Below are 454,343 nucleotides of genomic sequence, written 5' to 3' on the forward strand. Positions count from 1 at the left end.
CGCCGGACAGCCGCGCCGCACCCACCGCCCGATCCTCCGCTGGCCCGTCCGCGCCGGAGTCCGGCTCCGCCCCCGGCAGCACGCCCCAGGAGACCCAGCGCGGCGCACCGCCGGTCTCCATCAGGCCACGCTGCGCCCGCGGGTCGACCTGCCAGCCGACGGCCCCCGGCTCGCCCGCACGCTGCTCCTCGACCTCCTCCGCCTCCTCACCGGCGGCCGGTTGCGCCACCGCCGGACGCACCGCCGCACGGGCCGCCAGATGCGGCCCGACGCTGAACGACGCCCCACCCGCCGTCTGGTCCAGGTACACCGGCCCGGTCTCCCCGGACATCCCGGCGATCGCCGGCACCGCGGGCGAGGGCACCGCACGCGCAGGCGCGACGGACGAAGGCGCGACGGACGGAGGTACAGCGGAAGACGGCACCGCGGACGACGGCGGACGGGCCTCCGGCGACGCCGGCGGCGGCACGAAGCGCGCCCCCGCCCCGGGCCCGGCCCCCGCGCCGGCCCCCGCGCCACCCGCCACGCCGCCGCGGCGGGCCGCGAACCGGGGCGGCTGCAGCACCTCGCCCGCGGCCGGGGCCGGGCGGCTGGTGCCCGGCACCCACGCGGTACCGCCCCAGTAGCGGACGAAGCCGGGCACCGAGGGGTCGGGGTAGTACCCCGGTGTGGGGCCGACGGCCGTCTCCGCGCCGCCGGCGAAGGGCCGGTCCGTCATGGGGTCTTCTTTCTGGCAGGGCCGTTGCGGCGCACCCGGCGGGCGGACCACGCGACGGCGACTCGGGCGGCGGAGGTCGCTTCGCCCGTCGGCGCGCGCGAGGACACCGCCTCATTGGCGGACAGTCGCGGGGCAGTCACAAAGGGTAGTACCTCGGCGGCGCGAAGGTGGCAAGTTGCGCGATCGCCGGACAGGCCGGGTCCGCCCGGGATAAGGAGGACGGCGCGCGTCAGCGGACCCCCGCCCCCTCCCCCACGGTCTCCACGGCCCGCCCACGCCCGCGGGAACTCCGCCAAGAAATCTCGGAAACATGTGTAAGAGCGCCCTCGACCCGCGCTCTCCAAGGTCACAGGGCCCGGAACCGGGCACGAACCGGAGTCAGAGAGGAACCCGATCATGGAGCGCGCGACGAGCGTGGTCGAGCACGAGCTGGAACTCAACCTGGTGCTCTCCCCCGAGCACAGCGTCCCCGTCCCGGCCCGACTGTCCTACGGCAGCCACGACCCCTACGCGGTGCACATCACCTTCCACCTGGACACCGGCTCGCCGGTCACCTGGGTGTTCGCCCGCGAGCTGCTGGTGGAGGGCACCTTCCGGCCGTGCGGCCAGGGGGACGTGCGGATCTGGCCGACCCGCTCGGGCCGGCGCAGCGTGCTCTGCTTGGCCTTGAGTTCGCCCGCCGGGGACGCCCTGCTGGAGGCCCCGCTGCCGGTGGTGGCCGCCTGGCTGGAGCGGGCGCACCGGCTGGTGCCGCCGGGCAGCGAACTGGCCGCGCTGGACATGGACGGGTCGCTCGCCGAGCTGCTCGCGTGAGCGACCGCGCCGCACGGCGCCGCCCCACCCCGGCCGTCCCGGCACCGGGCACCCCCGGGCGGGACAGCCCCGGCCGCGGAACCCCCGGAAGCGGGACCCCCGCCCACGGCGGCCCCGGGCGGAGCACCCCCGGGCCCGTGGGCCCGGGAGTCCCCGGCGACTCAGCGGGCCGCGGGGGCCTGCTGACGGTCGTGCGCGGGGCCCGGACGGCCGCCGCCGCTGCGCTGCCCGGGCAGCGGGACGAGCGGGGCGCCGGCGGCCCGCCGCCGCGCCCTTATCCGTAGCGCCGAGGCCAGCAGGAAGCAGATCCCGACGAGCGGGTAGACCGAGGCCGGGATCTGGCTGACCGCCGACAGGTGCAGGTCGAGGTCGCCGTGGTGCGGCACGACCCACATCCCGAACGAGAAGAAGGCGATCAGCGTCGCCCCGAAGGCCGCGCGCCAGCGCAGCCGGCGGACGGCGGCCGGGCGGGCCTGCTCGACCGCGGCCTCGCAGGCGAGCAGCGCGAGCACGGGCACGCACCAGATCCAGTGGTGGGTCCAGCTGATCGGCGAGATCAGGACCGCGGTGACGGCGGCGCAGCAGACGCCCCACGCCTCGGCGCGGGGCAGCCAGCGGGAGCTGGAGGCCGCCCAGGCGGCGATGGCGAGGCCGAGCACCGCGATCACGGCGCCGGCCAGCGTCGCGACGGTCCCGGGCTCGGCGGTGTGCAGCAGCCGGGCCACGGCGCCGCGTACCGACTGGTTGTCGACGATCTCGGTCTTGCCGACCCGCGAGGAGTCGTACAGGTACTTGGTCCAGAAGCCCCAGGTGGCGTCGGGCAGGACGAGCGCGCCGAGCAGGAAGGTCCCGAGGAAGGTGAAGCCGGCCACGAAGGCGGCCCGGATCCGGCCGGTGAGCAGCAGGTAGACGGCGAAGAGGCCGGGGGTGAGCTTGATGCCCGCGGCGATGCCGATCGCGACGCCCTTGCTGCGGCGGCCGTCGGGGCGGGTGAGGTCCCAGAGGATCAGGCAGGCCAGCGCGAGGTTGATCTGGCCGTAGCGCAGCGTGGTGAAGACCGGTTCGAGCCAGACGCCGCCGCCGGTGACCAGGATCACGCCGAGCGGGCGCAGTTCGCGGCGCGGCCAGCCGACCAGCTTGAACGACAGGTGGGTGAGCAGCGCGAGCAGCCCGAGGTTGCCGAGCGTGATCGCCACCCGCAGGAACGGCACCGGGAACCAGGTCGTCGGCACGAACAGCGTCGCGGCGAACGGCGGGTAGGTGGCGGGCAGGTTCCATTCGGTGACCCGCAGCGCGTAGAGGTCGGTCCCGTCGGCGACGGCGCCGCCCTCCGCCCGGTAGACGATCATGTCGACCATCGAGGTGTGGACGAAGTGCCGCACCACGGCGTAGACCACCAGGGACAGCAGCGCCACGGCGGAGACGGCCAGCAGCGGGCGGCGCGGTGCCTCCCGCAGGGCCCGCACGGGCGCGCCGAGGGCGTCCTTGAGGCGGTCCGACAGAGGTCCGGGCGCCGGGTCCGGTGCCGTCGGCACCACGCTGCGCTCGTCTTGCACCGCTGTCACTGTTCGCTCCGTCCACCGTTCGGCCAACCAGCGACGATACCGGATGCCCGGCGACCGGGTCCGGTCGAGCCGACTACCGAGCGTGATCGCCCGGGTGGAAGTGCACCCCGGCCGGCCGTACTCCGTTGCGGGCGGAGCACGGACGGCCGGGGTCCGGGGAGGGATCGCGGGGCTCAGCCGGCGTAGGCGCCGAGGGCCCGGGTGAAGTCCAGCGGCTGCTGGACGATGCTGCTGCAGCTCGCGTCGGCGTACGCCTTGGCACCGCCGGCGCACGCCTTGTCGCGGGTGCCGGACCACATCGCCAGCCAGGCCAGGTGCTTGGTCCCGGCGAACTCGGCGAGCTGCTTGGCGTCGGCGACGGTGAAGACCTCGCTGGCCACGTCGTTGACCCCGATCATCGGGGTGACCGCGACCTTGCGCCAGGCGGCCGCGTCGTCCAGCCCGAGCACGCTCTTGACCTGGGCCTGGGTGGCGGTGGCCGCGGCAATGGCGTACTTGCCCATCTGACCCTGCGGGTTCGGGGCGACGCCGTCCCCGAAGTCCATCGCCATGATGTTGACCGCGCCGATCGCGACGCCGTTGCGCTTGGCGTCGGCCACCAGGTCGACGCCTTCCTGGGTGAGGCCGGAGGGCAGCGCGGGGAGGGTGAAGGAGACGTCCAGGGCCTTGCCCTTGGCGGCCGCGTTCTTCTGCAGCTGGGCGACGGCCTGGGCGCGGCGGGTGTTGGCGGCGGTGTTGGCGATCGCGCCGCCCTCGACGTCGAAGTCGACCTTGGTCAGCCCGAAGGCGTCGACGGTCTTCTGGTACACGGCGGTCAGGTCGGCCGTGGTGGCGCAGGCGAGGGCCAGCTCGCTGCCGTTGGCGCCGCCGAAGGAGACCCGGACGTCGCCGCCGATCGCCCGCAGCGCGCCGATCTGGGCGGCCACCGCGTCGGCGGACAGCTCGCTGACGCCGCCCCACTTCGGGGTGCAGCCGCCGCCGGAGACCACGAAGGCGAGGGTGAAGTTCTTCACGCCGGTGGCCTTCGCGGTGGCGACCAGGTCGTACGGCGGGTACAGCGAGGTGTCCACGTACGGCGCGAAGCCGGCGCCGGTGGCCGGGGCGGGCGTGCCGGTCGCGGTGGCGGTGGGCGCGGGGGTGGCGCTGGTGGTCGGCGCCGGGGTGGTCGGCCTGGTCGTGGCGGTGGGGCTCGGGGACGCGGTGGTCGGCCGGGCGGTGGCGGTGGCCGTCGCGGTCGGCGTCACGACGGGCGTGCCGGTCGGGGTCGGCGAGGTGCCGGGGGTGCCCGTCGGGCGGCCCGAGGGGGTCGGCACGGTGTCGCCGGCCTTGCAGGAGGCGTTGTTGATCAGGCAGTTGCCGGGCTCCGCCTGCGCGGCGCCGGCGCCCTGGGCGACGAAGCCGACCACCAGGCTCCGGCCGGGCTCCAGTCGCTTGCTCCAGGCCTCGGGCTTGACGGTGACGTGCTGCCCGTCGGCGCTGAAGGTGGCGTTCCAGAGCGAGTCGATCTTCGCTCCGGCCGGCAGGTCGAAGGACAGCGTCCAGTCCTCGATCGCGCTGCCGGCCGGGTTGGTGACCAGGTACTGGCCGGTGTAGCCGGCGTCCCAGGCGCTGGTGCGGGTGTAGACGGCGCCGAGCGAGGCGGCGCTGGCCGAGGAGGCGAGGGCCACGGCCGCGCCCGCGACCAGCGCGGCGGCGACGGCCGAGGAGGCGAGGACGACTCCCTTGCGGCTGCGTCGGCGGCGGCCCCGGCGGCGTTCGGGCTGGGTCGTCATGGGCGTACCTCCGTAGGGGGCGCCTCCCGCCCGGAGGGCGCGGGGGACGGCTGGGCCGGACGGGGTCGCGGCGGCCGGGCGCGGGTGGATGGACCCGTCGCGGGCGGCGTGACCCGGCTCGGTCGGGTGACCGGCGCGGATGACGCTAGTGGGGCGGGAGGGCCGGAACGGGCCTGCTGAGCGAGGGGTACAGCTCTCTTAGGGCCCGCTTAAGGAAGAGGGGCGACACCGGTGCGCGGCACCGGCGCGCGGGGCCGCCCGGCCCCGGGGACCGCTCAGCGCTGGAACAGCGTGCCGCGGCTTCGCCGGCGGCTGGCGCGGGCGGGGGCGCCGTCGGGGCGGGCCTGCAGCCGCAGCCGGATCTCGGCGCCGCCGAGCCCGGCGGAGCGACCGAGCGCGAGGTCGCCGCCGGTGACCTCGGCGAGCTTGCGGGCGATGTCCAGGCCGAGGCCGGTGGAGCCCTCGCCGCCGTCGCCCTGCCCGCGCTCCAGGGCGGCCTCGGGATCGGTGAAGCCCGGTCCGGCATCGCCGACCAGCACGATCACCGAGCTGTCGGTGGCGAGCACGTCGACCGAGAACGCGGTGCCGACGGGGGTGTGGCGGAAGACGTTGCCGAGCAGGGCGTCGACGGCGGCGGCGAGGTCGCCGCGTTGGACGGACACGCCGGCGGGTTGGTCGGCGCCGGCCAACTGCCAGCGGCGCCCCTCGTCCTCGGCGAGCGCGGACCAGAAGCCGACCCGCTCCCGGATCACCTCGGCGGCGTCGCAGCCGACGGTGACGGCGGGCGCGTCCTCGGGCGCCCGCCGGGCCGAACGGATGATCTGGTCGACCTCGCGCTCCAGTTGGGAGACGGCGTGCCGGGTGGCGTCGGCCGCGTCGCCCTCGCCCAGCGAGGCGGCGTTGAGCCGCAGCACGGTGAGCGGGGTGCGCAGCCGGTGCGACAGGTCGGCGGCCAACTCCCGTTCGGCGGCGAGCAACTGGACGACCCGGTCGGCCATCGTGTTGAACGCGTGGGCGGCTTCGCGCAGTTCCTCCGGGCTCCCGGCGGTCTGCCGGTCGTCGACGGGCACCCGGACGGCGAGGTTGCCGCCGCCGAGCGAGCGGGCCGCGGCGGCCAGCCGGCGGGCCGAGCCGACGATCCGGGTGCCCATCCGGTCGGCCACCAGCACCGAGATGGCGACCAGGGCGAGCGCGACCGCGGACAGCACCAGCCAGGCGGTGGAGACCCCGCGGGTGAGGTCGCCGTCGGCCACGAACACCTCGACCACGGCCGTCCGGCCGGTGTCGACGGCCACCGGCTGCAGGAGGGCGAAGCCGCCGGGCACCTCGACGGTGAACGAGCGGCCCTGGCCGCCGGCGGTGCCCACGTCGGCGGCCAGCGCACGGGCCTCGCCGATGGTCGCCCCGCCGTCCGGCCCGATCATCGGCGCCCCGGCGGAGGACGGTTCGGAGGGCAGCGAGGAGGGCAACGAGGAGGGCAGCGATGACGGCAGCGATGACGGCAGCGGGTTCGACGGCGGGTTCGGCGGCGCCGAGGGCGGCGAGGGCGAGTCCGCGGCCGGCACCGGGCCCGGGGCCGGCAGATGGACCGCCATCCGCCCCTGCGCACCGGCGTCGGTACTGGCCACCGCACGGGCGATGGCGCCCTGGTCGGTGGTGATGGCGAGGGCCGGGCCGAGCGCCGCCGCCTGCCGTTCGGCCGCGGTGAACGCCCGGTCCCGCGCGGTCTGTTGGACCATCAGCCCGAGCGGGATGAGGAAGGCCAGCGCGACCATGGTGGTCCCGGCCACCGCGGCCTTGATCAGGGCCCAGCGCAACGAGTGCCCGAACCGCCTCACGCCCGGCCCTCCGTGGGGGCGGGGCCGGGCCCCGCCGGGTGCCCGGTCGCCTCCAGCCGGACGCCGACGCCGCGCACGGTGTGCAGGTAGCGGGGGTTGGAGGCGGTCTCGCCGAGCTTGCGGCGCAGCCAGGAGAGGTGGACGTCGATGGTCTGGTCGCCGCCGTAGGTCTGGCGCCACACCTCGGCCAGGATCTCCTTGCGCGGCACGACCACGCCGGGGCGGGCGGCGAGGAAGGCCAGCAGGTCGAACTCGCGGCGGGTCAGGTCGAGCGCCCGGCCGTCCAGGGTGGCCTCGCGGCGCTGGAGGTCGATGGCGAGCCCGCCGACCCGGAGCACCTGGGTGACCGGGGCCGTCCCGCCGCCGAGGCGGCGCAGTACAGCGGCCATCCGGGCGCTGAGGTGTTCCCCGGAGAAAGGTTTCACCAGGTAGTCGTCGGCACCGTCGTTGAGCAGCCGGACGATCTCGGCCTCGTCGTCCCGGGCGGTGGAGATGATCACCGGCACGTTGGTCAGGCCACGGATCATCTTGAGCGCCTCGCTGCCGTCCAGATCGGGCAGGCCGAGATCGAGGATCACCAGGTCGCAGCCGACCTGGGCCACCTCGCGCAACGCCTCAAGTGCCGTGCCCACACTGCGGACCGCGTGACCGGTGTCGGCCAGATGCCGGATGAGGGCGGAGCGTACGAAGGGGTCGTCCTCGACCACGAGCACTGTTGCCATGGGGCTGCACGGTACGCCATCGGCGTGCGGTGGTCTGTACCTCGGGGTGGGTCCGGGAAGGGCCGCCGGACGGCTCCGGACCGATTCGCTCCGTCCCCTGGTGTTTTGTGCAAGTTGCCTGCTGAATAGCAGGGCTGCCCACCTGCGGCGGCCCCGAATACGGCAGGATGTGCGCACGATGCGGAACGGACTGGTACAGCTCGGCGCCTGGGCGGCGGCCACCGGGGCGGCGGTGGCGCTGTCCTGGTTCGGCGTGCACGCGGTGCTGACCGGCGCCGCGTTCGAGCAGCCGACGGCGCTGCCGCTGCCGTCCCCGGCCGCCGGCGGAGCACGCTCCCCGGTCGCGTCGGCGCCGGTTCCGACGCCGCCCCAGGAGCCGTCCACGCCCCGGCCGGAGAGCTCCGGCCCGACGCCCGCGCCGGCCTCGTCGACCACCCAGCGCAGTGCGGCGGCGCCCGGTACCCCGCCCGCGTCACGCCGTCCCGCGCCCACCACCGCCACGACGACCGCGGCCGCCGCCCCGACCGCCACGTCCACCGTGCGCAGTTACCCCGTCCCCGGCGGCAAGGTGGCCCTGGACATCCGGCCGGACAACGCCTCGCTGGTCTCCGCCACCCCGGACCCGGGCTGGCAGATGCAGGTCTGGAACGGCCCGCAGTGGATGCGGGTGGACTTCACCAAGGGCGACCAGGCCAACTCGGTCTTCGTCGCCTGGAACGGCCACCCGCCGACGGTGGAGACGGTCGTCCGCTGACCGCCGTCCGCCCGGCGGTCCCCCGGGCGGTCACCACCGGTCGAAGGGGACGTACCCGGGCAGGTACGGGCCCCGGTAGCGGGAGCGGTCGACCAGGGTGTGCCGGGTGCCGCCGGGCACCCCGATCGCGGCCAGCACCACCACCCCGTACCGGTCGTGAGCCTCGTAGGGCTCGGCGAGCGAGCTGGCGCCCCGGTCCACCGCGTAGTCGTAGGCGTAGTGGACGTCCGGAACGCCGACGGCGAGGTCGAGCACCCCGTCGCCGTGCCGGGCCAGGTGGCCGGCCAGCTCCCGGCCGCGCGGCCCGATCACCTGGACCAGCGAGGTCAGCACGAACCTGGTCCCGGGTGCGCGCAGCACGTAGGAGACGGTCTCCGGCTCGCCGGTGTCGGGCCCGGCGTAGGCGGTACAGCGCAGGCCGAGCGCCGTGGCGTAGCGGCGTGCCGCACGCTCCGCGTCGGCGACGGCGAAGACCACCGCGTCGGCGTGCCCCATCGGGACGAGGTCGGGCTCCTCCAGGCCCGCGGTGAACAGCAGGGGTTCGGCGGCGGTGTCGGTCATGACGGCCCTCCCGGTGGGCGTGCGCAACCACGGTCTGCCCCGCGGGCCGGTGTGGGGACCGGCTCACGGGGTTGTGGCTGGAGGGTGGCGCCGGGCCGACCGGCGCGCAACTGTTCCGTTTCCTCCTGGTCAAGGTGTGCGCCGGGGCGGGAGAATCGGCCGCACCGCTGTACAGAATGCCCACCGGAGGACGGAGCCCCGCGATGCCCCCCGCCCACTCCCCGAGTTCCCCGAACTCCACCGAATCGCCCAACTCCACTCCTGGGCAAGCGTCTTCGGCCGCCGCGCCGGGTACCGCCAACGACGCGATCGACGTCCTGGACGGTCGGCTGATCCGGCTGCTGGCGGAGGAGCCGCGGATCGGCGTGCTGGAGTGCTCGCGCCGCCTCCAGGTGGCCCGGGGCACCGTCCAGGCGCGGCTGGACCGGCTCCAGGCCAAGGGGGTGATCGGCGGCTTCGGGCCCGAGGTCGACCCGGCCGCGCTCGGCTACCCGGTGACGGCCTTCGCCACGCTGGAGATCTCCCAGGGCCAGGGCGCCGACGTGCGGGCCCACCTGGCGGCGGTGCCGGAGGTCCTGGAGCTGCACACGATCACCGGGCACGGGGACATGATGGTGCGGATCGTGGCCCGGTCCAACGCCGATCTGCAGCGCGTGATCGACCGGGTGGTGGGGTTCGACGGGATCGTCCGCTCCTCGACGGCCATCGCGCTGGAGAACCCGGTGCCGTACCGGATCCTGCCGCTGGTGGACCAGGCCGCGGCCGAGTAGCCCGTCCGGTCCGGCTCCGGCGGTGCCCGCCGGGAACTCAGCAGGTGGGGACGGTCCCGCCGCCGCGCAGCGCGTCCAGCGCGGAGATCGACTCGCTCAGCGTGCCCACCGGCACCAGCCGCAGACCGCCGGGCAGGTTGACCTTGGCGTCCGCGCACTCGTCCTTGGGCAGCAGGAACACCGTCGCGCCGTCCCGGGCCGCCGCCTGGGTCTTCAGCGGCACGCCGCCGACCGGGCCGATGACGCCCTGGTCGTCGATGGTGCCGGTCCCCGCGACCGTCAGCCCGCCGGTGAGGTCGCCGCCCTTGCCGTCGCCGGCCAGCTTGTCGACGATGCCCAGCGCCAGCATCTGGCCCGCGCTCGGGCCGCCGATGTCACCGAGGTCGACCTTCACCTTCACCTGGGCGGGCGAGAGGTGGAGGTAGGAGAGCGCGGCCGTGGTGGCGCTGTCCTGCGACTCGGTCATCTGCTGGGCCGTCACCTCCTGCGCCTTGGCCGGATCGCCCTGCGGGTAGACCGTCTCGGTCGGACGCACCGCCTCGTCCTGGTCGAACCAGGCCCGCAGCGACCGCCAGAAGGTGGTGCGGTCCCCCGGATTGGTCGCCGAGATGGTCACCATCCGCAGCTCCCCGTCGGTGGTGCGCACCGGCGCTCCGGTGACGGTCAGCACCGGCTTGTCCTGGTAGCTGCCGAGGGTGTCCGCGGTGACCCCCGGCCAGGTGAGCGTGTACGGCAGCGGGACGAAGGCCGCCACGCCGAACAGCGCGGCGACCAGCACCCCGCACAGCGCCAGCGCGCGGGTGCGGGGGGCGGTCAGGGCCTTGGGCAGCTTGGTGTCGGACACAGAGGCATCCAAACACACCCGGCGCTATCGCAGGGCGTCGGCGACCTCGGTCGCCGCCTCCACCACCCGGGGGCCGACCCGCTCGGGGACGAGCCCGTTCAGCATCACCACGCCGACGCTGCCCTCGATCCCGCTCAGCCCGACCAGTGCGGCGGCCGCGCCGCTCGCACCCGACTGCTCCTCCGCACGGGTGATGACGAAACCGGACTCCGGACGGCGCTGGCTGGGGAAGCCGCGCGCCTCCAGGATCGCCCGCCCGGCGGCGCTCTCCCCCAGCGGGTGGCGCAGCCCGGTCCGGTAGGCGACGTGGAAGTCCGTCCAGCTGGGCTCGACCACGGCGACGGCCAGCGCCTCGTTGCCGTCGACCAGGGTGAGGTGGGCGGTGGCGCCGAGGTCCTCGGCCAGGCTGCGCAGGGCCGGCAGCGCCGCCTCGCGCAGCAGCGGGTGCACCCGGTGGGCCAGCCGCAGCACGCCCAGGCCCACCCGGGCCCGGCCGCCGATGTCGCGGCGGACCAGCCCGTGCTGCTCCAGCGTGGCCAGCAGCCGGTAGACGACGGTCCGGTTGACCGCGAGGCGGGCGGCGAGCTCGGTGACGGTGAGCCCGCGTTCCGAGTCGGCGAGGAGTTTGAGGACCCGGACGCCCCGGTCCAGGGTCTGGGAGGTCTCTGCAGTCACGACGCGCATGTCCTTTCCGCGGCGGCCGCCGGAGCGGCGGCGCCGGTCCGGGACTCAGGTGTCGCGCGCAGGTGGGTGGCCGCGCTCGGGCCGCGGTGTGTCGTCCTTGACGTCCTGGCGGTCCTGCAGCGCCCGTCCCGACGGGGGTTACCCGACGGGGGAGCGTGTGGGAAAGGTAGTGAAGGAATTGTCGCGGCGGAAGTGGTTGTCCAAAATTCGGGCATGATCGATTTCGTCACGCATGACGAACCCGGACAAACGCCCACATTTCACAGCCCTGGACTGGGCGCAAGTTCGACCACAGTCCGAAGTTCGGACAGCCCCGCCGCGGCGGGGGCCGCTCGCCGGGCGCGGCTCGGAGCAGGTCGCGCCTCGGAGCAGGTGGCGGCTCGGAGCAGGTCGCGCCTCGGAGCAGGTGGCGGCTCGGAGCAGATCGCGGCTCAGAGCAGGTTGCGCAGCACCGTCCAGGCCACCGCGGTGCCCAGCACCACCGCCGTGCCGCCCCGGCCGAGCGTCGGCCGCCAGCTCCGGCCGGCCAGGCCGTGCCGCAGCCAGGTGAGGTAGAGCAGCGCGACCAGCGGCAGCGAGAGCAGCAGCGCCGCGTTGTCATGCCAGGCCGCCGCGAGGTCGCCGTGCAGCAGGTCGTACGTCATCCGGGTGCCGCCGCAGCCGGGGCAGTCCAGCCCGGTGACCTTGTGCCAGGGGCAGAACGGCAGCAGTTGCCCGGGCAGGTGCGGGTCGCGCGACCACAGGTAGGCGCAGCCGGCCAGGCCGCCGCCGAGCACCGCCAGCGGCGGTCCCGCGGTGCGCAGCCGGGCCGGGAGGGGCAGCCGGGCGAGGAGTGGCAGCCGGGGGGCGGGGCCGTCGGCCCCGGGCACGGGGAAGCCGCCCCGGCCGGAGCCGGGGCGGCGCGCCGCGAATGGCCTGGGCAAGATCAGCTGCGCAGCAGACGGCCCTGGGCGTCCGTGCGGTCGTTGCTGGTGAGGAACAGGATGCCGTCGATCAGCGACCAGACACCGAGACCACCGCAGGTCAGCAGCTGGGCGATGCCCATGCCGATGTGGCCGGTGTAGAAGCGGCCGACGCCCAGGCTGCCGAGCAGGATCGTCAGGATGCCGGCGACGACCTTGGACTTGTCGGAGAGCTCGGGCTGGGCGTGGGGCGGGTACGACACGTTCGGTGTGCTCCTTGTGACGGCATGTTCGAGCTCGCGACGGGACGGTCGCTGCCTCGACTGGTGAGGTTGCCGGCCCGGCTCACCGGGGGCTGCGGCCACCGTCCGGACGGGGCGGGGCGCAGCCACGACAGACCCGGAGGCGGCGCGGCACGCGGAACACTAGCCGATCATCACACCGGCTGTCTCCACAGATTCTTCGCGTTCGCCTGACCGTCACATGACCTTCGGGCGTTGCCGGACAATTCGCCGACGTCCGTTACTTCGCCCACTCCCGGATCCGCTCGATCCGGGCCTTCAGCTGATTGACCGTCGCCTGCGCGGTGAGCGGACCGCCGCACTGGCGCCGCAGCTCGTTGTGGATGGTGCCGTGCGGCTGGCTCGTCCGGTGGTGCCAGGCCGCCACCAGCGCGTTCAACTCCTTGCGCAGCTCGCGCAGTTCCTGGTGGGTGACCACCGGCCGCTGCTCGGCCGGCAGCTCCAGCAGGTCGGCCTCCTCGGCGGGCTTGGCCTTGCTGCGCTGGATCTGGCGGTGCTGGCGCTTCTGCAGCAGCATCTGCACCTGGTCCGGCTCCAGCAGGCCCGGGATGCCGAGGTACTCCTCCTCCTCCTCGCTGCCCGGGTGCGCCTGCATGCCGAATTCCATGGCGTTGTACAGCACCCGGTCGAAGACCGCGTCGGAGCCGATCGCCTCGTAGGAGAACTCCTCGCCGCCCGCGCCGTCCGGCCCGTCGTTGGCCCGCTCGGCCTCGGCGAGCAGCCGGTCCTCCTCGTCGAAGAGGCCCTCGCCCTCCTTCTTCGGCCGGTCCAGCACGTGGTCGCGCTGGAGCTCCATCTCGTTGGCGAAGCCCAGCAGCGTCGGGATGGTCGGCAGGAAGACGGACGCGGTCTCGCCGCGCTTGCGGGCCCGCACGAAACGGCCGACGGCCTGCGCGAAGAACAGCGGGGTGGAGATCGAGGTGGCGTACACCCCCACGGCCAGCCGCGGCACGTCGACGCCCTCGGACACCATCCGGACCGCGACCATCCAGCGCGCGTCGCCCGCCGAGAAGTCGGAGATCCGCTGGGACGCCTCCGCCTCGTCGGAGAGCACCACGGTGGCCTTCTCGCCGCTGATCTCCCGGAGGATCTTGGCGTAGGCGCGGGCGGTGTTCTGGTCGGTGGCGATCACCAGGCCGCCGGCGTCCGGGATCGCCTTGCGGACCTCGCTCAGCCGCCGGTCGGCGGCCTGGAGCACGCTGGGGATCCACTCGCCCTGCGGCGCCAGCGCGGTGCGCCAGGCCTGGGCGATCAGGTCCTTGGTCATCGGCTCGCCGAGCCGCGCCTCCAGCTCGTCGCCGGACTTGGTGCGCCAGCGCATGTTGCCGCTGTAGCTCAGGAAGATCACCGGACGCACGACGTGGTCGGCGAGCGCGTGCCCGTAGCCGTAGGTGTAGTCGGCGACCGACTTGCGGATGCCGTCGCCGCCCGCCTCGTACTGGACGAACGGGATCGGGTTGGTGTCCGAACGGAACGGCGTACCGGTCAGCGCCAGTCGGCGGGAGGCCGGCTCGAAGGCCTCGAAGCAGGCCTCGCCCCAGGACTTCGAGTCACCGGCGTGGTGGATCTCGTCCATGATGACCAGCGTCTTGCGGGCCTCGGTCCGGTTGCGGTGCAGCATCGGGTTGACCCCGACGCCCGCGTAGGTGACCACGATGCCGTGGTACTCGCGGGAGAGCGGGCCCGAGGAGTAGGCCGGATCGAGCTTGATGCCTATCCGGGCGGCGGCCTCGGCCCACTGCTTCTTCAGGTGCTCGGTCGGCGCGACGACGGTGATCTGCTGCACCAGATGGTTGTGCAGCAGGTAGGAGGCCAGCGTCAGGGCGAAGGTGGTCTTACCGGCGCCCGGGGTCGCGACCGCGAGGAAGTCGCGCGGCTGGTTCTCGATGTACCTGTCCAGCGCACCCTGCTGCCAGGCCCGGAGCTTGCCGGCGGTGCCCCAGGGGGCCCGGCCGGGGAAGGCCGGCGACAGGTGGTGCGAAGCGGCCGACGCGCCTTGGCCGGCGGCCCGGGCGGGCGCGTGCGGCTCCTGCGCGTCGGAGAAGAGGGGCATCGAGGAGGCGGCGGCAGTACTCACGGTCTCCGAGGGGGATCATCGCAGGTCAGAGGCCGTTTAGCGGCCCCCGGCCGCGGTCGGGCGGCAATCGGACAACCGGTCCAGCGTACCGGTCCGGCGCCGTTCGAGCGGCCAGGCTCGACCTCCGGTACGCCCGGACGGCCGGAAACCGATGTGACCCGGATCACGGAAATCACCCACCGGAACCGCGTAAGCGCTACCGCCCCGCCCGACTCTCTCCAGTGAGGCCGCCCCACCCTCCACAGCCGCCACCCCGGCCTCATGCCCCCGCGAAGACCTCACTCCCCCAGAAAGGGCGCGCCGTGCACGCCACCGTCGAAGAGACCGTCCAGGCCCGTCTGATCCTGTCCGCCCACCGGTCGGTCCGGCTGCGGGTCGCCCTCGGCTACCGCCGGGAGGACCCGCTCGCCGTCCGGATGGGCTTCCCCGCCGAGTTCTCGCTGGACGAACCGGGCGACGGCGCCGGGCCGGGCTCCGGCCGGGACGCCGGCCCGGACATCGAGTGGGTCTTCGCCCGGCAGCTGCTGTCGGCCGGCCTGGAGCTGGCCGCCGGCGACGGCGACGTCCACGTCCGGCCCGCCCCCGGCCGGCGCACCATGGTCGAGCTGCGCGCGGCCGAGGGCACCGCGCTGGTCCGGTTCGACACCGCCGACCTGCGGCGCTTCCTCTGGCACAGCCGGCTGGTCGTTCCCGAGGGCGAGGAGCACCGCCACCTGGACGCCGACCGCGCCCTCGCCGAGCTCCTGGGCTGACCGGCGAGGGCGGTGGCGGTGGCGCGCCTGCCGGCGCCCGCCCGGGGCCGAGGCCCGGGCGGGCGTCCCGGCGGGCCGGGAGCGGAGCGGCTCAGGAGGAGAGCCGGCGCATCAGCCGGACGCCCTGCGCCGCCGTCAGGTGCGGCAGGTAGGCCTTCCCTATCGCCCGGGTGATGCTGGGCAGCGCCGCCGGGTCGGGGTACGCCATGTACAGCGGCCGGTACTCCGGCTGGAACTTCGCCTTGAAGGCCAGCAGCGAGCGGAACCCGTAGACCGGCTCCAGGACCCGGCCCATCCAGTCCAGCGTGCGCTGCAGCCCGGTGGGCGGCGCGTCCTGCCCGGAGCGGGCCAGCGGCGCGCCGGAGAGCGAGACGAAGCGCGCGCCCTCCTCCTTGAAGCCGAGCGCGGCCGAGGCGATCAGGAACTCCGTCACCCCCCGGAAGCCGTCCGAGCGGCGGCGCATGAAGTCCAGCGTCCAGCCGACCGGCACCCCGTCCTCGTAGACCGGCATCCAGCTGGTCAGCCCGTGCACGACGCGGTCGCCGTCGACGGCGACCAGCAGCCGGACCGCCGGGTCGTCCAGCTCCTCCAGGCCGCCGAGGGTGAAGCCCATCTCGGGCAGGCCCTTCTCGGAGACCCACTCCTCCGAGATCGAGCGGATCTGGTCGCGCAGGGCGAGCGGCGCGTCGTGGTAGGCCCACCACTCGGCGGTGATGCCCTGCTTGCCCGCCTTGTTGAGGGCGGTCCGGATGTCCTGCCACTTGCGGCCGGTGAAGGCCAGTCCGGGCAGGGCGACCACGGTGTCCTCCGCCACCTGGAGCGAGCGCCAGCCGAGCTGCCCGGCGGCGTCGCTGGTCTCCGGGGTGACGCTGTAGAAGCAGGGCGTCCAGCCGCGGGTGTCGCAGTACCGGGCGAAGCCGGCCACCGCCCGGCGTCGGGCCTCCGGCTCGCCGAACGGGTCGCCGGTGGTCAGCGCCACGGTGGAGAGCACCCGGTAGGCGACGGCGGCCCGGCCCTCCTCGTCGAACCAGTAGTGGTTGCCGTCCCAGGTGGTGATGAAGGACAGCGTGCCGCCGCCGTGCGCGGTGAGCAGCGCGCGGGCGCGGGCGGCGTCCTCGGCGTCGGCGTGCACCACCGGGCGGCGGAAGGCGACCAGCAGGGCGGTCAGCGCGACCACCCAGAACGCCAGGCCGCAGTACGTCTCCAGGAGGCGGGCCGGCGGGCCGACCGCTATCGGGTAGTCGGGCAGCAGGTCGTTGTAGGCGGGCGGCAGGAACTGCGCCGGCAGTCCGGCGACCAGGCCGCCCACCCCGGCGCGGGGGTCGAACTCGCCGGCCACCAGCCGGCCGAACCCCACGTACGCGGCCGCCGCGGCCAGCGCCGCCCCGCCGGTGACGAGGGCGAGCCGCCGCAGCACCGCGGCCGGCAGCCGCAGGCCGAACCGGTGCCGGGTGGCCAGCAGCAGGCCGGTGGTGAGCAGCGGCAGCAGCAGCGCCTCGACGAAGTACTGCACCACGTCGCCGGCGCCGGTGCCGGTGCCGGCGAACAGCCAGAGCAGCAGCGCCGCCCAGAGCAGTTCGGTGGCGACGGTGATCCGCCAGGCCAGCCGCAGGCCGCGGCGCAGGCCCTCGGCGAGGACCAGCAGCAGGGCCGGGAAGAGCGCGGCCATCAGCCGCGCCGGGGTGTCGAATATCCGCTCGACGGCGTGCGCGCGGGCGCAGTCGTGGGCGGACATCGCGCAGAAGTCGGCGACCTCGTCCGGGGAGAGCCGGTGCGAGAAGTACAGCTCGGAGAAGGTGTTGAAGGGCCCCGCCGCGTTGTCGTACAGCGAGGCGACCAGCGGCCCGAGGGCGGCGGCCACCAGGCAGAGCGCGACCAGCACCCGGGTCTCGGTGTGCGAGGAGCGGTGCGGGCGCAGCTGCCATCGGCGCCGGGCGAGCAGCGCGCCGATACCGAGGCCGAGCAGCGCGCCGGCGCTGCGCTGGACGCTCTGCAGGTGGCCGACGTACAGCGTCATCACCAGCGGGACGAGCACCACCAGCAGGTGCAGCCGGCGGCGCCAGAGCACGGTGAGCCGGTAGCCGAGCACGCCGGCCAGCGCGAACAGGCCGACGACCGGGCCGGTCGCGGTCTGGTCGGCGACGGCGAGGGTCCACTGCTCGCCGGCCCGTGAGCCGAAGGCGACCAGTCCGGTGCCGAGCAGGGTGCCCAGCACCTGCCCGCCGACCAGCACCAGGAGGGTCCGGCGCCGGCCGAGCCGGCTCTCGGCGGCCGGGCCGACCAGGAGCAGCAGCAGGCTGGTGAAGACGTACGAGCCCGCGCTGGAGCACCAGAGCAGCGAGGTGAACGGCGTCCACCAGCGGCCCTCGCCGAGGGTGGGCAGGCCGACGCCGATGTGGGCCAGCAGGCCCCGGGAGGGGCCGCCGGCCAGGCTGCCGGTGGCGGCGCCGACCGTCCAGAGCAGGCCGAGCAGCGCCAGGGTCAGCGGCGCGGCGCGCAGCCGGTCGGCGATCCCGGTGACGGCCTGCCGCCCGGACTGGGGGGCCGGCTCGGGGACGGTCGCCACCGGTACCGGCCCGGGGCCGTGGTCGTGCGCGCGTTCACGCTCGCGCTCGCGTTCCCGTTCGCGGGCGGCGACGACCGCCGGAGCCGCGCTGAGCCGGATCACCGGATCAATCCCGTCTGTTGGGCCAGCCACGGCAGTTGGTCGACGATTCCGGGCCGGAACACCACCCAGCCGTGCCCACCCGGCATCAGATCGAACCTCGCCTTCATCCCGGCGTCGAGCGCCGCCTGGTAGACCTTCTCCTGCTGCGGGCGGAACTCGCCGTCGGTGCGGCCGACGACGATCGCCGCCGCCGTGTCCGGGAACCGCTTGCGCCGCATCACCTGCAGCGGGTCGATCGCGTCGAACTTGGCGTGGTCACCGCCGAAGGCGGCGGCGACGGTCTGCTCCCGGGTACCCAGGGTGGGTTCCTCCTGCCCGGACATGTCGAGGAACGAGCCGTAGACGTCGGGGGCGTTGACGGCCATCTGGAGCGCGCAGGTGCCGCCCATCGAGGCGCCGCCGATGGACCAGGAGCCCCGGCCCTTGGCGGCCTGGAGGTGCTGGTGCACCCAGTTCGGCACGTCCTCGGCCAGGTAGGTCTGCACGTTGCCGAGCTTGGAGTCCATGCAGAGCGTGTTGTTCCAGATCGACCCGAGCTGGTCGGGCATCACCACGATCGGGGCCAGGCCGTCGTGCTCGGCGGCGAAGGCGTCCAGCGCCTCGTTCACCTGGCCGCCGAGCACCCAGTCGCCCGGGTTGCCGGGCTGGCCGGTGACCAGGACCACCACCGGGAGCAGCGGGCGCGGGCTGGCCTGGTAGGCGGGCGGCAGGTAGATGTACGCGTCGCGGGCCTTGAAGCCGGACTTTCCGCCCGGTATCGGCTCGATCGAGACGGTGCCCTTGGCGGGCAGCCCGGGCGGCGCCTGCCAGACGTCGGCGAGCACCTTGCCGGGGGGCGGGCTCACCGTCCGGGCGTCGAAGCCGGTGGTGAGGCCCTGGGTCTTGGAGAGCCAGGGCGCGAGCATGACCCGGCCGCTGGGGTACTGGCCGAACCCGCGGTTGACCTGGGAGGAGGCCATCAGCAGCACCAGCGCTCCGGCGGCGACCGCCAGCAGCTTGCCGCGCCGGCCGAGCCGGGGCATCCGGAAGCCGGCCAGGCAGAGTCCGAGGAGCGCGACGGCGATCCACCAGGTGACGTAGCGGGGCAGGCCCTCCGGGAAGGGGTGCCACCAGTCGTCCACGACGACGTCCAGCACCAGGCTGAGCGCGGCGGCGCTGAACAGCGCGGCGGGCAGCCGGCGGTTCCACCAGCTCCGGCCGCGGGCGAGCGCGAGCAGGAGCAGCGAGCCCCAGCCGGCGGCGAGCACGGCGAGCGGGATCGGGCCGTGCGTCAGCGGCCAGTCGATCGGGTTCCATTGGACGGCGAGCGTGGCGGTGGTCATGTACGTGTCCCCGGCCGGGTGGTGTCGGCCAGGAATCCGTAGGCGACCACGTTTCCCTGGTAGCCGTGTTCCTCGCTGTACCCGCCGCCGCACGTGATCACCCGGAGCTGGGCGTCGGCGGCCTGGCGGTACACCCGGTCGTCCGGGAAGTCCTTTCGGTCGTGCACTTCGATGGCGTAGAGCTGGTAGACGGCGGTCGCGCCGTCCTCGCGGGCGATCTCGATCCGGTCGCCGCGGTGCAGCGCGCCCAGATGATAGAAGACGGCGGGCCCGCTCTGGTTGTCGACGTGCCCCGCGAGGATCGCGGTGCCGCGCTGACCGGGGGTGGCGCCGCCGCGGTACCAGCCGGCGAGGTTGCGGTCGGCCGCCGGGGGCGTCTGGAGGCGGCCGTCGCCGTCCAGTCCGAGTCCGGTGACGGGGGCGTCGAGCTTGACGGCGGGGATCCTGATCCGGGTCGGGGCGGAGGGGCCGAGCGGGGGGACGACGGAGACCGGGGCGAAGCCGGAGAGGGACTGTCCCGCACCGGGGGCCGGAGGCAGTGCGGCGTGGCCCCCGTCGTTCAGCAGCCAGGCCCCGAGGACGATCGCGGCGCCGACCGCCAGGGTACCCGGCCACGGGCTCCTGCTCTGCTGGGCGCCCACCCGGCGCTCCCCTCTGCTGACAGCTCGATCGTTCCTGAGAGTTTCCTGGGAACAATTCAACCGGATTGGACCTTAAGGCACGTCCATACGATGGTCCTATCGACACCCCCCGATCGGCAGGGCTACCGGCCCGATCCGTGCTCCGGGTAGGGGGGCGAACACGGGGAGAGACCGGATCCCGCCGGACGGACCGCCCCCGAGTCCACCTGCATGACCATCGACAATCTCGGACACCTGTCCGGTTGCACCAATCGGGCGATCAGTTGCGACCGTTCGTGGTGGATCACCGACCGATCGTGTCCGCATGCCATGCTGACCCCGTTCACAGGCCTATCACCGCACTTGTCCGACCGGGCGCCTCCGGTCCGCCGCACGCCCCACGAACGGAGTGACCATGGACGCTCTCTCCCGCCGCACCCTACTGGCCGCCGGAGCCGCGACCGCAGCCGCCCTCACGGCCGGCTGCGGCACCAAGGGCGGGGCCGGCGGAGCGCAGGCGGCGACCCCGGAACCGGCCCCGGCCAGCCCCGCGGCGGACCACGCCGGCCCGGGCTCCGCGCCCCCGAAGGCCCCCGTCACGCTGATCGGCGACGGCTCCACCTCGGACACCGGTGCGCAGCCGAACCAGCCCGCCGTCGAGCCGCTGAAGCTCGGCGAGCGCCCGCCGCAGTTCGTGGTCTTCTCCTGGGACGGCGCCGGCGAACTGGACAACGGCCTGTTCCGCCGGTTCCGCCGGCTGGCGCAGGAGCACAACGCGTCGATGACCTTCTTCCTGAGCGGCCTCTACCTGCTGCCCGAGGCCAAGAAGGACCTCTACCGTCCGCCGCAGCACAAGGTCGGCGCCTCCGACATCGGCTACCTGTCGGACCAGCACATCCACGACACCCTGGAGAACCTGCACGCGGCCTGGCTGGAGGGGCACGAGATCGGCACCCACTTCAACGGGCACTTCTGCGGCGCCACCGGCGTCGGGCAGTGGTCGCCGCAGGAGTGGGACAGCGAGATCCAGCAGGCGATGGACTTCGTCACCAACTGGAAGACCACCACCGGCTTCACCGACCTGCCGGCGCTGCCCTTCGACTACCGCAAGGAGCTGATCGGCAGCCGCACCCCGTGCCTGGAGGGCCAGCGCAACCTGCTGCCGACCGCCGTCAAGCGCGGCTGGCGCTACGACAGCAGCGGCAACGGGACGCAGGTCTGGCCGCAGAAGATCCAGGGCGGGGCGCTCTGGGACCTCCCGCTGCAGTCCATCCCCTTCCCCGGGCACACCTTCCAGGTGCTGTCGATGGACTACAACATCATGTTCAACCAGTCCGGCAGCAACACCAAGGCCGACCCCTCGCTGCACGCCGCGTACCAGACCCAGGCCAGGGACTCCTACCTGATGGGCTTCGAGCGCGCCTACAACGGCAACCGGGCGCCGTTCGTCATCGGCAACCACTTCGAGCAGTGGAACGGCGGCATCTACATGAACGCCGTCGAGGACGCGCTCAAGGAGATCGCCGGAAAGCCCGGGGTGCGGCTGGTCTCGTTCCGCCAGCTGGTCGACTGGCTGGACGCCCAGGACCCGGCGGTGCTCCGCAAGCTGCAGGGCCTCGCCGTCGGCCAGGCGCCGACCGGCGGCTGGGAGACCTTCCTCGGCTCCCCCGCGCCGGCCGGTGCCGCCGCCGGCTGACGCTACGCCGTCCTCCGGACCCGGCCGCCGAGCAGCGCGCCCACCAGCGCCACGCCCGTCATGGTCAGGAAGATCACGGTGAACGCGCCGACCGAACCGGAGCCCTCGGCGCCCCCGTGGGCGGCGGCCACCGAGCCGCCGCCCAGCGCCGAGAAGAGCACCCCGGACAGCCCCACCAGCAGGACGTTGCCGAGCGCGTCGCTCATCTGCAGCGAGGCGGAGTTGGCCCCGGCGTCCTCGGGCGTCGACAGCTTCATCATCAGCACGCTGACGCTCGCCACCGTCAGCCCCATCCCGATCCCGCCGACACCCCAGGCCGCCGCCGCCACCCAGGCCGGCACCGCCGGGACCAGCACCAGCGCCGCCCCCGCGATCGCCACCGCCGTCAGCAGGAAGCCCCAGCGGATCATCGCCTCCCGGTACGGCTCCGCGCCCGGCCGGCCCTGCAGCCAGGAGCCGAGCGCCCAGGACAGACCGCCGCTGGTCAGGGTCAGACCGGCCAGCGTCGGCGACAGGCCGCGCTGGGTCACCATCATCAGCGGGATGAACGCCTCCGCCGCGAAGAACGCCCCGGCGGCCACGCCGCGCAGCAGGATCACCGTCGGCAGCCCGCGCGCGGCCCGCAGCGTCCCGGCCGGCAGCAGCCCCAGGACGGCGGGCACCAGCAGCGCCACCCCCGCGAACGCCGGGAGCAGCCCGATCAGGTCCAACCGCTGGCCGGCGTACTGCAGCAGACCGGCGCCCAGCGCCGCCATCGCGGCCAACCTGCTCCGGCGGCGGTCGAACTCCGCGCCCTTCAGTACCGGCTGCTCGCGCTCGGAGCGGCGCAGCGCCGGCCCCATCACCGCGAGCGGCAGCAGGATCAGCACCGGGACGGCGAGGAACACCCAGCGCCAGCCCAGGTGGTCGGTGACGGCGCCGGAGACCACCGGGCCGACGATCGAGGGCAGCACCCAGGCCGAGGAGAAGGCCGCGAACACCGACGGCCGCAGCCGCTCCGGGTAGGCCCGGCCGACCACCACGTACAGCGCGACGATCACCAGCCCGCCGCCCAGGCCCTGGATCGCCCGGCCGGCCACGAAGACCCACATGCCGGGCGCCGCCCCGGCCACCACCAGACCGGCCCCGAACACCGCGATGCCGGTGAACAGGGGTCGCAGCGGACCCCGCCGGTCGCACCACTGGCCGGAGACCACCAGGGCGAACAGCGTGGTGGTGAAGTACCCGGAGAAGGCGAAGGCGTACAGCGGGAGCCCGTCCAGCTGGCGGGCAGCCACCGGCATCGCGGTGTTGACGGCGGTCGCCTCGAAGGCGAGCAGCAGGACCACCGAGACGATCCCCAGGGTCAGCGCCCGGTAGCGGCCGGTGAGCACGCCGCCACCGGGGTCGGTCTCGTCGGGGGGTGTCGGGCCGGAGTCGACCGAGGTGGCGGAGGCTGTGGTCATGGGTCATATCGTAAGGCCCGTAGGGCACCATGACCCCTGACCGGTGGACCGGTTCCGCGTGGTCCGCAGGGCCTAGGACCGGGACCCCGGCCCGTGGGGCGACCCGCTCAGTGCAGCACCTTGAGGCCCACCACGCCGGAGACGATCAGCAGCAGGCAGCCGATCCGCGCCGCGGTGACCGCGTCCCCCAGGACGGCCATGCCGTAGAGCGCCGTACCGACCGCGCCGATGCCGACCCAGACCGCGTAGCCGGTGCCGATCGGGATGGAGCGCATCGCGTACGCCAGACCGCCCATGCTGAGCGCCAGCGCGACGGCGAAGACCACGGTGGGGACGAGCCGGGAGAAGCCCTTGGACGAGTCCAGGGCCACCGCCCAGACGGTCTCCAGGACACCGGAGACGATGAGAACGAGCCATGCCATGACGAGGGACCTCCGCAGTCAGCAGCGGCCGGGTTGCCGCCGTGCTGCGCCGTCTTGTCGTCACCGGGTACGACGCGCTCGTCCGGAGTGGCCGGAGTCCGGCCACCTGCTTTCGACGGTAGCACGACCCGCCACACAGAATTTACACAAGGACATTGACGGGCCGCCCGCCATTCCGCGAAGATGAATTCACCAACACGGCGAACGACGACAGGAGTCGGCAATGGACAGGAAGACGGTGGCCCTTCTCGCGCCCCGCGCCTGTGCCGCGGCTCCCCGGTGTTGTCGCGCCTGTCGCTGTTGCCGCCACGCCTGAGCGCATCTGCGGAACAGCTCCTCCCACGGCCGTGTGCCCGAGTGGTTTAGGGAACCGCCTGCAAAGCGGTTTACACGGGTTCGATTCCCGTCATGGCCTCCACCGAAATGAATGCGCCGGTCCGCGAAGAATTCGCGGACCGGCTGTTCGGCGTTCTCCCGGCCGGATATTCCGGGCCCCGGAATACCGTCGGGAATTCACCCCGGGGGCGGGGCGGGTGCCCCGCCCCGCGGTCAGCCGGCGACGGCGTCCTCGGGCCGGATCGGCAGCCGCCCGACGGGCAGGCCGGTCGCGGCCCGGACGGCGGCGGCCACGGCGGCCGGGGCGACCACCGCGGGGGCCGCGCTGACCGCCTTGGCACCGAAGGTGGCGACCACGTCGCGCTCCTCGACCAGGGCGGCGATGCGGACCTCCGGGGTGTCCAGGGCGGTCGGCAGCCGGTAGCCGGTGAGCGAGGGGTTCAGCAGCAGGCCGCCCTCGGTGCGCAGGTCCTCCAGCAGCGCCAGCCCAACGCCCTGGGCCACGCCCGCCTCGATCCGGTCCTCGATCTGACGCGGGTTGAGCGCCCGGCCCACGTCCTGGGCCACCGTCACGTCCACCACCCGGACCGCGCCCAGCTCGATGTCCACGTCCACCACCGCGCGCATCGCGCAGAACGCGATGGAGACGAAGGCGTCACCGTGCCCGGCCTCGTCCAGCGGCTCGGTCGGGTGCGGGCGGCACTGCGCGGTCGCCCAGAGCTCCTTGCCCTCCAGCGCCTCGGCGACCGGCATACCGAGCACGCCGTCGTAGGAGGTGATCTTTCCGTCGGAGATCTGCAGCAGCTCGACCGACATCCCGAAGTCGGCGGCGATCGGCTGGAGCAACTGGTGGCGGACCATCAGCGCGGCCCGCTCGACCGCGCCGCCGGAGACCCAGGTGTGCCGGCCCCGGGCGGCGGGCCCGGCGATCGACTGGTCGCTGTCGGCCGGTGCGATGTAGACCTCGTTGATCCCCAGCACCGACTGCACGATCTGCCGCGCCAGGGTGGCGAAGCCCTGCCCGGAGTCGACGGCGGCGCAGATCACCGTGGCGTGGTCGCCGCTGACCCGCACCGTCGCGGTGGAGACCTCGTCCTCGCCCTCGGCGCCCAGCATGTGCACCATGCCGACCGCGTAGCCGATGCCGCGGCGCACCGCCGCCGGGTCGCCGGCCCCGCCGGGCCCGCCCGGCAGCAGCCACTCGGCGTCCGGGTCGTCCACCGGCAGCGGGGGCAGCGGCTCCTCGGCGACCGCGTCCAGCAGCGCGGCCACCGGCGCGGGGCAGGTGACGGCCTGTCCGGTGGGCATCGGGTCTCCGGTCGCCATCGCGTTGCGCCGACGGATCTCCACCGGGTCCACGCCGACCCGGGCCGCCAGCTGGTCCAGCTGCGACTCGTAGGCGAAGCAGGCCTGCAGGGCGCCCTCGCCGCGCATCCGGCCGGCCGGCGGGTTGTTGGTGCGCACCGCCCAGGCGTCCACGAAGACGTTCGGGCAGACGTAGGGCCCGACCGAGAAGGCGGTGGCGGCGGCCAGCGCCTCGGCCGAGACATCCGCGTAGGCGCCGCCGTCCAGCAGGATCTGCGCCTCCACCTTGACCAGCTTGCCCTCGGCGTCGGCGTGGTGGCGGTAGCGCAGCAGCGCCGGGTGGCGGGAGGTGTGGGTGTGGAACGACTCCTCGCGGGTGAGGGTCATCTTCACCGGGCGGCCGGTGCGCAGCGCCAGCAGCGCCAGGGTCACCTGGAAGGAGAGGTCCTCGCGGTCCGAGGTGGCGCCGGGCACGCCGGTGACCACCAGTCGGACCCGGTCCGGCTCCAGGCCGAGGCAGGCGGCGGTGCGGTCGCGGTCGCCGTGCGGGTCGGTGGACGACAGGTGCAGTTCGACGCCGCCGTCCGGGCGCGGCACGGCCAGACCGGCCTCCGCGCCGAGCGGCGCCGGGTCCTGGCGGCCGACCTGGTAGAGGCCCTCGACGATGACCTCGCCGGCCGCGTCCGGGTCCCCGGTGCGCAGCGGCAGGTGCCGGAAGAGGTTGCCGTCCGGGTGCAGCGGGCCGGCGGTGAAGGCCTGCTCGGGATCGGTCACCGCCTCCAGCGGCTCGTACTCGACGGTGATCAGACCGACCGCCAGCCGGGCGGTGTCCGGGTGGTCGGCGGCGACCGCGGCGACCGGCTCGCCGTGGTGGCGCACCACACCGGCGGCCAGCACCGGCCGGTCCGCGACGATCGGCCCGGCCGGGGCGCCGTCGGGGGTGCCGTCCGGCCCGGGCGGCAGGTCGGCGGAGGTGACCACCGCGTGCACGCCCGGCAGCGCGAGCGCGGCCGAGGTGTCGATGCCCCTGATCCGGGCGTGCGGGTGCGGGGAGCGCAGCACCGCGCCCCAGAGCAGGCCCTCGGCCCAGAGGTCGGCGGCGTACGGGTAGATGCCGAGCGCCTTCGGCAGGGCGTCGCTGCGCAGCGGGGAGCTGCCCAGCCCGAACGGCTCCCGTGCGCCGCCCTCGTCGCCGTCCTGCTGGGGTGCTGCGCCGATGTCGGTAGGCGACGTCATGATGCGTGGTCGTCCTCGGGGAGCCGGATGCCGTGGGCGGGGGTGGCACCGTACGGGACGCCGGCGGGGGCGACGCCCTCGACCGGGACCCCGTGCGGGGGCGTGTGCGCGTACGGCGTGCCGTGGGCGGGCGTGCCGTCGTACCCGGCCCCGTTCGGGGCCGTGCCGTCGAACCCGCCGCCGGGGGCCGGGATGCCGTGCGCCGGGGTCTGCTCGTAGACCGGGCCGTCGTACGGGGAGGCGTCGTAGCCGGACTGCTGCGGGTAGCCCCCGTCCGGGTAGCCGCCGGGCAGGTAGCCGCCGGGTGCGGGGGCGCCCTGGTAGGGCTGTTGCTCGGGGTAGCCCTGCGGCGGGTAGTAGCCCTGCCCCTCGCCGGCCGCCTGGGCGGGGATGCCGGTGACGGGGGTGAGCACCGCGGTGTCGTACACGCCGGTGTCGTAGCCGCCGTGGCCGTCGGGGCTGCCGTAGGGCACGCCCGGGCCCGCCCCGCCGGTGGCCGGGGCCTCCTCGACGGGCGGCTGCGGGGCGTGCGGCTGCGAGCCGTGCGACTGCGGGACGTGCTCGATCCAGGCGTCGGCGTCGGTGTAGACCGGCAGGTCGGCGGCCCGGGCGGCCGGCTCGGGCGCCGGTGCCCCGCCCGCGGGGGCGTCGCCGGCGGGCGCGGCCGCTCCGGCGGCCGCCGCGTGGGCCTCCTCCGCCTCCTCGGCCTCCAGGGCGCGGGCGTCGGCGACGGACTGCACCGCGGCCAGCACGCCCCGGTAGCCGGTGCAGCGGCAGAGGTTGCCGCAGAGCGCCTGGCGGGCCTCGACCTCGGTGGGCCGGTGGTTGCGCTGGAGCAGGTCGTGCACGGCCATCGCCATGCCGGGCGTGCAGTAGCCGCACTGCACCGCGCCGGACTCGGCCAGCGCCTGCTGGACCTCGCTGGCGCCGCCGCCGGCCGAGAGGCCCTCGACGGTGTTGATCTCGCTGTCCGCGGCCAGCGCGGCGGGCACCAGGCAGCCGGCCACCAGCTGGCCGTCCACCTGGACCGAGCAGGCGCCGCACTCGCCCTGCTCGCAGCCGTCCTTGGCGCCGGCCAGCCCGAGCCGCTCGCGCAGCACGTACAGCAGGCTCTCGCCGATCCAGGCGTCGGTGACGGGCCGTTCGAATCCGTTGACCCGCAGGGTGTACGAGGCGCAGGGGCGCAGCTCGCGGCTGACCTGCGGCGCGTGGTCGAACGGGCCGGCGTCGAGGGTTCCGATGGGGTCAGTGGTCACTTCAGCGCCCTTCCCAGTGCCCGGCGGGCCAGCACCGATACGGTACGCCGCAGCCGAACGGCGGCCGCGCTCGGCCCCTCGGTCACGGCCTCCCAGGCGCCCTCGGCGCCGTAGCTGTCGGGTACGCACGCGGCGGCCACGTACTCGCCGAAGGCGGCCGTCGCGGTGGGGTCGATCTCGCGGCTGCCGTCCCAGTCGATGCAGCCGGCCACCCAGGCCTCGGCCTCCAGCGGGCGCAGCGGCACCGGGGCGACGGCTCCGACGGCGCAGCGCACGGCGCGCCGGGCGGGGTCGAGGACGAGCGCGACGGAGGCGGTGGCGCGGGCCGGGCCGCTGCGGCCGGTGGCCTTGAGGAAGACCTGCGGGGCGTGCAGCAGCGGGACGCGCACCCAGGTGAGCAGCTCACCGGGGCGCAGCGGGTCGAGGCCGGTGAGCAGGTGGCTGACCGGGACCTCGCGGGTGGCGCCGGCCCGGGCGAGGGTCGCGGTGGCCTCCAGCGCGGCCAGCACCGGGAGGGTGTCGCCGGCCGGCGCGGCGGTGACGATGTTGCCGCCGAGGGTGCCGACGTTGCGCACCTGCGGGGGCCCCGCGGTCCGGGCCGCGTCGGCCAGGGCGGGGATGAGGGCCGCGAAGTCGGGGCGGTCCATCCGGGCGTGGGTGAGCCCGGCGCCGAGCACGGCGGTGCCGCCGTCCTCGTAGCGCCAGCCGCGCAGCTCGGTGATCCGGCCGAGGCCGATCAGGGCCGCGGGGCGCAACCGCCCGGCGTTGACGGCCTCCATCAGGTCGGTGGCGCCGGCCACCGGCACCGCGGCCGGGGTGGCGGCCAGCGCGTCGACGGCCTCGTCGAGGGAGGCCGGCAGCATGATCGTCCGGTTCACCTGGGTCCCACCGTGCTCCACTTGCTCATCGATCGCCTGCCGCCCGCGGCCCTCGGCCGGGGTGTCCGCGTCGGCAGCCCGGCCTGGCCCGTAGGGTACGGGCGATCGGGCCGGGTTGGGCAACTCTGGCACACAATGCTCGATGATCATTTCGGGACGGGCGAACGGAACTGCCCGATTGGGACGCATACCGGGCGGTATCTGCTCCGGCCCGAAACCGGACCGGAGCAGATGTTCATCTGTTCTTGACGTCGGATGACCACTCAGAAGTTCCCGGTCGCCATGGAGCCCGGTGGCCGATCGTGGTCAGACCGCCGGCGGCGCACCCTCGATCGGACGGCCGGCCACCCCGGGCCGGCGCTGCCAGGGGTGCGGCCCGTCGACCGGGCGGTACTCGACGCCGAGCGCGTCCAGCACGGCCCGGTGCGACTCCATCCGCCGTTCGAAGCCCGCGTAGTCGCGCTCGGCCGGGTCGGCGGGCAGCGCGGACCAGGCCACCTCCGAGAAGGCCGCGAGCCGGGGGAAGGCCCGGTAGTCGACGTCCCGGGCGCTGTCCATGAACTCGCTCCACAGGTTGGCCTGGGTGCCGATCACCCGGCGGGCCGCGGCTTCGTCGAGCTGCGCCGGCACCGGCTCGAAGCGGTACACGTCCTCCAGGGTGCGGACGAAGCCGACCGGGACCGGCTCGTCCTCGCCCGGGGCCTGCCGGTGGTCCAGGTACACGTGCTGCTCGGGGCACATCACCACGTCGTGCCCGGCCTGCGCGGCGGCGATCCCGCCCCCGTAGCCGCGCCAGGAGGAGACCGCCGCACCGGGTGCCAGCCCGCCCTCCAGGATCTCGTCCCAGCCGATCAGCCGGCGCCCGCGCTCGGCCAGCCAGCGGTCGAAGTGCCGGATCACCCAGCTCTGCAGCTCGTCCTCGTTGCTCAGCCCGAGCTCCTGGATCCGCTCCTGGGCCGCGGCACTGTCCTTCCACTGCTCCTTCGGGCACTCGTCGCCGCCCAGGTGGACGAACTCCGACGGGAAGAGCTCCAGGACCTCCTCCAGCACCCCCTCGAAGAAGCGGACGGTGGCCTCGGAGGGGTTGAGCACGTTGTGACTCACGCCCCAGTCCGTCCACACCCCGAGGGCGGCGGTGTCCACCACGTCGGTGTTGCCCAGTTCGGGGTAGGCGGAGATCGCGGCCTGGGAGTGACCCGGAAGGTCGATCTCCGGGACGACGGTGATCGCCCGTTCGGCGGCGTACGCGACGATCTCGCGCAGGTCGTCCTGGGTGTAGAAGCCGCCGTGCGGGCGGTCGTCGCGGCGCTGGGCGGAGCGGTAGCCGACCATCGAGCGCTCCCGCCAGGAGGCCAGCTCGGTGAGCTTCGGGTAGCGCTTGATCTCCACCCGCCAGCCCTGGTCGTCGGTCAGGTGCAGGTGGAGCACGTTGAGCTTGTGCGCGGAGAGCTGGTCGATGAAGCGCAGCACGTCGGACTTGGGCAGGAAGTGTCGGGCGACGTCCAGCAGCGCGCCGCGCCAGCCGAAGCGGGGGGCGTCCTCGATGTCGACGCCGGGCAGCACCCAGCCGGTGTCGCGCAGCGGCGCCCGGCGGTAGGCGTCCGGGCCGAGCAGGCGGCGCAGGGTCTGCGCGCCCCAGAGCGCGCCGGCCGGGCCGCCGGCGGTGACCACGGCGCGGCCGGGGCGCACCGAGAGCCGGTACGCCTCACCGGCCAGCGCCGCGTCGTGGACCAGTTCGATGCCCTCGCCGGGCCGCCCGGGACCGAGCGGCAGTCCGGTGGCGGCGGTCAGCGCGGTGCGCAGCCACCGCTCGGCCCCGGACAGCTCCGGCGGCGCGGTCAGGGTGGTGGAGCGGTCGAGGGGGAAGTCCTGGTCCTGGAGGCGGACGGAACTCAAGGGGGCGGGAATGAGGTCCATTCCGCCATCCTGCCCCCGGCCCGGTCAATTGGCATAGACCACTTTGCACAATGCCGCACAGTGCAAAACGGCACCGTGCAAAACGGCGCAGTGCGGAACAGCGCTGTGCGAAACGGTGCCGTGCGGAACCGCGCCGTGCGGACGGGTCGGCGCCGTCCCGGGCCGGGCGACCCGGCCGGGCCAGGCGGCCGGGCTACTTGTCGTCGCCGCCCTTGCCGTCCTGGGGCTTGCCGATGCCGTCGTAGATCTCCTTGCACATCGGGCAGACCGGGTACTTCTTCGGGTCGCGCCCGGGCACCCAGACCTTGCCGCAGAGCGCCACCACGGGAGACCCGGAGAGCGCGCTCTCCATGATCTTGTCCTTCTGGACGTAGTGCGCGAAGCGCTCGTGGTCGCCGTCCCCGTGGGACACCTGGGGGACGGGCTCGACCAGGGTGCCGGTGCCGAGGCCGCGCTCGGGCTCAAGAGTGCTCATAGGTGCCAAGTCTATGGGCGCCCCGGGAAACCGGGCCAGTGTCGTGCCGGCGGCCGCGCCCGCGGGGCCGCCGCGGGCGGCGCGGACCGGCCCGCCGGCCGGCCCTCGGGTCAGTTCAGCGTGGGGTCGTCCGGGTACGTCGCGAGCAGCGCCAACGGGCCGCGCTGGCGGCGCAGCACGGCGCGCCACAGCCGCTCCGGCTCCGGGCTGGAGATGTCCCCCGGCTCGCAGTCGACCAGGTACCAGGCCCCGGTGCCCAGCTCCGCCTCCAGCTGCCCCGGCGACCAGCCCGCGTACCCGGCGAAGATCCGCAGGCCGCCGAGCTCACCGGCCAGCACCTCGGGCGGCGCCTCCAGGTCCACCAGGCCGATCGCCCCGTGCACCCGGCGCCAGCCGAGCGGCTCCACGGTCTCCGGCTCCCCCGGTGCCACCGCCAGGCCGAGCGCGGAGTCCAGCGCCACCGGGCCGCCCTGGAACACCACGGCGGGGTGCCCGACGAGACCGCCCCAGCCGTCCAGCACGCTGCCCACCTCGACCGGCGTCGGCCGGTTGAGGACCACACCGAGCGCCCCCTCGGCGTCGTGGTCGAGGAGGAGCACCACCGCCCGGGCGAAGTTCGGATCGGTGAGCACGGGCGTAGCGACGAGCAATCGGCCGGTGTGCGACCGGCCTCCGTGCGTATGGGCCGCCGTCATGTCTCACATGATCCCGCAGAACCACCGGGGCCGGACACCTCGACGCGAAGCCGGCCGGCGAGGGCCCGCCACCCGCCGCGGACGGCGGCGCGAACACCCGTACGGACGCACCGGCGGGCGCGACACCCCCGGACGGGAGCACCATCACGGGAGAGGCAGACGGGAACCACCGATACGCCTACTACCATCTACTGATGGTGGACGCCCTTATGCGGTGCCGACTCGGTCACGCCGGGGGCCCGAGCGCGCCCGTACGACCGGTCCACCGCCCGGCTCCCACCCGGAGCCGCACCCACTCCTCTGGCACCCCGGATTGCGAGAACGATGACCGACGACGTCCTGCTGGTCCACGGCGGAAACCCGCTCGAAGGCGAGATCCGCGTCCGCGGTGCGAAGAACCTGGTCCCCAAGGCCATGGTCGCCGCCCTCCTCGGGCAGGGCCCCAGCAGACTGCGCAACGTCCCGGACATCCGCGACGTCAAGGTGGTCCGCGGCCTGCTCCAGCTGCACGGAGTCACCGTGCGCACCGGTGACGAGGACGGCGAGCTGATCCTCGACCCCTCCCACGTGGAGAGTGCCAACGTCGCCGACATCGACGCGCACGCCGGCTCCTCGCGCATCCCGATCCTCTTCTGCGGCCCGCTGCTGCACCGCCTCGGCCACGCCTTCATCCCCGGCCTCGGCGGCTGCGACATCGGCGGCCGCCCGGTCGACTTCCACTTCGAGGTGCTGCGCCAGTTCGGCGCCAGCATCGAGAAGCACCCGCAGGGCACCTACCTGGTGGCCCCGCAGCGCCTGCGCGGCACCCGGATCGAGCTGCCCTACCCCTCGGTCGGCGCGACCGAGCAGGTGCTGCTCACCGCCGTCCTCTGCGAGGGCGTCACCGAGCTGCGCAACGCGGCCGTGGAGCCCGAGATCGTCGACCTCATCTGCGTGCTGCAGAAGATGGGCGCGATCATCACCATGGGCACCGACCGGACGATCCTGATCACCGGCGTGGACGAGCTCTCCGGCTACAACCACCGCGCCCTGCCGGACCGCCTGGAGTCCGCCTCCTGGGCCTGCGCGGCGCTGGCCACCAAGGGCGACATCTACGTCCGCGGCGCCCGCCAGCTGGAGATGATGACCTTCCTCAACACCTTCCGTAAGGTCGGTGGCGCCTTCGAGGTGGACGACGAGGGCATCCGGTTCTGGCACCCGGGCGGCGAGCTCAAGGCGATCGCCCTGGAGACCGACGTGCACCCCGGCTTCCAGACCGACTGGCAGCAGCCGCTGGTCGTCGCGCTGACCCAGGCGACCGGCCTGTCCATCGTGCACGAGACGGTGTACGAGTCGCGGCTGGGCTTCACCGGGGCGCTGAACCAGATGGGCGCGCACATCCAGCTCTACCGCGAGTGCCTGGGCGCCACCCCGTGCCGCTTCGGCGCCCGCAACTTCCTGCACTCCGCGGTCGTCTCCGGCCCGTCCAAGCTGATGGGCTCCGAGCTGGTCATCCCGGACCTGCGCGGCGGCTTCTCGTACCTGATCGCGGCGCTGGCGGCCGAGGGCACCTCGACCGTCCACGGCATCGACCTGATCAACCGCGGCTACGAGAACTTCATGGAGAAGCTGCGCGACCTGGGCGCCCACGTCGAGCTGCCCAACGAGCGGCTGGTCACCGCCTGACCCTGGGCCGGGTTCCCTTCGGGGAGCCCGGCCGCACGGCGAGAGGCCGGGCTCCCCGAAGGGAACCCGGCCTCTCGGCGTTCAAGGGATTGCTCAGGCGCCCTTGGCGGCTTCCTTGAGCTTGGAGCCCGCGCTCACCTTGGCGCTGTAGCCGGCCGCGATCTGGATCGGCTCACCGGTCTGCGGGTTGCGGGCGGTGCGGGCAGCGCGGTGGGTGCGCTCGAAGGTCAGGAAACCGGGGATGGTGACCTTCTCGTCGCCCTTGGCGACGACCTCGCCGACGATCTCGGCGAAGGCGGCCAGAACGGCGTCGGCGTCCTTGCGGGTCACCTCGGCGCGCTCGGACAGCGCGGCCACCAGCTCACTGCGGTTCATGTGTACTCCTGTGGTCTGTTCGCTTGCGGTGTGCGGGGGCCCATCGGTGCTCCCCTCCGGGGGCACCCGGACAGGCCGCAGGTCCGCACACAGTGCTCATTCAGGCAATGCGTGGTCGCAGGCCGGGTTCGCGCCCTGTGCCGCGGTCGGTGCCGTCGACGGCCCGTCTGCCTGCCTGGATACGAATCCTGCCCCGACCGGCCCCGAGAAAGCCAATCGGGCCCCGGCCGTGCCACCCGAACAAAGCCCGCCCGCCGGAGGTGTGACGCTCCGTCGGCTCCGGCGGACCGGGCGCGGGCGGCGGTCGGGACGACGCGCCGGAAGACCAGGGGGACGTTCCGTACTTGTCGGACACGCCTGCCCCGTGCAGGGCTACCGTACGCCCTAGGCCCGACAAGCCCAAACACGCCCCTCGCCCTTGTGTCGCAAGGGTTCGGGGCGGACTTGGGCGGGTAAGGACGCTAATCGGTCATTTGACCGATCCGCGACACCTGTCGCGTACCGCCATCAGAGCTTGAAGACGGGGAAGGACGAGGTGTCGAGCGTGCCGACGATGCCCGGGGTCGGCCGGGACGGCGCCTGCTCCTCCTGGGGGCCGGCCAGGGCGGCGTCCCGGACGGCGGCGGCCACGGTCTTGGCGACGTCCTTGTGGAAGACGCTCGGGATGATGTAGTTGGCGTTCAGCTCGTCGTCCGCGACGGTGGTGGCCAGCGCGCGGGCGGCGGCGATCATCATCTCGGTGTTGACGGTCCGGCTCTGCGCGTCCAGCAGGCCGCGGAAGACACCCGGGAAGACCAGCACGTTGTTGATCTGGTTCGGGAAGTCGCTGCGGCCGGTGGCGACCACCGCGGCGGTCTGGCGGGCGATCGCCGGGTCGACCTCCGGGTCCGGGTTGGCCAGCGCGAAGACGATCGCGTCCTCGGCCATGGTGGCCAGGTCGTCGCCGTCCAGCACGTTCGGGGCCGAGACGCCGATGAAGACGTCGGCGCCCGCCACGGCCTCCTTGAGGCTGCCGGTGCGCCCCGAGCGGTTGGTGTGCTCGGCGATCCAGCGCAGCGAGTCGTTGAGGTCCTCACGGCCCTGGTGGACCACGCCCAGCACGTCCGCGACGGTGGCGTGCTCGACGCCGGCCGCCAGCAGCAGCTTGAGGATCGCGGTGCCGGCGGCGCCGGCGCCCGACATCACCACCCGGATGTCGCCGATCTCCTTGCCGACCACCTTGAGCGCGTTGGTCAGCGCCGCCAGCACCACGATCGCGGTGCCGTGCTGGTCGTCGTGGAAGACCGGGATGTCCAGGGCCTCGCGCAGCCGGGCCTCGATCTCGAAGCAGCGCGGCGCGGAGATGTCCTCCAGGTTGATGCCGGCGAAGCCGGGGGCGATCGCCTTGACGATGGCCACGATCTCGTCGGTGTCCTGGGTGTCCAGGCAGATCGGCCAGGCGTCGATGCCGGCGAAGCGCTTGAACAGGGCCGCCTTGCCCTCCATCACCGGCAGCGCGGCCGCCGGGCCGATGTTGCCCAGGCCCAGCACCGCGGAGCCGTCGGTGACCACGGCGACGCTGTTGCGCTTGATGGTCAGGCGGCGGGCGTCCTCGGGGTTCTCGGCGATCGCCATGCAGACCCGGGCGACGCCCGGGGTGTAGATCATGCTCAGGTCGTCACGGTTGCGGATCGGGAGCTTCGAGGACATCTCGATCTTGCCGCCGAGGTGCATCAGGAAGGTGCGGTCCGAGACCTTGCCGATCGACACGCCGTCGATGGTGCGGAGCTTCTCGACGATCTCCTCGCCGTGCGCGACCGAGGACGCGGCCACCGTCACGTCGATCCGCAGGGCCTCCAGGCCGGAGGCGGTCACGTCGAGGCCGGTGACCGAGCCGCCGGAGGACTCGACCGCCGTGGTGATCGCACTGACGGCGTTGCCCCTGGCCGGGACCTCCAGCCGCACCGTGATCGAGTTGGAGACACTGGGCACCGTCGCCATCGACGTTTCCTTCTTCCGTCCGTCAGCTGCTTCAACAGAATGTTGAAGCCCTTCGCCTGCGCATGCTAGACCTCGATCGTCGCACCTACCAGGGCGAAGCCAGAAATAACGTTCATTGAGTGTGCGGACTCGACAACTTCTTGCCTCCCCGGGCAGATGCGTTACATTGGACGGGACACCGGCTCGATCCAAGCCCCCGGGCCCAACCTTCGTCCCTTCGAGGGACCACTTGCCGCGAGGCGAGCATGGCGGGTCGGTGTCATCAACGTCTGAAGGCCCCTCACCACCGGTGAGGGGCCTTCTTCGTGCCCGCGGCACGCGACGGTCGGTCAGCCGTGCAGCAGCGCCGGCACCCCGGCCGCGTCCGGCAGGTCGTCCGGACCGGAGAGCACCGTCAGCCGCTGGGTCGCCCGGGTGAGGGCCACGTAGAGCACCCGCAGACCGGCCTCCGACTCGCCGGCGATCCCGGTCGGGTCGGCCACCACGGTCGCGTCGTACTCCAGGCCCTTGGCCTCCAGGCTGCCCAGGGCCACCGCCCGGGCGCCCAGACCCTCGATCCAGCCCGCCGCCTCGGCCCGCCGGTCCATCGGCACGACGACCGCCACGGTGCCGTCCACCTCCGCCAGCAGCCGCTCCAGCTCCGCCCGGGCCGCCGCGCCGAAGGCCCGGGGCGACGGATCGGTGACGGCCGCGAAGCGCGGCTCCACGCCGACGTGGCGCACCGCGCTCGGCGAGGGCGTGCCCGGGGCCGCCAGCGCCAGCACCTTGGCCGCGACCTCGGCGATCTCGGCGGGGTTGCGGTAGTTCACGGTCAGCGTGAACCGCCGGCGCGGCTTGCCGGCCAGCACCTCGTCCAGCGCGGCCTGCGCCTCCTGCGGGAACGGCCAGGAGGACTGCGCCGGGTCGCCGACGATCGTCCAGGTGGCCATCCGGGCGCGGCGCCCGATCATCCGCCACTGCATCGGGGTGAGGTCCTGCGCCTCGTCCACGATGATGTGCGCGTACTCGGTGCGCTCCACCGGCACCTTCTCCCGCTGTCTGGAGCTGCGGTCGGCGAAGGTGGTGACCTCGTCCAGCCCGCTCAGCAGGTCCACCGCGTCCACCTCGCGGACCTTCGGGCGGGCCGCCTCGCCGAGCAGCACCTGGAGCTCGTCCACCAGCGCGACGTCGTGCGCCGACAGCGCGCCCTCGCCGCGCTCGGACAGGTGCCGCCAGGAGCCGGCCAGCACCCTGGCCTCCTCCGGGGTGACGGCGCGACGGGCGATCCGGTTGGTGTGCCGGCTCTGCTTCAGCGTGGCGAGCACCCGACGCGGGGTCAGCGCGGGCCACCAGGCGTCCAGGAAGTCCAGGAACGGCGCCTCGTCCGAGACGTAGTCGTCGAAGGACTCCTTCTCCTCCTGGCGCTGCTCGCGGGCGTAGTGGTCGGCGGGCCTGGGCAGGTGCCGGGTGAGCTCCTGCCAGAGGGCGTCCAGCAGCAGCCGGCGGGCGCGCGGGCGCAGCAGGTTCAGCGGGGTGCCGCCGGAGCCGATCACGTGGCCGCGGACGGCCTTCAGCCGGCCGGCGTCCAGCCGCAGCACCTCGCCGCGGGCGACCACCTTGAGCTCCTGCGGCGCGCCCAGCTCCAGGGCGCCCCTGGCGGCCCGGCGCAGCAGCTGCGTCATCCGGGCCGAGCCCTTGATCCGGGCCGCCTCCGGGGTGTCGTAGGTGCCCGCCTCGATGCCGTCCACCAGCGAGCCGACCGCGCGGACGGCGACCTGCCCCTCCTCGCCGAGCGAGGGCAGCACGCCCTCGGTGTAGGAGACCAGCAGCGGGGTCGGGGAGACCACCAGGATGCCCCCGGCGTAGCGGCGGCGGTCCTGGTAGAGCAGGAAGGCGGCGCGGTGCAGGGCGACGGCGGTCTTGCCGGTGCCGGGGCCGCCGGTGACCAGGGTGGCCCCGGCCGCGGCGGCGCGGATCACCTCGTCCTGCTCCTTCTGGATGGACGAGACGATGTCGCGCATCGAGTGGCTGCGGGCCCGGCCGAGCGAGGCCATCAGCGCGCCGTCGCCGACCACGGCCAGCTCGCGGCCGTCCAGGGTGGGGGTCAGGTCGGGGCGGAGCAGGTCGTCCTCGACCCCGATCACCCGGCGGCCCTTGGACCGGATCACCCGGCGGCGGACCACCCGGCCCGGCTCCAGCGGCGTGGCGCGGTAGAAGGGCGCCGCCGCGGGCGCCCGCCAGTCGATCACCAGCGGGCCGTACTCGGCGTCCAGCACCCCGAGCCGGCCGATGTGCAGGGTCTCGGCGACGGCCGGGTCGGCCGGGTCGAGCGGGGTGTCCGAGGGGATGCCGTGCTCCTCCGGCGCATCGGCCTGCTGGAGGTCGATCCGGCCGAAGAGGAAGTCCTCGAATTCGTTGTTGAGCCGCTGGAGGTGCGCGCCGGCTCGGTACACCTGGGCGTCGCGCTCGGCGAGCGCGCCGGGGGTGCCGACCTGCACGCGCTTGGCGGCGTCCTCCAGGATGTACTCGGCCTCGGCGAGCTTCTCCTCCAGGCGGTGGTAGACCGTGTCGAGGTGACGCTGTTCCCCGGCGATCTCGCGCTCGCGGACGGTCTCGGAATCGGTGACGGCGGTGGTGTCCGTGTTGCTCTGCATGGCCTCGGTGGTTGCGGCGGAGTACTGGGTGGAGCCGGTCTCGCCCAAGAAGCCCCCTGACGTACGTCCTGCGATGGATGGGGTCCGGCCCGGCGAAACGAGCGGACGGAAAATCCTACGCCCCCACCCCTCCCCCGCGCCGCACCAGGGCCGGAATGTGGCGCGGGAGGCTCCGGACGGGACCCGGGACGCACGAAGGCCGCCCCCCGCTGAGCGGTGGGCGGCCTTCGATCTTCAAACATGGGGTGGTGGAGATGCCGGGAATCGAACCCGGGTCCAGTGGAGTGGATTCAGGACTTCTCCGAGCGCAGTCCGCTGTGATTTTCTCGGCCCTGGCGGTCACGCGGACAAGCCGCCAACAGGCCCAGCTGCTGTTTGATTTCCCCTCCACCCCCGCAGCCCGGGTGGACGGTTGAGTTCCCTAGATTATGCCAGGGTCCGGGTCGGGAACTCCCCGGTCTGACACCCAAGCGCTATCGGTGCTTATTAGGCAGCGAGAGCGAACTGCTGGGAATCGCGCTTAGAGTTGGCGATTATTTGTTTGCGACAGATGGTTAACGAGATCATTGCCGCGTTCCTCGGCTCGCTTCTCCTGTTTCGACTTCCCCTGTCGAAACCGATCATCCCCATGTTTTGTTGAGAAACAACTCGGACGGCGAACCGTCCGTGGTGCTGGCGCCATACTACGCGAGGCGGCCTGCGAGGGTCCAGCGGATTAACTCCGACGTGGCCGCCGGGTCACTGCTGGCGCCGCCGGGCGGCGGCGACGGCGCGGGCCGTCTCGCGGGTGTCCTGCTTCTCCCGCAGCGTCTGGCGCTTGTCGTACAGCTTCTTGCCGACGGCGAGTGCCAGTTCGAGCTTCACCCGGCCGTCCTTGAAGTACAGCGAGAGCGGGATCAGGGTGTGACCCGCGTCCCGGACCTTCGCCTCGATCTTGTGGATCTCCAGCCGATGCAGCAGCAGCTTGCGCTTGCGCCGCGCGGCGTGGTTGGTCCACGTCCCCTGGGTGTACTCGGGGATGAAGACGTTGTCGATCCAGGCCTCGTGGTTCTGGATGTAGGCATAGCCGTCGACCAGGTTGGCCCGCCCCTCGCGCAGTGACTTGACCTCGGTGCCGGTGAGCACGAGACCGCACTCGTAGGTGTCGAGGATGGTGTACTCGTGTCGCGCCTTCTTGTTCTGCGCGATCAGCTTGTGTCCGGTTTCCTTTGCCATAGCGCCGCCATTCTCGCACCTCGACGCGGTGGCGGGCAGCTCCTTTACCCGCGGTGCCTCAGGTCCGGGTGCCGAGGCCGGCGAGCACCCGCAGGGCCAGCGCGCCGGCGTCCTCGGCGCCGGACGCGGGCACGTCGGGCACCAGGCCGACGCCCTCCGGGGAGCGGCCGGCGGGGGTGTAGTAGCGCCCGACGGTCAGCTCCAGCACCGCGCCGTCGGCCAGCCGGCTGGGCTGCTGGACGGTGCCCTTGCCGAAGGTCCGGCCGCCCACCACGACGGCCCGGCTGCGGTCCTGGAGGGCGCCGGTGAGCAGCTCGGCGGCGCTCATGGTGCCGCCGTCCACCAGCACCACCAGCGGGGTGCGCTGGTCGCCGCCGGGCGGGGCGGTCAGCTCGCGCGTCCCGCCGCGCTCCTGGTAGGAGCCGACCGGGCCGCCGTCCAGGAAGACCGCGGCGGTGCCGGCGGCCTCCTCGACCAGCCCGCCGGAGTTCCCCCGCAGGTCGAGCACCACCCCGTGGGCGCCGTGCACGGCGGCGCGCACCTGCTCGGCGACGCCGCTGGTGAAGGCCCGCACGGTGATCCGCACGACCCCCTTGTCCAGCCGCTCCACCGCGACCTGCTGACTGTCCAGCAGGGCCCGCCGCAGCCGGACCTCGCGGACCTCGCCATCGCCGCGCCGGACGGTCAGGGTCACCTCGGAGCCGGCCTGGCGCTCGCCCTCGCGGCCGCGCAGCCGGGCGACCACTTCGGTGACCGGCAGCCGGTCGGCCTGGTCCGCGTCGATCGTCAGCAGCCGGTCGCCCACCGCGATCCCGGCGGCGGCGGCCGGACCGGCCGGCAGCACCTGGGAGACGGTGGTGACGCCGTCCTGGCCCCGGCCGACCGAGAGGCCCACGCCGAGGTAGCGGCCGTCCAGGCCCTGGCTGAACTCGGCGTACTCCCGCGCGCTGTAGTAGGCGCCCCAGCGGTCGCCGGTGGCGCCGATCAGGTGCTCGGCCTGCTGCTCGGAGAGGGCCGCGCCGGCCGGGTCCTGGCCGGCCCCGACCGTGGCGACGGCGGCCGGGGCCGCGTCGCCGGAGGGGCGCGGGTGCGGCGCGGCCGGGTCGCCCCAGGCACCGGTCGCGGCCCCGGCCAGCAGCACGGCGCCGAACACCAGGCTGAGGGTGACCACCTGACGTGCTCTGCGCGGAGTTTCTGGCATGGCATCGGAGTGTAGGCGCAGCGTGCGGGGCGGTGGGCCGGATCGGCCGACGGCGAAACCCCGACGGCCCCGGACGGCGCAGTGCCGTCCGGGGCCGTCAGGGCCGTGCGGGGTCAGACCTTGAGGTACTTGCGCAGGGTGAAGAACGCCGCGATGCCGGCCATGCCCATACCGACCACCACCAGCAGCGGTATCACCGCCAGCACCGAACCGAGCCCGATGAAGTGGATGAACTGCACCCGCTCGGCCAGCCAGCTGTGGACGAAGAAGTGCCCGCCGAGCAGCAGTCCGGAGGCCATCACCGCGCCGAGCAGCGCGGCGAACGCCGCCTCGGCGATGAAGGGCATCTGGACGTAGAAGTTCGAGGCACCGACCAGGCGCATGATGCCGGTCTCGCGCCGCCTGCTGAACGCCGACACCCGGACGGTGTTCACGATCAGCAGCAACGCGACGAAGAGCATCAGCACCATGATCACGAAGGCCGCGGTCTGGAGGCCGTTCAGCAGGCCGAACAGGTTCTCCAGGATCTTGCGCTGGTCCTCGACCGACTTCACCCCGGGCTTGCCCGCGAAGGCGCTCTGGATGACGTCGTACTTGGTCGGGTCGTTCAGCTTCACCCGCCAGGACTGCGGGATGGCCTCCGGCCCGAGGACGGAGATGAGCGGGTTGTCCGGGTTCATCTCCTTCCAGTGCTTGTAGGCCTCGGCGGAGTCCTCGAACACGGAGGACTGGACGACCGAGTCCATCTTGTCGAGCTGGGTCTTGATGTCGGCGATCTGCTGGTCGGTGGCCGCACCCGCCTGGCACTGCGGCGAGTTGCGGGCATCCGCCTTGGTGCAGAAGTAGATGCTCACCTCGACCTTGTCGTACCAGTACCCCTTCATGGAGTTCACCTGGTCACGAACCAGCAGGGAGGCACCGGCGAGGGCGAGGGAGAGCGCGACACTGACGACCACCGCGATGGTCATCGTCAGGTTGCGGCGGAGACCCACACCGATCTCCGACAGGACGAACTGGGCGCGCATGCGGGTAACAACTCCAGGGTCGGTTGCTGGTCGGGCGAGACGGGCCGGCGGCCTACGGGATCAGTGCTGGTACCCGTAGACGCCGCGGGCCTGGTCGCGGACCAGCAGCCCCTTGTCGAGTTCGATGACGCGCTTGCGCATCTGGTCGACGATGGCCTGGTCGTGCGTGGCCATCAGCACCGTGGTGCCGGTGCGGTTGATCCGGTCCAGCAGCTTCATGATGCCGACCGAGTTCTGCGGGTCGAGGTTGCCGGTGGGCTCGTCCGCGATCAGCAGCATCGGGCGGTTCACGAACGCCCGGGCGATCGCGACGCGCTGCTGCTCACCACCGGAGAGCTCGCCCGGCATGCGGTCCTCCTTGCCGCCGAGGCCGACCAGGTCCAGCACCTCGGGCACCACCTTGTTGATGGCGCTCTTGGGCTTGCCGATCACTTCGAGGGCGAAGGCCACGTTCTGCGCGACCGTCTTGTTGGGCAGCAGGCGGAAGTCCTGGAAGACGGTGCCCAGCTGGCGGCGCATGTGCGGCACCTTCCAGTTGGACAGCTTGCCCAGGTCCTTGCCCATCACGTGCACCTCGCCGGTGCTGGGGCGCTCCTCGCGCAGGCACAGGCGCAGGAAGGTGGACTTGCCCGAGCCGGACGAACCGACCAGGAAGACGAACTCACCCTTCTCGATCTCCAGCGAGACGTTGTCCAGGGCGGGACGGTTCTGCTTGGGATAGGTCTTGGAGACGTTGTCGAATCTGATCACGGCTGCATCACGGAGGCCATCCTAGGCGGCGCCAGTCCTCGGTCGGTCCACCCCGGGCGCCCGGCCCGGGGGCGGGCGGCGGGAGCGGAAAGGGCCGCTCCCGGCTTGGGACCATACGCGAACCGGCGTCCGGCTCGCAGGGCCGGTCCGGGACGGAAACCTCATCTTGGGAGACAATGTCCGGTTATGCCCGGAAAATTTGGAGGCATCTCACAGCCCGGGGGCCGGAACGGTCGGAACCTGGCAGAGTGGAGGTGGTGGCCGGGGCCGGCCACTCCCCCGCACAGGGCAAGAACAGGAACCAAAGCCCCGTCCGGTGCGTTGGCAGTAGCAGCGAGGAGGAGATCGCATGACCTGCGACCATCTGGTGTGCGCCAACTGCAACGGCCGCGTGAGCGATGGCCGCTGCCCCGTGTGCCGCGCCAACCGGGCCCGGCTGCAGGAGCAGCAGGGTCCGTTCGCCGCGCTCTCCCCCGTGATGCTGCTGGCCCTGCTGGCCGGGCTGATCGCGGTGGCACTGATCGCCCGGCAGGCGCTGGCCTGAGCCACGACGGACAGCCGGAAGGCCCCCGACGGATCCCCGTCGGGGGCCTTCCGTCGTTCACGCTCAGTTCGCGGCGGTCTCGCGCTGCTTGCGCCAGCGGATGCCGGCCTCGATGAAGCCGTCGATGTCGCCGTCCAGCACGCCCTGCGGGTTGCCGACCTCGTACTCGGTGCGGACGTCCTTCACCATCTGGTACGGGTGCAGCACGTAGGAGCGCATCTGGTTGCCCCAGGAGCTGCCGCTGTCCTTCAGCGCGTCCATGGCCGCCCGCTCCTCCTGGCGCCGCCGCTCCAGCAGCTTGGCCTGGAGGACGTTCATCGCGGACGCCTTGTTCTGGATCTGCGAGCGCTCGTTCTGGCAGGAGACCACGACGCCGGTCGGGAGGTGCGTGATGCGCACCGCCGAGTCGGTGGTGTTGACGCCCTGGCCGCCGGGGCCGGACGCGCGGTAGACGTCGATCCGCAGCTCGGACTCGTCGATGTCGACGTGGTCGGACTGCTCGACGACGGGGAGCACCTCGACACCGGCGAAGGAGGTCTGCCGGCGGCCCTGGTTGTCGAAGGGCGAGATGCGGACCAGGCGGTGGGTGCCCTGCTCGACCGAGAGGGTGCCGTAGGCGTAGGGCGCCTTGACGGTGAAGGTCGCGGACTTGATGCCGGCCTCCTCCGCGTACGAGGTGTCGTACACCTCGGTGGGGTACCCGTGCCGCTCGGCCCAGCGCAGGTACATCCGCATCAGCTGCTCGGCGAAGTCGGCGGCGTCCACGCCACCGGCCTCGGCGCGGATGTTGATCAGCGCCTCGCGGGCGTCGTACTCGCCGGACAGGAGGGTGCGGACCTCCAGCTCCTCGACCGCCTTCATGACGACCCCGAGCTCCTGCTCGGCCTCGACGCGGGTGTCCGCGTCGTCCTCGGCCTCGGCGAGCTCGAACAGGACGCCCAGGTCGTCGATGCGGCTGCGCAGGCCTTCGACGCGGCGCAGTTCACCCTGGAGGAAGGAGAGCCGGCTGGTCACCTTCTGCGCGTTCGCGAGGTCGTCCCACAGGTCGGGGGCGGCTGCCTCCTCCTCCAGACGCGCGATGTCGGCCCGGATCTTGTCCAGGTCGAGGACTGCCTCGATCGACCCCATGGTCGTGTCGAGGTTCTTGAGCTCTTCGGAAGGATCGACGGCTGCCACGCACCCAGGGTAATGGTTCCGGGGGGGCACCTGGCGACACCGGGGTCGCCGGGCCTCCTACGGGGCCCGCGGCGGCGCGGAGTGGACGGCCGGACGGGGCGCCTGCCCGCCCTCCGGCGCGGTGGCGGCGAAGGCCGTCCAGGCGGCGGCCGCACCGGCCAGCAGCAGCACGGTGGCCAGCAGGACGGCCAGCAGCCGGCGGCGGCGCAGCAGGGCCTGGCGGTCCCGGCGGTGGGTGGCGCCCGGGGCGGTGCGCTGCGCCCGGGACTCGGCGGCGTAGGAGGCCAGCTCCTGCGCGGAGGGGCGGCGCAGGCTGGTGTGGGTGTCCCGGGTGGAGTCGGGGGCGACCCCGGGCACCAGCGGGACGGCCGGGCCGCGGCGGCGCTTGTGGGCGCCGGGGGCGGCGTCCACCTCGGCGTACACCGCCTCGCCGGGGGTCAGCTGCTCCTCGGCCGGGGTCCGGCCCTGCTGCGGGACGGCGAGCACCGGCAGTCCGGCCAGCGCGGGCAGCTGCTCGCGGAGCCGGGCGGCCAGCTCGGCGGCGCGCAGCCGGGAGGCCGGGGCCTTGGCCAGGCACTCGGCGATGATCCGCCAGAGGCCGTCGGGCAGCCCGGGGACGGGCGGCACCTGCTCGGTGACGTGGCGGCGCAGCACGGCGCCGGTGTGGCCGCCGCCGAACGGGGTGGAACCGGCCAGCAGCTCGTAGAGCACGGTGGCGAGCGCGTAGATGTCGACGGCGGCGCGCGGCTCCAGGCCCTCGATGATCTCGGGGGCGAGGTAGTCGGGGGTGCCGATGATCCGGGTGGCGCGGGTCCGGCGCGGGGCGTCGACCAGGCGGGCCACGCCGAAGTCGGTCAGCTTGGCGCGCGGGGCGCCGCCGGGGCCGGGCGCGGCGGCGAGGTCGAGCAGGACGTTCTCCGGCTTGACGTCGCGGTGGACGATGCCGGCGGCGTGCGCGGCGGCCAGGCCGTCGGCGACGTCGGCGATGACCGAGACGGCGGTCTGCGGGGCGAGCGCGCCGTCGCGCTCCAGCCGGGAGCGCAGGTCGGTGCCCTGGACCAGCTCCATCACCAGGGCGAGGTCGCTGCCGTCGACCACCATGTCGCGCACGCCGACCACCCGGGGGTGGTCGAGGCTGGTCAGCGCGGCGCGCTCCTGGACGAAGCGGCCGACCAGGACCTGGTCGGCGGCGAGGTCCTCGCGCAGCAGCTTGACCGCGACCGGGCCGTCCGGGCCCTCACCGAGCCAGACCGTCCCGGCGGAACCCCGGCCGATCACCTGGTGGACGGTGTAGCGGCTGCCGATCTTGCGTGCCAATGCTGCTCCGTGGGCGGCGGGAGCGCGCGGGGGAGGGTCCGGTGCGCTCGGTGGGGCGGGACAACAGCGACCAACCTACGCGCCCGAACGCCCTTCGCGGGCCGCCTGAGGGCGCTCGGCGGGCACTGACGGGCGAGAAATCTCGTGGATTGTCGATAAAGCGTCAATGTTGCCGCCGGGCCCGGCCCCTGGCGCGGCGCCGGGCCCCCGCGGTCAGTTCTTGGAGCTGCCGACGATATTGCTCACCCAGTCGCTCGCACTGCTGAACCAGTCCTGGACGTCGGCCCAGTACTGCGGGAGCGGTGTGAAGTTCCACAGCGCCACCGCCGCCACGGCCAGCACCAGCAGCACCATCAGACAGCCCTTGAGGCAGCCGAGGCCCGGGATGTACATCCGGTTGCGGCTGCGCCGGCGCGGCTCGCGGGCCGGCGCGGCCTCCCGCCGGGCGGGCTCCGGCGGTGCCTCGCGGCGCTGCGGGGGCTCCCGCCGCTGCGGGGCGGGCGGCTCCGCCCGGCGCTGCGGCGCGGGCGGCGGCGGGGCCTGGTAGCCGCCGGGCGGGCCGGCCTGCGGCTGCTGCTGCCCGTAGGGCTGCGGGGCCTGGTTGTGCTGCGGGGCCTGGTTGTAGCCGCCCGGCGGCTGCGGGCGGCCGCCGGGGGCCTGGCCCCCCTGCCCCGCCTGGTAGGGCGGCGGGGCCACCGGCGGCCGCTGGGCGTAGCCGGGCGGCGGGGCCTGCTGGTAGCCGCGCGGCGGCGGCTGCTGGGGGTAGCCCTGCGGCCGGGGCTGACCGCCCTGGCCGCCCTGGTCGGGCCGGCCGCCCGGTCGGGCCTGGTACGGCGGCGGGGCGACCGGCGGAGCCTCGAAGTCCGCCGGGTCGAAGTAGCCGATCTCGGTCTGCTGGTTGCGGTCGCGGGCGGCGCGCAGCTGGCTCTGCCAGGGGTGCGGCGCCTCCGGCTGCGGCGGTCCCGGCGGGGTGGGCGGCATCACCTGGGTGCGGTCCGCGGCGCCGTACGGGGCGGCCGGCGGCGGCTGGGTGCCCATCACCCGGGTCGCGGCGGCCGGGTCGTAGTGCTGCCCGCCCGGCTGGCCGGCCGGCAGCACCTGGGTCCGGTCCTCCGTACCCGGCCCGCCCGCGGCGGCGTCGGGCAGGACGCCCGGCGGGTTGCCCGGCACGGCGGCCGGCTGCGGGTCCGGCAGCAGCAGCGCGCCCACCGCGAGCGCCGCGTCCACCGCCGCCGGGGAGGCGTGCACGCCGACCCCGGCCGCGACCACCCGCAGCGCGCGGGCCAGCGCGACGGCGCTCGGCCGCTGCGCCGGGTCCTTGCGCAGGCAGCGCTCGATCACCGTCCAGAGCGGGTCGGGCATGGTGGAGGGCCGCTGCGGCTCCTGGGCGAGGTGCGCCTGGAGGATCTGCAGCGGGCCGTCGCCCTGGAACGGCTGGCGGCCGGTGACCAGCTCGTACAGCATGATCCCGGCGCCGTAGACGTCCACCGCGGAGGTCTGCGGGCGGCCCTCGGCGGACTCGGGCGCGACGTACGCCGGAGTGCCGACGAACTCGTGGGTGCGGGTGATGCCGGGAGAGTCGGCGAGGCGGGCGATGCCGAAGTCGGTCAGCATCGGGTGCATCTGCTCGGTGCCGTCCACCACGGTGGAGGCGAGCAGCACGTTGGCCGGCTTGAGGTCGCGGTGGACGACGCCGTCGGCGTGGCTGGCCGCCAGCGCGTCGGCGACCTGGGCCATCAGCAGGGCGCCGGCGATCGGGCTGAACGGGCCGTTGCCGCGCAGGTAGCGGGCCAGGTCGGGGCCCTCGATCAGGTCCATCACCAGGGCCAGCAGCTCACCCTCGACCACCAGGTCGCGGACCTTGACGATGTTGGGGTGGGTCAGCCGCAGCAGCAGCGAGCGCTCGCGCAGGAAGCGCATCACCACGTCGGGGTCGGCCGCGAGCTCCTCGCGCAGCACCTTGATCGCCACCGGCTGCCCGGGCTCGCTGCCGGGCACCGCGACATCCGCGCGGACCCGTCCGCGCCAGACGGTGCCGGTGGCCCCCCGTCCGAGGGTCTCCTCAAGCAGATACTTGCTGCCGACTGGCCGCACCTGTCGCACTCCTCGCCGTGCCGCCCGCGCGGGGCGCTCCTCCGCAGGTGCGGTGAGCCTGCCGGGCCCGTGTTGCGGCCACTCTAACCGGGTCCGTTCACGTTTTCGGGGCGACCGGCGAGGGTTCCGGACGGGTCTGGGGGACATCCCCTAGGGGGGTCCCCGAGGCCGGCGGGCGGGGCGTTCGGGGGGACGGTTGACCTGACCCTCCGTCGCCCCCACCATGGCGATGATCGCAAGATCGTCAAATCCGGTACCGTGCGCGGACTGTCGGTGACGGATGGCAGGATGACAGTCGCCACTCTTGTGGCCCACCGTCGTCGCAGCCGCCCGCAGGGGCGTCCACCGCAGGCAGCCCGGGCAGCAAGCGTCAGCACCAGGCGTCAGCACCAGCAGAAGGGACCGCGGGCGAGATGCAGATCCGGCTGACCGTCCTCCGACCGCGCAGCGGCCCGGCAGCCGCCGGCTCCGCCATCCCCTACGTGGACGTGCTGGTCACCGCGCCCGTCGGCACCGCGCTCGGCTCCCTCGCGGGCGCCCTCGCGGGCGCCGTGGGCGTGCGCGGCCCACGAGCCGCCACCCATGTACACCTGTACGCCGGGGCGCACCGGGTGGACGAGCACACCCTGCTCGGCCACCCCCCGCTGCTCGACGGCGCCGTCCTCAGCCTCAACGAGCCCGACCCGACCGCCGACGACCCGGACGACGGCCCGGCCGCCGCCGAGCTGCGGGTGGTCGGCGGCCCCGACGCCGGCGGCGTGCACCGCCTGCACGGCCGGGAGATCCGGGTCGGCCGCTCCGGCGAGGCCGACGTCCCGCTCGACGACCCCGACGTCTCCCGCCTCCACCTCGCGCTGCACCTCGGGGAGGACGGCCGGGTCACCGTGCGGGACCTCGGCTCCACCAACGGCACCACCCTGGACGGCCGGATCGTCCCGCCCGGACCGCCCGAGGAGGCCGTCCCGCTGGAGGGCGGCGCCCTGCTGCGGATCGGCGAGTCCACCCTGCGGGTCACCCCGCCGGATCCCGGGTCCGGCCCGGGCGCGCCCGCCCGCGCTGCGCTGCCCGACGGCAACGGCCACCTCCAGCTCGCCGCGCCCGCCCCCGCGCGGCCCGCGCCGCCGGTGGCCGAACCGCCCGCCGCGCCCGAGCCCGCCCCCGGCCGCGGCCGGGGCCTGCTCTCGCTCCGGCTCGGCCGCGCCGGCGCCGAGCCGCCCGGCCAGGAGAGCGCCGAGCGCCACCACGCCGCCGTCCGCACCCGGCAGGCCGCCGCCCAGCGCGAGCGCTGGCCCGACCTCGCCACCCTGCTGCTCAACGCCCTCGGCCCGGGCCCGCGGCTCTGGGAGCGCGGCCCCGGCCACCCCGACGCGCTCACCCTGCGCCTCGGCACCGCCGACCGGCCCGGCGGGCCCGGCACCACCCCCGGCACGCTGCTGCCCGCCGTCCCGGTCACCCTCGACCTGCAGACCGCCGGCAGCCTCGGCCTCAGCGGCCCGCGCGAGCGGCTGGACGCCCTCACCCGCGCGGTCGTCGCCCAGCTGGCCGCCCTGCACCCGCCCACCGGCCTCAGCCTCGTCGTGGTCGACGCCGACCCGGCGCGGCCCGCGCAGGACCGCGTCGACACCTGGGCCTGGGCGCTGTGGCTGCCGCACCTGCGCCCCGTCGACGGCCAGGACTGCCGGCTGCTGATCGGCCTCGACGACGAGCAGGCCACCGCCCGCCTCGCCGAGCTCACCGCCCGGCTCAGCGGCCCGGTCGGGCTCGGCGGCCACCCCGCCACCGTGGTCGTGGTCGACGGCCGCCCGCCCGGCGACGCCGCCCGGCAGGCCCTCGACCTGCTGCTGCGCCAGGGCCCGGCCGTCGGCATCTTCCCGATCTGCCTCGCCGAACAGCCCGAGCTGCTGCCGCGCGGCGTCGGCGCCACCGCCCTGATCACCGGCGAGGTCGGCACCCAGCTCTCCCTCGACCGGCCGGTCGCCCGGGGCCGCGAGACGCTGCACGAGGTCTCGCTGGACGCCGTCTCCGACGTCTGGGCCGAACGGCTGGCCCGCGTCCTCGCCCCGCTGCGCGAGGCCGTCCCCGCCGCCCGCGGCCCGCTGCCCGACGCGCTGCGCCTGCTCGACCTGCTGCAGCTCGACACCGTCACCCCGGCCAAGCTCTCGGCCCGCTGGGCCGCGCACGCCGGCGGCATCGGCGCCGCCACCGCCCTGCTGGGCACCACCCGCGACGAGCTCTGCACCCTTGACCTCGCCGACCCCGAGCTCACCCTGCCCTCGCCCGACCCGGGCGGCCCGCACCTGCTCATCGGCGGCGCGCGCGGCTCGGGCAAGACCGAGCTGCTGCGCACCCTGGTCGCCTCACTGGCCGTCTCCGAGCGGCCCGAGCGGCTGGCCGTCTCCCTCATCGAGGGCCGGGCGACGGAGGAGGGCCTGGACGGCTGTACCGAACTGCCGCACGTCACCGGGCTGGTCAACGCCGCCACCGACCCGCGCGCCGCACTGCTCGCGGCGGAGGCACTGGAGGACGAACTCGCCCTGCGCGAGCGGCTGTTCGACGGCCTGGACTTCGCCTCCTGGCACGCGGCCCGCATCTTGGACGGCGAGCGAGGCCTGGACGGCGAGCGCGGGCAGGACGACGCCCGGGGCCTGGAAGCGGGGCGGCCGGCCGTCCCGGTACCCGCCGCGGTCGGCGCCGCCGGCACCACGGCGCCGGCGACCACCGCCAGGATCATCCACCCCCGCAGCGGCGACTCCCCCCGGTCCGCCGCCGCCCCGGCCCCTGTGGTGCCCGCCCGGCTGGTCGTCGTGGTGGACGACTACGACGCCCTGCTCGCCCCGACCTCCCCGGCCGGCCGGCCCCTGGCCCGCGCCCTCGCGGCCGTCGCCCGCCGCGGCGGCCCGCTCGGCGTCCACCTCGCCGTCACCACCGGCCGCCCCGAGGAGAGCGCCGGCACCGAGGTCGACGAGGCCGCGCTGCTGCGGATCGCGCTGCGCACCGACGACCCGGCCGACTCGGACCTGCTGATCCACCTCGGTGACGCCGCCGCCCTGGGCGAGGACACCCCCGGCCGCGGCTATCTGCGGCTGCCGGACGGCGGTGTCACCGCGTTCCAGAGCGCCCGGATCAGCGGCCGCATCCCGCGGACCGCCACCCTGCGGCCGACGGTGGTCGCGATAGACCCGCTCCAGCTCGGTGCCCCGCCGGCCCGCCGGCCGGTACGCGAGCTCGGCAACGGCCCGACCGACCTCGCCCTGCTGGCGAGCGCGCTCCAGCGGGCGGCCACGCACTGACACGGCGGCGGGGCGGACCGGTCGCCGGTCCGCCCCGCCCCCGGTCGTCCGGCGCGCGGGTGCTCACGAGCAGTACATGCCGCGGTTCGCCACGGCCAGGCCGCCGACCTTGTCGCCGTCCAGGGTGAACTCGTACTTCCAGCCCTGCGTGCCCCGGCCGCCCTCGACCGGCATCTCGTACTTGCCGCTCTTGGCCAGCTCCAGCCCCTTGTCGCCGTAGGCCTGCCTGAGCGCCTCGACCGTCGAACCGGCCCCGATGCCCTCGGCGGTCCGGGCGCCCGCCGGGGCCACCAGCTCGCGCAGACCGTCCAGGCCGAACCCGGCCCGGCCGGTGGCCAGGAACGCGGCGTCGCGGGTCGCCCGCGCGGCCTTCAGCTCGTCGGTGGCCTTGGCCAGCTGTTCGAGCGTCCCCTGGTTGGCCTTCATCCGCTCGGTCTCGGCCAGCAGCAGCGCGGAGTGCGCCTTGAGGTCCTGCAGCGTGGGATTGGACGGTAGGGGCGGCACCGCGCCGGGGGTGCTCCGCCCGGCCTGCGCCTTGGCGTCCAGCTCGTCGATCTTGGCCTGGAGGGCCGCCTCGGCCGCCATCCTGGCCGCGTCCGGCGCCGGGCCGCCCTTGTAGACGAAGTCGGTGCAGCCGTTGAGCAGCGACACCGGGGCCGCCTCCAGGGCGCCGACGGCCAGCGCCGCGTCCTTCGCCATGCCGGGCTTGAGCCCCCGGTAGCCGGCGGCGCCGAACGGCTCCGGGGCCGGGCTCGCGCTGGTCGCCGCCGGGGCGGCCGCGGTCTTCCCGTCGGAGTCGCAGGCCGCCGCCCCCGTGACGAGCAGCGCCACGGTCAGCGCGGTCCCCACGGTGCGCCTGATGCGCGTCGTCGTCATGATGATCTTCCCCCTTGTCGCGGGCCACCGTACCGAAGCCGGATCGGCGTCGCGGCCGGTGGGCCCGTGCCCCGGACACGGACCCACCGCGTCGAGCGGCACAGGAGGCGCGGTGGCTCAGGAGGACGGCGGAGCGCCGGTCCCGCGGGCGTAGTGGGCGCCGGCGAGGACGGCGGCCATCAACTCCGCGTCCAGGACAGAGGTGTCGGCCAGCCTGGTCGCCGCCGCGTGGGAGTTGAGCAGCGTCTTGGTGACCCGCAGCGCGGCTTCGGGGCGGCGCGTCACGGGCCTGACCCACTCGGCCACCGCCACGTCCAGCTCCTCCTCGGGGACGACCCGCTGGAGGATGGAGAGGTCGTACGCCTCGGCGGCTCCGACCGGGCGGCCGGTGAGGATGATCTCGCGGGCCCGGGCCGCGCCCACCTCGTGCAGCAGTCGGGGCAGCAGGCCGCCCCACGCGACGGGCAGGCCGAGGGCGAGTTCGGGCAGCCGGAAGGCGGCCGTGTCGGCGCCGACCCGCAGGTCACAGGCGAGGGCCAGCGCGAAGCCGGCGCCGATCGCCCGGCCCTGGACCCGCGCGATGGTGACGGCCGGGCTGTCGGTGAGGGCCGCGCAGACCTGGCGGGCCAGGGTGCCGGCGGTGCGGATGCCGCCACCCGTGGGGTCCGCGCCGAGCGAGTCGGCGAACTCGTCCCGGTCGCCGCCGAGGCAGAAGTCCGGACCGGCGCCGGACAGCACCACGGCGCGGACGGCCGGGTCCGGCGCGGCCAGCACGGCGAGGAGGTCGCGCAGCACGGCCTCGGTGACGGCGTTGCCGGTCTCGGGGCTGTCCAGCTCGACGTACAGCACCGCGCCCCGGCGCTCGGCGTGGACGGCGCGGGGCGCCGGGGCGTGGGAACCGGCGGGCTCCGGATCGCCCGCCTCGTACGCGGCGCGGTCATGGGCCGCCTCGCCCGCGGGGGCCCGCCCGGGCGGCGCCGGCGGCTGGAGGGGGTACGGAGGGTACGGGATCGCCTCGGAGGAAACGTTCATGCCGCCACTCTCAAGGACATCACCCGGTGGAAGACCATCCGGGGTGCGAACTCGGGCTGGCCCACCACCCGCAGGGTCGGGAAGCGCCGCAGCAGCTGCCCCAGCAGGGTGCGCGCCTCCAGCCGGGCCAGGGCCGCGCCGAGGCAGTAGTGGGCGCCCCCGCCGAAGGCGATGTGGGAGCCCTTGCGGAGGACGTCGAAGGTGTGCGGAGCCGGATTGCGGCGCGGGTCGCGGTTGGCCGCGCCGTACATCACGTGGACCATGGTGTCCTTGGGAATGGACACCCCGGCCAGCTCCGTGTCCTCCCCCGCCACCCGGCTGTTGAGGCGGACCGGCGGGTCGTAGCGCAGCGCCTCCTCGACCGCGTCGTCGATGTGCTCCGGCCGGGCCCGCAGCCAGTCCCAGGTGCCCGGGGACCGGAGCAGCGACCACACCATCAGGGAGAGCGACGCCGCCGTGGCCTCCAGCGACGCGATGGTGACGAACATGGTGAGCTCGTAGACGGTCCGGTCGGTGGCCTCGCGGTCCGACTCCAGCGCGTCCCAGGTGCGGATCCAGCCGGACACCACGTCGTCGCCCGGATGGGCACGACGCTCCTGGACGAGGTCGGTGAAGTACCGGCGCAGGTGCAGGGTGGCCGCTTCGGAGATCGCCAACTGGCTCTTGGTGGGCAGGAGTTCCTGGGCGTGCACCTGGTTGTGGGTGATCTCCAGGATGTGCGCGTAGTCCTCCGGCGGAAGGTCCAGCCAGCGCCCGATGGTGTTGATCGGGAGCCGGTCGCCGACCAATGAGGCCAGGTCCGCCTCGCCGTCCACGCGTATTCGCTCGGCCAGCCGGTCGAGCAGCTCGGTGACGTCGGCCTCGATCTCCGGCGCCAGAGCCTGGAGGGTGTGGCGGCCGAAGAGGTTCCCGAGGCCCTGCCGCTGCCGGGTGTGGACGGGGGCGTTGAGCCGGTGGAGGGTCCGGCTCATCTCCTGGGTGGCGACGGCCTGCCAGCGCTCGGTCTCGGTCTGCCGCCCCTGCCAGGCCAGGTCGGGGACGAGCCAGTTCCTGCCGCGCAGGACCTGGTCGCACGCGTCGTAACCGGTGACCAGGTACCCGCCCCACGGCGCCGGCACGAGATCGCCCATGGCCCGCAGCTCGTCGTAGATCGGGAACGGATCGGCCAGCCCCTCCGCCGACCGCAGCCGCCGTAGCAACGGCACGGCGGCGCGGCGGTCGACGGTTCCAGCACGGCACTCCGGCGTCCCGGGGCGGGCTTCCATCATGGCGGTCACACGGGGCTCCTTGCGCTGGCGGGCAGTACGGCGGCGACCTACCCACCGGGAGCACGCTCAAGCGTCGAACGGAGTTGCCCCCGTCACATGCGCGAAGTCACCGGACCACGTGCACCGCTGAGCGGTCGTCCGGTCCCCCGCGCCGTCCCGGTCAGAGCCGGAAGACGTCCAGGAAGGAGCTCCACCACCCCTTCTGCTTGGCCGGGGCCCGGCCCGCGGCGGGCGCCGCGGCGGTGGCGGCCGGCGGGTGCGGCGTCCCGTTGGTGGCGGCCTGGCCGGCGGGCGGGCCACCGAGGCCGGCTCCCGTGCCCGCCACCGGGGGGCGGACGGGCGCCGGGCTGAACCGCACCGGCAGCGAGACCAGTCCGCGCTGGAACGGGCCCGGCCGCCAGCCCACGCTCTGCGCGGGCACCGCGAGCGTGACGTCCGGGAGCGCGTTGAGCAGGCACTCGATCGCGGTCAGCGCGATCAGCTGGGCCGGCGACTTGGCCGGGCAGGCGTGCGGGCCGGCGCCCCAGGCGAGGTGGGCGCCCTTGCTGAGGGTCAGTCGGGCGTCGGTCAGCGCCGGGTCGGTGTTGGCGGCGGCGAAGCTGATCACCACCGGGCTGTCCGCGGGCATCCGGACCCCGCCCACCTCGACGTCCTGCATCGGGAAGTGCGTCGCGTAGTTGGCGATCGGCGGGTTGTTCCACAGCACGTCGTCGAGGGCGTCCTCGATGCGCATCCCGGAGCCGGCGTCACCGGACAGCAGCAGGAGCAGCGCGTTGCCTATCAGGTTGCGCTCGGGCTCGACCCCGGCGCCCATCAGCATGACCAGCTGGTCCTTGAGCTCCTCGTCGCGCAGCCCGGCCGGGTGCTGGACGAGCCACGAGGTGATGTCGTCGCCGGGCTGGCGGCGCTTCAGCGCGACCAGGTCCATCAGGCAGGCGTTCAGCTCCTCGTTGGCCTGGAGCACGTCCAGCCCGTCGAAGAGCGCGGACATGCTGCGGGTCAGCCGGTCGCCGATGTCGGCCGGGCAGCCGAAGAGCTGGTTGAACAGCAGCAGCGGCAGCAGCTTGGCGTAGTCGTTGATCAGGTCGGCCCGGCCCAGCGGGCTGAACTGGTCGATCAGGTAGCCGGCGATCCGCTCGACGTGCCGGTTGAGCCGGTTGTCGTTGAGCCGCTCCAGGCTCTCGGTGACGGCCTTGCGCAGCCGGAGGTGCTCGGTGCCGTCCGTGAACAGGCAGTTGGGCCGGTAGAACATCATCGGCAGGACGGGGCTGTCCATCGGCACCCGCCCCTCCTTCAGCGCCGACCACCGCCGGGAGTCCCGGGCGAACAGCCCCGGGTTCTGCAGCACCCGCAGGGCGACCTCGTGCGAGGTCACCAGCGTGGCGTCCACACCGGGCGACAACTCCACGGGCGCGACGGGGCCGTGCGCGCGCAGCGCGTCGTAGACCGCCTCGGGGTCGGACGAGAACATCTCCCCGTACAGCGGGGTCGGGCCGCCGTGCATCGGGCAGCCCGGGGGCGGCGACTGCGGGGCGGAGCGCTGCGGAGATTCCATGGGTCGTTCCTCGGAAATGGCCCCGGGCGGGTGCGGCCCCGGGAGGCGGTGACGGGGGGCGGTGACGGGGAAGGGTCAGGAGGCGCGTTCGAGCAGGTGCCGGACGAGGGTCAGCAGCGCGTCGGCCGACGACCGCTGGTCGCGGGCGTCGCAGAACACCACCGGCGTGTGCGGCAGCAGGTCGAGCGCCTCGCGCAGCTCGTCCTCGGTGTAGTCGCTCTGCCGGTCGAAGCTGTTGACCGCCACGGCGTACTCCAGGCCGTACTGCTCGATCAGGTCGATGACGGGGAAGGTGTCCGTGAGCCGGGTCGGGTCGGTCAGCAGCAGCGCTCCCAGCGCCCCCCGCGCCATGTCCTCCCAGAGCTGCATGAAGCGCTGCTGGCCCGGCGTGCCGAACAGGTACAGCACCAGGTCGTCGCCGAGCGTCAGCCGGCCGAAGTCCAGGGCCACGGTCGTGGTCTTCTTGTCCGGTGCGCCCCGGAGGTCGTCGACGCCGGTGGACGCCTGCGTCATCTTCTCCTCGGTGCTCAGCGGGGCGATCTCCGACAGGGCGCCGATGAGCGTGGTCTTGCCGACCGCGAAGTGGCCCACGACCAGGATCTTGACGGCGGTCGTCACCCCGCCCGGGACGTAGATGTCCTCAGGCGAACCGGCGTTGAAGTCCATGCAGTACCTTCTCTAGAAGTCTCGGATCCGGGGCCTGGGCCGGTGGCGGGGCCGCCCGGCGCAGCAGCCGCCCCTCGCGGATCAGGTCCGTCAGCAGCAGCCGGACCACCCCCACCGGGAGCACCAGGTGGGCCGCGACCTCGGCCACCGAGAGGTAGCCGCCGGAGCACAGTTCCCAGATCGCCGTGGTCTCCGGGCTCGGCCGGGCCGGGAGGCCCTGCTCGGGAGCGACGGTGACCAGGGTGATCAGGGACAGGTCGTCCGCACTCGGCAGCTCACGGCCGCCAGTGATGACATAGGAGCGGATGAATCCGCTGGCAACCCGCTGCTCCTCGCCGGGAACCGTCATGAGCCGCTGTGTGTGCTCTGGCGCGGCGCCGCTGTCATGGCCCGTCCGAGCGCGCCCACCTGCTGCTGCATCCGGAAGGACATCGCTTCCATGTCCACGTCGGAGGCGGTGGAGGCCGCGAGGTAGGCGCCGCTGCCGGCCGCGATCAGGAAGATCCAGCCGTGGTCGTACTCCAGGAGCGTCTGGCGCCACGTCCCGCCGTTGCCGCCGACGAACGGGGCCACCGCGCGGCTCAGCGACTGCATCGAACTCATCGCGGCGGCGTTGGTCTCCGCCTCGTCGCGGCCGATCTCGCTGGACCGTTCGAGCAGGAGGCCGTCGGCGGAGACGAGAATGGCGTGCCGGGCACCGCGCACCTGCAGCACGTCGTTGAGCACCCAGGTCAGATCAGGGCTCACTGGATCTCGGTTCCTTCCGTGGTCATGGTGTTGCGCCCGGACAGCGTCCCGCGCTGGAACGCGCCGAGGCGGGACGCCGTCTCCTGGCCGGTGCTCGGCACCGGCTCGTCGACGCGGCCGGAGTCCTGCGGGTGCGGGACCACCGAGACAGTGCGCTGGCGGCGGCGCCTGGGCAGCCGTCCGTCCGCCGTCATCTCCGGGACCGCCTGCGCCGCGGCCGGGGCGACCTGGGCGAGGGCGGCCGGAACGGGCTCGGGCAGCGACGCGAGCCGCTGCGCCCGGGCCGGTACGGGCTGCTCCACCGGCTCCCCCTGGTACTCACCCTGGTACGTGCTCGGGTACGTGCTCTGCTGGGCGCCGTCGTACTCGCCCTGGTACGCGTTCTGCTGGGCGCCCTGGTAGGCACCGCTGTAGTCGCCGTGGCCGGCGGCCGCCGGGGGCGCGACCTCGCTGCTGAGCAGTTCGGCGGGAAGCAGCACCACGGCCCGCACCCCGCCGTACGGGGAGACCGAGTCGACCGAGACCCGGAAGCCGTAGCGGGCGGCCAGCATGCCGGAGACGGCGAAGCCGAACTTCGGGGGGTTGCCGAGGCCGGTGAGGCTGATCGGCGCACCGGGGTTCAGGAGCGCGGCGGCGCGGTCCTTCTCCTCCTGCCCCATGCCGAGGCCGGCGTCGTCGATGATCAGGCAGACCCCGGTCGGGACGGCCTGGACGCTGATCTCCACCGGGGTGTCCGGCGCGGAGTAGTTGGTGGCGTTGGCCAGCAGCTCGGCCAGCACGACGGCGACCGGCTCGACGACCTTGCTGACCAGCGAGACGCTGACCCGGGAGTGGATCTGCACCCGGTCGAAGTGCCGGATCCGGCCCTGGGCGCTGCGGGCCACGTCGTAGATCGAGGCGACGGTCTCCCGGCGGCCCAGCCAGCCGCCGCAGAGCACCGCGATGCCCTGGGCGCGCCGGCCGAACTGGCTGTTGGTGTGGTCGATCAGCATCAGGTCGGCGAGGATCTGCGGGCTGTCGCCGTACTTGCGCTGGACCTTGTCGATGACGACCTGCTGCTCGTCGGCCAGACCCTGCAGGGTCCGCATCGCCGCCTTGAGGACGGCCTTGGTGTCCTCCTCGGCGTCCCGGCGGACCTCCGCCAGCACGGCCGCGTGCTGGCTCTGCAGGCGCGAGTTCAGCGCGCCGAGTTCGTCGCGCTGCCGCTGCGCCTGGGCGGCCGTCTCCTCAAGGGAAACGTTTCGCCTGCGCAGGGAGAGGTTCGTCCTGCGGGCTTGGAGGGAGACCCCGACTACTACGAGCATCACCACGATGGAGACCCAGAAAAAGGGTTCCTGCACAAATGACGTCATGAAACTCTCTTCAGGTGGCATCGCGTCAGGAACTGGTCCGGACCGCCCTGCGCGGGTGGGACTGGCGGCCTGCTCCCCGCCGAAAGACACCTGTTGTTCCAGCACGTCGGTGGAGCTCTTCCGGCACGGACCTGCGGCAACGCCTATCGCGGAGTTAGCTTACTGCAACTCTTGGCATGTCAGAACAGTTGCCAATCAGGGCAGTTGGGGAGGAACTCCGCCACCTGACGACACTTCGGGGCCGACGTACCGGACATTGTGACCCCGCGTTCACCCGCACCTCACATCCGGGCCACAAACGGATTCGCACCCGGAGTGACCGCCCTGACACGCTCCGCCCCGACGCCCTCCCGCCGACCCGGCCGCAGCCCCGGCCGCCGACCCGGAGAACGACGACGGCGGGGCCGCGTCCGAAGACGCGGCCCCGCCGTCCGGGCCGTCCGGCTCCCGGTCGTCAGCGCATCGAACCCGTGCGGAGCAGGGTGCGGATGACGCGCATCGCGACGGAGAGGCTGGACAGCTCGTAGTTGTCCGAACCCCTTATGTCGTCGAGCGTGCTCTTGGCGCGGTTCAGCAGGGTGGAGTTGAGCTCCGCCCAGGCGGTGTACCGCTCCTCGGGGGTCGCGCCCTCGGGGCCGCAGGCCAGGATGTCGGCGGTCAGCGCCGCGTGGGCCGCGAAGAGGTCCTCGCGGATCGCCGCGCGGGCCATCGACGACCAGCGGTCGGTCCGCGGCAGCTCGATGATGCGGTCGAGCAGGTGGGTGATCTGCAGGCGGTCGGCCAGGTCGTAGTACAGCTCGGCGACCTCGGCGACGTCCTTGCCGGACCGGTCCGCGACCTCGGTGATGTCCAGGGTCGGGAAGGTCGAGGACAGACCCGCGATCCGGGTGGCCAGCTCCTCCGGCACGCCGGCCGCGGCGAGCTCGCCGTAGACCGACTCGAACCAGGCCAGGTCCTCGCCGCGCAGCGGCTTGGGCAGCGAGCCCCAGACCTGGTTGACCCGGTCGTGGAAGAACTCGATGGTGCCGGCGATGTCGAGCGGCTGGCGGCGGTTGTTGAGCATCCACCGGGTGGCGCGCTCGACGAGCCGGCGCGAGTGCAGCCGCATCCTGGTCTGGGCGCCGGCCGGGACCCGGTTGTCCAGGGCCTCGATCTCGGACCAGATCTGCTCCAGGCTGAAGACGGCCCGCGCGGCGGTGTGCGTCCGGGCGATCTCCTCGTACGTGGCGCCGGTCTCCTCCTTCAGCCGGAAGGCGAAGGTGCAGCCACCGCGGTTGATCGTGTCGTTGACGATCAGCGTGGTGATGATCTCGCGGCGCAGCGCGTGGTTGTCGATCGCCTCGGCGAACCGGGCCCGCAGCGCGCTGGGGAAGTACTCGTGCAGCGCGGTGCGGAAGAACGGGTCGTCGGGCAGCTCGGTGGCGAGCAGCTCGTCGGCCAGGGTGATCTTGGTGTAGGCGAGCAGCACCGACAGCTCGGGCTGCGAGAGGCCGCGGCCGTTCTGCTGACGCTCGCGGATCTGCCGCTCGGTGGGCAGGAACTCCAGCCCGCGGTCGAGCCGGCCGTCGCGCTCCAGGCGGTTGATCATCCGGGAGTGGACGTTGACCATGCTGGTCGCCTGGGCGACGGCGTTGGCCAGCACCACGTTCTGCGCGTAGTTGTTGCGCAGCACCAGGTGGCCGACCTCGTCGGTCATCTCGGCGAGCAGCTGGTTGCGCTGCTTGACCGTCATGTCGCCGTCCCCGACGACCTGGTTGAGCAGGATCTTGATGTTGACCTCGTGGTCCGAGGTGTCCACCCCGGCCGAGTTGTCGATGGCGTCGGTGTTGATCCAGCCGCCGGCGCCCTGCGGGCCGCCGGACGCCGCGTACTCGATCCGGCCGAGCTGGGTGCAGCCGAGGTTGCCGCCCTCGCCGACGACCCGGACCCGCAGTTGCTCGCCGTTGACCCGGATGGCGTCGTTGGCCTTGTCGCCGACCTCGGCGTTGGTCTCGGTGGAGGCCTTGACGTAGGTGCCGATGCCGCCGTTCCAGAACAGGTCGACCGGCGCCTGGAGGATCCGCTTCATCAGCTCGGCCGGGGTGAGCCGGCTCTCCTCGACGCCGAGCGCGGCCCGCACCTGCGAGGTCAGCTGGATCGACTTGGCGCTGCGCGGGAAGACCCCGCCGCCGGTCGAGATCAGCGACTTGTCGTAGTCGTCCCAGGAGCTGCGCGGCAGCTCGAAGAGGCGGCGGCGCTCGGCGTACGAGACGGCCGCGTCCGGGTTGGGGTCGAGGAAGATGTGCCGGTGGTCGAAGGCGGCGACCAGGCGGATGTGCTCGCTGAGCAGCATGCCGTTGCCGAAGACGTCACCGGACATGTCGCCGATGCCGACGACGGTGAAGTCCTCGGACTGGGTGTCGTGGCCGAGCTCGCGGAAGTTGCGCTTGACCGACTCCCAGGCGCCGCGGGCGGTGATGCCCATGCCCTTGTGGTCGTAGCCGGCCGAACCGCCGGAGGCGAACGCGTCGCCCAGCCAGAAGCCGTACGACTCGGCGACGCCGTTGGCGATGTCGGAGAAGGTCGCGGTGCCCTTGTCCGCGGCGACGACCAGGTAGGTGTCGTCCTCGTCGTGGCGGACCACGTCCGCCGGGTGGACGACCTCGCCGCCCTTGAGGTTGTCGGTGATGTCCAGCAGCGCCGAGATGAAGGTCTTGTAGGAGGAGATGCCCTCGGCCAGCCAGGCGTCCCGGTCCACCGACGGGTCCGGCAGCTGCTTGGCGACGAAGCCGCCCTTGGCGCCGACCGGCACGATGACGGTGTTCTTCACCATCTGCGCCTTGACCAGGCCCAGGATCTCGGTGCGGAAGTCCTCACGCCGGTCGGACCAGCGCAGACCGCCGCGGGCGACCTTGCCGAAGCGCAGGTGCACGCCCTCGACCTGCGGCGAGTACACCCAGATCTCGAACGCGGGGCGCGGGGCCGGCAGGTCCGGGATGGCCTTCGGGTCGAACTTCATCGACACGTAGGAGTGCCAGGCGCCCGCTTCTCCGGTGTGCTGGAAGAAGTTGGTGCGCAGGGTGGCCTTGATGAGGTGCAGGAAGGAGCGCAGGATGCGGTCCTCGTCCAGCGAGGCGACCTCGTCCAGCGCGCCGGACAGCTCCTCCAGGATGGCGTCGGTCAGCTCGGCCGCGCCCAGCTGGTGGCTGGGGCTCAGCCGGGCCTCGAAGAGGTTGACCAGCAGCCGGGTGCTGTGGGTGTTGTTGCGGAGCGCGTCCTCCATGTAGTCCTGGGAGAACGTCGAGCCCGCCTGGCGCAGGTACTTGGCGTACGCGCGCAGCATCATCGCCTGGCGCCAGGTCAGCCCGGCGGTCAGCACCAGCTCGTTGAAGCCGTCGTTCTCGGCCTTGCCGGTCCAGGTGGCGGCGAAGGTCTCCTGGAAGCGGTCGCGCGCCTCGTCGGTCAGCTCGACGGCCTCGCGCAGCCGCAGGCCGAAGTCGTAGACCCAGGCGGTGGTCTGGTCCGAGCGGGTCAGCGCGTAGGGGTGCTCGTCGAGCACCTCGACGCCCAGGCGCTGCAGGACCGGCAGGACCTCGGTCAGCGAGATCGGGCCGCCGACCCGGTAGATCTTGAAGCGGCGCTCGTCGTCGCCCGCGCCGACCGGCTGGTACAGGTTGAGGCGGAAGTCGCCCTCGCCGTGCAGCGACTCGATCTGCTTGAGGTCGGCGACGGCGGTGCGCGCGGTGAAGTCGGCGCGGTAGCCGTCGGGGAAGGCGTTGGCGTACTTGCGGGACAGCTCGGCGGCCCGCTCCTCGCCCAGCTCCAGGTGCAGCTGGTCGTTGAAGCCGTCCATCCAGAACCGGGCGGCCTCGGCGAGCTTGCCCTCGATCCGCTCGATCTCGGCGTCGGTCAGGTGCGGCAGCTCGCTGCCGGGGGTGACCCGGACGACGAAGTGCAGTCGGGTCAGCACGGACTCCGTCGACCAGACCGTGTAGTCGATCGAGGCGCCGTTGAGCTCCTGCATCAGGATGTCCATCAGGCGCAGCCGGATGCGGGTGGTGTAGCGGTCGCGCGGCAGGTACACCAGCGCGGAGAAGTAGCGCCCGTACTCGTCCTGGCGCAGGAAGAGCCGCAGCCGGCGGCGCTCCTGGAGGTAGAGCACGCTGGTGGCGATCTGGAGCAGTTCCTCGGCCGGGGTCTGGAAGATCTCGTCCCGGGGGAAGGTCTCCAGGATCTGCACCAGGTCGCGGCCGTCGTGGCTCTCGGTGGAGAAGCCGGAGCTGAGGACGACGTCCTGGACCTTGCGGCGGACCACCGGGATGCGGCTGACCGACTCGGTGTAGGCGGCGGCCGAGAACAGGCCGAGGAAGCGGCGCTCGCCGACGACCTCGCCGTTGGCGTCGAACTTCTTCACGCCGACGTAGTCGAGGTAGGCCGGGCGGTGCACGGTGGAGCGGCTGTTGGCCTTGGTGAGGACGAGCAGCTTCTTCTCGTGGGCCTTGGCGCGCACCGGCGCGGAGAGCCGGCCGAAGGCCTCGCTGACCGGGTGGTGGTCGTCGTCGTGGCTGAGCGGGTCGGAGCGCAGGATGCCGAGGCCGGTGCCGGCGACGGCCTTCAGGACCTCCTCGCCCTCGTGCTCCACCAGGTCGTACTCGCGGTAGCCGAGGAAGGTGAAGTGGTCGTCGGCCAGCCAGCGCATCAGCTCCCAGGCCTCGCCGACCTCCTGCTCGGGCAGGTGGGCCGGGGGCTCCTCGGCGAGCTCGTCGGCGAGCCGCAGCGCGGACTCGCGCATCTTCGTCCAGTCCTCGACGACCTCGCGGACGTCGCCCAGGACCCGGCGCAGGTCGGCCTCGATCGCGCGGAGGTCCTCGCGGTCGGTCTCGCGGTCGACCTCGATGTGCATCCAGGACTCGACGACGGCGTCGGCGGGCCACTCGGCGCCGGCGGCCTGGCTGCGGGCGCAGGCGTCGATGTCCAGGATCTCCAGCAGCTTGCCGGTGATGTCACGGCGGACCACCAGCTGGGGGTGGATCACGATGTGGATCGCCCGGTCCTGGCGGGACAGCTCGTTGGTGACCGAGTCGACCAGGAAGGGCATGTCGTCCGTGACGACCTCGACCACGGTGTGGCCGCAGGACCAGCCGTTCTCCTCCACCGACGGGGTGTGCACGCGGACCTCGGCGGTGCCCTGCGGGCGCTTGAGGCCGAGGCGGTAGTGGGAGGCGGCCGCGCCGTACACGTCGACCGGGTCGCGGTCGACCAGGTCCTCAGGCGCGGTGTGGAGGTAGTAGTGGTGCAGGTACGCGGTCAGAGCGCCGTTGCTCAGACCCTCCCCCGGCGCCGCTCCCCCCACCTGGCTGTTCTCAGCGGCTGCTGCTGCCTTCGTGAGCAGTTCGGCCTTGGCTGCGTCCAGCTTGGTCTGCATGACTTCTTGGCTCCTGTCGCGCGCCGTTGCGTGACTCGGTGGTGTGTGGTCTCACCGCCGGGTCCACCGCAATCCTGCCGCACCAACCGGCTGAAAGGTCTCCATGGCGCGCATGAAACACCTCCGCAGCGGGTAGGACGAGACGTTCGGCCTGCAGCCACCCGACGACGCCAGCCAGCCTAACGGGCCGATTCGAAGGTGTCAGGGGACAGGGAGGCGCAATCCTGCAGGAAGATCCCGCCGTCCTGGACACCATGTCCAATCCGACCCGCTGTGTTCGCCATCAGCCCATATGCGGGTGAACATACGTGGTCGGCGGGACGAAGGTCTCCTTGATCGACCGCGCCGAGGTCCAGCGCAGCAGGTTCTGGGCGGCGCCGGCCTTGTCGTTGGTGCCGGAGGCCCGGCCGCCGCCGAACGGCTGCTGGCCGACGACCGCGCCGGTCGGCTTGTCGTTGATGTAGAAGTTGCCCGCCGCGAAGCGCAGCTCCTCCACCGCCTGTGCGATGGCGTAGCGGTCTTGCGCGATCACCGCACCGGTGAGGCCGTACGGCGCGCCCGAGTCCACCCGTCGGAGGACGTCTTCCCAGCGGGAGTCCTCGTAGACGTGGACGGCCAGGATCGGACCGAAGTACTCGGTGCGGAAGATCTCGCCCCGGTGGTCGGAGGAGACCAGCACGGTCGGGCGGACGAACCAGCCGATCGCGTCGTCGTACTGCCCGCCGGCCGCCAGCTCCACCGTCGGGTCGGCCTTGGCCCGGTCGATCGCGTCGCGGTTCTTCTCGAAGGCGCGCCGGTCGATCAGCGCGCCCATGAAGTTGGACAGGTCGGTGACGTCGCCGACGGCCAGCGCGTCCACCTCGGCCAGGAACTCGTCCTTGATCGTCTGCCAGAGGCTGCGCGGCAGGTAGGCCCGGGAGAGCGCCGAGCACTTCTGGCCCTGGTACTCGAAGGCGCCGCGGATCAGCGCGGTCCGCACGATCGCCGGGTCGGCCGAGCGGTGGGCGAGCAGGAAGTCCTTGCCGCCGGTCTCGCCGACGATCCGCGGGTACGTCCGGTAGCCGCCGATGTTGGCGCCGACGGTCTGCCAGAGCGACTGGAAGGTGGCGGTGGAGCCGGTGAAGTGCAGCCCGGCGAGGGCGGGGTCGGTGAGTGCCACCTGGGAGAGCTGCTGCCCGTCGCCGGTCACCATGTTGATCACCCCGGGCGGCAGGCCGGCGGCCTCCAGCAGGCGCATCAGGTAGTACGCGGCCAGGGTCTGGGTGGGCGCCGGCTTCCAGACCACGGTGTTGCCCATCAGGGCCGGCGCGGTCGGCAGGTTGCCCGCGATGGCGGTGAAGTTGAACGGGGTGATCGCGTAGACGAAGCCCTCCAGCGGGCGGTGGTCGGTGCGGTTCCACACCCCGGGCGAGGAGATCGGCTGGTCGGCCAGGATCTCGCGGGCGAACCGCACGTTGAACCGCCAGAAGTCGATCAGCTCGCACGCGGAGTCGATCTCGGCCTGCTGGACCGTCTTGGACTGGCCCAGCATGGTGGCCGCGTTGAGGGTCTCCCGCCAGGGGCCGGCCAGCAGGTCGGCGGCGCGCAGGAAGACCGCCGCCCGGTCGTCGAAGGACAGCCCGCGCCACTCGCGCCCGGCCGCCAGCGCCGCGTCCACCGCGGCCCGGGCGTCCTCCCGGGTGGCGTTGCCCAGCACCCCCAGCTTCGCCGCGTGGTGGTGCGGCTGGACGACCTCGATCCGCTCGCCGCCGCCGAACCGCTGCTCGCCGGCGATGGTCATCGGCAGCGGGATCTGCTCGGCGGCCAGCTCGTCCAGCCGGCGCACCAGCCCGGTCCGCTCCGGGCTGCCGGGCGCGTACCCGTGCACCGGCTCGTTGCCCGGGGTCGGGACCTGGGTGACTGCGTCGATGGGCATGGCGGCTCCGCTCGTCGTCCTGATGGCCTGGCGTCAATCCAGACTGACGAGCGGAGGGCCGGTTCGCCCGCTCGGACACGCCACCGGTGGACGTGGTTCGCGCCACGTCCGGGCGCCGGGCCACCGGACGCCGGGCCACCGGACGCCGGGCTACCGGGCCGGACTCAGCCGACCAGGCTCGCGGCCAGCTCGACGGCCTCGGCCAGGCTGTCCACCACCGGGACGCCCACCGGCTCCAGCTTCGCCCGGGTGTGCGAGCCACCGGTGTACAGCACCGCGTGCGCACCCGCGCTCAGCGCCGCCAGCGCGTCGTCCGCGGCGTCGCCGATCAGCACCGTGCGGGCCGGGTCCACCTGTTCCCCGAGCGCGGCCAGGTGCCTGGCCAGGTGCTCCGCCTTCTGGCCACCGGCGGGCCCGCTGCGGCCGTCCACCCGGAGGAAGTGACCGGTCAGGCCGAAGCCGTCGACCACCGGCAGCAGCTTGTGGTGCTCGTACATCGACAGCAGGGACTGGCTGTGCCCGGCCTCCCCCCAGCCGCTCAGCAGCTCCAGCACGCCCTCGGTCAGCCCGCACGCCACGCTCAGCTCCAGATAGCGGTCGTGGAAGACGTCGTCGAGCCGCAGCCACTCGGCGTCGGAGGGCATCCGACCGAGCAGCCGCTGGTAGAAGCGGGGAATCGGGATCTCGTACTGCTCGCGGTACTCCTGCATGGTCATCGGGCCGATGCCGATGGTCGCGAACGCGGCGTTGCTCGCGCCGAGCACCGCCTCCATGTCGTGGAAGAGCGTGCCGTTCCAGTCCCAGACGATATGAGTGCGCACGCAGGGAACGGTAACCCCGGTCACCGACGAAGCGGTACGACGGGGTGGCCGGGGCCCGGCGGGCGGGCGGCGCGAGGCGGGCCGCTCAGGCCGCCCGGGCCGGGCTCAGGGCAGCAGGGCGGCGATCTCCTGGGTGGCGAACCAGAGCAGCTCGTGGTCCTCGGCGCCGTCCACGGTGAACTGGGCGTCCTGATCGCCCTCGTCGGCCGCGGCGACGGCCGCGACCGCCGCCTCGACGTCCGCGACCACCTCCTGGTCGGCCACGTCCGCGTGCACCGCGGCCGCCTTCGCCAGCCGCACCGGCCCGGCCAGCACCACCCGGCCCAGCGAGGCCTGGTCCTGGTACTCGTCGCCGGGGAACGGCCGCACCGCGGAGTCGGCGACGTCCAGCGCCACCACCACCCGGCGGCGCGGCGCCTGCGGGTCGGCGGCCAGCAGCCGCAGCGAGGACTGCGCGGCCCGGTTCAGCGCCGCGTACTCCAGCTCTTCGAGGTCGTCACTGACGTACCACTCGCGCAGCGCGGGGGTCACGGCGTACGCCGCGGACTGCTCCAGGGCGCCGCCCGGGTGCGCCGCTGCCAGGCCGGTCAGGGTGGTGGGCACGTACACGCGCATCGGTGGCACTCTCCGGTTCGTCCAGCGGCACAGCTTCCAGCGCCCCAAGAATAAGCGCCGGGGTGGCATCCGTGATCACGCGCTCACTCCCGCCCGCACCCCCGGCTCCCGGCGACGGCGCCGCGCACCGCTGGTGCCGCCGGGAACCGGGCCGGCCGGCGGCCCTGCGGCGTGCCGGACACGGCCGCCGACCACCCGGGGCGCCGGCCGGATCACCGCACGCGAGGGGACCGGGCGCCCCCGGCGGCCGGGCACGCCCTCGGCCGGAGCACGCGCCCCCGACCGCCACGACCCGCCGCACGCGCTGCCCCCACCGGCGACCGCCCGCGCGCGGGCCGGATCACCGCACGCCGTCCAGGGCCGCCCGGCTGGTCCGCAGCGCGCTCTCCAGCACCGCTCCGCGGCGGGCCGGGTCCATCATGTTCGGGCCCATCACCGTCAGGTCCGCCAGGGTCGGCGCGAGCAGGTGCACCCGGACGCCGCTCGCCCGCAGCAGCCGGGTCTCCCGCATCAGCTGCCTGGTCACCGCCCGGCGGTAGCGGCCGACCAGCTGGGCGAGCACCCCGCGCGGGCGGTCCCGGGCGCGCCACTCGCGCAGCGCCACCACGGTGCCGCGACCGGGCTCGGCGCGCCCGCGCGGGTGCAGCCGCAGCGCCATCGGGGCGAGCACGAACACCTCGTCCAGACCGCGGCCGAGCATCAGATCGGCGTTGGTGGCCGACCAGCAGCCGCCGTCCACGTACGCCGAGCCGTTCACCCGGACCGGGGCGAACCAGCCGGGGATCGCGCAGGAGGCCATCACCGCGTCGGCGACGGCGGCGGCCGGCGCGCCCGGATCGCCGAAGACCACCCGGCGGCCGCCGCGGTAGTCCACCGCCGCCACCCGCAGCGGCGAGCCGGCCGGCCAGCCGTCCCCGCCCAGCAGACCGCGCACCAGCTCGCCGACGGGCTCCAGCGAGCCGCGGCCGTGCGGCGCCATCGCCGACACCATGGTCAGCAGCGGGTACTCGCGCGGGTGGCGGACGGCGTCCCGCAGCAGGCCCGGCGAGCCGATGCCGGCGCGCGGGCGCGGAGGCAGCGCCCCGCCGACCGCGGTCTCGTAGTCGAAGGCCACCCCGGCCAGCGGGCCGTCCGGAATGGGCAGACCGCGCTGGTGGTCGCGGAGCTCGCCGGTACCGACCCCACCGGCGAGCATCGCGGCGAGGATCGCGCCCGCCGACGTCCCGAGCACCACCTCGGCGTCGCCCGGCCGCCAGCCGACCGCCTCCTCGACGGCGCAGAGCGCGCCGACCGTCCACGCCGCGCCCAGCATCCCGCCACCGCCCAGCACCAGGCCGCGCCGGGGCCGGCCGTCGGCGGGCGGCGCCGACGACGACGCCCGTGTCTGCGCTACCCATGTCGTCATGCCGGCCGCCTGTCCTCGTCGGGGCGCTGTCGTGGTCCGTCCTCCACGGTTCCCGGACCGGCTCCGATCGTGCGCGCCCAGGGCCAGGCGGCGCAACGTCGCGCCCGGCGGGCGCGCCGCCCGTCCCGACGGTGCGGGGTGTCCCCTTTCGGGCCTTCCCGCTGGCCCCGGTACGTCAACCGGGCGCCCTCTCGACGGGCCCGGCAGCCCTTGCGGCGCCGGGTCTTTCACCCGGATAGGTGAGACGGCGGGCGGGCCCGCCGGATGCGCCGAACCCGCTTGCCGCCCCGTGCGGCACCGGGCTACCAAGGACCCGTCCGTACCCGCACCAACTGCCCGGGAGGGCCCCATGACCACCAGCCCGGTCCCCGCCGCCGCCCAGCCCGCCCCCCGACCCGCCGGGCCGGCCGCCGTACCGCCCGGCGGCCACGGTGGCCGGCCCGTCCGCCCCTCGGTCCACCCGCACCGGCCGCACCACCCCACCGCCCGGACCGGCCACCACCCCTACGACGGCCGGCGACCGCGCCGGCCCCGGACCGCCTGCGCCGCCCCCGCCGCCCCGGGCCCCCGCACCGGGCTGAGCACACGGTTCGCCCACCAGCTGGTCGAGGTGCTCACCGGCGCCCGGCCGTCCGGCCAGCTGATGCGGCACACCAGCCTGGACGGCTACGGCCAGCTCGCCTCGCTCGTCCGGATCGGCATCCTGCGGCGCGGCGGCGCCGCCGACCGGCCCCGGCTCGGGCCGGTGCACGACCGGTCGCCCTCGCCCGACGCGATCGAGGCCTGCGTCCGCGTCGACCTCGGCAGCCGGCACCACATGGTGGCGTTCCGGCTGGAGCAGCGCGGGACGGCCGGGCAGTGGCAGTGCACCGCCGTGGAGGCCCGGTGAACCCGCCCGGCGCGACCCTCCCGTCGCACCGCCGTGGAGGCCCGGTGAACCCGCCCGGCGCGACCCTCCCGTCGCACCGCCCCCGGTCCCGGACGGGCGCCGCACCGGGCCGCGGCGGCCGGCCCGCACCAGATGCCCACGGCGGCTTCCGCGACGGCGCCACGCGGCCCGCACGGGCCGCGTGGACCCCGCGGTCCGACCCCGCCCCACGGTCCGACCGGCCCGCCGACGCCGTGGGCACCGGCAGCGGCACCGGCGCAACGGCGCAGGGCGCCACCCCCCTGCGGGAGTGGCGCCCTGCGTGGCGGCGGACCGGGCGGACCGGCCCCGCCTCAGCTCTTGCGACGGCGGCCCTTGGCCGACTTGGCGGCCTTGCGGCGCTCGGCGCGGGTCAGCCCGTCGCCCTCGTCCTCCGGCGCGAGGTCCTCGAAGTCACCCTCGACGACACCGCCACCGACCTCGTCCGAGGGGGCCGTGTAGTGCAGCCGCTGCGGCTTGGGGGCCTCCAGGCCCTTGGCCTTGATCTCCGGACGGGCGGCGTCCTTCTCCAGCTTGTCGAGCAGCACCTCGGCGTCCTCGACCGGCACCTCCTCGACCTGCTGCTCGACCTGGACCTCCAGGTTGAACAGGTAGCCGACGGACTCCTCCTTGATGCCCTCCATCATGGCGGTGAACATGTCGAAGCCCTCGCGCTGGTACTCGACCAGCGGGTCGCGCTGCGCCATGGCCCGCAGGCCGATGCCCTCCTGGAGGTAGTCCATCTCGTAGAGGTGCTCGCGCCAGCGGCGGTCCAGCACCGAGAGGACGACCCGGCGCTCCAGCTCGCGCATGATCTCCGCGCCGAGCTGGTCCTCGCGGGCGCCGTACTGCCCCTGGATGTCCTCCTGGATGACCTTGGTGAGGAACTCCGGGGTGAGTCCGGCCGTGCCGCCGGCGTCCTCCTCCAGCTGCTCCAGGTCCAGGGTGACGGGGTAGAGCTGCTTCAGCGCCGTCCAGAGCTTGTCGAGGTCCCAGTCGTCCTCGTAGCCCTCGCCGGTGGCCGCCTTGACGTACGCCTCGACGGTGTCGTCCATGAAGTGGCCGACCTGCTCCTGCAGGTCCTCGCCCTCCAGGACGCGGCGGCGCTCGCCGTAGATGACCTCGCGCTGGCGGTTCAGCACCTCGTCGTACTTGAGGACGTTCTTGCGGATCTCGAAGTTCTGCTGCTCGACCTGGGTCTGTGCCGAGGCGATGGCGCGGGTGACCATCTTGGACTCGATCGGCACGTCCTCGGGCACGTTGGCCATCGAGAGCACGCGCTCGACCATGCCGGCCTTGAACAGGCGCATCAGGTCGTCGCCGAGCGACAGGTAGAAGCGGGACTCGCCCGGGTCGCCCTGACGGCCGGAACGGCCGCGCAGCTGGTTGTCGATCCGGCGGGACTCGTGCCGCTCGGTGCCGAGGACGTAGAGGCCACCGGCCGCCTTGACCTCGTCCTGCTCCGCCTTCACGGACGCCTTGGCCTTCTCCAGCGCGGCCGGGAACGCCTCCTCGTACTCCTCCGGGGTGTCCACCGGGGTGATGCCGCGCTGGGCCAGCTCGGCCGCGGCGAGGTGGTCGGAGTTGCCGCCGAGCATGATGTCGGTGCCACGGCCGGCCATGTTGGTGGCGACGGTCACGGCGCCCTTGCGGCCCGCCTGCGCGACGATCTGCGCCTCGCGCTCGTGGTGCTTGGCGTTCAGCACCTCGTGCGGGATGCCGCGCTTGCGGAGCTCCTGCGACAGGTACTCGGACTTCTCCACCGACACGGTGCCGACCAGCACCGGCTGGCCCTTCTCGTGCTTCTCGGCGATGTCCTCGACCACGGCGGCGAACTTGGCCGGCTCCGACTTGTAGATCAGGTCGGGCTGGTCGATGCGCAGCGGGTCCCGGTTGGTCGGAATGGGCACCACGCCGAGCTTGTAGATCTGGTGGAACTCGGCGGCCTCGGTGGTACCGGTACCGGTCATTCCGGAAAGCTTGTCGTACAGGCGGAAGAAGTTCTGCAGGGTGATGGTGGCCAGCGTCTGGTTCTCGTTCTGGACCTCCACCCCCTCCTTCGCCTCGATCGCCTGGTGCATGCCCTCGTTGTAGCGGCGCCCGGCCAGGATGCGGCCGGTGTGCTCGTCGACGATCATGACCTCGCCGTTCATCACGACGTAGTCCTTGTCCCGCTTGTACAGCTCCTTGGCCTTGATGGCGTTGTTCAGGAAGCCGACCAGCGGGGTGTTCACCGACTCGTAGAGGTTGTCGATGCCGAGGTAGTCCTCGACCCGGGTGACACCCTCCTCCAGCACGCCGACGGTGCGCTTCTTCTCGTCGACCTCGTAGTCGCGCTCGATCTTCAGGCGCTGCACCAGCTTGGCGAAGTCGGCGTACCACTTGGTCGCCTGGTCCGCCGGGCCGGAGATGATCAGCGGGGTACGGGCCTCGTCGATGAGGATCGAGTCGACCTCGTCGACCACCGCGAAGTTGTGGCCGCGCTGGACGAGTTCGTCCTTCGACCAGGCCATGTTGTCGCGCAGGTAGTCGAAGCCGAACTCGTTGTTGGTGCCGTACGTGATGTCCATCGCGTACTGGCGCTTGCGCTCGGCGGGCGTCATGTTGCCCAGGATCACGCCGACTTCGAGGCCGAGGAAGCGGTGCACCCGGCCCATCCACTCCGAGTCGCGCTCGGCGAGGTAGTCGTTGACCGTGATCAGGTGGACGCCCTTGCCGGTCAGTGCGTTGAGGTAGGTGGGCAGGGTGCCGACCAGGGTCTTGCCCTCACCGGTGCGCATCTCGGCGACGTAGCCGAAGTGCAGCGCGGCGCCACCCATGATCTGGACGTCGTAGTGCCGCTGCCCGAGCACTCGCCGGGCGGCCTCGCGGACGGTCGCGAACGCCTCGGGGAGGATGTCGTCCAGGGACTCACCGTCCGCGATCCGCTGCTTGTACTCGTCGGTCAGCGCGCGCAGCTCGGCGTCGGTGAGGTTGACGAAGTCCTCTTCGATGGAGTTGACCTGGGCAGCAATCCGCTGCAGCTTGCGAAGGATCTTGCCTTCGCCGGCGCGCAGGATCTTGTCGAAGACGGACACTTGAGCGGGCTCCTTGCCTGTATTGGCACTGGACGACTGCACGACGGGTTTACCCCACCGCACGGGCCATCGTATGCGAGGAGTCCAACACCCCGGGAGGTGCGTCAGCACGCTATTCCCGTGTCACCCGTGCGGGCACATGGCCCGATAGCATCGCCCACCGGGGCAAAACGGTCAGCTACCCGGGCGGTTGAGCGGTCGAGCCGGTTATTCGGATGCCCGGTTTCCTTTCTGCACGGAATAATCCGTTCATGGCAGAGCACCCCGAGCCCACCGCGCCCGACTCCGTTCCCGGCCTCCTGGTCACCGAGCGGCTGTTCCTGCGACCGCCCCGGGAATCCGACCTGGACGCGATCTTCGAGGCCTGCCAGGACCCGGAGATCCAGCGCTGGACGGTCGTTCCCAGCCCGTACCGCCGCGAGGACGCGGAGTACTTCGTCAACGACCTGGCCGTGAACGGCCGTCGCACCGGCGAGAACCTCGTCTGGTGCGTGGTCGAGCGCGCCGGTGGCGCCCTGGTCGGCACCCAGGGGCTGGTCCGCGTCCCGGGCAGGCCGGGGACCGCCGAGGTCGGCTGGTGGGCCACCCGGGAGCACCGCGGCCGCGGGTACACCGTCGAGGCCGCCCGCGCGGTCGCCCACCACGCGATCACCGAGCTGGGCCTGCGCCGGCTGGAGTGGACGGCGTACGTGGGCAACGAGGGCTCCCGCGCGGTCGCCGAGAAGGTCGGCTTCCGCTTCGAGGGCACCCTGCGCTCGTACGCCGAGCAGCGCGGCGAGTTCCGCGACTCCTGGGTCGGCGGGCTGCTCGCCACCGACCTCGCGGACTGAGCGGCCCCGTACCCCGACTCCGAGGCCCCGCCCCGCCGCCACACCCCGCCGGCGGCCGCCGACCACGCCCCGGCACCCGGTCCTTCCGGGCCGGGGCGTTGTCGGTGCCGCGGTCTACGCTCGCCGACATGACCGTCATGACTCCCGCCACGACCCTCGGCGCCGACGAGGCCCGCCGGATCGCCCTGCGCGCACAGGGCCTGCTCGGCGCGCCGGACCGCCGGGGCGGCGTCCGCGGAGTGCTGCGCCACCTCGGCGCCGTCCAGCTCGACACCATCTCGGTGCTGGCCCGCTCGCACGAGCTGGTCCCGTACGCCCGGCTCGGCGCCGTCGGCCGGCCCGCCGTCGACGCGGCCTACTGGGCGTCGGGAGCGAGCTTCGAGTACTGGTCGCACGCGGCCTGCATCCTGCCGATCGAGGAGTGGCCGCTCTTCGCGTTCCGCCGCCGGCGCTACCGCGAGCGCGCCCACGTCTGGGGCATGCAGGTGGACGCCGCCACCTACCGCTCCGTCCTGGCCAAGCTGCGCGACGAGGGGCCGCTCACCTCGACCGAGCTGGGCGGCGCCAAGAAGACGGCCGACTGGTGGGACTGGTCCGACACCAAGATCGCGGTGGAGCGGGCCCTGGCCTTCGGCGACGTGGTCTGCACCGAGCGCCGGAGCTGGAAGCGGGTCTACGCGCTGGCCGAACAGGCCATCCCCACCGAGCTGTTCGAGGCGGAGCCGACCGACGAGGAGTGCCTGCGCACCCTGGTCGCCCAGGCCGGCGCCGCGCTCGGCGTGGCCACCCGGGCCGATCTGCTCGACTACCACCGTCTGAAGGCCGAGCAGCTGGACGCGGTGCTCGCCGACTCCGGCCTGGTCCCGGTGCGGGTCGCGGGCTGGGGCCCGGCCGGCGCCCCCGCCGCGGCCTGGGCCGATCCGGCCGCACTCGCCACCGCCCCGCGCGGCCGGCACCGCACCACGCTGCTCTCGCCGTTCGACTCGCTGATCTGGGACCGCTCGCGCACCGAGCGGATCTTCGGCATGACGCACCGGCTGGAGGCCTACACCCCCAAGCACAAGCGGGTGCACGGCTACTTCGCGATGCCGCTGCTGGCCGGCGGGCAGCTGGTCGGCCGGGTCGATCCGGCCCGGGCGGGCGGCACCCTGGTGGCCCGTCAGGTCTCGCTGGACTCCGCGCGGCACGTCGGGGCGCTGGCGACCGCGCTGCGCGAGGCGGCCGCGTGGGTGGGCTGCGACAGCGTCCGGGTGGAGACGCTGCACGACGAGGCGTTGCGCCCGGCGCTGGAGAGGCTGCTCGCCGACTGAGCCGGCACCGGGCCCGCGACGGGCTCCGCCGTCACCCTATTTCGAGGATCTTCTCCCGCATCGCGTAGACCACGGCCTCCATCCGGGAGTGCAGCTGGAGCTTCTCCAGGATGTTGCGCACGTGGTTCTTCACGGTGTTCTCGCTGATGAACAGCTCCTTGGCGATCTCCCGGTTGTTCATCCCGGTCGCCACCAGCTTCAGCACTTCCAACTCCCGGTCGGTCAACCGGGGTGCGGGCACGAGGTCCCGGTCGTCGGAGCGGCGCTGGATCATCGACTTGAACTCGGTGAGCAGCTTGGAGGCCATCGACGGGCTGATCTGCGACTGGCCGTCGGCGACCGCCCGGATCGCGGTGGCCACCTCGTCGGTGGAGATCTCCTTGAGCAGGTACCCGGTGGCACCCGCCTTGATCGCCTCGTAGAGGTCGGCTTCCTCGTCGCTTATCGTCAGCATGATGATCTTGGTGCTGGGGGCCACGTCCTTGATCGCGGTGCAGGCCTCGATCCCGCTGCGACGGGGCATCCGAACATCCATCAGAATGATGTCGGGCAGCAGGTCGGCGGCCTTGAGCACGGCCTCCGCGCCGTCCCCCGCCTCACCGACGACGGTGATGTCCTCCTCCTCGGCGAGCACGATCTCCAGGCCGCGGCGGAACAGCGCGTGGTCGTCCACCACCAGGACGCGGATCGGCTCCCTCCGGCGCGGGGCGTAGTCGAGGTCCTCCCCCGACCCTCGCGCCACCCCCCCGACCGGCCCCGCACCGGGCCCCAGCCCGAAGTGATCCCCCATCCGCTCCTCCCCCGTCGCCGGTCGTCGTTCGCCAATCATTCCACGCCGCAGGCGTCCTCCGGTCACCCTCCGATGCCGATTCCCTCGCACCGGGTGACCTCCCGGCGCCCGGAATCGGCCGGTCACCGGCCCGGACCGGCCCGGCACCCGCTCCGGAGCAGCCCCGAACGCCACGGAACACCCCCGAACGCGTCCGGAACGCCCCCCGAACGCCGGTGACCCCGGCGGCAGCGCCACCGGGGTCACCACTCCCACACCGCTCGGACGGTCAGTCCTCGTCGTCGGCGCCGCCGATGGCGCCGCCGGCACCGCCACCCGGCCCGGTCGTTCCGTCGGCCTTCAGGTGGATGACTCCGTAGTGGTAACCGTGCCGGCGGTAGACGACGCTCGGCAGGCCGCTGTCCTTCTCCACGAACAGGTAGAAGTCGTGGCCGACCAGTTCCATCTCGTAGAGCGCCTGGTCCAGCGCCATGGGGGCGGCCGGGTGGGTCTTCTCCCGGACCACCAGCGGGCCTTCGCCCTCCACTTCCAGGGATCCCATCATGGTCTTGCGGACGGCCCCGTTGGTCTCGTTCTCCGGCTTGGTCGTCTCGGGCAGCGCGGCCAGGGCCGCGGTCGCCTCGGCGACGCTGATGGGAGTACGGCCGTTGCCGCCCTTGTGCACCCGGCGCCGGTCCGCGGACTTGCGCAGCTGCGCGTCGAGCTTCGCCGAAGCCAGGTCGAGCGCCGCGTACGGGTCGCCGGCGGCGGCCTCGGCCCGGATCACCGGACCGCGGGTACGGAGAGTGATCTCCACCCGCTCGGACCGGTCGGCCTGACGCGGGTTGTGCTCCTTGGACACCTCGACGTCGAGGCTGATCACCTTGCCGTCGAACTTCTGGACCTTCTCCAGCTTCTCGGCCACGTGCTCGCGGAACCTCTTGGGCACCTCGGTCTTGCGGCCCTTGACGACGATGTCCACGCAGAACTCCGATCCCTCGTGCTGACGCCGATCCGGGTGCTACCGGATCGGGCTGAGACCCAGCCGGACCAGCCAATTCGCTGCTGACCCTCCACCTCCGCCGCGAGCGACGAAAGCGACTGGCCCTCACCTCACTTCCTCCCCACCAGGGACGGTTGAAACCCCCTGGAGCCTCATCGAACACCTCACACGGGGTTTTCGCCTCCCCAAACGGGAATACGGGTACGACCCGAGGCTGTGGGCTGGCGGTCAAGCTGTTGCACCCTGTCTACCCTCTTGCGAGTGAAGCATGGGTAAATACCTGGACAACACCCCCCGTACGGCGCATCCTGTGCTCACTCTCCGTGCCTGCCGCCGCCAGGAGCAGCCGTGCCGCCCACCGCCGTCCCCACCCGTCCACGGTCCGCCCAAGGGCCGTTCGGCCACGCACTGGCCAGTCTGCTGGAGGTGCTGCTGCCCGCCCGCTGCGCCGGCTGCGGCGCCGACCGCACCCAGCTCTGCCCGGCCTGCCGGCACGCCCTGGCCGCCGCCCGGCTCGGCCCCACCGCGCTGCCCTGGGTGCACGCCGCCGCCCCGTACGCCGGGCCGGTCCGGCAGCTGCTGCTCGCCCACAAGGAGCGCGGCGCGCTGCACCTCGCCGGGCCGCTCGGCGAAGCACTCGCCCGGGCCGTGCGCTCCTCGCTCGGGCCGCGCGCGGGGCTGAGCCCGCTGCTGCTGGTCCCGATGCCCTCGGCCCGTTCCGCCGTCCGCGCCCGCGGGCACGATCCGACGCTGCGGCTGGCCGGCGCGGCCGCCCGGTCACTGCGCCGGGCCGGAGTGGACGCCAGGGCGGCGGCCCTGCTGCGGCACACCCGGCCGGTCGCGGACCAGGCCGGCCTCACCGCCACCGAGCGCCGGCGCAACCTGCACGGCGCGCTCACCGTCCTGCCGCGGGCGGACCGCCGGCTGACCGGCCGCCGGCCGGTCCTGGTGGACGACCTGGTGACCACGGGGGCCAGCCTCGCCGAGGCCGCTCGGGCGCTGGCGTCGGCCGGGCTCCCGCCGAAGGCGGCCGCCACCGTCGCGGCCGCCGTCCCGCACCGGCCCGCCGGCCGGGTACCCCACCCCTGCGGCGGGCCCCGCCCCCGGTAGCCCCGGACCAGCTCGGACGAAGCCGGGACCGGACCGCCGGCTCAGCCGGGATAGCTGAAGCGGGACCGGACCGCCCGCTCAGCCGGGATAGATGAAGGAGGACGCCCGGAAGTTCAGGACGAGCTCACGCCACTGGCTGTTGACCAGCCGGTAGATCTTGCCGTCGGTGCCCTGCCGCGCGAGCACCGGCGGAGCCTGGTCCATGGTGTCGGCGGGCGCCTCCGAGGCCTGGGCCGAGGCCATCCCCTCGCCGCCCTGGGGCGGGGCCTCGCTGCTCTGCGAGCCGTCCGTACTGATGTAGTGCAGCTGCTGGAGGCGGCCCTTCTCCTTGCCCAGCACCAGCAGCTGGTCGGCCTCCGCCCAGGACACCGAGGAGACCTCGGTGATCGCGGGGGCCACCCGGCGCAGTCCGGTGATCCGCGCGGTCGGGGCGTCCTTGGTGCCGCCGTGCACCACCAGACCGAGCCAGAGCGACTGCGCCCCGCGCTGGTCCTTGAACACCAGGGCGATCCGGACGGCGTCCGAGGAGATCTTGAGGTCCTGCAGCACCTGCCCGTCGGGGCTGTCCACCGGCACCGTGACCGGGGGCTGGTTGCCGCGCACCATCACCACCCGCCGGTTCTGCGGGTCGCGGTCCACCACCCAGAGGTCGCCGCGGCCGTCCCAGCTGGGCGAGGTCAGGCCGTCCTCGTCCTTCTGCCCGGTGCGGACGGGGGTGGTGAGCACCGGCTCGGGCATGGCCTGCACGCCGTCCGCCAGCGGCACCGTGTAGAGCTGGTGGCCCCTGCCGCCGATCGCCGCGGCCCGCTCGCCGTCCCGGGCCACCGCGATCGTGCCGAGCGGGTCCCGGCCGGCCGGTTGCGGACGGCCCAGCGGGCCGCGCACCGGGTTGCCGTCGCCGGTCTCCTGAGCCTCGGTCAGGACGCCGTTGTCGGCCCGCTGGAAGAACTGCCGCTGGGAGCCGGCCCCGGTCAGCGCGCCCGGTCCGGTCTGCGGGAGGTCGCCGCGGGTCGCCTGGCAGCCGCTGTTGCGCGGGCCCTTCAGGTCCAACTTGTCCACCTGCCCCTTGCCCTGGTCGGCGAGGGTGTAGAAGAGCTGCGTGGCCATCCGCTTGCAGAGCATCGCGCCGCCGAGGTCGACACCGGTGAGCACCACGTGGGCGGTGCGGGCCTCGTCGACGCTCACGCGCTCGACGGCGGTACCGGTCGGGAAGGCGCTCCGGGCCACCGGCGAGAGCCAGTCGGACGGCCCGGCGACCACGGCCCTGGCGGCCGAGGTCAGCGGGTCTATTCGGCGCCGGAGGTAGATCGGGTCGGCGATCAGCACGGCCGGGGAGCGCAGCGTCGCGGCCGCGGACGGGTCGTCGGCCGCGTAGAAGAAGCGGTCCACCTGGCGGTAACTGTTGCGGAAGTTGGTTTCGTTGATGAGCAGGCCGTCGGGCAGCGCGTCGATCCGCCACTCGCCGCTCTTCTTGTCCCGGACGAACGAGAACTGGAAGTCCACGTCCTTCTGGCCGTCCAGGAAGGTGTACGAGTGCTTGGCGTCCACCTCGGCCACCACCATGCCGGACACCGGGACGGCGAAGGAGGTGTCGGCCTCGGTCAGGGTCTGGACGGGCAGCGACGGGGTCGCGGAGAGCACCTGGATGCGCTCGTCCGGCTTCCACCTCGCCGCCGCCTCCTCGGTGAGGTACATCCGGGCGGTGTCGTAGCTCTCGTCCGCCGTGACGGCGTCCAGGAACCCGGCCAGCAGGTCGCGCGGCTTGGCGCCCTTGTCGGGCGCCTTCGGGAAGACCCTGACCTGCAGGTTCTTGTCCACCGAGTCCTGCGCCAGTTCGACCTTGCTGACGCCGCCGGAGTCCGGCATGGCCGCGCAGCCGCCGGCCAGCAGGGTGCCCAGCACCACGCCGGCCACCGCGGCCAGCCGCGGCTCAGTCCCGCTCGTCCCTCGCACGCTGCGACCCCTCCGTGTCCGTCCCGGCCGTGCCGTGCCCGGCCTCCGCCAGGCCCGGTTCCGCCGTCCGCTGTGCCACCGACGGCCAGCCGGGCGTCGGGTCCACCATCACCTGGGCTCCGGTGGCACCGTACCCGGCGCCGGCGGTCCGGACGTCCGAGGGGTCGGCCCGCGGGCCCTGGGGCAGCCGGCTGGTGCCCAGGCCCGGGCCGATGCTCAGTACGCCGCCGAGGCCGCTGCCGAACCCGCTGCCCCCGGAGCCCTCCGGGGTCTCCGGGACGGCCGGCTCGTCGGTGGCGGTCAGCGCGGTGGCGCCGCCCGGCCGGATCGCCCGGCGGTACGGCACGCCGTACGAGCCGAGGCCCCGGTTGTTGCGCGAGTCCTCCGGCTCCAGCCGGAACGGTGCCCGGTTGATGTCGCCGCCGCGGGTGCGCGGCAGGGTGAGCCGGAAGTGCGAGCCACCGCCGGGCTCGCCCCAGGCCTGCAGCCAGCCGCCGTGCAGGTGCGCGTCCTCGACCGCGATGGACAGCCCGAGGCCGGTGCCGCCGGTGGTACGCACCCGGGACGGGTCGGCCCGCCAGAAGCGGTGGAAGACCCGGGACGCCTCGCCGGGCTTGAGCCCGATGCCGTAGTCGCGCACGCCGACCGCGACGGCGCCGTCCGCCGAGCCCAGCCGGACCACGACGTCCCGGCCCTCGCCGTGCTCCAGCGCGTTGACCACCAGGTTGCGCAGGATGCGCTCGATCCGGCGGGAGTCGACCTCCGCCAGCACCGGTTCGCCGTCGCCGCGGATCACCACGGCGCTGCCCTTGGCCTGGGCCAGCGGGTCGGCGGCCTCCACCACCCGGGTGACGATCTCGCGCAGGTCGACCGGCTCGGCGTCCAGGATCGCGGCGCCGGCGTCGAAGCGGCTGATCTCCAGCAGGTCGGCGAGCAGCGACTCGAAACGGTCCAGCTGGCCCTGGAGCAGCTCGGCCGAGCGGGCCGCCATCGGGTCCAGGTCCTCGCGGCTGTCGTAGATCAGGTCGGCGGCCATCCGGACGGTGGTCAGCGGGGTGCGCAGCTCGTGCGAGACGTCGGAGACGAACCGCCGCTGCACCCGGGAGAGCTCCTCCAGCTGGCGGATCTGCGCCTGCAGCGCGTTCGCCATCCGGTTGAAGGACTCGCCGAGGCGGGCGATGTCGTCCGTCCCGGTGACCTTCATCCGCTCTTCCAGGTGGCCCGCGGCCAGCCGCTCCGAGATCCCGGCGGCCATCCGGACCGGGGTGACCACCTGGCGCACCACCAGCCAGGCGATCCCGCCCATCAGGATCACCACGAAGACCCCGGCCGTGGCGAGGGTCCCGGTGACCAGGTCGAGGGTGTCCGTCTCCTGGCCGAAGGAGAAGATGTAGTACAGCTCGTAGGAGACGCCGTTGGGGCCGGTGAACTGCATGCCGATGGCCAGTCCGGGCTCGGTCCGCCCAGCGCCGTCCACGCGGTGGATCCGCGTCGGCTGGTCGAAGATCTGGCCGGGCTCCGCCGAGACCCTGGCCCGCAGCGTGTCGGGGATGCTGACCGGCGAGATGTCACCGGTGTAGCGCGGTCCGAGGCCGGCCGTCTCCGGCGAGACCGTCTTGCCGCCGCGCACCACCGCGATCACCGAGTAGACGTTCTGGCCGCTGGCCGCGAGGTCGCCGACCTGGTTGAGCAGCCAGGTACCGGTCTCCTCGACGGCCTGGTCGGCGGGTGCGCCGACCTTGAGCCGCAGGTCCTTGGCCTCGTCGATCTTCTTCTGCTCGGTCTGGAAGCCGGCCCGGGCCTGGCTGTGCGCCGAGTCCCGCTTGGTGCCCAGCAGCCCGTTGCGCACCTGGGCCACCACCACCACGCCCAGGACCAGGACCACCACGACGGAGAGCATCAGGGTGGCCGCGACCACCCGCAGCTGGATGGAACGGCGGTACAGCGCCGAGACCCGGTGCAGGGGCCGGCGCAGCTGACGGGTCACCGGCGCGAGCAGTGCGGCGGGCCCGCGACGGCGGCGGCTGCGCGTGGTCGAGCTCAGCACGTCGCCGCGCACGGCGGAGTCCCCGTCGGTCGAGGACTCCGACGGGGTGTCGTCAGCCTGGTACGTCACGTCAGCTGGGTCCGGCCTTGTAGCCGACGCCACGGACGGTCACCACGATCTCGGGACGCTCCGGGTCCTTCTCGATCTTGGACCGGAGCCGCTGGACGTGGACGTTGACCAGTCGGGTGTCCGCCGCGTGGCGGTAGCCCCAGACCTGCTCCAGCAGCACCTCCCGGGTGAACACCTGCCAGGGCTTGCGGGCCAGTGCGACGAGCAGGTCGAACTCCAGCGGGGTCAGCGGGATGCCCCGGCCGTCCCGCTTGACGGAGTGGCCGGCCACGTCGATCACCAGATCGCCGATGGTCAGCTGCTCGGGAGTCGGCTCCTCGGCACGGCGAAGTCGGGCACGTACCCGGGCCACCAGCTCCTTGGGCTTGAACGGCTTGGTGACATAGTCATCGGCACCCGATTCCAGACCGACCACGACGTCGACCGTGTCGGTCTTCGCGGTCAGCATGACGATCGGGATGCCGGACTCCGCCCGGATCTGCCTGCAGACATCGATGCCGTCCCGTCCGGGCAGCATCAGGTCCAGCAGGACCAGATCGGGCTTGGTCTCCCGGAACGCGGCTAGTGCCTTGTCCCCATCCGCGACGAAAAACGGCTCAAAACCCTCACCACGCAGCACAATGCCGAGCATCTCGGCCAGTGCGGAGTCGTCATCAACGACGAGGACGCGTCCCTTCATGCGTCCATCTTCTCATTACCGGATTGTGACCTGCCGCACAGCAGTCCCTTTGCTCCAGAACGGCCAAGTGGCAGCCCGGCGAATTCCGGCCATACCGGACGAATGACCTGGCCCGAACCGGCCCCTCCGGCCCCACCGGTCACCCCCGGGCCGCGTCCGGACCGCGTCCCGCCCGCCCGACGGCCTCCCGTTGCCGTTCAGCAACCGGATACCCCTGGGGGCCGTCCGACCACCATGGCACGATGGGCGCTGCGCGCGGGTGAAGATCCACCCGGCCCCGCGAACCCTGACGCCCCTCCGAGGAGCAGTGATGACCGACACCCCGGGCTGGGCCTCGCCCAGCTCGTCCGAGCCGTCCCGCGACGACGACCGGCCCCCGGCCGACACGTCCGCCGCCGCGCCCGGGCCGTCGGTACCACCCCAGGCCGCGCCCCCCGCCTGGGGCGCCGGCTACGGCGGCCCCGGACCGGGCGGCCCCCAGTACGGCGGCCAGGGCCCGCACGGCCCCCACGGCCAGTACGGCTGGGGCGCCCCGGTCAGCCCCAAGCCGGGCATCATCCCGCTGCGCCCGCTCGGCCTCGGCGAGATCCTCGACGGAGCCGTCTCCACCATCCGCACGCACTGGCGCACGACGCTCGGCCTCTCGCTCGGCGTCGCCGTCGTCGAGCAGGCCGCCGTCACCGGCACCCAGCTGGCCGTGCGGGGCGACACCGGCGACCTCACCCCGGTGATCTCCGCCCTGGTGAGCCTCCCGGTGACCATGCTGCTCAGCGTGGTCGCCGCCGCCCTGCTGACCATGGTGGTGAGCCGCGCCATCCTCGGGCAGTCCGCCACCATCCGCGACGCCTGGCGGGACGCCCGCCCCCGGCTGCTCCAGCTGACCGGCCTCACCCTGCTGACCGCCCTGATCGGCGCCGGCGTGGTGCTGATCGGCTTCGCCCCGATGATCGGCTACCTGCTGACCGGCGCGGACGAACCCGCCATCGCGGGCCTGCTCTTCGTGGTCGGCCTGCTCAGCATCCCGGTCGCGATCTGGATCTGGATCCAGCTCAGCCTGGCCGCCCCCGCCCTGATGCTGGAGAAGCAGGGCGTCATCACGGCGCTCTCCCGCTCGCGCCGGCTGGTCCGCGGCTCCTGGTGGCGGCTGTTCGGGATCAACCTCCTCAGCCAGGTCCTGGCCGGCATCGTCGCCGGGATCATCAGCGTGCCGTTCACGATCGTCGGCCTGGCCCTCGGCTTCGACGACCTCGTCGGCCAGGTCGACGCGGGCGACCCGGCCACCCTGCCCACCGCCGTCCTGATCACCACCGCGATCGCCGGCGTGATCGCCTCCACCGTCACCATCCCGTTCACCGCCACCATCGGCGTGCTGCTCTACGTCGACCAGCGGATCCGGCGCGAGGCCCTGGACATCGAGCTCGCCCGCGCCGCGGGCCTGACCGAGTACGGCGGCACCGGCTGGGGCGACCAGGCCGGCCAGAACCCGGCGAGGCTCTGAACCGGATGCCGAACTGGGGGGAGAGGACGCTGGCGGCGAGCGGCGCCCCGGTCACCGTTCCACGTGACCCGGCCCGCGACGCCGCCCGCGACGAACTGCTCAACGCGGAGTACCACCGGCACGACCCGAGCCTGCAGCAGCGGGTCTACGACTGGGTCATGGACCGGATCGACGACGCGCTCACCACCATCGCCGGCGACGGCACCAGCGGCACCACCGGACTGATCCTCTTCCTGGTGATCGCCGTGCTGATCGCCGCCGCCCTCTGGTGGCGGTTCGGCGCGCCCAAGCGGGCCGCCCGCACCGTGCTCGACGTCTTCGGCACCGCCGGACCGCGCAGCGCCGGCCAGTACCGGGCCGACGCCGAACAGCACGCCGCGGCCGGCCGGTGGACGGAGGCCGTCCGCGAGCAGATGCGCGCCCTCGTCCGGGCCCTGGAGGAGCGCACCCTGCTCGACGCCCGGCCCGGCCGCACCGCCGACGAAGCCGCCGCCGAGGCCGGCCGGGCCCTCCCGGCGCACGCCGACGCCCTCCGCGCCGCGGCCCGCACCTTCGACGACATCGCCTACGGCGACCGCACCGCCGACCGCGCCGCGTACCAGCTGCTGCGCGACCTCGACCAGACCCTGGAACGCGCCCGCCCGGCGTTCGCCCCGGCCGCGGGAGGAGCGGCATGACCAGCCCCACCCCCGGTCCGGCCGCTCCGCCGGCCCCCGGCGGGCCGCCGCCCGCCGCACCGCCCGTACCGCCGCAGACCGCGCCCGCGGCCGGGCCCGCCGCGGCCGGCAGCCTCGCGCCCACCGGCCGCGGCCTCTGGCACCGCTCCCGCTGGTACCTGCTCACCGCCGTGCTCCTGCTGCTCGCCGCCGCCGTGCTGGCCGGGCTCAACCAGGACCGCCGCTACCCCCCGCTCGACCCGCGCTCCTACGACGCCTCCGGCTCCCACGCCGTCGTCGCGCTGCTCCAGCGCCAGGGCCTCGACGTCGACGTCACCGCCGACCTCCCCGCCCGCTCCACCGGCAACGACACCCTCGTCGTCCCCGAACCCGACCTGCTCGGACCCGACCAGCTGCGCGCCCTCGCCGCAGCCCGGCACGGCCGGCTGGTCCTCGTCTCCCCCGGCCCCGCGGCCCTCAGCGCGCTCGCCCCCGGCGTCCGCCCCTCCGAGGAGGGCGGCGGCGCCCCCTACGCCGCCGTCCGCAGCACCGCCGCCCAGTGCGCGCTCACCGAGGCCGTCCGGGCCGGCACCGCCCACCTCGGCGGCCTGCTGTACACCGCCGGCAGCCGCGGCGAGGGCTGCTACCCGCGCGGCCACGGCTACCCGCTGGTCGCCGTCCGGACCGGCCAGGGCACCGACGTCGTCGTCCTCGGCAGCGGTGACTTCCTCAGCAACGAGCTGATCAAGAAGGACGGCAACGCCTCGCTCGCGCTCGGCCTGCTCGGCTCGCAGCCCCGCCTCACCTGGCACCTGCCGGACTACACCGCCCCGCTCGGCGACAGCGTCGGCGACAAGCGGTTCACCGACTACATCCCCGACGGCTGGCGCTGGGCCGCCGTCCAGCTCGGCATCGCGACCCTGCTGGCCGCGCTCTGGCGGGCCCGCCGGCTCGGCCCGGTCATCAGCGAGAACCTGCCCGTCGTGGTCCGCGCCGCCGAGACCACCGAGGGCCGCGCCCGCCTCTACCGCCGGGCCAGGGCCCGGGGCCGCGCCGCCGACGCCCTGCGCCGCGCCGCCGCCCACCGCCTCGCGCCCGTCCTCGGCGTGCCGCCCACCGGCGGCGCACCCGACGCCACCGCGCTCTGCGCGGCCGTCCTCGACCGCCTCCCCGACCGACCCGCCGGGGACGTACGGGCCCTCCTCTACGGCCCGCCCCCGACCGACGACGCCGCGCTGCTGCGGCTCGCCGACGACCTCGACGCCCTCGAAAGGCAGGTACGGAAGCCGTGACCGAACAGGCCACCGCCACCCCCGTCTCCACCCCCGGCACGGCGACCGGCACCCCCGGGGCCACCGACGACCCCCGCCAGGCGCTCACCGCCCTGCGCGCCGAGATCGCCAAGGCCGTGGTCGGCCAGGACGCCGCCGTCACCGGCCTGGTCGTCGCCCTGCTCTGCGGCGGCCACGTGCTGCTGGAGGGCGTCCCCGGCGTCGCCAAGACGCTGCTGATCCGCACCCTGTCCACCGCGCTCAGCCTGGACACCAAGCGGATCCAGTTCACCCCCGACCTGATGCCGGGCGATGTCACCGGCTCCCTCGTCTACGACGCCCGCACCGCCGAGTTCTCCTTCCAGCCCGGCCCGGTCTTCACCAACCTGCTGCTCGCCGACGAGATCAACCGCACCCCGCCGAAGACCCAGGCCGCCCTGCTGGAGGCCATGGAGGAGCACCAGGTCACCGTCGACGGCTCGCCCCGCGCGCTGCCGGTCCCGTTCCTGGTCGCCGCCACCCAGAACCCGGTCGAGTACGAGGGCACCTACCCGCTGCCCGAGGCCCAGCTCGACCGCTTCCTGCTCAAGCTGATCCTGCCGCTGCCCGACCGCGACCAGGAGTTCCAGGTCCTCGCCCGGCACGCCGGCGGCTTCGACCCGCGCAACCTCGCCGCGGCCGGCGTGCGCCCGGTCGCCGGCCCCGAACACATCACCGCCGCCCGCGAGCAGATCGCCAAGCTCACCGTCTCGCCCGAGGTGCTCGCCTACATCGTCGACCTCTGCCGGGCCACCCGGCAGTCCCCGTCGCTCTCGATCGGCGTCTCGCCGCGTGGCGCCACCGCCCTGCTCGGCGCCTCCCGCGCCTGGGCCTGGCTGGCCGGCCGCGACTACGTCACCCCCGACGACGTCAAGGCACTCGCCCTGCCGACCCTGCGGCACCGCGTCGCGCTGCGCGCCGAGGCCGAGATGGAGGGCGTCACCGCCGACTCCGTCATCCAGGCGGTCCTGGCCCAGACGCCCGCCCCCCGCTGACCGACCGCCCCGCCCCGTTCACGAAGGAGCGCAACCGCATGGCCCTCACCGGGCGAACCGCCCTGCTCGCCGCACTCGGCGCGCTCGTCGTGGGCCTGCTCCTGCCGTCCTGGGGCGGGATCGCGGCCGTCACCGGCACGGTCCTGCTCGCCGTCGTCGTCGACCTGGTGCTCGCCGCCCCCGTCCGCAGCCTGCGGATCACCCGGGGCGGCGACACCACCGTCCGGCTCGGCGAGCCGGCCACCGTCGAACTGACCGTCACCAACCCCAGTGGCCGCCCGCTCAGAGGCCGCGTCCGCGACGCCTGGGCCCCGTCCGCGTGGCGGCGCGGCACCGAGATCGCCGCCTCCCGGCACACCCTGCGCATTCCCGGCCGCGAGCGGCGCCGGGCCACCACCGTGCTCACCCCGACCCGGCGCGGCGACCACCACGCCCAGCGGGTGACGGTCCGTTCGCTCGGCCCGCTCGGACTGGCCGGGCGGCAGGGCTCGCACCTCGTCCCCTGGACGGTCCGCGCCCTGCCGCCGTTCAACAGCCGCAAGCACCTGCCGTCCCGGCTCGCCCGGCTGCGCGAACTCGACGGCCGCACCTCCGTCCTGACCCGGGGCCAGGGCACCGAGTTCGACTCCCTGCGCGAGTACCTGCCCGGCGACGACATCCGTTCCATCGACTGGCGCGCCAGCGCCCGCCGGAACACCGTCGCCGTCCGCACCTGGCGCCCCGAGCGCGACCGGCACATCCTGATCGTCCTGGACACCGGCCGCACCTCCGCCGGCCGCGTCGGCGACGCACCCCGCCTGGACGCCTCGCTCGACGCCGCGCTGCTGCTCACCGCGCTCGCCACCAAGGCGGGCGACCGGGTCGACCTGCTCGCCCACGACCTGCGCAAGCGCGTCTCGGTGGCCGGCCGCTCCCCCAGCGAGATCCTGCCGGCCTTCACCAACGCGATGGCCGTCCTGGAACCGGCCCTCTACGAGACCGACATGCGCTCGCTGGTGGCGACCGCGCTCAAGATGGCGCCGCACCGCTCCCTGATCGTCCTGCTCACTGGCCTCGACGCGGCCCCGGTCGAGGACGGGCTGCTGCCGCTGCTCCCGCTGCTGACCAAGCGCCACGAAGTGGTCCTGGCCTCCGTCTCCGACCCCCACCTGGACGAACTGGCCACCGGCCGCGGCACCGTCGAGGCCGTGTACGGCGCGGCCGCCGCCGAGCAGACCCGCGCCGACCGCCGGCTCACCGCGGACCGGCTCACCCGGCACGGCGTGACCGTCCTGGACGCCCCGCCGACCGCGGTGGCCCCGGCCCTCGCCGACACCTACCTCGCCCTCAAGGCCGCCGGCCGCCTCTGAGCCCCCGGCCGTACGGCCGGTGTGAGACCGCATGACTGACCCCCCGCCACATCCGTGGCGGGGGGTCAGTCGTACGCCTTGCCCGTGGACGGACGTCCGGTCAGCGGGCGCCCTGACGACCGCTTCGGCTGCTTCGGCCGCTTCGGGAGGGTCTCTGTCCCTGGTGCCCTGTGGTGGCCACTAACCGCCTTCTACTCTGCCGGCGGTCGAGCGAGGAGGCCTGCCTGCCCCCAGGGTTTGCTGCCGTCTCTCGCCACCGGCGCCTGGTGACCCCGCTACGAAGTGCCGCCTGCGGCCCGAAGCTTGCCCTTATGGTCCCCGGCGAGCCGGAGCCACCCACCGCGAATGCCGCCGGAGAATGCCCCTGGAAACGCAAAGAACCCCCCGATCCTTACGGACCGGGGGGTTCTTTGGAATGATTGTTCGGCGGCGTCCTACTCTCCCACAGGGTCCCCCCTGCAGTACCATCGGCGCTGTGAGGCTTAGCTTCCGGGTTCGGAATGTAACCGGGCGTTTCCCTCACGCTATGACCACCGAAACACTATGAAACTATCAACCGCACCCACGACAGGCCATGTCATGGGGGTCGTTGTTTCAGAACAACACAGTGGACGCGAGCAACTGAGGACAAGCCCTCGGCCTATTAGTACCGGTCAACTCCACCCCTTACGAGGCTTCCATATCCGGCCTATCAACCCAGTCGTCTACTGGGAGCCTTACCCTCTCAAGGAGGTGGGAGTGCTCATCTCGAAGCAGGCTTCCCGCTTAGATGCTTTCAGCGGTTATCCCTCCCGAACGTAGCCAACCAGCCATGCCCTTGGCAGGACAACTGGCACACCAGAGGTTCGTCCGTCCCGGTCCTCTCGTACTAGGGACAGCCCTTCTCAACACTCCTACGCGCACAGCGGATAGGGACCGAACTGTCTCACGACGTTCTAAACCCAGCTCGCGTACCGCTTTAATGGGCGAACAGCCCAACCCTTGGGACCTACTCCAGCCCCAGGATGCGACGAGCCGACATCGAGGTGCCAAACCATCCCGTCGATATGGACTCTTGGGGAAGATCAGCCTGTTATCCCCGGGGTACCTTTTATCCGTTGAGCGACGGCGCTTCCACAAGCCACCGCCGGATCACTAGTCCCGACTTTCGTCCCTGCTCGACCCGTCAGTCTCACAGTCAAGCTCCCTTGTGCACTTACACTCAACACCTGATTGCCAACCAGGCTGAGGGAACCTTTGGGCGCCTCCGTTACTCTTTAGGAGGCAACCGCCCCAGTTAAACTACCCACCAGACACTGTCCCTGATCCGGATCACGGACCCAGGTTAGACATCCAGCACGACCAGAGTGGTATTTCAACGACGACTCCACAACAACTGGCGTTGCTGCTTCAAAGTCTCCCACCTATCCTACACAAGCCGAACCGAACACCAATATCAAGCTATAGTAAAGGTCCCGGGGTCTTTCCGTCCTGCTGCGCGAAACGAGCATCTTTACTCGTAATGCAATTTCACCGGGCCTATGGTTGAGACAGTCGAGAAGTCGTTACGCCATTCGTGCAGGTCGGAACTTACCCGACAAGGAATTTCGCTACCTTAGGATGGTTATAGTTACCACCGCCGTTTACTGGCGCTTAAGTTCTCAGCTTCGCCCGGACGAATCCAAGCTAACCGGTCCCCTTAACGTTCCAGCACCGGGCAGGCGTCAGTCCGTATACATCGCCTTACGGCTTCGCACGGACCTGTGTTTTTAGTAAACAGTCGCTTCTCGCTGGTCTCTGCGGCCACCCCCAGCTCAGAGTGCAAGACTCATCACCAGGAATGGCCCCCCTTCTCCCGAAGTTACGGGGGCATTTTGCCGAGTTCCTTAACCATAGTTCACCCGAACGCCTCGGTATTCTCTACCTGACCACCTGAGTCGGTTTGGGGTACGGGCCGCCATGAAACTCGCTAGAGGCTTTTCTCGGCAGCATAGGATCATCCACTTCACCACAATCGGCTCGGCATCAGGTCTCAGCCTTAATGAGTGACGGATTTGCCTATCACTCGGCCTACACCCTTACCCCGGGACAACCACCGCCCGGGCTGGACTACCTTCCTGCGTCACCCCATCGCTCACCTACTACAGACTTGGATCAGCGGCTCCACCACGTCCCTTCGTCCGAAGACTCCGGGCCGGCTTCACGGCTTTAGCATCACCTGGTTCGACGTTGGCGCTTCAAAGCGGGTACGGGAATATCAACCCGTTGTCCATCAACTACGCCTGTCGGCCTCGCCTTAGGTCCCGACTTACCCTGGGCAGATCAGCTTGACCCAGGAACCCTTGGTCAATCGGCGCAAGAGTTTCTCACTCTTGTATCGCTACTCATGCCTGCATTCTCACTCGTGTACCGTCCACGACTGGTTTCCACCGCCGCTTCACCCGGCACACGACGCTCCCCTACCCATCACAGCAGGCGTTGGCCCTATATGCTGCAATGACACGACTTCGGTGATGTGCTTGAGCCCCGCTACATTGTCGGCGCGGAATCACTTGACCAGTGAGCTATTACGCACTCTTTCAAGGGTGGCTGCTTCTAAGCCAACCTCCTGGTTGTCTCTGCGACTCCACATCCTTTCCCACTTAGCACACGCTTAGGGACCTTAGTCGGTGTTCTGGGCTGTTTCCCTCTCGACCATGGAGCTTATCCCCCACAGTCTCACTGCCACGCTCTCACTTACCGGCATTCGGAGTTTGGCTAAGGTCAGTAACCCGGTGAGGCCCATCGCCTATCCAGTGCTCTACCTCCGGCAAGAAACACGTGACGCTGCACCTAAATGCATTTCGGGGAGAACCAGCTATCACGGAGTTTGATTGGCCTTTCACCCCTAACCACAGGTCATCCCCCAGGTTTTCAACCCTGGTGGGTTCGGTCCTCCACGAAGTCTTACCTCCGCTTCAACCTGCCCATGGCTAGATCACTCCGCTTCGGGTCTTGGGCATGCAACTGTATCGCCCTATTCGGACTCGCTTTCGCTACGGCTACCCCACACGGGTTAACCTCGCTACACACCGCAAACTCGCAGGCTCATTCTTCAAAAGGCACGCAGTCACGGCTGGCAGGCAAGCCTGCCAACGACGCTCCCACGGCTTGTAGGCACACGGTTTCAGGTACTATTTCACTCCGCTCCCGCGGTACTTTTCACCATTCCCTCACGGTACTATCCGCTATCGGTCACCAGGGAATATTTAGGCTTAGCGGGTGGTCCCGCCAGATTCACACGGGATTTCTCGGGCCCCGTGCTACTTGGGTGTTCTCCAAACGAGCCGTACAGATTTCGTCTACGGGGGTCTTACCCTCTACGCCGGACCTTTCGCATGTCCTTCGACTACCCATACGGTTTCTGACTCGTCGACCGGCCGGCAGACCGATCAAGAAGAATCCCACGACCCCGCGATGGCAACCCCTGCCGGGTCTCACACCATCGCGGTTTAGCCTCATCCGGTTTCGCTCGCCACTACTCCCGGAATCACGGTTGTTTTCTCTTCCTGCGGGTACTGAGATGTTTCACTTCCCCGCGTTCCCTCCACATACCCTATGTGTTCAGGTATGGGTGACAGCCCATGACGACTGCCGGGTTTCCCCATTCGGAAACCCCCGGATCAAAGCCTGGTTGACGGCTCCCCGGGGACTATCGTGGCCTCCCACGTCCTTCATCGGTTCCTGGTGCCAAGGCATCCACCGTGCGCCCTTAAAAACTTGGCCACAGATGCTCGCGTCCACTGTGCAGTTCTCAAACAACGACCAGTCACCCACACTCAACGATCCGAAGACCGCCTCGCATGAGACCGGCATCTCTGAAGCAACAGCCTTACGGCCGTTCCCTCAGGACCCAACAACGTGCCCGACACACCAACCAGAGAACTGTTTTCCACGCCGAAGCAGTACTGACAGACCCTACCTAGTGTGCCGAATAGTCAACGTTCCACCCATGAGCGACCGTGCAGAACATTCGCCTGCAAGCGGCCATGTGCTCCTTAGAAAGGAGGTGATCCAGCCGCACCTTCCGGTACGGCTACCTTGTTACGACTTCGTCCCAATCGCTGGTCCCACCTTCGACGGCTCCTCCCCTTACGGGTTAGGCCACCGGCTTCGGGTGTTACCGACTTTCGTGACGTGACGGGCGGTGTGTACAAGGCCCGGGAACGTATTCACCGCAGCATGCTGATCTGCGATTACTAGCAACTCCAACTTCATGGGGTCGAGTTGCAGACCCCAATCCGAACTGAGGCCGGCTTTTTGGGATTCGCTCCGCCTCGCGGCATCGCAGCCCTTTGTACCGACCATTGTAGCACGTGTGCAGCCCAAGACATAAGGGGCATGATGATTTGACGTCGTCCCCACCTTCCTCCGAGTTGACCCCGGCAGTCTCCTGTGAGTCCCCATCACCCCGAAAGGCATGCTGGCAACACAGAACAAGGGTTGCGCTCGTTGCGGGACTTAACCCAACATCTCACGACACGAGCTGACGACAACCATGCACCACCTGTATACCGACCACAAGGGGGCGACTATCTCTAGCCGTTTCCGGTATATGTCAAGCCTTGGTAAGGTTCTTCGCGTTGCGTCGAATTAAGCCACATGCTCCGCTGCTTGTGCGGGCCCCCGTCAATTCCTTTGAGTTTTAGCCTTGCGGCCGTACTCCCCAGGCGGGGAACTTAATGCGTTAGCTGCGGCACCGACGACGTGGAATGTCGCCAACACCTAGTTCCCAACGTTTACGGCGTGGACTACCAGGGTATCTAATCCTGTTCGCTCCCCACGCTTTCGCTCCTCAGCGTCAGTAATGGCCCAGAGATCCGCCTTCGCCACCGGTGTTCCTCCTGATATCTGCGCATTTCACCGCTACACCAGGAATTCCGATCTCCCCTACCACACTCTAGCCTGCCCGTATCGAATGCAGACCCGGGGTTAAGCCCCGGGCTTTCACATCCGACGCGACAGGCCGCCTACGAGCTCTTTACGCCCAATAATTCCGGACAACGCTCGCACCCTACGTATTACCGCGGCTGCTGGCACGTAGTTAGCCGGTGCTTCTTCTGCAGGTACCGTCACTTGCGCTTCTTCCCTGCTGAAAGAGGTTTACAACCCGAAGGCCGTCATCCCTCACGCGGCGTCGCTGCATCAGGCTTTCGCCCATTGTGCAATATTCCCCACTGCTGCCTCCCGTAGGAGTCTGGGCCGTGTCTCAGTCCCAGTGTGGCCGGTCGCCCTCTCAGGCCGGCTACCCGTCGTCGCCTTGGTAGGCCATTACCCCACCAACAAGCTGATAGGCCGCGGGCTCATCCTGCACCGCCGGAGCTTTACACCCACCCCCATGCGGAGGAAGGTCATATCCGGTATTAGACCCCGTTTCCAGGGCTTGTCCCAGAGTGCAGGGCAGATTGCCCACGTGTTACTCACCCGTTCGCCACTGATCCACCCCGAAGGGCTTCACCGTTCGACTTGCATGTGTTAAGCACGCCGCCAGCGTTCGTCCTGAGCCAGGATCAAACTCTCCGTGAATGTCTGCTCGTAATCGAGCCGCACTCGCGTCGAGCGGCACGGCAACCACCGGAATAGGGCGGCCCCGCGCACTGCGTCCTCGCTAGTGTTTACTTCATAAAGGAATCTCCAACCCCGATCAGACGATCGAGGCCGGGGATGTCAACATATCTGGCGTTGACTTTTGGCACGCTGTTGAGTTCTCAAGGAACGGACACTTCCTTCGGACCGCCTTCCAGCGGGCCCTCCGGGCGCTTCGTTCTTTCGTGTTCCCAGCTTATCAGATCCTCGCGGCCGTTCTTACCGGCGCTTGTTTCTCTGAATTCCCGCTGGGGGGATTTCCTTCGACTTCGCTCCGAAGCTTATCAAAGCTTTCGGTGTGCTCAGTTCCGGGGGTTTACCTCGTCAAAGGGCGCGCACTTCGTGAAATGCGATCGCCCTGATTCGGCGGTGTCGTAGACACTAACGCCTCGGACCGGATGTTGTCCAACCAGTCCCAACCGTTGAAACCTACTAGCCCACTCGTGCCACGTCAATGGTTTGACCGGGATGCGAGAAGAGTAGCAGGTCAGCGGCATGTCGATCACATCGGCTCAGGCCGCGACCGGCTGAAGGTCCGCCCGATCGGCCGCGTCCAGATCACCGGTCTCGCCGTTCGCCGCGGCCTTCCGGCCCAGGACGAGGGCGTAGAACAGGAATGCGACCTCGGCCAGCGCGCCGATCGTGATGCGGGCCCAGGTGGGCAGGCCGGAGGGGGTGACGAAGGCTTCCAGGACACCGGAGACCCCCAGCACCGTCGCGAGGCCGATGGCCATGCCGATGATGGACCGGCCCTGTTCCGCCAGGGCCGTCCCCCGGGTCCGCGGGCCGGGGTCGATGATGGTCCAGCCCAGGCGCAGGCCCAGCCCGCCGGCCACGAAGACGGCGGTGAGCTCCAGCAGACCGTGCGGAATGAGCAGACCGAGGAAGACGTCGAGCCGGCCGGCCGAGGCCATCAGCCCGACCCCGAGGCCGAGGTTGAGGACGTTGCTCCACAGCACGAAGAGCACCGGGATGCCCAGCGCGATCCCGAACAGCAGGCACTGCACGGCGATCCAGGCGTTGTTCGTCCAGACCTGGGCCGCGAACGAGCTCGCCGGGCGGTCCGAGTAATACGCCTCGTACTCGCCGCCGGGCCTGGTCATCTCCCGGAGCGTGTCCGGCGTGGCCAGGCTGTTCCGGACCTCCGGGTGGGTCGCGACCCACCACGCGATCACGGCGGTGGCGAGCAGCGAGAGCACGGCCACCGGCAGCCACCAGCGGCGCGAGCGGTAGAGCGCGGCCGGGAAGCTCACGCTGTAGTAGCGCGCGACGTCCCGCCAGCCGCTGGTGCGGGTGCCCGTGACGGCGTCGCGGGCACGCGAGACCAGGCTGGTGAGCCGGCCCTCCAGGGTGGGGTCGGGCGCGGCGGCCTGCACCCTGGCCAGGTGACCGGTGACGCGCTGGTAGAGGGTGACCAGCTCGTCCGCCTCCTCGCCGCTGAGCCGGCGGTTCTTGGCGAGGGCGTCCAGCCGTGCCCACTCCCCCTGGTGGGTGGCGACGAAGACGTCCAGGTCCATGCGGCAGCTCCATGGTCGGCGCGGGGCGCGCGGGCAGGCGGGGTGCGGACAGGTGGGCCCAGCATGCCAGGGGCGGCGGCCACCCGGGCCGCCGGGACCTCCCTTCCCGAGCGGGTCCGCGGCCCCGTATGTTGACGACTGCAGATCACGGGGTCGTGGGGGCCGATCCGACGGCCTTCCCTCCCCGCGGACCGCGGACCATGAACCAGCGACGGGAACGGACGGGTGTCTTGAGCGACCTGGTGACGGGCGAGGCGGTCGTCCTCGGCCTGCGCACGGCGAAGCTTCCGAGCCGGGCGCTGGCGACCGGGCTGGACCTGCTCGTACAGGGCGCCGCACTGGTGGTGACGTCCCTGGTACTGAGCTTCGCCCTGGTCGACCTCGACGGTGCGGCCCTCGCCGCCGTCCTGCTCGGGCTGATGGTGTTCTTCCTGGTCGGCCTGCCCGTCATGGTCGAGACCCTCACCCGGGGGCGCTCTCTCGGAAAGGCCGCGCTGGGCCTGCGGGTGGTGCGCAGCGACGGCGGACCGGTGCGGTTCCGGCACTCGCTGGTGCGCGGGCTGGTCGGGTTCTTCGAGATCATCGTGCTGAGCGGGGTGCCGGCGGCGATCTGCTCGGCGGTCTCGGCGGACGGCAAGCGGCTCGGCGATGTCTTCGCGGGGACCCTGGTGGTCCGCGAGCGGGTGCCCGGGGGCGGCGGTGCGGCGAACGCGCTGCCGCCGGTGCACCCGCAGCTGCTGCAGACGATCGGCGGCGAGCTGGTCGCCCTGGACCTCTCCGCCGTGCCGGAGCCGCTCTGGCTGGCGATCCGCCAGCTGCTCGGCCGGGTCGGCGAGCTGGACCCGGCGGTGGCGCACCGGATGTCCGCCCGGCTCGCCGACGACCTCGCCGCCCGCACCGGCCACCCCGTCCCGTACGGGCTGCACCCGGCGGCGTACCTCGGCGCGGTGCTGACCGAGCGCCAGCGGCGGGAGTGGACCAGGGCCCAGGGCTACGGACTTCAGCACCAGCCGCGGCCCCACGTCCAGCCGCCCACGGCACCGGCCGCACCGGCACCCGCCTCCGCACCCGCGATGCCCACGACACCCCCGGTACAAGCCCAGCCCCAGCCGGCCCCCGCCCCGCAGCCGGCCCCCGGCACCGGATTCGCCCCGCCCGCCTGACCCGCGGGGCAACCCGGGCGGCCGCCCGCTACCGGCCGTCGAACTCGACCGGCCAGGCGTTCGGCGGCGACTCCAGCTCCTCCAGCTCCACCCCCGCCGCGGCCAGCACCACGTCCCCCGCCAGGTGCACCACCTGCTGCTCGCCCGTCTCCAGGTCCGCCACCTGGTAGCGCTCGACCAGCAGCGGCCCCGAGTCCGTCGCGTGCGTCTCCACCGCCTCCAGCAGCCAGCCCTGGTCGAAGGTGCGCGGCGCCAGCACCGGCTCGGTGAACGCGACCAGCCGCACCTTGGCGCTCGCCCCCTCCCGCAGCCGCAGCAGCCGGGCGGTGGCGACCAGGAAGGCCGGCGAGCGCCCGGCGAAGCCGTGGGCCCGGTCGTGCCCCTCCACCGCGTGCTCCCCGGCCGGGTCGGCCGGGTCGGTGCGCACCCAGGCCACCCCGTCGACCGCCCCGCCGCGGACCTGCCAGCCGCCCGCCTTCAGCTCCGTCCGCAGCGGCCGGGCCCGGGAGTCCAGCGTGAGGTCGAGGGTGCCGAGAACCCGGCCCTCCGGCCCGTACGTCTTGGAGACGTACCGCCAGCCGGCCGGACCGGGCGCGCAGCTGAACCGCTCCTCGCCGAGCAGGACGTGGTCATGGGTGTCGTGGAGCGAGTACCGGCCGTTGGGCATGCCCGAAAGCCTACGTGGACGATCACGGCCGTCCTGCATGCAACGTTCGGCGGGGGTGCCCGCATTAGGGGGTGGACGGCGCGGTTCGGCGCCGTCGGTACTACGGAAGGGGGGCAGGGATGGCGAAGACGGCACGCGAAGCGGAGTTCACCGAGTACGTGGCGTCCAGGAGCGGCTGGCTGCGCAAGGTCGCCTACTTGCTGTGCGGGGACTGGCACCGCGCGGACGACCTGGTCCAGGAGAGCATCACCAAGCTCTACGTGAACTGGCCACGGGCCGGAAGGGTCGAGAACGTCGACGGCTACGCCCGCAAGGTGCTGGTCAACACGTTCCTCGCCGAGCAGCGGTCACCCTGGTGGCGGCGGACGACGCGCAACGGCACGGCGCCCGACACGGCGAGCGTGGGCGTCGACCTCGACGCCTCCCTCGACCTGCGCAAGGCGCTGGCCGCGCTGCCGCCGCGGCAGCGGGCCACCGTGGTGCTCCGGTACTACTGCGACCTGACGATCGACCAGGCCGCCGAGGCGCTGGGCTGCTCGTCCGGCAACGTCAAGAGCCAGACCTCGCGTGGTCTGGAGGCGCTCCGCGTCTCCCTCGCCGCCCGCCCCGCCACCGCAGAGAGGACGTCATGACGAACAACGAGTACCAGAACCTCACGGGGCGGTTGAGCTCGCTGGCCGACGAGCCCGCCCCGCCGTCCGCCGTCGACACCGCCTGGGCCGTCGTCCGCGGCCGGTCGCGGCTGCGCCGCCGGCGCGGGGCCGCGTGGGGCGCGGCGGCGGCGGTGACGGCGGCGGCGGTCCTGGGCGGTTCGCTGCTGACCCGGCCGGCCGGCGGGAGCGCCACGCCGGAGGCGCCGGGCACGCTCGTCGCCGCGAGCTCCCCCCAGGTCTCGTCCGCCGCGCGCACGGGCACCGACCCCTTCTTCACCGAGGCGCGGTTCGGCTGGCTGCCGGACTCGCTGAACGCGGCGGGCGGCATCGGCTACGGCTACGCCGACGCGCTGGGCGCCGAGCACACGTCCGCCAAGGTGTGGACGAAGGGGCAGTCCACGCCGAACCTCTCGCTGTCGCTCGCGCCGGGGAACGCCGAGCCCGCGCACGTCGGCCGGCACACGGTGCCGGCTCCTCCGGTCGACGGGCGTTCGGCCCACTGGCTGGTCTCCGACAACCCGTTGCCGGTCGACCCGGTGACCCTGTCCTGGGAGACGGCCTCGGGCCGGTGGGCGCAGCTGGACGCCTACGCGCCGAAGGAGGCCAAGCCGGAGGAGACGCTGCTGCGGATCGCGGCCGGGGCCCGCTTCGGGCGGACCGACCTCCCGCTGCCGGTCTACCTGACGGGGCTTCCGGCGGCGTTCAAGGTGTCGGCGGTGTCGTTGCTGCGGCCTTCGGCCGTCATCGACGAGCCCTGGCGGGTCAGCCTGGCGCTCACCGCCGAGAAGCTCTCGGTCGACGTCATGGTCCAGCCGGAGACCGCCGAGCCCGCGGTCGCTCCGGGCGCCGACCCGCGCGAGTGCGAGGTGGACAAGGGCGTGCGGATCTGCGTGTCGACCCGCTCCGGGGCGAACCCGGCGCTGGAGGCGATCGGCGGGCTCCCCGGGGTGCTGGCGAAGATCAGGTCCGTGGGTGCCGACGAGAGCGCCTGGACGACCGACGTCCTGCGCTGACCGGGCCCGGACGCGGCCGTGGCCGGCACCCCGCGAAGGGGCGCCGGCCACGGCCGTGTCACCTGATCAGTAGCGGTACTGGTCCGCCTTGTACGGGCCCTCGACCGGGACGCCGATGTAGTCGGCCTGGTCCTTGGTCAGGGTGGTCAGCTTCACGCCCAGCGCGTCGAGGTGCAGACGGGCGACCTTCTCGTCCAGGTGCTTCGGCAGCACGTAGACGCCGATCGGGTACTGCTCGGTCTTCGTGAACAGCTCGATCTGCGCGATCGTCTGGTTGGCGAAGGAGTTGGACATCACGAACGACGGGTGGCCGGTCGCGTTGCCCAGGTTCAGCAGGCGGCCCTCGGAGAGGACGATGATGGTGCGGCCGTCCTCCTTGCGCCACTCGTGGACCTGCGGCTTGACCTCGGTCTTCACGACACCCGGCAGCTGGGCCAGGCCGGCCATGTCGATCTCGTTGTCGAAGTGGCCGATGTTGCCGACGATGGCCTGGTGCTTCATCCGGGCCATGTGCGAGGCCATGATGATGTCCTTGTTGCCCGTCGTCGTGATGAAGATGTCGGCCGTCTCCACGACGTCGTCCAGGGTCGCGACCTGGTAGCCGTCCATCGCCGCCTGGAGCGCGCAGATCGGGTCGATCTCGGTGACGATGACGCGGGCGCCCTGGCCGCGCAGCGACTCGGCGCAGCCCTTGCCCACGTCGCCGTAGCCGGCGACGACGGCGACCTTGCCGCCGATCAGCACGTCGGTGGCACGGTTGATGCCGTCGATCAGCGAGTGGCGGCAGCCGTACTTGTTGTCGAACTTCGACTTGGTGACCGAGTCGTTGACGTTGATCGCCGGGAACAGCAGCTTGCCGTCGCGGTGCATCTCGTACAGGCGGTGGACACCGGTGGTGGTCTCCTCGGTCACGCCCTTGATGGTGGCGGCGACCTCGGTCCACTTGTTCGGGGTCTCGACCAGGGTGCGGTTGAGCAGCTCCAGGATGATCCGGAACTCGTCGTTGTCCGCGGTCGACGGGTCCGGCGCGGAGCCGGCCTTCTCGAACTCGACACCCTTGTGGATCAGCAGGGTGGCGTCGCCGCCGTCGTCCAGGATCATGTTCGGGGTCTGGCCGTTCGGCCAGGTCAGCGCCTGCTCGGTGCACCACCAGTACTCGTCCAGCGTCTCGCCCTTCCAGGCGAAGACCGGCACACCCTGCGGGTTCTCGGGGGTGCCCTCCGGGCCGACCGCGATGGCGGCGGCGGCGTGGTCCTGGGTGGAGAAGATGTTGCAGGAGCACCAGCGGACCTCGGCACCGAGGGCGGTGAGGGTCTCGATCAGCACGGCGGTCTGCACGGTCATGTGCAGCGAGCCGGTGATGCGGGCGCCGGCGAGCGGCTGCGAGGCGGCGTACTCGGCGCGGATCGTCATCAGGCCGGGCATCTCGTGCTCGGCCAGCTGGATCTCCTTGCGGCCGAACGGCGCCAGGGAAAGGTCGGCGACCTTGAAGTCACCGGTGATGTCGGTCGACATGCGTCTGCTCCTCGCTGATGGGGATGGGGCAAGGCCAAAGGTCCTGGGTGTGCGTCGCGGCACGGCGGGGACGCACGGGTGCGCGGCAACGCCGGGGCCACCGGATCCGCGGCGGGACCGGTTCCCTGCTGCTCAGCACAAACCGTCGGAGGACCTCTCTCCCTCGACCGGTACGCGCCCCCAGGGGACGGAACACCGATCGACCGCCATCAGCAGCGACGTTCTGGCTCTGGTGACGAATCTACACCGGCGGGCCCGGACGGCGGCTCGCTATGACCGTTTTTCGGCCCGCGCACCGCCGCCCCGGGGGTGCGGGTGCTCAGTGCGCGCCGGGCACCGGTCCACCGGGCGTGGCGTACGGGTCGTCGCCCTGCGCCTCCTTCTCGGCGCTGTACACGTCGGGCTCCAGGTAGATCGCCCGGGCGATCGGGACGGCCCGGCGGACGCGGATCTCGGCGGCGTCGATGGCCTGCGCCACCTGCGCGGCGGAGTCCTCCGCGTTGACCGCGATCTTGGCGGCGACCAGCAGTTCCTCCGGGCCGAGGTGCAGGGTCCGCATGTGGATCACGCGGGTGACGGAGTCGTGGTCGACCAGCGCGTCGCGGATCTCGGCCACCACCTCCGGGTGGGCGGACTCGCCGATCAGCAGCGACCTGGTCTCCGACGCCAGCACGAGGGCGATCACGATCAGCAGCAGGCCGATCGCCAGGGTGCCGATACCGTCCCAGACGCCGTCCCCGGTGATCACGGTCAGGCCGACGCCGAAGAGCGCCAGCACCAGACCGATCAGTGCGCCGGTGTCCTCCAGCAGGACGACCGGCAGCTCCGGCGCCTTGGCCCGGCGGATGTAGGCGGGCCAGCCGTGCGTGCCCTTGTCCTTGACGGCTTCGCGGTAGGCGGTGAAGAAGGACCACGCCTCCAGCCCGATCGCCAGCACCAGCACGCCGATCGGCCAGTACCAGTTGTCCAGCTCGTGCGGGTGGGCGATCTTCTCGTAGCCCTCGTAGACGGCGAACATGCCACCGACGCTGAACAGCACGATGGAGACCAGGAACGCGTAGATGTAGCGCTCGCGCCCGTAGCCGAACGGGTGCTCCTGGGTGGCCGCCCGCTGCGAGCGCTTGCCGCCGACCAGCAGCAGCACCTGGTTGCCCGAGTCGGCCAGCGAGTGGACGCCCTCGGCCAGCATCGAGGAGGAGCCGGAGAACGCGAAGGCCACGAACTTGCTGACCGCGATGCCCAGGTTCGCCGCCAGGGCCGCGACCAGGGCCTTGGTACCGCCTTCGGTGCTCATGCCGGTGTGGATCCCTCCGCCGGGGGCCGCTCGGGCGGCCCGCGCTCTGCTCTGTCGGGTGCTGCCTCGGCCGGGTCGCGCCCCGGCCGAGTCCGTCGAGCGCATACGGTACCGGGCCGCCGCGCCGCGGGGTCGGGACGGCGCCCCGGCCCCGGCCCGGGAGGGCGCCGCGCCGCGGGCTCAGGACTGCGCCGCGAGCCCCAGGTAGACGGCGGCGAAGTCGGTCAGCGCGATCAGGTCGGCCAGCGCGTGCAGCGGGTCGGGCCGGGTGGTGGCGTACTCGGTGAGCCGGACGTCGTGGGCGGCGGCCAGCCGCTGCCCCCGGGTGACCGGGTAGCTGCGCGGACGCTCGTCGTCGGCCGGCACCTCGGCCGGGCCCCGGTCCTCCTCGCCGGGGGCCGGCGTGCCCGGGAGGTGCCGCAGCACCAGCACCTGGAGGTGCAGCGGGTCGGGCTCGTCGACCCGGTCGCGGAAGAAGTCGTCGGGGTCGGCCCCCGCGCCGAGCTGGCCGGCGAACATGCCGCGGTGCGCGGTCAGCACCTGCGGCAGCAGACCGGCCGGCGCCGGGCGGCCGGCCCGCTCGGCGAGCTGGGTGGTGAACCGGGCGGCGGCCGCGCCGGCCACCGGCCCCTCTGCCCAGAGCAGCGGCACGGTACCGGCCAGCCGGGCGGCCAGGCTCTTGGCGGGGTTGGTGTACGCGGCCGCGTCCGGCCGGCAGCGCACGGCGGCCTCGTCCAGCAGGTCCGCGGTGGCGGCCGGCGCGTCGTAGGGCAGCTGGGTGACGCCGAGCTTCTGGGCCAGCGCCAGCAGCGGGGCGAGGTGGGCCCAGAGCGCGGCCGGGTCCTCGGCCGGGAGGTCGGGCTCGGCCCCCGGCCCGGCCGGGGGCGTGCCGTCGTCAGGCAGGTTGGACGGCACGTAGGGCAGCGGCAGCGCGCGGACCTGGAGGGCGGCCTCGGCCAGCCGGCTGCCGGCGGGGGCGGTGACGACGATGGCGCAACCGCGCGCGTAGGCCTGTTCGGCGAGGGCGACCAGACCCTGCTCGCCGCCGTCGGCGGAGCTGATCACCAGCAGGTCGAGCGGTCCGGCCCAGCCCGGGAGCTGCCAGGCCAGCCCGTCGGCGAACACCGGCGGCGCGCTGGCCCGGTCGGTGCGCGGCGGCGCCGCCGCGTCGGTGGGCGGCAGCGGCGCGATCAGGCTGGCGGTGCCGGCCAGCGCGGCGAGGATCTCGCCCGCCGTCAGCGCGCTGCCGTGGCCCGCCACCAGCACGGCGCGCGGTCGGCCGTCGGGGCGCAGCCGGTCCAGGCCGGCCGCGTCGGCGAGCCGCAGGGCGGTGCGGACCCGTGCGCCGGCGCCGGCCAGGGCCAGCAGCGCGCGGTCGCGGTCGGCGCGCTGGAGGGCGGCCGGGTCGTCGAGCAGGGTGTCGTCGAGCATGCGGCGGGCCTCCGGCTGCTGGCAGGGCGCTGGGGGTGGCGGGGGCGGGTACGGGTCCGTGCCCCCTGCGGGTCTTGGCCCCAAGGATCAGGCCGGGCGGCGGGCCTCGTCCACCAGCAGGACCGGAATGCCGTCCCGGACGGGGTAGGCGAGGCCGCAGCCCTCACCGGTGCAGAGCAGCTCGGGGTGCTCCTCGCTGCCGCCTTCGGTGAGCGCGGCCCGGCACTGCGGGCAGACCAGGATCTCCAGCAGGAAGGATTCGAGCTTCATGGGGTGTCGGGCTCCAGATCTCGGGGGTGGCACGGCGGTGCCCCGGCCAGGAGGAAACCCTACCGGCCGGGGCACAGGCGGCGTGCGTCAGGCGCGTGCGTCGGGCGCACGCCTCGGGACGCCCGCCGGGGGCGTGCGTCGGGCGGGTGTCAGCCGCGGACGATGGCGAGCACGCCGTCGCGCAGCTCCGCCATCCGCGCCGGGTCCTTGGCCTCGACGTTGAGGCGCAGCAGCGGCTCGGTGTTGGAGGCGCGCAGGTTGAACCACCAGTCCGGCCCGGCGACGGTGAGGCCGTCCAGCTCGTCCACGGTGGTGCCCTCCAGGCCGGCGTACGCGGCGCGGACGGCGGCGGAGCGGCCGGCCTGGTCGGCGACGGTGCTGTTGATCTCGCCGGAGGCGGCGTAGCGGTCGTACTCGGCGGTGAGCGCGGAGAGCGTGCCGTCCTGCCCGCCGAGGGCGGCCAGCACGTGGAGCGCGGCCAGCATGCCGGTGTCGGCGCGCCAGAAGTCGCGGAAGTAGTAGTGCGCGGAGTGCTCGCCGCCGAAGACCGCGTCGGTGACGGCCATCTCCTGCTTGATGAAGGAGTGGCCGACCCGGGTGCGAACCGGCTTGCCGCCGAGCTCGCGGACCACCTCGGGGACGGTCCAGGAGGTGATCAGGTTGTGGATGACGGTCGGCTCGTCCTCGCCGGCCGCCTTGGCCCGGGCGATCTCGCGGACCGCGACCAGGGCGGTGATGGCGGACGGGGAGACCGGCTCGCCGCGCTCGTCGACCACGAAGCAGCGGTCGGCGTCGCCGTCGAAGGCGAGCCCGAGGTCGGCGCCGACCTCGCGGACCTTGGCCTGCAGGTCGACGAGGTTCTTCGGGTCGAGCGGGTTGGCCTCGTGGTTGGGGAAGGTGCCGTCCAGCTCGAAGTACATCGGGACGAGCTCGATCGGCAGGCCGTCGAAGACGGTCGGCACGGTGTGGCCGCCCATCCCGTTGCCGGCGTCGACGGCGACCTTGAGCGGGCGGATCGCGGTCAGGTCGACCAGGCCGAGCAGGTGGTCGGCGTAGCCGCGCAGGGTGTCCTGGGCGGACAGCGCGCCGGGCTTGACGTCCCGCACGGGCACGGTGACCGTGTCGTCCTCGCCGGTCCAGGACTCGACCAGCTCGCGGATGTCGGCGAGGCCGGTGTCCTGGCCGACCGGGGCGGCGCCGGCCCGGCAGAGCTTGATGCCGTTGTACTGCGCCGGGTTGTGGCTGGCGGTGAACATCGCGCCGGGCAGGTCGAGCTTGCCGCTGGCGTAGTACAGCTGGTCGGTCGAGCAGAGGCCGATCTCGACCACGTCGGCGCCGTAGGCGGCGGCGCCCTCGGCGAAGGCCCGGCTCAGCGACGGGGAGGACGGCCGCATGTCGTGGCCGGTGACGATCGAGGACGCTCCGGTGACCTGCACGAACGCGGCGCCGAAGGCCCGCGCGAGGCTCTCGTCCCACTGGTCCGGGACGACGCCTCGAACGTCGTACGCCTTCACGAGCTGCTTGAGGTCGCGCACTGCGGCTCCACCCTGGTCTCTGTCTGATCGGTGTGCTTCCCGGGGCCGGCCGGCCGCCCCCGGGTCACGATACGTCGGGGCACCGCGCCGTCGGGCGGGCGGTAGACGGGCAGCGTACCGGGGCCGGGTGGCCGCTCCTCGCCCGGTGCGGGCGGGGCGGGCCGTCAGTTGTCGGGCGAGCGCAGCACGCGCAGGTGGCCGCGGCGGCCGGCCTCGGTGGACTCGCCGTCGGGGCCCCGGCCCTGACGGGGGGTCTGCGGGCGGGCGGCCTCGCGGACGGCGTTGGCGAGCGCTTCGAGGTCGTCGCTGCTGCGGCGCAGCGGACCGGCCTCGGCGGCGAGCCGGACGACCTCCCAGCCGCGCGGGGCGGTGAGGCGCTCGGCGTGCTCGGCGCACAGGTCGTAGCAGTGCGGCTCGGCGTAGGTGGCGAGCGGGCCGAGGACGGCGGTGGAGTCCGCGTAGACGTACGTCAGCGTCGCGACGGCCGGTCGGCCGCACGCGGTCCGCGAACAACGACGTACAGAGCTCACGAGGGTGGACGGTACCGCACTCCTCGCCGGGGAGCGAAGACCGCCTGTCCGGAGGGCGTGCCGTGTCGCGCTCCGCGCGCCCGTCCGTGCACCCGCCGCCCTGGCCGTTCGCTGTCGAGGTGGTCCACTTCCGACCGTCCAAGGACTACCCTCGGCAGTGATATGGACAGCTCTGCACCGCAGTCATCGACGGGACCTTCGCGCCGCCCGCGCCACCGCGACCGGCACGGCAGGGGTCTGCGCGGCCCGCTGGCGCCTCCGCAGGTGCCGATCTCGCTCACCCGCTCCGAGTTGTTCGACGACTACGTGCGCGAGTCGGTGGAGCGTCTCGAACGGCGTTGGCCTCAGCTGATCGAAGTGGAGTTCGCCGTCCAGGAGGTCCCGCTGCGCGAGGCGCAGGGGCCGGACACGGACGGCGGGGTGCCGCTGGGGCAGGTGTCGCCGGGCCGGCAGGGGCGCAAGAGCCAGATCGTGGTGTACCGCCGGCCGGTGGAGATCCGGGCGAAGTCGCGGGAGGACCGCGCCGCCCTGGTGCACGAGATCCTGATCGAGCAGGTGGCGGAGCTGCTGGGGCTGTCGCCGGACGCCATCGACCCGCGCTACGACGAGGAGTGACCCGACGACGGAGGGGCGGTACCCGGTGCCGGGTACCGCCCCTCCGTCATGGCGTCAGCGGAGCACGACCGCCGGGTCCTGGGCGGCCCGCGGGACCTTGACGCTGCTGCGGTCGTCGCGGAGCGCCTGGACGGTGAACATCGGGACGTCCTTGGTCGGGATCGCCAGCATCCGGGCGGCGACGACGGGCCCGCCGGAGACGGTCTCCACGGTCAGCGCGAAGGCGCCGTTCAGACCGGTGGGCTCGGGCGCCGGGACGGCGACCGTGCCGCCGGCGGGCAGCTCGACGTCCTTGCTGACCGGGGTGCCCCCGCCGCTGCCGGCCGAGGCGGTGACCTTGACCTTGGCGGCCTCACCGGTGGAGGTGAGGAAGAGCGTGGTCGGGCCGCCGCCGCGGTTGTCGGCCACCGTGGCGCGGGCGCCGACCGGGGCGGTCCCGGTCAGCCAGGCGGCGTCGGACTTGCCGTTCTGGCCCACCCGGTCGATCCGCAGGCCGGCCACCACCGGGGTGGGGTGCTTGTCGTCCGTGGGTGACAGGCGCAGGCCGGCCACCTCGTCCCGGGTGACCTTGCCGAGGTCGACGGCGGCCACCATGCCCGCCTTGACGTGGATCGACTCGTTGCCGGCCGGGGTGAACAGGCCGTTCTTGCCGGAGAGCTGGATCTTCAGGTCCGCGTCGTCCTCCGGCGGCGCCCAGACCACCAGGTGGGCGTTGGCGGTGTCGGCGGGCAGGCCCGGGAGCACCTGGACGGGCGCCGGGGCGGCCGAGGCGGGCACCCAGTCGGCGCCCTTGCTGCCGTCGGCGGCGTGCACGGCGGCGCCGACCCGGCCGCTGCGGGCGACGACGTGCACCGCGAGGTCGGCGACCTGGCCCTTGCTGATGGTGGGCAGCAGGACCGACTGCGAGCTGCCGGGGGCGACGGTGATGCCGTTGGCGGCGTCGTTCTCGATCAGGCCCTTGTCGCCGTACAGCTTGATGTCGACCACGGCCGCGGTGGCCTCGGTGTTGACCAGGCTGACGTAGTCGACCCGGTCGCCCGCGGTGCTGGCGCCGGCGAACCAGAAGCTGGTACCGGCCGGGGTGCAGGTGAGGCCGGAGAGGCCCTGGCCGCGCTGCTCGGTGACGGTGGTGGTCTGGGTCACGGTGAAGCCGGGCGCGAGGGCGCCGGTGGCGACCGCGCCGGTCCCGGGGGCGTTGTCGCTGTTGGCGGCGGGGGCGACCACGGGGGCGCCCGGCTTGGTCAGGTTCAGCCGGGCGTCGCCGGGCGCGGTGTCCTTGGCCGCGACCGGCGCGGTGGAGGCGGCGGCCGTCGGGGCGGACGGTGCGGGAGCGGAGGGCGCCGGGGCGGCGGGGGCCGAGGGCGCGGTGGCGGTGGCGGGCGCCGCCGCGTCGGCGACCCAGCCGACTCCGGCGGCCGCGTCGCCACCGGTGCCGGTGCCGGTGCCGGGCGGGGTGTAGGCGGTGAGGGTGGTCGAGCCGGTCAGGCCCTGGAGCGGCTGCGGGCAGACCAGGGCGGTCCGCTCGACCTGCGCCGAGGTCGCGGCGCCGCCCTGGTCCGGGCCGGCCGCGGTGGCCGGCGGGCGCACCTGGGCGACCCCGAACACCACGGCGAGCACCGCGGCGGCGGCCAGCAGCGACTGGGTCGTCTTCGTCCCTCCGGACGACCCCGCGGGGCCGGCCGCGGCGAACGCGGCCTCGTCCGGTGCCCCGGAGCCGGTCCGGCCCTTGGACTTCTTCGGGAAGGCGGGCTTCTTCATGGCGGGTCAGCTCCCCGATCCGTGGTGGTGCGGGTACCGGCCCGGCCCGTTGGGGTTGTTGGGGTTGTTGGGGTCATTCGGATCGTTCGGGTCGTAGTAGGGCTCGCCCTGCGGCTGCCCCGGCACCCACGGCTGCTGCCCGTCCTGCTGGTAGGGGTCGTAGCCGCCGTACTGCTGGTCCTGCTGGTACGGGTCGTAGCCCTGCTGGCCGCCCTGCGGGTAGGCCTGCTGCTGGTACCCGTCGCCGCCGTACTCCTGGCCGCCGCCGTACGGCGCGGCGGTCGGCTGCTGGGCCGGGTAGGAGCCGTAGCTGTACGGGTCGGCCTGCTGGTACGTCTGGTACGGGTCTGCGTACTGCTCGGCCTCCTGGACGGCCGCGGCCGCCTGGACCGCCTCGACCGGCGGTTCGCCCGCGGGCTGCGGCGGGATCGCGCCCGGACGGCCCTCGTACACGCCGCCCTCGCCGTCCCCGTCGCCGCCTTCGCCGCCCTCGCCGCGTTCGGCCATCCGGCGGGCCCGGCGGCTGCCGGGGGCGGGCGCCTGCGCCTGGGCGGCGGCCGCCAGCGCGGCGGCGGCGACGACCTCCTCGGGCAGGTCGTCGTCCTTGTGGTTGCGGCGGCCGGGCAGCGCCAGCACCAGGACGGTCAGGCCGAGCAGCAGCTGGGCCCAGATCCAGCCGGTGTGCAGCAGGCCGCCCTCACGGGTGACCACCAGCTTGCCGGCGGCGGCCGGGAGCTTGAAGCCCTGCGCCCAGCCGTCGACGGTGGTGGCCTCCAGCGCGGTGCCGTCGAGGGTCGCCTTCCACTCGGGGCCGGCCGCCTCGGCGAGGCGCAGCACCCGGCCCTCGGGACCGGCCGGAACGGCGGTGTCGAGGTCGCGCTCGCCGGACGGCACCGCCACGGGGGTGGTGCCGGGGGCGGTGATCAGGGCGCGGGTCGCGGGCGTGCCGTTGACCTGCCAGAGCGCGGTGCCGCCGTCCTGGTTGGCCTTGACCAGGCCCGGGGTGGTGTCCAGGACGTCCTTGAAGGCGCCGATCGCCGGCTGGTCGACCAGCACGTAGGCGATGCCGTAGTCGGACAGCACCTCGGCCTGGTCGGCTCCGGAGCCGGCCAGCAGGCTGCCGACCACCTTGTCGAGGCGCTCGGTGGTGCCGGTGGCCGGGTCCACGGTGGACTCGGCCTGGCCGAGCGTCACCCCGGCGCCGCGCACCAGGGTGTAGCGGACCGAGCCGCCCTTCGGGTCGCCGGTGACGACCAGGGTGCGGGCCCGGTCGCTGGTGCCGGCCTCCTCGGCGATGAACGCGGGCACCTGGGCGGCCGGGGCCCGGTGCAGCGGGCCGTCGGCCCCGGTGACGGCCCACCAGACGCCGGTGCCGAGCGGGGCGAGCACCGCGGCGGCCACCACCAGGGCGGCGACCGGCTGGCGCCAGCCGAAGGCGATGCCGGCCACCCGGGCGTTGGCGCCGTCGGCGCCGATCGCGGCGGCGGCCAGCAGGGCGATGCCGGCGAGCAGCGAGGCCGGGCCGGCCCACGCGGGCACGGCCGGGCCGCCGGAGGCGGGGGTCACCGAGGTGCCCGCCACCGCGACCGCGAAGACCAGGCCGGCGCCGGCGGCGCCCCAGGCGGCGAGCACCGCGCGGCGGCGGTCGGCGCGCAGCAGCGCGGCCAGCGCGGCGAGCACCACGCCCGCCGAGAGCCAGACCGGCGGCACTCCGGCGCCGCCCGGGTTGACCAGCAGCAGGCCGACGGCGTTCGCGCCGCCGCCGTGCAGACCGGGCAGACCGGCCTCCAGCAGCAGCAGCTGGGGGTGCGAGAGCACCTGCAGCGACCAGGGCGCGAGCACCAGCACCGGCGCGCCGAGGATCACCAGCACGCGCAGCCCGAGCAGCCGCAGCGCGGCCCCGCCGGAGCCGAACGCCCCGCCGCGCACCACGGCGGCGGCGAGCATGGCCAGGCAGAGCGGCACGGCCAGCGCCCACGCCAGCGGCACGAAGGCGGTGGCGAGGGTGAGCAGCAGGACGGTCATCCAGACCGGGCGCCAGCCGGGCCGGGCGCCCTTGGCGGCGCTCTCGGCGCGGATGCCGAGGCCGGCGGAGATCGCGGCCGCGCGGGCCAGCGGCGGCAGCAGGACGGCGAGGACGGCGGTGCCGATCCGGCCCTGGGCGAGCGCGCCGGTGGCCGCGGGCAGCAGGGCGTAGGTGGCGCTGGCCCAGGCACGGACCAGTTTGGAGTCGAGCAGCGGCCGGGAGACCAGGTAGGCGCTGACGGCGGCGAGCGGCACGGCGAGGACGACCAGCAGGGTGACCGCGAGGTCGGCGTGGTCGAACAGCGCCCAGGAGAGCACCGACAGCACCGCGAGGTACGGCGGCGCCGCCGCGGTGGAGCCGGTGCCGACGGGGTGCCAGGCGTCCGCGTACATCGACCAGAGGCCGCCGGCGCCGCCGGTGGCGGGCAGCAGCGCGCCGCCGAACAGGGCGCCGGCGCCGAACAGGGCGCGGCAGGCGACCAGCGCGAAGACCAGCAGCGCGGCGAACAGGACCGGCGCCGGGCGACGGGCCAGCTTCTTGATCAGCGTGAACTGCTCGACGACCAGGTCCTCGGAGTCCTCGTCGCCCGGGCCGGCCTCGACCGAGCCGTGCCGGCCGGCCCCGGAGTCGTCGCCGCCCCCTATGCCGAGCGAGCCGATCACGCCCTCGACGGCGAGCCGGGCGGTGGCTCCGGGCGCCGGGAAGAGCGAGCGGTCGTCCAGGGCGTCGGCGGCCCGCAGCCGGGCCCGGCGTTTGCGGGCCGCCAGCAGCCGGGGCAGCCGGAGCAGTTCGTGGCCGAGACCGGCGAGTTCGTCGAAGGCCTGCTTCGGGTCCTTGCCGAGCAGGTTGGTGACCACCCGCAGCAGGGTGCCGAGCACCAGCCGCAGCAGGACGTACGGGAAGAGCGCGCCCTTGGAGTTGGCGAGCAGGGTGTAGACGGCGCCGGCCTTGTCCAGCCGGTGCGGGTGGGAGGGGCCGCAGTCGATCGCGCGGCGCTCGCGGCTGGCCGCCTCGGCGTGCCGCAGCACGGCGTCGGGGGCGACCACGACGCGGTGGCCGGCGGCGTTGACCCGCCAGCAGAAGTCGGTGTCGTCGCGCATCAGCGGCAGCGCCCGGTCGAAGCCGCCGAGCTCCTCGAAGACGTCGCGGCGGACCAGCATGCCGGCGGTGGAGACGGCGAGCACCGGGCGGACCTGGTCGTGCTGACCCTGGTCCTGCTCGCGGCGGTCGAGGCCGGTCCAGCGGCGGCCGGAGCGGGCGATGGTGACGCCCACCTCCAGCAGCTGGCGGCGGTCGTACCAGCTGCGCAGCTTGGGGCCGACGACGGCGGCGCTGGGGGTGGAGTCGGCGACTTGGAGGAGGCGGCGCAGCGCGTCGGTCTGCGGCTCGCAGTCGTCGTGCAGCAGCCAGAGCCACTCGACCGGCTGGGTCTCCCTGGGGCCGCCGCGGCCGAGGTCGTCCTCGTGGCCGAGCGGGTCGCCGAAGTCGTCCCAGCCGCCGGTGACCGGGTCGTAGCCGGACGGGTCGAGCCGGTAGGGGAGGTCCTCGGGGCGCAGCGGCGGGCTGTTGAAGACGGCCTCGCCGACGGCGGTGCCGAAGCCGGCCCGGCGGCCGAGGACGATCGGGCCGCTCTCCGGGAGCCAGTCGGCGAGGGTGTCGGCGAGCAACTGCGGGGAGCTGTCGGTGGAGCCGGTGTCGACGGCGAGCACCCGCTGGACCTGACGGTCCTGGCCGAGCAGGCCGGCGAGGGCCTGTGGCAGCCAGCGGGCCCCGTCGTGCGAGACGATCACCGCGGTGACCAGGTGGCGCGGATAGGCGGGCGGCCTGGCAGCGGTGAAGCCGCTCTGGTGGCTGTAGACGGTCATCGAGTGCGCGGGCCCCAGTTCTCGGTGGACACAGCCGGTGAACGGCAACCGGATGGCGCACCACACTAACGGCTCCGGATGGCGCCGCCGTCCGCGGGCCGTGGAGGAGCTGTGCGCACCGGGCCGCGCGAGGGCCCGGAAACACGGAAGCGCCCCACCGTCGCGGTGAGGCGCCCGTCGAGCTGTGCGGTTGTCGGAGGGTCAGCAGGGCCAGGGGCCGCCCGGTCAGACCGCGCTCTTCTTGAGCCGACGGCGCTCGCGCTCGGAGAGGCCGCCCCAGATGCCGAACCGCTCGTCGTTGGCGAGGGCGTACTCCAGGCACTCGGAGCGGACCTCGCAGGCGAGGCAGACCTTCTTGGCCTCGCGGGTGGAGCCGCCCTTCTCCGGGAAGAAGGACTCGGGGTCGGTCTGGGCGCACAGCGCGCGCTCCTGCCAACCGAGTTCTTCTTCCTCCTCCTCGATGCCGTCACCGATCAACAGCTCAAAGAGCTCGCTCATGTGGCGCGCCTCCTCTGCCCCTATTTGGCGTCCCCGTGGTTGCCGTTGCCTCGTGCGGCGGACGACACGAGAGAAATTACAGTTGCGTCACTCTGGCCCAGTCAAGCCGAGCTCTGGTATTGGGGCCAGGATTCACTCCCCGGCACCAAGCCGTTACGAATAGTGTACATATCTGGACACATCGGACTAACAGCCCGGATCCCGTCGAACCCTTGCAACCCTCCACCACGTGACGCGCGGTCATCGTCACAGGTCGGTCATCGGCCTGCCTTCCCGGCGATCTTCTCATCGAAACCTAGAGGGTGATTTATCACCCCATCGGGTAGTTCATGGCCTATCCCGCCCGATTGCCCCGGCTCATGAGTTGACACCGGAGCGCTCGATGCGGTCTCCTTTCCCACATGTCAGAGTTCACTCGCCCCCGGAGCGGTTCCGCGCTCCGCCGTGCCGTGAACCCCTGTTGTCGCCTCTGTTCCTGTATCTAGGCGCCCGCTGTCCCACCGCGCGCCGCCCAGGAAGCACAGAGGCCGCCCGCGATTCCCGCCCCAGGACATCCCGGATCCGGCTGATCCCTGTCGAACCAGCCGTACTCCGAGGACGACTCCCGTGCGCATGAACCGCATCCGCAAGCGGAACCGCGACCGCAACAAGCTCACCCGCCGCGGCCTCGCGCCCACCACGCCTCCCCCGGCGGCCGCCCGGCCCTCCCGCGGCTGGGCCGACGGACTGAGCGACGTCTCCATCGCCGGCGACCCGCTGGCCTTCCCGCACCTGGCCCGCACCGACCTGCCCGGCCACCCCACCACCGTCGCCGGCTACGCCCGGCTGGTCCGCGAGATCGCCGCCGACCGCGCCCGCTGGGAGCCGCTGGTCCGCTACGACGCGCTCACCCGCTGGTACGCCCGGCTGGAGACCGGCCCCGGCTACGAGGTCTGGCTGCTCAGCTGGCTGCCCGGCCAGAGCAGCGGCTTCCACGACCACGGCGTCTCCTCCGGGGTGATGAGCGTCGTCCGGGGCGAGCTGATCGAGCGCTCCCTCACGCACGCGGGCGAGGGTGCCCGCACCCTGCGCCCGGGCGGGCAGCGGGTGTTCTCCTCCGGGTACCTGCACGAGGTGGTCAACGGCGCGCTGGAGCCCGCCGTCTCCATCCACCTCTACACGCCCGGGCTGACCGAGATGAACCAGTACGGCGGCGGCGCCACCGTCCCCGAGCAGCACCCGCAGGAGCAGGCCGAGGCCCGCTGACGACGGGCGGGCGGCGGCCCGCGGACCGGGCTGACGGCCAGTCGGGCCGTGGCAGGATGGGCGCATGCGCATCGTGGCACTGGCAGGCGGAATCGGTGGGGCGCGCTTCCTGCGCGGACTCAAGGAGGCCCTCGGCCCGCAGGACGAGATCACCGTCATCGGCAACACCGGCGACGACATCCACCTCTACGGCCTGAAGGTCTGCCCCGACCTCGACACCGTGATGTACACCCTCGGCGGCGGCATCAACGAGGAGCAGGGCTGGGGCCGCACCGACGAGACCTGGTCGATCAAGGCCGAGATGAAGGAGTACGGCGTCGGGCCCGAGTGGTTCGGGCTCGGCGACCGCGACTTCGCCACCCACCTCGTCCGCAGCCAGATGCTCACCGCCGGGTACACCCTCAGCCAGGTCACCGAGGCGCTCTGCGTGCGCTGGCAGCCGGGGGTGCGGCTGCTGCCGATGAGCGACGACCGGGTCGAGACCCACGTGCGGATCACCGACGCGGACGGCACCCGGGCCATCCACTTCCAGGAGTACTGGGTCCGGCTGCACGCCGCCGTCGACGCCGAGGCGATCGTCCCGGTCGGCGCGGACACCGCCAAGCCCGCGCCCGGCGTGCTGGAGGCCATCGCCGCCGCCGACGTCATCCTGTTCCCGCCGTCCAATCCGGTGGTCTCGATCGGCACCATCCTCGCCGTGCCCGGCATCCGGGCCGCGGTGGCCGCAGCCGCGGCACCGGTGGTCGGGCTCTCCCCGATCATCGGCGGGGCCCCGGTCCGCGGCATGGCCGACAAGGTGCTGGCCGCCGTCGGCGTCGAGGCGACCGCGGCGGCGGTCGCCCTGGACTACGGCGCCGACCTGCTGGACGGCTGGCTGGTGGACACCGCCGACGAGGCCTCGGTCGGCGCGGTCGAGGCCGGCGGGATCGCCTGCCGGGCCGTGCCGCTGCTGATGACGGACGTCGCGGCGACCGCCGAGATGGCCCGGGCCGCGCTGGCGCTCGCCGAGCTGGTGCGGGCGTGACCCTGCACGTCCTGCCCGTCCCGGGCCTGCCCGAGATCGACGCCGGTGCCGACCTCGCCGCGCTGATCGCCAAGGCCGGGACGTACCGGGACGGCGACATCCTGCTCGTCACCTCGAAGATCGTCAGCAAGGCCGAGGGCCGGGTGCTGCGGGCCGCCGACCGCGAGGCCGCGATCGACGCCGAGACCGTCCGGGTGGTCGCCCGGCGCGGCCCGGTCCGGATCGTCGAGAACCGCAACGGCCTGGTGATGGCCGCCGCCGGGGTGGACGCCTCCAACACCGCCGCCGGCACCGTGCTGCTGCTGCCCGAGGACCCGGACGCCTCCGCCCGCGCGCTGCGCGCCCGCCTCCAGCAGCTGACCGGGCTGCGGCTGGCCGTCGTCGTCACCGACACCTTCGGCCGGCCCTGGCGCAACGGCCTCACCGACGTCGCGATCGGCGCCGCCGGACTGCCCGTCCTGGAGGACCACCGCGGCCGCACCGACAGCCACGGCAACGAACTGGCGATGACCGTCACCGCCACCGCCGACGAACTCGCCGCCGCCGCCGACCTGGTCAAGGGCAAGTCCACCGGCACCCCGGTCGCCGTGGTCCGAGGCCTCGGCCACCTGGTCACCGCCGAGGACGGCGCGGGCGCCCGCCCACTGGTGCGCGCCGCCGCGGACGACATGTTCCGGCTCGGCACCTCCGAGGCGGTCCGGCAGGCCGTCACCCTGCGCCGCACCATCCGCGCGTTCACCCCCGAACCGGTCGACCCGGGCGCCGTCCGCCGCGCCGTCGCCGCCGCCGTCACCGCGCCCGCCCCGCACCACACCACGCCCTGGCGGTTCGTCCTGCTGGAGTCGGCCGCGGTCCGCACCCGGCTGCTGGACGCGATGCTCGCCGCCTGGCAGCGCGACCTGCGCGAGCTGGACGGCTGGGACGACGCGCTGATCGCCCGGCGCACCGCCCGCGGCGACGTCCTGCGCGACGCGCCCTACCTGGTCGTCCCCTGCCTGGTGATGGACGGCTCGCACGACTACCCCGACGCGCGCCGCGCCGCCGCCGAACGCGAGATGTTCACCGTCGCCATCGGCGCCGCCGTGCAGAACCTGCTGGTCACCCTGGCCGGCGAGGGCTACGGCACGGCCTGGGTCTCGTCCACCATGTTCTGCCGCGACACCGTGCGCGCGGCCCTCGACCTGCCGGCCGGCTGGGACCCGATGGGCGCCGTCGCGGTCGGCCGCCCCGCCGAACCGCCCCGCGACCGCCCGGCCCGCGGCGCCGACGCCTTCGTCGAGGTTCGGTAGGGGTCAGTACCGGCGGTACACGTCACGGCGGTTGCCGACATTGACCACGAGGACGACCATCACGTCGCCCTGGACTTCGTAGACCACGCGGTGGTCGCCGACCCACAGCCGGTAGAGCCCGTCATAGCCGGTCAGCTTATTCACGCTCGGACCGTCGGCGAACGGGTCGGCGCCGGAGTTCACCGCCGCCGGTGGTCGTTGGGGGTCAGCCGGGGGCCGTACCGCGGGGCGTGGGTGCCGGTGCTCAGCAGCAGGCGGCAGAGGCGGTGGCGGTGCGGGCGGTAGGGCTCCAGCAGGGCCAGCATCTGGGTGTCGTCGCTGCGGGGTCGGCCGGCCAGGGCCCAGCCGACCAGGTTGGGGAGGTGGTAGTCGCCGACCGAGACGGCGTCCGGGTCGCCGTTGCTGCGCTGCAGGGTCTCGGCGGCCGTCCAGATCCCGATGCCGGGCACGGAGGTCAGCCGGGCGAACGCCTCGGCGTGGTCCATCGCCGAGGCCTCCTCCAGCCGGGCGGCCAGCCGGACGGCGCGCACCACGGTGGCGGAGCGCTTCGGGTCCACCCCCGCGCGGTGCCACTCCCAGCTGGGGACGAGCGCCCACTCACGGGCCGACGGCGCCACCCGCATGCCCTCGGCCGGGCCGGGCGCCGGGGTGCCGAAGTCGCGCAGCAGCGTCCGCCAGGCCCGGTACGCCTCGTCGGTGGTCACCTTCTGCTCCAGGATCGCGGGCACCAGCGACTCCAGCACCAGCCCGGTCCGGGTGAGCCGCACGCCGGCCGCCCGCCGCTGGGCCTCCCGCAGCGGGCCGGGCGGCAGCACCAGGGCGGCCGGGTCGTCCTCGGCGCCGAGCAGCACGGGCAGCCGGTCCAGCAGCCACGCCGCCCCCGGGCCCCAGGCCCGCGCCTCGACCTCGCCGTCGGCCGGCCTGGCCAGTACCCGCAGCGTGCCGATGCCGGCCGGGGTGCGGGAGGCCCGCCAGACCGCGCCGTCACCGGTGGTCCGGTAGGCCGGGTCGGCCGGGCCGCGCCGCAGCGGCAGCAGGGTGCGGGCCACGTCCAGCGGGAAGCCCGGGCGCCAGAGGCGCACCCGCGCACCGGTCGCCGCCTCGTCCGACACCGCCCCGCGCCTCCTCCGCTGTCCGGCTCCACCGCCTTCGCCGACCATGGGGATATGAACGATACGCGGCTGCCGGAGCTGTCCCACGCCGACGAGGGCGCGGTGCGGGCGCTCTACCACCGGACCCTGGACGGGTGGAACCTGCGGGACGGCGCGGCGTGCGCCGGACCGTTCGCCGAGGACGGGGAGATGGTCGGATTCGACGGAACGAGGTACGCGGGGCGGTCGGTGATCGCCGCCGAACTGGGGCGGATCTTCGCGGACCACGCCACCCCCGAGTACGTCGCCAAGGTGCGGCGGATCCGGGCGCTCGGCCCGGGGGTGGCCGAGCTGGACGCCGTCGCCGGTCTGGTGCCGGACGACGCCGAGGACCTCGATCCCGGCCTGAACGCCCTGCAGACGGTGATCGCCGTCAACGCGGGCGCGGGCTGGCGGATCGCGCTGCTGCAGAACACTCCGGCCCGGTACGACCTGCGGCCGGACGTCGCGCGGGCGCTGACCGCCGAGCTGCGGGCGCTGGTGCCCCGGGGCCCCGGCCCGGTATAGGCCCCGGGCTCGCGGGTTCAGCGGGCCCAAGGGGCCGCCGGGCGGGCGGCGCTCTGCAGCGCGGCCGCCTGGGTGCGGACGGCGGGGAGCAGCGGGTAGAGGGTGGCGCCGGGGCACTCGGTGGCGACCGCGTCGCGGTGGCCGGAGACGGCGTCGAAGGTCGCGGTGGTGCCCTTGGGGTAACGGGTGCCGTCGGCGCCGGAGACCAGCTGGGTGCGGCCGCCGGCGTCCTGGCCGGCCAGCCCGAGCTTCCAGGCGGCGAGCCGGGCGAGCCCCTCCGGTACGGCCGGCGGCGGGGTGTCGGTGACGAAGGTGCCGAGCACCGCGACGCCCGCCGAGTCGGTGTTGAAGCCCAGGGTGTGCGCGCCGTGCACCGCGAGCTCGGCGCCGCCGGCCCGGCCCTCGTAGAGGGTGCCGCAGCGGTCGACCAGGAAGTTGTAGCCGATGTCCCGCCAGCCGTTGCTCCGCACGTGGTACTGGTAGATCGCCCTGATCATCCGGGGCGCGTCGGCGCAGTCGTACTCGGTGGCGGTCGCGGTGTGGTGGACGAAGACCACCCGGACCGGGCCGGTGTACTCGACCTGCGGATCCCGGAGGGACTCGTCGGCGCCCCAACCGGCCCGGGTGACCACGGCGGGCCGGGCGGCCCGGCGCCCGTCCGGCGGTTCGGCGGGCAGCGTCCGGCCGGCGGCCCCGGCGGCGCCCTGCCCGGGGTCGACCAGGTCGAGCCGCAGGCCGTCCGGCAGGCCGCGGGGGCCGGCGGTGACCTGGACCGCCACGCCGTCGCTCGGACCGGTCCAGAGCGGCGCCGTCGCTCCGCCGCCCGGGGCGTCCGGTCCGTCCTCGCCGTCCGCCTCCAGCACCTGCCAGTCGCCCCAGACGTGGGTGGCGGCGTCCCTGGTGCGGACCCGGACGGAGCCGCCGTCGAGCGAGCGGGCGGGGCCGTTCCAGCCGACGCCGAGCAGCTCGAAGGGGCGGGTGGCGCGCGGCGCCAGGGCGCGGTCGGCGCCCAACGGCAGCGAGGTGACCGAGCCGCCGCCGGCCGAGGTGCGGCGCTGCTGGGCGGGATCGGCGGCGGCCGCGGCCGGAACGGGCTGGAGGAGCAGGACGGCGGTGCAGCCGGCGAGTGCGGCGGCCGGCAAAGAGATACCCATAAAAGGGATGTTCAGGGCAAAACACCGCACCCGCCATGCCACCTTGCGCAGGGTCCGCCACCCCTCCCGGTCGCCCACCCGAAGGCCGTAGGCTGGGGCGCACCATGACTGCGCCTTTCGCTGCCGATGCCCGGACCCCTGTCGAGCTGCTGCACGCATTCCTGCGAGGTGGCACTCCCTCAGTCGACCCCGCGGCTCCGCTGGTCACCTTCTACGACGACGCCACCGGCGAACGGGTGGAGCTCTCCGCCCGGACCTTCGACAACTGGGTGGCCAAGACCGCCAACCTGCTCCAGGACGAGCTGAACGCCGGTCCGGGTGACCGCGCCGCCCTCCTGCTGCCCGCCCACTGGCAGAGCGCCGTCTGGCTGCTCGCCTGCTGGTCGGTCGGTGTGACGGCGGTGCCGGCCGGCGACCCGGCCGACGCCGACCTGGTGGTCAGCGGACCGGACGGCCTGGAGGCCGCCCAGGCCTGCGAGGGCGAACGGGTGGCCCTCGCCCTGCGTCCGCTGGGCGGCCGGTTCCCCCAGCGCCCGGACGGCTTCCTCGACTACGCCGCCGAGGTGCCCGGCCAGGGCGACCGCTTCGCGCCCTACTCCCCCGTCACCCCGGACGCGCTCGCGCTGGAGACCGGCATCGACGGCCTGCCGCTGAAGCTGACCGGCGACCAGACCGTCCAGCTGGCCCGGGAGGGCGCGGCCCGGCTCGGCATCACGGCCGGCGACCGGGTGCTCTCCACCCTCTCCTACCAGGACTGGGCGGGCCTGGAGGCCGGTCTGCTGGCACCGCTGGCGGCCGGCGCCTCGGTGGTGCTCTGCCGCAACTCGGAGGGCCTGAGCGCCGAGCAGTGGGAGAAGCGGACCGAGTCCGAACGGGTGACACTGCGCCTCGGCTAACCCCCGGCTCCGGCCCGGCGGGTAGGCATCCCTGCCATGGCCGAGGACGACACCGAGCACCCCCCGACCGAGAACCCCCCGACCGGGGACGCCCGCGCGACCGCGGGCTCCCCGGACCGGGACTCCCCCGACCCGGAGCCCGCGGCCCCGGACTCCCCGACCAGGCCCCGGCGCAGGCGCCGGCGGTGGCTGATGATCACCGCCGGCGTCCTCGCCCTCCTGCTGGTCGCCTGCGGCACCGTGCTCTGGATCGCCTACCGCAAGCTGGACGGCAACATCCGGACCGACTCCGCCACCGACCAGCTGCTGGCCCGGCTGGAGGCCGAACGGCCCAGCCGCACCGCGGGGGCCAAGGGCGCCGAGAACATCCTGCTGATCGGCAGTGACGACCGCACCGGTGCCAATGCCACGTACGGCGAGGCCGGCGGCCAGCGCTCGGACACCACGATCCTGCTGCACCTGGCGGCGGACCGGAAGCACGCGACCGCCGTCTCCATCCCGCGCGACGTCATGGTCACCGTGCCGGTCTGCGAGAAGCCGGACGGCACCCGGAGCAGGCAGGTGCTGGCGCAGTTCAACTCGGCCTTCGAGACCGGCGGCCCGGCCTGCTCGATCCGGGCCGTCGAACAGCTGAGCGGCATCCGGATGGACCACTACGTGATCCTCGACTTCCACGGCTTCAAGACGATGGTGGACGCCGTGGACGGCGTCGAGGTGTGCGTCCCGCAGGCGATCCACGACAAGGACGCCAAGCTGGACCTCCCGGCCGGGCGGCAGACCCTGCGCGGCGAACAGGCGCTCGGCTACGTCCGCGCCCGGGAGACCCTCGGCGACGGCAGCGACACCCAGCGGATGGGCCGTCAGCAGCAGTTCCTGGCCGCCCTGATCCGCAAGGTCCAGTCGCAGGGGGTGCTGCTGAACCCGGCCCGGCTCTGGCCGGTGCTCGACGCGGCGACCTCCTCGGTCCGGGCCGACGGCGGCCTCTCCTCGCTCGGCGCGCTCTACGACCTGACCCAGGACCTGCGCGGCATCCCGTCCGCCGACGCGGTCTTCCTGACCGCGCCGCGCCGCCCGTACCGCTTCGACTCGGACCGGGACGAGTTCGTGCAGCCGCTGACCACCCAGCTGTTCACGGCGCTGCGCGACGACCGCTCGATCACCGTCCGCCCGCCGGGCTCCCCCGACCCGTCGGCGGTGGCGGGCGCGAGCCCGGGGCCCTCGGGGGCCGCGACGGCGGCGGCCGGATCGGACCGGGCCGCCGGTGCGTCACCCACCGCGACCACGGCGCCCTCGTTCGAGGGACGCACCGCGGACATGGACGGCTGCGCGACCCATTGACAGCCTGGCCAGGGTCACCCTTTTGTGTACAGATCATGCCCCGGAATGGCTTTCCGGGAAATTCACCGGAACACGATGTGCCTGGTGAATTGCGGTTCCCGAACATGGCGGAGATCACACCAGGAACAATTCCCGTACTCGACTCGTCTAGTGTGTCCGGGTCGGCGCGCAGCCCGTGCGCCACCCGAGGACCGGTCGGAGGGAGGGAACCCCGTGCAGCAGGACAGCCAGGAGACCGACCCCGCCGACCCGCGGATCCCGCCGGCCCACGGCGCGCCGTACCGGTCCGAGCAGGCCCGGTCCGAGCAGGCCGCGAGCATCCCGGTCCAGCGCCGCCGGACGCCCGGCACCGCCGCCGAGGCCGCCCCCGGGGCCGCGCACACCGGCGGCCGGGCCGCCCGCCGCCGCCAGGCCGCCGCCGAGCGCCCGCGCCGGCGGGTGCTGAAGTGGACCGCCGGCGTCGGCGCGCTGGTCCTGATGGCCGGGTGCGGCGGGGCCTACTACGCGTACCAGCACTTCAACAACAACATCACCGCCGTCAAGGTGCAGCTGGGCAGCGAGGCGGAGCGGCCCAAGGCGGCCGGCGACGCGCTCAACATCCTGGTCATCGGCACCGACAGCCGCGAGGGCCTGGGCCGGGAGTACGGCGACGAGGGCAGCACCGGACACGCGGACACCACCCTGCTGTTCCACGTCGCCAAGGACCGCAGCAACGCCACCGTGATCAGCATTCCGCGCGATCTGATGGTGCCGATCCCCGACTGCGAGAACACCGGCGGCAAGAAGATCCCCGGTTCCGCGCGGGCCATGTTCAACGAGAGCCTCGGCCAGGAGGGCCGCGATCCGGGCTGCACCTGGAAGACCGTGGAGAAGGCGACGGGAATCCGGGTCGACCACTTCGTGATGGTCAACTTCGACGCCGTGAAAACGCTCTCCACCGCCGTCGGCGGGGTCGAGGTGTGCGCGGCCAAGGACATCAACGACGCGGACTCGCACCTGCGGATGAGCAAGGGCCGGCACGTCGTCCAGGGCGACGAGGCGCTGGCCTTCGTCCGCACCCGGCACGCCGTCGGCTTCGGCGGCGACCTCACCCGGATCCCGCTGCAGCAGCAGTTCATCAGCTCGATGATCCGCTCGATCAAGAGCAGTGACACCCTGACCAGCCCGACCAAGCTGTGGAAGCTCGCCGACGCCGCCACCAAGGCGCTCACCGTGGACGACGGGATCGGCAGCGTCGACAAGCTGAAGGACCTGGCGCTGGACATCAGCAAGGTCGACACCAAGAACATCACCTTCACCACCGCGCCGGTGCTGGACGACCCGAAGGACAAGGACCGGCTGGTGCTCAAGCAGCCGGACGCCGGGCAGGTGTTCTCGCTGGTCGCCCAGGACCGCTCACTGACCGGGAACGCCGCCGCCGCGCCCGGGGCCGGCGCCACCGAGGCCGCCACCGCGCCGACGGCGGCCGCGCCCTCGCCCACGGCCACCGCCGCCGCGGTGGACACCAAGGACGTCCGGGTGGCGGTGCACAACGGCAGCGGGACGCCCGGGCAGGCCCAGCAGGCCGTCGACAAGCTCCGGGCCCAGGGCTTCGCCAAGGCCACCACCGCCCCCAACGCGACGGCCACGCCCAGCAGTTCGGTGTCCTACCCGGCCGGCAAGGCTGCCGAGGCGGCCGCGCTGGCCGCCTCCCTCGGACTGCCGGCCGACGCGGTCCGGGAGGACCCGAAGGCCGGCAGCAGGGACGGGCTGGCCGTGGTCCTCGGCAAGGACGTCCTGGCCGCCGCGAACGCCGTCCCGTCCGTCGCGCCGACCGAGGCGCCCAAGGACCTCCAGCGCGTCCAGGCGGACGACACCGACGTCTGCGCCAAGTGAGCCTCAGCGCGGGGCGAGCAGGCCGTCCGTCTCGCGGTAGCGCTCACCGGTGCGCGGGCAGCGCCAGCCGTCCCCGCCGTCCGGCTCCAGCGGCTCGCCGGCCCGGCCGACCCACTTGATCCGGCGGGCCGGGACACCGGCCACCAGGGCGAAGTCCGGGACGTCCCGGTGCACCACGGCGCCGGCCGCGACCAGCGCCCAGCGGCCGACCGTCACCCCCGCGACCAGCACCGCGCGGCCGCCGATCGAACAGCCCTCCCGGAGGGTCACCCCGCGGGCGTGCCAGTCGTCGCCGCGCTTGAGCCGGCCGTCGACGTCGACGGAGCGCGGGTAGAGGTCGTTGGTGAGCACGGCCGCCGGGCCGATGAACACGCCGTCCTCGACCACCGCGGGCTCGTACACCAGCGCGTGGTTCTGCAGCTTGACCCGGTCCCCGATCCGCACGCCCGGGCCGACGTAGGCGCCGCGCCCGATGACGCAGTCGGCGCCGATCACCGCGTCCTCGCGCACCTGGGCCAGGTGCCAGACGGTCGTCCCGGCGCCGAGCACCGCCCGGCCGTCCACGTCCGCGGTCGCCTCGACCCGGGCACCGACGACGGACCCGCCCTCAACTGTCCCCATGGCGCCCGACGATAGCGTCGGGGCGGGGGCGGTGAGAGCGGGTCGGGGGGATTGGCCGGATCGGGTCAGCGGGCCTCGGCGACCACGTCGGCGGTCGCCGGGGACCGGCTGGCGATCACCCGGCGGGCCAGCGAACGCGGCGAGGTGAGGAAGCCGAAGCCCCAGCTGAGGTGCATGGTCGCGAAGGCCACCGGGAGCAGCGCCTTGGCCTTCGCCGAGAGGCCGCGGCCCTCGACCAGCGCACCGCCGACGATGCCGAGCAGATAGGCGCCGGGCACCGCGAGGAAGGCCGGGTGGACGGCCGCGCCGAGCACCAGCCCGAGGGTCACGCCGAGGAAGGCCGCCGGCGGGGCGAGGTAGCGGAAGTTGACCGAGCCCTTGTGGTAGCGGGTGACGACCCGGCGCCAGCGGCCGTAGTCCTTGTACTGCTTGGCCAGCGCCCGCACGGTGGGCCGGGGACGGTAGGTGACGCGCAGCTGCGGGGTGAACCAGACCAGCCCGCCCGCCTGCCGGATGCGGTAGTTGAGCTCCCAGTCCTGGGCGCGGACGAACTCCTCGTTGTACCCGCCGAGCCGCTCCAGCACCTCGCGCCGGAACACCCCGAGGTAGACGGTGTCCGCCGGGCCGGCCAGGCCGCCGGTGTGGAAGGCCGCGTTGCCGACCCCGATCTTGGAGGTCATCGCGGCGGCGACGGCGTTCTCCCACTCGGTCTCGCCCTCGGCGTGCATGATGCCGCCGACGTTGGCGGCCTCCATCTCGCCGAGCAGCCGGACCGCCGTGGTGATGTAGCCGGGGGTCAGCAGGCCGTGCCCGTCGACGCGGACCACTATCGGATGGCTGGAGCCGCGGATCGCGGCGTTCAGCCCGGCGGGGGTGCGGCCGGTGGGGTTCTCCACCGTCCTGACCCGCGCGTCCTCGGCGGTCAGCTCGGCGGCGATCTGCGCGGTCCGGTCGGAGGACGGACCGAGGGCGATCACCACCTCCATCGGCCCGGCGTAGTCCTGTTCCAGGATGTGCCGGACGGCCGTGCGCAGGTGTCGTTCCTCGTTGAGCACCGGCATGATCACGGAGACCGCCGGCAGCTCCTCAGCAGCCTTGGTGTTCATCGGGGCCAACCGTACCGGTGCGGACCGGTCTCCGTCTTGTCCCGGTCTGGGCGACGTGACACCCCCGGCGCCGAAGGAACGATTCGCCGCTCGGGCCCACCGTACTCCCCGCCCCCGGCGCGCCCTCACCGGCCCCGGAGCGGGCCACCCCTACCATCCGAGAGATGCCCGTTTCCCCCTGTTCCGCCCTGCCCGGACGGCGCCGTGCCTGGCCCCGCCGACTGGCCGCCGGCATCGCCTTCGGCGTCCTCACCACCTCCGGCGGCGGCTGGGCGGTCCTGCACGGCCTCGGCTCGATCGACCGGGTGGACGCCTTCAGCGGCGACGCGGCCCGGCCCGCCGACGACGGTTCCACCACCTTCCTCCTGGTCGGCACCGACGAGCGGGAGGGCATCCCCGAGAAGACGCTCAAGGAGGTGCTGCACGCCGGGGGCGAGTCCTGCCACTGCACCGACACCATGATGATCGTCCAGGTCGCCGGGGACGGCTCCCGGGCCAGCGTGATCAGCATCCCCCGGGACTCCTACGTGGACATCCCCGCCCACCGGGACCAGGTCACCCGCAAGGACGTCCCGGCCGGCAAGGGGAAGGTCAACGCGGCGTTCGGGATGGGCGGGCCGCAGCTCACCGTCGCCACCGTGGAGCAGAACACCGGACTGCGGATCGACCACTACCTCCAGGTGAACTTCGCCGGGTTCGTCTCCGCCGTGGACGCCGTCGGCGGCGTGCGGGTCTGCACCAGCAAGCCGCTCAAGGACGACTACTCCGGCCTCGACCTGCCGGCCGGCACCACCACCCTGGACGGCGCCGGGGCGCTCAGGTACGTCCGCGCCCGGCACGTGGACGGCAGCGCCGACCTCGGCCGGATGCACCGCCAGCAGAAGTTCGTCGCCCAGCTGCTGCACCAGGTGACCGACAGCGGCACGCTGTTCAACCCCGTCCGGCTGGCCCGGCTGACGGACAGCCTGCTCGGCTCGGTGAAGGCGGACAAGGACCTCACCACCGGCGACCTGATCACCCTGGCGTCCAGGCTGAGGGAGCTCTCGGCGGGGCGCGCGGACTTCGCGACCGTGCCGCTGGCGAAGCTGGACCACCAGGTGGCCGGCTGGGGCTCGACCGTGCTCTGGGACCAGGCGGGGGCGAAGGCCCTGTTCGACGCCGTGCGGGCCGGGCGGCCGCTGAATGCCGCGGCGGCCGCGGCGGGCCCGGCCCCGGGCTCCGCACCGGCCGGCGAGCCCGAACCGGGCGGGGCCGCCTCCCCCGCGGCGGCCGCCTCCCCCGGCGCCGCGACCACCACGCCGAGCGCCGCGGCGACCCCGGTCGCCCCGTCCGCGGTGCCCCCCGAGCAGGTGCACGTCCAGGTGTTCAACGCGGCCGGGGTGCCCGGTCTGGGCGCCCGGGTCGACGGCGACCTGCGGCGGGCGGGCTTCGCCACCACCGGCGCGCCGTCGAACGCCCCGGCGGGGACGGCGCCCGGCCGGACGGTGGTCCGCTACGACCCGCGCTGGACCGAGTCCGCCCGGACGCTCGCCGCCGCGCTCCCGGGCGCCGAGTCGACCGCCGTCCCCGGCCTCGGGCCCACCCTCCAGGTGTACGCGGGCGGGGACTACCCGGCCGCCCCGGGCGCGAGCCCGGCCGCGGCCACCGTCGCACCGCTGCCGCCGCCCCCGGCGCCCGCCGCGACCCCGTCGGCCACCGTGGCGGCCGAGAAGGCGTCCGACATCGTCTGCCCGTAGGCCCGCAGGCGCAGGTCTCGTGCTGCCGGGCCCTGGGCCGCGGCGCCGGGAACGCCGGCAGGGGCCGGGTGCTGTGACGCACCCGGCCCCTGCCCTCCCCCGATCCCCCGATCCGGGGGTCAGTCCGTCGCGATGGCCGCGAGGACGTTCATCCGACCGGCCCGGAAGGCCGGTACGAGAGCCGCGACCAGGCCGATGACCACCGAGGCGACCAGCGTGACCACGATCGTGCCGGTCGGGACGGCCAGCGTCTCCAGCCCCTGGTCCTTGAGGACCCGCTGACCGGTGATGCCCCAGGCCAGGCCCAGACCGGTCCCGAGGATCGCGCCGAACAGGGCGATCACCACGGACTCCAGCCGGATCATCCGGCGCAGCTGACGCCGGGAGAGCCCGATCGCCCGCAGCAAGCCGATCTCCCGGGTCCGCTCCACCACCGAGAGCGCCAGGGTGTTGACGACGCCGAGCACCGCGACCACGATCGCGAGGCCGAGCATGCCGTAGATGATGTAGAGCAGGGAGTTGACCTGCTCCTGGACGAGGTCCTTGTAGCCGGCCTGGTCCCGCACGGTGACCTGCGGGTACTCCTTGAAGGAGGACTCCAGCGCGGTGAGCGTCCCGGCGACGTCCGAACCGGGCCGGGCCTTGCCGAAGACGACCGCGTCATTGCCCTGGTCGGCGACCGGGACGGCCTTGCCGAGGGTGTCCAGGCCGATGAAGTAGTTGCCGTCGAAGAGCGAGTTGCCCTTGGTCAGGATCACGCCGACCGGCAGGGTCTGGGCGCGGCCCTTGCCGTAGTCGATGCCGATCCGGTCGCCGACCTTGAGACCGTGGTCCGCGGCGAAGGTCTCCCCGACCACGATCGCGCCCTGGCCGAGCGCGTCCGCGCTGCCGGACTTGACCGGGAGCTTGAAGTCGGCGGTGAAGCTCGGCGAGACCGCGGACACGCCCTCCTTGGCCGTCTTGCCGTCCGGGGTGGTGAAGAGCGCCGGTACGAACTGCTGACGGGTGATGTGCTCGATGCCCGGCGTGTTCTCGGCCGCCTTCACCATCTCGGGGGTGAGACCGGTGCGGCCGGCGGAGATGATGTAGTCCGCGCCGACCGACTTGTCGATCTGCTCGTTGGTGGACTTGATCACCGAGGAGGTGAAGACCGAGGCACCGATGACGAGCGCGAGGCCGATCATCAGGGCGCCGGCGGTGGCGCCCGTCCGACGCGGGTTGCGCATCGCGTTGCGCTGGGCGAGCTTGCCGGACGGGCCGAACAGGGCCGGCAGCAGCGCACCGAGCACCCGGACCACGCTGGTGGCCAGCAGCGGACCGAGGACGACGAAGCCGATCAGGGTGAGCAGCACGCCCAGGCCCAGGTACTGCCCGCCGGTGGCCGCCTTGTCGGCCTTGGCGGCCAGGACGAGCAGGCCGCCACCGCCGGCGGTCAGCACCAGGCCGATCACCGTGCGCACGAGGTTGGAGCGGCCCTCGGCCGGAGTGCCGTGGTCGCGCAGGGCCGCCATCGGGGCGATCCGGGCGGCCCGGCGGGCCGGGAACCAGGCCGCGACCAGCGTGACCACGATGCCGAGGGCGTAACCGGCGATCGGCACGTCCGCGGTGATCTGGAGGTCCGCGGCGCTGAGGTTCATGCCGATGGCCTTCATCAGCTGGATCAGACCGGCCGCCAGGCCCAGGCCGGCGCCGAGGCCGATGGTCGAACCGAGCACCGCGAGGATCAGCGCCTCGATCAGCACCGAGCGGTTCACCTGCTTGCGGCTGCCGCCGATGGCGCGCAGCAGCCCGATCTCCCGGGTGCGCTGGGCGACCAGCATGGAGAAGGTGTTGATGATCAGGAAGCCGCCGACCAGGGCGGAGATCAGCGCGAAGCCGAGCATCGCGTTCTTCATGAAGCCGAGGAAGGAGCCGACGTCCTTGTTGTTCTCCGCCTTCTGCTCCGCCGCGGTCTTCACCTGGTAGCCGCCGCCGAGCGCGCCGAGGGCGTCCGCCTTCAGCTGCTCGTCGGTGCGGGTGCCGTCGCCGAAGGCCTCGACCGAGGTGTACGCGGTGGTGCCGAGCAGCACCTGCTGGGCGGTCGCGGTGTCCAGGAAGGCGAGCGCCGCGCCCGGGTTGGTGGTCTTGAAGGTCGCGATGCCGGCGATGGTGAAGTCGTGCTTGCCGCTGCCGGCGATCACCCGCAGCTTGCCGCCGAGGCCGAGGCCAGCCTTCTTGGCGGTGTCCGCGTCCAGCACGACCTGGTCGGCGCCCTGCGGGGTGTGCCCCGAGGTGATCTCCACCGAATTGCGCGGCGTCTCCGTCCAGTTGCCCGTCAGGGTGGGCGCGCCGCTGGTCGGGCCGATCGCCTTGTTGGTGGCCGGGTCGACCAGGACGGCGTCCTGGGTGAACACCTGCCCGACCGCGGTCCGCACCCCCGGGGTAGCGGCGATCCGCTGCACGGTGTCGACCGGGAGGGTCGCCACCTTGCCGCCGGGGGCGTCGTCGTCGCCGTCGATCCCGGCCTTGGCGGGCTGGACGGAGATGTCGGAGGCGGTCGAGGCGAAGAGCCGGTCGAAGGTGCTGGTGGCGGTGTTGGAGAACACCAGCGTGCCGGACACGAACGCGACCGAGAGGACGATCGCGAGCAGCGAGAGCACCATCCGCCCCTTGTGGGCGAGGAAGGTTCTCAGTGAGGTCTTGAGCAGCATGTCCCGGTCCCCGCTCAGCTCGTGCGCTTGCCGTCGAAACGGCGCATGCGTTCGAGGACGGAGTCGGCGGTGGGGGCGTGCATCTCGTCGACGATGACGCCGTCCGCGAGGAAGAGCACGCGGTCCGCGTAGCCGGCGGCCACCGGGTCGTGGGTGACCATGACGATGGTCTGGCCCAGTTCGTCCACCGAGCGCCGCAGGAAGGTCAGCACCTCGGCGCCGGCCCGGGAGTCGAGGTTCCCGGTGGGCTCGTCGCCGAAGATGATCTCGGGGCGGGCGGCCAGGGCCCGGGCGACCGCGACGCGCTGCTGCTGGCCGCCGGAGAGCTGCGCCGGGCGGTGCTTGAGGCGGCCGGCCAGGCCGACGGTCTCGACGACCTGGTCCAGCCAGGCGGTGTCCGGCTTGCGGCCGGCGATGTCCATCGGGAGCGTGATGTTCTCCAGCGCGTTCAGCGTGGGGAGGAGGTTGAACGCCTGGAAGATGAAGCCGATCTTGTCCCGGCGCAACCTGGTGAGCTGCTTGTCCTTCAGGCCGGTGATCTCGGTGTCACCGATCCAGATCCGGCCGTCGGTGACGGTGTCCAGGCCGGCCAGGCAGTGCATCAGGGTCGACTTGCCGGAGCCCGAGGGGCCCATGATCGCGGTGAAGCGGCCGCGCTGGATGTCGACGTCCACCGCGTTCAGTGCGGTGACCCTGGTCTCGGCCGTGCCGTAGGCCTTGGTCACCTGACGGGCCGAGGCGGCGACGGCGGCGGCACCGCCGGGAAGCTGGGGGTTGTACACGGCTGCTGCTGCCGTCGTCACTGGATTCTCCTCAGAAGTGGGCCCACCCGTTGACTCCAGCCTCGTCGCTCCCACCTGCCCGCGAAATGGTGCAGGAGAGAGTTCTTGACCGGTAGTCAGCCCCACCCACCCGGTGTGTCCAGGACCCTCCGGTTCACCGGAACCTCGGTCCTGATCCGCACGAGCGGGGATGTGATCCACGTTAGGAGCGGCGAGCGAACCGCTCGTCATCCGCCGGTATGAAGCGGCCCAACCGTAGTTGTACGGGGCGCGGCGCCCCTCCCCCTAGGGGTCGCCGCCACCCTTCTCGGGGTCGGCCCGTACGGGACCGTGCCGCAGGCCCCGTCAGCCGGCGAAGGCCGGAGTGGCGAGCCGCTCCAGCGCCGTCGCGAAGGCCTCCACCACGGGCGTGAGCAGCACGTCCGTCTCGCGCTCGATCACGGTCGCGCCGTCCTCCCGGACGGTGATGTGACGGTCGAGCACGAACCAGCCCTGGGTGATGTGGCCGGCGCCCATCGAGCTGAGCACCGGACGCAGCGCGTAGTCGACGGCCAGCACGTGCGCGGTGGAGCCGCCGGTGGCCAGCGGCAGGACGGCCTTGCCGGTCAGCGCGTACTGCGGCAGCACGTCGAGCAGGGTCTTCAGCAGACCCGAGTAGGCCGCCTTGTAGACCGGCGTGCCGATCACCACGCCGTCCGCCCGGGCGAAGAGCTCCAGCGCGGCGACTATCTCGGGATGGGAGAAGTCCGCCGAGAGCAGGGCGTGCGCGGGCAGACTGCGCACCTCGAACGGGACGACCCGGTGACCTCGGGCTTCGAGCTGCGCGTCGACGTGGCGCAGCAGGCGGGTGGTGCGGGAGGTCGCGGACGGCGAGCCGGAAACGGACAGGACGGTGGCCATGGGTTCACCTCGGGGCAGGAAGCGGGGACGGCGCTACGACAGCGGAGAGCACGCCACGCGGGCGGCGGGAAACGCTGGAGAGGGGTGTGCGGGGAGGAGAGGGTTCGACGGGCGCGCGTCAGCCACGACAGAGCGAACAGGACACACGCTGAAGGTCGACGTGCCGCCGACGCGTGAGGGTCCATCGCTGATCCATGGCAGTCATGCAAACACGCGCTGTTCGAACCGGTCAAGGATCGTTCCGGCTGGTGAACACAGGGTGAGACGGATGGTGAGACGGGCGGCGGGCGGACGGGGGCGGCGGCGGCAGCCGGCGCGGCGCCGTCCGCCACCCTCCGTGGGGCGGCCGTGAGCCCGCCGTGAGCCCGCCCGCGCATCGCGCGGGAACGTGCGGCGGAACGATCCGGCGCGTGCATCAAAACTGCTACAAGGGCCCCGGTGGGGGCCCCGGGGGGAGTCACCGCACCCGGCGTCGGGCATTCTCTCCCACATGAACACGTGGCAGGAGGGCCGCCCGGGCGGCGGTGGCAACGGCGGCGGCGCGTACGGACGCGGCGGTGGCAACGCGGCCGAGCCGCCGCTGCCGGCTGGGCTGAACCCCCGCGGCCCGGGGGCCCCGGCGCCGCGACAGCCGCAGGAGTACGGCCAGGCGCAGCCGCCGGCCCAGGCACCCGGCTACGGGTCCGCGCAGGGCTACGGGCAGCCCCAGGCGTACGGGCAGCTGGGCGGCCGTCCCGGCGTGCCCGCGCAGGGCCAGGGGGCGCCCGGCGGCCCCGGCGCGCCCGGCGAGCCGATAACCCCGGGCGGTACCCAGCCGCCCGCCGCCCGGCCCTCGCGCTGGCCGCGGCGCCGGATCGTCAAGTGGTCGGTGTTCGGCGTCCTGATCGCCGTCATGGTCACCGCCGTCTCGACCTGGTTCTGGGCCGACTCCAAGCTGAACCACGAGAACGTGCTCGCCGACTACCCCGGCCGCCCCGCCGCCGGGAAGGGCACCAACTGGCTGATCGTCGGCTCCGACAGCCGCAACGGGCTCTCCGACTCCCAGGAGGAGGACCTGCACACCGGCCACGCCGGCGGCAAGCGCAGCGACTCGATGATGATCCTGCACATCGGGGACGGCGGGAACACCCTGATGAGCATCCCGCGCGACTCCTGGGTGCCGATCCCCGAGCACACCGGCGACAACGGGAAGCCGGTCAAGGCGACCACCTCGAAGATCAATTCGGCCTTCGCGTCGGGCGGCGGCAAGCTGCTCGCGCAGACCGTCGAGCTCAACACCGGCCTGCGCATCGACCACTACGCCGAGATCGGCTTCGCCGGCTTCGTGGGCATCGTGGACTCGGTCGGCGGTGTCGACATGTGCATCGACCAGGACGTCAAGGACAAGGACTCCGGCCTCGACCTGAAGGCCGGCTGCCAGAGCCTGACCGGCACCCAGGCCCTCGCCTTCGTGCGCCAGCGCCACCAGATGGCCGACCAGGACCTCGGCCGGATGCGCAACCAGCAGAAGTTCCTCGGCGCGCTGGCCAAGCAGGCCGCCTCCCCCGCCACCGTGCTGAACCCGTTCACCTTCTACCCGCTGGTGGACTCCGGCCTCGGCACCCTGATCGTCGACGACGACGCCGGCCTGACCGACCTCGGCTCGCTCTTCCTCGCCATGAAGGACGTCAACGGCGGCGACGGCAAGAGCATCACCGTCCCGATCGCCAACCCGGACTTCCGGACCAACACCGGCGAGTCGGCGGTCAAGTGGGACAGCGCCAAGGCCAAGCAGGTCTTCGACGCCTTCAAGAACGACACCGCCGTACCGGACGTGAAGTGACACCGCCGGCCTCCGCGAGGCGCTGCGACGGGCCGGCCACCATGAGTGGACGTCTCTCGTCACCGCGCTGATCCGCCGCCGCCGTCACCGCCTGGGGCTGCGGGAGGACGCCTGGCGGCCGGCCACCGCCCGGCCGGGCCGCACCGCCTAGGTATCCTCCGGCCGCGGTCGGGCGGCGGGCGCCGGGGGCACCGGCAGGCGGTCGAGGGTGATGCCGAAGTGCTCGCGGTAGGCGGCCAGGGCGCCGGCCTCGTCGAGGTCCTCCTCGGTGCGCGCGCCGTCCGGGCCGGTACGGATCAGCCGGACGCCGCCGAGGGTGATCCGGCCGCCGTCCCGGGTGAGCCGCGAGCAGGTCGACGAGCGGGTGAAGTGGGAGTCCGGCGAGGTGGTCTGCCACCAGCAGGTCGGCACGAAGTCGGCCAGCCGGTGGGGGCGCAGGCCGAGCCGGTACTCCGGCCGGCCGTCCAGCAGCACGTCGAGCTCGTCGTCGGCGTGCGGGACCAGGATGAACTCACCGCCCGGTTCGCGCTGCGGGCCGCGCTCGTCCAGGCGCAGCGGGAAGTGGCTGAACCGGCCGAAGCCGACGTCGGCCAGCCAGGGCTCGGCCAGGTCGACCCGCAGGGCGAGGTGGTCGAACGGCGGGCCGGGCCGGTCCCCGTCGAAGGCCCGGGCGCCGAGCAGGTCCACCCGGTAGCCGAGCGCCCGCAGCAGCTCGGCGAACAGGCCGTTGAGTTCGTAGCAGAAGCCGCCGCGGCGCCGGGTGACGAGCTTGGCGAACAGCGCGCCGGGGTCGAGGACGACGGGCTCCCCGAGCCCGATGGCCAGGTTCTCGAAGGGCACGGTGCCCAGGTGCGCGCGGTGCAGCTCGGCGAGGGCGGCGGGCGAGGGCCGGCCGGGGCGCGGCAGGCCGATCCGCGCCAGGTAGGCGTCCACCTGGGTGTCGGTGAGGCCGTCGACGGCCGGGGGGTGATCCACGGTGTCCATTCCAGCGGGCCGGCGGGGAGCCGGGCCATCGGTCGTTGGACGTAGGGCTCAGGTCGCGCGGCCGGTCGTACCGGGCCGGGACGTGCGAGGAGCAGGAAGTCGGCCCGGCCGACTTCCTGCTCCTGGGCTCGTCAGGGGGTCGGACCTCAGGCCACGATGCCCGAGTCGGCGATGGTGATCTTCGCCGAGGTACGGCCGCTCTGCGAACCGTAGGACTCGATCTTCGTCACGAGGTCGAGGTTCTCGACGACCTCGCCGAAGACGACGTGCTTGCCGTCCAGCCAGTCGGTCACGATGGTGGTGATGAAGAACTGCGAGCCGTTGGTGTTGCGGCCCGCGTTCGCCATCGAGAGCTGGCCCGGCTTGGTGTGCTTGAGGGTGAAGTTCTCGTCCGCGAACTTCTCGCCGTAGATGCTCTTGCCGCCGGTGCCGTCACCGCGGGTGAAGTCACCGCCCTGCAGCATGAAGCCCGGGATGACGCGGTGGAACGAGGAGCCCTTGAAGCCGAAGCCGTGCTCGCCCGTGGCCAGCTCGCGGAAGTTCTTGGCGGTCTTCGGGACGATGTCGTCGAAGAGCTTGAAGACGATGCGCCCGGCCGGCTCGTCGTTGATGGTGATGTCGAAGTAAACGTTGGAACCCATGCAGGGATCATGGCATGCCGCCCCCGGGGACGCGCGACGGCCCCGTAAATCGTCCGGTCGCCGGGCGTGCCGCGGCTCCGGACCGGCCTCGACAGGGGCCGGCGGCGGGTGGCAGGGCGACCGGGGTGGTCCCGGTGGCGGTGGCGGTCCCCGGCGGCCCGCTCGCGCGGGGAGTCCGGCCAGGTCCCGGGCCCGCACCCCGCCGGGCGGTCCCCTAGCATCGCCCTCAGGTCAACCGACAAGGGGGGAACGGGACATGAGCGTGACGACGGAGACGGGGCGGATCGGCGTCTATCTGGCGCACCCGCGACCGGGCAGCTTCAACCACGCGCTGTTCGACGCCGTGGTGGACGAACTGCGCGGACGCGGCCACGAGGTGCTCGCGCACGATCTCTGCGCGGAGGGGTTCGAACCCGCGCTGGCCGCCGGGGAGACCGGGACGGTCGACGCCGCGGCGGAGCCGGCCGATCCGCGACTGGCCCTGCACCGGGCGGAGGTGGCCACCCTGGACGCGCTCGTCCTGATCCACCCCAACTGGTGGGGCATGCCGCCGGCCGTCCTGACCGGGTGGGTGCAGCGGGTGCTCGTGCCCGGCGTGGCGTACAAGCTCGGCACGGCGGACGGCGAGCCGGCCGGGCTGCTCCGCGCCGGGCGGGCCCTGGTGCTGAACACCTCCGACACCCCGGAGGAGCGCGAGCGGGCCGAGTTCGGCGATCCGCTGGAGCGGATCTGGGCCGCCTGCGTGCTGCCCTACGTCGGCGTGACGGACGTGCGGCGGACCGTCTTCCGCACGGTGACGGACTCGGCCGACGCCGTCCGCGCGCAGTGGCTGCGCCAGGCGCGGCAGGAGGCGGCGGCGCTGATCGGCTGAGTCGGGTCGGAGCCCGGCCACGGGCCGGAGTGGACGGCGGTGGTCGCCGCGACCGACCGGGCCGCCGTACCGGGGTGGCGGCGCGGCCGTCCGTGCTAGAACCGGCGGCGGCAGCGGGCGCGCACGCGCCCGGCGCCACCGTGCGATCCCATGTCACCGACCGCTTCCCCGGGAGACCCATGTCCGCCGCACGCACCGCACGCACCGGCCGCACCGGCCCGATCCGCCTGCTCCTGGCCGCCTTCGCGGCCCTGGCGCTCCTGCTCACCGGGGCCGCCACCGCGACCACCGCCGCCGCGGCCACCACCGGACTCGACGGGGCCTGGGCGTGCGACGTCCCGGCCGGGTACGTCTACGACCAGGTGGCCATGAACCGGACGTGCAGCTCCGGCAGCTGGAACGCACCGCAGTTCCACCTGCGGACGCCCGTCGACGGACTGACCGCCTGCAAGAGCTCTCCCGGGTTCGTCTACGACGCCATCACCTGGGGCAGCGCCTGCAGCCAGCAGCCCGGCGTAACCTCCAACGCGTACCACCTGCGGACGCCGGTGGACGGCCTCACCGCCTGTATGGGCACCCCGGCGTTCACGTACGACCGGATCACCTACACGAGCGCGTGCAGCCTCCAGCCCGGCGTCCAGGCCACCACCTTCCACCTCCGCAAGCCGGTCAACGGCCTCTGGGCGTGCACCGTCCCGTCCGGTTTCACGTACAGCCAGAGCACCCAGAACACCGACTGCAGCTACACCCAGGGCGTCCCGTCCACCAAGTACCTGCTGCTGGGCTGAGGCCCCGCGCACCGCCGGAGCAGGAAGTCGGCCGGGCCGACTTCCTGCTCCGCACTCCTAACGGGGACGCCTCGGACGGCCCGATCTCCGGCCCCCGCCCCCGGCTCGGCGGGCACCGGCGGGCCTGACTTCCGCCCGCCGGCCTCAGGCGCCCGAGGGTTCGGCGCCGGAGAGGTCGAGCTCCGCCACCTCCTGGTCGCCGCTGAGCTCGCCGGTGGGGCGGAACCCGAGGCGCCGGTAGAACGCGGCCGGGCCGTGGTCGCCGGGCACGTAGGTGACCGTCACCCGGTCGCCGCCGCGGCGGCGGATCTCGGCGCAGACCTGCTCGACCGCGAAGCGGCCGTAGCCCCGGCCCTGCTCGTCGGCGGCGATGTTGAGGCGCCAGAGGCCGGAGCGGAGCCGGTCTCCGGGCCGGTCGGGCTGGAAGGCGATGTCGAAGAACGCCATCACGAACCCGACCGCGCGGTCGCCGTCGAAGAGCACCCGGGGCCAGGCGGTGTCGCCGTGCGCGTACGCCTCGGCCAGGGACTTGGCGACCGGCGAGACCAGCTGCTCCTGGTCCGGGCGCACCTTCAGTTCGAGCGCGGCGTCGATGGTGGCGGGGGTGACCTTCTCCAGTCGGAGGGTCGACGATGACGTAGACATGGCGGCCACCCTAGGTCGGGCCCGGCGAACCGTCTCCCGGGTTTCGCCGGGCCCGCCCCCGGACTGCCCGGAGCCGGGCCCCCGGGGCCCCCGCCGGACCTCACGGCGCCGGGGTGAAGACCAGCGTCGCGTTGTGGCCCCCGAACCCGAAGGAGTTGGTGAGCGCGGCGGTCAGCGCGCCCCGGCGCGGGGCACCGGTGACCACGTCCAGCTTCACGGCCGGGTCGACGGTGTCGAGGTTCCGGGTGGCCGGGACCACGCCGTCGCGCAGGGCGAGGACGGCGGCGAGGGCGCCGATCGCACCGGCCGCGCCGAACAGGTGGCCGGTCATCGACTTGGTCGCCGTGACGACCGGGTGGAGCCCGATCGCCTCGGCCACCGATTCGGCCTCGACCAGATCGCCCAGCGGGGTCGAAGTGGCGTGGGCGTGCACGTGCGCGATGTCGACCGGCGCCAGGCCCGCCTCGGCCACCGCCCGGCGCATCGCCCGGACCTGGCCCTCGGCCGCGGCCGCGGTGATGTGGAACGCGTCCGAGGTGACCGCCGCGCCGGCGAGCGTGGCGTGCGCCCGGGCCGAGCGGGCCGCGGCGAACCCGGCCCGCTCCAGGACGACCACCACCGACCCCTCACCGATCACGAAGCCGTCCCGGCCCGCGTCGAACGGCCGGGAGGCCAGTTCGGGCTCGTCGTTGCGGGTGGAGTGGGCCTTGGCCTGGGCGAACCCGGCCAGCGTGAGCGGGCAGACGCAGGCCTCGGCGCCACCCGCGACCACCACGTCCGCCCGGCCGAGCCGGATGAGGTCCAGGCCCATCGCGATCGCCTCGGCGCCGGACGCGCAGGCGCTCACCGGTGTGTGCGCGCCGGCCCGCGCGCCCAGGTCGATGCTGACCCAGGCCGCCGGGCCGTTCGCCATCAGCATCGGCACCGTGTGCGGGGAGACCTTGCGGACCCCGGAGGCCTCCAGCACGTCGTCCTGCCCGAGCATGGTGAGCGCGCCGCCGGTACCGGTGCCGATCACCACGGCCAGCCGCTCCGGATCCACCTCGGGCGTGCCCGCGTCGGCCCAGGCCTGCCGGGCGGCGATCAGCGCCACCTGCTCGCAGCGGTCCATCCGCCGGGCCTGCACCCGGTCCAGCACCTCGGACGGCTCGACCGCCAGCCGCCCGGCTATCCGCACCGGCAGCCCGGCCGCCCACTCGTCCTCGATCGCCCGGATGCCCGACCGCCCGGCCAGCATCCCGGCCCAGGTCGAGGCGACGTCCCCGCCGAGCGGCGTCGTCGCGCCGAGCCCGGTGACCACCACGCGGTCGTCGTCAGCACTCATCGACCGAACCCCCTGCTTGTTGTGGAGATTGTGAGAGAGCCACAACTCCCCGCACCGGTGAGCACGGGGAGTCGCGGACTCATCTGCCACTGTGCCAGGGCATTGATGGTCATTCAGATGTGCAACGCAACCGATTCGACCACGAGCTCTTTGTAGGGTTTATCCATGATCTCAGGTCATGAGCGCAGGGGTCACCAGCTCAGGGGTCACCAGCTCGGGGCGCACGAACTCGGAGGCCATGTGCCCAGGTCGCCGGCTCCGGTCACGGCAGGTTGCGGGCCATGACGATCCGCTGGACCTGGTTGGTGCCCTCGTAGATCTGCGTGATCTTCGCGTCCCGCATCATCCGCTCCACCGGGTAGTCCCGCGTGTACCCGTACCCACCCAGCAACTGCACCGCGTCCGTCGTGATCTCCATCGCCGCGTCCGACGCGAAACACTTCGCCGACGCCCCGAAGAACGTCAGATCCGCGTCCCCCCGCTGCGACTTCGCCGCCGCCGCGTACGTCAACTGCCGCGCCGCCTCCAGCTTCATCGCCATGTCCGCCAACATGAACTGCACACCCTGGAAATCACCGATCGGCTTCCCGAACTGCCGACGCTCCCGCACATACCCCTTCGCGTAGTCCAACGCCCCCTGCGCGATCCCCACCGCCTGCGCCGCGATCGTCACCCGCGTGTGGTCCAGCGTCCGCATCGCCGTCGCGAACCCCGACCCCTCCGCACCGATCATCCGATCCGCCGGAATCCGCACATCGTCGAAGTACACCTCACGCGTCGGCGACCCCTTGATCCCCAACTTCCGCTCCGGCGCCCCGAACGACACCCCCTCATCACCCTTCTCCACCACGAACGCCGAGATCCCCTTCGACCGAAGCTCCGGATCCGTCACCGCCATCACCGTGTAGAACTCCGACACCCCCGCGTTCGTGATCCAGCGCTTCACCCCGTTCAGCACCCAGAAATCACCGTCCCGCACCGCACGCGTACGCATCCCCGCCGCGTCCGAACCCGCCTCCGGCTCCGACAGGCAGTACGAGAACATCCCCTCACCCCGCGCCAGCGCCCCCAGGTACTTCGCCTTCAACTCCTCCGACCCCGCCAACTGCACCGGCAACGACCCCAGCTTGTTCACCGCCGGGATCAACGACGACGAGGCACACACCCGCGCCACCTCCTCGATCACGATCACCGTCGCCAGCGCGTCCGCCCCCGCACCACCGAACTCCTCCGGCACGTGCACCGCGTGCAGGTCGTTGCCCCGCAACGCGTCCAACGCCTCCCGCGGGAACCGACCCTCCTCGTCCACCTCCGCCGCGAACGGAGCGATCTTCGCCTCGGCCAGCGAACGCACCGCCTCACGCAGCATCTCGTGCTCCTCGGAGATCCGGAAGAGATCGAAGTCCGCCGACCCTGCGCTGCCCGCCATGATGCCTGCCTCGCCGCTCAGTTGTTAGTTACCGTTAAGTAGATCCTAGGGCTCCGACCTGCGGCTGCCTAGGTTCAGTCGACGTCGGACCCGAGGGTGTCGCCGGCCCGGTGCTCCTGGAAGTACTCCGGCATCCGGTCGTTGCGCATCGCCTCCCAGAGCTGCGCCGCCGGACGCTCGTCCAGCAGCACGACGCTCTGGCCGTCGCGGGTGTCGAAGCCGCCGAACGGCGCGTTCATGAAGCGGACGTCGTCGGCGCGCAGCGAGCGCAGGCCCCAGGCGAGCTGGAAGAGGTCGGTGTTGGAGAGCCGGTCGTCCACGCTGACCACCTCGCCGACCGACTGCAGCAGGCCGCCGAGGCGGGACGGACTGGCCAGCGTGCCGGAGTCCATGACCCGGAGCATCAGCGCGCGCAGGAAGTTCTGCTGGCGCTTGGTGCGGTCGAGGTCCCCGCCGGGCAGACCGTAGCGCTCACGGACGTACAGCAGCGCCTGGGCGCCGTCCATGTGATGGGTCCCGGCCTCCCAGGCGCGGGCCTCGCCGGCCGCCTCGATGGTGCGCGGAATGGTGATGTCCACGCCGCCGACGGCGTCGGTGAGGGCGCGGAAGCCGTTCCAGTCGACCACGGCGAGGTGGTCGATCCGGATGCCGGTGAGGTTCTGCACGGTCTCGGTCATCAGGGCCGGGCCGCCCCAGGAGTACGCGGCGTTCAGCTTGGCCTTGCCGTGCCCGGGGACGTCCACCCAGGTGTCGCGGGCCAGCGAGACCAGCGAGGCGCTGCGGCCGTCCTCGGACAGGTGCAGCAGCATCATGGTGTCGCTGCGGGCCGCGCCCTCCTGCCAGACCGGGGCCGTCGCCCGGCTGCCGGTGGTCGGCACGTCGGAGCGGGCGTCCAGGCCGACCAGCAGCAGGTTGAGGCCGCTCGCCGGGACGGGCCTCGGCTGGGCGGACTCCGGCGCCGTCGGGAAGGCGTCCGGGATCCGGGTGACCGAGGAGGCGTAGTGCTCGGCCGCCCAGAAGAGCGCGCCGCCCGTACCGAGGACCACCACCAGCAGCGCGGAGAGCGTCCAGAGCAGGACGCGGCGGGTGCGACGGCGGCGGGCCGGCGGCTCGGGGCCCCGGTCCGGCCCGGCGGCCTCCGCGCCGCCGGCGCGCGGCCCGAAGAGGCTGAGCCCCTCCGCCGGCCCGGCGGACCCGTCGGGACGCGGCGGTTCTTCGGTGTGGGGCGCCTCGGCGGCGTGGGGCGGTTCTTCGGCGTGGGGCGGTTCTTCGGCGTGGGGCGGGCGCGGCGGTTCTTCGGCGTGGGGCGCCTCGGCGGCGTGGGGCGGTTCTTCGGCGTGGGATGTGTCCGGTGTGTCCGTGCTCTCGGGCTTCGGATCCATGCGCGCATTGTGCCGCCGGTCACAGCGCCCGTGTGGGGGTTCCGCCGGATCGCGCCCGGCGCACACCCGGCGCCCGGCGGCAGCACCCGGGTGCCCGGAACATCGGCGCAGGCGGGACGGCCTGGGCCGGGTCCGGACGGGCGGATAGCATCGGTGCTCGCACGTCCTGCCCGTCCCACGGCAGGCAAGGTCGAGATTCCGCAAAGGGGAACCCGTGACCCTCCGCATCTCCGTGATCGGCACCGGCTATCTCGGTGCCACCCACGCCGCCGCCATGGCGGAGTTCGGCTTCGAGGTGCTGGGTCTGGACATCGACCCCGAGAAGATCGCCACGCTGACCGCCGGCCGGGTGCCGATGTACGAGCCGGGCCTGTCCGAGCTGCTGCTCAAGCACGTGGCGGGCCACGAGGGTTCGACCGGCCGGCTGCGCTTCACCACCTCCGCCCAGGAGGCCGCGGAGTTCGGCGACGTGCACTTCGTCTGCGTCAACACCCCGCAGCGCAAGGGCGAGTTCGCCGCCGACATGTCCTACGTGGACGCCGCGATCGACGAGCTGGCCCCGCACCTGACCCGGCCGGTGCTGGTGGTCGGCAAGTCCACCGTGCCGGTCGGCTCCGCGAACCGGCTGGCCGAGCGGCTGGCCGCGCTGGCGCCGGTCGGCGAGGACGCCGAGCTCGCCTGGAACCCGGAGTTCCTGCGCGAGGGCTTCGCCGTCCAGGACACCCTGCGGCCGGACCGGATCGTGGTCGGCGCCCGCAGCGAGCGCGCCGAGCGGCTGCTGCGCGAGGTGTACGCCGAGCCGATCGCGGCCGGCGTGCCGTTCGTGGTCACCGACTTCGCCACCGCCGAGCTGGTCAAGGCCGCCGCCAACTCCTTCCTGGCCACCAAGATCTCGTTCATCAACGCGATGGCCGAGGTCTGCGAGGCGGCCGGAGCCGACGTCACCCTGCTCTCCACCGCGCTCGGCCACGACGACCGGATCGGCCGCAAGTTCCTCAACGCGGGCCTGGGCTTCGGCGGCGGCTGCCTGCCCAAGGACATCCGCGCGTTCATGGCCCGGGCCGGGGAGCTGGGCGCCGACCAGGCGCTGGCCTTCCTGCGCGAGGTCGACTCGATCAACATGCGGCGCCGCTCCCGGATGGTCGAGCTGGCCCGCGAGCAGTGCGGCGGCGGCTTCCTCGGCCGCCGGGTCGCCGTCCTCGGCGCCGCCTTCAAGCCCAACTCCGACGACATCCGGGACTCCCCCGCGCTCAACGTCGCCGCCCAGATCCAGCTCCAGGGCGCGCAGGTCACGGTGTACGACCCGAAGGCGATGGACAACGCCCGCAAGATGTTCCCGGGCCTCGCCTACGCGCAGTCCCCGCTGGAGGCCGCCGAGGGCGCGCACGTGGTCCTGCACCTCACCGAGTGGCAGGAGTTCCGCGACCTCGACCCGGCCGAGCTGGGCACGGTGGTCGCCGAGCGCCGCCTGCTGGACGGCCGCAACGCCCTGGACGCCGACGCCTGGCGCGCCGCCGGCTGGACGTACCGGGCGCTGGGCCGCCCGAGCTGACGCGGCACGCGCCGGGGCCCGCCGGTCGTTCCGACGACCGGCGGGCCTCGTGCCTGCTAACCGAACCGCCCGCCGAGCCCGAGCCGGGGGATCTCGATGGCGGGGCACTTGTCCATCACCATCGCGAGACCGGCCGCGCGGGCCCGCTCGTAGGCGGCCTCGTCCACCACGTCGAGCTGGAACCAGACGCCCTTGGCACCGATGGCCACGGCTTCGTCGGCCACCGCGCCGGCGAGGTCGGACCGGACGAAGGCGTCGACCACGTCGACCTCGAACGGGATGTCCGCCAGCGAGGCGTACCCCTGCTCCCCGTGAACGGTCTCGGCCTTCGGGTGCACGGGCACGATCCGCTTCCCGAAGCGCTGCAGCACCTCGGCGACGCCGTACGCGGCGCGCCGGCGGTTGGACGACAGGCCGACCACGGCCCAGGTGTCGCCCAGCTCGGTAAGGATCTTGCGGACCGTCTCCGGGTCGCCGTACATGCCCTGCCTCCTCGCAGCCGCGGACTCAACCACTGGCAGCACCCCGGTCCGCCCGGCCATTCCCGGGCGGACCGGGCCGGGAACGGCCGGCCGCGCTGGTGCTCAGCCGGCGAGGCCGTCGAGCTGCGCGAGGGTGGCGATGGACGGGCGGCGGGTGGTCCGCAGCTCACGCGCGACGGCCTCGGCGTCACGCAGCACACGTACCGCGTTGTGCCAGGTGAGCTTCCCGAGGTCGGTCGGCGACCAGCCCCGGCCGAGCAGTTCGGCGATCAGGTTGGGGTAGCCGGCCACGTCGTCCAGCCCGGCCGGGAGGAACGCCGTGCCGTCGAAGTCGCCGCCGATGCCGATGTGGTCGATGCCCGCCACCTCGCGCATGTGGTCGAGGTGGTCGGCGACGGTGGCCGGGGTGGCGACCGGGCGGGGGGTGGCCTGCTCGAAGGCCCGCTGGCAGGCCATCCCGGCCGGCGTGGTGTCGAGGTGGTCGAAGCCGTGGGCGCGCATGTTCTCGTCCGCGGCGGCGGTCCACTCGATGGCGGCGGGCAGGATGAACTTCGGGACGAAGGTGGCCATCGCCACGCCGCCGTTGGCCGCCAGCCGGCCGAGCACGTCGTCCGGGACGTTGCGCGGGTGGTCGCAGACGGCGCGCGCCGAGGAGTGCGAGAAGAGCACCGGCGCCTCGCTGACCCGCAGCGCGTCGCGCATGGTGTCGGCGGAGACGTGCGAGAGGTCGACCAGTATGCCGAGCCGGTTCATCTCCCGGACGACCTCCTCGCCGAACCGGGTCAGGCCCCCAGCCGCCGGCTTGTCGGTCGCGGAGTCGGCCCACGGGGTGTTGTCGTTGTGGGTGAGCGTCAGGTACCGGACGCCGAGCTCGTACAGGGCGCGCAGGGTGGCCAGCGAGGAGTCGATGGAGTGGCCGCCCTCGGCGCCCATCAGGGAGGCGATCCGGCCGTCGGCGCGGGCGGCCTCCATGTCCTCGGCGGTGAACGCGAGACGGAGCCGGTCGGGGAAGCGGGCGGCCAGGGCCCGGACGAAGTCGATCTGCTCCAGGGTGGCGCTGACGGCGTGGTCGCCGGCCAGCCGCGAGGGGACGTAGACGGACCAGAACTGCGCGCCGACCCCGCCCGCGGCGAGGCGGGCGAGGTCGGTGTGCAGCCGTGAACTCTGGTCGGCGGCCAGGTCGAGCGTGTCGAGGTCGTAGCCGACCTGCTCGCGCATCGCCCAGGGGAGGTCGTTGTGGCCGTCCACCACGGGGGTGTCGCGGAGGAGGGCGCGGGCACGGTCCAGCAGGGCGGCCGGGTCGGGCTGCTCAGCGGAGTCCAACAGCTCAGAGGTCATACGAGCTGTTGTATCCGATATGACTACTTTCCAAAGCCGAAGGAGGCGGAACCCGCCACCTTGGCCCGCAGCTTCTTCCCCTTCTCGGTGGCCTGGCTGTTCAGCTCGGCCTGGAAGTCGGTCATCTTCTCGGTCAGCTCCGGGTCGAACGCGGCCAGCATCCGCACCGCCAGCAGGCCCGCGTTGCGCGCACCCGCCACCGAGACGGTGGCCACCGGCACCCCGGCCGGCATCTGGACGATCGACAGCAGGCTGTCCATGCCGTCCAGGTAGCGCAGCGGCACCGGGACGCCGATGACCGGCAGCGGGGTGACCGAGGCGAGCATGCCCGGCAGGTGGGCGGCGCCGCCGGCGCCCGCGATGATCGCCTTCAGGCCGCGCCGGTGGGCCTCCTCGCCGTACGCGACCATCTCGCGCGGCATCCGGTGCGCGGAGACGACGTCCACCTCGTAGGGGATCTCGAACTCGTCGAGGGCCTGGGCCGCGGCCTCCATGACCGGCCAGTCGGAGTCCGAGCCCATCACGATGCCGACCAGGGGGCCGTGGGAAGAGGAGGTCATTCGGTGATCGTTCCTCGCAGGTAGGCGGCCGCGTGACGGGCGCGCTCGCGGACGTCGTCGAGGTCGTCCCCGAAGACGTTGACGTGACCGACCTTGCGGCCGGGCTTCACGTCCTTCCCGTACATGTGGATCCGCAGGCCGGGGTCACGGGCCATGCAGTGCAGGAAGGCGTGGTACATGTCCGGGTAGTCGCCGCCGAGCACGTTGACCATGACGGTCCACTTGGCGCGCGGCCGGGGGTCGCCGAGCGGCAGGTCGAGCACGGCCCGCAGGTGGTTCTCGAACTGGGAGGTGACGGCGCCGTCCTGGGACCAGTGCCCGGAGTTGTGCGGGCGCATGGCCAGCTCGTTGACCAGGATCCGGCCGTCCCGGGTCTGGAACAGCTCGACCGCCAGGTGGCCGGTGATGTCCAGCTCGCCGGCGATCCGCAGGGCCAGCTGCTGGGCCTCGTCGGACAGCGCCGGGTCGAGGTCCGGCGCCGGGGCGGTCACCTCGGCGCAGACGCCGTTCTCCTGGACGCTCTCCACCACCGGGTAGGCGACGGCCTGGCCGCTGGGCGAGCGGACCACGTTGGCGGCCAGCTCGCGGACGAAGTCCACCTTCTCCTCGGCCAGCACGGGGACGCCGGCCAGGAACGGCGCGTGCGCCTGCTCCTCGTCGTCGACGACCCAGACGCCCTTGCCGTCGTAGCCGCCGCGGACGGTCTTGAGGACGACCGGGTAGCCGGCGCCCTCCTCGGCGAAGGCCGTCACGTCGGCCGGGCCGGAGACGATCCGGTGCCGGGGGCAGGGCACCCCGATGGAGTCGAGCCTGGCCCGCATCACGCCCTTGTCCTGGGCGTTGACCAGCGCCTCCGGGCCGGGCCGGACGGCCACGCCGTCGGCTTGCAGGGCCCGCAGGTGCTCGGTCGGCACGTGCTCGTGGTCGAAGGTGATCACATCGCAGCCGGCCGCGAAGCGGCGCAGCGTGTCGAGGTCGCGGTAGTCGCCGAGGACGGTCTCGGAGACCACCTGCGCGGCGGAGTCCTGGGGCGTGTCGGCGAGGAGTTTGAACCGGACCCCGAGCGGGATGCCCGCCTGGTGTGCCATCCGGGCCAGCTGCCCGCCGCCGATCATGCCCACTACTGGAAAATTCGCATTGCCCGGGGAAGTCACCCCGCCAGGATATCCGGGCCGGTCGGGGGCCATGGAACCGCCATGGAACCGTACGGCCGGCGGGCACCGTCCCAGGGAGCGAGGAGCCCTGGGGGCTGAGCCGATCGGCGGAACCGGGTAGCCTGGACCGCTAGGTCCTGGTACGCGTGGTCCGATCATGTGCGTGCACGCAGGGCTCAAGGGGCCAGCCGCGCATCCGCTCCGGGCCCCCTCGTCCGCAGCACATGGAGGCAGCCCGGTATGGCGACGACCGCAGCGTCGAACCCCCCGCTGACGCAGAGACTGCGCGGTCTGTCGGGCGAGGTGGTGAAGTTCGGCATCGTCGGCCTGAGCGGTGTGGTGGTCAACTTCGCCGTCTTCTGGATCTGCATCAACGGGTTCCACCTGGCCTCGCTGCGGTCCAACATCGCCGCCACCCTGGTGGCCATCGCGACCAACTACCTCGGCTACCGCTACTGGCTGTACCGGGACCGCGACGCCGCCTCGCGCAAGCGCGAGATCACGCTGTTCCTGCTGTTCAGCGGCGCCGGGATGCTGATCGAGACCGGGGTGCTGGGCTTCTCGGTCTACGTGCTCGGCCTGGACTCGCACTTCGAGCAGCTGGCCGCCAAGGTGGCCGGCCTCGCGGTGGCCACGGTGTTCCGCTTCGTCTCCTACCGGACGTGGGTCTTCACGGCCGTCCCGGAGACCGGCGCCGAGCCCGCCCCGGCGGCCGAGGTCGTCGCGCAGGCCGAGCTGGTGCTCGCCGCCGAGGAGATCCGGTACGCCAAGGCCGAATAGGCCCACCCCCTTGCCCCGCCCGCTCGGGCGGGAGGACAGTGGTGACCGAGGGCGAGCACGGCCGGCGAACGATCGAGGCCCGGGGGATCCCAGGAGGCTCGCCATGGCGTTCGTCCAGATCATCGACTGCAAGACCGACAAGGTGGACGACCTCAACCGGCTGATGGACAGCTGGGCCGAACAGACCGAGGGCCGGCGGACGGTCGGACACGCGATGGTCGGCGCCGACCGCGCGGACCCGCGGCACCTGGTGGAGATCGTCGAGTTCGCCTCCTACGAGGACGCGATGAAGAACTCCGCGCTGCCGGAGACCGACCGGATCTTCCGGGAGATGGTCGCGCTCTGCGACGAGCCGCCGACCTTCACGGACCTGGACGTGGTCCGCGACACCCGGTTCTGAGAGCACCGCAGGGGCCGGACCGGGAGCGCCGCGCGAAGGACCTGCCGCTCAGGCCTCGCGCTGGCTGCGGCCCAGGAAGATGGCGAACACCGGCGGCTTCAGCGAGAGCAGTTCGAGCCGGCCGCCGTCCGCCTCCGCGAGGTCGCGGGCCACCGCCAGGCCGATCCCCGTCGAGTTGCGCCCGCTGACCGCCCGTTCGAAGACCCGGTTGCCCAGCTCCGGCGGCACCCCGGCGCCCTGGTCCTGCACCTCGACCACCACCGACGTCCCCGACGGCCGCACCCGCAGGGTGATCAGCCCGGCGCCGTGCATCAGCGAGTTCTCGATCAGGGTGGCCAGCACCTGGGCCACCGTGCCGGGGGTGCCGACGGCGGTGACCCCGTGCAGGCCCTCCACCTGGAGCACCCGGCCGGTGCCGCGCAGCGACGGGCCCCACTCCTCCACCTGCTGCTTGACCACGTCGTCCAGGTCGAAGGCGACGGCGGTGGGGCTGCGCGGGTCCCGCTGGGTGGTGAGCAGCCGCTGGACGACGTCGGTGAGCCGCTCGACCTGCTGGAGGGCGATGGTCGCCTCCTCCTTGACGGTCTCCGGATCCTCGGCGACCGCGGTGATCTCCTCCAGCCGCATGGAGAGCGCGGTGAGCGGGGTGCGCAGCTGGTGCGAGGCGTCGGCGGCGAGCCGCCGTTCGGCGGTGAGCATCCGGGCGATCCGCTCGGCGCTGACGTCCAGCACCTCGGCGACCCGGTCCAGCTCGGGCACCCCGTAGCGGCGGTCGCGCGGGCGCGGGTCGCCGGAGCCGAGCCGCTCGGCCGTCTCGGCGAGGTCGGTGAGCGGCCGGGCCAGCCGCTTGGCCTGCCAGACGGCCAGGGCGACGGCCGCCTGGACGGCGAGCAGCGCCACCACGCCGAGCAGCAGCAGCATGTTGGCGATCTCGTGGTCGACGCCGGCCCGGGACTGCTCGACGGTGACGGTCTCACCGCTGGCGCCCTGCTCGACGGACTTCAGCAGATGGGTCCCGGCCGGCCGCTCGCCGCTGGAGACGACGGACTTGCCGGGGATGTCCACCTCGACGTACTGGCCGTCGGTGACCTGGTTGGCGAACTTGTCGCCGGTGACCGGCTCGCCCGCGGAGAGCCGGTTCTCCACCAGGGCGAGCACCCGGACGGCGGCCGCGTCCACCCGGTCCTGCGCCGAGTTCACGATGGTGCGCTTCTCGACCAGGGCGAGCGGGACGCAGAACACCGCGACCACCACCAGGACGACGCCCAGCAGCGAGTTGATCATCCGGCGCTTCACGCGGCCGCTCCCCGTGGTGGTTCGTTCCCCTTACGGGGGCTACTTCTTCTTGAGGGGCTAGTTCTTCTCGAAGCGGAAGCCCACTCCGCGCACGGTGGCGATGTAGCGGGGGTTGGCCGCGTCGTCGCCGAGCTTCTTGCGCAGCCATGAGATGTGCATGTCCAGCGTCTTGGTGGAGGTCCACCAGGTGGTGTCCCAGACCTGGCGCATGATCTCCTCCCGGGTGACCACCCGCCCGGCGTCCCGGACCAGCACCCGCAGCAGCTCGAACTCCTTGGCGGAGAGCGTCAGCTCCTCCTCGCCGAGCCAGGCGCGGTGGGACTCGATGTCGATCTTCACCCCGTGCGCACCGGTGGTGAGCTGGTCCACGTTGCCGCGCCGGAGCAGGGCCCGGACGCGGGCGAGCAGCTCGGCGAGGCGGAAGGGCTTGGTGACGTAGTCGTCGGCACCGGCGTCCAGGCCGACCACGGTGTCCACCTCGTCCGCACGGGCGGTGAGGACGAGGACGGGGCAGCTCTTGCCGTCGGCCCGCAGGCGGCGGCAGACCTCCAGGCCGTCCATCTCGGGAAGACCGAGGTCGAGGACGACGAGGTCGACCTCCTCGGTGAGCCCGGCGGCCAGTGCGGCCGGACCGTCCTCGCGGACGAGCACCTCATAGCCCTCGCGTCGCAGGGCCCGGGCGAGCGGTTCGGAGATCGCCGGATCGTCCTCGGCGAGCAGCACACAGGTCATGTGGTGATGGTAGTCCGCCGGGGATAGGGGGCCTGCGCTGTGAGGTAGTTCACAGAGCGTGATCGTTATACGGAGCGCGATCACCGCTCAACGGACATGCCCCAGCCGCCCGTTCGGCGAAGATTCCACGGCTGGGTCTTGCATCCGAAGGAACATGTCCAGCCCTACCATGGATCTATCGATCAGATTGATCGCAGACTTTGCCATCGCCATACCTAATTGGCGTGTTTTGTCAGCTGATAACGCCAAATCTGGCCACGTACAGTGGTTTGGTCCACGTCCGCCGTACCCCCCTAGGCGGACGCTGTCAGCAAGGAACCACTACACATGGCGTCTACGACCCTGGAGTCCGGCATTCAGTCGGCCTCTCCCAGCGGCAAGACCTTCCTCGGGCACCCCCGTGGACTCGCCACTCTCTTCATGAGTGAGATGTGGGAGCGCTTCAGCTACTACGGCATGCGCGCCCTGCTGGTCCTTTACATGACCGCCTCCATCACGGAGGGCGGTCTCGGCATGAAGATGGCCGTGGCCAGCGCGGTCTACAGCGTGTACACGGCCATGGTCTACCTGCTGGCCCTGCCGGGCGGCTGGATCGCCGACCGATTCCTCGGTGCCCGCAAGACCGTCGCGGTGGGCGGCTCGATCATCATGATCGGCCACTTCCTGCTGGCCGTTCCGGCGAGCGTGTCGTTCTTCGTCGGCCTGGCGTTCATCGCGCTCGGCTCCGGCCTGCTGAAGGCCAACATCTCGACGATGGTCGGCCACCTGTACGACGGTCCGAACGACCCTCGCCGTGACGGTGGCTTCACCATCTTCTACATGGGCATCAACCTCGGTGCCTTCGCGGCGCCGCTGGTGATCGGCACCATCGGCCAGAGCGTCAACTGGCACCTCGGTTTCGCCCTCGCCGGTGTCGGCATGGCGATCGGCCTGATCCAGTTCATGCTGGGCAGCCGCCACCTGAGCGCCAAGAGCGACGTGGTGACCTCGCCGATCTCGGCAGCCGAGAAGCGCGTGATCTTCAGGAAGGCCGGCTTCTGGCTGGCGCTGGCCACCGTGTTCTACGCGGTCGTCGCGCTGACCGGCCACTTCACGATCAACTGGGCGATCTGGCCGCTCTCCATCGCCGGCATCGCGCTTCCCGTGTTCGTCTTCGCCAAGGTGAAGCGCGACAAGGACCTCGACGCGGGCGAGCAGTCCAAGATGAGCGGTTACATCTGGTTCTTCGTGGCCGCCGCCGTGTTCTGGATGATCTACGACCAGTCGGGCTCGACTCTGAGCATCTTCGCGGACGAGAACACCTCGTCCACGCTGTTCGGCTTCGACTTCCCGTCGACCTGGTTCCAGTCGCTGAACCCGCTGTACATCATGGCGCTGGCCCCGGTCTTCGCCTGGCTCTGGGTGGCCCTCTCCCACAAGGCCAAGAACCCCAGCACCACCATGAAGTTCGCGTTCGGTCTGCTGATGATCGGCGCCTCCTTCCTCGTCATGATGCTGGCCATGGCGGCTGCCGCGGGCGGCACCAAGGTCACCCCGCTCTGGCTGGCCATGGTGTACCTGATCCAGACGGTCGGTGAGCTGACGCTCTCCCCAGTGGGCCTGTCCGTCACCACCAAGCTGGCCCCGGCGAAGTACGCCAGCCAGATGATGGGCGTCTGGTTCCTCGCTGTCACCGCCGGTGACTGCGTCGCGGCCATCTTCCAGCTCGTCCTCGGCGACAGCGTGGTCGGCAGCACCTGGTACTTCGCGGTCCAGGGTGCGATGGCGATCGTCGCGGGCATCGGTCTGGCGATGTACCGCAAGAAGGTCGTGAAGCTGATGGGCAACGTCCACTGACTCACCCCGAAGCACCGCCGGGCACGCCCGGCGCGAGGGGCCGGTACGGATCGGAAGATCCGTACCGGCCCCCTTTTCGGGCGCGTGACCGCCCCGAGGCGTGTCAGGGTGTCGGGCATGTCGAGTGAATCGCTGCCCCGTCAGCTCGCCCGTACCCGTCGGTTCTCCCTCGGGGTGCCCGCCCATCCGGTCGTCTGCGACGGCGGGCGGACGGTGCTGTTCCTGCGCAGCCGGGCCGGGGACGACCCGGTCGGCTGTCTCTGGGCGCTGGACGCCGACAGCGGCGAGGAGCGGCTGCTGGCCGATCCGGCCGGGCTGGGCGGCGAGGGCCGGGACGTCCCCGAGGCGGAGCGGATCCGCCGCGAGCGCTCCCGCGTGCACGCCACCGGAATCACCGCCTTCGCCGCCGACCGGGCCGGCCGGGCGGTCGTCTTCGCCCTGGGCGGGGAGCTCTGGGTGGCGGACCCCGCCGGGGGCGGCGTCCGCCGGATACCGACCGCCACCGGCGTCTACGACCCGCGCCCGGACCCGACCGGCCGCCGGATCGCCTACGTGGGTGACGGGGCGCTGCGCGTCATCGGGGTGGACGGCACCGGGGACCGCGCGCTGGCCGAGCCCGAGCACGCCGAGGTCGCGTACGGCGTCCCCGACCACGTCGCCGCCGAGTCCATGCACCGCACCCGGGCGTACTGGTGGTCGCCGGACGGCACCCGGCTGCTGGCCGCCCGGGTGGACAACGGCCCGCTCGCCCGCCTCCACCTCGCCGACCCGGCCGATCCGGCGCGGCCGCCGCGCGTCCTGCGCTACCCGCTGGCCGGCACCGCCAACGCCGACGTCTCGCTCTGGCTGCTGGACCTCGACGGCGGCCGTACCGAGGCCCGCTGGGACAGGCCCGGGTTCGAGTACCTGGCCGCCGCCGGCTGGGACGCCCACGGCCCCTTCGCCGCCGTGCAGAGCCGGGACCAGCGCACCGTCCGCACCCTCGCCGTGGATCCGGCCGACGGCGCCACCCGGACGCTCGCCGAGCAGCGGGACGAGCACTGGGTCGAACTCGTCCCCGGCCTGCCCGTCCGCACCGCCGCCGGGGTCCTGGTCGACGCCGCGGACCTCGGCGACACCCGCCGGCTCACAGTGGGCGGCGAGCCCGTCACCCCGCCCGGTCTCCAACTGCGCTCGGTGCTCGGGACCGACGGCGAGCAGGTCCTCTTCACCGCCTCCACCGAGCCGACCGAAACCCACCTGTGGTCGTACGACCCGGCCGAGGGCGCCGTACGGCTCAGCTCCGCGCCCGGCGCGCACACCGGCGTACGGAGCGACGGCACCCTCGTCCACACCGCGCGGACGCCCGGTGCGCCCGGCGGGCACACCATCGTCCACCGGAACGGGCGCCCCGCCGTCGACCTGCGCTCGCACGCGCAGCGCCCCGTCCTCACCGCCCGGCCCGAGCTGCTCCGGCTGGGCCCGCGCGAGCTTCGCGCCACGCTCTTCCGGCCCACCGGCCACCGCCCCGGCGACGGCCCGCTGCCCGTCCTGCTCGACCCCTACGGCGGGCCCGCGCTGCAGAAGGCCACCGCGGCCGGCGGCTGGCCCGACCTGGTCTCGCAGTGGTTCGCCGACCAGGGCTTCGCCGTCCTGGTGGTGGACGGACGCGGCACTCCCGGCCGGGGCCCGCACTGGGAGAAGGCCGTGTTCGCGGACATCGCCACGCCGGTCCTGGACGACCAGGTCGAGGCCCTGCGGGAGGCCGCACTGGCCCACCCCGGGCTGCTGGACCTCGACCGGGTCGCCGTCCGGGGCTGGTCCTTCGGCGGCTTCCTGGCCGCCCTGGCCGTGCTGCGCCGCCCGGACGTCTTCCACGCCGCGGTGGCCGGGGCCGCGCCCACCGACCACCGGCTGTACGACACCCACTGGAAGGAGCGCTTCCTCGGCCACCCGGACGAGCACCCGGAGCGCTACGACGCCTGCTCGCTGATCCCCGACGCCGCCGGCCTGCGCCGGCCGCTGCTGCTGGTGCACGGCCTGGCCGACGACAACGTGCTGCCCGCGCACACGCTGCGGCTCTCCGCCGCCCTGCTCGCCGCCGGCCGCCCGCACGAGCTGCTGCCGCTCAGCGGGGCCACCCACTCCCCCAGCGACGAGACGGTGGCGGAGAACCTGCTGCTGCACCAGCTGGACTTCCTGCGCCGCGGCCTCGCCGCGCGGGGCCGGTAACGACCTGGGGGGCGACGGCGGTCGCCGTCGCCCCCCAGCCCCCGGAGCCGTGAAGGTCAGACCTCGCGGACCCCGGCCCGCCAGACCGCCGCCGTCAGCGGGACGCCCGGCCGGTACGCGAGGTGGACGTGCGAGGGCGCCTCCAGCAGCTGGAGGTCGGCCCGGGCGCCGACCGTCACCACGCCGACGTCGGTGCGCCGCAGCGCCCGGGCGCCGCCCGCGGTGGCGGCCCAGACCGCCTCGTCCGGCGTCATCCCCATCTCCCGGACCGCGACCGCGATGCAGAACGCCATCGAACTGGTGAAGCTGGAGCCCGGGTTGCAGTCGGTGGAGAGCGCGACGACGGCGCCCGCGGCGAGCAGCCGGCGCGCGTCCGGGTAGGCGGCGCGGGTGGAGAACTCCGCGCCCGGCAGCAGCGTCGCCACCGTGTCCGAGCCGGCCAGCGCGGCCACGTCCTCGTCGGTGAGGTGGGTGCAGTGGTCGGCCGAGGCCGCCCCCAGCTCGACGGCGAGCTGGACGCCCGGGCCGTAGGAGAGCTGGTTGGCGTGCACCCGGGGGGTGAGACCGCGCTCGATCCCGGCGGTCAGGATCGCCCGGGCCTGGTCCCCGTCGAAGGCGCCGTTCTCGCAGAAGACGTCCACCCAGCGGGCGTAGGGCGCGCAGGCGTCCAGCATGTCGCCGGTGACCAGGTCCACGTAGCCCGCCGGGTCGTCGGCGTACTCGGGGGCGACCACGTGGGCGCCCAGGTAGGTGGTCTCGGAGGTGTACGAGGAGGCGATCCGCAGCGCCCGGGCCTCGTCGACGACGGTCAGCCCGTAGCCGGACTTGCACTCGATCGCGGTCGTCCCCTGCCGCAGCGCCTCGCGCACGAACCGGGCCAGGTTGGCGTCGAGTTCGGCGTCGCTCGCGGCCCGGGTGGCGGCCACCGTCGTCCGGATCCCGCCCGCGGTGTACGACTGGCCGGACATCCGGGCGTTGAACTCCGCGGTGCGGTCCCCGGCGAACACCAGGTGGGCGTGCGAGTCGACGAAGCCGGGCAGCAGCGCCCGCCCGGCCGCGTCGAACCGCTCGTCCGCGGCGGGCGCCTCGGCCGCCGGCCCGACCCAGGCGACCGTGCCGCCGTCCACCACCACGGCCGCGTCGGTGAGCAGGCCGAGCGGCCCGGTCCCGTACGCGGGGTCGTTGGTGACCAGGCTGCCGATCCCGGTGATCAGGGTGCTCGGCATGCCCTGGCTCTGCGGGCTGCTCGGGGTGCTCACATCAGGCCTTTCGGGGCTGGACCCGGGGCGGGCGGGGTCGGCCCCCGCCCGCCCCCGGGAGGTACGGGGACTCAGCAGCTCAGCGCGGCGATCGAGGACCGCAGCGCGCCCGGGACGTCGGGCACCAGCTGGTGGGCGCCGTCCCGGACGATCTGCCGTCCGCCGACCACCACGTGCCGCACGTCGGCGGCCGAGGCGGCGAACACCGCGATCTCGGCGCCGAGCCGGCTCGGCGGCCCGGCGGTGCGCACCGAGTCCAGGGCGATCACGGTGAAGTCGGCCAGGGCGCCGGCCTCGATCCGCCCGGCCTCCGGCCAGCCGAGCGAGGCGTGTCCGTCCTCGGTGCCCGCCCGCAGCAGCGAGTTGGCCGTCCAGTGGCCCCGGGTCCTGGTCCGCAGTCGCTCGTCCAGCTCCAGCGCGCGGGCCTCCTCGAACGGGTCGATGACGGCGTGGCTGTCACTGCCCAGGGTGATCGGGCAGCCCGCCGAGGCGAGCCGGCGGGCCGGACCGATGCCGTCGGCGAGGTCCCGCTCGGTGGTGGGGCACATGCAGATGGCGGTCGAGGAGTCGCTGAGGAGCTTGATGTCCTCGTCTGTGAGGTGGGTGGCGTGCACCGCCGAGGTGCGCGGGCCGAGCGCGCCGTGGTCGGCGAGCAGCCTGGTCGGGGTGACGCCGTGCGCGGTGAGGCAGGCGTCGTTCTCGGCGGTCTGCTCGGAGAGGTGGACGTGCAGCGGGGCCCGGCGGCCGTCCGTCCACCGCGCGACGGTGCCGAGCTGCTCCGCCGGTACCGCCCGCACCGAGTGGATCGCGGCGCCGATCCGGGCGTGCTCGCGCGGCTTGAGCGCCTCCACCCGCTCGGCCCAGGCGTCGGCGTCGCCGTCGCTGAACCGGAGCTGCGGCCTGGTCGGCTCGGCGCCGAAGCCGGCCGACAGGTAGCAGGTGTCCAGCAGGGTGATCCGGATCCCGGCCCGGGCGGCGGCCTCGATCAGCGCCTCGCCCATCGCGTTCGGATCGTCGTAGCGGCTCCCGCCGGGCGCGTGGTGCAGGTAGTGGAACTCCCCCACCGCGGTGATCCCGGCCAGCGCCATCTCGGCGTAGACGGCGGTGGCGAGCTCCAGGTAGCTGTCCGGGTCGAGCGCCCCGGCGAACCGGTACATGGTGTCGCGCCAGGTCCAGAAGGTGCCGGAGCCGACCTGCACGTGGCCGCGCAGCGCCCGGTGGAAGGCGTGCGAGTGCGCGTTGGCCTGGCCGGGCAGCAGCAGCCCGGCCAGCCGGACGGCGCCGGGCGGACAGGGCCCGCTGTCCGGCGTCACCGCGGTGATCCGGCCGCCGGGGCCGGTGGCGATCAGCACGTCCTGCTCGACCACCGGCCCGTTGGCGTGCGGCAGCCAGGCGTGCTCCGCCCAGTAAGTCGTCATGTGCGCGCCTCCGGCACGGCCTACTGACACGCCAGGTCCTCCAGTACGTCGGCGAGGGCGGTCACGCCGGCCAGGCAGTCGGCCGTCTCCGCGTGCTCGGCCGGGGAGTGCGAGACCCCGCTCGGGTTACGTACGAACAGCATGGCGGTCGGGATCGCCGATGCCAGGATTCCGGCGTCGTGTCCCGCGCCGGTGGGCAGGATGGGCACGCCGTCGGGGGCGCCCGCCGCGTTGAGCCGCCGGGCGAGCCGGTCGCGCAGCGGGCCGTCGAACTCCACCACCGGCGTGTAGGACTCGCGGGTCAGTTCGACCCGGACGCCGTCGCGGTCGCCGCGCTCGTACGCCGCCCGCTCGATCTCCTCGACCAGGGCGGTGAGCGTCTGCTCGTCGGCGGCCCGGGAGTCCAGCCAGCCGCGCACCAGGGAGGCGATCGCGTTGGTGCCGTTGGGCTCGACCGCGACCTTGCCGAAGGTGGCCAGCGCCCCTGCCGTCCGCGCCTTCTTCCGCGCCGCGAGCACGGTGTTGGCGTAGGTGAGCATCGGGTCGCGGCGGTCCTCGATCCGGGTGGTGCCGGCGTGGTTCGCCTCCCCGTGGAAGTCGAACCGCCAGCGGCCGTGCGGCCAGATCGCGCCGGCCACGCCGACCGGCTGGTCCTCGGCGAGGTAGCGGCCCTGCTCGACGTGGAGTTCGACGAAGGCGCCGATCCGGGCCAGCCGGTCGCCGTCCGCGCCGATCCCGGCCGGGTCGTAGCCGGCCTTCTCCATCGCGTCGGGCAGCCGGACGCCGTCGGCGTCGCGCAGCTCGTACGCCTGGTCGCGGCCGAGCACGCCCGCGCTCAGCCGGGAGCCGATGCAGGCCACGCCGAACCGGGCGCCCTCCTCGTCACCGAAGTTGACGATGGCCAGCGGCCGGTCGAACTCGGCTCCCCGCCCGCGGAGTTCGTCCAGCGCGGCGAAGGAGGAGACCACCCCGAGCGGGCCGTCGAAGGCGCCGCCGTCGGGGACGGAGTCCAGGTGCGAGCCGGTGACGATCGCGCCCTCGCCCGCCGGGTCGCCCAGCCAGGCCCACTGGTTGCCGTTGCGGTCCAGCTCGTAGGTCAGCCCGCGGCCGCGGGCCTGCTCCTCGAACCAGGACCGGCACTCGGCGTCGGCGGAGTTCCAGGCGAAGCGGCGGTAGCCGCCGGAGGAGGCGGAGCGGCCCACCGGGAGCAGCTCCGCCCACATCTCTTCGAAGGTCACAGCTCACCCGTCGAGCCGTGCTCGTTCATCGGGACGCGGACGCCGCGCTCGGCGGCGACCTCGTCGGCCCGGTCGTAGCCGGCGTCGACGTGGCGGATCACGCCCATGCCCGGGTCGTTGGTGAGCACCCGGCGGATCTTCTCGCCGGCCAGCGCGGTGCCGTCGGCCACCGTGACCTGGCCCGCGTGGATCGAGCGGCCGATGCCGACGCCGCCGCCGTGGTGGATGGAGACCCAGGACGCGCCGGAGGCGACGTTGACCATGGCGTTGAGCAGCGGCCAGTCGGCGATCGCGTCGGAGCCGTCCAGCATCGCCTCGGTCTCCCGGTACGGGGAGGCGACCGAGCCGCAGTCCAGGTGGTCGCGGCCGATCACGATCGGCGCGGACAGCTCGCCGGAGGCGACCATGTCGTTGAACCGCTCGCCGGCCTTGTCGCGCTCGCCGTAGCCGAGCCAGCAGATCCGCGCCGGCAGGCCCTGGAAGTGCACCTTCTCCTGGGCCATCTTGATCCAGCGGTGCAGCGACTCGTTCTCCGGGAAGAGGTCGAGCACGGCCTTGTCGGTCTTGGCGATGTCCTGCGGGTCGCCGGAGAGCGCCGCCCAGCGGAACGGGCCCTTGCCCTCGCAGAACAGCGGCCGGATGTAGGCCGGGACGAAGCCCGGGAAGGCGAACGCGCGGTCGTAGCCGGCCAGCTGGGCCTCACCGCGGATCGAGTTGCCGTAGTCGAACACCTCGGCGCCGGCGTCCATGAAGCCGACCATCGCCTCGACGTGCCGGGCCATCGACTCGCGCGAGCGCTGGGTGAACTCGGCGGGCTTCTCTGCCGCGTAGGTCGCCATGTCGTCGAAGGCGACGCCGACCGGCAGGTAGCTCAGCGGGTCGTGGGCGCTGGTCTGGTCGGTGACGATGTCGATCGGCGCGTCCATCGAGAGCAGCTGCGGGAACACCTCGGCGGCGTTGCCCAGCAGGCCGATGGAGAGCGGCTCGCGGCGGTCGCGGGCGGCGGTGGCCAGCTCCAGCGCGTGCGCGAGGTTCTTGGCCTCGACGTCCAGGTAGCGGTGCTCGATCCGGCGGGAGATCCGGGACGGGTCGCAGTCGACGCAGATCGCCACGCCGCCGTTCATCGTCACGGCCAGCGGCTGGGCGCCGCCCATGCCGCCGAGGCCGGCGGTGAGGGTGATCGTCCCCGCCAGGGTGCCGTCGAACCGCTTGTTGGCGACGGCGGCGAAGGTCTCGTAGGTGCCCTGGAGGATGCCCTGGGTGCCGATGTAGATCCACGATCCGGCGGTCATCTGGCCGTACATGGTGAGGCCGAGGCTCTCCAGCCGCCGGAACTCCTCCCAGTTCGCCCAGTCGCCGACCAGGTTGGAGTTGGCGATCAGCACGCGCGGCGCCCACTCGTGCGTCTGCATGACGCCGACCGGCCGCCCGGACTGGACCAGCATGGTCTCGTCCTGCTTCAGCGTCTCCAGCGTGCGCACCATGGCGTCGAACGAGCGCCAGTCCCGCGCCGCCTTGCCGGTGCCGCCGTAGACGACGAGCTTCGACGGGTGCTCGGCCACCTCGGGGTCGAGGTTGTTCATCAGCATCCGCAGGGCAGCCTCCTGCTGCCACCCCTGCGCCGTCAGCCCCGTACCGCGCGCCGCCCGCACCTCGCGCGGCCCGCTCGCCTGCTGCTGCACCATGTCCCGGCTCCCTACGGATGAATTCATTCAAGCTCGACTTGGCTGAATATATCCAATCATTCAGTCTCCGGCCAGACCTGAGCGCATCCGATCAGCCGGCATCGCGACAACCCCGCCGCGCTACCCCGAGTCGGGCGAACACCAGCCACTCGGCCCAGGCGCCGCCGGGTGGAGGGCACGGCGATGCGCCCCGCCGTACACCCCGGACAGCCCCGCGGCGGCCGCGCGACGGCCGCCGCGGAGTCCGGGCGAGGCACGGGCCTGCGCGCGCGGGATCGTCGCGGGAGCCGCCCGGCCCTGCGCGGCGGGCGCGCGAGGCGGACGGCCGACCCGACCCGGCGTCAGGCCGCCGCGTCGCCGTCCCAGTCGATGCCGATCTCGGCGAGCCAGCGGCGGTCGTCGGCGTCGGGGTCCGCGGGCGCGGCCGGGGCGGCCGGGCGCGGCGGGCGGGGGATCTCCTGGACGGGGCCGAGGCCGTACTTGTCGGCGGCCGCCGCGGCGCGGCCGTCGGGCTCGATGACGCCGACGTGGACGGCGCTCTCGTCACCGGCGTCGAGGACGACGAGTTCGGGTTCGGGCAGCCGCCGCAGGGTGACGCGGCGTCCGCAGGCCGGGCAGGACCATTCGTCGGCGCCCGAGGCGAGTCGGCCGACGAACTTCATCTCGTGGATCACGCGCATCACAGGCTCCCCCTGCCGGTCGGCCCTGCTCCGGGGCCTGTTGACAGGATTCCCGCCCCAAGTACGGTCCTACTCCAAAAACAGCCCACGAGCCGTCGCGGACTGCTCGATCGACTCCAACCGGGCCTCGGCGCCGGGGAGTTCGTCGCACATGGTCTGGAGCAGCACCCGGCCGAGCATCATCGGCGCGCACGCGGTGTCGAAGACCAGGCCGGTGCCGACGGCGGCCGGCAGCATCAGGTCGGAGAGCTTGGCGACCGGCGCGAAGGCACTGTCGGCGACCGTCAGCACCGTCAGACCGCAGTCCCGGGCCACCGTCAGGGCGTCCATCAGCTCGCGCGGGTAGCGCGGCAGGGCGAAGCAGAGCAGCGCGGAGGCGCCGGCGGCGGCAGCCTGTTCCAGGCGGTCGGCGAGCATGCTGCCGCCCTCGTCGAGCAGCCGGATGTCCGGGTGCACCTTGGCCGCGAAGTAGGCGAAGCCGCGGGCCTGCGCGGAGGCGGCCCGCAGGCCGAGGACGGGCAGCGGGCGGGAGGCGGCGAGCAGCCGGGCCGCGCGGATGATCGGCTCGGGGTCGGCGAGCAGCTCGGCGAGCAGCCGCAGGTGCTCGATCTCGGCGAGGACGGCCTGCTGGTGCTCGTTGCGCACCACGTCGTCCGGGGTCTCCGGGGCGGCGCTCGGCTCCCCCGCGCCCAGCTCGCGCAGCTGCTTGCGCAGCGCGGGGTAGCCGTCGTAGCCGAGAGCCACCGCGAAGCGGGTGACCGAGGGCTGGCTGACGCCGGCCAGTTCGGCGACCTCGACGCTGGAGAGGAACGGCGCCTCGGTGGCGTGCCGGACGAGCGAGTGGGCGATCCGGCGCTGGGTGGGGGTGAGCCGGTGGCCCTCGAAGAGCTGGAGGAGTCGGGCGGAGGGGCCTACCGTGCCGGTGTCGTCGGTGGCGGTCATCAGCGGTACCTCCGGGTGCGAGCTGTTCGGACGACGACTGTGCAGCAGCGGACTGCCGCTGGCAAAGACGTCTCGTACGCCGGGACGCCCGATGAGACCCCCCGGCGGTGCGGATCACCCCTCCGGGTGACCCTGATTTCCCCCTGATCCGCCCCGATCCCGGCGCGAACCGATGGACTGGAGCCCCGGCGCTGCACCAGGCTGAGCGCCATGGACACACGCCAGGACGAACTGCGACGCGACCTCGACGCGGCTCTGCAGACCCGCAAGGAGCTGGGCGAGGAGTACGAGTCGGAGATCGTCGACTCGTTCCTCGCCCGGCTGGACGCCCGCCTCGACGCCCGGGTGGAGCGCCGGGTGGCGGAGCGGCTCGACGGCTACGGCCCGGCGGAGCACCTGCGCCGGCGCTCCTTCGGCCGTTCCGGCTCGAAGCTGCCGCTGATCTCGCTGGTCCTCGGCATCCCGCTGACCGGCATCGCGACCAGCGGCTCGAACGGCTTCATGGGCCTGCTGGTCTGCTGGGCCGGCATCGTCGGCGTCAACTACGCCGCCATCGCCGCCGACCGGCGCGAGGAGAAGCGCGCCCGGCCGCCGCGGGGCGAGTGGGACTGACTCCCGCCCGCCCCGGGCGGCGGCGGCCTCGTCAGGCCAGCGGCCCGGTGACCTTCTCGACGGCCCACACCAGCTCGCCGGAGGCGACCAGCGCGGCGGCGGCCTCCAGGTCCGGCGAGAGGAAGCGGTCGCGGCCGGCGCCGCCGACCCCGGCCTCCCGGGCGACGGCCAGCGCGGCGAGGGTCGCCGGCGAGGGCGTGCCGCTGGCGTCGGCCTGCCGGCGGATCTCCAGGGCGCGGGAGGCGGCGGTCAGCTCGACGGCCAGGATCCGGCCGAGGTTCTCGACGGACTGGCGCAGCTTGCGGGCGGCCGACCAGCCCATCGAGACGTGGTCCTCCTGCATCGCGGAGGACGGGATCGAGTCGACCGAGGCCGGCACGGCGAGCCGCTTGTTCTCGCTGACCAGGGCCGCCTGGGTGTACTGGGCGATCATCAGACCGGAGTCCACGCCCGGGTCGTCGGCGAGGAAGGCCGGCAGGCCGTGCGAGCGGGCCTTGTCCAGCAGCCGGTCGGTACGGCGCTCGGAGATCGAGCCGAGGTCGGCGGCCGCGATGGCGAGGAAGTCCAGCACGTAGGCGACCGGGGCGCCGTGGAAGTTGCCGTTGGACTCGACCCGGCCGTCCGGCAGCACCACCGGGTTGTCGACCGAGGCGGCCAGCTCCCGGGAGGCGACCAGGGCGGCATGGGCCACCGTGTCGCGGCCGGCGCCGGCGACCTGGGGGGCGCAGCGGATCGAGTAGGCGTCCTGGACGCGCGGGGCGTCGTCCTGGTGGTGGCCGGTGAGGCCGGAGCCCTTGAGGACGGCCAGCATGTTGGCGGCGCTCAGCGCCTGGCCGGGGTGGGGGCGGATCGGGGCGTGCAGCTCGGGGGCGAGCACCTTGTCGGTGCCGAGCAGCGCCTCCAGGGTCATCGCGGCGGTGATGTCGGCGGTGGTGAACAGGCGCTGGAGGTCGGCGATGGCCATCACCAGCATGCCGAGCATGCCGTCGGTGCCGTTGATGAGGGCCAGGCCCTCCTTCTCCAGCAGCTCGACCGGCTCGATGCCGGCCGCGGCGAGCAGCTCGCCGGAGGGCTTGTCGACGCCGTCCGGGCCGGTCGCCACGCCCTCGCCCATCAGGACCAGCGCACAGTGCGAGAGCGGGGCGAGGTCGCCGGAGCAGCCGAGCGAGCCGAACTCGCGGACCACCGGCGTGATGCCGGCGTTCAGGATGGCGGCCATGGTCTGGGCGACCACCGGGCGTACGCCGGTCCGGCCGGAGGCCAGCGTCTTCATCCGCAGGAACATCAGCGCGCGGACCACCTCGCGCTCCACCGCCGGGCCCATCCCGGCGGCGTGCGAACGCACCAGCGAGCGCTGCAGCTGGGCGCGGAGCTCGGGGCTGATGTGCCGGACGGCGAGCGCGCCGAAGCCGGTGGAGACGCCGTAGACGGGGCGCGGCTCGGCCGCGAGGGCCTCGATCCGGGCCCGCGCGGTCGCCATCTCGGCGAGCGCGTCCGGACCGATCTCTACCCGGGCGTTGCCCCGGGCGACGGCCAGCACGTCCTCGGCGCTGACGTCGGCCTTGCCGACCTGGACGAGGGGCGCATCGGGGGCCACAGCACTGTGCATATCCATATGCATCATCACACCAGCTGAATGAAGATATGACAACCAGTGGATCCCACCTGGCGGACTCCCGCCCGCCGGACGGAGCCGGCCGCGGCCGCCCTCCACGTCCCGCCGGAGGGCGCGCCGGCGCCGACGGCCCGGCCGGGACCTCCACACCACCCTCGCCGACGGCGGGCGCCGGCCGCCTCACGGCATCGCCGATCGGGTGACGGGCGCCCGCCCCACGAGTCGCCCCCACCGGCGCCCGGCCACCGGCCCCACCCCGATTTCCGAAGCGCCACCCCGATACCGCACGCTGGGGTCGACGGACGGCACGGAGGCGGAGGACCGATGACGCGGGCGACGGCACGGCGGCGAGTGGTGCGGCTGCACGGGGACGGCCGCAGCACGCGACCGGACGCCCTCGCGGCGGAGGAGCCGCTGGAGATCCGGGTCGGCGGCGAGCCGCTGACGGTGACCATGCGCACGCCCGGCCAGGACTTCGACCTGGTGGCCGGCTTCCTGGTCGGCGAGGGGCTGGTGCACACGGCCGAGGACCTCGCGGCCCTGCGCTACTGCGCCGGGACGGACGAGGACGGCGCGAACACCTACAACGTGGTGGACGCGGCCCTGCGCGGCGCCCGCGCCCTCCCGCTCTCCGCCCACCGCAACCTGCTCACCACCAGCGCCTGCGGCCTCTGCGGCCGCGACACGGTGGACGCCGTCCGCACCCACGTCCGCCACCCCGTCGGGGACGACCCGCTGACCGTCCCCCCGGCCCTGCTGTACGGGCTGGCGGACCGGCTCCGGGCCACCCAGCGGACCTTCGACTCGACCGGCGGCCTGCACGCGGCCGGGCTGTTCGACGGGACGAGCGGCGCGCTGCTCTGCGCCCGCGAGGACGTCGGCCGGCACAACGCGGTGGACAAGGTGGTCGGCTGGGCCCTGCGCGCGGGCCGGCTGCCGCTGACCGGGCACGTCCTGCTGGTCAGCGGTCGCGCCTCGTTCGAGCTGACCCAGAAGGCCGCGCTGGCGGGCGTCCCCCTGCTGGCCGCCGTCTCCGCGCCGTCCTCCCTCGCGGTGGACCTCGCCGAGGAGCTGGGCCTGACCCTGGTCGGCTTCCTGCGCGGCGAACGCGCCAACGTCTACACCCGCCCGGACCGGATCAGCGGCTGACCGGCCGGCCTCCGCCCGCCCCACCCCGGAGAGCCGACCCGCCCCGGAGCGTGCGGGCTCGGTCCGATCCTTCAGCAAGACGAGACGTATCGTTTCGCCAGCGCCCTAGAATGGGCCCATGACCCGCAGCAGCTCTCCCGATCCCACCCGCCGCAGCGAGCGCTCCCGCCAGGCCGTCCTCACCGCCGCCGCCGAACTGGTGGCCGAGGTGGGCTTCGGCAAGCTGACCATCGAGGCGATCGCCGCCCGGGCCGGCGTCGGCAAGCAGACCATCTACCGCTGGTGGCCCTCCAAGGGCGCGGTGGTCTTCGACGCCTTCCAGGCCGCCAACGAGAACGCCTCCGGCAGTCTGGCGCTGCCCGACACCGGCGACCTCGCCGCCGACCTGCGCGCCGTCCTGCGGCCGACGGCCGACCAGCTCGCCGACCCGGGCTTCGACAACACCGGCCGCGGCCTGGTCTCCGAGCACCTGCGCGACCCGGCCCTGCTGCGGGAGTACCGCGAGCGCCTGCTGGACCCTCTACTGGAGGTCACCCGGGAGCGCCTGCGCACCGCCCGCGAGGCCGGGCAGATCGCCGCCGACGCCGACCTCGACCTCGCCGTCGAACTGCTCTACGGCCCGATGTACTACCGCTGGCTGCACGGCCTCGGCCCGCTCGACCACGCCTACGCGGACCGTCTGGTGGCGGGCGTCCTGCGCGCCCTGCGGCCGTGACCGGTCCGGCGGCCGGCCCGTGGACCCACCGGGTCCACGGGCCCGCGCGGTCTACTGCCGGTTGCGGCGGCGGAGCATCACGACCACCGCGATGATCACGGCGATCACGATCAGCACCACCACGATGCCGATCACCACACCGATGATCTTGCCGAAGAAGCCCTTCTTCTTCTTCTTCGACTTCGACTTGGACTTGTCCTTGGACCCGGCCAGCCGGGTGCCGTCCTGCTGCCCGGCCACGGCCGGGGCCGCCTGGGCCGCCTGGACGGCGCCCCCCGCGGCGGCAGAACCGGCGGCGGAACCGGCGGCGGTGCTGACCGCGGCGGCGCGCGGCGCGGCCTCGGCCGCCGGGGCGGCTGCCAGCGTGGCACCGCCCAGCGCCAGCACCGCGGAGAGGACAAGGCTCGTCAGACGAGCGCGCATGGGTTTCGACCCCCGTTCCGGCCCGGCCCCCGTGGCCCGCCGACGGCGGATACCATCCCACGTCCGGGGCTCGCCGCCCAGCCCCGCGGCAGCCTCCGCACCGGACCGCGACCGGCTCGGAACAGGCCGGTCACCGAACCGGCACAAGCCCCCCAACCGGTCCGTCCACGAACCGGGCCCGCCTCAGCCCGGCGGCGGGGAGGCCGGGCCGGAGAGCGCCACGGCGACCAGGGCCCGCATCGCGCTGGCGACCTGTCCGAGCGGCAGCGTCGCGTCGTCGGCGAACAGTTCCACCAGCCAGCCGCCGGCCGGGTTCTGGCCGCCCGCCGCGACCATCCCCCGGTAGCCGCTGACCACCAGCATGGCCTCCTCGGACGGGTCGTTCCCGGCCGCGCCCGCGCGCAGCGCGAAGGACCCGCCGCGCACCGCCTGCCGGGTCATCGGGTAGTGCCGCAGGTCGAAGACGGCGTCCGGGGCCTCGATCTGGGCCCGCTGGGTCTCCGCCCGCGAGCTGCTCGGTCCGCTGGTCATCCGGTACACGGCGTGCTGGGCGGTGCGCATCAGGTGCGAGCCGGGCGGCACGTAGGAGACCCACCAGCCGACCGCGTCGAGCAGCCGGGAGGCCGTCTCCGCGACCACCGCCAGCTTGCCGATGGTGTCGGCGGGGTGGACCGAGCGGGTGACCCCGCGCTGGTCCAGGGCGGCGAGCACGGCGGTGAGCAGCTGTCCCGGGTCGGCGCTGTGCGCGGCGCCGCGGAACCGCCGCCGGTCGCCGGCGCCCGGCCGGCCCGGGACGCGCCCCCGGCCGTCGGCCCGATGGTGCGGATCGGCGGCGTCGGCCAGCAGCACGGTCGGGTCCGGCGACAGGCCGGGGCCGTGGCTGCGGCCGGCCACCACGGGATGTGCGGCGCGGGCGGCCTTGGCCCGGTACTGCGCGGCGTCGGCGAGCCGGAACAGCCGGTCGGGCGTGGTGACCGGGCCGATCGAGTCCCCGGTGGAGGCGACCCCGCAGGCGACGCCCTCGCCCTCGGCCAGCGCCAGGGCCCGCGCGCACAGCTCCTCGGCGACGGCGACCACCTCGTCCGCCTTCTGGCCCTCCACCAGCAGGCAGAACTCGTCGCCGCCGAGACGGGCGGCGAGGCTGCCGGGCAGCCTGGCGGCGGCCAGCGACAGCTGGTGGGCGAAGCGCTCCAGCAGCCGGTCGCCCATCTCGTGTCCGAGCTGGTCGTTGACCCGCTTCAGGCCGTTGACGTCGCAGACCACCAGCGAGACCACCGTGCCGTCGCGGTTGTGCGCCTCCAGTGCGCTCTCCAGCCGGGCGTCCACCGCCCGCCGGTTGGCCAGCCCGGTCAGCGGGTCGGAGAAGGCGAGCTTGCGCAGGTCGGCGAGGCGTTCGGTCTGCGCGAGCCCGGCCGAGATCTGGGCGGCGAGCAGGGTGGCGTACTCGGCGTCGCCCTCGGTGAACTCCGCCGTCCCGGTGGACCTGGCCAGGTAGAGCTCCCCCCAGGCCTGTCCGTGCAGCACGATCGGGGCGACCACGCAGCAGCCCCGGCCGCGCCGGCGCAGCGCGGCGGCCCGCTCCTGGCAGTAGGCCCCGGCGGTGGGGTGGGCGTGCCCGGCGTGGAGTTCGGTGTTCTCGGCGCTCTGCAGCCAGGCGCGGGGCAGCCGTCCGGTGGTCCAGCGCTCCTCCAGGTAGGTGACGATCTCGGGGAAGTCCGCCACCGGGTAGGACTCGTCCTCCGGCAGCTCCTCCTCGCCCGGCGCCAGCTCCCCGTGGTTGACCAGGACCCGCAGCCGGCCGGACTCCCGGTCCCAGACCGAGACGGCCGCCATGGTGGCGCCGAGGGCCTCGGTGGCGCGGACGGCGGCCGCGCGGACCGCCTCCAGCGGGGTGAGCGCCCCCGCCATGTCCTGGGCGAGCTCCACCACGGACGTCAGCCGCGGGTCGGGGGCGGCCGGCAGCTCCGGGCGGTCGCACACGCAACCGCGGTCCGTCGTGATCGCCTCACTGCCCACCGGCTCGCCCCGTTCCCTGTGCTCGGTCCCGTCCGGCGCGGTGGCTCACCCACCGCGAACCGGACCCGTCCGCCTGCACCAAGACTAGGGCGGTTTCGCTCGGTTATGCCCCGTTTGCCCGCACGGATCCGCCCGGCCGGACCGGTTTCAGCCGTACGGCTTTCGGACGACGGCCACCCGCCCCGCCGGGTGACCGTGCCACCGGCCCGGACTCCGCCGCGCCCTGCCCGGACGTCCGCCTACCCCGTGAGCGGCCGGGTACTCCCCGCGGCCTCCGGGAGCCCGGCGGTCCGGGGCGGCGCCCGCTACTCGCCGCGCGGCCGCCGCGACAGCAGCCACGGCTCGACCAGCCCCAGCCCGCGCACCGGCCGGCGCCACATCGGCTGGAGGCTGAACCGGCGCCCCGCGTCCGGCGCCGGCACCGGGAGCCCGGAGGCGGGCAGTCCGGAGGCGGCCGACAGCGCCTCGGCCAGCCCCGGCCCGTCCGCGTCGGCCGGGGCGACACTGCCGTTCTGCTCCAGCGCGGCCGCGAACTCGCCGTCGATCAGCACCGCGTCCTTCGGGGCGATCGAGGTGAGCCGGCTGGCCAGGTTGACCGTGGTGCCGAAGACGTCGCCCATCCGCGAGGTGACGGTGCCGAAGGCCATGCCGACCCGCAGCGCGGGGATGGTGTCATCCTCGGCCAGCGCCTCGATCAGGCTGAACGCGATCTCGGCGGCCGTCCCCGGATCCTCGGAGACGTACAGGATCTCGTCGCCGAGGGTCTTGATCACCCGGCCGCCCTGGCCGGCGATCAGGTCGGAGCAGGTGTTCTCGAAGGTCTCGACCAGCTCGCCGAGCTCCTCCTCCTCCAGCCGGCGCGAGAGCCGGGTGAAGCCGACCAGGTCGGCGAAGCCGACGGCCAGCCGGCCGCTGGTGATCTCGGTGTCCTCGGCGGCCTGCACCACCCGGCCGGTGACGGCGGCCAGCTGGCGGCGCCAGACGTACACCAGGAACTGCTCCAGCTCCGGCAGCAGCAGCTCGACCAGCGGGTAGGCGACGTCGGCGCGAGTCAGCCCGGGCTCGACGGACTGGGTGAGGTTCTCCAGGAAGGTGTCCATCTGCCAGCCGGCCAGCCGGGCGGTGGTCTGCCCGGTCGAGCGGGCGACCTGGATCGCCATCGGCTCGCTGAGCAGGCCCGACTCCACCAGACCGGCGAGCCGGCGCAGCGCGATCACGTCGCCGTCGGTGAGCGCCCGGGACTGCCCGATGTCCGGGAAGCCCATCGCCCGCCAGAAGCGGGTGGCCAGCTCCATCGGGACGTCGGCGGCCCGCGCGGCCTGGTACGGGGTGTAGCGGCGTGGCGCGTCCAGGATCAGGCGTTCCAGGTCGAGCGCGACCGTCTGGTCGTCGGAGCCCGCCGTACCGCCGTTGCCGCCGTCCTCTGCCACCGGTCCGTCCCCGTGCGGTCGCCGCACTTGCCTCGTGTCCTGCCTGTCCGAACGCGCCCGCAACCCGCCGGGCAGTGGCGCGCCTCACACTGCTGCCAGGTGGAATGTTCGCACGGAATCCCGCGATCCGGGGCATCCGCCCGGGTCAAGGAGAGGTGAAGAGTGCCGCTCAGCGCGGCTCGGGGCGCACGTGGACGACGTCTCCCGCGCCCACCGGACGCCGTGCACCGTCGGGGGTGCGGACCACCAGCCGGCCGTCGCCGTCGATCGCCACCGCCTCGCCGACGAGTTCGCGGTCGCCCGGCAGGTGGACCTTGACCGGACGGCCGAGCGTGGTGCACCGGTCCGCGTAGGCGGCCAGCAGACCGCTGGCGTGCGGGTCGCCGGCCGCGGCCGTCCACTCGGTGTAGAGGACGGCGAACTCGCGCAGCAGCGCGCGGAGCAGGGTGGACCGGTCGGTCACCGCGGCGCCGGCCAGCAGCAGCGAGGCGGCGGTCGGGACGGGCAGCTCGCCCTCGCGCAGCGACACGTTGAGGCCGAGGCCGGCCACCACCGCGCCGCCGCTGAGCTCGGTGAGGATGCCGCCGAGCTTGCGCTCCGCGCCGTCGACGGTGACCTGGAGGTCGTTGGGCCACTTCAGGCCGACCTCGACCTCGGCGACCCGGCTCAGCGTGGCGGCCGCGGCGACGCCGACCAGGATCGGCAACCAGCCGTACCGCTCGACGGGTACCTCGTCCGGGCGAAGCAGGACGGAGAGGAAGAGCCCCGACCGGGGCGGCGCCGTCCACTGCCGCTCCAGCCGCCCGCGCCCGGCGCTCTGCGCCTCGGCGACCAGCACGGCGCCCTGCGGCGCGCCGGCCCCGGCCCGGGCGGCGAGGTCGCTGTTGGTGGAACCGGTCTCGGTGACGACGTCCAGCGCGGTCCAGAACCCGCCCGGCCGGACGAGGTCGCGGCGCAGCGCCTCGGCGTCCAGCGGCGGCCGGTCCAGATCGGTCCAGGGCGACGGCCCGGCGTGGCCGAAGCCGCGCAGTCCACTGCGGCGGGGGGTGTCGGAGTCGGTCATGACCACGAGACTAGGGGTTTCGCCCCGCCCGCCGCGCGGTGGCCGTAGGCCGCCATATCGTCCCGCAGAACGGGCGTTGACACACTGTGTCGCTGGCCATAACCGGAAAGCCCCGGTGCTGGCTACGCTACTCGACGGTAGTTCGTTGCGCCGCCCTGCCCTCATGCGCGTGTCCCCGCCCAGACGCGCGTACCACCGAACAGGCCGCGGCCCATGGATCAGGGAGAGCCCACCCGATGACCGAGGCCCCGTACGACCCCCACACCACCGCCGGCAAGCTCGCCGACCTGCGGCGCAGGATCGACGAGGCGGTGCACTCCGGCTCCGCCAAGGCCGTGGAGAAGCAGCACGCCAAGGGGAAGCTGACCGCGCGTGAGCGCGTCGTCGAGCTGATGGACGAGGGCTCCTTCGTGGAGTTCGACGAGTTCGCCCGGCACCGCTCGACCAACTTCGGCCAGGAGAAGAACCGCCCGTACGGCGACGGCGTGGTGACCGGCTACGGCACCGTCGACGGCCGTCAGGTCGCCGTCTTCGCGCAGGACTTCACCGTCTTCGGCGGCTCGCTCGGCGAGGTGTTCGGCGAGAAGATCGTCAAGGTGATGGACTTCGCGCTGAAGACCGGCTGCCCGGTCATCGGCATCAACGACTCCGGCGGCGCCCGGATCCAGGAGGGCGTGGTCTCGCTCGGCCTGTACGGCGAGATCTTCCGCCGCAACGTGCACGCCTCCGGGGTCGTCCCGCAGATCTCGCTGATCATGGGCCCCTGCGCGGGCGGCGCGGTGTACTCGCCCGCGATCACCGACTTCGTGGTGATGGCCGATCAGACCTCGCACATGTTCATCACCGGCCCGGACGTGATCAAGACCGTCACCGGTGAGGACGTCGGCATGGAGGAGCTGGGCGGCGCGCGCACCCACAACACCAAGTCCGGCAACGCGCACTACCTGGCCGCGGACGAGAAGGAGGCGATCGAGTACGTCAAGAGCCTGCTCTCGTACCTGCCCTCCAACAACCTCTCCGACCCGCCGGCCTTCCCCGAGGAGGCGGACCTCTCCGTCACCGACGAGGACCTCGAACTCGACACCCTCGTGCCGGACTCGGCGAACCAGCCGTACGACATGCACACGGTGATCGAGCACGTCCTGGACGACGGCGAGTTCCTGGAGACCCAGGCGCTGTACGCGGGCAACATCATCACCGGCTTCGGCCGGGTCGAGGGCCACCCGGTCGGCATCGTCGGCAACCAGCCGATGGACCTGGCCGGCTGCCTGGACATCAACGCCAGCGAGAAGGCCGCCCGGTTCATCCGGACCTGCGACAGCTTCAACATCCCGGTGATCACCTTCGTGGACGTGCCCGGCTTCCTGCCCGGCACCGAGCAGGAGTGGGACGGCATCATCCGCCGCGGCGCCAAGCTGATCTACGCCTACGCCGAGGCCACCGTGCCGATGATCACCGTGATCACCCGCAAGGCCTTCGGCGGCGCGTACGACGTCATGGGCTCCAAGCACCTGGGCGCCGACCTCAACCTGGCCTGGCCGACCGCGCAGATCGCGGTGATGGGCGCGCAGGGCGCGGCCAACATCGTCTACCGGCGCGAGCTGGCCGAGGCCGCCGCCGCGGGCGCCGACGTCGACGCCCGCCGGGCTGAGCTGGTCTCCGAGTACGAGGACACCCTGCTCAACCCGTACCTGGCCGCCGAGCGCGGCTACGTGGACGCCGTCATCGCGCCGAGCGACACCCGCCGGCACATCGTCCGCGGGCTGCGCGCGCTGCGCGGCAAGCGTGAGGTGCTGCCGCCGAAGAAGCACGGAAACATCCCCCTGTAAGCGCTGCCGCGAGAGGATTGAGCCATGGCCCCGATCCACGTGCTGCACGGGCAGCCGACCCCCGAGGAGCTGGCCACCGTCCTGGCGGTGGTCCAGTCCCGGGCCGCCGCCGCGCAGGCGGCCGCCGAGGCGGCCCGCCGGGCCGGCGCCGGCCCGGACTCCGCCTGGAACGACCGCGCCCGCCGGCTGCGCGCCACCCCCCGCCCGGGCGTCAACGCCTGGCGCACCTCGGGCTGGGCCGGCTAGCACCGCCGGGAGGGGGTGGGAGGCCGGCCCGTCCGGCGTCCCACCCCCTTCGCGCGCCCGGATTGCCCCGAAAGCTGAGTACGCGTACTCAGGCGTCACCGCGGCGGCGCGACGCACCCTGGACAGGTGCTCTGGTCCGACCCCCGCGACGAGCCCTCCCCGGAGGCCCGCCGACTGCAGGAGAGGCTCCGCCGCGCCGGCCATGTGCTCGCGGCCTGCCTCCTGTTGATCGCCGTCCTGCTGATGGTCTGACCGGTGATGGTCTGACCGGCGCCCGGACCGGCCCCCGGCAGGCGGGCGGAGCGACGGCGGCCCACCCCCTACCCTGGTGGGCATGACCGACCGCCGCGCCCTCGTCCTCGCCTCCGCCTCCCCCGCCCGCCTCGGGCTGCTGCGCCAGGCGGGCCTCGACCCGCGCGTGGTGGTCAGCGGCGTCGACGAGGACGCGATCACCGCCGCGAGCCCCGCCGAGCTCGCCCTCGTCCTCGCCGAGGCCAAGGCCAAGGCGGTCGCCGCCGAGCTGACCGGCGGCGAGCTGGTGATCGGCTGCGACTCGGTGCTGGAGCTGGACGGGCAGGCGCTCGGCAAGCCCGCCGACGCCGCCGAGGCCCTCGCCCGCTGGCAGGCGATGCGCGGCCGGTCCGGGGTGCTGCGCACCGGGCACTGCGTGATCGACACCGCCACCGGCGAGCAGTCCTCGGCCACCGCCTCCACCACCGTCCGCTTCGGCACCCCGGACGACGACGAGGTCGCCGCCTACATCGCCTCCGGCGAGCCGCTGCACGTGGCCGGCGCGTTCACCCTGGACGGCCGCTCGGCGCCGTTCGTCGAGGGCATCGACGGCGACCCGGGCAACGTCATCGGCCTCTCCCTGCCGCTGCTCCGCCGGCTGCTCGCCGACCTCGGCGTCCGGATCACCGACCTCTGGGCCTGATCCGCCGCCGGCTCCCCCGCCACGAGGACCGACCGGTCCCCTCACCGTCCGTCCCCGTGGCCCTCGCGGGAGCCCGCTAGGCTGACCGCCGCCGTTCGAACGGGGAGGGGACAGGCCGATGACCGACAGTCTGCTCAACGTGCTGCTGGGGCTGGTGGCGAGCGCGATCAGTGCCGCGCTCGCCTGGCTCGCGCAGAACCTGCGCCGCCGCCGGCGGCTGGAGCGGGTCCGCGCCTTCTTCGGCCTGCCGGCCGGCAGCGAGTGCCTGATCGTGGTGAACCGCAGCGTCGGGGTCGGGGCGCACGCCCGGACGGTCACCCGGCGCGACGCCTACGCGCTGATGGAGCTGGCCGCACTGGTCAAGGAGTGCGACGCGCGGACCGACCTGGTCGCGCACGACGCCGTCCACCGCGGCCTGGGCACCAAGACCGAGTTCTGCTTCGGCGGCCCCAGCAGCAACGAGCGGATGGCCGCCCACCTGGCCTGGGGGCTGCCCGGAGTGACGGTCACCAACGGCTCGGAGGGCCCGAACAACGTCATCGTGGTGGGCGACCGGACCTTCACCGTCGACTGGGACACCGAGGTGTACGCCCTGCTGGCGCGCCTCGCCACCCCCGAGGGCGGGCGCCCGGTCTTCCTGATATCCGGCCAGACCGGCATCGCCAACCACGCCGGCGTCCGCTACCTCGTCGCCAACCACCGCCGGCTCGCCCGCCGGTACGGTGAGGACGGTTCGTTCGCCCTGGTCCTGAAGGTCGTCAACCCGAAGGCCTACGGCCCCGATGTGGTGGAACTGGCCGCCGACATCACCGCGCCGGCCCGCGAGCGGGCCGCCTCCGCGGCCCCCGCGGGGTGAGTGTGGCCAAGGCCACCGCGTCGCCGCGCCGCCCCGTCACCGTCCGCACGGGACGGCTCCCGGCGACGGCACCGGCACCCACCTGGGAAGACCCCGACCGGGTCGCGGATCGGGTCCCCGAACGCATCACCCTCCGTGTGGGATAGTTCACAACCTGGGGCTACTCGCCGGTACCACCCAGAAATCCATAAACTCGACCAGGTTCAAGAAGGGAGCCACAGTGCGCAAGGTGCTCATCGCCAACCGCGGAGAAATCGCCGTCCGCGTCGCCCGGGCCTGCTCGGACGCCGGTATCGCCAGCGTCGCCGTCTACGCCGAGCCGGACCGGGATGCGCTGCACGTCCGCGCGGCCGACGAGGCTTACGCGCTGGGCGGCGACACCCCCGGTACCAGCTACCTCGACATCGCGAAGGTCCTGAAGGCCGCCGCCGACTCGGGGGCGGACGCCGTCCACCCCGGCTACGGCTTCCTGTCGGAGAACGCCGAGTTCGCCCAGGCCGTCCTCGACGCGGGCCTGACCTGGATCGGCCCGCCCCCGCAGGCCATCCGCGACCTCGGTGACAAGGTCACCGCCCGGCACGTGGCGCAGCGCGCCGGTGCCCCGCTGGTCGCCGGCACGCCGGACCCGGTCTCGGGCGCCGACGAGGTCGTCGTCTTCGCCCAGGAGCACGGCCTCCCGGTCGCCATCAAGGCGGCGTTCGGCGGTGGCGGCCGCGGCCTCAAGGTCGCCCGCACGCTGGAGGAGATCCCGGAGCTCTACGAGTCCGCGGTTCGCGAGGCGGTCGCCGCCTTCGGTCGCGGCGAGTGTTTCGTCGAGCAGTACCTGGACAACCCCCGGCACGTCGAGACCCAGTGCCTGGCCGACCGGCACGGCAACGTGGTGGTCGTCTCCACCCGTGACTGCTCGCTGCAGCGCCGGCACCAGAAGCTCGTCGAGGAGGCGCCCGCGCCGTTCCTCACCCCCGAGCAGAACGCCGAGCTGTACCGGGCGTCCAAGGCCATCCTCAAGGAGGCCGGCTACGTCGGCGCCGGGACCTGCGAGTTCCTGGTCTCCCAGGACGGGCTGATCTCCTTCCTGGAGGTCAACACCCGCCTCCAGGTCGAGCACCCGGTCTCCGAGGAGGTCACCGGGATCGACCTGGTCCGCGAGATGTTCCGGATCGCCGACGGCGAGGAGCTCGGGTACGACGACCCGGAGGTGCGGGGTCACTCGATCGAGTTCCGCATCAACGGCGAGGACCCGGGCCGCGGCTTCCTGCCCGCGCCCGGCACGGTGACGCTGTTCGCGCCGCCGTCCGGCCCCGGCGTCCGGCTGGACGCGGGCGTCGAGACCGGCTCGGTCATCGGCCCCGCCTGGGACTCGCTGCTCGCCAAGCTGATCGTCACCGGCACCACCCGCAAGCAGGCGCTGCAGCGCGCCGCCCGGGCGCTGGCCGAGTTCAAGGTCGAGGGCATGGCCACGGCCATCCCGTTCCACCGCGCGGTCGTGACCGACCCGGCGTTCGCGCCCGAGGTGCACGGCGGCGACGGACCGTTCACGGTCTTCACCCGGTGGATCGAGACCGAGTTCCAGAACACCATCCCCGCGTTCGCCGGTGCGCCCGGCGAGGGCGAGGAGGCCGAGGGCCGCGAGACCGTGGTGGTCGAGGTGGGCGGCAAGCGGATCGAGGTCTCGCTGCCGTCCTCGCTGGGCGTCGCGTCCGCCCCGGCGGCCGCCACCGGCGGTGCGGCCAAGGCCAAGCGCCGGGTCGGTGCCAAGAAGGCCGGCTCGGCGGTCAGCGGTGACACCCTGGCCTCGCCGATGCAGGGCACCATCGTCAAGGTCGCCGTCGAGGAGGGCCAGGTCGTCGCCGAGGGCGAGCTGATCGTCGTCCTGGAGGCGATGAAGATGGAGCAGCCGCTGAACGCCCACAAGGCGGGCACCGTGGTCGGCCTCAAGGCCGAGGTCGGCGGCAGCGTCAGCAGCGGCGCCGCGCTCTGCGAGATCAAGGACTGACGGCTCAGGCCGCCGGACCGGTCCGTACGCCCCTCGGGGTGTGCGGACCGGTTCCGTTTCCGGCCCCGCGACGGCGGTACCGGTCGGCGCCGCCACCGGCACGGCGCCCGCCCGGTGGCGGCGTCAGCGCCCGCGCGGGACGGCCCCCAGCTCGGCGAGCCGGGCCGGCAGCGGACCGCCCGGCCCGCCGGGGCCGCCGTGCGCGCCGGGGCGGCGCTGACCGGGCAGCGGGGCACCGCCGGGCGGCGGGGCCGCGCGCCGGGCCAGCGGGCCGGGCTGGGTCTGGTGGACGGGCCCGCTGCCGGTGCCGTGCACGGGGGCGTCCCCGGTCGGCGCGGCGCTCAGCGGCGCCAGGTCGATCTGCACCCCGCAGTCGGCGAGCGCGTCCAGCTCGCGGGCGGTGGTGTCGTCGGCGGCGGCGTGCTCGTCGGTGACCAGCCGGGTGATGGTCTCGGTCGGGACGGTCTGGAACATGGTGTCCGCGCCGAGCTTGGTGTGGTCGGCGAGGACGATGACCTCGGCAGCCGACTGCACCAGAGCCCGGTCCACGCTCGCGGAGAGCATGTTCGTGGTCGACAGCCCGCGCTCGGCGGTCAGTCCACTGCCGGAGATGAACGCCTTGGAGACCCGCAGCCCGTGCAGCGACTGCTCGGCGCCACTGCCCACCAGGGCGTAGTTGGAACCCCGCAGGGTGCCGCCGGTCATCACCACCTCCACCCGGTTGGCGTGCGCCAGCGCCTGCGCGACCAGCAGGGAGTTGGTGACCACCGTCAGCCCGGGCACCCGGGCCAGTCGGCGGGCCAGCTCCTGCGTGGTGGTACCGGCGCCGACCACCACCGCGTCACCCTCCTCCACCAGGCCCGCGGCGAGATCGGCGATGGCGCTCTTCTCGGCCGCGGAGAGGTGGGTCTTCTGCGGATAGCCGGGTTCGCGGCTGAAGCCGCCGGGGAGCACCGCGCCGCCGTGCCGGCGGTCGAGGAGCCCTTCTGCCTCCAGTGCCCGTACGTCACGACGTACGGTCACTTCGGAGGTCTGGACGACGCGGGCCAGTTCGCGGAGCGACACAGCTCCGTTGGCGCGCACCATTTCGAGGATCAACTGGCGACGTTCTGCTGCAAACACAGAACCGACGGTAACCTGCGTGACCGTCTGCTTTCAGGCGTTTGCAGCTAGTAGCGGGAATTGCTCACGCACGAGCGGCGCGTGACCGTACAATACGCGCCGTCAGCAACCCGGGACTGCGCCCGCCGTCCGGGTGACGGACCCGCCCGCGCGAAGGGCGGCCGCCGACCGGCAGCCACCCCCAACTGCGCGTCCGGTGCTCAGGATTCGCCGTCGGCCCGCTTGCGGATGTGCAGCTGCCGGGCGGCCTCGGCGGTCGAGCCGGAGACGGACGGGTAGATGGTGAAGGCGCTGGCCACCTGTTCGACCGTCAGATTGGCGTCCACCGCGAGCGCGATCGGGTGGATCAGCTCGCTGGCGCGCGGGGCGACCACCACGCCGCCGACCACGATGCCGGTGCCCGGGCGGCAGAACAGCTTCACGAAGCCGTCCCGGATGCCCTGCATCTTGGCCCGCGGGTTGCCCCGCAGCGGCAGCTTGACCTCGACCGCGTCCATCTTGCCGCAACTCACGTCGGCGGCGGTGTAGCCGACGGTGGCGATCTCCGGGTCGGTGAAGACGTTGGAGGCCACGGTCTTCAGGTTCAGCGGCTGCACCGCGTCGCCGAGCGCGTGGTACATCGCGATCCGGCCCTGCATGGCCGCCACCGAGGCGAGCATGAAGACGCCGGTGCAGTCACCGGCCGCGTACACGCCGGGGGCACTGGTGCGGGACACCCGGTCGACCTTGATCTGACCCCAGTCGTTGAGCTTCACCCCCGCCTCCTCCAGGCCCATCTCGGCGGTGTTGGGGATCGAGCCGACCGCCATCAGGCAGTGCGTGCCCCTGATCACCTTGCCGTCGGAGAGCGTCACCTCGACGTGGTCGCCGACCCGCTTGACCGTCTCGGCCCGGCTGCGGCCCATCACGTTCATGCCGCGGCGGCGGAAGACCTCCTCCAGCACCTCGGCGGCGTCCGGGTCCTCGCCCGGCAGCACCCGGTCGCGGCTCGACACCAGGGTGACCTTGGAACCGAGCGCCTGGTAGGCGCCGGCGAACTCGGCGCCGGTCACACCGGAGCCGACCACGATCAGCTCGGCCGGCAGCTCCTCCAGGTCGTACACCTGGGTCCAGGTCAGGATCCGCTCGCCGTCCGGCTGGGCGTCCGGCAGCTCGCGCGGGTGCGCGCCGGTGGCGATCAGCACCGCGTCCGCGTGCAGCGACTGGACGCTGCCGTCGGGCGCGTCCACCAGCACCTCGCGGGAGCCGTCCACGGCCTGCCCGCCGCCGCCGAGCCGGCCCCGGCCGCGCAGCACGGTGACCCCGGCCCGGGTCACCGACTGGGTGATGTCGTGGGACTGCGCGATGGCGAGGCGCTTGACGCGTCGGTTGACCTTGCCGAGGTCCACGCCGACCACCCGGGCCTGCCGCTCCAGCGGTGGGGTGTCGTCGGCGACGATGATGCCCAGCTCTTCGTACGAGCTGTCGAAGGTCGTCATCACCTCCGCGGTCGCGATCAGGGTCTTCGACGGCACGCAGTCCGTGAGCACCGCCGATCCGCCCAGACCGTCGCGGTCGACGACGGTCACCTCCGCGCCGAGCTGGGAGGCGACGAGCGCCGCCTCGTAGCCGCCGGGTCCGCCACCGATGATCACGATCCGAGTCACGTCCACCATTGTCCCGTATGCCGAGCGCGCTGCCACGCCGGGGTCGGGGCTTCTGTCCGATCGCCCAGTCGCCGTAGGCTGCACCTCATGCCCCTCTACGCCGCGTATGCCACCAACCTCGATGCTCGGCAGATGACCCGCCGCGCTCCGCACTCCCCGCTGCGCGGTACCGGGTGGCTGGACGGCTGGCGGCTCACCTTCGGCGGCGAGCAGCTCGGCTGGGAGGGCTCGCTGGCCACCGTGGTCGAGGACGAGAAGGAGCAGGTCTTCGTCTCGCTCTACGACGTCGCGCCGATGGACGAGGAGGGCCTGGACCGCTGGGAGGGCGTCCAGCTCGGCATCTACCGCAAGATCAAGCTGCGCGCGCACACCCTGGACGGCGACATCCCGGTCTGGACGTACGTGCTCAACGACTACGAGGGCGGCCTGCCCGCCGCCCGCTACCTGGGCCTGGTCGCCGACGCGGCGGAGAGCGCCGGGGCGCCGCACGACTACGTCCTGGACCTGCGCCGCCGCCCCTGCTGACCTCCGGGCCCGCGCGGCACCGCCGCACCCCCGACTTCCCCGGCCCCGACTCCCCCCGGCCCGGGCGCCCGCCGCCCCGGGCCGGCGCACGGCTCGGCGCCCGCCCGGCCCGGCGGCGGCCGCGCGGCGCCGGACGGCTGTAGCTTGCTCCCACCCGGGCCGCCGGAAGCAGGCCTCCGAGCTGTACTTTCACGCCATCCGGGTAACGATCCGGCACGTCGTACCGGGATCTTCTACGCGCGTAGCCGATTCCCGTCTATCCTCGGACCTGTGAACGCATCTCCTCAGTCGGTCGTCTCCGCCGACCCCTACGCCGCCGCCCAGGCCGCCGCCGAGCGCCTGCGCGAGCTGACCGGCGCCGAGCGCCACGACGTCGCCCTGGTGATGGGCTCCGGCTGGGTGCCGGCCGCCGACGCCCTCGGCGAGACCGTGGCGGAGTTCCCGGTCACCGACCTCCCGGGCTTCCCCGCCCCCGCCGTGGCCGGCCACGCCGGCACGATCCGCTCGGTGAAGATCGGCGACAAGCGCGCCCTGATCTTCCTGGGCCGCAACCACTACTACGAGGGCCACGGCGTGGCCACCGTGGTCCACGGCGTGCGCACCGCCGCCGCCGCCGGCTGCGGCATCATCGTGCTGACCAACGGCTGCGGCGGTCTGCGCGACGGCTGGGTCCCCGGCCAGCCGGTCCTGATCAGCGACCACATCAACCTGACCGCGGACTCCCCGATCGTCGGCGCCAACTTCGTCGACCTGACGGACCTCTACTCCAAGCGGCTGCGCGACCTCTGCCGCGAGGTGGACTCCACCCTCGACGAGGCCGTCTACGTGCAGTTCCGCGGCCCGCACTACGAGACCCCGGCCGAGGTCCACATGGCCCGGGTGATCGGTGGCGAGCTGGTCGGCATGTCCACCACGCTGGAGGCCATCGCCGCCCGCGAGGCCGGCGCCGAGGTGCTCGGCATCTCGCTGGTCACCAACCTGGCGGCCGGCATCACCGGTGAGCCGCTCAACCACGCCGAGGTGCTGGAGGCCGGCAAGGCCTCCGCCGAGCGCATGGGCGCGCTGCTCGCGAAGGTCCTTGAGCGGATCTGATCCGGCTCTGACGCACAATCGTGAGCGACGGGGTTCGCGGGCGGCTGTGATCCGCTGATCACACCCGCCCGCGGGCCCCGTCCGCATGCGCGCCCCACTCTCGCGGAACCCTCCGGCCGACCGAACCGACGCACTTCCCCATGGAGTCGCAGCCATGACGCAGGCACCCACCACCGATCTCCTCGCCCGGGCCCGGACCTGGCTGGCCGAGGACCCCGACCCGCAGACCCGCGAGGAGCTGGCCGCGCTGCTGGCCGCGGCCGAGGGCCCGGACGCCGAGTCGGACAGCAAGCTCGCCTGGTCGCGACTGGCCGAGCGGTTCTCCGACCGCCTCCAGTTCGGCACCGCCGGCCTGCGCGGCGAGCTGGGCGCGGGCCCGATGCGGATGAACCGCGCCGTGGTGATCCGGGCCGCCGCCGGCCTGGTGGCGTACGTGAAGAAGGAGAACCTGGGCGACCTCGTCGTCATCGGCTACGACGCCCGGCACAAGTCCTTCGACTTCGCCCGGGACACCGCCGCCGTGGTGGTCGGCGCCGGCCTGCGGGCCGCCCTGCTGCCGCGCGCGCTGCCCACCCCGGTGCTCGCCTTCGCGGTCCGCCACCTGGGCGCGGCCGCCGGGGTCACCGTGACCGCCAGCCACAACCCGCCGCAGGACAACGGCTACAAGGTCTACCTGGGCGACGGCTCGCAGATCGTCCCGCCGGCCGACGCCGGGATCGCCGCCGAGATCGACGCGATCGGCTCGCTCGCCGAAGTCCCGCTCGCCGAGGACGGCTGGGACGTCGTCGGCGAGGACGTCGTGGACGCCTACCTGGCCCGCGCCGTCTCCATCGTGGACCCGCACAGCCCGCGCGACCTGGCCGTCGTCTACACCCCGATGCACGGCGTCGGCCGGGACACCCTGGTCGCCGCCTTCGACCGGGCCGGCTTCCCCGCGCCCACCGTGGTCGCCGAACAGGCCGAGCCCGACCCGGACTTCCCGACCGTGGCCTTCCCCAACCCGGAGGAGCCGGGGGCGATGGACCTCGCCTTCCGCACCGCCGCCGCGGTCGGCCCGGACATCGTCATCGCCAACGACCCGGACGCCGACCGCTGCGCGGTGGCCGTCCCGGCCAACGGCACCGCCGGCGGCGACGGCACCGGCTGGCGGATGCTGCGCGGCGACGACGTGGGCGCGCTGCTGGGCGCCGCGCTGGTCGCCAAGCGGGCCACCGGCACCTTCGCCACCACCATCGTCTCCTCCACCCTGCTCGGCCGGATCGCCGAGGCGGCCGGGCTGGGCTACGCCGAGACGCTGACCGGCTTCAAGTGGATCGCCCGCGCCGACGGCCTGCGCTACGGCTTCGAGGAGGCGCTGGGCTACTGCGTCGACCCGCAGGGCGTGCGCGACAAGGACGGCATCACCGCCGCCCTGCTGGTCGCCGAGCTGGCCGCGACCCTCAAGCGGTCCGGCCGCACCCTGGCCGACCTGCTGGACGACCTGGCGCTGGAGCACGGCCTGCACGCCACCGACCAGCTCTCCGTCCGGGTGGAGGACCTCGCGCTGATCGCGGAGGCGATGCAGCGCCTGCGCGAGCGGCCGCCGACCGTGCTGGCCGGCCTGACGGTCACCCGGGCCGACGACCTGACCGCCGGCTCCGCCGACCTGCCGCCCACCGACGGCCTGCGCTACTACCTGGCCGGCGAGGGCGTCCGCTCGGCCCGGATCGTGGTCCGGCCGTCCGGCACCGAGCCCAAGCTGAAGTGCTACCTGGAGGTCGTCCTCCCGGTCGGCTCGGCCGCCGACCTGGCCCCCGCCCGGGAGCGCGCCGCCGAGCTGCTCGGCGCGATCAAGCGCGACCTGGCCGCGGCCGCCGGCATCGACGCCTGATCCACCCGCGCACGACGAAGGGGCCCGCCGTTCCCGGCGGGCCCCTTCGTCGTGCTCCTCGGCGTGCTCAGGCGACGATCGCGGCGATCAGCGCGACCAGACCGAGCAGGGTCGGCGCGATGATCCACCAGCACCACCGCACGACCAGCGGGCCTGCCGCGTCGGGGCGGCCCGCGTTCCGCTCGGCGGTCTCCTGGAGGATCGCGACCACCTGGTCGGACCAGGCCCGGTTCGGGTCCGGCGCGCCCTCGACCACCGACGGCGCCGGCCGCCCGAAGGCCGTGCCCAGCCGGGAGGCGTGCTGCTGCCCGCCGCCGCGCTGCTGGATCCGGTTGGCCCGCTTGCGCTGGCGCAGCGACACCGGCACGGCCCACACCTGGTACTTGTGGCCCCCGGCCAGCAGCTCCACCGAGTACCCCGCGCGCAGGGCGTCCACGGCCGCCCACGGCGCGGTGATCGTCCGCAGCGGGTTGCGCACCACCAGCCGGCGGTCGTTCACCCGCACGGCCGGCCGCAGCGTGTAGGCGATCACCGGGAAGGCGAACACCGGTACCGCGGCCAGCGCGACGTACGGGGTCCTGCCCGTCCCGTTCAGCACCGCGTCCCCGATCAGCCACCCGGCCACGGCCAGCAGGAGCACACCGGAGATCACACCGGGAATGGAGCGGTACACGCGGTCGGCGTACACGGGCTCCCCGTCGGAGCCGGCCGAGCCCTGGTGGGGCTTGCCGTCGGATTCGGTCATGGCGACGATTCTGCCCCATGCACCCCGTGATCTACAGGGGTGGCGATCACCGTGGTGGCCCCGGCCGTCGCCCCCGGCCCGGCGGCGGGCCCCGCCGCTTCCCGCCGTTCCGCCGCCGTTCCGCCGCCGCTCCCCGCCGTTCCCCGGCCGCGAGCGCTTCCGGGCCGGGCCCACCGGGCCGAGATCTCGGTCCGGCATCGAAAAGCGGGCCCCCTAGCGGTTGGCTACGCGCGTAGATATGCTGGTGTGGTGACTATGTCCACTCTTGCAGCCAATGCCCCCGGCGCTGCGGGCAGCGGTCTTGAGGACGTTGCGGCGTCCGAGGCCTCGCTCCGCCGCTTCCTGCACGGCCTGCCCGGCGTCGACCAGGTCGGCCTGGAGGCGCGCGCCGCCACTCTCGGTACCCGCTCGATCAAGACCTCGGCGAAGGCGTACGCCATCGACCTGGCCATCTCGATGATCGACCTGACCACCCTCGAAGGCGCGGACACCGCCGGCAAGGTGCGCGCGCTGTGCGCCAAGGGCCGGACCCCGGATCCGTCCGACCCGGCCACCCCGCGCGTCGCCGCCATCTGTGTCTATCCGGACATGGTCGCCACCGCGAAGGACGCCCTGCGCGGCACCGACATCCAGGTCGCCTCCGTCGCCACCGCCTTCCCCGCCGGGCGCGCCGCGCTCCCGGTCAAGCTCGCCGACACCGCCGACGCGGTCGCGGCCGGCGCCGACGAGATCGACATGGTGATCGACCGGGGCGCCTTCCTCTCCGGCCGCTACCTGGACGTCTTCAACGAGATCGTCGCCGTCAAGGAGGCGTGCAAGCGCCCCGACGGCACCGCCGCCCACCTCAAGGTGATCTTCGAGACCGGCGAACTGCAGACGTACGACAACGTGCGCCGCGTCTCCTGGCTGGCGATGCTGGCCGGCGCCGACTTCATCAAGACCTCCACCGGCAAGGTCGCCGTCAACGCGACCCCGCCGGTCACCCTGCTGATGCTGGAGGCCGTCCGCGACTTCAAGGCGCAGACCGGCGTCCAGGTCGGCGTGAAGCCCGCCGGTGGCATCAAGACCACCAAGGACGCCATGAAGTACCTGGTGATGGTCAACGAGACCCTCGGCGACGACTGGCTGACCCCGCACTGGTTCCGCTTCGGCGCCTCCAGCCTGCTCAACGACCTGCTGATGCAGCGTCAGAAGCTGACCACCGGACGGTACTCCGGCCCCGACTACGTGACGGTGGACTGATCACCATGGCCAAGAAGAAGAACATCGAGGAGCCCGCGGCCCAGCCGACCGGCGGCCTCTTCAGCTACGCCCCGGCACCCGAGTCCCCCGCCGCCGCAGGTGACATCGCCACCTCGTACGGCCACTTCATCGGCGGCGAGTTCGTCGACTCCTCCGGCAGCGAGGCCCTGAAGACGGTCAACCCGGCCACCGAGCAGGTGCTCGCCGAGTTCGCCCAGGGCACCGAGGAGGACGTCGACCGCGCGGTCGCCGCCGCCCGCAGGGCCTTCGCCGACTGGTCGGCGCTGCCCGGCAGCGAGCGCGCCAAGTACCTGTTCCGGATCGCCCGGATCATCCAGGAGCGCAGCCGCGAGCTGGCCGTGCTGGAGTCGATCGACAACGGCAAGCCGATCCGCGAGACCCGCGACGTCGACCTTCCGCTGGTCGCCGCGCACTTCTTCTACTACGCGGGCTGGGCCGACAAGCTCGACTTCGCCGGCTACGGCGCGAACCCGCGCCCGCTGGGCGTGGCCGGCCAGGTCATCCCGTGGAACTTCCCGCTGCTGATGCTGGCGTGGAAGATCGCCCCGGCGCTGGCCACCGGCAACACCGTGGTGCTGAAGCCGGCCGAGACCACCCCGCTGACCGCGCTGCGCTTCGCCGAGATCTGCCGCCAGGCGGGCCTGCCGAAGGGCGTCGTCAACATCGTCACCGGTGACGGCCGCACCGGCGCCGCGCTCACCTCGCACCCGGACGTCAACAAGGTCGCCTTCACCGGCTCCACCCCGGTCGGCCGGGCGATCGCCAAGCAGATCGCGGGCACCCGCAAGAAGCTCTCGCTGGAGCTCGGCGGCAAGGCCGCGAACATCGTCTTCGACGACGCGCCGATCGACCAGGCGGTCGAGGGCATCGTCAACGGCATCTTCTTCAACCAGGGCCACGTCTGCTGCGCGGGTTCGCGCCTGCTGGTCCAGGAGTCGATCCACGACGAGCTGCTGGACGCCCTGAAGCGCCGGATGGGCACCCTGCGGGTCGGCGACCCGCTGGACAAGAACACCGACATCGGCGCCATCAACTCGGCCGCCCAGCTGGCCCGGATCACCGCGCTGACCGACGCCGGCGAGGCCGAGGGCGCCGAGCGCTGGTCGCCCGCCTGCGAGCTGCCCGGCACCGGCTTCTGGTTCAGGCCGACCGTCTTCACCGGCGTCAGCCAGGCCCACCGGATCGCCCAGGAGGAGATCTTCGGGCCGGTCCTGTCGGTGCTGACCTTCCGCACCCCGGCCGAGGCGGTCGACAAGGCCAACAACACCCCGTACGGCCTCTCCGCCGGCATCTGGACGGAGAAGGGCTCGCGCATCCTCTGGACCGCCAACCGGCTCAAGGCCGGCGTGGTCTGGGCCAACACCTTCAACAAGTTCGACCCGACCTCGCCGTTCGGCGGCTACAAGGAGTCGGGTTACGGCCGCGAAGGTGGCCGCCACGGTCTGGAGGCCTACCTCGATGTCTGATGTCGTGAGCCGTCTTGATGTCCTCAAGACCTACAAGCTGTACGTCGGCGGGAAGTTCCCGCGCTCCGAGAGCGGGCGGGTGTACGAGGTGACGGACTCGAAGGGCGAGTGGCTGGCCAACGCCCCGCTCGGCACCCGCAAGGACGCCCGGGACGCCGTGCTGGCGGCCCGCGCGGCCGTCAAGGGCTGGGCCGGCACCACCGCGTACAACCGCGGCCAGGTGCTGTACCGCGTCGCCGAGATGCTGCAGGGCCGGCGCGAGCAGTTCGCCGCCGAGGTGGCGCTCTCCGAGGGCGTCGGCCCGAAGAAGGCCGCCGCCCTGGTGGACGCCGCCATCGACCGCTGGGTCTGGTACGCGGGCTGGACCGACAAGGTCGCCCAGATCGCGGGCGGCGCCAACCCGGTCGCCGGGCCGTTCTTCAACCTCTCCACCCCGGAGCCGACCGGTGTGGTCGGGATCGTCGCCCCGCAGGCCGGTTACGGGCACTCGCTGCTCGGCCTGGTCTCGGTGATCGCGCCCGCCATCGCCACCGGCAACACCGTGGTGGTCGCGGCGGCCGCGGACGCCCCGCTGCCGGCCCTGTCGCTGGGCGAGGTGCTGGCCACCTCGGACGTCCCCGGCGGCGTGGTCAACATCATCTCGGGCCGGACCGCCGACATCGCGCCCACCCTGGCCTCGCACCAGGACGTCAACGCGGTGGACCTCACCGGCGCCATCGCCGCCGACGGTCCCGGCGCGGCGGGCGCGCTGGAAGCCGCCGCCGCGGATACCCTGAAGAGGGTGGTCCGTCCGGAGCTGGACCCGTTCGCCCAGGACTGGACCAATGCTCCCGGTACCGACCGGCTACTCTCGTTCCTGGAGACGAAGACGGTCTGGCACCCGATGGGGATCTGACCTCCTCGTCACCCCCCGGGCCCGGTGGGCCCACCGAGTAACAACTCCACAAGCTGGCCGTCCCCAGTGCCCTCACCCCCCCAGGGCCCGGACGGTCATTGGACGGACCCGCGCCTCTCCCCCCCTGGCGCGGGTCCGTCGACTTTCCGCCTCCGGTGTCCCCGGCGGCTCTCCTCCCTGGATCCGTCGACTTTCGTCGCCGGCCCGCCATGCTTTCGGCGCTCCCGGCCGGCCCCCGCCCCCGCGCAGACTGGGGCGACACCGCACACCGAGGGGGGCACCGCGTGGGAGAGATCGCCGGCGAGCTGATGGCACTGTTCGCGGACGGGTTCGTCCGCAGGCTGTTCGTGGCCCGCGCCCGGCGCCGGCTGGCCGCCGGCAAGCCGGTCCGGATCCCCTGCTCGGCCCGCTCCGACGGCCCCGGCTGGCCGCCGCGCTACGTCAGCGGGAGGATCCGCGTCACACCGGGCGCCGCGAGCGCCGAGTTCGGCTCACGCGAACTCGACGGCGCCGGCCCGGTCGTACTGGCCGCCGGCGGGGCCTTCCGGGCCCCCGAGCCGGACACCTGGCACGACCACGACTGGGCCGCCACCGCCTACCTGGCACCCGGCTCCGGGCAGCCGGTCTTCCTCCAGGTCGACAGCCGGTACCTGCCGCTGCTGCACCTCGCCCTCGCCGCACCGGAGTCGCCGCACAAGGTGTGACCCGACGGGTTTCGGCATCCGGCCCCGATGCGTCAGACTGGTGTCCCGTGAGTGACTCCCCGCTGAATGCCGCGCCGATAGCCCGTGCCCGAGTGGTCCTGCTGTCCGGGCCCTCCGGATCGGGGAAGTCCTCACTGGCGGAACGGAGCGGCCTTCCGGTGCTCCAGCTCGACGACTTCTACAAGGACGGGGACGACCCCACCCTGCCGCTGCTGGACGACGGCGCGGTCGACTGGGACTCCCCGCTCGCCTGGCACCGTGACGAGGCCCTGGCGGCGATCCGCGGCCTCCACGAGAGCGGCCGCGCCGAAGTCCCGGTGTACTCGATCCCGGCCAACGGCCGCGTCTCCACCCAGGTGCTGGACCTCGCCGGGGCGCCCGCGTTCATCGCCGAGGGCATCTTCGCCGCCGAGATCGCCGGCGCCTGCGCCGCCGAAGGCCTGCTGGGCGACGCCCTGTGCCTGCGCAACGGCGCGCTCACCACCGCCTGGCGGCGGCTGCGCCGGGACGTCCGGGAGAGCCGCAAGTCGCTGCCCGTCCTGGTGCGCCGCGGCTGGCGGCTGATGCGGGCCGAGCGCTCGATCGTCGGCCGGCAGGTCGAACTGGGCGCCCACCCCTGCACCGGCCCGGAGGCGGACCGGCGGATCCGCGCGGCGGCCGGACGGCAGCTCTCCGCGGTCTGAGCTCCACCCGGGGGGCCGCCACGCCCGCAGGCACGCTTGCACTCACGCACGAAGAACGGCGGGCCCGGTGCGTCTCCCCCGCACCGGGCCCGCCGCCTTCCCGGACGGTCATCGGGCTCCCCCGGTTACGCCGCTCCCCCGAGCCGGCGCTGCCAGTTTCCCTGACCGTCCTCACCCGTCCCCCGACGGGAGTCCCTCGCCCCTCGCGGGGCCGTTCTCAGGCGACCAGCTCGCCGAACGCCCGGGCGGTGTCGCCCGACTTGTTCAGGTGCTCGTCGTCGCGCAGCCGGCGCAGCGCGCGCCAGATGCTGCTCTTGACCGTGCCGACGCTGATGCCGAGCACGTCGGCGATCTCCGGGTCGGTCTTGCCCTCGTAGTAGCGCAGCACCAGCATGGTGCGCTGGTTCTCCGGCAGCTTGGCCAGCGCCTGCCAGAGCACGGCGCGCAGCTCGGTGCCGCCCATCGCGTCGGTGTCGCCGACCGTCTCCGGCAGCTCCTCGGTCGGGTACTCGTTGACCTTGCGGCGCCGCCAGGCGGAGATGTGCAGGTTGGTCATGGTGCGGCGGAGGTAGCCCCCCACCGCGGCCTTGTCGGTGATCCGGCCCCAGGCCCGGTAGGTGCTGAAGAGCGCGCTCTGCAGCAGGTCCTCGGCCTCGAAGCGGTCCCCGGTCAGGTGGTACGCCGTGGCGTACAGGGAGGCGCGGCGCTCGCGCACGTACGCGGTGAACTCCGTGGTGTAGTCCTCCGCGACGGCCGGGTGCTCCCCCTGCGCGTCTCCCTGTCCCGCCTCGGCGGTGCGGGTCGCCGCGGGGTTCAGCCGCAGCAGCGTCGCACCCGCGGCCCCGCGGCCGGCCGACTCCCCCGAGTCGACCTTCCGCAGCCCGCTCCCCCCGATCCCCCGGGTTCCCCCGTTCCCCCCCAGGGTGTCCTTGCCCTCGACGCGGACGGGGAGGATCCCCCGCAGCGTCAGGGTGTTGGCGGAGTCGGCCACGTTCCCCCGGTGGCCGATCCCGTACAGCTCCCCCTGCCTGCCGCCGCCGCTCACCCGGCGGGCGACAGTGTTTCCACCGGCGCTGTGCGCGCACCCCCGCACGGTCACGGCACCGGAGGTCTCGTCGGTCCTGACCTCGTACCGGGTCCGGTGGGTGGCCGATGACGAACGCGCGGTGCGGTCAGCCGGGTTGGTCCGGGTCTGCAGCCTGGCGTTCATCGTGCGCCCCCTTGGTCGGTACGAGCGGTTCCTGTTGCCGCCGTTCAGCCGGCCAGTTGGCCCGCTGTCCTGCGGCGACATGGAAAATCTTGCCCGCCGGTTGTGATGACGCTGTCCGTCGACTGTCACAGGGCTGTCACAGGGGCGGGGCTTTCGTCCCGCATCGCCTCCCGCCGTGACGGACGCCGGTGGCTCGGGTTCCGGTTCCCACCCGGTCGGTGACCGGTGCCGGGGGGTGATTCGGCGCTCCGGGTGAGCCAGAATGAGGCCGTGCCTTTCCTCCTACTGATCGAGGACGACGACGCCATCCGTACCGGCCTCGAACTCGCTCTCACCCGCCAGGGCCACAAAGTGGCCACCGCCGCCTCCGGCGAGGACGGTCTGAGGCTCTTCAAGGAGCAGCGGCCGGACCTCATCGTGCTGGACGTCATGCTGCCCGGAATCGACGGCTTCGAGGTCTGCCGCCGGATCCGCCGCACCGACCAGCTTCCGATCATCCTGCTCACCGCCCGGTCCGACGACATCGATGTCGTGGTCGGCCTGGAGTCCGGCGCGGACGACTACGTCGTCAAGCCGGTGCAGCCGCGCGTCCTGGACGCCCGGATCCGGGCCGTGCTGCGACGCGGTGAGCGGGAGAGCTCGGACTCCTCCGCGTACGGGACCGTGGTGATCGACCGCGCGGCGATGACCGTCACCAAGGACGGCGAGGACCTCCAGCTCACGCCGACCGAGCTGCGGCTGCTGCTGGAGCTCAGCCGCCGGCCCGGGCAGGCCCTCTCCCGCCAGCAACTGCTGCGCCTGGTCTGGGAACACGACTACCTCGGCGACTCCCGGCTGGTGGACGCGTGCGTCCAGCGGCTGCGGGCGAAGGTCGAGGACGTGCCCTCGGCGCCCACCCTGATCCGCACGGTGCGCGGGGTCGGCTACCGTCTGGACCCGCCGGCGTGACCGCGCCCGGCAGCGCCCCGCTGCTGATATCCCGCCTCTCCTGATCTTCCGCAACGACAGGCTCCCGTGACTGACCTTCAGACGACGACCAGCCGCTTCTCCTCGGGCCCGTGGCGACGGCTGCGTTCCCTGCGGGTGCGGCTGATCGCGGTGTTCGCCGCGGTCGCGCTGCTCGCCGCCGTCTCGGCCTCCGGCATCGCGTACTGGCTCAACCGGGACGCGGTGCTCAAGCGCGCCCAGAACACCGCGCTCAACGACTTCCGGGTCTCGCTCACCCGCAACGTCTCCGAGCTGCCGCTGAACGCCACCTGCGCCGAGCTGAACCAGCTCGCCGCCAGCGTCGCCAGCTCCGGGCTCAGCTACGAGGTGGTGGTCTCCGACCCCGCCCGCCCGGACTGCCTCGCCTCCTCGGCCCCGCTGACCTACACGCTCGCCGACGTCCCGGCCAAGCTGCGGGACACCGTCGCGAAGCCGCGCGAGCTCACCGAGAACAACCCGTACGCGTTCCACCTGTACTGGCAGCGGCAGAACCTGGAGGGGCGGCCGTTCGTGATCGGCGGCACCAAGGTGGTGCCGACCGGGCCGACGGCCTACATGTTCAAGTCGCTGGAGAACGAGCGGGCCGACCTGAGCACGCTCGGCTGGTCGCTGGCGATCGCCACGCTGCTGGCGCTGATCGGCTCGGCGCTGCTCGCCCAGGCCGCGTCGGCGACGGTGCTGCGCCCGGTCAAGCGGCTCGGCGAGGCCGCCCGGCGGCTCGGCGAGGGCCATCTGGACACCCGGCTCGAAGTCGAGGGCTCGGACGAACTCGCCGATCTGGCAAGGACGTTCAACCGCACCGCGGAGTCGCTGCACGAGCAGGTCGAGGAGCTGAGCGCGCGGGAGGCGCAGAGCCGGCGGTTCGTCGCCGACATGTCGCACGAGCTGCGGACGCCGCTGACCGCGATGACCGCCGTGACGGACATCCTGGAGGACGAGGCCGAGTCGCTGGACCCGATGATCGAGCCGGCCGTGCGGCTGGTGGTCAACGAGACGCGCCGGCTCTCCGACCTGGTGGAGAACCTGATGGAGGTGACCCGCTTCGACGCCGGTACGGCCAAGCTGGTCGCCGACGAGGTGGACATCGCCGATCTGATCATGTCCTGCATCGACGGCCGGGCCTGGTACGACGCGGTGGAGCTGGACGCGCCGCGCGGTGTCCGGGCCGTGGTCGACCCGCGCCGGCTGGACGTCGTCTTCGCCAACCTGATCGGCAACGCGCTCAAGCACGGCGGCTCGCCGGTGCGGGTGACGGTCCGGGAGGAGGGCCCCGCGCAGGCTCCGGCGGACGGCCCGGCCGACGGCCCGACGGACGGCCGGGAGGATGACGGCCCGGTGGTCGGCCCGGCGGTCGGAACGGTGATCGTCGAGGTCTCGGACAGCGGCCCCGGCATCCCCGAGGACGTGCTGCCGCACGTCTTCGACCGGTTCTACAAGGCGGACAAGGGGCGGGCGCGTTCGGAGGGCAGCGGTCTGGGCCTGTCGATCGCGATGGCCAACGCGCAGATCCACGGGGGGACGATCACGGCCGCGAACGGGGAGGTGGGGGCGGTGTTCACGCTGACGCTGCCGCGGACCCAGCCTCCGCCGTCGGCCGACGACTCCGAGGAGAGTGCGCTGTGACCTCCCGCCCGTCCGTTCCGGCGGGTCCGGCCGACCGGGCCCGCGCCGTCCGCGGTTCCCGCCCGGACCGCGGTTCCCGCCCGGGCCGGGTGTTCGGCGCCGCCGCCCTGGTGGCGCTGGCCGCCCTCGCCGCCGGGTGCGGCATCCGCCCGACCGCCGTCCCGGTGGACGCCGGCGCGCCCGCCAGCCGGACGGCCTGCCCGACCGCGCCGCAGATACCGACGGCGCCGGCCGCACCGTCACCGGTCGGCCCGACACCGCCCGCCGCGCACTCCTCGGCGAAGTTCTTCGGGAGCCCGTCCCCGTCGGTCACCCGGGTGACCCCGGGGCCGTCCACCCCGCCGACGGACAACGTGTTCACCGCGGTGGCGACGCCGTCGCCGACGGCGTCGGCCACCTGCCGCTGATCGACTCCGTGGGATCCGGGCCGCATCTCGACCGGATCGGGTCCGAACGGGGGCGCTCCGGGCCGTTTCGGTCCGCTCCGGGCGTGCGGCGGAATGTTCACGCCGGGCGTGGAACCGCCGCGCCACCGGCTCACGTCCTTCCCCGCGTGCAGCGAGATGGCACCAGGGCACGCGACGAGCGTTCCGGCGTGCGGACCGAGACCGGGCCGGCGGCGGCCGTCCACCGTCCCCTACGGCTGGTCGGCCTCGTCGGCCTCACCCTCCACCTGGCCCTGGCGGGCTGGCTGGTGCTGAGACCGTTGCCGGTGGCCTGGGTCTACGACGCCAACCTGACGCCGCTGGCCTCGCTCCGCTCCTCCACCGCCTGGCAGGTCCTCGGCGAGCTGCTGCTGCTGGCCCCGCTCGGCGTCCTGCTCCCGCTCGCGGGCGGCCGCCTGCGGGCCCCCTGGCTCCCGTCCTTCCTCCGCACCACCGGCGCCTCCGCCCTGCTGGCCACCGCCCTGGAGTTCCTCTCCTCCTGGGCCCCGGGCCACATCCTGAACGTGGACCACATACTGCTCGCCAGCGTCGGCGTGGCGATCGTCCACCTGGCCCTGGTGCCCGGCTGCCGGTCCCTGCTGCTCCGGCCCCGCCGGGCGGGCGCCGGCCGCCCGGCGCCCGCCCGGGCCCCCGCGCCGGCCCACACGCCGACTCGCACGCCGGTCCACGCACCGACCCACGCTCCCGTCTACGCGGAGCCCGTCTCCTCCCACGGCCGCTGAGGCGGCTCGCTGCTCGCCGGGCAGGAAAAGCAGCCGGGAGCTGCCACCGCGCACGTGCCCGGGTCGAGCAGCCGCCCGTCGTCGGGGGCGACCCGCCCGCACGCCCGGCAGCGCACCGTGACCCGCCCGCCCGCCGCCCGCAGGCGGGCCACCGCGACGTCGAGGTCCCGCAGGTTTCCGTCCCGCACGGGGGCGGGCAGGTCGTCCAGCAGCAGCCTGCCGTGCCAGAGGCTCAGCCCGGTCACGGCGCGGAGGGCGCGGAGCAGCTCGATCCGCCGCTCCCCCGCGCCGGTCAGCTCGGCGACGAACTCCGGTTCCTCCATCCGCCCGGCCCTCCCCGGCCTGCCCGCTCCGGCCCGCCTGCCCGCTCCGGCCCGCCCGGCCCTCCCCGGCCCGCCCGCCCGCTCCGGCTCGCTCCGCCCGGCCGGGCGTACCCGGCGGGCGGTCAGCGGCCGGGGCGCTGCGTGCGCTGCCGGCGGCGCAGCACCACCAGGGCACCCAGCCCCATCGCGATCGCCATGCCGCCGGTGATCGCCATCGGCGCGGAGGAGGACCCGCCGCCCGTCGACGCCAGCCCGGAGGCCTGGTCCGGCACGGGGACGGGCACCGGCACCGGAGCGGCCGTGGTCGCCGGGCCGTTCGGTGCCGAGGCGGTGACCTGCGCGACGACCACCGCGGCCGCCGACGGCGCGGTCGGCACCGGAGCGGGGCTCGCCGGAGCGCTCGCCGTCCCGGTGGCGGTCGCGGTGGCGGAGGGCGTCGCAGACGCCGTGGGGGACGGCGTACCGGCGCCGCCCGGCGCCGCGATGCCGAACGGGACCGCCCGGCTGGACGTCGTGACGCCGAGCCCGCTGACCTCCGGCATGCTGTGCCCGGTGAGCAGCACGGACGCGGCGCCGACCGGGGCATCCTTGGCGAAGGCCAGCCGGACGTTGATCGTGCGGGACTCGCCGTCGTGCAGCTTCACGAGGTCGGCGTCCTTGCTGCCCGACGGGAGCCCCAGGATCAGCCTGCTCGTCGCCGGCTCCGGGAGGGGCCTGGCGGCCAGCCACTCGCCCTCCGGGGACTGGAACTCGAACCGGACCGCGTCGGCGGGCAGCGTGCTCCCGGCCTGGAGGGTGACCTCGGGGAGGACGCGGATGTCCTTGCCGCTGTGGTTGGCGAGGACCAGCTTGAAGCCCTTCGCCTCGCCGCCCGTGGTGAAGGAGGCGGGGACGCCCTCGACGCTCGGCTCGGCCGGGCCGGGAGCGGTCACCGGCGGGGTGCTGGGGCCGCCTACCGGGGCGATGGTGAAACGTCCGAACTCGCTGGCCGGGGTGGAGATCCGCTGCTCCGGGGGCAGCGTCGGGTCCGACACCACGGCCCGGAACCCGGCCGTGGCCGTGCCGCCGACGGCGCCGGCGGTGACGGCGAGACGCAGCCGGTAGGTGACCGAAGCCCCGGCCGGCACGCTGATCCTGGTGGCGAAGGTGTCCAGCTCCCACACCGCGCCGACCGTCTGGCCGGGGCTGAGCAGGGCGTTCTTCCACTGCGTGCCGCCGGGCGACTGGAACTCCAGCTTGAGCTGCGTCTCCTTGATGCCGGAGTTGACGTCGGCCAGGGTGAAGCCGGTCGTGGCGTCGACCGCGTGGTCGGCGGAGTTCTTCAGGGTCGCGGTGAACTCGACCGGCGCCGCACCGGCGGTGAAGGTGCCGGGCAGGCCGCTCAGCGTGATCGACACGGGCCCGTTCTGGGTCTGGGCGCCCAGGGTGCCCTGGGTGTGCCGGGCGATCGAGGGGGCGGCGAGCGCCGCCGGGGCGGCGGCGACGGCGGTGCCGGAGACCAGGGTGGCTGTGGCCGCCAGAGCGAGGAGACTGCGGTGCTGAGTGCGCAAGGGGACCTCACGGAGGAGAGCGGGCCGAGCCCGGCAGACGATGGGTCGCCTGGACTGAGAGGGAACCTCGTCGCAGGCCATGTCCGTCCCGCTGCTTCGCCCCCAAACCTCCAGCAACGGCGGCATCATATCCGAACGTGTGGACCATTCGTGAAGGAGTATCGGTCGCCGGGACGAACGCCGGGTGACGGCTGTCACGCCGCTCGCCGCACCCGGCCGCCGACCTCGATCAGGCCGCCGGGCCGGACGCCGGTGACGAGCTGGGAGCCGACGCCTTGAGTGATGATCAGGTCGCGCCCGAGCTCGGCCGTGAGCAGGATCGCGGCGGCGCCGGTGGCCTCGTCCTCGTCGATCCCGTCACCGCGGCCGGGGAAGGCGCGCGCCCGTACGGTGCCCGCCCGCTCGTCCTGCCAGGCCCAGGCGTAGATCCACTCCCCCGGCGGCGGGACGTCCAGCGCGTCCACCTCGGCGGCGGACCCGTACCGCCTCAGCGCGCGGCCCGGCGCCCAGGCGGCGCGGCCCTCGATGCGGGTGAACTCGCCGTCGCGGCGCACCCCGACGGCGCCGGCGGCGGTCACGAGCCGGTCCACGCCCAGCAGCCAGGCCGCACCGACGCAGGGGTGCCCGGCGAAGGGCAGGCGAAGGCTCGGCGTGTAGATGTCGATCACACCGCGCTCCGCGTCGTCGACGAAGACGGTCTCGCTGAAACCGAGCTGCCGGGCGACGGCCAGCCGGTCGGCCGCACCGGGAACGGCGGCGCCGTCGCGGACCACGCCGAGCGGGTTCCCGTGGCCGCCGTCGGGGCCGCAAAAGACCCGAAGGACCTCATAGTCAGTCATTCACCCACCCAACCACGGGTGGGGGCGCCGCCGGTATACGAGGTCGTGACGAAAACGTGGCGGCGATTGTCCGCGGGGTCCAGTACTGTGCCCACTCGTCCCCAAGGATTTCTTTCTCTCACCTCCCACAGGAATTGACTCCGTGAATCTCGACTTCACCGTTGACCCGCTTTTCTCCTGGTACGTCGTGCTGCTGGCCATCAGCGGCATCGCCATGGTCGTGCTCGGCGCCGTCAACGTCGGCGGCGGCCTGAGCGGCGGCTGGCGGGTCATCAACGTGATCGCCGGCATCGCGTTCGCCGGCTACGCGTACTACCTCGCGTTCGTCTTCGAGGGCGGTGAGTACCGGATGTTCTTCCAGGCGTTCATCCTCCCCGTGCTGCTGATCGCCAACGCCGTGAAGGCCCTGGTCGCCCGCAGCAACGCCCCGGCGGTCCCGCAACCGGCGGCCTACCAGGCCCCGTACGACCCGAACGCCGCGTACAACCCGAACGCGGCGCAGAACCCCTACGCCCAGCCCGCCCCGGCCCCGCAGGCGGCCCCGGTCGCCCAGCCGCCGGCCCCGCAGGCTCCCCCGGCCGGCTGACCGGCTCGCATCCCCACGCCGTCCGCCGGGCACCCGCCCGGCGGACGGCGGCGAGCGAGAGCAGCATTCACGGGCGGGGAATCTGCTGGCGCAGATTCCCCGCCCGTCACGCCAGCGCCTCCATCGCCGCACCGATCAGGGCCCGGGCCTGCTCACCGTGGACGGCCTGGTCGGCCAGTTCGGCGAAGGCCTGGGCGTAGAGGGCGATCTCGCTGGGCTGGGTGATGGTGAGGTAGCCGGAGACCAGTTCCACGTTGACCTGGACGGTGTCGTAGATCCAGAAGCCCTCGACCGGCATCCGGGAACGGCCCGGCCCCATGGCGACGATGCCGAGACTGACATGGGGCAGCGCGCCCACGGTCAGCAGGTGCGCCAGTTGCTCGCGCTGAACATCCCGGCTGCCGGGACCCGACCGCAGGACGGACTCCTCCAGGAGAACGGCGAACCGCCGGTCACCTTCGCGGAGGATCCGCTGCCGCTCCATCCGGACTTCCACAGCGGCGTCCACATCGTCCACCACGACCCGGCGCCGCTGCACGGCCCGCAGCACCGCGTCGGTGTAGGCCCGCGTCTGGAGCAACCCGGTCACCAGCCACGACGAATACGCCCGGAAGCGGCGCGTGCGCTCGTAGCGCGGTAGGACTGACTCCTGCACGCGCTTCAAACCGTCACGCTCGATGCGGCGCCATTCGACGAACATGCCCTCGACAGCCCGCAACGAGGCAATGAGATCCGAGGCCTGGTCATCGGCTCCGGAAACCCGACACCAAGCCAGAAGATCTGCCGGTGAAGGCACCGTCCGGGCATTCTCGATTCGGGACGTCTTGGACGGATGCCAGCCACAGAGCTGCGCGAGTTCCCGCCCGGTGATCCCCGCCTCCCGCCGGATCTCGCCGAGCCGATCGGCGAGATCCCGGCGCGCCTGCTGAACGCTTGACGATGCTGACAGAGTCATGGATCAGGTCGGCCGGTACTCCGAGTGGGGGACGGCGCGCAGCCAGACGGATTCGAATGCCCTGGCGTACAGCTCAACCAGAGCCGGGTCCGTGCAGACCTCCATGCCCGAGCCGGCCCACTGCCCGTCACCGCTGAAGTGATGGAGGATCAGCGTCTCGCTGTCCACTACCCAGCAGTCCAGAGCGGGCAACAACAGATCACGCGCTGTCGATCGAGGCAGCCAGCGCACCTGCTCACCTGCTGCGATATTCGTGAACGTGCCGTCGTACTCGTACTGGATGTAGTCACTGACAGGCTCCGACACGACGCGGGCCCGCCGCATCGAAACGCCTCGTCCGGTCGTCTCGGCCACGACATCGAGCCATGGCCGCCACCAGGATTCACGATCCTCCGGATCTTCCCGGTGCCCTCCCTGCCAGGAGATGAACGCCGGGTCGTCACGCATGTAGCTGTCACGCATCTCAAGGTGCACGGCCGACCGCCGGGCCTTGGCGAGCGCCTCACGAACCGCAGTGGCCACCGTTTGCTGTTGTAGTTGCGGACAGTTCGCGGATCTTCGTCGGGCTGCACAGTGGAGTTTCAATCATGGTGTCGCGGACGGCTCCCGAGGCATTCGGGCAGGACCGCGCGCTGTTCCGTGCTCTGGCCCGTGTGGCGGGCGTATGGGTGCAGGAAGCCACGTCAGTGCAGATCGTTAGCGCCACACTCCCGGACAAGACCCCGAACCTGGCTGCCTTCGCGGACCAGCCGGAGCCGGACTTGAACTCTCCCGAGATGCTTGCCGCCCAGGACGCACAGCACATGGAGGAGCTTGCCCGCCTGCGAGCCGACCCGAGCAAGCGCGTCACGGTATCGGCGCCGAAGCTCACGGACGACCAAGCCCAGCGGCTCCGCGACCGCCAGCAGCAGGCACGGGCACGGGCGCAGCAGTGATCACAGCAACCGGGGGTAGGGGGGTGTCCTCGCCATGGGGGTGCTGAGGAAGGGGGTGGTCTGTCTCGCCAACCTGTACCGGTGGCGTGGCCGGCCACCGCATCGTGAGCCATTGCTGACCGAGATAGCTGCGCGATTGGCAGAGATCGGGCTCAGGCGGTTACCGCTGCGCTGTGAGCGGTGCGACCACACGGGCCCGGTGGCTGGTCTCGTCCTGGCGTGGACGAAGCCGATCCGCAGCGGCGGCAGGCGCGAGCACGGGAATGTTCACGCGTCGTGCCTCGGGTGCTGGCGGGACACCGGGCGGACCGACGGCTTGCCCGTTCTGGAAGGTGCGAGGGTCCACCAGGGCCGGACACCGCAGTCAGACGCAGTGATCATCTGCATCTGAGGCAGGAGCTTCCGTGCGGCTGGCTGGGCAGGGCGCTGCGAAAGTTCCCGGCCGTGCCCGCCAGCGATCCCGGCCCCAGCTCGAAACACGCGCCCTGAGTGTGGGCCCGGACCCAGGGCGCCCCCCAGAGATCAACTGCGCTGTGGAGTAGGGATGCTGATGAAATCAACCCACGATAAAGGCCCCCGGTATGCACTCTTAACCATGCGGTCAAGGGCCGTAACGTCCCACGAACAGCAATGAGACCCCAGCGGATTCCCGCTGGGGTCTTTATGCATTTTGCGGTGCTACGCCTCCGGCGGCACGCTGTAACGGCTCAGAACTTCGTCCGCTGTGGACTTGTCCAGCAATCGGAGTTCCCAGGGGCCGGTGTTGACGTCAAATTCCTTGCCGAATCCGACCCACTTGCCAGCCATGCGGCGCCCGGTCGGATCGACCAGCAACTGAATGGCGCCGTGGTACCTCGCTCCCTGGTAGTAGCCATCCTGCGCGGTTTGCTCCACCCATGAGCCCGTCACAATGTTCCGATCAACAGTGAGATCGAACGACAGCGGTGAGTCGGGGTTGGACGACGCCCCGGGAAGGGAGCGGCCGGTGATCCGATTCCCCCGCTGAGACAGTACGACGTGGTGCAGGCCGGTGTACGTGTTCTCCCGGCTGCTGCTGAAGAACTCATAGTGGCTGATCCAGACCCCTGAGTAGTCCTCGCCCGTAGGGGTGGGTTCAGCCTGCACGGGCACGCCCGGTTCATTGATGGTCACGTCATGCCCTCCCGTACCGTCCACGCTGACTGCAAGTGACAGCTGTGGCGAGTCGAAGCCGAGGCGGTTCACGGAAAGCTTCGTGACTGCCTCAAGAGCCCGAACGTACACCGGGCGGGGGGCCTTGACATCTCCGGACTCCCAGCGCTGCACAAGGCGCTTGCTTGCGTCGTTGGGTTCCCCTCGGGCGACCCCCTCCTCCCTCAGGCGCTTCGCGAACTCGTCTTGACTCAGGCGAAGTCCGAGGCGTACGGCCCGCAGTGTCTCGTTCGGCGTCGTCATGCACTCCACGATAGAACCGGTTGCTGTTGTACGACACCGAAATGACGCCTTGCCAAGACGTCGGAGGGACGCCCTCGTGGCGTCGCAATGGTTCGACCTCCCAGGACACCATCAAGCCCTCCGTGGACACAGAGGAGCGGCAATGGCGAAGCGCAACCCGACCCCCGTACCGGACACTGCGGAGTCCTGCCGGTGCGAGTGCGGCAGGCCGGTCCAACTGACCGGCACCGTGACGGACACCGACGTACCCGACTGGGTGTGCGAGTGCAGGCGGTTCGGCATCGTGCTCCCGGCCGGCTACCAGGAGCGGCACCCCGACGAGCCGCCGGTCATGGTCTGCGGCCGGAAGAGGCAGGCACACCTGCCGGTAGCCGCGTGAACCCGTATGGACGGACAGCCCGAACCGGGCGGTGGCTGCGGCTGATCCTCACGCAGCCGATCACGGCCGTCCACGTCGCCTGGGGGGCCTACCTCCAATGGACTTGGCCCGTAACGCTGTTCAGCCCCTACCGGCGTGCTCTCGCGCACCGAATGAAGCTCCGCCGGCAGCTCGACAGTCGGCGCTACTAGCCCCCGTCCCGGCCGCAACGACCGTCCAAGGACTTGCGGTTGGGGCGGGCTCCACCCCCAGCGGTGGGCGTCCTCCCATTTCTACCGCTGGGCGACTCCGGGTCCCGCAGCCCGCGAGCCCGGCCCCGCCCGCCACGTACCCCCCGGCGCGACGGGCGGGGTCGACCCCCCGCTACGCCAGAGAGGCAAGACAGCGTGCCCCGCTTGAGACAACCGCCCCCTGAGCCGGTGGCACCGCCTCTCTACGACAGCGCGGAGACCTACCTCCTCGCGCCGGAGTTCGACCCGGACGAGAGCGCGGATGGCTGCCAGTGCCCCCGACGGGTCGACGGCGGATGCGTCGAAGACCTGGGGCTGCCGGGGTTGCAGGAACAGTTTCGCGATCGGTTCCGCCGCGTGTGGACCGTCCTGGGGCGGGAGCGCGTTGCCGACCCGCTGACCGGCAAGGTCCGAGCGACGACCATCCTCATCCGACGCACGGAGGCCGGCCGACCGGTCTTCAAGACCATTCGCTGTGCCGACCCGCTTGTGGTCGAGAACCGGTACGAGCAGAACCGCGACGGCCGCCCGCCGGCAAGCGCGAGACTCCCGTTCCAACCGGCCGCCCCCGTGGACAGCTAGTTGACGGAAACGATCTACAAGACTCCCGCTCCGGCCGGAAATCCCTGGCAGGCAGCCGACCGGAGCGGGCTCCGCAACACCGCACGACCCGGACACCAACCGGTGCCCAGGCTCCGCACGATGCGAGGAGACACCAGTATGACCACGCCTGAGCGTCCGCCCGGCGACACCGGCCCTGGGGCCCGCAACCTGCTGAACCCCGCGCAGTTCGACGGGACTGTCTTCACCGTCCTGGACAACAACCCCGGTATGGCCACAGACACGGCTGAGCGCATTGTTACCGAAGCGCTCAAGTTCGTTGCCACCGCCCGCACGTTCCCCACCGCGCGGGTCACTCCGTCCAACGTCGTGGACGAGGGGTGGCACGCGCTCATCCTGCACACCCATGTGTACGCCGAGCTGTGCGAAAAGCTCGGCGGGTTCGTCCACCACTACCCGGAGCGTCCCGACCCGGAGCGCCACGATGAGGCGGCCCTGGTGCGGACTGTCGCCCTGATCGAGGAGGCCGGGTACACGCCCGACCACGAACTGTGGACCGGCCCGACCCGCGCCCTGGTGTCCGTGGCCGCGAACTGTTCCCACACTCCGGTACCCGGTGGTTGCGGGCCGATCAACCCCGGAGGGTGCGCGTCGCACTGCAACGGGGGTGGCGGAGGCGGCGGAGGTGGTGGCGGCGCCCGCTAGCCTGGGCGCACCGAACTCCGAAAGGGCGGGAAACGTGGACGAGAACGAAGCCCAGCAGGTGGCCAACACCCTTCGGCGGCTGGGCATTCGGGGGATCGTCTCCCCCGAAGACCTCGACAATCCGAACGGCCGCTGGCGGGTGTACGACAGCGCCGATGCCACTACCCGGCGGGACATCACCGACGAAGCACTGACAGTCATTGCGGGCAGGTCCCAACAGGGCGGTCCGGCGCGAGGGTTCGTCGTTCCGCAGTCTCGCTGAGTCACCCATCGAAACGGCCCCGCCCCGGTTCGCCGGGGCGGGGCTACTCCGTCGTCCGATCCTTCACGTAGCTGCCGCGTCGCGCCACGGTGAAGGCGTACCCCTCGCGCCTGAGGTAGGCGATCGCGTTCCGGGCCGTGTTCCTGGCGACGCCGTACCGCTGGACAAGATCCGATTCGGATGGCACCGGGCGCCCGACCGCGAGAGAGCCGTTCTCAATATCCCTGATCAGGTCCGCTGCAATCTGCCTGTAGGGCGGATCGGGGGACTCGTAGTCGATCACGGAGGAAGCCATGGGGAGAAGCCTAAACAAACCTGACCGTCGCGCCACGCACCTATATGAGCCTGCTCATGGGCAGACGTACCTATACAAGCACGGTACTTTCGATGCAACAAAAACCCCGGCGACGGTTGCACCCGTCCCGGGGAGTGGCCCTAGCTTTGTGGAGCTAAGACATGACCCAGTTTATCGTTCTCGCGTTCCTATGGGTGCTGCGCCTGCTACTGCCGGCGTGCGGGGAGCACCGCGCCCCCGACGTTCAGGCGCCCCAGGGAGCGCGCTGCATCTGCGGGTGGCGCCGACCGTTCCCCGCTCACCTGCTCGTCCGCACCATGCCTCTTCCGGAGTTGCCCCGGCTGGTCCCCCTGTATCTCGAAGCGTGGGAGCAGGCTCCGGACGACGAGAAGGCGGCAGTCCGGAAGCGGCAGGCGATGGAACAGGCGGAACGCTGGGAGCAGACCCGACGGCGGGCGGCAGCCTTCGCGGCGCAGCTCGATCTGCCCGGCCCACTCCACTGGCTGGACGACGCGACCGACGCTCACCGGGTTCTCGCGGGGGTGGGTGCGTGATGGCCCGGAAGAAGACGATGAAGGCGTTCGTGTGCTGCCTCTGCGGGACGTCGACCGCTGACGGCAAGGTGATCGGCGTCGTGGACCGCGTGAGCGGCCCGTCCTACGTTCGTTGGGCGTGCCGGAGGCCCTGCGTCCCGCAGCAAGGCCGCTAGACCCTCACAGCCCCGTCCGGGTTCGCCTGGGCGGGGCATTCATTCAGCCTCTCTTACTACGGGAAGAGACAGCAGGCGAACGCCTGGCGCCACGCGGGCAGCCAGGCGCCCCTCGTGGTCGTCGTCCTCGCGAACCGCACCCTCCGGGTCTCGGTCGCCGACGACAGCCCCACCCTCCCCGAGCAGCGCACCTCCGCCGATCCCTACGAACTCTCGGGCCGCGGGATCCACTTGGTCCGCTCGCTCACCCACCGCTTCGGCGCCGACGCCCGCAAGGACGGCAAGGTCGTCTGGTTCGAGCTGGACGCCGCCGCATGACCCGCCACGCCCCGGTCGCACCGGACGACCCCCGGATGCGCGACTACACCGAACCCCAGGTCACCACCCTGCTCGCCGAACTCCACGAACTCGGACGCCCGTTCGGCATCGCCTGGGACTCGGCCGCCACCAACGGCAGCGTCGACGGCCGCGTCCTCATCGGCTTCGGCAACGCCCCCGTCGCCACCCTCCTCAACCTCCTCGGCCTCCTGCGCGCCGCCGCGAGCGCCGCCGAACGGGGTGACCCGTGGGCGTCCTGATCCCTCTCCTCACCCAGGCGATCCACACCGAGCGCACCACCGTCGCCTACCTCGCCGTGGAGACCGTTCCCGACGCCGCGCTCCAACTCCGCGTCGCCGTCGACCTCGACGTCAACGCCAGCCCCGGCGAGCACCTCGCCCTCCCGCTCACCCGCGACCAGGCCGACGAACTGCTTTACGCACTAGCCGCCCGTCTCGGCCGCCGCGTCATCGGCGTCCGGTGGTGAGGGCCGGCGGCACCGTCGACTTCCTCGTCGCCACCGCCTTCGTGCTCCTCCTCGCCCTCGCGCTCCTCACCGTCGTGCTCGGCGTGATCACCGCGCTCAGCGTGAACCGGCGCACCGAGGACGACTCCGAACGCGAGCGGCTGCCACGCTGACCCGCCCGGCGGCTGCCGCCCCAGCCGCCGCGGCCCCCACACGCCGGAAGTCGGCCCGTCCGACTCTCCACTCCATTGCAGAGTTGCCACCTCATCCGGGCAAGCGGAAGGCAGGGCCCCACGAGGGAGGCCCTGCCCGACAACCGCACCCAACGCCGGCTCAGCGCACGCGGCGCACCCACAGCGCGCAGAAGACCAGCAGCGCCGCCGTGGCCAGCATGCTCAGCCCGGTCTGCGTCCAGTGCATCATCCACTCGTCGGCCGGCGGGTGGTAGAGCGTGTAGAACCGGTCGATGGTGTCGTAGTGGGCCTGGCAGGCATCGCTGGGGCAGACGGCCGTCCCGTCCGGGAGGGTGCCGATCCAGTCGCTGTCGGCCGGGATCCGCAGGCCGTCACGGGTCAGGAAACCGTTCTCCACGATGTGCGATTCGAGCGGCGAGGACGTCGTCACCCGTCCGGTCTGGACCACGGACATCGGGCCGACCGCATCGGGCGCAGCCATCCGGACGCTCGCCAGCGCCTCCCGCGCCGGCGTCAGCAGGTACCGCCCGGAGTCCACCGCGAACCGTACGGCGACGGTCAGCACCGCCGTGACCACGATCGAGGCCACCACCCGCCGCACCACCAGTCCGACGGCGGCCCCGAGCGCGACGGAGAGCAGGCAGGACACGACCAGCGACGGCCCGGAGGCACTGCGGCTCATCCAGCTGAACCAGTGGTACAGGCCGGGGATGGAGAACCGCCCCTCGACCTGGTGGACGAACCGGGTCGAGACGACCGCGAGCAGGCTCGACCCCACCAGGGTCAGCAGCAGCGGCACGCCCAGCCGGGCCGCCAGCCAACGCTGCCGCGACACGGACTGCGTCCAGGCCAGCGCGTACGTCCCGGTCTCGAACTCCCGTGCCAGCAAAGGCGCCGCGTAGAAGACGCCGAAGGCGATCGGCAGGATCACCAGCAGCCAGCCGGTGATCATCACGGCGATGCCCCAGTGCGCGTCGAGCGTGATCGCCCGACTGGCCTCGCACTCCGCCGGGAAGTAGACGACGGTGCAGCCCTGGAGGCGCCATTCGGCTATCTGGTCGGCGATCCGGCTGTGCAGGTAGACCATCCAACCGCAGAGCAGCACCAGGACGGAACCGGCGATCAGAAGCGGCGTGCGGTCCTGGCGCAGGCCCAGCCAGGTGGTGCCGCTCAGCAGGCGACGCCCGGACGGGCGGCTCCGCGGCGGGGTGGCGAGGTCGGCGGTGCTCATCGGGCCGCCACCTCCTCGCGACCGGCGGTGTGCGCGCCGACCCCGGCCGGGGGCCGGCCCTGCGGGGCGGCGGTACGCAGATAGGCGATCAGAATCTCCTCCAGGTTCGGCCGGCTGACGTCCCAGCGCGGGTCGATCTCTCCGTGGGGCCTGAGCAGCGCGGTCGCCTGGCGGCCGGTGCGGCGCAGCTCGACGATCTCGTGGCGCGCCAGCTCGGCCGGGGTGCCGTCGGCGCCCTCGGTGGCGCCGACCACCAGGCGGTGGTCGTCCAGCAGGTCGTCGACGTCACCGCTGAGCCGGATCCGCCCGTCGCGCAGCACGGTGACGTGGTCGCAGACGCCGTCCAGCTCGGCGAGGACGTGCGAGGAGATGAGGATGGTCGTCCCGTGCTCCGCCGCCTCGGCCATCAGGATGCCGGTGAGTTCCTGGCGGGCCACCGGGTCGACGTCGGCGAGCGGCTCGTCGAGCATCAGCAGGTCGGGGCGCTTGCCGAGGACGAGCGCGAGGGCGACCCGGGTGCGCTGGCCGGCGGTGAGCGTGCCCACCCTGGCGTTCTGCGGGAGATCGCCCAGCCGGACGATCCGCTCCGCGATCTCCTGGTCCCAGCCCGGGTTGAGCTCCCGGCCGGCGCGCAGGGTCTCCGCGACGGTGAACCGCGGGTAGAGCGGCTTGTCCTGCCGCAGGTAGGCGGTGCGCCGCAGGGCGGCGGCTCCGCCCGGTCCGGTCCCGAACACCGCGACCGTTCCCTCGGTCGGCGCGAGGAGTCCGGCGGCGAGCGCCATCAGGGTGCTCTTGCCGGCGCCGTTCGGGCCGACGAGCGCGCAGACGCGGCCGGCCGGGAGCCGGAGTTCGCAGTCGCGCAGGGCCCAACGCCGGCGGTACTTCAGACCGAGGCCGGTCGCCTCCAGGGCGGGGGCGTCCTCGGTCGGTCGGTGCTCTGCTGCGGGGTGGTTCACCCGGACTCCTCGGGGGCCTCGGTGCTGGTGGGGTAGGCGCGGTCGAGGGCGGTGTCGACGAGAGCGGCGACGTCCTCGCGTTCCAGGCCCGCGTCCCGCGCCCGGGCGATCCAGTCGGCGAGGTCGACGCGCAGGACCGAGTCCTCGACGGTCGGCGGTTTGGCGAGGGACTTCCGGACGAAGGTCCCGACACCCCTCCTGCTCTCGACCAGGCCTTCGCGTTCGAGCTCGCGGTAGGCCTTGAGCACGGTGTTCGGATTGATCGCCGTCGCCTCCACCACCTCGCGGGCGGTGGGGAGTTGGTCACCGGGTTGGAGCACTCCGAGCCGCAGTGCCCGCTTCGTCTGCTCGATGATCTGCAGATACGGCGAGAGGCCGCCGCGACGGTCGATGAGGTACTCGACGATGACATCCACCTTTCCACTAGTTAACTAGTGGAATAGTGCACCTGAGATGATCGGCCGTCAACTCCGGACCGGACCGTCGCCCCCGCGAGCGGCCCTCCAGCCCCCTCGCACCGGAAGTCGGCCCGCCCGACTTCCCACTCCTGCGCAGGCGAACCTCCGGGGCACCCCCGAGACAAACCCCGAGGTCGGGTCCTCCTCACCGGGGACGAAGGCCAGGGTCGGGATCGCCGCCGAGGCTGAGGATCCGGGGGTGGAGGCGGCGGAGTATGGAAGTACGCCCTCCGGAGAGCCCGGACCGGGCGCCAGGAACACGGAGACCGCCATGAGCCGCCTCGCCCGCCCCCGCCACAACCGCGTCATCGCCGGCGTCTGCGCCGGGATCGCCGAGCGCTTCGGCCTGACCCCCTGGACCGTCCGGATCATCTTCCTCGCGTCCTGCCTGCTCCCTGGCCCGCAGTTCCTGATCTACCTGGCGCTCTGGCTGCTCCTCCCCCAGGAGCCGTGAGCCCCGGCGCCCCCACGCCCCCTACGCCTCCGGCGCCCAGCACCCACGCACCCACGGCCCCACGCACCTGAGTCCGAACGCCGAAACGGGCCGCCCGCGCCCCGGGATCACCGGGGTGCGGGCGGCCCGTCGGCCGTGGCGGGAGCGTCAGCCGCCGAGGCCGGGCAGCGGGAGGGCCTGGGTCAGGCCACCGACCGGGGTGCTGCCGAGACCCGGGATGCTCGGCACGCCGGCGCGGGGGGTGGCGTCCGCGGCCGGGGCCATCGCCTGGCCGGCGCTCGGGGTCAGGGTGCCGAGGGTGCCGGCGACCTTGTCACCGCCGGGCAGCTTGCTCGCGGTGTCGGTGACCGCGCCGGTCACGGCGGGGTTGGTCACCGCGCCGGTGGGAAGCCCGAGGCCACCCGCGGCGACCGGGTCGGCGGACGCGCTGCCGGCGCCGACCGCCGCGATGGCGAGCCCGAGCACGGCGGTGCCGGCGGCCTTGAGAGTGGCCTGCTTCATGTTCGTCCCCTTGGATCCTCGTCGGTGGCCGACATTCACGGCGGGGTAGCGGGTTCCGCCACCTCCGCCGGTCGGCGTTGACTGCCACACCGTAGTGATCGGATCGCACGGGGACCAAAGGCCGTTAACCCACACGAGTGGGTAGTCAGATGAACGCCAACACCCAGGGGTGACCAGGGCGTTCACCCGACCGACCGCACCGCCTCAGGAGGTCGCGCTGAACAGCCACTCCGCCTTGAGCTCGGCGTAGCCCGGCTTGATCACGTCGTTGATCATCGCCAGCCGCTCGTCGAACGGCAGGAACGCCGACTTCATCGCGTTCACGGTGAACCACTCCATGTCGCCCAGCGTGTAGCCGAACGCCTCCACCAGGTGCCCGAACTCGCGGCTCATGCTGGTGCCGCTCATCAGCCGGTTGTCGGTGTTGACCGTGACCCGGAACTTCAGCCGGCTGAGCAGCCCGATCGGGTGCTCGGCGTACGACGTGGCGGCCGCCGTCTGCAGGTTGGAGGTCGGGCACATCTCCAGCGGGACGCGCTTGTCGCGCACGTACGCGGCCAGCCGGCCCAGCTCGACGCTGCCGTCCTCGTTCACCGTGATGTCGTCGACGATCCGCACGCCGTGGCCGAGCCGGTCGGCGCCGCAGCACTGCAGGGCCTCCCAGATCGACGGCAGGCCGAAGGCCTCGCCCGCGTGGATGGTGAAGTGGTTGTTCTCGCCCTTGAGGTAGTCGAAGGCGGCCTGGTGGCGGGTGGGGGGGTACCCCGCCTCGGCACCGGCGATGTCGAAGCCGACCACGCCGCGGTCGCGGTGGCGGTTGGCCAGCTCGGCGATCTCCGAGGAGCGGGCCGCGTGCCGCATCGCGGTGATCAGGGTGCCGACGCGGATCCGGTGACCGGCCGCGCGGGCGTTCGCCTCGCCGAGGCGGAAGCCCTCGTTGACGGCGTCGACGACCTCGTCGAGGGTGAGGCCGGCCTCCAGGTGCTGCTCGGGGGCGTAGCGGACCTCGGCGTACACGACGCCGTCGGCGGCCAGGTCCTCGGCGCAGTCCGCGGCGACCTTGATCAGGGCCTCGCGGGTCTGCATCACGGCACAGGTGTGCGCGAAGGTCTCCAGGTAGCGGACCAGCGAGCCGGAGTCGGCGGCCTCGCGGAACCACTCGCCGAGTTCCTTCGGGTCGGTGGTGGGGAGGCCCTCGTAGCCGACCGCGGCGGCCAGCTCGACGATGGTCTCGGGCCGCAGCCCGCCGTCGAGGTGGTCGTGCAGGAGCACCTTCGGGGCGCGGGCGATCTGGTCGGGGGTGGGGATCCGGGGGCCGGTGCCCGCGGTGGTGACAGGGGTCTGGTTCTCCATTGCGGGAGTGTAGCTCCTACGCGCGTAGACAGGCCACACCCACGCGGCCGGTTCGGCCAATGTGCATCGGGAATTCCTCCGAAGGGCCGAGCGCGGCGCACGGGCGCGCGGCGCGCCGGGTCAGTCGTGCTGCAGCAGCCGCCCCCGGCGGGCCAGCACGAAGTCGCGGAACGCCGCCACCGGCGGGGTCGGCGGCCGGCCCGCCGCCCAGGCCAGGCCGATCGCCCGCCGGGTGCGCGGCGCCGTCACCTCCAGCTCGACCACCCCCGGCCGGGGCACCAGCGCGGGCGGCAGCAGCGCCACCCCGAGCCCGGCCGCGACCAGGCCGCGCAGCGTCTCGGCGTCCTCGCCCTCGAAGGCGAGCCGCGGCACGAACCCGGCCTCGGCGCAGAAGCCGTCGGTGATCGCGCGCAGCCCGTAGCCGCGCTCCAGCCCGACGAACGGGTCCCGGGCCACCTCGGCCAGCCGGATCCGGCGCCGCCCGGCCAGCCGGTGGTCGGCCGGCACCACCAGGTGCAGCCGCTGCTCGTCCAGCGGCCGGGCCACCAGCGCCGGGTCGTCCGGCACCGGCGAGACCAGGCAGAGGTCCAGCTCGCCGGCCAGCAACCGCTCCAGCATCGCGCCGACGTAGTCCTGCACCAGCTGGAACCGCACCTGCGGGTGCGCCGCCCGGAACCCCCGCAGCAGCGCCGGCACCGCGTCCGTCCCCATGGTGTGCAGGAAGCCGAAGACCACCCGCCCGGCCGCCGGGTCCGCCTCCGCCCGGGCCGCCTCCGCACCGCGTTCGACCTCGGCCAGCGCCCGCTCCACCGAGGCCAGCAGCAGCCGGCCGGCCCTGGTCAGCCGGACGGTGCGGCCCTGACGGGCCAGCAGGTCCACGCCCAGCTCGGCCTCCAGCCGGGCCACCGCCCGGGACAGCGTCGGCTGCGGCACGCCCAGCAGCGCGGCCGCCTGCGTCATGTGCTCCAGCCGGGCCACCGCCGCGAACTGCGCGAGCCGGGGCGCGAGTTGGACGGCCGGCAACTCCGGCCCCAGCTCCGCCGGCCGGTGCGGGCGATCGGCCTCGTCCGTGCTCTCCGCCACTCCCGCGCCATCCTCACCGCTTCGACCTGCACTCATACGTCTGCGCATCGATTCTCCCGCATTCATGCATTGGACGCATCAGAGCCGCCGGTCCTAACGTCGACGACATGCAGCCCGCCAGTACCGGGGCGTCCGCGACCGTGCCGGATGCCCTCACCAAGCCGTCCCCGCTCGCCACCGACGACGCCCGCCACCGCCCCGGGCAGCGCGCCTTCCGCCGCGCCAACCTGGCCCTCTTCGCCGCCGGCATCGCGACGTTCGTCCTCCTCTACTCCACCCAGGGCCTGCTGCCGGTCCTCTCGGCCGACCTCGACCTCACCCCCGGCCAGGCCAGCTGGACGGCCTCCGCCGCCACCCTCGGCCTCGCCCTCGCCCTGCTCCCGGCCAGCGCCCTCTCCGACCGGTACGGACGCACCGCGGTGATGACGGCCTCCGTGCTCGCCGCCTCCGCGCTCGCCCTGGCCCTGCCCTTCGCGCCGGACCTCACCACCCTCGTGGTGCTGCGCGTCCTCCAGGGCGCCGCCCTCGCCGGGCTCCCCGCCACCGCGATGGCGTACCTCGCCGAGGAGATCCACCCCAGCGCGCTGGCCTCCGCGATGGGGCTGTACGTGGCGGGCAACAGCATCGGCGGCATGGGCGGGCGGCTGATCTCCGGCTGGACGGCCGCCGGCTTCGGCTGGCGCTGGGGCCTGGCCGCCTCCGCCGCCCTCGCGCTGCTGGCCGCGCTCGCCTTCCGGCTGCTGATCCCGCCCGCCCGCCACTTCACACCCGCCCCGGTGGACGCCCGCGCGCTGGCCCGCACCGTCGGCCGCCACCTGGGCAACCCGCTGCTGGTCCGGCTGTACGCGCTCGGGCTGCTCTTCATGGCGGTGTTCGGCGCGGTCTACAACACCGTCGGCTACCGCCTGATCTCCGCGCCGTTCCACCTGCCGGAGTCGGTGGCGGCCTCGATCTTCGTGGTCTACCTGGTCGGCACCGGCACCTCGGCCGCCGCCGGGCGGCTCTCCGGCCGTCTCGGCCGACGCGGCGCGCTGTACGTGGCGATCGGCGTGACCACCGCCGGCCTGCTGCTCTCGCTCGCCGACTCGCTGCTCTGCGCGCTGCTCGGCCTGGTGCTGATCACCGCCGGGTTCTTCGCCGGCCACGCCACCGCGTCCTCCGCCGTCGGCCGCACCGCCACCGAGGGCCGCGCCCAGGCCTCCGCGCTGTACCTGATCGCCTACTACCTGGGCAACAGCCTCGGCGGCACGATCGGCGCCGACGCCTACCACTCCACCGGCTGGCCCGGCGCGGCGGCCGTCGGCCTCACCGCGATGACCCTCGCCGCCGGCGTCACCCTCTACGCCACCCGCCGTGCCCACACCACCCGCCGCGCGGCCGTCCCGGTGGGGCGCTGACGATCGGCTTCTCCCCGGCGGATACCTGACACAGGGTGTCGGGTATCCGCCGTAGCCTTCCTCGCGTCGCCCAGCCCGATCGAGCCTTCGACCGATCGACCGATCCGCCCAGAGGAAGAAGACGCCATGGCCAGCTACGTACTCGTCCCCGGCATGCTGCACGGCGCCTGGTGGTACCGGCCGCTCACCGAGGGGCTCCGCGCCGCCGGGCACGAGGTGTACCCGGTGACGCTGACCGGGGTCTCCGAGCGCGGGCACCTGAACAACGCGGTGGTCGACCTGGACACCCACGTGCAGGACGTGGTCGGGCTGCTGGAGGCGGAGCGGCTCACCGACGTGGTGCTGGTCGGGCACAGCTACGGCGGGATGGTCCTCTCCGGGGTCGCCGACCGGGTGCCGGAGCGGGTCGGGGCGCTGGTGTACGCGGACGCCTTCGTCCCCCGCGACGGCGAGTCGGCCTACCGGATCGTCAACGAGGTCTGGAAGCAGCGCTACCTGGCCGGCGCCGCGGCGGGCGGCGGTGTCACCGTGGTCGGCTCGAACCCCGCCCTCGACCCGCGCGCCACCGTCCACCCGGTGGCCAGCCTCCTCCAGCCGATCGCCCTCACCGGCGCGGCCGACGCCGTCACCCGCCGGGTCTACATCCACGCCGAGCGCTTCGAGGACAGCCCGCTGCTGGAGACCTTCGACCGCCTGCGCGACGACCCGGCCTGGACCGTGCACACCCTCCCGGTCGGCCACGACCTGATCCGCGAGGCCCCCGAGGAGTTCCTGAAGATCGCCCTCACGGCGGCCGGCTGAGCGACGGCGCGGCTGCCGGGGCCCGTCGATACACTCCGAGCATGAGCATCGATCCTGCTGTGTACGCCCGGTTGCGCGAGATCGCCGATCAGCTGCCGCAGATTCCCGGAATAGGGAAGGTCGAGATCGCTGACGGCGAGATCGTCATGATGATGTCCCCGGTGAAACGGCACGAGCTCGCCGTGATCCGCCTGGCCCGGCAACTGAACGCCCAGTTGCCGAACACCCACCCCGGCTACATCGCCCACGGTGGCGCGGATCTGGAGGACGTCGGACTGGGACGGCTGCGCAATCCCGACCTGATGGTGTTCCCCGAAGCCGCCCTGGACGACGAGGGACGAGCTCTGCTCCCCCACGAGATCCTGCTGGTGGCGGAGATCGTCTCGAAGTCGAACCCGGAGAACGACTACCACGGCAAGGTCCGCGACTACGCGGCCATGGGCATCCCGCTCTACCTGCTGGTCGACCCCCGCAAGGGCACCGGCATCGTCCACGACGGGCCCGGCTACCCGTCCCGCAGGGAGTTCGCCTTCGGCGACACCGTCACCGTCGGCCCGTGGACGCTGGACACCGGTGTCCTGCGCACGTACGCCTGAGCGGCCGCACGTGCGCAGGACGGCGGGTCACGCGATGCGGTCCAGCACGATCGGGTTCGGGGTGAACGCGGTGCCCGCCGGGGCGACCTCGATGCCGCCGGCCAGCGCCTCGATCGCGTACTCGTAGCGCTCGGGGGTGTCGGTGTGCAGGGTCAGCAGCGGCTGCCCGGCCACCACGGTGTCGCCGGGCTTGGCGTGCATCTCGACGCCGGCGCCGGCCTGCACCGGGTCCTCCTTGCGGGCCCGGCCGGCGCCCAGGCGCCAGGCGCAGACGCCCACCGCGTACGCGTCCAGCGCGGTGAGCACGCCCGAGGCCGGGGCCGGGATGACGTGCTGCTCGCGGGCGACCGGCAGCGGGGCGTCGACGTCGCCGCCCTGGGCGGAGATCATGCGGCGCCAGTGGTCCATCGCGGAGCCGTCGCGCAGCGCGTCGGCCGGGTCCTTGCCGTGCACGCCCGCCGCGGCGAGCATCTCGCGGGCCAGCGCCAGGGTGAGCTCGACGACGTCGGCCGGGCCGCCGCCGGCCAGCACCTCGACCGACTCGCGGACCTCCAGCGCGTTGCCGGCGGTGAGGCCGAGCGGGGTCGACATGTCGGTCAGCAGCGCGACGGTGTTGACGCCGGCCGCGGTGCCCAGGCCGACCATGGTGCGGGCCAGCTCGCGGGCGTTGTCCAGGTTCTTCATGAAGGCGCCGGAGCCGACCTTCACGTCCAGGACGAGGGCGCCGGTGCCCTCGGCGATCTTCTTGGACATGATCGAGGAGGCGATCAGCGGGATGGCCTCGACGGTGCCGGTGACGTCGCGCAGCGCGTACAGCTTCTTGTCGGCGGGGGCCAGACCGTCACCGGCGGCGCAGATGACGGCGCCGGCGTCGTGCAGCACCTTCATCATCTCGTCGTTGGAGAGCAGGGCGCGCCAGCCGGGGATCGACTCCAGCTTGTCCAGGGTGCCGCCGGTGTGGCCGAGGCCCCGGCCGGAGAGCTGCGGGACGGCGGCGCCGCAGGCGGCGACCAGCGGGGCGAGCGGCAGGGTGATCTTGTCGCCGACGCCACCGGTGGAGTGCTTGTCGCTGGTGGGCTGCGCGAGGGAGGAGAAGTCCATCCGGACGCCGGAGCGGATCATCGCGTCGGTCCAGCGGCTGATCTCGCGCGGGTTCATGCCGTTCAGCAGGATCGCCATGGCGAGGGCGGACATCTGCTCGTCGGCGACGTCGCCGCGGGTGTAGGCGTCGATGACCCAGTCGATCTGAGCGTCGCTCAGCTCTCCGCGGTCGCGCTTGGTCCTGATGACGGAGATGGCGTCCATGGCTGCTCCAAGAGGGGGTTCAAAATGCGAAGAGTGTCGCGAGCTGGCCGGATTGCGGCCCCACTCGCGACACTCTACGCGCGTAACAGAAACAAAGACTAGAGCCGCTCCGGCCCGAACGCGTCGGGCAGGACCTCGCTCATCGGCTTCACGCCGGACGGCAGCTCGACCAGCAGATCGGGCCCGCCGTGCTCGTACAGCAGCTGGCGGCAGCGGCCGCACGGCATCAGCAGACCGCCGCTGCCGTCCACACAGGTGAACGCGGTCAGCCGGCCGCCACCGGTGGCGTGCAGCATGGAGACCAGGCCGCACTCGGCGCAGAGCGCGAGTCCGTACGAGGCGTTCTCCACGTTGCAGCCGGTGACCACCCGACCGTCGTCCACCAGCGCGGCCGCGCCGACCGGGAACCTGCTGTACGGGGCGTAGGCGTGGGTCATCGCCTCGCGCGCCGCCGCCCGCAGTGCCTCCCAGTCGACCGCCGCCGCGGGGGCCGTCACTTGCCCTGGCCCTTGCGGTAGATCTGGCCGTCGGCCTTCGGCGGCCGCAGCCGCTGCGAGGCCAGCGAGAGCACCACCAGGGTGATCACGTACGGCGTCGCCACGATCAGCGGACGCTGCACCTCCTCGGTGGTGGCGTACCAGGCCGCCAGGCCGCCGGCCACCACGAAGGTGATCAGCGCGGCCGGGATCTTGCGGCGGTACAGGTTCCAGAGCGCCAGCAGGAACATCGCGATGGCGACCACCAGGATCAGCACGTGCACCGACTCCGGGTCACGCAGCTGGAGGCTGTCGGTGAAGCCGAACAGGCCGGCGCCCATGGCGAGGCCGCCCGGCATCCAGTTGCCGAAGATCATCGCCGCGAGGCCGATGAAGCCTCGGCCGTTGGTCTGGCCGTCCTTGTAGAAGTGCGCCGCGACCAGCGAGAGGTACGCGCCGCCGAGGCCCGCGAAGGCACCGGAGGTGATGACCGCGAGGTACTTGTACTTGTAGACGTTGACGCCCAGCGACTCGGCCGCCGTCGGGTTCTCGCCGCAGGAGCGCAGGCGCAGGCCGAACACGGTGCGCCAGAGGGCGAAGTAGCTGACCACGATCAGCGCGCCGGCCAGCAGCACGACCACCGAGATGTTGGTGACCAGACCGCCCAGCACGCCCGCGACGTCGGACACCAGGAACCAGTGGTGGGTCTCGATGTCCTTCAGCCCGGAGGAGAGCCCGGGGATGGTGATGTACGGCAGCGGATCGGCCGGCGGGGACTGGTTCGCCCCGGCGCCGACGGAGATGTAGTCCTTGTAGTAGATCCGGTTGACGTACGCGCAGATGCCGGGGATCAGCAGGTTGACGCCGACACCGGAGACGATGTGGTCGACGCCGAAGGTCACCGTGATGACGGCGTGCAGCAGACCGCCGAGCGCACCGCCGAGCATGCCGGCCACCAGGCCGAACCACGGGTTGACCAGGTAGCCGCCCCAGGCGCCGCAGAAGGTGCCGGCGACCATCATGCCTTCGAGGCCGATGTTGACCACGCCGGCCCGCTCGGACCAGAGACCGCCCAGACCGGCCATGCCGATCGGCACGGCGGCGCTGAGCGCGGCGGTGACCTGGCCGGAGGAGGTCAGCGAGTGGTTGCCGGTGGCCATGCCCACGGCGGAGAAGAGGACCAGGGCGCCCGCGATCAGCAGCAGCACCACCGGCCAGGACAACTTGCGCTTCTTGGCGGGAGCGCCCGGCGCCTTCGCGCGGGCAGCGGTGGCCGTGCTCATGCGGACACCTCCTTCTTCTCGTTGGCGGCAGCCTGGGCCGCGAGCTCGGCGCCGACCTTCTGCTGCTGGCGCTTGAGGCCGTAGCGGCGCACCAGCTCGTAGGCGACGACGACGCAGATGACGATGGTGCCCTGCATGACCGGGACGATCTCGAACGGGAAGCCGCCCTGGAGGGGCAGCTGCGAGCCGGTGGCGTCCAGGAAGGCGAACAGCAGCGCGGCGAAGGCCATGCCGATCGGGCTGTTGCGGCCGAGCAGGGCGACCGAGATGCCGAGGAAGCCGAGGCCGCCCTGGAAGCTCTGACCGAAGTTGTACGAGTTCTGCAGCAGCTCGGGCATGCCGATCAGACCGGCCAGCGCACCGGAGACCACCATCGAGGTGACGACCATGCGCTTGACGTTCACGCCGGAGGCGGTCGCGGCGGTCTCGGAGCGGCCGGTGGCGCGCAGGTCGAAGCCGAAGCGGGTGCGGGTCAGGGTGAACTGGAAGGCCACGCCGACCAGGATCGCGATGAAGAGGAAGCCGTAGAGCGGCCCGCCGTCGGTGTTGATCGCGAAGAAGTGGCTGGACTCCGAGACCGGGCTGGTCTGGATGGAGTTGCTGGTCGAGCTCTTCTCCGGCGCGAAGATGCCGGGGACGAGCAGCAGACCGACGATCGCCACCGCGATGGCGTTCAGCATGATGGTCGAGATGACCTCGCTGACGCCGCGGAAGACCTTCAGCAGACCGGCGATGCTCGCGTACAGGCCACCGACCAGCATGGCGGTGATCAGCAGCAGCGGGATCTGGATGAACGACGGCAGGTCGAGCCGGCTGCCGACGAACGCCGCGAACAGCGCCGCGACCTTGTACTGGCCCTCGACACCGATGTTGAAGAGGTTCATCCGGAAGCCGAAGGCGGCGGCCGCGGCGGCCAGGTAGTACGTGGTGGACCGGTTGAGGATGGCCACCTGGCCGTCCGACTTGGTGGCGTACGTGATCATCACGTTCCAGGCGTCGAACGGGTTCTTGCCCGAGGTCGCCAGGAGCACCGAACAGATCACGACGGAGAGCAGCACGGCGAGCACCGGCGCTGCGAGGGCGAGCACGATCTTCTCGCCGTCGAACCGCTGCGCCAGCTTGCTCTTGGCCGCGGGGTTGGGACTGGTCATGTGGCTACTCCCCCGCCTGCGGGTCGGCGGTGTCGGTGGGGGTGTCGGACGAGGTGGCGTCCTGGGCGGCGGCGTCCTCGGTGGAGCCGGTCCCGGCGGCCTCGGCCTCGGTGCCCTCCGCGGTGACCGCGTGGAACTCCTCGACGGCCTCGGGCTCGGACTCGATGTGGCCGCGGGCGGCACCGGTCATCGCGGTACCCAGGTCCTCGGCGGTGACCGTGGCCGGGTCGGCGTCGGCCACCAGACGGCCGCGGTAGATCACCCGGATGGTGTCGGAGAGGCCGATCAGCTCGTCCAGGTCGGCGGAGATCAGCAGCACCGCGAGACCGGCCCGCTGGGCGGTCCGGATGTGCTCCCAGATCTGCGCCTGCGCGCCGACGTCCACCCCGCGGGTGGGGTGGGCGGCGATCAGCAGCTTGGGGTCGTGGCTCATCTCGCGGCCGATGATCAGCTTCTGCTGGTTGCCGCCGGAGAGCGACGCCGCGGTGACCTCGATGCCGGGGGTGCGGACGTCGTACTCGTCGACGATCCGCTGGGTGTCCTTGCGGGCACCGGCCGGGTCGAGCAGCAGGCCCTTGGAGTTCGGGCTCTCGGTGACGTGACCGAGGATCCGGTTCTCCCAGAGCGGGGCCTCCAGCAGCAGGCCGTGGCGGTGGCGGTCCTCGGGGATGTAGCCGATGCCGGCCTCGCGGCGGCTGCGGGTGAGCGAGCCGGAGAGGTCCTTGCCGTCCAGTGTGACGGCGCCGCCGTCCAGCGGCAGCATGCCCATGATGGCCTCGACCAGCTCGGCCTGGCCGTTGCCCTCGACACCGGCGATGCCGAGGATCTCGCCCTTGTGGATCCGCAGCGAGATGTCGTCGAGCACCACGCGCTCGATGCCCTCGGCGTCGGTCTTGGCGATCCGCAGGTCCCGGACGTCGAGCATCTCGGTGGTGGTGACGGTCGACTCGCGGCTCCCCGGGGAGGGCAGCTCGGCGCCGACCATCAGCTCGGCCAGCTGGCGCGCGGTGACGTTCGCCGGGTCGGCGTCGCCGACCGTGGTGCCGCGCCGGATGACGCTGATCGCGTCCGCCACCGACAGCACCTCGTGCAGCTTGTGCGAGATGAAGATGACGGTGACGCCCTCGGCCTTGAGCTCGCGCAGGTTGCCGAAGAGCGCCTCGACCTCCTGCGGGACGAGCACCGCGGTGGGCTCGTCGAGGATCAGGATCTTGGCGCCGCGGTAGAGCACCTTGAGGATCTCGACCCGCTGGCGGTCGGCCACGCCGAGGTCCTCGACCAGCGCGCCCGGGCGCACGCCCAGGCCGTACTGGTCGGAGATCTCCTTGATCTTCGCCTTCGCCTTGGCCCCGATGCCGTGGAGCTTCTCGCCGCCGAGGACGACGTTCTCCCAGACGGTGAGGTTGTCGGCGAGCATGAAGTGCTGGTGCACCATGCCGATGCCGCGCGAGATGGCGTCACCCGGGGTGTTGAACTCGCACTGCTCGCCGTTGATCGCGATGGTGCCCTCGTCCGGCTTCTGCATGCCGTAGAGGATCTTCATCAGCGTCGACTTGCCGGCGCCGTTCTCACCCATGAGGGCGTGCACGGTGCCGGTGCGGACGGTGAGGTTGATGTCGTGGTTGGCCACGACGCCGGGGAAGCGCTTGGTGATGCCGCGCAGTTCGACGGCCGGTGTCGCCGTCCCCGCGCTGGGGGTACCGCCCTTGCTGAGGGCGGGGTCGGATGCGGTGATGGCGATCTCCTGGTGGTCTGGAGGCGCGTCGTTGCGCTGGAGGGCCAAGAAAAAACGGTGGGGTACGGGACGGGGCCCGGGGGTACGCACTGAGCGCACCCTTCCGGGCCCCTCCCTGATGCTGCGTCAATCATTGCGCTGCCGGGCAGGCGGCAGCGGCAGCGACGTCCGGGCGCGCCTTACGGAGCGGTCGGGACGGTGGTGGCGCCGCTCTTGATGGCGGTGGCGGCGTCGTTGAGCTTGCCCTGGATGTCGTCGATCTTGCCGCCGGTGGTGGCGAGCGAGACGCCGTCGGCCTTCAGGTCGAAGTTCTTCACACCGGTGAAGGGGGAGCCCTTCTTGGCGGAGTCGATGTAGGCGAAGACGGCCTTGTCGACGTTCTTCACCATCGAGGTGAGGATGCTGGCCTTGTACTTCGCCAGGGCGGGCTGGGCGGCCTGGTCGGAGTCGACGCCGATCGCCAGCTTGCCGGCGTTGGCGACGGCCTCGATGGCACCGTTGCCGGAGGAGCCGGCGGCGGTGTAGATGACGTCCGCGCCCTTGTCCAGCTGACCCTGCGCGGCCTCCTTGCCCTTGTCGGGCGAGTTGAAGCCGGAGAAGTCCGGGGGGGTGGTCAGGTAGGTGGTCTCGACCGCCATGCTCGGGTCGACGGACTTCACACCCGCCTTGTAACCGGCCTCGAACTTCTTGATCAGCTCGGACTGCACACCGCCGATGAAGCCGACGTGCTTGGTCTTCGTCTTGAGGGCGGCGGCCACACCGGCCAGGTACGAACCCTCCTGCTCCGAGAACGTCAGCGAGGTGACGTTGCTCGGCTGGGTGTCGGACGCCGAGTCGATGATCGCGAACTTGGTGTTCGGGTTGTCCTTGGCGACCTTCTCGACGGCGCCCTGGTACACGAAGCCGACCGCGATGATCGGGTTGTAGCCGGCGGTGACCAGGTTCTTGAGCCGGGTCTCCTTGTCGGCCTCGGCCTCACCGGTCTTGGCGTCGGCCTCGGTGACGGCGACGCCCAGGTCGGCCTTGGCCTTGTCGAGACCGCGGGCGGCGGAGTCGTTGAACGACTGGTCGCCACGACCACCGATGTCGTAGGCCATACCGACCTTCAGGCCGCCCTCGGACGAGCCGGAGGAAGCGGTGGTGTCGTTGCTCTTTGCGCCGCAAGCGGCGAGCGAGGCGATGCCCAGGGAACCCGAGAGCACAACCGCAGCGAGCTTAGTAGAACGGCGCAAGGGAGTATCTCCTTCTCACACGCACCCGTTTAGCGTGGTCGGACGCCACCGTAACGCGCGTAGAACACGGTTGGGTCACAGGTCGCCGGAGCATTCGGGTTGTTATCAAACCGTGGTCTGACAGTCTTCCCGGGGCCCCTTTCCCGTACGCGGAGGGTGATCGGAACTGGCGCTGCCCAGTGTACGTAACCGGACAAAAAGCCAGGAAGCAGATAACTCGGGCGTTGCTCGATCGAGGCCCGGCCCGGTGAACCGACGACGGGCCCGGTCCGTTGCGGACCGGGCCCGGGACGCCCACCGGGGAGCGGACTACGCCCCCTCGGTCTCCAGCGCCAGCGCCGCGAACAGCTCCACGCCGATCCCGATCGCCCGCTCGTCCGCGTCGAAACGGCCCTGGTGAAGGTCACGGACCGTGCTGTCGCCGGGAGTGCGGACGCCGAGCCGGGCCAGCGCGCCCGGGGCGTGCTCCAGGTACCAGGAGAAGTCCTCGCCGCCGAGGCTCTGCTCGGTGTCCTCCACCACCTGGCCGGCGGCCGCCGTGGCGCGCCCCTCGTCCCGGTGCCCGAAACGGGCCGTCATCGCGGCCTCCAGCAGTCCCACCGAGACGGCCTCGTTGACCACCGGCGGCACCCCGCGGTGGTAGTCGAGCGTCCACTTCGCCCGGTAGGTCTCGGCCAGCTTGGCGATCAGCTCGTGCAGCAGGTCCGGCGCCTCGCGCCAGCCCTCCAGCTCCAGGCAGCGGACGGTGCCCTCCAGCTCGGCGTGCTGCGGGATGACGTTGGGGGCCGAGCCCGAGGCGATCCGGCCCCAGACCAGGCTGACGCCCCAGCGCGGGTCCATCCGGCGGGACAGCGCGGCCGGCAGGTCGGCGGCCATCCGGGCGATCGCGGTCACCAGGTCGGTGGTCAGGTGCGGGCGGGCGGTGTGGCCGCCGGGGCCGTCCAGGTGCAGCACCAGGCGGTCGCAGGCCGAGGTGATCGCCCCGGTGCGCAGCGCGATCCGGCCGGCCTCCACCTTCGGGTCGCAGTGCACCGCGAAGATCCGGCCGACGCGGTCCATCCCGCCGGCGGCGATCACGTCCAGCGCGCCGCCGGGCATCAGCTCCTCGGCGGGCTGGAAGATCAGCCGGACCGGGCGGCGCAGCTCGCCGGACCGGGCCGCCTCGGCGAGCACCAGGGCGGTGCCCAGCACGACGGAGGTGTGCACGTCGTGGCCGCAGGCGTGGGCCCGGCCGGCGACGGTCGACCGGTACGGCACGTCCGTCTTGGCGTCGTCGATGGGCAGCGCGTCGATGTCGGCGCGGAAGGCCAGGAACTCGGCGCCGCGCGGGGCGCCCTCCGGGACGATGTCGACGATCATCCCGGTGCCGCCGGGCAGCACCCGGGGGGCCAGGCCGGCGGCCGTCAGCCGGTCGCGCAGCAGGGCGGTGGTGCGGAACTCCTGGCGGCCCAGCTCCGGGTGGCGGTGCAGATCGCGGCGGAACGCGATCAGCTCCGGCTCCAGCGCCGCGACACGGTCGCGCAGGGCGGCGACGGGGCGGGCAGCGGTGGGCATGACGGCCGGCTGGGCGGACTCAGGACGGTTCATCTCAACAAGGGTAGGCCTGTTGGGGGGATTTGGCCCGACTTCCCGAAAAGAAGTCCCCGTATGGGCGCATAGGGGCTGAGCAGGTGGGTATGACATCTCGTTTCAGTCGCCTTCCCCGGGTTGCGTGCCCTGTGCAACGACGACCCGCACCGGCGGTCACGGGGCCACTCCGACGGGGGATTGACGCCGTTCGGGACGGCTGGAGGACCCACCGGGGTGGACGTCCCCCACCGCGGCGCGGGCCCGGTCGGCGTCATTGAGATGATCGGACGAGCGACCGACGTACTTCCCCCGACCGACGCGTTCCTCCAGGGAGTGGCAATGACCGAGCAGAAGGTGGCCGTGGTCACCGGAGCCAGCAGTGGAATCGGCGCGGCGACCGCCCGCCGGCTCGCGGCCGAGGGCTTCGAGGTGGTGCTGACCGCCCGCCGCACCGAGCGGATCGAGGAGCTCGCCAAGGAGCTCGGCGGCCGCGCCCACACCCTGGACGTCACCGACCGGGTGGCCGTGGACGCCTTCGCGGCCGAGGTCGGCCGGGTGGACGTCCTGGTCAACAACGCCGGCGGGGCGATCGGCGCGGAGCCGGTCGAGACCGCCGACCCGGCCGACTGGCTGGCGATGTACCAGGTGAACGTGCTCGGCGTGCTGCACATGACGCAGGCCCTGCTGCCCGCTCTGCGGGCGAGCGGCGACGGCACCGTGCTGGTGCTCTCCTCCACCGCGGCGCTGGCCGCGTACGAGGGCGGCGGCGGCTACGTGGCGGCCAAGCACGCGGCCCACACCATCGCGGCCACCCTGCGGCTGGAGCTGTGCGGGGAGCCGATCCGGGTGATCGAGATCGCCCCCGGCATGGTCAAGTCCGAGGGCTTCGCCGTCACCCGCTTCCGGGGCGACGAGGAGAAGGCCGCGGCCGTGTACGCGGGCGTCGCCGAGCCGCTGACCTCGGACGACGTCGCGGACACCGTCGCCTGGGCGGTGACCCGGCCCCCGCACGTCAACATCGACCTGCTGGTCGTCCGCCCACGGGCCCAGGCCGCCAACCACAAGGTGCACCGGGTCTGACGGCCGGGCGGCGCGGGCGGGCGGTCCGACGCCGGGGCCATGATCCACGCGGTCACCCGGCAGTGATACATACGTGCGATGAGATCTCTTCGGGCCGCCCGCCCGCGCTTTCTGCTGACCGCTTTCGCGGCCGGCACCCTGCTTCTCGGCTCCGCCTGCAACGACGGCACCAAGCCCGCTCAGGACGGGGCCGCCGCGGCCCCGTCGGCCGCCCCGGCCACCCCGACGGCCACCCCGACGCCGACCGCCAAGCCCACCGGCGCCGACGACCCCGCGCTCAAGCCGTTCTACGGCCAGCAGATCGCCTGGGCCGCCTGCCCGGCCGACCCGCAGGCCGCCCGGGCCAAGATCGACATATCCGCGATGCTCTGCGGTCGGCTGCACGTCCCGCTCGACTACACCGCCCCCGCCGCCGACGCCCTCGACCTCGCGCTGATCAAGCTGCCCGCCGCCCGGCCGGACCAGCGGCTCGGCTCGCTCATGGTCAACCCGGGCGGCCCGGGCGCCTCCGGCGTCGAGATGGTCAAGTACGGCGCCACGGAGTACGACGGCACCCTGCACGACCGATTCGACGTGGTCGGCTTCGACCCGCGCGGCACCGGCGAGAGCTCCCCGGTGGTCTGCTACGACGACAAGCAGCACGACGAGGTCAACCAGCGTGACACCCCGCTGGAGCCGGCCGCCCGCACCGCCGACCGGGTCGGGAACGCCACCGACCACGCCGCCGCCTGCCAGGCGAAGTCCGGCCGGCTGCTGCCCTTCGTCGGCACCCGCAACACCGCCCGCGACCTGGACGTGCTGCGCGCCGCCGTCGGCGACCGGAAGCTCAACTACCTCGGCATCTCCTACGGCACCTACCTCGGCGCGCTCTACGCCGAGGAGTTCCCGCAGAACACCGGCCGGCTGATCCTGGACGGCGCCGTCGACCCCGCCCAGGACCGGCTGGACCACGGCGTCGACCAGCAGATCGGCTTCGAGAAGTCCTTCGAGCGCTTCGCCGCCGACTGCGTGAAGAACCACGCGGCCGAGTGCCCGCTCGGCAAGGACCCGGCCAAGGCCGCCCAGAAGGCCGCCGACTTCCTGGACGGCCTGTACGGCCACCCGATGACCGCCTCCGACGGCCGGAAGGTCGGCCGCGACCTCGCCTGGACGGGCGTCATCAGCGCGCTCTACGGCGACGAGAAGACGTCCTGGACGTACCTGCGCAACGCGCTCGGCTGGGCCATGGTCGGCCACAAGGTGGACCCGCTGCTCGCCTCCGCCGACGGCTACGACGGCCGCGACGAGAAGGGCCACTTCAGCCCGATGGAGGAGGCGAACCGCGCGATCAGCTGCGCCGACGCCGCCCCGCCGGCGCCCACCGCGGAGCGCGCCCAGCAGGCGGTGGCCAGGCTCCTGGCCGAGGCCCCGCTGGTCTCCAAGGGCGTCACGGTGGAGGACTACAGCGAGGCCGGCTGCGCCCGCTGGCCGTTCCGGACGACGGAGCGGCCGCACGCCGTCCGCGCCGAGGGCAGCGCGCCGATCCTGGTGGTCGGCACCACCGGCGACCCGGCCACCCCGTACGCCTCCGCCGAGGCGCTCGCCAAGGGCTTCGCCGACGCCACCCTGCTGACCCGGGTCGGCGAGGGGCACGGCGCCTTCGGCAAGGGCAACGGCTGCGTCGACGCCGCGCTGACCGCGTACCTCGTCGAGGGGACGATGCCGGCGCCGGGGACGCGCTGCTCCTGAGTGGAGCCGGCGGCCGAAAGGCCTGGACGATTAGCAGATGTGAACGGGGAGGGCGCTGACACTTAGGTGTCAACGTCACAACTTGATAGCTCGATCGGATGAATTCCGCGTGCGCTCTCCCCAACTGATGACTGCTCAACTACCGTTGAGCCGCTGCCCGGCGGGTCTCGAACACCGCCCCGCGGCCTCATACTTCACCTGCTTCACCACCCCCTTTCACCGGCACCTTCCCGCCCTCACGAGGAGGACCCGCTGGCCAGCGACATCCCGTCACCGCGGCTCGATCCCAGCTCCGAGCCGACCCTCCTCGGGTTGCACCGCTTCAACGAGGCCGACGCCGGCGCGGCCGAGGAGGCCCTCCTGGCCTGCTGCGGCAGCCACCGCTGGGCCCTGCGGCTCACCGCCCACCGGCCCTACCCCGACATAGAGTCCCTGCTGGCCGCGGCCAGCGAGGCCTCCTACGACCTGCGACCGGCCGACCTGGCCGAGGCGCTGGCGGACGAGAGCTGGATGCCGCAGCCGCTCCTGGGCATGCGCGCACCCGGCAGCCAGGCGGCGCACACCGCCCTTCGCGCCGCCCACGCCGCGTACGAGGCCCGGTTCGGGCACGTCTTCGTGGTCTGCCTGGAAGGGGTGGCCCCCGAGGAGATGCTCGACACCGTGCTCAGCTCGATCCGCACCCGCCTGGCGCACGACCCGGACGAGGAACGGCTGATCGCCTCGGACGAGCTCCGCCGGATCGCCCTGACCCGGTTGGAGCACCTGGTCGCCACCCACTCCGAGGCCGGAGCCCGCTGAGCCGGGCCCGCCCTCACCCGTGGGCCTGCGCGGCGCGGAGCTTCGCCACCTGCTGCCGGACGATCCGCTCGTCCGGCACGGGGGCGGGCTCCGCGCCGACGCCGACGGTGGTGAGCACCGCCAGCACCGGTCCGACCCGGGCCACCACGGCACGCTGGGCGAGCACCACGCTGCCCGACTCACTCGTCAGGGTGAACCCGGTCACCGCGTCGGCTCCCCCGGGCGTGGGCGTGTCGTCCCGGATCAACCGGTGCCTGGTCCGCACCGGCTTGCGGCTCTTCTCCGCCGGCGGCGGCGGAGCGCTGGAGACGAACGAGGAGCACGGGCCGAACAGCTTCTCCAGCTCCGACTGCAGCTGCGCCGCCCGCCCGGTCCGGTAGCCGAGCAGTCCTCCGTACACGCCCCCCTGGGGATCGGCCGCCCGCGCCACGCTCAGATCGGTCTCCGCGTACGGATCCCCCGGGCCCGGCGAGGCGGTGGCGCCGCCCGCCGCCACCGCCGGGGTCACCGCGTCCAGCAGCGGCTGGCAGACGGGCAGGTCGGAGACCTCCCGGCCGCCGCCCGAGCCGGTCTCGCCGTGACCGGGCGTCATCACCGTCACCGTGTACCCGGCCCCCAGGTCGCCGTCGGCCACCGCGGCCGCCCGCAACTCGGCGGCGGACAGCTCGCGGGCCGGCGCGGCCCGGTCGGCGGAGCCGCCGACCGTGGTGCAGCCCGCGGCGAGCAGCAGGGCGTAGACCGCGACAGCGGGGGACGGGCGGCGGGGCGGGCTGAGCGGCACGGGGGCCTCGGCAGAGTGTCGGCGACGGAAGCGGCGGCCACGGTAGCGCAGTCGAACGGTCACGCTGCGTGGCCGTGGGGCCTCCGGAGCCGCCCGGGTTCCCGCCCCACTAGGCCAGTCGTGCCTGATTGATCACACCTCGGGCCCCCGGAGGCGGTTCGCAATAACGCGTCGATAGGATGCTGGCGGCCGGTGGACCGTACCCGGCCGGGCTGACCGACACCGAAGCCGGCCGAGCCCCCAATCGCTTCCGGAGGGTTTTTCCGTGCCGGCTGGAACGCTGTACCGCGGCCGGGAAGGCATGTGGAGCTGGGTGGCTCATCGAGTCACCGGCGTCCTCATCTTCTTCTTCCTGTTCGCTCATGTCCTGGACACCGCACTGGTGCGAGTGTCGCCCGAGGCGTACGACTCTGTGATTCAGACGTACAAGACGCCCCTGGTGAACCTGATGGAGTACGGCCTGGTGGCCGCCATCCTGTTCCACGCCCTCAACGGCCTGCGGGTCGTCGCCGTCGACTTCTGGTCGAAGGGTCCGAAGTTCCAGAAGCAGATGCTCTGGACCGTGGTCGGGGTGTGGGTCGTCCTGATGGCGGGCGCCTTCTACCCGATCCTTCAGCACACGCTGACCACCTGGTTCGGGAAGTGATCTGAGACATGTCCACGGAAATCTCCGACGCCCTGGTGGTCCCCTCCGCCCACGCGCACACCGGCAAGGGCCTCGGCACCGGCAACCCCGCCGACGCCTTCGTGGTCGAGCCGGCCCGCCAGCGGACCAAGAAGACCCCGCGCCGCACCCGGACCAACTTCGAGATGCTGGCGTGGCTCTTCATGCGCCTGTCCGGCATCGTCCTGGTGGTCCTGATCCTCGGCCACCTGCTGATCATGCTGGTGCTCGACGGTGGCGTCTCCAAGATCGGCTTCGCCTTCGTGGCCGGCCGCTGGGCCTCGCCGTTCTGGCAGGGCTGGGACCTCCTGATGCTCTGGCTCGCCATGCTGCACGGCGCCAACGGCATGCGGACGGTCATCAACGACTACGCCGAGAAGGACTCCACCCGGCTCTGGCTGAAGGGCCTCATGGGCGCCGCAACGGTCTTCACCGTGCTGCTCGGCACCCTGGTCATCTTCACCTTCGACCCGAACATCTAATCGGCAGAGGCCAGAGGCGAGTTAGAACCCCCATGCAGATTCACCAGTACGACACCGTCATCGTCGGCGCCGGCGGCGCCGGCATGCGCGCGGCCATCGAGTCGACCCAGCGCAGCCGCACCGCGGTGCTCACCAAGCTCTACCCCACCCGGTCCCACACCGGCGCGGCCCAGGGCGGCATGTGCGCCGCCCTCGCCAACGTCGAGGAGGACAACTGGGAGTGGCACACCTTCGACACGGTCAAGGGCGGTGACTACCTGGTCGACCAGGACGCCGCCGAGATCATGTGCAAGGAGGCCATCGACGCCGTCCTCGACCTGGAGAAGATGGGCCTGCCCTTCTCCCGCACCGAGCAGGGCCGGATCGACCAGCGCCGCTTCGGCGGTCACTCCCGCAACCACGGCGAGGCCCCGGTCCGCCGGTCCTGCTACGCGGCGGACCGCACCGGCCACATGATCCTCCAGACGCTGTTCCAGAACTGCGTCAAGCACGGTGTCGAGTTCTTCAACGAGTTCTACGTCCTCGACCTGCTGATCAACGAGGGCAGGACGGCCGGCGTCGTCGCCTACGAGCTGGCCACCGGCGAGATCCACGTCTTCCAGGCCAAGTCGGTCGTGTTCGCCTCCGGCGGCACCGGCAAGTTCTTCAAGGTCTCCTCCAACGCCCACACCCTCACCGGTGACGGCCAGGCCCTGGTGTACCGCCGCGGCCTGCCGCTGGAGGACATGGAGTTCTTCCAGTTCCACCCGACGGGCATCTGGCGCATGGGCATCCTCCTCACCGAGGGCGCCCGCGGCGAGGGCGGCATCCTGCGCAACAAGGACGGCGAGCGCTTCATGGAGCGCTACGCCCCCGTCATGAAGGACCTCGCGTCCCGTGACGTCTGCTCCCGCGCGATCTACACCGAGATCCGCGAAGGCCGCGGCTGCGGTCCGGACGGCGACCACGTCTACCTGGACCTCACCCACCTGCCGCCGGAGCAGCTGGACGCCAAGCTCCCGGACATCACCGAGTTCGCGCGCACCTACCTCGGCATCGAGCCCTACACGGACCCGATCCCGATCCAGCCCACCGCGCACTACGCGATGGGCGGCATCCCGACCAACGTCGCCGGTGAGGTGCTGCGCAACAACACCGACGTCGTCCCGGGCCTGTACGCGGCCGGCGAGGTCGCCTGCGTCTCGGTGCACGGTGCCAACCGCCTGGGCACCAACTCGCTGCTGGACATCAACGTGTTCGGCAAGCGCGCGGGCATCGCCGCCGCCGACTACGCGCAGACGGTGGACTACACCGAGCTGCCCGAGAACCCGGCCGAGAAGGTGCAGGCGCTGGTCGAGGGCCTGCGCGAGTCCACCGGGACCGAGTCCGTGGCGCAGATCCGCAAGGAGCTGCAGGAGACCATGGACACCAACGCCATGGTCTACCGCACCGGCGCGACGCTGAAGCAGGCGGTCGAGGACATCGCCGCGCTGCGCGAGCGCTACAAGAACGTCTCCATCCAGGACAAGGGCTTCCGTTACAACACGGACCTCCTGGAGGCCGTCGAGCTGGGCAACCTGCTCGACCTGGCCGAGGTGCTGGCCGTCTCCGCGCTCGCCCGCGAGGAGTCGCGCGGCGGTCACTACCGCGAGGACTTCCCGACCCGTGACGACGTGAAGTTCATGCAGCACACCATGGCGTACCAGGAGGTCGCCGAGGACGGCACCACCTCCATCCGCCTCGACTACAAGCCGGTCGTCACGACCCGGTACCAGCCGATGGAGCGTAAGTACTGATGAGCACTCCTACTGCGGAGAAGCACTCGGCCGCTCTGGACGCGGCCGAGGCGGGCGGTATCCAGCTGATCACCGTCACCTTCCGGATCCGCCGGTTCAACCCGGAGGAGCACCCGGACCCGGTGTGGGTCGACTACCAGCTGACCCTGGACCCGAAGGAGCGCGTCCTGGACGCGCTCAACAAGATCAAGTGGGAGCAGGACGGCACCCTCACCTACCGCCGCTCCTGCGCGCACGGCATCTGCGGCTCCGACGCGATGCGGATCAACGGGCGCAACCGGCTGGCGTGCAAGACCCTGATCAAGGACGTCAACCCGGAGAAGCCGATCACGATCGAGGCCATCAAGGGCCTCACGGTCCTCAAGGACCTGGTCGTGGACATGGACCCGTTCTTCCAGGCGTACAAGGACGTCATGCCGTTCCTCATCACCAAGGGGAACGACCCGACCCGCGAGCGCCTGCAGTCCGCCGAGGACCGCGAGCGGTTCGACGACACCACCAAGTGCATCCTGTGCGCCGCGTGCACGTCGTCCTGCCCGGTCTTCTGGAACGACGGCCAGTACTTCGGCCCGGCCGCGATCGTCAACGCGCACCGCTTCATCTTCGACTCGCGCGACGAGGGTGCGGAGCAGCGGCTGGAGATCCTGAACGACCGTGAGGGCGTCTGGCGCTGCCGGACCACCTTCAACTGCTCGGAGGCCTGCCCCCGCGGCATCGAGGTCACCAAGGCGATCCAGGAAGTGAAGCGGGCCCTGGTCACCCGCCGCTTCTAGTTCCTGCCCGAGCACGCCGAGGCCCCGTCCGATCACCCGATCGGACGGGGCCTCGGCGTTGCGGCTACTCGGCGGCGGGCTCGCGGCGGGTGGCGCGGAGGCCGCGGAGGCCGATGGCGCCGACGGTGACGCCGAGGACGAAGGAGGTCACGGCGAGCAGGAGGTGGATCCAGAAGAAGGCGGTCGGCTGGGAGTGGTCGCCGTCGGTGAAGGCCTGGCCGCCGGAGTCCTTCCAGAGGTTCTTGACGAAGGTGATCCAGATGATCATGGACCAGACGCCGAAGGCGGTCAGGAACCAGGAGGTGCGGCGGCTGAGCTTCATGGAGCGTCCTCGGCGGCTGAGGTGAAGATGGTGTGCGGTTCCAGTATGCGCGGGCGGCCGTTCGGCGTACGGTGGCCCCCTCCTGTGGAGGACGGGCCCGAAGGGGCGGACGGCGGCGGCCCCGACTGGGTACGGTCTGCTGGTGCCCACACGCCGTAAGCTCGCACACCTGCTCGTCGCGTACGCCGCGGCGCTCCCCGTCATCCTCGCCGCCCCGGCGGCCGTCGCGGCCCCGCACGAGCCGCCGCCCCCGCCGGCCGCGATCGGGGGCGAGAGACTGGGGCTCACCGGTGCCCAGGTGGCACCCCTGCCCGGCGCCCCGGCCCTGCCGGGGGATCTCACCGGGCGGTCCTGGATAGTCGCCGACGCGACGTCAGGAGAGGTGCTGGCGGCCAGCAACCCCCATCTGCGGCTCGCGCCGGCCAGCACCCTGAAGATCCTCTTCGCGGACACCGTGCTGCCGAAGTTCGACCGCAACCTGGTGCACCGGGTCGAGGACGCGGAGATCCAGGGGATCGGCGCCGGCAGCAGCCTGGTCGGCATCAAGGAGAACCTGGACTACCGGGTCGAGGACCTCTGGCGCGGGGTCTTCCTCAGCTCGGGCAACGACGCGGTGCACGTCCTGTCGCACATGAACGGCGGGGTCCAGCAGACCGTCGCCGAGATGCAGGCCCGCGCGGACGCGCTGCAGGCCCGGGACACCCGGGTGATCTCCCCGGACGGCTACGACATGGACGGCCAGCTCTCCTCGGCCTACGACCTGACCCTGTTCGCCCGGGCCGGGCTGCGCAATCCCGACTTCCGGATGTACTGCGCCACCCGGGACGCGCAGTTCCCCGGCGCGGTGGACAAGAACACCGGGCAGCGGGGCAGCTTCGGGATCGCCAACACCGACCGGCTGCTCGGCAAGTACCCGGGCCTGATCGGCGTGAAGAACGGTTTCACCACCGAGGCCGGCTCGACCTTCGTCGGCGCCGCCGAACGGAACGGCCGCACCCTGCTGGTGACGGTGATGCACCCCTCGACGTACCAGAAGGTCTACGACGAGACGGCGGCGCTGCTGGACTGGGGGTTCGCGGCGGCCGACAAGGTCACCCCGGTCGGCAGGCTGGTGGACGAGGCGCCGGCCGGCGGGGAGCCGACCGGACAGGCGGGTGGCACCGCCGGTGCGCCCGCGCCGCCGCCGCACCCCTCCCCGAGCGCCCCCCCGACCGCCCCGGCGGCCGCCGCGGCCGGTGGTGACGGGGGCTCGGGCCCCGGCCCGGTCGGCTGGGTGGGGATCGCGCTGGCCCTCGCGGCGGGCGGCGCCGGTGCGCTGTTCCTGCTACGGCGGCGCCGCGGCCCCGCCGCCGACTGACGGCGGCGCCGTCGGGGGCCCGGTCTCACTCCTGGGGCCGGGCCTTCGGCGTGCCGTCCCCGCCGTCCCCGTCACCCCCGCCGTCCCCGTCACCCCCGCCGTCCTTGCCGTCCTTGCCGTCCTTGCCGTGCTTGCCTTCCTTGCCCGCGGTGGCGGCGTCGTCCCGCTCGGCCGCCTCCGCCTCGTTCGCGGCCTTCAGCATGGCCCCGGCGCGCTCGCGGGCCCGGTCGCGGGCGGCGGCCGGGTCGGCCAGCGCCGTCCAGGCGACGCAGTACATCAGCAGCCGGGACACGAAGTTGATCCAGAGCAGCAGCGCCACCGGCACCCCGAAGGCCCCGTAGAGGCTCTTGCCCGCGACCGAGCCCAGGTAGGAGGCGAGCAGGATCTTCAGCAGCTCGAAGCCGACCCCGCCGATCAGCGCGCCCTGCACCACGTCCCACCGGTGCTGGCCGCCGATCCGGGGGAAGGGCGCCAGCAGGTAGGCGAAGAGCACCATGTCGGAGGCGACGGCGATCAGCAGGCCGACGCCGGTCAGCAGGTAGCCGCCGGGCCCGCCCGTCCCCAGGCCGATCCAGCCGGCGATCCGGCCGGCCAGCGTCGTCCCGGCGGCGGAGGCCGCCAGCGAGAACAGCGAGACCAGGCCCAGGCCGCCCAGCACCAGGCAGTCCCAGGCCTTGCGCAGGATCGGGTTGCCCTCCTCCTCCGGGAGCTGCCAGACGTCCCGGATCGAGGTGCGCATGGTGTCGACCCAGCCGAGGCCGGAGATCAGCAGCAGCACGCCGCTGACCAGGCCGACGGTGCCCGCGTTGGCCACCAGCGAGTTGAGGTTGAGCGCGTCCGAGATCCCCGGCAGCTGGTCGGAGATGTGCTTCTGGATCTCGTCGACCCGGGAGTCGGTCAGGGTGGCGACCGCGATCGCCAGCGCCACGGTGAGCAGCGGGAAGAGCGCCAGGAAGCCGAAGAAGGTGACCGCGCCCGCCAGCCGGTTGCCGCGCGCGGCGGTGAAGTGCTCGTACACGCGGTACGGGTGGCTGCGCAGGACCCGCGCCACGAGCGGGCCGATGACCGGGAGCCGGGTGAGGAAGTCCACCTGTCCGGTTATACCGGCCGTTCGCCCGAACGGCCGTCAGGCTCGGCGGGCGGCAAGGGGTTCGACGGGCGCCGCGGCCGCCGGGGTCAGCGCTTCAGCAGACGGCGGGCCCCGGCCAGCACCCGGACCGTGCGGTAGGCGCCGTACCGGCCGTGGCTCAGCAGCTCGGTGCGCACCCCCGCCACCCCGGCGGGCGGCGTGTAGCCGGCCGGGCGCAGCCGGGCGCAGTGCTCGGCGGCCCGGCGGAAGTACTCGCGGCGGTCGCGGGGCGGAACCCGGCCGGGCTTGGAGACCACGGTGTTCAGGTGGTGCAGCATCCGGCCGTAGACCACCGGGCGCCAGCGGTCGAGGTCCGGGCGGCCGTCCAGGAAGGCGAAGACCAGGTCGTACTGGGCGAAGACGTCGAAGTGCTTGCGCGAGGCGGTGGCGAGGATGTTGCCGCCCTCCTGGCGCTGGCGGTAGTGCACGCCGACCTGGTCGAGCAGGGTGATGCTCCCGGCGGCGAGCAGCGCCGGGTAGGTCCAGGGGGTGTCCTCGTAGTACCCGGCGGGGAAGGTGAGGCCCTGCTCGGCGACGAAGCCGCGGCGGTAGGCCTTGTTCCAGACCACCTGGAGGAGGTCCAGCAGGTCGGGGCGGCGGTCGAGGTCGAAGACGTCCGGGGAGTCGGCGCCGAAGACATGCGCCGAGGCGGCCTTGGTGATCCGGCCGTCGGCGTAGGTGCGGGCGTAGTCGTAGACCAGGACGTCCGGGTCGCCGCCGGCCGCCAGCCGGTCGTCGACGGCCTTGAGCAGGCCGGGGGTGAGCGTGTCGTCGCTGTCCAGAAAGATCACGTAGTCGCCGGTGGCGACCGCCAGGCCGGCGTTGCGGGCCCGGCCGAGGCCGACGTTCTCCGCCAGGTGCAGCACCCGCACGCGCGGGTCGCGGGCGGCGGCCTCGTCGAGGATCGCGCCGCAGCCGTCCGGGGAGCGGTCGTCCACCGCGATCAGTTCGAAGTCCGGACCGCCCTGGCCGAGCACCGAGTCGAGGCACTCGGGAAGGTACTCCTCGACCTTGTGGACGGGGACGATGACGCTGAAGCGGGGCATGGCCACAGAGTAGTGGCCCCCCGGACGGCCGGACCCACCGCGCCCGGGCACCCGGGCGCCCGCGGGCGGACCGAAGGCCCCGGAGGGTCCCCGGGGCCGGACGGTAGGATCGGTGGGCACGTACGCACCGGTTCAAAGTGCGGCCAGACCCCGACCGGGCTGCCACGCTCCTTCCCAAGAAAGGCCTGCGTAGCCGATGGCTCCCCGCCTCTCCATCGTCGTTCCGATCTACAACGTCGAGCGCTACCTCGTGGAATGCCTCGACTCGATCGCCGCCCAGACCTTCACGGACTTCGAGTGCGTCATGGTCGACGACGGTTCGAAGGACGGCAGCGCGGCACTCGCCGAGGCGTACGCCGCCAAGGACTCCCGGTTCCGGCTGGTCCGCCAGGTGAACAAGGGCCTCGGCGCGGCCCGCAACACCGGCATCCGCCACATCGACCCGGACGGCGAGTTCCTCTGCTTCGTCGACTCCGACGACTCGATGCCGCCGAGCGCCTACGAGCTGATGATCAACACGCTCGACGAGACCGGCTCGGACTTCGCCACCGGCAACGTCCTGCGGTTCCGCGCGGTGGGCTACTACCAGTCCGGCGGGCACTCGCGGCCGTTCAAGGAGACCAGGCTCAAGACCCACATCACCGAGATCCCCGCGCTGGTCACCGACCGCACGGCGTGGAACAAGGTGTACCGCCGCTCCTTCTTCGACGCGGCCGGCATCCTCTACCCCGAGGGCATCCTGTACGAGGACGCCCCGGTCAGCGTGCCGCACCACTACCTCGCCACGAGCGTGGACGTGCTCTCCGAGCCGATCTACCACTGGCGCGAGCGCGAGGTCGGCGAGATGTCGATCACACAGATGCGGACCAACCCCAAGGGCCTGGTCGACCGCGTCACCTCGGTGGAGCTGGTCCGCACCTGGCTGAAGAAGCAGACCGACCCGCGCTTCGCCGAGTACCTGCGCTCCTACGACGAGAACACCCTCGTCGAGGAGATCCCGATGTTCTTCTGGTCCGTCGTGGACGGCGACAAGGAGTACCGGGACGCCTACCAGAAGAACGTCGGCCGGCTGCTCCGGTCGATCGGCCCCGAGCAGGTCCGCAAGCTGCGCGCGCCGCTGCGGCTGAAGTACCACCTGACCCTGGCGGGCCGGATCGACGAGTTCGTCGAGCAGATCAAGTACGAGGGCGAGAGCAACGGCGGCGTCGCCGCGCGCGGCCTGCTGCGCCCGTACGCCGACTACCCGTTCCTGCGCGGCGGCCGCAAGAGCGTGCCGGCCGGCATCCTCAAGCTGGACAACTCGCTGGTGATGCGCAGCCGGCTGTACGAGTCGGCCTGGGAGGGCGGCAAGCTGCAGCTGACCGGGCACGCGTACCCGGAGCAGCTGGGCGCCGAGAACCGGCACGACATGGTCCGGGTGCTGGTGCTCCGCGAGACCAAGGGCCGGCGCGTGCTGGCCGTGCCCACCAGGACGCAGTACAGCCCGGAGGCGACCGCCAGCTGCCACCACGACCTGTACAACTGCGACTGGGCCGGCTTCACCGCCGCCATCGACCCCAAGCGGCTCAAGCACCGGGGCCAGTGGAAGGACGGCAACTGGCGCGTCCTGGTGGCCGGCGCCGGCAAGGGCGGCGTCTACAAGGGCCGGATCTCGGCGGGCTGGAGCGACACCGCCCAGTACCTCCCCGCGCACTGGGTCGAGCCGGACGTGCGGATCGTGCCGTGGGTCCGCGACGGCAGCGTCTACCTGCGGGTGGAGACGGTCCGGACCAGGGTGACCGGGCTCGCCGTGCGGGACGGCCGGCTGGAGATCTCCGGCGCCGCCCGCTCCGGCCCGAACCTCGCCGGGGCCCGCTTCAAGCTGACCCACGTCGAGTCGGACCGCGAGGTGGTCTACCCGCTGGAGCTCACCGCCCCGGTCGGCACCCTCCAGCCGTTCACCGTCACCGCCCCGGTCGACGAGCTGACGGCCGTCCGCGAGGCCTGGGCCGAGCTGGACCCGGTCGCCCCGGAGCGGGCCCGGGACCGCTGGGACACCGCCATACTGCTCGCCGACGGCAGCACCGTGCCGGTGGCCTGGGACGACCGCAACGCACCCGAGCAGCTGCACCTGCCGCTGAACCCGGACGCCCCGGTCGACGAGCGCCGCGCGCTGTACTCGAAGCCCTCCCCCGGCGGCTACCTCCAGCTCTCCGACCAGCTGCTGCAGCCGGTGGTGACCGAGGTCGCCTCGCGCGGCGCGGACGGCTACCTGCTCAGCGGCACCTTCCCGCTGCCCGGCACGCACCGCTGGGAGCTCGTCGTGCGGCACAACTGGCGCGAGGAGGAGCACGTCTACCCCGTGGAGATCGCGGACGGCGGGTTCCGGGCCGCGCTGCCGGCGGTGCCGACGGCCTCCTTCGCCGGCCGGGTGCCGCTCGCCCAGGGCACCTGGGACGTCTTCTTCCGCCCGCTCGGCGAGCCGGTCGAGACCCTGGCGACCCGCTACGCGCTGATCGCCCCGGAGTGCTTCGCCACCCTGCCGCTGGAGGTGGAGTCGCGCGGCAAGCGGATCGTGCTGGAGCGCCGCCACTACGACGGCCTCTCGCTGGAGTCGCACTCCGCGCTGCTGCCCGAGGAGCGCAGCGGCTTCCGGCAGCGCCAGCTGCGCACCACCGACTACCCGTCGGCCCGCCGGCTCCCGCTGCGTGACACCGTGCTCTACAACGTCGCGCTGGGCGGCCTCTACGCGGACTCCCCGCGGGCGATCCACGAGGAGCTGGTCCGCCGCGGCCTGCCGCTGGAGCACCTCTGGGGCAGCGACGACCTGCAGGCCGAACTGCCGCAGACGGCGGGCGCGATCCGGCTCTGGAGCCCCGAGTGGTTCGAGACGCTGGCCACCGCCAAGTACATCGTCACCAGCGCGCACCTGCCGGACTTCTTCGTCCGGCGCCCCGGCCAGGTGGTCGTGCAGACCTGGCACGGCACCCCGCTGAAGCAGATCGGGTACGACTTCGAGAAGGTCTGGTTCACCGACGCCAACTACCTGAAGGGCGTCGTCAAGGAGGTCCCGAACTGGAGCATGCTGGTGGCCGGCAACAGCTGGTCGGCTCCGGTGCTGCGCCGCGCGTTCGATTTCAAGGGCGAGATCCTGGAGAGCGGCGCGCCGCGCAACGACCTGCTGTTCGCCCCCGACCGGGAGAAGACCGCCGAGCAGGTCCGCGAGCGGCTCGGGCTGCCCGAGGGCAAGAAGGTCGTGCTCTACGCGCCGACCTTCCGTGAGGACCGCCGCCGCCCGAACGGCGGCTACCAGATCGACCTGCGGATCGACCTGGAGGCGGCCAAGGCGGCGCTCGGCGACGACCAGGTGCTGCTGGTCCGCCGGCACAGCGTGATGTGCGGTCAGATCCCCGGTGCCGGCAACGGCTACATCTGGGACGTCGGCAGCTACCCCGACATGGCCGAGCTGCTGCTGATCGCGGACGTCCTGGTCACCGACTACTCGGCGACGGTGTTCGACTTCGCCACCACCGGCAAGCCGGTCCTGTTCTTCACGCACGACCTGGAGCACTACCGCGACAACCTGCGCGGCTTCAGCCTCGACTACGAGGCGGAGATGCCCGGCCCGCTGCTGGCTACCTCCGAGGAGCTGGTCGCGGCGCTGGGCCGGGTTGACGAGCTGACGGGTGAGTACGCCGAGAAGTACACGGCGTTCCGCGAGGCGTACTGCGACCTGGACGACGGCCAGGCCGCGGCCCGCGTGGTGGACGGCATGCTCCGCCAGCAGTAACCGGTACCGCCCCGGAGGCGCCCGACGCGAATCCCGCGTCGGGCGCCTCCGTGTTTTCCGGGCCGCTTCAGACGGCTCCGGGCGGCTCTCCCGGCGGCTCTCCCGGCTGCTCTCCGGGCCGCTTCGGACAGCTTTCCGGACTTTTCTGGACGCTTTCCGGGAGTCACCGAAGATTCATATGAACAATTCAATCGAACCCATGTTTCGCCGACGGATTTCTCAGCTATTCCTTCGGATTTCTCAGTTGACCCCGGGTGTCATTTCGGTATTCGATATTGAATCGGCTTCGTCCGCTCCCCCGGTACGAATGCCGCCCCGGACCGCCGCCATGGGCCGGGATCCCGTTGCCGAAGGGCCACCCCATGCCTGTCCTCACGCGGTTCGTCCTCCCGCAGGCCGCCCCCCACTCGCACGACGACCTGCCCGCCGCCGACGAGGGCGTCGCCTTCGGCCTGCTGCGCGCCCGCTGGAACGCCCGCGGCCTCGAACTCACCGGCTTCGCCCGCCCCGACGACCTGGACACCGCCCGCCCCGGCTCGGCCTGGACCTGGCTGACCCTGCTCCGGGACGACGCCGAACCGCCCCTCCACCTCCGGTCCCGGCCGCGCCGGCTGCCCGAGATCACCGACGACAGCGCCCAGCCCGACCACAACCACGACTGGTCCGGCTTCACCGCCCTGGTCGAACCGCGCCGGCTGCGGCGGGCCAAGGAGTGGCTGCTCGGCGACTGGCGGATCGAGGCCACCCTGTTCACCCGCCCCCGGCCCACCCGGCTGCGCCGCCAGTACGGCGCCCTCGCCCCGCACTGGTGCGGCTCCGGCGAGTACCCGCCGGCCCGCTGGGTCGACCACGACGTCCGCCTCCAGCCGCACTTCGCCGACGGCCGGCTGCGGCTGCGGCTCGAACGCCCCGGCGTCCGGCTCACCCACGCCGCCCCCGCCCCGGACGGCCTCGACCTGCGCGGCACCGCCGGGCACTGCCCGCCCGGCACCGCGCTGCGGCTGCGCCACCGGGAGAGCGACGCCGTCCTGCTGCGGCCGGTCGCGCGGACCGGCAACACCTTCGCCCTCCATCTGCCGTACCGGCCGTTCACCGCCGACGGGCGCGGCGCCGGCCACCTGGAGCACTGGGACGCCGAACTGCTGCGCCCGGACGGCTCCACCGAGCAGCTGACCCTGGACGAGCGCGGCGGCCCGGTGGCCGGTCAGCACGCGCTGCCCGGCACCCTCGATCGGGCGCTCTACCTGAAGCACCTCGCCGACGGCCGGCTGCAGTTCTGCGTCCAGCCCGCGGCCGGCTACGTCGAGCGGATCGCGGTGCGGGCCGGCGGCTTCGAGCTCACCGGGCACTGCCCCGGCCGCGAGCCGCTCGACCTCGTCCTGCGGCACACCGGGACGGCCGGCGAGGTCCGCCACCGGGTCGACCGCGGGGCGGACGGCCGCTTCACCGTCCGGCTGCCTGCCACCCGCACCGGCTCCGACGGCACCGCGCTGCCGCTGCGCAAGGGCGTCTGGGAGGCCTCGCTGCTCCCGGCCGGCCGGCCGGGAGCGCCCCGGCCGCTGATCGCCGCCCCCGCGGCGCTCCCCGCGCTGCCCGCCGCCACCGGGGCCGGCGGCAAGCGGATCCTGCTCCAACGCCGCTGGCACGACACCCTGCTGGTGGACTCCACCCCCGTCCTCTCGCCCGCCGAGCGCAGCGCCTGGAGCCAGGCGCGCCAGCGCGCCGACGGGTACCCGGCCGCCCGCCGGGAGCCGCTGCGCGACGCCGTGCTGTACGACGTGTTCGGCGGCCGCGGGTACGCCGACTCACCGCGCGCGGTGCACGCCGAACTCGCCCGGCGCGGCGAGCCGTTGGAGCACCTCTGGGCGGTCGACGACGCCCAGGCCGACCTGCCCGCCGGCGTCCGCGCGGTACGGGTCTGGAGCCCCGAGTGGTACCGCGCGCTGGCCACCAGCCGGTACCTGGTCGGCAACACGCACTTCCCCGACTTCCTGGACCGCCGGGACGGCCAGGTGGTCGTCCAGACCTGGCACGGCTCGCTGCTCAAGCGGATCGCGCACGACGTCGAGAACCCCTGGCTCGCCGACCACGGCTACCTGGCGGCGCTCGACCGGGAGACCCCGCAGTGGAGCCTGCTGCTCTCGCCCAGCCCGTTCGCCACTCCGCTGCTGCGCCGGGCGTTCCGCTTCGGGGGCGAGGTCCTGGAGTCCGGCTACCCGCGCAACGACGTGCTGGCCCGGCCGGACGCCGGGCGGGCGGCGGCGGTCCGGCGCCGGCTCGGCATCCCCGACGGCAGGCGCGTGGTGCTCTACGCCCCGACCTGGCGGGAGGACCAGCGGCGCGGCGACGGCGAGGGGTTCCGCCTCGACCTGCGGATCGACCTGGACCGGGCCCGGCGCGCCCTCGGCCACGACCACGTCCTGCTGATCCGCCCGCACGCGCACGTCCGCGAGCCGCTGCCCGGCGCCGGGGACGGCTTCGTCCTCGACTGCGGGGACTACCCCGACGTCCAGGAACTGCTGCTGATCGCGGACGTGCTGGTCACCGACTACTCCTCGATCACGTTCGACTTCGCGATCACCGGCCGCCCGGTGCTCTTCTTCACCTACGACCTGGCGCACTACCGCGACACGCTGCGCGGCTTCTCCTTCGACTTCGAGGCGCAGGCCCCCGGCCCGCTCATTCCCGACTCGGCCGGGCTGCTCGACGCACTGCGGGGGCTCGCCGACGACGGCTCCGGCCCGCCGCCCGGGTACCGGGAGCGCTACCGCGCGTTCCGCGCCACGCATTGCGGGCTGGAGGACGGCGGGGCCGCGCGTCGGGTGGTCGACCGGATGCTCGACCTCGGCCGGGCGGGCGGGCACGGGGCACCGCGGCCCGGCGGCCGCGCGGCCGCCGGCGGCGGCGCGGGTCAGCCGAAGTCGTAGGAGCGCCAGGGGCGCCAGACCTCGTCGGCGTCGAACCGGGACAGGCCGAAGCCCGGCACCGCGAAGGCCGCCCGGAAGCCACGGGTCTGCCCGTACGCCTGGTCCAGCACGTCCTCCGCCAGCCCGTGCGCCACCGTGACGTGCGGGTGGTACGGGAAGGCCAGCTCCCGGGCCAGCGGGCCGGAGCGGATGTCCGCCTCCAGCAGCCGGCACTCCTGGGCGCCCCCCTCGACCCGGACGAAGACCACCGGCGAGACCGGCCGGAAGGTCCCGCTGCCGCGCAGCAGCATCCGGAACGGCCGGTGCGCCCGGGCCACCGCCGCCAGGTGCTCCTCGATCTTCGGCAGCTCGGCGGCCGCCACCTCGGTCGGCGGCAGCAGGGTGACGTGCGTGGGTATCGACCGGGCCAGCGGATCGCCGAACCCGGCCCGCGCGTCCTGGATCGCCGAGCCGTACGGATCCGGGACGCTCACGGACACGCCGATGGTGACGAGCTCGGGGAGCTCGTCACCATCGGGCAGGCTCGTCAGGGCTGTCACCGCTTGGCGGCCGGGAGGAAGCCGATCCGGTCGTACACCGTCTCCAGCGTCTGCGACGCCACCGTGCGGGCCTTCTCCGCACCGATCGCCAGCACCCGGTCCAGCTCGGCCGGGTCGTCCAGGAAGGTGCGGGTGCGCTCCTGGAAGGGCGTCACCCACTCGGTGAACAGCTCGGCCAGCTCGGTCTTCAGGGCGCCGTACATCTTGCCCTCGAAGTGCGCCACCAACTGGTCGACCGACTGGCCGCTGAGCGCGGAGTGGATGCGCAGCAGGTTGGAGACGCCGGCCTTCTCCTCCTCGTCGTAGGAGACGACGGTGCCGGTGTCGGTGACTGCGCTCTTGAACTTCTTGGCGCTGACCTTCGGCTCGTCCAGCAGGCTGACCAGGCCCTTGGCCGAGGAGGCCGACTTGCTCATCTTGATGCCCGGGTCCTGGAGGTCCTGGATCTTCGCCGTCTCCTTGAGGATGTACGGCTTCGGGACGGTGAAGGTCGGGCTGTAGCGGGTGTTGAAGCGCTCCGCGAGGTCCCGGGTGAGCTCCACGTGCTGGCGCTGGTCCTCGCCGACCGGCACCGCGTCCGCCTGGTAGAGCAGGATGTCGGCGATCTGCAGGATCGGGTAGGTGAAGAGGCCGACCGAGGTGCTCGCGGCGCCCTGCTTGGCGGACTTGTCCTTGAACTGGGTCATCCGGGAGGCCTCGCCGAAGCCGGTGAGGCAGTTCATCACCCAGCCGAGCTGCGCGTGCTCGGGCACGTGGGACTGGACGAACAGGGTGCAGCGCTCCGGGTCCAGGCCGGCGCCGAGCAGCTGGGCGGCGGAGACCCGGGTGTTCTGGCGCAGCGTCGCCGGGTCCTGCTCCACGGTGATCGCGTGCAGGTCGACCACCATGTAGAAGGCGTCGTTGGCCTCCTGGAGATCGACCCACTGGCGGACGGCACCGAGGTAGTTGCCCAGGTGGAACGAGCCGGAGGTGGGCTGGATGCCGGAGAGTACCCGGGGACGGTCCTTGACCGGACCAGTGACCGCTGCGTTGACCATGCGGGCCATTGTTCCAGTTCCACCGACCGGTCAGGAAACCTCTGCCCCCGGAGGTTCCGACAGTGTGACCGCACTCACCCCGACCCGGGCGATCCGCCGGCCCTCCAGCTTGGCCACCGTCAGCCGGACCTCCTCGGCGCCGATCGGGATCCGGACCTGGTCACCGTCGACGGGCAACCGGCCGAGCGCGGCCACCAGGCAGCCGGCCACCGTCTCGTACGGGCCCTCGGGCAGGGTGACGCCGGTCTCCTCGGTGAAGTCGCCGAGGTTCAGCAGGCCGTCCAGCTCCATGGCGCCGCCGGCCAGCCGGCGGGTGGTGCTCGGCTCCTGGGAGTCGTACTCGTCACGGATCTCGCCGATCACCTCTTCGACCAGGTCCTCCAGGGTGACGATGCCGGCGGTGCCGCCGTACTCGTCCACCACGATGGCCAGGTGGTGGCCCTCCCGGCGCATCTCGCCCATCGCCGCCAGCACCCGCTTGGTGCCGGGCAGCAGCTTGATCGGGCGGGCCAGGTCGCGCACCTTCACCGCCTGCTCGCCGCGGGCACCGTACAGGTCGCGGACGTGGACGAAGCCGGTGACCGCGTCGTAGCTGCCCTCGACCACCGGATAGCGCGAGTGCGGCGAGGAGTCGGCCTGCTCGCGGACCTCGGCGAGCGGGCGCTCGGCGTCCAGGAAGGTCACCTCGGTGCGCGGGACCATCACCTCGCGCAGCTGGCGCTCCCCCGCGGCGAACACGTCGGCGATCAACGCCCGCTCGTCGCTTCCGAGTTCGGTGTTGGTGGCGACCAGGCCGCGGAGTTCCTCGGAGCTCATCGAGCCGCGCCCGGCCGCCGGGTCGCCGCCGAGCAGGCGGACCATCAGGTTGGTGGAGTGGCCGAGCAGCCAGATCACCGGGCGCAACGCCACCGACATCACGTCCACCACCGGGGCGGCGAGGACGGCGATGGAGTCGGCGCGCTGGAGGCCGATCCGCTTGGGGGTGAGCTCGCCGAGCACCAGCGAGGCGTAGCTGATCAGCAGGGTGAGGCCGACCAGGGCGAGCGCGTCGGCGACGCCCGCGGACAGCCCGGCCCGGACGAACAGCGGCGCCACCTTGCCGGCCAGGGTGTCCGCGCCGAAGGCGGCGGACAGGAAGCCCATGCAGGTCACCCCGACCTGCACGGCGGCCAGGAAGCGGTTCGGGTCGGCGGCCAGGTGTGCGGCGCGGGCCGCGCGCCGGGTCCCGCGCCCCTCCAGTGACCTGATCTGGCCCTCGCGCAGCGAGATCAGCGAGATCTCGGCGACGTTGAACAGGCCACCCAGCATGATGAAGACGAGGACGAGGGCCGCGTCCTCCAGGGTTTCGTTCACAGCGGGTCAGTGTAGGGCGACGGCCCGCCGCCTCCGGTCAAGGAGGCGGCGGGCCGTCGAAGGTCCTGCCGGGAACGGGCTCAGATGAGGCCGAGCTCCGTGACGGCGTCGCGCTCCTCGACCAGCTCCTGGACCGAGGCGTCGATGCGGCCGCGGGAGAAGTCGGAGATCTCCAGGCCCTGGACGATCTGGAACTCGCCGTCCTTGGTGGTGACCGGGAAGGAGGAGATCAGACCGGCCGGAACGCCGTAGGAGCCGTCGGAGACGACACCCATGGAGGTCCAGTCGCCCTCGGCGGTGCCGTTGACCCAGGTGTACACGTGGTCGATGGCGGCGTTGGCGGCCGAGGCGGCCGAGGAGGCGCCACGGGCCTCGATGATGGCCGCGCCGCGCTTGGCGACGGTCGGGATGAAGTCGCCCTCCAGCCACGCCTGGTCGGCGCCGACGGCCTCGAAGGCCGGCTTGCCGGCGATCTCGGCCTGGAAGATGTCCGGGTACTGGGTCGCCGAGTGGTTGCCCCAGATGGTGACCTTCTTGATCTCCGACACGGCGGCACCGGTCTTGGCGGCCAGCTGGCCGAGCGCGCGGTTGTGGTCCAGGCGCGTCATCGCGGTGAAGCGCGCGGCCGGCACGTCCGGGGCGTTGCGCTGGGCGATCAGGGCGTTGGTGTTGGCCGGGTTGCCGACGACCAGGACCTTGATGTCGTCCGCGGCGTGGTCGTTGATGGCCTTGCCCTGCGGGCCGAAGATGCCGCCGTTGGCCTGCAGCAGGTCGCCGCGCTCCATGCCGGCGGTGCGCGGACGGGCGCCGACCAGCAGCGCGACGTTGGCGCCGTCGAAGGCCTCGTTGGCGTTGTCGGTGATCTTGATGTCGCGCAGCAGCGGGAAGGCGCAGTCGACAAGCTCCATCGCGGTGCCCTCGGCGGCCTTCAGGCCCTGCGGGATCTCCAGGAGGCGCAGGTTCACCGGCACGTCGGCGCCGAGCAGGTGGCCCGAGGCGATGCGGAAGAGCAGCGCGTAGCCGATCTGGCCGGCCGCTCCGGTGATGGTGACGTTGACGGGGGTGCGGGTCATTTCTACCTTCTCCAGCAAATCGCCAGGTGCCCCAGGCACACCGGCGCACTGGAGCCGAGGATGATCTCTCGACATCGAGAGACCGGCGTCAGGTTATCGCAAAGCGAAGCGTATGCCGCGGGTGCCGTCGTGGCTGATTGGTCACAGACGATGACGGCCCCCGTCCCGACGGTGCGGGCGGGGGCCGATCGGGCCGGGCAGGCGGGCCGGGCGGGCGGGCCGGGCGGGTCAGTGCTTCGGCCGCCCGACCAGCTCGCCGACGTTGTCCAGCAGCGGGATCTCCAGCCACGGGTTGGGCTGGGCCACCAGGGTCAGCAGCACGATCGAGACGCCCAGGAAGGTCAGCACGATCACGTCGGTGAACCGGCTGCGCACCGCCAGCATGCCGACCTCGGGCAGCACCAGCCGCAGCAGCGCGCCGAGCAGCACGCCGCCGCCGAGGATCAGCAGCCCGTACTTGAAGCCGTCCTTGAAGTCGGCGAACCAGGTGACGGCGAGCCCGGCGCCGACCACCAGCAGGACGAGGGTTATCGGCCACTGGCGCACCGGCAGGGCGTGGTCACGCCCCAGCGCCGCCGCCGAGCCCTCGGGGGGCAGCGTTCCGGTGGTCTTCACCGGCCTGCGCCGGGAGCTCGCCGGCCGTGGCCCGCTCATCGGCCCACCCCGCCCCGCTCGGCCGCCGCGTCGCGAAACGCGCGGCTCGCCGGCCTTCGCTCGGTCCGCCCGTTCATAGCTCGCCGTCCTTCCGGAGTCGGATCGCGGTCGTTCAGAGGCCGGCGCGGCGCTCGGCCGCCACGACGATGTTGTTCAGCAGCATGGCGCGGGTCATCGGGCCGACGCCGCCCGGATTCGGGGAGATCCAGCCGGCCACCTCGGCCACGCCCGGGTGGACGTCACCGACGATCTTGCCCTCGCTGCGGCTGACGCCGACGTCCAGCACGGCCGCGCCGGGCTTGACGTCCTCCGGCTTGACCAGGTGCGGCACCCCGGCGGCGGCGACCACGATGTCGGCCTTGCGCAGGTGGTAGGCGAGGTCCCGGGTGCCGGTGTGGCAGAGGGTCACGGTGGCGTTCTCGCTGCGGCGGGTGAGCAGCAGGCCGATCGAGCGGCCGACGGTGACACCGCGGCCGATCACGACCACCTCGGCCCCGTCGATCGCCACGTCGTGGCGGCGCAGCAGCTCGACGATGCCGAGCGGGGTGCAGGGCAGCGGGCCCTCGATGCCCAGCGCGAGCCGGCCGAGCGAGGTGGGGTGCAGGCCGTCGGCGTCCTTGTCCGGGTCCATCAGCTCCAGGACGGGGTTCTGGTCCAGGCCCTTGGGCAGCGGGAGCTGGACGATGTAGCCGGTGCAGGCCGGGTCGGCGTTCAGCTCGCGGACGACGTTCTCGACGTCCTCCTGGGTGGCGGTGGCGGGCAGTTCGCGCTGGATGGAGGCGATGCCGACCTCGGCGCAGTCCTTGTGCTTGCCGTTGACGTACCAGCGGCTGCCGGGGTCGTCGCCGACCAGGACGGTGCCGAGACCGGGCGTGACGCCCTTGGCACGAAGGGCCACCACACGGGCGGCGAGTTCGGACTTGATCGCGGCGGCGGTGGCCTTGCCATCGAGAATCTGGGCAGTCATGACCCCATTCTCCCGGATGCCGGAGGCGGACGGCGCCAGCCCCCGGCGACAGCGGTGCCGGGGAGCCCCGGCGGCTCGAAAACCGTTCGGACCACGTTGCGGTTGCGCCACAGTCCGGTCCGCCACGCGGGCGCGGCTGGACAGCGCCGGGCCGCCCGGTCGACGATAAGCGGGCATTCCCTGCCGCCTCCGGCCCGGTGACGGGCCGACGGACACCGGCGGGGCGTACCCGGGGGAAGAACAGAGTGAGCCGACCACACCACACCGTGCCGCCCGACCGCCACGGCCGCGTGCTGCCAGGACCGCAGCCGTCGATGCTCCCGTTCGCGCCGGACCGGCGCCACCCACGTTCCTGAGCCAGCCCGTGCCGGCGGGCGCCGGACCGTGTCCGCCCCCGTTGTCACCGCGCTCCGCTATCGTCCCGTCCGCTCGGCAGTTCGCCCCGCCGGTGCGTTCCGGACCCAGCGCTGTCCCGTCCCACGTCCCCACATCCCTGCCCGGAGGCATCGATGAGTTACCCGCCCGACCCGAACAACCCGTACGGCCAGCAGCCCCCTCAGCAGGGCTACGGCTACCCCCAGCAGGCCCCGCCGGCCGCCGGGTACGGCTACCCGCAGCAGCCGCCGCAGGCCCCGCAGTACGGTGTGCCGCAGCAGCCGGCGTACGGGTACGCGCCGATGCCGGGCACCCTCCAGGCCAACAACGGCTACATCAACATCGCCCAGCTGGGCACGGTGAAGATCGCCACCATGGGCCAGCGCTTCCTGGCCCGCCTGATCGACGGCCTCGCGATCGGCGCGGTCGTCGCCCTGGTGATGGCGCTCGGCCTGGCCAGCGCGCTCGGCATCGCCAAGGACACCCAGGACTGCAGCGGCAAGTACACCTACGGCGGCTCCAACTCGGCGTACTACGACTGCCTGAACGCCAACAACGACGCCGCCGCGGGCTTCTTCGTCACCATGCTGATCATGGTCGGCGTGCTCTCGGTGTTCAACCTGCTGTACGAGTGGCTGATGGTCTCCTTCGCGGGCGCCACCCTCGGCAAGATGGCCCTGGGCCTGCGCGTCGTCAAGGAGAGCAACGGCCAGGTCCCCGGCCTGGGCGGCGGCTTCATCCGCTTCATCATCCCGATCGTCGGCGCGTTCCTCTGCTACATCGGCGCCGCGCTGGTCTACCTGTCCCCGTTCTTCGACAACTCCGGGAAGCTGCAGGGCTGGCACGACCGTGCCGCCGGCACCCTGGTGATCAAGAAGTAGCACCCACCGGCGACAGCGGAGCGGCCCGGTCCCCTTCCCGAGGGGACCGGGCCGCTCCGTCGTACCGTCACACCGCCGGTGCGGGACGGGGATCCTCCCGGCCCGGCACCGGCGTCGGCGTCAGTGGAAGAAGTGGCGGGTACCGGTGAAGTACATCGTCACGCCGGCCGCGGCGGCGGCCGCGACGACCTCCTCGTCCCGGATCGAACCGCCCGGCTGCACCACGGCCTTGACGCCGCCGTCGAGCAGGATCTGCAGGCCGTCCGCGAACGGGAAGAAGGCGTCGGAGGCCGCGTAGGAGCCCCGGGCCCGCTCGCCGGCCCGCTCCACGGCGAGCTTCGCCGAGTCGACCCGGTTGACCTGGCCCATCCCGACGCCCACCGAGGCACCGCCCTTGGCCAGCAGGATCGCGTTGGACTTGACGGCCCGGCAGGCCCGCCAGGCGAACGCCAGCTCGGCCAGCTCGGCCGCGGGGAGCGCCTCGCCGGTGGCCAGCGTCCAGCTCGCCGGGTCGTCGCCCGCGGCGTGGATCCGGTCGGCGTCCTGGAGCAGCACGCCACCGGAGATCGGGCGCACCTCCTGGCGGTTGGCCGGCGCCTCGGGGGCGACCAGCACCCGCAGGTTCTTCTTGCGCGCCAGCACCTCGACGGCGCCGTCCTCGTACCCGGGGGCGACGACGACCTCGGTGAAGATCGGGGCGATCTGCTCGGCCAGCTCGACGGTCACCGGGCGGTTGACCGCGATCACGCCGCCGTACGCGGAGACCGGGTCGCACTCGTGCGCCTTGCGGTGCGCCTCGGCGACGTCCGCGCCGGTGGCGATGCCGCACGGGTTGGCGTGCTTGATGATCGCGACGGCCGGCTCGGCGTGGTCGTACGCGGCGCGACGGGCGGCATCGGTGTCGACGTAGTTGTTGTACGACATCTCCTTGCCGTGCAGCTGCTCGGCGCCGGCCAGGCCGCCGGTGCCGTCGCTGTAGAGCGCGGCGCCCTGGTGCGGGTTCTCGCCGTAGCGCAGCACGTTCTGGCGCTCGTAGGTGGCGCCCAGGAACTCCGGGAAGCCCTCGACGTCGTCGGCCGCGTAGCCGGCCTCGAACCAGGAGGCCACCGCGACGTCGTAGGCGGCGGTGTGCGCGAACGCGGCACCGGCCAGGCGCTTGCGGGTGGCCAGGTCGAAGCCGCCCTCCTGGACGGCCTTCAGCACGTCGCCGTAGCGGGCCGGGTCCACCACGACGGCGACCGACGGGTGGTTCTTGGCCGCGGCGCGGACCATGCTCGGGCCGCCGATGTCGATCTGCTCGACGCACTCGTCCGGGCTCGCGCCGGAGGCGACGGTGGCCTTGAACGGGTAGAGGTTCACCACGACCAGCTCGAAGGGCTCGACGCCCAGCTCGGCGAGCTGCGCGCGGTGCGACTCCAGCCGCAGGTCGGCGAGCACACCGGCGTGCACGCGGGGGTGCAGCGTCTTCACACGCCCGTCGAGGCACTCGGGGAAGCCGGTCAGCTCGGAGACCTCGGTCACCGGGACGCCCGCGGCGGCGATCCGGCCGGCGGTGGATCCGGTGGAGACGATGGCGACCCCGGCGGCGTGCAGGCCCTGGGCCAGCTCCTCCAGACCGGTCTTGTCGTACACGCTGATCAGCGCGCGACGGATCGGGCGGACGCCGCTCTCCTCGTCGAGGGGGGCGGTGACGGGGGACGTGGTGCTGGGGGCGGCGCTCATGCCGGGATCCATACCTTTCGGTCCTCGATGCGGTGACCCTCGCGGGCCAGCCGGCCCACGATGTCGACGAGCAGCTTTCGCTCGACAGTCTTGATGCGCTCGTGCAGCGCTTCGCCGCCATCGGCGTGGTCGGCGTCGGTGACCTCGACGACGCCCTGCGCGATGATCGGCCCGGTGTCCACCCCGGCGTCGACCAGGTGGACGGTGCAGCCGGTGACCTTCACCCCGTACGCGAGCGCGTCGGTGACGCCGTGGGCGCCGGGGAAGGCGGGCAGCAGTGCGGGGTGGGTGTTGATGATCCGCCCGGCGAAGGCCGCGATGAACGCGGGGCCGAGGATCTTCATGAAGCCCGCCGTGACCACGAGGTCCGGCCGGTGCTCCGCGACGGAGGCGGTCAGCGCGCCGTCCCACGCGGCGCGGTCGGCGAAGTCCTTCAGGCGGTGCACGAAGACCGGCAGCCCGGCCCGCTCGGCGCGCTCCAGGCCCGCGATGCCGTCACGGTCGGCACCGACGGCGACGATCTCCGCGCCGAAGGCCGGATCGGCCACGGCGTCGATCAGCGCCTGTAGGTTGGTGCCGGAGCCGGAGACCAGCACCACCAGCCGGGCCGGGCCGGGAGTGCGGGGCGGGAAGAGTTGAGCGGGGGCGGCGGCCACTGCGCGATTCTCCGTAGGTCGGGCGCCGCCCGCTGGTACATCCACCGGCGGTGGGGCCACTACGAACGGCAGGTCGAGCGAGGGGGAACACCGGAGGAACCCGCCGCGATGCGGGCCCGGGGAACCTATCTGAGCTGCTGACCGTCACCACGATAACGGCTGGTCGGACGGCCCTTGAAACGCCCTGGCGGCGCTACGCGCGTAGTTGAGACGGGGATCTCCATCGGGGCGCCGTTCACCCGCCGTCGGCCCGGCGTCCGCCCGCCGGCCGTGCGCGGACGGCGGGCCGACGGCAGCGACGGGGTGGTGCGGAGCTGTCGGCGGTGGCCGGCCGGGCGGGGCGGGGCGCCGGCGGAGTGGGGCGGCGGGCCCGGGGGCGGGACGTCGGGTGCGGCCGGGCGGGCGGGCCCTGGCGGGTTCGCCGGTGCGGTGGAACGCGCCCCGAAGGCAGGCCGCCGAAGGCTCCACGGGCGACTGCGGGATCATAGGGTGGCGCGGGCGTCCGCCCCACCGACCGAGAAGGAATGGCTGAACCATGAGCAGCGGTGACAACACCGGCGAGCGCAACCCCTTCGCGCCGCCGCCGGCGGATGCCCCGGACCAGCCGTGGCAGCCCCGCAACCCCGGGCACGCCGGGGGTTCGGACGGTTCCAACGGTGCCGACGGCACCGACGGCGGCGGGAACCCGGACGAGCGGCCCGAGGTCCCGCCGCCGCACCCGTGGAGCCCCGGCTACCAGGGCGGCGGCTGGCACCCCCGGCCGCCCGCCCCGCAGCCGCCCAAGCTCGACCCGAGCGACCCGGCGCAGCGCAAGGCCCGCAACGCCGCGCTGGCCGGTATGGGCGCGCTGGTCTGCGCGTTCGCCTCGCTGCACTACGTGGCGCTGTTCGTGGGCGCGCTGGCCATCGTCTGGGGAGTCGCCGCGATGCGGGCCCCCAAGCCGGCCGCCGCGACCGCGACCGGCGGGGCGGCACCCGCCGCCGGCGAGTCCGCCGCCCCCAACCCGCTGACCCCGGCCGCCCTCGCCGGGGTGCTCACCGGCGCGATGACGGTGGTCTTCGTCTCCTCGGTGATCGGCCTCAGCCTCTACTACAACGACTACGTGACCTGCGTCCGGGACTCGCTCACCTCGACCGGCGCGGACAACTGCGAGCGCCTCGCGCCGAAGTGGTACGTGGACATCACCTCGAAGAGCGAGTAGCGGGTAGCGGGCGGACGGACGGACGGCGGCGCCGTCAGTCCAGCTCGTCCAGGCCGGTCGCGTCCTCCGCGGCCGCCTCCGCGCCGTCGGCCGACCGACCCAGCCGCAGCACCACGGCGTACGCGCGGGCGCGCAGCCACAGCACGCCCCGGCGCGCGCGGCCGGCGATCGCGCCGCTCCCGGGGGCGCCGACGGCCCCGGGCACGCCGACGGCCCCGGGCACGCCGACGGCCCCGGGCACGCCGACGGTTCCGGGGACGCCGACAGTCCCGCCCCGGGGCAGGCCGACCGCGTCGGTATCGAGTCCGGTGTCCGCACCGGCCGCCGCCGTGGTGGCCGACGCCCGGGCCGCGACCCGGGCCCGGGTCAGCAGGGCGCCCGGGACGGCCACCGCGGCGATCCAGCCCGCCGCCGCCAGCCCCGTCCGCCACGGCACCGGGCCCAGCTCCGCCATCCGGCCGCCGGCCAGCGCCCCGCCGGAGAGCCAGCCGAGCACCGCGGCGGCCGCACCGGTCAGCAGGGCCACCGCCAGCACGGCGACGGCCGTCCCCGTCGGCCGCCACGCACCGGGCCGGGCCGGCGCCGGCTCCTCCCGCTGCCGGATGGTCCGGTCCGCGCCGCCCGGGTACCGGGCCCCGGCCGCCGCACGGCCGATCAGTACGGCCGGGACCACCCCGGCCAGGGCCGGCAGCAGGCAGACCAGCTGCCGCCAACCGCCCGCGCCGGGCTCCGCCAGCAGGGCGAACAGCGGGAAGTCCGGCACCGGCCCCCGCACCGTGCCGGACGGCGCCACCACCGTCCCCGCACCCGCCGCGAACCCCGGGCCCAGCGCGTAGGCCGTCCCCCAGAGCACCGCGTTCGGCAGCAGTGCCACGCTGAGCAGCAGCAGTCCGGCGACCGCGGCCGGGCCCTGCGCGAGCGCCACCGTGCCGTGGCCGCCCCCGGTCACCGCGTCCAGCAGCGCCGCCACCGCGACCACCGCCGCACCCGCCGCCACCAGCCCCGCACCGGCGGCCAGCGCCGCCGACCGGATCGCCGCCGCGCCCCCGTCCAGGCGGGCCCAGGTGGGCAGCCCGTCCAGCGCCCGCCGCCGGAGCACCCCCCAGGGCGCCGTCCAGGAGGTCGGCCAGGACGCCGGTCCGGACCTCGGCGAGGGCGCCCCGGTCCCCCGGGCGCCGGCGGCCGTCGCGACGGCCGCCACCAGCGCCACCACCAGGACGTCCGGCAGCACCCGCGCGCGGAACAGGCCCGCGCCCGAACACTGCGCGACCACCACCACGGCGACGGCGCAGTAGCCGGACCACACCGCCAACGGACCGCTCCAGCGCGGCCGCAGCCGGCGCCGGGCCGCCGCCCGGGCACCCGCGCGGTGGAGCTGGCCCACCGCCAGCAGGCCGAGCAGCAGCGGAGCCACGGTCAGCGGGGCGTCCAGGGCGCCGCGGAGCACCGGCGCACCGTGCCCGAGCAGCCAGAGCGCCCCGGCCAGCCGGACGGCGCCGGCCGCGCCGTCGTCCGCGTACGGGGTCACCACCCAGAGCCCGAGGACCGGGACGGCGACCACCGCCAGGCCGAGCAGCGCCGTCCGCACCCCGGTGAGCACGTCGGCCAGGACGGGTCTGGCGCCCAGCTCGCCCGGCACTTCCAGGATCGGACGGCCCATCAGCTGCGTCATGCGCCTCATGGTGCCAAGGCGACTCGCCATGCTCCGTGAAGAGGCAAACCACCGTCGTGTCCCAGATTATTGGCTTATGCGCATTTTCAGACCCTGCCCTCATGCCGACGCCCCCGCTCCGGCCCGGAGCGTCTGATGACCACGCCGCCGACCGCCGAGCGCCCGGCCGACGCCGCCGCCGCCAACCACCCCGCCCGGACCGCCGGATCCGCCGACCCCCCGGCACCCCAGGGACGCCTCGGGAAGGGACGCCCCGGAAAGGGCCGGACCGAACGGGGCCGGGGGGCGCAGGCCGCCGCAGGTGCTGCGGGTGTCGCCGGTGCCGCGGGTGCCGCCGGGCCCGGCCGGGCCACCGGGGCGAACGGGCCGGCCGGAGACCAGAGCGAGGCGCTCCGGCTGCTGCGGCAGTTGACGCCGCGTGAAGCCCAGGCCCTCGCCCACCTCGCGGCGGGCCGGGACCTCGCCCAGTCGGCGGCGGCGCTCGGCGTCACCCCGGCCACCGCGCGCAGCTACCAGCACCGGGCCATGCGCAAGCTCGGCACGCGGACCCACGGCGAGATCGTCGCCTTCGCCGCACTGCTGAGCCCCGCTCAGGGCGCCTCCGGCGGTCCGGCGGGCCCGCCGGACACGCCGGGGTCCGACACCCCGGTGGAGCAACCGGCCGGGCGGGAACGGCGCGGGCACGCCAAGGCCCGGCCGGCCGGCCCGGGCGACGCCGCCTCCCACGGAGCCCCGCGCCCCGGGGAGGAGGCCCCCACGCCGCGACCCGCCGCAGACTCGACCCCCACGCACCCCGGGCCACCCCGGCCGAACGGCGGCAAGGCCGGTGCCGCGCACACCCCCGCCGCCTCCGGGACGCCCCGCACCGACGACGGCACACCCGGCGCCCCGGCCACCGGCGCGGTGAACACCCCCGCCGCCGCCGGGACACCCCGCACCGACGGCCGCACCGCCCCCCGGAGCGGACCGGCGTCAGGCGCGCCGCCGCGGCCGAACGGCGGCAGGCCGGCCGGCACCGCCGCGAAGCCGCCCGCCCGGACGGACCCCGCCGACGGCCCCGCACCCGCCGGGTCCCCTCGCACCGACGGCGGGAGCGCCCCCGAGCCGAACGACCACGGGCCCGCCACCGCCGCGCTGGCCGCCGCGAACGCGGCAGGTGCGACCTCGGAGCACCTGGACGCCGTACCCGTGCCGTCCTTCGAGGAGCTGTACGAGGCCGCCCACACCCGCCTGGTCCAACAGGTCTTCCTGCTCACCTCCTGCAAGCACCGCGCCGTGCACTGCGTGCGGCTGGCCTTCGGCGAGGCGCGCCGGCACTGGGACGAGGTGGCGGCCGGGGCCGATCCGGAGGGCTGGGTGCGGGCGCGGGCCTGTGAGGCGGCGCTCTCGCCGTGGCACCGGGGCGGTCCGCGGCGGACGCACGTCTGGCGGCTGCCGCACCGGCGGATCAAGGTCCGCCCGGCCGACGAGTCGCAGGCCGTACTGCCGGACCACGACCGGCTCACCGACCGGGACCGCGCACTGCTCAAGGCGCTCAAGCGGCTCTCCCGCCCGCAGCGCCGGGCGCTGGTGCTGCACGACGGCCTGGGCCTGCCCGCCGCCGCCGTGGCCGTCGAGGTGGAGTCGACCGTGGCGGCCGCCGAGGGCCGAGTGTGGGCCGCCCGGACGGCGTTGGCGGAGTGGGTACCGGACCTGGTCGGGCCCGATCCGGCCGCCGAGGGTTTCGCCGACGGGCTCGCCGGACTGCTGCACCGGGCCGCCGTCCGCGGCTGCCCGGAGCCGCAGCGGCCTCCGGTGCCGGTGCTGCGCGCCCGGCACCGACTGGCGAACGCCACCCGGACCGGGGCGGCGGTGCTGATCACGGTGGCGGTCGGCGGCGCGGCGGCGGCGACCCTGGCCGGCAGCGGCCCGGGGTCGCTGTTCCACCGGGCCCCCGAACCGCCGAAGCAGGCGGTCTGCGGCGCGGTCAACGGCTCCGCCGTGCCGCTCGTCCCGGACGGTCCGCCGACGGGCATCCGCAGCCTCTGGTGCAGTCCGACGCCCGGGGTCGAGCCGGTCGTGGCGGACCCGCCGCCGCCCCGGGCGCCGCTGTGGGAGCTGCCGGCCGCCGCGCGCGCCGCGGCGGCCCTGCCCCCGCCCGGCTCGGCGGGCGGGCCGGCGGCCTGCACCCGCTGGTCGCTCCTCCCCTGCCCGGCGGACCGCTGAGCGGCCCGCCGGCGGAGTCCCCGGCGTCCGACCCGGGCCAGGTCGGACGCCGGGGCGACGGGGCGACGGGGCGACGGGGCGACGGGGCGACGGGGCACACCTCACCGGCGACGGCCGGAGCCGCGGCCGGATCGGCGGGCGGTGGGGCCGCCGCTCTCCCGGCCGGAGGCCCCGCCACAACGGCGAGCGCCCCGCCCGGAGATCCGGACGGGGCGCTCGATGCGCGGGGCGAGCGTCAGCCGTTGATCAGCTCACGCGCCAGGCGGGCGGTCTCGGACGGCGTCTTGCCGACCTTGACGCCGGCGGCCTCCAGGGCCTCCTTCTTCGCCTGCGCGGTGCCCGAGGAGCCGGAGACGATGGCGCCGGCGTGGCCCATGGTCTTGCCCTCGGGGGCGGTGAAGCCCGCGACGTAGCCGACGACCGGCTTGGTGACGTGCTCGGCGATGTAGGCCGCGGCACGCTCCTCGGCGTCGCCACCGATCTCACCGATCATGACGATGAGCTCGGTCTCCGGGTCCTCCTGGAAGGCCTTGAGAGCGTCGATGTGGGTGGTCCCGATGACCGGGTCACCGCCGATGCCCACGGCCGAGGAGAAGCCGATGTCCCGCAGCTCGTACATGAGCTGGTAGGTCAGGGTGCCGGACTTCGACACCAGGCCGATCTTGCCGGCCTGGGTGATGTCCGCCGGGATGATGCCGGCGTTGGACTGCCCGGGGCTGATCAGGCCCGGGCAGTTCGGGCCGATGATCCGGGTCTTGTTGCCCTTCGAGCCCGCGTACGCCCAGAAGGCGGCCGAGTCGTGGACCGGGACACCCTCGGTGATGACGACCGCGAGGCCGATCTCGGCGTCGATGGCCTCGACGACGGCGTCCTTGGTGAACTTCGGCGGCACGAAGATGACGGTGACGTCGGCACCGGTCTTCTCGATGGCCTCGGCGACGGAGCCGAAGACGGGCACATCGGTGCCGTCGACGTCGACCGTGGTGCCGGCCTTGCGCGGGTTCACGCCACCGACGATCTGGGTGCCCGAGGCGAGCATGCGGCGGGTGTGCTTCATGCCCTCGGAGCCGGTCATGCCCTGGACGATGACCTTGCTGTCCTTGGTAAGGAAGATAGCCATGGTGTTAAGTCCCCTTCCTTACTTGTTGGCCAGCTCGGCGGCACGGTCGGCGGCGCCGTCCATGGTGTCGACGCGCTGCACCAGCGGGTGGTTGGCGTCGTCGAGGATCTTGCGACCAAGCTCGGCGTTGTTGCCGTCCAGGCGGACGACCAGCGGCTTGGAGACGTTCTCGCCCTTGGACTCCAGCAGGGCCAGGGCCTGCACGATGCCGTTCGCGACGGCGTCGCACGCGGTGATGCCACCGAAGACGTTGACGAAGACCGACTTGACGTCGGGGTCGCCCAGGATGATCTCCAGGCCGTTCGCCATGACCTCGGCGGACGCGCCGCCACCGATGTCGAGGAAGTTGGCGGGCTTGACGCCGCCGTGGCTCTCGCCCGCGTAGGCGACCACGTCGAGGGTGCTCATGACGAGACCCGCGCCGTTGCCGATGATGCCGACCTGGCCGTCGAGCTTGACGTAGTTCAGGCCCTTGGCCTTCGCCGCCGCCTCCAGCGGGTTGGCGGCGGCCTTGTCCTCGAGCGCCTCGTGCTCGGGCTGGCGGAACTCGGCGTTCTCGTCCAGGGAGACCTTGCCGTCGAGCGCGATGATCTTGCCGTCGCCGGACTTGATCAACGGGTTGACCTCGACGAGGAGGGCGTCCTCCTTGATGAAGACGACCCAGAGCTTCTGCAGGACATCGGCGACCTGGTCCGCGATCTCCGCCGGGAACTTCGCGGCGGCGACGATCTCGGCGGCCTTCTCCGGGGTGCAGCCCTCGTTGGCGTCGACCGGGATCTTGGCGAGCGCCTCGGGGTTCTCCTCCGCGACGACCTCGATCTCCACACCGCCCTCCACGCTGGCCATGGCCAGGAAGGTGCGGTTGGTGCGGTCCAGCAGGAAGGAGACGTAGTACTCCTCCTTGATGTCCGCCGTCTGGGCCAGCATCACCTTGTGAACGGTGTGGCCCTTGATGTCCATCCCGAGGATCGCCTCGGCCTTGGCGACGGCGTCCGCCGGGTCGGCGGCGAGCTTCACGCCACCGGCCTTGCCTCGGCCGCCCACCTTCACCTGAGCCTTGACGACGGCGCGGCCGCCGAAGCGCTCCGCGATGGCGGCAGCGTCTGCGGCGGTCTCGATGACATCACCGTCAAGCACGGGAACCCCGTGCTTGGCGAAGAGGTCCCTCGCCTGGTACTCGAACAGGTCCACGTGTTTGTCCTTGTTCGTGGTCGCGGATTGTGTCTCTACGAGCGTGCCACGGCAGGATCTTCGCTGCGGGTCGTCGGGGCGGTGCGGGTACGCAGAGGTACGGCCTTGCGGCCCACACAGCCACGGGCGCACACGTCAATCAACACGCGCGTCACGTCCGTCTGGCAGGTTATCCCCGGACGGCAGGCGTGTTTCGCCCGGGACCGGCCCGGCTTGGGTGAGAACCGTCACAGCCAGGCCCCGACCGGCTGCCGCGCGCCCTGCTCAGCAGGTGCGCAGATCAGCGGTGGGGCCGGGCCCGGGTTCGCTCGTCCGGGTGAACCCGCGCACCCGGTCGCTACCCGCCCTGCGGCGGGACGGGGATCGGCCGCTTCTCGATCGCCGCCGCCATGACGTCCGGGAACGCGTCCGGCGTGCAGGCGAACGCGGGGGCGCCGAGCGTGGCCAGGGCGGCCGCGTGCGCGTGGTCGTACGCGGGCGCCCCTTCGTCGGAGAGCGCGAGCAGCGCGACGAACTGGACGCCGGCCGCCTTCATCGCCGCCACCCGCTTGAGCATCTCGTTCCGGATGCCGCCCTCGTAGAGGTCGCTGATCAGCACCACGACGGTCTCGGACGGGCGGGTGATCCTCGACTGGCAGTAGGCCAGCGCGCGGTTGATGTCGGTGCCGCCGCCGAGCTGGGTCGCGAACAGGACGTCCACCGGGTCGCCGAGCTGCTCGGTGAGGTCGACCACCGAGGTGTCGAAGACCACCAGCCGGGTGTCCAGCGTCCTCATCGAGGCCAGCACCGCGCCGAACACCGCCGAGTGCACCACCGAGGGGGCCATCGAGCCGGACTGGTCGACGCAGAGGATGACGTCCTTCTTCACCGCGCGCTGCGCCCGGGCGTAGCCGACCAGCCGCTCGGGGACGACGGTGCCGTGCTCGGGCAGGTAGTTCTTCAGGTTGGCCCGGATGGTGCGGTCCCAGTCGATGTCGCGGTGGCGCGGGCGGTTCACCCGGGCGCTGCGGTCCAGCGCGCCGCCCAGGGTGGCCCGGGTGCGGTCGGCGAGCCGGCGCTCCAGCTCCGCGACCACCTTGCCGACCACCGCACGGGCGCTCTCCCGGGTGGTCTCGGGCAGCGCGTGCTTCAACGAGAGCAGGGTGGCGACCAGGTGGACGTCGGGCTCGACGGCCTCCAGCATCTCCGGCTCCAGCAGCAGGCGGTCCAGGCCGAGGCGGGTGATGGCGTCCTGCTGCATCAGCTGGACGACGCTGGTGGGGAAGTACTCGCGGATGTCCCCGAGCCACCGGGCCACCTGCGGCGCCGAACCGCCCAGCCCCGCGGTGCGCCGGCCGGACCGCCCGGCCCGGCCTTCCTGCGGCGTGCCCCGGTACAGCGCGGCGAGCGCGCCGTCCATCGCGGCGTCCCGGCCGCGCAGCGCGCTGCCGGTGCCGTCCGCCTCGCCGCCGAGCACCAGCCGCCAGCGGCGCAGCCGCTCCTCGGCGGCGAGGGTGACGGGAGCGGCGGGGGTGGTGGCCTCTGCCATCGGGTGCTCCTTCCGGTCCATCGGGTCAGGTGCGTCGTCGGGTCGGGTGCGTCGGGTCGGGCGCGTCGGGTGCGGGGTCAGGTGTCGCGGCCCTCGGCCTGTCGGGGGATCCGCGGCGGCCCCGCGGGGTGGACGGGGCAGCCGGGCAGGCCGAGCAGCAGGGCGACCACGGGCAGCGCCGCGTCGGCGCGGGCCGGATCCAGCTCGGGGCCCGTGCCCGCCGCCGCCACCGGCTCGGTGCCCAGCGGACCGGCCGCGACCCTGCTGCCGACGGTGGTGCGGACGCCCGCCTCCAGCGCGGAGAAGGTGCGGCGCAGCAGCGGCAGCACATCGGTGAAGACCGCGGCCGGCACCGCCGTCAGCCACCCGTCGAGCAGGCCGAGCAGCCGGGGATCGTGCAGCAGCAGGGCGCCGCCGCCGCTGAGGAAGCCCTCCACCCAGCCGGCCGCGTCCGCCGGGGCGTTGGCCGCCGAGAGGACGAGGCCCATCCGGCGGCCGGCCTCCTCGGAGTCGAGCCGTCCGTCGTCCAGCAGCAGCCGGACGGCGCGCCCGCGCAGCAGGCCGGGCACGCCCGTGGCCGGACCGCCGACCGGTTCGCGGCGAGCGAGCGCCCGCAGCGTCCCGGCCCACCGGTCGACGAGCCCGCTGCCCGGCTCCAGCAGGCCGATCGCGCCGTGCACCTCGTCGAGCCGGCCGCTCACCGCCTCCGCGCCGGCCGCGTCCAGCCCGGTGCAGGCGGGCGGCAGCCCGACGCAGATCCGGTCGGCGAGGCCGGTCGCGACCTCACCGAGCGCACGGTGGTCGGTGCCGCGGACGTCGCCGTAGCGCAGCGCGCGGACCAGCGCCGGCAGCGCCCCGGCCAGCTGGGCGACGTCGGTGTCGAGCGCGGCGCAGTCGGCGAGGATCCGCATCACGGCGGGCAGCGCGTCGGCCAGCCCGGCCAGCAGGCAGGTCTCGACCAGGGCGGTCAGCTCGGCGAGCTCCACCGCGGCCCGCGCCGCGCCGACCGCCCGGCCGGTCGCCGCCTCCTCGACGGTGGTGCCCCACTGGGCGGCCTCGGCGATCCGGACGGCGAACTCGGGCTGCCAGCAGAGCCGCCAGCTCTCCCGGAAGGTGCCCGTCGAGGTGACGGCGGAGCGGCTCGGCACGCCCCAGTCGATGCCGAGCAGCCGCAGCCGGTGCAGCAGCCGGGAGCGGGCCGCGTCGTTCTCCTTGCGCAGGTCCAGGTCCAACTCCCGCGGCTCGACCGCCGGCTTCAGCCGCAGCGAGCGCTGCAGCCGGGTCAGGTCCCGCTGCAACGGCACCGCCGGGGCGCCGTCCGGCACCCCACCGAGGACGTCCCCGGTGACCAGGCGGTCGTGCACCAGCGCCAGCGCGACGTCCGAGCCGTCGCACATCACCGAGCGGACGGCGTCCAGGGTCTCGGTCAGGCCGGCGAGCGGGCGGCCGCGCATCACCGCCAGCGTCCGGGCCAGCCGGACGGCCTCGATCACGTGCGCCGAGGAGACCGGGTGGTCCTCGGCCCGCAGCAGGTCGGCGGCCCTGGTCAACCAGAGCGGCACCGGATCACCCGTGGTGGTGAACAGGTGGTGGTACCAGCCCGGCGAGACGATCCCGGCGCCGTAACCGCTCTGCTGGGAGAGCCGGCGGTGCGTCCACGGCACCCAGGTGATGTCGGTGCGCACCTTCTTCGGCAGGCCGGCCAGCACCGCCCGGTCGTGCGCGACGGTCGGCAGCACGGCCAGCGCCGGGACGTGGAACGCCCCGCAGACCACGGCGATCCGCCGGTGCCCGGCCCGCTTGGCGGCCCGGATCTGCTGGCGCATGTACGCCTCCCGCAGGTCGTCGCGCCGGACGGCCCCGCCGGGCGCGACGTCCTCGCGCAGCGCCGCCATCGCCTCGGCGACCGCGGCGAACGGGGCCAGCGCGTCGGTACCGGGCGAGCGGTGCTCGATCACGTCCTCCCACCAGCGCTCCGGGTCGTCGCTGCCGGCGGCCTCGGCGAGCATCCCGATCGGGTCCGCCGCCCGCTCCGGCTGCTCCCCCTGCTCCGGCTGCTCCCGCTCCTCGGCGAGGCCGTAGGCCGCCGGGAGGTCGATGAAGCGGACCGGTACACCGGCGTCGAGTCCGTACCGGATCGCCACCCACTCCGGGGAGAACTCGGCATAGGGCCAGAAAGCGGCCCTGGCCGGGTCGTCCACGACGTGGGCGAGCAGGGCGACCGGTGGCACCATGTCCTTCTCGGCCGCCAGCCCGACGATCGGATCGGCCTCCGGCGGGCCCTCGATCAGCACCGCGTCCGGCCGCAACTGCTCCAGTGCGGCGGCCACCGCGCGGGCCGAGCCGGGACCGTGGTGCCGTACGCCCAGCAGCGTCACCTCCGCGCTCATCGCGCCCTCCCTCCTCGTGCCTCGAACTGACTCGGACTGAATCGAACTGCTCAGCACTGCTCTGAACTGCCTTGGACCGCCTTGAACTGCCGCGACCCGCCATGAACTGCCATGGCGTCAGCGGGCGTTCTCCCGGGCGGCGCGGTAGAAGTCCTTCCAGCCGTCCCGCTCGCGCAGCACGCCCTCGACGTACTCGCGCCAGACCACCTGGTCCGCCACCGGATCCCGGACGACGGCGCCGAGGATGCCGGCCGTGACGTCGCCGGCCCGCAGCACGCCGTCCCCGAAGTGGGTGGCCAGCGCCAGACCGTTGGTCACCACCGAGATGGCCTCGGCCGTCGACAGCGTGCCGCTCGGCGTCTTCACCTTCGTCCGGCCGTCCACCGTGAGGCCGGCCCGCAGCTCCCGGAAGACCGTCACCACCCGCCTGATCTCCTCGGCTCCACCGGGCAGTGGGGCGAGCTCCAGCGAGCGGCCGAGCTGGTCGACCCGCCGGGTGACGATGTCCACCTCCTCCTCCAGCGAGCCGGGGAGCGGCAGCACCACGGTGTTGAACCGTCGGCGCAGGGCGCTCGACAGCTCGTTGACGCCGCGGTCCCGGTCGTTCGCCGTGGCGATCAGGTTGAACCCGCGCACGGCCTGCGTCTCGCCGCCCAGCTCCGGTATCGGCAGCGTCTTCTCCGACAGGATGGTGATCAGACTGTCCTGGACGTCCGCCGGGATCCGGGTCAGCTCCTCGACCCGGGCGATCTTCCCGTCCGCCATCGCCCGCATCAGCGGCGAGGGCACCAGCGCCGCCCGGCTCGGACCGTTGGTCAGCAGCTGGGCGTAGTTCCAGCCGTACCGGACGGCCTCCTCCGGCGTACCGGCCGTCCCCTGCACCAGCAGGGTCGAATCGCCGCTGATCGCCGCCGCGAGGTGCTCCGACACCCAGGTCTTCGCGGTGCCGGGCACGCCGAGCAGCAGCAGCGCCCGGTCCGTGGCCAGCGTCGTCACGGCGACCTCGACGATCCGCCGCGGGCCGATGTACTTGGGGGTGACCACGGTGCCGTCCGGCAGCTCGCCACCGAGCAGATAGGTGGCGACGGCCCACGGCGAGAGCTTCCAGCGCTCGGGACGCGGGCGGTCGTCCTGCGCGGCCAGCGCGGCCAGTTCCGCCGCGAAGGCGTCCTCCGCGTGCTGCCGCAGAACGTCGGTCATCAGGGGGCTCCTTCGGGTCGGCCGCCGGACACACCGGTGGCGGGCGGCGAGGTGATCGGGGGGAGCCAGGTCGGCGTCCCGGCCTGTGGGAACCACCCTGCACCGGACCACTGACATTCCTGACCGGACCTCAGTTCGACCACCCGGCCTGTCAGTCCCTCCGCCTACCGTCGTCGGCATGGAGGAACGCTGGAGCACCGAACACGTCCTGTCCCTGGCACCCGACGCGAGCTCGCAGAAGGCCGCGGGCAAGCTCTCCTCGCCCGCGCCCTGGTCGGCCACGGGCACCGACGGCGCCGCGCTCTGGGGCGAGTGCAGGGGCAGCGGCCGGACGCCCTACCGCACCGCCGTCGAGCTGGCCACGCCCGCCTACTCGTGCACCTGCCCGAGCCGGAAGTTCCCCTGCAAGCACGCGCTCGGGCTGCTGCTGCTCTGGAGCGGCACCCCCGAGGCCGTCCCGGCCGGCGAGCCTTCCGACTGGGCGTCCGACTGGCTGGCCGAGCGCCGCGACCGCGCCGAGCGGCGGGCGACCGGCGCCACCGCCGCGGCCGACCCGGCCGCCGCCCTCCGCCGGGCCGAGAAGCGCCACGCCCGGGTGGCCGCCGGCGCCGGTGAGCTGCGTCTGCGGCTGGCCGACCGGGTCCGCCACGGCCTCGCGGACCCGTCCGCCGCCGGCCCCTGGGAGGAGGTCGCCGCCCGGATGGTCGACGCCCAGGCCCCCGGCCTCGCCACCCGCGTCCGCGAACTCGACGCCGTCACCGGGCCCGACCTCCTGGAGGAGTACGCCATGCTCCATCTGCTCGCCACCGCCGCCACCCGGATCGACGACCTGCCCGCCCCGCTGGCCGCCACCGTCCGGGCCCGGGTCGGCTACACCACCGACGCCGCCGAGGTACTGGCCGGCCCCACCGTCCGCGACCGCTGGTACGTCCTCGGCAGCCGCACCTCCCCGCTGGACGGCGCAGCGGACGAACGCCTCACCACCCGCCGGCTCTGGCTGCGCGGCGCGAAGACCGGCCGGGCCGCCCTGCTCCTCGCCTTCGGCCGCCCCGGCCGGGCCCCCGACCTCGCCCTCCCCACCGGCCACCTGCTGGAGGCCGAACTCGCCTTCCACCCCGGGGCCCGCCCCCTGCGCGCCGCCCTCGGCACCCGCTACGACGCCCCCGGCCAGGGCCCCGCCGCCCCGCCGCCCGGGCTCACCCCCGCCGAAGCGGTCGCCGCCTACGGCGACGCCGTCGCGGACGATCCCTGGCTCGACGCCTGGCCGGCCGTCCTGACCGGCGTCGTCCCGGTCCTCACCCCCGACGGCTGGCAGCTCACCGACGGCCGGCACACGCTCCCGATCCACCGTGGTGCCACCCCCGAAGCGGCCCTCTGGCGCCTCGCGGCCGTCTCCACCGGCCGCCCCCTCACCGTCTTCGGCGAGCAGGGCCACCACGGTTTCGCCCCGGTCACCGCCTGGGGCGCGGACCACCGCCCGATCGACCTCACCACCGGGTAGGCCCCCGAAGCGGGGACCGGCCCGCGCGGCCCACGGGCCCGCCGCGGGCCCCGGCGCCCCACCCGCCCGAGAGCCTCCGACCAGCACCCACCGACCCGCAGGAGCCCCGCGTGCCGCCCACCGCCCCGACCCCGACCGACCCCTGGGAGTCCCTCCACACCACCGCCCTCCTCGGCACCGACCGCCGCCCCCTGCCGCCCCCGGCCGCCGGTGACTCCGCCGCCCACCTGGCCGTCGACCGCACCGACCCGGCCACCGCCCTGCTCGAACTCGCCGCCCTGGAGACCGTCCGCCGCCGCGCCGGAGCCCGCCCGGCCCCCGCCGGCGAGGCCGTCACCGCCCTGCTTGCCGCCCCCGCCCCCGAGGACCACCGGCCCGAACTGCCCACCCCCGCGGCCCGCCGGCTCACCCTCCTGCTCGGCAGCCGGGGCGCCGGATCTCCCGGCACCCTCGCCAATCTCACCGAACTGCTCCCGCAGTGGCTCGCCACCGCCCGCGCCCGGGGCTTCCGCCCACCCGCCGCCGCCGTACCGGCCCTGCTGGACGCCGCCCGCGGCCGGACCGAGCTGCGCCCCGACGCCGTGGCGCTGGCCGGCCCCCTGGGCCGCTGGCTCGCCGCCCGGAACGCCGACTGGCGCTTCGTCCTCCGCACCACCACGGACGCGCCCGGCGGACCGGACGGACCCGACGGACCGGACGGACCCGACGGAGCGGCGGCCGCCGCTCCCGGGGACCACCACCTCTGGCACGAGGGGCTCTTCGCCGAGCGCGTCACCCATCTGACCGCACTGCGCCGGAGCGACCCGGCCGCCGGCCTCGCCCTGCTGGTGAGCACCTGGCCCACCGAGCGCGCCGAGGACCGGCTGCTCTTCCTGGACGCCCTCCAGGACGGCCTGTCGCTCGCCGACGAGCCCTTCCTCGAAGCCGCGTTGGGCGATCGCAGCAAGAACGTCCGGGCCACCGCCGCCGAGTTGCTCTCCACCCTCCCCGGCTCCACGCTCGCCCACCGGATGGCCGAGCGCGCCCGGGCCGCCGTCCGCCTCTCCGAGCGCGGCACGCACCTGCTCGTCACCCCGCCCACCGAGTGCGACACCGCGATGCAGCGCGACGGCATACCACTCAAGTCGCCCACCGGGCGCGGCGAGCGGGCCTGGTGGTTCGGCGAGGTGATCGCCGCCACGCCGCTCTCGCTGTGGCCGGAGTCCACCGGTCTGACGCCGGGCCGGCTGCTCGGGCTCCGGGTGGGCGACAGCCTCGACGAGAGCGACAGCAGCTGGGCCGACGACCTGCGCGAGGCCTGGGCCAGGGCCGCCGTCCGCCAGCAGGACGCCGACTGGGCACGGGCGTTGCTGGGCCCCGCCCCGGCCCCCGCACCGGGGTCCCGCGGCGGCCGCGCCGCCCGTGCCCCCCGGAGCACCGGAGCCCCCGCCAAGCTGCTCGCCGTCCTCCCGCCCACCGAACGCGCCGTCTGGACGGCCGCGTTCATCGAGGTGCACGGCCTCGGCGAGGCCTTCCAACTGCTCGGGGCCTGCGCGGCTCCGTGGTCCCCGCCGCTGTCCACCGCCGTCGTCGCGGCGCTCGCCCGGGCGGCCGCCTCCGGGGCGTACCCGTGGAGCCACAGCGGGGTGCTCGGCATGACGGAGCGCGCGCTCTCCCCCGCAACGGCCACCGCCGTCGAGGAGTTGGCCGCCGAGGCGGCGCCCGCCGGCGCCTGGGCCGAGACCTTCTCCCGGCTGGCCGGCACCCTGCGCTTCCGGGAGGCGATGCTCGCCGAACTCGGCGCCTGACCGCCCGCGCCGGAACGCGGCCGGGCCGGTACGGGGGTGTCCCGTACCGGCCCGGCCCAGCACTCGGCAGGCGCACCCCACCGGCGCGCACCCCTCGGGCACGCACCCGGCTGGCACACGGTCGAAGCAGGCGCACGGTGGAAGCAGCCGCTCGCCCGCAGCGGGCGCGCTACGGCAGGCGCGCACTTCGGCGGGCGCGTACCCGGCAGGCGCGCGCCCCGCGGAACACCTCCGCCCGAGGGGTCAGCTCGCGGCCCGCAGGTTCGCCTCGACCCAGGCCACCACGTCCCGGGTCGGCGTCCCCGGGGTGAAGATGTCCGCGACGCCCATCGCCTTGAGCTCGACGATGTCCTCTTCCGGGATGATGCCGCCGCAGAAGACCTTGATGTCCTCCGCCTCGCGCTCCCGCAGCAGCTCCAGCACCCGCGCGCAGAGCGTCATGTGCGCCCCGGACAGGACCGACAGCCCGATGCCGTCCGCGTCCTCCTGGATCGCGGTGTCGACGATCTGCTCGGGCGTCTGGTGCAGGCCGGTGTAGATGACCTCCATACCGGCATCACGCAGGGCACGCGCGATGACCTTGGCGCCGCGGTCGTGACCGTCGAGCCCGGGCTTGGCGACCACCACACGGATCGGGCCTGACACACCCATCACTGCCTCCTGGACTTCGTCGTCCACCACCCACCGGACCTCGTCGGGCACGGGCGCGGTTAACCAGCAATAACAACCTGAGGGGAGGTTAGCGTCACCCGGGCGGACTGACCGTGCCGCCCCTCAAGAGGAGGGCAAAATCACAGGCCCACCCCTTGCTACCGACGGGTAGACCCCGACGGCTCCGTCCGCAGGCCGCCAACTCCCCTCTTGACATACGGACTTTTGTCCGGATCCCGGCGTTACGGCTACAGTCTCGGCTGTTTTCCCCTCGCCTTTCCGTCCGTCCCTCCCCTCGCCCTTCCCCTCGCCCGACGATGTGCCCGAGGTCCACCGAGGAGGCAGCCCCCGATGGCTCCCGACGCAGCCGCCCGCCCGACCCGTGCGGAGCTGCGGGTGGCCGCCCGCGAGCAGTCGCGCGCCCAGCGCCGCGGCGCCGCCAAGGCCGCCACCCGGACCGCTCTGCTGCGCGTCGCGCTGCCGTCGATGGCCGCCCTCGGAGTGGCCGGGGCAGCCGCCGCGACCGTCCAGGGCGAGGCCGACCAGCAGCGTGCGCAGGCGGCCGGCCGGGCCCCCGAGCAGGCCGCCGAGGCCCCGGACACCGCGCCCGCCAGGGCCGCCGCCCAGCAGGTCCTCGCCGCGGGCGAGGCCGACCAGGCATCCCGCGGCGACGCCCGCGCTCCGCTCTCCGGCACCCAGCCCGCCGGCCCGGCGGGCGGGACGGCGCTCGCCGCTCCGGCCCCGGCGCCGGAGCCCGAGCTCCCGAAGGTCGTCCTCCCGGTCGCCCAGCGCGGGCTCGGCGAGATGTTCGGTGCGTCCGGCACGCACTGGGCGGCCCGCCACACCGGCATCGACTTCCCCGTCGACGGCGGCACCCAGGTCATGGCGGTCACGGACGGCGTCATCCGCACGCAGTGGAACCCGTCGTACGGCTACATGTCGATACTGAAGATGGCCGACGGCACCGAGGCCTGGTACTGCCATCTGCGGTCGTACAAGATCCGCAAGGGGACCGTGAAGGCGGGCGACGTCATCGCCTTCGTCGGCAGCAGCGGCAACAGCACCGGCCCGCACCTGCACTTCGAGATCCGCCCGGCCGGCGGCGGCGCCCCCGTCGACCCACTGCCGTGGTTCCTCGCCCAGGGCGTCGACCCCCGCTGACCGCGCCCCGCCGGGCCGCACCCTCCCCGACCCGCCAAGCCGGCCACCCCGACCCCGGCCCGCCCCGCCGGGCCGGTCGCGCCCACTCCGGCCCGGTGCGGACCCGGGTGGAACCCCGGGCCCGCGCCGCCGGGCCCTACAGCTTCTCCACCGGCGCGTACCGCAGCAGCAGCTGCTTGCGCCCCTCCGTCCCGAAGTCCACCGTGGCCTGCGCCTTGTCGCCGACACCGGCGGTGGCCACCACGGTGCCCAGGCCGAAGGTGTCGTGGGTGACGCGGTCCCCCACCGCCAGGGCCACGACCTCGCGCTCGACCGCCGTACCGGACCGCCGGGCCGACTGCCCCCAGCCCGCCTTCGGTGAGGCCGTCGCCGCCGCACCGCGCGACGCGCCCCGGGAGGAGCCGCCCGAACCGGCGGACTTCCCGCCCCAGGACGACCCCGAGGAGTACCCGCGCGAGGCCGGCACCGACGCCGCGCCCGTCCGCTTCCACTCCACCAGCGTGTCCGGGATCTCCTCCAGGAACCGCGAGGCCGGGTTGTAGGAGGGCTGCCCCCAGGCACTGCGCAGCACCGAACGCGTCAGGTAGAGCCGCTCCCGCGCCCGGGTGAGGCCGACGTACGCGAGCCGGCGCTCCTCCTCCAGCTCCTTGACCTGGTTGAGCGCCCGCATGTGCGGGAAGATGCCGTCCTCCATGCCGGTCAGGAAGACCACCGGGAACTCCAGCCCCTTGGCGGTGTGCAGGGTCATCATCGTGATGACGCCCCGGCCTTCCTCGTCCTCGTCCGGGATCTGGTCCGAGTCCGCGACGAGCGCGACCCGCTCCAGGAAGTCGGCCAGCGAGCCGACCGGCGGCGCGTCGTCCTCCCCCGCGTCGGGCCGCTCGCCCGGGTCCTGCTCGTACTCCAGGGCGACGGAGGCCAGCTCCTGGAGGTTCTCCACCCGCGTCTCGTCCTGCGGGTCCGTGGAGGACTGCAGCTCGGCGAGGTAGCCCGTCTCCTCCAGCACCGCCTCCAGCACCGCGGCGGGCCCGGCACCCGACTCGACGACCTGCCGCAGCCCGGCCATCAGGGCGTTGAACTTCTTCACCGCGTTCGCCGAGCGGGCGGCCATGCCGTACGCCTCGTCGACCCGCTGGAGCGCCTGTGCGAAGGAGATCCGCTCGCGCCCGGCGAGCGCGTCGATCATCGCCTCGGCCCGCTCGCCGATGCCGCGCTTGGGCACGTTGAGGATCCGGCGCAGCGGCACGGTGTCCTCCGGGTTGGAGAGCACCCGCAGGTACGCCAGGACGTCCCGGACCTCCTTGCGCTCGTAGAAGCGCACCCCGCCGACCACCTTGTACGGCAGGCCGACCCGGATGAACACCTCCTCGAACACCCGGGACTGGGCGTTGGTCCGGTAGAAGATCGCGACGTCGCCGGGCTTGGCCTCGCCCCGGTCGGTCAGCCGGTCGATCTCGTCGGCGATGAACTGGGCCTCGCCGTGCTCGTCGTCCGCGACGTAGCCGACGACCTTCTCGCCGTGGTCGCCGGCCGTCCAGAGCTTCTTCTCTCGGCGGCTGGTGTTCCGCTCGATGACGGCGTTGGCGGCGCTCAGGATGGTCTGCGTGGAGCGGTAGTTCTGCTCCAGCAGGATCGTGGTCGCGTTCGGGTAGTCCTCCTCGAACTGGAGGATGTTGCGGATCGTCGCACCGCGGAAGGCGTAGATCGACTGGTCCGCGTCACCGACCACGCACAGCTCGGCCGGCGGCACCTCGGCCAGCCGTCCGGCGGCCGGGTCCACGTAGTCGCCGTCCACGGTGCGCTTCGGCGCGGTCGCGGCGGAGCCCCCGCTGAGCTCCCGGACCAGCATGTACTGGGCGTGGTTGGTGTCCTGGTACTCGTCGACCAGGATGTGCCGGAACCGCCGCCGGTAGTGCTCCGCGACGTCGGGGAAGGCCTGGAGCAGGTTCACCGTCGTCATGATGATGTCGTCGAAGTCGAGCGCGTTGGCCTCGCGCAGCCGCCGCTGGTAGAGGAAGTAGGCCTCGGCCAGCTTCTTCTCCATCGGGTTGGCCGCCTGGTCGGCGTACGTCTCCTCGTCGATCAGCTCGTTCTTGAGGTTGCTGACCTTGGCCGTGAAGGACTTCGGCGGGAACTGCTTCGGGTCCAGGTCGAGGTCCCGGCAGACCAGGGACATCAGCCGCTGCGAGTCGGCCGAGTCGTAGATCGAGAACGAGGACGTGAAGCCGAGGAGCTTGCTCTCCCGGCGCAGGATCCGCACGCAGGCGCTGTGGAAGGTGGACACCCACATCGCCCGGGCCCGCGGCCCGACCAGCTGCTCGACGCGCTCGCGCATCTCGCCGGCCGCCTTGTTGGTGAAGGTGATCGCCAGGATCTCGCCCGGCTGCACCCCGCGGGCGCCCAGCAGGTGGGCGATCCGGTGGGTCAGCACGCGCGTCTTGCCGGAGCCGGCGCCGGCCACGATGAGCAGCGGCGAGCCCGCGTGCAGGACCGCCTCGCGCTGCGGGTCGTTCATCCCCTCCAGCAGCTGGGCCGGGTCCACCACCGGGCGGGCGGCGCCGTTGCGGTAGAAGGCGTCCCGCTCGGCCTGGGCCGCGTGGTCGGTCTGGAACAGCCCCTCGGGGATCGCCTCCTCGTACGCGTCGTACGGGACGTCGTCCTCGAACGGCGGCGGCTCCTGCGTCGTCGGGGCGGCGGCGGGCTGCTGCTTCGACCCGGCGGCGGGGGCCTCGAAACCGGGGAGCGGGAGGTCGTCAAAGAGGCTACTCATGGCACTCCGAGTCTATGGCCCCGCACTGACAAGCCCGCCCGGCCCGGAGGAATCCGGGCCGGGCGGGCGGCCTCGCGAGGGCCGTCGGCCCTGGCGCGAGCGGCGTCGCGAGGGCCGTCAGACCAGGCGGCGGGCGGTGGCCCACCGGGTCAGCTCGTGCCGGTTGCTCAGCTGGAGCTTGCGCAGCACGGCCGAGACGTGGCTCTCCACCGTCTTCACCGAGATGAACAGCTGCTTCGCGATCTCCTTGTACGCGTAGCCGCGCGCGATCAGCCGCAGCACCTCGCGCTCGCGCTGGGTCAGCCGGTCGAGGTCCTCGTCCACCGGCGGGGTGTCCGTGGCGGCGAAGGCGTCCAGCACGAAGCCGGCCAGCCGCGGCGAGAACACCGCGTCGCCGTCGGCGATCCGGAAGACGGCGTTGACCAGGTCCGTGCCGGTGATCGTCTTGGTGACGTAGCCGCGGGCACCGCCGCGGATCACGCCGATGACGTCCTCGGCGGCGTCCGAGACGGACAGCGCCAGGAACTTCACCTGCTCGCCCATCAGCCCGGCCGAGCGGCGCAGCACCTCGACCCCGCCGCCGCCCGGCAGGTGGACGTCGAGCAGCACCACGTCGGGCCTGGTCTCGGCGACCACGCGGACCGCCGACTCCACGTCGTCGGCCTCGCCGACCACGTCGATGCCGGTGACCTCGGTGCGCCCGATCTCGGCCCGCACCCCCGTCCGGAACATCCGGTGGTCGTCGACCAGTACGACCCGCGCGACCCTCCCCCCGCCCTCGGCCGGGGTCCCTCCCGTCGGCGCTGCGTCAGTCATTCGTTCTCTCCATCTCCAACTCGACCTCGGTGCCGCCGTCCGGCGCGGGCCGCACCCGTGCGGTGCCGCCGTTGCGCTTCATCCGGCCGATGATCGACTCGCGGACACCCATCCGGTCCTCGGGCACCGTGTCGGGGTCGAAGCCGGGGCCGTGGTCGCGTACGAACACCGACACCGTCTCTCCCTCCACCTCGGCGTAGACCTGGACCGGTCCCCCGCCACCGTACTTGGCCGCGTTGACCGTCGCCTCCCTCGCGGCCTGCATCTGCGCGGCGATCCGCTCGTCCATCGGGCAGTCGCCGACGACGACCAGCTCGACCGGAACGCCGTGCCGGTCCTCGACCTCGGCGACCACCGCGCGCAGGCTCTCCGCCATGGTGTCCGGCGCGTCCTCGGCGACCGCCTCCGGGCGGTAGAGCCAGAGCCGCAGCTCGCGCTCCTGGGCCCGGGCGAGCCGCAGCACTTCCTTCGGGTCCTCGGCCCGGCGCTGGATCAGGGTCAGGGTGTGCAGCACCGAGTCGTGGACGTGGGCCGCGATCTCGGCGCGCTCCTGCGCGCGGATGCGGGCGGTCCGCTCGGCGCCGAGGTCCTGCCACATCCGCAGCGCGTACGGGCCCACCAGCACCAGGACGCCGGCCAGCACCGCCAGCGAGGCCTCCACCACCGAGCCGAGCGTGGAGCCGCTGCCCTGCATGGCGAGGAAGGCGATGGTGCCGGCCACCACCAGCAGCACACCGCCGCCGACCCGGGTGTAGGCCCCGCGCCGCTTCTCGCCCTCCTCCAGGCCGAACCAGCGCTGCCAGCGGGAGTCGTCGGCCTGCCGCCAGACCAGCGCGACACCGACGCCGATCGCCAGCAGCGGCCAGGTGTACGGCCGGGCGGTCTGCACGCCGAGCGCGTTCAGCAGGGCGATCAGCCCGATCACCACCATGACCAGCGCGGCGAGCTGCCCCAGACCGCCCTGGCGCCGCCCGGCCCGCCCCGGGGCGGGCTCCCCGCCCGGCTCGGCCACCGCCGTGGCGGGCTCGCCCTGCAGCGCGTGCTGCAGCAGTTCGCGCAGCCGGCCGATCCAGCCGCGCCGACCCTTGCTCAGCTCCGCCCCCGACGCCCCGGAGGCCTGCCAGGAGCCGGCCGGCACGAAGGCGCCGTTGACGTAGACCCAGTGCGCGCCGCCGCGCTGCGCGGGCTCGCCGATGCCGATCGGCACCACGAACCAGAACGCCGCGTACAGCAGTGCGCCGATCCCCTGCGCGAAGAAGAGCAGCACGAAGGCGACCCGGACCCAGGCGACCGGCAGCCCGAGGTGCACCGCGAGCCCGTGCGCGACGCCGCCGAGCATCCGGCCCTGGGGGCTCCGGTAGAGCCGCCGGTACGGCGGGCGCTCGCTGCCGGGCACGGCCGGGTCGGCGACGGCCGCCGACACGGGGTCGGGGACGAGGGGGCGGGGATCGGTACCGGGTGCTGCCACGGCACCGATGGTTCCACGCACGCGGGCCCGGGCGCATCAGGGTGGAGCCCCCATCCCTCTCAGGGACAAGTCAGGGTACGGACAGGGCTCGCACCGGTTGGGCGGCGCCGCCGGAGCCACCAGGATGGTGGGCATGACCGAGGACCACCGCATCCAGGAGACCGGGACGAGCGCCCCCCCGGCACCCGACCGCCCGCCGCTGAACCGCACCGAGCACCACCGCGTGGTGGCCGGGGTCTGCGGCGGCCTGGGCCGGCACCTGGACATCGACCCGGTGGTCTTCCGGGTGGTGACGGTCGTGCTCTGCCTCTCCGGCGGCCTCGGGCTCTTCCTGTACGGGCTGGCCTGGCTGATCATCCCGACCGAGCCGGTCCCGGACGGCCGGGGCGGCAGCAAGGGCGGCCGCACCGAGCTCCAGCGGGTGCTCACCGGCCGGGTGGACGGCCAGTCGATCGGCGCGGTGCTGCTGACCGTGATCGGCACCGGCGTCTTCTTCGCCTCGATGGGCGACGGGGACACCATGTTCCCGCTGCTGCTGCTCGGGGCCCTGGTCTTCCTGGCGGTCCGCTACGACCCGGAGCGGCGCCACGGCCGGCCGCGCGGGCGCCGACGCGGCCGGGACCGGCGGCACGGCCCGTACGACCGGTGGTTCCCGGAGGCCGAGCCGGCCCCCGCCGACCACTCCTGGCCGCGCACCGACGAGGGCGAGCGGGCCCGCGAGCGGCACGCCCGGGAGCGGGCATCCGGCACGGTGCCGGCCGACACCCCGCACGCGGGCCCGAGCGGCTACCTGTGGGACCCCCGCCACCCCGAGCGCAACCCGTACGGCGCAACCGCCACGCCTCCTCCCGGCGGCCCCGCGCAGCCCTGGTGGCAGCGCCCCGACCTGCCCGAGGGCGACCCGCTGCGCAAGGGCGGTCCGGCCGCCCCTCCGCCGCCGCGGCCGGTGGTGGTGCACCGCCGGCACGAGCGCTCGCCGCTCGGCCTGATCGGGCTGCTCCTGGCGGTCGGCGCGGCCAGCGCGGTCTGGTCGGCCTCCGCCCACGGCGGCGCCGAAGTGGTGACCGGCACGGTACTGGCCACCGCGCTGCTGGTGGTCGGGCTGACCCTGCTGGTGGGCGCCAAGTTCGGCCGGGCCCGCCGGCTGGTCGTCCCGGGCCTGCTGCTCACCCTGGCGCTGGCGTTCACCCACGGCTCGTCGTTCTCGGTCCAGAACGCCGTCGGCGACCGCGACTGGACGGTCGTCTCGGCGGGCGACCTGGACGACCGGTACACGCTCGGACTCGGCAACGGCCGGCTGGACCTCAGCGGGCTGGACCCGGCCGGTGCCACCCTGCACAGCACCGTCGACCTCGGCGCGGGGCAGCTCACCGTGGTGGTGCCGCCGGACGTGACGGTGAGCCTGGACACCAGGGTCGGGCTGGGCAACGTCAAGGTGCCCGGGTCGGACGAGGTCAGCGGCAACAGCTCCCGCGGCTTCCAACTGCACCCGGTGAACGGTCAGGCATCCAAGGGCACGCTCGTCCTCTCGCTGAGGGTCGGGCTCGGCGACATCAAGGTGGTCCAGTCGTGAGGAAGCACCAGCTCGACCTGTTCTCGCTGATCGCGGGAGGCCTGTTCACCGTGATCGCGGTGCTCTACCTGGTGGCGGCGATCAACGACGTCTCCGTGAACGGCCGGATCGTCATCCCGGTGACCTTCATCGTGCTCGGCGTCGGCGGGCTGGCCGGGGCGGTCGCGGCGGCGGTGCGGCGCGGCCGTCCGGAGCCGCGGGACCAGGACGCGCCCTGACGGGCGCGCCCCGGCGGGGGCCGCGCAGCTCAGCTCTGCAGCGGCCCGAGGTTCAGCTTGTCGCCGTCCTTGGTGACCCCGTACCGGGGCAGCGGCTTGGTGGCCGGGCCGTTGACCACCGCGCCGGTGGCCGCGTCGAACCGGGAGCCGTGGCACGGGCAGTAGAACTGGCCGTTCTTCGGCGCGTCGACCGCGCAGCCGGAGTGCGTGCAGATCGAGGAGAGCCCGCAGTACTGGCCGGCCTTGGGCTGGACGATGTAGACCGCGTCACCGGTGGCCGGGTCCTTGACCTGGGCCGAGCCGCCGACCGGGACGCTCGCGGCGTCCACCGAGACGGGCGGTCCGGCGGGCGCCGGCGCGGCCGAGGGGCCGACGGCCTTCTTGTCCCGGCCGAAGGTGGCGGTCAGCGAGCCGGTGAGCAGCCCGGCGCCGCCGATCGCGACGGCCGCGATCCCACCGTCCATCAGGGCCCGCCGCCGGACGTGCTGCTCGCGCAGCCCGCGCTCGCGGTCCCGGGCGGCCCGCCGGGCCAGGTAGCCGTCCAGCGAGAGGTACGGGGTGCCGGCCAGCACCAGCGGGGTCCAGGCCATCAGGTAGGCCAGGTCGTTGCCGAGGTAGTACGGCGAGACGTTCCAGCTGACGGTCAGCCAGAGGCTCAGGTTGATCAGCGCGCCGCCGAGCGCCGCGACCCGGCCCCAGAGGCCGAGCAGGGTGCCGAGGCCGACCGCCAGCTCGCCGAAGGCGACGGCGAGCGCGAACAGGGTCGGCGCGTCGAGCGCGGCTCCGAGCAGGAACGAGATCGGGCTGGAGCCCTTGGCCGCCTGGGTCTGCGAGACGAACGACGCCGGGTCGCCCGCGCCGGCCAGGTAGTGCGAGTCGGCGAGCTTGTCCAGCGCCGCGTAGACGAAGGTGACGCCCAGGAAGATCCGCAGCGGCAGCAGCGCGTACCGGGAGGCGGCCGCCTTGCGCTGGGCCAGTCGCCCGGCCCTGCCGCCGCCCGCCGCCACCGCGCCGGTCACCGTGGAGTCGCCCGCCGCCGTGGAGCTGCTGGTCGCCACGGAGCTGCTGGCCTCCGACATCCCTCACACCTTCCTTCACGGCCCGCCATCACCTGACAGGTCCGGTCCGCATTCTGCACGCTCGTGAGCGCTTTCGGTGGGAGATCCCACCCGGCGGGCGCCCGGTGCCCCGGTCCGCCACCGCGAACGGCCGCGCCGTCGCTCCCTTGTGTACGGGAACGACGGCGCGGCCGTTCAATGCCGGTTCAGGGCCGGCGGGGAGTGCCTACTCCCACTCGATGGTGCCCGGCGGCTTGCTGGTGCAGTCCAGCACCACGCGGTTCACATCGGCGACCTCGTTGGTGATCCGGGTGGAGATCTTCGCCAGCACGTCGTACGGCAGGCGCGACCAGTCCGCCGTCATGGCGTCCTCGGAGGAGACCGGGCGCAGCACGATCGGGTGGCCGTACGTCCGGCCGTCGCCCTGGACGCCGACGCTGCGGACGTCCGCGAGCAGCACCACCGGGCACTGCCAGATCTCACGGTCCAGGCCGGCCGCGGTCAGCTCCTCGCGGGCGATCGCGTCGGCCTCGCGGAGCAGGTCCAGGCGCTCCTTGGTGACCTCGCCGACGATCCGGATGCCCAGGCCGGGGCCCGGGAACGGCTGGCGCTGGACGATCTCCTCCGGCAGGCCGAGCTCCTGGCCGACCATCCGGACCTCGTCCTTGAAGAGCTTGCGCAGCGGCTCGACCAGCTGGAACTGCAGGTCCTCGGGCAGGCCGCCGACGTTGTGGTGGGACTTGATGTTGGCGGTGCCGGTACCGCCGCCGGACTCCACCACGTCCGGGTACAGGGTGCCCTGGACCAGGAAGTCCACGGACTCGCCGTGCTCGCCGGCCTCGGCCACGATCTCGGCCTGGGCCTGCTCGAAGACCCGGATGAACTCCCGGCCGATGATCTTGCGCTTCTCCTCCGGGTCGCTGACGCCCTTCAGCGCGTTCAGGAAGCGCTCCTGCGCGTCGACGACCTTCAGCTGCACACCGGTGGCCGCGACGAAGTCCTTCTCGACCTGCTCGGTCTCGCCCTTGCGCATCAGGCCGTGGTCGACGTAGACGCAGGTCAGCTTCGTGCCGATGGCCTTGTTGACCAGGGCGGCCGCGACCGCGGAGTCCACGCCGCCGGAGAGGCCGCAGATGGCGCGCTTGTCGCCGACCTGGGCGCGGATCAGCGCGACCTGCTCGTCGACCACGTTGCCGGTGGTCCAGGTCGGCGCGATGCCGGCGCCGCGGTAGAGGAAGTGCTCCAGGATCTGCTGGCCGTGGTCGGAGTGCAGCACCTCGGGGTGGTACTGCACGCCGTAGAGGCGGGCCTCGTCGTTCTCGAAGGCCGCGACCGGGACCACCCCGGTGGAGGCGGTGACGGTGAAGCCCTCGGGCGCGGCGGAGCAGGCGTCGCCGTGCGACATCCACACCGAGTGCTGCGCCGGGACGCCCTCGAACAGGGTCGAGCCGGTGCGGGAGACCGTCAGCGGGGTGCGGCCGTACTCACGCGCACCGCTGTTGTCGACGGTGCCGCCGAGCGTCTTGGCCATCAGCTGGAAGCCGTAGCACATGCCGAAGACCGGCACCCCGGCCTCGAAGATCGCGCGGTCGAGCTGCGGCGCGCCCTGCTCGTAGACCGACGAGGGACCGCCGGAGAGGATGATCGCCTTCGGGTTCTTGGCGAGCATCTCCGCGACCGGCATGCTGCTCGGCACGATCTCGCTGTAGACCCGGGCCTCACGCACCCGACGGGCGATGAGCTGGGCGTACTGGGCACCGAAGTCGACGACCAGGACGGTGTCGGTCTCAGGCGCGGACTGGTCGGGAATAGCAGAGGACACGGACGGCCTTCCGGCAGCGGTATCTAGAGGTGTCGCGGAGCACGCCCCCGGAGGGACGGCGGCGGCGACGGGCGGGGGTCTGGGCACGAGTCTACCGGGCTGGCCGGTTTCACTCGTCTGCACGTCCAGGAGACCGTGACCGGCCGGGCGGCCGCTTCGTTGCATCTGACGAACGCACGACCGCGCCGCGCCCGCCAGGTGCGCCGCCTCCGCCCCGGCAGGGGCGCCGCCGTGCGGGCTAGCAGGACCACGCGTGGAGCTCATCCCAGTCCACCGGCGCGCGTGGCGCAGCCGCTGTCCCGGCCCCGCCGGGAGCGCTGCGCCGTGGGACCGCGCGCGGGTGCAGCGGCCGGCCAGCAGGGGACAGCGACCCCGGCCGTGACTGGACACCCAAGGAGGTGGGGCGGCCGGCCCCGGGGACGCCCGGGTACCGGCCGCCGCACCCCGGCGCGCCCCGGGCGCGCACCGTTCACCGTCCCCGCGCCACCGTGCGCTTCCCTGTGCGCTGCAGCACCACCACTACGCACGGTGATCATCGACAGCGCCTGCCCCGCGCCTCCCGGCGGACCGCCGAGCCGGTCCGAACGGCCGCCGCGCCCCGGCCGGGACGAAAATGGACTGTGCCGAATCATGCCGAATCGGTTGCAGAGCAAGCCCTTCGTCCAGCACGATGCTGCTTGGAAGAGGTTCTCCCGGCAACCGAAGGCCCCCGCGGAGTGCCGTCCCGATGCCTCCGAGACCCGCGATGGCAACGATTATCACCTCACGCTCCGTGAGCGAGAGTCCGGTGCAGGCATGCGCGCCGGCCCGCCCCGCCGCGTGCGTACCCGCCCTGCGCGACCGGCCCACCTCATGCCGGTGCCGCGCCGGCACCACCCAGAAGCCATTCGACGCGACGGCGCTCCTCCCCCGGCGCCGTCACCCCCAGCACCGGCGCAGCCCTGACGCCGAGTGCTGAGCGACAAAGGGCCCCGTTCCCCCGCGGGGCCCTTTGCCCTGTTCGGGGGCGGAGCGCCCGGTTCCGCACCGCTCCGGCCGCGCCACCGCTGCCGACCACGCCACCGCCGCCGGCCCGCGACCGCGTTCCGGCGGCGGTCGGCCGAGCCGCACGGACACGTGAGGGGCGCGCGGCTGCTGGCCACGCGCCCCTCGACCGCTACTGCTGCTTGCGCCAGACGCTCGGGTCGACCGGCTCGTCCTCGCCCGGCGACCGCGCGGGCGGCACCCCGCCGGACGGCCTCGCCGGCGGCTCCTCGTGCGAACCGATCACCTCGCTCACCCCCGGCCGCAGATCGGGTTCCGGCGCGATCCCCGCCTCCTGCGGCGCGCGGGCCGGAGCGGGCGCCCCCTGGTACGGCGCGTCCTGCGGCGCCGCGCCGGGCACCGCCTGGGCCCGGCCGCCGCCCGTGGCCGCCAGCAAGGGCGGCACCGCCAGCGCGCCGATCGCCGCCCAGATCACATTGACCGCCAGTACGGTGGCGAAGGCCAGCCCCACCGCGTACTCGGCGCCGAACTCCCGCTGCCGCCCGGAGTACGTCGTGGTGGAACTCGTCGAGACCACCGCGCCGGCGATCGCCATCAGCAGGCTGAGCCCCGCCGCGTACACCACCGCCAGCCGGAGCCGGTCGGCCGCGTCCAGCCGCCGCCGGTACGCCGTCCACCCGAGGAAGGCCACCGCGGCCAGCGCGAGCAGGCCGGTCCACCGCCAGTCGGCGCTCTCCCCGTGCAGGTCGAAGAAGGAGAACTCGCCGTTGTCACGCGGGCCGGACTCCCAGTCCGGGTCCGCGGTGGAGGGGCTCCCGCCGCTGCCCACCTTCAGCGTCGCCGCCGACCCCAGGCCGAGCAGCAGCAGACCGACGTTCGGCAGCACGGCCAGCGAGGCGCCGGCCTCGCCGCCCTCGCCCTGGACGGCGATCAGCACGAAGCCGACCAGCGAGGCGAGTCCGATCGTCATCGTCAGCGCACGGCCCGCCGCCAGCGCGGCCACCGCCCAGCCGCGTACCGCCCGGTTGCGCCAGGCCGCCCAGCGCAGCGCGTCCGTCCCGTGGACGGCGAACGCCACCAGCCCGGCCAGCAGCGCCGTCCAGCCGACCGCCTGGAGCCAGCCGGAGTCGGCCGAGTACGTCACACCGCCCAACGAGCCGGCGTAGTCGTCCACGTCGAACCGGCCGTCGGAGGTCCCCGGGTGCCAGTCGGCGCCGGCGACCAGGCCGATCAGCAGGGTCACCGCCGCCGCGGCCACCGCGGTCCGCAGCGCCTCGGCGGCCGCCTGCCGGCTGGTCCACTGCTCACCGGTACCGGCCTGGCGACGGCGCGCGGCGGCCCGCAGACCGATCCAGAGCGCGAGCAGCCAGAGCGCGGTGACCGTCATCGGCACCGCCCGGACGAGCGCCTCGCCGCCACCGTCCCCGTACCGGCCCCCGCCGGTGAAGCCCAACTCGAACGGCGCGCCGAGGGCGGCCAGCGCGAGGGCCAGCGCACCACCGAAGCGCTCGCCGAAGGACGGCGCCCGGAACAGGTAGAAGAAGGTGTAGTCGTCCGGGACCGCCGCGATCAGCGCCGCCAGGAAGAGCACCGCGGTCGGCGCGACCATCACCTTGAACGCCGGCCGCCAGTCCGCGCCGGTCAGCCCCCGCAGGACGGCCGGGCGCGCGGTGGCCGGGTCGTAGGGCCGGCCGGTGCCCCAACTGCCCACCGCCGGCGGCGCGAAGGCGGGCGGGGCCGGTGGTGCGGCGGGCGGCGGAGGCGTGAACCCGGCGGGCGGTGCCGCGGGCGGGGCGGGCGGCGGCGGGGGCGGCGGCAGCAGCGGCCGCCCGCACGAGGCACAGCCGAGCGCCCCCTCCCCCGAAGCCGCGCCGCACGATGCGCAGATGGCCATGGACCCCGACCCCCCCGTGAACGGTTGCTCCCTGGTCCCCCCAGGGAGCCCGTTTATCCCATCGTGCCCGGACGGCTGTCAACCGGCACCGGCCACGGCTGCCGATCGGACCGGCGGAGCGTCAGGAGACCTCCGGGTCACGCTTCTTGGGCACCACCGGAACGGCGAGCAGCGGCAGTCGCAGCGCACCGAAGGCCTCGGCCGGCACGGCCGGACGCACCGGCGCCACCGCCGCGACCCGCCGGTAGGCCTCGCCCGGAGCCGGGCGGCCGTCCGCCTCGCCCTTGTTGGGCCACATCGACATGGCCCGCTCGGCCTGCGCGGTGATCGTCAGCGAGGGGTTCACCCCGAGGTTGGCGGAGACCGCGGAACCGTCCACCACGCTGATCCCGGGGTGGCCGTGGAGCCGGTGGTACGGGTCGACCACGCCGGTCTCGGCGGAGTCGCCGATCGGGCAGCCGCCGAGGAAGTGGGCGGTCATCGGGATGTCGAAGATCTCGCCGACGGTGCTGCCCGCGAACCCGTTGATCTCGGCGGCCAGCGCCTGGGCGCCCTGCTCGGCCGCCGGGATCCAGCTCGGGTTGGGCGCGCCGTGGCCCTGGGTGGAGGTCAGCTGGCCCTTGCCGAGGCCCTTGGTCTTCAGCGAGACGGTGATCGAGTTGTCCAGCGACTGCATCACCAGGCCGATGATGGTCTTCTCCGACCAGCGGTGCTGGTTCATCGACCGCGCGAAGGTCACCGGGTGGCGGGCCGCCGTGCCCAGGTAGCGCAGCCAGCGGGGGCCCTTCCCGCCGCCCTTGACCTGCATGACGGACAGCGCGCCCATCGCGTTGGAGCCCTTGCCGTAGCGCACCGGCTCGATGTGGGTGTTCGCGTCCGGGTGGATCGAGGAGGTGATCGCGACGCCCTTGGTGAAGTCCGCCCGGCTGCCGTAGCGCCGGTCGGTCGTCTGCGCGCCGACCAGCGCCTCGGAGTTCGTCCGGGTCAGCTCGCCGAGCCGGGCGGAGAGCCGCGGCAGGTGGCCGCCGTCGCGCATCCGGTGCAGCAGCGACTGGGTGCCGTAGGTGCCGGCCGCGACCACCACCCGGGCGGCGGTGATCGTCCGCGCGCCCGCCTTGACCCGGTCGGTCGTGGAGCGGGCGTCGGTCCGGCGGACGTCCACCGCGAAGCCCTCGCCGTGCTCGCGGATCCGGGCCACCGTGGTGAGCGGGTGGATCTCGGCGCCACCGCGCTCGGCCAGGTACAGGTAGTTCTCGGTGAGCATGTTCTTGGCACCATGCCGGCACCCGGTCATGCACTCGCCGCACTCCACGCAGGCCCGCCGGGCCGGGCCGGCCCCGCCGAAGTACGGATCGGCCACCTCCTCGCCGGGCGCCGCCCCGACCGCGCCGTCGGAGTCCTTCCCGTCGCCGAAGAAGACCCCGACCGGGGCCAGGTGGAAGGTGTCCCCGACGCCCATCTTCTCGGCGGCCGCCTTCAGATGGACGTCGGACGGGGTGACGGTCGGGTTGAGCCGGACCCCGAGCATCCGCTGCGCCTGGTCGTAGAACGGCGCCAACTCCTCCTGCCAGTCCGTGATGTGGCGCCACTGGCGGTCCTCGAAGAACGCCTTCGGCGGCACGTACAGGGTGTTCGCGTAGTTCAGCGAGCCGCCGCCGACCCCGGCGCCCGCCAGGATCATCACATTGGCCAGCAGGTGGATCCGCTGGATGCCGTACAGGCCGAGCCTGGGCGCCCACAGGTACTTGGCGAGGTCCCAGGAGTTCCGGGGCAGTTCGTCGCGCTCGAAGCGCCGCCCGGCCTCCAGGACGGCGACCCGGTAGCCCTTCTCGGTCAGCCGCAGCGCGGAGACCGAACCACCGAAGCCCGAGCCGATCACGACCACGTCGTAGTCGAAGTCCGCCTCGTCGCGGGACGCCACCATGTGCCACTGCTCCTTCGGGATACGAACGGACTTCGGGGCCGGGCGCCCGGGCCGGGCGGCTCCGCCGGTCGGTCCGGCCCTCGGGCCGGACCGGAGGGGACTACTTGAACCGCAGCGCCTTCAGGACCCGCAGCCCGCCGGTGAACACCGCGGCGAACTGCCGGTCGTCCAGGCCGAAGGCGGGCGCGAGCGGCATCACCCGCTGGCTGGCGATGGTCTGCGCCTCGGTGAACCGCAGGATGCCCTCGGCACCGTGCCGCCGGCCGAGCCCGGACTCGCCCATCCCGCCCATCGGCGAGCCGACCGAGCCGTACGCCGCCGCGTAGCCCTCGTTGACGTTGACCGTGCCGGTACGCAGCCGCGCCGCGATCGCCCGGCCGCGCCGGCCGTCCTTCGTCCAGACGCTGGAGTTGAGCCCGTACGGCGTGGAGTTGGCGATGGCCACCGCCTCGTCCTCGGTGTCGAAGCGGTACACCGAGACCACCGGGCCGAAGGTCTCCTCGGAGCAGACCGCCATCTCCGGGGTGACCCCGTCCAGGATGGTCGGCTCGTGGAAGAACGGGCCGAGGTCCGGCCGGGCGCGGCCGCCGGCCACCACCGTGGCGCCGGCCTTGACCGCCTCCTCCACGTGCCGGGTGGTGGCGTCCAGCTGGCGCACCGAGACCAGCGACCCCATGTCCGCGCCGTAGGCGAGGCCGCCGCCGAGCCGCAGCGCACGGGTGCGCGCGGCGAACTTCGCCAGGAACGCGTCGGCCACCGAGCGGTGCACCAGCAGCCGCTCGATCGAGATGCAGAGCTGGCCGGCGGAGGAGAAGCAGGCCCGGACGGCGCCCTCGGCGGCCCGGTCGAGGTCGGCGTCGGCGAGCACCAGCATGGCGTTCTTGCCGCCGAGTTCGAGCGAAGCGCCGACCAGCCGGGCGGCGGCGCGCTGGGCGACCTCGCGGCCGGTGCGGGTGGAGCCGGTGAACGAGACGTAGTCGGCGTGCTCGACGACGGCCGGTCCGACCACCGGGCCGTCACCGATCACGATCTGCCAGAGGTCGGCCGGCAGCCCGGCCTCGATCAGCAGCTCGCGGGCCCAGAGCGCGGTCAGCGCGGTCTGCGTGTCCGGCTTGTTGACCACCGCGTTGCCCGCCACGAAGGCGGGCAGCGCGTCGCCGATGGACAGCTCCAGCGGGTAGTTCCAGGGCGAGATGTGCCCGATCACGCCCTTGGCGCGGCGGGCCTCGACCGCCCGGGTGAGCACCGGCAGCGCCCCGCCGTGCCGCTTGTCGCGCAGGTACCCGTGCGCGGCGCGCCCGTAGTGCCGGGCCGCCATGGCGACGGCCAGCACCTCCTCGAAGGCGTGCAGCCGGGCCTTGCCGGTCTCCGCCTGGATGAGGTCCAGGACCTCGTCCTGGCGCTTGAGCAGCAGGTCGTGGAAGCGCAGCAGGACGGCGGCGCGGCGGCGGACCGGCAGCGCGGCCCAGACCGGCTGGGCGCGCCGGGCCAGCTCGTAGGCGACCTCGACGTCGGCCGGGGTCGAGCGCGGCAGGGCGGCCAGCGGCTCACCGGTCAGCGGGGCGACGGTCTCCACCAGGTCCGGCTCGCCCGCCGCGGTGACCCCGGCGGCGAGGCGGGTGACCAGGGAGGGCGGAACGGCCGCGGCGACGGTACGGCCGCCGCCGGGGGCGGCGGGGTTGCGGTCCGCGGCGCCGGCGCCGGGCTGCTCGGAGACCGTGGCATCTGCTGTGAGGTCCGTCATGGGGCGCAGCCTAGGCGCTCGGCGGCCGGTTCGGTACCCGTCGGTAACAAGAATGTCGGCGCGCCGCGGCGCGGCCGGGAGCCCGCCGACCCGGTGGGGCGACGGCTCAGCGGGTGGGCGTGAAGTCCTTGAGCACCGCGTTGAACCGCTGCTCCCCCTCCGGCCAGTCCTTGTCCGTGTCCGGGCTGGAGAGGTAGATGGCGTAGCCCGTCCCGTCGCGGTCGATGAACTCCGCCTCTATCGCCCGCCGCCGGCCGCCCTCCTTGGCCGCGTAGCTGAACTCCCAGACCGCCGCGTCGTGGCCGTTCACCAGGACGCTGGTCAGCTTGTGCTGGCGGTACTCCTTCAGCTTCGAGACCGTGGTCTCCATCTGCCGCAGGTGCTCCAGCGGCTTGACCGACTGGCCGACGGTGACGGCGAACTGGAGGTAGTGGGTCTTGTTGTCCGGGCTGTAGAAGATCTGGTTCGCGGTGTCGGTGCTGCGCTGCCAGGCCGGGGTGGCCACCGGCAGCGGGAACCGGAAGCCCGCCGGGTCGTCCACCCAGCGGTAGCCGGTGGGCGGGGGATCGGTGTCGCCGGACGCGGTGGGCTGCGGCGTCCCGGAGCCGGTGGCGGTCGGGGAGGGACCGGGCTCCGGGGCTCCCCGGTCACGGGTCGCGAGGAAGGTCGCCCCGGCGGCCACCACCGCGACGGTCAGGGCGATCGCGACGACCCGCAGCACGGCCCGGCGCCTCGCCGGGCCACGCGCGGGCGAAACGGAGTGCGCTCCCGGCGTGGGCGTGGCGGCGTGCGCTCCCGACATGGGGGTGGCGGCGTGCGCTCCCGACATGGGGGTGGCGGCGTGCGCTCCCGACATGGGCGTGGCGGCGTGCGCCCCCGACATGGGCGTGGCGGCGTGCGCCCCGGACAGCACGGCCGGTCCGGCGGGCCCCAGCGGCCCCGTACCCGGCCGCTCGGCGTCCACCGCGGCGTATACCGGCGGCTGCGGCGTGGTCGGCCCCTCGGAGTCGACGGCCGGGACCGGCCCGGCCGGCGCGTCGGTGCGGTCGACCACCGGCACCGACTGGGTGGGCGTCTTGACCGGCGCGACGGGCTTGAAGCCCATGGTGTGCCCGGCCTTCACCTCGGCCAGCATCCGGGCCGCCTCGTCCGCGCTCGGCCGCTCGGCCGGGTCCTTGGCCATCAGCGCGGCCAGCACCGGCCCCAGCGCCCCGGCCCGCCGCGGCTCCGGCAGCGGCTCGCCGACCACCGCGGCCAGCGTGGTCAGCGGCGAGGTCCGGCGGAACGGCGAGTCGCCCTCCACGGCCGCGTACAGCGTCGCCCCGAGGCCCCACAGGTCGGAGGCCGGGCCCGGCCGCTCGCCCTGAGCGCGCTCCGGCGCCAGGTAGTCCGGCGAGCCGACCAGGTCGCCCGGCCGGGTCAGCTCGGTCGAGCCCTCGAAGGTCGCGATGCCGAAGTCCAGCAGCACCACCCGCCCGGTGCCGCGCTCCAGCAGCACGTTGGCCGGCTTCACGTCCCGGTGCAGCACGCCCAGCTGGTGCCCGCGGTGCAGCGCGGCCAGCACCTGGCCGCCGACCTCGGCGGCGGCGCGCGGCGAGAGGGTGCCGTCCTGGCTGATCACATCGGCCAGTGAGCGGCCGTCGACCAGCTCCATCACGATCCACGGCTTGCCGTCCTGCTCCAGCACGTCGTGGACGGTGATCACGCCGGGGTGCTTGATCCGGGCGGCGGCGCTGGCCTCGCGCTTCATCCGGGCGTTCAGGATCTGCAGCTCCTCCTCGGGGAGGTGGCTGACGGTCAGCTCCTTGACCGCGACCTCGCGGTCCAGCATCCGGTCCCAGGCCCGCCAGACCGTGCCCATGCCGCCCCGGCCGAGCCGGTCGCCCAGCTCGTAGCGCCCGGCCAGCAGCCGCTCACCCTCGGCCGTCCCCGGCCGGTCCTGCACGCCCATCGGCGACCGCTCCCCCTCCTCCACCTGCCGTCACCGCGACGGAGGGCCCGGTACAGACCACATTTCGAACAGCTCTCACGGCACACCCTAGGCGCACCGCCCGGCCCCCGGTAACCTCCCCCGGCCGCAGGAGGGACGGGGGCGGCCGGGCGGGCACCGTCAGCCTGCGAACATCACCACGGCGGCCACCCCGAGCACCAGCAGCAGGAACACCCCGCCGACCAGGACCGGGCCCAGCAGGGCGGGTGGCAGCAACGGCTTCCGGGCGGGTGGCGGACCGGCGTCGGGCGCCGCCTCCGGGCGCGGGGCGCCGCGGCCGCGCCGGCGCGGGTTCAGCGGTACCAGCGGTCCCTCCGGCCGGAGTTCGAGCGCCCGGGCCGCGCGCTCCTCGTCGACCGGCTCCGGGGCACCCGCCAGCAGGTCCGCCAGCTCCCGCCGGATCCCCTCCGCCCCCGGCCGCAGCGCCGGATCGGGCTGCAGCAGCCGCTCGACCAGTGGCGCCAGCGGCCCGCAGACCGTCGACGGCTCCCGCCGGCCGTCGCGCACCGCGGTCACCAACTCGGGCACCCCCTGGTCGGGGTACGGCGAGCGGCCCGTCACCAGCCGGTGCAGCAGCACGCCGAGCGCCCAGCAGTCCCCGGCCGGGCCGCCGTCCAGCGGCCAGCGCTCCGCCACCGCACCGACCAGGGTGGCCCGGACCTCGTAGCGGCGGCGGCCGCCGGGCCCGCCCAGCTCCTCCGCCAGCGCCTCCTCCGCCACCCCCGGGAGCAGCCCGCCCAGCAGGGCCGCACCGTCCTCGCAGACCAGGACGGACTCGGCGGTCAGGTTGCCGTGCGTGAGCCCGGCCTCGTGCAGCGCCCGCAGCGCGCCGGCCAGGTCCGCCGCCAACTCGGCCGCCCGGTACGGCGCGACCGGTCCGGCGGCGGCCAGGTCGGCCAGCAGCACCCCGGCCGGCCACTCCTCGACCGTCCGGAGCAGGTCACCCTCGACGAACGCGCCGACGCCCTGCAGCAGCCTCGGGTGCACGGGCGCGGCCGAACCGACCTCGGCCACCCGGCGGACCAGCCGCTCGCTCTGCTCGGGCATCGGGCCGTCCGGATCGTCCGGGTCGTGACCGCTCGTCAGCAGCGCGGGAAGCTCCAGCGCGCGCAGCAGGACGGTGGCTCCCGTCCGCTCGTCCACCGCGAGTGCCCGCAGCGCCTCCGGACGGTCCGTCAGTCGGTAACGCCCCGCCAGTACCTGACCCGGACCCGCTCGCATGGGTGTTCCTCTCGCTCACCGCCCAGCCTAGGCCCTGACCGGCCGAACCTCGCCGGGTGCGCGGCGACCGGCCCAACGGGGCCGCGTCGACGACCGCATTACGCTCGTTCCATGGACTGGACCGATCTGATCGACGCGGCCTTCGACGTGGCCGGCAACAGCAACCGTGACAATCGGGCCGAGGCCCTGCGCACCGTCGAGGCGAACGTCGTGCCCGACGAGAAGCCGGTCGCCTCCACGGCCGGGCGCCACCCCGACCACTTCCGCAAGGGCGTACTGGTCCTCACCACCCAGCGGCTGCTCTTCCTGAAGGACGGCAAGCCGCCCGTCCCGGTTCCGCTCTCCGCGGTGACGGACGCGACCGTCAACCGGAGCAGGCTCAACGGCGAGGTGCTGCTGGTGGTCGCGCTCACCGGCTCGCACCGCTTCGAGGACGTGGTCAAGGCCGAGGTGTTCGCCGAGCAGATCCGGGCCACCGCCCGGCTGGTCCGCGAGGCCGCGGCGAAGGCCCCGGCCGCACCCGCCGGCACCCCGGCCGTCGCGCCGGCCGCCTCCGGCACCGAGCTGCTGGACCAGTTGGAGCGGCTGGCCGCCCTGCACACCGCGGGGGCGCTCACCGACGAGGAGTTCAGCCGCGCCAAGCAGCGCCTGATCGGCTGACCACCGCCGGCCGGGCCCGGCCTCGGGCCCGGCCGGCGGAGCCGCCTACGGTGCGGGCTGGAAGGTGTCGAAGGCGACCTGACGGGCCTGCACGCTCGCCGGCGTGCCCCAGTCCGCGTCCGGGGTGATCCAGTAGATCGAGTACCCGTACTTGGCCGGAGTGCCGGTCACGAAGCCCCGGTTGAGCGAGTGCATCCTGGGCGTGCCGTTGGTCCACTCCCAGTCGGCGGAGTTGGCCCAGTCCCGGTAGGTGATGGCCTGCAGCTGCACCCGCTGGTAGTTGCTGACCTGGGCGCGCAGCCCCGGCTCGGACTCCTGCCAGTCGGCGACCGCGCTCGGGCCCGGGGTGGTGGTCCACTCGATCTTCAGGGTGCTGCCGTTGCCCTTGAAGACCCGGCGGATGGACTCCGAGCCGGCGGGCTGCAGCCAGTCCGGCAGGACGATCGAGAAGCCGGTCGGGTCCTTGTACTCGTGGTACCCGGCGGGTACCGCCGCGCCGGGAGCCGCCGGGGCGGGCGGCACGGCGGCGGGCTGGGTCGCGGGCGCGGCGGCCGGAGTGGTCTCGGCCGGAGCCGCCCCGCTCCCCGCCGGGGTCGTCGCGGCCGGTGCCCCCGGCGCCGGCGTACCCGGCGCGGCGCTGCCGGGCCCCGCGGTGGCGGCCGCCGGAGTGTCGGGTGCAGAGGAACCGGTCACGGCGGCCGGGGAGGTGGCGCCCGCGCCGTTGGCCGCGCCACCGTCGGCGTCGCCGAAGGCCCGGACCATCGCCACCGCCCCGGCGATCAGCAGCAGCACCACCACGACGGTCACCACGGCGAGCCGCCGCCGGCCCTTGCGCGGATCGGCGCCGGCCGCCTGGGTCGCCCCGAGGGTCCACTCGCTGGTCACCGGCCGGATCGGCTCCGCCGCGGGCGCGGCGGCGGCCCCGGCGGCGGGCTTCGCGGTGCCCTCGGCGGGCTCGGCGTCCTTGGCCCGGCTGCCCACCCGGACGGTGCCGAGCAGCCCGCCGATCGTGCGCCGGGGGGTCTCCCCGCCCGTCGGCTTCGCCGTGGCGCCGCCCTCGGAGTCGCCTCCCCCGGCTTCGTCGGCCGCGGGCTCCCCGGCGGCCGCCTTCACCGGCATCGCGTGCTCGGTGGTCGACTCCGCCCGGGTGGTCGCGTCGGCCACCACCCGCTTGAGCAGCGAGCGGGTCTGCGAGGCGTCCAGCCGCTCGGCCGGGTCCTTCGCCAGCAGCCCCTCGATGACCGGCCGCAGCGGCCCGGCGTTGAACGGCGTGCCGAGCTCCTCCGTCATCACCGCCGTCAGGGTGGCGAGCGCCGAACCCCGGTCGTACGGCGGCCGGCCCTCGACCATCGCGTACAGCGTGCCGCCCAGCGACCAGAGGTCGGCCGGCGGCCCGGGCTTCTGCCCGCGGGCCCGCTCCGGGGATATGTACGAGGGCGCGCCGACCAGCATGCCGGTCGAGGTCACCGAGGCGTCGCCCTCCACGCTGGCGATGCCGAAGTCGGTGAGCACCACCCGGCCGTCCTCGCCGATCAGCACGTTGGACGGCTTCACGTCACGGTGCAGGATGCCGTGCGCGTGCGCGGCGACGAGCACCCCCAGCACGTCCAGCGCGATCTCGGCGGCCCGGCCGGGCGACAGCGGCCCGTCCTCCTTGATCACGTCCGCCAGCGAGCGGGACTCCACCAGCTCCATGACGATCCACGGCCGGTCGTCCTCCTCGACGACGTCGAAGACGGTGACGGCCGAGCTGTGCCGGATCCGGGCGGTGGCCTTGGCCTCGCGCAGTGTCCGGACGATCAGCCGGTGCTTCTCGTCCTCGTCGACGCTGCCGTTCATCCGCAGTTCCTTGACCGCGACGATCCGGCCCAGCATCTCGTCCTCGGCACGCCACACGGTGCCCATGCCGCCGCGCCCGAGCACCGCGTCCAGCCGGTAGCGTCCGGCCAGGAGGCGGCCGGTGGAGCCCTGCGCCTGGGTCATTCGGAACGTTCCCCCATGTGCTGCTGGCGGTCGAGGTGACGGCGCGTCGGCCCGGCGCGGGCCCGAACGCCAAGCCTCCATCATCCCCTGTCCCGAGGGCCCGCGACCACCCGGCCCCCGGCCAGCCTGGTGACGGACCGGAACGGCCCCGGCGCTCCGTGCCCGATCTGTGATCGAAAACTCTGTCCGGCCGCCCCCGGGCGCTGCTAGCGTTCGGCAGCTCACCGTCTTTCCCGGGGGGATTCGACGCCCATGACCGCACCCGCACCGGGCACTGACGGCCGGTCGGACCGGCCGCGTACGGCCACGCACTACTCCGTCGCACCGGAACCGGAGACCCCCGAGGGCTATGTCGCCCCGGGCATGCCCGGGGCCCCGGTGGCCGGTTACCACCCCGCCCCCGCGCCCGAGCCCGCCCCGCAGGGCCGGCGGCGCCGGGGCCGCCGGGGCGGCCGCACCACCGTCGCGATCGCCCTCGCCGTCGCCGCGATGCTGGCCGGCGCGCTGGCCTACGGTCTCGCCCCGGCGCGGGCGGCGAGCACCGTCGGCTGGCTGGCCATCGCCCCGGCCGCCGCCGTCGCCCTGCCGCTCGGCCGGCTCGGCGGCCGCGGCCACGCCCTGCCCCCGCTGGGCGCGCTGCTCGCCGCCGGCGCGCTCTTCCTCGGCCAGCTGATCGGCGAGGCCCGCCGGCTGCCCGGGCCGACCGGTGCGTACGACGCGCTGCTCCGGGACGCCCTCGCCCACTGGCGCGCCGACCGCCACCCGCTGGACGCCGTCTTCTACGGCATCGCGCTGATCGGCGGCTTCCTGCTCACCCGCCGCGCGGCCGCCCGGGACTGAACGCGGGAGGCCCCCGCCGGAACGCGTCCGGCGGGGGCCTCCCGCACAGCGGGGCGGCTCAGCGGTGGTTGAGCGCCGGGTTGACCGTCACCTCGACCCGCTGGAACTCCTTGAGCTCCGTGTAGCCGGTGGTGGCCATCGCGCGGCGCAGCGCGCCGAACAGGTTCATGGTGCCGTCGGGGGTGTGCGACGGACCGGTGAGGATCTCCTCGGTGGTGCCGACGGTGCCGAGGTTGACCCGCTTGCCGCGCGGCAGCTCCTCGTGGACGGCCTCCATGCCCCAGTGGAAGCCCTTGCCCGGGGCGTCCGTGGCGCGGGCCAGTGCCGCGCCGATCATCACCGCGTCGGCGCCGCAGGCGACGGCCTTGGGGATGTCGCCGCTGTAGCCGACCCCACCGTCCGCGATCACGTGCACGTAGCGGCCGCCGGACTCGTCCATGTAGTCGCGGCGGGCGGCCGCGACGTCGGCGACGGCGGTGGCCATCGGCACCTGGATGCCGAGGACGCCACGGGTGGTGTGGGCGGCGCCGCCGCCGAAGCCGACCAGCACGCCGGCCGCACCGGTGCGCATCAGGTGCAGCGCGGCCGTGTAGGTGGCGCAGCCGCCGACGATGACCGGGACGTCCAGCTCGTAGATGAACTGCTTGAGGTTCAGCGGCTCGGCGCCGCTGGAGACGTGCTCCGCGGAGACGGTGGTGCCCCGGATGACGAAGACGTCGACACCGGCGTCCACGACGGCCTTCGAGAACTCGGCGGTGCGCTGCGGGGAGAGCGCGGCGGCGGTGACCACGCCGGAGTCGCGGACCTCCTGGATCCGCTGCTTGATCAGGTCGGCCTGGATCGGCGCGGCGTAGATCTCCTGCAGGCGGCGGGTGGCGGCGGCCTCGTCGGTGAACGTGGCGATCTCGTCCAGCAGCGGCTGCGGGTCCTCGTAGCGGGTCCAGAGGCCTTCCAGGTTGAGCACGCCCAGACCGCCGAGGCGGCCGATCGCGATGGCCTGCTGCGGGGAGACCACGCTGTCCATCGGGGCGGCCAGGAACGGCAGGTCGAAGCGGTAGGCATCGATCTGCCAGGCGATCGAGACCTCCTTCGGGTCCCGGGTGCGGCGGCTGGGGACGACGGCGATGTCGTCGAATGCGTACGCCCGGCGGCCGCGCTTGCCTCGCCCGATCTCGATCTCAGTCACTTCGTTCGAGCCCTTCTGGTTTGTTGCTCATACCCGCCGGGTCACCCCGGCCGCCCCCAGTATCCCGCACACCGTGCTAGTCGCGCGCTCGCCTCCGGGGCGCTCGACCCGGCGCCGACACTCGTCGCTCCAACGCCCCCCGCATCTTCGCCCGCTCGCCTCCGGGGCGCTCGACCCAAGCGCCGACACTCGTCACTCCAACGCCCCCCGCATCTTCGCCCGCTCGCCTCCGGGGCGCTCGACCCGGCGCCGACACTCGTCACTCCAACGCCCTCGTACCTCGGTCGTCCTCGCTCCTCCCTTCTGCACCGGCGCGCCCCTTCGGCTCGGGCCGGGCCGGGTCGTCCTCGCTCCTCCCTTTCGGCACCGGCGCGCCCCTTCGACTCGGGGCGGGCCGGGTCGTCCTCGCTTCTCCCTTTCGGCACCGGCGCGCCCCTTCGACTCGGGGCGGGTCGGGTCGGCCGGGGCTCGGGCAGGCAGCAGCGGGGCGCGCCCCTACGGCACCGGTCCGCACCCCGGACAAGCGCGAGGGACCCACCGCCGGGTGGCGGTGGGTCCCTCGGTGTCGGGCGGTGTCAGCGGCTGGTGTAGTTCGGTGCCTCGACGGTCATCTGGATGTCGTGCGGGTGGCTCTCCTTGAGACCCGCCGAGGTGATCCGGACGAACCGGCCCTTGCTCTCCATCTCGGCGATGGTGGCCGCACCGACGTAGCCCATGGTCTGGCGCAGGCCGCCGACCAGCTGGTGCAGCACCGCGGACAGCGGCCCGCGGTAGGGCACCTGGCCCTCGATGCCCTCGGGGACGAGCTTGTCGTCCGAGGCCACCTCGGCCTGGAAGTAGCGGTCCTTGGAGTACGAGCGGCCCTGGCCGCGGGACTGCATGGCGCCCAGCGAACCCATGCCGCGGTAGGACTTGAACTGCTTGCCGTTGATGAACAGCAGCTCGCCCGGGGACTCCTCGCAGCCGGCCAGCAGCGAGCCCAGCATCACGGTGTCGGCACCGGCGGCGAGCGCCTTGCCGATGTCGCCGGAGTACTGCAGGCCGCCGTCACCGATCACCGGCACGCCGGCCGCCTGGCACGCGACCGCGGCCTCGTAGATGGCGGTGACCTGCGGGACGCCGATGCCGGCGACCACGCGGGTGGTGCAGATGGAGCCGGGGCCGACGCCGACCTTGACGCCGTCCACGCCGGCGTCGATCAGCGCCTGGGCGCCGTCACGGGTGGCGACGTTGCCGCCGACCACGTCGATGCCGACGGCGGCCTTGATCTTGGCGATCCAGGCCAGCGCGTTGTGGCTGTGGCCGTGCGAGGTGTCCACGACCAGGAAGTCCGCGCCGGCCTCGACCAGGGCCTGGGCCCGGTCGAACGCCTCGGCGCTGGCGCCGACGGCGGCACCGACCAGCAGCCGGCCCTCGGCGTCCTTGGCGGCGTTCGGGTACTTCTCGGCCTTGACGAAGTCCTTGACGGTGATCAGGCCCTTGATCCGGCCCTCGTCGTCGACCAGCGGGAGCTTCTCGATCTTGTGCCGGCGCAGCAGCCCGATCGCGTCCTCACCGGAGATGCCGACCTTGCCGGTGATCAGCGGCATCGGGGTCATGATCTCGCGGACCTGGCGGGTGCGGTCCGACTCGAAGGCCATGTCACGGTTGGTGACGATGCCGAGGAGCCGACCCGACTCGTCCGCGATCGGCACGCCGCTGATCCGGAACTTGGCGCAGAGCGCGTCCGCCTCGGCCAGGGTGGTCTCCGGGCCGACCGTGATCGGGTCGGTGACCATGCCGGACTCGGAGCGCTTCACCAGGTCGACCTGGTTGGCCTGGTCCTCGACCGAGAGGTTGCGGTGCAGGACGCCGACGCCGCCCTGCCGGGCCATCGCGATCGCCATCCGCGCCTCGGTGACCTTGTCCATCGCCGCGGACAGCAGCGGGATGTTGACGCGCACGTTCCGGGAGACCCGCGAGGAGGTGTCGACCTGGTTCGGCAGCACCTCGGAGGCCCCGGGCAGCAGCAGCACGTCGTCGTACGTGAGCCCGAGCATCGCGAACTTCTCGGGTACGCCTGCGGCGTTGTAGGACATTTGGGGGTACCTTCCGTGGCCGGCCTAATCCGCTCGCGCCCTGAGGGTGGGGGCGCACTCCATCGCTCACTCGCTCAGGCCGCCGAAAGCTCGGTGCCATTGGAGGAACCTCCAGGGAAACCCCGCTCGCACCCACGGAACTTTGGCGACCCGCCCAGGCGCCGATACCCCATGGTACTGGCACCGCGAATGTGTCCTCGTGTGCCCTTGACAACACCGACCGCCCATGGGCCATTCCGGCCCCCCACCAGGGCGGACGATCAGGAGGACTCCTCCGCGAGCGCCCGCAGCCGGCTGAGCGCCCGGTGCTGGGCGACCCGGACCGCGCCCGGCGACATCCCGAGCATCTCGCCGGTCTCCTCCGCCGACAGCCCGGCGGCCACCCGCAGCAGCACCAGCTCACGCTGACGGGCCGGCAGGTTGGAGAGCAGCTCCTTGGCCCAGGCCGCGTCGCTGCTGAGCAGCGCCCGCTCCTCGGGGCCGAGCGCCTCGTCCGGCACCTCCGGCAGGTCGTCCTGCGGGACGACCGTCGAGCCGGGGCCGCGCATCGCGGCCCGCTGCAGATCGGCGATCTTGTGCGCGGCGATGCCGTAGACGAAGGCCTCGAACGGGCGGCCCTGGTCCCGGTAGCGCGGCAGGGCGCAGAGCACCGCGACGCAGACCTCCTGGGCGACGTCGTCCACGTGGTGCCGGGCCCCGCCCGGCAGCCGGACCAGCCGGCCGCGGCAGTAGCGCAGTGCCAGCGGGTGGACGTAGGCGAGCAGCGCGTCGATCGCCGGGCCCTCGCCCCGGACGGCGGCCGCGACCAGCTCGCCGACCAACGGGGAGCTGCCGGTGCCGAGCACCGGGGGGCGGCCGGGGCCGATGTCGTCGGGACCGTGTTCGGGGCCCTGGCCGGAGCCGTGGTCCGGCTCGCCGCCACCGAGATCCGCGTACGACGGACCGCGGCCCGGACCGGAGGGCTCGGCCTCCACCGGGTCAGCCTCGCCGGGAGTACCGGCAACGTCGTCACGCATCGGTCCATGGTGCCTGGTCGAACGGGAAAACGCGGCACCGCGTCCGGAGTTGTGCACCGGAACGTTATGCGGTGCGACGCCGGGCACCGCGCCGTCGCGCACCACCGGCCCCTCCTGCACCGTGCCACCTCCCGCCCCGCTGCCGTCGGTGGTCCCGTCCGTCGCGCCGTCCGCCGAATGCGCTGCGGCTCCGTGGTTCGCCGCAGTGCCTGTCCGCTGGTCCCCGAGGTGCTCCACACCTCCATGGTGCAACCTCGGGACCGTAACGTCACACGCCCCTGCGGGGGGAACCGCGACGAGCGCGCCGCAGCCGGCGGAGCCGGCGGTGGTCAGCGGACCAGGCCCCACCGGAAGCCCAGGGCCACCGCGTGCGCGCGGTCCGAGGCGCCGAGCTTCTTGAACAGCCGTCGGGCGTGGGTCTTCACGGTGTCCTCGGAGAGGAAGAGCTCGCGGCCGATCTCGGCGTTGCTGCGGCCGTGGCTCATGCCCTCCAGCACCTGGATCTCACGCGCCGTCAGCGTCGGCGCGGCGCCCATGTCGGGGCTGCGCAGCCGGCGCGGGGCGAGCCGCCAGGTCGGGTCGGCGAGGGCCTGGGTGACGGTCGCCCGCAGCTCGGCGCGCGAGGCGTCCTTGTGCAGGTACCCGCGGGCACCGGCGGCCACCGCGAGGGCGACGCCGTCGAGGTCCTCGGCGACGGTGAGCATGATGATCCGCGCGCCCGGGTCGGCGGACAGCAGCCGCCGGACCGTCTCGACCCCGCCGAGGCCGGGCATCCGGACGTCCATCAGAACGAGATCGGAGCGGTCGGCCACCCAGCGGCGGAGGACCTCCTCCCCGTTCGTCGCGGTGGTGACCCGGTCGACGCCGGGTACGGTCGCGACCGCGCGGCGAAGCGCCTCGCGGGCGAGCGGGGAATCGTCGCAAACGAGAACGGAAGTCATGACCGTCGTCCTCCGCAGCTGATCCGCGTCACGTTGAGCCTCCTGGCTGGTACGAATCTCTCCGACACGGCCGATTGGCGACGGACTCCGTGCCGATCGCCTGAACTTCCCCGCGATCGTTCCCGACGTCCGGCGCCCGCTAACCGCCTCCGCACTTCCAACGACCGTCACTCGAATGAGTTACGGCTTTCAGGGCCATCTCCACCACTGTACGTGGCCAACCCGTTACCGATCAGCTACCTCGCGGTGCACACGCCGCTCTTTTGTGCAGCTCGCGCGCGGTGGGCGCACCACCCGCACACCGGTACGGATCGTCGCGCGCCCGTCGGCCACCCGATTGCCACGTCTGCGCCCGCCGAACTCCATGCCCACTTTGCCCGTTTTTATAGCTTTTGTATGGTCATTGACTGTTGTGCCACTCTGTGGGTGACTTGTCCATGGAGTTGCCGTAAGTCATATTTCCAGGTGTCCACACCAGCGCATCGATGCCTCGCCGTGCCGTGCAGCCCCGCCCGCCGATGGCCGGTCCGCGGCCGCGAGCCTCTGAAGGGAATGAGCCATGGCAGATTTCTCCCGCCTCCCCGGCCCCAACGCCGATCTCTGGGACTGGCAGCTCTCCGCGGCCTGCCGCGGCGTGGACAGCTCGCTCTTCTTCCACCCCGAAGGGGAACGCGGCGCCGCGCGGAGTTCGCGTGAGGCGAGCGCCAAGGAGGTCTGCATGCGCTGCCCGGTACGCACCGAATGCGCGGCGCACGCACTGGCCGTCCGCGAGCCGTACGGCGTCTGGGGAGGCCTGACCGAGGATGAGCGCGAGGAGATGATGGGCCGCTCGCGCAACCGCCTCGTGGAAGTACCGCTGGTCGCGCCGACGGGGCTGCCGCGCTAGGCACGCACCCGCTCCGCGCCATGAAGAAACGTTTCTTCATGGCGCTTCGAGCCGCCGGTGCGCCCGGGCGAACGCCCGGTCAGCGCCCGGCCGCCGCGCCCGCCAGCCGCTCCAGCATCAGCGCCACCGCCGGCACCTCGGCGAGGTCCGGCAGGGTCAGGGCGACCACCTGCCGCACCGCCGGCGCCCCCGAGGCGGTCCGCACCGGCACCGCCGACACGCCGTCGGGGCGCACCGACTCCAGCGCCAGCCCCGGCAGCACCGCCACCCCGAGCCCGGCCGCCACCAGGCCGACCACCGCCGGGTAGTCGTCGGTCGCGAAGTCGATCCGGGGCTCGAAGCCCGCCCCCGCGCAGAGTTCCACCAGGTGCCCCCGGCACTGCGGGCAGCCCGCGATCCACTGCTCCCCCGCCAGTTCGGCGAGTTCCACCGGCTCGCGCCCGTCGCCGCGCCCCGACAGCGGGTGCGCGGCGGGCAGCAGGCCGACCATCGGGTCGTCGAGCAGCGGGGTGACCACCAGGTCGGACCAGTCGGTGGTGGCGCTGAGCTGCTGGGCCTCCAGATTGGCCTCGGCCCGCGCCTCGCGCGGCGTGCCGTGCCCGGGGGCGGACGCCGGAAGGGGCGTCGGCGCGCCGCCGGGGGCCTGCGGATACCTGAAGGCCAGCGCGATCTCGCACTCGCCGCCGCGCAGCATCGCCAGCGACTCCGGCGGTTCGGCCTCGACCAGCGACACGCGCACCCCCGGATGGCTGTCCCGCAGCCGGGCGACGGCCGGCGGCACCAGGGTGGAACTCGCGGTGGGGAAGGAGACCAGCCGCACCCGTCCGGCCCGCAGTCCGGCGATCGCCGCGACCTCCTCCTCGGCGGCGGAGAGCCCGGCCAGGATGCCGGTGGCATGCTTGAGGAGCACCCGCCCGGCCTCGCTCAGCTGCATGCCGCGCCCCGAACGGACCACCAGCGGGGTGTCGACGGACTTCTCCAGGGCCTTCATCTGCTGGCTGATGGCGGGCTGCGTACAGCCCAGCTCACGGGCGGCGGCGGAGAAGGAGCCGGTGCGGGCGACGGCACGCAGAACGCGCAGGTGGCGGGCCTCGATCATGCCTCAGTTATAAGGCAATCTTTGCTTTATGCAAAATTCAACTGATAGTTGAAGAGTCAAACGCCCCACACGCCGCAGGCCCGGCCCGTACCCCGAGGGGCGCGGACCGGGCCTGCGGTCACTGATCAGGCGTCAGTGGGAGTGGCCGTGGCCGCCGTGCGAGTGGCCGTTGTCGGCCTCCTCTTCCTTCTTCTCCACCACGAGGGTCTCGGTGGTGAGCAGCAGGGAGGCGATCGACGCGGCGTTCTCCAGCGCGGAGCGGGTGACCTTGACCGGGTCGATGACGCCGGCCTTCAGCAGGTCGCCGTACTCACCGGTGGCGGCGTTGAAGCCGTGACCGGCCTCCAGCTCGGCGACCTTGTGGGTGATGACGTAGCCCTCGAGGCCGGCGTTCTGGGCGATCCAGCGCAGCGGCTCGGCGAGCGCCTTGCGGACGACCGCGACACCGGTCGCCTCGTCGCCCGACAGGCCCAGGCCGCCCTCCAGCACCTTGGCGGCGTGGACGAGGGAGGCGCCACCGCCGGCGACGATGCCCTCCTCGACCGCGGCACGGGTCGCCGAGATGGCGTCCTCCAGGCGGTGCTTGCGCTCCTTCAGCTCCACCTCGGTGGCGGCGCCGACCTTGATGACGCAGACGCCGCCGGCCAGCTTGGCCAGGCGCTCCTGCAGCTTCTCGCGGTCCCAGTCGGAGTCCGTGTTGGCGATCTCGCCCTTGATCTGGGCGACGCGGCCGGCGACGGCCTCGCTGTCACCGGCGCCGTCGACGACGGTGGTCTCGTCCTTGGTGATGGTCACGCGGCGGGCGGTGCCCAGCACGTCCAGACCGGCCTGGTCGAGCTTGAGGCCGACCTCCTCGGAGATGACGGTGGCACCGGTCAGGGTGGCCAGGTCGCCCAGGATCGCCTTGCGGCGGTCACCGAAGCCCGGGGCCTTGACGGCGACCGCGTTGAAGGTGCCGCGGATCTTGTTCACCACGAGGGTGGACAGCGCCTCGCCGTCGACGTCCTCGGCGATGATCAGCAGCGGCTTCGAGGCACCGCCCTGCAGGATCTTCTCCAGCAGCGGGAGCAGCTCCTGGATGGAGGAGATCTTGCCCTGGTTGATCAGGATGTACGGGTCCTCCAGGACCGCCTCCTGCCGCTCCGCGTCGGTGACGAAGTACGGCGACAGGTAACCCTTGTCGAACTGCATGCCCTCGGTGAAGTCCAGCTCCACGCCGAAGGTGTTGGACTCCTCGACGGTGATGACACCGTCCTTGCCGACCTTGTCGATCGCCTCGGCGATGAGCTCGCCGACCTGGGTGTCCTGCGCGGAGAGGGACGCGACGGCGGCGACGTCGTCCTTGCCCTCGATCTCGCGGGCGATGGACAGCAGGTGCTCGGAGACCGCGGCGACGGCCTTGTCGATGCCCTTCTTCAGGGCGGCCGGGCCGGCGCCCGCGGCGACGTTGCGCAGACCCTCGTTGACCAGGGCCTGGGCCAGCACGGTGGCGGTGGTGGTGCCGTCGCCCGCGACGTCGTTGGTCTTGGTGGCGACCTCCTTGACGAGCTGCGCGCCAAGGTTCTCGTACGGGTCGTCGAGCTCGACCTCACGGGCGATGGTGACACCGTCATTGGTGATGGTCGGCGCACCGAACTTCTTGTCGATGACGACGTTGCGGCCCTTGGGGCCGATGGTCACCTTGACGGTGTCGGCCAGCTTGTTGACACCGCGCTCCAGCGAGCGGCGGGCGTCCTCGTCGAACTGCAGGATCTTCGCCATGTTCCCTATTCCCTCGGGGCTGCGACCGGCACGCCGGCCACCGGACTACGTGAACCAACAACCACGCCCCGGGCCCCTGTCACTGGGACACGGATCCGGGGCGGGCTGGAACGTCTTACTTCTCGGTGCTGCTTACTTCTCGATGATGGCGAGAACGTCGCGCGCCGAGAGGACGAGGTACTCCTCGCCCTGGTACTTCACCTCGGTGCCGCCGTACTTCGAGTACAGGACGATGTCACCGACGGCGACGTCGAGCGGCAGACGCTGGCCGTCCTCGAAGCGGCCCGGGCCGACAGCCAGGACGACGCCCTCCTGGGGCTTCTCCTTGGCGGTGTCCGGGATAACCAGGCCGGAGGCCGTGGTGGTCTCGGCGTCGAGCGGCTGGACCACGATGCGGTCCTCGAGCGGCTTGATGGCAACCTTGCTGCTGGTGGTCACGTCCGAGCTCCCCTTCGGAGATTACGGGGTTGTCTAACGGGTAGTGGCGAACCTACGGGCCTGCCGTCGCGGGGGTCAGACACGCTTCTTCGCGTTAGCACTCTCCTGGTGGTGAGTGCCAAGGACGACCATAGGCCGCGGTTAGCACTCAGTCAACCAGAGTGCCAACGGCGCGCCCGAAACGGTTCTCGCGGGCGGCTGCCGGGCCGCACTCCCGTACGACGCCGCCGATGATCCGCACGCGTGTGCGTCCGATCAGGGCCCACTCCACCAGTGCGCGCGCCCCTCCGCCCCGGTCCGGTCCGTCCCGTCCGCCCCGGGCGGGCCGGCCCCGGGCGGCCCGGCGCGCCGACCGGGGAGAATGAGCGGGTGGAGACCGAGAACCTGCAGCCCCTGCTGACCCCCGAGGGGCAGTCCCTGCTCGCCGAGCTGCGCGAGTTCGCGCCCGAGGAGGAGCTGGCGCTGGCGACCAGGCTGCGCCGGGAGCACTCGGCGGAGCTGGTCTCGGCAGCGTTCGGGCAGGCCCGGCTGCGGCAGCGGGCGCGGGCGAAGTTCGGCGCGGACGCCGACCTGATGTACTTCACGCCCAACGGCGTCGAGCAGTCCACCCGGCGCAGCGTCGCCGAGTGGCGGGCACGGCGCTTCGCCGAGCTGGGCGTGCGGCGGCTGGCCGACCTCTGCTGCGGGATCGGCGGCGACGTCCTCGCGCTGGCCCGGGCCGGGATCGAGGTGCTCGCCGTGGACCGGGACCCGGCGGCCTGCGCGGCCACCGCCGCCAACGCCGCCGCACTGGGCCTGGCGGACCTGGTCGAGGTGCGCTGCGCGGACGTCGCCGACGTCGACGTCACCGGCTACGACGCGGTCTTCACCGACCCGGCCCGCCGCACCTCGCGCGGCCGGGTGTTCGACCCCGAGGCGTACGCCCCGCCGCTGTCCTGGGCGATCGAGGCCGGCCGGCGCACCCCGATCGGCGCGCTCAAGGTGGCCCCCGGCATCCCGCACACGGCCGTGCCGGGCGACGCGGAGGCCGAGTGGGTCTCCGACCACGGCGACGTCAAGGAGGCGGTGCTCTGGTTCGGCACCGGGGCCGACCGCCCGCACCGCGCCACCCTGCTGCCGCACGGCGGCTCGCTGACCGGCGGCGACCTGCCCGACCCGCCGGCCGGACCGGTAGGCCGCTACCTCTACGAGCCGGACGGCGCGGTGATCCGGGCCCACCTGGTCGCCGAGGTGGCCGAGCGGGTGCACGGCCGGCTGATCGACCCGAAGATCGCCTACCTCACCTCGGACCGGCTGGTCGCCACCCCGTACGCGCACGCCTTCGAGCTGACCGACGTGCTGCCGTTCCACATCAAGAAGCTGAAGGCGCTGCTGCGCGAGCGGGCCGTCGGCACCGTGGTGATCAAGAAGCGGGGGATGGCGATCACCCCGGAGGAGCTGCGCCGCCAGCTGAAGCCGAGCGGGCCGAACAGCGTCACCGTGATCCTCTGCCGCACCGACCAGGGCCCGCTGATGATGCTCGGCCGGCCGGTGGCGCTCCCGTAGGCGGACTCCCGGTCAGCCGGCGGGCGGCCGGATGTAGTCCTCCAGCCGGGCCACCGCGAATCCCTGCTCCTGGATGCGGGCCAGCAGCTCCCCGAACATCTGCGTCATCGTCTCGCCCTTGAGGTCCTTGGGCCCCCGGAAGTGGGCGAGGACGATGTCGCCGGGCCGCAGCTTCTTGTCCGCCGCCTGGTACTGCATGTCGTGGATCTGCATCGACTCGCGCCAGAGCACGATCGCGCGCGGCCCGCACTGCTGCACCGAGGTGTTCAGCGCCGGAGTGTTGGCGCCGTCCCCGTACGGCGGGCGGAACAGCAGCGGCGCGGTGCCGTACTGCTGGGTCAGCGCGGACTGGGCGTCGCAGATCTCGGACTTCTGCTTCTCCGGCGCGACCTTGCTCATCTGGGCGTGGTCGACGGTGTGGTTGTGGATGTGGTTGCCGAGCGCCTGGAGCGGCTTGAAGTAGCCGTAGTCGTCCTTGACGATGTCCCGGGTCAGGAACATCGAGACCGGCACCTTGAGGTCGGTCAGCATCTCGACGAATTTCGGGTCCTTCTCGGCGCCGTCGTCGATGGTCACGAAGACGACCTTGTCGGTGGTCTTCACCTCACTGAACACCGGTACGGGGCCGGTCCGTTCGAGCTTGACCGGCTTGTCGGCCGGCGCCGGCGGGGCGGGCGGCAGCGGCTTGAGGTTCCACTTCGCCCAGGCCGCCGCGTCCCCGGCGGCGGGCACCGCGGCGGGCGTCGCCGTGGGAGTCGGACTCGCCGCGGCGGACGGCCGCTGCCCGGCCGCCGGCGTCGTCGCGGCGGTCGCCGCGGGCCCGGCGCCCGTGCCGCCGCTGCCACAGCCGGTGGCGGCGGCCAGCAGCGCCAGCGCCCCCACCGCGTACGTCCTCGTCCTGCCCCGCCCGTACCGCTCCACCGCGCCGCGCTCCCAGCTACCGTCCAGCATGCTCTCAGCTATGCACGGTAGTGGCCGGCCGTTCGGTTCCCGGACAGGCCCGGCAGCTCGCTACTCCGGGTCCGGCCCGGACGCCGGGTTCGCGCAGGTCTCCGGGCCCGCCCCGGTCTCCGGGTGCTCGCTGGACTCCGGGTGCTCGCTGGACTCCAGGTGCTCGCTGGCGAAGGACCAGCGGTGCACCGGGCGGCCGATCAGTGCGGCGGGCGGCTCGGGGACGGGCACCGGCTCCGCCGTCCACCAGGTGATCAGCAGCACCCGGTCGCCCGGCGCACCGAACAGCTCGGCGCGGACCAGACCGGCCGAGCCGCGCAGCGCGGGCAGCGCGACCTCGCGGACCCAGGCCGACAGCTCGGCCCCGCGGCCGTCGGCGGCCCGCGCCTCCCACATCGCGGCGGTGGTGGTCACCGACCGCCGCCCAGCGCCTGGTACGCCTGGCCGTGCACGTCCGTGTGCGGGACGTGCACCTCGGTGACGGGCAGCGAGGAGTCGGCCGACAGGTCGAAGGACGAGGGCGCGCGGTCGCGCCAGACCATCTCGGACCCCAGCGCGGCGACCATCGCCCCGTTGTCGGTGCACAGGCCCGGACGCGGCACCCGCAGCCGGATGCCCGCCTTGTCGCAGCGCTGCTGGGCCATCTCGCGCAGCCGGGAGTTGGCCGCCACGCCACCGCCGATCATCAGGTGGTCGACGCCGTTCTCCTTGCAGGCCTTGACCGCCTTGCGGGTCAGCACATCGGTCACCGCCTCCTGGAACGAGGCCGCGACGTCCGCGATCGGCACCTCCTCGCCGGCCCGGCGCTTGGCCTCCACCCAGCGGGCGACGGCGGTCTTCAGGCCGGAGAACGAGAAGTCGTACGCCGGGTCCTTCGGGCCGCTCAGGCCCCGGGGGAAGGCGATCGCCTTGGGGTCGCCCTCACGGGCGGTGCGGTCGACCACCGGACCGCCGGGGAAGCCGAGGCCGAGCACCCGGGCGACCTTGTCGAAGGCCTCGCCGGCCGCGTCGTCGATGGTCGCGCCGAGCGGGCGGACGTCACGGGTGATGTCCTCGCTGAGCAGCAGCGAGGAGTGCCCGCCGGAGACCAGCAGGGCCATCGTCGGCGAGGGCAGGCGGCCGTGCTCCAGCTGGTCCACGCAGATGTGCGAGGCCAGGTGGTTGACCCCGTAGAGCGGCTTGTCCAGCGCCCAGGCGTAGGCCTTGGCGGCGCTCACGCCGACGAGCAGCGCACCCGCCAGGCCGGGGCCCGCGGTGACGGCGATGCCGTCGAGGTCGCTCGCCTTGATGCCGGCGGTGTCCAGGGCGCGCTGGATGGTCGGGACCATCGCCTCCAGGTGCGCGCGGCTGGCGATCTCGGGCACCACACCGCCGAACCGGGCGTGGTCGTTGACGCTGGAGGCCACCGCGTCGGCGAGCAGGGTGGTGCCGCGCACGATGCCGACGCCGGTCTCGTCGCAGGAGGTCTCGATACCGAGGACGAGCGGTTCGTCAGCCATGGCGGTCTTCCTTCAGGTCCTTCGGGTCAGTACTGGGGTGGTCGAGGCGCATCACCAGCGCGTCGATGCCGGCCGGCTGGTAGTAGTTGCGCCGGATGCCGACGGGTTCGAAGCCGAAGCGCTCGTAGAGCCGCTGGGCGCGCGGGTTGTCCACCCGCACCTCCAGCAGCAGTTCCGCGCAGTCGCGCCGGGCGGCCTCCCGGATCAGGTCGGTGAGCAGCAGCGCGCCGAGGCCGGTGCCCTGGTGCCGCGTGTCGACGGCGATGGTCTGCACATCGCCCTCGCCGGCCACCGCCATCAGCCCGGCGTAGCCGACGATCGCGCCGTCCGGGGTGGTGGCCACGGTGTAGTGGCGGGTGCCGCCGCGATGGGCCTCGGCCAGCTCGGACCAGTACATCCCGGTCGACCAGGCGTCCTCGGGGAAGAGCGCCAGCTCCAGCTCCATCACCGGCGCGATGTCCCACCAGCGCATCGGGCGCAGCGTGGTGCCGTGGCCCGGTCCGTCGGGGCCGTGCGCGCCGTTCGGGCCGTGCGCGCCGTTCGGGCCGGTCACGCCGGGAGCACCGCCTTGTAGCCGGCGGGCACCTGGGCGTCCGGGCGGCGCAGGTACAGCGGCACGTTGGGCAGCAGCTCGCGCCCGGCGGCCAGCTCGGCGGCGGCGAAGTCGGCCAGCGCGCCGGCCGAGACGTGCTCGGGCCCGTGCGCGCCGGGGAAGGCCTCCGGGTACAGCAGCGCACCGGCGCCGACGGCCCGCGGCCGCGGCGTCAGCTCGGCCGGGCGGTCCACGGCGGGGCCCTCGGCGCGACGGCCGTCCGCGTCGTACGAGGCCCAGTAGACCTCCTTGCGGCGCGCGTCGGTGGCCACCGTGAACGGCTGCCCGGCGAGGCCCTCGGCGCGCGCCCGGTGGGCGATCGCGTCCAGGGTGCAGACGCCGTGCACCGGGACGCCCAGGGCGTGGCCGAGCGCGGCGGCGGTCACCAGGCCGACCCGCAGGCCCGTGTAGGGGCCGGGGCCGACGCCCACCGCGATGCCGGTCAGCCGGTGCTTGTCGACACCGGCCTCCCGCAGCACCCGGTCGATGGCGGGGAGGAGCAGTTCACCGTGGCGCCTGGCGTCGACCTGGTCGGTCTCGGCGAGGACGGCCGTGCCGTCGTGGACGGCGGCGGTGACGGCGGGGGTAGCGGTGTCGAACGCGAGCAGCAGCACGGGTCAAGGTTAGACCGGTCGGAGCCGTGGACCGCCTCCGGTCCTGGTCCGCCCGATCGACAAGGTGTCCTGGTTCGGAACACACGTCCTACGGGGTGCGGGCGGGAACGAGCGGACCTGGCACGATGGGGCCGACGGGTTTTGGGACGGCGGTGGGAGCGACACGTGGCGAAGATGGGTCCTGGAGTGGTGGTCACGGGGCTGACCCTGGGGGCCCTGGCGGTGGTGAGCCTGCTGGCCTTCCAGGCCAACGGCGCACAGGACCGCGCAGGCGCCACCGGGCCGACCGCGAGCACCACCGCCTCGTCCGGCGGACCGTCCGCGTCGGCCACCCCGACCGCCTCGGCCACCCCGACCGTCCCCGCGCTCCCGACCACCTCGGGGGCCGGTCTGCGGGTCGTCTACTCGGCCGGCAGCCACTACGTCTGGCTGGTCGACCCCAAGAAGAACCCGCAGGTGGTGGCCTCCTTCGCGGTCACCCCGGGATCGGTGGAGCCGACCCCCGGCAGCTACCCGGTGTACAGCCGGGCCGCCACCAGCACGGGCACGGACGGACGGCAGATCGAGCACGTGGTGCGCTTCGCCCAGCAGAACGGCGTGGTGTTCGGCTTCAGCGCGGCCGTGGACGGCGCCACCCCCGCCGCCGACCCGAAGACCAAGACCGGCGGGATCCGCAGCGGTCGGGCGGAGGGGCAGCTGCTCTGGGACTTCGCGCCGAGCGGCACCAAGGTCGTCGTGATCGCCTGAGGACGCGCGACCCGCAGGCCGGGGCGGGGGGCGGGCCCGAGGCGGTATCCGGCTCGGGTGCGGCCCCCGGTTCGGGGCGGGTGCCGAGTGTCAGGCCGCGCGGGGCGTGTCGGCCACCGGTTCGGCCCGTGCCGCGCTCTCCCGGCGCTCCGGCGGAGTGGAGACCGCCTCCGCGGCCGCACACGCGGCCAGCAGGGCCCGCATCGGCGCGCCCTGGACGCTGCGGGCGGGCTCTCCGGCCCCGGTACCGCGCGGCGCGCGCTCCGGGGCGGGGGTGGTGCTCGACATGGCGCCTCCCTAGTTAGGCAGACCTAACCGCGACACCCATCCCATCACGCCCGGCACCCCGCCCGCAACACTTTGCCGACAGCCTGTCGGCAACCGTCGGTATCGGCCCGTGCCCGCGGGTATTCACTTGTGTCGGCCGACGTCCGTCCGGGCCCGCCAGCGCTCGTCGGCTCAGGCCAGCGCGGCCAGCTCCACCCCGGTCCAGCGCGACCCGATCCCGTTCAGCAGCACCCGGCGCGGGTCCAGATCGTCGTCGTCCGCCTCGGCGCCGATGGCGCGCTCGATCCGGACCTCCAGCCGGCTCTCGGCGAGCCGTTCGACCTTGCCCTCGCCCCACTCGACCACGACCACCGACTCCGGCAGCGAGACGTCCAGGTCGAGGTCCTCCATCTCGTCCAGGTCCCCGCCCAGCCGGTACGCGTCCACGTGCACCAGCGCCGGGCCGCCGACCAGCGACGGGTGCACCCGGGCGATCACGAAGGTCGGCGAGGTGACCGCCCCGCGCACCCGGAGGCCCTCCCCCAGGCCCCGGGTGAGCGTGGTCTTCCCGGCCCCCAGCTCCCCCGAGAGCAGCACCAGGTCCCCCGGCCGCAGCAGCGCGGCCAGCTCCCGGCCGAGTCGGCCCATCCGCTCGGGAGTGGCGACGGTGAGAGTGGCGTGCGAGCCCATGCGCGATTCAAGCCCTTCGATCCGTACTGCGGCGCACCGACCGCCGGGCGCCTCCGCTACGGTGCCACATCCCCGGCCGGGCGTGCGCCGGTGGCCCTGGGCCGCTACGGCGTCTCGCCCACCGAGGAGGGCAGCGGCGCCGCGCCGCGGTAGTCGACCGCCTGTTTGAGCAGCGCGACCAGCCGCTGGTCGACGAGGTCCGGGCGCTCCAGCATCACCAGGTGCCCGGCGTCCTCCACCAGGAGCAGCTCGGCACCGGGCAGCTGCTCGGCCATCGCCTCGCTGTGCGCGGGCGGGGTCAGCAGGTCCTTGGTGCCGGCGAGCACCAGGGTGGGGATGCCCCGCAGGGCCGCCAGCGCGGCGGTCTTCTCGTGCGCGCCGAACACCGGGTAGAACTCGGCCACCACGTCGATCGGCGTGGCGTCGAGCAACTGTTCGGCGAACCGCACCACGCCCGGGTCGACGTCCTTCCCCCCGAAGGAGAACTTCCGGTAGAAGACGGCGCTGACGTCCGCGCCGAGCCGCCGGGTCGCCTCCACCAGCTCGACCTGGCGGCCGAGCAGCTTCATCACGCCGGGTGCGACCTTCTTGAACAGCTTGGCGCCGACCGCCGGCAGACCGAGCGTCACGGCCTCCCAGTCCCCCGCCAGCGTGCCGATCAGCGCGACCCCGGCGACCCGGTCCCGGAACAGCTCCGGCTCCTGGTCGGCGAGCGCCATCACCGTCATCCCACCCATCGAGTGGCCGACCAGGACCAGCGGGCCGGTCGGCGCGACGGCGTCGATCACCGCCTTGAGGTCCCCGCCCAGCTGGTCGATGCTCGCGAGTTCACCGGCCAGGAACGAGCGGGAGCGCTCGGACCGGCCGTGGCTGCGCTGGTCCCAGAAGACCAGGCGCATGCCCTCGCGCAGCGCGGCCCGCTGGAAGTGCCAGCTGTCCTGGTTGAGGCAGTAGCCGTGGCAGAACACCACGGTCAGCGGTTCGCGCCGCCCGACGGCGGCGGGGCCGAGGCCCGAGCGCCGGCCGGCCCGCACCAGCGCGCCGGAGCCGCCCAGCAGACCGGGCAGCCCGCTCCGGTCGACCGGTCCGTCGCCGGTGCCGGTAGCGGTAGCGGTGCCGGGGCCAGAGCCGGTAGCGGTGCCGGGGCCGTCCGTCCGGCGGCGGACGAACCAGCCGCGGCGGGCGGCGGCACTGGTACCGGGGGCTGGGCCTGGGCGTGGGGCTGCGACGACCTCGTCGTCCGGGTGTTCTTCCGGGTGCTCTTCCGCGTCCTCCTCGGGCCGGACGCTGACGGGCTCGGGCCAGCCGGTGCCGTCCAGCTCGACGTACAGCTCGGTGCCGTCGGCGGCGGTCACCGTGCACGGGCGCCCGCGGAGCGAGCCGTACGGGGCGTTGGCGTCCAGCTCCGCGCGGGCCCGGCGGCGGGTGGCCCGGCCGACGGTCAGCCGCTCGATCGCCACACCGGCGGCCGCGCCGGCCGCGACCACGCCGACCGAGATCCCGATCAGACCGGCCCGGCTCACCCCGGAGGCCGCACCGGCCGCCTTGGCCACCGCCGCGACCGGACCGGAGCCGGCCTCCTCGCTCATACGCTCGCGCCCTCGGTCGCCGCGCCCGCCGTCGGCACGCCCTCCGCGGCAGGGGCGTCGGCCGTCGGGGCCTCGGCGGTCGCGCCCAGGTAGCGGCGCGGCACCCGGGCGCCGATCCGGGTCACGATCTCGTAGGAGATGGTGCCGCAGGCCCGGCCCCAGTCCTCGGCGGTGGGCTCGCCCTGCTCGCCGTTGCCGAACAGCAGCACCTCGTCGCCGACCGCGGGGGTGTCGCCGCCGAGGTCGACGACGAACTGGTCCATCGCCACCCGACCGGCCACCGTGCGCCACTTGCCCGCGATCTGCACCGGGCCGGTGCCGCTGGCGTGCCGGGGGATGCCGTCGCTGTAGCCCACCGGCACCAGACCCAGGGTGGTCGGGCCGGGCGTGGTGTAGTGGTGGCCGTAACTGACGCCGTGCCCGCCGGGCACGTGCTTGACCAGGGCCAGCCGGGCGGTCAGCGCCATCACCGGGCGCAGCCCGAAGTCGGCCGGCGAGCCGACCTCCGGGACGGGCGAGAGCCCGTACATCGCCAGGCCGGTACGGACCAGGTCGTAGTGCGACTGCGGGAGCAGCAGGGTGGCCGGGGAGTTGGCGAGGTGCCGCACCGCGGGGCGCAGCCCGGCCGCCTCCGCGTAGGCGAGCGCCTCGCGGAACGCGTCCAGCTGGGCCTGGATGGACGGGTGGCCGGGCTCGTCCGCCGCCGCGAAGTGCGACCAGACGCCGACCACCGTGAGCAGCCCCTCGGCCTCGGCGCGGCGCGCCGCGCCGACCAGCTCCGGCCAGTCGTGCGGCTGGCAGCCGTTGCGGCCGAGGCCGGTGTCGGCCTTCAGATGCACCCGGGCCGGGACACCGGTCGCGCGGACGGCGGCGAGCAGCTCGTCCAGCGCCCACTGGGCGCTGACGGAGACGTCGATGTCGGCGAGCAGCGCCTCGCGCCAGGGGCCGTCCGGCGTCCAGAGCCAGCAGAGGATGCGGGCCTGGTCGGGGCGGATCCCGGCGGCGCGCAGAGCCAGCGCCTCCTGCGGGAGGGCGGTGCCGAGCCAGCCGATGCCTGCGGCGACCGCCTCGCGGGCACAGCGGACCGCGCCGTGGCCGTAGGCGTCCGCCTTGACCGTGGCCATCACCGTGGCGGCGCCGACGCGCTCGCGCAACGCGGCGAGGTTGCCGCGCAGGGCGGCCAGATCGATGGTCGCCTCAGCCCGTACGCCGTCGGTGAGAGTGGCCGTGCCGGTCGTGTTCGCAGTTGTCATCAGGGTCAGTCTCCCAGACGTCTCATGGTCCTCGCCGAACGGCCCGTCGGCGCGGCGGCCCGGCCCCCACCCGCCGACCCGCCCCTACACCCCGCCACCTCGTCCCCGACGCCCCCGAAGCACCACCGGTTCCCGCCGGGGCCGGAGCACCGCGGCACCTGCGGCACCCGGGGAGCGGGCGCCGCCGGGGCGGCCGGGGCGGCCGGGGCTGGGCCAGGCGTGGGAGCAGGAAGTCGGCCCGGTCGACTTCCTGCTCCTGCTCTTTCTCCGCCCGGCCCCTCCGGGCTCCGCCGTGCTCCGACCGGACCCGCCGCCGGGGGCAGGAATAGGTAGACCGGTCTACCTTTCAGTCCTCGTCCCTCAATTCACCGCACAGGAAGTCGGCCCGGCCGACTTCCCACTCCCCCGGCGGTCGCCGCCCGCCCCGCGCTCGCTACCGAGCGCATCACCACGGGCAAATATGTAGACCGGTCTACCTTCCGAGGCCGGCCCCGCCCCCCGCACCAACACGCCGGAGTGGGAAGTCGACCTGTCCGACTTCCCACTCCGGCCTCCGCTCTTCAGAGGCTCACAGGCATCGGCCGCCCAATATGTAGACCGGTCTACATATTCAGTCACTCTCCGCCCCACCTGCACGAGAAGTCGGCCCGGCCGACTTCCCACTCCGCTCCGGGCGAGGCGAGCGCGCGCAACCCACCCACTATGTAGACCGGTCGACCTATTCCCCGCCAGCCCCCGCGGACCCAGCGCCCCGCACATCGCGCCAGACCGCCGACAGGGCGCCCGCCACCTGCAACGCGGTGACTGGCGCACCCGGCACGCCCAGCGCCCCCTCGTCGCTCGCCGCGCCCACACCTGCGCCAACACCCCCCGCCAACCCTGCTGCGCGGCGGCCGGCCAGGCCGTGGAGGTACGCCGCCACCGATGCCGCGTCCAGCGTGGACAGGCCGGCCGCCAGCAGGGAGCCGGCCAGGCCGGCGAGGACATCGCCGCTCCCGGCCGTCGCCAGCCACGGCGTGCCGGTCGGGTTGACCCGCACCGCGCCTCCCGGGTCCGCGATCACCGTGGTGGAGCCCTTCAGCAGCACCGTCGCCCGGTACGCGGCGGCGAGTCGGCGCGCGGTGGTCAGCCGGGCGGCGGCCAGGTCGTCGGCGGGCGGCGGTGCGGTGCCCGCAGCCCCCGCCCCCGCCAGCAGCCGGGCCGCCTCACCGGTGTGCGGGGTGAGCAGCGTGGGCGCCGTCCGCCCGGTCAGGGCCTGCGGGCCGAGTCGGCCCAGTTCGGTGAGCCCGTCCGCGTCCACCAGCACGGGCACGTCGCTCGCCAGCGCCTCACCGAGCGCCTGCCGGGCTCCGTCCCCGCCGCCCGGGCCGACCACCCAGGCCTGCACCCGCCCGGCCCCGGCCGGTCCGCCCTCGGTGACCAGCACCTCGGGGAACCGTCGCACCACCTCCTCGGCCGCCGTGCCGACGTACCGCACCGCCCCCGCGCCACCGCGCAGCGCCCCGGCGACCGCCAGCAGTGCGGCCCCCGGATACGTCGCCGAGCCGGCCGCCACCCCGACGACGCCGCGCCGGTACTTGTCGCTCTCCGCTCCCGGGACCGGCAGCAGCGCCGCCACCTCGGCGTGCTGCAGGGCCTCCACGTCGGCCGTCGGCAGCTCCAACCCGATCTCCACCAGCTGCACCGCACCGGCGTAGGAGGCTCCTGGATCGATCAACAGCCCGGGCTTGTGGGTGCCGAAGCAGACCGTGACGTCCGCCCGCAGCGCCACTCCCGCCACCTCACCGGTGTCGGCGTCCACACCGCTGGGCACGTCCACCGCGACCACCACACCCCGACGCGCCGCCCGTGCGTACGGCTCCGCCTCCGGGCGCAGCCCGCCCCGGCCGCCGATGCCGACGATGCCGTCCAGCACCAGGTCCGCGCGCGAGAAGTCGGCCAGGCCGACTTCCTGCTCCAGTACGACCAGCCCGCGCGCGGCCCGCAGCGCGGCCAGCCCGTCCACGTGCGCGCGCTCGGGCGCGAGCAGTACCGCCGTCACCCGCGCGCCCCGCCGGGCCAGTGCCGCGCCGGCGTACAGCGCGTCACCCCCGTTGTCCCCGCCGCCCGCGAGCACCACCACCCGGCTCCCGTACACCCGGCCGCGACGGCGCGTCAGCAGCCGGGCGCAGGTGGCGGCGAGACCGGCGGCGGCCCGTTGCATCAGGGTGCCCTCGGGCAGCCGGGCCATCAGTTCGGCCTCAACGGCCCGGACCTGTTCGACACGGTGAGCACGGCGCATGCGCAAGCCCCTAACCCTAGGCTGACCCTCGGCAACGACTACCGCCGACGCTACGCCCGCGTCGTGGCCGAGCGACACCTGCCACGAGCCGACGCCGCCTTCGGCTGCCGCGCAGCCCCTCCCACCACGGCGCTCCCCCGCTTCGCGAACACCTACCGTGTCGCCCACGACGCCCGGCGGAAGCAAGGAGAGGCAGTAAGGAGAAGGGCCGGGGTCGCCACGCCGGCGGTCGAACGCCCCGCCGGGCCCGGGGAAGTCCTCCGGGCGTTCCTGGGGCCGGGAACACCGCCGGCTCAAGGCCGTGCCGATCGGGGGCGACATCGTCCTGACGCCACGCCGGACGGAGCACACGAGGCCGCGTCCGCACCGCTCGACCGGCAGTTCATCCGAAAGGCCGCGATCGAGTTCGACCTTCCGGGCCACCAGGGCCCGACCGCGCGGGGCCCCATCGCGCGGGGCCCGACCGCGCCGACCGGACGGTTCACCCCCGGCGGCACCATCAGTCCGGTCGGGGCACTTCCCGAGCCCGAGCGCCGGCTCCCGGCCGGAGGCGTCCGGCGCCCGGCGTCCTCGTGGTCTTCGAGGTGACGTCGCCCGACCCGGTCAAGGACCGGTCGACCACGGCAGCCACCGCGACCGCGACGAGGTCCCGTTCAGCGAAGCTGATCGACCCGCCCCGTTCCCCCCGCCGCTCGACACGGTGCCCCTGCGGTAGGACGCAACCACCGCAGGGGCACCACCCGAGTCAGAACGGCGATCGGCTACTCGACGGTGACCGACTTCGCCAGGTTGCGCGGCTGGTCGACCTCGTGGCCCTTGGCCGTGGCCAGCTCGCAGGCGAAGACCTGCAGCGGCACGGTGGAGACCAGCGGCTGCAGCAGGGTCGGCGTCACGGGGATGCGGATCAGGTGGTCCGCGTACGGGACGACCGCCTCGTCGCCCTCCTCCGCGATGACGATGGTGCGCGCACCGCGGGCCCGGATCTCCTGGATGTTGGAGACGATCTTGTCGTGCAGGATCGACCGCCCGCGCGGCGACGGCACGACCACCACGACCGGCAGCCCCTCCTCGATCAGCGCGATCGGCCCGTGCTTCAGCTCGCCCGCCGCGAAGCCCTCGGCGTGCATGTACGCCAGCTCCTTGAGCTTGAGCGCGCCCTCCAGGGCCACCGGGAAGCCGACGTGCCGGCCGAGGAACAGCACGGACTTGGCGTCGGCCAGCGAACGCGCCAGCTCGCGCACCGGCTCCATGGTCTGGAGCACCTGCTCGACCTGCTTGGGCGCGTCGCCGAGCTCCTTGATGACCGCGGAGATCTCGTCGCCCCACTTGGTGCCGCGCACCTGGCCCAGGTAGAGCGCGACCAGGTAGCAGGCGACCAGCTGGGTCAGGAACGCCTTGGTGGAGGCGACCGCCACCTCCGGGCCGGCGTGCGTGTAGAGCACCGCGTCCGACTCGCGCGGGATGGTCGAGCCGTTGGTGTTGCAGATCGCCAGCACCTTGGCGCCCTGCTCGCGCGCGTGCCGCAGCGCCATCAGGGTGTCCATGGTCTCGCCGGACTGCGAGATCGCGATGACCAGCGTGCCCGGGCCCATGATCGGGTCGCGGTAGCGGAACTCCGAGGCCACCTCGACCTCGCAGGGGATGCGGGTCCAGTGCTCGATCGCGTACTTGGCGATCATGCCGGCGTGGAAGGCCGTGCCACAGGCGACGATGACGACCTTGTCCACCGAGCGCAGGTCGGCGTCGGAGATCCGCAGCTCGTCGAGGGTGAGCCGACCGTCGGTGCCGATCCGGCCGAGGAGGGTGTCGGCGACGGCCTTCGGCTGCTCGGCGATCTCCTTGAGCATGAAGTAGTCGTAGCCGCCCTTCTCGGCGGCCGAGGCGTCCCAGTCGACGTGGTACTCGCGCACCTCGGCCGGGTTGCCGTCGAAGTCGGTCACCGTGACGCCGTCCCGGCGCAGCTCGACGACCTGGTCCTGACCGAGCTCGATCGCCTCACGGGTGTGGGCGATGAACGCGGCCACGTCCGAGGCGAGGAAGTTCTCGCCCTCGCCGCGCCCGACCACCAGCGGCGAGTTGCGGCGCGCGCCGACCACGACGTCCGGCGCGTCGGCGTGCACGGCGACGAGGGTGAACGCGCCGTCCAGCCGGCGGCAGACGATCCGCATGGCCTCCGCGAGGTCGCCCTCGTACACCTCGGCCAGCAGGTGCGCGACGACCTCGGTGTCGGTCTCGGAGCGCAGCGTGCGGCCGCGCTCGGTCAGCTCCGCCCGCAGCTGGGCGAAGTTCTCGATGATGCCGTTGTGGACCACGGCCACCCGGACGGCGTCGTCCAGGTGGGGGTGGGCATTGGCGTCCGTCGGGCCGCCGTGGGTGGCCCATCGGGTGTGGCCGATGCCGGTGGTGCCGCCGGGAAGAGGGGTCTCGGCGAGCGACTTCTCCAGGTTGGCGAGCTTGCCCGCCCGCTTGTCGGTGGCGAGGCTCCACTGCCCGTCGGAGCCCTGCACCTGCACCGCGACACCGGCCGAGTCGTAGCCCCGGTACTCCAGTCGCTGCAGGCCTGCGATTACTACATCAAGGGCGGGCTGAGAGCCCACGTATCCAACGATTCCGCACATGCGTGCCAGCATAAGGGCGCCCGGGACGCCCCATTCGCACCCTTCCCCCACCGTGCGTGACCGACACCACAGCCACCGTGAACGCCGCTACGGCCCACAATGGAGCATGTGCTGACCGAACTCTGTACGCGGGGCGCCGCCACGCCCGGCCCGTCGCCGTCCCCCTACGTGGACCTCAGCCGGGCCGAGTGGAGCGCGCTGCGCGAGCGTACGCCGCTGCCGCTGACCGCCGAGGAGGTGGAACGGCTGCGCGGTCTCGGCACCGCCCTCGACCTGGACGAGGTCCGTGACGTCTACCTGCCGCTGTCCCGCCTGCTGAACCTCTACATCCACGCCACCCACGACCTGCGGGGCGCGCTGGGCACCTTCCTGGACACGCCGGACACCGAACGCACCCGCACGCCGTTCATCATCGGCGTGGCCGGCTCCGTCGCGGTCGGCAAGTCCACCACCGCCCGTCTGCTCCAGGCGCTGCTGGCCCGCTGGCCCGAGCACCCCCGGGTCGAGCTGGTCACCACCGACGGGTTCCTGCTGCCCAACGCCGAGCTGCGCAGGCGCGGTCTGATGGCCCGCAAGGGCTTCCCGGAGTCCTACGACCGCCGTGCGCTGATGCGCTTCGTGGCGGACGTGAAGGCCGGCAAGGAGCTGGTCACCGCGCCGGTGTACTCGCACCTGGTGTACGACATCGTGCCCGACGAGCGGCTGACCGTGGAGCGTCCGGACATCCTCATCGTCGAGGGCCTGAACGTGCTCCAGCCGGCCCTGCCCGGAACGGACGGCCGGACCAGGCTCGCGGTCACCGACTACTTCGACTTCTCCATCTACGTCGACGCCCGCACCGACGACATCGAGAACTGGTACCTGGACCGCTTCCGCAAGCTGCGGCAGACCGCCTTCCAGGACCCGAACTCCTACTTCCGCCGCTTCACCGAGGTGCCGGAGGAGGAGGCGATGGAGTACGGCCGCCAGGTCTGGCGCACCATCAACAAGCCGAACCTGCTGGAGAACGTGCTGCCCACCCGCGGCCGCGCGACCCTCGTCCTGCAGAAGGGCCAGGACCACAAGGTCCGCCGCGCGCTGCTGCGCAAGCTCTGACCTGGGCCGCCCCGACAGAACGCCGCAGGGCCCCCGCCGTTCGTCACGGCGGGGGCCCTGCTCACACGCTGAGCGGGCGTCAGCCCAGGTACGTGCGGACGGCCTCGGCCAGCCGCTCGGCGACGGCCTTGGCCTGCACCTGGTCGGCGGCCTCGACCATCACCCGGACCAGCGGCTCGGTGCCCGAGGGGCGCAGCAGCACCCGGCCGGTGGAGCCCAGCTCGGCCTCGGCCTCGGCGACCGCCGCGGACAGCTCGACGCAGGAGTTCACCCGGCCCTTGTCCACGCCCTTGACGTTGATCAGCAGCTGCGGAAGCCGGGTCATCACGGCGGCCAGGTCGGCCAGCGGCTGCTTGGTGGCGGCCAGCCGGGCGCCCAGCATCAGACCGGTCAGGGTGCCGTCACCGGTGGTGGCGTGGTCCAGCAGGATGACGTGGCCGGACTGCTCGCCGCCGAGCGCGAAGCCGTGCTCCTTCATCGCCTCCAGCACGTAGCGGTCGCCGACCGCGGTCTGCACCAGCTCCACGCCCTCGCGCTCCATCGCCAGCTTGAAGCCCAGGTTGGACATCACGGTGGCGACGGCGGTGTTGCCGCGCAGGGTGCCGGCCTCCTTCATGGCGACGGCCAGGATCGCGATGATCTGGTCGCCGTCGACCTCGTTGCCCTCCGCGTCGGCGGCCAGGCAGCGGTCGGCGTCGCCGTCGAGCGCGATGCCGAGGTCGGCCCGGTACTCCTTCATCGCGGCCTGCAGCCGGTCCAGGTGGGTGGAGCCGACGCCGTCGTTGATGTTGAGACCGGTGGGCTCCGCCCCCAGGGTGTGGACGACCTCGGCGCCGGCCCGGGCGAACGCCTCGGGGGCGACGTAGGCGGCCGCGCCGTGCGCGCCGTCGATGACGACCCGGATGCCGTCCAGGCGGTTGGGCAGCACGCCGATCAGGTGGGCGACGTACTTGTCGAAGCCCTCGGTGTACTCGCGGACCCGGCCGACGGCCTCGCCGGTCGGGCGCTTCCACTCCTCGCCGCCGACGGCGTGGGCGCGGTAGTGCGCCTCGATGGCGTCCTCGATCCGGTCGTCCAGCTTGTGGCCGCCCCGGGCGAGGAACTTGATGCCGTTGTCCGGCATCGCGTTGTGGCTGGCGGAGAGCATCACGCCGAAGTCGGCGCCGAGGGCGCCGGTGAGGTAGGCCACCGCCGGGGTCGGCAGCACGCCGACCCGCAGTACGTCGACGCCCGCGCTCGCCAGGCCGGCGATGACCGCGGCCTCCAGGAACTCGCCCGAGGCGCGCGGGTCGCGGCCGACCACCGCGACCGGCCGGTGGCCGTCGAAGGCCCCCGCCTCACCGAGGACGTGCGCCGACGCGACGGACAGCCCGAGCGCCAGCTCCGCCGTCAGCCCCACGTTGGCCACACCGCGTACGCCGTCCGTACCGAAGAGTCGTCCCACTGTCCCGTCCTCCATCACCGCTGCTGGCAGGTAAACCCGGCAGTCCATTCGATCGAATCCCCGGCCTTCGCACCATGCGCGGGGAGCACGACGCCCCGGAGTACACGGGGTACTCCGGGGCGTGAGAGCGCAACCGGGGGTGTGCACCACCAGGGCGGCACACACCCCCTCGGGCGCGACTAGCGCTTGCTGTACTGCGGGGCCTTACGGGCCTTCTTGAGACCGGCCTTCTTGCGCTCGACGGCACGCGCGTCACGCATCAGGAAGCCGGCCTTCTTGAGGGCGGCGCGGTTGTTGTCCACGTCGGCCTCGTTCAGGGCGCGGGCCACGCCGAGGCGCAGCGCGTAGGCCTGACCGGAGGTGCCGCCACCCGAGATGCGGGCGACGACGTCGTAACGACCGTCCAGCTCCAGCAGCTTGAAGGGCTCGTTCACGGTCTGCTGGTGCACCTTGTTGGGGAAGTAGTTCTCCAGGGTGCGACCGTTGATCTTCCAGACGCCGGTGCCCGGGACGATGCGCACGCGGGCGATCGCCTCCTTGCGGCGGCCAAGGCCGGCGCCGGGGACGGCCTCGCCGAAGCGGCCGGCCAGCGACTCGGAGGTGTAGCTCTCCTCGGAGGTGAACTCGCCCTCGACGACGGTCTCGTCGAAGTCGACCTCAAGGGTTTCAGTGGTCTCGGCCACGGTGTTCCTCAGCTCTTTTCAGTGTTGGGGGGCTAGGTGGCCGGAGTTACTGCGCGACCTGGGTGATCTCGAACGGCACCGGCTGCTGCGCAGCGTGGGGGTGCTGGTCGCCCGAGTAGACCTTCAGCTTCGAGAGCATCTGGCGACCCAGGGTGTTCTTGGGGATCATGCCCTTGATGGCCTTCTCGACGGCCTTCTCCGGGTTGTTCGCCAGGAGGTCGTCGTAGCGGACCGAGCGGAGACCGCCCGGGAAGCCGCTGTGGCGGTACGCCAGCTTCTGGGTCTTCTTGTTACCCGACAGGTGCACCTTGTCCGCGTTGATGATGATGACGAAGTCACCGGTGTCAACGTGCGGCGCGTAGATCGCCTTGTGCTTACCCCGGAGGATGTTGGCGGCCTGGGAGGCCAGGCGGCCGAGCACGACGTCGGTCGCGTCGATGACGTGCCACTGACGCTGGACGTCGCCGGGCTTGGGGCTGTACGTACGCACGGTCGTAGCCTCTGCTTTTCAGTGAGTGAGTCCTGACAGGAGCACCCGGTCGAGGGCATCAGCCTGGCCGCCTTGGACGCAATTCAAGGGGAGCCGCTGGGTCGTCGACCTGATATCTCCGGCGTACCGACCTCTCACGTGAGATAGAGCGAGCCAATACGCACAACAAGCCCCCAGGCTACCGGGCGCGCCGGGGTCGGTCAAAATCCCCCCTCGGCGTCCGGGCCGGAAAGCGGCCCGGACGGCCCCGATCGGTGCTCCCGCACCGCCCGGGCGGGGCTCCGGTCAGCGCTCGCGCTCGACCCGGGTGACGTCCCAGACCGGGTCCGCGGACTCGTACACACGGCCGTCCGCGCCGAAGACCAGGAAGCGGTCGAAGGTCTTGGCGAACCACCGGTCGTGCGTGACGCACAACACGGTGCCGTCGAAGGCCTCCAGGCCGGCCTGCAGCGCCTCGGCGCTCTCCAGGTCCAGGTTGTCGGTCGGCTCGTCCAGCAACAGCGCCGTCACGCCGTCCAGTTCGAGCTTGAGGATCATCAGCCGGGCCTGCTGGCCGCCGGACAGCGACTCGAACTTCTGCTCCTCCTGGCGGTCCAGCTCGTAGCGCCGCAGCGCCCCCATCGCGGCGCCGCGGCTGAGCGCGTGCTCCTCCTCGACGATCGAGCGCACCGTGCGGCCGAAGAGTTCCGGGTGGGCGTGGGTCTGCCGGAAGTGGCCCGGCACGACACGGGCGCCGAGCTTCCACTGACCCGTGTGGGCGACCGTCCCGTCGCCGGCGAGCAGCCGCAGGAAGTGCGACTTGCCCGAGCCGTTGGAGCCCAGCACGCCGATCCGCTCACCGTAGAAGACCTCCAGGTCGAACGGCTTCATCAGGCCGGTGAGCTCCAGCTGCTCCATGGTGAAGGCCCGGACGCCCGTCCGGCCGCCCTTGAGCCGCATGGTGATGTTCTGCTCGCGGGGCGGCTCCTCCGGGCGGCCCGCCTCCTCGAACTTCTTCAGCCTGGTCTGCGCCGCGGCGTAGCGGGTGGCCAGCGCGTGGCTGACCGAGGCGGCCTGGCGCAGGGTGACCACCAGCTTCTTGAGCTTGGCGTGCTCCTCGTCCCAGCGCCGACCGAGTTCCTCGAAGCGGGCGAAGCGGTCCTTGCGGGCCTCGTGGAAGGAGTCGAAGCCGCCGCCGTGCACCCAGACGCTGCTGCCGGCCGCGCCGGACTCGACGCTGATGATCTTCTCGGCGGTGCGGGAGAGCAGTTCGCGGTCGTGCGAGATGTAGAGCACGGTCTTGGAGGTGGCCTTGATCGCCTCCTCCAGCCAGCGCTTGCCGGGGACGTCCAGGTAGTTGTCCGGCTCGTCCAGCAGCAGCACCTCTTCGGGGCCGCGCAGCAGGGCCTCCAGGACGAGGCGCTTCTGCTCCCCGCCGGAGAGCGTGTTCAGCCCGCGCCACTGGGCCTTGTCGAAGGGCATCCCGAGGGCCGCCGTGGTGCAGACGTCCCAGTCGGTCTCGTAGTCGTAGCCGCCGACGTCGGCCCAGTCGGAGAGCGCCTGGGCGTAGGCCATCTGCGTCTTCTCGTCGTCCTGGGCGATCATCGCCAGCTCGGCGGCGTCGACCGCGCGGGCCGCGACGGCGATCCGCTCGGGGGCCACCGAGACCAGCAGGTCGCGGACGGAGGCGTCGGCGGCCAGCGGGGCCGGGCCCTGCCGGTCCTCGTCGTCCTGCTTCGCCTCGCGCCCGGTGGTGCCGACGAACTGGCGCATGACGCCGAGGCCGCCGCTGATCGTGACCGAGCCGCCGTGCGGCTGGAGGTCGCCCGCGATCATGCGCAGCAGGGTGGTCTTGCCGGCGCCGTTGGCGCCCACCAGGGCGACCGCGGAGCCCTCGCCGACCCGGAAGGACGCGTCGTCGAACAGCACCCGCCCGTCCGGCAGGTAGTACTCAAGGTGCGAAATCTCGACGTGTCCCATGCGGACGATTCTCCCAAGCCGCGGCCCAGGACCAAAACGGATTAGCCGACCACCGGCTGTCCCGGCAGCGTCCTGATCCGGCGGGCCAGCCGGCTGCGCTCGGCGAGCTGGTCGTCGGCCGGGTAGCCGACCTCCTCCAGCGTCAGCCCGTACGGCCGGATCACGTTGACCGCGGAGTTGCGCACCCCGCCGGCCAGCACCTCGCCGGGGAACTCCACCGGCCGGTGCCCGTCGCCGACCAGCAGCATCGCCCCGACCAGGGCCCGCACCATGTTGTGGCAGAAGGCGTCGGCGCGGACGGTGGCGACCGCCAGCGAGCCCTCCTGCGAGGCGTAGGAGTCGACCGGGACGCGGTCCCAGCGCAGTTCCAGCAGCGTGCGGATGGTCGTCGCGCCCTCGCGCTTCTTGCAGTACGCGGCGAAGTCGTGCTCCCCCAGCAGCAGCGCCGCGGCCGCGTTCATCCGCTCGACGTCCAGCGGCCGGTCGTGCCAGAGCACATGGCCGCGCAGCAGCGGGTCCACCCCGCCGGGGTGGTCGGCGACGCGGTAGGCGTAGCGGCGCCAGATCGCCGAGAAACGGGCGTCGAAGCCGGCCGGCGCCTCGCCGATCCGGTAGATCCGGACGTCCCCGGGCAGCCGCCCGGCCAGCCTGCGCAGCAGCTTCTCGCGGTGCGCGGCCCACAGCTCGGCCGGCAGGTCGACGTGCGCGACCTGGCCGCGCGCGTGCACGCCGGCGTCGGTCCGTCCGGCGACCGTCAGCGGGTACAGCTCGGTGCTGCGGGTGACGATCTGCAGCGCGCTCTCGATCTCCTCCTGCACCGTGCGGCGGCCACCGCGCTGGCGGGCCCAGCCGGAGAACTCCGCGCCCTGGTAGGCGAGGTCGAGCCGGACCCGGACGTACCCGTCGGCCGGGCCGTCCTTCACCGGCGGACGCTCGGCGCAATCGTCGATCACTGCTTCACTCCAGACAGAAGGAACGGGCCCGCTCCCCCACGGAATGGGAGAGCGGGCCCGCACTGCACCCAAAGGCGTCAGGCCTGCTCGGCCTCGGCCTCGTCGGCCTTGGTGTCCTCGACCTTGGTCTCCTCGACCTTGGCCTCGGCCTCCTTGACGGCGCGCTTGGTGGCACCCTCGGCCTCGCCGACGGCGGTCTGCGCGACGGTCAGCGCCTCGACCAGCTCGATCACGGCCATCGGGGCGTTGTCGCCACGACGGGGACCGATCTTGGTGATACGGGTGTAGCCACCCGGGCGGTTCTCGTAGCGCGGCGCGATCTCGGTGAAGAGGGTGTGCAGCACGGAGATGTCGGTGATCGTCTTGCGAACCAGACGACGGTTGTGGATGTCGCCCTTCTTCGCCTTGGTGATCAGCTTCTCCGCCAGCGGGCGCATCCGACGGGCCTTGGCCTCGGTCGTGGTGATGCGGCCGTACTGGAACAGCTCCCGGCACAGGCCGGCCAGCAGCAGCGGCTCGTGGTGGGGGCCGCCGCCGAGGCGGGCACCCTTGGTGGGACGCGGCATGGAATTACTCCTTGAATCTCCGACTGCGGCCGTACCAGGTACCGCAGCGGGCGTACGGGCACGGTGCCCGTACGGCTTTCATGATGACGGGGGCGGCTCCGGGGAACCGCCCCCACCAGCAAACTCTTAGTACTGCTCGGTCTCCGCGTAACCCGCGTCGTCCAGGTCGTCGGCGCCGAAGGCGTCGGCGGCGGCGGTCGGGTCGAACCCGGGCGGGCTGTCCTTGAGGGCCAGGCCCATGCCGGCCAGCTTCGCCTTGACCTCGTCGATCGACTTCGCACCGAAGTTGCGGATGTCGAGCAGGTCGGCCTCGGAGCGGGCGACGAGCTCACCCACGGTGTGGATGCCCTCGCGCTTGAGGCAGTTGTACGACCGAACGGTGAGCTCGAGCTCCTCGATCGGCAGCGCCAGGTCGGCGGCCAGGGCGGCGTCCGTGGGGGACGGGCCCATGTCGATGCCCTCGGCGTCGATGTTCAGCTCGCGGGCGAGACCGAACAGCTCCACCAGGGTCTTGCCGGCCGAGGCCATGGCGTCACGCGGGCGCATGGCGGGCTTGGTCTCGACGTCGACGATCAGCTTGTCGAAGTCGGTCCGCTGCTCGACACGGGTCGCCTCGACCTTGTAGGTGACCTTCAGCACGGGGCTGTAGATCGAGTCGACCGGGATGCGGCCGATCTCCTGGCCGGAAGCCTTGTTCTGCACGGCGGAGACGTAGCCGCGACCGCGCTCGACGGTCAGCTCCATCTCCAGCTTGCCCTTGCCGTTCAGCGTGGCGAGGACCAGCTCGGGGTTGTGCACCTCGACACCGGCCGGCGGCGCGATGTCGGCGGCGGTGACCACACCCGGGCCCTGCTTGCGCAGGTACATCACGACCGGCTCGTCGTGCTCCGAGGAGACGACCAGCTGCTTGATGTTGAGGATGAGGTCGGTGACGTCCTCCTTGACGCCCGGCACGGTGGTGAACTCGTGCAGGACGCCGTCGACCCGGATGCTGGTGACAGCGGCACCGGGGATCGAGGAGAGGAGCGTGCGGCGAAGGGAGTTGCCGAGGGTGTAGCCGAAGCCCGGCTCCAGCGGCTCGATCACGAACCGCGAGCGGAATTCGTCGACGACCTCTTCGGTCAGCGAGGGACGCTGAGCGATCAGCATGTTTTCAGATCCTCCAGTTGTCTTCGGCACCCACTATTTGATGCCGAACAGAACCAGCGTACGGGGTCCCGGACGAACCGGGACCCCGTACGCGGTATCAAGCGAACACCAGTGCCCGAAGGCGCTGCGTCAGACGCGGCGGCGCTTCGGCGGACGGCAGCCGTTGTGCGGGGTGGGGGTGACGTCCTGGATCGAGCCCACCTCCAGGCCGGTGGCCTGGAGCGAGCGGATCGCGGTCTCACGGCCGGAGCCCGGACCCTTGACGAAGACGTCGACCTTGCGCATGCCGTGCTCCTGCGCGCGACGGGCAGCGGCCTCGGCGGCCATCTGCGCGGCGAACGGGGTGGACTTGCGCGAGCCCTTGAAGCCGACGTGGCCGGCGGAGGCCCAGGAGATCACGTTGCCCGCGGGGTCGGTGATCGAAACGATGGTGTTGTTGAACGTGCTCTTGATGTGCGCGTGGCCGTGAGCGACGTTCTTCTTTTCCTTGCGGCGGATCTTCTTCGCGCCGGCAGCCTGACGACCCTTGGGGGGCATAAGTCTGTTCTCCTACTGAGGTGGTCGGTCCGCTGACCCGCGGGCCGGAGGGATGTCCGGTGACGGGACGGACTACTTCTTGCCCGGCTTCTTCTTGCCGGCGATCGCGCGACGCGGGCCCTTGCGGGTACGCGCGTTGGTGTGGGTGCGCTGACCGCGGACCGGCAGGCCGCGGCGGTGACGCAGACCCTCGTAGCAGCCGATCTCGACCTTGCGGCGGATGTCGGCGGCCACCTCACGGCGGAGGTCACCCTCGACCGTGTAGTTGGCGTCGATGTACTGACCCAGCTTGACGAGGTCTTCCTCGGAGATGTCGCGAACGCGGACATCCGGGCTGACACCGGTCTCGGCCAGGGTCTGCTGGGCGCGGGTACGACCGATGCCGTACACGTAGGTAAGGGCGATCTCGATCCGCTTCTCACGGGGGAGATCAACGCCGGCGAGGCGTGCCATTCAAGGCTCCTGTGTTTCTTCAGAGGTCTTGCGTGCTACCTACTCCGACACCTCACGGTGTGGGAGCCCCGGCCTCTGACCGGGGGTGGCAGTCCGCCCTGCGAAGGGCGGATCGGGTAGCCCGCTTATGACGTTTTCGCGTCGCGCGAAGTACTACGAGAAATGCTGAGGAGAACTGATCAGCCCTGGCGCTGCTTGTGGCGCAGGTTGTCGCAGATCACCATGACCCGGCCGTGACGGCGGATCACCTTGCACTTGTCGCAGATCTTCTTGACGCTCGGCTTGACCTTCATGCTTCAGGTTCTCCGGGTCTAGATCTGACGTTCTTACTTGTAGCGGTAGACGATCCGGCCACGCGTGAGGTCGTAGGGGCTGAGCTCCACCACGACCCGGTCGTCCGGCAGGATGCGGATGTAGTGCATGCGCATCTTGCCGCTGATGTGCGCGAGGACCTTGTGACCGTTCTGCAGCTCGACCTTGAACATCGCGTTCGGAAGAGACTCGATCACGGTGCCCTCGATCTCAATGGCGCCTTGCTTCTTAGCCATGAACTGCGAGATCCACCTTCCGGGACCGGCTACCGTATGCGGCACGCTCGTGCGAACCTGGGTCCACCCCGTCCCCCGAGAGGGAAGAGGGCGTGCTGGAGCACGCTACGAGTGAGCCGACGGTCCATCCTACGCCAGTGCGCCCGATGGGCCAAAACGAGGCCGCCGGACGCGGCCGGCGCCGCCCGTCCGGCCGTCACAGGCCGGGGCTGACCACCAGCGGCTCGACGTGGGCGGTGCAGGCGCTGCAGCGGCGCGCGGCCTGCGGTATCTCGGTCAGGCACTCGGGGCAGGGGCGCTTCGGGGACTTCGGCTTCTTCGGCAGATAGCGGGCGGTGGCCTTGGTCACCGGCAGCACGACGCAGAAGTACAGCACCGCGGCGGTCATCAGGAACGCGATCAGCACGTTGAGGAACTGCCCCCACGGGAAGATGACCCCGCCCAGGTTGGCCTTGTAGGAGCTGAAGTCCCCGGCGGCACCGACCACCACGCCGACCAGCGGGGTGAGGAAGGCCGACACGAAGCCGGTCACCACGCCGGTGAAGGCCGCACCGATGACGACACCGACGGCCATGTCGACCACGTTGCCGCGCATCATGAAGTCGCGGAATCCCTTGAGCACTGCACTCTCCTGCTTGATCGAAGCCGCTGAAGCCGCTGAAGCCACTGCCAGCCGATAAAAATAGGACAAAAGCCCTGGAGGTCCAAACCCCCAGGGCTCTGATCCGTTGTCGGACGCGGTAGTTGACCGCCTCCGCGACTACCCGAGGGGGTCCGGAGCTGCGGTGATGCCCAGCTTCGCGAGTTCGGCGCGGCCGCCGTCGAAGGCCGTCAGGACCAGCGGGCCCTGCTCGGTGACGGCCACCGAGTGCTCCCAGTGCGAGGCCCAGGTGCCGTCGGTGGTCACGACGGTCCAGTCGTCCTCCAGCACGGTGGTGTGCGGAGTGCCCAGCGAGACCATCGGCTCGATCGCCAGCACGGTGCCGGGGATCAGCTTGGGGCCCTTGCCGCGCCCCCGCTCGACGTAGTTCAGCACGTGCGGCTCCATGTGCATCGCGGTCCCGATGCCGTGGCCGCCGTAGCCCTCGGTGATGCCCCACTTGCCCTTCGGCGGGAGCGGCTGGCGCCGGATGAAGCCCTCGATCGCCTTGGAGACGTCCGCCAGGCGGTTGCCCTTCTTCATCTGGGCGATGCCGGCCCACATCGAGCCCTCGGTGACCCGGCTGAGCATCTCCACCTCGGGGCGGACCTCCCCGACCGCCACGGTGATCGCCGCGTCGCCGTGCCAGCCGTCCACGATGGCGCCGCAGTCGATCGAGATGACGTCGCCCTCCTGGAGCACCCGGTCACCGGGGATGCCGTGCACGACCTCGTTGTTCACCGAGGCGCAGATCACCCCGGGGAACCAGAGCCCGCCGTGGTCGGCGCGGAAGTTCGAGGTGGCGCCGTGGTCGGTGATGACCTTGTCCGCGATGTCGTTGAGCTCCTGGGTGGTCACCCCCGGAGCGACCGCCTCCCGGCAGGCCTTGAGCGCCTCGGCGACGACCAGCCCGGCCACTCGCATCTTCGCGATCTGCTCGGGGGTCTTGATCTCCACCATCTGGTCACGCCTTCCTAGGGTTCCCGCCCGGTCCTTGCCGGACGGCCGTGCACTCGTTCCACCGTACGACGCCGTACGGCCGCGCTGCCCCGGCGAGGGGCGGCGCGGCCGTACGGCGTCGCTCGGTAATGTCAGTTGTCCTGCTTCAGCGCCTCGATCGCGCGCTGGGTCACCTCGTCCACCTTGCCGAGCGCGGGGATCGTCGCCACCAGGCCCTGCTGGGCGTAGTAGTCGATGATCGGCTCGGTCTCGGTGTGGTAGACCTCCAGCCGCGTCCGCACCTTCTCCTCGGTGTCGTCCGAGCGCTGGTACAGCTCGCCGCCGCACTCGTCGCAGACGCCCTCGGCCTTCGGCGGGTTGTAGTCCACGTGGAACACGTGGCCCCCGTCGTTGCGGCACAGGCGACGGCCGGCGATCCGGCGGACGACCTCGTCCTCGGGAACCTCCAGGTCCAGCACGCCGTCCAGCGCGATGCCCTGCTCGGCCAGGAACTCGTCCAGCGCCTTGGCCTGGCCAAGGTTGCGCGGGAAGCCGTCGAGCAGGAAGCCGTTGCCGGCGTCGGGCTGGAGCATGCGGTCCTTGGCCATCCCGATGGTGACCTCATCCGGTACCAGGCGACCCGCGTCCATGAAGCTCTTGGCCTCGAGCCCCAGCGGGGTGCCCTGACCGATGTTGGCGCGGAACAGGTCGCCGGTGGAGATGTGGGGAATGGACAGGGTCTTGGCGAGCAGGTGCGCCTGAGTACCCTTCCCGGCCCCGGGAGGTCCGACGAGGACGATACGCATCAGCGGAGGAACCCTTCGTAATTGCGCTGCTGGAGCTGGCTCTCGATCTGCTTCACAGTTTCGAGTCCGACGCCGACGACGATGAGAACGCTGGTGCCGCCGAACGGGAAGTTGGTCTGCTGCCCGAAGGCCACCAGGGCGATCATCGGGATCAACGCGATCAGGCCCAGGTAGAGCGAACCCGGCCACGTGATGCGGGTGAGCACGTAGTTCAGGTACTCGGCCGTCGGCCGGCCGGCCCGGATGCCCGGGATGAACCCACCATACTTCTTCATATTGTCGGCAACTTCTTCGGGGTTGAAGGAGATGGCGACGTAGAAGAATGCGAAGAAGACGATCAGCAGGAAGTAGGTGGCCATGTAGACCGGGTGGTCACCCTTGACGAAGTTGGTCCTGATCCACGTCGCCCAGCCGGCCTGGCTGCTGGTCAGCTGGACCACCAGGGCGGGGATGTACAGCAGCGACGAGGCGAAGATGACCGGGATGACACCGGCCTGGTTCACCTTGAGGGGGATGTAGGTCGAGGTGCCGCCGAAGGCGCGGCGCCCGATCATCCGCTTCGCGTACTGCACCGGGATCCGGCGCTGCGCCTGCTCCACGAAGATGACCAGCATCACAACGATGACGCCCACCGCGACCACGGAGAGGAACTCGACCCAGCCGCCGCCGATGGTGCCGGAGGTCTTGATCGCCCACATCGAGCCCGGGAAGCCCGAGGCGATCGAGGTGAAGATGAGGATCGACATGCCGTTGCCGATGCCGCGGTCGGTGATCAGCTCACCCAGCCACATGATGAACGTGGTGCCGGCGGTCATCGTGATCACCATGACGGCGATCCGGAACACCGACTGGTCCGGCACGATCTGGTTGGCGTAGACGCAACCCGAGAACAGCGCGCCGCTGGAGGCCGTCGCCACGATGCCGGTGCCCTGGAGCACGGCGAGCGCGATGGTCAGGTAGCGCGTGTACTGGGTGATCTTCGCGGTACCGGCCTGCCCCTCCTTCTTCAGCGCCTCGAGCCGCGGGATCACGACGGTGAGGAGCTGGAGGATGATGCTGGCCGTGATGTACGGCATGATGCCGAGCGCGAAGATCGTGAGCTGGAGGAGCGCGCCACCACTGAACAGGTTGACGAGCCCGAACAATCCGCTGCTCTTGGTGTCCTTCACACATTCGTTGACAGCTTGGAAGCTGACCCCGGGTACCGGGACGTGGGAGCCCAGCCGGAACAGCACCATGATGCCCAGCGTGAACAGCAGCTTCTTGCGCAGGTCGGGCGTCTGGAACGCCCGCGCGAACGCACTGAGCACGGTGCCTCCTGCGCCTCCCGCGCGTCGTCGGCGGGAGGGTCGGTCCTGAATGGGGAGTTTGCGGTTCGGGCCCCCGTACAGACGGCACAGGCGAGCCTACGCGCAGCCTACAAGGGAACTCCACGGACTCTAACAGTGCGCGGCCGCTCGAAAGAAGCGCGTACGGCCCCTCCCCCACTCACGGGGTACGGGATGCCCGGGTTTGCCACACAAAAGAACGAGGCCCGTACCCACTTGAGTGCGGCTACGGACCACCGGGACAACGCACGAGCCCCGCACCTCCGTGAAGGAGGTGCGGGGCTCGTGGGGAGTCAGCGGGCTCAGACGAGCTCGGTGACGGTACCGCCGGCGGCGGTGATCTTCTCGGCGGCGGAGCCGGAGACGGCGTCGACCGTCACCTGCAGCGCGACCGAGATCTCGCCGGTGCCGAGCACCTTGACGAGGGAGTTCTTGCGAACCGCGCCCTTGGCGATCAGGTCCTCGACAGTGACCTCGCCACCCTGCGGGTAGAGCTCGGCCAGCTTGTCGAGGTTGACAACCTGGAACGTGATCTTGAACGGGTTCTTGAAGCCCTTCAGCTTCGGCAGGCGCATGTGGAGCGGCATCTGGCCACCCTCGAAGCGCTGCGGAACCTGGTAGCGGGCCTTGGTGCCCTTGGTACCACGACCGGCGGTCTTACCCTTGGAGCCCTCACCACGACCGACACGGGTCTTGGCGGTCTTGGCACCCGGGGCGGGACGCAGGTTGTGAACCTTGATCGGCGAGTCGCCCATAATCAGTCCACCTCCTCGACCGTGACGAGGTGACGCACGGTCTGGGCCATCCCGCGGATCTCGGGACGGTCCTCCTTGACGACCACATCGTGCATGCGCTTCAGACCCAGCGAGCGCAGCGTCTCGCGGTGGTTCTGCTTGCTGCCGATGTAGGACTTGGTCTGCGTGATCTTCAGGCGAGCCATCAGGCACTCACCCCTGCAGCACGAGCCCGCAGCAGAGCGGCGGGAGCCACGTCCTCCAGCGGCAGACCACGACGGGCGGCGATCTCCTCGGGGCGCACGAGGCCCTTCAGAGCGGCCACCGTGGCGTGCACGATGTTGATCGCGTTGTCGGAGCCGAGCGACTTCGACAGGATGTCGTGGATACCGGCGCACTCGAGCACGGCACGCACCGGGCCACCGGCGATAACACCGGTACCGGGGGCAGCCGGCTTCAGGAGCACGACGCCGGCAGCCTTCTCGCCCTGGATCGGGTGAGGGATGGTGCCCTGGATACGGGGGACCTTGAAGAAGTTCTTCTTGGCCTCCTCAACACCCTTGGCGATGGCGGCCGGAACCTCCTTCGCCTTCCCGTAACCGACACCTACGGTGCCGTCACCGTCGCCCACCACGACCAGCGCGGTGAAGCTGAAACGACGACCACCCTTGACAACCTTGGCGACACGGTTGATCGCAACGACGCGCTCGACGTAAGCGGTCTTCTCGACGGCGGGGGCATTGCCCCGGTCGTCACGCTTACGGTCACGCCGCTCGCCACCGCCGGTGCCGCCGCCGGCGCCGCTACCGCGGCGCTGGGGTCCAGCCATTGGAATTACCTCTCTCGATTACGTCCGTCGACTGAGCCGACGAGCGGCTTAGAAGTCGAGCCCGGCCTCACGGGCAGCATCGGCCAGAGCGGCGATGCGGCCTGCGTACCGGTTGCCCGCGCGGTCGAAGACGACCGACTCGATGCCGGCGGCCTTGGCGCGCTCGGCGACCAGGCTCCCGACCTTCTTGGCCAGCTCGGTCTTGTCGCCCTCGACGCCCTTGATGGACACGTCGAGGGTGGACGCCGACGCCAGGGTGTGACCCTTGGCGTCGTCGATGACCTGGGCGACCATGTGACGGTTCGAGCGCGTCACAACGAGGCGCGGACGCACCTCGGTGCCGACGACGCGCTTGCGAACGCGGATCGCGCGGCGCTTGCGAGCGGCGCTCTTGTAGGCGTTGCCCTTGCCGATCTTGACAGAGACGCTCATCGCTTACTTACCACTCTTTCCGACCTTGCGGCGGATGACCTCGCCCGCGTACTTGACGCCCTTGGCCTTGTACGGGTCGGGCTTGCGCAGCTTGCGGATCTTCGCGGCGACCTCGCCGACCTTCTGCTTGTCGATGCCGTCCACGTGGAACTTGGTGGCCGACTCGACGACGAAGGTGATGCCCTCCGGGGCCTCGACCAGGATCGGGTGGCTGTAGCCGAGCTGGAACTCCATGTTGGAGCCCTTCGCCAGGACTCGATAGCCAACACCGCTGATCTCCAGCGACTTGCGGTAGCCCGCGGTCACGCCGGTGATCATGTTCGCCACCAGCGTGCGGGAAAGGCCGTGCAGGGCCTTCGACAGACGCTCGTCGTTGGGGCGGGTGACGAGCAGCGTGCCGTCCTCGCCCTTGCCGATCTCGATCGGCGCGGCGACATGGTGGGTGAGGGAGCCCTTGGGGCCCTTCACCGAGACCGCCTGGCCATCGATGGTGACGTCCACGCCGGCGGGAACCGGGATGGGCAGCCGTCCAATGCGCGACATTGCTGTACCTCCGTTTCCCGAATTACCAGACGTAGGCGAGAACTTCTCCGCCTACGCCCTTCTTGGCTGCCTGCTTGTCGGTGAGGAGACCGGAGGACGTGGAGATGATCGCCACGCCCAGGCCGCCGAGCACCTTCGGCAGGTTGGTGGACTTTGCGTAGACCCGCAGGCCCGGCTTGCTGATCCGCTTGATGCCAGCGATCGAGCGCTCACGGTTGGGACCGAACTTGAGCTCGATGGTCAGCTTCTTGCCGACCTCGCCCTCGACGGGCTCCTCAACCTTGTAGGAGGAGATGTACCCCTCCTGCTGCAGGATCTGGGCGACGTGCGCCTTGATCTTGCTGGCCGGCATCGCCACGGAGTCGTGGTACGCCGAGTTAGCGTTACGCAGACGCGTGAGCATGTCTGCGATGGGGTCGGTCATGGTCATGATGGCCTCAGGCCTCTCTCGCCGTGGTTTCTCCGCACCAGGTCCCCCGTGTTCCTGAGGAACACGGGGCACAGGCGCAGGGGACCTGCGACGTAGTAAGTCTGGGTGCGAGCCCTCGAAGAGGGTCAGCGGCCGCTACGGAGCGACCGTGACAGGGGGCCCGACCCCACTACCTTACGGGATTCCGTACGGGAGCCCAAAAACGGGCGATGTGGGATCGGGCACCCTGCTTCGCGTGATGCGACTAGAGCGGTTGCCCTCTAAGGGAAGAGGACTACCAGGAGCTCTTGGTCACGCCCGGCAGCTCGCCGCGGTGCGCCATCTCACGGAGGCACACACGGCAGAGGCCGAACTTGCGGTACACCGAGTGCGGGCGACCGCAGCGCTGGCACCGGGTGTAGGCCCGGACGCCGAACTTCGGCTTCCGCTCGGCCTTTGCGATGAGGGACTTCTTCGCCATTGGCTCACGCCTCCTTGAACGGGAAGCCCAGAGCGCGCAGGAGCGCCCGGCCCTCGTCGTCGGTCTGAGCGGTGGTCACGACGGTGATGTCCATACCGCGCTGACGGTCGACCTTGTCCTGGTCGATCTCGTGGAACATAACCTGCTCGGTCAGACCGAAGGTGTAGTTGCCACGGCCGTCGAACTGCTTGGGGGAGAGACCACGGAAGTCACGGATACGCGGCAGAGCCAGCGACACCAGACGGTCCAGGAACTCCCACATGCGGTCACCACGGAGGGTGACGTGGGTGCCGATCGGCTGGCCCTCGCGCAGCTTGAACTGCGCGATGGACTTACGAGCCTTGGTCACGGCCGGCTTCTGACCGGTGATCGCGGTCAGGTCGCGGATCGCGCCCTCGATCAGCTTGCTGTCACGGGCGGCCTCGCCGACACCCATGTTGACGACGACCTTGACCAGGCCGGGCGTCAGCATGACGTTCTCGTACGAGAACTGCTCCTGCAGCTGACCCTTGATCTCGGAGTTGTAACGCTCCTTGAGACGGGGGGTCACCTTCTCAACAGACGTCTCAGACATCAGATGTCCTCACCGGTTCGCTTGGCAACGCGGATCTTGTTGCCCTCGTCGTCGAAGCGGTAGCCAACGCGGGTGACGACCTTCTTGCCGTCCTTCTCCACGACCAGCTGGACGTTGGAGACGTGCACCGGGGCCTCGACGGTGACAATGCCACCCTGAGTACCCGGGCCCGGCTTGGTGTGCTTCTTGACCCGGTTGACACCCTCGACCAGGACCTTGTTCTCGGCGGGCATGGCCTGGATGACCTTGCCCTGCTTGCCGCGGTCCTTGCCGGTGATGACCTGGACCAGGTCACCCTTCTTGATCTTCATGCTGTTCGCCATGGGTTAGAGCACCTCCGGCGCCAGCGAGATGATCTTCATGAACTTCTTGTCGCGCAGCTCGCGGCCCACCGGGCCGAAGATGCGGGTACCGCGGGGGTCACCATCGGTGTTCTTGAGAACCACGGCGGCGTTCTCGTCGAACCGGATGTACGAACCGTCGGGACGGCGGCGCGACTTCACGGTACGGACGACGACGCACTTGACGACGTCACCCTTCTTGACCGAACCGCCGGGGATCGCGTCCTTGACGGTCGCGACGATGACGTCCCCGATACCGGCGTAGCGGCGACCGGAACCACCGAGAACGCGGATGCAAAGGATTTCCTTCGCGCCCGTGTTGTCGGCGACACGCAGTCGCGACTCCTGCTGGATCACAGCTTTCTCCTGATCGTCAACGAGAGCTGACGGGCCGGCCGCTGCTCACACCGGCGCCCGCGAGGGACCCGTTGCACATACGGCCGTACCACATCGACTTCGTTACTTGGCCTTCTCGAGGATCTCGACGACGCGCCAGCGCTTCGTCGCGGACAGCGGGCGGGTCTCCGCGAGGAGGACCCGGTCGCCGATGCCGCAGGCGTTCGCCTCGTCGTGCGCCTTCAGCTTGTTCGTACGGCGGATGACCTTGCCGTACAGAGCGTGCTTGACGCGGTCCTCGACGGCGACGACGACGGTCTTGTCCATCTTGTCGCTGACGACGAGGCCCTCACGGGTCTTGCGGAAACCGCGCGTCTCGTTGGTGTTCTCAGTCATCAGGCGTTCTCCACCGTCTCGATGCCCAGCTCGCGCTCGCGCATCAGGGTGTAGATCCGCGCGATGTCCTTACGGACGAGCTTGAGCCGTCCGTGGTTGTCGAGCTGCCCGGTCGCCGCCTGGAAGCGGAGGTTGAACAGCTCCTCCTTGGCCTCACGGAGCTTGGCAACGAGACCCTCGTTGTCCAGCTCGCGGAGGTCAGCAGCCTTGGTGCCGGCCGACATCAGCTCTCACCTGCCTCGCGCCGGATGATCCGGCACTTCATCGGGAGCTTGTGAGCTGCGCGGGTCAGCGCCTCACGAGCCACCTTCTCGTTGGGGTACGACAGCTCGAACATGACCCGACCCGGGTGCACGTTCGCGATCCACCACTCGGGCGAACCCTTACCGGAACCCATGCGGGTCTCGGCCGGCTTCTTGGTGAGCGGACGGTCCGGGTAGATGTTGATCCAGACCTTGCCGCCACGCTTGATGTGACGGGTGACGGCGATACGAGCGGACTCGATCTGCCGGTTCGTCACGTAGGCCGGGGTAACGGCCTGGATGCCGTACTCGCCGAAGGCGAGCTCGGTGCCACCCTTGGAGGCGCCGCGGCGCTTCGGGTGGTGCTGCTTGCGGTGCTTGACCCGACGGGGGATCAGCATTTGGGTCAGGCCTCCGTTCCGGTGTTCTCGGCAGCCGGGGTCTCGGCGGCGACCGGGGCCTGAGCCTCGGTGCCGGCGGGACGACGGCCACGGCCACCGCGCTCGCCACCACGGCGCTCGCCACCGCGGGCGGGACGACCACCCTCGGGACGGGCCGGACGGTTGCCCGAGCGGGCAGCGGCGTTCTCAGCGCGGACCTCGGCGATGTTCTTGACGTCGCCCTTGTAGATCCAGACCTTCACGCCGATACGGCCGAAGGTCGTCTTGGCCTCGAAGAAGCCGTAGTCGACGTTCGCGCGCAGGGTGTGCAGCGGCACACGGCCCTCGCGGTAGAACTCCGAACGGCTCATCTCGGCGCCGCCGAGACGACCGGAGCACTGGACCTTGATGCCCTTGGCGCCGGACTTCATGGTGCCCTGCATCGACTTGCGCATGGCACGGCGGAAGGAGACGCGGGAGGACAGCTGCTCCGCGACGCCCTGAGCCACGAGCTGGGCGTCCAGCTCGGGGTTCTTGACCTCGAGGATGTTCAGCTGGACCTGCTTGCCGGTCAGCTTCTCCAGGTCGCCGCGGATGCGGTCGGCCTCGGTGCCACGGCGACCGATGACGATGCCGGGGCGCGCGGTGTGGATGTCGACGCGGACGCGGTCGCGGGTGCGCTCGATCTCAACCTTCGAGATGCCGGCGCGCTCCATGCCCTTCGTCATCATGCGACGAATGGCGACGTCTTCCTTGACGTAGTCCTTGTACAGCTTGTCGGCGTACCAGCGGGACTTGAAGTCCGTGCTGATGCCGAGGCGGAACCCGTGCGGGTTAACCTTCTGGCCCATTACCGGGTCCCTTCCTTGCTGCTGACGACCACGGTGATGTGGCTGGTCCGCTTGCGGATCCGGTAGGCACGGCCCTGGGCACGCGGACGGAACCGCTTCAGGGTCGGGCCCTCGTCAACGTACGCCTCGCTGATGACGAGGTCGTCCACGTTGGAGTGGTTGTAGTTGTGCGCGGCGTTGGCAATGGCGCTGTTGAGCACCTTGCTGACCGGCACGGTAGCGGCCTGCGGAGCGAAACGCAGGACCGCCTGGGCCTCCGTGGCGTTCAGGCCACGGATGAGGTCCACCACGCGGCGGGCCTTCATGGGCGTGACGCGGATGTACCGCGCCTGGGCCCTGGCTTCCATGGTTGTCCCCTTGCTGGTGTAAGTCATTGAGTCGGTAATCTCGCTGGCGACTAGCGACGCTTCGACTTGCGGTCGTCCTTGACGTGACCGCGGAAGGTACGCGTCGGCGCGAACTCGCCGAGCTTGTGGCCGACCATCGACTCGGTGACGAACACCGGGACGTGCTTGCGGCCATCGTGCACCGCGATCGTGTGGCCGAGCATGGCCGGGAAGATCACGGAGCGACGGGACCAGGTCTTGATGACGTTCTGGGTACCCGCCTCGTTCTGAGCGTCCACCTTCTTGAGAAGGTGGCCGTCAATGAAGGGGCCCTTCTTGAGACTGCGCGGCATCTGACCTGCTCCTAGCGCTTCTTGTTGGTCTTGCGGCGGCGCACGATGAGAGCGTCCGACGCCTTCTTCGGGCGACGGGTACGACCCTCCTTCTGGCCCCACGGCGAGACCGGGTGGCGACCACCGGAGGTCTTACCCTCACCACCACCGTGCGGGTGGTCGATCGGGTTCATGGCCACACCACGCACGGTCGGGCGAACGCCCTTCCAGCGCATACGGCCGGCCTTGCCCCAGTTGATGTTCGACTGCTCGGCGTTGCCGACCTCGCCGACGGTCGCGCGGCAGCGCGCGTCGACCAGGCGGATCTCACCGGAGGGCATGCGCAGGTGCGCCATCTTGCCCTCACGCGCCAGCAGCTGGATGCCGGCACCGGCGGAGCGGGCCATCTTGGCACCGCCGCCGGGACGCAGCTCCACCGCGTGGATGGTGGTACCGACCGGGATGTTGCGAAGCGGCAGGTTGTTGCCGGGCTTGATGTCGGCGCCAGGGCCGTTCTCGACCCGGTCGCCCTGCGCGATGCCGCGCGGCGCGATGATGTAGCGCTTCTCGCCGTCCGCGTAGTGCAGGAGCGCGATGCGCGCGGTGCGGTTCGGGTCGTACTCGATGTGCGCGACCTTGGCCGGCACGCCGTCCTTGTCGTGACGACGGAAGTCGATCACGCGGTAGGCGCGCTTGTGACCGCCACCCTGGTGGCGAACGGTGATCCGACCGGCGTTGTTACGGCCGCCCTTGCTGTGCAGGGGGCGAACCAGCGACTTCTCCGGCGTGGACCGCGTGATCTCTACGAAGTCGGCCACGCTGGAGCCACGACGGCCCGGCGTAGTCGGCTTGTACTTGCGGATGCCCATTTGGCTCTCTCGTCCTCGTCCTTATCGACGATCACGATCTCCGTTAGGAGACCGGACCACCGAAGATGTCGATGCGGTTGCCCTCAGCCAGCGTCACGATGGCGCGCTTGGTGTCCTTGCGCTTGCCAAAGCCCGTCTTGGAGCGCTTGCGCTTGCCCTGACGGTTGAGCGTGTTGACGGACTCGACCTTGACCGAGAAGACCGACTCGACGGCCTGCTTGATCTGGGTCTTGTTGGCACCGGGCGACACGACGAACGTGTACTTGTTCTCGTCGAGGAGCGAGTAGCTCTTCTCCGAGATGACCGGCTTCACCAGGACGTCACGGGGGTCCGTGAACGTCTTGCTCGTGATCTCTGCAGCCATCAGGCGGCGCTCCCTTCGAGCTCGCCCTCAGCAGCCACGGCCTTGGCGGACGCGGCGGGACCCGCCACGAAACGCTCGAAGGCGGCCTGGGTGAAGACCACATCGTCGGAGACGAGCACGTCGTAGGTGTTCAGCTGGCCGGCGTCCAGGATGTGCACGTGCGGCAGGTTACGAGCGGACTTGAGGCCCAGCTCGTCCGCGCGCTCGACGACCAGGAGGACGTTCTTGCGCTCGGTGATCTTGCCGAACAGGCTCTTGGCGGCCTTGGTCGACGGCGCCTCGGTCGCGGTCACGTCGGTGATGACGTGGATGCGGTTGTGGCGGGCCCGGTCGGTGAGCGCACCGCGCAGGGCGGCGGCGATCATCTTCTTCGGGGTCCGCTGCGAGTAGTCGCGCGGCACGGGACCGTGCACGACGCCACCGCCGGCGAACTGCGGCGCGCGGGTCGAGCCCTGACGGGCGCGGCCGGTGCCCTTCTGGCGGTACGGCTTCTTGCCGCCACCGCGGACCTCGCCACGCGTCTTGGTCTTGTGGGTGCCCTGACGGGCCGCAGCGAGCTGCGCCACGACGACCTGGTGCATCAGCGGAACGCTGACCTTCGCGTCGAAGATCTCGGCCGGCAGCTCAAGGCTGCCGGTCTTGTCGCCCGAGGGCGACAGGATGTCAATGGTGCTCATATCCTCACAGCCCCTTCGCCGCGGTGCGGACGAGGACGAGGCCGCCGTTCGGGCCCGGGATTGCGCCCTTGATCAGGAGCAGCCCCTTCTCCGCGTCAACGGCATGGATGGTCAGGTTCTGGGTGGTCACGCGCTCGTGGCCCATCCGGCCGGCCATCCGTACGCCCTTGAACACACGACCCGGGGTGGCGCAGCCACCGATCGAGCCGGGCGAGCGGTGCTTGCGCTGCACACCGTGACCGGCGCCGAGGCCCCGGAAGTTGTGGCGCTTCATGACACCGGCGAAGCCCTTGCCCTTGGAGGTGCCGGTCACGTCGACCTTGACACCCGCCTCGAACAGCTCGGCGGTGATCTCCTGGCCCAGCGTGTACTCGGACGCGTCCGTGGTACGCAGCTCGACCAGGTGCCGGCGCGGGGTGACACCGGCCTTGGCGAAGTGACCCGCGAGGGGCTTGTTCACCTTGCGGGGGTCGATCTCGCCGAAGCCGATCTGGACGGCGTCGTAGCCGGCCGGGCTGTCGGCGGTGTGGACCTGGGTCACGACATTGGGCCCAGCCTTGACGACGGTCACCGGAACGATCCGGTTGTTCTCGTCCCAGACCTGGGTCATGCCGAGCTTCTCGCCCAGGATGCCCTTAATCTGCTTAGCCATCTTCGGTGTGCCTCTCAGAGCTTGATCTCGATGTCGACACCAGCCGGCAGGTCGAGACGCATCAGCGAGTCAACCGTCTTCGGCGTGGGGTCGAGGATGTCGATCAGACGCTTGTGAGTGCGCATCTCGAAGTGCTCGCGCGAGTCCTTGTACTTGTGCGGCGAGCGGATGACGCAGTACACGTTCTTCTCAGTGGGCAGCGGCACCGGGCCCGCGACCTGCGCACCAGTGCGAATGACGGTCTCGACGATCTTCTTCGCCGAGGAGTCAATCACCTCGTGGTCGTAGGCCTTGAGCCGGATGCGGATCTTCTGTCCCGCCATGGCTACTCAGTAGTCCTTTGTGTCGTCTGCTGCTTCTACGGCCGGATTCATCCAGGTGGACTGTGTCCGGTGGTGCCTGTGGATGGTTTCCTCCGACCCACGCGGTCGGGCGTGTCGCCCTGTCGCTTGCAAAAAGTCCGCGAAGAGGTTTCCCTCTGCGGATCTTCCTACGGATCGGTGAGGTCTTGCATCCACCAGGCGCCGGATCGAGGCCCCGCCCACGCTTCCCGGAAGATTCCCGTACGTCCGCCCCGCAGCTGCCGCGGTGTCGCCTTCACACCACTGCGTCCACATACCTCACGTGAACACATGAACGGCCATCACGGGAACGACGAGTACATGGGACTCGCTTCCAGTCCTCCCGGCGGGAGGCGCGTAGCATCGGCACTCAACCGAGCAACTTGGACATACTGCCACATGGAGCAGCGACAAAGCCAATCGGGGCCGGCGGGGATCTCCCCCGCCGGCCCCGATGGGGTCCGTCCCGGTCAACCGGCGCGTCCGGTCACCCGGTGCGCCCGGTCCACCGGCGCGTCCGGTCGCTCAGCGCTTGCGCCAGATCATCCAGCCCTGCTGCTTGTTGGTCCGCTCCACGTACCACTCGTCCGGATGTTCCTTCCAGTAGGACTCCGGCGCCTTCCCCTCCTCGGCGAGCGGGGTGACCATCGCGGTCGCCGCGGCCGGGACGGGCTGCCAGCGCGGGTCCAGGTACCAGACCCGGCCGTCGTAGACCTCGAAGGCCTGGGCCATCCGCAGGCTGCCGTCGAGGTCCCAGGCGAGCACCAGGTTGTCCTTGGGCTTGATCCCGGCGGCCTTGGTGAAGCCCGTCGCGAGCGGCTTGCGCCAGTCCGAGTGCGGGTAGGCGACCTGCTCGGTGATGGTCGCGGTGGCGAACCCGGCGAACAGCGCGAGCGAGAGGCCGACCGCCCAGAGCACCCGGCGCCCGCCGGCCACCAGCATCAGGGCGACGGCGCCGAGGATGATGAACGCCGCGGCGGTCGAGCGCATCATGTTCAGCCTGGACCAGTCGGCGGCCAGGAAGGTCACGTCCGGCATGCCCCAGCCGATGAAGACCTGGGTGTGGAGCAGCTTGCCGGCGGACCAGATCACCAGCTTGGCGAGGACGAGGGTGAGCGCCACCGAGCCCGCCACCGTCAGGACGACGTTGCGCAGGCTGAACCGGGCGAGCACCGCGACCCCGGCCACGAAGGCCACCGGGACGAGGTAGGCCACGTAGCGGGCGTAGACCCAGTTGTCGATGCGGGCGTCGTCCGGCAGGGCGGCGGCCGAGGCGAGCGCGGTGCCGACCAGCAGGGCCACCATCACGCCGCCGACGATCCGGTGCGGGCGCGGGAAGCGGCCGCTGAACAGCGCGAACAGGCAGACCACGACCGCCAGGCCGCCGATCCCCCAGGTGGAGACGATGAAGTACCAGATCTGCCCGGTGGTCCTGGTCAGCGTGCGCTGCAGGATGTCGGGGTTCTTCAGGCCGTCGATCAGGTAGCTGCCGACCTTGCTCGGCTCGACGGTGAACTGGCGGTCGAGCCACCAGGACAGCGCCTTGGCGCCGACCGAACCGACGGCGAGCGCGCCCAGGCCGACCAGCGTGGTGCGCCACGGGGCCCAGCGCAGCACCAGGACGCCGACGAGGACCACTCCGGTGAGCGCCACCACGACACCGCCGCGGTCGTGCGTGGCCATCGTGTACGCGGCGGCCGCGCCGGTGCCGGCCGCGTACCAGTAGCGGTGCTTGACCGGGCCCTCGCTCAGCCAGCCGTGCATGCAGAGCAGCCAGGCCAGGATCAGCACCGGCAGCACGGTGTCCGACATGACGAACTCGGAGTAGAAGATCACCGGCGGCAGCAGCGCGGTGGCCCCCGCGAAGACGTACGCCAGCAGCCGGCGCAGACCGAGCCGGCGCAGCGCCAGGTAGGCCAGCGGGAAGACCAGCGCGTTCAGCAGCGCGTTGATCCCCATGATCAGGTGATAGGCCGTGACCGGGTCGTCGGCGATCCGGAACGCCGGGGAGATCAGCAGCGGGTAGCCGCCCGGGATCACCACGCCGACCGGCATCTCGGTGGTCGGCCGGCCGGCCAGCACGCGGGCCAGCACCAGGTACCCGTCCTCGTCCGCGTGGACGGAGGGGTAGCTCATGTGCCGGACGAGGACGAGCCGGAAGAGCACCTCCGCGGCGTACCCGGCCACCAGTGCGGCCGGCCAGAACCAGCGCCGCCCGCGGGCCTCCTCGAACCGCCGCACCGCCCGGGCCGCCAGACCCGCCGAGCGCGAGGCGCCGACCCGTCTCGTCCCCTGGACACCGTCCAGCTGCTCGTCGACGGTCTCTGCTGAAGTCTGCACTGAACTCCGACTCTTCCCCTGGTAGCCCGGCTCTGAGGTGGATCCGGCAGGCCGCCCGGCCCGTTCGATGGTGGAGGTCACGCTAACAACTCGCGGAGGGCCCGTGCCCGGGCGCCCCGGTCCGCGGCACGTGCCGGGACCTCACCGCTGCGGTGGACCCGGCACCCATAGCACACTCCGCGCCGCGCTCAGCCTAGCGGCACGCGGCGGAGGTGCCCCGACGACCACCGGCGGCCGGCCCGTGGGGCCGACCGCCGGAGTCGTGTCGATCGCGGTACCGCTAGGCCTTGCCGACCAGCTCGCGCCGGTTCGCCGCCGCCGTGCGGGTGGCGGGCTCGATGGTCTTCAGGTGCTTGGGCATCCGGCGGATCATCGCGAGCAGGAGCACCAGGCCGGCGCGGGCCAGGTAGATCGTCGCCTTGATCGGGGAGGCGCTGGGCGTACCGGTGGTCCGCTCGCGCATCGCCACCGGGACCTGCCGGATGACGAAGCCGCAGCGGGCGGCGCCGACCATGCTCTCGATGGTGTCGCCCAGGTACTCGACCGGGTACCACTGCGAGAAGAACTCGATCATCGGCTTGTTGCAGGCCTTGAAGCCCGAGGTGGTGTCGGTGAGGCGGGTCCGGGTGACCCTCGACAGCACCACCGAGAGCAGCTTCATCGCCCAGCTGCGCGGGCCGCGCACCTTGTAGCTGCCCTGGCCGGCGAACCGGGCGCCGATGACCAGGTCGGCCTCCTGGAGCTTCTCCAGCAGCGCCGGCACGTACGCGGGGTCGTGCTGGCCGTCGGCGTCGCACTGGATGGCGACGTCGTAGCCGTGCAGGTGCGCGTAGCGGTAGCCGAACCGCATGGCGCCGCCGACACCGAGGTTGTACGGCAGCTGCGCGACCCGGGAGCCGGCCGCGGCGGCCACGGCGGCGGTGTTGTCCACGGAGCCGTCGTCGACCACCAGGGTGTCCACGCCGGGGAGCTTCTGCTGGATCTCGTGGAGGATCTTGGGCAGACCCTCCGCCTCGTTCCAGGCGGGGAGGATGATCAGAACCCGCTTGCCGTCGATCATGCCGTCACCCCGGAGTCCGTCGCCTTGCCGGCGTCGTTGCTGCTGCGTGCGATCGGGTACCCGTGGTGCTCGGCCAGGTGGGCCCGCATCATGGCGACGTCCTCGGCCAGGGTCCGGGTCTCCGCCTCCAGCCGGGAGGCCTCCCAGCTCAGGTGCAGCGAGACCATCAGGACCAGGACGAAGCCCGCGAAGAGCACGAGGCTCACGCCGGAGGCGATGCCGAGCCGGCGGGCGGTCGAGTCGAGGATCGTCGGGAAGAACCCGAGCGGCGCCACGACGACGCCGATCGCGAGCCAGATAGCCGCGTACTTCTCCCGGAGCTGCTGTCGGCGCAGCAACTCCAGGATGTAGACGAGCACCAGCACGCCGGTGATCGAAGTGATGACGGTGAGATGCACGACTGGAGGCGCCTTTCAGCGGCAGTGGCGTGGCCAAGGGTAATCACATATTAAAGGCGCGGCGTGAACGTCCCGCCGCCGCCGGCTGTGGGCCCGGCGAACGGGCGTCATACCTCCGACGACTGGTGTGCCGCCAGTGGTGCCCGGTGTTCCGCCACGGGCCGGGCCGGGGCGGACAGCGAGCGGGCCAGCGCCCACAGCATGGCAGCAGCGCTGACCGCCGCACCAGCCAGGTAGGCGAGTTCGACCCTGGTGGCGATCGCCCCGGGTACCAGGGTGACGGCCACCAGCACCACGGAACCGGCCAGCCAGGAGAGCAGCTGGCGCTGGTGGCGCCCGAGCGCGAGCAGGGCCTGGCCGAAGACGGTCGCCAGCATGTAGCAGAGCGTGCCGAGGGCCAGCCAGAGGAAGTCCACCGAACCCAGCACGTCCTGCGCCTTGAAGAACAGCCGGATCGCCCAGGGGCCGAGGATCACCGTCGGCAGGCCGGCCGCGGCGCTCATCAGCACCACGATGCCGCCGGTGCGCAGCAGGACCTTGCGGAACTCCCCGTGGTTGCCGGCCGCGGCGGCGCCGGAGAGCGAGGAGACCAGGGAGGCCTGGATCGCCGCGTAGGCGAAGAGCGGCACCCGGGCCAGCACCACGGCGTTCAGCAGGGCGGCGATCAGCGCCTTGGAGGACGGCGAGAGCACGCCGACGCTGACCACGGCCGCGTTGACCATCAGCTGGGCCAGCAGCGTCGAACCGGTCAGCAGGCCGAGCCCGGTGACGACGTCGCGCCAGACCGGGGCCGGACCGCCGCGCCGGTCCGCGAGGACCGAACGCATCCCGATCGCCGAGGCGGCGAGCGGTGCGGCGACCAGGATCAGCGCGAACGCGAACGCGGAGTGCGCGCCGAACACCGGGATCAGCGCGGCGAGCCCGATCCGCAGCCCGCCGTCGACGGCGAGCTGCATGCCGTACGCGCCGAAGTTGCCCAGGCCGGCCAGTGCCCCGCGGGCCACCGAGCTCACGGCCAGGCCGACCAGGGCGCCGCCCAGGCCGGCCACCAGGCCGAGGTCGCCGGAGAAGAAGCGGTCCGCGATCGGCCGGGCGGCGGCCGCGATCACGGCCAGCACCGCCACCAGGACCCCGGCGGTGACCAGCAGGACCCGCCGGATCGCCGGTCCGGGGCCCTGTCCCGCCACGTCACGGGCGGCCACCAGGCGGGTCAGCTCCAGCTCGACCGGAGAGAACAGCCCGTACCCGACGGACATGACCACGGTCCAGAGCATCGAGACGCCGGCGACCTGGGTGGTGTCCAAGCTGTGCCCGGCCAGGGCCAGGAAGATGTACGAGGAGACACCGAGGACCACGGTGCCCCCCGCGACGAGCCGCACACCGGGGGGCAGCGCCCCCAGCAGCTTGGCCACCGGGTTCGTCATCGCAGGGTGGCCTTGGCCTTCAGCGGCTCCCACCAGGCGCGGTTCTCGCGGTACCAGGCGATGGTGGCGGCGAGGCCGTCCTCGAAGCGGACCTGCGGGGCGTAGCCGAGCTCCTCGCTGATCTTGGTGATGTCCAGCGAGTAGCGCAGGTCGTGGCCCTTGCGGTCGGCGACCGGCTCGACCATCGACCAGTCGGCGCCGGCGGCCTGGAGCAGCAGCTCGGTGAGCTCCTTGTTGGTGATCTCGGTGCCGCCGCCGATGTTGTAGACCTCGCCGGAGCGGCCCTTGCGCATGGCCAGCTCGATGCCGCGGCAGTGGTCGGAGACGTGCAGCCAGTCCCGGATGTTGCCGCCGGTGCCGTAGAGCGGCACCTTCCTGCCGTCCAGCAGGTTGGTGGTGAACAGCGGGATGACCTTCTCCGGGAACTGGTAGTGCCCGTAGTTGTTGGAGCAGCGGGTGACCACCACGTCCATGCCGTGGGTGCGGTGGTAGGCGAGCGCCAGCAGGTCCGAGCCGGCCTTCGAGGCCGAGTACGGGGAGTTGGGCGCCAGCGGCCACTCCTCGGTCCACGAGCCCTCGGAGATGGAGCCGTAGACCTCGTCGGTGGAGACGTGGACGAAGCGGCCGACGCCGTGCTTCTTGGCCGAGTCCAGCAGCACCTGGGTGCCCAGGACGTTGGTGACCACGAACGGGCCGGCGCCCTCGATGGAGCGGTCCACGTGCGACTCGGCCGCGAAGTGGACGACCACGTCGTGGCCGGGCATGACCTGGTCGACGGCCTCCGCGTCACAGATGTCGCCACGCACGAAGGAGTAGCCGCTGTGACCGGCGACGGGCGCCAGGTTGGCCTCGACGCCCGAGTAGGTGAGCTTGTCGAAGACGGTGATCTGATCCGTTGCGTCGGCGCCGAGCAGCTGGCGGACGAACTCTGAACCGATGAAGCCGGCGCCGCCGGTGACGAGGATGCGCATAGTGCGGGCAGTCTACCGGTGTGCCCCGGGGCCCTCGCCCCGGGTCAGCGGCGGGCTCCGAACCTCACATAAGCTGCGCGCATGCGTGGAATCCTCTTGGCGGGCGGCACCGGGTCACGACTGTGGCCGCTGACCCGAGCAGTCTCGAAGCAGCTCCTCCCCGTCTTCGACAAGCCGATGATCTACTACCCGCTGTCGACCCTGGTCATGGCGGGCATCAGCGAGATCCTGATCATTACCACCCCGCAGGACCAGGAGCAGTTCCAGCGGCTGCTCGGCGACGGCTCCCAGTTCGGCCTCAAGCTGGAGTACGCCGTCCAGGAGAAGCCGGAGGGCATCGCCCAGGCCTTCGTGCTCGGCGCCGACTTCATCGGTGACGAGCCCGTCGCGCTGATCCTCGGCGACAACATCTTCCACGGCAGCGGCCTCGGCACCCGGCTCGCGCAGCGCACCGCGCCGCAGGGCGGCATGGTGTTCGCCTACCCGGTCGCCGACCCGACCGCGTACGGCGTGGTGGAGTTCGACGACAACGGCCAGGTCATCTCCATCGAGGAGAAGCCCACCCAGCCCAAGTCCCGCTACGCGGTGCCCGGCCTGTACTTCTACGACAACCGCGTGGTCAAGATCGCGGCCGGCCTGCGCCCGAGCGCGCGCGGCGAGCTGGAGATCACCGCGGTCAACGAGGAGTACCTCAAGACCGGTGAGCTGCACGTCACCATCCTCGACCGCGGTACCGCCTGGCTCGACACCGGCACGTTCGTGTCGATGGTGCAGGCCTCCGAGTTCGTCCGGGTCATCGAGGAGCGCCAGGGCTTCAAGATCGGCTGCATCGAGGAGGCGGCCTGGCGGGCCGGCCTGATCGACGACGCGCAGCTGCGCGAGCTGGCCGAGCCGCTGTGCAAGAGCGGCTACGGCGACTACCTGATCGCGCTGCTCGAAGAGGAGGCGGCCCGGTGAAGTTCCGTGAGCTCTCGATCCCCGGCGCCTTCGAGGTCACCCCGCAGCAGCACGGCGACCCGCGCGGCCTGTTCATGGAGTGGTACCGCTTCGACCGGCTCGAAGAGGTGGTCGGCCACCCGCTGAAGTTCGCCCAGGGCAACCTGTCGGTGTCCGCCAAGGACGTCGTGCGCGGCATCCACTTCGCCGACGTCCCGCCCGGCCAGGCCAAGTACGTCAGCTGCGTGCGCGGCGCCGTGCTCGACGTGATCGTGGACCTGCGGGTGGGCTCCCCCGCCTTCGGCCGCTGGGAGTTCGTCCGGCTGGACGACGCCGAGCGCAGGTCGGTCTACATCCCCGAGGGCCTCGGCCACGGTTTCTGCGCGCTGACCGACGACGCCACGCTGTCCTACGTCTGCTCCGAGACCTACAACCCGACCGGTGAGCACGCGGTGCACCCGCTGGACCCGGACCTCGGGATCGAGTGGCCCACCGACGCCCCGCAGCTGTCCGCCCGGGACGACGCCGCGCCCTCGCTGGCCGAGGCGCTCGCCACCGGCCTGCTGCCGGACTACGAGAAGTGCCTCGCCTTCACCGAGAGCCTGCGCACCCGCTGAACCGCCCGATGCCCGGGCCCGCCGCCCTCCGGCGCGGGCCCGGGCATCGTCGTCCGCCCCGGCGGGAGCCGCCGACCGGCTCAGTATGATGGGCCCGCCGCGGGGTCCTCGCCCCGCACCCGGCCCCGACTCAGACCAGCGGATGTGCCCTCCACCATGACCACTCTGGAAATCCTGCTTCCGTACTACGGCGACGTCGCGCTGATGCAGGCCGCGGTCCGCAGCGTGCTGGCGCAGAGCGATCCCGACTGGCGGCTGACCGTCGTCGACGACGGCCGGGAGCCCGGCGTCCCGGAGTGGTTCGCCGAGCTCGGCGACCCGCGGGTGCGGTACTTCCGGAACGAGCAGAACCTCGGCGTCACCGGCAACTACCGCAAGTGCCTGGGCATGGCCGAGTACGAGTACATGATGTTCATGGGCACCGACGACATCATGCTGCCCAACTACGTCGCCACCATCCGCTCGATCCTGGCCCAGTACCCCGGCGTCGCGATGATCCAGCCGGGCGTCCAGGTGATCGACGGCGACGGGAAGCCGACCAGCTCGCTGGCCGACGAGGCCAAGCGCCGGATCTACGCGCCCAAGCAGCAGGGCCGCACCCTGCGGGGCGGCGAGGAGCTCGCGGTCAGCCTGCTCAAGGGCAACTGGCTGTACTTCCCGTCGATCTGCTGGCGCACCGAGGCCGTGCGGACCACCGGTTTCCGCGACAACCTGGAGATCATCCAGGACCTCGCGCTCGTCATCGACCTGCTCCAGGCCGGCGAGCACATGGTCGTCGACGACGTCCGGGCGTTCCAGTACCGCCGACACACCGTCAGCATCTCCTCGAAGTCCGCCTACAGCGGCACCCGGTTCACCGAGGCCCGCCGGTACTTCCTGGACGCCGCCGACCGCCTGGACGCGCACGGCTGGCCGCGGGCCGCCAAGGCCTCCCGGATGCACCTCTCGGCCCGGATCCACGCCCTCACCCTGGTCCCGGGCGCGATGCGCGCCGGCCAGTGGGACGGGGCGAAGGCCCTGCTGCGCAACGCCACCAGCACCGCCGCCCGCCCCCGCTGACCCAGCCGCCACCGTCCCGGGCCCGTCACCGCCCCGGGCCCATCACCGCCCCAGGGAGTCACCGCACATGACCGCACCGCACCCGGCCCCCTCCCGGGTCGCCGTCCTCGGCGGCACCGGCTTCATCGGCCGCGTGGTCGGCGCCCGCCTGCTGGAGCAGGGCGCCGAGGTCGTCAGCCTCGCCCGCAAGGCCCCGGCCGTGCCGGCGCCCGGCCGGTTCGTCGCCTTCGACATCTCCTCCGACGCCGCCGCCGACCTCACCGCGCTGCTCGACCGCGAGCGGATCGACACCGTCGTCAACGCGGCCGGCGGCATGTGGGGCCTGAACGACGAGCAGATGTACCAGGCCAACGTGGTCCTGGTGGATCGCCTGATCGAGGCCGTCTGCGCGATGGCCTCCCCCGCCCGCCTGGTCCACCTCGGCACCGTGCACGAGTACGGCATGGCGCCGGTCGGCACCAGCCAGCGCGAGAGCGACCCCGCCGCGCCGGTGATGGAGTACGGCAAGCTCAAGCTCACCGCCACCGAGGCCGTCGTCCGCGCCGTCGAAGCCGGCCGGCTGGACGCGGTGTCGCTGCGGCTCGGCAACGTGGTCGGCGCCGGCCAGCCCGGTCACAGCCTGCTCGGTGTGATGGCCGCCAAGCTGGACGCCGCCCGCCGGGCCGGCGAGACCGCTCAGCTCTCGCTGCAGCCGCTCACCGCCCAGCGCGACTTCGTCGACCTCGGCGACACCCTGGACGCCGTGCTGCTCGCCGCCGTCCGCCCGGACGTGCCGCCGGTGGTCAACATCGGCACCGGCGCCGCGTCCTCCGCCCGGCTGCTGGTCGAGCTGCTGATCGAGGAGAGCGGGGTGCCCACCGAGATCACCGAGGTCCCCGCGCCGGACGGCACCGGCCCGGAGACGGAGTGGCAGCAGCTCGACATCACCGTCGCCCGCGAGCGGCTCGGCTGGGAGCCCCGGCGGACCCTGCGCGAGGCCGTCCGCGACCTCTGGGAGGCCCAGATCGCCGCTCCGCAGGCGTAGGGCCCCGGCCCGCGTCCGACGAGCACCGCACGCCGCCACGGGGCGGCGTCCGCGACGACCGCGGGCGCCGCCCGGCCGATCCGCCGGGGGAGCCATCAGCCGACCAGCAGTGCTCCGCCCGCGCGGCACCCTCGCGCGGATCCTCGACGACCGGGCGAACGGGCTCGGCGCGCTCCGCCTCCTGCTGGCCGCCACCGTCGTCGTCTCGCACGTCTTCCCGCTCGGCTGGGGACACCCCGATCCGCTCTGGCTCTGGAGCGGCCGGCAGACCGACCTCGGCAAGGCCGCCGTCCTCGGGTTCTTCGCACTCTCCGGATTCGTGATCACCGAGAGCGCCCGACGGCTCCCGCCCGGCCGCTACCTCTGGCACCGGGCCCTGCGCATCGGGCCCGGCCTCGGCGGCTCGCTGCTGTTCTCGGCCGCCGTCCTGATGCCCGCCCTGTACTGGTGGCAGCACGGCACCCTGGGCGGCTTCTGGACCCGCCCGGACGGTCCGCTGAGCTATCTGACCAGCCTCGGCAGTGCCGCGCCCACCACCGGCTGGGACGTCTCGGGCGTGATCGCCGAGGGCGTCCGCAGCGGGACCAACTTCGACCGGAGCCTCAACGGCGCCCTCTGGTCGCTCAAGTACGAGCTGCTCTGCTACCTGGCGGCGGGGCTGCTGGCCGCCCTGGGGCTACTGCGCCGGCGGGCGTTCGTCGCCTCGGCGGCGCTCGCGCTCTGGCTCCTGGTCGCGAGCGGCGCCGTGGACCTCCCGGCCGAGGTGCCCCCGGCGGGCGGGCCCGGGGTGGCGCTCCCGCTGCTGGGCCTGGTCACCTTCCACCTCGCCGCCACCCTCGGCCTGGCCTTCCTGCTCGGCGGCGTGCTGCGGCTCTACGCCGAGCGGGTCCCGCTCCACGACGCCCTGGCGCTGACCGCCGCGCTCGTCCTGACCGGCTCGGCCCGCTGGGGCGGCTTCGCGGTGCTCGGCGTCCCCGCGCTGGTCTATCTGCTGTTCTGGGCCGCGTCGGCGCTCCCCCGCCGCTGGCGGGCGATCGGCGTGCGCGGCGACTACTCGTACGGCGTGTACGTCTTCGGCTTCCCCGTCGAGCAGGCGCTGGCACTGACCGGCGCAGCCCGCTTCGGTCCGCTCGGCTTCCTGGCCGGCGCGCTGGCCGTGACCGGTCTGCTGGCGGCGCTCTCCTGGCACCTCGTCGAGGCGCCCGCGCTGCGGCTGCGGTCCTGGATCCCGGGGCAGCGGCGGCGGACCGCCGGGCGCGGGCCCCGGCCCCCGGCACCGCCGCGGCAGCCCCGGACGCCGTCCCAGCCGCCGCCGAAGCCGCCCGGGGTCACTTCTCCCTGAAGACCCAGATCTTCATCAGCAGGAACCGGACCACCGTCGCCAGACCGTTCGCGGCGATCAGCCCGGCCACCTCGACCGCCTTCGAGGCGTTCGGCGCGGCCAGGTCGAGCAGCGCCAGCGCCCCGGAGCTCAGACCGAGGCCGATGAGGAAGGCCACCGCGCCCTGGAGCTGGTGACGCAGCGCGCCCTCACTGCCGGTGATCCCGAAGGTGAACCGGCGGTTGGCCGCGGTGTTGGCGACCGCGCTGACCGCGAGCGCGATGAGGTTGGCCGCCTGGGGGTCGACGAAGCGCCGGGCCACCACGTAGAGGAGCAGGTAGAAGAGGGTGCTCAGGACCCCGATCACCAGGAAGGACGGGACCTGGCGCTTGGCCGTCCCGGTGTCGGAGGGCCGCGGGCCCTGGCCGGCCGGCGGCACCTCGGCCGCTTCGGTCGGCTGGTCGGTGGAAACCATGTGAGCACCCATGCGATCGGTTCGGGGGTTCAGGAAATCTCGTACACGGCCATCCGGCCGTTGTCGAAGACCGGCTTGGCGAGGGTCTTCAGGTCCGGCGACTCCGGCGCCACCTTGCGGTTCACCACCACGTAGCGGACGTGGTGCCGCTCGCTCAGCCGGTCGAGGATAGCGGCCGTCGGCCGGTAGACGGAGTCCTCGTTGAGCTTGAGCAGCTCCTGGTCCCAGAAGGACGCGGACTTCGCCGACATCAGCCGCGGCGAGTAGGCCCAGCCCTCCACCAGCACCGAGCGCTCGGAGTAGGCGCTCAGGTAGAAGGACAGGGAGTTCCAGCAGTTCTCCCCGGGGACGGTGTAGTCGCTCTCCGACCGGCAGTGGCCGTTGGTCACCAGGACGTCGGTCGGGTCGCTGTGCGCGCGGACCCAGCGCGCGGCCTCCACCTGACTGGCCGGGAGCGGCCACGCGCCGTCCCACGGGACCTGCCGGGACTGCTGGACGTCGAGCAGCAGGGAGGGGGCGCCGGCCGCCAGCGCCGCGGTGAGCAGCACCACGGCGCCGCGGCCGCGCAGCGCCGGCAGCGCCCGGCCGGCCGCCCACCAGAGCAGGCCGCAGACCGCCGCGGCCCCGGCCAGCGCCGCCGCCGCGGCCAGCGCCGGCACCAGCGCCGTGTAGGACTCGGTGCCGTCGGCGTCGCCGACCGCCTTGAGCGCGAAGGCCGCCCAGTCGTCCGCGTAGTGGTAGATGCCGAGGGTGAGCAGGAGGACGAAGGCCACCGTGCCGGCGCCGAGCGCGAACTTGCCCCGGGTGGGCAGCGCGGCCCGCTCGAAGACCTCGCAGTAGCCCCAGGCCGAGAGCAGCACGCCGAAGGAGAGGCCGGCGAGGGTGAAGTAGCTGGCGTTGAAGCCGTTGACCACCAGGTAGACGGCCGGGCCGGCGATGGCCCCGCCGAGCAGGAACCACTGGGTCTGCTCCAGGCGGAGCCGGCGGCGCCACAGGAGCGGGATCATGCCGACCATCCGCAGCTGGTGGTTGAGCAGGAACGCGATCAGCGTGGCGGCGACGACCACGCTCTGGGTCACCGCCGTCCGGGTCTGCTGCGGATCGGCCCAGTACTTCTCGATGTTGCCGAAGGGCACCACTTCGAGGCCGTAGCTCTCGAAGCGGAACAGCACCGCGGTGGCGAACACCTGGGCGCCGGCGATGACCGCGCCGAGGCCGACGATGGTCCACGGGATGCGCCGCGTGCCGATCAGCACCATCAGACCGGCGAAGGCCAGCGCGGCCAGCGTCACCGGCAGGGAGCTCGCCTTCGCCGCGCTGGAGGCCACCGCGAACAGCGCGGTGAGGACGAACGCGCCCCGGCCGAGCGCCGGGATCCGGGCGGGCCCGTCCTCCTCGGCGCGCGCCTCGCCGCCGCGCCCGCGCAGGGCGTCACCGACCACCCCGATCAGGGCCATCAGCAGCGGCTGGCTGTACGTCAGAGAGAGGCTCGCCCAGGACATCAGCGGTACCGCCGGAGCCCCGAAGGTCCAGTGGCCGACGTTGTTGGGGTAGATCGCGTTGAACTCGCCGACCGCGAAGATCAGCAGGGCGGCGACCGGCCCGGCCCACGGCCGCCCGGTCAGCCGGTGCGCCACCACGGCGGTGATCACCATGGCCAGGGCGGCGAGCGCCGGGACCATCAGGCGCATCTGGACCACGGTCAGGTCGATGTGCCCGACCAGGTCGGTCATCGCCATGTGGACGAAGGTGAACCAGTGGTAGTGCAGCGGCTCCCCGGCGGCCTGCGGGAAGGTCAGCGGGAAGTTGTGCTTGGCGTTCCCGGCCAGCGACAGCAGGTAGGGCAGGTCGATGTACTGCCGGGTGGTCTCGCTGTCCGGCACGACCGGGTTCCGGCTGAGCACCGCCCCGTACATGTAGGCGCTGGTGAACGCGACGGTGCCGGCGACCGACCAGGACCAGCCCGGCGAGGTGCGGCGGTAGCCGCGCGGCCGCCAGTGCCGCCGCAGCCCCGGCACGGCGGCGAACGGGATCACCACCGCCAGCGGCCAGGCCGTGGCCACCGACTGCAGGCCGAGCCCGACCAGGACGGCCCAGGCGGCCAGCTCCAGCACCAGGCCGACCACGGCGCCGAAGGCCAGGTCCTCGACCAGCGTGTGCGGACGGCGCCGCAGCAGGCGGAAGACCAGCGTGCCCGGGAGCATGACGCCCCACAGCACGTAGAAGGTGTACCGCGCGATGTCACTGACCGAGGTGTCGGCGGCCAGCAGCAGGACGACCAGGAAGAGGTAGGCCGCGAGCGCGGGCAGGAACGCCACCACCCGGTCGCGCGGGCTCAGCGGGGCACCGCCGGCGTCCGGCGCGGAACTGCCGGTCCGCCCCGCGGGCGGGGTCGGCGTGCCCAGGGCGGGCGCGGTGCTGTCGGTAGTGCCCATCGCTCTTCTTCTCCTGCGGGCTGTGCGTCGGCTTCCTGGCGGTCGGCGGCCGGTCCGTCCCGCGGCGGCCGGCGCCGCGGGACGGACCGGGGGGGTCACACCGCGTACTCGGAGACCTTCGCCGCCTTCGCGCGGTCCTCGGCCGAGTCGTACCCGACGAAGTAGGCCGGGCGGGCCTGTGCCGCCGAGTAGATCCGGCCGACGTACTCGCCCAGCAGACCGATGCAGACCAGCTGGACGGCGCCGAGGAAGAGCATGCCGACGAACAGCGAGGACCAGCCGGGCACGGTCTTGCCGAGCGCGTACTCGACCGTGGTGTAGATCCCCAGGCAGAAGCAGAGCACGAAGCTCAGCAGGCCGAGCCAGGTGGCGAGCCGCAGCGGGCTGGCGGAGAAGTTGGTGATGCTGTCGATGGCGAGACGGACCATCTTGGACAGCGGGTAGTGCGTGCTGCCCGCGACCCGCTCCTCGCGGACGTAGACGACCTCGCCGCTGGGGAAGCCCAGCCACGGGACCAGCAGGCGGTAGACCGGCTGGTGCTCGGGCATCGCCTTGAGCGCGTCCACCGCGGCGCGGCTGAGCAGGCGGAAGTCACCGGCCTGGTTCGGCATGTTCTTGCCGACCAGCTTGCGCATCAGCCAGTAGTAGGCGCCGGCCGTACGCCGCTTGAAGAAGGTGTCGGTGCCGCGGTCGCCGCGCACGCCGTAGACGATGTCGAGGTTCTTCTCGCGGGCGAGCGCGAGCATCTCGGGGATCTTCTCCGGCGGGTCCTGCAGGTCGGCGTCGATGGACACCACGTAGTCGCCGTAGGCGCGGTGGATGCCCGCGGTCAGCGCCGCCTGGTGACCGGAGTTGCGCGCGAAGCGGACGATCCGGAACTCCGGCCAGTCCTGGTGGATCTTCTGCATGATCGCCGGGGTGGCGTCGGTGCTGCCGTCGTCGATACCGACGACCTCGTAGTCGATCCCCAGCTCGTCCAGGATCGGGCGCAGGCGCTGGACCGTCAACGGCAGGGCCTCCTGCTCGTTGTAGATCGGCATCACGACCGACAACAGCGGCGCCGGCGGGACGGCCTGCTCTGCCGATACTGCTGCGTTGTACATCAGTTGTCGCCTGTCCCTTATGTCTTTGAGAACGATCGATCGATCCCGGAGTGCGGCCGGGTGGCCCGGACGACCGAGCTGATGGTTGCGAAGGAGGGGTGCGCGGCCTGGGTCCACCCCGTGATGGCGGCCAGGCTAGCAGCAGGATTTTGCGATTGCATGAATGATTCTTGGGACGCCGAATTCACGCGTCCCCCTGCATTGTCAGTGCTTCACCGGCGCGGGTTCGTCCGAGGCCCGGCGCAGGGTCGCCATCGAACGGTCCAAGGCGTTCTTCATCATCTTCGAGACCGGCCGCTCGACCAACCGGTGGATCAGCCAGGCCGCCACCATCACCGCGAGCAGGGTCGTCCCCAGGGCCGCCCGGACACCGAAGTCCTTGGTGAGCAGCCAGTGGATCAGCGTCCAGCCGATCTCCTGGTGGATCAGGTAGAGCGGGTAGGTCAGCGCACCGGCGACCGTCAGCCACTTCCACTGCACCCAGTCGAACACGCCCAGCGCGGCACCCAGCACCAGGGCGAACGCGGCCGTCACCGCACCGGCCATGACGTTCCACGAAAGGGGGTGGCCGAGAACGTTGACGTACACCTCCTGGATGGAGGTCAGGCGGGTCAGCGCGAGGATCCAGGAGAATCCGACGATCCCCCAGAGCAGCAGGTTCTGACCGAAGCGGTACATCAGGAACATGCCGACGCCGGCGATGAAGAACGGCGACTCGTTCGGCATGGCGAGGGTGGTCAGCAGCGGGAGGTCCGCCTGCGGGGCGAGCACCGCGAGGATCGTCCAGATCCCGCAGAACGCCACCACCTTGCGGTAGGTGAGGCCGGTCGCCACGACGATCGCGAAGAGCAGGTAGAACCGCATCTCCACCCAGAGCGTCCAGTAGACGCCGTCGACGTGCCGCATCCCGAGCGGAGTCTGAAGCATGGTCAGGTTGCCGAGGATGGTGCCGGCGTTGAGCCCGTCACCGGCCCCCGAACGGGCGAACTGCTTGAGGTTCAGCACCACCAGGCTGGTGAGCGCTATGCCCGCCCAGTAGCCGGGGTACAGCCGGACCACCCGGGAGACGAAGAACTCCCCCGGCCGCTTCCCCCAGCAGCTCATGCAGATCACGAAGCCGCTGATGACGAAGAACAGCTCCACCCCGAGCCAGCCGTAGGCCGCCATCCGGTTCACCGTCGGCAGTACGTCCTTCGGAGTGACGCCCTGCCACACCCCGGAGATGCCGACGTAGGCGGTCCAGTGGAAGGAGAGCACGCTCAGGGCCGCGAAGAGACGCATCCCGTCGAGCGCGTACAGCCGGGGGCGCTTGGCGCGACCATCGGGCGACTGGCCCCCGCGCGCGGCCGAACGGCGCCGGAGAAGCGAGGGCTTCGTGAGAAGGGGGGCAGAGGTCATTCCGGAGCGCTTTCAGCGAGTGGGGCGGAGAGCCTCGGTCAGCCTCGCCCTGGCGACGGCTGCGGGTGGCTCAGTCTATCCGCAGCGCGATCGCCCTACGCACAGGACCCCCGCGCGCTCCGCGCGACACGCCGAAGGGCCCCGCACACCGAGGTGTGCGGGGCCCTTCGGACTTCACCTGTGTGACACAGGCAGGTCCAGAGCCTCGATTACTTGAGGATCTTGGTGACCTGGCCGGCGCCGACGGTGCGGCCACCCTCACGGATGGCGAACTTCAGGCCCTCCTCCATGGCGATCGGCTGGATCAGCACGACCGTCATGGCGGTGTTGTCGCCCGGCATGACCATCTCGGTGCCCTCGGGGAGGGTCACGACGCCGGTCACGTCCGTGGTACGGAAGTAGAACTGCGGGCGGTAGTTGTTGAAGAAGGGGGTGTGACGGCCACCCTCGTCCTTCGACAGGATGTAGGACTGGGCCTCGAACTCGGTGTGCGGGGTGACCGAACCGGGCTTGATGATGACCTGGCCGCGCTCGACATCCTCGCGCTTGATGCCACGGAGGAGCAGACCGACGTTCTCACCGGCCTGGCCCTCGTCGAGCAGCTTGCGGAACATCTCGATACCGGTGACCGTGGTGGTGGTCTTGGTCTCCTTGATGCCGATGATGTCGACAGTCTCGTTGACCTTGAGGATGCCACGCTCGATACGACCGGTGACGACGGTGCCACGACCGGTGATCGTGAAGACGTCCTCGATCGGCATCAGGAACGGCTGGTCCACGGCGCGGGCCGGGGTCGGGATGGCCTCGTCGACCGCGTGCATCAGGCCGAGGAGCTTCTCGCCCCACTCCTTGTCGCCCTCCAGCGCCTTCAGCGCGGAGACGCGGACGACCGGCAGGTCGTCGCCCGGGAACTCGTACTCGGAGAGGAGCTCACGGACCTCGAGCTCGACGAGCTCCAGGATCTCCTCGTCGTCCACCATGTCGGCCTTGTTCAGGGCGACGACGATGTAGGGGACGCCGACCTGGCGGGCCAGGAGGACGTGCTCCTTGGTCTGCGGCATCGGGCCGTCGGTGGCGGCGACGACGAGGATCGCACCGTCCATCTGGGCCGCACCGGTGATCATGTTCTTGATGTAGTCCGCGTGACCCGGGCAGTCGACGTGGGCGTAGTGACGCGCCTCGGTCTGGTACTCGACGTGCGCGATCGAGATGGTGATACCGCGCTGCCGCTCCTCCGGCGCCTTGTCGATCTGGTCGAACGGCGTGAAGGGGTTGATCTCCGGGTACGCGTCGTGCAGCACCTTGGTGATGGCCGCGGTAAGGGTCGTCTTACCGTGGTCGATGTGACCGATGGTGCCGATGTTGACGTGGGGCTTCGTCCGCTCGAACTTCGCCTTCGCCACTGCAGTCCTCCTGAGGACAGTTCTGTACGCCGTGCTGACGTCAGTTGGTCTTTGATCGGGTTGGGTATGCGGCGCTGGAGTGCGCCCCATGCCGTCCCGCGGGTGGGGGCGGAGGCCCCCGGGGGAATCCGAGTGGGTTCCCCCGGGTTCGCCTCCTAATAGCCTAAGGGTTCGCAATCGTCCCGAATGTCGGGATGTCCTGCGAGCTCGGGCAAGGACTCGGCTCGCGCCGGTCCTTACTCGCCCTTGGCCTTGGCGATGATGTCGTCCGCCACGTTCCGCGGAACCTCGGCGTACGAGTCGAACTGCATCGAGTAGCTTGCGCGACCAGAGGTCTTGCTGCGCAGGTCACCGACGTAGCCGAACATCTCGGAGAGGGGCACCAGCGCCGAAACGACGCGGGCACCGTAACGCTCGTCCATGGACCGGATCTGGCCACGGCGAGAGTTGATGTCGCCGATCACATCGCCCATGTAGTCCTCGGGCGTGGTGACCTCGACGGCCATCATCGGCTCCAGCAGGGTCGGAGAGGCCTTACGGGCGCCCTCCTTGAATGCCATCGAGCCGGCGATCTTGAACGCGAGCTCGGAGGAGTCGACGTCGTGCGAGGCACCGTCGAGCAGCGTCACGCGGACACCCTGGAGCGGGTAGCCGGCGAGCACGCCGAACTCCATGGCCTCCTGGCAACCGGCGTCGACCGAAGGGATGTACTCCTTCGGCACGCGGCCACCGGTGACCTTGTTGACGAACTCGTAGCCCTCGCCGGACTCGATCGGCTCGATCGCGATCTGGATCTTCGCGAACTGGCCGGAGCCACCGGTCTGCTTCTTGTGCGTGAAGTCGATGCGCTCGACGGCCTTGCGGATCGTCTCGCGGTACGCGACCTGCGGCTTGCCGACGTTGGCCTCGACCTTGAACTCACGCTTCATACGGTCGACCAGCACCTCGAGGTGCAGCTCGCCCATACCCGCGATGATGGTCTGGCCGGTCTCCTCGTCCGTGTTGACCTGGAAGGACGGGTCCTCCTCGGCCAGGCGCTGGATGGCGGTACCGAGCCGCTCCTGGTCGCCCTTGGACTTCGGCTCGATCGCGACGCGGATGACCGGGGCCGGGAAGTCCATGGACTCCAGGATGACCGGGTGCTTCTCGTCGGACAGGGTCTCACCGGTGGTGGTCTGCTTGAGACCCATGACGGCGACGATGTCGCCGGCGCCCACCGACTCGATCTCCTCACGCTTGTTCGCGTGCATGCGGTAGATCTTGCCGATGCGCTCCTTGCGGCCCTTCACCGCGTTGAGGACGGCGGTGCCGGCCTCAAGGCGCCCGGAGTAGATCCGGACGAAGGTGAGCTTGCCCAGGTGCGGGTCGGACATGATCTTGAACGCCAGAGCCGCGAGCGGCTCGTCGTCCGACGCCTTGCGGGAGATCTTGACCGTGTCGTCGCCGGGCTTGGTGCCCTCGATGGACTCGATGTCCAGCGGCGACGGCAGGTAGTTGACGACCGCGTCGAGCAGGGGCTGAACGCCCTTGTTCTTGAAGGCGGTGCCGCAGAAGATCGGCGTGAAGTCCGAGTTCAGCGTGCCCTTGCGGATCGCGGCGATCAGGAGCTCCTCGGGGACGGCCTCGCCCTCCATGGCGAGCTCCATCACCTCGTCGCTGACGGTCGACACGGTGTCCAGCAGCTGCTCGCGGTACTCCTCGGCCTGGTCCACCAGGTCGGCCGGGATGTCGACGATGTCGTACATCTCGCCCTTGGCGGCCTCGGCCGTCCAGACCAGCGCCTTCATGCGGACCAGGTCGACGACGCCCTGGAAGTCCGCCTCGGCACCGATCGGGAGCTGCATCACCAGCGGGGTGGCGCCGAGGCGCTCCACGATGGTGTCGACGCAGAAGAAGAAGTTCGCGCCCGTGCGGTCCAGCTTGTTGATGAAGCAGATGCGCGGGACGCCGTAGCGGTCAGCCTGCCGCCACACGGTCTCGGACTGGGGCTCCACGCCGGCGACACCGTCGAACACCGTGACGGCACCGTCGAGGACGCGCAGCGAACGCTCCACCTCGACGGTGAAGTCGACGTGACCCGGGGTGTCGATGATGTTGATGGTGTTGTCGACGCCGTCGAGCGTCCAGTGACAGGTCGTCGCGGCCGACGTGATCGTGATGCCGCGCTCCTGCTCCTGCTCCATCCAGTCCATGGTGGCAGCGCCATCGTGGACCTCACCGATCTTGTACGAGACACCGGTGTAGAACAGGATCCGCTCGGTGGTGGTGGTCTTGCCCGCGTCGATGTGCGCCATGATCCCGATGTTGCGGACCCTGGCGAGGTCAAGGGAGGTTGCAGCCATGGTGGCTCGTTCTCTCTCTGTCTAGTGACGGGGTTCGGACTACCAGCGGTAGTGCGCGAAGGCCTTGTTGGACTCGGCCATCTTGTGGGTGTCCTCGCGACGCTTCACGGAAGCGCCCAGGCCGTTGCTGGCGTCGAGGATCTCGTTCATCAGGCGCTCGGTCATGGTCTTCTCGCGACGGGCGCGGGAGTAACCGACCATCCAGCGCAGCGCCAGGGTGCTGGCGCGGCCCGGACGGACCTCGACCGGAACCTGGTAGGTCGCGCCACCGACACGGCGGGACTTGACCTCAAGAGCCGGCTTGACGTTCTCCAGCGCGCGCTTCAGCGCCACGACGGGGTCGGAGCCGGTCTTCTCGCGGACGCCCTCAAGGGCGCCGTAGACGATCCGCTCGGCGGTGGAGCGCTTGCCGTGCAGCAGGATCTTGTTGACCAGCTGGGTGACGACCGGGGAGCCGTAAACCGGGTCGATGATGACCGGGCGCTTCGGGGCGGGGCCCTTACGAGGCATTCTTACTTCTCCTTCTTGGCGCCGTAGCGGCTGCGAGCCTGCTTGCGGTTCTTGACACCCTGGGTGTCGAGCGAACCGCGGATGATCTTGTAGCGGACACCAGGAAGGTCCTTCACACGACCACCGCGCACCAGCACGATGGAGTGCTCCTGCAGGTTGTGGCCCTCGCCCGGGATGTAAGCGGTGACCTCGATCCCGCTGGTGAGGCGCACACGGGCGACCTTACGAAGCGCCGAGTTCGGCTTCTTCGGGGTGGTCGTGTACACACGCGTGCAGACGCCGCGACGCTGGGGCGAGCCCTTCAGCGCGGGAGTCTTGTTCTTCTCGACCTTGTCCTGCCGGCCCTTTCGGACCAGCTGCTGGATCGTAGGCACCGTTTCTCCGTTTTCTGTGTGCCAAGGCTTGGTAAAACTAACCTGCGGTGTCTCCATCGCACACGACCCCGTGGTCGACCCACGCGGTCGGGTGTGTTGGGCTTATTCCGACACGGAATCCCATGAGCTGATGTACAGCGACGGCGCTCAACGCGCGGAGCACTGGGAGGCGCTCCGGCTCGGCGCGGCGGCCGGTGTGCATGCACGCACAAGGACCCGGGGACACCCCAGGCACAAGGTCAGAGCGTACCTAGCGCATCGGGCTCGGTCAAAACAAATGCAACGCCGCAGGTCGCGGCGGTGGCCGGGCGGCGCCGGGGTGTCGCGCGCACGACTTCCCGGTGACGAACCGCTCTTCTGCCGCTCTACCACACCCCGGCGGGCGCCGCCACCGGGGCGGGCGCCGGCCGGGGGGCCGGGCGGGCGAGGGCGATCGGCCGGTCAGGCGCCAGGCGGTCAGGCGCTCAGGCGCTCAGGCGATCAGGCGATCAGGCGATCAGGCGATCAGGCGATCAGGGCCAGCATCAGCAGGGTGTAGACGGCGCTGGCCAGGTAGCCGAAGACCAGGCCGACCGTGGCCATGGTGTCGCCCTCCTCGTTGCGCTCCCGGATCTGGGCCTTGGCAATGTGCCCGGTGATCACGGCCGGCAGCCCGAGCCCCATCAGGCCGAGCACCATCGACGCCACGGCCGTGCTGTTGGTCGGGCGGGTCGGCACCGGCGGGGGCGGCAGCAGGAAGGTCTGCGGCACCGGCTGGCCGACCGCCGTCATCGGCGGCATCGGCGTCACCATCGGGCCGGAGGGCAGATCGGCCACCAGCCGGGCCAGCTCGCCGTACGTCTGCGCGGCGCTCGCCGCGTCGAAGCGCTGGCCGTACTCGTCGGCGGAGAGCCGGCCCTCGGCGTACGCGGCCTTCAGCACGTCGACCGTGCGGTCCCGGTCGGTGTGGGCCGCCCGCATCGCCGACTGCGGCATCGGCGCCGGCTGCGCGTAGGACTGGGCGTACGGCTGCGGCTGCGCGTACGGCTTGGCCGGTACCTGGGGCGGCCGTCCTCCGTACCCGGGGCCCTGCTCGCCCCACGGTTGAACGGCCATCCGCCACCTCCGACACCCCGGCGCGCCGTGCGCGCTCACTGGCCTTCATAGTGCAGGACGAACAGGGGGCCTGAGTAGTTGCCACTTTCCGCGACCTGCCTCGGCGGCCCCGAGGAGCGCCTCACACTCACCCGTTCGGCCCAGCCCAGCCCAAGATCATCAATCCGGACGACAGGCCGCCCCGGGCGATGGCAGGCTGGCCTGGACATTCACCCGTTTCCCAGCAGAGAAGGCCGCCATGCAGGCGTCAGCACCGCCGTCCCCGGTCCCCGCGTCCCCGGTCCCCGCCGCCGTCAGCATCCAGGGGCTGTGGAAGCACTTCGGCAGCCAGGCGGCGGTCGCCGGACTGAGCCTGGAGCTGCCGGCCGGCGCGTTCATCGGCCTGGTCGGCCCGAACGGCGCCGGCAAGACCACCACGCTCTCCATGGTCACCGGCCTGCTCCGGCCCGACCAGGGCACCGTCCTGGTGCACGGCGCCGACGTCTGGGCCGACCCGGTCGCGGCGAAGGCCCGGATCGGCATCCTGCCCGAGGGCCTGCGGATGTTCGAACGGCTCAGCGGCCGCGAACTGCTGCAGTACAACGGCCGGCTGCGCGGCCTGCCCGGGGCCGAGGTGGACCGCCGCGCCGAGGAGCTGCTGGCCGTCCTGGACCTCGCCGGTGACGCCGACAAGCTGGTCGCCGACTACTCCACCGGGATGCGCAAGAAGATCGGCCTGGCCGCCGCGCTGCTGCACAACCCCGACGTGCTCTTCCTGGACGAGCCCTTCGAGGGCGTCGACCCGGTCTCCGCCCAGACCATCCGCGGCGTGCTCAAGCGCTACGCCGCGGCCGGCTCCACCGTCATCTTCTCCAGCCATGTCATGGAACTCGTCGAGCAGCTCTGCGACTGGGTCGCCGTGGTCAACGCCGGCCGGGTGATCGCCCAGGGCCCGCTGGACACCGTGCGCGGCGACCGCAGCCTGCACGAGGCGTTCCTGGACCTGATCGGCGTCCGCGAGGACGACGGCCAGGCCCTCGGCTGGCTCGGGGGCGAGCGGTGAGCTCCACCCGCGCCGACACCGGGGTCCGCACCGCCCGCGCGACCGTGCCCGACGGGCGCGTGGTCGTCCGCACCCTGGTGTCGCTCAAGCTGCGACTGCTCCGCAACGGCCTGCGGCGCAGCCGCGGACGCGCCGTGCTCTACGTCGTCGGCACGGTGGCCGGCCTGCTGTTCGCCTCGCTGATCGCGTTCCTGCTGGCCCTGCTGAACGGGCACGCCGGCGCCGGCGACGCGGGCGTGATGCTGGTCGGCGCCCTCACCATCAGCTGGGCCGCGCTGCCGCTGTTCCTCTTCGCCAGCGACGAGAGCGCCGACCCGACCCGGCTCACCATGCTGCCGCTGCGCCCCGGCCCGCTGCTGCGCGGCTCGGCGCTGGCCGCGCTGCTCGGGCCCGGCCCGCTGGTCGCCCTGGTGCTGGTCACCGGCGCGGCGCTGTCCGGCGCGGACGGCGCCGCCTCGGCGACGGCCGCGGTGGTCGGCGTCCCGCTGACGGTGCTCACCCTGGTGACGCTCTCCCGCGCGGTCGCGGCGGGCAACGCCCGGCTGCTCTCCAGCCGGCGCGGCAAGGACTTCGCGATCTTCGGCGGTCTGCTCTTCGCGCTGCTGATCCAGGTCGCCAACGTCGGTTCGCAGAGCGTCTTCGGCAAGCCGGGGAAGGACGGCCTCGACCTCAGCCCGCTGGCACCGATCGCCTCGGTGCTGCGCTGGGTGCCGCCGGTCGGCGCGGCGGACGCCGGACGCACCGCCGGTGAGGGGCGGTACGGGCTGGCGCTGCTCCAGCTGGCCTCCACGGCCGTCGTGCTGGCCCTGCTGCTGCGCTGGTGGCGGGCCAGCCTCCAGCAACTGATGGTCACCGCCGACGCCTCCACCCTGGAGGTGGCGCGCGGCGTGCAGGCCTCGCGCGGCTGGGGCTTCCTGCCCGCCGGCCGGACCGGCGCGGTGATGCAGCGCCACCTGCGCTACGCCTGGCGGGAGCCGCGCGCCAAGGCCGCCGTCTTCACCAGCATCGGGATGACGGTGGTGATCTGCGTGCTCTCGGTGGTCCAGGGCTGGTCGACCGTCTACCTGGTGGCCGCCACCGGGATGTTCCTCGGTCTGCAGATGCTCAACCTGTTCGGCATGGACGGCTCGGCGTTCTGGATGGTCGCCGCGACCCTGCTGACCCCCGCCGACGCCCGCGAGGAGCTGCGCGGGCGGGCGTTCGCGATCCTCTCCTACGCGGTGCCGGTCACCCTGGTGCTGGCGCTGCTGCTGGCCGCCGTCACCGGTGACTGGGCCGGTCTGGCGCCGGCGTTCGGCCTGGCGCTCGGCCTGCTCGGCTGCGGCATCGCGATCGGCGCGGTGCTCAGCGTGCTGGCCCCGTACACCATGCCGTCCGACAACAACCCGATGCGCAACGCCGCCCCCGGCCAGGGCGGGCTGGTGATGCTCAACAGCTTCGGCTCGATGTTCGGCGCCGCGCTGCTCAGCCTGCCGGTCTCCGGCTACCTCGGCTGGGCGCTGCTCTCCGACGGCCCGGCCTGGCCGGTGCTGGCGCTCGGCCTGCTGTACGGCGCGCTGGTCGCCTTCCTCGGCATCCGGCTGGCCGCCGGCCGCCTGCTGGAGCGTGCCCCGGAGATCCTGGCCAAGGCCGTCGAACGCTGACGGCCAGCCCGTCGGGCACCCCCGCGAGCGCCCGGTCCCCGTCGTCGGGGCCGGGCGCTCCGGCATCATGGGCGGAGGCCGCCCCGACCGCGGGACGGGCACGACGAGAGCAGGCGACACCGTGGGCAAGCGCAGGCAGCAGGGCGGGACCGGGGCGGACGGGAGCGCCGGACCGCTACTGGAGCAGGCGGTGCGAGCGGTGCTGACCGCACCGGACGAGGGGCTGGACCTCGCCCTGGACACCGGCGCCTCGCTGCTGGCCGCCTCCCCCGCCCAGTGGCCGGCGGTGAGCCGGGCACTGCTCGGGTACGCGGACACGGCGGTCGGGCGCTGCTGGTCGGCGGGCTGGCGGCCGGCCGACCTGGCCCGGGTGGTGCGGCGGGAGCTGAAGCCGGTGCACCTGGCCCTCGCGGTGGACCTCATCGCCGCCGAGAACCGCCGCCACCCGGCGGCCACCACCGACCGGCGCTGGCAGGAGCAGCTGCGCGAGCTGGAGACCGCGGTGTGGTGGCCGGGCGACGAGGCGTACCTGGGTGCCTTCGCCGACCGCCACCGGCTGGACCGGTTCGCGCTGGCCACCAACGTGCTGGAGCTGCTGCGCAGCTGGGGCCGGCTGCCCCCGATCGCCCCGGTCGGCCCGGCTCCCGGGCCGGGCGGGCAGGCCCCCCGGACGGAGCGGCGGGCCGCGGGCCCGGTGCCGGGCGAGCCGCGGATGCTGTCCCGGATCCGGGCGCTGCTGGCGAAGGCCGAGTCCACCGAGTACCCGGAGGAGGCCGAGGCGCTGACCGCCAAGGCCCAGCAGCTGATGGCCCAGCACAGCATCGACGACGCGCTGCTGGCGGTCGGCGGCGAGGACCGCGACGCCCCGGCGGCGCTGCGGATCGGCGTGGACAACCCCTACGAGGTCCCGAAGACGATGCTGCTGGACGCGGTGGCGGCGGCGAACCGGTGCCGGGTGGTCTGGGCGAAGGAGTTCGGCTTCTGCACCATCATCGGCTTCGACGGCGACCTGGACGGCGTCGAGCTGCTCTACACCTCGCTGCTGGTGCAGGCGACGCACGCGATGAACAAGGCCGGTTCGCGCCAGCACCTGGACGGCGCCTCGCGCACCAAGGCGTTCCGGCACTCCTTCCTGGTCGCGTACGCGGCGCGGATCCGTGAGCGGCTGACCGCCGCGACCGAGCAGGCCACCAGCGACGCGGCGGCCGGCCGGCACCTGCGCGAGGACGGCACCGAGGAGCAGCTGGTGCCGGACGAGCGGCTGCTGCCGGCGCTGGCGGCCCGGACCGAGGCGGTCGACCAGCAGGTCGGGCGGATGTTCCCGAAGCTGGTCTCGCAGCGGGTCCGGGTGAGCGACGGCGAGGGCTGGGTGGCGGGCCGGGCGGCGGCCGACCGGGCCGCCCTGCACGGCCGGGCCGGGGAGATCCGGCGGTAGCGGTCGGGCCTGATAGAACGGACGTCGGCAGGGCCGGTCCGGCCGGTCCGGCCTCGGCCCGACCGGCCGGGCGGGCCCCGGGAGCAAGGGGGAGCGACGGTGGCGGTGACGGAGTCGGGGTATGCCGACCGGGTACGCGGGGCGCTGCTCGGCGGGGGCGTCGGCGACGCCCTGGGCTGGCCGGTGGAGTTCCAGCAGCTGCAGCAGATCCGGGAGCAGTACGGCCGGGCCGGGGTGACCGGGCTGCCCGGTGGCGGCCGGATCGCCGAGGTCACCGACGACACCCAGATGACGCTGTTCACCGCCGAGGGGCTGATCCGCGGCTTCGTCCGGGGCTGGTCGGGCGGCGGCGGATCGGTGCCGGAGGCCGTCCACGGCGCCTACCGGCGCTGGCTGCTGACGCAGCAGCAGGGCGCTCCGGACCAGGGCCCGCTCCCCCGCCCGTACGACGGCTGGCTGCTGCGGCAGCCGTTCCTGTACGCGCGGCGGGCGCCGGGCAACGCCTGCCTGAGCGGGGTGTCGTACCACCCGGAGTTCCGGGCACCGGCGCCGTTCGGGCAGTCGGGGCCGATCAACGCGCACTCCAAGGGGTGCGGCACGGTGATGCGCTCGGCGCCGTTCGGGCTGGCCCGGCTGGGCGTCGAGCAGTCCTTCGGGCTGGCCGCGCAGTGCGCGCAGCTCACCCACGGGCACCCGACCGGCTACCTGGCGGCGGGCGCGTTCGCGTCGCTGGTCGAGCGGCTGGTGGACGGGGTCGAGCCGTGGACGGCGGTCGGGCAGGTCGTCGAGCAGACCCGGGACTGGCCGGGCTCCAAGGAGACCGTCCTGGCGCTGCACCGGGCGGTGCGGGTGGCCGAGGAGGCCGAGCCCTCGGCGGAGGCGGTGGAGCGGGTCGGGCTCGGCTGGATCGCCGAGGAGTGCCTGGCGATCGCGGTGTACTGCCTGCTGGCCGCCGCGTCCGGGCCGGACCCGGCCCGGACGGCGCTGCTGCTGTCGGTGAACCACTCCGGGGACAGCGACTCCACCGGCGCGGTCTGCGGCAACCTGGTGGGCGCGGCGTACGGCGCGGCGGCCCTGCCGACGGCCTGGACCGAGGCGGTCGAGGGCACGGAGACGCTGCTGCGGGTGGCGGACGACCTGCTGGTGCTGTTCGGCAGCCGCGAGCCGACCCACCCGGCCCTGGACGGGCGCTACCCGGCCTGGTGACCCGGGCGGGCCTGGTGACCGGGTGGGCGGGCCGCCGCACGGCCCCGGCGGCGCCGACGGCGCCGGTCACCCGGCCTGCGGGTCGGTGACCTGGCCGAGGAAGAGCGGGCGGCCGGTCGTGGTGTCCCTGATCAGGAACAGGAACGGCCGGTCGATGTGCAGTTCCTCGGCCCTCTTGGGGACCGCCCCGGCCGCCGCCTCGATCCCGACGCCGCTTCCGGCGGCGGCCACCGTGCCGTCCTCGTCCACCTGCACGGTGGCCTTCTGCACCACCGTGCCGACCTTCAGCCGCTCGTCCGTCCCCGGTCCGGGGATGCCGCCGAGGTCCGCGGCGTCGAAGGCCGCGGCGACCCCGAGCGCCCGCAGGGTCGGCGTCAGCTCGTTGGCGGTCTCGAAGTGGAAGCGCGGCAGGGTGAGGTCGACCGAGCGCTCGGTGAGCGAGTCGAGGATCATCGTGAGCTGGGCCTGGTCCAGGCCCTTGCGGAAGGCCTCGAACCCGCCCTGGGCGGGCACCAGCAGGTCCATCGCCATCCCGCCGTCCGCGTAGGGCAGTTCGACGGCCTGCCAGGGCTGGCCGAGGATCCCGCCGGAGCCGTCGGCGTAGCGCAGGGTGCCGGTCCGGGCCATCGTGGCGACGGACGGGGTCGAGCCGTCCGGCCGGTGGAACGGCCGGTCGGAGGTCTGCGAGGCCTTGAACGGGGTGGCCCACCTCGCCTTCAGGTAGAGCGCGTCGGTGAGCGCCAGGCGGGTGTCCTGGTTGATCGTCCGCTCGGCGAAGAGGTCCTTGATCCGGCCCTCGGTCGCCTTCTCCACCGTCGCGTTGACGGTCCTGCGGGCGCTCTCCGGATCCTTGCGGAAGTCGGCGGTGTGCACGCCGGTGCCGAAGGCGGCGGCGAGGGTGGCCAGGTAGCCCTGGTCGAGCGGGAAGCCCTGCTGGACCCAGAGGTCGTCCGCCTGGCGCAGGGTCAGGCCGTCGGTGGGCGGGCCGGTCCGGTTCAGGGCGCCGGTGGCGAGGGCGTACTGCTGCGGGGTGAGCCCGGTGTGCAGGGCCTTGGCGAGCTCGTCGGCGGTGGCGCCGCGGGCACCGGGCAGCACCATGGCGAGCACGGTGGCCAGGCCGGACGGCGAGAGCACGAGGTTGCGGCCGGCGCCGTCGGGCGTGGCGGTGAGGGTGTGCAGCAGGTCCAGGCCGAGGGCGTTGGTGGCGGCGGCGGTCGCCGCGACCTGAGCCGGGTCGGTCGGCGGGGCGGAGGTGGGTGCGGGGGCCCGGACGACCTGGTCCGCGACGCCGGTGCTGCCGCAGCCGGTGAGCAGCGGTGCGGCGAGCGCGGCGACGAGGACCGGGGCGAGGAGCGGGGCCGCCGGGCGGCGGCGGGTGCGACTGCGGGTGCTGCGCGTGCGACTCGTCATGGCGGTTCGACGCGGCGCCCGCCGGACCGGTTCCCCCGCCCGACCGGCTCCCTCGCCCCCGGGGCCGGGGTCAGTCCCAGAGCGCGCCGAGCGCGAGCAGCTCGTCCCGGTGCTCGATCCGCTCGACCCAGTCCGCCGGCCAGGCCGACGCGCCCAGGTGCGCGCCGGCGAAGGCGCCGGTCAGGCAGGCGAGGGAGTCGGAGTCGCCGGAGGAGTAGGCGGCCCGGCGCACGGCGGCCACCGGGTCGTCGGGCAGCAGCAGGAAGCAGAGCAGGCCGGTGGCGAGCGCCTCCTCGGCGATCCAGCCCTCGCCGGTGGCCAGGCACGGGTCCGCCTCGACGTCGGGCTCGGCGAGCGCCGCGTCCAGCCGGTCGAGGACGCCGAGGCACTCGTCCCAGCCACGGGCGGCGAAGTGCTCGGGCGAGGGGTCCTGGGCGTGCGCCGCGAGGTCGCCGAGCCAGCACTCGTCGTACCGGGTGCGGGCGGCCCGCGCGTACGCGCGCAGCTCGGCGGTCAGGGCGGCCGGCGCCAGGCCGTCGGCGAGCCTGCGGACCGCGTAGGCGGTGAGGTCACTGGCCGCGAGCGCGGTCGGGTGGCCGTGGGTCAGCGCGGACTGCAGCTGGGCGGCGCCGGACAGCTGGCGCGGCGTCAGCTCCCTGACCAGGCCGATCGGTGCGACCCGCATGTTGGCGCCGCAGCCCTTGGATCCGAGGTCGCTCGCCTCCTGCCAGCGGCGGCCGTCGCTGAGCCGCTGGCAGGAGCGCAGGCAGGTCATCCCCGGCGCGCGGTTGTTCTCGGGCGAGCGCCACCAGTCGACGAACTCCTCGCGCAGCGGCCGCTCCAGCTGCGGCGGGCCGAGCGGGCCGAGCTCCAGGGCGGTGCGCAGGGCGCGTCCCAGGGCGAGCGTCATCTGGGTGTCGTCGGTGACCAGGGCCTTCTTCGGCAGCGGCAGTCGGCGCCAGTCGGGGTCGTGGGCGGCGATCAGCTCGATCGTGCGGAATTCGGTCATCCGCCCCAGGGCGTCGCCGAGCGCCAGGCCCAGCAGTGTTCCGGTCGCCTTGTCCACGGCTCCCCCTCAGATCTCGACCAGCAGTTCCTCCAGCCCCCGGATCACGTAGCCCGGGCGCCATCGCGGCTCGCGGACCAGCCGCAGGCCGGGCGCCCGGCGCAGCAGTGCGCCGTAGGACTCGGTGAGCTCCAGTCTGGCGAGCGGGGCGCCGAGACAGAAGTGAATTCCGGCGCCGAAGGTGACGTGCGGGTTGTCGGCACGGCCGAGGTCGAGCCGGTCCGGGTCGGCGAACCGGGCCGGGTCCCGGTTGGCGGAGCCGAAGAGCAGCGCGACCTCGGAGCCGCGCGGGACGGTGACGCCGCGGACCTCGATGTCCTCCAGCACCCAGCGTTCGAACATCTGGAGCGGGGTGTCCCAGCGCATCAGTTCCTCGACCGCGGTGGGGAGCAGCTCGTCCACCGAGCCGCGCAGCCGGGCGAGTTCACCGGGGTTGCGGAACAGCGCCCACCAGCCGTTGCCGGTGGTGTTGACGGTCGCCTCGTGGCCGGCGTTCAGCAGCAGCACGCAGGTGGAGACCATCTCCTGCTCGCTGAGCGCGTCGGCGCCCTCCTGGGCCTGGATCAGCGCGCTGATCAGGTCGCCACCGGGCTCGGTCCGGCGCTCGCGGATCAGGGCGCGCAGGTAGTCCGAGAACTCGGTGCTCGCGGTGACGGCCCGGCGGGCGGCCTCCTCGGTCGGGTTGAGCTCGAACATGCCGGTGATGTCGGCGGACCACGGCCGCAGCAGGTGCCGGTCGCCCTCCGGTACGCCCAGCATCTCGGCGATCACCGCGACCGGCAGCGGCTCGGCGACGGCGGCGACCAGGTCGCCGCCGCCGGCCGCGAGCAGCCCGTCCACGAGTTCCGCGGCGAGCCGCCGGACGGTCGGGCGCAGCCCCTCGACCATGCGCGGGGTGAAGGCCTTGGAGACCAGTCGCCGGATCCGGGTGTGGTCCGGCGCCTCCAGGTCGAGCAGCCCGTGGTCGTTGAGGGTGTGGAACGGCTCGTGCGCCGGGTCGGGCGCGGGCCGGCCGAACTCCTCGTGGGTGAAGCGGTGGGTGTACGTCCGCCCCAGCCGCCGGTCCCGCAGCAGCGCGCTGACGTCCTCGTGGCGGGACACCAGCCACTGTCCGGTCGGCTCGTAGTACGTCACCGGGGCGTGCTCGCGCAGCTCGGTGTACGCGTCGTAGGGGTGGGCCACGAACGCCGCCGACCAGGGGTCGAACTTCGCCGTCGTCGTCATCGGTCGATCACTCCTGGCCGTGAGGGGGAGCCGGGGTGATCATCGTACGCAGGCGGCCCGTCCGGTCCACTAGGCCTGCTCGGCCACCAGCCGGCGGACCAGGGCGGGGAGCGCGGTGGAGATCGGCTCCCGGATCACCTCGTCCGCCGCCTCGTCGAACGGCGTGGGCTCGCCGTTGACGACGACCAGCCGGGCACCGGACTCCAGCGCGATCTGCGGGAGGGCGGCCACCGGGTACACCTGGAGGCTGGTCCCGACGGCGACGAACAGGTCGCAGGCCCGGGCCACGGCGTCGGCCCGCTGGAGCACCACCGGGTCCAGCGCCTCGCCGAACATCACCGTGCGGGGCTTGAGCACCCCGCCGCACGCCCGGCAGGCCGGGTCCGGCTCACCGGCGGCGACGCGTTCCAGCGCCTCGGCCGTCGGGCCGACGACGTGGCAGCGCACGCACTCCACCTCCCGCGCGGTGCCGTGCAGTTCGAGCACCTTGCGGGCGGGCAGCCCGGCCCGCTGGTGGAGGCCGTCCACGTTCTGGGTGAGCACCCGCACCGGCAGACCGCTGCGCTCCAGCTCGACCAGCGCGAGGTGGCCGGCGTTCGGCTCGGCGGCCAGTGCGCCGGTGTCCCGGCGCAGCAGCCAGGCCCGGCGGCGGACGTCCGGATCGGCCAGGTAGGGGCCGATGGTGACGAGTTCCTGGGCCCGCGGATCGCGCTGCCAGAGGCCGTTCGGGCCGCGGTAGTCGGGGATGCCGGAGTCGGTGGAGACGCCGGCGCCGGTGAGAACGGCGATCAGCGGGCGCTTGGCGGTCATGCCCGGGACGTTACGGGCCCGCCGCCGCCCGCCGCCACCGGAATTCCCCGGGCACGACGGGCCGGCCGCCCCACCCCCCTGCGAACGGCCCGCCCGCTCAGGCCGCGACCGGGCGACGCACCCCGCCGAACCCCGCCAGCGGTGCCAGCGCCGCCAGGTAGAGCGCGGCGGCCGGCGGGATCAGCGCCAGGTCGGCGGCCGTCATCGCCGTCCCGACCAGCACCAGCACCGGGCTCCACCACCGCAGCGCCCGGGTCGCCCCGGCCGAGGCGGCGACCAGCAGCGCCAGCAGGCCGACGTAGAACAGCAGCGGCCCGACCGAGTAGAAGGCCGGCAGCACGCCCGGCCGGCTCTGGATGCCGTCGAACAGCCGGTGCTGGTCGGCCTTGTCCACGGCGACCGCCCCCACGTACAGGTCGATCCCGATCTGGACCACCGAGGCCGCCAGTCCCGCGAAGGCCACCGCCGTGGCCGCGTTCGCGGCGATCCGGCCGGCCGGACGGCGCGGCGCGAGCAGCCCGCGCAGCGCGGCGAGCAGCGGACCGAACAGCAGCAGCCCCGCCAGCATCAGGGCGTGGCCCACCGTCCAGCCGGGGCCGGGCTCCCGTGAGCCCTCCAGCAGCCGGACACCGCCGTACAGCGCCATCAGGACGGGGGCGCCGACGGCGGCGATCGGGGTGAGGCGGTCGAGCCTGGTGACGGTCATGGGTGTTCTCCGCTCCGCGAGTGCGTTTCCGACACTCCGGATGCTGTCCGCCGGGCCCCTCGTCGCGGATCACCCGCACCGGCGATCCCGCCGGCTCCCCCGCGCGGGGGACTCCCCCCGGGCCGGGCCGCCGTCAGCCCTCTCCCGCGACGACCGCTCCCGCCTCGTACGCGAACACCACCGCGTGCACCCGGTCCCGCAGCCCCAGCTTGCTCAGCACATTGCTGACGTGCGTCTTCACGGTGTGCTCGCTGACCACCAGCTCGGCGGCGATCTCCGCGTTGGAGAGCCCCCGGGCCAGCAGCCGCAGCGTCTCCCGCTCCCGCAGGGTCAGCTGCTCCAGCAGCCGGGACGGCGCCCGGACGCCCTGCGCGGGCGGCCTGGCCCCGCCCGGCCGGCGGGCGGCGAACTCGCCGATCAGCCGGCGGGTCACCGACGGCGCCAGCAGCGCCTCGCCCGAGGCCACCATCCGCACGCCGTGCGCCAGGTCGTCCCGGCGGACGTCCTTGAGCAGGAACCCGCTCGCCCCGGCGTAGAGCGCGTCGAAGACGTAGTCGTCGATGTCGAAGGTGGTCAGCATGATCACCTTCGTCTCCGGGTGGTCCGCGCAGACCCGGCGGGCCGCCTCCAGGCCGTCCATCACCGGCATCCGGACGTCCAGCAGCAGGACGTCCGGGCCGTGCTCGCGCACCGCCTCGACCGCCTCGGCGCCGTCGCGCGCCTCCGCGACCACCTCGATGTCCGGCTGTGCGTCCAGGATCATCCCGAACCCGGCCCGCACCAGCTCCTGGTCGTCCGCGACGACCACCCGGATCGGCTTCACCGGCCCACCCCCTCCCTCGACGCACCCTCGCCCAGCGGCAGCCTGGCACTCACCAGGAAGCCGTTCCCCTCCGGTCCCGGCCCGGCCTCGGCCCGCCCGCCGCAGGCCGCGGCCCGCTCCCGGATGCCGACCAGCCCGCGCCCGCCGGACCAGTCCGCCGCACGGTCCGCCGGCCGGCGCACCCCGCGCCCGTTGTCGGACACCACGACCTCCAGCACCCCGCCCGAGCGGACCACCCGCACGGCCGCCCGGTCCGCCCCGGCGTGCTTGACCGTGTTGGTCAGCGCCTCCTGCACGATCCGGTAGGCGGCCGCCTCCACGTCCGCGGGCAGCGGGCCCGGCGAGCCTTCCGGGTCCAGCTCCAGCTCCACCCGCAGTCCCGCCCCGCGGACCCGCTCGACCAGGCCCGCGAGCTCGGCCAGCCGCGGCTGCGGCGCCAGCTCCGGAGCCGCGCCGTCCTCCTTCAGCACCCCGAGCACCCGCCGCAGCTGCACCATGGCGTCCCGGCCGGAGTCGGCGATGGTGTCGAAGGTCCTGATCGCCCGCTCCGGGTCCTTGTGCACCACCAGCGGGCCGGCCTCCGCCTGGATCACCATCAGCGACACGGCGTGCGCCAGGATGTCGTGCATCTCCCGGGCGATCCGGCCGCGCTCCTGCGCCACCGCGCGCGCCGCGTCGCTGGCCGCCCGCCGGCCGGCCTCCCGGGCCCGCTCCGCCTCCACCTGCGCCAGCCGGCGCAGTTCGCGCACCAGCGAGCCGAAGACGAAGGCACCGACCGAGGTCAGCAGCGAGAACAGCATGCCGTTGAGCGAGTGGGTCCCCACCACGTTGGCCGCCACCACCACGGCCAGCACCGCCCAGCGCTGCCGGTCCGGCGCGCGCTCGGCCACCGTGTACACGGTGACCACCGCGTACAGCGGCAGCTGCGGCATCACCGGGTGCGCCACCACCGAGAGCACCGCCGACACCCCGCCGCTGACGGCCATCACGGCGAGCGGGGCGCGCCGCCGCCAGGGCAGCGGAAGCGCGGTGCCAAGCGCCAGCAGATAGACCCACCAGGGCCGGGTGACGTCGTCGTGGTACACCGCCCAGAACGAGACCCCGGCCGATCCGACGGCCAGCAGGGTGTCCAGCACGTAGGGGCTCACCCCGGCGAACCGCGCCCGCCAGGCCCGCCCCGGCGCGAACCGGTCCTCGTCCACGTACCCCCCGTACCCGGGGACCCCGCCCCCGCGGAGAAGATCATGCCCTACCGGCAGCACCGTGGGCACCGGCCCGTCAGGCACCGCCGACCGTCACGCCGCCGGTCTCGGCCCGCGCCGTGATGCTGCGCGCCGCCCCCGCCGCGCGGGGCACCTCCACCGAGACGTCGCCCGTCCCGGCGCTCGCGTCCACCGCGTACGCCTGCCCCGCCGGCACCCGGACCCGGACCCCGCCCGTACGCGCCCGGGCCTCCACGGTGGTCGGGCTCCCCGCGAAGGAGGCCTCGATCCCGCCCGTCCCGGTGCTCAGCCGCACCACCGGCGAGGTCAGCCCGCTCGCCTCCACACCACCGGTGCCGGCCTTCACCTCCACCTCGGCGGCCAGCCCGGTCAGCCGCACCCCGCCGGTCTCCGTGCCGACCCGCACCCGGGTGCCGGCCGGCACGTCCACCTCGTACCCGACCCCGCAGTCGTCGCAGTCGTAGCGCAGCGTCAGGGTGCCGTCCCGGACCTCGTGGCTGCTCGTCGGCGCCGCGCCCCGGTAGTTCTGGTGCTCGGTGACCCGCACCGCCTCCCCGCCGCCGCGGATCGTGACCCCGCCGGTGCGCCCCTCGACCACCAGCTCCCGCACCGGCCCGTCCACGCCGTAGCCGACGTCCCGCCGCTGCTCGTCGCCCTGCAGACAGCCCGACACCCCGGCCAGCACCGCCCCGGTGACCGCCATCGCACCCAGTACCCGCTTCATCGCCGGCTCCCCTCCACGTCCGTCGTTCCGACGCCGCCCAGCCTCCCCCGCCGCCCCCGGCCGGCGCCTCGCCCTCCCGAGCGGTTCCCCCGGCTCCCCCGCGCGAGGGAGCCGGGCGACCCGGGAACGCCGAAGGGCCCGGAGGCTGAATGCCTCCGGGCCCTTCACTGTGTAGCGGGGACAGGATTTGAACCTGCGACCTCTGGGTTATGAGCCCAGCGAGCTACCGAGCTGCTCCACCCCGCGTCGGTAAACACGACTCTACGCGACTTCGTCCGGGGAACCTAATCGGTTTGATATTCGCCCCCGCCAACGGCCCCGTGGAGCCGGTGCGGAGCCCCCGCCGCGTCCTCTCCGACCCCGCCGGCCCCCGGGAAGGCCCCCGGAAGGCCCCCGGAAACGCCGCCGGGCGGCCACCCCCGTGAGGGGTGACCGCCCGGCGGTTCAGGGACCGTCGACTCAGCCGGTGTAGGGACCGTAGTCGTAGTCGTCCAGCGGCACCGCCTGGCCGGAGCCGGCGCCGAAGGGCGACAGGTCGTAGTCGTCGTAGCCGACGGCCGAGTACATCGCGGCCTTGGCCTCCTCGGTCGGCTCGACACGGATGTTGCGGTAGCGGGGCAGACCCGTACCGGCCGGGATGAGCTTACCGAGGATGACGTTCTCCTTGAGGCCCAGCAGCGGGTCCGACTTGGCGTGGATCGCCGCGTCGGTGAGGACCCGGGTCGTCTCCTGGAAGGAGGCGGCCGACAGCCAGGACTCAGTGGCCAGCGAGGCCTTGGTGATACCCATCAGCTGCGGACGGCCGGAGGCGGGGTGACCGCCCTCGGAGACCACACGACGGTTCTCGGTCTCGAAGCGGCCGCGCTCGACGAGCTCGCCCGGGAGCAGCTCGGCGTCGCCCGACTCGATGATCGTCACGCGGCGCAGCATCTGCCGGATGATGATCTCGATGTGCTTGTCGTGGATCGACACGCCCTGCGAGTTGTAGACCTTCTGGACCTCGGCGACCAGGTGGATCTGGACGGCACGCTGGCCCATGATCCGCAGCACGTCGTGCGGGTTGGTGGCACCCATGGTCAGCTTCTGGCCGACCTCGACCGCCTCGCCCTCGCTGACGAGCAGCTTCACACGCTTCGAGACCGGGTAGGCGATCTCGTCGGTGCCGTCGTCCGGCGTGACGACCAGCTTGCGGGTCTTCTCGGTGTCCTCGATGCGGACCCGGCCCTGCGCCTCCGAGATCGGGGCCACACCCTTGGGGGTACGGGCCTCGAAGAGCTCGACGACACGGGGCAGACCCTGCGTGATGTCGTCACCGGCCACACCACCGGTGTGGAAGGTACGCATGGTCAGCTGGGTACCGGGCTCACCGATGGACTGGGCGGCGATGATGCCGACCGCCTCACCGATGTCGACCAGCTTGCCGGTGGCCAGCGAGCGGCCGTAGCAGAAGGCACAGGTGCCGACGGCCGACTCACAGGTCAGGATCGAGCGGGTCTTGACCTCGCTGATGCCGTGGCGGATCAGCTCGTCGATCAGCACGTCACCGAGGTCGGTGTTGGCGGTGGCGAGGAGCTTGCCGTCCACCGTGATGTCCTCGGCCAGCATGCGGGCGTAGACGCTGGTCTCGACGTCGTCCGTCTTGCGCAGGACGCCGTTCTCGACCGTGCCGATCGCCAGCTTGAGGCCGCGCTCGGTGCCGCAGTCCTCCTCGCGGATGATGACGTCCTGGGAGACGTCGACCAGACGACGGGTGAGGTAGCCGGAGTCGGCGGTACGCAGCGCGGTGTCGGCCAGACCCTTACGGGCACCGTGGGTCGAGATGAAGTACTCGAGAACGGTGAGGCCCTCACGGAACGACGCCTTGATGGGACGCGGGATCGTCTCGTTCTTGGCGTTGGACACCAGACCACGCATACCGGCGATCTGACGCATCTGCATCATGTTTCCACGAGCACCCGAGTCGACCATCATGAAGATGGGGTTCGTCTTCGGGAAGTTCGCGTTCATGGCCTCGGCGACCTCGTTGGTCGCCTGGGTCCAGATGCCGATGAGCTCCTGCTTGCGCTCGTCGTTGGTGATCAGGCCGCGCTCGTACTGACGCTGGACCTTCTCCGCCTTCGCCTCGTAGCCCTCGAGGATCTGGGGCTTGCTCGGCGGGACGACGACGTCGGAGATCGAGACCGTGACACCCGAGCGGGTGGCCCAGTGGAAGCCGGCCGCCTTCAGGTTGTCCAGGGTCGCCGCGACGACGACCTTGGGGTAGCGCTCCGCCAGGTCGTTGACGATCGCGGAGAGCTGCTTCTTGCCCACCTCGTAGTCGACGAACGGGTAGTCCTCGGGCAGCAGCTCGTTGAAGAGCGCGCGGCCCAGGGTGGTCTTCAGGCGGAAGGACTCGCCCTCGAACCAGTTCGACTGACCGTCCTCGTCGACCGGCGGGGTCCAGCCACGGGGCGGGACGGTGCCGATCGGCAGGCGGATGTCGATGACGGCCTGGACGTCCAGCTCCTTGGCGTCGAAGGCCATGACGGCCTCGGCGGTCGAGGAGAAGGAGCGGCCGGCGCCCTTGACGTTGTCGCGGTCCGAGGTCAGGAAGAACAGACCCAGCACCATGTCCTGGGTCGGCATGGTGACGGGGCGACCGTCGGCCGGCTTCAGGATGTTGTTCGAGGACAGCATCAGGATGCGGGCCTCGGCCTGCGCCTCCGCGGAGAGCGGCAGGTGGACGGCCATCTGGTCACCGTCGAAGTCCGCGTTGAACGCGGTGCAGACGAGCGGGTGGATCTGGATGGCCTTGCCCTCGACCAGCTGGGGCTCGAAGGCCTGGATGCCGAGGCGGTGCAGGGTGGGTGCGCGGTTCAGCAGCACCGGGTGCTCGGCGATGACCTCTTCGAGCACGTCCCACACGACCGGGCGGGCACGCTCGACCATGCGCTTGGCCGACTTGATGTTCTGCGCGTGGTTCAGGTCCACCAGGCGCTTCATCACGAACGGCTTGAAGAGCTCCAGCGCCATGGCCTTGGGCAGACCGCACTGGTGCAGCTTGAGCTGCGGGCCGACGACGATGACCGAACGGGCCGAGTAGTCGACTCGCTTGCCGAGCAGGTTCTGACGGAAACGACCCTGCTTGCCCTTCAGCATGTCGCTGAGGGACTTCAGCGGGCGGTTGCCGGGGCCCGTGACCGGGCGACCACGACGGCCGTTGTCGAACAGCGCGTCGACGGCCTCCTGGAGCATGCGCTTCTCGTTGTTCACGATGATCTCGGGGGCACCGAGGTCGAGAAGGCGCTTCAGGCGGTTGTTGCGGTTGATCACGCGGCGGTACAGGTCGTTCAGGTCGGAGGTCGCGAAGCGGCCACCGTCCAGCTGCACCATCGGACGCAGGTCCGGCGGGATGACCGGGACGCAGTCCAGCACCATGCCGTTGGGCTTGTTGGTGGTCTGCAGGAACGCGGAGACGACCTTGAGGCGCTTCAGCGCACGGGTCTTCTTCTGGCCCTTGCCGGTGCGGATGATCTCGCGCAGGCGCTCGGACTCCTCCGCCAGGTCGAAGGTCTCGAGGCGGTCCTTGAGGGCCGCCGCGCCCATCGAGCCGGAGAAGTAGGTGCCGAAGCGGTCGCGCAGCTCGCGGTAGAGCAGCTCGTCGCCCTCCAGGTCCTGGACCTTGAGGTTCTTGAAGCGGGCCCACACCTCGTCGAGGCGGTCGAGCTCGCGCTGCGCGCGGTCGCGCAGCTGCTTCATCTCGCGCTCGGCACCCTCGCGCACCTTGCGGCGCACGTCGGCCTTGGCGCCCTCGGCCTCCAGCTCGGCCAGGTCGGTCTCGGCCTTCTTGGCGCGGGCTTCGAGGTCGGAGTCGCGGCGGTTCTCGATCTGCTGGCGCTCGACCGAGACGTGCGCCTCCAGGGACGGGAGGTCGCGCTGGCGACGCTCGTCGTCCACCCAGGTGATCATGTAGGCGGCGAAGTAGATGACCTTCTCGAGGTCCTTCGGCGCCAGGTCGAGCAGGTAGCCCAGGCGGGACGGGACACCCTTGAAGTACCAGATGTGGGTGACCGGGGCGGCCAGCTCGATGTGGCCCATCCGCTCACGGCGCACCTTGGCGCGGGTCACCTCGACGCCGCAGCGCTCACAGATGATGCCCTTGAAGCGGACGCGCTTGTACTTACCGCAGTAGCACTCCCAGTCCCGGGTCGGACCGAAGATCTTCTCGCAGAAGAGTCCGTCCTTTTCGGGCTTCAGGGTGCGGTAGTTGATGGTCTCCGGCTTCTTGACCTCGCCGTGCGACCACTGGCGGATGTCGTCGGCGGTGGCCAGGCCGATGCGGAGCTCGTCGAAGAAGTTGACGTCAAGCACTGGTCGTCAAGCCCTCTTTCGTAAGTCGAGAGTCGTTCATGTGGTCTGAGGGGGGCCTGGGGGCGGGCCGGCTCCCAGTGGTGAAGAGCCGGCCCTGCCTCCGTCAGACCTCTTCGACGCTGCTCGGCTCGCGCCGGGACAGGTCGATGCCGAGCTCCTCGGCGGCGCGGAACACGTCCTCGTCGGAGTCCCGCATCTCGATGGACTGGCCGTCCGAGGACAGCACCTCCACGTTGAGGCAGAGCGACTGCATTTCCTTGATGAGCACCTTGAAGGACTCGGGAATGCCGGGCTCGGGGATGTTCTCGCCCTTGACGATGGCCTCGTAGACCTTCACGCGGCCGAGAACGTCGTCGGACTTGATGGTGAGGAGTTCCTGCAGCGCGTAGGCGGCGCCGTACGCCTCAAGGGCCCACACCTCCATCTCACCGAAGCGCTGACCACCGAACTGCGCCTTACCACCCAGCGGCTGCTGGGTGATCATCGAGTACGGGCCGGTCGAACGGGCGTGCAGCTTGTCGTCGACCAGGTGGTGCAGCTTGAGGATGTACATGTAGCCGACCGAGACCGGCATCGGGAACGGCTCGCCGGAGCGGCCGTCGAACAGCCGGGCCTTACCGGTGGAGTTCACCAGGCGCTCACCGTCACGGGTGAGGGTGGTGTTGTCCAGCAGGCCGGTGATCTCGTCCTCGCGGGCGCCGTCGAAGACCGGGGTGGCGAGGTTGGTGCCGCCCTGGACGGTGTCGGCGCCGATCGCCTGGAGGCGCTGGGCCCACTCGTCGGCGAGGCCGGAGACGTCCCAGCCCTGCTTGGCGAGCCACCCGAGGTGGATCTCCAGGACCTGTCCCGGGTTCATTCGGGACGGGACACCCAGCGGGTTGAGGATGATGTCGACCGGGGTGCCGTCCTCCAGGAACGGCATGTCCTCGACCGGCAGGATCTTCGAGATGACGCCCTTGTTGCCGTGACGGCCGGCGAGCTTGTCACCGTTGGTGATCTTGCGCTTCTGGGCCACGTAGACGCGGACCAGCTGGTTGACGCCCGGGGGCAGCTCGTCGCCCTCTTCGCGGTCGAAGACGCGCACGCCGATGACCTTGCCGGACTCACCGTGCGGCACCTTCAGCGAGGTGTCGCGGACCTCACGGGCCTTCTCACCGAAGATCGCGCGGAGCAGGCGCTCCTCCGGGGTCAGCTCGGTCTCGCCCTTGGGCGTGACCTTGCCGACCAGGATGTCACCGGTGACGACGTCGGCGCCGATCCGGATGATGCCGCGCTCGTCGAGGTCGGCGAGGACCTCCTCGGAGACGTTCGGGATGTCCCGGGTGATCTCCTCGGGGCCGAGCTTGGTGTCACGGGCGTCGACCTCGTGCTCCTCGATGTGGATCGAGGAGAGGACGTCGTCCTGCACGAGGCGCTGCGACAGGATGATCGCGTCCTCGTAGTTGTGACCCTCCCACGACATGAACGCCACGAGCAGGTTCTTGCCGAGGGCCATCTCGCCCTCGTCGGTGCACGGGCCGTCGGCCAGCACCTGGTTGACCTCGACCCGGGCGCCCTCGTCCACGAGCACCTTCTGGTTGAAGGCGGTGCCCTGGTTGGAGCGGGTGAACTTGGCGGCGCGGTACGTGGTGTACGTGCCGTCGTCGTTGGCCACGGTGACGTAGTCGGCCGAGACCTCCTGGACGACACCGGCCTTCTCGGCGGTGATGACGTCCGCGGCGTCGACGGCGCAGCGGTACTCCATGCCGGTGCCGACCAGCGGAGCCTCGCTCTTCAGCAGCGGCACCGCCTGGCGCATCATGTTCGAGCCCATGAGCGCGCGGTTGGCGTCGTCGTGCTCGAGGAACGGGATCATGGCGGTCGCGACCGACACCATCTGGCGCGGCGAGACGTCCATGTAGTCGATCTCGGTGCCCGGGATGTAGTCGATCTCGCCGCCACGGCGGCGGACCAGGACACGCGGCTCGGCGAAGGTCAGCTCCGCCGTCAGCGGGGCGTTGGCCTGCGCGATGACGTAGCGGTCCTCCTCGTCGGCCGTGAGGTAGTCGACCTGCTCGGTGACGACACCCTCGATGACCTTGCGGTACGGGGTCTCGATGAAGCCGAACGCGTTGACCCGGCCGTACGAGGCCAGCGACCCGATCAGACCGATGTTCGGGCCTTCCGGGGTCTCGATCGGACACATGCGCCCGTAGTGCGAGGGGTGCACGTCACGGACCTCGAAGCCGGCGCGCTCACGGGAGAGACCACCGGGACCGAGGGCGGACAGACGGCGCTTGTGGGTCAGGCCCGACAGCGGGTTCGTCTGGTCCATGAACTGCGACAGCTGGCTGGTGCCGAAGAACTCCTTGATGGAGGCGACGACCGGCCGGATGTTGATCAGGGTCTGCGGCGTGATCGCCTCGACGTCCTGGGTGGTCATGCGCTCGCGCACGACGCGCTCCATACGGGCGAGACCCGTACGGACCTGGTTCTGGATGAGCTCGCCGACGTTGCGCAGACGACGGTTGCCGAAGTGGTCGATGTCGTCGACCTCGACCACGATGTCGCGGCCCTCGGTGTCACGCCACTCGGTCTCGCCCGCGTGCAGCTTCACCAGGTACTTGATCGCACCGATGATGTCGGGCTCGGTGAGCACGCCGGAGTCCAGCGACTCGGCGTTGCCCAGCTTGCGGTTGACCTTGTAACGGCCGACCTTGGCGAGGTCGTAGCGCTTCGGGTTGAAGTAGAGGTTCTCCAGAAGCGTCTGCGCGGCCTCGCGGGTGGGCGGCTCGCCCGGGCGCAGCTTGCGGTAGATGTCGAGCAGCGCGTCGTCCTGGCCCTGGGTGTGGTCCTTCTCCAGGGTGGCGCGCATCGACTCGTACTCGCCGAACTCCTCGAGAATCATCTCGTTGGTCCAGCCGAGCGCCTTGAGCAGCACGGTGACGGACTGCTTGCGCTTGCGGTCGATGCGGACGCCGACCATGTCGCGCTTGTCGATCTCCATCTCCAGCCAGGCACCACGCGAGGGGATGACCTTGCAGGAGTAGATGTCCTTGTCGGACACCTTGTCCAGGGTGGAGTCGAAGTACACACCCGGGGAGCGGACGAGCTGCGAGACGACGACACGCTCGGTGCCGTTGATCACGAACGTGCCCTTGTGGGTCATGAGCGGGAAGTCGCCCATGAAGACCGTCTGAGACTTGATCTCACCGGTCTCGTTGTTGGTGAACTCGGCCGTGACGAAGAGCGGGGCCGCGAACGTGAAGTCGCGGTCCTTGCACTCGTCAATGGAGTTCTTCGGCGGCTCGAAACGGTGGTCGCGGAAGGTCAGCGACATCGACCCACTGAAGTCCTCGATCGGCGAGATCTCTTCGAAGATCTCCTCCAGACCGGACTTGGTGGGGACGTCCTGACCACTCTCCAGGGCCGCCTCGACCCGGGCCTTCCAGGCCGCGTTGCCGAGCAGCCAGTCAAAGCTCTCGGTCTGCAGGGCCAGGAGGTTCGGGACCTCGAGGGGCTCCTTGATCTTCGCGAACGAAACGCGGAGCGGGGCGGTGGATGCGGCGGAATTGTTCGAGGCGTTGCGCGGCGCGGCCAAGAGGGGGGTCCTTCCGAGGGCTCGGAGCTCACTGCGCGCGTACCGGCCGGGCCTGGAAAGGCTTGGTCCCACCTCCCTCGCCACTGGCCTCTGCCGGGTCGTGAAACCCGAGGTCAGAGCCGTTTTGCGGAGGCGGTGCCAGACCCCTTCAGGGCAACGCAAACTCCGGGCGACGAGTCACGGAGCAGCTAACAGGCAGCGCAAAGGGACAGTGTAGCCAAACGGCACACTGCTGTCCAGCTCTGATTCGGAAACCGAATCGGAGACTCCTCCCGGTAGCCGGCGAACGCGAACGCCCGCCGGGTACTGCACTGGCCCGGACACCGCCGGGCCGCCTCGACTCACGTGGAGTCACTTCCCTCCGGAGCCGCTGGTTATGCATCCACCAGCGAACCAACCGGGGCGGACTCGCGCCACGAGAATCGCGCGCCGCGCCCGGTTCGTCAAGGGCCCGCCTCCGGCACGGACCTCGACCCGTCCATCGCCCTGGACCCGCCCGGCGTTACAGAAGCCGTGGTGAGGGCCACTCTCGATGACAGCGATCACCATACCCGCCCGCACCGACGGTGCCGAGTGCGCTCTCGGCCACTCCGGTGCCGCCGGGCCGCGGGGGCCGCCGCGGGGCCCCGGGAGGGCCCGCTCCGGACGCCTCTGCCCGGCGCCCGGCGCCGGCGCCCGGTCCGGACCCTCCCGGGGCCCGGGAACACGAAAAAGGCCGGGCCGACCACCCGCGAGGGTGATCGGCCCGACCCGTGGCATCCTCCGCCCTCAGTGAGGGCGTGCGGCTGCCTCCCGGCCCTCAGGGCCGGGGAGGAGTCACTTGACGGTGACCTTGGCGCCAGCGGCCTCGAGGGCAGCCTTGGCCTTCTCGGCAACGTCCTTGGCAACCTTCTCCAGGACCTTGGCACCAGCGGTGTCAACGAGGTCCTTGGCCTCCTTCAGGCCGAGGGAGGTCAGGGTGCGCACCTCCTTGATGACCTGGATCTTCTTGTCGCCGGCACCGTCGAGGATGACGTCGAACTCGTCCTGCTCCTCAACAGCCTCGACCGGGGCAGCGCCACCGGCGGCGGCAACGGCGACCGGAGCGGCAGCGGTGACGTCGAACTTCTCCTCGAACGCCTTCACGAAGGCGGCGAGCTCGATGAGGGTGAGCTCCTCGAACTGCGCGAGCAGCTCGTCCTGGGTCAGCTTCGCCATGATTGGCGTCCTTCCACTAATTCGGCAGGTGGTGCCGTATGTACGGGTTGGCGGGCGTACGGGCCCGCAGCGAGGCGTGAGCCTGCGGAATTACTCCGTGGCCTCGTCCTCGGCGGCGGGAGCCGGCGTACCGGCACCGCCCTGCTCGACCTTGTCGCGCAGCGCGTCCACAGTGCGGACGAGCTTCGACGGCAGGGCCTGGAAGAGCGCGGCAGCCTGGGACTGCTTGCCCTTCAGCGCGCCGGCCAGCTTGGCGAGCAGCACCTCGCGGGACTCGAGGTCCGCGAGCTTCTTGATCTCATCGGCGGTCAGCGCCTTACCGTCAAGGACACCGCCCTTGATGATGAGAGCGGGGTTCTCCTTGGCGAAGTCACGCAGAGCCTTCGCCGACTCCACCGGGTCACCGGTGACGAAGGCGACAGCCGTCGGACCGGCGAACAGGTCGTCGAGCTCCGTGATCCCGGCCTCATTGGCCGCAATCTTGGTCAGCGTGTTCTTCACCACGGCGTACTGGGCGTTGTCACCCAGCGAGCGACGCAGGGTCTTAACCTGCTTCACCGTCAGACCGCGGTACTCGGTCAGCACGGCCGCACTCGAGGCACGGAACTGCTCCGTGATCTCGGCGACGGCGGCAGCCTTGTCGGGCCTAGCCATAGGCTTACGCCTCCTTCCGTGATGTCGAAGTCAGGCCGACCGCGAAAGTCGACCATTCGAACCTCGGACCACCGGACGGAAGGAAAGCTCCTGCGGAAAAGCAGATGAGCCCCGGTGCGCAGGCGCACGGGGCTCAGTTCGACCTCGACGGGTCCACGTGCGAACACGCGGGTCCCGGAAGTCCAAGCTCCAAACAATCCTGCGCGGGCTGCCTGCGACGAATCGCAGATCCTTCGGTCCCCGCGCCTCTTGCGAGTGCACGGCGACAACCAGCGGTCTTTGGCTTCGGTAACACTAGCCGGACTCGTCCGTCCGGGGCAAATCGCCCACCCGGGGCCCTCAGCGGGCCAGCGGGGAGATGCTTCGGGTGCCCACGTCCACGGTGTCCGCCTCGGCCGGGGCCTGCACCGAGAGGGTGCCGGCGAAGTCGCTGTAGAGCACCGCGTCGTCCGCCCGGCCGCTCGCCCCGGTGCCCGTGCGCTGCAGCCGGACCAGCTGGTCCTTGTCGTTCAGCCACAGGTCCAGGGTCAGCGAGACCGAGCCGCCGGGGGCCAGCGCGGCCCGCAGGCCGTCCCGGCGGGCCTGGCCCAGCTGGACCTGGGCGGCCGCGTAGCGCTCGGCGTCGGTGGTGACCCGGAAGTGCTCGACCGCCGAGTCCTCGAACTTCTCCTCGCCGAGGTACTGCGCCTCGATCCCGTCGGCGGTCGCGGCGGCCAGCGCCTCGACCGGGTTCAGCAGGTCGATCAGCCCGGCGTAGGGGATCTCCCGGTGGCCGTCCGCGGTCGGCGCCACGGAGAACCGCTCCCAGTGCCGGCCGGCCTGCCGGGCCGCGGTGGCCGCGTCACCGCCCTGGTACGCGACGGTGTCCACGACGATCAGCTGCTCGGCCTCGGCCGAAGTGGAACGTTTGACCTGGAGCGCGGTCTTCGGCTGCCAGAACAGCGGGCCGGAGCCGGCGTCCGCCCCCAGCCGGTAGCTGACCTTGGCCCGGCGGGCGGTCTGCATGGTGAGCTGGGCGGAGAGCAGGACGCCGTGCGGCGACCGGTCGGTGGGCTTGGCCGGCCCGGTCGCGGCGACGGTGCTCGGCGACGGGGTGCCGGACGGCACCGGCGAGGCGCCCCCGCCGCTGCCGCACGCGGTGAGACCGCTCGCCAGGAGCACCGCGGCCGTGATGGCCGCCAGTCGCTGCCGCACCGCCATGCCCCCTCTCCTTCCGTCCGGTCACCACTGCGGCGGTCCCGCTGCGGGCCGCCCCGTCCCCGGCCGCCGTGGACCGGCCGTGCTGTTCCAGCCACCTTGCCACCAGGGACCGGACCGACCTGCGGCGACCCCCTCGGCCCGTCGGGCGGTGTCGCCGGCGCCCGGTGGGGTCAGCTGCGGAAGACCTTGGCGAAGTCGGCCCCCTTGCCGACGTCGCCCGCGGCCGGTGCCTCGATCTTGGGCGCGGCGCCGAGGCCCGAGTAGGTGACGGTGACGGCCGAGGACTCGCCGCCCTTGTCGCCGTACTCCCGGAGCTGGACGAGCTCCTGCTTGTCGTTGATCCAGAAGTCCACGGTCAGCGTGCTGCCGCCGGTGTCGAGCGTCTGGCGGACGGCCGCGCGCTGGTCGCCGCCGAGCGCGCTCAGGCTGTCGGCCAGCTTGGCGACCTCCTCGACGGCGCGGTAGTGGGTGGTCTGGACCCCGCCGACCGCCTCCGCGCCGACCTTGGTGAGCTTGCCGCCCTGGGCCGCCGCCGACAACTGGAGGACCGGGTTCGTCAGTTGCGCCACGGTCAGGAACATCACCGACATCGAGCCGACGACCGGGTCCTTCGGCTCGATCCTGGCCCAGTGCTTCCCGCCCAGCACGGCCGTGGTCTGCAGGCCGCCGCCGAGGTAGACCTCGTCACCGATGATCCTCGCCCTGGTGCCCGACTCGGTCTTGGCCGCGACGTCGACGACGGTCCGCTGCTGCCATTCGGCGGTACCGGCCATCGGGCCGGCCTCCGCGGTCAGCGCGAGCGAGCCGTTGCCGGCCCGCTGCATCACCACGGCCGAGGCGGCCAGCGCCGCCCGCGGGTCGAGTCCCGCCGCGGCGCCGGCCACGGCGTCACCGGCCGCCTTGGTGCCGGTCGTACCGTCGCTGCCGCAGGCCGCCAGCCCGGCGGCCAGGACGGTCGCCGCGACCGTGACGCACGCATGGCGCAGAACGCGCATAAGGAGCCCCCCAAAGACCTGATCATCAGAAAATACCCAGCGGACTCTAATGGATCACCGGGCGCCTTCCCCACCGCGTGCGGTGGCGCCGCCTAGCCCGCGGGGGCCGGGCTCTCGGTGCCCGTCCCGAGCTCGGAGACGTCCGTCGTGGTGACCACGGTTCCGGCGCTGCCCACGGCGGTGGCGCGCAGCCGCAGCAGGCGGTCGCCGGGCGCGATCCAGACGTCGTACCCGATGGCGGTCACGCCGCGCTCCCGGTAGTAGCCGAGGACCACCGCGAGCCGCTCGGGGGTGAGGCCCTGGTCCGCGGCGAAGTACTCGGCCACCGGCGCGCTCCCCTGGTAGTGCGCCACGGTGGTGCCGGCGAGCTCCTCCCCGCCGAGCGAGGTGAGCCGGCCGGCCAGTGCCATGGTGTGCGCCGAGTCGCCCGGGTTGGATATCAGCCCGGTCATCCAGCCGCCCGCGTAGCCGCCCGCGCCCGGGACGGCTCGCGGGTCGAGCGACTCGGCCTCGGCCCGCTCGGCCCGCAGCGGCGCCGCCCCCTCGTATCCGAGGTCGACCGTGCCGTCCTGGCTGCGCAGCCGGCCGGTGCCCCGCTCGTCGGTGACGGTCAGCTCGGCCGCGTCCCGGGGGCCCCAGACCACGGTGCCGGCGGCGGTGCGCCGCCCGGCCGGGCCCTCCTCGACCGTCCGCACCCGCGCGCCACCGGTGTCGTCCAGTGTCTGGGTGGCCGAGAGCAGCACCTGCTTGGGCGGGCGGACCGTCGCGGGTGCGCCCAGCGGCGTGCGGTCCCCCGAGACCGCCAGCAGGCTGCACGCCGTCAGGCCGCTGGCGAGCACCAGGAGGGCCGCCCCCCAGGCGGCGGGGCGAAGGGCGGGCGGCACGGCACACTCCGGCGGTCGACTTCGGTCGGGCATCGATCAGATGATCGGACCGGCCGAGCGTACGACGAGCCGCCCGGGAGTTCCCCACCGCCGGGATCTCGATCCGGACACGACGACGGGCCCGCACCCCCGGAGAGGGGGTACGGGCCCGTCGTGCGGACTACTGCTGCGCCCAGGACGCGGCTACCGGTCGGAGCTCAGGGCTCAGACGGAGGCCGGGTCCTCCTCGACCAGGAGGTTGCGGGTGCGGTTCGGGTCCACCAGGATGCCGGGGCCGATCGTGGTGCTGATCGCGGTCTTCTTGATGTAGCGACCCTTGGCGGCGGACGGCTTGGCGCGGAGCACCTCGTCCAGCGCGGCGGCGTAGTTCTCGACCAGCTGCTCGTCGGTGAAGGAGGCCTTACCGATGATGAAGTGCAGGTTCGAGTGCTTGTCGACGCGGAACTCGATCTTGCCGCCCTTGATCTCGTTCACGGCCTTGGCCACGTCCGGGGTCACGGTGCCGGTCTTCGGGTTCGGCATCAGGCCACGGGGACCGAGCACGCGGCCCAGGCGGCCGACCTTGCCCATGAGGTCCGGGGTGGCGACGACGGCGTCGAAGTCGAGGCGGCCCTTGGCGACCTCGTCGATGAGCTCGTCGGAGCCGACGATGTCGGCGCCCGCAGCACGCGCGGCCTCGGCACGCTCGCCGGTCGCGAAGACCAGGACCCGAGCGGTCTTACCGGTGCCGTGCGGGAGGATCACGGTGCTGCGGACCATCTGGTCGGCCTTGCGCGGGTCGACGCCCAGACGCATGGCGACCTCGACGGTGCCGTCGAACTTGGTGGTGCTGGTCGCCTTGGCGAGGCGGATGGCCTCGAGGGGGGCGTAAAGGCGCTCGCGGTCGACCTGTGCGTCCGCGGCCTTCAGAGCCTTGCTGCGCTTCACTGCTGCTCCTGAATGGGGAATGGAGTCGTGGTATGGACGGGCCGCGCAGGCCCTACCACAAGGACGAGAAGGGTGATCAGCCCTCGACCGTGATGCCCATCGACCGGGCGGTGCCGGCGATGATCTTGGACGCGGCGTCCAGGTCGTTGGCGTTCAGGTCGGGGAGCTTGACCGTGGCGATCTCGCGGACCTGGGCGGCCGTGAGCTTGGCGACCTTGGTCTTGTGCGGCTCGGCCGAGCCCTTGTCCACGCCCGCGGCCTTCAGGATGAGGCGCGCGGCCGGCGGCGTCTTCGTGATGAAGGTGAAGGAACGGTCGTCGTAGACCGTGATCTCCACCGGCACGATCATGCCGCGCTGCGACTCGGTCGCGGCGTTGTAGGCCTTGCAGAACTCCATGATGTTGACGCCGTGCTGACCCAGCGCGGGGCCGACCGGCGGCGCCGGGTTGGCCGCACCGGCGTTGATCTGGAGCTTGATAAGCCCCGTGACCTTCTTCTTCTTGGGAGGCATTTCTCTCCGGGTCCTTCCGAGAGGTGATTGCTGGTGCGTGCGGAACCGGGGCGACACCCAGCCGCCAGCACACACATCGGACCAGGCTAACGCGGATGCGCCGCTGGACCAAAACGACTTCGGGGCGGAGCCGAAGCCCCGCCCCGAACCGGAGGACTCGTCCGAGTCCCCGCGGCCGTACTAGTTCTTCTGGATCTGGTCGAAGGAGAGCTCGACCGGGGTCTCCCGGCCGAAGATCTCGACCAGGCCCTTGACCTTCTTCGAGTCCGGGTTGATCTCGTTGATCGTCGCCTGGAGGGTGGCGAAGGGGCCGTCGGTGACGGTGACCGAGTCGCCGACCTCGAAGTCCAGGACCTGGATCTCGCTGGGCTTGACCGGCGACGGCTTGCCGGCGTCCTTGGCCGCCTGGCGCTCGACGTCGGGGGCGAGCATCTTGACGACCTCGTCCAGCGTCAGCGGGTACGGGTCGTAGGCGTTGCCGACGAAGCCGGTGACACCGGGGGTGTTGCGCACGACGCCCCAGGACTCCGGGGTGAGGTCCATGCGCACCAGCACGTAGCCGGGGAGCTTGTTCTGGCGGATGGTCTTGCGGTCGCCGTTCTTGATCTGGACGACCTCCTCCTGCGGCACCTCGGCCTGGAAGATGTACTCCTCGACGTTGAGGGAGACCGCGCGCTGCTCCAGGTTCTGCTTCACCCGGTTCTCGTAGCCGGCGTAGGTGTGGATCACGTACCACTCGCCGGGCATGAAGCGCAGGTCCTCGCGGAACTTGGCGACCGGGTCGACCTCGACAGCCTCCTCGGCGGCTTCCTCCTCGGCCTCCGCCTCGGCGCCGGCCTCGTCCACTGCCTCGTCCTCGTCCTGGTCCTCGGCGGCCTCGGCGTCGAGCTCCTCGGCGGACTCCGCGTGCAGCGCGGCCTCCTCGGCGGGCTCGCCGGCCTCGGCCTCGTCGTCCGCCGCGACCTCGTCCTCGTCGCTGTCCGCGGCGTCCACGATCTGCTCGGCGGCCTCGGCTTCGTCAGCCAGCTCGGCCGCGTCCAGCTCGGCGGCGACATCCGCCTCGCGGACGGTCTCGTCGGCGTCGTACAGGGGGGACTCAGACACGGTGGCTGCTTCTTTCCTGGAGATGGTGAAGGTGGCGCGCTCCGGGACCTTTCCGGCGCCGCTCTGCTTCACACGGGCGCCAGAAGATGACTCGGAGACTTCAACAGTACCGAGTCAACGGTAGCGGCCTCGTACGTCCGGCGCCGACAGCTCGACCCGGGCCGAAGAATCGGCCCGGGTCGGGAAGCTGTTTCGAAGGTGGGACCGCTCGGTCAGCCGAAGACCCAGAGGCTGAGCTTCGAGAAGCCGTAGTCGAGGCCGGCGACGAACGCCATCACGACCACGACGAACACGACCACCACGGTGGTGTAGTTGACCAGCTCGTTGCGGGAGGGCCAGACGACCTTGCGCAGCTCCGCGATGATCTGGCGGTAGAACAGCGCGAGCCGGGCGAAGGCGCCCTTCTTGGCACGCTTGCCGGACTTCTTGTCCGCGCGGCCTGCCCGCTTGCGGTCGCGGCGCGACTGCCCCTCGTCCCCGCCCTCGGCAGGCGTGGTCTCGTCAGCGCCGTCGGCACCCTCGGGGTTGCCGCTCTCAGGCGTTGCGGTGGAGCCCGTGGTCTCCGTCACTCGTCCTCACCTGAATCCGGGTCCTGCCGAGCATCACCTGCGTGCCCGAGAGGGCACGAGCGGCCGGCTAAAGCGGTGCTGTTCGGAGCCCTCTCCGCATCAAGCCCGCTCGCTCTGTGGAGCGAACGGGCTGAATACGGATCAAGCAGCAGGGCAAGAGGGACTTGAACCCCCAACCGCCGGTTTTGGAGACCGGTGCTCTACCAATTGAGCTATTGCCCTACGGTGCCTCTCGGCCCCTGTAGCGACCACCAACCTACCGCATCTCCCGCCGCTGCATGCACAGGCGGTGGAAGCGTGGCTTCTCGGTGGCCGTCGAGGAGTGAGTGTACGTGGTCGAGAGGCGTTTGGTCGAACCTCTTCTCTCACGTCCGACCACCGAACCGGCCGCCCAACGACCACGGACCGGCCCCGCTTCGGGCCACCATCCGGACGAGCCCGTACATATGGTGAAACCCCCATGCCCGGTCCGTCCCGGTTCTGCGACCATGCAGGCATGAGCGCTTCCACCCCGCAGCCCGACAGTTCCGTCCGCCCCGCCGACCGCCGGGTCTCCGCCCGGATCGGCGCGATCGCCGAGTCCGCGACCCTCGCCGTGGACGCCAAGGCCAAGGCCCTCAAGGCGGCCGGCCGGCCGGTCATCGGCTTCGGCGCCGGCGAGCCGGACTTCCCCACCCCGGACTACATCGTCGAAGCCGCCGTCGAGGCCTGCCGCGACCCGAAGAACCACCGCTACACCCCGGCCGGCGGCCTGCCGGAGCTGAAGGCCGCGATCGCCGCCAAGACGCTGCGCGACTCCGGCTACCAGGTGGACGCCTCCCAGGTGCTGGTGACCAACGGCGGCAAGCAGGCGATCTACGAGGCCTTCGCCGCGATCCTCGACCCGGGCGACGAGGTCATCGTCCCGGCCCCGTACTGGACCACCTACCCGGAGTCGGTGCAGCTGGCCGGCGGTGTGCCGGTGGAGGTCGTGGCCGACGAGACCACCGGCTACAAGGTCTCGGTAGAGCAGCTGGAGGCCGCCCGCACCGAGAACACCAAGGTGGTGCTCTTCGTCTCGCCGTCCAACCCGACCGGTGCGGTCTACACCGAGGCCGAGGCCCGGGCCATCGGCGAGTGGGCCCTGGAGCACGGCCTCTGGGTGCTGACCGACGAGATCTACGAGCACCTGGTCTACGGCGACGCGAAGTTCACCTCGCTGCCGGCCCTGCTGCCCGAGCTGGCGGACAAGACCATCGTGGTCAACGGCGTGGCCAAGACCTACGCCATGACCGGCTGGCGGGTGGGCTGGCTGATCGCCCCCAAGGACGTCGTCAAGGCCGCGACCAACCTGCAGTCGCACGCCACCTCGAACGTCTCCAACGTCGCGCAGCGCGCCGCGCTCGCCGCCGTCAGCGGTGACCTCGCCGCCGTGCACGAGATGCGCACCGCCTTCGACCGGCGCCGCAAGACCATCGTGAAGATGCTGAACGAGATCGAGGGCGTCCTCTGCCCCGAGCCCGAGGGCGCGTTCTACGTCTACCCGTCGGTCAAGGGCCTGCTGGGCAAGGAGATCCGCGGCACCCGTCCGCAGAGCTCCGCCGAGCTGGCCGCGCTGATCCTGGACGAGGTCGAGGTCGCGGTCGTCCCCGGCGAGGCCTTCGGCACCCCGGGCTACCTGCGGCTCTCCTACGCGCTCGGCGACGCCGACCTGGTCGAGGGCGTCGGCCGGATGCAGAAGCTGCTCGCCGAGGCCACCGCCTGACGGTCCCGACCGTCCCGCTCCACCGCGGACCGCCCCCTTTTCACCCCTTCGGGGGACGGGAAGGGGGCGGTTCCCGTATCGGGGCCCGATACGGCAGTATCGGCGAATGGAACGCCTGCTGAATCCGCGAGACGTCAGGGACCTCCCCAAGGCCCACCTGCACCTGCACTTCACCGGCTCGATGCGCCCCGCCACCCTGCTGGAGTTGGCCGACAAGCACGGCGTCCGGCTGCCGGAGGCGCTCAGCTCCGCCGAGCCGCCCAGGCTGCGGGCCACCGACGAACGCGGCTGGTTCCGCTTCCAGCGCCTCTACGACACCGCCCGCTCGGTGCTGCGCGACGAGTCCGACATCCGCCGCCTGGTGCTGGAGACCGCCGAGGACGAGCGGCGGGACGGCTCGCGCTGGCTGGAGATCCAGGTCGACCCGACCTCGTACGCGCCCCGGCTGGGCGGTCTGATCCCCGCCCTCGAACTGATCCTGGACGCGGTGGAGCAGGCCGCCGGGGCGACCGGCGTCGGGATCCGGGTGCTGGTCGCGGCCAACCGGATGAAGTCCCCGATGGACGCCCGGACGCTGGCCCGGCTGGCCGTCCGCTACACCGACCGGGGGGTGGTCGGCTTCGGCCTCTCCAACGACGAACGGCGCGGCCTTGCCCGGGACTTCGACCGGGCCTTCGACATCGCCCGCAAGGGCGGGCTGCTGGCCGCCCCGCACGGCGGCGAACTGGCCGGGCCCGAGTCGGTCCGGGACTGCCTGGACGACCTGGGCGCCGGCCGGATCGGCCACGGCGTCCGGGCTGCCGAGGACCCCCGGCTGATGCAGCGGCTGGCCGACCGGCAGGTCACCTGCGAGGTCTGCCCGTCCTCCAACGTCTCGCTGGGCGTCTACGAGCGGGCCGAGGACGTCCCGCTGCGGCGACTGTTCGACGCGGGCGTCCCGCTGGCGCTGGGCGCCGACGACCCGCTGCTGTTCGGCACCCGGCTGGCCGCCCAGTACGAGCTGGCCCGCGACGTGCTCGGCTTCTCCGACGCCGAACTCGCCGAGCTGGCCCGCCAGTCGGTGCGCGGCTCACGCGCGCCGGACAGCGTCCGCAAGGAGCTGCTGGCGGACATCGACGGCTGGCTCGGGGACGGCACCACCCCGGGGGTGGCGGCCGCCCGGGGCTTCCCGGCCGCCCAGCACCCGGGCCGCGCCGCCGGCTAGAGCTCGACGCCCACCATCACCGGCTCGTTGACCAGCTCCACGCCGAACGCGGACCGGACGCCGTCGCGGATCTCGCGGGCCAGCGCCAGCAGGTCCTCGGCGGTGGCCGCGCCGCGGTTGGTCAGGGCCAGGGTGTGCTTGGTGGAGAGGGTGGCCGGGCCGCTGCCGTACCCCTTGCCGAAGCCGGCCTTGTCGATCAGCCAGGCCGCCGAGGTCTTAGTCCGGCCGTCCGGCGCCGGGTAGGCGGGGGCGGTGAGCTCGCGCGCGGCCGCCAGCGCCAGGAAGGCGGCGTACTGCTCGGCGGTCAGCACCGGGTTGGTGAAGAAGGAGCCCGCCGACCAGGTGTCGTGGTCGGCCGCGTCGAGCACCATGCCCTTGCCCGCGCGCAGCGTCAGCACGGCGTTCCAGGCGGTGGTGAGGTCGACCCGCTCACCCGGCAGCACGCCCAGGTGCCGGGCCGTCTCGGCGTAGGCGACCGGGGTGGAGAGCCCGCCGCCGTCCTCCAGGCCGAAGCGGACCCGGAGCACGACGTAGCGGTCCGGGTCGGCCTTGAAGCGGCTGTGCCGGTAGGAGAAGCCGCACTCGGCGTTGGTGAGGGTGACCACCCGGTCGCTCCGGCGGTCGTAGGCGACCACCTCGGTGATCGACTGGGCGACCTCCTGGCCGTACGCACCCACGTTCTGGACCGGGGTGGCGCCGGCCGAGCCGGGGATCCCGGCCAGGAACTCGATCCCGGCCAGGCCGTGCTCCAGCACGGTCCTGGTGACCGCGTCGGCCCACACCTCACCGGCCGCGAGTTCCAGGGTGGTGCCGTCCAGCACGAAGCCGGTGGTGGCGATCCGCAGCACCGTCCCGGCGAAGCCGGCGTCGCCGATCACCAGGTTGGAGCCGCCGCCGAGGACCAGCAGCGGCTCGCCGGCCGCGTCGGCCTCCCGGACGGTGGCGATCACGTCCTCGTCGGTCTGCGCGGTCACCAGCCGGCGGGCGGGACCGCCGAGCCGCAGGGTGGTCAGCGGGGCGAGGGGGGCGTCGAGTTCTACCAGCACGCCCCCAGCGTACGGGGAGGGGCCGGTCCGCCCCTCCCCGCCGGGCGCTCAGGCTCCGGGCGGTCAGGCCAGCCGGACGACGGCGCGGGACATGCCCAGCACCTTCAGGCCGCCGAAGGTCGCCAGCAGGTCGACCTGCACCTTCCGGTCGTCCAGCAGCTTGGCGACCTTGCCGGTCACCTCGATCACGGAGCCGACGCCGTCGTTGGGCACCGTCACCGGCCGGGTGAAGCGCACGCCGTACTCGACCACCGCGCCCGGGTCGCCGACCCAGTCGGTGACCACCCGGACCGCCTCGGCCATGGTGAACATGCCGTGCGCGATGACGTCGGGCAGGCCGACCTCCAGCGCGAACTTCTCGTTCCAGTGGATCGGGTTGAAGTCCCCGGAGGCGCCCGCGTACTGCACCAGCGTGGCGCGCGTCACGGGGAAGGACCGCGCCGGCAGCTCGGTGCCGACCGCGACCTCGTCGTAGCTGATCGCCATGGTGTTACTCCCCCGCCTCGTCGGCGGCCCGGGCCACCAGGGTCATGACCGACGTCACCACGTGCTCGCCGGTCGCGTCCGTCACCTCGCCGCGCACCGTGAGCACGTCGTTGCCCGCGAGCGACTTGATGTTGTCGATGGTCACCGCGACGGAGAGCCGGTCGCCGGCCCGCACCGGGCGGGTGTAGACGAACTTCTGGTCACCGTGCACCACGCGGCTGTAGTCCAGGCCCAGCTGCGGGTCCTCCACCACCTGGCCGGCGGCCCGGTAGGTGAGCACGAACGGGAAGGTCGGCGGGGCGATGACGTCCGGGTGGCCGAACGCCTTGGCCGCCTCCGGGTCGGTGTACGCCGGGTTGGCGTCGCCCACGGCGACGGCGAACTCGCGGATCTTCTCCCGGCCGACCTCGTACGGCTCGGTGGGCGGGTACGTCCGCCCGATGAAGGAGGGGTCGAGTGCCATGGCAGCTCCTCAAGAGCGCGGTGAATGACGAAAAGACTCCGGGCCGCACCCTGTGAGGGGTACGGCCCGGAGTCGTAGACCTGTGATCACACAGGCCCGCGGACACGCGACAGGGTCAGCGGGTCTCGCGGTGCGCGGTGTGCGAGTTGCAGCGGGGGCAGTGCTTCTTCATCTCAAGACGGTCCGGGTCGTTACGCCGGTTCTTCTTGGTGATGTAGTTCCGCTCCTTGCACTCCACGCAGGCCAGCGTGATCTTCGGGCGGACATCGGTGGCAGCCACGGGAGTGCCTTCCTTGGACATTGAATAAGAACACAACAAGAGTAGCCGACCGGGAGTGCGATCTCCCGACCGACTACGCGGGGTAGCGGTGACCGGACTTGAACCGGTGACACAGCGATTATGAGCCGCTTGCTCTACCAACTGAGCTACACCGCCACAGTGATCCGGAGCACAGCCGAAGCTGACTCCTTCTCACCAGAGCCCCCATGCGGAATCGAACCGCAGACCTTCTCCTTACCATGGAGACGCTCTACCGACTGAGCTATAGGGGCGAACGAGGAAGAGATTACACGTTCCGCGCCCAGAGGTGAAATCCGTATCCCGGCGCGAAGACCGCAGGTGGGCGAGGTGCACGGGCGAGCGATCGAAGGCAGGGCGTTCGATCGGCCCCGGTGGGGCGCGGCCCGACCCGATACGACTATTGCCCGCGTCCCCGCACCCCGTGCCCCCGCGCCATAGGCTCGTCGCTCATTGATCGGGACGGGCCGGGGATCCGCACCGGCCGGCGCGAGGGAGGAACCGGGCGATGGACAGCGCACCCTCCGACGGGCCCCACCCCGGGTCCGGGCCGGCCGCCAACCCGCTGGGGCACGGCCCCGTCCTGCTGCTCACCGACGCCCGGCTCGCCGACGGCCGGGTGGTGGACGTACGGATCAGCGGCGACCGGATCCAGGCCGTCGGAACCACCGGCAGCCTCGGCCCGCTGCCGGCCCTGCCCGGTGCCCCCACCACGACCACCGGGGCCCGGATCGACCTCAAGGGCTATCTGCTGCTGCCGGCCCCCGCCGAGGCACACGCCCACTACGACGTCGCCTTCTCGGCCGCGCTGCCCGCACCGCCGCCGGAGACCTCCGGCGACCTGACCCGCCGGGTCACCGAGGCCGCGCTCACCTCGCTGGGCTACGGCGCCACCGCGCAGCGCACCCACGTCCGGATCGGCGACGTGCACGGGCTGCGCCGGCTGGAGGCGGTGCTCACCGCCCGGCAGGCGCTGCGCGGCCTGGCGGAGCTGCAGGCGGTCGCGATGCCCCGGCTGCTCACCGGTCTGGCCGGCGCGGACGGCCGGGCCCAGCTGCGCGACGCGCTCAAGCTCGGCGCCACCGCGGCCGGCGGCTGTCCGGAGCTGGACCCTGACCCGGCCGGGTACGTCCAGGTGCTGCTGGAGGCCGCCCGGGAGGCGGACTGCCCGGTGGACCTGCACACCACCGGGGCCGACGCGGCGCAGCTCGCCCGGCTGGCGAGCGCGCTCGCCCCGCTGCGGCCCCGGGTGGTGCTCGGCCCGTGCGGCGCGCTGGCGCCGGGCGGGCCGGCGGTGCTGGCCAGCAGCGGCGTCCGGGTGGTCTGCCTGCCGCAGAACGGCGGCTGCAGCGGTCTGGAGGGCCGGGCCGCCGGGATGCGGCCGGGGCTGCCGCGGGAGCTGGCGCAGGCCCGGGTACCGCTCTCGGCCGGCAGCGGCTCGCTGCGGGACCCGGCCAACCCGGTGGGCCGGGCCGATCCGCTGGAGGCCGCCTACCTGCTGGCGGCGAGCGGGGCGCTGGACGTGGAGGAGGCGTACGACGCGGTGGCCAACCAGGCCCGGGCGGCGCTCGGGCTGCCGCCGGTCCGGGTGGACGCCGGGTTCCCGGCGGAGCTGCTGGCGGTGCGCGGGGACAGCCTGGCGGGGGCGCTCGCGGGCGGGCACAGCCGGCTGGTGGTGCACAGCGGGCGGATCGTCAGCCGGACCAGTGCCGTGCGGGAGTTCGCCGACACGGTGGCGCTGGCGCTGCCGCGGCAGTCGGGGAGCACGGGCGGGGGCTGAGCGGCGGGCCGGCGGCGGCCCGACCGGGGCGGCTGAGCAGGGCCGAGCGGGGCGGCCGAGCAGGGCTGAGCGGGTGACAGGGGCGCGCGTCGTTGATCGCGCGCCCCTCCCCCACCGGTCGGCCGCCGAGGCGGCGGAGCGGTCCCGGCATCCCCCACATGGAGCAGGGCCGCTCGCTCACCGACGACGCTACGCCCGCCGACCGCCCCGTCCGGCCCGCCCTGACGCCCTCCTGTCGCCCGGCGGCCCACCCTTGACGCTCCGTTGACGCGCGGCCGTCGGGGCGCCGCCGCCGTCCCGGCGTCAGGGCTCGTACCGGTAGCCGAGACCGGGCTCGGTGATCAGGTGGCGCGGCCGGGCCGGATCGCGTTCCAGCTTGCGGCGCAGCCCCGCCAGGTAGACCCGCAGGTAGTTGCCGCGCCCCTCCTGCGCCGGGCCCCAGACCTCGCGCAGGATCCGCCGGCCGGGCACCAGGCGGCCGGGGTCGGCGAGCAGCAGCGCCAGGATCCGCCACTCGGTGGGGGTGAGCCGGACCGGGCCGTCCGGGCCGGTCACGGTGGTGGCGGCGAGGTCCACGGTGTGGGCGCCGATCACCCGCGCGGCCGGGGCCGGGCCGCCCGGCGGACGGCGCAGGACGGCGCGCAGCCGGGCCAGCAGTTCCTCCATCAGGAACGGCTTGGTGAGGTAGTCGTCGGCGCCGGCGTCCAGGGCGCCCACCTTGTCGGCCGCGCCGGTGCGGCCGGAGAGCACGATGATCGGTACGGCGCTGCGGCTGCGCAGGCCCCGGATGACGTCCAGGCCGTCCAGGTCGGGCAGGCCCAGGTCGAGCAGGACGGCGTCGGGCGAGGTCCGGGCGGCGCGGTCCAGGGCCTCGCCGCCGCTGGCGGCCGTCCGGACGGCGTACCGGCGGGCGCTCAGGTTGATCCGCAGGGTACGCAGCAGCGCCGGTTCGTCGTCGACGACCAGGATCTCGCTCATGCGGGCGCTCCTCCCGGGTGGGCGGCGGGCAGGGTGAGCAGCATGGTGGTGCCGCCGCCGGGGGTGTCCTCGACCTCCAGGCCGCCGCCCATGGCCTCGGCGAGGCCGCGGGAGAGGGCGAGGCCGAGGCCGACGCCGGTGGTGTTGTCGGTGTCGCCGAGGCGCTGGAAGGGCAGGAAGACGCGGTCGCGGTCCTCGACGGCGATGCCGGGGCCGCGGTCGATCACCCTGACCTCGACCTGGTCGCCGAGGTGGCTGGCGGCGACCAGGACCGGGGTGCCGGGGGCGGTGTGGCGCAGGGCGTTGGCGATGACGTTGGCCAGGACGCGCTCCAGCAGCGGCGGGTCGACCAGGACGGCCGGGACGCCCTCCTCGATGTCGAACGTGAGGTCGAACGGCCGTACCGGCGCGTACGGGTCGGGGAGGGTGTCCAGGGCCCGGGGCAGGATCTCGTCCAGGTGGGTCTCGGCGAGGTGGAGGGTGAGGGCCCCGGCCTGGAGGCGGCTCATGTCGAGCAGGTTGTCCACCAGCCGGGTGAGCTTGACCAGGGACTCGTCGGCGGTGGCCAGGAGTTCGGCCCGGTCCTCGGCGGAGAACTCGACGTCGGGGCTGCGCAGCGAGCCGACCGAGGCCAGGGCGGCGGCCAGCGGGGTGCGCAGGTCGTGGCTGACGGCGGCGAGCAGGGCGGTGCGCATCCGGTCGGCGGCCCTGATCGGTTCGACCTCGGCGGCCACCACGGCGAGCCGGTCGCGTTCCAGCGCGGCGGCCACGTGGGCGGCGAACGCGGTGAGGACGCGCTGGTCGGCGGCGGGCAGCCGGCGGCCGGTGAGCGCCAGCAGGGCGTCGGCGCCGACCGGGACCTCGGTGGTCTCGCCGGGCCCGGCGGGCCCGCCCTCGCCGTCGCAGCGGGCCAGCACCGCGCCGCCGGTGCGTTCCAGCAGGGCGACGGAGTCCATCCCGAAGGCCGTCCGGGACTTCTCCAGCAGGGCGGGCAGGGCGTCGGCGCCGCGCAGTACGCTGCCGGCCAGGGTGGAGAGGGTCTCGGCCTCGGCGGTGGCCCGGGCGGCCCGGGTGGTGAGCCGGCCCGCGTGGTCGACCACGGTGGAGACGGTGAGCGCGACGGCGGCGAACACCAGCAGGGCGACGAGGTTGTTGGTCTCGCCGATGGTCAGGGTGTGCAGGGGCGGGATGAAGAAGTAGTTCAGCAGCAGCGAGGCGACGAGGGAGGCCAGCAGGGCCGAGGTGGCGCCGCCGAGCAGGGCGACGACGACCACGCCCAGCTGGAAGATCAGCGCGTCGGTGGTCAGGTTGACGGTGCCGCGGGACTGCGAGAGGCCGGCCGTCAGCAGCCAGGGCAGCACGAGTCCGGCGGCGTAGCCGGCGACGGTGCGGCGCCTGGAGTGGCGGCGGCCGAGCGGGGGCAGCCGGCCGCGGCCGGTGAACGCGTGGGTGACCATGTGGACGTCGATGTCCTCGGAGCCGTCCACGGTGGTCTCGCCGATGCCGGGGCCGGTGAGGAGCCGGGTGATCCGGCCGCGCCGGCTGGTGCCGAGGACGAGCTGGGTGGCGTCGTGGGCGCGGGCGAAGGCCAGCAGCGCGGTGGGGATGTCGTCGCCGACCACCACGTGGTAGCTGCCGCCCAGCGCCTCCACCAGCTGCCGCTGCTGGGCGAGCGCCCCCGAGGACGCCCCGGCCAGGCCGTCGCTGCGGGTGACGTGCACGGCGAGCAGGTCGCCGCCCGCCGTGCGGTCGGCGATCCGGGCGGCGCGGCGGATCAGCGTCTCGCCCTCGGGGCCGCCGGTGAGGGCGACCACCACCCGCTCGCGGGTCTCCCAGACGCGGTCGATGCGGTGGCTGGCCCGGTAGTCGCGCAGCCCCTCGTCGACCCGCCCGGCCACCCAGAGCAGGGCGAGCTCGCGCAGGGCGGTGAGGTTGCCGACCCGGAAGTAGTTCGAGAGCGCGGCGTCCACTTTCTCCGCCCGGTAGACGTTGCCGTGGGCCATCCGGCGGCGCAGCGCCTGGGGGGCCATGTCGACGAGTTCGATCTGGTCGGCCCGGCGGACCACCTCGTCCGGGACGGTCTCGCGCTGGGGGATGCCGGTGATCTTCTGGACGACGTCGTTCAGCGATTCCAGGTGCTGGACGTTGACGGTGGTGATGACGTCGATCCCGGCGGCCAGCAGCTCCTCGACGTCCTGCCAGCGCTTGGCGTGCCGGCCGCCGGGGACGTTGGTGTGCGCGAGCTCGTCCACCAGCACCAGGGAGGGGCGGCGGGCGAGCAGCGCGTCGAGGTCCATCTCCTCGAACTCGGCGTCCCGGTAGAGCCGTCGGGCCCGGGGTGCGACGTCCAGGCCGTCGAGCATGGCCTCGGTGTGGCGGCGGCCGTGGCACTCGATGTAGCCGACCACCACCTCCGCGCCGCGGTCCTGTCTGCGCCTGGCCTCGTCCAGCATCCGGTAGGTCTTGCCGACACCGGGGGCGGAACCGAGGTACACCCTCAGCCGGCCGCGGTGGGGGCCGGTGCCGGGGGCGAGGTCGCGGGCCATGGGCGCTGCTCTTTCGTCTTCGTACGGGGGTCGGGAATTACGTCTTTCGTCTTCGTACGGGGTCGGGGCGTGGTGCTTTCGTCTTCGTACGGGGGTCGGGGCGTACGGCGGCCGACCCGGGCGCGGGGTGGTGCCCCGGCCCGGGTCGGCCTGTCTCACGGCGCTGCCTGCCTGGCCGTCACTTCTGGTGTGCCAGAGCCGTGTTGAGAAGGACGATGTTGACTCCCGGCTGGCCGAGGAAGCCCAGCGAGCGGCCCTCGGTGTACCTGTCGATCAGCTTCTCCACCGTCTCCACCGGCAGGTTCCGGGCCCCGGCGACCCGGGCGGCCTGCTCCTCGGCGTAGGCGACCGAGATGTGCGGGTCGAGGCCCGAGCCGGAGGCGGTGACCGCGTCCACCGGCACCTTCGCCGGGTCGACGCCGTCGAACGCGGCGACCGCGGCGCGGCGGTCCTCGATCGCCTTGGCGAGGTCCTCGCTGTTCGGGCCCAGGTTGGAGGCGCCGGAGCTCTTCGGGTCGTACCCGCCGGCGGAGGGCCGGGGCTGGAACCACTTCGGGTCCGGCCGGGCCGCCTCGTTCTCGTCGCCGGGGTTCCGCTTGGGCAGGTCGTAGGTCTGGCCCAGCAGACTGGAGCCGACCTCCTTGCCGTCGGCGGTCTTCACGATCGAGCCGTTGGCCTTGTCGGCGAAGGCGACCTGGCCGATGCCGGTGACCAGCAGCGGGTAGGCGAGGCCGAGGATCACCGTCATCACCAGCAGCATCCGCAGTGCGGTGAGGTGCGTGCGCACGGTGGTGGGCAGGGGCTTGGACATCTGGGTTCTCCTCTCTCAGCTCAGGCCGGGGACGAACTGGACGACGAGGTCGATCAGTTTGATCCCGACGAAGGGGACGACCAGACCGCCGAAGCCGTAGACCCCCAGGTTGCGGCGCAGCAGGGAACTCGCGTCCGAAGGGCGGTACTTGACCCCGCGCAGGGCGAGCGGGATCAGGCCGACGATGACCAGGGCGTTGAAGACGATCGCCGAGGTGATCGCGGACTGCGGGCTGTGCAGGCCCATGATGTTGAGCCTGTCCAGGCCCGGGTAGACCGCCGCGAACATCGCCGGGATGATCGCGAAGTACTTCGCGACGTCGTTGGCGATCGAGAAGGTGGTGAGCGCGCCGCGGGTGATCAGGAGTTGCTTGCCGATCTCGACGATCTCGATCAGCTTGGTGGGGTTGGAGTCCAGGTCGACCATGTTGCCGGCCTCCTTGGCCGCCATGGTCCCGGTGTTCATCGCGACGCCGACATCGGCCTGGGCGAGGGCGGGGGCGTCGTTGGTGCCGTCGCCGGTCATCGCGACCAGCTTGCCGCCCTCCTGCTCCTTCTTGATCAGGGCCATCTTGTCCTCGGGGGTGGCCTCGGCGAGGAAGTCGTCCACGCCCGCCTCCTCCGCGATCGCCCTGGCGGTCAGCGGGTTGTCGCCAGTGATCATGATGGTCTTGATGCCCATCCGGCGCAGCTCGTCGAACCGCTCCCGCATGCCCTCCTTGACGACGTCCTTGAGGTGGATGACGCCCAGCACCCGGGCCGGGGCCGAGGCCGTGCGCGTCGCCACCACAAGCGGTGTGCCGCCGGCCGCCGAGATGCCGTCGACGAGGGCGGAGACCTCGTCGGTGACCGTGCCGCCGTGGCCGGTGACCCAGTGGGTGACCGCGGCGGCCGCGCCCTTGCGGATCTGGTGGACCCCGTCGGCCTCGTCCAGGTCGACGCCGGACATCCGGGTCTGCGCGGTGAACGGCACCCAGGTGGCGTGCGTCAACTCGCCCTGGGCACGGGCCCGCAGGCCGTAGCCGGTCTTGGCGAGGACGACGATCGAGCGGCCCTCCGGGGTCTCGTCCGCGAGGGACGACAACTGGGCGGCGTCCGCGAGCCGCTCGGTGGAGACGCCCGTGGCGGAGAGGAACTCGGCGGCCTGGCGGTTGCCGAGGGTGATGGTGCCGGTCTTGTCGAGCAGCAGGGTGTTGACGTCGCCGGCGGCCTCGACGGCCCGGCCGGACATCGCCAGCACGTTGCGCTGGACCAGCCGGTCCATGCCCGCGATGCCGATCGCCGAGAGCAGCGCGCCGATGGTGGTCGGGATGAGCGCCACGATCAGCGCCACCAGCACGATCATCGACTGCGGCGCACCCGCGTAGGTGGCCATCGGCTGGAGCGTGACGACCGCGATCAGGAAGACGATCGTCAGCGAGGCCAGGAGGATGTTGAGCGCGATCTCGTTCGGCGTCTTCTGCCGGGCCGCGCCCTCGACCAGGGCGATCATCCGGTCGATGAACGACTTGCCGGGCTCGGAGGCGATCTTCACCACGATCCGGTCGGAGAGCACCTTGGTGCCGCCGGTGACCGCGCTGCGGTCACCCCCCGACTCGCGGATCACCGGCGCGGACTCGCCCGTGATCGCCGACTCGTCCACCGAGGCGACCCCCTCGACGACGTCGCCGTCACCGGGGATGATCTGCCCGGCCTCGACCACCACGTGGTCGCCCAGGCACAGCGCCGTCCCCGGCACCTCCTCCTCGGCCCGGCTCGCCGGCCAGTCGGTGAGGCGGCGGGCCATGGTGTCCGTCTTGGTCTTGCGCAGGGTGTCCGCCTGCGCCTTCCCGCGGCCCTCGGCCACCGCCTCGGCCAGGTTGGCGAAGACGGTGGTCAGCCAGAGCCAGACGGTGATCGACCAGGCGAAGACGGACGGGTCGGCGATCGCGGCGATCGTGGTCACGACCGAGCCGACCTCGACCACGAACATCACCGGGTTCCTGACCATCACCCGGGGATCGAGCTTCTTCACCGCGTCGGGCAGCGACGAGACGATCAGCTTCGGGTCCAGCAGTCCGCCGGAGACCCTGTGCGGCGCCGCCGCGGGCCCCTGCGGCTGCGCGGCCGGCTTGTCGGTAAGGGTGGAGGACATCAGGAGAGACCTTCCGCGATCGGCCCGAGAGCCAGGGCCGGGAAGTAGGTGAGACCGACGACGATCAGGACGACGCCCGACAGCAGGCCCACGAACAGCGGCTTGTGGGTGGGCAGGGTGCCCGGGGTGGCGGGGACGGGCTGCTGGCTCGCGAGCGAGCCGGCCAGCGCCAGGACGAAGACCATCGGCAGGAACCGGCCGAACACCATCGCCAGTCCGATCGCGGTGTCGTACCAGTCGGTGTTCACCGTGATCCCGGCGAACGCCGAACCGTTGTTGTTCGCGCCCGAGGTGAACGCGTACAGCACCTCGGAGAAGCCGTGCGCACCGGAGTTGAGCATCCCGGCCCGCTCACCGGGCAGCGCCATCGCCACCCCGGTGCCGACCAGCACCAGCGTCGGCGTGGTCAGGATGTAGAGCGAGGCGAACTTCATCTCCCGCCCGCCCAGCTTCTTGCCCAGGTACTCCGGGGTGCGGCCGACCATCAGCCCGGCCACGAAGACCGCCACGATCGCTAGCACCAGCATCCCGTACAGGCCCGAACCGGTGCCGCCGGGCGCGATCTCGCCCAGCATCATGTTGAACATCGTCAGCCCGCCGCCGAACGGCGAGTACGAGTCGTGGAAGGAGTTCACCGCGCCGGTCGAGGTGAGCGTCGTCGAGGCCGCGAACAGGCTGGACGCCGCGATGCCGAACCGCTGCTCCTTGCCCTCCATCGCGCCGCCGGCCGCCTGCATCGCGGTACCGGAGTGCCGGGCCTCGGAGAGGGTGATCAGCGCGACCGAGGCGACCCAGAACAGGCCCATCACCGCGACGATGGCGTAGCCCTGCCGGTGGTCGCCCACCATCTTCCCGAAGGCGCGCGGCAGCGCGAAGGGGATCAGCAGGATCAGGAAGACCTGCAGCAGGTTGGTGAACCCGGTGGGGTTCTCGAACGGGTGCGCCGAGTTGGCGTTGTAGAAGCCGCCGCCGTTGGTGCCCAGCAGCTTGATGACCTCCTGCGAGGCCACCGCCCCGCCCGGGACCGCCTGCGGGTCGCCCGCCAGGGTGGTCACCTCGTGGAACCCGTGGAAGTTCTGCACCACCCCGTTCGCCACCAGGACCAGCGCGAAGACGATCGAGACCGGCAGCAGCAGCCGCAGCGTGATCCGGGTCAGGTCGACCCAGAAGTTGCCCACCCGGTCCGTCCGGTTGCGGGTGAAGCCCCGGATCAGCGTGGCCACCACGGCGATGCCGACGGCGGCGGAGACGAAGTTCTGCACCGCCAGGCCCGCCATCTGCGCCAGGTGCCCCATCGCGGACTCACCGCTGTAGGACTGCCAGTTGGTGTTGGCGGTGAAGGAGATCGCGGTGTTCCACGCCTGGTGCCCCGACATCTGCGGGACCCCGAGGCTCAGCAGCAGGTGTCCCTGGAGCCGGATCAGGCCGTAGAGGAAGAGCACCGAGACGGCCGAGAAGGCCAGCACCGAGCGCAGGTAGACCGGCCAGCGCTGGTCGGCGTCGCCGTCCACCCCGATGACCTTGTACAGGCCGCGTTCGGCTCTGAGGTGCTTGGACGTGGTCAGGATCCGGGCGACGTAGTCGCCCAGGGGCCGGTAGCACAGGGCCAGCGCGCCCACCAGGGCGACGACCTGCGACCAGCCCGCGAGAACGGAACCCATGTCAGAACTTCTCCGGGTAGATCAGCGCGACGACGAGGTAGCCGACGAGGGCGACGGCCACGATGAGACCTGCGACGTTCTCGGCGCTCACAGCTTCTCCACCCCCCGCGCGATCAGGGCGATGACGGCGAACACGGCGACCGTGACACCGACGTGGATGAGATCGGACATGGGCTCCACCACAGTGGTTCGGAGGTGGCCGCGGCCCGGCCCCTGCGGGCGGTCGACGCGGCACCGGCGGTGGGCCGGCCTCGCCAGCCAACCGCGCCCACGGACCGTCACCGCCGTTCTTGACGCCCTCCATACGGCGCCCGTTCGATTGTTGACGGGCTCCATACGGTGACTCCCCGCGCTGCCCTTCACGCCTCGCCCGTCGCGCTGCCGGGCGTCCCTCGGGACGGCCGCGCGGATACGCCGGGAGCCCCGGACCGCGTGGTCCGGGGCTCCCGGCGTGGGATCGGGGCTCTCGGCGTGGTCCGGGGCTCCGGCGTGGTCCGGGGCTCTCGGCGTGGTCCGGGGCTCTCGGCGGCGACGCCTCAGGCGTTCTCGGGCGCCGGCAGCCGCTCGTACTCCGACCGCGTCGCCGGCTCGCCGCGGCGGACCGCGCCGGGGGCCCGGCGGGACGGGTGGTGCGCCTTGCTGGAGGAGGTCAGCTGCCACGGCACGCTGATCACCATCACGCCCGGGGTGAAGAGCAGCCTGCTCTTCAGCCAGAGCGCCGACTGGTTGTGCAGCAGGTGCTCCCACCAGCGCCCGACCACGTACTCGGGGATGAAGACGGCCACCGCGTCCCGGGGCCTGGTCCGGCGGTACTCGCGCACGTACGCCACCACCGGCTTGGTGATCTCCCGGTACGGCGAGTCCAGCACCTTCAGCGGCACCCGGACGTCCAGCTCGCCCCACTGCCGCTCCAGTTCGCCGGTGGCCTCCCGCTCCACCGCCACGGTCAGCGCCTCCAGCGAGTCCGGCCGGAACGCCTCGGCGTAGCCGAGCGCCCGCAGGGTGGGCTTGTGCAGCTTGGAGACCAGCACGATCCCGTGCACCTGGGAGGGGCGCACCGAGTCGGCCTCCGGGTCGTCCACCGCCAGTTCCTCGGCGACGCGGTCGTAGTGCCGGCGGATGCCCCGCATCATCACCCAGAGCACCACCGCCGCGACCACGGCCAGCCAGGCGCCCTGGGTGAACTTGGTGAGCAGCACGATGACCAGCACCAGCGCGGTGGTGACCGCGCCGAAGGCGTTGATCACCCGGGCGCGCTGGGCCGGGCCGCGCACGCCCGGCTCGGTCTCGGTGCGCAGCACCCGGTTCCAGTGCTTCACCATGCCGATCTGGGAGAGCGTGAAGGAGGTGAAGACACCCAGGATGTAGAGGTGGATCAGGCTGGTGACGTCCGCCTCGTACAGCCAGAGCAGCCCGCCGGCCACCACCGCGAGGGCGATGATGCCGTTGGAGAAGGCGAGGCGGTCGCCGCGGGTGTGCATCTGCCGGGGCAGGTAGCGGTGTTCGGCCAGGATCGAGGCCAGCAGCGGGAAGCCGTTGAAGGCGGTGTTGGCCGCCAGGATCAGCACCAGCGCGGTGACGGCCTGGATGAAGTAGAAGAGGAAGCTCCGGTCGCCACCGAAGATCGCGGCCGCCAGCTGGGCGATCACGGTCTGCTGCGGCGCAGTGTGGCAGTCCCCCGCGAAGCCGGTCAACGTGCAGGCGTCGTCGGCGATGTGGACCTTGGACATCAGCGCCAGCGCGGTGATGCCGACGAACATGACCACGGCCGTGGTGCCCATCACGGCCATCGTGGCGGCGGCGTTCCTCGACTTGGGCGCCCGGAAGGCCGGTACGCCGTTGGAGATCGCCTCCACGCCCGTCAGCGCCGTGCAGCCCGAGGCGAACGCCCGCAGGCCCAGCATCAGCAGACCGAGGCCGGCCAGGGTGTCCTTGCCGTCCACCGGCAGGATCCCGTACGAGGCGCTGGCCGCCACCGGGGTGTCCCCGAAGAGCGCCTTGACCAGTCCGGTGACCACCATCAGCAGCATGCCGCCGATGAACAGGTACGTCGGCGCGGCGAAGGCCTTGCCGGACTCCCGGACCCCGCGCAGGTTCATCGCCGCGAGCAGCACGACGAAGGCGACCGCCAGTTCGACCCGGTGGTCGGCCAGCGAGGGCAGCGCCGAGATGATGTTGTCGACGCCCGAGGCCACCGACACCGCGACCGTCATCACGTAGTCGACCAGCAGCGAAGCCGCCACCACCAGGCCCGAGTTGGCGCCGAGGTTGCGGGACACCACCTCGTACGAGCCGCCGCCGCTCGGGTAGGCGTGGACGACCTGGCGGTAGGACATCACCACGACCGCCATCAGCGCGACCACACCGGCCGCGACCCACGGGGTCAGGTACAGGAAGGCGGTGCCACCGACGGTGAGCACCAACAGGATCTCCTGGGTCGCGTAGGCGACCGAGGAGAGCGGGTCGGAAGCGAAGATCGGCAGCGCCAGCCGCTTGGGGAGCAGCGTCTCGCCCAGCTCCTCGCTGCGCATGGCTCGGCCGATCACTAGGCGCTTGAGCGCCTGGGGCAGGTTGAACACATGGGCGAGCGTAAGGGCGGAAAACGGACCGTCCATGGGCCCGAGCGGAGTACCGCGAGCGCCGGACACGCCCTTTGGGCGGGGTGTTCCCGCAGGTGGAAGCCGCTATGGGGGGCGTGCTCCGAGCGGCTCGGAGGCGTTTCGGGGGCGTCAAGGGGGGCCGTTAAGACATCGTCAAGATATGACGATCGGATAGGACATTTACGACATAGGTTCTTAATTTCCCCCATTCGCGAGCTGCTCCTGAGGCACCGCTCCCCGGCCGCTACATCCGCATCCGCAGCCGGCAGACCACCGCGTCGGTGTGCCGGCGCAGGGCCCGGTCGATGACGGCGCCGCGCCGGTTCTGCAGTGCCCGCTGCCAGGGGCGGACGGGCTCGACCTCGGGGATCAGCACGGTGAGCCGGTCGTAGGCGTGCTCGGTGGCGAGCCGGTCGACGAAGGAGGCGATCGGCGGACCGAGCCGGCGGTGGCCGTCCGGGACCTCCACCAGCGGCACGCCGGGCCGCCAGAGCTCCCAGTCCCGGCGCAGCGCCTCGGCCTCGGCGGCCTCGTGGACCACGGTGACGGCCATGACCGCGTCGCCGAGCGACAGCGCGGTGGAGAGCGCGTCGCGGGTGAGCCGGGTGATCGCGGTCACCGGGACGACGACCAGGCTCCGCCGCGGGGTGAGCGGGCCGGGGACGCGCCCGAGCTCCAGGCGCTCGCCGATCCGGGCGTAGCCGCGGTGGACCGCCTCGAAGAGCAGCACGAGCAGCGGCAGGGCCAGACAGATGCCCCAGGCGCCCTCGGCGAACCTGGTCCCGGTGACGACGACCGCCGCCACCCCGGTGAGCAGGGCGCCGAAGCCGTTCAGGGCGGCCTTGGCCCGCCAGCGCGCCGGCCTCTCCAGCCACCAGTGCCGGACCATGCCGACCTGGCAGACGGTGAAGCCGACGAACACCCCGATCGCGAACAGCGGCACCAGGCTGTTCACGTCACCGCCCGAGCCGACCAGCAGCACCGCCGAGACCCCGGCGAGGAAGAGGACGCCGTGCCGGTGGACCTGGCGGTCGGCGCGCAGCGCGAAGACGTGCGGCAGGTGGTTGTCCCGGGCCAGCAGGTGCAGCAGGACGGGCAGTCCGCCGAAGGAGGTGTTGGCGGCCAGCCCGAGCAGCACCACGGTGGCGGACTGGACGAGGTAGAAGCCGGCGCCGTGCCCCAGCGAGGCGTCGGCGAGCTGGGCGAGGACGGTGACGCCCTCGACCGGCTGGAGGTGGAAGCGGCCGATCAGCACGGCCAGTCCGATCAGCATCACGCCCAGCAGCGCGCCGAGCGCGACCTCCGTACGCTGCGCGCGCTTCACGCCCGGCGTGCGGAAGGACGGGACGGCGTTCGCCACCGCCTCCACGCCGGTCAGCGCCGAACAGCCGGCCGCGAAGGCCTTGAGGAGCAGCAGCGCGCCCACCGCGGTGGCGTTGCCGGCCAGCACGGACGCGTGCCCGGCAGCGGCCTCGGTGCTCGCCGGCGCGTCCCGGAACAGGCCGACCACGACGATCGCCAGGATCGACAGCACGAACACCGCGGTCGGCGCCAGGAACCAGCGGGCGGACTCGGCGATCCCGCGCAGGTTCACCGCCGTCACCAGGGCGAGCACCCCGAGACAGAGCCAGACCCGGTCGCCGTACAGGCCCGGCACCGCCGAGGTCAGCGCCGCCACCCCGGCCGTCACCGACACCGCCACGTTCAGCACGTAGTCGATGACGAGCGAGGCCGCCGCGGTCAGCGCCGTCCGGCGCCCCAGGTGCGCCTTGGCCACCGCGTACGAGCCGCCGCCGTCCGGGAAGGCCGCGATCACCTGCCGGTAGGAGGCCACCAGGACGGCCAGCAGCACCGCGATCGCCGCCGTCACCGGGAGCGTGAAGCCCAGCCCGTACGCCCCGGCCGCCGTGAGCACCAGCACGATCGACTCCGGGCCGTACGCCACCGAGGCCATCGCGTCCAGGGACAGCGCCGCCAGCCCGCCCAGCGCGGTCAGCCGGTGACGGTCCTCCGGGGACGCGCCGGTGGCCGGGGCCTCGGCTGAGGGGTCGGGCTCGGGCTCGGCGATGACGACCGGGGTGGTGACGCTGGACATCGTACGGAACCTCCGCAGTCGGGTACTGCTCCGATCCTGCGGGCCCGGGAGCTCCGTCCCCGGTCTCCCTACGCGTTCCTGACGCACCGCCGGGCGCCCTTGACGCCTCGTTGACGCCTCGTCGGGGGTTTCTGCGCGGGGTGGGCGGGCCGATGTCCCGGCGGGCGCCGGTTGGGAAGACGATCAGCTCGGACGGAGGACTCCCGGCGCACCTGGGCACGTCCGGAACTTCTCGGCAGGGAGGCTGAACGGCCCGGCCCCACCCCTCGGAGAACACTCTGCTGCCCCCAGGAAGCAATTGCAAGTAATGCGCAACAATGCCGACCCCTCCGGCGGGCTACGCTCCGCGCATGGATCACCACTCTCCGCAGGCGAGCCCGCTCCTCCTCATCGACCTCGACCACACCCTGGTCGAACGCGACGGCGGCACCGACGCCTGGGCCACCGCGTTCTGCACCGCCCACGGCCTCCCCCTGGACACCGCACCCACCATCGTCACGCTGGTGCGCGCCGACCGCTCCCCGGCCGGCTTCGCCGGGATCGCCGCCCGCTACGGCCTCCGGCAGTCCGGCGAGGCCCTCTGGGAGGAACACGTCGCCCACGAGGCCGCCCGCACCCACCCGATCCCGGGCGTCCCCGCCGCCCTCACCGCCCTGCGCGAAGCCGGCTGGACCATCGGCGTCGTCACCAACGGCTACACCGACGTCCAGCGCGCCAAACTCGCCCGGACCGGCCTGCTCCCCGCCGTCGACGCCGTCTGCGTCTCCCAGGAGGCCGGCGCCCGCAAGCCCGACCCCGAGATCTTCCGCCTGGCCGCCGCCCGCCTCGGCCGCACCCTCACCCCGGACACCTGGATGGTCGGCAACAACCCCGCCACCGACCTGCTGGGCGCCCACGCCTGCGGCCTCCGCTCCATCTGGATCACCCCCACCCCACCTCCGCCGCTCCCCCCGGCCCACCCCGCCCCCACCCACACCGCCCCCGACACCCCCACGGCGGCCGCCCTCCTCCTGGCCGCCCCCTGAGCCGCACCGGCCGCCCGCCGATGTCGGCCCCCTCGGGCAGGCTTCACCCATGCGCGCACCACGAGTCCAGTGCCCCGCCTGCGGCCGACCGGTCGCCCTGATGCCCACCCGCCGGGCCGGCTACGGCGTCATCCACGACCACAAGAGGGACCGCCGCTCCCTCCTCCTCTGCGAGGCGAGCATGCGACCCCTCCCGCTCTCCCGGGCCACCGCCTGGCAGGACGCCCTCCCCGGCGTCACCCCCGACCCTCCGGCCCCCACGCTCTTCTGACCCCCCGGCACCGCCGAACCGGGACGCCCACGCCCGAGACCCGCCCCCGGGTACGACAAAACCGGCCCTGAACAACGTTTCCGCTGTTCAGGGCCGGTCTGGTAATCCAGTGGCTGGTGCAGGGTTCGAACCTGCGTAGCTTACGCGGCAGATTTACAGTCTGCTCCCTTTGGCCGCTCGGGCAACCAGCCAGGATTTGGTGTCTCGCGGGGCTTGCCCCGTTCGACTCCGTAAACGATACCTGATGCCGGGGGGTGGTTCGCCACCTGGTTGGTCACGTGATGATCAACGGATGTGGCGTGGCTGTCGGGGGCGGGGGCGGGGTGGTGCTGGATAGGCTGGGGCTGCGGGCGTCCGGTGGGGCGGGCCGTGTCAGTGAAGCCAGAGCATCAAGGAGACCAACACCCATGGCCGACTCCAGTTTCGACATCGTCTCGAAGGTCGAGTGGCAGGAGGTCGACAACGCGATCAACCAGACCTCGCGTGAGATCGCCACCCGCTTCGACTTCAAGAACGTCGGCGCCGAGATCAGCCGCTCCGGCGAAACGATCGAGATGAAGGCCAGCGGCGAGGAGCGGGTGAAGGCCATTCTGGACGTGCTGCAGAGCAAGTTCATCAAGCGTGGCCTGTCGCTGAAGGCGCTGGACGCCAAGGAGCCCCAGCTGTCCGGCAAGGAGTACAAGATCTTCGCGGACGTGAAGGAGGGCATCTCCCAGGACGATGCCAAGAAGGTCGCGAAGATCATCCGTGACGAGGGCCCGAAGGGCGTCAAGGCCCAGGTCCAGGGCGACGAGCTCCGCGTGACCTCGAAGAGCCGCGACGACCTGCAGACCGTCCAGGCCCTGCTCAAGGGCAAGGACCTCGACTTCGCGCTCCAGTACGTGAACTACCGCTAGTCCCGTCGGGACGCGCAGTGGCGACGGCCCCCGGACACCGTGTGGTGTCCGGGGGCCGTCGTGTCGGGCGGTGGGTCAGGGGCCGGTGAGGCGGGTGACCGTACCGGTGGTGGTCGCGACGGTGTCGGGGGCCAGAGCCGTGACGGTCTGCTGGACGGCGGCCGGGTTCGGCTTGGCGGCCGTGGCGGCGTCGACCAGGGCCTTGGCCTTGGTCCCGAGCGAGGCGAGCCGGTCCTCCAGGGCCAGCGGCGGGAGCGCGGGGGTGGTGGTGCGCGGGGGCTCCGCCGCCGGCTGCTGGTCCAGCGGGGCCGGAGCGGGCACGGGGGCCGCCACCGGGGCCGCGGGCAGCTGGGCGAGCAGGCCCTTCGTCGCCGTGTCGAGCGTGGCGAGCAGCTGCTGGAGGACGCCGAGGTCGGGGCTGCCGGTCGGCGGGGTGGCGGCCGAGAGCAGGCCGCTGACCAGCTTGAGGACGTCGCCGAGACCGCCCAGCGCCCCGAGCGCGGCGGCCGGGTCGGGCACGGCGGCCGGCGCCGCGGCGAGGTCGGGTGCGGCGGGGAGCGCCGGAGCCGGGGCGGAGACCGGCGGGGCCGCGACCGGCGGCACGCCGACCGGCAGCGGGACGTCCGCGAGGAACGCGGGGGGCGAGCTGGCGGGGGTGAAGGCCGCGGCTTCGTTGCCGGCGGCGGTGGCGGACGCCGTGGCGACCGGGGTCAGCGCGATGGCTGCGGTCAGCGCGGCGGCCATCCAAGTGGCACGCATGGGTGATGCTTCCTCTCGATGCGAATCAGGCGAAATGCCTGATTCACACGTTGGGGCAAGCCAGTTGACCCAGCCACCGCGGGTACGCCGAACGGTTCACGCCCCGTCGGGAGCGGCCCAGCCGTCGGTGCGGCGGTGGGCGGTCAGGCCGACCGCCTCGAACTCGTCGTGGTGGTGGGCGTCCACGACGCGGGCGCCGATGCGCCGCAGGGCGCGGGAGATCGGGCTGCCCTCGGGCGGGCTGGGTTCGAACTCGCCGCTGACGAGCGGGCCCAGGTCGAGCCGGCCGTCGGCCCAGACGGCGGCGCGCTGGGTGCCGCTGCCACCGAAGTAGTCGGCCTCCACGCAGGCGATCGGACCGGCCTTGGACCACGCGGCGAGCCGGCGTTCGAGGCCGTCCGGGAACCAGTCGAAACCGGACTCACCGCCGAACCCGGGCTCACCGCGGCCGAACTGGAGCGCGGACAGGAAGGCGGGGGTGGCCGGTATCAGGGCCAACCCCTGGGCCAGCGGACTGAGACGGGCGGCCGGGACCTCCGCGGCGGCCACCGCGAGCAGCTCCGCCGAACCGATCAGCGCCTGAAGTTCGTACGACATTCAGTCATCCTGAACCAAGGCACTGACACTCCGCCCGGCATTTACCATTCCGTACCCGGACGGGTAGGGCCCGGACGGCACGGCTCCGGGTTCGGGCGCCCGCGGCAGGGCCCGGACAGGGCTTCGGGCAGGCCCCGGACGCGGCGGCACCGCGCCCCGGAGGGGCCGTCCGATGCGCCCGTATCGGACGGCCCGGGCGCATCGGACCGCCGGAGGCGGCGGTGCGGCGTGCGGACGGCCCGCGCGGACGGACCAGGCGGTCCTGACCGCCGGAGGCACCGGGACGGCCGACCGGATGACCGACCGGGACGGCCGACCGGATAGCCGACCGGGGCGGCGAACCGGGCACCGGGGCCCCGCGGGCCAAACCTCCGCCGCGCATCCCTGACAGCCACTCACCCGAGCGGGCGCACGCCGCATGCGACACCCCCGGCAACCGGGTGAACTGGCCGGGTACGGCCCGCCCCCGGGGCTCTCCCGGGGCGAACCCCACCGCCGGAGCGGACCCCCGGTGGACGTACCCCGGGCCGTACCCGAGGAGGACGCATGAGTTCGATGGAGGCACCCTCGCCCGGCCGGGGCAGCCCCGGCCCGAGCGCCGCCAGCAGGAGCGGCGGCGCGGTCGCCACCCGGATGGCCGGCGCACCACGGATGTCCTGGCTGACGCTGGCGCTGATGACGACCAGCTCCGTGGCCAGCCTCCGGGCCGCGCCGACCATGGCGGTCTACGGCCTGGCCTGCGTCTTCCTCTACCTAGTCCCCGCGATCGTCTTCCTGCTGCCGACCGCGCTGGTCTCCGCCGAGCTGGCCTCCGGCTGGGAGGGCGGCGTCTACCGGTGGGTGTCGGAGGGCCTGTCGAAGCCGCTGGGCTTCCTCGCCGTCTGGTGCCAGTTCGCGATGACGATCTTCTACTACCCGTCGCTGCTCGCGTACGTGGCCTCGACGATCGCGTACGTGGTCAACCCGGCGCTGGCCAGCAACGGGCCCTACACCGCCGTCGTGATCATGGTGCTGTACTGGACCGGCGTCTGGGTCTCCTCGCGCGGGACGAAGGCCGTGGCCGGCCTCTCCTCCTGGGGCCTGGTGATCGGCACCCTGATCCCCGGCACGCTGCTCGTGGTGCTCGGCCTCGTCTTCCTCGGCCAGGGCAACACCTCGGCCGCCCCGATGAACGCCGCGCACCTCTTCCCGCAGTGGACCGGCCTGGCCAGCCTGGTGCTGATCGTCAACAACTTCCTCAGCTACTCCGGCATGGAGATGAACGCGGTGCACGTCTCCTCGCTCCGCGATCCGGCCCGGGAGTTCCCGCGGTCGATGTTCACCGCCTCCGGGATGGTCCTGCTGATCTTCATCCTGCCCGCGCTGGCGATCAGCTGGGTGGTGCCGTCCAGCCAGCTCAGCCTGACGGCCGGCGTGATGCAGGCCTTCGACTCCTTCTTCCAGTACTTCCACATCGGCTGGCTCACCCCGGTGATCGCGGTGGCGCTGATCGCCGCCTCCCTCGGCGGCATGCTCACCTGGCTCGCCGGACCGTCCAAGGGCCTGCTGATGATCTCCCGCCAGGAGGGCTACCTGCCGCCGTTCCTGCAGCGGCTGAACAAGGAGGGGATCCAGCAGAACCTGCTGGTCACCCAGGGTGTGGTCACCACGGTCATCGCCCTCGCCTACGCCCTGATCCCGAACGTCTCCAGTGCCTACTGGATCTTCTCGGTGATCACCACGCAGGTCTACCTGATCGTCTACCTGCTGATGTTCGCCGCCGCGATCCGGCTGCGCCGCACCCAGCCGGACCACCCCCGCGGCTACCGCGCCCCGGCGCTGGTCCCGGTCTGCGTGACCGGCCTGATCGCCTCGGCGGCAGCGATGGCGATCGGGTTCGTCCCGTCCTCGCAGTTCGGCAGCGGCAGTGTCTGGTCGTACGTCGCGATCGTCGGCGGTGGCCTGGTGCTGCTCGGCCTGGTGATCCCCTACCTGTTCCTGAGACTGCGCAAGCCCTCCTGGCGCAACCCCGACGCCCAGGCCGAACTGGCCGAGCAGGAGGCCGAGGAACGGCGCGGCACCACCGGAGGTGCGGCATGACCGGCACCATGATGGCCTCCCGCCACCGCTGGATCTACCTGGGCGCGATCGTCCTGCTGGTCGGCATGCTGATCACCGGTCTGCTGACGTACTCCCAGCTGCACAGCACCAACGAGGCCAACGACAAGGCCAAGCAGCTCTCGTCCGCGCTGACGGCGGCCGGCTACCCGGTGCCCAGCCAGAGCCAGATCGTGCACACCCTGGGCGAGGACGGCGGCGCGGTCTGCGAGAACCCGGCCGACGCGCTGAACCAGGCGCAGTGGAAGTACGGGATGTCCAACGGCGCGGGCGGTCCCGGGCAGCGGCCGGTGCTCTCCGACCGCGAGGTGGTGTTCGCGGAGTCGATCGTGCTCTCGGTGTACTGCCCGGACAAGCTCGCCGACATCCGGCAGAAGATCGACGACCTCAAGCTCCGTGACACCGTGCGCAATTGACGATCAGCCCACCGAACCGACCGATCGCCCAGGAGCCGTACCCATGACCGACGAACTCGCCCGCCGGATCGCCGCCCTGATGCCCCGGGCCAAGGACGACCTGGCCGAGCTGGTCGCCATCCCCTCCGTCGCCGACCCCCGCCAGTACCCGCCGGAGAAGTGCCGCGAGGCCGCCGAGTGGGTCGCCGCCGCCTTCACCCGGGCCGGCCTGCGCGACGTCCATCTGGAGGAGACGCCGGACGGCAGCCACGCCGTGATCGGCCACCGCCCGCCGCCGCCCGGCGCCCCGACCGTCCTGCTCTACTGCCACTACGACGTCCAGCCGCCGCTCGACGACGCCGCCTGGACCTCCCCGCCGTTCGAGCTCACCAAGCGCGACGGCCGCTGGTACGGACGCGGCACCGCCGACTGCAAGGGCAACATCGTCATGCACCTCACCGCCCTGCGGGCGCTCGGCGACGACCTCCCGGTCGGCATCAAGTTCGTCGCCGAGGGCTCCGAGGAGCAGGGCACCGGCGGGCTGGAGGCGTACGTGCCGCCGCACGCGGGCGAGTTGCACGCCGACGCCCTGCTGGTCTGCGACACCGGGAACGCGGCGGTCGGCGTGCCGACCGCCACCACCTCGCTGCGCGGGGTCACCAACGTGGTGGTCGGCGTCTCGACCCTCGCCGGCGACGTGCACTCCGGCATGTTCGGCGGGCCCGCCCCGGACGCCCTGGCCGCGCTGATCCGCGCCCTCGACTCGCTGCGCGACGCCGAAGGCGGCACCCGGATCGACGGCCTGGACTCCACCGGCACCTGGCGCGGCGTCGGCTACGACGAGCAGCAGTTCCGCACCGACGCCGGGGTCCGGGAGGGCGTCCGGCTGACCGGTTCCGGCACCGTCGCCGACCGGCTCTGGGCCAGGCCCGCCGTCACCGTGCTCGGCATCGACTGCCCCCCGGTGGTCGGCTCGGCGGCCGCCGTCCCGGCCACCGCCCGCGCCCGGGTCAGCCTGCGGGTGCCGCCCGGCACCGACGCGCGGGCCGCCCAGGACGCGCTGACCGCGCACCTGAAGGCCGCCGTGCCGTGGGGCGCGCAGGTCACGGTCGAGCCGGAGAGCGTCGGTTCGCCGTTCCAGGCCTCCACCGGCGGGCCGGCGTACCAGGCGCTCGACCGGGCCATGCGGGAGGTCTACGGCAAGCCGATCTCCTTCCTCGGCCAGGGCGGCTCGATCCCGCTCTGCAACGTGTTCGCCCGCACCTACCCGGACGCGGAGATCATCCTGATGGGCGTCGAGGAGCCGCGCTGCCTGATCCACGCGCCCAACGAGAGCGTCGATCCCGGCGAGATCGAACACATGGCCCACGTCGAGGCGTTGTTCCTCCGGCACTACGCCGAGTCCACCCGGACGTGAGGGAGTTCGGTACGCGCGACAGCCCGCGCCCGACGGCCGGCCCGACCCGGACGGCCACCGGTCCGGGACCGGTTCCAGAACGGGAAGGACGGCGGGGAAGACAGCGGGAAAGACAGCGGGGAAGACCCAACGGGACAGAAACGGAATTCCGGTACGGGGCAGACGCAGCACTTCCGGTACGGGACAGACGCAGAGAGGAACCCTCATGCCACGACCGTTCACCACCGAGGACTACACCGCCCGGATGGCCCGGGCCACCGCCGACGCGGCCGCCGCCGGACTCAGCGGCCTGGTCGTCGCCCCCGGCCCCGACCTGGTCTACCTCTGCGGCTACCAGCCGACCGCGATCACCGAACGGCTGACCGCGCTGCTCCTCACCGACGGCCGCGAACCCGCCCTGATCGTCCCCAAGTTGGAGCGGCCCGACGCCGAACGGGCCACCGGCGCCCCCGGCCTGCGGCTGCTCGACTGGACGGACGGCGAGAGCCCCTACGACACCGCCGTCCCGCTGCTCGACCCCGCCGGCCGCTACGGCGTCTCGGACAACGCCTGGGCGATGCACCTGCTCGGCCTCCAGGCCGCCCTGCCGGGCGCCGGCTGGACCTCGCTCACCGAGGCGCTGCCGATGCTCCGGGCGGTCAAGGACACCGACGAGCTGGAGCGGCTGGCCGCGGCCGGCGGCGCCGCGGACGCCGCCTACCGCGGCATCCTGGAGGTGCGGTTCGCCGGCCGGCGGGAGACCGACGTGGCCGCCGACCTCAGCGCCCTGCTCATCCAGTACGGGCACAGCCAGGTCGACTTCACCGTGGTCGGCTCCGGCCCCAACGGCGCCAACCCGCACCACGAGGCGGGTGACCGGGTCATCGAGGCCGGGGACACCGTCGTCCTGGACTTCGGCGGCCTCAAGGACGGCTACGGCTCCGACACCACCCGGACGGTGCACGTCGGCACGGACGTCCCGGCCGAGGTGCGGACGGTGCACGACGTCGTCCGGCAGGCGCAGCAGACCGCGTTCGAGGCGGTCCGGCCCGGCGTGACCTGCCAGGAGATCGACCGGATCGCCCGCCGGGTGATCACCGAGGCCGGGTACGGCGAGTACTTCATCCACCGCACCGGGCACGGCATCGGCATCACCACGCACGAGCCGCCCTACCTGGTCGAGGGCGAGGAGCAGCCGCTCGTCCCGGGGATGTGCTTCTCGATCGAGCCCGGTGTCTACCTGCCCGGCCGCTTCGGGGTGCGGATCGAGGACATCGTGACGGTGACCGACCAGGGCGGCCGGCGGTTCAACAACACGCCCCACGAGCTGGGCACCGTCTCCTGACCACCGTCTCCTGACCACTGCCGACCGGCCCCGCGACCTGCGGCGGAGTCCGCCCGCACCGCGCCGCACGGGGCCGATCGGGCGGGCCGGGCCGTTCCGCTGTCCGGCGTCTTTCTGAGTCTTTGCTGGACGACAGGCCGTTCGCGTGAAGAGTTCTCAAAGAATGCCTTGCTAGCTTCGGCTGGCATGACCAAACTGCTCCGCCCGGCGCCGCCCCCACCCGCGAGCGCCGGGCGGCTGCGTCCGGTGACCCGGCCGCTGCCCGGTGCGCGCGCCAGCGCACTGACGCGGCTGCGGCTCCTGGCGTGGCCGCTCTACCTCGTCGCCCTGCTCTGGTACGTGCGCACGTACGGCCTGCCGTACTCCAACGACGTGGTCTTCTGCTGGCTGATCGGCGCGCTGCTGGCCGCCGCCGTGCACAGCGGCCACGGGACGCGCGGCTTCCTGCTGGTGCTGCGCGACTGGGTGCCGGTGATGGCCGTCGTCTGGGCGTACTCGCTGCTGCGCGGGTACGGCGCGCACACCCCGTGGGCCCCGCACTGGCGGCCGCAGCTGCGGGCGGACGAGCTGCTCGGCTTCGGTGAGACCTGGACGGTCCGGCTGCAGCACGGGCTCTACACCGCCGGTTCGCCGCACTGGTACGACTACGCGGCGGTCCTCGTCTACATGTCGCACTTCTTCATGATCTTCGTGGTGCTGGCCGTGCTCTGGCGGCGCCGCCACGACCGGTTCCGGCACCTGCTCACCTGCTACCTCGCGCTGACCTTCGCCGGTTTCGCGACGTACCTCCTGTTCCCGGCCGACCCGCCGTGGCTCACCGCGCAGGAGGGCCACATGCCGGCGCTCACCCGGGTGGTGTCGGACGTGCTGACGCAGAGCGGGCTGCCCCGGGCCGGGTCGGTCTTCGAGAACGGCAGCCGGTTCGCCAACGACGTCGCCGCGATGCCCTCGCTGCACTCCGCGTACCCGGCGATGCTGCTGTTCTTCTTCTGGCCGACGGCCGCGCGGTGGGTCCGCGTGCTGCTGGTCGCGTACCCGCTCGCGATGGCGTTCACCCTGGTCTACGGGGCTGAGCACTTCATCGTCGACGTCCTCGCCGGCTGGGCGTACGCGGCGGCGGTGGTCTACGGCGTGCGGTGGCTGCGCGCACGGCGCCGGGCCCGGCTGCTGGCGGTGGCCGTACCGGGGTAGCCGCGCCGCCCGGCCGGGTGCGGACCGCACCACCCCCGTACCCGGCCGGCAGCCGCCACCGGCAGACTGGGCGGGTGACCGAGACGCCCAGGAAGCCCACGCAGGACCAGCTGCTCGCCGCTCGCGACAGCACCATCGCGGACATCGCCGGCCCCGGGCTCCGGGTGCTGTTCTGCGGGATCAACCCCGGCCTCTGGTCGGGCGCCACCGGTCACCACTTCGCCCGGCCGGGCAACCGGTTCTGGCCCGCGCTGCACCGCTCCGGCTTCACCCCGCGCCAGTTCCGCCCGGACGAGCAGCGCGAGCTGCTCGACCTCGGCCTCGGCATCACCAACGTCGCCCCGCGCGCCACCGCCAAGGCGGACGAGCTCACCGCCGACGAACTGCGCGAGGGCGGGGCCGCGCTCGCCGCCCGCGTCCTGGCGCTGCGCCCGCGGGCGCTGGCCGTGCTCGGCATCGGCGCGTACCGGACGGCCTTCGGCCGGCGGACGGCGGCGGTCGGCCGGCAGCCGGAGGGCCTCGGGGAGACCGAGGTCTGGGTGCTGCCCAACCCGAGCGGGCTCAACGCGCACTACACGCTGGACGCGCTGGCGCGGGAGTTCCGGCGGCTGCGCGAGGCCGTGGAGTGACCGGGGCCGGGACCGCCGGAGGGCCGACGACCGGCCCGCGGGGGCGGTTCAGCGCGCGCCGAACCGCTCGTCGGTGGGTACCACCTCGCGCCCCAGCGGCATCAGCGAGATCGGGATCATCTTGAGGTTGGCCCAGCCGAACGGGATCCCGATGATCGACACGAACAGCGGGATGCTCGTCGCGATGTGCGCCAGCGCCAGCCACCAGCCCGCGAACACCAGCCAGATCACATTGCCCACGCAGGACGCCGCCCCGGCCTCCGGCCTCTCCACCGTCGTCCGGCCGAACGGCCAGATCACGAAACCGGCGATCCGGAACGAGGCGATGCCGAACGGGATCGTGACGATGAGGACGCAGCAGATGATGCCGGCGATGACGTAGCCGAGCGCCATCCAGATCCCGCAGAAGATCAGCCAGATGGCGTTCAGGACGAACTCGATCACCTTCATGGTGGGCACCCTCTCACGACGGACGGCCGACCCCTATGACGTGCCATGCCCGCTGTCCGCCGTGTCTACGCCGCCGCCCGCCGACCCGCCCGCCGGACCGACCGGAGAACCGACGACCGAACCGACCGCCGAACCGGCCCGCCACGCGCGGTCCGCCGGTGCCGGGCCCCTACAGCGCCGGGCCCCTACAGCGGGGTGACGGCCTTCAGCACCAGCAACAGCGCCACCGCCGCGTTGACCGCGCAGAGCGCCGACGCGGCCGTTCCGATCGCCGCCACCATGGCCGCGAGGCCCGCCCGGGTGTGGGCCGGCGGCCAGTTCCGCGAGGACGGCACCGGGCCGAGCAGCGCGGCCACCCGGCGCGGCACCGGGCCGGGCACGGCCCCCGGCGCGGCGAAGGCGGCGAAGCCGGGAGCGGGCGCCCGGTGCGAGACCAGCGCCGCCCGGGCCACCGCCCGGGCCGTGATCCGCCGGTCGCCGACCGCCTGGGCCGACTCCTCGTCCGCCCACCGCTCCGCGCTGTACGCCACCGCCTGCTGCAGGGGCCGCAGGAACGGGTTGACGCAGCCCGCGAGTTGGGTGATCAGCAGATAGCGGTGGTGCCGGTGCTCCAGGTGCGCCCGCTCGTGCGCGAGCAGCGCCTCGCGCTCGTCGGCCGCCAACCCGGCCAGCATCCCGGTGGAGACCACCACCCGCCCCGGCGAGCCGGGCAGCGCGTAGGCGTAGGGCCGGTCGTCCGGCAGCACCGCGAGGTCGTCCGGGAGCCCGCCGGGCGTGCCGCCGAGTCCGTACCCGGCGGTCCCGGCGAGTCCGTACCCGGTCGTGCCGCCGAGGTCGCGGCCGAGCGCCCGGCGGGCCCGGGCCCGGATCCTCAGGTGTCGCACCACCGTGCGCAGACAGGCCCCGGCCACCACGGCCAGCACGCAGATCGCCGCCGTGCCGACCGTCTCGTGGTACGGCAGCGCCGCCCGCACCTCCGGGTCGGACCAGCTGTCCGGCAGCGGGTTGCCCGGGATCTGGGCGGTGCCCACCACCCCGGTCAGGCCGAGGCAGACGGCGCTGCACAGCGCCATCACCGCACTGATCACGGTCAGCAGCCGGGACGCCCCGCGCGGATGCAGGTGCTGTTCGGTGAGCCGGGCGATCGGGACGGCGGTCAGCGGCAGGATGAGCGGGAGGAAGACGAAGACGCCCACGGGTCAGCTCTCGTGGTCGGCCACTGCCGGATCGGCACCGGCGCTGTCCAGCAGCGTCCGCAGCAGCTCCTCGTCGTGCGGCAGCAGGGCGGTGACGAAGCTGGCCAGGACGGCGTCCCGGTCCGGCTCGCCGTCCAGCATCCGGCGCATCCGCAGTGCGGCCAGCCCGGCCGCGTCGGAGGACGCCTGCCAGAGGTAGGAGCGGCCCGATCGGGTCCGCGAGACGGCCTTCTTGGCGTGCAGCCGGGACAGGATGGTCATCACGGTGGTGTACGCCAGGCCGCCGTCCAGCCGCTCCTGGACCCAGACCGCGGTGGCCGGGCCGGGCGCCCGCTGGAGCACCGCCAGCACCTGGGCCTCCAGCTCGCCCTGGCCTCGCCGGCGGGCCCGTGGATCCCCGGCCGCCGGGGCGTGCCTCTCCTCTGCCATGACGGCCACTCCCTCCGGATGCCGCGCCCCGCAACCGGCGGGACGCGCTCTCATCCTAACGAGCGACCGCCGGCCCCCGGCCGCCCACCGGCCCGCTCAGACCAGCGGCTCACGGGCGTTCTGCCGCCGGTCCAGCTCGGCGATCCCGGGGTGGTGCAGGTCGAAGGCCGGGGACTCCGATCGGATCCGGGGCAGGGTGACGAAGTTGTGCCGCGGCGGCGGGCAGGAGGTGGCCCACTCCAGCGACCGCCCGTACCCCCACGGGTCGTCCTCGGTGACCCTGCGGCCGTACCGCGCGGTGTGCCAGACGTTGTAGAGGAACGGCAGGGTGGAGATGCCGAGCAGGAAGGAGCCGATGCTGGAGACGGTGTTCAGCGTGGTGAAGCCGTCCGAGGCCAGGTAGTCGGCGTAGCGGCGCGGCATGCCCTCGGCGCCCAGCCAGTGCTGCACCAGGAAGGTGGCGTGGAACCCGACGAAGAGCGTCCAGAAGTGGATCCGCCCGAGCCGCTCGTCCAGCATCCGTCCGGTGAACTTGGGCCACCAGAAGTGGAAGCCGGCGAACATCGCGAAGACCACGGTGCCGAAGACCACGTAGTGGAAGTGGGCGACGACGAAGTACGAGTCCGAGACGTGGAAGTCGATCGGCGGCGCCGCGAGCAGGACCCCGGTCAGCCCGCCGAACAGGAAGGTGACCAGGAAGCCGACCGTCCAGAGCATCGGGGCCTCGAAGCTCAGCGAGCCCTTCCACATGGTGCCGATCCAGTTGAAGAACTTCACCCCCGTCGGCACCGCGATCAGCATCGTCATGATCGAGAAGAACGGCAGCAGCACCTGGCCGGTGACGAACATGTGGTGCGCCCAGACCGTGATCGACAGGCCGGTGATGGCGATGGTGGCGGCGATCAGCCCGGAGTAGCCGAAGACCGGCTTGCGGCTGAAGACCGGGATGATCTCGGTGACGATGCCGAAGAACGGCAGCGCGATGATGTACACCTCCGGGTGCCCGAAGAACCAGAACAGGTGCTGCCAGAGCAGCGCCCCGCCGTTCGCCGCGTCGAAGACGTGCGAGCCGAACTTGCGGTCCGACTCCAGGCAGAGCAGCGCGGCCGCCAGCACCGGGAAGGCGAAGAGCACCAGGACGGCGGTGAGCAGGATGTTCCAGACGAAGATCGGCATCCGGAACATCGTCATCCCGGGGGCCCGGAGGCAGACGATCGTGGTGATGAAGTTGACCGAGCCGAGGATGGTCCCGAAGCCGGAGAAGGCCAGGCCCATGATCCACAGGTCCGCGCCGAGGCCCGGGCTGTGCTCGGCGCTGTTCAGCGGCGCGTAGGCGAACCAGCCGAAGTCGGCCGCGCCGTCCGGGGTGACGAAGCCGTAGAGGGCGATCAGCGAGCCGAACAGGTAGAGCCAGTAGGCGAGCGCGTTCAGCCGGGGGAAGGCCACGTCGGGCGCGCCGATCTGCAACGGCATGATCCAGTTGGCGAAGCCGGCGAACAGCGGGGTCGCGAACATCAGCAGCATGATCGTGCCGTGCATGGTGAAGAGCTGGTTGAACTCCTCGTTGGAGAGCAGTTGCAGCCCCGGCCGGGCCAGCTCGATCCGCATCAGCATCGCCATCAGCCCGCCGACCAGGAAGAACAGGAACGCGGTGGTGATGTAGAGGGTGCCGATCCGCTTGTGGTCGGTGGTGGTGAGCCAGCCCACCAGGGCCCGGCCGCGCCGTCGGCGCGCGGCCGCCCGCCGGCGGTCCAGTCGCGGCGTGCGCGACGGGCGCGGAGCCCGCTCCACGGCGTCCTTCGGCAGGAGAGTCACGCGGCGCACCTTCCGTACTCGGGGCCGGGCCCCGGTCGAGCCCGCCGGCCCGGGCCCGGACAGCAGTCGGACAACGACTACCAGCCGCCGCCCGGCCCCGCCGGGGGCGCGCGGGGCCGGTCACCCGAACAGGCGCGGTCCGGTTGCCCGGCGCCCGGCCGCGGCGGACGGTCGAGGTCCGTACCCCTTTCCGTGCGCCTGTTCGCCGTCGGTCCGGCTCCGGCCGGGAACCGCCGACGACGCCGGCCTGCGGCCCAGGAGGAGTCATGAGCACCTCGTCGCCCACCCCCGACCAGCCCCCGCCCGGGCGCCCCGGCACCGGGGCGCCGCCCCCGCCGCCATCGGCCGACCGGTTCCGTGACTGGGCCCCCGGCCTGGTGATGTTCGCGGGTGTGCTGATGCTCATCAACGGCTTCATGGAGGCGGTGCGGGGCATCATGGCGGTCGCCGACGACGACATCTTCGTCTCGACCCCGCGCTACGTCTTCCGCTTCGACCTCACCGGGTGGGGATGGGTGCACATCGTCATCGGCGCCCTGGTCGCGGTGGTCGGTGCCTTCGTCCTCAAGGGCGCCGCCTGGGCCCGCTGGGCCGGTGTGTTCCTCACCGCGCTGAGCGCCCTGGACAACTTCCTGGCCCTGCCGTACTACCCGCTCTGGTCGATCGTGGTGATCGCCCTGGACGTCTTCATCATCTGGGCGCTCTGCGTCTACCGGCCGGAGGACGACGTGTACTGACCGGCCGCACCGACCCGCCCCACGCCCGTACCGCACCGCCGGTACGGGCGCGGGCCGTCTCAGCTGCGGGCGCGCTGGGTGACCGCGATGCAGACCAGCACCACCACCGCGGTGACCGGCGCCGCCACCGGCAGCTCCTCGCCCAGCAGCAGCACCGCCCAGACCAGCGTCAGCAGCGGCTGGGCGAGCTGGAGCTGACTGGCCCTCGGCACCCCGATCGCCGCCATCCCCCGGTACCAGAGCACGAACCCGCCGAGCTGCGACACCGCCGCCGTGTACGCCAGCCCGGCCAGCGCCTTCACCCCCGGGTGCGCCGGCTCGCCCGGCAGCGCCAGCGCCGTGGTCACCACGGTGACCGGCAGCGCCGCGACCACCGCCCAGGCGATCACCTGCCACCCCGGCAGCTCCCGCGAGATCCGCCCGCCCTCCGCGTACCCGGCCGCGCAGACCACCAGCGCGGCGAACAGGTAGAGGTCGGCGGTGGTCGGCCGCCCGTGGCTCTGCAGCAGGGTGAAGGCCAGCACCGCCGCCGCACCGGCCAGCGCCGCGCACCAGAAGGCCCGGGACGGGCGCCGGCCGGTGCGCAGCGCCGAGAACGCGGCGGTGGCGAGCGGCAGCACACCGATGACCACAGCCGAGTGGGCGGTCGAGGAGGCCCGCAGCGCCAGCGTGGTGAGCAGCGGGAAGCCCAGCACGCAGCCGGCCGAGACCACCAGCAGCCCGGGCCAGTGCCGGCGCGCGGGGAGCGGGACGCGGGCGGCCGCCAGGCAGAGCGCGGCGAGCAGCCCGGCCACGGCGCCGCGCAGGCCGGTCGCCGTCCACGGACCGAACCCGGACAGGGCCCAGGCGGTCGCGGGGAAGCTGAAGGAGAAGGAGAGGACGCCGAGGGCCGCCAGGGCCGTACCGGAGCTGCCCGAGCTGCCGGAGCTGCCGGAGCTGCCCGAGCTGGCGGAGCCGATCGGTGCCTGCGGTGCTATCGCGATCGGGCGGGTAGCGCTATCTTGTGCCGTCATGAACGAGCGTAGCAGCGTGACCGATCTGGCCGACAGCCTGCGCCGGGAGGTCGAGCGCTACCCGGAGGGACGCAAGCTGCCGTCGAGCCGGGCCCTGATGGAGCGCCACCAGGTCAGCCCGGTGACGGTCTCCCGGGCGATCGCCGTGCTGGCGGCCGAGGGCCTGGTGGTCTCCCGGCCGGGCGCCGGGGTCTTCCGGGCCGCCGCCTTCGCGGGCGGCGGCACCACCGGCGGCGGTTCGCCGCTCGCCGCGCCGACCGCCCGGCCCGGCGACCTCTCCTGGCAGGAGCTCGCGCTGAGCGCCGACGCGGGCCCGCGCGACCGGGGCGCGGGCGCGCTGTTCGCCACCCTGAACGTCCCGCCGCCCGACGTGGTCGACCTGAACGGCGGCTACCCGCACGCCTCGCTCCAGCCGGAGCGGCTGCTGGCCGCCGCCCTGGCCCGGGCCGGCCGGCGGCCCGGCGCCTGGGAGCGCCCGCCGGTCGACGGGCTGACCGAACTGCGCGCCTGGTTCGCCCGGGACATCGGCGGCAACGGCGGGCCGCTGGGCGCGGGCGACGTCCTGGTCACGGCGGGCGGGCAGAGCGCGCTGACCGTCGCGATCCGCTCGCTGGCCGCCCCGGGCGCACCCGTGCTGGTGGAGTCGCCGACCTATCCCGGGACGCTCGCGGTCGCCCGCGCGGCGGGCGTGCGGCCGGTCCCCGTCCCGGTGGACGAGGACGGCGTGCGCACCGACCTGCTGGCGGCGGCCTTCGACACCACCCGGGCCCGGGTCTTCGTCTGCCAGCCGCTGTTCCAGAACCCGACCGGCGCGGTGCTCTCCCCCGAGCGGCGCGCCGAGGTGCTGCGGATCGCCCGGACGGCCGGCGCGTTCGTCGTCGAGGACGACTTCGCCCGCCGGCTGGTCCACGCCGACTCCCCCGCACTGCCGCGCCCGCTCGCCGCCGACGACCCGGACGGCGTGGTGGTCCACCTGCGCTCGCTGACCAAGGCCACCTCGCCCAATCTGCGGGTCGGCGCGCTGACCGCCCGCGGCCCGGCCCTGCGGCGGCTGCGGGCGACCCAGGTGGTGGACAGCTTCTTCGTGCCCCGGCCGCTCCAGGAGGCGGCACTGGAACTGGTCGCCGACCCGGGCTGGGCGCGCCACCTGCGCACCCTCGGCGCCGAGCTGCGCGACCGCCGGACGCTCACGGTGGCGGCGCTGCGCCGCGAACTCCCCGGGCTGCTCGGCCCGCACCGGCCCGGGGGCTACCACCTCTGGCTGCGGCTGCCGGAGGGCACCGACGAGGCCGCGCTGGCCACCGCCGCGCTGCACGCCGGGGTGCTGGTCGCCCCCGGAAGCCCCTACTACGCCGCCGAGCCCCCGGCGCCCCACCTGCGGCTGAGCTATGCCGCCGTCGACAGCCCGGCCCGGATCGCCGAGGGCGTCCACCGGCTGCGCCGGGCCTACGAGGGTCTCACCGGCTGAACGCGGCCGGCCGCCGAGCGAGCGGGCGGGGGCGCGGGGCAGTCGGGCCCCCGTCAGCCCCGGTAGCCCGCCATCCGCTCCAGTCGGGCGATCCGCTCCGCCATCGGCGGGTGCGTCGAGAAGAGCTTCGTCCCGGCCTCGCCCGGGCGGAACGGGCTGGCGATCATCATGTGGCTGGCCGTCTGGAGCTGCGGCTCCGGTGGCAGCGGCAGCTGCCGGGTGCCGACGTCCAGCTTGCGCAGGGCGCTCGCCAGGGCGAGCGGGTCGCCGGTGATCCGGGCGCCGTCGGCGTCGGCCTGGTACTCCCGGGAGCGGCTGACGGCCAGCTGGATCAGCGAGGCGGCGAGCGGCCCCAGGATCATGATCGCGAGCATCCCGAAGAGCCCGGGGCCGTCGTCGTCGTCGCTGCGGCCGAACGGCACCAGCCAGGCGAAGTTCACCAGGAACATCACCACCGAGGCGAGCGCCCCGGCGACCGAGGAGATCAGGATGTCCCGGTTGTAGACGTGGCTCAGCTCGTGGCCGAGCACCCCGCGCAGCTCCCGCTCGTCCAGCAGCTGGAGGATGCCGTCGGTGCAGCAGACCGCCGCGTTGCGCGGGTTGCGGCCGGTGGCGAAGGCGTTCGGGGCCGGGGTCGGGGAGATGTACAGCCGCGGCATCGGCTGGCGGGCCGAGGTGGAGAGCTCACGGACGATCCGGTACAGCCGCGGCGCCTCGATCTCGCTCACCGGGCGGGCCCGCATGGCGCGCAGGGCGAGCTTGTCGCTGTTCCAGTACGCGTAGGCGTTGGTCCCGAGCGCGACCAGCAGGGCGATCACGAAGCCGGTGCGGCCGAAGAAGCTGCCGATCACCAGGATCAGCGCCGAGAGGCCGCCGAGCAGTGCGGCGGTCCTCAGTCCGTTGTGCCGGCGGTGCACGGCAGGCCCTCCAATGGTGCGGTGGGGAAGCCCTCGCTGCCTCGTCCCTCTGCCCGCTCAACGGGCGAGCCCGGCGGCCTTGTTCCCTTGTGACCACCGCTACACCCGGACCGCCCAGCCGCCCTCCCCGGCCGGCGGCCTCAGAACAGCGTGCCGCCGACCACCTGGAGGACCAGCTGCGGGGCCACCGAGAGCACCACGGCCACCGAGGCGGTGAGCCCCAGGGTGGCCGTCAGCGAGGCCGGCAGCCGGCGCTCGGCGACGGCGGTGACCGCGTCCTGCGACGGCTCCGGGGCGAAGAGCCGCGCCGTCCAGAGCAGGTAGTAGTACAGCGCGATGACCACATTGACGGCCATCACCACGGCCAGCCAGCCCAGCCCGGCGTCGACGGCGGCGCGGAACACCACCACCTTGCCGAACAGCCCGATCACCCCAGGCGGGAGCCCGGCCAGGCAGAGCAGGAAGAACGCCAGCGCCAGGGCCGTCCAGCGGCGCCGGGCGAACAGGCCGCGGAACTCGTCCACGCTCGTCCCGGCCCGGCGGCCGACGGCGGCGACCACCGCGAAGGCGCCCAGGTTCACCACGCCGTAGATCAGCGCGTACGCGGCGGTGGCGCCCAGGCTGTCCGCCCCGGTCCGTGCGTAGCCGGCGGCGGCGAGCGGCACCAGCAGGTACCCGGCCTGGCCCACCGAGGACCAGGCGAGCAACCGCACCGCGCTGTACCGGGTGTCGAACCGCTGGCGCAGCGCGCCCACGTTGCCGACCGTCATGGTGACGGCGGCCAGCACCGCGAGCACCAGGCCCCAGGTGTGCGCGTACGGCCGGAAGGCGATCGTGGTGACCAGCGCCAGGCCGGAGAGGCCGGCCGCCTTTCCGACCACCGAGAGGTAGCCGGCCACCGGCAGCGGGGCGCCGACGTAGGTGTCGGGCACCCAGAAGTGGAACGGGACGGCGGCGACCTTGAAGGCGAAGCCGACCAGGGTGAGCACCGCGCCGGCCTCGGCCAGCGGCTTGAGCTGGGCGGGGGCTTGGGCCAGGCCCTCGGCGACGGCGCCCAGGTGCAGGCTGCCGCTCGCGGCGTAGACGAAGCCGATGCCGAGCAGCATCACCGCGGTCGCGGTGACGGAGGAGAGGAAGAACTTCAGCGCGGCCTCCGCGCCCCGGCCGTCCCGGCGCAGCGCGACCAGGGCGAAGGCCGGCAGCGAGGCCACCTCCAGGGCGACCACCAGGGTGGCGAGGTCCCGGGAGGCGGGCAGCAGGGCGGCGCCGGTGGCGCTGGAGAGCAGCAGGAACCAGTACTCGCCGCCGGGCAGCCCCGCGGCGGAGCCGTCGTCCGATGCCGGGCCGTCCACGGTGTGCATCGAGAGCAGCGCGGCGATCAGCGCGCCGCCGAGCGCGAGCAGCTGGAAGACCAGCGCGAAGTGGTCCGCGACGTAGGAGCAGCCGGTGTCCCGCACGCAGAAGGTGCTCCGGGGCGAGCCGCCGGTGAGCGGGAGCAGGGCGAGCAGCGCGAGGGCGAGGCCGCCCACGGCCAGGGCGCCGAGCAGCTTGCGGTGGCGCGCGGGCAGGAAGAGGTCGGTGACCAGCACCGCGAGGGCGGCCAGCGCGGCGATCAGCGGGGGCGCGATCGCCACCCAGTCCACGGACTGGATCAGGCTGCCCGGGTCGGCTACGGCGAGGGAGGTCACAGTGGGCTGCCCCGTGGAGTGAGGTCCGAGTGCGGCGAGCTGGGGTCCGAGCATGTCAGCCACCCCCGAGGAGGTGCTTGACGGCCGGGTCGGAGAGACCGAGCAGGAGCGCGGGCCAGAGGCCGGCGAGCAGGGTGAGGGCGGCCAGCGGGGTCCAGCTGACGGCCTCGTACGGGCGCAGGTCGGCGAGCTCGGCCACCGGGGCCGGCTGCTTCGGGTCGCCCATGCAGACGCGCTTGACCACCATCAGCAGGTACCCGGCGGTGAGGAGGGTGCCCAGGCCGGCCAGCACCATGTAGGTGACGAACGCGGGGCGCGAGAGGCCCTCGGCCGGGTCGAACGCGCCGAACATCGCGAGCAGCTCGCCCCAGAAGCCGGCCAGCCCCGGCAGGCCGAGGCTGGCGACGGCGGCGAAGGCCAGCAGGGCGCCGATCCGCGGGGCCCGTCCGTAGAGGGCGGCCCCGGTGGAGCCGGCCAGGGTGTCGAGGTCCGCCGTGCCGTAGCGGTCCTTCAGGGCCCCGACCACGAAGAACAGCAGGCCGGTGATCAGCCCGTGGGCGATGTTGGCGAACAGCGCGCCGTTGACGCCCACCGGGGTGAGGGAGGCGATGCCCAGCAGCACGAAGCCCATGTGGCCGACGGAGGAGTAGGCGATCAGGCGCTTGAGGTCGCCCTTGGCCCCGGGCCGGACCAGCGCGAGGCAGGCCAGCGAGCCGTAGACGATGCCGACGGCGGCGAACGCGCCCAGGTAGGGGGCGAGCGTCGCGGTACCGTCCGGGACGACCGGGAGGAGGACCCGGACCAGGCCGTACGTCCCCATCTTCAGCAGCACGCCGGCGAGCAGCACCGAGCCGACCGTGGGGGCCGCCGTGTGCGCGTCCGGGAGCCAGCTGTGCAGCGGCCAGGCGGGGGCCTTGACCACCAGCCCGACCATGATCGCCAGGGCGGCGACCACCTGGGTGGTGTGGCTCAGGCCGCTGCCGTGCGCGGCGGCCAGCGCCTGCATGTCGAAGGTGCCCGCCTTGCTGCCGACCAGCAGGAAGCCGAGCAGCATCACCGCCGAGCCGAGCAGCGTGTACAGGATGAACCGGTTGGCGGCCGGCACCTTCGCCCCGGTGCCCCAGCGGGCGATCAGGAAGTACATCGGGATCAGCACGATCTCGAAGGCCAGGAAGAAGAGCAGCAGGTCCAGCACCGCGAAGGTGGCGAGCATGCCGACTTCGAGCAGGAGGAACAGCCCGGTGAAGGCCCGGGCCGAGGGGACGCCCTCCCCGGTCGGCAGCCGCTTCTCCGAGTACAGCGCGCAGAGGAAGGTGAGCAGCGCGGTCAGCACGATCAGCGGGAGCGAGACGCCGTCCACGCCGAGGTGGAGGCGCACGCCGATGGCCGGGATCCAGGACACGTCGGTGGTCGCCTGCATCCGGCCGGGCCCGTCGTGGTCGAAGCCCGCCGCGAGGACGATGCCGAGCACCAGGACGGCGCCGGTGACCACGGTGTTCAGCCGCAGCGCGCGCCGGTCGGCGGCGGCCGGGTCGGCGCCGAACGCCGGTACCAGGGTCAGCGCGGCCCCGGCCAGCGGCAGCACCAGGAGGGCGATGAGGACTGCGTTCATCGGGGGCTCCTACGGGCTGCGGTCGGCGGGGCTGGGCGGCGGGGCTGCCTGTTCTGGTCCATCCGGCTACACCGCCACCAGGACGACCAGCAGGACGACGCCGGCGAGCAGCGCGCTGAGGTAGGTCTGCGCGTTCCCGGTCTGGGCGAGCCGGACGGCCCGGCCGAGCAGGCCGGCCGCCGTCCCGCTGCCGCGCACGTACGTCTCGACGACCTCGCGGTCGAGGAAGCGGACCAGCCGGGCCGCGGCGGTCACCGGCCGGACGAACAGCGCGCTGTAGAGCCGGTCGACGCCGAAGCCGTGCCGGGCCGGGCCGAACAGCGGACCGAGCAGGGTGCGGCCGGGGTCGGCGACGATCACCTCGGCGGCCGGGGCGCCGGCCTGCTCGGGCACCCGGCCCAGCGGTGCGGCGGGCGGCTGGCCGGCGCCGAGCCGCGCGGTGGCGGAGCGCCAGGCCCCGTACGCCAGCAGCGCGCCGACCACGGCGAGGCCGGTACCGGTCACGGCGGTGACGGCCGAGGGCCGCAGCGAGCCGCCGTCCAGCAGCGCGGGCAGCCAGTCCGAGCGCAGGCTCGTCACGCCGAAGGCCATGGTCGGGACGGCCAGCACCCAGAGCGGCCAGCGCATCGCGGGCGGCTCGGCGGTGGCCGGGTCGGCCTCGTCCACCTCGGGCGAGTAGGGCGCGTCGGCCTCGTGGTCCGCCGGCGAGGCGGGCGCGGCGGCGCCGGCGGCGGCCGGGCTGTGGAACGCCACCAGGAACAGCCGCGCCGCGTACGCCGCGGTCAGCAGGGCGGTGAGCGCGGCCGAGATCAGCACGATCCAGCCGGCCGACTGCGGTACCGCGGACACCGGGCCGAGGCCGTTGGTCAGCGCCTCGCCGTTGGCCGCGTGCTCGGCGGCGGTCAGCACCGCCTCCTTGCTGAAGAAGCCGGAGAACGGCGGCAGCCCGATCAGGGCGACGAGCGCGATGCCCATCGTCCAGTAGGCGTCCGGCACCCGCTTGCGCAGCCCCGGGATCCGGAACATCGCGGAGATCGAGTTGGTGTGCGCGGCGTGGATCACCACACCGGCCGCGAGGAACAGCAGTGCCTTGAACGCCCCGTGGCTGACCAGGTGGAAGACGGAGGCCTCGCGGTCGCCGGCGGCCAGGGCGCCGGCCATGTAGCCGAGCTGCCCGACCGTCGAGTAGGCGAGCACCCGCTTCAGGTCGTCCTGGGCGAGCGCGCAGAGCGCCGAGCCGATCATCGTCACGGCGGCCATCACCGCGAGCACCACCAGCGCCGCGCCGGAGAGCAGGAAGACCGGCAGCAGCCGGGCGACCAGGTAGATGCCGGCCGCGACCATGGTGGCGGCGTGGATCAGCGCGGAGACCGGCGTCGGACCGGCCATCGCGTCCGGGAGCCAGGTGTGCAGCGGGAACTGCGCGCTCTTGCCGGCCACGCCGGCGAGCAGCAGCAGCGCGGTCAGCGTCGGGTGGCCGAGCCGCCCCTCGGCGGCGGCCGCCAGGACGTCAGAGATCCGGAAGCTGCCGGCGTCGGCGCCCAGCAGGAAGATGCCGAACAGGAACGGCACGTCACCGAGCTTGGTGACCAGGAAGGCCTTCAGCGAGGCCGACCGGGCGTCCGCGGTCTCCCAGTGGTGGCCGATCAGGAAGTACGAGCAGATGCCCATGACCTCCCAGCCGACCAGCAGCACGATCAGGTCGCCCGAGTAGACGACCAGGAACATCGCCGCCGTGAACAGCGAGACCAGCGCCGCGTACGACGGGTAGCGCGGGTCGTCCTTGAGGTAGGCGGTCGAGTACACCTGCACGCAGGTGGCGACCAGGCCGACCAGCACGGAGATCAGCGAGCTGTAGCCGTCCAGGTAGAGGCCGAGCGTGAGGTCCGGCCCGCCGGTCGGGGTGAGCCAGGTGCCGGCCTCCAGCACCTGGCCGGTGCCCAGCTGGAGGGCGACCACCAGGGCGAGCACGGCCGAGACGGCGACCGGCACGATCGCCAGCGGCCGGGCCAGACCGGGCGCGCGCCTGCCGACGGCCAGGGTGGCGGCCGATCCGAGCGCGGGCAGGACGGGGACGAGGACGGGCAGGGCGAGGTTCATGCGGCGGCCTGGCCCTTCGGTGCCCCGGCGCCGGCCGGCGCCTCCTCGGCGGACTCGGCGGGATCACCGAGCGCGGTGGCCCGGTCGATGTCCGCGGTGCCCCGGGCCCGGAAGAGCAGCAGGACGATGGCGAGCCCGAGGCCGATCTCGGCGGCGGCGATGGTGATGGTGAACAGGGTGAGCGCCTGGCCGGCGTGCAGGGAGTCCCGCAGCCAGGCGTCGAAAGCGACGAGGTTGAGGTTGACGGCGTTGAGCATCAGCTCCACGGACATCAGCACCAGGACGACGTTGCGCCGGGCGAGCACGCCGTACACGCCGACGCTGAACAGCAGCGCGGCGAGCACGACGGGGTAGGCGAGATGCATCAGCTCTCCTCCGCCGAGGTCGTCGAGGCGGGAGCCGCGGGCTCGGCCGGGGCCTTCGGCGCGGTGGCGGCGACCGTCCCGTTGGAGCCCACCGGCCGGCCCGCGCGCAGCTTGGCGGCCCGGGGCGGCGGCACCCGCCGACCGGCCCCGCGGGACAGCACGATCGCGCCGACCAGTGCGGCCAGCAGCAGCACCGAGAGCGCCTCGAAGGGCAGCACCCAGGTCCGGAACAGGCTGGTACCCGTCGCCTGCGCCGAACCGCCGCCCCCGCCGAGGTCGATCCACGACGTCCGGAAGGCGTCGACGAGCAGCGTCACCAGCGTCCCGGCCGTGGCCAGCGCCACCACCAGGGCGACCCAGCGGTTGCCCGAGTCGGCGTCCGGCGAGCGCCCGATCGGCGCCCGGGTGAGCATCAGCCCGAACAGCACCAGGACGACCACCGAGCCGAGGTAGATCAGCACCTGCACCCACGCGATGAACTCGGCGGTGAGCAGCAGGAACTCCACCGCCAGGCCGCCGAGCGCGACCACCAGCCAGAGCGCGGCGTGCACCAGCTGCCTGGTGGTCACGGCCATCACGGCCGAGCCCAGCACGGCGACGCCGACCAGCAGGAAGACGATCTCGACCCCGGTCGGGGAGAGGAACGAGCGGGCGGCCGGGTCCAGCGACCCGGCCGCGGTCAGCAGGGCGGCACTCATCGCGGGTCACCCTCCTCCGGCGCCGCCGAGGCGGCGGCGGCCAGCTTGTCCGCGGCCTTGCGCGCGGTGGCGATCTCCTTGGGCTCCTCGGCCGCCGGGTCCAGCGCCGGCGGCGCCGGCACCGTCCACATCCACTCGCGGAGCTTGTCCCGCTCGTGGGTCAGCTCCAGGATGTCGGTCTCCGCGTACTCGAACTCCGGGGACCAGAACAGCGCGTCGAACGGGCACACCTCGATGCAGATCCCGCAGTACATGCAGAGCGAGAAGTCGATGGCGAAGCGGTCCAGCACGTTGCGGGTCCGGGCGCGGGCGTTCGGGTCGGCGGCCGGCAGCGTCTCCTTGTGGGAGTCGATGTAGATGCACCAGTCCGGGCACTCGCGGGCGCACAGCATGCAGACCGTGCAGTTCTCCTCCAGCAGCGCGATCACGCCGCGCGAGCGCGGCGGCAGCGCGGGCTGCACGTCGGGGTACTGCGCGGTGACGGTCTTCTTCGTCATCGTCCGCAGGGTGACGGCCAGGCCCTTGGCCAGTCCGGAGCCGGGGAAGCTCATGCGCCCACCCCGCTCCGCCGGGCCGGGGCGTCGGCCCCTGCGTGCCTGTCGGCCACGAGCTCGCTGCGCTCGGTCATGAGATCGCCACCTTGATGATGCCGGTGAGGGCGAGCTGGACGAGGGCCAGCGGGATCAGCACGAGCCACGCGAAGCGCATCAGCTGGTCCTCCCGCAGTCGCGGGTAGGTGACCCGCAGCCAGATGACCACGAAGGCCAGCGCGAAGGTCTTCAGGATCGTCCAGAGCCAGCCGAGCTCGTCCGGCAGCGGACCGTGCCAGCCGCCCAGGAAGAGCACCGCGGTCAGCCCGGAGACCACCAGGATCCCGACGTACTCGGAGAGCAGGAAGAGCGCGAAGCGCAGCCCGGTGTACTCGGTGTACGCGCCGAAGATGATCTCCGAGTCGGCCACCGGCATGTCGAACGGCGGGCGCTGGAGCTCGGCCAGGCCGGCCGTGAAGAAGACGAAGGCGCCGATGAGCTGCCACGGGATCCAGTACCACTGCCAGGCGTCCAGGATCCCCGGGAGCGAGAGCGTGCCGGCCGCCATCGCCACCGAGGCGGCCGCGAGCACCATCGGCAGCTCGTAGGACATCAGCTGCGCGGCCGTCCGCAGACCGCCGAGCAGCGAGAACTTGTTCGCCGAGGCCCAGCCGGCCATCAGCTTGCCGATCACGCCGACGCCCATCACGGCCAGCACGAAGAAGAGGCCGGCGTCGATCGCCTGGCCGACGAGGCCGTCCGGCCCGACGGGGATGGCGAGCAGCACGAACAGGTAGGGCAGCAGGGAGACGGCGGGCGCCAGCTGGAAGATCCTGCGGTCCGCCCCGGCCGGGACGATGTCCTCCTTCTGCGCGAACTTCACGCCGTCGGCGACGAGCTGCGCCCAGCCGTGGAAGCCGCCGGCGTACATCGGACCGAGCCGGCCCTGCATGTGCGCCATCACCTTGTGCTCGGTCTGGCCGATGACCAGGGGGAAGGTGAGGAAGACGACGAGGGTGGCGACGCAGCGCAGCAGCGTGTCGAGCAGGTTCACGTGCTGTCTCCGTCCTGGTCGGCCGGGTCGGCCGGCGTCTCCTTCGTCCCGTCCTCCGCGCGCTTCCCGTCCTCCGGTCCGGTCGCACCGGCCGCCTCGCCGGGCGCCTCGGGCGCGGCAGCGGCCTCGGTCTCGGTCTCGGTCTCGGGTGCGGCGGTGCCCTTAGGTGCGGCCTCGGCCTCGGAGCCGTGCGCGGGCACCGGGGCGTGCCAGGGCGCGTCCGCGGACTGGGTCCGGGCCGGCGCCGGCCGCCCGGGCTTCGGCTCGGCGCTCTCCACGACGGGCTCCCCGGCAGGGGCCTGGCTCGCCGAGCCGTCCGTGACGGACCTGGTCCGGCGCGGTCGGTCGGCCCGCACCGGCGGCGCCGCCTCGGCGGCGGCTCCCTCGGCGGTGGTTCCCTCGGCGACGGTCTCGGCGGCCTGGCTCACCGAGCCCGCGTCGACCGACCTGGTCCGGCGCGGCCGGTCGGCCCGGACGGCGGGCCCGCCCTCGGCCGAAGCGGCGGCCGCACCGGCGGCGGCCGCACCGGCCCGGGGCGTACGGGCCGCCGCGCCGGCCGCCCGCGCACCGCGCGCGGGCCGCTCGGCCACCGGCGGCAGGGTGCCCTTGAGCGGGCCCCACTCGTTCGGGTCCGGGACGCCGGGCGGCTGCATCTTGCGCCGCGCCGGTCCGTCACCGTGGTCGGACTCGCCCGGCTCCTTGGCGCCCGGCCAGGCCTTGGCGACCCGGGCCGCGAGCACGAACTCCTTGCGCAGCGGGAACCCCTCGAAGCCGTCCGGCAGCAGCAGGGTGACCAGGTGGGGGTGCCCGGGGAAGTCGATGCCGAACATCTCGTGCGTCTCGCGCTCGTGCCAGCCGGCTCCCGCGTACACCTCGACGGCGGTCGGCAGGGCGGCCCCCGCCCGCGCCACCTTGGTGCGCAGCGCCAGGTGGCGCACCCCGGGGCCGTCCGCGGCGGCCAGGTGGGCGACCACCGAGAAGCCCTCGGCCAGCTCGTCGACGGCGCTCAGCCAGTCGAAGAACCGCAGGCCCAGGACGTCCCGGGCCGCGGTGAGCGCCTCGATCCAGTGCTCGGCGGGCACGTCGACGGTGACCAGCCCGTACGCCTCGGCGCCGGTGGCCCACTCGCCGACCGACGCCGCGTACTGCTCGGCGGTGCTCACGAGACGCCTCCTTCGGACGGCGCGGGGCCGGCCACCAGCGGGCGGCGCAGCGCGCTCGCGGGCGCGGCGTACCGGCCGGGCAGCGACTCGGCGGCGATCTTCTCCTGGAGCTTGAGGATGCCCTGGAGCAGGGCCTCCGGCCGGGGCGGGCAGCCGGGCACGTAGACGTCGACCGGGATGATCTGGTCGACGCCCTTGGTGACGGAGTAGGAGTCCCAGTAGGGGCCGCCGGAGTTGGAGCAGGCGCCGAAGGAGATGACGTACTTCGGCTCGGGCATCTGCTCGTAGAGGCGCTTCACGGCGGGCGCCATCTTGTCGGTCACCGTCCCCGAGACGATCATTAGATCGGCCTGTCGGGGGCCGGGCGCGAACGGAATCACACCCATCCGGATGAAGTCGTGCTTGGCCATCGACGCGGCGATGAACTCGATCGCGCAGCAGGCGAGGCCGAAGTTGAAGCACCAGAGGCTGTAGCGGCGGCCCCAGTTCAGGACGACCTTGACCGGGTCCGGCGCCAGCCGGGCGAGCGGGCCGAGGCTGCTCCGCCCGACGGCCGCACCGGGGCGCGACGGGTCCGGCAGACCGAGCGGTACCGGGCCCCCGGCGCCGTGCGCGTGCGAGTGGTTGTGGGTCACGTCCATTCCAGAACGCCCTTCTTCCAGGCGTAGAGCAGCCCGACCGCGAGGAAGCCGATGAAGACGAACATCTCGATCAGCGTCCCGGCGCCGTAGCCGGCGGCGGCGAAGACGGTCGCCCACGGGAACAGGTAGATCGCGTCTACCGCGAAGATCACGTACAGGAAGGCGTAGACGTAGTAGCGGATCTGGGTGTGCGCCCAGTCCTCTCCCACCGGGTCCACGCCGCACTCGTAGGCGAGGAGCTTCTCCGGCGAGTACACCACCGGCCGCAGCAGCCGGTTGGCGGTGAACGCCACGGCGACGAAGAGCACGCCGACGACGGCGAGCAGGCCCATCGCGGCGTACGCGTCGAAGTAGCCGCTGCCGGCGGCCGGGTCGGCCGCGACGGCAGCTGCCGGCTGCCCCTCCATGCCCCTCGCCTCCACATCGCCTGGGAAAACCGCCCTCACGGCAGTTCTACGACGTTTCTTTACACGGTCATAACCATCGCCAATGCGTGAGTCTAAGTGCACGGCCGTGGAGCACCGCATCCCGCCCGATCCGCAAGACGGCCGATGGACATTCGGTGGACGACCGCGCCCGCCGGCCGCCCCGGGCGGGGGTGGGGATAACCCCCGGGCGGGAAGACGTATCACCCCCATGGCCCCGCGCGCCCCCGACCGGGGAAGCTTGGATCACCAGCTCGACTCCAAGGGACGGTAGATCCGACATGAAGCCACTGCACCGCCGCGCCGCGGATGCCCTCAAGGAGCAGGACGCGGGCCCCGAGCGCGCCCCGCTGTACGGCGCGCGGATGTGGCGGCAGGCCGGGCAGCTGATGCTCAATCTGCCGCTCGGCCTCGCCGGGTTCGTCTTCACCGTCGTCCTGCTCTCCGTCGGGCTGGCGCTCTCCATCACCGTGATCGGCCTGCCGCTGCTGGCCGCCGGGCTGGCCGGATGCCGACTCCTGGGCGCCTTCGCCCGCCGCCGGGCCCGCTCGGTGCTCGGCTCCGAGGTGCGCGAGCCGGAGCCGGTGCGCCGGAACCGGCCGGGGATCACCGGCTACGCGATCGCCTACCTCACCGACCCGCTCAGCTGGCGCTCGGCGCTCTACAACGTGCTGCTGCTGCCCTGGGGCCTGCTGAGCTTCGCGGTGACGCTGATCTGCGTCATCGTCGGCTGGCCGGTGCTGCCCTGGGTGGTCCGCTTCCAGGCGGCGATCGACCGGATGCTGGTGGAGGTCCTGCTCTACCCGGGCGCGCTCTCCGAGCGGGTGCGGGAGCTGGAGGACGACCGCGGCACGGTGATCGACACCGCCGCCGCCGACCTGCGCCGGATCGAGCGCGACCTGCACGACGGCGCCCAGGCCCGGCTGGTGGCCCTGGCGATGGACCTCGGCATGGCCAAGGAGAAGCTGAGCGAGACCGAGACGCCCGAGGACGTGGCGGCCGCGGCCCGGATGGTCGGCGCCGCGCACGGCGAGGTGAAGCTGGCCCTGCAGGAGCTGCGCGACCTGGCCCGGGGCATCCACCCGGCGGTGCTCACCGACCGGGGGCTGGACGCGGCGCTCTCCGCGGTGGCGGCCCGCTGCACGGTGCCGGACGGGGTCAAGGTGCACGTCGAGCTGACCGCCGCCGACGGCACGGTGGAGCGCCCGGACTCGGCGGTCGAGGGCATCGCCTACTTCACCGTCAGCGAGCTGCTGACCAACATCTCGAAGCACGCCCGCGCCCGCTCCGCCACGGTGGACGCCTGGCGGGCCGGCGACCAGCTGATGCTGCTGGTCCGGGACGACGGCAAGGGCGGCGCGGCCGCCTACCCGGGCAGCGGCCTGGCCGGGCTGGCCGAACGGATCCGGGCGGTGGACGGGGTGTTCCTGGTGGAGAGCCCGGACGGCGGGCCGACCACGGTCACCATCGAGCTCCCCTGGCGCACCCGCGCCGCCCGCCGCTGACCGTTCCTCCGGCCCCCGCCGGACACCACAACGGGCCGGGACTCCGTCGAGGCAGTGACGGAGCCCGGCCCGTACCCGTGCGGCGGCCGCCCGCCGACCCTTGCGCGGTGCGCGGGCGGCCGCCGCCGGGGACCCGAGGGGCCAGGGCTTGTCCCACCCGGCCCTAGGGCGTTTCCAGCGTGCCGAGGGTGACGTCGGCGGTCTTGGCCTGGCCGTCCCGGGTGTAGCCGACGGTCGTCGTGGTCCCCGGGGTGAGCGAGGCGAGCGCGCTGGTGAGCCCGTTCAGCGAGTCGACGGTGGCGTCGCCGACCTTGGTGATCACGTCGCCGGGCTGGAGCCCCGCCGAGGCGGCCGGCCCGCCCGCGCCGACGGCCACCAGCACGGCCCCGGCCGGGCGGAAGTTCTGGTCGAAGTACGTCCGGGCGGTGACCCCCAGCGCTGCCCGGCCGGAGTTGGTGACCTTGCCGTCCTTGATCAGCTGGTCGGCGATGCTCGTGATGGTGGACGCCGGGATGGCGAAGCCGATACCGGGCGCGGCGGCCCCGTTGGCCTCCGGCTCGGTGGCGGCGAGCGTGTTGATACCGATCACCTGGCTGTTCAGGTTGACCAGCGCGCCGCCGCTGTTGCCCGGGTTGATCGCCGCCGAGGTCTGCACCATGTTGCCGATGGTGGCGCCCGGCGAACCACCGCCCTGGGGCTCCGAGACGGTCCGGCCGGTGGCCGAGACGATGCCCTGGGTGACGCTGCTGGACAGGCCCAGCGGACTGCCCATCGCCAGGGTGATCTGCCCCAGCTCGACCTTGGCGGAGTCCCCGAAGACGGCCGGCTTGAGGGCGCTCGGCGGGCTGGTCAGCTTGATCACCGCGAGGTCGGAGTCCGGGTAGGAGGCGACCAGCGTGGCGTCCAGGGCCTTGGTGCTGTTGGCCAGCGTGACGGTGAAGGTGGTGGCGGTGCCGACCACGTGGGCGTTGGTGACGATGTCGCCCTTGTTGTCGTAGACGATCCCGGAGCCGAGCCCGGTCGCGGTGGTGATCTGCACCACCGAGGGCAGCACGTCGGCGATCACCTTCTGGTAGGCGTCCTGGAGCTGGTTGCCGCCGGCCGGCTGGGCGGAGGACGACGAGGAAGCGCCGGGGGTGGTGGCGGTCGACGAGGAGGAGGACGATCCGCTGCTGCACCCGGCCACCGCCAGCGCGGTCAGCGCGGCGACGGCCGCCGGCCCGGTCAGTCGCCCGCCGAACGCCCGGGGGCCGGTGGGGCGCGGCCCGGCCGGGAGCGGGCGGGTGGGTTCCTTCTTTCGGTTCACCTGGGCTGCCTCCGATTCCATCGGCCGTACCGGGGCCGTCGAGATCCGTGCGGAACCATCGAGATCACAGAGATCTTTGTCAGCATTTCACCGATATGTCCGAGTCATTGCCCCGACGCGCCCGTCACCGGGCACGACCTGGGGCAAGGCGGACAAGCCCTAGGATTCACGCCATGACTTGGTTGATCACCGGTGGTGCCGGGTACATCGGCAGGCACGTGGTGCACCAGCTGGTCGAGGCCGGCGAGCGGGTGGCGGTACTGGACGACCTCAGCACCGGCGACCGCGCCCGGCTGCCGCGGGGAGTCACCCTGATCGAGGGCTCCACCCTGGACCGCGCCGCGCTGGACACCGCCCTGCGCTCCCAGGACATCGCGGGCGTGCTGCACTTCGCGGCGAAGAAGCGGGTCGGCGAGTCGGTGGAGCGGCCGTTCTACTACTACCGGGAGAACCTCACCGGCCTGCAGAACGTGCTGGAGGCCGTCGCCGAGGCCGGGGTGCCGCGCTTCCTCTTCTCCTCCTCCGCCGCCGTCTACGGCATGCCCGACGTCGAACTGGTCACCGAGACGGCCCCCTGCGCCCCGATGAACCCCTACGGCGAGACCAAACTGGCCGGCGAGTGGCTGGTGTCCGCGGTCGGCCGGGCGCACGGCATCTCCACCGTCTCGCTGCGCTACTTCAACGTGGCCGGCGCCGCCTCGCCCGAGCTCTCCGACGAGGGCGCCTACAACCTGATCCCGATGGTCTTCGAACGGCTCACCGCCGGGCGCGCCCCACTGATCTTCGGCGCCGACTACCCCACCCCGGACGGCACCTGCGTCCGCGACTTCATCGACGTCCGGGACATCGCCTCGGCCCATGTGGCGGCCGCCCGGCGGCTCGCCGCCGACCCGCCCGGCGAGACCTCGCTGGTCCTCAACATCGGCCGCGGCGAGGGCGTCAGCGTCCGGGAGATGCTGGACGTGATCGCCCGGGTCACCGGCCACGACACCACCGGCGAGGTCACCCCGCGCCGCGCCGGCGACCCGGCCCGGGTGGTCGCCTCCGCCGAGCTGATCCACCGCGAGCTGGGCTGGACGGCCCGCCACGGGGTCGAGGAGATGGTGACCTCGGCCTGGGAGGGCTGGTGCGCCCGGCACCCGGGGGCCCGCAGGCGGTAGGGCCGGCCCTCGGGGTCCCGCCTGCGAGGCGTTCGGGACGGCGGCTCAGTGCGAGGGCACCGCCGTGCCGTAGAAGGCGTCCAGCGCGTACACGCAGCGGTCCTTGCTGCCGACGAAGACCCGCCCGCCGACCGCCACCGGCGAGCCGGTCAGCTCGCCCTTGGTGCCGAGTTCCCACCGCAGCTGACCGCTCACCAGGTCCAGGGTGTGCAGCGAGTGGTCGCGGCTGCCCAGGTGGACCAGGCCGTCGGCGACCGCCGGCGAGCCGACGATCTCGCCCCGCGCGGTGTAGCGCCAGCGCTCCCGGCCGGTGGCCGCCTCGAACGCGTAGAGCACGTCCCCGCTGCCGACCAGCACCATGCCGTCCCCGACGACCACCGGCTCGGCGCCCTGCCGGTTGCCGGTGGCGGCGCGCCAGCGGTCCCGGCCGGTCGCCGCGTCGAGCGCGTAGACCGTGCCGAGGTAGTCGGCGACGTAGATCGCGTCCGCGTCCAGCGTCGGCGGGGTGAAGAGCACCACCGGCGCCTCGAAGCGCCAGCGCTCGGCGCCGCTGGCCGCGTCCAGCGCGTACACCCGGGTGCCGGCCGTCACGTACAGCACGCCGGCCCGCTCGGCGGGGCGCGACGGCACGTCCTCGCCCACCGGGAAGGACCAGCGCAGGCCCGCACCGCGCGGATCGACGCAGCGCAGCCGCCCGCCGCCGTAGTAGTACGCGGCGCCGCCCACCAGGGCCGGCCCGGACTGCGGGTTCTCGTAGTCCTGCTGGGCGTCGTCGGCGCGCCACAGCTCGGCACCGCCGGCCGCCGAGCGCAGCTGCACCCCGCCGCCCCGGACGCCGCAGCAGAGCACGCCGTCGGCGGCGTCCAGCGAGTAGACCCAGCCGTCCAGCGAGTTGCGCCAGCGCTCGGTGCCGTCCGCGACGTCCACCGTGTACAGGTGCGGGCCGTCGGCGGCGTGCACCCGGCCGGCGTCCACCGCGAGCGCCCAGGCGACGTCCCGGGTCTTGTAGCGGCGCTGGCCGGAGGCGACGTCCAGGGCGTGCACCTCGAAGCTGGAGACGAAGAGCGTGCCGTCGGCGACCACCGGGGTGCCCCAGACGTCGTTGGACATCCGGAACCGCCAGGGGCGCCAGCGGGCGGCCTGGACCGGCGGCGGCGTCGCCCGGCGGACCCAGTCCGTCTCGGCGGGCGCGGCCCCCGGCCCGGCCTGCTCGGCGCGCGGACCCGGGCCTATCCGGACCGAGGCCCCGGGCAGCCGGACCTCGGCGGCGCTCTCCCCGGCGACCGGGGCCCGGTGGCGGCGGGGGGCGGCGAGCTTCTCGGTGGCGGCCTCGGTGTCCGGCCCGGGCAGCGCGTGCACCGGCCCGGGCGCGGGCGGCGCGTACCGCTCGGCGGGGTGCCGGGGGCGCGGGTCGTCCTGCGCGGGGCGCTGGGGCGGCAGCGGCTGGTGCGGGTGGGGCGGCGGGGCCGGCTGCGGCGGCACCGGCGCGGGCGCCGGAGCGGGGGCGGGCGCCGGGGCCGGGCGGCGGCCGCGCTTGCGTTCGATCAGCTCCAGCGCGTTGGCCGGCAGCCAGTCCCCCGCCTCGCCCGAGGCGTCGTCACGGGAGAACAGGTGCGGGGCCAGCTCGGCCTGGATCTGCGCCGGCGAGGGCCGGTGCTCCGGGGAGGGCCGCATGCAGGCGCGCACCAGGTCCACCAGCTCGGCCGGCAGGCCGGAGAGGTCGGGCTGGTCGCGCAGCAGCTGGAAGACCGTCTCGACCGGGTTGGCGCCCCGGTACGGCGGGTGCCCGGTGGCGCAGAAGACCAGCAGCGACCCGAGCGAGAAGACATCGCTGGCACCGGTGACGCCACGGCTGTCCCGGGCCTGCTCCGGCGACATGTACGCCGGGGTGCCGACCGCGACGTTGGTCATGGTGAGCCGGGTGCTGGAGACGCCGGCGGCGATGCCGAAGTCGATCACCCGCGGACCGTCCTCGACCACCAGCACGTTGGAGGGCTTGAGGTCACGGTGGACCAGCCCGGCCGCGTGGATGGACTGGAGCGCCTCCGCGATGCCGGCCACCAGCCAGCGCACCGCCCCCGCGGGCAGCGGCCCGCACTCGGTGACCAGGTCCTCCAGGGACGGCGCCGGGACGTACGCGGTGGCCAGCCAGGGCACCCGGGCGTCGGCGTCGGCGTCGACCACGGCGGCGGTGTAGAACCCGCCCACCGTCTTGGCGGCCGCGATCTCCCGGGCGAAACGGACCCGGAACAGCTCGTCCTCGGCCAGCTCCCCCCGGACGGTCTTGATGGCCACTCGCCGGCCGGACGCGGAGCGCGCCAGGTAGACCAGGCCCATCCCGCCCGCGCCGAGCCGCCCCAGCACCTCGAAGGGCCCGATCCGCCTCGGATCGTGCGCCGTCAGCTGGTCCACTCCGCTGCCACCTCCCCGTCTTCCGCACCCGCCACGGGGTGCCGCAGCCGATTCTCCAATGCCGCCCCGGTCAACTCCAACCTCCCCCGCCCAGAGGCCCCTCCGGCTCACCGTCCGGTCAGTGCCGCCGGAACGGCCGGATTCTGACGCCCGCTCCGCCTGCGGCTTGCACACGAGATGCCCGCAACTCTTTTTCGGGCACCTCGGATCCGGCCGCGGTCGTCACGCTCTGTCACTCGACCACCCCTCAGCGGAGGGTCCGTCACGCTGTGGGGTCATAAGCACACGGGGGGGCTTCAACAGGCGCCTCCGGAGCCCGATGAATATCCGTCCGAAGTCGTTCACGCCCCCTATAGCAACCCCCCGTGCGGAGTAATAGTCGCATCACCGAATCGCGCCAAGATCGTGCCACGGTAAGCTGACGGCATGACAGGACAAGTTCGCACCGTCGACGGTCGCGTCGCCGGGCGACGCGGACAGGAGACGCGGCAGAAGCTGCTCGACTGCCTCCGCGAGATGCTCAGCACGTCGCCCTATCGGGACGTCAAGGTCATCGACGTCGCCCGTATGGCGGGTACCTCCCCCGCGACCTTCTACCAGTACTTCCCGGATGTCGAGGGCGCAGTCCTCGAAATCGCCGAGGAAATGGCCAAGGACTCCGACACCCTCAAAGAGCTGGTGGCCGGAAAGTCCTGGGCAGGGAAGTCCGGCACGACCACTTCGGAAGAACTGGTCGACGGATTCCTCGCCTTCTGGCGCAAGAACGACGCCATTCTCCGAGTGGTCACGCTCGGTGCCGCCGAAGGGGACAAGCGGTTCTTCAAGATCCGCATGACGGTCCTCAACGCGGTCGCCAAGCCCCTCACGGAGGCCGTCAAGGAGCTCCAGACGAAGGGCCAGGCCGACAAGTCGCTCGACCCGGCCGCCGTCGCCGGCTCGCTGGTCTCGCTGCTCGCCTCGGCGGCCGAGCACCAGAAGGCGTTCACCTCGTGGGGCGTCAAGGTCAAGGACCTGAAGCCCAACCTCGCTCCCCTGGTGTACCTGGGTGTCACCGGCAAGAAGCCGCCCAAGTAGACCGATCCCGCCTACCCACCCATCCGCTCCGCACGCAGCCCCGGCCTCCTGTCCGGGGAACGACGGACGGCGGCCGTGTCCTCGGGGGAGGTCCGCCGACGTGCCGCAGCGTGCCAGACATGCCGGTGGGCGGGCACCCGTGCAGGGTGCCCGCCCACCGGCATGCGCGTGTGAGAGGGGGCTTCCGGGCCTCCGGGGACGCCCGGGCGCCCGAAAGGGCCGCAGCAGGCGCCCAGGGGCGCCATGGGGTGCCCTGGGGGCTCAGGGGGCCGCTAGGGGCAGCGGACGACCTGACCGGCGTACGCCAGGCCGCCGCCGAAGCCGAACAGCAGCACCGGGTCGCCGGGCGACAGCTCGCCGCGTTCGACCATCTTGGAGAAGGCCAGCGGAATGGACGCGGCCGAGGTGTTGCCGGAGACCACGACGTCCCGGGCGACCACCGCGTCGGGCGCGCCCAGCTTGGCGGCGATCGCGTCGATGATCCGCAGGTTCGCCTGGTGCGGCACGAAGCCCTTGAGCTCGGACGGGTCGATGCCGGCCTTCTCGCAGGTCTTACGGGCCAGCGGGGCGATCTGGGTGGTGGCCCAGCGGAACACCGACTGGCCCTGCTGGCTGATCACCGGATCCCAGCCGGTGATCACCACGGCGTCGCTCTTCTCCGGCTCCGAGCCCCAGACCACCGGGCCGATGCCCGGCTCGGCGCCCTCCTCCTGGGCCTCCACCACCGCCGCGCCGGCACCGTCCCCGAAGATCACGCAGGTGGTCCGGTCGGTCCAGTCGAGGGTGTCCGACATCCGCTCGGCACCGATCACCAGCGCGCGGGTGGCCGCACCGGCCCGGATCGCGTGGTCGGCCGTGGCCAGCGCGTAGGAGAAGCCCGAGCAGACCGTGTTGATGTCGTAGGCGGCGGGCGCGCGCACGCCGAGGCGGGCGGCGACGGCGGCGGCCGTGTTGGGGCTGCGCTCGACCGCGGTGCAGGTGGCGACCACGACCAGGTCGATCTCGGCGGCCGAGCGGCCGCTGTTGGCCAGCGCCTTCTGGGCCGCCTCGGTGGCCAGGTCGACCAGGGTCTCACCCTCGGCGATGTGGCGGGTCCGGATCCCCACCCGGCTGCGGATCCACTCGTCGTCGGTGTCGACCAGCACCGCCAGGTCGTCGTTGGTGAGGACCTTGGGGGGCTGGTAGTGGCCGAGTGCCACAATGCGCGAACCGCTCATACAGCCACTCAACCGGGTTACCCGCTGGTCAGCGGGGCGCGACCGGCTACAGGATCCGCCCCCGGAAGCTGTAGGAGGCCGACAAGGGCCGTTGCGGCGCCTGGGGAGTGGCGGCGGTCCGGACGGCCGGTTCAGGCGGCCAGTGAGGCCGAGTCACCCATCACGATCACCGGATGGGCCGCCGGATCGAGGGTGCGGATCAGCTGGGCCATCTTGTCCTCGGGCACCGAGACGCAGCCGTGCGTCGGGCCGCCGTGGTCGACGTGGATCCAGATGCCGCCGCCCTTGGAGGAGCCGCTGGGTCGTCGCGGGTCGAGCGGCGAGTTGCCGGGCACCCTGTTGTAGTTGATCGCGATCACGTAGTCGAAGGAGCCGGCCAGCGACTCGCCCGCGAAGCCCTTCCCGGAGACCACGAAGTTGGCGTCCTTGTCGTACGGGAGGCGGCTGCCGGGGTCGGCGTTGCGGCCGCCCGCGTCGGTGAGCGAGAAGACCCCGATCGGGCTGCGCAGGTCGCCCTCGTTGTGGTCGGTGGTCCAGCCCTTGTTGGCGTTGTGCCCCTGCCAGGTCTCGCCGGCCAGCCAGCGGCCCTCGGCGGTGCGGGTCCAGAGCGTGACGGCGGTCCGGTTGGCGTCCTTGTCCTGACCGGAGGCGAGCACGACCTGGGTGGTCTCGGCGGGTATCCGCGCGGTGAAGGCGGCCCCCAGACCGGGTATCGCGGCCACCGAGCCGTCCGGGCGGGACTCGCTGCGGTCGGCGGCGGGGGCTCCGGTGTGCCGGTCGCTCGCGGCCTGGGCGGCCGGCGCGGCGGCGGCCGGGGAAGGCTGGTCCGGGGCGGAGACGCCCTCCGGACCGGGGCCGTCGGCGGCGGTCACGCCCGGGTGGCCGGAGTCCTGGCCGACGGTGTACCAGCCCGCGGCGGCCGCGAGCAGCAGCGCGGTGCCGGCGGTCACGGCCTTGCCCCCGCGCTTCTTCTTGGGCTTGCGGCGGTGGCCGCGGGCGGCCGCCCGGGGACCGGCCGCGGCGGCGGCCGGGTCGGCCGCGGGCGCCTGGCCCCGGGGCCGGACCGGTGCGGCGGCGAGCGGCGCCACCGGCTCGACGGGCTGGGGCTGGAACGGCCGGTCGTAGGCGTCGTAGCCCTCGGCGGCGGTGGCCTGCGGGACGTAGACCGCCTGGTGGTCCGGGTGGTTCTGGTGGGCCTGGTGGGCCTGGTGGGCCTGGTGGGCCTGGTGGTTCCAGTGGTCCTGCTGCGGGTAGCCGTTCCAGCCGTCGTGGAACGGCTGGTTCGGGTCGGCCACGGCCTGCGCGGGAGCGTCCCAGCCCTGGTGGGACTGCTGCTCGTAGACCCCGTAGGACTGCTGCGGCACCTCGTACACCGGCTCGTGCATCGGCTCGTACGACGGGTACGCGGTGGCGCGATGGGAACCGGACATGGCGCTGATCCTGCCAAACCCGGACCCGGTTGGGAAACCCGGGGGCCTGTGCGGACCCGGTGAAGAACACCGCCTCCCGGGCCGACGGGCGGCCCGGGAGGCGGTGGAAGCCGGTCGGGGACCGGTCAGAGGCGCATCGCCTGCGGGGTCTCCCGGCGCGTCAGGTCCGGGCCGTCGTACTCCCGGATGACCTCGTAGCGGGTGTTGCGCTCCACCGGGCGGAACCCGGCGTCCCGGATCAGCCCGAGCAGGTCGTCGCGGCCGAGCTTGTTCGGCGTGCCGAAGTTGTCCGCGTCGTGGGTGATCTTGTACTCGACGACCGAGCCGTCCATGTCGTCCGCGCCGTGGCTGAGCGCCAGCTGCGCGGTGGTGACGCCGTGCATCACCCAGAAGACCTTGACGTGCGGCACGTTGTCGAACAGCAGCCGGGAGACGGCGAAGGTCTTCAGCGCCTCGGCACCGGTGGCCATCTCGGTGCGCGCCATCAGCTTGTTGCGCACGACGCCGTCCTTGGAGTCGTGGAAGTCGTGCTGGTAGCGCAGCGGGATGAAGACCTGGAAACCGCCGGTCTCGTCCTGCAGCTCACGCAGCCGCAGCACGTGGTCGACCCGGTGGCGGGGCTCCTCGATGTGGCCGTACAGCATGGTGGAGGGCGTCTTGAGGCCCTTGCTGTGCGCGAGGCGGTGGATCCGCGACCAGTCCTCCCAGTGGGTGTCGTGGTCGACGATGTGCTGGCGGACCTCCCAGTCGAAGATCTCCGCGCCGCCGCCGGTCAGCGACTCAAGGCCGGCGTCGATCAGCTCGTCCAGGATCTCGTCGGCCGGCAGGCCGCTGATCTTCTCGAACCAGTGGATCTCGGTGGCGGTGAAGGCCTTCAGCGAGACGTTCGGCAGGGCCGCCTTCAGCTCCCGCAGCGAGCGCGGGTAGTAGCGCCACGGCAGGGTCGGGTGCAGCCCGTTGACGATGTGCAGCTCGGTGAGGGAGTCGACCTCCATCGCCTTGGCGAGGCGGACGGCCTCCTCGATGCGCATCGTGTACGCGTCCTTCTCGCCCGGCTTGCGCTGGAACGAGCAGTACGCGCAGGACGCGTTGCACACATTGGTCATGTTGAGGTGGCGGTTGACGTTGAAGTGGACGACGTCGCCGTTCTTCCGCGTCCGCACGTGGTGGGCCAGACCACCCAGCCAGGCCAGGTCGTCGCTCTCGTAGAGCGCGATCCCGTCCTCGCGGGTCAGCCGCTCACCCGCGTAGACCTTCGCCTCCAGCTCGCGCTTGAGCCCTGCGTCCATGCGGTGCCCCGCCTCCTCCGACTTCGAATCGTTGCCGGACCGAGCGTACGCCTATGCCGGCGTCACGCCGCGAGCAGCTCCGCGAGCAGCGCCGGATCGATGTTCCCACCGCTGACCACGGCGGCCACCGCGCGGCCACCGATCTCGCCCGCGCGGTGGAAGTACGCCGCCGGGGCGACCGCGCCGGAGGGCTCCGCGACCAACCGGCCGCGCCGGGCCAGCACGGCCACCGTGGCGCGGATCTCGTCCTCGGTGACGGTGACGATGTCGTCCACGTACGCGGTGAGGTGCTGGAACGGCAGCTCGCCGACGGAGGGGGTGCGCAGCCCGTCCGCGATGGTCCGGTAGGTGTCGGCGACCGGCCAGGCCAGCCGCTCGCCGGCCCGCAGGCTGGCCTGGGCGTCGGCGGCCAGCTCGGGCTCGACGCCGACCACCCGGATGCCCGGGCGGGTGAGCTTGAGGGCGGCCGCGACGCCGGAGATCAGGCCGCCGCCGCTGACCGGCACCAGCACGGTGTCCAGCTCGGCCGGGGCGTCCTCGGCGATCTCCAGGCCGACCGTGCCCTGGCCCGCGATGATGTACGGGTCGTCGTAGGGCGGCACCCAGACGTAGCCGTGCCGCTCGGCCAGCTCGCCGGGCACGGTGTCCCGCTCCTCCGGCGAGACCAGCAGCACCTCGGCGCCGAACGAGCGGGTGCCCTCGACCTTGACCGCCGGCGAGGTGTCCGGCATCACGATCACGGCCTTGATGCCGAGCAGCCCGGCCGCGTACGCCACCGCCTGGGCGTGGTTGCCGCTGGACTGGGCGACCACACCGCGGGCCCGCTCCTCGTCGTCGAGCGCGGCGAGGCGGTTGTAGGCACCGCGGGTCTTGAAGGCGCCGGTCGGCTGGAGGTTCTCCGGCTTGAGCCAGAGCCGGCGCTCGCCGTCGCCCGCCCAGGGGGCGGGGACCAGCGGGGTGCGGACCGCCACCCCGGCGATCCGCTGCCGAGCCGCGCGCAGCTCCTCCAGACCGACCAGTGCCATCGTGTTACTCGCCTTCGACCATCGGGAGTTCGCTCACCCGGTTCTCCCACTTCGTGGAGAGTACGACGGTCGTACGGGTCCGGGCCACGCCTTTCGTGCCGGAGATCCGCTTGACCACCGATTCCAGGCCCTCCACGTCGGAGACCCGGACCTTGAGCATGTACGAGTCGTCACCGGCGATGAACCAGCAGTCCTCGACCTCGCCGAGGTCCTTCAGCCGGAACGCGACGTCCTCGTGGTCGGCCGCGTCGGTGAGCTGAAGGCCGATCAGGGCCGTGACGCCGAAGCCGAGCGACGCCGGATTGACCGTCGCGCGGTAGCCGGTGATGACCCCGGCCTGCTCCAGACGGTTGATCCGGTCCGTGACGCTCGGGCCGGAGAGGCCCACCAGTCGGCCCAGCTCGGCGTAGGACGCGCGGCCGTTCTCCCGGAGCGCCTGGATGAGCTGTCTGTCCACCGTGTCCATATACCGTCCGCGTCCTTCCGAACCTCACCAGACCCACAGATCATTATCCGGATTCAAAGGCGCCGTGCGCGGAACAACCCGGATATCGCAGAGAACATACTCTCCTGCCCCGGGGCCGCCCACTCCCCCCGGGACCGGCCTTCACCCGCCCTGGCCTGCCGGGCGGGCGGCCGCGCCCAACTCGCCCTCCCAGCGCCGGTACAGCGTGTGCGGGACGCCGACGGCGTCCAGGACCCGGCCGGCCACGAAATCGACCAGTTCGCGGACGGTGGAGCCGCCGGCGTAGAAACCGGGCGAGGCGGGGAGCACGACGGCGCCCTGCGCGTCCAGCTCGACCAGGTGCTTCAGGGCCACCCCGTTGAGCGGCGCCTCCCGGACGCAGACCACCAGCGGCCGGCGCTCCTTGAGGGTGACGCTGGCGGCCCGCTGGAGCAGGTCCTTGCTCAGGCCGAGCGCGATCCCGGCCACCGCGCCGGTGGTCGCGGGGACGACCAGCATGCCCTTGGCCGGGTAGGAGCCGCTGGACGGCCCGGCCGCGAAGTCCCCGGACGACCAGTACCGGACGTCGTCGAGGCCCTCGTCGCCGCCCAGCCAGGCCGCGAGGTCGGCGCGCCAGTGCGCGTCCCGGAAGGAGATGCCGGTCTCGTCCAGGATGGTCAGCCGGGCGGCCCGGCTGACCACGAGGTCCACCGGCTCCCCGGCGGCGAGCAGCGCCCGGATCACCGAGGCGGCGTACGGCGTACCGGAGGCGCCCGAGACCCCGACCACCCATGGCTGACGCGTTTCTGTTCCCATGGCCCCTTTCTATACGGCGGCCCCCGGGGCGGGCCCATCCGCGTTCACCCCTGCGAGGATGGGCGCCATGGCAGCGACCCTCGTCGACCTCACCCATCAGGTGACCACCGCGATGCCGGTCTACCCCGGCGATCCGGCCGTCGTCCTGACGCCCGTGCTCACCACCGCCACCGCCGGGGTGAACGTGCTGGCCGTGCACCTCGGCTCGCAGTCCGGCACCCATGTGGACGCGCCGTACCACGTGGACGTCACCTGGCCCACCCTGGACGGACTCCCGCTGGAGCGCTTCACCGGGCCGGCCGTCGTCGCCGACCTGCGGGGGCTGGAGCCGCGGGCCGAGGTGACGCCGGAGCAGCTCACCCCGGCGCTGGAGCGGGCGGGCGAGGGCACCGTGCTGCTGCTGGCCACCGGCTGGGCCCGGCACTGGGGCACCGACGTCTACCTGGCCCATCCCAGCCTGAGCGCGGCGGCGGCCGAGGCGATCGTCGCCGCCGGGGTGCGGACGGTGGGGGTGGACGCGCTCAGCGTCGACCCCACCCCCGACCCGGGCCCGGGCGACCCGGCGGTCGCCGCGCTGCTGGCCGACCTGACCGACGAGCACGACCAACCCGCCGCCCCGGAGCCCACGCTGGCCGCGCACCGGGTGCTGCTCGGGGCCTCCGGCGGGGGCGTGATCGCCGAGAACCTGACCGATCTGCGGGCGCTGCTGGACGCCCAGCAGGCCGGCCGGCCGGTGGAGGTGTCGCTGTTCCCGCTGCGTCTGGTGGCCGCCGACGGCGCGCCCGTCCGGGCGGTGGCGCGACTGGGCTGACGCTCGTCGGCACTTGGTCTAGACCATCCCCGGCGGGCGCCGCTACGCTTGCGCGCCATGGCAGAGATCATCGGAGTGATCGAGCAGCTCTGGCGCTACCCCGTGAAGTCCACCGGCGGCGAGCGGCTCGACTCCGTCGAGCTGGACGAGCGCGGCCTGGCCGGCGACCGCCTCTACGCGGTGCGCGACGGCGCCGGGAAGCTGGGCTCCGGCAAGAACACCCGGCGCTTCCGCCGGATGGACGGCCTGCTGCGGCTCTCCTCCCGGCTCGGCCGCCGGCTCGACGGCCCCGAGCTGTTCGACCCGTTGGGCCGGCCGGTCGCCGATCCCACCACCTTCCTGCGCGCCTACCTCCAGCGCCCGGACGTCGCGCTCGCCCGCGAGGACGCCGTCTCGCACTTCGACCAGCTGCCGGTCAGCGTGCTCACCACCGCGACCCTGGACTGGGTCTGCGGGGCCGCGCCCTCCGTCGTCGTGGACGTGCGGCGGTTCCGGCCCAACATCCTGCTGCGGACACCGCCCGGCACCCCGCCGTTCGTCGAGGACGGCTGGTTCGGCCGCGAGGGCGGCGCCGGCACCGGTGCCCGGCTCTCCTTCGTCCGGGCCAGCGAGCGCTGCGCCATGACCACCGTCGCCCAGCCCGGCCTGCCGCACGCCCCGGAGATCCTCAAGGCCATCGTCCAGGCCCACGACGGCCGGCTGGACGCCCTCGCCGAGGTGGTGGCTCCCGGGCGCCTCAGCGTCGGTGACGAACTGTCACTCGGCTGAGTCGGGCCGCTCCCGTCAGGCCTGCGGGCCACTCCCGGAGGCGGCCGGGAGCAGGCAGAACGGGTGGCCGGCGGGATCGGCGTAGATCCTCCAGGCACCGCCGTCGCCCAGCCGGGTGGCGCCGAGGGCGAGGACCTCCCGCTCGGCCCGGTCGAGGTCCGGCACGTCGATGTCCAGGTGCGCCTGCTGCGGGTGGGCCGGGTCGGGCCAGCGCGGCGGCCGGTGGTCGGCCACGCCCTGGAAGCAGAGCACCGGGCCGCCCCCGACGTGCAGGGTCGACCACGCGCCGTCCAGCGACCACCGGGGGTCCGGCCGGTCCACCTCGCCGCCGAGCAGGGCCGCGTAGAACCGGGCCAGCACGGCCGGCTCCGGGCAGTCGAGGACGATGCACTGCAGTGTGCCGATCACGGCGCTCCCTGGTGGCGGACGGGCGGTTCGCCGCCATTGTCCTCCGCGGGCCGGAGGGTGGGACTCACTCCTGCGAGTGAACGTCCCGGCCGGGCCCCGGGATCTGTAGCAGGCTCGTCCGCGCGGCTGGCGCGCCGTCAGCCACGCGGCGACGAACCCTCGGAGAGCCCCATGACGAACATTCCGACCGACCGGAAGTACTCCAGGGACCACGAGTGGGTGCGGTCCCTGGGCAACGGCCGGCTGCGGATCGGCATCACGGACCATGCCCAGAGGCAGCTCGGCGACATCGTCTTCGTCGAACTGCCCAAGCAGGGCGACGTGTTCGAGAGCGGCGAGCCGTTCGGCAGCGTGGAGTCCGTGAAGTCGGTGAGCGAGCTCTACACGGCGCTGGGCGGCACGGTGAGCGTCGTGAACGAGGAACTGAACGACTCCCCCGAGCTGCTCAACGAGGACCCGTACGAGGAGGGCTGGATCATCGAGGTCACCCCGGCGGCGGGCAGCGGCCCGGAGGGCCTGCTGACCGCGGCCGAGTACCAGGACTACATCACGTCCGAGACGGCCGAGTAGCCGCCGTCCGGCCCCGGGGCACGGCGGCGGGCTACCCGGCCGACCGCCGGCTCTCGGCGGCCACCGCGTCGACCAGGCGTGCCAGCCCCTGCGGGGCGCTCCGCAGGAACAGGTTCGGCTCGATCAGCTCCAGTTCCATCACCACCGGCTCGCGGGCGTCGTTCAGCGCCAGGTCCACCCGCGCGAACAGCAGGGCCTCCGGGGCCGGGACGGCCGCCAACGCCGCTCGGGCGGTGCGCAGTTCCGCCTCGGTCGGCAGGTACGGGGTGACGCCGGGGTGGGGCATCCGGTCGTTGTCGATCACCCCGGGCTCGGTCAGCACGGGCCCCTTGCGGATCGCGTGGCTGAAGGCTCCCGCGATGAAGACCAGCGCGCGTTCCCCCTCCTCCACCAGCGGCAGGTACGGCTGCACCATCACCGTCCGCCCCCGCTCCAGCAGCATCCGGGCGTGGCGGAGCGCGTCGGCGGCCCGGCCGGGCTCGTAGCGGGCGGTGTCCTGCGCCCCGGCCGAGACGGCGGGCTTGACCACCACCCCCGGGGCCAGGTCGAAGTCCGCCTCGTCGCAGCGGTCGCCGGGGACGACGAACCGTGTCGGCACGGCCGGGACGCCGCGCTCGGCGAGCACCGACAGATAGCGCTTGTCGCTGTTCCAGCGCACCACCGGGGCCGGGTTGTGCAGCCGGGTGACGCGGGCCGTCGTGTCGGCCCAGGCCAGGAACTCGTCGAGGCGTTCCGCGTAGTCCCAGGTCGACCGGACCACCGCCAGGTCGAACTCCCCCCACCCCGGGGCGGCCGCGTCCCAGGGCACCACCTCGGCCGCCAGGCCGCCCGCCCGCAAGGCGTCCACGATCAGGGGCAGGTCGGCGTCGTACTCCGCGGCGGCGGTGGCGGTGACGACCGCGATCCTGGCAGTACCCATGCGTGCTCTCCCGTCCGACCGGTCGACGATCTTCCGAGTCTAGGGAGCGGCGAGGCGGCGGTCCGCGAGCCGGCCTACGGACGGACACCCGGTCGACGCCACCCCTACTCTCGGGGCATGACGACGAGACTGGAGCGACTGCGGGCCGACCACGCGCCGGCCCTGCTGGCCTTCGAGCGGGAGAACCGGGAGTACTTCGCCCGCTCCGTCCCCGACCGCGGGGACGACTACTTCGCGGCGTTCGCCGACCGGCACCGCGCGCTGCTCGCCGAACAGGACACCGGGGCCTGCCACTTCCACCTCCTGGTCGACGAGCGCGGCGAGCTGCTCGGCCGGGTCAACCTGGTGGACGTGGCGGCCGGGAGCGCCGAACTCGGCTACCGGATCGGCGAGCGCGCCGCCGGCCGGGGCGCGGCGACGGCGGGCGTCGAGGAGGTGTGCCGCCTGGCCGCCGCGGAGTACGGCCTGACCGGACTCACCGCCGTCACCACGCTCGACAACCCGGCGTCCAGGGCGGTGCTGCGGCGGACCGGGTTCACCGTGACCGGGGAGACCGTCGTCGACAGCCGCCCCGGTCTGCGCTACCGGCGCGGCCTCGACGCCCCACGGTAGCGGCGGCTCCTCAGCCGAGCGTGCGGGTGCGCTCCAGGACGGCGGCCGGGGCCTTGGCCACCGAGCCGGTGTCGAACGGGGGTTGCGGGTCGTACTCGGTGTAGAGCTGGATGGCCTGGGCGGTGAGGTCGTCGGTGAGCAGGGCGGCGAGCCGCAGGGCCATGTCGATGCCGGCGGAGACCCCGGCCGAGGTGATGATCCGGTCGTGGCGGACGACCCGCTCGGCGGTGTAGGTGGCGCCATGGGCCTCCAGCTCGGCGACCGCCGCCCAGTGGGTGGTGGCGGTGAGGCCCTTGAGCAG

At 72.9% G+C, this 454,343-nt stretch carries 399 protein-coding genes, 6 tRNA genes, 3 rRNA genes, 1 other RNA gene, 4 pseudogenes and 1 riboswitch (2 of these 414 running past the window's edge); of the genes and pseudogenes, 128 read left to right on the plus strand and 285 right to left on the minus strand.

Annotated elements, in window-relative coordinates; translation table 11 throughout:
- Nucleotides 1–718: the beginning of an RDD family protein gene (locus OG618_RS14675; protein ID WP_329487854.1), read on the minus strand. It extends 857 nt beyond the left edge of the window; 718 of the gene's 1,575 nt are visible here — the first part of the coding sequence; the start codon lies at nt 716–718; its stop codon lies off the left edge, out of view.
- A 396-nt stretch (nt 719–1,114) separates the two neighbouring features.
- On the opposite strand from OG618_RS14675, the gene OG618_RS14680 reads away from it, so the two are divergent.
- A complete protein-coding gene (locus tag OG618_RS14680) occupies nt 1,115–1,531 on the plus strand; it encodes an SsgA family sporulation/cell division regulator (RefSeq protein WP_329487855.1) in 417 nt (138 codons plus the stop codon).
- A 161-nt stretch (nt 1,532–1,692) separates the two neighbouring features.
- On the opposite strand, the gene OG618_RS14685 is transcribed toward OG618_RS14680, so the two are convergent.
- The 4 genes from OG618_RS14685 to OG618_RS14700 form a co-directional block, all read right to left on the minus strand.
- A complete protein-coding gene (locus OG618_RS14685) occupies nt 1,693–3,096 on the minus strand; it encodes a glycosyltransferase 87 family protein (protein ID WP_329487856.1) in 1,404 nt (467 codons plus the stop codon).
- A 173-nt stretch (nt 3,097–3,269) separates the two neighbouring features.
- Complete coding sequence (locus tag OG618_RS14690) at nt 3,270–4,868, minus strand: glycoside hydrolase family 18 protein (protein ID WP_329487857.1); 1,599 nt, start codon at nt 4,866–4,868, stop codon at nt 3,270–3,272.
- Between the two features lie 275 nt (nt 4,869–5,143).
- Nucleotides 5,144–6,643, minus strand: a complete 1,500-nt coding sequence (locus OG618_RS14695) for an ATP-binding protein (protein WP_442906943.1) — start codon at nt 6,641–6,643, stop codon at nt 5,144–5,146.
- A 59-nt stretch (nt 6,644–6,702) separates the two neighbouring features.
- Nucleotides 6,703–7,428 carry a response regulator transcription factor gene (locus OG618_RS14700; RefSeq protein ID WP_329487858.1) on the minus strand — a complete coding sequence of 242 codons (726 nt, stop codon included), beginning with the start codon at nt 7,426–7,428 and terminating at the stop codon, nt 6,703–6,705.
- 178 nt (nt 7,429–7,606) lie between these two features.
- Here OG618_RS14700 and OG618_RS14705 point away from each other — a divergent pair, with 178 nt between their 5' ends.
- On the plus strand, nt 7,607–8,182 hold the full coding sequence (locus OG618_RS14705; RefSeq protein WP_329487859.1) for a hypothetical protein: 576 nt from the start codon (nt 7,607–7,609) through the stop codon (nt 8,180–8,182).
- 30 nt (nt 8,183–8,212) lie between these two features.
- Here the strand turns inward: OG618_RS14705 and OG618_RS14710 are convergent, their stop codons facing one another.
- Entirely contained in the window at nt 8,213–8,743 is a 531-nt protein-coding gene (locus OG618_RS14710; protein ID WP_329487860.1) for a VOC family protein, read from the minus strand.
- 203 nt (nt 8,744–8,946) lie between these two features.
- Between OG618_RS14710 and OG618_RS14715 the strand changes: the two genes are divergently transcribed.
- Nucleotides 8,947–9,513, plus strand: a complete 567-nt coding sequence (locus tag OG618_RS14715) for an Lrp/AsnC family transcriptional regulator (RefSeq protein ID WP_329487861.1) — start codon at nt 8,947–8,949, stop codon at nt 9,511–9,513.
- 37 nt (nt 9,514–9,550) lie between these two features.
- On the opposite strand, the gene OG618_RS14720 is transcribed toward OG618_RS14715, so the two are convergent.
- The 5 genes from OG618_RS14720 to OG618_RS14740 form a co-directional block, all read right to left on the minus strand.
- On the minus strand, nt 9,551–10,357 hold the full coding sequence (locus OG618_RS14720) for a S16 family serine protease (RefSeq protein WP_329487862.1): 807 nt from the start codon (nt 10,355–10,357) through the stop codon (nt 9,551–9,553).
- A gap of 24 nt (nt 10,358–10,381) precedes the next feature.
- A complete protein-coding gene (locus OG618_RS14725) occupies nt 10,382–11,032 on the minus strand; it encodes an IclR family transcriptional regulator (protein ID WP_329487863.1) in 651 nt (216 codons plus the stop codon).
- A gap of 440 nt (nt 11,033–11,472) precedes the next feature.
- Complete coding sequence (locus OG618_RS14730; RefSeq protein WP_329487864.1) at nt 11,473–11,964, minus strand: DUF2752 domain-containing protein; 492 nt, start codon at nt 11,962–11,964, stop codon at nt 11,473–11,475.
- Between the two features lie 2 nt (nt 11,965–11,966).
- Nucleotides 11,967–12,206 (minus strand): TM2 domain-containing protein, encoded by a 240-nt coding sequence (locus OG618_RS14735; RefSeq protein ID WP_329487865.1) that lies wholly within the window; start codon nt 12,204–12,206, stop codon nt 11,967–11,969.
- A gap of 259 nt (nt 12,207–12,465) precedes the next feature.
- Nucleotides 12,466–14,298, minus strand: a complete 1,833-nt coding sequence (locus OG618_RS14740; RefSeq protein WP_329492114.1) for a DEAD/DEAH box helicase — start codon at nt 14,296–14,298, stop codon at nt 12,466–12,468.
- Nucleotides 14,299–14,624: 326 nt separating this feature from the next.
- Here OG618_RS14740 and OG618_RS14745 point away from each other — a divergent pair, with 326 nt between their 5' ends.
- On the plus strand, nt 14,625–15,074 hold the full coding sequence (locus OG618_RS14745; RefSeq protein ID WP_329487866.1) for an SsgA family sporulation/cell division regulator: 450 nt from the start codon (nt 14,625–14,627) through the stop codon (nt 15,072–15,074).
- Nucleotides 15,075–15,165: 91 nt separating this feature from the next.
- On the opposite strand, the gene OG618_RS14750 is transcribed toward OG618_RS14745, so the two are convergent.
- Genes OG618_RS14750 through OG618_RS14760 form a run of 3 tightly spaced genes read right to left on the minus strand, consistent with a single transcriptional unit; the run spans nt 15,166 to nt 19,705 of the window.
- The gene (locus OG618_RS14750; RefSeq protein WP_329487867.1) at nt 15,166–17,742 is read right to left on the minus strand and encodes a DUF2156 domain-containing protein; all 2,577 of its coding nucleotides are present in this window, start codon (nt 17,740–17,742) and stop codon (nt 15,166–15,168) included.
- Entirely contained in the window at nt 17,739–19,064 is a 1,326-nt protein-coding gene (locus tag OG618_RS14755) for an alpha/beta hydrolase (protein WP_329487868.1), read from the minus strand. Before OG618_RS14755 ends, OG618_RS14750 begins: the two co-directional genes overlap by 4 nt.
- Nucleotides 19,061–19,705, minus strand: a complete 645-nt coding sequence (locus OG618_RS14760; RefSeq protein ID WP_329487869.1) for a class F sortase — start codon at nt 19,703–19,705, stop codon at nt 19,061–19,063. The genes OG618_RS14755 and OG618_RS14760 overlap by 4 nt, the downstream gene beginning before the upstream one ends.
- Nucleotides 19,706–20,099: 394 nt before the next feature.
- On the opposite strand from OG618_RS14760, the gene OG618_RS14765 reads away from it, so the two are divergent.
- Nucleotides 20,100–21,380, plus strand: a complete 1,281-nt coding sequence (locus OG618_RS14765) for a hypothetical protein (protein ID WP_329487870.1) — start codon at nt 20,100–20,102, stop codon at nt 21,378–21,380.
- A gap of 2 nt (nt 21,381–21,382) precedes the next feature.
- Here OG618_RS14765 and OG618_RS14770 read toward each other — a convergent pair whose 3' ends face one another.
- Together OG618_RS14770 and OG618_RS14775 are read right to left on the minus strand one after the other, a co-directional pair.
- A complete protein-coding gene (locus OG618_RS14770; protein ID WP_329487871.1) occupies nt 21,383–22,825 on the minus strand; it encodes an MFS transporter in 1,443 nt (480 codons plus the stop codon).
- 107 nt (nt 22,826–22,932) lie between these two features.
- The gene (locus tag OG618_RS14775) at nt 22,933–23,247 is read right to left on the minus strand and encodes a DMT family transporter (protein WP_329487872.1); all 315 of its coding nucleotides are present in this window, start codon (nt 23,245–23,247) and stop codon (nt 22,933–22,935) included.
- Nucleotides 23,248–23,290: 43 nt separating this feature from the next.
- A riboswitch (guanidine-III (ykkC-III) riboswitch) is annotated at nt 23,291–23,356 on the minus strand.
- A gap of 234 nt (nt 23,357–23,590) precedes the next feature.
- On the opposite strand from OG618_RS14775, the gene OG618_RS14780 reads away from it, so the two are divergent.
- Nucleotides 23,591–23,665 (plus strand) — tRNA-Cys (locus tag OG618_RS14780).
- Between the two features lie 131 nt (nt 23,666–23,796).
- On the opposite strand, the gene OG618_RS14785 is transcribed toward OG618_RS14780, so the two are convergent.
- From OG618_RS14785 to OG618_RS14810, 6 genes and pseudogenes are all read right to left on the minus strand, one after another.
- Nucleotides 23,797–26,124: a xanthine dehydrogenase family protein molybdopterin-binding subunit gene (locus tag OG618_RS14785; protein ID WP_329487873.1), complete on the minus strand. Its 2,328-nt coding sequence runs from the start codon at nt 26,122–26,124 to the stop codon at nt 23,797–23,799.
- Between the two features lie 650 nt (nt 26,125–26,774).
- Nucleotides 26,775–27,305: pseudogene (locus OG618_RS14790) on the minus strand ((2Fe-2S)-binding protein); the annotation flags it as partial.
- A gap of 71 nt (nt 27,306–27,376) precedes the next feature.
- Complete coding sequence (locus tag OG618_RS14795) at nt 27,377–28,243, minus strand: FAD binding domain-containing protein (RefSeq protein ID WP_329492115.1); 867 nt, start codon at nt 28,241–28,243, stop codon at nt 27,377–27,379.
- A 321-nt stretch (nt 28,244–28,564) separates the two neighbouring features.
- Complete coding sequence (locus tag OG618_RS14800; RefSeq protein WP_329487874.1) at nt 28,565–30,175, minus strand: beta-N-acetylhexosaminidase; 1,611 nt, start codon at nt 30,173–30,175, stop codon at nt 28,565–28,567.
- 193 nt (nt 30,176–30,368) lie between these two features.
- Nucleotides 30,369–30,650, minus strand: coding sequence for a DUF3039 domain-containing protein (locus tag OG618_RS14805; protein WP_329487875.1), 282 nt, complete (start codon nt 30,648–30,650; stop codon nt 30,369–30,371).
- A 110-nt stretch (nt 30,651–30,760) separates the two neighbouring features.
- Nucleotides 30,761–31,345 (minus strand): YqgE/AlgH family protein, encoded by a 585-nt coding sequence (locus OG618_RS14810; protein ID WP_329487876.1) that lies wholly within the window; start codon nt 31,343–31,345, stop codon nt 30,761–30,763.
- Between the two features lie 324 nt (nt 31,346–31,669).
- Here OG618_RS14810 and murA point away from each other — a divergent pair, with 324 nt between their 5' ends.
- On the plus strand, nt 31,670–33,010 hold the full coding sequence (gene murA / locus OG618_RS14815; RefSeq protein ID WP_329487877.1) for a UDP-N-acetylglucosamine 1-carboxyvinyltransferase: 1,341 nt from the start codon (nt 31,670–31,672) through the stop codon (nt 33,008–33,010).
- Nucleotides 33,011–33,103: 93 nt separating this feature from the next.
- Here murA and OG618_RS14820 read toward each other — a convergent pair whose 3' ends face one another.
- From OG618_RS14820 to ftsE, 8 genes are all read right to left on the minus strand, one after another.
- Nucleotides 33,104–33,385, minus strand: coding sequence for an HU family DNA-binding protein (locus OG618_RS14820; protein WP_030059737.1), 282 nt, complete (start codon nt 33,383–33,385; stop codon nt 33,104–33,106).
- A gap of 507 nt (nt 33,386–33,892) precedes the next feature.
- Nucleotides 33,893–35,365 carry an NAD-dependent malic enzyme gene (locus OG618_RS14825; protein WP_329487878.1) on the minus strand — a complete coding sequence of 491 codons (1,473 nt, stop codon included), beginning with the start codon at nt 35,363–35,365 and terminating at the stop codon, nt 33,893–33,895.
- A gap of 329 nt (nt 35,366–35,694) precedes the next feature.
- On the minus strand, nt 35,695–37,998 hold the full coding sequence (locus OG618_RS14830; RefSeq protein ID WP_329492116.1) for a HelD family protein: 2,304 nt from the start codon (nt 37,996–37,998) through the stop codon (nt 35,695–35,697).
- 246 nt (nt 37,999–38,244) lie between these two features.
- Nucleotides 38,245–38,626: a transfer-messenger RNA gene (gene ssrA, locus OG618_RS14835) on the minus strand.
- A 110-nt stretch (nt 38,627–38,736) separates the two neighbouring features.
- The gene (gene smpB, locus OG618_RS14840; RefSeq protein WP_329487879.1) at nt 38,737–39,213 is read right to left on the minus strand and encodes an SsrA-binding protein SmpB; all 477 of its coding nucleotides are present in this window, start codon (nt 39,211–39,213) and stop codon (nt 38,737–38,739) included.
- A gap of 58 nt (nt 39,214–39,271) precedes the next feature.
- Nucleotides 39,272–40,414, minus strand: coding sequence for a S41 family peptidase (locus tag OG618_RS14845; RefSeq protein ID WP_329487880.1), 1,143 nt, complete (start codon nt 40,412–40,414; stop codon nt 39,272–39,274).
- A 113-nt stretch (nt 40,415–40,527) separates the two neighbouring features.
- Nucleotides 40,528–41,439, minus strand: a complete 912-nt coding sequence (ftsX, locus tag OG618_RS14850) for a permease-like cell division protein FtsX (RefSeq protein WP_329487881.1) — start codon at nt 41,437–41,439, stop codon at nt 40,528–40,530.
- A gap of 60 nt (nt 41,440–41,499) precedes the next feature.
- Nucleotides 41,500–42,189, minus strand: coding sequence for a cell division ATP-binding protein FtsE (gene ftsE, locus OG618_RS14855; RefSeq protein WP_329487882.1), 690 nt, complete (start codon nt 42,187–42,189; stop codon nt 41,500–41,502).
- 349 nt (nt 42,190–42,538) lie between these two features.
- On the opposite strand from ftsE, the gene OG618_RS14860 reads away from it, so the two are divergent.
- Nucleotides 42,539–42,733: a hypothetical protein gene (locus tag OG618_RS14860; protein WP_329487883.1), complete on the plus strand. Its 195-nt coding sequence runs from the start codon at nt 42,539–42,541 to the stop codon at nt 42,731–42,733.
- Nucleotides 42,734–42,796: 63 nt separating this feature from the next.
- Here OG618_RS14860 and prfB read toward each other — a convergent pair whose 3' ends face one another.
- The 3 genes from prfB to OG618_RS14875 form a co-directional block, all read right to left on the minus strand.
- Nucleotides 42,797–43,909 carry a peptide chain release factor 2 gene (gene prfB, locus OG618_RS14865; RefSeq protein WP_329487884.1) on the minus strand — a complete coding sequence of 371 codons (1,113 nt, stop codon included), beginning with the start codon at nt 43,907–43,909 and terminating at the stop codon, nt 42,797–42,799.
- Between the two features lie 57 nt (nt 43,910–43,966).
- The gene (locus tag OG618_RS14870) at nt 43,967–45,226 is read right to left on the minus strand and encodes a serine/threonine-protein kinase (RefSeq protein WP_329487885.1); all 1,260 of its coding nucleotides are present in this window, start codon (nt 45,224–45,226) and stop codon (nt 43,967–43,969) included.
- A 213-nt stretch (nt 45,227–45,439) separates the two neighbouring features.
- Nucleotides 45,440–47,320: a serine/threonine-protein kinase gene (locus OG618_RS14875; protein WP_329487886.1), complete on the minus strand. Its 1,881-nt coding sequence runs from the start codon at nt 47,318–47,320 to the stop codon at nt 45,440–45,442.
- A gap of 413 nt (nt 47,321–47,733) precedes the next feature.
- Here OG618_RS14875 and OG618_RS14880 point away from each other — a divergent pair, with 413 nt between their 5' ends.
- Nucleotides 47,734–50,610 carry an FtsK/SpoIIIE domain-containing protein gene (locus OG618_RS14880; protein ID WP_329487887.1) on the plus strand — a complete coding sequence of 959 codons (2,877 nt, stop codon included), beginning with the start codon at nt 47,734–47,736 and terminating at the stop codon, nt 50,608–50,610.
- 63 nt (nt 50,611–50,673) lie between these two features.
- Here OG618_RS14880 and OG618_RS14885 read toward each other — a convergent pair whose 3' ends face one another.
- The 13 genes from OG618_RS14885 to OG618_RS14945 all read right to left on the minus strand — a co-directional run bounded on the left by OG618_RS14885 (nt 50,674) and on the right by OG618_RS14945 (nt 68,266).
- Complete coding sequence (locus OG618_RS14885) at nt 50,674–51,486, minus strand: hypothetical protein (RefSeq protein ID WP_329487888.1); 813 nt, start codon at nt 51,484–51,486, stop codon at nt 50,674–50,676.
- Between the two features lie 117 nt (nt 51,487–51,603).
- Nucleotides 51,604–52,518 carry an enoyl-CoA hydratase/isomerase family protein gene (locus OG618_RS14890; protein WP_329487889.1) on the minus strand — a complete coding sequence of 305 codons (915 nt, stop codon included), beginning with the start codon at nt 52,516–52,518 and terminating at the stop codon, nt 51,604–51,606.
- A complete protein-coding gene (locus OG618_RS14895; protein ID WP_329492117.1) occupies nt 52,515–53,648 on the minus strand; it encodes a cytochrome P450 in 1,134 nt (377 codons plus the stop codon). Before OG618_RS14895 ends, OG618_RS14890 begins: the two co-directional genes overlap by 4 nt.
- Nucleotides 53,649–53,946: 298 nt before the next feature.
- Nucleotides 53,947–55,341, minus strand: a complete 1,395-nt coding sequence (locus OG618_RS14900; RefSeq protein ID WP_329487890.1) for a cytochrome P450 — start codon at nt 55,339–55,341, stop codon at nt 53,947–53,949.
- A 75-nt stretch (nt 55,342–55,416) separates the two neighbouring features.
- Nucleotides 55,417–56,007, minus strand: coding sequence for a GTP-binding protein (locus OG618_RS14905; protein ID WP_329487891.1), 591 nt, complete (start codon nt 56,005–56,007; stop codon nt 55,417–55,419).
- The gene (locus tag OG618_RS14910) at nt 55,982–56,356 is read right to left on the minus strand and encodes a DUF742 domain-containing protein (RefSeq protein ID WP_329487892.1); all 375 of its coding nucleotides are present in this window, start codon (nt 56,354–56,356) and stop codon (nt 55,982–55,984) included. Before OG618_RS14910 ends, OG618_RS14905 begins: the two co-directional genes overlap by 26 nt.
- Complete coding sequence (locus OG618_RS14915) at nt 56,353–56,754, minus strand: roadblock/LC7 domain-containing protein (RefSeq protein WP_329487893.1); 402 nt, start codon at nt 56,752–56,754, stop codon at nt 56,353–56,355. Before OG618_RS14915 ends, OG618_RS14910 begins: the two co-directional genes overlap by 4 nt.
- A complete protein-coding gene (locus OG618_RS14920; protein ID WP_329487894.1) occupies nt 56,751–58,106 on the minus strand; it encodes an ATP-binding protein in 1,356 nt (451 codons plus the stop codon). The genes OG618_RS14915 and OG618_RS14920 overlap by 4 nt, the downstream gene beginning before the upstream one ends.
- 454 nt (nt 58,107–58,560) lie before the next feature.
- Nucleotides 58,561–63,510, minus strand: a complete 4,950-nt coding sequence (locus OG618_RS14925) for an NAD-glutamate dehydrogenase (RefSeq protein WP_329487895.1) — start codon at nt 63,508–63,510, stop codon at nt 58,561–58,563.
- Between the two features lie 283 nt (nt 63,511–63,793).
- Nucleotides 63,794–65,419, minus strand: a complete 1,626-nt coding sequence (pruA, locus tag OG618_RS14930; protein ID WP_329492118.1) for an L-glutamate gamma-semialdehyde dehydrogenase — start codon at nt 65,417–65,419, stop codon at nt 63,794–63,796.
- Nucleotides 65,420–65,589: 170 nt separating this feature from the next.
- Nucleotides 65,590–66,246 (minus strand): HAD family hydrolase, encoded by a 657-nt coding sequence (locus OG618_RS14935; protein WP_329487896.1) that lies wholly within the window; start codon nt 66,244–66,246, stop codon nt 65,590–65,592.
- A gap of 105 nt (nt 66,247–66,351) precedes the next feature.
- The gene (locus tag OG618_RS14940; protein ID WP_329487897.1) at nt 66,352–66,861 is read right to left on the minus strand and encodes a DUF6912 family protein; all 510 of its coding nucleotides are present in this window, start codon (nt 66,859–66,861) and stop codon (nt 66,352–66,354) included.
- A 340-nt stretch (nt 66,862–67,201) separates the two neighbouring features.
- Nucleotides 67,202–68,266, minus strand: a complete 1,065-nt coding sequence (locus tag OG618_RS14945; RefSeq protein WP_329487898.1) for a patatin-like phospholipase family protein — start codon at nt 68,264–68,266, stop codon at nt 67,202–67,204.
- A 349-nt stretch (nt 68,267–68,615) separates the two neighbouring features.
- Here OG618_RS14945 and OG618_RS14950 point away from each other — a divergent pair, with 349 nt between their 5' ends.
- Nucleotides 68,616–69,155, plus strand: a complete 540-nt coding sequence (locus tag OG618_RS14950; protein WP_329487899.1) for an Rv3235 family protein — start codon at nt 68,616–68,618, stop codon at nt 69,153–69,155.
- A gap of 332 nt (nt 69,156–69,487) precedes the next feature.
- On the opposite strand, the gene secA is transcribed toward OG618_RS14950, so the two are convergent.
- Nucleotides 69,488–72,250, minus strand: coding sequence for a preprotein translocase subunit SecA (gene secA, locus OG618_RS14955; RefSeq protein ID WP_329487900.1), 2,763 nt, complete (start codon nt 72,248–72,250; stop codon nt 69,488–69,490).
- Nucleotides 72,251–72,501: 251 nt separating this feature from the next.
- On the opposite strand from secA, the gene OG618_RS14960 reads away from it, so the two are divergent.
- Together OG618_RS14960 and OG618_RS14965 are read left to right on the plus strand one after the other, a co-directional pair.
- Nucleotides 72,502–73,080, plus strand: a complete 579-nt coding sequence (locus tag OG618_RS14960; RefSeq protein ID WP_329487901.1) for a GNAT family N-acetyltransferase — start codon at nt 72,502–72,504, stop codon at nt 73,078–73,080.
- Nucleotides 73,081–73,208: 128 nt separating this feature from the next.
- The gene (locus OG618_RS14965) at nt 73,209–74,390 is read left to right on the plus strand and encodes a winged helix-turn-helix domain-containing protein (protein ID WP_329487902.1); all 1,182 of its coding nucleotides are present in this window, start codon (nt 73,209–73,211) and stop codon (nt 74,388–74,390) included.
- Nucleotides 74,391–74,421: 31 nt separating this feature from the next.
- On the opposite strand, the gene OG618_RS14970 is transcribed toward OG618_RS14965, so the two are convergent.
- Together OG618_RS14970 and hpf are read right to left on the minus strand one after the other, a co-directional pair.
- Nucleotides 74,422–75,180 carry a response regulator transcription factor gene (locus tag OG618_RS14970; protein WP_329487903.1) on the minus strand — a complete coding sequence of 253 codons (759 nt, stop codon included), beginning with the start codon at nt 75,178–75,180 and terminating at the stop codon, nt 74,422–74,424.
- A 268-nt stretch (nt 75,181–75,448) separates the two neighbouring features.
- Nucleotides 75,449–76,141, minus strand: coding sequence for a ribosome hibernation-promoting factor, HPF/YfiA family (gene hpf / locus OG618_RS14975; protein WP_329487904.1), 693 nt, complete (start codon nt 76,139–76,141; stop codon nt 75,449–75,451).
- Between the two features lie 369 nt (nt 76,142–76,510).
- Between hpf and OG618_RS14980 the strand changes: the two genes are divergently transcribed.
- Nucleotides 76,511–77,272 carry a ComF family protein gene (locus OG618_RS14980; protein ID WP_442906796.1) on the plus strand — a complete coding sequence of 254 codons (762 nt, stop codon included), beginning with the start codon at nt 76,511–76,513 and terminating at the stop codon, nt 77,270–77,272.
- A gap of 78 nt (nt 77,273–77,350) precedes the next feature.
- Here OG618_RS14980 and OG618_RS14985 read toward each other — a convergent pair whose 3' ends face one another.
- The 3 genes from OG618_RS14985 to mtrA are packed head-to-tail and all read right to left on the minus strand — an operon-like array spanning nt 77,351 to nt 82,020.
- The gene (locus OG618_RS14985; protein WP_329487905.1) at nt 77,351–79,225 is read right to left on the minus strand and encodes an LpqB family beta-propeller domain-containing protein; all 1,875 of its coding nucleotides are present in this window, start codon (nt 79,223–79,225) and stop codon (nt 77,351–77,353) included.
- Nucleotides 79,203–81,341, minus strand: coding sequence for an MtrAB system histidine kinase MtrB (mtrB, locus tag OG618_RS14990; protein ID WP_442906797.1), 2,139 nt, complete (start codon nt 81,339–81,341; stop codon nt 79,203–79,205). The genes OG618_RS14985 and mtrB overlap by 23 nt, the downstream gene beginning before the upstream one ends.
- 1 nt (nt 81,342) lies before the next feature.
- Nucleotides 81,343–82,020, minus strand: coding sequence for an MtrAB system response regulator MtrA (gene mtrA, locus OG618_RS14995; RefSeq protein ID WP_030061806.1), 678 nt, complete (start codon nt 82,018–82,020; stop codon nt 81,343–81,345).
- A gap of 310 nt (nt 82,021–82,330) precedes the next feature.
- On the opposite strand from mtrA, the gene OG618_RS15000 reads away from it, so the two are divergent.
- The 5 genes from OG618_RS15000 to OG618_RS15020 all read left to right on the plus strand — a co-directional run bounded on the left by OG618_RS15000 (nt 82,331) and on the right by OG618_RS15020 (nt 87,828).
- Entirely contained in the window at nt 82,331–83,518 is a 1,188-nt protein-coding gene (locus OG618_RS15000) for a DUF7544 domain-containing protein (protein WP_329487906.1), read from the plus strand.
- Nucleotides 83,519–83,523: 5 nt separating this feature from the next.
- The gene (locus OG618_RS15005; RefSeq protein WP_329487907.1) at nt 83,524–84,195 is read left to right on the plus strand and encodes a DUF4129 domain-containing protein; all 672 of its coding nucleotides are present in this window, start codon (nt 83,524–83,526) and stop codon (nt 84,193–84,195) included.
- Nucleotides 84,192–85,466 carry a DUF4350 domain-containing protein gene (locus OG618_RS15010; RefSeq protein WP_329487908.1) on the plus strand — a complete coding sequence of 425 codons (1,275 nt, stop codon included), beginning with the start codon at nt 84,192–84,194 and terminating at the stop codon, nt 85,464–85,466. Before OG618_RS15005 ends, OG618_RS15010 begins: the two co-directional genes overlap by 4 nt.
- A 92-nt stretch (nt 85,467–85,558) precedes the next feature.
- A complete protein-coding gene (locus OG618_RS15015) occupies nt 85,559–86,479 on the plus strand; it encodes an AAA family ATPase (protein ID WP_329492121.1) in 921 nt (306 codons plus the stop codon).
- Nucleotides 86,480–86,517: 38 nt separating this feature from the next.
- Nucleotides 86,518–87,828, plus strand: a complete 1,311-nt coding sequence (locus OG618_RS15020; protein ID WP_329487909.1) for a DUF58 domain-containing protein — start codon at nt 86,518–86,520, stop codon at nt 87,826–87,828.
- 421 nt (nt 87,829–88,249) lie between these two features.
- On the opposite strand, the gene rrf is transcribed toward OG618_RS15020, so the two are convergent.
- The 4 genes from rrf to OG618_RS15040 form a co-directional block, all read right to left on the minus strand.
- Nucleotides 88,250–88,366: ribosomal RNA gene (rrf, locus tag OG618_RS15025) — 5S ribosomal RNA — on the minus strand.
- An 85-nt stretch (nt 88,367–88,451) separates the two neighbouring features.
- A 23S ribosomal RNA gene (locus OG618_RS15030) occupies nt 88,452–91,572 on the minus strand.
- A gap of 276 nt (nt 91,573–91,848) precedes the next feature.
- Nucleotides 91,849–93,372: ribosomal RNA gene (locus tag OG618_RS15035) — 16S ribosomal RNA — on the minus strand.
- The 16S, 23S and 5S rRNA genes sit together here, the layout of an rRNA operon.
- Nucleotides 93,373–93,944: 572 nt before the next feature.
- Complete coding sequence (locus tag OG618_RS15040) at nt 93,945–94,949, minus strand: stage II sporulation protein M (protein ID WP_329487910.1); 1,005 nt, start codon at nt 94,947–94,949, stop codon at nt 93,945–93,947.
- 230 nt (nt 94,950–95,179) lie between these two features.
- Between OG618_RS15040 and OG618_RS15045 the strand changes: the two genes are divergently transcribed.
- The gene (locus OG618_RS15045) at nt 95,180–96,112 is read left to right on the plus strand and encodes an RDD family protein (protein ID WP_329487911.1); all 933 of its coding nucleotides are present in this window, start codon (nt 95,180–95,182) and stop codon (nt 96,110–96,112) included.
- A 28-nt stretch (nt 96,113–96,140) separates the two neighbouring features.
- On the opposite strand, the gene OG618_RS15050 is transcribed toward OG618_RS15045, so the two are convergent.
- Nucleotides 96,141–96,779 carry a hypothetical protein gene (locus tag OG618_RS15050; protein ID WP_329487912.1) on the minus strand — a complete coding sequence of 213 codons (639 nt, stop codon included), beginning with the start codon at nt 96,777–96,779 and terminating at the stop codon, nt 96,141–96,143.
- A 119-nt stretch (nt 96,780–96,898) separates the two neighbouring features.
- Between OG618_RS15050 and OG618_RS15055 the strand changes: the two genes are divergently transcribed.
- Nucleotides 96,899–97,411, plus strand: coding sequence for a SigE family RNA polymerase sigma factor (locus OG618_RS15055; protein WP_329487913.1), 513 nt, complete (start codon nt 96,899–96,901; stop codon nt 97,409–97,411).
- The gene (locus tag OG618_RS15060; protein WP_329487914.1) at nt 97,408–98,445 is read left to right on the plus strand and encodes a hypothetical protein; all 1,038 of its coding nucleotides are present in this window, start codon (nt 97,408–97,410) and stop codon (nt 98,443–98,445) included. Before OG618_RS15055 ends, OG618_RS15060 begins: the two co-directional genes overlap by 4 nt.
- Before the next feature lie 66 nt (nt 98,446–98,511).
- Here the strand turns inward: OG618_RS15060 and ahcY are convergent, their stop codons facing one another.
- The 6 genes from ahcY to OG618_RS15090 form a co-directional block, all read right to left on the minus strand.
- The gene (gene ahcY, locus OG618_RS15065; protein WP_329487915.1) at nt 98,512–99,960 is read right to left on the minus strand and encodes an adenosylhomocysteinase; all 1,449 of its coding nucleotides are present in this window, start codon (nt 99,958–99,960) and stop codon (nt 98,512–98,514) included.
- Between the two features lie 319 nt (nt 99,961–100,279).
- Nucleotides 100,280–101,254, minus strand: coding sequence for a cation diffusion facilitator family transporter (locus OG618_RS15070; protein ID WP_329487916.1), 975 nt, complete (start codon nt 101,252–101,254; stop codon nt 100,280–100,282).
- A gap of 180 nt (nt 101,255–101,434) precedes the next feature.
- A complete protein-coding gene (locus tag OG618_RS15075) occupies nt 101,435–102,685 on the minus strand; it encodes an SIS domain-containing protein (RefSeq protein WP_329487917.1) in 1,251 nt (416 codons plus the stop codon).
- A gap of 87 nt (nt 102,686–102,772) precedes the next feature.
- Nucleotides 102,773–102,955, minus strand: coding sequence for a Trm112 family protein (locus tag OG618_RS15080; RefSeq protein ID WP_329487918.1), 183 nt, complete (start codon nt 102,953–102,955; stop codon nt 102,773–102,775).
- A gap of 149 nt (nt 102,956–103,104) precedes the next feature.
- On the minus strand, nt 103,105–104,490 hold the full coding sequence (locus tag OG618_RS15085; RefSeq protein ID WP_329487919.1) for a phosphomannomutase/phosphoglucomutase: 1,386 nt from the start codon (nt 104,488–104,490) through the stop codon (nt 103,105–103,107).
- A gap of 164 nt (nt 104,491–104,654) precedes the next feature.
- On the minus strand, nt 104,655–105,020 hold the full coding sequence (locus tag OG618_RS15090; protein ID WP_329487920.1) for a DUF3499 domain-containing protein: 366 nt from the start codon (nt 105,018–105,020) through the stop codon (nt 104,655–104,657).
- Between the two features lie 162 nt (nt 105,021–105,182).
- Here OG618_RS15090 and OG618_RS15095 point away from each other — a divergent pair, with 162 nt between their 5' ends.
- On the plus strand, nt 105,183–105,635 hold the full coding sequence (locus OG618_RS15095) for a metallopeptidase family protein (RefSeq protein WP_329487921.1): 453 nt from the start codon (nt 105,183–105,185) through the stop codon (nt 105,633–105,635).
- Nucleotides 105,636–105,689: 54 nt separating this feature from the next.
- Here the strand turns inward: OG618_RS15095 and OG618_RS15100 are convergent, their stop codons facing one another.
- The 3 genes from OG618_RS15100 to OG618_RS15110 all read right to left on the minus strand — a co-directional run bounded on the left by OG618_RS15100 (nt 105,690) and on the right by OG618_RS15110 (nt 111,782).
- Nucleotides 105,690–107,393, minus strand: a complete 1,704-nt coding sequence (locus tag OG618_RS15100) for a DUF5719 family protein (RefSeq protein WP_329487922.1) — start codon at nt 107,391–107,393, stop codon at nt 105,690–105,692.
- Nucleotides 107,394–107,399: 6 nt separating this feature from the next.
- On the minus strand, nt 107,400–111,284 hold the full coding sequence (locus tag OG618_RS15105) for a glycosyltransferase family 2 protein (protein ID WP_329487923.1): 3,885 nt from the start codon (nt 111,282–111,284) through the stop codon (nt 107,400–107,402).
- Between the two features lie 225 nt (nt 111,285–111,509).
- Nucleotides 111,510–111,782 (minus strand): WhiB family transcriptional regulator, encoded by a 273-nt coding sequence (locus OG618_RS15110; RefSeq protein WP_148644569.1) that lies wholly within the window; start codon nt 111,780–111,782, stop codon nt 111,510–111,512.
- 606 nt (nt 111,783–112,388) lie between these two features.
- On the opposite strand from OG618_RS15110, the gene OG618_RS15115 reads away from it, so the two are divergent.
- The 3 genes from OG618_RS15115 (at nt 112,389) to OG618_RS15125 (ending at nt 115,340) form a co-directional block, all read left to right on the plus strand.
- Nucleotides 112,389–113,027: a cysteine dioxygenase gene (locus OG618_RS15115; RefSeq protein ID WP_329487924.1), complete on the plus strand. Its 639-nt coding sequence runs from the start codon at nt 112,389–112,391 to the stop codon at nt 113,025–113,027.
- Between the two features lie 64 nt (nt 113,028–113,091).
- Complete coding sequence (cofD, locus tag OG618_RS15120) at nt 113,092–114,051, plus strand: 2-phospho-L-lactate transferase (RefSeq protein WP_329487925.1); 960 nt, start codon at nt 113,092–113,094, stop codon at nt 114,049–114,051.
- The gene (locus OG618_RS15125; RefSeq protein ID WP_329487926.1) at nt 114,048–115,340 is read left to right on the plus strand and encodes a coenzyme F420-0:L-glutamate ligase; all 1,293 of its coding nucleotides are present in this window, start codon (nt 114,048–114,050) and stop codon (nt 115,338–115,340) included. The genes cofD and OG618_RS15125 overlap by 4 nt, the downstream gene beginning before the upstream one ends.
- A gap of 3 nt (nt 115,341–115,343) precedes the next feature.
- On the opposite strand, the gene OG618_RS15130 is transcribed toward OG618_RS15125, so the two are convergent.
- Nucleotides 115,344–115,523, minus strand: coding sequence for a type II toxin-antitoxin system RelE family toxin (locus tag OG618_RS15130; RefSeq protein WP_329487927.1), 180 nt, complete (start codon nt 115,521–115,523; stop codon nt 115,344–115,346).
- A complete protein-coding gene (locus OG618_RS15135; RefSeq protein WP_442906798.1) occupies nt 115,520–116,500 on the minus strand; it encodes a DNA-3-methyladenine glycosylase family protein in 981 nt (326 codons plus the stop codon). Before OG618_RS15135 ends, OG618_RS15130 begins: the two co-directional genes overlap by 4 nt.
- A gap of 6 nt (nt 116,501–116,506) precedes the next feature.
- Here OG618_RS15135 and OG618_RS15140 point away from each other — a divergent pair, with 6 nt between their 5' ends.
- Complete coding sequence (locus tag OG618_RS15140) at nt 116,507–116,998, plus strand: SgcJ/EcaC family oxidoreductase (RefSeq protein WP_329487929.1); 492 nt, start codon at nt 116,507–116,509, stop codon at nt 116,996–116,998.
- Nucleotides 116,999–117,015: 17 nt separating this feature from the next.
- Here OG618_RS15140 and OG618_RS15145 read toward each other — a convergent pair whose 3' ends face one another.
- On the minus strand, nt 117,016–118,152 hold the full coding sequence (locus OG618_RS15145) for a peptidoglycan recognition protein family protein (RefSeq protein ID WP_329487930.1): 1,137 nt from the start codon (nt 118,150–118,152) through the stop codon (nt 117,016–117,018).
- Between the two features lie 104 nt (nt 118,153–118,256).
- Between OG618_RS15145 and OG618_RS15150 the strand changes: the two genes are divergently transcribed.
- The 3 genes from OG618_RS15150 to OG618_RS15160 all read left to right on the plus strand — a co-directional run bounded on the left by OG618_RS15150 (nt 118,257) and on the right by OG618_RS15160 (nt 122,261).
- Nucleotides 118,257–119,048: a TIGR03089 family protein gene (locus tag OG618_RS15150; RefSeq protein WP_329487931.1), complete on the plus strand. Its 792-nt coding sequence runs from the start codon at nt 118,257–118,259 to the stop codon at nt 119,046–119,048.
- 36 nt (nt 119,049–119,084) lie between these two features.
- Entirely contained in the window at nt 119,085–120,386 is a 1,302-nt protein-coding gene (locus tag OG618_RS15155; protein ID WP_329487932.1) for an LCP family protein, read from the plus strand.
- Nucleotides 120,387–120,599: 213 nt separating this feature from the next.
- Nucleotides 120,600–122,261: an LCP family protein gene (locus tag OG618_RS15160; RefSeq protein ID WP_329487933.1), complete on the plus strand. Its 1,662-nt coding sequence runs from the start codon at nt 120,600–120,602 to the stop codon at nt 122,259–122,261.
- 3 nt (nt 122,262–122,264) lie between these two features.
- Here the strand turns inward: OG618_RS15160 and OG618_RS15165 are convergent, their stop codons facing one another.
- Together OG618_RS15165 and OG618_RS15170 are read right to left on the minus strand one after the other, a co-directional pair.
- A complete protein-coding gene (locus tag OG618_RS15165; RefSeq protein ID WP_329487934.1) occupies nt 122,265–122,882 on the minus strand; it encodes an acyltransferase in 618 nt (205 codons plus the stop codon).
- A gap of 65 nt (nt 122,883–122,947) precedes the next feature.
- Entirely contained in the window at nt 122,948–123,988 is a 1,041-nt protein-coding gene (locus OG618_RS15170; protein WP_329487935.1) for a glycosyltransferase family 2 protein, read from the minus strand.
- 164 nt (nt 123,989–124,152) lie between these two features.
- Between OG618_RS15170 and OG618_RS15175 the strand changes: the two genes are divergently transcribed.
- Complete coding sequence (locus OG618_RS15175; RefSeq protein ID WP_329487936.1) at nt 124,153–125,724, plus strand: LCP family protein; 1,572 nt, start codon at nt 124,153–124,155, stop codon at nt 125,722–125,724.
- 119 nt (nt 125,725–125,843) lie between these two features.
- On the opposite strand, the gene OG618_RS15180 is transcribed toward OG618_RS15175, so the two are convergent.
- The 4 genes from OG618_RS15180 to OG618_RS38030 form a co-directional block, all read right to left on the minus strand.
- Nucleotides 125,844–128,414, minus strand: coding sequence for an ABC transporter permease (locus OG618_RS15180; protein WP_329487937.1), 2,571 nt, complete (start codon nt 128,412–128,414; stop codon nt 125,844–125,846).
- Nucleotides 128,415–128,428: 14 nt separating this feature from the next.
- Nucleotides 128,429–129,217, minus strand: coding sequence for an ABC transporter ATP-binding protein (locus tag OG618_RS15185; RefSeq protein ID WP_396491807.1), 789 nt, complete (start codon nt 129,215–129,217; stop codon nt 128,429–128,431).
- Between the two features lie 324 nt (nt 129,218–129,541).
- Complete coding sequence (ssuE, locus tag OG618_RS15190) at nt 129,542–130,096, minus strand: NADPH-dependent FMN reductase (protein ID WP_329487938.1); 555 nt, start codon at nt 130,094–130,096, stop codon at nt 129,542–129,544.
- Nucleotides 130,097–130,214: 118 nt separating this feature from the next.
- A complete protein-coding gene (locus OG618_RS38030) occupies nt 130,215–130,301 on the minus strand; it encodes a putative leader peptide (RefSeq protein ID WP_352297720.1) in 87 nt (28 codons plus the stop codon).
- 285 nt (nt 130,302–130,586) lie between these two features.
- Here OG618_RS38030 and OG618_RS15195 point away from each other — a divergent pair, with 285 nt between their 5' ends.
- Entirely contained in the window at nt 130,587–131,918 is a 1,332-nt protein-coding gene (locus OG618_RS15195) for an LCP family protein (RefSeq protein ID WP_329487939.1), read from the plus strand.
- A 147-nt stretch (nt 131,919–132,065) separates the two neighbouring features.
- Here OG618_RS15195 and OG618_RS15200 read toward each other — a convergent pair whose 3' ends face one another.
- Nucleotides 132,066–132,902 carry an arylamine N-acetyltransferase family protein gene (locus tag OG618_RS15200; RefSeq protein ID WP_442906799.1) on the minus strand — a complete coding sequence of 279 codons (837 nt, stop codon included), beginning with the start codon at nt 132,900–132,902 and terminating at the stop codon, nt 132,066–132,068.
- Nucleotides 132,903–133,048: 146 nt separating this feature from the next.
- Entirely contained in the window at nt 133,049–133,543 is a 495-nt protein-coding gene (locus tag OG618_RS15205; RefSeq protein WP_329487941.1) for a peptidylprolyl isomerase, read from the minus strand.
- A gap of 256 nt (nt 133,544–133,799) precedes the next feature.
- On the opposite strand from OG618_RS15205, the gene OG618_RS15210 reads away from it, so the two are divergent.
- Both OG618_RS15210 and OG618_RS15215 read left to right on the plus strand, forming a co-directional pair.
- Nucleotides 133,800–134,414 carry an NAD(P)H-dependent oxidoreductase gene (locus OG618_RS15210; protein ID WP_329487942.1) on the plus strand — a complete coding sequence of 205 codons (615 nt, stop codon included), beginning with the start codon at nt 133,800–133,802 and terminating at the stop codon, nt 134,412–134,414.
- A gap of 179 nt (nt 134,415–134,593) precedes the next feature.
- A complete protein-coding gene (locus OG618_RS15215) occupies nt 134,594–135,202 on the plus strand; it encodes a hypothetical protein (protein WP_329487943.1) in 609 nt (202 codons plus the stop codon).
- Nucleotides 135,203–135,346: 144 nt separating this feature from the next.
- Here OG618_RS15215 and OG618_RS15220 read toward each other — a convergent pair whose 3' ends face one another.
- From OG618_RS15220 to OG618_RS15235, 4 genes are all read right to left on the minus strand, one after another.
- The gene (locus tag OG618_RS15220; protein WP_329487944.1) at nt 135,347–135,847 is read right to left on the minus strand and encodes a GNAT family N-acetyltransferase; all 501 of its coding nucleotides are present in this window, start codon (nt 135,845–135,847) and stop codon (nt 135,347–135,349) included.
- A 100-nt stretch (nt 135,848–135,947) separates the two neighbouring features.
- On the minus strand, nt 135,948–137,171 hold the full coding sequence (locus OG618_RS15225; protein ID WP_329487945.1) for a beta-ketoacyl-[acyl-carrier-protein] synthase family protein: 1,224 nt from the start codon (nt 137,169–137,171) through the stop codon (nt 135,948–135,950).
- Between the two features lie 262 nt (nt 137,172–137,433).
- The gene (locus OG618_RS15230) at nt 137,434–138,600 is read right to left on the minus strand and encodes an acyl-CoA dehydrogenase family protein (protein WP_329487946.1); all 1,167 of its coding nucleotides are present in this window, start codon (nt 138,598–138,600) and stop codon (nt 137,434–137,436) included.
- 74 nt (nt 138,601–138,674) lie between these two features.
- Complete coding sequence (locus tag OG618_RS15235; protein ID WP_329487947.1) at nt 138,675–139,982, minus strand: LCP family protein; 1,308 nt, start codon at nt 139,980–139,982, stop codon at nt 138,675–138,677.
- Between the two features lie 214 nt (nt 139,983–140,196).
- On the opposite strand from OG618_RS15235, the gene OG618_RS15240 reads away from it, so the two are divergent.
- Nucleotides 140,197–141,534 (plus strand): UDP-glucose dehydrogenase family protein, encoded by a 1,338-nt coding sequence (locus OG618_RS15240; protein WP_329487948.1) that lies wholly within the window; start codon nt 140,197–140,199, stop codon nt 141,532–141,534.
- A 56-nt stretch (nt 141,535–141,590) separates the two neighbouring features.
- Here OG618_RS15240 and OG618_RS15245 read toward each other — a convergent pair whose 3' ends face one another.
- The 4 genes from OG618_RS15245 to OG618_RS15260 all read right to left on the minus strand — a co-directional run bounded on the left by OG618_RS15245 (nt 141,591) and on the right by OG618_RS15260 (nt 145,101).
- Entirely contained in the window at nt 141,591–142,016 is a 426-nt protein-coding gene (locus tag OG618_RS15245) for a CoA-binding protein (protein ID WP_329487949.1), read from the minus strand.
- A gap of 102 nt (nt 142,017–142,118) precedes the next feature.
- The gene (locus OG618_RS15250) at nt 142,119–143,354 is read right to left on the minus strand and encodes a dipeptidase (RefSeq protein ID WP_329487950.1); all 1,236 of its coding nucleotides are present in this window, start codon (nt 143,352–143,354) and stop codon (nt 142,119–142,121) included.
- A gap of 23 nt (nt 143,355–143,377) precedes the next feature.
- Nucleotides 143,378–143,914: a 5-(carboxyamino)imidazole ribonucleotide mutase gene (purE, locus tag OG618_RS15255; RefSeq protein ID WP_329487951.1), complete on the minus strand. Its 537-nt coding sequence runs from the start codon at nt 143,912–143,914 to the stop codon at nt 143,378–143,380.
- The gene (locus OG618_RS15260; RefSeq protein WP_329487952.1) at nt 143,911–145,101 is read right to left on the minus strand and encodes a 5-(carboxyamino)imidazole ribonucleotide synthase; all 1,191 of its coding nucleotides are present in this window, start codon (nt 145,099–145,101) and stop codon (nt 143,911–143,913) included. The genes purE and OG618_RS15260 overlap by 4 nt, the downstream gene beginning before the upstream one ends.
- A gap of 207 nt (nt 145,102–145,308) precedes the next feature.
- Between OG618_RS15260 and OG618_RS15265 the strand changes: the two genes are divergently transcribed.
- Both OG618_RS15265 and OG618_RS15270 read left to right on the plus strand, forming a co-directional pair.
- Nucleotides 145,309–145,848, plus strand: coding sequence for a GtrA family protein (locus OG618_RS15265; protein WP_329487953.1), 540 nt, complete (start codon nt 145,309–145,311; stop codon nt 145,846–145,848).
- A 103-nt stretch (nt 145,849–145,951) separates the two neighbouring features.
- Nucleotides 145,952–146,236, plus strand: a pseudogene (locus OG618_RS15270) (ester cyclase); the annotation flags it as partial.
- A 60-nt stretch (nt 146,237–146,296) separates the two neighbouring features.
- On the opposite strand, the gene OG618_RS15275 reads toward OG618_RS15270, so the two are convergent.
- Together OG618_RS15275 and OG618_RS15280 are read right to left on the minus strand one after the other, a co-directional pair.
- On the minus strand, nt 146,297–147,544 hold the full coding sequence (locus OG618_RS15275; RefSeq protein ID WP_329487954.1) for an ATP-binding protein: 1,248 nt from the start codon (nt 147,542–147,544) through the stop codon (nt 146,297–146,299).
- A 57-nt stretch (nt 147,545–147,601) separates the two neighbouring features.
- Nucleotides 147,602–148,276 carry a response regulator transcription factor gene (locus OG618_RS15280; protein WP_073924168.1) on the minus strand — a complete coding sequence of 225 codons (675 nt, stop codon included), beginning with the start codon at nt 148,274–148,276 and terminating at the stop codon, nt 147,602–147,604.
- A 327-nt stretch (nt 148,277–148,603) separates the two neighbouring features.
- On the opposite strand from OG618_RS15280, the gene OG618_RS15285 reads away from it, so the two are divergent.
- Nucleotides 148,604–150,112 carry a peptide MFS transporter gene (locus tag OG618_RS15285; RefSeq protein ID WP_329487955.1) on the plus strand — a complete coding sequence of 503 codons (1,509 nt, stop codon included), beginning with the start codon at nt 148,604–148,606 and terminating at the stop codon, nt 150,110–150,112.
- Nucleotides 150,113–150,229: 117 nt separating this feature from the next.
- The gene (locus tag OG618_RS15290) at nt 150,230–152,323 is read left to right on the plus strand and encodes a S9 family peptidase (RefSeq protein WP_329487956.1); all 2,094 of its coding nucleotides are present in this window, start codon (nt 150,230–150,232) and stop codon (nt 152,321–152,323) included.
- Between the two features lie 56 nt (nt 152,324–152,379).
- Here the strand turns inward: OG618_RS15290 and hutI are convergent, their stop codons facing one another.
- The 6 genes from hutI to OG618_RS15320 all read right to left on the minus strand — a co-directional run bounded on the left by hutI (nt 152,380) and on the right by OG618_RS15320 (nt 159,545).
- On the minus strand, nt 152,380–153,549 hold the full coding sequence (gene hutI, locus OG618_RS15295) for an imidazolonepropionase (RefSeq protein ID WP_329492123.1): 1,170 nt from the start codon (nt 153,547–153,549) through the stop codon (nt 152,380–152,382).
- A 104-nt stretch (nt 153,550–153,653) separates the two neighbouring features.
- Nucleotides 153,654–155,000 carry a formimidoylglutamate deiminase gene (locus OG618_RS15300; protein WP_329487957.1) on the minus strand — a complete coding sequence of 449 codons (1,347 nt, stop codon included), beginning with the start codon at nt 154,998–155,000 and terminating at the stop codon, nt 153,654–153,656.
- 20 nt (nt 155,001–155,020) lie between these two features.
- Entirely contained in the window at nt 155,021–156,223 is a 1,203-nt protein-coding gene (locus OG618_RS15305; RefSeq protein ID WP_329492124.1) for an allantoate amidohydrolase, read from the minus strand.
- Between the two features lie 11 nt (nt 156,224–156,234).
- A complete protein-coding gene (gene hutU / locus OG618_RS15310) occupies nt 156,235–157,923 on the minus strand; it encodes a urocanate hydratase (protein ID WP_329487958.1) in 1,689 nt (562 codons plus the stop codon).
- Between the two features lie 341 nt (nt 157,924–158,264).
- On the minus strand, nt 158,265–158,603 hold the full coding sequence (locus OG618_RS15315) for a hypothetical protein (RefSeq protein ID WP_329487959.1): 339 nt from the start codon (nt 158,601–158,603) through the stop codon (nt 158,265–158,267).
- A gap of 69 nt (nt 158,604–158,672) precedes the next feature.
- The gene (locus tag OG618_RS15320) at nt 158,673–159,545 is read right to left on the minus strand and encodes a MurR/RpiR family transcriptional regulator (RefSeq protein WP_329487960.1); all 873 of its coding nucleotides are present in this window, start codon (nt 159,543–159,545) and stop codon (nt 158,673–158,675) included.
- 210 nt (nt 159,546–159,755) lie between these two features.
- Between OG618_RS15320 and OG618_RS15325 the strand changes: the two genes are divergently transcribed.
- On the plus strand, nt 159,756–160,157 hold the full coding sequence (locus tag OG618_RS15325; protein WP_329487961.1) for a hypothetical protein: 402 nt from the start codon (nt 159,756–159,758) through the stop codon (nt 160,155–160,157).
- Nucleotides 160,158–160,188: 31 nt separating this feature from the next.
- On the opposite strand, the gene hutH is transcribed toward OG618_RS15325, so the two are convergent.
- Nucleotides 160,189–161,772, minus strand: a complete 1,584-nt coding sequence (hutH, locus tag OG618_RS15330; protein WP_329487962.1) for a histidine ammonia-lyase — start codon at nt 161,770–161,772, stop codon at nt 160,189–160,191.
- Between the two features lie 324 nt (nt 161,773–162,096).
- Here hutH and fdhD point away from each other — a divergent pair, with 324 nt between their 5' ends.
- Together fdhD and OG618_RS15340 are read left to right on the plus strand one after the other, a co-directional pair.
- On the plus strand, nt 162,097–162,921 hold the full coding sequence (gene fdhD / locus OG618_RS15335; protein WP_329487963.1) for a formate dehydrogenase accessory sulfurtransferase FdhD: 825 nt from the start codon (nt 162,097–162,099) through the stop codon (nt 162,919–162,921).
- A 118-nt stretch (nt 162,922–163,039) separates the two neighbouring features.
- Complete coding sequence (locus OG618_RS15340; protein WP_329487964.1) at nt 163,040–163,636, plus strand: TetR/AcrR family transcriptional regulator; 597 nt, start codon at nt 163,040–163,042, stop codon at nt 163,634–163,636.
- 51 nt (nt 163,637–163,687) lie between these two features.
- Here the strand turns inward: OG618_RS15340 and OG618_RS15345 are convergent, their stop codons facing one another.
- From OG618_RS15345 to OG618_RS15360, 4 genes and pseudogenes are all read right to left on the minus strand, one after another.
- Complete coding sequence (locus OG618_RS15345) at nt 163,688–164,059, minus strand: hypothetical protein (protein WP_329487965.1); 372 nt, start codon at nt 164,057–164,059, stop codon at nt 163,688–163,690.
- A gap of 765 nt (nt 164,060–164,824) precedes the next feature.
- Nucleotides 164,825–165,967 (minus strand): annotated as a pseudogene (locus tag OG618_RS15350) (diguanylate cyclase domain-containing protein); the annotation flags it as partial.
- 413 nt (nt 165,968–166,380) lie between these two features.
- Nucleotides 166,381–167,505, minus strand: a complete 1,125-nt coding sequence (locus tag OG618_RS15355) for an adenylate/guanylate cyclase domain-containing protein (RefSeq protein WP_329487966.1) — start codon at nt 167,503–167,505, stop codon at nt 166,381–166,383.
- A gap of 169 nt (nt 167,506–167,674) precedes the next feature.
- A complete protein-coding gene (locus OG618_RS15360) occupies nt 167,675–168,568 on the minus strand; it encodes a biotin--[acetyl-CoA-carboxylase] ligase (RefSeq protein WP_329487967.1) in 894 nt (297 codons plus the stop codon).
- Between the two features lie 236 nt (nt 168,569–168,804).
- On the opposite strand from OG618_RS15360, the gene OG618_RS15365 reads away from it, so the two are divergent.
- The 6 genes from OG618_RS15365 to OG618_RS15390 all read left to right on the plus strand — a co-directional run bounded on the left by OG618_RS15365 (nt 168,805) and on the right by OG618_RS15390 (nt 174,429).
- On the plus strand, nt 168,805–170,397 hold the full coding sequence (locus tag OG618_RS15365; RefSeq protein ID WP_329487968.1) for an acyl-CoA carboxylase subunit beta: 1,593 nt from the start codon (nt 168,805–168,807) through the stop codon (nt 170,395–170,397).
- 24 nt (nt 170,398–170,421) lie between these two features.
- Nucleotides 170,422–170,643 carry an acyl-CoA carboxylase subunit epsilon gene (locus tag OG618_RS15370; RefSeq protein ID WP_093861821.1) on the plus strand — a complete coding sequence of 74 codons (222 nt, stop codon included), beginning with the start codon at nt 170,422–170,424 and terminating at the stop codon, nt 170,641–170,643.
- Nucleotides 170,644–170,769: 126 nt separating this feature from the next.
- A complete protein-coding gene (gene mmpB / locus OG618_RS15375) occupies nt 170,770–170,895 on the plus strand; it encodes a morphogenic membrane protein MmpB (RefSeq protein ID WP_329487969.1) in 126 nt (41 codons plus the stop codon).
- 82 nt (nt 170,896–170,977) lie between these two features.
- Nucleotides 170,978–171,577 carry a nucleoside triphosphate pyrophosphatase gene (locus OG618_RS15380; RefSeq protein WP_329487970.1) on the plus strand — a complete coding sequence of 200 codons (600 nt, stop codon included), beginning with the start codon at nt 170,978–170,980 and terminating at the stop codon, nt 171,575–171,577.
- A 118-nt stretch (nt 171,578–171,695) separates the two neighbouring features.
- A complete protein-coding gene (locus tag OG618_RS15385; RefSeq protein ID WP_329487971.1) occupies nt 171,696–172,433 on the plus strand; it encodes a hypothetical protein in 738 nt (245 codons plus the stop codon).
- A 220-nt stretch (nt 172,434–172,653) separates the two neighbouring features.
- Nucleotides 172,654–174,429, plus strand: coding sequence for an acetyl/propionyl/methylcrotonyl-CoA carboxylase subunit alpha (locus OG618_RS15390; RefSeq protein ID WP_329487972.1), 1,776 nt, complete (start codon nt 172,654–172,656; stop codon nt 174,427–174,429).
- A 123-nt stretch (nt 174,430–174,552) separates the two neighbouring features.
- Here the strand turns inward: OG618_RS15390 and OG618_RS15395 are convergent, their stop codons facing one another.
- Together OG618_RS15395 and OG618_RS15400 are read right to left on the minus strand one after the other, a co-directional pair.
- A complete protein-coding gene (locus OG618_RS15395; RefSeq protein ID WP_329492125.1) occupies nt 174,553–175,515 on the minus strand; it encodes a DeoR/GlpR family DNA-binding transcription regulator in 963 nt (320 codons plus the stop codon).
- Between the two features lie 236 nt (nt 175,516–175,751).
- The gene (locus OG618_RS15400) at nt 175,752–177,206 is read right to left on the minus strand and encodes an NAD(P)H-quinone dehydrogenase (RefSeq protein ID WP_329487973.1); all 1,455 of its coding nucleotides are present in this window, start codon (nt 177,204–177,206) and stop codon (nt 175,752–175,754) included.
- A 78-nt stretch (nt 177,207–177,284) separates the two neighbouring features.
- Here OG618_RS15400 and OG618_RS15405 point away from each other — a divergent pair, with 78 nt between their 5' ends.
- From OG618_RS15405 to OG618_RS15415, 3 genes are all read left to right on the plus strand, one after another.
- Nucleotides 177,285–177,722 carry a gamma-glutamylcyclotransferase gene (locus tag OG618_RS15405; RefSeq protein ID WP_329487974.1) on the plus strand — a complete coding sequence of 146 codons (438 nt, stop codon included), beginning with the start codon at nt 177,285–177,287 and terminating at the stop codon, nt 177,720–177,722.
- 270 nt (nt 177,723–177,992) lie between these two features.
- Nucleotides 177,993–178,814 carry a purine-nucleoside phosphorylase gene (locus OG618_RS15410; RefSeq protein ID WP_329487975.1) on the plus strand — a complete coding sequence of 274 codons (822 nt, stop codon included), beginning with the start codon at nt 177,993–177,995 and terminating at the stop codon, nt 178,812–178,814.
- Between the two features lie 154 nt (nt 178,815–178,968).
- Nucleotides 178,969–180,684: a phospho-sugar mutase gene (locus OG618_RS15415; RefSeq protein WP_329487976.1), complete on the plus strand. Its 1,716-nt coding sequence runs from the start codon at nt 178,969–178,971 to the stop codon at nt 180,682–180,684.
- 67 nt (nt 180,685–180,751) lie between these two features.
- Here OG618_RS15415 and OG618_RS15420 read toward each other — a convergent pair whose 3' ends face one another.
- Nucleotides 180,752–181,429 carry a PH domain-containing protein gene (locus OG618_RS15420; protein WP_329487977.1) on the minus strand — a complete coding sequence of 226 codons (678 nt, stop codon included), beginning with the start codon at nt 181,427–181,429 and terminating at the stop codon, nt 180,752–180,754.
- A gap of 255 nt (nt 181,430–181,684) precedes the next feature.
- Here OG618_RS15420 and deoC point away from each other — a divergent pair, with 255 nt between their 5' ends.
- From deoC to OG618_RS15445, 5 genes are all read left to right on the plus strand, one after another.
- A complete protein-coding gene (gene deoC, locus OG618_RS15425; RefSeq protein ID WP_329487978.1) occupies nt 181,685–182,671 on the plus strand; it encodes a deoxyribose-phosphate aldolase in 987 nt (328 codons plus the stop codon).
- A gap of 5 nt (nt 182,672–182,676) precedes the next feature.
- Complete coding sequence (locus OG618_RS15430) at nt 182,677–184,158, plus strand: aldehyde dehydrogenase family protein (protein ID WP_329487979.1); 1,482 nt, start codon at nt 182,677–182,679, stop codon at nt 184,156–184,158.
- Nucleotides 184,151–185,053 (plus strand): aldehyde dehydrogenase family protein, encoded by a 903-nt coding sequence (locus OG618_RS15435; protein WP_329487980.1) that lies wholly within the window; start codon nt 184,151–184,153, stop codon nt 185,051–185,053. Before OG618_RS15430 ends, OG618_RS15435 begins: the two co-directional genes overlap by 8 nt.
- Nucleotides 185,054–185,337: 284 nt before the next feature.
- On the plus strand, nt 185,338–185,757 hold the full coding sequence (locus OG618_RS15440; protein ID WP_329487981.1) for a hypothetical protein: 420 nt from the start codon (nt 185,338–185,340) through the stop codon (nt 185,755–185,757).
- A 158-nt stretch (nt 185,758–185,915) separates the two neighbouring features.
- Nucleotides 185,916–186,440, plus strand: a complete 525-nt coding sequence (locus OG618_RS15445; RefSeq protein ID WP_329487982.1) for an ATP-binding protein — start codon at nt 185,916–185,918, stop codon at nt 186,438–186,440.
- A gap of 217 nt (nt 186,441–186,657) precedes the next feature.
- Here the strand turns inward: OG618_RS15445 and OG618_RS15450 are convergent, their stop codons facing one another.
- Nucleotides 186,658–187,362, minus strand: a complete 705-nt coding sequence (locus tag OG618_RS15450; RefSeq protein WP_380386853.1) for a SigE family RNA polymerase sigma factor — start codon at nt 187,360–187,362, stop codon at nt 186,658–186,660.
- Nucleotides 187,363–187,920: 558 nt separating this feature from the next.
- Between OG618_RS15450 and OG618_RS15455 the strand changes: the two genes are divergently transcribed.
- The 4 genes from OG618_RS15455 to OG618_RS15470 all read left to right on the plus strand — a co-directional run bounded on the left by OG618_RS15455 (nt 187,921) and on the right by OG618_RS15470 (nt 191,428).
- On the plus strand, nt 187,921–188,598 hold the full coding sequence (locus tag OG618_RS15455; protein ID WP_329487983.1) for a response regulator transcription factor: 678 nt from the start codon (nt 187,921–187,923) through the stop codon (nt 188,596–188,598).
- Nucleotides 188,599–188,664: 66 nt separating this feature from the next.
- Nucleotides 188,665–190,260: a HAMP domain-containing sensor histidine kinase gene (locus OG618_RS15460; RefSeq protein ID WP_329487984.1), complete on the plus strand. Its 1,596-nt coding sequence runs from the start codon at nt 188,665–188,667 to the stop codon at nt 190,258–190,260.
- The gene (locus tag OG618_RS15465; protein WP_329487985.1) at nt 190,257–190,667 is read left to right on the plus strand and encodes a hypothetical protein; all 411 of its coding nucleotides are present in this window, start codon (nt 190,257–190,259) and stop codon (nt 190,665–190,667) included. Before OG618_RS15460 ends, OG618_RS15465 begins: the two co-directional genes overlap by 4 nt.
- A gap of 188 nt (nt 190,668–190,855) precedes the next feature.
- Nucleotides 190,856–191,428: a VanZ family protein gene (locus OG618_RS15470; RefSeq protein WP_329487986.1), complete on the plus strand. Its 573-nt coding sequence runs from the start codon at nt 190,856–190,858 to the stop codon at nt 191,426–191,428.
- On the opposite strand, the gene OG618_RS15475 is transcribed toward OG618_RS15470, so the two are convergent.
- The 3 genes from OG618_RS15475 to OG618_RS15485 form a co-directional block, all read right to left on the minus strand.
- Complete coding sequence (locus tag OG618_RS15475) at nt 191,395–191,751, minus strand: ribosomal protein L7/L12 (RefSeq protein WP_329487987.1); 357 nt, start codon at nt 191,749–191,751, stop codon at nt 191,395–191,397. The two genes, OG618_RS15470 and OG618_RS15475, sit on opposite strands and share 34 nt — an antisense overlap.
- A 122-nt stretch (nt 191,752–191,873) precedes the next feature.
- Nucleotides 191,874–193,301 carry a hypothetical protein gene (locus tag OG618_RS15480; RefSeq protein WP_329487988.1) on the minus strand — a complete coding sequence of 476 codons (1,428 nt, stop codon included), beginning with the start codon at nt 193,299–193,301 and terminating at the stop codon, nt 191,874–191,876.
- Nucleotides 193,302–193,495: 194 nt separating this feature from the next.
- Nucleotides 193,496–194,140 (minus strand): PhzF family phenazine biosynthesis protein, encoded by a 645-nt coding sequence (locus tag OG618_RS15485; RefSeq protein WP_329487989.1) that lies wholly within the window; start codon nt 194,138–194,140, stop codon nt 193,496–193,498.
- Between the two features lie 142 nt (nt 194,141–194,282).
- Between OG618_RS15485 and OG618_RS15490 the strand changes: the two genes are divergently transcribed.
- On the plus strand, nt 194,283–194,726 hold the full coding sequence (locus tag OG618_RS15490) for a hypothetical protein (RefSeq protein ID WP_329487990.1): 444 nt from the start codon (nt 194,283–194,285) through the stop codon (nt 194,724–194,726).
- A 106-nt stretch (nt 194,727–194,832) separates the two neighbouring features.
- On the opposite strand, the gene OG618_RS15495 is transcribed toward OG618_RS15490, so the two are convergent.
- Nucleotides 194,833–195,681 (minus strand): helix-turn-helix domain-containing protein, encoded by an 849-nt coding sequence (locus OG618_RS15495; protein WP_329487991.1) that lies wholly within the window; start codon nt 195,679–195,681, stop codon nt 194,833–194,835.
- A 3-nt stretch (nt 195,682–195,684) separates the two neighbouring features.
- The gene (locus tag OG618_RS15500) at nt 195,685–196,203 is read right to left on the minus strand and encodes a DUF6879 family protein (RefSeq protein WP_329487992.1); all 519 of its coding nucleotides are present in this window, start codon (nt 196,201–196,203) and stop codon (nt 195,685–195,687) included.
- 65 nt (nt 196,204–196,268) lie between these two features.
- Between OG618_RS15500 and OG618_RS15505 the strand changes: the two genes are divergently transcribed.
- Nucleotides 196,269–196,616 carry a hypothetical protein gene (locus OG618_RS15505; protein ID WP_329487993.1) on the plus strand — a complete coding sequence of 116 codons (348 nt, stop codon included), beginning with the start codon at nt 196,269–196,271 and terminating at the stop codon, nt 196,614–196,616.
- Nucleotides 196,617–197,294: 678 nt separating this feature from the next.
- Here OG618_RS15505 and OG618_RS15510 read toward each other — a convergent pair.
- Nucleotides 197,295–198,050: a helix-turn-helix domain-containing protein gene (locus OG618_RS15510; protein ID WP_329487994.1), complete on the minus strand. Its 756-nt coding sequence runs from the start codon at nt 198,048–198,050 to the stop codon at nt 197,295–197,297.
- Nucleotides 198,051–198,192: 142 nt separating this feature from the next.
- Here OG618_RS15510 and OG618_RS15515 point away from each other — a divergent pair, with 142 nt between their 5' ends.
- The 4 genes from OG618_RS15515 to OG618_RS15530 all read left to right on the plus strand — a co-directional run bounded on the left by OG618_RS15515 (nt 198,193) and on the right by OG618_RS15530 (nt 200,187).
- Complete coding sequence (locus tag OG618_RS15515) at nt 198,193–198,429, plus strand: hypothetical protein (RefSeq protein ID WP_329487995.1); 237 nt, start codon at nt 198,193–198,195, stop codon at nt 198,427–198,429.
- A 419-nt stretch (nt 198,430–198,848) separates the two neighbouring features.
- On the plus strand, nt 198,849–199,241 hold the full coding sequence (locus OG618_RS15520; RefSeq protein ID WP_329487996.1) for a hypothetical protein: 393 nt from the start codon (nt 198,849–198,851) through the stop codon (nt 199,239–199,241).
- 138 nt (nt 199,242–199,379) lie between these two features.
- A complete protein-coding gene (locus tag OG618_RS15525) occupies nt 199,380–199,925 on the plus strand; it encodes a glycine-rich domain-containing protein (protein WP_329487997.1) in 546 nt (181 codons plus the stop codon).
- Between the two features lie 34 nt (nt 199,926–199,959).
- The gene (locus OG618_RS15530) at nt 199,960–200,187 is read left to right on the plus strand and encodes a hypothetical protein (protein ID WP_329487998.1); all 228 of its coding nucleotides are present in this window, start codon (nt 199,960–199,962) and stop codon (nt 200,185–200,187) included.
- Between the two features lie 43 nt (nt 200,188–200,230).
- Here the strand turns inward: OG618_RS15530 and OG618_RS15535 are convergent, their stop codons facing one another.
- Nucleotides 200,231–200,482: a winged helix-turn-helix domain-containing protein gene (locus OG618_RS15535; protein ID WP_329487999.1), complete on the minus strand. Its 252-nt coding sequence runs from the start codon at nt 200,480–200,482 to the stop codon at nt 200,231–200,233.
- Between the two features lie 161 nt (nt 200,483–200,643).
- Between OG618_RS15535 and OG618_RS15540 the strand changes: the two genes are divergently transcribed.
- The 5 genes and pseudogenes from OG618_RS15540 to OG618_RS15560 all read left to right on the plus strand — a co-directional run bounded on the left by OG618_RS15540 (nt 200,644) and on the right by OG618_RS15560 (nt 202,148).
- Nucleotides 200,644–201,036: a hypothetical protein gene (locus OG618_RS15540; protein WP_329488000.1), complete on the plus strand. Its 393-nt coding sequence runs from the start codon at nt 200,644–200,646 to the stop codon at nt 201,034–201,036.
- A gap of 242 nt (nt 201,037–201,278) precedes the next feature.
- Nucleotides 201,279–201,509 (plus strand): annotated as a pseudogene (locus OG618_RS15545) (ATP-binding protein); the annotation flags it as partial.
- Nucleotides 201,506–201,769 carry a hypothetical protein gene (locus tag OG618_RS15550; RefSeq protein WP_329488002.1) on the plus strand — a complete coding sequence of 88 codons (264 nt, stop codon included), beginning with the start codon at nt 201,506–201,508 and terminating at the stop codon, nt 201,767–201,769. The pseudogene OG618_RS15545 and the gene OG618_RS15550, both read left to right, overlap by 4 nt.
- Nucleotides 201,757–201,996, plus strand: a complete 240-nt coding sequence (locus OG618_RS15555; RefSeq protein WP_329488003.1) for a hypothetical protein — start codon at nt 201,757–201,759, stop codon at nt 201,994–201,996. Before OG618_RS15550 ends, OG618_RS15555 begins: the two co-directional genes overlap by 13 nt.
- A complete protein-coding gene (locus OG618_RS15560; RefSeq protein WP_329488004.1) occupies nt 201,990–202,148 on the plus strand; it encodes a hypothetical protein in 159 nt (52 codons plus the stop codon). Before OG618_RS15555 ends, OG618_RS15560 begins: the two co-directional genes overlap by 7 nt.
- A gap of 160 nt (nt 202,149–202,308) precedes the next feature.
- Here OG618_RS15560 and OG618_RS15565 read toward each other — a convergent pair whose 3' ends face one another.
- The 3 genes from OG618_RS15565 to OG618_RS15575 are packed head-to-tail and all read right to left on the minus strand — an operon-like array spanning nt 202,309 to nt 204,763.
- The gene (locus OG618_RS15565; protein WP_329488005.1) at nt 202,309–203,400 is read right to left on the minus strand and encodes a hypothetical protein; all 1,092 of its coding nucleotides are present in this window, start codon (nt 203,398–203,400) and stop codon (nt 202,309–202,311) included.
- Nucleotides 203,397–204,356: an ABC transporter ATP-binding protein gene (locus OG618_RS15570; protein ID WP_329488006.1), complete on the minus strand. Its 960-nt coding sequence runs from the start codon at nt 204,354–204,356 to the stop codon at nt 203,397–203,399. The genes OG618_RS15565 and OG618_RS15570 overlap by 4 nt, the downstream gene beginning before the upstream one ends.
- Nucleotides 204,353–204,763: a GntR family transcriptional regulator gene (locus OG618_RS15575; protein ID WP_329492127.1), complete on the minus strand. Its 411-nt coding sequence runs from the start codon at nt 204,761–204,763 to the stop codon at nt 204,353–204,355. The genes OG618_RS15570 and OG618_RS15575 overlap by 4 nt, the downstream gene beginning before the upstream one ends.
- Nucleotides 204,764–205,085: 322 nt before the next feature.
- Here OG618_RS15575 and OG618_RS15580 point away from each other — a divergent pair, with 322 nt between their 5' ends.
- On the plus strand, nt 205,086–205,268 hold the full coding sequence (locus OG618_RS15580; RefSeq protein ID WP_329488007.1) for a PspC domain-containing protein: 183 nt from the start codon (nt 205,086–205,088) through the stop codon (nt 205,266–205,268).
- Nucleotides 205,269–205,415: 147 nt separating this feature from the next.
- Here the strand turns inward: OG618_RS15580 and OG618_RS15585 are convergent, their stop codons facing one another.
- From OG618_RS15585 to OG618_RS15595, 3 genes are all read right to left on the minus strand, one after another.
- The gene (locus tag OG618_RS15585) at nt 205,416–205,769 is read right to left on the minus strand and encodes a hypothetical protein (RefSeq protein WP_329488008.1); all 354 of its coding nucleotides are present in this window, start codon (nt 205,767–205,769) and stop codon (nt 205,416–205,418) included.
- Nucleotides 205,770–205,973: 204 nt separating this feature from the next.
- Nucleotides 205,974–207,122 (minus strand): adenosine deaminase, encoded by a 1,149-nt coding sequence (locus tag OG618_RS15590; protein WP_329488009.1) that lies wholly within the window; start codon nt 207,120–207,122, stop codon nt 205,974–205,976.
- Between the two features lie 120 nt (nt 207,123–207,242).
- Entirely contained in the window at nt 207,243–208,205 is a 963-nt protein-coding gene (locus OG618_RS15595) for a LysR family transcriptional regulator (RefSeq protein ID WP_442906800.1), read from the minus strand.
- Between the two features lie 107 nt (nt 208,206–208,312).
- On the opposite strand from OG618_RS15595, the gene OG618_RS15600 reads away from it, so the two are divergent.
- The 3 genes from OG618_RS15600 to OG618_RS15610 all read left to right on the plus strand — a co-directional run bounded on the left by OG618_RS15600 (nt 208,313) and on the right by OG618_RS15610 (nt 210,999).
- The gene (locus tag OG618_RS15600) at nt 208,313–209,602 is read left to right on the plus strand and encodes an MFS transporter (RefSeq protein WP_329488010.1); all 1,290 of its coding nucleotides are present in this window, start codon (nt 208,313–208,315) and stop codon (nt 209,600–209,602) included.
- Nucleotides 209,603–209,728: 126 nt separating this feature from the next.
- Nucleotides 209,729–210,403 carry an alpha/beta fold hydrolase gene (locus OG618_RS15605; protein ID WP_329488011.1) on the plus strand — a complete coding sequence of 225 codons (675 nt, stop codon included), beginning with the start codon at nt 209,729–209,731 and terminating at the stop codon, nt 210,401–210,403.
- Between the two features lie 41 nt (nt 210,404–210,444).
- Nucleotides 210,445–210,999 carry a Uma2 family endonuclease gene (locus OG618_RS15610; protein WP_329488012.1) on the plus strand — a complete coding sequence of 185 codons (555 nt, stop codon included), beginning with the start codon at nt 210,445–210,447 and terminating at the stop codon, nt 210,997–210,999.
- Nucleotides 211,000–211,026: 27 nt separating this feature from the next.
- Here the strand turns inward: OG618_RS15610 and OG618_RS15615 are convergent, their stop codons facing one another.
- From OG618_RS15615 to OG618_RS15645, 7 genes are all read right to left on the minus strand, one after another.
- Complete coding sequence (locus OG618_RS15615; RefSeq protein ID WP_329488013.1) at nt 211,027–212,304, minus strand: thymidine phosphorylase; 1,278 nt, start codon at nt 212,302–212,304, stop codon at nt 211,027–211,029.
- Between the two features lie 98 nt (nt 212,305–212,402).
- Entirely contained in the window at nt 212,403–212,801 is a 399-nt protein-coding gene (locus tag OG618_RS15620) for a cytidine deaminase (protein ID WP_329488014.1), read from the minus strand.
- Nucleotides 212,798–214,063 (minus strand): ABC transporter permease, encoded by a 1,266-nt coding sequence (locus OG618_RS15625; protein WP_329488015.1) that lies wholly within the window; start codon nt 214,061–214,063, stop codon nt 212,798–212,800. Before OG618_RS15625 ends, OG618_RS15620 begins: the two co-directional genes overlap by 4 nt.
- Nucleotides 214,060–215,214: an ABC transporter permease gene (locus OG618_RS15630; protein ID WP_329488016.1), complete on the minus strand. Its 1,155-nt coding sequence runs from the start codon at nt 215,212–215,214 to the stop codon at nt 214,060–214,062. The genes OG618_RS15625 and OG618_RS15630 overlap by 4 nt, the downstream gene beginning before the upstream one ends.
- 4 nt (nt 215,215–215,218) lie before the next feature.
- Nucleotides 215,219–216,790 (minus strand): ABC transporter ATP-binding protein, encoded by a 1,572-nt coding sequence (locus OG618_RS15635; protein ID WP_442906944.1) that lies wholly within the window; start codon nt 216,788–216,790, stop codon nt 215,219–215,221.
- Between the two features lie 338 nt (nt 216,791–217,128).
- Entirely contained in the window at nt 217,129–218,181 is a 1,053-nt protein-coding gene (locus OG618_RS15640; RefSeq protein ID WP_329488017.1) for a BMP family lipoprotein, read from the minus strand.
- Between the two features lie 309 nt (nt 218,182–218,490).
- Nucleotides 218,491–219,735, minus strand: coding sequence for an amidohydrolase (locus tag OG618_RS15645; RefSeq protein ID WP_329492130.1), 1,245 nt, complete (start codon nt 219,733–219,735; stop codon nt 218,491–218,493).
- A gap of 354 nt (nt 219,736–220,089) precedes the next feature.
- Between OG618_RS15645 and OG618_RS15650 the strand changes: the two genes are divergently transcribed.
- From OG618_RS15650 to OG618_RS15660, 3 genes are all read left to right on the plus strand, one after another.
- On the plus strand, nt 220,090–220,830 hold the full coding sequence (locus OG618_RS15650) for an SDR family oxidoreductase (protein WP_329488018.1): 741 nt from the start codon (nt 220,090–220,092) through the stop codon (nt 220,828–220,830).
- Nucleotides 220,831–220,908: 78 nt separating this feature from the next.
- Complete coding sequence (locus tag OG618_RS15655) at nt 220,909–222,558, plus strand: alpha/beta hydrolase (RefSeq protein ID WP_329488019.1); 1,650 nt, start codon at nt 220,909–220,911, stop codon at nt 222,556–222,558.
- Between the two features lie 312 nt (nt 222,559–222,870).
- Complete coding sequence (locus OG618_RS15660; protein ID WP_329488020.1) at nt 222,871–223,356, plus strand: 2-oxo-4-hydroxy-4-carboxy-5-ureidoimidazoline decarboxylase; 486 nt, start codon at nt 222,871–222,873, stop codon at nt 223,354–223,356.
- Between the two features lie 13 nt (nt 223,357–223,369).
- Here the strand turns inward: OG618_RS15660 and OG618_RS15665 are convergent, their stop codons facing one another.
- Nucleotides 223,370–224,137 (minus strand): hypothetical protein, encoded by a 768-nt coding sequence (locus tag OG618_RS15665; protein WP_329488021.1) that lies wholly within the window; start codon nt 224,135–224,137, stop codon nt 223,370–223,372.
- 265 nt (nt 224,138–224,402) lie between these two features.
- Between OG618_RS15665 and sdhC the strand changes: the two genes are divergently transcribed.
- Genes sdhC through OG618_RS15685 form a run of 4 tightly spaced genes read left to right on the plus strand, consistent with a single transcriptional unit; the run spans nt 224,403 to nt 227,831 of the window.
- Nucleotides 224,403–224,783, plus strand: a complete 381-nt coding sequence (gene sdhC / locus OG618_RS15670; RefSeq protein WP_329488022.1) for a succinate dehydrogenase, cytochrome b556 subunit — start codon at nt 224,403–224,405, stop codon at nt 224,781–224,783.
- An 8-nt stretch (nt 224,784–224,791) separates the two neighbouring features.
- On the plus strand, nt 224,792–225,283 hold the full coding sequence (locus tag OG618_RS15675; RefSeq protein WP_329488023.1) for a succinate dehydrogenase hydrophobic membrane anchor subunit: 492 nt from the start codon (nt 224,792–224,794) through the stop codon (nt 225,281–225,283).
- Nucleotides 225,284–225,315: 32 nt separating this feature from the next.
- Nucleotides 225,316–227,058, plus strand: a complete 1,743-nt coding sequence (gene sdhA / locus OG618_RS15680) for a succinate dehydrogenase flavoprotein subunit (RefSeq protein ID WP_329488024.1) — start codon at nt 225,316–225,318, stop codon at nt 227,056–227,058.
- Nucleotides 227,058–227,831 (plus strand): succinate dehydrogenase iron-sulfur subunit, encoded by a 774-nt coding sequence (locus tag OG618_RS15685; protein ID WP_329488025.1) that lies wholly within the window; start codon nt 227,058–227,060, stop codon nt 227,829–227,831. The genes sdhA and OG618_RS15685 overlap by 1 nt, the downstream gene beginning before the upstream one ends.
- 64 nt (nt 227,832–227,895) lie before the next feature.
- Here the strand turns inward: OG618_RS15685 and OG618_RS15690 are convergent, their stop codons facing one another.
- The gene (locus OG618_RS15690; RefSeq protein ID WP_329488026.1) at nt 227,896–228,153 is read right to left on the minus strand and encodes an SCO4848 family membrane protein; all 258 of its coding nucleotides are present in this window, start codon (nt 228,151–228,153) and stop codon (nt 227,896–227,898) included.
- Between the two features lie 142 nt (nt 228,154–228,295).
- On the opposite strand from OG618_RS15690, the gene OG618_RS15695 reads away from it, so the two are divergent.
- On the plus strand, nt 228,296–229,510 hold the full coding sequence (locus OG618_RS15695; protein WP_442906802.1) for a D-alanyl-D-alanine carboxypeptidase family protein: 1,215 nt from the start codon (nt 228,296–228,298) through the stop codon (nt 229,508–229,510).
- Between the two features lie 25 nt (nt 229,511–229,535).
- Here OG618_RS15695 and OG618_RS15700 read toward each other — a convergent pair whose 3' ends face one another.
- Together OG618_RS15700 and OG618_RS15705 are read right to left on the minus strand one after the other, a co-directional pair.
- Nucleotides 229,536–230,600, minus strand: a complete 1,065-nt coding sequence (locus OG618_RS15700) for a YihY/virulence factor BrkB family protein (protein ID WP_329488027.1) — start codon at nt 230,598–230,600, stop codon at nt 229,536–229,538.
- A gap of 86 nt (nt 230,601–230,686) precedes the next feature.
- A complete protein-coding gene (locus OG618_RS15705; RefSeq protein ID WP_329488028.1) occupies nt 230,687–231,685 on the minus strand; it encodes a glycosyltransferase family 2 protein in 999 nt (332 codons plus the stop codon).
- Nucleotides 231,686–231,881: 196 nt separating this feature from the next.
- Between OG618_RS15705 and OG618_RS15710 the strand changes: the two genes are divergently transcribed.
- Together OG618_RS15710 and OG618_RS15715 are read left to right on the plus strand one after the other, a co-directional pair.
- Complete coding sequence (locus OG618_RS15710) at nt 231,882–235,454, plus strand: bifunctional glycosyltransferase/CDP-glycerol:glycerophosphate glycerophosphotransferase (RefSeq protein WP_329488029.1); 3,573 nt, start codon at nt 231,882–231,884, stop codon at nt 235,452–235,454.
- A gap of 362 nt (nt 235,455–235,816) precedes the next feature.
- Nucleotides 235,817–238,381 carry a CDP-glycerol glycerophosphotransferase family protein gene (locus OG618_RS15715; RefSeq protein ID WP_329488030.1) on the plus strand — a complete coding sequence of 855 codons (2,565 nt, stop codon included), beginning with the start codon at nt 235,817–235,819 and terminating at the stop codon, nt 238,379–238,381.
- On the opposite strand, the gene OG618_RS15720 is transcribed toward OG618_RS15715, so the two are convergent.
- The 6 genes from OG618_RS15720 to OG618_RS15745 all read right to left on the minus strand — a co-directional run bounded on the left by OG618_RS15720 (nt 238,366) and on the right by OG618_RS15745 (nt 244,004).
- Entirely contained in the window at nt 238,366–238,920 is a 555-nt protein-coding gene (locus OG618_RS15720; RefSeq protein WP_329488031.1) for a 2'-5' RNA ligase family protein, read from the minus strand. The genes OG618_RS15715 and OG618_RS15720 overlap by 16 nt on opposite strands.
- Nucleotides 238,917–239,957, minus strand: a complete 1,041-nt coding sequence (trpS, locus tag OG618_RS15725; RefSeq protein WP_329488032.1) for a tryptophan--tRNA ligase — start codon at nt 239,955–239,957, stop codon at nt 238,917–238,919. The genes OG618_RS15720 and trpS overlap by 4 nt, the downstream gene beginning before the upstream one ends.
- A 30-nt stretch (nt 239,958–239,987) precedes the next feature.
- A complete protein-coding gene (locus OG618_RS15730) occupies nt 239,988–241,310 on the minus strand; it encodes a hemolysin family protein (protein ID WP_329488033.1) in 1,323 nt (440 codons plus the stop codon).
- Between the two features lie 80 nt (nt 241,311–241,390).
- Complete coding sequence (locus OG618_RS15735; protein ID WP_329488034.1) at nt 241,391–242,383, minus strand: malate dehydrogenase; 993 nt, start codon at nt 242,381–242,383, stop codon at nt 241,391–241,393.
- A gap of 228 nt (nt 242,384–242,611) precedes the next feature.
- Nucleotides 242,612–242,998 carry a DUF3017 domain-containing protein gene (locus OG618_RS15740; protein WP_329488035.1) on the minus strand — a complete coding sequence of 129 codons (387 nt, stop codon included), beginning with the start codon at nt 242,996–242,998 and terminating at the stop codon, nt 242,612–242,614.
- Between the two features lie 151 nt (nt 242,999–243,149).
- Entirely contained in the window at nt 243,150–244,004 is an 855-nt protein-coding gene (locus tag OG618_RS15745) for a bifunctional methylenetetrahydrofolate dehydrogenase/methenyltetrahydrofolate cyclohydrolase (protein ID WP_329488036.1), read from the minus strand.
- Between the two features lie 509 nt (nt 244,005–244,513).
- Here OG618_RS15745 and OG618_RS15750 point away from each other — a divergent pair.
- A complete protein-coding gene (locus OG618_RS15750; RefSeq protein WP_329488037.1) occupies nt 244,514–245,260 on the plus strand; it encodes an RDD family protein in 747 nt (248 codons plus the stop codon).
- A gap of 120 nt (nt 245,261–245,380) precedes the next feature.
- Here the strand turns inward: OG618_RS15750 and purH are convergent, their stop codons facing one another.
- Nucleotides 245,381–246,982 (minus strand): bifunctional phosphoribosylaminoimidazolecarboxamide formyltransferase/IMP cyclohydrolase, encoded by a 1,602-nt coding sequence (purH, locus tag OG618_RS15755; protein ID WP_329488038.1) that lies wholly within the window; start codon nt 246,980–246,982, stop codon nt 245,381–245,383.
- Entirely contained in the window at nt 246,979–247,638 is a 660-nt protein-coding gene (gene purN, locus OG618_RS15760) for a phosphoribosylglycinamide formyltransferase (protein ID WP_329488039.1), read from the minus strand. Before purN ends, purH begins: the two co-directional genes overlap by 4 nt.
- A gap of 535 nt (nt 247,639–248,173) precedes the next feature.
- Between purN and OG618_RS15765 the strand changes: the two genes are divergently transcribed.
- Nucleotides 248,174–248,839 carry a hypothetical protein gene (locus OG618_RS15765; RefSeq protein WP_329488041.1) on the plus strand — a complete coding sequence of 222 codons (666 nt, stop codon included), beginning with the start codon at nt 248,174–248,176 and terminating at the stop codon, nt 248,837–248,839.
- Nucleotides 248,840–248,873: 34 nt separating this feature from the next.
- Here the strand turns inward: OG618_RS15765 and OG618_RS15770 are convergent, their stop codons facing one another.
- A complete protein-coding gene (locus tag OG618_RS15770) occupies nt 248,874–250,511 on the minus strand; it encodes a cell division protein PerM (RefSeq protein ID WP_329488042.1) in 1,638 nt (545 codons plus the stop codon).
- Nucleotides 250,512–250,646: 135 nt separating this feature from the next.
- Between OG618_RS15770 and OG618_RS15775 the strand changes: the two genes are divergently transcribed.
- On the plus strand, nt 250,647–252,716 hold the full coding sequence (locus tag OG618_RS15775; RefSeq protein WP_329488043.1) for a LuxR C-terminal-related transcriptional regulator: 2,070 nt from the start codon (nt 250,647–250,649) through the stop codon (nt 252,714–252,716).
- Nucleotides 252,717–252,951: 235 nt separating this feature from the next.
- Here OG618_RS15775 and sucD read toward each other — a convergent pair whose 3' ends face one another.
- The 5 genes from sucD to OG618_RS15800 all read right to left on the minus strand — a co-directional run bounded on the left by sucD (nt 252,952) and on the right by OG618_RS15800 (nt 260,145).
- Nucleotides 252,952–253,836 carry a succinate--CoA ligase subunit alpha gene (sucD, locus tag OG618_RS15780; RefSeq protein ID WP_329488045.1) on the minus strand — a complete coding sequence of 295 codons (885 nt, stop codon included), beginning with the start codon at nt 253,834–253,836 and terminating at the stop codon, nt 252,952–252,954.
- Nucleotides 253,837–253,854: 18 nt separating this feature from the next.
- On the minus strand, nt 253,855–255,027 hold the full coding sequence (sucC, locus tag OG618_RS15785; RefSeq protein WP_329488047.1) for an ADP-forming succinate--CoA ligase subunit beta: 1,173 nt from the start codon (nt 255,025–255,027) through the stop codon (nt 253,855–253,857).
- A gap of 337 nt (nt 255,028–255,364) precedes the next feature.
- On the minus strand, nt 255,365–256,555 hold the full coding sequence (locus OG618_RS15790; protein ID WP_329488048.1) for a VWA domain-containing protein: 1,191 nt from the start codon (nt 256,553–256,555) through the stop codon (nt 255,365–255,367).
- Nucleotides 256,556–256,632: 77 nt separating this feature from the next.
- On the minus strand, nt 256,633–258,945 hold the full coding sequence (locus OG618_RS15795) for a DUF5682 family protein (RefSeq protein WP_329488050.1): 2,313 nt from the start codon (nt 258,943–258,945) through the stop codon (nt 256,633–256,635).
- Between the two features lie 117 nt (nt 258,946–259,062).
- On the minus strand, nt 259,063–260,145 hold the full coding sequence (locus OG618_RS15800; protein WP_329488051.1) for an ATP-binding protein: 1,083 nt from the start codon (nt 260,143–260,145) through the stop codon (nt 259,063–259,065).
- Between the two features lie 178 nt (nt 260,146–260,323).
- On the opposite strand from OG618_RS15800, the gene OG618_RS15805 reads away from it, so the two are divergent.
- Both OG618_RS15805 and OG618_RS15810 read left to right on the plus strand, forming a co-directional pair.
- Nucleotides 260,324–261,646 carry an SWIM zinc finger family protein gene (locus OG618_RS15805; protein WP_329488052.1) on the plus strand — a complete coding sequence of 441 codons (1,323 nt, stop codon included), beginning with the start codon at nt 260,324–260,326 and terminating at the stop codon, nt 261,644–261,646.
- Nucleotides 261,647–261,756: 110 nt separating this feature from the next.
- The gene (locus OG618_RS15810; protein ID WP_329488053.1) at nt 261,757–263,433 is read left to right on the plus strand and encodes a DUF5691 domain-containing protein; all 1,677 of its coding nucleotides are present in this window, start codon (nt 261,757–261,759) and stop codon (nt 263,431–263,433) included.
- Between the two features lie 243 nt (nt 263,434–263,676).
- Here OG618_RS15810 and OG618_RS15815 read toward each other — a convergent pair whose 3' ends face one another.
- The gene (locus OG618_RS15815; RefSeq protein WP_329492132.1) at nt 263,677–264,084 is read right to left on the minus strand and encodes a cobalamin B12-binding domain-containing protein; all 408 of its coding nucleotides are present in this window, start codon (nt 264,082–264,084) and stop codon (nt 263,677–263,679) included.
- Between the two features lie 351 nt (nt 264,085–264,435).
- Between OG618_RS15815 and OG618_RS15820 the strand changes: the two genes are divergently transcribed.
- Nucleotides 264,436–265,245, plus strand: coding sequence for a M23 family metallopeptidase (locus OG618_RS15820; protein WP_329488054.1), 810 nt, complete (start codon nt 264,436–264,438; stop codon nt 265,243–265,245).
- A 136-nt stretch (nt 265,246–265,381) separates the two neighbouring features.
- On the opposite strand, the gene pcrA is transcribed toward OG618_RS15820, so the two are convergent.
- From pcrA to OG618_RS15835, 3 genes are all read right to left on the minus strand, one after another.
- On the minus strand, nt 265,382–268,015 hold the full coding sequence (gene pcrA, locus OG618_RS15825) for a DNA helicase PcrA (protein WP_329488056.1): 2,634 nt from the start codon (nt 268,013–268,015) through the stop codon (nt 265,382–265,384).
- 117 nt (nt 268,016–268,132) lie between these two features.
- Complete coding sequence (locus OG618_RS15830; RefSeq protein ID WP_329488057.1) at nt 268,133–268,831, minus strand: response regulator transcription factor; 699 nt, start codon at nt 268,829–268,831, stop codon at nt 268,133–268,135.
- Complete coding sequence (locus OG618_RS15835; protein ID WP_329492133.1) at nt 268,824–270,170, minus strand: PspC domain-containing protein; 1,347 nt, start codon at nt 270,168–270,170, stop codon at nt 268,824–268,826. Before OG618_RS15835 ends, OG618_RS15830 begins: the two co-directional genes overlap by 8 nt.
- Nucleotides 270,171–270,432: 262 nt before the next feature.
- Here OG618_RS15835 and OG618_RS15840 point away from each other — a divergent pair, with 262 nt between their 5' ends.
- Nucleotides 270,433–271,872: a PspC domain-containing protein gene (locus OG618_RS15840; protein ID WP_329488059.1), complete on the plus strand. Its 1,440-nt coding sequence runs from the start codon at nt 270,433–270,435 to the stop codon at nt 271,870–271,872.
- Nucleotides 271,869–272,090 carry a hypothetical protein gene (locus tag OG618_RS15845; protein ID WP_329488061.1) on the plus strand — a complete coding sequence of 74 codons (222 nt, stop codon included), beginning with the start codon at nt 271,869–271,871 and terminating at the stop codon, nt 272,088–272,090. Before OG618_RS15840 ends, OG618_RS15845 begins: the two co-directional genes overlap by 4 nt.
- A gap of 29 nt (nt 272,091–272,119) precedes the next feature.
- Here OG618_RS15845 and OG618_RS15850 read toward each other — a convergent pair whose 3' ends face one another.
- The 7 genes from OG618_RS15850 to OG618_RS15880 form a co-directional block, all read right to left on the minus strand.
- Nucleotides 272,120–273,169 (minus strand): Rieske 2Fe-2S domain-containing protein, encoded by a 1,050-nt coding sequence (locus tag OG618_RS15850; protein ID WP_329488063.1) that lies wholly within the window; start codon nt 273,167–273,169, stop codon nt 272,120–272,122.
- A 205-nt stretch (nt 273,170–273,374) separates the two neighbouring features.
- The gene (gene guaA / locus OG618_RS15855) at nt 273,375–274,970 is read right to left on the minus strand and encodes a glutamine-hydrolyzing GMP synthase (protein ID WP_329488065.1); all 1,596 of its coding nucleotides are present in this window, start codon (nt 274,968–274,970) and stop codon (nt 273,375–273,377) included.
- A 1,156-nt stretch (nt 274,971–276,126) separates the two neighbouring features.
- Nucleotides 276,127–277,848 carry a hypothetical protein gene (locus tag OG618_RS15860; RefSeq protein ID WP_329488067.1) on the minus strand — a complete coding sequence of 574 codons (1,722 nt, stop codon included), beginning with the start codon at nt 277,846–277,848 and terminating at the stop codon, nt 276,127–276,129.
- 121 nt (nt 277,849–277,969) lie between these two features.
- Nucleotides 277,970–279,772 (minus strand): GMC family oxidoreductase, encoded by a 1,803-nt coding sequence (locus OG618_RS15865; RefSeq protein WP_329488069.1) that lies wholly within the window; start codon nt 279,770–279,772, stop codon nt 277,970–277,972.
- Nucleotides 279,773–279,872: 100 nt separating this feature from the next.
- Nucleotides 279,873–281,516: a succinic semialdehyde dehydrogenase gene (locus OG618_RS15870; protein WP_329488071.1), complete on the minus strand. Its 1,644-nt coding sequence runs from the start codon at nt 281,514–281,516 to the stop codon at nt 279,873–279,875.
- Nucleotides 281,517–281,622: 106 nt separating this feature from the next.
- A complete protein-coding gene (locus OG618_RS15875) occupies nt 281,623–283,467 on the minus strand; it encodes a serine/threonine-protein kinase (protein WP_329488072.1) in 1,845 nt (614 codons plus the stop codon).
- Between the two features lie 159 nt (nt 283,468–283,626).
- The gene (locus OG618_RS15880; RefSeq protein WP_329488073.1) at nt 283,627–284,727 is read right to left on the minus strand and encodes a protein kinase; all 1,101 of its coding nucleotides are present in this window, start codon (nt 284,725–284,727) and stop codon (nt 283,627–283,629) included.
- Nucleotides 284,728–284,838: 111 nt separating this feature from the next.
- Here OG618_RS15880 and OG618_RS15885 point away from each other — a divergent pair, with 111 nt between their 5' ends.
- Complete coding sequence (locus tag OG618_RS15885) at nt 284,839–285,387, plus strand: SHOCT domain-containing protein (protein WP_329488075.1); 549 nt, start codon at nt 284,839–284,841, stop codon at nt 285,385–285,387.
- 45 nt (nt 285,388–285,432) lie between these two features.
- Here the strand turns inward: OG618_RS15885 and OG618_RS15890 are convergent, their stop codons facing one another.
- Nucleotides 285,433–287,370, minus strand: a complete 1,938-nt coding sequence (locus tag OG618_RS15890; protein ID WP_329488077.1) for a serine/threonine-protein kinase — start codon at nt 287,368–287,370, stop codon at nt 285,433–285,435.
- A 252-nt stretch (nt 287,371–287,622) separates the two neighbouring features.
- On the opposite strand from OG618_RS15890, the gene OG618_RS15895 reads away from it, so the two are divergent.
- Complete coding sequence (locus tag OG618_RS15895) at nt 287,623–288,210, plus strand: hypothetical protein (protein ID WP_329488078.1); 588 nt, start codon at nt 287,623–287,625, stop codon at nt 288,208–288,210.
- Nucleotides 288,211–288,268: 58 nt separating this feature from the next.
- Here OG618_RS15895 and OG618_RS15900 read toward each other — a convergent pair whose 3' ends face one another.
- The 4 genes from OG618_RS15900 to OG618_RS15915 form a co-directional block, all read right to left on the minus strand.
- Entirely contained in the window at nt 288,269–289,396 is a 1,128-nt protein-coding gene (locus tag OG618_RS15900) for a GuaB3 family IMP dehydrogenase-related protein (RefSeq protein WP_329488079.1), read from the minus strand.
- Between the two features lie 575 nt (nt 289,397–289,971).
- The gene (gene guaB / locus OG618_RS15905) at nt 289,972–291,474 is read right to left on the minus strand and encodes an IMP dehydrogenase (protein WP_329488081.1); all 1,503 of its coding nucleotides are present in this window, start codon (nt 291,472–291,474) and stop codon (nt 289,972–289,974) included.
- Nucleotides 291,475–291,734: 260 nt separating this feature from the next.
- Nucleotides 291,735–292,319: an RNA polymerase sigma factor ShbA gene (shbA, locus tag OG618_RS15910; protein WP_329492134.1), complete on the minus strand. Its 585-nt coding sequence runs from the start codon at nt 292,317–292,319 to the stop codon at nt 291,735–291,737.
- A gap of 500 nt (nt 292,320–292,819) precedes the next feature.
- On the minus strand, nt 292,820–293,431 hold the full coding sequence (locus tag OG618_RS15915) for a response regulator transcription factor (RefSeq protein ID WP_014136228.1): 612 nt from the start codon (nt 293,429–293,431) through the stop codon (nt 292,820–292,822).
- Nucleotides 293,432–293,990: 559 nt separating this feature from the next.
- Here OG618_RS15915 and OG618_RS15920 point away from each other — a divergent pair.
- Nucleotides 293,991–294,317, plus strand: a complete 327-nt coding sequence (locus OG618_RS15920) for a WhiB family transcriptional regulator (protein ID WP_329488083.1) — start codon at nt 293,991–293,993, stop codon at nt 294,315–294,317.
- 79 nt (nt 294,318–294,396) lie between these two features.
- Here the strand turns inward: OG618_RS15920 and OG618_RS15925 are convergent, their stop codons facing one another.
- From OG618_RS15925 to groES, 3 genes are all read right to left on the minus strand, one after another.
- Nucleotides 294,397–295,416, minus strand: a complete 1,020-nt coding sequence (locus OG618_RS15925) for a LysR family transcriptional regulator (protein ID WP_329488085.1) — start codon at nt 295,414–295,416, stop codon at nt 294,397–294,399.
- A 132-nt stretch (nt 295,417–295,548) separates the two neighbouring features.
- On the minus strand, nt 295,549–297,177 hold the full coding sequence (gene groL / locus OG618_RS15930) for a chaperonin GroEL (protein ID WP_329488086.1): 1,629 nt from the start codon (nt 297,175–297,177) through the stop codon (nt 295,549–295,551).
- A gap of 132 nt (nt 297,178–297,309) precedes the next feature.
- Entirely contained in the window at nt 297,310–297,615 is a 306-nt protein-coding gene (groES, locus tag OG618_RS15935) for a co-chaperone GroES (protein WP_014136232.1), read from the minus strand.
- 369 nt (nt 297,616–297,984) lie between these two features.
- On the opposite strand from groES, the gene OG618_RS15940 reads away from it, so the two are divergent.
- The gene (locus OG618_RS15940) at nt 297,985–299,160 is read left to right on the plus strand and encodes a class I SAM-dependent methyltransferase (RefSeq protein ID WP_329488087.1); all 1,176 of its coding nucleotides are present in this window, start codon (nt 297,985–297,987) and stop codon (nt 299,158–299,160) included.
- 12 nt (nt 299,161–299,172) lie between these two features.
- On the opposite strand, the gene OG618_RS15945 is transcribed toward OG618_RS15940, so the two are convergent.
- The 5 genes from OG618_RS15945 to tsaB all read right to left on the minus strand — a co-directional run bounded on the left by OG618_RS15945 (nt 299,173) and on the right by tsaB (nt 302,816).
- Nucleotides 299,173–300,111, minus strand: a complete 939-nt coding sequence (locus OG618_RS15945) for a polysaccharide deacetylase family protein (protein ID WP_329488088.1) — start codon at nt 300,109–300,111, stop codon at nt 299,173–299,175.
- 60 nt (nt 300,112–300,171) lie between these two features.
- On the minus strand, nt 300,172–300,525 hold the full coding sequence (locus OG618_RS15950; protein WP_329488089.1) for a hypothetical protein: 354 nt from the start codon (nt 300,523–300,525) through the stop codon (nt 300,172–300,174).
- On the minus strand, nt 300,522–301,610 hold the full coding sequence (gene tsaD / locus OG618_RS15955) for a tRNA (adenosine(37)-N6)-threonylcarbamoyltransferase complex transferase subunit TsaD (protein ID WP_329488090.1): 1,089 nt from the start codon (nt 301,608–301,610) through the stop codon (nt 300,522–300,524). Before tsaD ends, OG618_RS15950 begins: the two co-directional genes overlap by 4 nt.
- Nucleotides 301,603–302,082, minus strand: coding sequence for a ribosomal protein S18-alanine N-acetyltransferase (rimI, locus tag OG618_RS15960; RefSeq protein WP_329492135.1), 480 nt, complete (start codon nt 302,080–302,082; stop codon nt 301,603–301,605). Before rimI ends, tsaD begins: the two co-directional genes overlap by 8 nt.
- Before the next feature lie 77 nt (nt 302,083–302,159).
- Nucleotides 302,160–302,816 (minus strand): tRNA (adenosine(37)-N6)-threonylcarbamoyltransferase complex dimerization subunit type 1 TsaB, encoded by a 657-nt coding sequence (gene tsaB, locus OG618_RS15965; protein WP_329488092.1) that lies wholly within the window; start codon nt 302,814–302,816, stop codon nt 302,160–302,162.
- A gap of 174 nt (nt 302,817–302,990) precedes the next feature.
- Between tsaB and OG618_RS15970 the strand changes: the two genes are divergently transcribed.
- Complete coding sequence (locus tag OG618_RS15970) at nt 302,991–303,563, plus strand: hypothetical protein (RefSeq protein ID WP_329492136.1); 573 nt, start codon at nt 302,991–302,993, stop codon at nt 303,561–303,563.
- 90 nt (nt 303,564–303,653) lie between these two features.
- Here the strand turns inward: OG618_RS15970 and OG618_RS15975 are convergent, their stop codons facing one another.
- The 6 genes from OG618_RS15975 to glmS all read right to left on the minus strand — a co-directional run bounded on the left by OG618_RS15975 (nt 303,654) and on the right by glmS (nt 312,261).
- Nucleotides 303,654–303,851 (minus strand): hypothetical protein, encoded by a 198-nt coding sequence (locus OG618_RS15975; protein ID WP_329488094.1) that lies wholly within the window; start codon nt 303,849–303,851, stop codon nt 303,654–303,656.
- Between the two features lie 171 nt (nt 303,852–304,022).
- Nucleotides 304,023–304,520: a tRNA (adenosine(37)-N6)-threonylcarbamoyltransferase complex ATPase subunit type 1 TsaE gene (gene tsaE / locus OG618_RS15980; RefSeq protein ID WP_329488095.1), complete on the minus strand. Its 498-nt coding sequence runs from the start codon at nt 304,518–304,520 to the stop codon at nt 304,023–304,025.
- A gap of 104 nt (nt 304,521–304,624) precedes the next feature.
- Entirely contained in the window at nt 304,625–306,109 is a 1,485-nt protein-coding gene (locus tag OG618_RS15985; RefSeq protein WP_329488096.1) for an alpha/beta fold hydrolase, read from the minus strand.
- Nucleotides 306,106–307,362: an alanine racemase gene (gene alr / locus OG618_RS15990; protein WP_329488098.1), complete on the minus strand. Its 1,257-nt coding sequence runs from the start codon at nt 307,360–307,362 to the stop codon at nt 306,106–306,108. Before alr ends, OG618_RS15985 begins: the two co-directional genes overlap by 4 nt.
- Nucleotides 307,363–308,080: 718 nt before the next feature.
- A complete protein-coding gene (locus tag OG618_RS15995; RefSeq protein ID WP_329488099.1) occupies nt 308,081–309,643 on the minus strand; it encodes an NAD(P)H-hydrate dehydratase in 1,563 nt (520 codons plus the stop codon).
- 761 nt (nt 309,644–310,404) lie between these two features.
- Complete coding sequence (gene glmS / locus OG618_RS16000; RefSeq protein ID WP_329488100.1) at nt 310,405–312,261, minus strand: glutamine--fructose-6-phosphate transaminase (isomerizing); 1,857 nt, start codon at nt 312,259–312,261, stop codon at nt 310,405–310,407.
- 99 nt (nt 312,262–312,360) lie between these two features.
- Here glmS and coaA point away from each other — a divergent pair, with 99 nt between their 5' ends.
- Nucleotides 312,361–313,356 (plus strand): type I pantothenate kinase, encoded by a 996-nt coding sequence (gene coaA / locus OG618_RS16005; RefSeq protein WP_329488101.1) that lies wholly within the window; start codon nt 312,361–312,363, stop codon nt 313,354–313,356.
- A gap of 79 nt (nt 313,357–313,435) precedes the next feature.
- Here coaA and glmM read toward each other — a convergent pair whose 3' ends face one another.
- The 41 genes from glmM to rfbB all read right to left on the minus strand — a co-directional run bounded on the left by glmM (nt 313,436) and on the right by rfbB (nt 342,153).
- On the minus strand, nt 313,436–314,800 hold the full coding sequence (glmM, locus tag OG618_RS16010) for a phosphoglucosamine mutase (RefSeq protein ID WP_329488103.1): 1,365 nt from the start codon (nt 314,798–314,800) through the stop codon (nt 313,436–313,438).
- Between the two features lie 179 nt (nt 314,801–314,979).
- Nucleotides 314,980–315,483 (minus strand): 30S ribosomal protein S9, encoded by a 504-nt coding sequence (rpsI, locus tag OG618_RS16015; RefSeq protein ID WP_329488104.1) that lies wholly within the window; start codon nt 315,481–315,483, stop codon nt 314,980–314,982.
- A gap of 46 nt (nt 315,484–315,529) precedes the next feature.
- Nucleotides 315,530–315,973: a 50S ribosomal protein L13 gene (gene rplM / locus OG618_RS16020; protein WP_329488106.1), complete on the minus strand. Its 444-nt coding sequence runs from the start codon at nt 315,971–315,973 to the stop codon at nt 315,530–315,532.
- 285 nt (nt 315,974–316,258) lie between these two features.
- Complete coding sequence (locus OG618_RS16025) at nt 316,259–317,932, minus strand: ABC-F family ATP-binding cassette domain-containing protein (protein ID WP_329488108.1); 1,674 nt, start codon at nt 317,930–317,932, stop codon at nt 316,259–316,261.
- A 41-nt stretch (nt 317,933–317,973) separates the two neighbouring features.
- The gene (truA, locus tag OG618_RS16030; protein ID WP_329488110.1) at nt 317,974–318,885 is read right to left on the minus strand and encodes a tRNA pseudouridine(38-40) synthase TruA; all 912 of its coding nucleotides are present in this window, start codon (nt 318,883–318,885) and stop codon (nt 317,974–317,976) included.
- A 77-nt stretch (nt 318,886–318,962) separates the two neighbouring features.
- Nucleotides 318,963–319,451, minus strand: a complete 489-nt coding sequence (gene rplQ, locus OG618_RS16035; RefSeq protein WP_329488111.1) for a 50S ribosomal protein L17 — start codon at nt 319,449–319,451, stop codon at nt 318,963–318,965.
- Nucleotides 319,452–319,577: 126 nt separating this feature from the next.
- On the minus strand, nt 319,578–320,600 hold the full coding sequence (locus OG618_RS16040; protein ID WP_030232516.1) for a DNA-directed RNA polymerase subunit alpha: 1,023 nt from the start codon (nt 320,598–320,600) through the stop codon (nt 319,578–319,580).
- Between the two features lie 129 nt (nt 320,601–320,729).
- A complete protein-coding gene (gene rpsK / locus OG618_RS16045) occupies nt 320,730–321,137 on the minus strand; it encodes a 30S ribosomal protein S11 (protein ID WP_030232513.1) in 408 nt (135 codons plus the stop codon).
- Between the two features lie 72 nt (nt 321,138–321,209).
- Nucleotides 321,210–321,590, minus strand: a complete 381-nt coding sequence (gene rpsM / locus OG618_RS16050) for a 30S ribosomal protein S13 (RefSeq protein WP_329488114.1) — start codon at nt 321,588–321,590, stop codon at nt 321,210–321,212.
- 179 nt (nt 321,591–321,769) lie between these two features.
- Nucleotides 321,770–321,883, minus strand: coding sequence for a 50S ribosomal protein L36 (rpmJ, locus tag OG618_RS16055; protein WP_003956441.1), 114 nt, complete (start codon nt 321,881–321,883; stop codon nt 321,770–321,772).
- A 33-nt stretch (nt 321,884–321,916) separates the two neighbouring features.
- A complete protein-coding gene (gene infA, locus OG618_RS16060; RefSeq protein WP_003956442.1) occupies nt 321,917–322,138 on the minus strand; it encodes a translation initiation factor IF-1 in 222 nt (73 codons plus the stop codon).
- Nucleotides 322,139–322,334: 196 nt separating this feature from the next.
- The gene (gene mscL / locus OG618_RS16065) at nt 322,335–322,760 is read right to left on the minus strand and encodes a large conductance mechanosensitive channel protein MscL (RefSeq protein ID WP_329488115.1); all 426 of its coding nucleotides are present in this window, start codon (nt 322,758–322,760) and stop codon (nt 322,335–322,337) included.
- Nucleotides 322,761–322,898: 138 nt separating this feature from the next.
- Entirely contained in the window at nt 322,899–323,738 is an 840-nt protein-coding gene (gene map / locus OG618_RS16070) for a type I methionyl aminopeptidase (protein ID WP_329488116.1), read from the minus strand.
- 131 nt (nt 323,739–323,869) lie between these two features.
- Entirely contained in the window at nt 323,870–324,523 is a 654-nt protein-coding gene (locus OG618_RS16075; protein ID WP_329488117.1) for an adenylate kinase, read from the minus strand.
- Complete coding sequence (secY, locus tag OG618_RS16080; RefSeq protein WP_329488118.1) at nt 324,523–325,833, minus strand: preprotein translocase subunit SecY; 1,311 nt, start codon at nt 325,831–325,833, stop codon at nt 324,523–324,525. The genes OG618_RS16075 and secY overlap by 1 nt, the downstream gene beginning before the upstream one ends.
- A 320-nt stretch (nt 325,834–326,153) precedes the next feature.
- Entirely contained in the window at nt 326,154–326,606 is a 453-nt protein-coding gene (rplO, locus tag OG618_RS16085; protein WP_380382401.1) for a 50S ribosomal protein L15, read from the minus strand.
- Between the two features lie 2 nt (nt 326,607–326,608).
- The gene (gene rpmD / locus OG618_RS16090; protein ID WP_030300409.1) at nt 326,609–326,791 is read right to left on the minus strand and encodes a 50S ribosomal protein L30; all 183 of its coding nucleotides are present in this window, start codon (nt 326,789–326,791) and stop codon (nt 326,609–326,611) included.
- Nucleotides 326,791–327,414, minus strand: a complete 624-nt coding sequence (rpsE, locus tag OG618_RS16095; protein WP_030055834.1) for a 30S ribosomal protein S5 — start codon at nt 327,412–327,414, stop codon at nt 326,791–326,793. Before rpsE ends, rpmD begins: the two co-directional genes overlap by 1 nt.
- A 48-nt stretch (nt 327,415–327,462) precedes the next feature.
- Nucleotides 327,463–327,846 carry a 50S ribosomal protein L18 gene (rplR, locus tag OG618_RS16100; RefSeq protein ID WP_209414075.1) on the minus strand — a complete coding sequence of 128 codons (384 nt, stop codon included), beginning with the start codon at nt 327,844–327,846 and terminating at the stop codon, nt 327,463–327,465.
- Between the two features lie 3 nt (nt 327,847–327,849).
- The gene (rplF, locus tag OG618_RS16105) at nt 327,850–328,389 is read right to left on the minus strand and encodes a 50S ribosomal protein L6 (protein WP_329488120.1); all 540 of its coding nucleotides are present in this window, start codon (nt 328,387–328,389) and stop codon (nt 327,850–327,852) included.
- 22 nt (nt 328,390–328,411) lie between these two features.
- On the minus strand, nt 328,412–328,819 hold the full coding sequence (gene rpsH, locus OG618_RS16110) for a 30S ribosomal protein S8 (RefSeq protein ID WP_031063036.1): 408 nt from the start codon (nt 328,817–328,819) through the stop codon (nt 328,412–328,414).
- 274 nt (nt 328,820–329,093) lie between these two features.
- Nucleotides 329,094–329,279, minus strand: a complete 186-nt coding sequence (locus OG618_RS16115) for a type Z 30S ribosomal protein S14 (protein ID WP_030393303.1) — start codon at nt 329,277–329,279, stop codon at nt 329,094–329,096.
- Nucleotides 329,280–329,283: 4 nt separating this feature from the next.
- Complete coding sequence (gene rplE, locus OG618_RS16120; RefSeq protein ID WP_030300393.1) at nt 329,284–329,853, minus strand: 50S ribosomal protein L5; 570 nt, start codon at nt 329,851–329,853, stop codon at nt 329,284–329,286.
- On the minus strand, nt 329,853–330,164 hold the full coding sequence (rplX, locus tag OG618_RS16125) for a 50S ribosomal protein L24 (RefSeq protein ID WP_030055828.1): 312 nt from the start codon (nt 330,162–330,164) through the stop codon (nt 329,853–329,855). Before rplX ends, rplE begins: the two co-directional genes overlap by 1 nt.
- A 15-nt stretch (nt 330,165–330,179) precedes the next feature.
- Nucleotides 330,180–330,551, minus strand: a complete 372-nt coding sequence (gene rplN, locus OG618_RS16130; RefSeq protein WP_030393301.1) for a 50S ribosomal protein L14 — start codon at nt 330,549–330,551, stop codon at nt 330,180–330,182.
- A gap of 102 nt (nt 330,552–330,653) precedes the next feature.
- On the minus strand, nt 330,654–330,926 hold the full coding sequence (gene rpsQ / locus OG618_RS16135) for a 30S ribosomal protein S17 (RefSeq protein WP_030055826.1): 273 nt from the start codon (nt 330,924–330,926) through the stop codon (nt 330,654–330,656).
- Nucleotides 330,926–331,150 carry a 50S ribosomal protein L29 gene (rpmC, locus tag OG618_RS16140; protein ID WP_063348970.1) on the minus strand — a complete coding sequence of 75 codons (225 nt, stop codon included), beginning with the start codon at nt 331,148–331,150 and terminating at the stop codon, nt 330,926–330,928. Before rpmC ends, rpsQ begins: the two co-directional genes overlap by 1 nt.
- Nucleotides 331,150–331,569: a 50S ribosomal protein L16 gene (gene rplP, locus OG618_RS16145; RefSeq protein WP_030393299.1), complete on the minus strand. Its 420-nt coding sequence runs from the start codon at nt 331,567–331,569 to the stop codon at nt 331,150–331,152. The genes rpmC and rplP overlap by 1 nt, the downstream gene beginning before the upstream one ends.
- Before the next feature lie 5 nt (nt 331,570–331,574).
- Nucleotides 331,575–332,399 carry a 30S ribosomal protein S3 gene (rpsC, locus tag OG618_RS16150; RefSeq protein ID WP_327677868.1) on the minus strand — a complete coding sequence of 275 codons (825 nt, stop codon included), beginning with the start codon at nt 332,397–332,399 and terminating at the stop codon, nt 331,575–331,577.
- The gene (gene rplV / locus OG618_RS16155) at nt 332,399–332,746 is read right to left on the minus strand and encodes a 50S ribosomal protein L22 (protein ID WP_329488124.1); all 348 of its coding nucleotides are present in this window, start codon (nt 332,744–332,746) and stop codon (nt 332,399–332,401) included. The genes rpsC and rplV overlap by 1 nt, the downstream gene beginning before the upstream one ends.
- Before the next feature lie 50 nt (nt 332,747–332,796).
- Nucleotides 332,797–333,078 (minus strand): 30S ribosomal protein S19, encoded by a 282-nt coding sequence (gene rpsS / locus OG618_RS16160; RefSeq protein ID WP_030055821.1) that lies wholly within the window; start codon nt 333,076–333,078, stop codon nt 332,797–332,799.
- Nucleotides 333,079–333,089: 11 nt separating this feature from the next.
- Nucleotides 333,090–333,926, minus strand: coding sequence for a 50S ribosomal protein L2 (rplB, locus tag OG618_RS16165; protein WP_327677872.1), 837 nt, complete (start codon nt 333,924–333,926; stop codon nt 333,090–333,092).
- A gap of 43 nt (nt 333,927–333,969) precedes the next feature.
- Nucleotides 333,970–334,290, minus strand: coding sequence for a 50S ribosomal protein L23 (gene rplW, locus OG618_RS16170; protein ID WP_442906803.1), 321 nt, complete (start codon nt 334,288–334,290; stop codon nt 333,970–333,972).
- Nucleotides 334,290–334,967: a 50S ribosomal protein L4 gene (gene rplD / locus OG618_RS16175; protein WP_329488126.1), complete on the minus strand. Its 678-nt coding sequence runs from the start codon at nt 334,965–334,967 to the stop codon at nt 334,290–334,292. The genes rplW and rplD overlap by 1 nt, the downstream gene beginning before the upstream one ends.
- A 4-nt stretch (nt 334,968–334,971) precedes the next feature.
- Complete coding sequence (rplC, locus tag OG618_RS16180; protein WP_327677876.1) at nt 334,972–335,619, minus strand: 50S ribosomal protein L3; 648 nt, start codon at nt 335,617–335,619, stop codon at nt 334,972–334,974.
- Between the two features lie 14 nt (nt 335,620–335,633).
- On the minus strand, nt 335,634–335,942 hold the full coding sequence (rpsJ, locus tag OG618_RS16185) for a 30S ribosomal protein S10 (RefSeq protein ID WP_012785157.1): 309 nt from the start codon (nt 335,940–335,942) through the stop codon (nt 335,634–335,636).
- Between the two features lie 543 nt (nt 335,943–336,485).
- The gene (locus OG618_RS16190; protein ID WP_329488127.1) at nt 336,486–338,300 is read right to left on the minus strand and encodes a hypothetical protein; all 1,815 of its coding nucleotides are present in this window, start codon (nt 338,298–338,300) and stop codon (nt 336,486–336,488) included.
- A gap of 280 nt (nt 338,301–338,580) precedes the next feature.
- Nucleotides 338,581–339,360, minus strand: coding sequence for a glycosyltransferase family 2 protein (locus OG618_RS16195; protein ID WP_329488129.1), 780 nt, complete (start codon nt 339,358–339,360; stop codon nt 338,581–338,583).
- On the minus strand, nt 339,357–339,758 hold the full coding sequence (locus tag OG618_RS16200; protein WP_329488130.1) for a DUF2304 domain-containing protein: 402 nt from the start codon (nt 339,756–339,758) through the stop codon (nt 339,357–339,359). Before OG618_RS16200 ends, OG618_RS16195 begins: the two co-directional genes overlap by 4 nt.
- 107 nt (nt 339,759–339,865) lie before the next feature.
- The gene (locus tag OG618_RS16205) at nt 339,866–341,182 is read right to left on the minus strand and encodes a lipopolysaccharide biosynthesis protein (RefSeq protein WP_329488131.1); all 1,317 of its coding nucleotides are present in this window, start codon (nt 341,180–341,182) and stop codon (nt 339,866–339,868) included.
- Nucleotides 341,179–342,153, minus strand: coding sequence for a dTDP-glucose 4,6-dehydratase (gene rfbB, locus OG618_RS16210; RefSeq protein WP_329488132.1), 975 nt, complete (start codon nt 342,151–342,153; stop codon nt 341,179–341,181). The genes OG618_RS16205 and rfbB overlap by 4 nt, the downstream gene beginning before the upstream one ends.
- 81 nt (nt 342,154–342,234) lie before the next feature.
- Here rfbB and rfbA point away from each other — a divergent pair, with 81 nt between their 5' ends.
- From rfbA to OG618_RS16235, 5 genes are all read left to right on the plus strand, one after another.
- Nucleotides 342,235–343,110 carry a glucose-1-phosphate thymidylyltransferase RfbA gene (gene rfbA, locus OG618_RS16215; protein ID WP_329488133.1) on the plus strand — a complete coding sequence of 292 codons (876 nt, stop codon included), beginning with the start codon at nt 342,235–342,237 and terminating at the stop codon, nt 343,108–343,110.
- On the plus strand, nt 343,107–343,706 hold the full coding sequence (rfbC, locus tag OG618_RS16220; RefSeq protein WP_329488135.1) for a dTDP-4-dehydrorhamnose 3,5-epimerase: 600 nt from the start codon (nt 343,107–343,109) through the stop codon (nt 343,704–343,706). Before rfbA ends, rfbC begins: the two co-directional genes overlap by 4 nt.
- Before the next feature lie 156 nt (nt 343,707–343,862).
- A complete protein-coding gene (locus OG618_RS16225; RefSeq protein WP_329488136.1) occupies nt 343,863–344,765 on the plus strand; it encodes a glycosyltransferase family 2 protein in 903 nt (300 codons plus the stop codon).
- Nucleotides 344,766–344,832: 67 nt separating this feature from the next.
- On the plus strand, nt 344,833–345,789 hold the full coding sequence (locus OG618_RS16230; protein WP_329488137.1) for an NAD-dependent epimerase/dehydratase family protein: 957 nt from the start codon (nt 344,833–344,835) through the stop codon (nt 345,787–345,789).
- Between the two features lie 109 nt (nt 345,790–345,898).
- Nucleotides 345,899–347,131, plus strand: coding sequence for an acyltransferase family protein (locus tag OG618_RS16235; protein WP_329488138.1), 1,233 nt, complete (start codon nt 345,899–345,901; stop codon nt 347,129–347,131).
- Here OG618_RS16235 and OG618_RS16240 read toward each other — a convergent pair.
- The 9 genes from OG618_RS16240 to OG618_RS16280 all read right to left on the minus strand — a co-directional run bounded on the left by OG618_RS16240 (nt 347,118) and on the right by OG618_RS16280 (nt 358,245).
- A complete protein-coding gene (locus OG618_RS16240; RefSeq protein ID WP_329488140.1) occupies nt 347,118–347,585 on the minus strand; it encodes a GtrA family protein in 468 nt (155 codons plus the stop codon). The two genes, OG618_RS16235 and OG618_RS16240, sit on opposite strands and share 14 nt — an antisense overlap.
- Nucleotides 347,586–347,614: 29 nt before the next feature.
- Nucleotides 347,615–350,020, minus strand: coding sequence for a hypothetical protein (locus tag OG618_RS16245; RefSeq protein WP_329488141.1), 2,406 nt, complete (start codon nt 350,018–350,020; stop codon nt 347,615–347,617).
- Nucleotides 350,021–350,115: 95 nt separating this feature from the next.
- Nucleotides 350,116–351,123 carry a glycosyltransferase family 2 protein gene (locus tag OG618_RS16250; protein ID WP_329488142.1) on the minus strand — a complete coding sequence of 336 codons (1,008 nt, stop codon included), beginning with the start codon at nt 351,121–351,123 and terminating at the stop codon, nt 350,116–350,118.
- Nucleotides 351,124–351,327: 204 nt separating this feature from the next.
- Nucleotides 351,328–352,521, minus strand: coding sequence for an acyltransferase family protein (locus OG618_RS16255; protein ID WP_329488144.1), 1,194 nt, complete (start codon nt 352,519–352,521; stop codon nt 351,328–351,330).
- A 209-nt stretch (nt 352,522–352,730) separates the two neighbouring features.
- A complete protein-coding gene (gene tuf / locus OG618_RS16260; protein WP_329488145.1) occupies nt 352,731–353,924 on the minus strand; it encodes an elongation factor Tu in 1,194 nt (397 codons plus the stop codon).
- 236 nt (nt 353,925–354,160) lie between these two features.
- Complete coding sequence (gene fusA, locus OG618_RS16265) at nt 354,161–356,266, minus strand: elongation factor G (protein ID WP_329488147.1); 2,106 nt, start codon at nt 356,264–356,266, stop codon at nt 354,161–354,163.
- Nucleotides 356,267–356,305: 39 nt separating this feature from the next.
- Entirely contained in the window at nt 356,306–356,776 is a 471-nt protein-coding gene (gene rpsG / locus OG618_RS16270) for a 30S ribosomal protein S7 (protein ID WP_148644378.1), read from the minus strand.
- Nucleotides 356,777–356,778: 2 nt separating this feature from the next.
- Nucleotides 356,779–357,150, minus strand: coding sequence for a 30S ribosomal protein S12 (rpsL, locus tag OG618_RS16275; protein WP_014144289.1), 372 nt, complete (start codon nt 357,148–357,150; stop codon nt 356,779–356,781).
- A gap of 504 nt (nt 357,151–357,654) precedes the next feature.
- The gene (locus tag OG618_RS16280; RefSeq protein WP_329488149.1) at nt 357,655–358,245 is read right to left on the minus strand and encodes a DUF1707 and DUF4190 domain-containing protein; all 591 of its coding nucleotides are present in this window, start codon (nt 358,243–358,245) and stop codon (nt 357,655–357,657) included.
- 238 nt (nt 358,246–358,483) lie between these two features.
- Between OG618_RS16280 and OG618_RS16285 the strand changes: the two genes are divergently transcribed.
- The 4 genes from OG618_RS16285 to OG618_RS16300 all read left to right on the plus strand — a co-directional run bounded on the left by OG618_RS16285 (nt 358,484) and on the right by OG618_RS16300 (nt 363,571).
- Nucleotides 358,484–359,287, plus strand: a complete 804-nt coding sequence (locus tag OG618_RS16285; RefSeq protein ID WP_329488150.1) for an ABC transporter ATP-binding protein — start codon at nt 358,484–358,486, stop codon at nt 359,285–359,287.
- Entirely contained in the window at nt 359,284–360,930 is a 1,647-nt protein-coding gene (locus tag OG618_RS16290) for a transporter (protein ID WP_329488151.1), read from the plus strand. The genes OG618_RS16285 and OG618_RS16290 overlap by 4 nt, the downstream gene beginning before the upstream one ends.
- A 121-nt stretch (nt 360,931–361,051) precedes the next feature.
- Nucleotides 361,052–362,365 (plus strand): DUF2786 domain-containing protein, encoded by a 1,314-nt coding sequence (locus OG618_RS16295; RefSeq protein ID WP_329488153.1) that lies wholly within the window; start codon nt 361,052–361,054, stop codon nt 362,363–362,365.
- Between the two features lie 99 nt (nt 362,366–362,464).
- The gene (locus OG618_RS16300; RefSeq protein WP_329488154.1) at nt 362,465–363,571 is read left to right on the plus strand and encodes an ADP-ribosylglycohydrolase family protein; all 1,107 of its coding nucleotides are present in this window, start codon (nt 362,465–362,467) and stop codon (nt 363,569–363,571) included.
- A 66-nt stretch (nt 363,572–363,637) separates the two neighbouring features.
- Here OG618_RS16300 and OG618_RS16305 read toward each other — a convergent pair whose 3' ends face one another.
- From OG618_RS16305 to OG618_RS16405, 21 genes are all read right to left on the minus strand, one after another.
- Nucleotides 363,638–364,981: a serpin family protein gene (locus tag OG618_RS16305; protein ID WP_329488155.1), complete on the minus strand. Its 1,344-nt coding sequence runs from the start codon at nt 364,979–364,981 to the stop codon at nt 363,638–363,640.
- Between the two features lie 70 nt (nt 364,982–365,051).
- Nucleotides 365,052–365,990, minus strand: coding sequence for an ADP-ribosylglycohydrolase family protein (locus tag OG618_RS16310; protein ID WP_329492139.1), 939 nt, complete (start codon nt 365,988–365,990; stop codon nt 365,052–365,054).
- 66 nt (nt 365,991–366,056) lie between these two features.
- On the minus strand, nt 366,057–367,271 hold the full coding sequence (locus tag OG618_RS16315; RefSeq protein ID WP_329488156.1) for a cytochrome P450: 1,215 nt from the start codon (nt 367,269–367,271) through the stop codon (nt 366,057–366,059).
- Between the two features lie 69 nt (nt 367,272–367,340).
- Complete coding sequence (locus OG618_RS16320; RefSeq protein WP_329488158.1) at nt 367,341–368,081, minus strand: SIR2 family NAD-dependent protein deacylase; 741 nt, start codon at nt 368,079–368,081, stop codon at nt 367,341–367,343.
- 97 nt (nt 368,082–368,178) lie between these two features.
- The gene (locus OG618_RS16325) at nt 368,179–368,787 is read right to left on the minus strand and encodes a hypothetical protein (RefSeq protein ID WP_329488159.1); all 609 of its coding nucleotides are present in this window, start codon (nt 368,785–368,787) and stop codon (nt 368,179–368,181) included.
- Between the two features lie 133 nt (nt 368,788–368,920).
- Nucleotides 368,921–369,610: a response regulator transcription factor gene (locus OG618_RS16330; RefSeq protein WP_329488160.1), complete on the minus strand. Its 690-nt coding sequence runs from the start codon at nt 369,608–369,610 to the stop codon at nt 368,921–368,923.
- Nucleotides 369,607–370,812, minus strand: coding sequence for a sensor histidine kinase (locus OG618_RS16335; protein ID WP_329488162.1), 1,206 nt, complete (start codon nt 370,810–370,812; stop codon nt 369,607–369,609). The genes OG618_RS16330 and OG618_RS16335 overlap by 4 nt, the downstream gene beginning before the upstream one ends.
- Before the next feature lie 76 nt (nt 370,813–370,888).
- Nucleotides 370,889–371,557, minus strand: a complete 669-nt coding sequence (locus OG618_RS16340) for a DUF4097 family beta strand repeat-containing protein (protein WP_329488163.1) — start codon at nt 371,555–371,557, stop codon at nt 370,889–370,891.
- Nucleotides 371,558–371,729: 172 nt separating this feature from the next.
- Nucleotides 371,730–371,803: transfer RNA gene (locus OG618_RS16345), tRNA-Met, on the minus strand.
- Between the two features lie 213 nt (nt 371,804–372,016).
- Nucleotides 372,017–375,907 carry a DNA-directed RNA polymerase subunit beta' gene (locus OG618_RS16350; protein WP_329488164.1) on the minus strand — a complete coding sequence of 1,297 codons (3,891 nt, stop codon included), beginning with the start codon at nt 375,905–375,907 and terminating at the stop codon, nt 372,017–372,019.
- A gap of 103 nt (nt 375,908–376,010) precedes the next feature.
- Nucleotides 376,011–379,487, minus strand: a complete 3,477-nt coding sequence (gene rpoB / locus OG618_RS16355) for a DNA-directed RNA polymerase subunit beta (RefSeq protein ID WP_329488165.1) — start codon at nt 379,485–379,487, stop codon at nt 376,011–376,013.
- Between the two features lie 816 nt (nt 379,488–380,303).
- Nucleotides 380,304–380,684, minus strand: a complete 381-nt coding sequence (gene rplL, locus OG618_RS16360) for a 50S ribosomal protein L7/L12 (protein ID WP_329488166.1) — start codon at nt 380,682–380,684, stop codon at nt 380,304–380,306.
- A gap of 90 nt (nt 380,685–380,774) precedes the next feature.
- A complete protein-coding gene (gene rplJ / locus OG618_RS16365) occupies nt 380,775–381,338 on the minus strand; it encodes a 50S ribosomal protein L10 (protein WP_329488167.1) in 564 nt (187 codons plus the stop codon).
- Nucleotides 381,339–381,677: 339 nt separating this feature from the next.
- Nucleotides 381,678–382,538: a hypothetical protein gene (locus OG618_RS16370; protein ID WP_329488168.1), complete on the minus strand. Its 861-nt coding sequence runs from the start codon at nt 382,536–382,538 to the stop codon at nt 381,678–381,680.
- 170 nt (nt 382,539–382,708) lie between these two features.
- Nucleotides 382,709–383,533: a hypothetical protein gene (locus OG618_RS16375; RefSeq protein WP_329488170.1), complete on the minus strand. Its 825-nt coding sequence runs from the start codon at nt 383,531–383,533 to the stop codon at nt 382,709–382,711.
- 92 nt (nt 383,534–383,625) lie between these two features.
- Nucleotides 383,626–384,417 (minus strand): hypothetical protein, encoded by a 792-nt coding sequence (locus tag OG618_RS16380; RefSeq protein WP_329488171.1) that lies wholly within the window; start codon nt 384,415–384,417, stop codon nt 383,626–383,628.
- Between the two features lie 204 nt (nt 384,418–384,621).
- Nucleotides 384,622–385,344: a 50S ribosomal protein L1 gene (gene rplA / locus OG618_RS16385; RefSeq protein ID WP_329488172.1), complete on the minus strand. Its 723-nt coding sequence runs from the start codon at nt 385,342–385,344 to the stop codon at nt 384,622–384,624.
- Nucleotides 385,345–385,420: 76 nt separating this feature from the next.
- Nucleotides 385,421–385,855, minus strand: a complete 435-nt coding sequence (rplK, locus tag OG618_RS16390) for a 50S ribosomal protein L11 (RefSeq protein ID WP_148644356.1) — start codon at nt 385,853–385,855, stop codon at nt 385,421–385,423.
- 180 nt (nt 385,856–386,035) lie between these two features.
- Nucleotides 386,036–386,959, minus strand: coding sequence for a transcription termination/antitermination protein NusG (nusG, locus tag OG618_RS16395; RefSeq protein WP_442906804.1), 924 nt, complete (start codon nt 386,957–386,959; stop codon nt 386,036–386,038).
- A 212-nt stretch (nt 386,960–387,171) separates the two neighbouring features.
- The gene (secE, locus tag OG618_RS16400) at nt 387,172–387,528 is read right to left on the minus strand and encodes a preprotein translocase subunit SecE (protein ID WP_329488174.1); all 357 of its coding nucleotides are present in this window, start codon (nt 387,526–387,528) and stop codon (nt 387,172–387,174) included.
- 149 nt (nt 387,529–387,677) lie between these two features.
- Nucleotides 387,678–387,750 (minus strand) — tRNA-Trp (locus tag OG618_RS16405).
- A 274-nt stretch (nt 387,751–388,024) separates the two neighbouring features.
- Between OG618_RS16405 and OG618_RS16410 the strand changes: the two genes are divergently transcribed.
- Nucleotides 388,025–389,272, plus strand: a complete 1,248-nt coding sequence (locus tag OG618_RS16410; RefSeq protein ID WP_329488175.1) for a pyridoxal phosphate-dependent aminotransferase — start codon at nt 388,025–388,027, stop codon at nt 389,270–389,272.
- A gap of 106 nt (nt 389,273–389,378) precedes the next feature.
- On the plus strand, nt 389,379–390,476 hold the full coding sequence (locus OG618_RS16415; protein ID WP_329488176.1) for an adenosine deaminase: 1,098 nt from the start codon (nt 389,379–389,381) through the stop codon (nt 390,474–390,476).
- Here OG618_RS16415 and OG618_RS16420 read toward each other — a convergent pair.
- From OG618_RS16420 to OG618_RS16445, 6 genes are all read right to left on the minus strand, one after another.
- The gene (locus OG618_RS16420) at nt 390,473–391,522 is read right to left on the minus strand and encodes a UDP-N-acetylmuramate dehydrogenase (protein ID WP_329488177.1); all 1,050 of its coding nucleotides are present in this window, start codon (nt 391,520–391,522) and stop codon (nt 390,473–390,475) included. The two genes, OG618_RS16415 and OG618_RS16420, sit on opposite strands and share 4 nt — an antisense overlap.
- Nucleotides 391,523–391,585: 63 nt before the next feature.
- On the minus strand, nt 391,586–392,008 hold the full coding sequence (locus OG618_RS16425; RefSeq protein ID WP_329488178.1) for a MaoC family dehydratase: 423 nt from the start codon (nt 392,006–392,008) through the stop codon (nt 391,586–391,588).
- Between the two features lie 4 nt (nt 392,009–392,012).
- Nucleotides 392,013–392,471, minus strand: coding sequence for a MaoC family dehydratase N-terminal domain-containing protein (locus OG618_RS16430; protein WP_329488179.1), 459 nt, complete (start codon nt 392,469–392,471; stop codon nt 392,013–392,015).
- Between the two features lie 115 nt (nt 392,472–392,586).
- Entirely contained in the window at nt 392,587–392,751 is a 165-nt protein-coding gene (gene rpmG / locus OG618_RS16435; protein WP_006604855.1) for a 50S ribosomal protein L33, read from the minus strand.
- An 83-nt stretch (nt 392,752–392,834) separates the two neighbouring features.
- A tRNA-Met gene (locus OG618_RS16440) sits at nt 392,835–392,907 on the minus strand.
- Nucleotides 392,908–392,950: 43 nt separating this feature from the next.
- A tRNA-Thr gene (locus OG618_RS16445) sits at nt 392,951–393,023 on the minus strand.
- A 254-nt stretch (nt 393,024–393,277) separates the two neighbouring features.
- Here OG618_RS16445 and OG618_RS16450 point away from each other — a divergent pair.
- Complete coding sequence (locus OG618_RS16450) at nt 393,278–394,549, plus strand: hydrolase (RefSeq protein ID WP_329488181.1); 1,272 nt, start codon at nt 393,278–393,280, stop codon at nt 394,547–394,549.
- Nucleotides 394,550–394,852: 303 nt separating this feature from the next.
- Here OG618_RS16450 and OG618_RS16455 read toward each other — a convergent pair whose 3' ends face one another.
- From OG618_RS16455 to OG618_RS16490, 8 genes are all read right to left on the minus strand, one after another.
- Complete coding sequence (locus tag OG618_RS16455) at nt 394,853–395,527, minus strand: response regulator (RefSeq protein ID WP_329488182.1); 675 nt, start codon at nt 395,525–395,527, stop codon at nt 394,853–394,855.
- Entirely contained in the window at nt 395,524–398,073 is a 2,550-nt protein-coding gene (locus OG618_RS16460; RefSeq protein WP_329488183.1) for an ATP-binding protein, read from the minus strand. The genes OG618_RS16455 and OG618_RS16460 overlap by 4 nt, the downstream gene beginning before the upstream one ends.
- 178 nt (nt 398,074–398,251) lie before the next feature.
- Nucleotides 398,252–398,884, minus strand: coding sequence for a potassium-transporting ATPase subunit KdpC (gene kdpC, locus OG618_RS16465; RefSeq protein WP_329488185.1), 633 nt, complete (start codon nt 398,882–398,884; stop codon nt 398,252–398,254).
- 15 nt (nt 398,885–398,899) lie between these two features.
- Nucleotides 398,900–401,017 carry a potassium-transporting ATPase subunit KdpB gene (gene kdpB, locus OG618_RS16470; protein ID WP_329488187.1) on the minus strand — a complete coding sequence of 706 codons (2,118 nt, stop codon included), beginning with the start codon at nt 401,015–401,017 and terminating at the stop codon, nt 398,900–398,902.
- Nucleotides 401,017–402,678 carry a potassium-transporting ATPase subunit KdpA gene (gene kdpA, locus OG618_RS16475; RefSeq protein ID WP_329488190.1) on the minus strand — a complete coding sequence of 554 codons (1,662 nt, stop codon included), beginning with the start codon at nt 402,676–402,678 and terminating at the stop codon, nt 401,017–401,019. The genes kdpB and kdpA overlap by 1 nt, the downstream gene beginning before the upstream one ends.
- Before the next feature lies 1 nt (nt 402,679).
- Nucleotides 402,680–402,769, minus strand: a complete 90-nt coding sequence (gene kdpF, locus OG618_RS16480; RefSeq protein ID WP_238863773.1) for a K(+)-transporting ATPase subunit F — start codon at nt 402,767–402,769, stop codon at nt 402,680–402,682.
- Nucleotides 402,770–403,214: 445 nt separating this feature from the next.
- The gene (locus OG618_RS16485; RefSeq protein ID WP_329488193.1) at nt 403,215–405,293 is read right to left on the minus strand and encodes an APC family permease; all 2,079 of its coding nucleotides are present in this window, start codon (nt 405,291–405,293) and stop codon (nt 403,215–403,217) included.
- Between the two features lie 229 nt (nt 405,294–405,522).
- Nucleotides 405,523–407,373 (minus strand): APC family permease, encoded by a 1,851-nt coding sequence (locus tag OG618_RS16490; protein ID WP_329488194.1) that lies wholly within the window; start codon nt 407,371–407,373, stop codon nt 405,523–405,525.
- A 350-nt stretch (nt 407,374–407,723) separates the two neighbouring features.
- On the opposite strand from OG618_RS16490, the gene OG618_RS16495 reads away from it, so the two are divergent.
- Nucleotides 407,724–408,398 carry an HAD family hydrolase gene (locus OG618_RS16495; protein ID WP_329488196.1) on the plus strand — a complete coding sequence of 225 codons (675 nt, stop codon included), beginning with the start codon at nt 407,724–407,726 and terminating at the stop codon, nt 408,396–408,398.
- 49 nt (nt 408,399–408,447) lie between these two features.
- Complete coding sequence (locus OG618_RS16500; RefSeq protein ID WP_329488197.1) at nt 408,448–408,669, plus strand: hypothetical protein; 222 nt, start codon at nt 408,448–408,450, stop codon at nt 408,667–408,669.
- A gap of 110 nt (nt 408,670–408,779) precedes the next feature.
- Here the strand turns inward: OG618_RS16500 and OG618_RS16505 are convergent.
- Nucleotides 408,780–408,860: transfer RNA gene (locus tag OG618_RS16505), tRNA-Tyr, on the minus strand.
- A 216-nt stretch (nt 408,861–409,076) separates the two neighbouring features.
- Between OG618_RS16505 and OG618_RS16510 the strand changes: the two genes are divergently transcribed.
- Complete coding sequence (locus OG618_RS16510) at nt 409,077–409,565, plus strand: YajQ family cyclic di-GMP-binding protein (RefSeq protein ID WP_329488198.1); 489 nt, start codon at nt 409,077–409,079, stop codon at nt 409,563–409,565.
- A 75-nt stretch (nt 409,566–409,640) separates the two neighbouring features.
- Here OG618_RS16510 and OG618_RS16515 read toward each other — a convergent pair whose 3' ends face one another.
- Together OG618_RS16515 and OG618_RS16520 are read right to left on the minus strand one after the other, a co-directional pair.
- Nucleotides 409,641–410,324: a hypothetical protein gene (locus tag OG618_RS16515; protein ID WP_329488199.1), complete on the minus strand. Its 684-nt coding sequence runs from the start codon at nt 410,322–410,324 to the stop codon at nt 409,641–409,643.
- 96 nt (nt 410,325–410,420) lie between these two features.
- Nucleotides 410,421–410,921, minus strand: coding sequence for a hypothetical protein (locus OG618_RS16520; protein WP_329488200.1), 501 nt, complete (start codon nt 410,919–410,921; stop codon nt 410,421–410,423).
- Nucleotides 410,922–411,467: 546 nt separating this feature from the next.
- Here OG618_RS16520 and OG618_RS16525 point away from each other — a divergent pair.
- The 6 genes from OG618_RS16525 to mug all read left to right on the plus strand — a co-directional run bounded on the left by OG618_RS16525 (nt 411,468) and on the right by mug (nt 417,974).
- Nucleotides 411,468–413,000 (plus strand): APC family permease, encoded by a 1,533-nt coding sequence (locus tag OG618_RS16525; protein WP_442906805.1) that lies wholly within the window; start codon nt 411,468–411,470, stop codon nt 412,998–413,000.
- Nucleotides 412,997–413,434, plus strand: a complete 438-nt coding sequence (locus tag OG618_RS16530) for a hypothetical protein (RefSeq protein ID WP_329488201.1) — start codon at nt 412,997–412,999, stop codon at nt 413,432–413,434. The genes OG618_RS16525 and OG618_RS16530 overlap by 4 nt, the downstream gene beginning before the upstream one ends.
- Nucleotides 413,435–413,477: 43 nt before the next feature.
- Entirely contained in the window at nt 413,478–414,830 is a 1,353-nt protein-coding gene (locus OG618_RS16535) for a dipeptidase (RefSeq protein WP_329488202.1), read from the plus strand.
- A gap of 205 nt (nt 414,831–415,035) precedes the next feature.
- Nucleotides 415,036–416,154 (plus strand): aminopeptidase P family protein, encoded by a 1,119-nt coding sequence (locus tag OG618_RS16540; RefSeq protein WP_329488203.1) that lies wholly within the window; start codon nt 415,036–415,038, stop codon nt 416,152–416,154.
- 186 nt (nt 416,155–416,340) lie between these two features.
- Nucleotides 416,341–417,345: a phosphatase PAP2 family protein gene (locus OG618_RS16545; RefSeq protein ID WP_329488204.1), complete on the plus strand. Its 1,005-nt coding sequence runs from the start codon at nt 416,341–416,343 to the stop codon at nt 417,343–417,345.
- A gap of 74 nt (nt 417,346–417,419) precedes the next feature.
- Nucleotides 417,420–417,974, plus strand: coding sequence for a G/U mismatch-specific DNA glycosylase (gene mug / locus OG618_RS16550; RefSeq protein ID WP_329488205.1), 555 nt, complete (start codon nt 417,420–417,422; stop codon nt 417,972–417,974).
- Between the two features lie 48 nt (nt 417,975–418,022).
- Here the strand turns inward: mug and OG618_RS16555 are convergent, their stop codons facing one another.
- The 4 genes from OG618_RS16555 to ctaD all read right to left on the minus strand — a co-directional run bounded on the left by OG618_RS16555 (nt 418,023) and on the right by ctaD (nt 421,804).
- Nucleotides 418,023–418,424: a YccF domain-containing protein gene (locus OG618_RS16555; protein ID WP_329488206.1), complete on the minus strand. Its 402-nt coding sequence runs from the start codon at nt 418,422–418,424 to the stop codon at nt 418,023–418,025.
- Nucleotides 418,425–418,609: 185 nt separating this feature from the next.
- Complete coding sequence (locus OG618_RS16560) at nt 418,610–419,620, minus strand: M56 family metallopeptidase (protein ID WP_329488207.1); 1,011 nt, start codon at nt 419,618–419,620, stop codon at nt 418,610–418,612.
- A 3-nt stretch (nt 419,621–419,623) separates the two neighbouring features.
- Nucleotides 419,624–420,049 carry a BlaI/MecI/CopY family transcriptional regulator gene (locus OG618_RS16565; protein ID WP_329488209.1) on the minus strand — a complete coding sequence of 142 codons (426 nt, stop codon included), beginning with the start codon at nt 420,047–420,049 and terminating at the stop codon, nt 419,624–419,626.
- 96 nt (nt 420,050–420,145) lie between these two features.
- Nucleotides 420,146–421,804, minus strand: a complete 1,659-nt coding sequence (gene ctaD, locus OG618_RS16570) for an aa3-type cytochrome oxidase subunit I (protein ID WP_329492142.1) — start codon at nt 421,802–421,804, stop codon at nt 420,146–420,148.
- 326 nt (nt 421,805–422,130) lie between these two features.
- Between ctaD and OG618_RS16575 the strand changes: the two genes are divergently transcribed.
- Complete coding sequence (locus OG618_RS16575; RefSeq protein WP_329488210.1) at nt 422,131–422,601, plus strand: DUF7144 family membrane protein; 471 nt, start codon at nt 422,131–422,133, stop codon at nt 422,599–422,601.
- Between the two features lie 59 nt (nt 422,602–422,660).
- Here OG618_RS16575 and OG618_RS16580 read toward each other — a convergent pair whose 3' ends face one another.
- Nucleotides 422,661–423,614, minus strand: a complete 954-nt coding sequence (locus OG618_RS16580) for a DMT family transporter (RefSeq protein ID WP_329488211.1) — start codon at nt 423,612–423,614, stop codon at nt 422,661–422,663.
- Here OG618_RS16580 and OG618_RS16585 point away from each other — a divergent pair.
- Entirely contained in the window at nt 423,613–425,082 is a 1,470-nt protein-coding gene (locus tag OG618_RS16585; protein WP_329488212.1) for an aminotransferase-like domain-containing protein, read from the plus strand. The genes OG618_RS16580 and OG618_RS16585 overlap by 2 nt on opposite strands.
- Before the next feature lie 53 nt (nt 425,083–425,135).
- Here OG618_RS16585 and htpX read toward each other — a convergent pair whose 3' ends face one another.
- From htpX to OG618_RS16640, 11 genes are all read right to left on the minus strand, one after another.
- Nucleotides 425,136–425,999 (minus strand): zinc metalloprotease HtpX, encoded by an 864-nt coding sequence (gene htpX / locus OG618_RS16590; protein ID WP_329488213.1) that lies wholly within the window; start codon nt 425,997–425,999, stop codon nt 425,136–425,138.
- Nucleotides 426,000–426,139: 140 nt separating this feature from the next.
- Nucleotides 426,140–427,741, minus strand: coding sequence for an NADH-quinone oxidoreductase subunit N (locus tag OG618_RS16595; RefSeq protein ID WP_442906806.1), 1,602 nt, complete (start codon nt 427,739–427,741; stop codon nt 426,140–426,142).
- A gap of 1 nt (nt 427,742) precedes the next feature.
- Complete coding sequence (locus tag OG618_RS16600) at nt 427,743–429,299, minus strand: complex I subunit 4 family protein (RefSeq protein WP_329488215.1); 1,557 nt, start codon at nt 429,297–429,299, stop codon at nt 427,743–427,745.
- Nucleotides 429,300–429,365: 66 nt separating this feature from the next.
- Nucleotides 429,366–431,399: an NADH-quinone oxidoreductase subunit 5 family protein gene (locus tag OG618_RS16605; RefSeq protein WP_329488216.1), complete on the minus strand. Its 2,034-nt coding sequence runs from the start codon at nt 431,397–431,399 to the stop codon at nt 429,366–429,368.
- Entirely contained in the window at nt 431,396–431,764 is a 369-nt protein-coding gene (gene nuoK / locus OG618_RS16610) for an NADH-quinone oxidoreductase subunit NuoK (protein ID WP_329488217.1), read from the minus strand. Before nuoK ends, OG618_RS16605 begins: the two co-directional genes overlap by 4 nt.
- Complete coding sequence (locus tag OG618_RS16615; protein ID WP_329488218.1) at nt 431,764–432,462, minus strand: NADH-quinone oxidoreductase subunit J family protein; 699 nt, start codon at nt 432,460–432,462, stop codon at nt 431,764–431,766. Before OG618_RS16615 ends, nuoK begins: the two co-directional genes overlap by 1 nt.
- Nucleotides 432,459–433,013 carry a NuoI/complex I 23 kDa subunit family protein gene (locus OG618_RS16620; protein ID WP_329488219.1) on the minus strand — a complete coding sequence of 185 codons (555 nt, stop codon included), beginning with the start codon at nt 433,011–433,013 and terminating at the stop codon, nt 432,459–432,461. Before OG618_RS16620 ends, OG618_RS16615 begins: the two co-directional genes overlap by 4 nt.
- Nucleotides 433,014–433,086: 73 nt before the next feature.
- Complete coding sequence (nuoH, locus tag OG618_RS16625) at nt 433,087–434,040, minus strand: NADH-quinone oxidoreductase subunit NuoH (RefSeq protein WP_329492143.1); 954 nt, start codon at nt 434,038–434,040, stop codon at nt 433,087–433,089.
- Nucleotides 434,041–434,042: 2 nt separating this feature from the next.
- The gene (locus OG618_RS16630) at nt 434,043–435,209 is read right to left on the minus strand and encodes an NADH-quinone oxidoreductase subunit C (protein WP_329488222.1); all 1,167 of its coding nucleotides are present in this window, start codon (nt 435,207–435,209) and stop codon (nt 434,043–434,045) included.
- Nucleotides 435,206–435,850 (minus strand): NADH-quinone oxidoreductase subunit B, encoded by a 645-nt coding sequence (locus OG618_RS16635; RefSeq protein ID WP_329488223.1) that lies wholly within the window; start codon nt 435,848–435,850, stop codon nt 435,206–435,208. The genes OG618_RS16630 and OG618_RS16635 overlap by 4 nt, the downstream gene beginning before the upstream one ends.
- Nucleotides 435,841–436,257, minus strand: a complete 417-nt coding sequence (locus tag OG618_RS16640; protein ID WP_329488224.1) for an NADH-quinone oxidoreductase subunit A — start codon at nt 436,255–436,257, stop codon at nt 435,841–435,843. The genes OG618_RS16635 and OG618_RS16640 overlap by 10 nt, the downstream gene beginning before the upstream one ends.
- A gap of 299 nt (nt 436,258–436,556) precedes the next feature.
- Here OG618_RS16640 and OG618_RS16645 point away from each other — a divergent pair, with 299 nt between their 5' ends.
- Nucleotides 436,557–437,780, plus strand: coding sequence for a sensor histidine kinase (locus tag OG618_RS16645; protein WP_396485718.1), 1,224 nt, complete (start codon nt 436,557–436,559; stop codon nt 437,778–437,780).
- 163 nt (nt 437,781–437,943) lie between these two features.
- On the opposite strand, the gene OG618_RS16650 is transcribed toward OG618_RS16645, so the two are convergent.
- Nucleotides 437,944–439,086 (minus strand): S1C family serine protease, encoded by a 1,143-nt coding sequence (locus OG618_RS16650; protein WP_442906807.1) that lies wholly within the window; start codon nt 439,084–439,086, stop codon nt 437,944–437,946.
- Nucleotides 439,087–439,259: 173 nt separating this feature from the next.
- Between OG618_RS16650 and galE the strand changes: the two genes are divergently transcribed.
- Nucleotides 439,260–440,246 carry a UDP-glucose 4-epimerase GalE gene (galE, locus tag OG618_RS16655; RefSeq protein ID WP_329488225.1) on the plus strand — a complete coding sequence of 329 codons (987 nt, stop codon included), beginning with the start codon at nt 439,260–439,262 and terminating at the stop codon, nt 440,244–440,246.
- 45 nt (nt 440,247–440,291) lie between these two features.
- Here the strand turns inward: galE and OG618_RS16660 are convergent, their stop codons facing one another.
- Nucleotides 440,292–442,658, minus strand: coding sequence for an outer membrane protein assembly factor BamB family protein (locus tag OG618_RS16660; RefSeq protein WP_329488226.1), 2,367 nt, complete (start codon nt 442,656–442,658; stop codon nt 440,292–440,294).
- 426 nt (nt 442,659–443,084) lie between these two features.
- Here OG618_RS16660 and OG618_RS16665 point away from each other — a divergent pair, with 426 nt between their 5' ends.
- Nucleotides 443,085–443,732: a TetR family transcriptional regulator gene (locus OG618_RS16665; protein ID WP_329488227.1), complete on the plus strand. Its 648-nt coding sequence runs from the start codon at nt 443,085–443,087 to the stop codon at nt 443,730–443,732.
- A gap of 272 nt (nt 443,733–444,004) precedes the next feature.
- Here OG618_RS16665 and OG618_RS16670 read toward each other — a convergent pair whose 3' ends face one another.
- The 6 genes from OG618_RS16670 to OG618_RS16695 all read right to left on the minus strand — a co-directional run bounded on the left by OG618_RS16670 (nt 444,005) and on the right by OG618_RS16695 (nt 449,954).
- The gene (locus OG618_RS16670) at nt 444,005–444,949 is read right to left on the minus strand and encodes a beta-ketoacyl-ACP synthase III (RefSeq protein WP_329488228.1); all 945 of its coding nucleotides are present in this window, start codon (nt 444,947–444,949) and stop codon (nt 444,005–444,007) included.
- 131 nt (nt 444,950–445,080) lie between these two features.
- Nucleotides 445,081–446,379 carry a L,D-transpeptidase family protein gene (locus tag OG618_RS16675; protein ID WP_329488229.1) on the minus strand — a complete coding sequence of 433 codons (1,299 nt, stop codon included), beginning with the start codon at nt 446,377–446,379 and terminating at the stop codon, nt 445,081–445,083.
- 125 nt (nt 446,380–446,504) lie between these two features.
- Nucleotides 446,505–447,668, minus strand: a complete 1,164-nt coding sequence (mqnE, locus tag OG618_RS16680) for an aminofutalosine synthase MqnE (protein ID WP_329488230.1) — start codon at nt 447,666–447,668, stop codon at nt 446,505–446,507.
- Between the two features lie 62 nt (nt 447,669–447,730).
- Complete coding sequence (locus tag OG618_RS16685) at nt 447,731–448,693, minus strand: threonine ammonia-lyase (protein WP_329488231.1); 963 nt, start codon at nt 448,691–448,693, stop codon at nt 447,731–447,733.
- Between the two features lie 4 nt (nt 448,694–448,697).
- Nucleotides 448,698–449,159, minus strand: a complete 462-nt coding sequence (locus OG618_RS16690; protein WP_329488232.1) for an Lrp/AsnC family transcriptional regulator — start codon at nt 449,157–449,159, stop codon at nt 448,698–448,700.
- 141 nt (nt 449,160–449,300) lie between these two features.
- On the minus strand, nt 449,301–449,954 hold the full coding sequence (locus tag OG618_RS16695; RefSeq protein WP_329488233.1) for a UbiX family flavin prenyltransferase: 654 nt from the start codon (nt 449,952–449,954) through the stop codon (nt 449,301–449,303).
- Nucleotides 449,955–450,021: 67 nt separating this feature from the next.
- Between OG618_RS16695 and OG618_RS16700 the strand changes: the two genes are divergently transcribed.
- Nucleotides 450,022–450,765, plus strand: coding sequence for a cyclase family protein (locus OG618_RS16700; protein WP_329488234.1), 744 nt, complete (start codon nt 450,022–450,024; stop codon nt 450,763–450,765).
- Between the two features lie 57 nt (nt 450,766–450,822).
- Complete coding sequence (locus OG618_RS16705) at nt 450,823–451,533, plus strand: MOSC domain-containing protein (RefSeq protein WP_329488235.1); 711 nt, start codon at nt 450,823–450,825, stop codon at nt 451,531–451,533.
- A gap of 15 nt (nt 451,534–451,548) precedes the next feature.
- On the opposite strand, the gene OG618_RS16710 is transcribed toward OG618_RS16705, so the two are convergent.
- Nucleotides 451,549–451,941, minus strand: a complete 393-nt coding sequence (locus OG618_RS16710; protein WP_329488236.1) for a VOC family protein — start codon at nt 451,939–451,941, stop codon at nt 451,549–451,551.
- Nucleotides 451,942–452,112: 171 nt separating this feature from the next.
- Here OG618_RS16710 and gcvH point away from each other — a divergent pair, with 171 nt between their 5' ends.
- Nucleotides 452,113–452,511, plus strand: coding sequence for a glycine cleavage system protein GcvH (gene gcvH, locus OG618_RS16715; RefSeq protein WP_329488237.1), 399 nt, complete (start codon nt 452,113–452,115; stop codon nt 452,509–452,511).
- Nucleotides 452,512–452,542: 31 nt separating this feature from the next.
- Here the strand turns inward: gcvH and OG618_RS16720 are convergent, their stop codons facing one another.
- Nucleotides 452,543–453,430: an ATP-grasp domain-containing protein gene (locus OG618_RS16720; RefSeq protein ID WP_329488238.1), complete on the minus strand. Its 888-nt coding sequence runs from the start codon at nt 453,428–453,430 to the stop codon at nt 452,543–452,545.
- A gap of 117 nt (nt 453,431–453,547) precedes the next feature.
- Here OG618_RS16720 and OG618_RS16725 point away from each other — a divergent pair, with 117 nt between their 5' ends.
- Nucleotides 453,548–454,042: a GNAT family N-acetyltransferase gene (locus OG618_RS16725; protein ID WP_329488239.1), complete on the plus strand. Its 495-nt coding sequence runs from the start codon at nt 453,548–453,550 to the stop codon at nt 454,040–454,042.
- A gap of 10 nt (nt 454,043–454,052) precedes the next feature.
- Here the strand turns inward: OG618_RS16725 and OG618_RS16730 are convergent, their stop codons facing one another.
- Nucleotides 454,053–454,343, minus strand: the end of a protein-coding gene (locus tag OG618_RS16730; RefSeq protein WP_329488241.1) for a DJ-1/PfpI family protein. 330 nt of this gene lie beyond the right edge of the window; the window shows 291 of its 621 coding nt (coding positions 331–621); its start codon lies off the right edge, out of view — the gene reads right to left on this strand; its stop codon occupies nt 454,053–454,055.

Origin of the sequence: Kitasatospora sp. NBC_01246, assembly GCF_036226505.1 — a bacterium.
In the GTDB taxonomy this organism is placed as follows: domain Bacteria; phylum Actinomycetota; class Actinomycetes; order Streptomycetales; family Streptomycetaceae; genus Kitasatospora.

What these genes read in the sequence shown, in the direction of transcription:
- OG618_RS16285 (WP_329488150.1), top strand. Translation starts at nt 358,484, where the DNA reads ATGCAGGCGTCAGCACCGCCGTCCCCGGTCCCCGCGTCCCCGGTCCCC.
- rpmD (WP_030300409.1), bottom strand. Translation starts at nt 326,791, where the DNA reads ATGGCTCGCCTGAAGATCACGCAGACCAAGTCCTACATCGGCAGCAAG.
- gcvH (WP_329488237.1), top strand. Translation starts at nt 452,113, where the DNA reads ATGACGAACATTCCGACCGACCGGAAGTACTCCAGGGACCACGAGTGG.
- OG618_RS16670 (WP_329488228.1), bottom strand. Translation starts at nt 444,949, where the DNA reads ATGAGCGGTTCGCGCATTGTGGCACTCGGCCACTACCAGCCCCCCAAG.
- OG618_RS15100 (WP_329487922.1), bottom strand. Translation starts at nt 107,393, where the DNA reads ATGAAGAAGCCCGCCTTCCCGAAGAAGTCCAAGGGCCGGACCGGCTCC.
- galE (WP_329488225.1), top strand. Translation starts at nt 439,260, where the DNA reads ATGACTTGGTTGATCACCGGTGGTGCCGGGTACATCGGCAGGCACGTG.
- OG618_RS15060 (WP_329487914.1), top strand. Translation starts at nt 97,408, where the DNA reads ATGACGAACAACGAGTACCAGAACCTCACGGGGCGGTTGAGCTCGCTG.
- rpsM (WP_329488114.1), bottom strand. Translation starts at nt 321,590, where the DNA reads ATGGCACGCCTCGCCGGCGTTGATCTCCCCCGTGAGAAGCGGATCGAG.
- OG618_RS15420 (WP_329487977.1), bottom strand. Translation starts at nt 181,429, where the DNA reads ATGACCGAATCCGACGGCAAGCCCCACCAGGGCTCGGCCGGCTCCGAC.
- OG618_RS14965 (WP_329487902.1), top strand. Translation starts at nt 73,209, where the DNA reads ATGACCGTCATGACTCCCGCCACGACCCTCGGCGCCGACGAGGCCCGC.
- OG618_RS15040 (WP_329487910.1), bottom strand. Translation starts at nt 94,949, where the DNA reads ATGGACCTGGACGTCTTCGTCGCCACCCACCAGGGGGAGTGGGCACGG.
- rplP (WP_030393299.1), bottom strand. Translation starts at nt 331,569, where the DNA reads ATGCTGATCCCCCGTCGGGTCAAGCACCGCAAGCAGCACCACCCGAAG.
- OG618_RS14690 (WP_329487857.1), bottom strand. Translation starts at nt 4,868, where the DNA reads ATGACGACCCAGCCCGAACGCCGCCGGGGCCGCCGCCGACGCAGCCGC.
- OG618_RS15165 (WP_329487934.1), bottom strand. Translation starts at nt 122,882, where the DNA reads ATGGGGACAGTTGAGGGCGGGTCCGTCGTCGGTGCCCGGGTCGAGGCG.
- mtrA (WP_030061806.1), bottom strand. Translation starts at nt 82,020, where the DNA reads ATGAAGGGACGCGTCCTCGTCGTTGATGACGACTCCGCACTGGCCGAG.
- OG618_RS16410 (WP_329488175.1), top strand. Translation starts at nt 388,025, where the DNA reads ATGAGCGCTTCCACCCCGCAGCCCGACAGTTCCGTCCGCCCCGCCGAC.
- OG618_RS15320 (WP_329487960.1), bottom strand. Translation starts at nt 159,545, where the DNA reads ATGACCGCCACCGACGACACCGGCACGGTAGGCCCCTCCGCCCGACTC.
- OG618_RS14950 (WP_329487899.1), top strand. Translation starts at nt 68,616, where the DNA reads ATGACCACCAGCCCGGTCCCCGCCGCCGCCCAGCCCGCCCCCCGACCC.
- OG618_RS16720 (WP_329488238.1), bottom strand. Translation starts at nt 453,430, where the DNA reads ATGGGTACTGCCAGGATCGCGGTCGTCACCGCCACCGCCGCCGCGGAG.
- OG618_RS15305 (WP_329492124.1), bottom strand. Translation starts at nt 156,223, where the DNA reads ATGTGGGCGGAGCTGCTCCCGGTGGGCCGCTCCGCCTCCTCCGGCGGC.
- OG618_RS15925 (WP_329488085.1), bottom strand. Translation starts at nt 295,416, where the DNA reads ATGATCGAGGCCCGCCACCTGCGCGTTCTGCGTGCCGTCGCCCGCACC.
- OG618_RS15180 (WP_329487937.1), bottom strand. Translation starts at nt 128,414, where the DNA reads ATGCTGCTCAAGACCTCACTGAGAACCTTCCTCGCCCACAAGGGGCGG.
- OG618_RS15635 (WP_442906944.1), bottom strand. Translation starts at nt 216,790, where the DNA reads ATGGGTGAGAACGGCGCCGGCAAGTCGACGCTGATGAAGATCCTCTAC.
- rplK (WP_148644356.1), bottom strand. Translation starts at nt 385,855, where the DNA reads ATGCCTCCCAAGAAGAAGAAGGTCACGGGGCTTATCAAGCTCCAGATC.
- rfbA (WP_329488133.1), top strand. Translation starts at nt 342,235, where the DNA reads ATGCGTGGAATCCTCTTGGCGGGCGGCACCGGGTCACGACTGTGGCCG.
- fusA (WP_329488147.1), bottom strand. Translation starts at nt 356,266, where the DNA reads ATGGCTGCAACCTCCCTTGACCTCGCCAGGGTCCGCAACATCGGGATC.
- OG618_RS16250 (WP_329488142.1), bottom strand. Translation starts at nt 351,123, where the DNA reads ATGTACAACGCAGCAGTATCGGCAGAGCAGGCCGTCCCGCCGGCGCCG.
- hutU (WP_329487958.1), bottom strand. Translation starts at nt 157,923, where the DNA reads ATGGTGCAGCAGCAGGCGAGCGGGCCGCGCGAGGTGCGGGCGGCGCGC.
- OG618_RS15020 (WP_329487909.1), top strand. Translation starts at nt 86,518, where the DNA reads ATGGCCCTCACCGGGCGAACCGCCCTGCTCGCCGCACTCGGCGCGCTC.
- OG618_RS16605 (WP_329488216.1), bottom strand. Translation starts at nt 431,399, where the DNA reads ATGAACCTCGCCCTGCCCGTCCTCGTCCCCGTCCTGCCCGCGCTCGGA.
- rpsG (WP_148644378.1), bottom strand. Translation starts at nt 356,776, where the DNA reads ATGCCTCGTAAGGGCCCCGCCCCGAAGCGCCCGGTCATCATCGACCCG.
- OG618_RS15150 (WP_329487931.1), top strand. Translation starts at nt 118,257, where the DNA reads ATGACTGCGCCTTTCGCTGCCGATGCCCGGACCCCTGTCGAGCTGCTG.
- OG618_RS16325 (WP_329488159.1), bottom strand. Translation starts at nt 368,787, where the DNA reads ATGACCGTCACCAGGCTCGACCGCCTCACCCCGATCGCCGCCGTCGGC.
- OG618_RS15250 (WP_329487950.1), bottom strand. Translation starts at nt 143,354, where the DNA reads ATGACCTCTGAGCTGTTGGACTCCGCTGAGCAGCCCGACCCGGCCGCC.
- OG618_RS16075 (WP_329488117.1), bottom strand. Translation starts at nt 324,523, where the DNA reads ATGCGTATCGTCCTCGTCGGACCTCCCGGGGCCGGGAAGGGTACTCAG.
- OG618_RS14740 (WP_329492114.1), bottom strand. Translation starts at nt 14,298, where the DNA reads ATGCCCCTCTTCTCCGACGCGCAGGAGCCGCACGCGCCCGCCCGGGCC.
- OG618_RS15260 (WP_329487952.1), bottom strand. Translation starts at nt 145,101, where the DNA reads ATGGCCCCCGACCGGCCCGGATATCCTGGCGGGGTGACTTCCCCGGGC.
- OG618_RS15860 (WP_329488067.1), bottom strand. Translation starts at nt 277,848, where the DNA reads ATGGCCATCTGCGCATCGTGCGGCGCGGCTTCGGGGGAGGGGGCGCTC.
- OG618_RS16695 (WP_329488233.1), bottom strand. Translation starts at nt 449,954, where the DNA reads ATGGGAACAGAAACGCGTCAGCCATGGGTGGTCGGGGTCTCGGGCGCC.
- OG618_RS16320 (WP_329488158.1), bottom strand. Translation starts at nt 368,081, where the DNA reads ATGACCGCCAAGCGCCCGCTGATCGCCGTTCTCACCGGCGCCGGCGTC.
- OG618_RS15590 (WP_329488009.1), bottom strand. Translation starts at nt 207,122, where the DNA reads ATGGAGAACCAGACCCCTGTCACCACCGCGGGCACCGGCCCCCGGATC.
- OG618_RS16375 (WP_329488170.1), bottom strand. Translation starts at nt 383,533, where the DNA reads ATGCGCGTTCTGCGCCATGCGTGCGTCACGGTCGCGGCGACCGTCCTG.
- OG618_RS15155 (WP_329487932.1), top strand. Translation starts at nt 119,085, where the DNA reads ATGGCCGAGGACGACACCGAGCACCCCCCGACCGAGAACCCCCCGACC.
- OG618_RS14890 (WP_329487889.1), bottom strand. Translation starts at nt 52,518, where the DNA reads ATGAACGTTTCCTCCGAGGCGATCCCGTACCCTCCGTACCCCCTCCAG.
- OG618_RS15195 (WP_329487939.1), top strand. Translation starts at nt 130,587, where the DNA reads ATGAACACGTGGCAGGAGGGCCGCCCGGGCGGCGGTGGCAACGGCGGC.
- map (WP_329488116.1), bottom strand. Translation starts at nt 323,738, where the DNA reads ATGGTGGAGATCAAGACCCCCGAGCAGATCGCGAAGATGCGAGTGGCC.
- OG618_RS16525 (WP_442906805.1), top strand. Translation starts at nt 411,468, where the DNA reads ATGAGTTCGATGGAGGCACCCTCGCCCGGCCGGGGCAGCCCCGGCCCG.
- rpsE (WP_030055834.1), bottom strand. Translation starts at nt 327,414, where the DNA reads ATGGCTGGACCCCAGCGCCGCGGTAGCGGCGCCGGCGGCGGCACCGGC.
- OG618_RS16600 (WP_329488215.1), bottom strand. Translation starts at nt 429,299, where the DNA reads ATGAACGCAGTCCTCATCGCCCTCCTGGTGCTGCCGCTGGCCGGGGCC.
- OG618_RS16245 (WP_329488141.1), bottom strand. Translation starts at nt 350,020, where the DNA reads ATGGGCACTACCGACAGCACCGCGCCCGCCCTGGGCACGCCGACCCCG.
- OG618_RS15415 (WP_329487976.1), top strand. Translation starts at nt 178,969, where the DNA reads ATGACGCAGGCACCCACCACCGATCTCCTCGCCCGGGCCCGGACCTGG.
- OG618_RS15895 (WP_329488078.1), top strand. Translation starts at nt 287,623, where the DNA reads ATGACCGCACCCGCACCGGGCACTGACGGCCGGTCGGACCGGCCGCGT.
- OG618_RS16495 (WP_329488196.1), top strand. Translation starts at nt 407,724, where the DNA reads ATGGATCACCACTCTCCGCAGGCGAGCCCGCTCCTCCTCATCGACCTC.
- OG618_RS15630 (WP_329488016.1), bottom strand. Translation starts at nt 215,214, where the DNA reads ATGACCAGTCCCAACCCCGCGGCCAAGAGCAAGCTGGCGCAGCGGTTC.
- OG618_RS14880 (WP_329487887.1), top strand. Translation starts at nt 47,734, where the DNA reads ATGCAGATCCGGCTGACCGTCCTCCGACCGCGCAGCGGCCCGGCAGCC.
- rplJ (WP_329488167.1), bottom strand. Translation starts at nt 381,338, where the DNA reads ATGGCTAGGCCCGACAAGGCTGCCGCCGTCGCCGAGATCACGGAGCAG.
- OG618_RS15000 (WP_329487906.1), top strand. Translation starts at nt 82,331, where the DNA reads ATGACCGACACCCCGGGCTGGGCCTCGCCCAGCTCGTCCGAGCCGTCC.
- OG618_RS15985 (WP_329488096.1), bottom strand. Translation starts at nt 306,109, where the DNA reads ATGAGCGAGGAGGCCGGCTCCGGTCCGGTCGCGGCGGTGGCCAAGGCG.
- OG618_RS14695 (WP_442906943.1), bottom strand. Translation starts at nt 6,643, where the DNA reads ATGGTCGCGCTGGCCTTCCTCATCCCGCTCGGGCTGATGGTCCAACAG.
- OG618_RS15430 (WP_329487979.1), top strand. Translation starts at nt 182,677, where the DNA reads ATGGCCAAGAAGAAGAACATCGAGGAGCCCGCGGCCCAGCCGACCGGC.
- OG618_RS14800 (WP_329487874.1), bottom strand. Translation starts at nt 30,175, where the DNA reads ATGGACCTCATTCCCGCCCCCTTGAGTTCCGTCCGCCTCCAGGACCAG.
- OG618_RS14940 (WP_329487897.1), bottom strand. Translation starts at nt 66,861, where the DNA reads ATGCGCGTGTACGTGCCCACCACCCTGACCGGCCTGGCAGCGGCGCAC.
- OG618_RS15710 (WP_329488029.1), top strand. Translation starts at nt 231,882, where the DNA reads ATGGCTCCCCGCCTCTCCATCGTCGTTCCGATCTACAACGTCGAGCGC.
- OG618_RS15225 (WP_329487945.1), bottom strand. Translation starts at nt 137,171, where the DNA reads ATGAGTGCTGACGACGACCGCGTGGTGGTCACCGGGCTCGGCGCGACG.
- OG618_RS14715 (WP_329487861.1), top strand. Translation starts at nt 8,947, where the DNA reads ATGCCCCCCGCCCACTCCCCGAGTTCCCCGAACTCCACCGAATCGCCC.
- OG618_RS16645 (WP_396485718.1), top strand. Translation starts at nt 436,557, where the DNA reads ATGAAGCCACTGCACCGCCGCGCCGCGGATGCCCTCAAGGAGCAGGAC.
- OG618_RS15835 (WP_329492133.1), bottom strand. Translation starts at nt 270,170, where the DNA reads ATGCTCGGCGGCGTCGCGCACGGGCTCGCGGTGCACCTCGGGCTGCCG.
- OG618_RS15800 (WP_329488051.1), bottom strand. Translation starts at nt 260,145, where the DNA reads ATGACCGACGTTCTGCGGCAGCACGCGGAGGACGCCTTCGCGGCGGAA.
- OG618_RS16455 (WP_329488182.1), bottom strand. Translation starts at nt 395,527, where the DNA reads ATGAGCGAGATCCTGGTCGTCGACGACGAACCGGCGCTGCTGCGTACC.
- OG618_RS14895 (WP_329492117.1), bottom strand. Translation starts at nt 53,648, where the DNA reads ATGGGCGATCTCGTGCCGGCGCCGTGGGGCGGGTACCTGGTCACCGGT.
- OG618_RS14960 (WP_329487901.1), top strand. Translation starts at nt 72,502, where the DNA reads ATGGCAGAGCACCCCGAGCCCACCGCGCCCGACTCCGTTCCCGGCCTC.
- OG618_RS14945 (WP_329487898.1), bottom strand. Translation starts at nt 68,266, where the DNA reads ATGACGACATGGGTAGCGCAGACACGGGCGTCGTCGTCGGCGCCGCCC.
- OG618_RS15775 (WP_329488043.1), top strand. Translation starts at nt 250,647, where the DNA reads ATGACCACGCCGCCGACCGCCGAGCGCCCGGCCGACGCCGCCGCCGCC.
- OG618_RS15140 (WP_329487929.1), top strand. Translation starts at nt 116,507, where the DNA reads ATGAACGATACGCGGCTGCCGGAGCTGTCCCACGCCGACGAGGGCGCG.
- OG618_RS14845 (WP_329487880.1), bottom strand. Translation starts at nt 40,414, where the DNA reads ATGCCAGAAACTCCGCGCAGAGCACGTCAGGTGGTCACCCTCAGCCTG.
- OG618_RS16205 (WP_329488131.1), bottom strand. Translation starts at nt 341,182, where the DNA reads ATGACGAACCCGGTGGCCAAGCTGCTGGGGGCGCTGCCCCCCGGTGTG.
- OG618_RS15365 (WP_329487968.1), top strand. Translation starts at nt 168,805, where the DNA reads ATGACCGAGGCCCCGTACGACCCCCACACCACCGCCGGCAAGCTCGCC.
- OG618_RS15380 (WP_329487970.1), top strand. Translation starts at nt 170,978, where the DNA reads ATGACCGACCGCCGCGCCCTCGTCCTCGCCTCCGCCTCCCCCGCCCGC.
- OG618_RS15585 (WP_329488008.1), bottom strand. Translation starts at nt 205,769, where the DNA reads ATGAAGCAGGCCACTCTCAAGGCCGCCGGCACCGCCGTGCTCGGGCTC.
- OG618_RS15205 (WP_329487941.1), bottom strand. Translation starts at nt 133,543, where the DNA reads ATGGGTTCCAACGTTTACTTCGACATCACCATCAACGACGAGCCGGCC.
- OG618_RS15850 (WP_329488063.1), bottom strand. Translation starts at nt 273,169, where the DNA reads ATGTCGGAGGCCAGCAGCTCCGTGGCGACCAGCAGCTCCACGGCGGCG.
- rpsJ (WP_012785157.1), bottom strand. Translation starts at nt 335,942, where the DNA reads ATGGCGGGACAGAAGATCCGCATCCGGCTCAAGGCCTACGACCACGAG.
- OG618_RS14885 (WP_329487888.1), bottom strand. Translation starts at nt 51,486, where the DNA reads ATGACGACGACGCGCATCAGGCGCACCGTGGGGACCGCGCTGACCGTG.
- coaA (WP_329488101.1), top strand. Translation starts at nt 312,361, where the DNA reads ATGGAGCATGTGCTGACCGAACTCTGTACGCGGGGCGCCGCCACGCCC.
- rpsS (WP_030055821.1), bottom strand. Translation starts at nt 333,078, where the DNA reads ATGCCGCGCAGTCTCAAGAAGGGCCCCTTCATTGACGGCCACCTTCTC.
- OG618_RS16115 (WP_030393303.1), bottom strand. Translation starts at nt 329,279, where the DNA reads ATGGCGAAGAAGTCCCTCATCGCAAAGGCCGAGCGGAAGCCGAAGTTC.
- OG618_RS16725 (WP_329488239.1), top strand. Translation starts at nt 453,548, where the DNA reads ATGACGACGAGACTGGAGCGACTGCGGGCCGACCACGCGCCGGCCCTG.
- OG618_RS16460 (WP_329488183.1), bottom strand. Translation starts at nt 398,073, where the DNA reads ATGGCCCGCGACCTCGCCCCCGGCACCGGCCCCCACCGCGGCCGGCTG.
- OG618_RS14920 (WP_329487894.1), bottom strand. Translation starts at nt 58,106, where the DNA reads ATGACGTCATTTGTGCAGGAACCCTTTTTCTGGGTCTCCATCGTGGTG.
- sucD (WP_329488045.1), bottom strand. Translation starts at nt 253,836, where the DNA reads ATGGCTATCTTCCTTACCAAGGACAGCAAGGTCATCGTCCAGGGCATG.
- OG618_RS16635 (WP_329488223.1), bottom strand. Translation starts at nt 435,850, where the DNA reads ATGGACGTGACCCACAACCACTCGCACGCGCACGGCGCCGGGGGCCCG.
- purE (WP_329487951.1), bottom strand. Translation starts at nt 143,914, where the DNA reads ATGACCTCCTCTTCCCACGGCCCCCTGGTCGGCATCGTGATGGGCTCG.
- murA (WP_329487877.1), top strand. Translation starts at nt 31,670, where the DNA reads ATGACCGACGACGTCCTGCTGGTCCACGGCGGAAACCCGCTCGAAGGC.
- OG618_RS14765 (WP_329487870.1), top strand. Translation starts at nt 20,100, where the DNA reads ATGGACGCTCTCTCCCGCCGCACCCTACTGGCCGCCGGAGCCGCGACC.
- OG618_RS14710 (WP_329487860.1), bottom strand. Translation starts at nt 8,743, where the DNA reads ATGACCGACACCGCCGCCGAACCCCTGCTGTTCACCGCGGGCCTGGAG.
- OG618_RS15435 (WP_329487980.1), top strand. Translation starts at nt 184,151, where the DNA reads ATGTCTGATGTCGTGAGCCGTCTTGATGTCCTCAAGACCTACAAGCTG.
- kdpB (WP_329488187.1), bottom strand. Translation starts at nt 401,017, where the DNA reads ATGTCCTCCACCCTTACCGACAAGCCGGCCGCGCAGCCGCAGGGGCCC.
- OG618_RS16690 (WP_329488232.1), bottom strand. Translation starts at nt 449,159, where the DNA reads ATGGACACGGTGGACAGACAGCTCATCCAGGCGCTCCGGGAGAACGGC.
- OG618_RS15945 (WP_329488088.1), bottom strand. Translation starts at nt 300,111, where the DNA reads ATGCTGGACGGTAGCTGGGAGCGCGGCGCGGTGGAGCGGTACGGGCGG.
- OG618_RS16340 (WP_329488163.1), bottom strand. Translation starts at nt 371,557, where the DNA reads ATGAAGCGGGTACTGGGTGCGATGGCGGTCACCGGGGCGGTGCTGGCC.
- OG618_RS15340 (WP_329487964.1), top strand. Translation starts at nt 163,040, where the DNA reads ATGACCCGCAGCAGCTCTCCCGATCCCACCCGCCGCAGCGAGCGCTCC.
- OG618_RS15525 (WP_329487997.1), top strand. Translation starts at nt 199,380, where the DNA reads ATGACCACGCCTGAGCGTCCGCCCGGCGACACCGGCCCTGGGGCCCGC.
- rplQ (WP_329488111.1), bottom strand. Translation starts at nt 319,451, where the DNA reads ATGCCGCGTCCCACCAAGGGTGCCCGCCTCGGCGGCGGCCCCCACCAC.
- rplL (WP_329488166.1), bottom strand. Translation starts at nt 380,684, where the DNA reads ATGGCGAAGCTGACCCAGGACGAGCTGCTCGCGCAGTTCGAGGAGCTC.
- rpsH (WP_031063036.1), bottom strand. Translation starts at nt 328,819, where the DNA reads ATGACCATGACCGACCCCATCGCAGACATGCTCACGCGTCTGCGTAAC.
- OG618_RS16225 (WP_329488136.1), top strand. Translation starts at nt 343,863, where the DNA reads ATGACCACTCTGGAAATCCTGCTTCCGTACTACGGCGACGTCGCGCTG.
- OG618_RS15170 (WP_329487935.1), bottom strand. Translation starts at nt 123,988, where the DNA reads ATGAACACCAAGGCTGCTGAGGAGCTGCCGGCGGTCTCCGTGATCATG.
- OG618_RS15975 (WP_329488094.1), bottom strand. Translation starts at nt 303,851, where the DNA reads ATGTCGAGCACCACCCCCGCCCCGGAGCGCGCGCCGCGCGGTACCGGG.
- OG618_RS15915 (WP_014136228.1), bottom strand. Translation starts at nt 293,431, where the DNA reads ATGACTTCCGTTCTCGTTTGCGACGATTCCCCGCTCGCCCGCGAGGCG.
- rplR (WP_209414075.1), bottom strand. Translation starts at nt 327,846, where the DNA reads ATGAGCGTCTCTGTCAAGATCGGCAAGGGCAACGCCTACAAGAGCGCC.
- OG618_RS15535 (WP_329487999.1), bottom strand. Translation starts at nt 200,482, where the DNA reads ATGGCTTCCTCCGTGATCGACTACGAGTCCCCCGATCCGCCCTACAGG.
- OG618_RS15790 (WP_329488048.1), bottom strand. Translation starts at nt 256,555, where the DNA reads ATGGCAGAGGCCACCACCCCCGCCGCTCCCGTCACCCTCGCCGCCGAG.
- OG618_RS15690 (WP_329488026.1), bottom strand. Translation starts at nt 228,153, where the DNA reads ATGAAGCTCAGCCGCCGCACCTCCTGGTTCCTGACCGCCTTCGGCGTC.
- OG618_RS16315 (WP_329488156.1), bottom strand. Translation starts at nt 367,271, where the DNA reads ATGACGACGACGGCGAAGTTCGACCCCTGGTCGGCGGCGTTCGTGGCC.
- OG618_RS14775 (WP_329487872.1), bottom strand. Translation starts at nt 23,247, where the DNA reads ATGGCATGGCTCGTTCTCATCGTCTCCGGTGTCCTGGAGACCGTCTGG.
- OG618_RS16450 (WP_329488181.1), top strand. Translation starts at nt 393,278, where the DNA reads ATGGACAGCGCACCCTCCGACGGGCCCCACCCCGGGTCCGGGCCGGCC.
- OG618_RS16555 (WP_329488206.1), bottom strand. Translation starts at nt 418,424, where the DNA reads ATGAAGGTGATCGAGTTCGTCCTGAACGCCATCTGGCTGATCTTCTGC.
- hutH (WP_329487962.1), bottom strand. Translation starts at nt 161,772, where the DNA reads ATGGATATGCACAGTGCTGTGGCCCCCGATGCGCCCCTCGTCCAGGTC.
- tsaE (WP_329488095.1), bottom strand. Translation starts at nt 304,520, where the DNA reads ATGGGCTCGCACGCCACTCTCACCGTCGCCACTCCCGAGCGGATGGGC.
- OG618_RS16515 (WP_329488199.1), bottom strand. Translation starts at nt 410,324, where the DNA reads ATGCGTGCCACTTGGATGGCCGCCGCGCTGACCGCAGCCATCGCGCTG.
- OG618_RS15735 (WP_329488034.1), bottom strand. Translation starts at nt 242,383, where the DNA reads ATGACCCGCACCCCCGTCAACGTCACCATCACCGGAGCGGCCGGCCAG.
- OG618_RS16700 (WP_329488234.1), top strand. Translation starts at nt 450,022, where the DNA reads ATGGCAGCGACCCTCGTCGACCTCACCCATCAGGTGACCACCGCGATG.
- OG618_RS14810 (WP_329487876.1), bottom strand. Translation starts at nt 31,345, where the DNA reads ATGACGGCGGCCCATACGCACGGAGGCCGGTCGCACACCGGCCGATTG.
- ftsX (WP_329487881.1), bottom strand. Translation starts at nt 41,439, where the DNA reads ATGCGCGCCCAGTTCGTCCTGTCGGAGATCGGTGTGGGTCTCCGCCGC.
- OG618_RS15715 (WP_329488030.1), top strand. Translation starts at nt 235,817, where the DNA reads ATGCCTGTCCTCACGCGGTTCGTCCTCCCGCAGGCCGCCCCCCACTCG.
- OG618_RS16565 (WP_329488209.1), bottom strand. Translation starts at nt 420,049, where the DNA reads ATGGCAGAGGAGAGGCACGCCCCGGCGGCCGGGGATCCACGGGCCCGC.
- OG618_RS15550 (WP_329488002.1), top strand. Translation starts at nt 201,506, where the DNA reads ATGACCCGCCACGCCCCGGTCGCACCGGACGACCCCCGGATGCGCGAC.
- alr (WP_329488098.1), bottom strand. Translation starts at nt 307,362, where the DNA reads ATGACAACTGCGAACACGACCGGCACGGCCACTCTCACCGACGGCGTA.
- OG618_RS16280 (WP_329488149.1), bottom strand. Translation starts at nt 358,245, where the DNA reads ATGGCCGTTCAACCGTGGGGCGAGCAGGGCCCCGGGTACGGAGGACGG.
- OG618_RS15370 (WP_093861821.1), top strand. Translation starts at nt 170,422, where the DNA reads ATGGCCCCGATCCACGTGCTGCACGGGCAGCCGACCCCCGAGGAGCTG.
- OG618_RS16675 (WP_329488229.1), bottom strand. Translation starts at nt 446,379, where the DNA reads ATGTCCGGTTCCCATCGCGCCACCGCGTACCCGTCGTACGAGCCGATG.
- OG618_RS15265 (WP_329487953.1), top strand. Translation starts at nt 145,309, where the DNA reads ATGGCGACGACCGCAGCGTCGAACCCCCCGCTGACGCAGAGACTGCGC.
- OG618_RS15215 (WP_329487943.1), top strand. Translation starts at nt 134,594, where the DNA reads ATGTCCGCCGCACGCACCGCACGCACCGGCCGCACCGGCCCGATCCGC.
- OG618_RS16305 (WP_329488155.1), bottom strand. Translation starts at nt 364,981, where the DNA reads ATGACGAGTCGCACGCGCAGCACCCGCAGTCGCACCCGCCGCCGCCCG.
- OG618_RS14905 (WP_329487891.1), bottom strand. Translation starts at nt 56,007, where the DNA reads ATGGACTTCAACGCCGGTTCGCCTGAGGACATCTACGTCCCGGGCGGG.
- kdpA (WP_329488190.1), bottom strand. Translation starts at nt 402,678, where the DNA reads ATGGGTTCCGTTCTCGCGGGCTGGTCGCAGGTCGTCGCCCTGGTGGGC.
- rplC (WP_327677876.1), bottom strand. Translation starts at nt 335,619, where the DNA reads ATGGCTAAGCAGATTAAGGGCATCCTGGGCGAGAAGCTCGGCATGACC.
- OG618_RS15515 (WP_329487995.1), top strand. Translation starts at nt 198,193, where the DNA reads ATGGCGAAGCGCAACCCGACCCCCGTACCGGACACTGCGGAGTCCTGC.
- OG618_RS16640 (WP_329488224.1), bottom strand. Translation starts at nt 436,257, where the DNA reads ATGGAGGGGCAGCCGGCAGCTGCCGTCGCGGCCGACCCGGCCGCCGGC.
- OG618_RS15820 (WP_329488054.1), top strand. Translation starts at nt 264,436, where the DNA reads ATGGCTCCCGACGCAGCCGCCCGCCCGACCCGTGCGGAGCTGCGGGTG.
- OG618_RS16545 (WP_329488204.1), top strand. Translation starts at nt 416,341, where the DNA reads ATGACCAAACTGCTCCGCCCGGCGCCGCCCCCACCCGCGAGCGCCGGG.
- OG618_RS15475 (WP_329487987.1), bottom strand. Translation starts at nt 191,751, where the DNA reads ATGGAGGAACCGGAGTTCGTCGCCGAGCTGACCGGCGCGGGGGAGCGG.
- rpmC (WP_063348970.1), bottom strand. Translation starts at nt 331,150, where the DNA reads ATGTCGGCCGGCACCAAGGCTGCTGACCTCCGCGAGCTGGACAACGAG.
- OG618_RS16705 (WP_329488235.1), top strand. Translation starts at nt 450,823, where the DNA reads ATGGCAGAGATCATCGGAGTGATCGAGCAGCTCTGGCGCTACCCCGTG.
- OG618_RS16510 (WP_329488198.1), top strand. Translation starts at nt 409,077, where the DNA reads ATGGCCGACTCCAGTTTCGACATCGTCTCGAAGGTCGAGTGGCAGGAG.
- glmS (WP_329488100.1), bottom strand. Translation starts at nt 312,261, where the DNA reads ATGTGCGGAATCGTTGGATACGTGGGCTCTCAGCCCGCCCTTGATGTA.
- nuoK (WP_329488217.1), bottom strand. Translation starts at nt 431,764, where the DNA reads ATGCATCTCGCCTACCCCGTCGTGCTCGCCGCGCTGCTGTTCAGCGTC.
- OG618_RS15175 (WP_329487936.1), top strand. Translation starts at nt 124,153, where the DNA reads ATGCCCGTTTCCCCCTGTTCCGCCCTGCCCGGACGGCGCCGTGCCTGG.
- OG618_RS15050 (WP_329487912.1), bottom strand. Translation starts at nt 96,779, where the DNA reads ATGCCCAACGGCCGGTACTCGCTCCACGACACCCATGACCACGTCCTG.
- OG618_RS15210 (WP_329487942.1), top strand. Translation starts at nt 133,800, where the DNA reads ATGAGCGTGACGACGGAGACGGGGCGGATCGGCGTCTATCTGGCGCAC.
- rpsQ (WP_030055826.1), bottom strand. Translation starts at nt 330,926, where the DNA reads ATGACTGAGAACACCAACGAGACGCGCGGTTTCCGCAAGACCCGTGAG.
- tsaD (WP_329488090.1), bottom strand. Translation starts at nt 301,610, where the DNA reads ATGGCTGACGAACCGCTCGTCCTCGGTATCGAGACCTCCTGCGACGAG.
- OG618_RS16580 (WP_329488211.1), bottom strand. Translation starts at nt 423,614, where the DNA reads ATGACGGCACAAGATAGCGCTACCCGCCCGATCGCGATAGCACCGCAG.
- OG618_RS15245 (WP_329487949.1), bottom strand. Translation starts at nt 142,016, where the DNA reads ATGTACGGCGACCCGGAGACGGTCCGCAAGATCCTTACCGAGCTGGGC.
- OG618_RS16595 (WP_442906806.1), bottom strand. Translation starts at nt 427,741, where the DNA reads ATGCTCGGACCCCAGCTCGCCGCACTCGGACCTCACTCCACGGGGCAG.
- infA (WP_003956442.1), bottom strand. Translation starts at nt 322,138, where the DNA reads ATGGCTAAGAAGCAAGGCGCCATTGAGATCGAGGGCACCGTGATCGAG.
- OG618_RS15005 (WP_329487907.1), top strand. Translation starts at nt 83,524, where the DNA reads ATGCCGAACTGGGGGGAGAGGACGCTGGCGGCGAGCGGCGCCCCGGTC.
- mqnE (WP_329488230.1), bottom strand. Translation starts at nt 447,668, where the DNA reads ATGGACGCAGGGCTCAAGCGCGAGCTGGAGGCGAAGGTCTACGCGGGT.
- rplD (WP_329488126.1), bottom strand. Translation starts at nt 334,967, where the DNA reads ATGAGCACCATTGACATCCTGTCGCCCTCGGGCGACAAGACCGGCAGC.
- OG618_RS16665 (WP_329488227.1), top strand. Translation starts at nt 443,085, where the DNA reads ATGACAGGACAAGTTCGCACCGTCGACGGTCGCGTCGCCGGGCGACGC.
- OG618_RS15750 (WP_329488037.1), top strand. Translation starts at nt 244,514, where the DNA reads ATGAGTTACCCGCCCGACCCGAACAACCCGTACGGCCAGCAGCCCCCT.
- OG618_RS14770 (WP_329487871.1), bottom strand. Translation starts at nt 22,825, where the DNA reads ATGACCACAGCCTCCGCCACCTCGGTCGACTCCGGCCCGACACCCCCC.
- OG618_RS15675 (WP_329488023.1), top strand. Translation starts at nt 224,792, where the DNA reads ATGTCCACGGAAATCTCCGACGCCCTGGTGGTCCCCTCCGCCCACGCG.
- pcrA (WP_329488056.1), bottom strand. Translation starts at nt 268,015, where the DNA reads ATGAGTAGCCTCTTTGACGACCTCCCGCTCCCCGGTTTCGAGGCCCCC.
- OG618_RS38030 (WP_352297720.1), bottom strand. Translation starts at nt 130,301, where the DNA reads ATGACTGCCATGGATCAGCGATGGACCCTCACGCGTCGGCGGCACGTC.
- rplW (WP_442906803.1), bottom strand. Translation starts at nt 334,290, where the DNA reads ATGGCTGCAGAGATCACGAGCAAGACGTTCACGGACCCCCGTGACGTC.
- groL (WP_329488086.1), bottom strand. Translation starts at nt 297,177, where the DNA reads ATGGCGAAGATCCTGCAGTTCGACGAGGACGCCCGCCGCTCGCTGGAG.
- OG618_RS15970 (WP_329492136.1), top strand. Translation starts at nt 302,991, where the DNA reads ATGGGTCCTGGAGTGGTGGTCACGGGGCTGACCCTGGGGGCCCTGGCG.
- OG618_RS15645 (WP_329492130.1), bottom strand. Translation starts at nt 219,735, where the DNA reads ATGCCCACCGCTGCCCGCCCCGTCGCCGCCCTGCGCGACCGTGTCGCG.
- OG618_RS15830 (WP_329488057.1), bottom strand. Translation starts at nt 268,831, where the DNA reads ATGACTGACGCAGCGCCGACGGGAGGGACCCCGGCCGAGGGCGGGGGG.
- OG618_RS16255 (WP_329488144.1), bottom strand. Translation starts at nt 352,521, where the DNA reads ATGACCTCTGCCCCCCTTCTCACGAAGCCCTCGCTTCTCCGGCGCCGT.
- OG618_RS15235 (WP_329487947.1), bottom strand. Translation starts at nt 139,982, where the DNA reads ATGGATCCGAAGCCCGAGAGCACGGACACACCGGACACATCCCACGCC.
- OG618_RS16530 (WP_329488201.1), top strand. Translation starts at nt 412,997, where the DNA reads ATGACCGGCACCATGATGGCCTCCCGCCACCGCTGGATCTACCTGGGC.
- OG618_RS15655 (WP_329488019.1), top strand. Translation starts at nt 220,909, where the DNA reads ATGAGATCTCTTCGGGCCGCCCGCCCGCGCTTTCTGCTGACCGCTTTC.
- OG618_RS15880 (WP_329488073.1), bottom strand. Translation starts at nt 284,727, where the DNA reads ATGCGAGCGGGTCCGGGTCAGGTACTGGCGGGGCGTTACCGACTGACG.
- OG618_RS15405 (WP_329487974.1), top strand. Translation starts at nt 177,285, where the DNA reads ATGCCCCTCTACGCCGCGTATGCCACCAACCTCGATGCTCGGCAGATG.
- OG618_RS14830 (WP_329492116.1), bottom strand. Translation starts at nt 37,998, where the DNA reads ATGCAGAGCAACACGGACACCACCGCCGTCACCGATTCCGAGACCGTC.
- OG618_RS15385 (WP_329487971.1), top strand. Translation starts at nt 171,696, where the DNA reads ATGACCGACAGTCTGCTCAACGTGCTGCTGGGGCTGGTGGCGAGCGCG.
- OG618_RS15705 (WP_329488028.1), bottom strand. Translation starts at nt 231,685, where the DNA reads ATGCCCCGCTTCAGCGTCATCGTCCCCGTCCACAAGGTCGAGGAGTAC.
- ssuE (WP_329487938.1), bottom strand. Translation starts at nt 130,096, where the DNA reads ATGGCCACCGTCCTGTCCGTTTCCGGCTCGCCGTCCGCGACCTCCCGC.
- OG618_RS15230 (WP_329487946.1), bottom strand. Translation starts at nt 138,600, where the DNA reads ATGGCGGGCAGCGCAGGGTCGGCGGACTTCGATCTCTTCCGGATCTCC.
- OG618_RS14825 (WP_329487878.1), bottom strand. Translation starts at nt 35,365, where the DNA reads ATGGCGACGGTGCCCAGTGTCTCCAACTCGATCACGGTGCGGCTGGAG.
- OG618_RS15105 (WP_329487923.1), bottom strand. Translation starts at nt 111,284, where the DNA reads ATGACCGTCTACAGCCACCAGAGCGGCTTCACCGCTGCCAGGCCGCCC.
- cofD (WP_329487925.1), top strand. Translation starts at nt 113,092, where the DNA reads ATGCGCATCGTGGCACTGGCAGGCGGAATCGGTGGGGCGCGCTTCCTG.
- OG618_RS16040 (WP_030232516.1), bottom strand. Translation starts at nt 320,600, where the DNA reads ATGCTGATCGCTCAGCGTCCCTCGCTGACCGAAGAGGTCGTCGACGAA.
- OG618_RS15400 (WP_329487973.1), bottom strand. Translation starts at nt 177,206, where the DNA reads ATGGTGGACGTGACTCGGATCGTGATCATCGGTGGCGGACCCGGCGGC.
- OG618_RS15075 (WP_329487917.1), bottom strand. Translation starts at nt 102,685, where the DNA reads ATGCTCGACGACACCCTGCTCGACGACCCGGCCGCCCTCCAGCGCGCC.
- OG618_RS14900 (WP_329487890.1), bottom strand. Translation starts at nt 55,341, where the DNA reads ATGGAATCTCCGCAGCGCTCCGCCCCGCAGTCGCCGCCCCCGGGCTGC.
- rplV (WP_329488124.1), bottom strand. Translation starts at nt 332,746, where the DNA reads ATGGAAGCCAGGGCCCAGGCGCGGTACATCCGCGTCACGCCCATGAAG.
- rpsK (WP_030232513.1), bottom strand. Translation starts at nt 321,137, where the DNA reads ATGCCCCCCAAGGGTCGTCAGGCTGCCGGCGCGAAGAAGATCCGCCGC.
- guaB (WP_329488081.1), bottom strand. Translation starts at nt 291,474, where the DNA reads ATGTCCTACAACGCCGCAGGCGTACCCGAGAAGTTCGCGATGCTCGGG.
- OG618_RS15315 (WP_329487959.1), bottom strand. Translation starts at nt 158,603, where the DNA reads ATGCGCGTGATCCACGAGATGAAGTTCGTCGGCCGACTCGCCTCGGGC.
- OG618_RS14970 (WP_329487903.1), bottom strand. Translation starts at nt 75,180, where the DNA reads ATGGGGGATCACTTCGGGCTGGGGCCCGGTGCGGGGCCGGTCGGGGGG.
- OG618_RS16540 (WP_329488203.1), top strand. Translation starts at nt 415,036, where the DNA reads ATGCCACGACCGTTCACCACCGAGGACTACACCGCCCGGATGGCCCGG.
- OG618_RS15145 (WP_329487930.1), bottom strand. Translation starts at nt 118,152, where the DNA reads ATGGGTATCTCTTTGCCGGCCGCCGCACTCGCCGGCTGCACCGCCGTC.
- OG618_RS15885 (WP_329488075.1), top strand. Translation starts at nt 284,839, where the DNA reads ATGGACTGGACCGATCTGATCGACGCGGCCTTCGACGTGGCCGGCAAC.
- OG618_RS15770 (WP_329488042.1), bottom strand. Translation starts at nt 250,511, where the DNA reads ATGACGCAGCTGATGGGCCGTCCGATCCTGGAAGTGCCGGGCGAGCTG.
- OG618_RS14860 (WP_329487883.1), top strand. Translation starts at nt 42,539, where the DNA reads ATGACCTGCGACCATCTGGTGTGCGCCAACTGCAACGGCCGCGTGAGC.
- OG618_RS15875 (WP_329488072.1), bottom strand. Translation starts at nt 283,467, where the DNA reads ATGGGCGTGCAGGACCGGCCGGGGACGGCCGAGGGTGAGCGGCTGCTG.
- OG618_RS15685 (WP_329488025.1), top strand. Translation starts at nt 227,058, where the DNA reads ATGAGCACTCCTACTGCGGAGAAGCACTCGGCCGCTCTGGACGCGGCC.
- rfbB (WP_329488132.1), bottom strand. Translation starts at nt 342,153, where the DNA reads ATGCGCATCCTCGTCACCGGCGGCGCCGGCTTCATCGGTTCAGAGTTC.
- OG618_RS15095 (WP_329487921.1), top strand. Translation starts at nt 105,183, where the DNA reads ATGGACAGCTCTGCACCGCAGTCATCGACGGGACCTTCGCGCCGCCCG.
- OG618_RS15870 (WP_329488071.1), bottom strand. Translation starts at nt 281,516, where the DNA reads ATGACGGACCTCACAGCAGATGCCACGGTCTCCGAGCAGCCCGGCGCC.
- sdhA (WP_329488024.1), top strand. Translation starts at nt 225,316, where the DNA reads ATGCAGATTCACCAGTACGACACCGTCATCGTCGGCGCCGGCGGCGCC.
- OG618_RS15505 (WP_329487993.1), top strand. Translation starts at nt 196,269, where the DNA reads ATGGTGTCGCGGACGGCTCCCGAGGCATTCGGGCAGGACCGCGCGCTG.
- OG618_RS16485 (WP_329488193.1), bottom strand. Translation starts at nt 405,293, where the DNA reads ATGGACGGTCCGTTTTCCGCCCTTACGCTCGCCCATGTGTTCAACCTG.
- OG618_RS15290 (WP_329487956.1), top strand. Translation starts at nt 150,230, where the DNA reads ATGTCGAGTGAATCGCTGCCCCGTCAGCTCGCCCGTACCCGTCGGTTC.
- OG618_RS14785 (WP_329487873.1), bottom strand. Translation starts at nt 26,124, where the DNA reads ATGACGTCGCCTACCGACATCGGCGCAGCACCCCAGCAGGACGGCGAC.
- OG618_RS16575 (WP_329488210.1), top strand. Translation starts at nt 422,131, where the DNA reads ATGAGCACCTCGTCGCCCACCCCCGACCAGCCCCCGCCCGGGCGCCCC.
- OG618_RS15920 (WP_329488083.1), top strand. Translation starts at nt 293,991, where the DNA reads ATGGCAGATTTCTCCCGCCTCCCCGGCCCCAACGCCGATCTCTGGGAC.
- rpmJ (WP_003956441.1), bottom strand. Translation starts at nt 321,883, where the DNA reads ATGAAGGTCAAGCCGAGCGTCAAGAAGATCTGCGACAAGTGCAAGGTG.
- OG618_RS15510 (WP_329487994.1), bottom strand. Translation starts at nt 198,050, where the DNA reads ATGACGACGCCGAACGAGACACTGCGGGCCGTACGCCTCGGACTTCGC.
- rplF (WP_329488120.1), bottom strand. Translation starts at nt 328,389, where the DNA reads ATGTCGCGCATTGGACGGCTGCCCATCCCGGTTCCCGCCGGCGTGGAC.
- OG618_RS14805 (WP_329487875.1), bottom strand. Translation starts at nt 30,650, where the DNA reads ATGAGCACTCTTGAGCCCGAGCGCGGCCTCGGCACCGGCACCCTGGTC.
- OG618_RS16425 (WP_329488178.1), bottom strand. Translation starts at nt 392,008, where the DNA reads ATGGCGATCAGCTACGACGAGGTCGCGGTCGGCACCGAGCTGCCGGCG.
- OG618_RS15325 (WP_329487961.1), top strand. Translation starts at nt 159,756, where the DNA reads ATGGACACACGCCAGGACGAACTGCGACGCGACCTCGACGCGGCTCTG.
- OG618_RS15565 (WP_329488005.1), bottom strand. Translation starts at nt 203,400, where the DNA reads ATGAGCACCGCCGACCTCGCCACCCCGCCGCGGAGCCGCCCGTCCGGG.
- smpB (WP_329487879.1), bottom strand. Translation starts at nt 39,213, where the DNA reads ATGGCAAAGGAAACCGGACACAAGCTGATCGCGCAGAACAAGAAGGCG.
- OG618_RS15200 (WP_442906799.1), bottom strand. Translation starts at nt 132,902, where the DNA reads ATGGACACCGTGGATCACCCCCCGGCCGTCGACGGCCTCACCGACACC.
- OG618_RS14755 (WP_329487868.1), bottom strand. Translation starts at nt 19,064, where the DNA reads ATGACCACCGCCACGCTCGCCGTCCAATGGAACCCGATCGACTGGCCG.
- OG618_RS15220 (WP_329487944.1), bottom strand. Translation starts at nt 135,847, where the DNA reads ATGTCTACGTCATCGTCGACCCTCCGACTGGAGAAGGTCACCCCCGCC.
- rplO (WP_380382401.1), bottom strand. Translation starts at nt 326,606, where the DNA reads ATGGGCGACTCGCCGATCAAGGTTCACAACCTGCGTCCCGCCCCGGGT.
- ahcY (WP_329487915.1), bottom strand. Translation starts at nt 99,960, where the DNA reads ATGTCGACCGACATCACCGGTGACTTCAAGGTCGCCGACCTTTCCCTG.
- OG618_RS14700 (WP_329487858.1), bottom strand. Translation starts at nt 7,428, where the DNA reads ATGGCAACAGTGCTCGTGGTCGAGGACGACCCCTTCGTACGCTCCGCC.
- kdpC (WP_329488185.1), bottom strand. Translation starts at nt 398,884, where the DNA reads ATGTCCAAGCCCCTGCCCACCACCGTGCGCACGCACCTCACCGCACTG.
- OG618_RS16310 (WP_329492139.1), bottom strand. Translation starts at nt 365,990, where the DNA reads ATGACCGAATTCCGCACGATCGAGCTGATCGCCGCCCACGACCCCGAC.
- OG618_RS15805 (WP_329488052.1), top strand. Translation starts at nt 260,324, where the DNA reads ATGGAGGAACGCTGGAGCACCGAACACGTCCTGTCCCTGGCACCCGAC.
- OG618_RS15540 (WP_329488000.1), top strand. Translation starts at nt 200,644, where the DNA reads ATGACCCAGTTTATCGTTCTCGCGTTCCTATGGGTGCTGCGCCTGCTA.
- purH (WP_329488038.1), bottom strand. Translation starts at nt 246,982, where the DNA reads ATGAGCGCCGCCCCCAGCACCACGTCCCCCGTCACCGCCCCCCTCGAC.
- rplE (WP_030300393.1), bottom strand. Translation starts at nt 329,853, where the DNA reads ATGTCTGAGACGTCTGTTGAGAAGGTGACCCCCCGTCTCAAGGAGCGT.
- OG618_RS15745 (WP_329488036.1), bottom strand. Translation starts at nt 244,004, where the DNA reads ATGACTGCCCAGATTCTCGATGGCAAGGCCACCGCCGCCGCGATCAAG.
- OG618_RS15580 (WP_329488007.1), top strand. Translation starts at nt 205,086, where the DNA reads ATGAGCCGCCTCGCCCGCCCCCGCCACAACCGCGTCATCGCCGGCGTC.
- OG618_RS15070 (WP_329487916.1), bottom strand. Translation starts at nt 101,254, where the DNA reads ATGAGCACCGAAGGCGGTACCAAGGCCCTGGTCGCGGCCCTGGCGGCG.
- OG618_RS15605 (WP_329488011.1), top strand. Translation starts at nt 209,729, where the DNA reads ATGGCCAGCTACGTACTCGTCCCCGGCATGCTGCACGGCGCCTGGTGG.
- OG618_RS15890 (WP_329488077.1), bottom strand. Translation starts at nt 287,370, where the DNA reads ATGACCCAGGCGCAGGGCTCCACCGGCCGCCTCCTGGCCGGACGCTAC.
- OG618_RS16490 (WP_329488194.1), bottom strand. Translation starts at nt 407,373, where the DNA reads ATGTCCAGCGTCACCACCCCGGTCGTCATCGCCGAGCCCGAGCCCGAC.
- OG618_RS16615 (WP_329488218.1), bottom strand. Translation starts at nt 432,462, where the DNA reads ATGAGTGCCGCCCTGCTGACCGCGGCCGGGTCGCTGGACCCGGCCGCC.
- OG618_RS15300 (WP_329487957.1), bottom strand. Translation starts at nt 155,000, where the DNA reads ATGACGACTTACTGGGCGGAGCACGCCTGGCTGCCGCACGCCAACGGG.
- OG618_RS15055 (WP_329487913.1), top strand. Translation starts at nt 96,899, where the DNA reads ATGGCGAAGACGGCACGCGAAGCGGAGTTCACCGAGTACGTGGCGTCC.
- OG618_RS16370 (WP_329488168.1), bottom strand. Translation starts at nt 382,538, where the DNA reads ATGGCGGTGCGGCAGCGACTGGCGGCCATCACGGCCGCGGTGCTCCTG.
- OG618_RS15360 (WP_329487967.1), bottom strand. Translation starts at nt 168,568, where the DNA reads ATGACCGACTCCGACACCCCCCGCCGCAGTGGACTGCGCGGCTTCGGC.
- fdhD (WP_329487963.1), top strand. Translation starts at nt 162,097, where the DNA reads ATGACGCGGGCGACGGCACGGCGGCGAGTGGTGCGGCTGCACGGGGAC.
- OG618_RS14925 (WP_329487895.1), bottom strand. Translation starts at nt 63,510, where the DNA reads ATGCAGACCAAGCTGGACGCAGCCAAGGCCGAACTGCTCACGAAGGCA.
- OG618_RS15625 (WP_329488015.1), bottom strand. Translation starts at nt 214,063, where the DNA reads ATGAGCACGGCCACCGCTGCCCGCGCGAAGGCGCCGGGCGCTCCCGCC.
- OG618_RS15280 (WP_073924168.1), bottom strand. Translation starts at nt 148,276, where the DNA reads ATGACCTGTGTGCTGCTCGCCGAGGACGATCCGGCGATCTCCGAACCG.
- OG618_RS15495 (WP_329487991.1), bottom strand. Translation starts at nt 195,681, where the DNA reads ATGACTCTGTCAGCATCGTCAAGCGTTCAGCAGGCGCGCCGGGATCTC.
- OG618_RS15995 (WP_329488099.1), bottom strand. Translation starts at nt 309,643, where the DNA reads ATGCGCCGTGCTCACCGTGTCGAACAGGTCCGGGCCGTTGAGGCCGAA.
- OG618_RS15795 (WP_329488050.1), bottom strand. Translation starts at nt 258,945, where the DNA reads ATGAGCGCGGAGGTGACGCTGCTGGGCGTACGGCACCACGGTCCCGGC.
- OG618_RS15285 (WP_329487955.1), top strand. Translation starts at nt 148,604, where the DNA reads ATGGCGTCTACGACCCTGGAGTCCGGCATTCAGTCGGCCTCTCCCAGC.
- OG618_RS16240 (WP_329488140.1), bottom strand. Translation starts at nt 347,585, where the DNA reads ATGGTTTCCACCGACCAGCCGACCGAAGCGGCCGAGGTGCCGCCGGCC.
- OG618_RS16620 (WP_329488219.1), bottom strand. Translation starts at nt 433,013, where the DNA reads ATGAGCTTCCCCGGCTCCGGACTGGCCAAGGGCCTGGCCGTCACCCTG.
- hutI (WP_329492123.1), bottom strand. Translation starts at nt 153,549, where the DNA reads ATGCCGAGCACCCTGATCACCGGGATCGGCAGCCTGGTCACCAACGAC.
- OG618_RS16585 (WP_329488212.1), top strand. Translation starts at nt 423,613, where the DNA reads ATGAACGAGCGTAGCAGCGTGACCGATCTGGCCGACAGCCTGCGCCGG.
- rpsC (WP_327677868.1), bottom strand. Translation starts at nt 332,399, where the DNA reads ATGGGCCAGAAGGTTAACCCGCACGGGTTCCGCCTCGGCATCAGCACG.
- OG618_RS16500 (WP_329488197.1), top strand. Translation starts at nt 408,448, where the DNA reads ATGCGCGCACCACGAGTCCAGTGCCCCGCCTGCGGCCGACCGGTCGCC.
- OG618_RS15080 (WP_329487918.1), bottom strand. Translation starts at nt 102,955, where the DNA reads ATGAAGCTCGAATCCTTCCTGCTGGAGATCCTGGTCTGCCCGCAGTGC.
- OG618_RS14680 (WP_329487855.1), top strand. Translation starts at nt 1,115, where the DNA reads ATGGAGCGCGCGACGAGCGTGGTCGAGCACGAGCTGGAACTCAACCTG.
- trpS (WP_329488032.1), bottom strand. Translation starts at nt 239,957, where the DNA reads ATGGTCAACGCAGCGGTCACTGGTCCGGTCAAGGACCGTCCCCGGGTA.
- rplB (WP_327677872.1), bottom strand. Translation starts at nt 333,926, where the DNA reads ATGGGCATCCGCAAGTACAAGCCGACTACGCCGGGCCGTCGTGGCTCC.
- OG618_RS15650 (WP_329488018.1), top strand. Translation starts at nt 220,090, where the DNA reads ATGACCGAGCAGAAGGTGGCCGTGGTCACCGGAGCCAGCAGTGGAATC.
- OG618_RS15345 (WP_329487965.1), bottom strand. Translation starts at nt 164,059, where the DNA reads ATGCGCGCTCGTCTGACGAGCCTTGTCCTCTCCGCGGTGCTGGCGCTG.
- OG618_RS15815 (WP_329492132.1), bottom strand. Translation starts at nt 264,084, where the DNA reads ATGGGTGTGTCAGGCCCGATCCGTGTGGTGGTCGCCAAGCCCGGGCTC.
- OG618_RS14910 (WP_329487892.1), bottom strand. Translation starts at nt 56,356, where the DNA reads ATGACGGTTCCCGGCGAGGAGCAGCGGGTTGCCAGCGGATTCATCCGC.
- OG618_RS14705 (WP_329487859.1), top strand. Translation starts at nt 7,607, where the DNA reads ATGCGGAACGGACTGGTACAGCTCGGCGCCTGGGCGGCGGCCACCGGG.
- OG618_RS14820 (WP_030059737.1), bottom strand. Translation starts at nt 33,385, where the DNA reads ATGAACCGCAGTGAGCTGGTGGCCGCGCTGTCCGAGCGCGCCGAGGTG.
- OG618_RS16430 (WP_329488179.1), bottom strand. Translation starts at nt 392,471, where the DNA reads ATGGCACTCGACCCCTCCTTCATCGGGCGGACGTACCCGCCCACCGAG.
- OG618_RS16195 (WP_329488129.1), bottom strand. Translation starts at nt 339,360, where the DNA reads ATGATCGACGGCAAGCGGGTTCTGATCATCCTCCCCGCCTGGAACGAG.
- OG618_RS15865 (WP_329488069.1), bottom strand. Translation starts at nt 279,772, where the DNA reads ATGGTGGCGTCCCGCGACGAGGCGGACTTCGACTACGACGTGGTCGTG.
- OG618_RS16025 (WP_329488108.1), bottom strand. Translation starts at nt 317,932, where the DNA reads ATGGGACACGTCGAGATTTCGCACCTTGAGTACTACCTGCCGGACGGG.
- OG618_RS15485 (WP_329487989.1), bottom strand. Translation starts at nt 194,140, where the DNA reads ATGACTGACTATGAGGTCCTTCGGGTCTTTTGCGGCCCCGACGGCGGC.
- OG618_RS16230 (WP_329488137.1), top strand. Translation starts at nt 344,833, where the DNA reads ATGACCGCACCGCACCCGGCCCCCTCCCGGGTCGCCGTCCTCGGCGGC.
- OG618_RS16685 (WP_329488231.1), bottom strand. Translation starts at nt 448,693, where the DNA reads ATGGCACTGGTCGGTCTGGAGGAGCTGCGCGCGGCTCGGCAGCGGATC.
- OG618_RS15615 (WP_329488013.1), bottom strand. Translation starts at nt 212,304, where the DNA reads ATGGACGCCATCTCCGTCATCAGGACCAAGCGCGACCGCGGAGAGCTG.
- OG618_RS15765 (WP_329488041.1), top strand. Translation starts at nt 248,174, where the DNA reads ATGAGCAGCGGTGACAACACCGGCGAGCGCAACCCCTTCGCGCCGCCG.
- deoC (WP_329487978.1), top strand. Translation starts at nt 181,685, where the DNA reads ATGTCCACTCTTGCAGCCAATGCCCCCGGCGCTGCGGGCAGCGGTCTT.
- rplX (WP_030055828.1), bottom strand. Translation starts at nt 330,164, where the DNA reads ATGAAGATCAAGAAGGGTGACCTGGTCCAGGTCATCACCGGCAAGGAC.
- rimI (WP_329492135.1), bottom strand. Translation starts at nt 302,082, where the DNA reads ATGCGCTGGTGGGACATCGCGCCGGTGATGGAGCTGGAGCTGGCGCTC.
- OG618_RS16520 (WP_329488200.1), bottom strand. Translation starts at nt 410,921, where the DNA reads ATGTCGTACGAACTTCAGGCGCTGATCGGTTCGGCGGAGCTGCTCGCG.
- OG618_RS15135 (WP_442906798.1), bottom strand. Translation starts at nt 116,500, where the DNA reads ATGGTCGGCGAAGGCGGTGGAGCCGGACAGCGGAGGAGGCGCGGGGCG.
- OG618_RS15610 (WP_329488012.1), top strand. Translation starts at nt 210,445, where the DNA reads ATGAGCATCGATCCTGCTGTGTACGCCCGGTTGCGCGAGATCGCCGAT.
- OG618_RS15840 (WP_329488059.1), top strand. Translation starts at nt 270,433, where the DNA reads ATGACCGAGGACCACCGCATCCAGGAGACCGGGACGAGCGCCCCCCCG.
- OG618_RS16415 (WP_329488176.1), top strand. Translation starts at nt 389,379, where the DNA reads ATGGAACGCCTGCTGAATCCGCGAGACGTCAGGGACCTCCCCAAGGCC.
- OG618_RS15395 (WP_329492125.1), bottom strand. Translation starts at nt 175,515, where the DNA reads ATGGTGCGCGCCAACGGAGCTGTGTCGCTCCGCGAACTGGCCCGCGTC.
- OG618_RS15010 (WP_329487908.1), top strand. Translation starts at nt 84,192, where the DNA reads ATGACCAGCCCCACCCCCGGTCCGGCCGCTCCGCCGGCCCCCGGCGGG.
- OG618_RS15600 (WP_329488010.1), top strand. Translation starts at nt 208,313, where the DNA reads ATGCAGCCCGCCAGTACCGGGGCGTCCGCGACCGTGCCGGATGCCCTC.
- OG618_RS15110 (WP_148644569.1), bottom strand. Translation starts at nt 111,782, where the DNA reads ATGAGCGAGCTCTTTGAGCTGTTGATCGGTGACGGCATCGAGGAGGAG.
- OG618_RS16535 (WP_329488202.1), top strand. Translation starts at nt 413,478, where the DNA reads ATGACCGACGAACTCGCCCGCCGGATCGCCGCCCTGATGCCCCGGGCC.
- OG618_RS14795 (WP_329492115.1), bottom strand. Translation starts at nt 28,243, where the DNA reads ATGCTGCCGGCCTCCCTCGACGAGGCCGTCGACGCGCTGGCCGCCACC.